Genomic DNA, 397,158 nt, shown 5'->3' with positions numbered 1-397,158 from the left:
GTCCGGCTTCCCCTTTGTGTGCGGCTGCGCCATTGAGACAGAATTCTCTGGGTCCACCTTCGATGGCGTAAGTGGTGAGCCTTTCACCATTATCTACGTTTAAAACGTCAACCCGCTCGAAGGGAAGAATCCCTGATTTCTCCAACAAATCCACATCTATAGAAATTGAACCTTCGTAATCGACATTTGCGTCGGTGATGGTTGCTCTGTGAATTTTTGACTTCAAAAGGCAACGATTGCCCATAGTATCCTCCTTCAGGAGTATTTAATTGTCCTGAACGGATAAGCGGATAACATGAGCCAAAAAGATAATCAATACAATAAATATTACCATTATTCATTAAAAAATAAGCGCACATAAAAAAAGACCGGAAATTACCGGTCTTCATTTATTCTCAATTTTAAAATATAGCTAACTGAATGCAAACTTCCGCCTTATAAACGCCACCAAAGAAAGGCCGCCGCCGAACAAAAGCACCGCAGCAGGAATTGGTGTCGGGCTGTGTGAAATCTCACCTTTCGTGAACTGCCAGCGTTTATTTATATAAAAATTTGTTCCGGTAAGTGTGTTATCATTACTTATTTCAGCCCATTCAACAGAAAAATCAAATTTCTTATTTGGCGAAGTAAACTGAAAGTCAGGATTAACCTGATTAATACCAGAAGTTTCAAGTCCAGTCATAATTACGGAGCGCTTGGTATCGTCAGCATATCGCCAAGTCCATGAAGAACTGGGATTATTCTTAATGTTTACCTTCTTAATTGAAACTTCAGGCTCAACCACCCAAATCTGCATTGTATGCACACCAGGAGCTTCATTATACCAATTTTTACCATTAATTGTCGCTGCCGCAGCTGTGGAAGCAAACATCAAAACCATCAATAAATTCAAACTTAAAATACGCAAAAGATATTTCATCCGCCCCTCCTATTTATCAATCAACCGCCACCTACAGCCGGAAACACGCCGACCCTGTCTCCATCTGAAAGAACTGAATCAAATTTTGAAGAGACCCCGTTGATGAAAACAATCTTAACTTCATCAATAGGAATCCCAACCCTATGAAGTACATCGTTTACAGTTTCCCCCTCAATCAAGGGGAAATTATCTGCATCTTCCGGGGCTTTATCCGCAAATGTTGCGTAGCACAGCAAGGTAATATTCATAAATCTCCAATAACTATCAAGACAATAACACGCAGTGCCGCAATGCTGAGAACTATCTTTTGAATTATAACCACTGAATGCTGCACCTCAAACTATCTAGACATAACCATCGTTTGCAAATTTAAATAAATATTCGATTAAAATCAACCACTGCAAGAGCAATAAAAAAAGTCCGGCAGGACTAATCCTGCCGGACACAAAGAAGCTATTTATACTTAACTTATGCAGAGAAAGCTTTCTCGAAGTTAGGTACAACCTGCTTTTTGCGGGACATTACGCCTTCAAGGTATACTTTGGTACCTTCGGGAGCAACGCCGAATGCTTTTTCAACAACGGAAGGATCGTCGGAAACGATGAGCATTTCGGAACCTTCTTTCATGATGTCGGTCAGAAGCAGGAAGCAGCTGTGACGGCCATCAGCTTTAACTTTTTCAAGTTCAGCGTAGAGGTCATCTTTGATTTCGTCGAAAACGGTCAGGTCAACAACTTCGAGCTGGCCAATACCAACTTTGTTGCCGGACATATCGAAATCTTTGTAGTCACGGAAGATGAGTTCGTTCATGGAAGCGCCAGCTACTGCGGACTTAACGTTGAACATTTCCATTCCGAGAGCCATAACATCTTCAACACCAGCGATCTTAGACAGTTCTGCAACAGCTTCTTTATCAGCTTCGGTGCAGGTTACGGACTTGAACATAACGGTGTCAGACAGGATTGCACAGAGAAGTACACCAGCAATGTTTTTGGGGATTTCTACATTGTAGAACTTGTACATTGCATTGATAACGGTACCGGTGCAACCAACAGGCCATACCCACATTTCGAGGGGGTTGGGAGTAGTAACATCACCGAGTTTGTGGTGGTCAACTACTGCAACTACTTCACCTTTATCAAGGTTGTCCATGGACTGAGCGAGGTCAGAGTGGTCAACGAGGATAACTTTCTGATCAGTAGCGTCGGTCATGATTTCGGGAGCAGCGCAACCGAATTTTTCGAGAACAAAAGCGGTCTCAGGAGCGAGTTCGCCCTGTGCAACAGCTTTGGTTTCTTCTTTTGCTTTAGACCACAGGTCTGCAATTGCGATTGCGGATGCAATGGTATCGGTATCGGGATTCTTGTGTCCTACTGCGATAATAGCCATAATAATTTCCTCCTAAGAAATATGGTAGCTTAATAGAGCTTGTGTCTTCTATCACAATCTTTTTTCTCTGCCAAGGGCTACATGATCCCGGCAAGGATAATAAAGCCGAATAAGACCACTCCGAAGACAAAAGTGGCGTAAGCTTTGCGCAGCCTCAGTGCTAAAAGACCTCCAAGACTAGCGGCTATCCATAAAAAAGACCATTTCATATCCACTCCGGCGACCAGAGGTCCCCATTTGTGAAAAAATATACAAAGGATATAATGAAGGATTATGGTACTTGTCCAGAAAAAAAGCCAAGAAGTGACAAAAGTTCTTAAAATAGATTGAAAAACAAGCTTTTGCGGGAGCTGATTACCTGCTTTTCCCTTGCGTGCCCAGCCGATTAGCTTGTTGTGTCCACGATTATGCCATTGCCTTAACGAATAATCCAGCCAAGAACCGAACCGGGCCAGCGGCAGACAGGCCAATAAAACGACCATGACTTGCCGTGGATCAGTAAAGGCAAAGGAAGTAGTTAATGCCAGGGCGGCAAATGTTGGAGCAAGAATATGTGGGGGAATGTAGGTTCCTGCCGGGATATTATCCAGCCAGAACAACTCAAAGAATACCGCAATTTTTAAACTTGTGGCAACATCACCCGTGACAGCACCCCAGAGAGCACCTACGACAAGAGGACGCTCAAGAAGGCCGGGATTTATCGTGAAGCGGAAAAGCGAAAAAATCGCAAAAAAAAACCAATCACCGCCACCCATACTGGAAACGACAGAGCTAATCCTTGGAACAGACTCATGAGAACCTCACCTGAACAGGATCATTGGGGACACAGCGAAAATCAAGTTCTATGCCCTGCCCTTTAAAATAATGAAGACAGGACTCATCATCCGAGCTAAGAGCCACACTGGGGGAAATTTGCTTCTTACCGGGACCGTAATGAATATTACCGATATTCACGGAATTAAACCTGAACCCGGAATCAAGTGCCCGACGAACATCGGCGCATGATGAAAAAAGAATGATCGTGCTGCCGTTTCCATTAGCAAGTGCAATAATCTTATCGTTCAATTCTTCGACAAGACAGAAAGCACAGCTAACCGACTGCGGAATAGCCAACGACATAATCTGCTGTTGCAAATCATCCCCGGCTACAGCATCGTTAGCCACGATGATATTCTTTGCGTGGGTGTACGGTAGCCAAGTTTCAATGATCTGCCCATGAACAAGACGGTTATCAATTCTCACCCACATCATGGCTACCCTTTCGTAGTTCGTTTTCGCAGCATTTCACCTGCAATTACAATCCCTTTAGCCGCAGCCTTGCTGACTTCCCCAGCCATTTTCTGCAAGGATTCATTGCGCATCTGAAATGCCTTGAGAAGCATGGGCAGGCTCACTCCGGTGACAACCTCAATATCATCTCCCTGAAGAAGGGAAAGACTAAGATTGGTAGGTGTTCCGCCGAACATGTCGGTAAGAATCAGGACTCCGTTTCCATTCTTAACTTCGGAGATATGACCTTTAAGCGATTCCACAGCGGCATCAATGCCCTGCGAAACATCCACGCTTAAGGAGAGAACTCCCTCCTGCGGACCAACAATTAATTCACCCGCTTCAATCAGCGCCTGCCCGAAGTTACCATGGGTAACGAGAACTATACCGTTTTTACTTGATTCTATGCCCATCAATCTTCCTAATAAATTCAAATATATTAACTATTTCAAATGAATATGTTTATGTTCAAGAGAAACAGAATAACCATTATCCTTAAGAGTTGCAAATACCCTTTCAGCGGTGGCAACGGAACGGTGTCTTCCACCGGTACATCCAACAGCAATAGTCAGCCTGTATCTTCCTTCCGCTTCGTAAAGCGGAAGCACATATTGAAGGAAATCGAGATATTTCTCAATAAAAATTGAACCCGGTTCCGTACCGAGAACATAATCTGAAATAGCTTTATCCTGACCAGAGAGAGGACGAAGTTCCTCTTCAAAGTACGGGTTAGGCAGGAAGCGGAGATCCATAACCATGTCCGCAGCAGTAGGAACATCGTGCTTAAAGCCAAAAGACATCACATGGACTCGGAGACCTCTCGTCTTTTCACTTAACTCAGCCCACTTTTCCTGAATCCTGCGGCGAAGATCATGAATAGAATAGGTGGTGGTATCAATAACGAGATCAGCCTGCTGCCGGACTTCACCGAGAATCTCCTTTTCCCGTTCCAAAGCCTGTTCCAATCCAATATCTCTGGACTCAAGAGGATGCAGACGTCGGGTGGTTGCATAGCGGCGCACCAGCTCTGGAAGACGCGCTTCAAGGAAAAGAATGCTGGGCGTGTAGCCTTTGCGGGTCAATTCTTCACGAGTGCTTTCCCAGTCGGAGCTGAACTCCAGCTGTCGCAGGTCCATCCCCAGCACCAGCCCACGGTATGCATTGTCTCGGGTGTTGAACAAATCTACCAGACGGGAAAGCATCCCTGCAGGCAGACCGTCGACGCAGAAAAAGCGTAGATCCTCAAACACCTTTAGCACTGTGGATTTCCCGGCGCCGGAAAGACCGGTAACAACAATCACAGGAAAAGAGTCATCCGTAACCACCTTGAAGCCCTCCTTTAACTCTAGCCCACAAATAAAATTAGCAATGACCTAGGTTCATTGCTAATCTAATTATTTATATCTTTTAAACAACTTTAATCTTATGCGATACCGAGAAGGCGAAGTAATTCATCCTTGTCCGCAGTATCGATAAAAGCCTGCCGGAACGGCTCATCCTTGAGTTGCCGCGAAATCTGGGCCAGCACCTTCAAATGAGCACCGGCCCCCTGCTCGGGGGCCAGTACCATAAAGAATATTTTACAGGGCTGCATATCCAAAGATTCAAAGTCTACGCCCTCACTGGAGCGACCAACGACAACAACTATATCTTCAAGACATTCCAGTTTTCCATGGGGGATGGCAATGCCATCCCCTATTCCTGTTGTTCCAAGTTTCTCACGATCATTAAGGACCTTCAGGGCATTTTCCACGTCTACATCAAGACCTGCGTCTTTCAGGGTGGAAACCATTTCTTTCAGAACTTCGCCCTTATCAGAGGCGTTCAGTTCATATATAACAAGATCCTTCGCCAGATTGTCAGTTATGTTCATTAGTTAGTATCCCGGGTCAATTAAACCGAAATCGCCATTGTTGCGGCGGTATATTACATTTATGGCTTCGTTGTCCGCGTTGCGGAATACGAGGAATTCATGGTCAAGGGTCTGCAACTGCTCTGCTGCTTCATCAATACTCATGGGCTTGGGAACGAAGGAGTCAGACTCCACAATCACTGGTTCCCGGTACTCTTCCTCACCGTAACTGAGAATATCCATTCGCGCAGGAGCAGACTCCTTACGCCTGTGGCTTCTCATCTTTTCATTTGCGCGACGAAGCTGGGCTTCAAGCTTATCCAGAACCATATCCACGGTAGAATACATGTCCTCGGACACTTCGTAAGCTGAGACATGCAGATGGTCGGAAGTAAAAACAACTTCCGCAACGTGTCTGAACTTATCAACTGACAAATTCACCTGCATATCAGTATTGTCAGGATTGCTGACGTACTTTGCCAACTTGGAGAAACGGCTGTTTGCATATTCCTTAAGATGTTCGGATGCGTCGAAGTTCTTAAAAGTAAATGCTACGTTCATAAAGAGCCTCCTTAGTAAGGGGTGAATATGCGTTGATTTCTCCGAACTACATTAGAAGACCTTTTTCCTTTTCGAGGAGGAGAGTATCCCCATTGCAGTTCTATACTTGGCTACGGTCCTTCTGGCGATATTGACTTCCAGCTTCTCTTTGAGAATCTCAGCGATCTTCTCGTCACTGAGGGGCTTCTTTCCGTCTTCTTCACCGATCAATTTCTTGATCGTCGCCTTGACGGATTCGGAACCGACCTGAGATCCGTCGTCCAGACCGAGAGCACTATTAAAAAAGAACTTTAGCTCATAGATTCCATGCGGAGTCGATACATACTTATTCGTTGTAATTCGGCTCACAGTGGATTCATGCATTTCGATGTCTTCCGCCACCTCCTTAAGAATAAGCGGCTTAAGCTTGGTGACACCTTCGGCGAAAAAATCGCGCTGGAATCTCACTATGGATTCAAGAACTTTATATAAGGTACGCTGCCGCTGATACAGGCTCTTCATCAGCCATTGAGCGGAGCGCATCTTGTCTTGAAAGTATTCTTTGTCATCCCCTTTTGTGGATGCCAATGTCTCCACATAAAATGCATTCATCTGCAGTTTGGGAAGACCGTCTTCGTTTAGAACTATGACAAAATCTCCGTCATATTCATAAACATAAGCATCCGGGCTGACATAGAAAGAGTCTCCACCTGAAAAACTTGCTCCCGGAAGAGGATCAAGTGTCTGCATCAAGTCCAGATAACTCTTCAAATCCTCCATGCTAAGCTTGAATTTCCTTGCAAGCGGTTTGTAACGCTTTTTTTCAAGGTCATCCAAATGATCACGTACCAACGAGACCAGAATCGGATCATCGTCGAGCTTTAAAGCCTCAAGCTGAATCAGTAGACATTCCTGCGGCGTTCTTGCTCCTACCCCTACAGGGTCGAACCGCTGGATGCGGTAGAGCACACTTTCTACATCTTCGATTTCAGCATAGCACGTTTCACAAACTTCTTCCAAGTCAATCCGTAAAAAACCTCCGGAACTTAAATTACCGATAAGACACTCACCTATGGTGATTTCTGCCTCAGTAAAATCGGAAAGACTCATCTGCCAATGCAAATGCCCTTCGAGCGAGGTTGTCTTGGTCAAACGGGCTTCAAACGAAGTACCCTCTTCATAAGACTCGGATTCACGGGAAGCGGACTGCTTTGACGTACTGGAAAATTCACCGAGATAATTTTCCCACTCCGCTTCCTTGGAAATTTGTGCTTCCTCTGCAGTAGCGGTACCTGCATCAGCATCAGCAGCATCAGTCCTTTCCTGCGCTTCAGCTTCTTCAAGGATAGGATTTTCCATCAGCTCCTGATGAACGGAATCCACCAGTTCCAAGCGGGAAAGCTGCAACAACTTGATAGCCTGCTGCAACTGAGGAGTCATCACCAGCTGCTGAGTAAGCTTTAATTGTTGTCTAAGTTCCAACCCCATATTATCAGGCCACCTTCTATTTATATCTAATTCAATTTATTTCAATCAGTTATCAGCCGAGAACAGAAAAAACACTTTCTAGGTTCCCTCAACCTTGATTCAACTATGCCACATCCATTTTCAAGATGCAACAAAGACCTCTGAATCATCTGAAATTTATGGATTTTTTATATACAGAAAATGTATATGAAAAAAGTGTACCAATGTTCTGGCAGACTGTAAATCAACAATGACAAATTTAATTAAACTTTACACAATAAAGGCCGGGATTACTGAATAAATCCCGGCCTGAATATTTAATGCTTAATGCACAGACTGCTAAAGACTAAAACTGTCCCCCAAATAAAGCCTGCGCGCCTTGGTATTTTTAACAATACTTTCCGGTGAACCATTAAGTATTACCCGGCCTTCGTACACAAGATATGCCCTGTCGCAGATGGAAAGGGTCTCGCGCACATTGTGGTCGGAAATAAGAATACCCAGCCCCATATCCTTCAACGAAGAAATAATGTCCTGAATATCAATAACCGCAATGGGGTCAATCCCTGCAAACGGCTCATCAAGCAAAATGAACTTGGGATTGTTAATCATGGCACGGGCAATTTCCAAACGGCGTCGTTCACCACCTGAAAGGTACATAGCCTTCTGGTCGGCAAGACGCAGGATGCCCAGTTGGTCCAGAAGTTCATCCGCTCTCTTGGGAATATCCTTACCGGAAAGACCGGTATGCTCAATGATGATTTCAAGATTTTTACGTACAGACAACTTTTTGAAAATGGAGCTTTCCTGCGGCAGATAGCTGAGCCCCATACGAGCCCGCTCATGCAGAGGCAGACGGGTTATCTGTTTCTTATTGAAATAGACATCCCCGGAAGTAGGCTTAACCACTCCCACCAGCATATAAAAAGTGGTTGTTTTACCGGCTCCGTTCGGACCCAGCAACCCTACAACCTCTCCCTCGCGCACAGTAAGCCCGATTCCGCGGACAACCTCTTTAGGTCCGTAGTTCTTGACCAATTTCTTGGCGATAATCGAAGACATAATTTTTCCTACTGCGACACATTTTTCGGGGTATAGAAAATAGCCTCGATAGGCTTCTTGCCGCCGACAACCTCAGCACGGTTATCTTTAATGTAAAATTTGATTTCATCGCCCTGAATATTGTTGGGGCCATCCAGCAATTCAGCATTACCTTTCATGTATATGATGGAATCACCAACCACATAAGTCAGCTTATCGCACTGACCTTTGCGCTTTTTCATCACCACCTTAACATTACCGCCGGCAACGATTTTCTTAATCTTGTCCTGAGTATCGGAAAGAGAATCGCCGTCTGGGCGTAAATAGGCAGTCAGGGTGTCAGAAGTGAGAGTTACATCCAGACGTATAACCTTTACATTACCTGAAAAAGTAATCTGGTTGCGGTTTTCGCTGAATGTCATTTTGGTAGAAGTAATCTTAATGGGAACTTCATCCGGGCCGCCGGGGACACGCTTCTTGCGCGGTTTCTCTTTCTCAACGACCGGGGCATCAGCTGAAAGATAAGTGCCATACACATAACCGATGAGCTTGGCTTCTTTATTCTGATCAGCCTTGAAAACAGGATACCACTTTCCTTCGAGTTGACCAACGACGACCGGCTGTCCTTTTTCCAGCTTATTTACAATAAGGGCTTTAACATCAGGCTCGGAACGGACATTCAGAACTGCTGTCGCATAGAGAGTTTTAGTCTCGACCGGAGCGATCAGCATTTCATCCATTGCCTTTTCCATGGCGGCAAGTTCATTGCCACGCTTCAGCTCTTCCTTAATCTTTTCATTCTTTTCAGCCTTGATCTCTGCTTTACGGGCATCAATTCCAGCCATCTGAGTCTTTTCAAGATTTGCAGGATAAGGAGCAAGGAAAGGCCCCCAAGCATAACCCCAGACCGGAGTATCATTTTTAACAATGGTATCAATACGGTAAAGGGCATACATTCCACCCTTCACTTTATTAACCTGAGCACGATGTCCGGGGCTAAGCACACCCACGGCTCTGGAAGTAGCCACAGGCTTTTCAATTACATTGATCCGACGCACCGCATACCGAATACGTGCATCGTCATTGACCATATCAACTTCAGATTGCTTGACATAGCCAAGAGCATCAGCCTCGGAAACGACCTTTGCATCCGGCTTGAAAAAGGCATACCAGCCATTCCTGAGGAAACCTACTTTGATCTTGTCTCCGGACTTGAGCATTCCACCTGTAGAAGACTTTACAGTGCGTTCCAGATGGTATTTCATGTCCTTTCCAACATAGCGGATATCCCCCCAATCCGCGAGCGGGCTATCCGCAGCAGCGGGGATGACCACTTTACGGGAAACATATCCGACCGGCTTAACATCCTTTTCATCGGAAGCCGGATAGATATGGAGCCAGCCATCTTTCTCCGGGCCGACAAGAAAGCTTTCCGCCGGGGAAAGAATCCAGACAACATTCGCCTTGAGAGAAGGCTCTGAACGGACGTTGGCGATAGTCCTTGCAATCTTCAGTTGAGATTTATCATAAGCATGTACGCTGGAGCTGGCCGTAAGAAAGGCCAGAACAAACAACACAATAAAAACAGCAGAAGAAAAAAATACTGGTACAGACCTGCCGCGCAAAAATGAACTATTTCCAAATATATTTATCAAATGAATGCTCGCTTCTATTGAGGCATTACCACCATGTCCGGTGAAATTAGGGCTTCCATTCCATCTTCAATCATTATTTCACGGGTTACAAGGTCGACCTTGACCCGGTTGGAAGTAATATAAACTGCCGGACTCTGAACTTTCACATTCCCTTCAAGGAAAAGTAAGTTCTCCTTGGGTTTAAAATCGAGACGATCAGCAATAAGCCCCATATCGCCATAATTACCTTTTACATTGTCCCAGAGCTTTAATCCCTTGCCCTTCTGGCTGACTTCGCCATGTAAGGCGCTAACAAAAACTTCTTTACGATCCCGGCCAAGGTAATATGTGACCCGGGGTTTGTCGGCCTTTACCAGACCTTCTTCCTGATCGTAATCAGCGCTTCCTGCCCGCAAAATCCATTCAATGTCACCACCAGTCCCCTGAATCAGTTCAATTTCCTCAGCAGAAATATCAGACTGGTTCTCATCGGCCACCAGCGGACTTCTTACAACGCCACGGGCCATGTGCGGAAAAACTCCGTACTTTTTACTAAGCAGAGTTCCGGAAGCAAGCCCCAGAAACAAGGCAAGAATCAAAGATAAAACCAAGCCGATACGGCCCATCTAACCTGCCCACTCTTTCCAGATTGCGTCCAACTTGCCCTGCGCATCAAGAATAAATGAAATTGCTTCACGCACAGCACCTCTCCCGCCCTTACGGCTGGAGATCCATTTTGAAATGCCGAAGATTTCAGGCTGGGCATTTCTTACGGCCATGGGCAACCCCACGCGCAGCATAACAGGGACATCAATCCAGTCATCACCCATGTAAGCGACTTCTTCGTCTTTAAGACCCTTATCTTTGAGCAGCTTCTCATAAAAAGGAAGCTTTTCACGCTGTCCGGGATAATAATCCGTAATTCCCAGTTCAGTCACCCTTTTTTCAACGGCACCATGATTCAATCCGGTAATTACCGCCAGATCAATCCCTGCCTGTTGGGCAAACTTGATGCCGAGACCGTCCTGTACGTTAAAACGCTTAGTTACGTTACCTTCATGATCATAATAAAGACCGCCGTCAGTGAGAACACCGTCAACGTCAAGAATAAGCAGCTTAATTTTTTCAGCGCGCTGTTTAGCAGACATAATTCACACTCCAGGCGGCAAGAAGGTCTCTGATCAGGTCTTCAGCACGATCCAAAGGCCAGCTGTTAGGGCCGTCACAAAGCGCGCAGTCCGGGTCAGGGTGGGTTTCCATAAAAACACCGGACGCACCAGCAGCCACAGCAGCACGGGAAAGGACAGGGACAAACTCACGCTGTCCACCGGATTTACCATCAAGACCACCGGGAAGCTGTACTGAATGGGTAGCATCAAAAACTACCGGACACCCCAACTCTTTCATAATTGCCATGGAACGCATGTCCACAACCAGATTGTTGTAGCCGAAGGAAGCACCGCGCTCGGTGAGCCAGATACGGTCGTTGCCGGCTTCACGCAATTTGCCCACTACATGGCGCATATCATGGGGGGCAAGAAACTGCCCTTTTTTAACATTCACAACCCGACCGGTATTTGCGGCAGCAACCAGAAGATCTGTCTGGCGGCAGAGAAATGCGGGAATCTGGATCACATCAGCCACTTCACCAACAGGAGCAGCCTGATCCGGGGTATGAATATCGGTAACAACAGGCAGTCCGGTTTCGTCCTTAACCCGCTGTAACCATTTAAGCCCTTCCTCCATGCCCGGCCCTCTGAAAGAAGTAACAGAGGTCCGATTAGCCTTGTCGAAAGAGCTTTTGAAAATTACCGTCACATCAAGACGGGATGCGATGTCCGCCAGAACTTCTGCAGCACGCAGGGCAACATCTATGGTTTCCAGTGCACAAGGCCCCGCCAGAATGAACGGTCCCTGCTTACTTTTTTGATATAATTCATCGGGGGTCAAAAGAAACTGCCCTCCAATTATAAGACTGCCCGGAAACACTGCATACAGTGCTCCCGGGCAATCGATAGTTAATTTTACTTATTGTCGCGGGCAGCCTTGATAAAATCCCTGAACAGCGGGTGAGCATGCATGGGATTGGACTTAAATTCCGGGTGGAACTGGCAACCCAGGAACCAGGGATGATCGGCAACTTCAACGATCTCAACCAGAGATTCATCCGGGGAAAGACCGCTGAGCACCAGCCCAGCTTCAACGAGCTGATCTGCGAATTTTTCTTTGTTGAACTCGTAACGGTGGCGGTGGCGTTCCTGAATTTCAGTCTGGCCGTACGCTGCCATGGCGTTGGTTCCCTCAACAATCTTACAGGGGTAAGCGCCAAGACGCATGGTTCCGCCCTTATCGCTTTCTTCGCAACGGCTTTCAGTTTTCTCTGTGCGGTAATCGAACCACTCTTTCATCAGGTAGATGACGTTGTCAGTACCTGTAGGATTAAATTCTTCAGAGTTAGCACCGGTGAGGCCCATTACGTTACGTGCGTATTCAATAACTGCGCACTGCATACCGAGACAGATACCAAAGAAAGGTACTTTGTTTTCACGGGCATACTGGATAGCCGCGATCTTACCTTCAACACCACGATGACCGAAACCGCCGGGAACCAGCACGCCATCAATTCCGGCCAACTTTTCCTTAACGTTTTCGGGAGTAATCTCTTCCGAGTTCACATAACGCAAATTAACTTTGACTTCATTTGCGACACCGCCGTGGATAAGGGCTTCATGCAGGGATTTGTATGCTTCCTTGAGATCCACATATTTACCGACAATGCCGATAGTGGTTTCACCCTTGGGGTTCTCAAGAATATAGTTAAGCCTTTTCCAAGGCTCAAGATTACAATTCTTAGCCGGAAGCTTAAGGAGTATAGCAATCTTCTGGTCCAGTCCTTCATTATAAAAACTGAGCGGAAGCTGGTAAATAGATTTTACATCAACAGCGGTAAAAACAGCATCACGATCAACGTCACAGAAAAGAGCAATCTTGCGCTTGATATCTTCATCAAGATCAACTTCACTGCGGCAGAGGATGATATCCGGATGAATACCGATGCTGCGGAGTTCCTTGACGGAGTGCTGGGTAGGCTTGGTCTTAACTTCGCCTGCAGCTGCAAGGTAGGGAACAAGGGTCAGGTGAATATAAAGCACATTCTCGCTGCCCAGCTCGGAGCGAAGCTGGCGAATAGCTTCCAAAAAGGGAAGACCTTCGATATCACCGACAGTACCGCCGATCTCGATGAGGGCCACGTCCTCACCATTGGGAACATTTTTCACCGCATTTTTAATCTCGTCGGTAATGTGCGGGATAACCTGCACTGTACCGCCGAGGTAGTCGCCGCGACGTTCTTTAGTGATTACGTTGTGATAAACACGGCCGGAAGTCATGTTGTTTTTCTGGCTGAGCGGAACATCAAGGTAACGCTCGTAGTGACCGAGGTCGAGGTCAGTTTCGGCGCCGTCATCAGTTACGTAAACTTCCCCGTGCTGAAAGGGGTTCATGGTTCCGGGGTCAACATTGATATAAGGATCAAGCTTCTGAATAGTTGCGGTCATCCCTCTTGCTTTAAGAAGTGCGCCGATGGATGCTGCGGCCAGCCCTTTACCAAGTGAGGACAACACGCCCCCGGTGATGAATATAAATTTGGTTTTCATAACGCTCCCGTCCCGTGGCGGACAATTTATTTTAAAATATCGCTGTTACATAAAACAAAATTGACAGCGAATAAAGTCGATACTCATGAAAAAAACACAAAAAGGTCCCAACCCGTAAACAATCCTATATTCAGGCGTATCCCACTTTAAAAAAATGTGTTAGCGGTACGTCCTGAGGAATATAGACTGTTGACGGGAGGCTGACCCGCAATTATGTTCCTCTCTTCAAAACAGGCATTAAATAGTCTTGGAATATTTCTATTGTCAACATCTGGAGGACAAAAATATATGGCCCGCGTTAAAGTTTTGGTCATCACCGGTTACGGAACCAACTGTGAACACGAGTCTGCTCATGCCGCTAAAAAAGCGGGCGCAGACGAAGTAGACATCACTTATTTTTCCGATCTTGCTGCAGGAAAAAAAACTCTTGAAGGTTACAACTACCTGATTTTTCCCGGCGGCTTTCTTGACGGCGATGACCTCGGAGCGGCACAGGCTGCTGCACTCCGCTGGAAACACGCTCACACCACAGACGGGACACCGCTTGTGGACCAGATCAAAAAATTCTTTGAAGACGGCGGCGTAATCTTAGGAATCTGCAACGGATTCCAGCTGCTGGTTAAACTTGGCCTGCTGCCCGCAGTAGGTGGAGAATACTTCACCCGTCAGGTCTCGCTCAGCTACAACGATTCCGCTAAATACGAAGACCGTTGGGTTCACCTCAAGGCTAACCCCGACTCTCCCTGCGTATTTACCAAGGGAATCGAAACCCTGAACGTCCCTGTCCGTCACGGCGAAGGTAAAATTATCCCCGCTGACGACGCAATGCTCGAGAAAATTGTGGAGAATAATCTCCACGCAGTACAGTACATCGATCCCGAATCCGGCGATGTAACCATGGACTACCCTGCCAACCCCAACGGCTCCCCGCTTGGCATAGCAGGACTGACTGATCCTTCCGGCAGAATCCTCGGACTCATGCCGCATCCCGAAGCATTCAACCACCCCACCAACCATCCCAAGTGGACCCGTGGCGATATTCCGACTCTCGGTCTGGCGCTCCTCGAAGGTGGCGTGAATTATATTAAATCGCTTTAAGATTGCCTCCGGCGGCCCTTTGAGGACCAGAGAAACTTTTGCATAAGTTTCTTCTGAACTCTTCAAAACCTTTCATTAAGGCTTCGCCGTCTTGTGCTGCAAATCAGTATTGAAATTAAAAGGGGAGAGTTGTTTATCACTCTCCCCTTTTCTAATTCATACTGCTGAGAACTAAATCAACCCAAATACGCCAGCGCATCAGATTCAAATGCCGAAAATCACCCTCAGAGGAACACCTCCCGCAAACCCACCGCAAGGCCAGACATGGCGCTCCATGATGGACGTTGCCATTCGCGAAGCTTTCAAAGCCCGCAAACACGGTGAAGTTCCCATCGGCGCAGCTCTTTTCACTGCGGAAGGCGAACTGCTGTCCACCGGAAATAACACCCCACTCACCAAAAACGATCCCACCGGACACGCAGAAATCAACTGCCTACGCCATGCCTGCGAAGCAATCGGAAACTACCGCCTCCCGCGCGGCTCAATTCTGGTGGTAACACTCGAACCCTGCATCATGTGCCTCGGCGCAATTATCCACGCAAGGGTCGGCGGAGTTATCTTCGGAGCACCAGACCCCAAAGCCGGGGCCGTAATCTCCAATCTGGAAGGGACAGAACTCCCCTTCGCCAATCACAAATTCTGGACCATAGGTGGGGTTTGTGAAGATGAATGCAAAAACATCCTGCAAAGTTTCTTTCTGCACAAAAGAAAAAACTAAAGGCCGGAAATATAATCCCCGGCCTTTGAATCTGTCAGTATAAATTTCTACTTATTCGAGCTGGTATCAAAAATCCCAATCTGGTTACCCAGACGGACTTTGATGGCCCCGGATTTATATTTACCCGGCTCAAAAACCAGAATCACCAACGAACCACCGTAAAGAAAATGCCCCAACTCATCACCACGCCTGATAGCGACCGGACCGCTCGCCTTGGTGAACTTGTCCTCAAAAACCACTGATCCCACGGTGCTCAAGCCGACCGGAACAACTCCGACCAGCCCATATTTCCCGGTATCTATAACAAAATAGCCACGCTGGTAGCTCTCGAATGCACCAAAACTGGACCCGAAGTAGCCAACGTTTCCAGTGGTCGGTACAAATTTCGGAAAATCATCCATACCAAGCAAAGCTCCATCAATGAGCTTAGTCTCAATGACCTTACCACCCACAGGGGCATGGTAGTGATGGTAGGTATTGGGCATCAAAACACACGACATGGCGGTTCCGCCCACAAAACGTTTCCAATGCTTTGACCCGGCCAATAACTGCCGAATATTAAGCTTCTGCATCCCCTTGGTAGGAATTGTCGCTGTTTCAGCAACAAGTTTCGCTGGAATGGTATTTACAATAGCATCGGTAGGTGCGGAGATGACGTAATCTCGCTCCGGCATGGTTTGAGGCCGAACTTTCGATATATCCTTGAATTTTCGTGAAAAGAACTGGTTGTAGGACTTAAATCCACCGTCAGCGGCCTTGGGGTTAGGCAGGACATACTCTTCTTTTTCAATACGCGGGTCAGACAACCACTGGGCAACACGTGCAGTAGAAGCTTTGCTGTTCAGAAAATCGCCCCGCTCTTTAGCAAACTGATCAAAAATCATGATTCCCGGATGCGTCTGAAAAGCAGCCCTTCCAAATGGATTCCGGTAGGCGAAAAGGTCCATCTGCTCAATGTAAAGAAGTCCATTATCAGAGCTACCCTTCGCTTCAGGCAGAAAGGAACACCAGTCAACAAAAAAAGGAACCAGATCAGCAAAAAATTTACCTTGCCAGGGATTACCGCCTTTGCGATAGCCCTCTGGGAGAGGTTGCATATTCTTGAAGGCTTCATCAATAAGCATCCTGAAAACCTGATCCCCTTCATAGGATTCAACCAATTCGGAAATTGATTCCTTGCACGGACAATCATCCGGGATCGCATATTTGGTGCCAAAACCTGCACTCGGAAAACAGAGAAGAATCAGACAGCTTAAAATCAACCATTTCCTAGCTTTGCCCATTGAGGCCTCCTTATGGTGAAATTTCGTTTCAGAACTCAAGATGAAATACAGAATCCAAGCATACTATAAATACACGCCAGCTGAAATCACAAAACAGCCCCACTGACAGCCCACGCATCTATCCGGCATTAAATGTCTATTTTCAAAATCTCGTCACAATACCCATCATTTCCCCTTGCCAATCAGCGCAAAAACAAATATAAATCGTGCCTTCCAAGACCGGACAGCCGGAATCGGTCTTGCGCATAAAATGCGGAAAGGTAGCGAAGTCCGGCCGTAACGCGCTCGACTCGAAATCGAGTTATGGGAAACCATACGTGGGTTCGAATCCCACCCTTTCCGCCACTATAAAAACAAGGACTTAGAAGATATCTTCTAAGTCCTTTTCTTTTTTCCAAATTAAACAGCTAAGATTATTACGATCCGATTCTCCGCCGCACACCAATCAAGCCGGCCAACCCAGCTCCCAGAATCCAAATTGCACCGGGAATGGGGGTCGGGCTGACAGATACGGCGTTGATATCAAAGCCGTCACCGCTGGAGCCGCCCGCTACACTTCCGGTGGTATCGGTGACCTTCAGGTAACTGTAAATGCCATTGGCAAATACAGTCTGCCCACCGAATGAATCGCCGTCCTGATTGTAAATGGACGGACTGAGCAGAACCCAAGCATCGCTTCCCAGATTAACCCCGGAACTTGTCAGGACATCATCAGTTGCAGCCCAGACCTGCGCATATTCATTGTAATTATTGGGCCTATTCCAAGTAGTCTCATAAATGGTAACCGGGCCGGTGAAAGAGCGTCCGAAAGAGAACACCGCACTCCCGCCCATACCTAAACTCAAGAAGTTATAATCCCCCCCTACTGCGACATTCTGGCTGTCCACAGCAGGAGCATCATAACTACCCAACGAATTCAACGGATTAGCACGGACAGAGGTGGCCGAAAGACCACTTCCCATGAAATAGTCGACGCTGTTCGCAAAAGTGGCCGCCTGCGCCGAAATTCCAAATAAAAGCATGCTTAGGCATGCCATCAATATTACATACTTTCTCATTTGATTCCCTCCTTTAGACCCATTCCTTACATTAATTTACATTATATCAATATTAAAATCGACTACTTTCGTGTGAAATATATTTCATAGAATCAGTCGTTTGGTATGAAATCAAAAAAAGATACCAATTCCCTTGTTGATGCCGGCATTACGGATTGAGATCAGCACACTTCCTCCAACCTGCCATTTGTATTCCAGCCTAATATTCGTGGTCGACTTGTTACCCGGCATAAGATAAACCCTGCTGCAACAGGAGTAGCAATGCTGATCGAAATTTCAAATGACCTGACGCTGACCGACACACCCGAAGATCTGGTGGAAGAGATTAAAGAAGCCCTTACCTTAACCAACCCAGATTACATTAACGCCATTAAGTACCGGGGCCGGGTAGGCAAAAAGATTCCCAAATATATCAAGATGTGGTCCGGTGACCGCAAAAAAAGACTGCATTGTCCACGCGGATTCGGCATTGAACTGCACCAGATCGCGAAAGCAGCAGGTATCGAGCCGGAATACAAAGACAAACGGCGAGAACTTGATCCAGTGGATTTTTCTTTCAAGGGAGAATTACGCCCTTACCAACAGGCCGCTTTGGATTCATTTTCCAACCAGACCCAGGGATTGCTTGAAGCCGGAACCGGGGCGGGCAAAACAGTCATGGCGCTGGCCCTGATCGCCAGCCGTAAACAGCCATGCCTGATCATTGTGCACACCAAAGAACTGCTCCTGCAGTGGATTGACCGCATCAAACAGTTTCTTGGAGAGGAAGCTGGACAGGTCGGTGGCGGCAAGTTCAAACTTAAGCCCCTGACCGTGGCGACAATCCAAACAGCCCGTAACCGCCTTGATGAGCTGCAAAAAGAATTCGGACACATTGTCGTGGATGAGTGCCACCGCACCCCGGCCAGCACCTTTCAGAAGGTAGTTAAAAATTTCGACGCCAAATACCTGACCGGACTTTCCGCCACCCCTTACCGTGCGGACGGACTGGACCGCATGATCAGCATGACTCTCGGTCCGGTTGTACACCGAGTGAATCCCGATCTGCTGCGTGATACCGGGGCCATTCTCAAACCGGAAATCTTCACTGTGGAAACCGCCTTCAGATTTGCAGGCAACCCTTCCGAAGAATATCCGCTCATGATGACCGCCATTGCTGAGGACTACCCGCGCAACAAGATCATTGCCGACTGCGTTAAAAACGAGTTCACCCGGAACTCCGGCACATTGCTCATGGTCGCCGACCGCACCGCCCATCTGGATGCCCTTTCAGATCTGCTTTTTGATCAGGGAGTTGAAGTAGCCGTACTGACCGGAAAAACTCCTACAGCTGAACGTGAAACTATCATCGAAGACTTGAATAACGGCAAGATTAAAGTGCTGGCCAGCACCGCATCACTGATCGGCGAAGGATTCGACTGTCCGGGACTTTCCACACTCTTTCTGTGCTCACCCATCAAATCAAAAGGCAGGCTGGTCCAGATCATCGGCAGAATACTGCGCCCCGCAGACGGCAAACGTCCGCGCCTCTACGACTTTGTAGACATTGAAGTCGGAGTACTGAAACACAGTGCAGGATTACGGCAAAAAATATACGCTGAGATTGCTTAATCAACTAGCGGGGAAGCCTGACCACAAACTCGGTCCACTCGCCGGGCTGGGAAAAAACTTCAAGGCTTCCTCCATGATTCTCGGTAACGATAAAATACGACACCGAAAGCCCCAATCCGATTCCATATCCCGGAGCCTTGGTGGAGAAAAACGGATCAAAAATATGTTTGCGGTAACTGAGATCAATGCCCGGACCGTTATCCCGTACCCTGATAATTGTATCCTTCTCCGTTACTTCTGTAATCAGCTGTAACTCGGGAACACTTCCATCTGCATACTCTTTATCACTCATGGCTTGCGCCGCGTTCTTAAACAGATTCAAGAAAACCTGCTCCAATTCACTAGGTATACATTTTTCACTATTAGCCTGCGAATCATAGTCACGAAAAATTTTGATCTTTTTAAAATCGTATTTCTTTTCCATATCGAAGTCGTTAGAAACAATTTCAATGGTCTGGTCCAACAATCCGTTAATATCGCAATAAACCTGCACAGCTGAACTGCCCCGGCTGAAATTAAGCATATTCTGGACAATTCTGGCTGCACGTTCGCCTGATTGTTGCACCCCATTCAGCATGGTAAAGACTTTGCGTTTTTCCATGTATTCAACCATCGCCGGAAAACTTACACCAGCCAGTTCCGCAGCCTCTACATTGGCAGGATATTTATCAGAAAAACGCCGCCTTATATTTTGAACACCCTGCAAAATCCCAGCTAAAGGGTTATTAATTTCATGCGCCATACCTGCTGCCAGACCACCTATGGAGATCATCTTTTCAGCCTGAATAATTGTCTCTTCAAGCCTCTTCTTCTCTGTAATATCCACCAGGGTAATCAGAACCCTCGCCAGACTATGCTCATAGCCATCGACCACATCAATATAAATCAATGTGTCCAGATTGCGACCTTTCAGATTCTCCCAGTGGATTTCATCATGAAAGTATGTCCTGCCGGAAGCCAATTCGGAAATCACGCGATCCAAAAAAGATAATGACTCTAACGATAAATAATTAGAAACTTGGCCGATTAACTGAGATTTGTCATCTGCCCCATGCAGGACAACAGAAGCTTCATTCAGAGTCACAACATTAATATTATCCATACATTTCTTTAGTTCTTCAGGATTCTCTCGCAGATACTCTTCAACATCCGTATTCCCTGCCTTAGTCCATTGTTCAAAAATGGGAATGAGTCCGCTCATTTCCACCTCTTGCATGGGCAACGGGGAAGACTCAAAGATGCGTCTGAAAATACGTTCACTTCTGGCTCTGCTCTCTTCTGCTTCTCTGCGAAGAGTGATATCCCGAAGAGCGGTAATTCGAATTTTTTTACCACCGTGGCTGCTCATGCGGGCCTGCACTTCGCACGGGAAAGAAGTCCCGTCCCGGCGCAAGGCCGTAGTCATATATGGGATTGTATCTTCGCTGAGAATGAGTTTTTCGGCTACAAAATCACGTGAATCCTGATGGAAAAATTGCAACAGATGCACCCCTTCAATACCTTGCGCCACATAACCGAACATTTTTTCCGCAGTTTTATTCATATTGATGAGGATACCGTTCTCGGAAAGAAAAATAGCTTCAAATGAGGCCATAGAAAGTTGCTTATAACGTTCTTCACTTTCCAGAAGCATAGACTCTGCTCTTTCCCTCTCAGATATTTCCTTATGCAATCTCCGGTTCCAATAAAGCACTCCGCAAAAGACAAGCAAAAACACTCCCGAAACTTTCAAGGCCATACTCCAAACCTTTGAAGAATCAAGAACGGAATCAATTTTCAACCTGATCCAACGTTCGGATATTGCATTCTTTTCAGATACTGAGATTGATTCCAGCACCTTATTCAAGATGCCCTGCATGATTTGCCAGTCATCACGGACCGCCATGGCAAGGTTGTTATTGGCCCACGGAGTTGGCGAGGCTACACGAAGATTATACAGGCCGCGTTTGTTGATTTCATAACTGGAGACTGCGAGGTTGGCTATACAGGCATCGGCCTCTCCGAGTGAAACGGCCTCCAATACCTCGGCAATATTGTTACGGAAAAGATAATCAAAATTCAAATCAGGATAGTCATTGGTAAGCTTGCTGTAAGTTGCCAAAAACTTAACTACGGCGATCTTTCTGCCTTCCAAATCATTTATCCGGGACACAAGGGGGGCATCTTCACGGGTAATAATAACCAACGGATAACTAAGGTATGTCTCGGTATAAACCAGATACTTCTGTCTTTCCGGTGTTTGTGAAATACATGGGAACAGGTCAATTTCCTTGTTGCGGCCCATCTCGAGAGCTTCTTTGAAAGAAATCCCATATACCGGTTTCAGCTTAATGCCCAATCTTCCCTCAATCAAATCCAGATAAGAGGACACCATACCTTTAAAAACCGGAATACCGGATTCATATTCAACATATTGAAAAGGCGGAAACTTAACTCCCACCCCCAACCGAAGAACCGGATGTTGCAGCAGAAAAGCCTGTTCCTCTTCAGTCAGATTCTTTTCCGCCCACAGGCCACGGGAATTCTTTGCACCTTCCGCAACAGGAACAGCCCAATCCAATACATAAAAAGAGAATATAAACAGCACAGTAAGTATAGTTGTCTTATAGATACTCGTTGAATTCATTCTTATTCTGCTTTCTGTTAACGGTTATGTTATTGTGAACAATAGCAGACAAATAAAGGAATAAACAAGAAATTTAACACAACTTCAAGTTATAGTGACACACTTTAATACTATACTGTCATTTAGCGGCTGTTACGCACCGCCTCCCTAGGTGTAAAACCAAAATGGCGTTTGAATTCACGACTGAATTGAGACGTACTCTCATAGCCGACGAGATGTGCAGCTGAACTGACTTGTTCTCCCTCTACGGCCATGAACTGACGGGCTTTTTCCAACCTGATCCTTTTCAGGTACTGCACTGGGGTCAATGCGGTTACTGCCTTAAAATGATTGTAGAATGAGCGTACAGACATATTGGCTCCTTCAGCCAACTTATCAATATCGATTCCGCTGCTGTAATTGTCATGAATAAAACGCAGGGATTTGGCGATCAGGGCGTAATCCGATTCACCGAAAGCAGCTGAAGCAAGCAGATGCCCATGTTTACCCATCAGAATATGGTAGTATATTTCACGGATGATCTGATATCCAAAAATATTAGCTTCCTTGCGTGATTTAAGAGCCTTAAGAAGACGGATAGCAGGATCAATCACATTATCTGCAAGCGGCTCGAAATATATCCCCGGAGAACTGGGAACCTTTCCCAGAGTATGCTTGTCATAGCTGTTGATTGATTCCACAAGATCTTGAATTACCTTGAAATCAAGGGGAACTGTAATACTTAACAGAGGCCTGTCCCCGGCAGGCACAACTTCGATATCCAACGGCACAATGGCGGGAACAACCAGAAACTCATCTTCGCCGTAAGTGTATGTGACATCACTCAAATGGCATTTTTTGTGTCCGTCTACTGCTATGCAGAAACACTGCTCATAAATCAGCGGAACTTTAGGTTTGTGCTCGGCAACCCGGAAGAGGGTAACTTCTTCCAAAAAAGTTTCATTCAACCCTTCACGCACCGCCCCATCATCAAGAGCTTCTTTTAATTCATTCAGCAAATTTCTATTTTGACTCATTTTATTCTCCTTCAATAGCAGCATCCTGTGTTACCCTGCTATCCATTGTTCAAAAATGATTCTACTAAAATGTTCTGATCTTGCAAAATAAGGCAAACTGTTTGCAAAAATAGGTATTCATAAAACGACTCCCTCAGGGCATAAACTAATTCAAACATAATCAAAAACAGGAGTTAACATGCTTAATTTTTCCTTTTACAATCCGACCAATATTGTTTTCGGCGACGGACAGCTTCAGGAACTGGATAATCTTGTTCCTAAAAATGCAAAAGTACTAATCACCTATGGCGGCGGCAGTGCCAAGAAGACCGGCCTGCTCGACCGGGTAAATTCTGAACTTGCCAAAAGTGAACGTACTGTCATCGAATTCGGAGGAATCCCGGCCAACCCGAGATTTGACGTACTTATGGAAGCGGTAAAAATCGTCCGCGATGAAAACATCGACTTCATACTCGCTGTCGGCGGCGGTTCCGTTATTGACGGAACCAAATTCATATCCCTGTCTGCTCCGGCAAAAGAATACGAAGGACGTGAACGGGAACTCATGAGATTCGGATTTACCCCTGTCCCAGTTGATTTCGCTATTCCCTTCGGAACCGTTCTGACCCTTCCGGCCACAGGCTCCGAGATGAACAACGGAGCAGTAATCAGTGACGATGAAGACAAACTCCCGGTTTTCTCCACCCACACTTTTCCGAAATTCTCTATCCTCGATCCTAAAATAACCTTCACCCTGCCCAAGACACAGGTTGCAAACGGCGTGGTAGACACCTTCATCCACACCATTGAACAATACCTGACCTATCCTGCGGAAGGACGTTTTCAGGACCGCACCGCAGAAGGTATTCTACAGACCCTGATTGAAATAGGTGAAACCACCGTTAACGAACCTGAAAATTACGATGCACGCGCCAACCTCGTATGGTGCTCTACCATGGCTCTGAACGGTCTCATCGGTGCAGGCGTGCCGCAGGACTGGACCACTCACATGATCGGGCACGAACTGACCGCCCTGACCGGTCTGGACCACGGCAAAACCCTGGCTGTGATGCAGCTTGCCAACTGGAAAGTCCGCCGCGCTGAAAAGCGTGAAAAACTCATCCAGTACGCTGAACGGGTCTGGGATATCCGCGAAGGCGACGATGACGCACGCATTGATCAGGCCATCGCCAAAACCGAAGAATTCTTCAACAGCATCGGTATGCATACCCGCCTCTCCGCTTACGATATCAAAGAAGATATTATAGACCGTGTGGTTGCAGGACTTGAAAAGCATGGCATGACCCAGCTTTCCGAGCGTGGCGATGTTACGCTTGAGGTTTCACGCAAGATGCTGGAAACAGCTCTGTAATCGGCTCAGATATTCTATCTATAAACACAAAAGGCATCCCGCTTAAAAAGCGGGATGCCTTTTCAATTTTCACATAATCATCCAGCAAAAACTATATCTCGACCTTGAACGGCCAGCCCATTATGCCGCCTTCCATGACTTTGACATTGGTCCAGCCGTTTGCTTCAAGTACCCGCTGAGCTTCATATCCGCGCATGGATATTTTACAGAAAGTAATAATTTCAACACTCTTATCCTGCGGAAGTTCTTCCAGCGAATTTCTTAATTTTCCTAATGGAATGAGCTTTTCCCCGACATTGAGGCGCATTTCATCAAATTCATCCGGCGCACGGACATCAAGAACAAATGGCTGCTCCCCGGCATCCAGTTTTTCCTTAACCAGCGCATTACTGATCCCGGTCATCTGCCCGGAGATTTTATTATCAAGGATGTGCGCCGTGGTGATGAAATGATCAATAGCCAGCGAGAACGGGGGCGCATACGGCAGATCGGCCATGCCTACCTCATAGATGGTATTGCCGTTCATGACGGCCATGGCGGCCTCAGCCAACTGACGATTCACTTCACCGGGCCCCACACACTGGAAACCGAGAATCCGTCCGGTGTTTGCATCCGCAACCATCTTGGAAACCAGCAGTTTAGACCTCATGAATCCCGGTTTATCAGGGCTGGCGTTGGTCGCAGTGACGACCTCGTAACCTTCGTCCCTGGCACGCTGTTCGGAAAGTCCGGTCGCTCCGGCACTGAGATCAAACACCTTGCAGATACCGCTGTTCACTGTGCCGGGAAACTTACATTTATTTCCACGAGCAATATTATCAGCAACCACGCGCGCCTCAAGGTTGGCAAGGTCGCCGTAAGGAGCAAAAGTCTTTTTACCTGTAATGCGGTGGTTGATCTCAACACAATCCCCGGCTGCATAAATATCAGGATCGGAAGTGCGCATAAATTCATCAACCGCAATGCCGCCGAAACCACCGAGCTTAATCCCCGCATCAGCAGCCAATTTAGCATTAGGGACAACTCCGATAGCAACAACAGCCAGTTCGCAGGGAATCACGGAACCGTCGTTGAGCTTGACCCCGGTCAGCCTGCCATTCTCACCGAGGAATTCAGCCACCCCGTTATCCGTATGGACAGTGACTCCTTTGGAGGCAACATGCTTTTCCACCAGCTTGGCAATTTCCCAATCAAGGAACATGAGCAGCTGCGAGAGCATCTCAACCACATTGACGTTCATGCCGGATTCGGAAAGAGCCTCGCATACTTCGATTCCAATCAGCCCGCCACCGACGATGACTGCATTCTTAACTTTACCGGAATCAACCAGTTCGCGCAGCTTGTCCGCATCACGCATTTCAGAAAGAGAACGCACTCCTTCAAGCTCAATTCCCGGAATGGGAGGACGGCGCGGAGTGGCCCCGGTGCAAAGCACCAGCTTATCGTATTCAATGTTTGATGATTCCCCGGTAGCTATATTGGTGCAGACCACAGTCTTATTCCGACGGTCAATAGAGGTTACTTCAGTATTGACTCTGGCTTTCACACCCTTGGCAGCAGCAAAAAAAGATTCATCCCGTACAACGCCGGTGGGTGTTGCAAGAAGAGCGTTACGCTCGTCAAAATTACCGCCGATGTAATACGGATAACCGCAGGACGCCATGGAAAGCTCCGGGGCTTTCTGAAGCAGAGTAACTTCCGCCCCGGCATCAAGCCGTTTGGAACGGGCGGCGGCTTTTGGTCCTGCTGCGGAACCACCGATGACAACAATTTTTCTGGCACTCATATGTTTCTCCTTTCGCTTTCAGTTTGTTCAATCAAATTTGAGGACTGGATTGTCAGGTCTTTTTAAAAGCACCTTATACGGCTACAGTCGCTGCGCATTGATCGAGATCAATGAAAGCTGTTTTTTACAAGAAACACACATAATTAATAGGATAATCAAAATATCCACACCGGGTCCGGCTATACATCCTCCGCCTTCCCTGATTTCCGTAAATGCAGAAGGATAACTGCAAATGGCATTTCTAATAGACGAAAAGCTTCTACTCACGTATCTTTTAAATAAAAATAAAACATTCTCAAAAGGTGCACAGTGGATTCAAAAAAGCCAACATACGAAGAGCTTGAAAAACAAAGCTTAGCTGCTAAATGCAATGATTCCGTGCATTCAATTTTGGATACAACTGACGATACCACCTACATTCAACAGCTGTCGGACAATAAAGACTACTTGGATGCCCTCTTCAATTCCACACTCAGTGGCGTCATAGTGGTCGACGCTGACTCCCGTAAAATTGTAGATATCAACGAGACAGCCCTTGAAATGCTCGGACGCAGCAAAAACAAGGTTGTTGGAAAAGAATGCCACAACTTTGTATGTCCGGCAGAAAGAGGAAAATGCCCTATTGCTGATCTCGGCCATACAGTAGACAGATCTGAAAGGATTCTACTTACGGTTAATGGCGGAAGCCGGAAAATCCTAAAAACAGTTAAAACCTTAGCTGTCGCTGAAAAAAATCTTTATATTGAGAGCTTTATCGACATTACTGACCTGAAAGAAGCAGAACAAGCCCGCGAGAAGCTCATAGGAGAACTGTCTGAAGCGCTGGAAAAAGTAACAGTTCTCAGCGGATTGATGCCGATTTGCGCCAAGTGCAAAAAAATACGTGACGATAAAGGTTACTGGAATAACCTCGAGTCATATATCGAAAAATACTCTGAAGCATCCTTCAGTCATGGAATATGCCCGGAATGCTCCGACAAGATGTACGGGGACCAAGACTGGTATATCAAAGGCAAAAAAAAGCGAAAAAATGATAAAGAATAAAATTAAAAGGTGCGTAAAACAATTTACGCACCTTTTTTTTGGATTCTGATTTATTCAAAAGTTGGCATTTTTCAACCGACCACAGACTCCCTTCCATAGTGCCGACCGGAGACCACCATGCTTCGGGAAAAATATCATTTTCTGGACTAAACCCCGTATAACTTCTGATTTATTAAATCCTATCAAAAAGCATCAATTTAAAAGCATCTCACCTAAACGTTTTAATTAACACAAAAACTATATCGATATCGGTCAAAGCAAAAGAAAAACTCATACTTATAATTGATTTTTATCATATCCATATCATTATTTCAGCCATTCAAGACTTACTTACTGATTATTTTTGAGATATAGTATTCTTAAAACAGGGAAAGCTATGAAGCGTATAATTTACACAGTCTTAATTCTGATACTGAGCACATATCAAACCGCTCTATGCGATGAGGACACAATTGTGTGGTATCATGCGGACTATCCTCCCGGCTCTATCTGCAAAGGACCGCTAAAAGGGAAAGGCTACCATGATCAATTCATGAAAAGCCTTAGGGACAAACTACCGGAATATACTCACACTTATCGAGTCGCGAACTATAGTCGAATAGCAAAACAGCTCAGCATTTCAAACGGTTGCTGCATAACCATATACAAAACTAAAGAACGCTTAAAATACATTGAGTATACCCAACCGACAATACTTGGACTGACAAATGGTGTGCACATTCTTACAAAAAATTTATACAAGTTTAAACCATTCATCAATCCAGCTGGACAGATCTCAATAATTGACCTTCTGGAAAACACAAACCTGCGCATGGGTATTTCAAAAGGCAGACGCTATACGGGAGTCCTTGATGACTGGATAGAAAAAAATGCAGGTTCAAACAATCTATACACCTATTATAAAAAGGACATCTTTGAAGGGCTTATCAAGCTGCTTGAAGCTGAACGCAACGTTGACTTTGTGATAGGGCATCCACAAGAAATTTCATGGCTTTTAAAGCAAGGTATTGTCGAAGACAAATTCCTGTTCATCCCCATCAAAGAACTGAATCCCTACAGTATTGCGTACATAGGTTGCACAAAAAATAAATGGGGGAAAAAGGTGGTTTCAAAGATCAATAAATTATTAAACCACACATACGACCCTGACTACATACAAGCACACCAGTCATACCTGCCCCCGGAAGGGATAAAACTGCATAATGCATATCTGAAAAAGGTCTTTCCAGCGAACTGCGGCCCTGCTGAAAAATAAAAAAACGGACACAAGCACAAAGCCTGTGTCCGTTTTTCACAATCAAATTTGAATCTGCTTAATTAGGCAGCTTGCGATGCATTTTTTCCGGTGCAGGATCAGCGATATCGCCATAGGTCTGGCGACCTTCATGATCTTCAGGAAGATGCTCTGTCACAGGCATGCCTTCTTCGTTAACAAACAGCATGCAATGACAGTACTTATATGTCTTCATATCTGAACAGGGACAAAGCCATTCGCGCTCCGCAACAGCCTGCTGCTTATCAGGATAAAAACGGCAGGGACAAAGGGGTCGCTTCAAGTCATCCAGATGCATCGCCAGTCCGGTTGTAACCGCATCAGAAACATCCTTCATGGGATGAAGGTTCAGCCCAGTGCGTTCACAATACTTTTCCACATAAGTGGCGACCAGTTTTTCATTTTTTTCTGTAGGCTTAGACAAATCTTTCACCATAGAGATTGATAGTTTTTTAAAAAATAGCACAAAACCGCATATAAACATTTTCGTGCTCAAGCAGCGGTTTATTAGCATTCATTGCAACAGAAAGAAAGGAGAAGTTATCTGCAAAAATTTTATAGAATCCCACAGAATCAAAGACGTGTCAAAAGAGGAAGCAATTCCATAATATTACTGAGTTCAATATAATCCCGTCCGCAAAGATCCTCCTTGCAGACGACCTCATGCACCCATGTAGTATGAAAAGGAATATGTGCTGCACTCGCACCGATACAGACAACAGGCAGGACATCAGACTTAACGGAATTACCTACCATCAGGAATTCATTACAACTAATATTATGCTCGCTGAGAATACGCCTGTAAGCGGCTTCATCTTTCTCTGGAAGAATTTCAATCTGCTCAAAATACGATGACATACCGGAAAGATCTATTTTCCGCTGCTGTTCGGCAAAATCACCTTTGGTTATCATAAACAAGCGGTAGTCCGGCTCCAAAGCGCTTAAAACGTCTTTAACGCCTGCTATTGGCTCCACAGGTTTAACAAGCATATCCCGCCCTATCTCAATGAGATAATCCAACTCAGAGCTTTTAATTATGCCCGGAACAACTATATTAGCCGCCTCAATCATTGAAATGACAAAACTCTTCACCCCGTAACCGAACACAGGAACATTAAGGGACTGGGTCCGCTCCAAAACATTCAGAAACTCTTCTTCCGGAACGTAAACAGACAAAAGCCGCGCAGCAGCAGCTTTAGCCTGATCAAAAAAAGTCTCATTGACCCACAAAGTATCATCAGCATCAAAGGCCACAGCTTTGATAGTTCCATAAAACATTCAAATTCTCCTTGCGCAGAAATTAAGCACTGACGGCAGCAAGTCAAATTAACCACGAAGAAGGCACGGCCCTTTTCGAACCGTGCCTGATAAAATCCTACAATCCCGCAATTAGATGGTCAGCGAAAAATCGATAGCTTCAGCAGGACAGACCTGTATGCAACTGCCGCACTCATCGCAGCGAGAACCGTTCACCCTGTACCCGTCTTCACTCTCAATTGCTTTGAAAGTACACGCCGCCATACATTCGCCGCAGCGGACACATTTATCAGGATCTATTCTAACGCCTGCATCATTAAACTCTCCGCCTCCAAATGCGAAGCGGGTCCGCAAAAGTTTATGGTCACGGTGTTCCATTTCAAAATCAAAATCAAAAATCTCGCCCTTTCCTTTATATATACAGAACAGACGGATAGATGGATAACGAGCATGATCCTCACGCACATATTCATGGATAGGGCTCCCTGCCGCTGCCTTTTCACGCAACTCATCCATAGGAACCTCGCGGGCTTCCCCGGTTATCCGCAGAGTATATCCCGGGGGGAAATAGGGCTGTCCATCTTTATTTTTGCCTTCTTTACGGCTGGTAGGATAAATCCCGCATATGGAAATCTGCGGATTTGCTTTCAGCTGCCGGAAAAATGGTTTCACATCCATAGTAAGGAAATATAGTCCTTCATCATCACCGCCGCAAAGACTTACTATGCGGCTATGCATAGTTTCACCCTCAAGTGTGGTCATGCTCAGGCAACCGATCTTCTCAGCTGCTTCGGTTATCTCTTTCAAAGTCATCAGCTTTCTCCTTGTCTGGGAATTAAACTGTGTACTTTCTATTAACCGGGACCAGCGAAGAGAAGGCGATATTATGCTAATTGCTGGTACTTTCCTCTCATGTGTTCACGAAAGACGGATGGACTGAAACCTGTTTCGCGCTTAAAAAATTTTCCAAAATATGAAGGATCTTCAAACTTCAATTCATAACATATTTCTGAGATATTGAGATCGGAATTGGCAAGCATACGTTTAGCAGAGGTTACCAGCTCATTTCGCACTATCTGCCCCGGAGTCAGACAGGTGGCTTCTTTAATCACCGCACTAAGTCTGCTGACACTGATATTCATGAGCTCTGCATAATCCTGCACTCGTAACTGCTGACTATGATCAGCAGCGACCAGCTTTTTGAATTCTCGGACAATACGGTTCTCAGCCCGAGCACCCGGCCCACTCAAACGGTCAGCAAACATTCGCTGCAATCCGATCATGAAAATATGAAAGTATGACCGAAGAACGGTTTCAAATCCGGTCTTACGCTCACTGAATTCCCGGCAAAGGCTGAATAGAACCCCGGACAACTCAGCCTTCTGTCCCGACGAAAGCATAAACATGGGGGAATTGACCACGCTGTTGAAAAATTCCAACTCAAAGGCATTATGAACCGGGGCTTCCGGTGACTTCAGGAATTCATCGGTAAAAACCATAACAAAGCCATCAACACTGCCATCCGGATTCCACAAATGAAGCTGCCCCGGAGAGACAAAATAGAGAGAGCCTGGAATAATATCATATGTCTCAAAATCAATAACACAGCTTCCGGAGCCGGAAGACACATAATGCACTACATAAAAATCATGCATATGAGGCTCTTGGACATCACTGATCGGGCATCCGGTACCGTCGGTAAAGGGATAAATCTTAAAACTGGTATCTATACCAATCAATTCGTCTGCTTTGTGTAATGTTTGGGTCTCTTTCATACGGTTGCCATTATCATTTGCTCTGAACAAGCATCAAGAACAAAAAACATACTTTTTAACCGAATTCACATAGATATCCGCAATACGTTTATCATTGAGATGTTTCAGTTGAAAAATGAAGATTAATATCCAACTATATGATAAAGTTGAAACATCACTCGTAAAACAAATTAAATATGGAGTAATTATGGGAATTCTTGACGGCTTGATGGGCAACGCATCTGAAATAAGCGTTGAAGATGTACAGGAAGAGCTCTCCCCTATTCTTGCAGACAGTGAAAAGGTTGAGCGGGCTTTCAAAGTTATCCGCGACATGTACGTTTTCACTACAGGACGTTTAATCCTCATCGACAAACAAGGGCTAACAGGTAAAAAGGTCGAATATATGTCCATACCGTACAAATCCATCTCGACCTTTTCTGTAGAAACTGCCGGACATTTCGATATGGATTCCGAACTTAAGATGTGGGTATCAGGACGCCGGGACCCGATTCTCAAAGAGTTGAAAAAAGGCAGTGACGTTGTGGGCATCCAGAAACTGCTGGCAAATAAACTCCTGAAATAGCATCTGCCAGCACAGTTGATTGCCGCAGACTCATATTAGCTGGGACATACGCATTTTGTTATTAGGAAGAATATTTCCGATCATGTAACAATATACAAAGCCTGCCGTAGCCGGCAGGCTTTTTTAACTGATAAAACTTGATTACCGCCAGTTGAATCCCTACACTCTCCGCACGCAAATAATTCCAGCAAAGGATAAGAATATAATGGGATACAAAAACACAAAAGAATGCCTTGATGCTCTTGAAGCCAAGGGAGACCTGTTAAGAATAGATCAGGAAATCGACCCGAATATTGAAGCAGGAGTCATCCAGCGGCGCGTATTTGAGGCCAAAGGACCTGCCCTGCTTTTTACTAATGTAAAGGGTTGCAAATTTCCCATGGCCGGAAACATTTTCGGTACCAAGGAAAGATTGAACTTCATCTTCCGTGATACAATTGAAACCGTGGAACGATTGATGAAGCTGAAAATGTATCCCATGGAAGCTATCAAACGGCCCTGGAAATACCTCGGCGCGCCTCGCACGGCCTATCACACCATGCCGCGTAAACTTTCTGAAGGGCCGGTCACCGCCAATGAAACAACTATTTCGGAACTACCACAGCTGAAATCATGGCCTATGGACGGCGGAGCTTTTGTCACCCTGCCGCAGGTATATTCCGAGAGCCCGGAAAATCCCGGTTTCGCGGGATCAAACATAGGTATGTACCGGGTGCAGCTTTCCGGCAACGAATACACCAACACCGAAGTCGGGCTGCACTACCAGATTCACCGCGGCATCGGGCATCACCATGCACAGGCCTTGAAAAAAGGAGAGCAGCTCAAAGTTAATATAGTTGTCGGCGGTGCTCCGTCCATGACCATTGCCGCTGTAATGCCCTTACCCGAAGGATTAGCTGAAATTTTCTTTGCCGGATCACTGGGCGGCCACCGCATCCCTATGGTGGTGCGTCCAAATGGGCTGCCAGTACCTGCCGAGGCTGATTTCTGCATCTGCGGAACCATCAGCAATGAGCAAAAACCGGAAGGACCATTCGGAGACCATATCGGCTACTACAGCCTGACTCACGACTTCCCGGTCCTCAAGGTTAATAAAGTCTACCACCGCAGCGATGCAATCTGGCCTTTCACTACAGTTGGACGCCCTCCGCAGGAAGATACCATGTTCGGTGATTTCATCCATGAACTTACCTCAGAACTGGTTCCCTCAGTCTTTACCGGAGTTCATGAAGTCCACGCCGTAGACGTGGCCGGGGTTCATCCATTGCTATTGGCCGTAGGCAGCGAACGCTATGTACCCTATGCTGAAGAACGCCAGCCGCAGGAGCTGCTGACCAACGGCATGGCTCTTTTGGGGAACACCCAGACGGCACTGGCAAAATACCTCTTCATCGGCGCAAAAGAAGACATGGAGCATGGCGAGAACTGCCACAATATTCCTGTCTTCTTCAAACACATGCTTGAACGGGTCAACCTCAAACGAGACCTGCATTTCATTACCCGCACCACCATCGATACCCTCGATTATTCCGGCATGGGCTTTAACGAAGGCTCCAAGCTGATCTTTGCAGCTGCCGGTTCAAAAAAACGTGAGCTGAGCAACGAAGTTCCTGAGTTGCCCACTCTGCCCGAAGGATTTAGTGCGGCTAAGGTTTTCAGCCCCGGCATCTTATTACTCAAAGGAAGAAAAAGCGAAAAAGCACGCGGTGAGCAGGACCCGCAAATGGAAAGACTGGGAGAAGCTCTGTGTCACTCCAAAGGAATCGAAGGATTTCCTATGGTTGTTGTGGTTGATGATCCTGACTTCTGTGCAAAGAACTGGGAAAACTTCCTCTGGGTCACCTTCACCCGCTCTGATCCGGCAGCCGATATATATGGAGCAGGATCCTTCACCAAAGCCAAACATTGGGGTACTGAAAAGTCTTTCATAATTGATGCCCGCATGAAAAGTTATCAGGCTCCGCCGCTCGACCCGGCCCCGGAAGTCGAAAAAAAGGTTGATGAATTGGCTGCTCCCGGCGGACCTCTTTATGGTATAATATAACGACCTAAGTTTCGAACCAAACACCTGAGAAGATCTGTCCTGTCGTGGGGCTGATCTTTGGGTGTTGCCAACATTAATAAAGTTACACCCTTAAAAACAGCTCATTATCCTTGGAATAATTTATGCATATATCTAGTTGAAACATAATTATGTCAAAATTTTGCCTCACAGGAGGCCGGATATGGTTAAACAACATCGAAACAACCTTTTCAATGACTGTGAATTAAGCGTCATACTGGAAAATATATACAGCAGCATTCTGACACAGGTTGAAAATGTTCCTGCGCAATATTTTATCACTGCTTCAGACGATAAAATTTTGAATAAAATAGTTAAACAGAACACCATCAACCAGATAGTGCTGCATGAAGAAAGAATCCACATATGCAGGCCGGCTTTGTGCCGAATAACCGCCTCCGGGAGACTATATCTTGGGAAGAATAAGGATGATCTTAGAGACTCGAAAGATGCGATGCTTATTCGGGTGGAAATACCCTACTCCGGTGACACGAGACTGCTGCTCAGCAGGCCCAGCATGCACTATGCCCACGGTGGACCAAGCTTTACCATCAAAGATGACCGCATAATCAAACATTATATCAGGCCGCTATATTCAGACCCGACCGCCTTCAAAAAAAATTTCCTGCGTAACTTTGAAAAGATACAGGAATACCTCAAATGGCAAGCGGAAGACATAACTCTTTTTGAGAAGAAGCTTAAAAGACTGGTCCGTGAAACCATTTTGCGCAGACGTAGACGAGAAGGTATAACGCCCCTGCGTCTCGACCCCAGACCCGGAACAACAATATTTAATCCTGTACATACCAAAAAGAAACTTACTCTTCCTCAGGCACTTCCGGACAACGAAAAGCCCCCCATCATCTCAGACATAGACTTCATCAACGCAATCCGCGTCTTGCGTCACACAGGTAATAGCTTTGAACGCACCCCTGCAATCTATGGCATCCATAATGATCAGGATCTACGCAATATACTTGTTTCAAATCTCAACACCCACTTCGCAGACAACAACAATCAGGACCTATTCAGCTCAAAAGGTAAAATCAACTTCAACATAAACATTGATGACAGATCTGCATTATGCGGAAAATGCTTCAGCTGGCACTGCACAGAAGGATTGGTATATAATATCAACCAACTACTGAACAAATCCCTGTGGCCATCATGCAAAATTGTGCTCGTCTTATTTAATAGATCTGAATCTGACTTTTCAAAGCTGACAAACAAGGTTCATTCTATATTCACCACTCATCAGTGTTATATAGAAAAAGATGAGCAGTTCTCTGAAACAGAATGGAAGACCACCATGCATGCACACGGAAATACAGAACAGAAACACTGGGTACACTTTATGCTTTTCAACCTATTCGTCCGAAAAGATGGCCACATAATGTTTCTGAATCAAGCAGAACGAGATTTCTTTACAAAGCTATACTCTGATATTTCTTAATCCGGAATAAACATCAACTAGACTCTACCCGGCGAAATCACCATCTCAATATATAAGTTCTTCAGTAACCGGGACATCAATATAAGCAAGGATCTTCGAGTAAACACAAAGATCCTTGTTTTTTAATTCAGAAAGGGACTAGTTGGTCTTACGTTCCCGGTCATAATCAGTAAGATAGTCAGGCAACTTATACAGCCAACTGAAAAATTCACTGAGAGGATTGGCAAAGGCTCTTCGTTTTACGCTTGTTTGGTCAGACAACAGAACTGAAAACAAACGGACAACCTCAGCATGACTCTCGATTCCAACCTTCCCACCATCAACATCAGCAATCAAGCGGTTTAGGCAGCTCAAAAGCTTTAGTCCTATTTTATCGTCAGGAGAAAGCCTGACCGCAAGTACAGTATGAAGTTGCCGAAGCTTTGCAACAGCCATATGCGCTGACGCACTCTTCGCACACCCCCCGAACTGCCTTGGGGTATAATTGGTAATCATCAAAGCCATCTTGCGCATATCTTTGCGCCAAAGCAAAAATTCTTTATTCGCTCCCCTACCCTGCTCCCGCGCCTGCAACAGGGCATAAGCCAGACCAAATCCCCCAATACCAGCCAGAAGAACAGCCCAAGCATCACTCATAATCTCCCCCACACCAGCTTATGATTATTGATTAATTTAATCAGACTATTTCATGTGCTGTCATTTTTTTCAATCGTAAAACGCAGTTGGCATTAAAAGGAATCCAATATCAAATTAAGTAATTATACGACTCAAAAAAGTAACAATTAACCCCAATCACCAACCCAAAAAATATCAAAAACCGTCTCAACAACCATAAGAATTGGGAGCAATAACCATACTAAAAACTACTAAAAGAAAGAAGGCACGAACCGAAATCCGTGCCTTTAAACTCAACATAATGTAAACTATTTATCTTTCTTCCATTCTTCCCATTCTTTTTTGCTCAACTTACCGTCCTTGTTCAAGTCTGCTTCACGCATAATCCGCTCAGCATTCAAAGGATAAACCTTCACGATTTCAGAACGGATGATAGTCTTGTTACCATCTTTATCAATATCAACGAAGGCGCGAGCAAAACGAACTCTTTCCATGGAGTATTGTATCACCTTGGCTTTACGCCCACTTTCAAGATAGTAAAGGGACATTCTCTCTTTACCCACCATCTTACCGAAAGTGTACCCATCGTCATGCTCAGCAAAATAAAGACCACCATCTTCGTCTACGACACCGCTGAATCCTTCAGTAATCAGATTTTCTTTATTTTCGGCAAACCATGCTTTATTGCCAGTGAACAGCTTGCCTTCCTGCTTTTTGATGACGAATACAGCCTTACTTTCTTTAAGTGTTCCGTCTTTAGCGATCATCTTCACAAGACCAACCCATGTTCCACGCAACTCAGGGCAACTGCCGGCGACAGCAAAAGAACTCATCAAAACCAAAGCAAGAACGACCACACTGCTACTAAGAAACTTCCTCATGTAATCTGCCTCCCGAATTTCAAATTTAAAGATACTATTGTTATTTAGCAAAGAACAGAAGACGTCAACCCATAGGAGCAAACAAACACACAACAAAAAAGGCAGCCCGAAGGACTGCCTGTTAATAAAAAACTATATATATTGAGGCTATATATGAGAAAAAACCTTTCCGAGAAAGTCTTTTAGCCTCGGATTCTTAGGGTTGGCGAAAACTTCAGTAGGATCACCTTCTTCCTGAATGACGCCTTCATCAATGAAAATAACACGGTCAGCAACTTCCTTAGCAAATCCCATCTCATGGGTAACCACGATCATGGTCATGCCTTCTTTGGCCAGCTTCTGCATTACCTCAAGCACCTCCCCAACCAGTTCAGGGTCAAGCGCGGAAGTAGGTTCATCAAAAAGGATAACCTTGGGCTGAAGAGCCAGAGAACGGGCAATAGCTACACGTTGTTTCTGACCGCCGGAAAGCTGTTCCGGATAGTTACGGGCTTTATCTTTCAGACCAACTTTATCAAGCAGCTTAAGGCCAAGTTCATCAGCATCACTCTTGGATATCTTACGAACCTTAGTAGGACCGAGAGTTACGTTCTCAAGAATGGTCATGTGCGGGAAAAGATTGAACTGCTGGAAAACCATGCCAGCTTCGGTGCGCACTTCGTTGATGTTGGTAGCCGGAGCCATGATGTCATGACCGTCTACGATAATAGTACCGGAAGTCGGTTCCTCAAGTTTATTGATGCAGCGCAAAACGGTAGATTTACCGGACCCGGAAGGCCCGATGATACAGACAACTTCACCGGATTCAACTTTAAGGTCAATACCCTTGATAACTTCAAAATTGCCGAAACTTTTATGAAGGTTCTTAATCTCAATCATCTCATTACCTCCGGGAAGTATTCAGCTTTTTTTCAATACGACGCATCACGTACGCGATTGAAAGGGTCATAACAAGGTAAACACAGGCAACGGCAAGGTATACCTCAAAAGCGCGGAAGTTCACGGATGTGATTTCCTGCCCTGTTCTCATAAGCTCACCGACACCAATAACCATAAGCAGGGAAGTGTCTTTAAGGCTGATGATAAACTGGTTGCCAAGGGGCGGAATCATACGTTTGAGAGCCTGCGGCCAGATAATAAAACGCATGGTCTGCGCATTGGTCAGACCGATGGAACGACCGGCCTCAAATTGCCCCTTATGAATTGACTGAACTGCACCACGCACGATTTCGGCAATATAAGCACCTGAGTTAACTGCAATGATGACAATACCGGCGGTCATGGGTGGAATACGCATTCCAACAGCCATGGGAACACCGTAATACAGGAACATAGCCTGTACGAGCATTGGTGTCCCCCTGATGGCTTCAACGTAAATTCCGGCAATTTTTCTGGTGAAAAAGTTGCGGGAAAGTTTCATCAAACCCGCTGCACTTCCAAGCAGGAAGCCAAAGAAAAGACCGCCGATTGTGATCTCAATTGTAAGTTTAAGACCACGCACAAGCATGGGAAATGTGTCCCAGAAAACTGTAGTGTCAAATGCAAATGCCATTACGACCCCTGTTTAAAAAATAATGAAGGGCGGCAACAAGGCCGCCCTATTGAACATCTGATAATAGCTGATCAGTCTATTTAGGCTCAGTACCGAACCACTTTACGTACAGTTCGCGGTAGGTACCGTCTTTGCGCAGCTCTTTGAGAGCAGCATTAACTTTGGCAACAAGTGCGCTTCCTTTGGGGAAAGCAATACCGTACTGCTGACCGTTGTAAAGAGGGCCAACAACCTTAACCTGACCTTTACCAGCCTTGCGCATGAAGTCAGCGATGACGGGAGAGTCAAAAATAACTGCGTCAGCACCGCCAGTCATGAGTTCCATGAACATAGCGTCGTTATTAGGGTAAAGTTTAACTTCTTTAGCGTTTGCAGACTTTGCGAAGTCTGCGGAAGAGGTGCTCAGCTTGGTGGAAATGTTTTTGCCTTTGAGGTCTTCAATACCATTGATGCTGTTGTCGTCCTTTTTAACGAGGATGAGCAGACCGGAGTTATAGTAACCATCGGAGAAATCAACTACTTTAGCACGTTCGGGCTTGATGGTGATACCGGCGATACCTACGTCCAGCTGGTTGGACTGCAGACCGGGGATAATGCCGTTGAAATCCATGGGCTGAAGGTCATAATCAGCACCGATCTTGTTGGCAATGGCTTCCCAAAGCTCAACATCGAAACCGGTATGCTTTCCGGTAGCAGGATCTTTAAATTCGAAAGGAGGGAAGCTGGTGTCACAAGCAACAGTAAGTTTACCCGCGAAAGCAGTTCCGACCATGGTTGCGGTAATCATAGCAGCAACGATGAGTGTAAGCAGTTTTTTCATGAATCCTCCGAGAATGAAACATCATTTCTAAAAAATACCTTCATTAAAATAATGAAGATAGACCGATCAACAGGAAAAGAACCAATCGATTATTTGTCGAAGGTGAGAAAATTAGCACTTTCTGCGACTAAACTCAAGAAGTTAACCCAATAACGCTTCATTAGAAAATTAATCAAATCTTAAAATATAGCTAACAAATCAAAAATACACGCATTTTATGCCAACATTATTTCTTGATCAACTAATCAACCAACAACAAGGTAAATTAATAATAACTACAGTTACACGCGTTCATTATTTAAAATATACCAACGCGCTTCGCGGCCAAAAACTCGAAAAAACCGAAACAGTTTTTTGGTCATATTCACCCCAAAAAACAAAAAATGACCCTATGCTGAGTCTAAACCAAATAATTTATAATTTGGGGCTGACAACCCATATATATTAATGTAGCTTCACCCCGTACAAAGACGGGCATCCATTCTAGAGCCAATCATGACGAATAACTGCTAATTTTAAGCATCTCACCACTATATGTAGTACTTTTTATACAATATTGTAATATACTCACCTCAAAACAAGATACTTTCGAGAAATGCTTACAATTTTGTAACACACTTTTCGATTCACCATGAACAATTCTACATTTTTGTAATTTCTGACTAGCGAATCAACCAACCAAACCACACAAGACACCGAAATATAATACTTTTATATAATTGGCACATCAAATGCTTCATTCTGTGCAGATTTGATGAAAGCCCAAAATTCTTCGCCTACGAAGATCACCAATAAAAATATTCAAGGAGTTTTTTCAAATGAGTTCAAACACCTCCCGCCAGGGTGCGATCACTGCAGTGACCAACTACTCTACCCCTGAAGCATCCTTCAGCTTTGCCGAATCCAAACCCACCGAACTCTTCGGCTGCAATGTCTTCAACGACAGCGTAATGAAGGATAGACTTCCTAAGAAAGTCTACAAATCCTTGAAAAATACCATTGAAGAAGGTGCTGCCATTGATCCTTCCATCGCCGACACCGTTGCAAACGCAATGAAAGAATGGGCAATGGAAAAAGGTGCAACCCATTACACTCACGTTTTTTACCCCCTGACCGGACTGACCGCAGAAAAGCACGACAGCTTCATCTCCCCCGACGGCAACGGCAATTGCATTGCCGAATTCGAAGGAAAACTGCTCATTCAGGGTGAACCTGATGCTTCCAGCTTCCCCAACGGCGGCCTGCGAGCCACTTTTGAAGCTCGTGGTTACACTGCATGGGACGTAACCAGCCCCGCCTACATCCTTGAGAACCCCAACGGAACTTTCCTGTGCATTCCCACCGCATTCATTTCCTGGAAAGGTGAAGCACTGGACAAAAAGACACCTCTTCTCAAAGCTACTCAGGTAGTCAACACCTCCGCACAGCGCATCCTGAAAATTTTCGGTGACGACTCAGGCAACCGCGTTGTATCCAATGCAGGCCCCGAGCAGGAATACTTCCTCATTGACCGCAACTTCTACTTCGCGCGTCCTGACCTCATGATGTCCGGCAGAACCCTTTTCGGCGCCAAGCCCGCTAAAGGACAGGAACTTGACGACCACTACTTCGGCGCAATTCCCCGCCGCGTTCTTTCTTTTATGATGGACGTAGAGCACGAACTCTACAAGCTGGGCGTTCCAGTTAAAACCCGTCATAACGAGGTAGCTCCCGGACAGTTTGAAATCGCTCCTGTCTTTGAACAGTCCAACATTGCTACCGACCACAACCAGATGATCATGACCACCCTGAAAAGCGTGGCTAAAAAACACGGCATGGTCTGCCTGCTCCACGAGAAACCTTTTGCAGGAATCAACGGTTCCGGCAAACACGTGAACTACTCCCTGAGCTGCAACGGCCACGGATCTCTTTTCGATCCGGGTGAGAACCCCACCGAGAACGCACAGTTCCTTATTTTCTGTGCCGCTGTAATCCGCGCTGTACACATGCACAGCAAACTCCTGCGCGCAGTGGTTGCCAGCGCTTCCAACGACCACCGTCTCGGTGCAAACGAAGCTCCCCCGGCAATCATGTCCATCTTCCTTGGCGAACAGCTCTCCGAAATCTTTAACAAGATTCAGGAAGGCAATTCCCCGACCCCTACTTCCACAGGCTTCCTCAAAGCAGGCGTAGACACCCTGCCTCCGCTGCCCAGAGATGCCGGAGACCGCAACAGAACCAGCCCGTTCGCATTCACCGGTAACCGTTTTGAATTCCGTGCAGTAGGCTCCAACCTCTCCATCGCCGGTCCTCAGGTTGCATTGAACAGCATGATGGCTGAATCCCTCGATTTCATCGCTGACGAAATTGAAGCATTCATGGGCGGCGACAAGTCCAAACTGAATGACGCTGTAAACAAAGTCATAAAAGATATCATGGACGCCCACGGACAGGTTGTCTTTAACGGCGACGGTTACTCTGAAGAATGGCACAAAGAAGCAGTAGAAGAACGCGGCCTGCCCAACCTGCGCACCTCCGCAGACGCAATCCCCGAGATTGCATCTCCTTCATCAGTAGAAATGTTCACCAAATACGGTGTATTCACTGAAGAAGAGCTGGAAAGCCGCAAAGAAATCTACCTTGAGCAGTACAATCAGGCTATCGTCACCGAAGCTGCACTGGTAACTAAACTCGCAAAGACCCACATTCTTCCCGGTGCAGTTCGCTACCAGAAAGAACTGGCGGAAACCTGCGCTGCAATGAAAGAAATCGGTGTAGAATTCACTACCGGAACCCTCGAAGACCTTACCGCCAAGTTGCGTGGCATGCAGACAGCCAACATCGAACTTGAAAAAATTATGAGTGCTAAACCTGAAGGTGATATTGAAGAAGAAGCAAAATATCTCTGCTGCACCGCACTCCCCGCAATGCTTGAAGTACGTAAATACGCTGACCAGCTTGAAGAAGTAGTCGCAGACGACCTTTGGTGCCTGCCCAGCTACTCCGAAATGCTCTTTATCAAATAAAATATCAATTACTGCCATATCCTTAAACTTAGAAAGGCCCCTGTTTCAAACGAAACAGGGGCCTTTCTTTATATATTCTTTACAAATGCATGATTTTGTATATATCCAAAACAATTATAAAGACATTTTACCCAACGGAGGAACAAATGGTCAAAAAAGTACTGATATTGCTCATAGCGAGCCTAATGCTGGCCTTCACTGTAAATGCTGCTTCTCCGCTGACCGGAGATCAGGTCGAAAGAGTTATTAAAACACTGGAACAACTCGACCCTTTAATGGAGCAGATGGAAGAAGAACTTGAAGAATCCGGAGAAAGTGACGCCGACCCTCTCGACCCGCAGATGCTGCACAAAGAATTTGCCATGCTGTACGGCTACTCCCCACAGGCCAAACGAATTATTGAAGCCAATGGCTTTTCCTACAAAACCTGGCCCGATACGGCTGGTCGTGTAGTTAAAGCTTTTGCTTCGATCGCTATGGAAGAAGATACCGATGTGGGTATGGAAGAACTGGAAACTGCCATCGCTCAGATGGAAGCCGACCCGAATCTTACCCCGGAACAAAAGAAAATGATGAAAGAACATATGCTTTCATCCATCAAAACCGCAAAAGCTATGATGAAAGCTCCGGAAGAAGATGTGAAGGTTGTGCGGCCCTATTTTGAAAAACTGGCCAATACCATGGAATAGTAACAATTTGCCCAAAAGAAGAGGCCGTTAGGCCTCTTCTTTTTAATTAATGAATTTCTGACACACTTAAAATACTGAAAAAACGTACCTTTGAACCTACACACCACTTTCAGTAATAGAATTGAGACATTCTGACCCACATTTCACTCCCAAAAGCACTCCTTTCTTCACTTGCCACTTATAAATCCTTTGATAGCAAAGACATGGCACTGAATATGCTTCCTATAACCAGGTCCTAAATTTGTTTACAGGGAGGTTATATGACCAAACGTTTGTATACCAGTATTGCAATTATCGCCCTTTTACTGAGCACTGTTATCTATCTTACGCCAGACCAGACATCCAAGATTATAATTCTATTAGCAACTCTAGGTTTACTGGCTCTCGGCTTGGTTGTACAACGCCATATAATCAAACCAATTAAAGTTCTCACTAATGAAGTTAATAGAATTGCTGAAGGGGATTATACTCCCATACCGCACCACAACTATATGGTCGAACTAGGAACCCTGGCTGGAAAAATCGAGATTCTCAACAACATACTCAATGAAAAAGTAGGCATGAGCGAATCCATGCTGAAAAACATCATGACTCCCATGGTCGTAGTGGGAGTGGATGGAAATATACGCTGGATGAATGAAAGCATTATCAATCTGATTGAAGAAGATGGTAAAGTGGATGATTTCATTGGTAGCGATTTTTCAACATTTTTTTATGGAACAAAACAGGAAACCGTTTCGGAAAAATGCCTGCAGGAGCAAAAAAAACAATTTGTTAAAGGACAAGTTGATGGGCGTAAAGGAACTACTAAATATATCTCAGTAGCCTCTTCTCCTATTTTTGATTCAAGGGCCAACCTGCTCGGTGGATTCACCACAATAATGGACTTTACCAATATCAAATTAAAAGAAGACTTTATTACTGCACAAAATGAGAAAATCGCCCGTGGAGTTGCGGACGCAAGCAAAATTTCTGAACAGTTGGCCGGAACATCCGATGAGATCAGCTCTGAGACACAGAATTCGAGTCGAGGCATTCAGGATCAACAGGTAAGAACCGAAGAAGTCGCGACTTCTATGGAGCAGATGAATTCATCGATCCTTGAAGTCTCAAGAAATTCGAGTGATGCAGCGCATATGGCCCGCCAGACTCAAGAAACAGCCGATAACGGTTCAGAAATTGTTGAAAACGTCATCGGAGTGATGAATGAGGTTAACCAGAAAGCCGGGAACCTCAAGCAGGAAATGGGCGCACTGGACACACACAGCAAAGGTATCACAACAATTATGCAGGTAATTTCGGACATCGCTGACCAAACCAACCTGCTGGCCCTGAACGCAGCCATTGAAGCCGCCCGAGCCGGAGAAGCCGGTCGCGGATTTTCCGTTGTAGCCGATGAAATTCGCAAACTTGCCGAAAACACCATGCAGGCCACCAAAGAAGTCGGTAATTCCATCCAGGCCATTCAGAACAGTTCCCGCAAGAGCACTACCGCAACGGAAGACACACTGATCAGCATCCAGCAGGCTACAGAACTTTGCAGTGAAGCAGAAGAAGCTCTGAAACACATACTTAAAATGTCAAAAGAGACAGCCGGACAAGTCGAGGGCATTGCAACCGCAGCTGAGCAGCAATCAGCAGCGAGTGAAGAAGTAACCAAAGCCATTGATGCCGTGAACAATATTGCGGCGCAGACATCAGACTCTATGAGCATGGTGGCTGGATCAGTAGCTGAGCTGGCCTCTTTGGCCACCAATCTTGATGATTTCATGAACAAAATGAGGACCCAAGACGCATAATCAAAAAGCCGGAATCTCAAAACATAAGATTCCGGCTTCTTACTGCAAAAATAAATCTTATTTCATATTTTCCTCAATCTTCTGCACATCTTCGCGCTTAATTGTAGTCGCCTGCCCATCAACATTCTCATATGTATAAGTATTGGATTCTTTGTCATATTTAGGAGCACCGATACTTACAGAAGTCGAACCGTCTGTCATGGTGATTGTATGGTGCTTGGAACCACAACCGGCAAAAACCAACAAACCACCGCACAAAATAACTGCAATAAAAATATTTTTCATTTCCCACTCCTTATGTTGTTTTGCAAATCATATCAAAAGATCGGCTCTACAACAATCCGCTAAACGCATTAGAAGACTGAAAATCAGCCAAATGTCTGGCGCATTTTTTCGAACAGCAATGAAAGCCTGTGTTCATAGGTGTGTTCAGCGAGTATTCTTCGACGCGCAGCAGCAACAATTTCAGCTCGCCCGGCATCATCAGACAGCCATTTGTCCAACAAAGGCCGGATCTCGGAAATATCCGAATATGATACAATCTCACGGCCCGGCTCGAATAGCGCTTCCATCTGCTCCCGGTAATCGGTCAACACAAACCCTCCGCTTGCAGGAACATCAAACACCCGTTGATTAACTGCCCCTTTCATCTGCCTGCTGGTACAGTTAAACCCAATTTTGGACATGGGATAAAATGCCGGAAGATCATTATAATAATCCAGCGAAGACAAATACCGCCAGCCTTGACCGGGCAATAGCTTATGCCAGCCTTCATCGCCGACAATAAGCGGATTGAAAGGTAGTAACTCCTGCACACAGGATAGACGGTAACGACGCGTAGCCTCCCATGTAATCAGAGCTTCGAAGGAAAGTTTTTGTTCATCGGTGCTGAAATTCTCCATCTGAAGCAGAATTTCTGGGTGTCTATTTCGCAAAAATTCCTCAACGGAAAGCTCAGCCCGTTCACCAAACTCAGCCGCAAGTACTGGAAAATCGTGGAGCAGATCACCGCTGATACCGCTTGAGAGCGTGTATTCTTCAACCGCGTTAACCATGGAATTCCCAAGGAAAGACACATCCGCCCGCCATTCATCACGCCCAGCAAAGCCCGGCTTAAACCGCTCAACGTCTGTTGCCAGCGGCAAGTAGAAGACATTCTCAAAGCCCTTCTCACGCATGATGTCCAGATTCCCGGCATCATAAGTAAAAATAGCGGTAAAATCGGGTAGAACATCCGCGTACCGGTAGAGAATAAGATGAGGATTATCCACAAACCATGAAGCCAGCGGAAGCTTCATTTTCAGCAGCAGGTCGGTAAGCCTGCCCTCACGGTCTACCCCAAAATGGTTCACGGTCAGCACCAAATCGGGCTTGAACTCCACCACTGCGCGCAAAAGATCTTCAACAAATCCATCTCGCACAGTATCCCCGGAGCCGATATCAACACTGCGGAACTCAATCCCCAGCCTTTTCAACGCGGAAGTAATCTCACCCATCAAGAAATACGGGCGATTGAAAAAGAGTACCCGGGGTTTACTACTCCTGAATTTAGGATAATCAGCTTCAGCCCAAAAATCCGGCAGAGCAGATTCCTGTTCATTCTCAAGAGTATTGCCGATTGCAATGTACCATTTCGGGTCCAGCCGTTGGTACAATGGAATCTTCAAGATATGTAGAGCACCGCCTCCGTTATTTGCACGCCACTCACGAACCTGATCCAGAACCTGTGCGGGATCACCACTAAGCCAGAGAACTTGAGGATGATCACGCAACTTATCCGCACCGGAAACTTCACCAATAAGCGGATCATTATCCAGCACCGCCACAGGACCGGATTTCAGAAGATCCCCGATGCAAACGCCAAGCCCGGCACCGAGAACAACAGGTAGCTTTCCTGAACCTACTGTTTGAGCAAGTGACAGCTCTCGCTCCGCCCCTTTGCGGCCCCAAAGATGCCATACTTTACCATCCACATGGATACGGATATCCGCAACCTGTTCCTTATCCAACACTGGTTCGACTGTATAAGCTCGTTTCGACATATAAATTATGTATGTCATTACAGCCCACTGCACAATGGTTAAGCTGAATTTTCAATGACGTTCAGATATTTGCGGACTTGAGGTTCATTGGTTATAGCTGGCCCATAAGTTAATTTACACACAACCAAATATGGACAGACATAAATATGAGCACCGACGCACTAAAAACCGAAAGCAAAATGGAATTTCTGGACCTCGCAACATGGGAGCGGTACGAGCACTTCAACTTTTTCCAATCCCTGTGCACCAGCCGCTACGGATTCACCGTGCAGCAGGACGTGAGTGAACTTTTCAATTACCGCAAAGAGCAGCAGGCAAACGGTTCCAAGCTACGCTTTTCCGACATGCTCTACTATCTGGCGACCCGCGCAGCCAATGATGTCCCAGAATTCAGAACCCGCATAGTTGACGGCAAACCTGCCATCTTCGATGTCATCCATCCGGCCTTCACCTACATCCCGAAAGGACGTAACCTGCACGCAAACTGCCTATGCCGCTTTGGACAAGACTTCACCGAGACCGCTGGCAACATCGAAATTGCCCGACAGACCGCAGACGAAAACCCCACCCTCACTCCCTCTGGTGGCGAAAAGCCCAACCTTTTCTATTTCAGCATTGTAAACGGGGTGGCCTTCACATCTGCAAGCAACCCTTGGGGAGATTGTACTGTGGATTCTGTTCCCCGTATCCTGTTCGGACATATTACTGAAAATGATTCAGGCAGAAAGACCATGCCCGTAGCTGTTGAAGCCCTGCATGGACTTATGGACGGCAAACATTTCGGAGACTTTTTCCAACGGTTCGATGATATGTGCAAAGAGCCAGAAAAATATTTATAAAATTTTACAAGAAATAAAAAAACTCCAGCCTGAGCTGGAGTTTTTTTATTTATGATATGTCTGATTGCTTAAATTGAATCATAATCAAACTCTTCGTCTGAAACAATCACCGAATTTGCTTTCCAGAGTTCTTCGGGATCTCCGAAGTTCTTTTTAGCTTCACGGTATCCCATATTGAAAGCCTTTACGTTAATATCCTTGATTTTCGCAGGAAGCACATCTTCAAGATTCTTGCGCATGGTCCGCTGCTGGGCAAAAGGCAGCAAATAAGTTGCTGCACCAAGTACAATGGTGTTCATGGCCTGAATCAAACCGAGCTTGTCTTTGGCGAGCTTGGTAAACGGCAGACCAATAAACTGGTTTACCGGAGGCTGCTTGACCAGATCGGTTTCAATCATGAGCAAACCACCGGGCTTCAGGTTGCGGTAGTACATATTACACGCTTCCTGACTTAGCGCGATGAGCAAATCCACGGATTCAGCCTTGGGGTAGCTGATCACTTCAGAACTGACAACAAGATCGGATCGGCTTGCGCCGCCACGAGCTTCCGGGCCATAACTCTGAGTCTGGGTAACAAAATAGCCATGACCCAATGCAAGACCGGAACCCATCACCTTACCCAGCGTCAGGATACCCTGACCGCCGAGACCGGAAAGACGGATTTCAAATCTGTCCAGAGGTTGATTTTTCATTATACACCTCCCTGACAATTCGCGGCCATTTCATAGAATTTTTCTTCCAGCCCTGGCTCTTCCTTCTGTACGAATACACCGGAAGGAACCTTCTTGGCCTTCTCCGCTTCGCTGAGCTTGTTGTAACGGTCAATATCGATGACATCTTTCTTGAGCATCTTGTACATATCCACCGGGGTTCTGTACTTATTCTTGCGACCATACTGAGTATGACAAGGAGTCATAATCTCTACGACACCGAAACCGGGATTGCTGATACCGTCCATGATCATCTTATCCAGCTTTTTAACATGGAAGACTGTACCACGAGCGACATAGTTAGCTTTGGCAGCAGAACAGAGTTCCACACAGTCAAAACTCTGTTCCATCTGGCCCATAGGTGTGGTCATGGAGAAAGAACCGGACGGCGTTGTGGGTGAACACTGACCGCCGGTCATGCCATAGATATTGTTATTCAAAATCAGCGCAGTAACACCGATATTTCTACGTGCAGCATGGATCAGGTGGTTGCCACCGATAGCCATGGAATCACCGTCACCCATGACGACGATAACATGCATATTCGGCTTTGCCATCTTGATACCGGTAGCGAAGGTCAGCGCACGACCATGCGTGGTGTGCACGGTATTGAAATCAACATATGCTGCCAGCCTTCCGGAACAACCGATTCCGGCGACCACGCAGACCTCGTCCTTTGAAAGACCGAGACCATGAATGGAGCGGATCAATGACCCAAGAACAATACCATGCCCGCAACCAGCACAGAAAACATGCGGAAACTTCTTATTATGCCTTAAGTACTCATGAATGAGTTGTGTACCTTTCATATCAGCCATGACTACACCCGTGTTAAGACTTTGAGGATTTCAGCCGGGGTAATGATCTGTCCGTCCACCTTATTGATGGTCCGTACACTTACCTGACCGTTATTGACCCTTTTCACTTCTCTGGACATCTGCCCCATATTCATTTCCGGCACAACCAGAGTGTGCGCTTTGGTCATAATCTTTTCAGTTGCCTTGCGCGGATATGGGAACAGAGTTGAAAGCTTCAGCAATCCGGCTTTAACACCGAGATCACGAGCCTGTTTTACAGCCAGTTCAGCAGAACGGGCCACTGTGCCGTAAGCAATGACGACAACTTCAGCATCTTCGGTATCCACTTCATCTACCAGTTGCACATCATGCAGGAACTGATCAATCTTACGGAAAAGCCGCTCATTAAGATCACGGACTTCATCAGGACGCGAAGTCGGGAAACCGTTAGTGTCATGGGTCAACCCTGTCACATGGAACCGGTAACCGGAACCGATGGACGGCATGGGCGGAACGCCGCGCACAGTCTCCTCATACGGCTTATACCATTCAGGAGGCATTGTCGGAACAATGCGGTTAAAGACTTCAAACTCATCCGGGTTGGGGATGATAATCTTCTCACGGGTATGAGCGGTAATCTCATCAATAAGAAGGATTACCGGCGTGCGGTATTTCTCCGCAAGGTTAAAGGCCTCAATGGTATTATCAAGACATTCTTGAACATTAGAGGCGGAAAGAACTATGATTGAGTGGTCACCGTGGGTTCCCCAACGGGCCTGCTGCACATCTCCCTGAGCAGGGGATGTGGGAAGACCGGTACTTGGACCACCGCGCATGACATTAACAATTACCAGCGGTGTTTCAGTGATACATCCGTATCCCAGATGCTCCTGCATGAGCGAAAAACCGGGTCCGGAGGTAGCGGTCATGGCTTTCCTGCCTGCCAGTGACGCGCCGATGACTGAGCCGAGTCCAGCGATTTCGTCTTCCATCTGGATGAAAGAACCGTTGGGAATCAGCGGCAATCTCTGAGCCATGATTTCCATAATCTCCGATGAAGGAGTAATGGGATAACCACCGTAAAAGGTACAGCCTGCCAGCAAAGCACCTTCTACAACAGCTTCATTGCCCAGAGCGAAAATCTCTTTATTTCTTTTTTTTCTAGGTCTGGCCATGGAAGTTCACCTTATCCCTTTTGCTTACCGGAAGCGCTTTTGTCAGCAGCTCCGACGGACGCAGCAGACTTCTCGTTTTTCCGAGCGGACTTTTCGAGAACAGCCCTGCATACCGCAGGAATATCATCATCAACCTTGGGACGAACCATAATTGCGAAATCCGGACAGTGCAGCTCACAGAATCCGCAATTAATACATTCTTCTTCCCTGATGACGACCGCTTTTCCCTGATCGTTCAATTCCATGACTTTTGCCGGACAGAAGGCTGCGCAGATGCCGCATCCCTTACACCAGTCCGGGAAAATCGTAACCGTGCTATTTCCCTTACGTTTGACACTCATAACCTGATCCAGGTTGAGGGTGACTATAAAATCCGCTCCACAACTCCCCTTGAAACGGATCAACCTTGCCAATTGCCCTGTTAAACTTTCATTTTAACAAGCCCTTAATTCGGCCCTAGCATGGTAATACCGCACATGCAACAGGAATCGGAACTTTTATGACAATATTATAAAATAAGCACTACTTAATTGACATGAATATGCTTTACACATATTCTTTGAGATAATAGAGAACTGCACCATCAAGATATTTGATTGATTGTACAATCACACCGTACAAACAAAAAAAAGAGCCAACACACAGCCGACCCTTATTTCTATCTATCAAAATACAGAACATTACCCACTCACACATGAACACTGCATGAGAAGATAGACATTTTGCATTATATGTATTTTTTTTGCACAAAAATTCGTTATGAACTTAATTCAATATCTTCCTTAAAAAAAGACTCTACTGTCATGCGGCTGATCGGCCGAGAGAACAGATATCCCTGTCCAAATTCACAACCGAGTCCGCGCAGTACATCCTGCTGTTCAATCTCTTCAACACCTTCTGCTACCACATTCAACCCGAGGTTATGAGCAAGGTTTATAATCGCCTTGACGATTTCAAGGTTCTCGGAAGATTCATTCATTTTACGTACAAAACTTAAATCAATCTTGAGCTGATCAAGTGGGAATTCCTGAAGGTTACTCATGGAGGAATACCCAGTACCGAAATCATCAATGGAAACCAGCACACCAGCTGACTTAAGCCTATTTAGCATATCAACAGACTGCTTGGCCCGTTCCATAATCGCGGTCTCAGTAATTTCAACCTTGAGGTTTGATGCCGGAAGATCAAATTCACTCAACTTGGAAAGGATATTATCGACAAGCGCAGGCTGTGAAAACTGGCGCGGTGAAATATTGATCGACATGAGCATGTCAGATGCCTTGTCATAAGATGTCTGCCAACTCTTCATCTGGCGGCAGGCTTCAGTAATAACCCAGCTGCCCAGCTCGAAAATAAGTCCTGACTCTTCTGCCATGGGAATAAATTCACCAGGCATAACCAAGCCACGGTTAGGGTGCTTCCAACGGATCAAAGCCTCAAACCCGACAACACTCTGGTCTAGCAAAGAATAAATCGGCTGGTAATCGAGATACAATTCATCCCCGGCAAGCATGGCTGCACGCAGGTCGCTCTCAAGCTGCATGGCCTGAACAGCCTCTTCCAGCATCCTCTTATTAAATACTTTAATCCTGTCACGCCCGGATTCCTTTGCCTGATGCATAGCAACGTTGGCGTTCTGGATAATCTCTTCAGGTTTATCGTATTCAGTAGGACTGAGGAGAACTCCATAACTGGCTGCAATGTTGACCTTATGCCCTTCAATGATTGCAGGCCCGTTTAAGCAATCCCTGATACGACGAACAATTCGGATACCTTCACGCGGAGAAGCCAGTTCCTCAAGAACCACAATGAACTCATCTCCACCAAAGCGGGAAACCGTATCCAATTCACGAATTGTTTGCAGCAGCCGTTTGGAAACTTCCACCAGAAGTTTGTCACCTATATTGTGTCCAAGACTATCGTTAATAATTTTGAAACGATCCAGATCCATAAAGATGACAGCAAAATAATAATTATCCCGGCGACGAGAGCGTTCCACAGCCTGAAGAATTCTATCACAGCATAACGTCCTGTTTGCCAATCCGGTCAATGGATCATGCAAGGCTTCATACTGTAACTGTTTTTCCATGAATTTACGCTTTGTAATATCCCGCAACGAGATCCTCAACCCGAGAGATGTACCATCGTCAGCAAAAACCTGATGCCCGGTCAGGGAGACCCAGCGCAACAGACCGTCACGGCGGAAAAGACGCATGTCTGTTCCATCCGGAGAAGGAAAACTTCCCCGCAAAGCCTGCAACCAGAACTCACGATCGTTCTTGTGAAGAATATGCTCCACACGGACAGGTCCTTCCATAAAATAGGCTTTTGGGTAACCGGATATTCGCTCGCACGACGGACTTACGTATTTTACGGCTCCCGTAGGACCAATCCACATTTCCCAGTCAAAAGTATATTCCGCGATGGTGCGGTATTCCTCTTCGGAAGCACGAAGAGCCTTTTCCATCATCTTGAAACTGGAAACGTCAGTCACGAATGCGAAAGTAAGCTTAACATTCTCAATTTCAAACAGATTGGTAGCATTGATGAAAATATCCACTTCACGGCCATTGCTGTTCGCAAAGCTGATTTCAAAACGATGCCCGATACTCCCGTCAGCACGAAATCTATCAGCCGCAAGCTCCCCAAGAACGGCACCGATATCAACCCCGAGCATATCTTCCCGGCTGAGGCCGATCATGGTGCAGAAAGCAGGGTTAACATCAAGCAGAATCAACGACTCATCAATCATGAAGAAGCCTTCTGAAGTTGTTTCCACCAATGCTCGATACCGTTTTTCACTTTTCACAAGCGACTGAGCGGCCTTTTCGCGCATATGAATTTCACCCTGCAGAAGTTTATTGATCTCCTCCAGTCTACTCTCACGACTGGCAATCTCTTCGGTCATGCGGTTAAAGCGGGACCCTATTTCGAGCAGCTCGATATATTGAAATTCATCAAATCGATCGGAAAAGTCACCCATGGCAACTTTGTCCATCCCCTTCCGCAGACGGGCTATGGGATTACGGATAAAGTAATCTATTAAAAATCCTGTAATTATGTAGATGACCGCAACAGAAGTAAGGAAGGTAAGGCTGGAGACAAACAGAATCCAATCAAGATTGCGCCGGTAAATTCTGCTGGTCAGTTCCATACGGATGGAGCCGATCTTTTCTTTTGAAATATAGAGATCACGCTCGCGGACGATGGGATTATCATCAGCTTCGCCCGGCCGCACAAAATTAAACAGCACTTCGCCGTTCATATCGACAATCTTCAGCTTGGAAAACTGCTCATTCTGGGTATACGCGCTACAGACATGCTTAAGCGATCCCATATCGAAGTTCCAGATAGGAAAAGTAACAGACTTGGCAAGCTGTTCGATATAGTTATCGGCTTTATCTTCAAACTCCTGACGCAGCATTTTAGAACGTCCAAAATACTCATAAGCCGTAACCAGTGCAATAATAACAGCCAAAGCAAAGACAAGACAGGCGGAAAGATCACGGGAAATGGACCTCTCACCTTTTTTGAATTTTAAAAAAGATCTTTTGGGAACAGTCTTATTTTCAGACATACTTTATCGCACCGGGAAATTCATTATCACTCGAACAACAAAAGGATTACCTTTGAACAGTGTTTTCACAATTAGCTTTTAAAGTCTATAATTAATAATTTATTACAACAAAAAATCATAAGAATATCCCGAAAAAACTATATATCTCCGGACAATTCCCGCTCATCAAGAACAACTTCGGCTAATGCATTTATGACACATGCAGCCAATGCAGAACCGCCCTTACGGCCCTCAATACTGATATATGGTATCGAAGCAGAACTCATGAGCATAGCCTTTGATTCAGCAGCATTAACAAACCCCACAGGCATCCCTACAACCAAAGCGGGCGGGATCATCCGGCCCTCCTCCACAAGCTGCACAAGCCGGATCAATGCAGTCGGAGCATTCCCGATCACATGGATTTCAGGCTGAATGGTATCAGCAGCAAGTTCCATGGCTGCATGAGCCCGCGTAGTAGAATTACGTTTGGCAGCAGCAATTACGTCAGCATCATTCATCAGACAACGAACATTGCAACTCAAGGGAGTCATCCGGCGTAATGGAATGCCGCAACGGGCCATTTCAGTATCGGTGGCAATGGTGCACCCTAAACGAAGTGAATCAAGACCTGATTCAACAGCACTTGAATGAAAACGCACCAGATCAATAAGCTCAAAATCAGCGGTAGTATGAACCATACGCCGTGTGATCTGCCACTTAATGCCGGAAAACCTGCGTGGCTCAGGGACTTCGGAATCAATAATTTCAAAAGACTTTTTTTCGATATCACCGGGCTTAGCCACGGCCATAAGTTCTACTTTCCCAGACAAAAACTATCTCCTCATTATTGCAAGAGACGACGATGTGCCGATCCTACTTGCACCAGCTTCTATGAGCTCTACAGCCTGTTCATAGGTTTTGATGCCCCCGCTGGCCTTAACGCCTGCGCTATCACCGACGACAGCACGCATAAGTTTAATATCTTCCGAACAGGCACAACCGGGAGCAAATCCGGTGCAGGTCTTAACAAAAGAAGCCCCAGCTGTCACCGCCAGATCGCAGGCGAGTTTCTTCTGGTCATCATCAAGCAAACCGGTTTCGATTATTGCTTTCACCGGAACACCATCGGCCCCTTCAACGGTCATCAAAATATCATGCATAAAAGCTTTACGGTCCCCTGCCTTCAATGCACCTATGTTGACCACCATATCTAATTCCTGAGCACCCTTTCCTACTGCGCGCATGGCTTCAAGCATCTTAACTTCCGGCAAAGTCGAGCCGGAGGGAAAACCGACCACGGAACAGACGATGGGGTTTTCACCTGACAACATTTCCGCCGCAAGGGCTATGTAGGAAGGATGGACGCAAACAGACGCAAAATCAAATTCGATTGCCTCTTTGCAAAGCAGTTCAATGTCAGCTGGGACCGCCGATACGTTTAACAAAGTGTGGTCAATATACGAAGCAAGTTTATCGATTTTGTCCATGTCCGCCTCCCGGCTGAAATTAAATAATGTCCCCCTGCATCAGCTACAGTTTCCAAAACTGTTTTGAAACAAGAGCATACTTCCCATTAGAACGACACTAAGCGATTATGAAATTCCGGTCAAAATAAAGTTACATTTAAAACATCAAAATCGCATTTTCCATCTCAGTACGCTCCACCCATAAAAAAAGACTCCTGCTTCAGATGAAGCAGGAGCCTTGATCAAGCAAATTTATTTACTGCTAGCGGTCTCTAGCCTGATATTTAGCCATATGTGCTTCCATACGACGGCTGGACCAAGTGAGTACGTAACAGACAATGAAGTACAGGAGCGCAATAGCGATGAAGATCTCAGTAGGCGCGGACAGGGTTCTGTTGTTAACCTGGGTCGCGGTCCTGGTCAGTTCATTAACGCCAATAATGTAAGCCAGCGAGGTATCTTTCGTCAGGGATACGAACTGGTTCACGAAGGACGGAATCATATTTCGCAATGCCTGCGGAAGAATAACATAACGCATGGCCTGGACATGAGACAGGCCGGTTCCCCTTGCAGCTTCCATCTGTCCTCTGGGTAGTGCCTGAACACCGGCTTTAACGATTTCACCGATGTATGCGCCGGTAAAAACAATAAACGCAATCAAGGCACAGTGGAATTCCGGCAGGGATCTACCAAGTACGACCGGAGCCAGAAAATAAAACCAGAAAATAAGCATCAAGAGCGGAACACCGCGTATGACCTCAATATATATAACAGATATAGACTTAATGGCTCTGTTGCGGGAAAGACGCATCAAACCAGCTGCAAGACCGATCCAGAAAGCACCGAAAATACCAAGCATAGCCAGAATAATACTGGCAGCCAGACCGCCGATGGGTCCATCAGGAAAGGCGCCCCAGAGAAAATAATCAAAGTTGTTCCAAACTACATCCCATTGCACGAGACGCCACTCCTAGTATTTAATTTGCAGCAGGAAATGCTTATTATACATGTTGATCATAAGTGACACGATCAAAGAGATACACAGATAGATAACGGTCGCCACGGTAAAGGCCTCGAATCCATGGAAAGTGTAGGACTCAATCTGGCGGGCCATGTAAGTGAGATCCATAACCCCGATTGTCATGACCAGTGACGAGTTTTTAATAAGGTTCAGCGACTGTGAAATAAGAGGGGGTACAATAATCCTGAAAGCCTGCGGCAGAATTACATAGCGGTAGGCCTGCAGAAAAGAAAGCCCGGTCGCACGGGACGCTTCCAGCTGATTCTTGGGAATGGAGTTAATTCCGGCCCTGATTTCCTCAGCCACAAAAGCGGCGGTATACACAGTCAGGGATATAACCCCTGCTGCAAATTCGAAATCATGATCATAAAGCCATTCATTCACAGCATCAGGCAGTATGGAATATGAACCGAAATACCAGAAAAATATCTGGATCAGCAATGGTGTATTACGGAAAAATTCTACAAACGCAAAGCTGAACCATTCTAGGGGCTTGACCTTTGACATGCGCATAACTGCGACAATAGTACCAAGTAGCATCGTAAATACGATGGATACTGCAGAAATCTGTAAGGTAACCTTAACCCCGTCGATAATCCACTGCCCGTACTGTCCGCTAAGAACCAGATTCCAATCAAACTGATAATTCAAAACATCTATCCGTTGTTTTCGGGAAGACCGTGCGTACACGGCCTTCCCGTTATCTTACAGAACTAAAACCTCAAGCTGTCGGCTTAGGGCCAAACTTCCATGTTCCAGGTCAGAGGCAGGTAGTACTTGGTATCAGGACCGAACCATTTGTTGTAGGTCTTTTTGTATTCGCCGGACTTCCACATTTTGATCAGAGCAACGTTAACTGCATCACGGAAGTTGGACTCGTTTTCAGGCAGACCGAGACCGTAAGGTTCGGGAGAAATGTAGTCACCTACGATTTCCCACTTTTCAGGGTTGGGATCAGAGTTTTTGAGACCGAGAAGGATGGTAGAGTCGGTGGTAACCGCTTTAACTTTACCCTGCTTGAGTGCGAGCATTGCCTGAGGGTAACCTTCGAAGGACAGAACCTTACAATCGGGCTGTGCAGCCAGGATATTCTGCTCGGAGGTGGAACCTTTTGCAGTACCGACTTTTTTGCCTTTCAGGTCAGCAACGGTATTGATGCCGGAACCTTTTTTAACGAGCAGCTTCTGACCATCCATAAAGTAGGTGATGGAAAAGTCGATGGTGTCGTCACGAGCGATTTTGTGGGTCATGGTAGCAGCTGCGAGGTCGATGGAACCCTGAACAACCATGGGGATACGGGTGGCGGAAGTTACGGGCTTGAATTCAGCCTTCACACCCAGTTCTTTAGCGATAAATTTGCAGATGTCGATATCCAGACCGACGAGCTTCTTGGTGTCTTCATCGATGTAACCGAAAGGTACAACCGCATCTTTAACACCGCACATCAGCACGCCGCGTGCTTTAACTTCCTGCAGTTTGTCGGCCATTGCGACAGATGCGCAAAGTGCCATCGCCAAAACCATAGCTACAATAATAGAGAGTCTTCTCATCAGGTTCCTCCTGAAAAATTTAAGGTTACCTACCAAAATCGCCGGCAAGTGCGACAATTACAATATCTCCTTCAAGAACATCTTGGCTCTTTCGTGTTTGGGATTACTGAAAAACTCCTCTGGAGGAGCCTGTTCAATAACTTCACCGCCATCCATGAAGATTACGCGGTCTGCAACTTCACGTGCAAAACCCATTTCGTGGGTCACGCAAAGCATGGTCATGCCCTCGCGGGCAAGGTCTTTCATTACATTGAGAACTTCGTTGATCATTTCCGGGTCGAGTGCGGATGTGGGTTCGTCAAAAAGCATTGCTTTAGGCTTCATTGCCAAAGCCCTTGCAATCGCAACACGCTGCTGCTGACCGCCGGAGAGTTCTGCGGGATACTTATGAGCCTGATCGTGAATACCAACCCTATCAAGAAGGTAAAGGGCAGTCTCTTCTGCTTCCGCCTTGGGAACATTGCGCACTTTCAAAGGGGCGAGGGTTACGTTATCCAGAACGGTCAGGTGGGGGTAAAGGTTGAACTGCTGAAAAACAATGCCGATTTCAGCACGCAGCTCATTGATATTTACACTCTTGTCAAGAATGTCCTTATCGTCAAAAGTAATAGTCCCTTTCTGGTAATCTTCAAGCCTGTTGATACAGCGAATGAAGGTACTCTTACCGGAGCCGCTCGGCCCACAGATAACAAGTACCTCACCTTTATCTACATGGTCATTGATACCTTTTAAAACATGAAAATCCCCGTACCACTTGTGGAGATTCTTAATTTCAATCATCGCCATAATGCTTAACTCCAAACACCTGTACCGTTTATAAGTTCAGAACCGGTCGCAACAGTAAAAAAACGCGTAAATTCGTGATTACGACCGCCATTCTTTAAGCTCGCGTTAAAATCGCCCGGAATTCAGGAATGAAAGACTTTTATAGCCTAAAACGAAGAAAAGTCAAGGAATTAACCCTGTTTTTCCATTTATGTACAATTGAGAAACAGATTTACCGACGATGCAAAATAGTCCGATTTCAGCCACAAAATACTACAGCTCACAAATTTAAAAATTTGCGCAACCACGGGCTTTCTCAGTCTTAGGCAACCTATAACACTTTTAATTGAGCATGTGAAATAAATATACAAAAAAGACAAATATTTTTCCGTTAAAAATAAAATTAAATATCTTTTTTCGAGTTTTTGAGATTTTCAACGAATTTTAAACGCATAAAACCACGAGGGCTCCAAACTTTAAGCTGCCCCACAATGACCACAGCCCTTTATTTGCAAGGCTGCTTCCACCAACAGCATATGACATGCAGAAAAAACAGCTTTGCCATTGTTGTAAATTTATTGATTGATCAAACAATCTACACCCGGAGGCCATGCCTCTATCATCATAAATGATAGCCTCCTCCAAACTTTTGACAAAAAAAAAGGAGCAGGTCGAAACCTGCTCCCATCTACAAATCTATTACCAGATCAGGGCTATTCGTCAGTGAGAAAAGCCACCGCACATGCCCCCGGCCCACTGTGAATTCCCAATACGGGAGAAGCTTCAACAATGAACTCCGGCTCGGCACCAAACTGATCTTTAAGAACCTTCCTGAACCTTTCAGCTGTTTCAGGAGTATCAGCATGAGAAATAGCATATCTGAAATTGCCACGACCGTACGCATTATCATTAACCAGTTTAATCAAGGCATCTTCCTGACGCTTAATGCCGAAAGACTTGGCAACAACCTTAGGCTGCCCCTCCCCTGCAAACTGCAGGATGGGCTTGATGTTCAGAGCCTTTGCGATCATTCCCTGTCCCTTGCTCAGGCGCCCTCCACGGACAGCGTAATCAAGACAGTCGATGGTAACAAATATCTTAACGTTCTCCACGGCCCGGTCGGCAACCCTGCGGACTTCAGCAGCAGTCGCACCATTCTTGGCAGCACGGGCAGCTTCAAGAACAGGCAGACCAAGCGCAATGGAAAGCTTCTTACTGTCGATTGCAGAAACATTATCAAAAGGATTGCTCACAGTAAGAGCATTCTGGAATGTCCCGCTGAGAACTTTACCGACATGAAGAGAAACAACATCTTCATAATCAGAAGCAACCTTGGCGTAAGCACGTTTCATATCACCGGGAGACGGCTGAGAAGAGAGCGCACGCTTGGTGTCGGGGAGCATTTTGTAAAATTCACTTGAACTCAGGGTTACCCGGTCAATGAACTCCTGTTCATCCAGAGTAAGACGCATGGGAACAACGCGGATGTCGAACTCTTCCAGAATCTCATCTGGGAGATCGCACGTGCTGTCAGTAAGGATACCGACCCGGCGGCCATCAGCCAGCAGACGCTTATGCTGAACCAGCATGTCGTCCACCTTACGCTTAGCTACTTCGCCGTAACCTTTAATAACAGCTTCCACAGCGTCGGGTTCATTGGTGTGAATGTGAATCTTAACCGATCCGGGAGTTCCGGCAACGATCAGACTGTCACCCATTTCAAAGATGGAATCACGAATGGCCTTACGGTCAATGTTCTCACCTTTAATAAGGAACTCTGTACAGAAACGGAAATCAAGGGCCTCAACCGCAACCTTACCCTGCACATTTGTAAAGGATTTTGAGTTACGGGAATCAGGCAGAAAACTTCTTTCGATTTTTCCATTCTCAAGCAGATCTACAATGCCTTCCAGTAGGTAAACAAAACCCTGTGCGCCAGCATCAACAACACCGGCTGCTTTGAGCACAGCCATCTTTTCTGTGGTGCATTTGGCTGAATTACGAGCATATTCAAGCGAATCTGAAAGCAGGTGATGAAAATCACGATAGTTGTCGCTGTTGGCGTGCAAGTGTGCAGCCCAATCGCGGATAACGCTGAGAATAGTTCCGTCCTTAGGATCGGAAATCGCTTCGCAGGAACGCTTGGCTGCCATGGAAGCAGCCTGAGCAAAATCAGCCGGCGAAAGCTTGGGCATATCTTTAACACCCTCGGCAAAACCGCACAGGAACTGGGCCAGAATGGCACCGGAGTTACCTTTGGCGCCGTCCAATGCTGATTCCGCGATGAGTGCGGTCATTTTTTCGATGGAACGTTCCACGGATTTACCAGTAGAACTGACAATGCTGCGCATAGTCCCGGCCATATTGGCCCCGGTATCACCATCGGGAACCGGAAAGACATTGATAGCATCAAGATGTGGGGAATTGGCTATAAGTTTGCTAGCAGCGGCCACAACTCCCCTTCTGAAGCGGACACCGTCAACATAGTCAATTTTTACAGTATTTGCTGTAGTCATATATAAAAAGAGCTAAATATTATTTTCTAAATGACAAATTAAACATTGTAACATTCGTCACAAAAATCATTTTCTACTTGCATGCTATGTAATTAAAAATCAAGTTATTATGTAAATAAATTCATATATGTTTTTTTGAAATCTGCAATTTTCAAGTGTCCACAGCTTTAAAATAAAAAAAATTTAAGCTACATTATAAACATATTATCAGTAGTAAGGAGATTTCATAGATGTCCCGCATTCACAATTCATCGTTACAGCTTTTACCAACCACCCTGACCCGTATTCTTATTATCCTATTTGCATGCACACTGCTAAGCGCATGTAAGGACGATAAAAAAACAGCCGGCGGATATCCGCCTGCTCCGGTCACCACTGCCAAGACTAAATTAAAGAATACTCCGTATTATCTCACTGCAATAGGTACGGTTAAAGCCGTAGACACTATCACAGTCCGTTCAAGAGTCACCGGATACTTAAGTAAAATATTCATTAAAAATGGACAAAGTGTAACCGCAGGACAACAGCTATTTACAATGGACCCATCTCCTTACGAAGCATCCATCGGACAGCTCAAAGCCGAACTCGCCTCCGACATAACCAAATATGAGCAGGCCAAAAAAGATTACAACCGCTACCGCGACCTGGTTCGCCGTAAAGTTGTCAGTGAAGAAGACTTTGAAGAAAAACGTCTGGATATGAAAACCGCAAGTGATGCAATTGCGGTAACTCAGGCCAAACTCAACGATGCTAAGAACGACCTCAATTATTGCTTTATCCGCTCACCCATTGACGGTCTTGCCGGTTACGTAAATCCCACCGAAGGTAATCTTATTGAAGAGAACAAAGATGAACTCGTGGTCATCAACAAGATTTCTCCCATTGCTGTGAACTTCTACCTCCCCCAAAAATATCTTGCTGAGGTTCAAAAGTACTCTGCAAACAGCACCCTTCAAGTTCTTGCCATCTCCGAAGGTCGCGATGAGCCTGAAGTCGGCGAGCTGACCTTCATTGATAATAATGTAGACACAAAGACCGGGACAATCTGGATGCAGGGCAGTTTTGAAAATACAAACCGAACCTTGTGGCCCGGTAATTATGTGGATATTCGCTTAAAACTTTTCGACGAAGACGTAATACGGATTCCGATGGAAGCCACCTGCACCGGACCTGAAGGTAAATTTGTATGGATTGCAAACAGCAACAACACCGTGGATATGCGGCCCATCACCGTTGACCGCAGATCAGGAAAACTGGATATTATCAGCAGCGGGCTGAAAGACGATGAAACCGTCATTGCTGACGGCCAACTCAGATTATACCCCGGAGCGGCCATTAAAATAAAAAACAGTGGAAATGCTACAACAAACAGCCAATCCACAAACGGTGAATAGTTATGAATATTACTGAACTATTCATCAAACGCCCTGTCATGACCTCGCTGGTTGTGATTGGTATGGTATTCTTCGGGATCGTCGGTTACCTGCGCCTTCCGGTCAGCTACCTTCCGGCAGTTGAATTTCCGACTTTGCAGGTAACTGCAACACTGCCCGGGGCAAGCCCCTCAACCATGGCTTCTTCCGTGGCTACGCCCCTGGAAAAAGAATTTACCTCCACCCCCGGCTTGCGTTCCATGAGTTCCGTAAACTCACAGGGACAAACTCTAATTACACTACAATTTGACCTCGACCGTGACATAGACGGTGCTGCTTCTGATACTCAGGCAGCCATATCCCGAGCCAGCGGAGATCTTCCGACAGATTTGCCGCAGCAGCCTTACTACGAAAAGGTAAACCCGGCTGACGATCCGGTGCTTTATATGGCAATCTGGTCCGACTCCCTACCTCTTTATAAAGTTAACCAGTATACCACGACATTTCTTACCGACTCTATTTCCATGGTCAATGGTGTCTCAAAAGTACAGGTTTACGGTGAATCCAAGCTTGCGGTGCGTGTAAGGGTGAATCCCGAAAAACTTGCTGCACGCGGAATGAATATTGATGACATCAGGCAGGCTATCTCATCCCAGAACGTCAAAGAACCTGTAGGAACGCTTAATAATAAAAAGCAGACAGTGACTCTCGAAGCCACCGGACAACTGGAGAGTGCAGAAGAATTCATGCCCATGATCTTCGAATCCGACGACGGCAGGACAGTCCGTCTTTCGGAGATAGGCGAAGTTGTCAACTCCGTTCAGTCGGACAAATCAGGATCATGGATTGACGGCAAACGCGGTATAGTTATCGCTATCCAGAAACAGCCCGGTTCCAACACCATCGAAGTCTGCAAGACAATTCAGGAAATGCTGCCCACCATCCGGGACCAGATTCCCGCGGGTATTCAAATGAAAGTCCTATACGACCGTTCCATCCCCATTGAGGAAGCGGTCAATGACGTTCAGGAAACCCTGATTCTAGCCATCATTTTTGTTATCTGCGTTATTTTCTTCTTCCTGAAGAACTTCTCGGCAACAATCATTGCCTCGGTGGCGGTTCCGGTATCCATCATTTTTACCTTCGCTATCATGTATGTGCTGGACTATTCTCTGGATACCCTTTCACTACTGGCGCTGACCCTCTCGGTCGGATTCGTTGTCGATGATGCGGTAGTCATGATTGAGAATATCGTCCGCCATCTGGAAATGGGTAAGAAACCATATCAGGCAGCACTGGACGGCGCAAAGCAGATCACTTTCACTATCATCTCGATGACCCTTTCTCTGGCGGTTGTATTTATACCGCTGATGTATATGTCCGGGATCATCGGTCGAATCCTGCATGAATTCGCCATGACAATTACCGTGGCTATCCTTGCCTCGGGTGTAGTTTCACTAACCATGACCCCCATGCTGGCCAGCCGCATCCTTAAACCGGGAAGTAAACTTTCGGAATCCGATCCGATCTTTGATTTCCTGCTGCGCATGTATGACCGCTCCCTGCATTTCGTCATGCGTCACCGGGCGTGGACTATGGCTGCTGCCGGGCTTATCCTGCTGGCGACAATTCACTTTTTCATGGTTATCCCAAAAGGCTTCCTGCCCACGGATGACATGAGCTATTGTCAGGGATTTGCGCAGGCAAAGCAGGGCATCTCTTATAATGACATGAAAGATCATGTAAAAAAGCTTGAACCGTTGCTCATGGAAGATCCCAACATCCGCAGCGTAATCACTGTTGCAGGCGCACCGATCCAGAACCAGGGTTATGTTTTCCCCATGCTGGTTCCGCCGGGCGAACGTGAGCTGACAGCGGATGAAGTGGCCCGCAACCTCATGTACAAACTCAACAATGAACCGGGAATCATGGTCTGGATTCAGAACCCGCCAATGATCAGACTCTCTGCCAAGTCCACCAAGAACCTCTACCAATACACGGTACAGGCCCCGGATCAGCAGGAGCTGTTCTCACTTGCGCCCAAGTTTGAAATGCAGATGCGCCAGATTCCTTTCCTGACAGGCCTGACATCCGACCTTCTGGACCAGAACCCGGAGATGTGGGTAAAGATAGACCGCGACAAAGCATCCTACTATGGAGTAAGCGCACATGATATTGAAAACACTCTCAACTCTGCATACTCGGAACGTAAAGTCTCGACCATCTACGGTGACACGGACCAGTACTGGGTAATCCTGCAGGTCCTGCCATACAACCAGCGGGACCCGCGCGATCTAATGAAACTGCACGTTGCCAACAAAAACGGCGATCTGATCAGGATGGATTCCATCGCCAGTTTTGAGGAACGCCCCGGCCCCATGCAGGTTAACCATACCGGTATGCTGCCCTCCGTAACCTACTCATTCAACATAGCCCCCGGTTATTCGCTTAGTGATGCAACAGCAGCAATCAACGAACTGGCCTTGAACACCCTGCCGGACACCGTTGTCTCCAACTTCGAAGGTACGGCTGACGAATTCCAGAAATCCATGTCCAGCGTATACTTCCTGCTGGCCATCGCGGTCTTCGTCATTTTCATGATTCTGGGAATTCTCTATGAAAGCTACATCCACCCCATAACCATTATCTCCGGTCTGCCATCCGCTGCAATCGGAGGTCTGCTTACCTTGACCCTGTTCGGCAAGGACCTCGACCTCTTCGGTATCGTAGGGGTCATTATGCTCATCGGTATCGTCAAGAAGAACGCCATCATGGTCGTTGACTTCGCACTTGAGGCAGAAGAGAAGGAGAACCTCTCCCCTGCTGAAGCGGCAATGAAAGGATCGCTGGAAAGATTCCGTCCGATCATGATGACCACTATCGCGGCTATTGCCGGGGCAATGCCTATTGCTCTGGGACTCGGTGCCGGTGCACAAGCCCGCCAGCCTATGGGGCTGGCAATTGTGGGCGGCTTGATCCTCTCACAGGTGGTTACACTTTACTTGACCCCTGTATTCTACACCTACATGGATTCCTACCAGAAATGGATCTATGAACGCGGCAGGGCCAAACGCGAACTGCTCGGAATCCCGCATAAGCACGACTAAAAAAATCATACCAAACACAAAAGCCCGGCACTGAATATCAGTACCGGGCTTTTTGATTATAATAGACTGGAATTACCAGTTCATCATCTTCGCGGCGGTCTTCATATCCGGGGCGAAATGAAGATAACGATCCATGTAAAGCATTTGAAGATTTTTCATGATTCTTTCAGGTACACTGGTAAAAACAACCATACCGCCACTACGATCTGCCTTCTTGTGAGTATTAATAAGTACTCCAAGGCCGACGCTGTCAATCAAAGATGATTCTCCAAGGTTTACAATTATCTTGCAACCGTCTTCCCCGGCTGCACTGTAAATCTTATCTTTAAAAAACTTGGCAGTAACACTGCTGACACGTCCCTTAATTGCAAAAATATTGTACTCGCCCTTCTGCCGTTCGATAAAATCAAACTTTGCGTCAAAAGCCTGATTAACAACGGCATCAAGGCTGCGCGAAGCGTCAGAATTTTGTCCCTCAAACTTTTCCTTTAACTTCAACGCATTGGCCCCTAGTCCAATACGATCAATCTTATCCTTTATGTTAGTCATGCGTCGAATATTGCATTATGAATGCCAATAATTGCGCAAACTAATTATAAATTTTCTGAAAATGGAATCAGGATAAAAAACAGAGGTAGAAAGAATCGAGAAAAGACTGTTAGCCAAACATTTCTAAAGCAGATTGAAAATCAGGGCAAAAATTAAGATATTTATCCATACTCAGCATCCGCATATTCTTATCAATATTTTCGCTGAAATCACTAAAAACAATCATTCCGCCATATTTATCACAGTATTTATGGGCATGTACCATGACTCCCAAACCGGAGCTGTCAATCAAATCAACATCCTTCATGCACATGACAATCCTGCAACCATCTTCGCAACAATGCTCGTAGAGCCGTTTCCGGATAAGCGGCATTGTCGAATGGTTGAAATGCCCTTTGGGACACAGAAACAGACAGTCTTCCCGCTCCTCTTCGATGAAATCGAAAACAGGAGCAGAAGATTTAAATTGACTCATCAAAGCTCTCCAAATCGATATAAAATAGGAATTCTTTTCCTGATCAGGAAATTTAATCCGCAACACATTCACGCAGCAGGCAATAATCATCACTACCCTTAGCCGGCAGTATAACCCCCTGCGAACTCTTACCGTCCACCTTCAGTATCACAGGAGCCGGCAAGCGCAAATGGCTTATATAGACACCTTTCTCAATGATATGCTGGTTGGCAAACCAATCCCAATCAATACGGTTTCCCGGTTTATCCAAAACCATCAGGTAGTTAATGCCCAGCGTGGTTATATTATGAAAAAAATGCGATCCTTGGGAAGGCTCAACCTTGAGCGATTCACTTGATGTTTCAATAATCGCGGACACATTCGAAATATCGGGCCATTCAACCGGGATACCCAGCCAATGGTCGGCAGATCCCCAACGTCCCGGCCCAGCCAGAAGGTATTTGCGGTTCTGCTTGACCAGTTGTCCGTTGATGCGTGAAATCTCGAGCGCAATCTGGCGTGTTTTGGAAACATCAAAGCATTCCGGCCTAACGAACAGGATATCCACGATATCATCTTTCTCGGCATTGCCTAGAGCATGGCTGGAGACGCAGACTGCATCCTTCAGCTCCTGCTCAGAGATTTCAATACGGTTCAGGTCTGCCCGTGCACTCATAGGACGCAGCTGCAACAAATTGAATTCCGGCTTGCGGCCGTCTTCATAGAGATTAACACAAAATTCCATTTCCACCGGACCGCCCATACCTTTCTCGGCCAATTTAAGTACATCAGTCAAAATCCCCGGAAGGGGTATGAGCTTATGCTTAAGAACCGGAGCAAACAATACGACCTTGGGACCGGGGACAGCCGCCGTGTCCCTGATTCTACCCTCTTCCGCCAGATAGGTGGAAGCCAGCCTGCGCACCGGAACGGTTTCCTCGAAATCTGCGATATCCAGCTTTTCAAGGTTGGCGTCACCGTGGATGTCATAAAGTTCCCCATTCCCCATGCGCAACGCATAGAAAGAAGTCTGGGCGTTCTTAAGTGAATCATGCAAAGTCGGGCATTGAGGCAGAATCTTGGGGTAGCGGGGCGAAAAACGGATGCACTGTTCACCGTCGACAACGGATTTACCGATACCCAATGCAATTGTCGCCACACCGTGTTCCGGCTTCATCTTTCCGAACGGGTAGTAGTTGTAGGACTGCCCTACCCCGGCCATAGCCGGAAAATAGTACTCTCCATACTGCTGCCCGGCCACTTCCTGAATAATGACCGCCATTTTTTCTTCATCCGTGCGCTGATTAACACGCTGCGAAAAAGATTTCGGTGCCTTGTAATAAGTAGAAGCCCAAACAAGCTTGACGGCGGTAACGAGTTGCTTCAGCCGTTGTTCAATGTCCGGATGGTCATTGGGAATCATATAAGTCTGATACAATCCGGCATAAGCCTGATACTGCGCATCCTCCAGCAAACTTGAAGAGCGAATGGAGAGCGGATACTTTACTTCCTGCAGATAAGCCCAAAGTTGCGCTTCAATCCAGCCGGGGAAAAAAGCCTCGCTGAAGATTTCAGTAACCTTTTCATCGTCAAGGTCGGTTGTCGCAAGATAAGAAAGATCATTCATCTCCATGAAATCATCAAAACCGGAAGTACCGATGGTCAGGGTACGCGGTGCAGTGATAATCATATCGCTGTACTTTTCATGAAGCCATGAATTGCGGGCCAGCATGGAACAAATGAAAGCCATGCCGCGTGCCTTGCCGCCCAAAGAGCCGGCCCCGATCTTCAGAAAATCGGTATCCGGATCAAAATCCTTGGGATTGAAGGAGACAATAACACCCTGCTGACGCTGCATGCGCCGCTCGCGGATCAAGTCCAGCAGATGAGTACGGTGGGATTCCACATCCGGAAAATCCTTCATACGCAAGGGACGGATTTCATTGGCTAGTGTAATTTCTGTCCGGGCATAAAACCATCGTGAGATATCATTAAGCTTGCAATGCTGCATGAAAATATCCTGCGGAATCTTGCGCAGGATTTTCTCCAAAGAATAAAGACTGGTGGCCCGGGCAACCTCATTTCCCTCAAGATCACGAAAAAGAAAATCCCCGAACCCCAGATGTTCCATGACGAACTTACGGATTTCCGACATTAACTCCGGCGAATTTTTATCCACAAAACAGGCCGGAATAGCTTCGGCCCGCTCTTTATTTTCCGGTTCATTGCTGGTCAGCAGCAGCGGGATATCATCACGGGAAGCCTTGATGCTTTTGAGTAATTCAATACCGGAGTTACCATCCAGAAGACCCATTCGTGGAAACCGCACATCCGATATCACACCGAGAATATAAGGTTCGTATTTCTCAAAAAGAACCATAGCCTCTTCATAAGTACGGGCCACAAGAATCTTGGGCCGCGCGCGCATGGTCAACAGCCTGTGTTCGGAGTTCAGACCTTCTTCAAGCACGGCCTGTGTCTGGCGAACCAGCTCTTTGTACAAAATCGGAAGAAACGAAGCCAGATAACGGGGAGAATCCTCCACAACAATAATAACCCTGATTCCGACCTCTGAAGTATCGTGCTCCACATTAAGCAGGTCTTCTAGGTTCTTGACCATCGCCACCAGCAGCTCAGCATCACCGGACCACACAAATTGACGGTCCGTGCCGTCGCAAAAGACTTCCTCAGTCACTGCCAGCTGTTTATGGGCCAGCATTGCTACCGGAATCCCCGGAATCTTATCTTTGATACGCCGCCCCATGTCGCAGCAATTCATATTGGTCAGGTGGGGCATCAGAATTACAAGATCAAAAAAACGCACATCCAAAAGCTCGAGAGCTTCATCAATGTTTGAAACCCATGTCAGGCGCGGCGGACGGCTAAGGTTAAGGCCGCGGTATTCACTGACAATACGCTCGGATATACGGCTGTCCTCTTCCATAACCCAAGCATCATAAGGACTGGAAATAAGCAGAATATCCCGGACCTTAACCTGCATAAGGTCATGGTAGAGGCTGAATTGACGGCTCTGCCCACCCATAAATCTCATTTTGTCTTGCATCTGGCATCCCGCTTAAAAAAAGATGGACAGCGACTATATCGCTGTCCATCCTCTATAATATTTTAAACTATACCTTGATCAAGCATGGCCTGCGCTACTTTTACGAAACCTGCGATGTTTGCACCGTTCACGTAATTGAACGGAGTTCCATATTGTTCTGCAGTATCCATGCATGACTTATGGATATTATGCATGATATGCTTGAGGCGTTTATCCACTTCTTCACGGGGCCAATTGAGACGCATGCTGTTCTGGCTCATTTCCAGACCGGAAACAGATACGCCTCCTGCGTTGGCAGCCTTACCGGGTCCATAAAGCAGTCCGGCATCAAGGATAATGTCAACGCCGTCAGGCATGGTCGGCATATTCGCACCTTCTGAAACAACCTTTACGCCGTTGGCGACAAGATTGGAGGCATCCCTGCCATTGATTTCGTTCTGGGTTGCGGAAGGAAATGCGCAGTCTGCCTTGTGGTTCCAGAGCGGATTGTGATCCTGATCTGGATCGACTGGGATGTAAACCGCTTCGGAGTACTTCTCGGCGTATTCCTTGACCCTGCCGCGACGTACATTCTTGAGCTGCATGATATATTCAAGCTTCTCACGGTCAACGCCCTTTTCATCATAAATATAACCCGACGAATCGGAGAAAGTCACCGGAGTGCAACCAAGCTCAAGCAGCTTTTCCATGGTGAACTGGGCCACGTTACCGGAACCGGAAACAAGAGCGGTCTGACCTTCGAGAGTCTGACCTTTGGCATTAAGCATTTCAGCCGCAAAGTATACCGAACCATAGCCGGTTGCTTCCGGCCTGATCAGGCTTCCGCCCCAGTTGAGGCCTTTACCTGTCAGTACTCCGGTAAATTCATTGCGGATCTTTTTATACATGCCGAAAAGGTAGCCGATCTCACGCGCACCAACGCCGATATCACCGGCCGGAATGTCGGTGTCAGGGCCGATATGCCTTGAAAGCTCAAGCATAAAGCTCTGACAGAAACGCATGACTTCCATGTCCGACTTGCCTTTGGGGTCGAAGTCTGAACCGCCCTTACCACCGCCCATAGGCAGGGAGGTAAGCGCGTTCTTGAAGACCTGTTCAAAGGCCAGAAATTTAAGGATGCCGAGGTTTACCGAAGGGTGAAAGCGCAAACCGCCTTTATACGGTCCGATTGCACTGTTCATTTCCACACGGAATCCACGGTTAACATGAACATCACCATCATCATCAGCCCAGGGGACCCGGAACATGATGACCCGCTCCGGCTCAACAATTCTCTCCATGATCCCGGCACTACGGTATTCGGGATTGCGGTCAAGAACAGGCTTGATAGATTCTACAACCTCACTCACAGCCTGATGGAATTCACGTTCATTGGGGTCCCTGTTTTTGACCAGTTCCAAAATTTCCATGCACAGCCTCCTGATCGGCCTTAAGCAGTTGATATAAAATTAACATCCAAATAAATTTTCAACTCCTTTATTCCACCACTAACCAACTAAGTCCATACATCTTTTTAAAAAACAGCAAAAAAAATCAATCGTAATTTTGCTAAAAATGTATTTTTTGATTATTAGATCAAACAAATTAAAACCGTTTTGTAACACAAACAGGTTGACAGTAAGTAAATACTTACTGTAAATATTTTTGCATGAACACCAACAAAGCACTATTTTTCTTTTTTAACTTTTTTAGCTTTACCAGCCCTGTGGTCTGGAGGTGTTCACTCGCGTAAGCGATAGTTGAAAGAGTTTTCTCCCAGGCCGCAGGCAACCAGCCCGCGGCCTTTTTTATTTTCTGCCCCGGGTTTGCCCCACACTGTCTGCCGCCTCGCAAAAACTCTCTCAGTTCTACTGAACAAAGCTATTTTACAATTTTAATCAATTTAGACATCTGGAGGCACCAATGATGTTAGGTCTCGGTTCCGTCGAAATTGCAGCAGTGTTCTGGCTCTGCCTGCTCTCTTCGTTCGGCTGTGTGGTTTATGGCGTTTTGAACTGGAACAACAAAGGTAAACCCGACGCGACTGCGCTGAATGTGGAAGTAAAAAGCAAGGGTGAGAAATAATGGTTACCAAAATCGTCATTACCTGCATTTATCTCGCGGTAATCTTCTATCTCGGCTTCAAGGGCTGGCAATCCACCAAGAAGTCCACTGACTACATGCTCGCCGGACGCCAGATGAACCCGTTCATCATGGCCATGTCTTACGGCGCAACGTTTGTTTCCACCTCTGCTATCATCGGCTTCGGCGGTGCTGCCGGGTTATTCGGCTTCCCCCTTCTCTGGCTGACCCTCGCCACTATCGTCGTCGGAGTGCTCATCGCCATGGTCTTTTTCGGCAAACGGACCAGACGCATGGGACTTGCCCTTGAAAGTCATACCTTCCCGGAATTGTTGGGCCGCCGATATGACTCCAAGTTCATTCAGGGCTTTGCAGGCGGAATCATCTTCCTCTTTATCCCCGTTTATGCTGCTGCGGTACTGATCGGTATTTCACGCATGATGGAAATATCTTTCGGCCTTCCTTACGACACTGCTCTGTTGGTGATCAGCTTCATTCTGGCGGGATACGTCATCACCGGTGGCATGAAAGCGGTCATGTACACTGATGCTTTTCAGGGGCTGATCATGGCAGTTATGATGATCATCCTTATTATCTCCACCTATGCCATGCTCGGCGGTGTGACTGAAGCGCATCAGGCCCTGACCGACATGGTCAACCTCATGCCTGCCAAACTTCAGAAAGGGGGCATGATCGGCTGGACACAGGGAGCAAAATTCGGAACCCCGCTCTGGCTGGTAATCTATACCACCATTGTTTACGGGGTAGGAATCGGAGTTCTGGCTCAGCCGCAGCTGGCAGTGCGTTTCATGACTGTTCCTTCCGACCGGGAGCTTAACCGTGCGGTTCTTTACGGTGGACTTTTCATCCCGCTCATGACCGGGGTAGCCTTCCTGACCGGAGCACTCTCAAACGCAGTTTTTTACAAAGAAATCGGTAAAATATCCATAGCTGTTGCGGGTGGCAACATGGACAAAATCATTCCCATGTACATTGAACAGATGATGCCCTCATGGTTCTCCGCCCTCTTCATGCTGGCAATGCTCGCAGCGGGTATGTCCACGCTCTCCTCCCAGTATCACGTTGGCGGAACAGCTCTAGGCCGTGACTTTTTCGAAAGGTTCATCAACGTGCCTGCAGAGAAGTCCGTTAAGATCACTAGAATCGGTGTCGGCGTCACCCTTCTTGCCGCAATCCTCTGGGCATGGGTTCTGCCTCCGTCCATTATCGCACGAGCAACCGCATTCTTCTTCGGTCTTTGTGCAGCCTCCTTCCTGCCCATCTATCTGCTGGGTCTGTACTGGAAAGGCATGACCAAAAAGGCCGCAAAAGTCTCAATGGTCGGCGGCTTCAGTGCCTCCATGTTCTGGCTGCTTTTCGTACACGTTAAGGAAGCAAAAGCAATCGGCCTCTGTAAAGCCCTGACCGGAATGGATACCCTCGTATCATCCGCTGCCAAGGGGTCATGGGTCTGGCTACTGCAGTGGGTTGATCCCAACGTAGTCGCCCTGCCCGTATCCATGGCACTGGCTATCGGAGTGGCGATGGTTACTCCCAAGATGGCTGAGAAGCATGTGGAGAAGTGCTGGGTTAATATCTAACCATCTGCAGACCATCTGAACATAAAAATCCCTGCCGCGCTTAATCGCAGCAGGGATTTTCTTTATGCCATACCATTTCATCCGCTGATCCAACTCAAATTTCCGGAAAACAATACTGCATATCAATAGACACCGGCCCTCACCTTAATATTCATTACTTTATTATATATATCTAAACATTTATTGACTGCATGTTTATTTAAAGTATAATTTTGACAATTACTAAAAGAGTTAAACGCAAAAAACAGGAGGTTAGAATGTCCTTGCGCCCCTTCATGCCTACGAATGCATTAAGAATTATGCTGCTTGCAGCACTGGCGATGCTCCTTGCCGGATGTCCTAAACCTGTGACGGAAATCAATGCGTTTGCAAAGGCTTCTGAGTCGGTACTTGATACCACATGCAAAGCCCTGCAATCCTATGAAGAACTCTCCGTATCGTACAGTCTCTTCAGAATTGCTAAATCTAAAGATCAAATTAATTCGGACATGTTCAAGCAGTCTGACAAACTGATCAGACCCGACACCAGCAAGAACAAGCAACTCGCTAATGATATTGCCATTCGTCTCAAAGCCCTTGCTGCAATGAAAAAGTACGCCGCAGCACTCGATAGTCTGGCAAAAGCCGACAAAACCAGTGATTTCAAGAAATCGGCAGAAAGTATCAAGAGTTCCGTCAACAACCTTCAAGTACAGGCTTTCGGGAAAAGCGACCCTTCATTCTCTGCGGCTTTGGGTTCCCTCGCATATGGGGTAGGAAAAGTCGTGTCAGAAAAAATTAGATTTGAAGGCCTCAAAATATCCGTAAGTGCTGCTGATTGGCCGATACAGGTGTTGAGTAAGCAAATGCAGAAAGACAGTAAAGAATTTGCTGGAGCCGCAAAAATCAGACTCGACGCTATGTGCACTTCAAACATATCAGAATACAACGATATTCGGGAAACAAATATCAGCCTTGAGCAAAAGATCAAAACACTCACAGAAGCAAAGGTCAGCTGCCAGACTGTAGACAAAGTAGAAACTTTTGCTGCGAACGTGAACAAGGCAGCAGAACTTTTCGCATCCGCACATGAGAAAATCAAAACAGACCTGAATGCCGGAATCACTGATTTCAGCAACGCAAAAAAGACTGTTGATGAATTGATCGCTACGGGACAAGAAGTGAAGGAAGTATACGACGATTTAATAAAAGCTAAAAAATAGCAGGAGAAAGATTAAATGTCCGGATCATCAGATACCCAACAAATTTTGGACGATGCAATCAACGCAGCTGCCAACACTACTCCCGAAGAAGCTCTACGTCGTTTGAAAGAGGCAATCGAAAATGTAGATCTTGTATTTCAGTGCAGTGCCCCCTCCGAGGAACGCGATGAGCTTGAATCAAAACTGCTTGATGCGCGAGACATCATTATAGAAATCCACGAAGACAAAATCCATGCCGGGACTGAAGTGTACAAAATGTGCATCGTAAAGCTTGAAGAAGCAGCCCAGCAGGCCGAGACCGCCAAGCAGGACATTGACGATGTTGCCAAGAAAACAGAAGCTGTGGCAACAGCCCTTAAGGCAATCGGCAAAGTCCTTGATGTCCTAGCCAAAATAGTCCTTTAAACCAAAAACGCCCCAGCCAAATCCAATTGGCCGGGGAGTTCGCAGTTGCGGATTGCAGCTTGTTCCCTCTACTTCTTAGGCGGCAAAGAACAGGATTCGCTACAGCAGGTTCCCTGCAGGAATCCGGTATAGGTATAAAAAATCCTTTCAATTTTTGTCCGCCTTTCAGCCGGGAGCGGCTCACGCTTGTAGTCAGCGGTCATGTTGAGCAGCTCTTCATAGCTGGGGACGGACCTCATTCCTTGGGCAAGAGTCTTGCCGGAAATGGCATCCAGCAGGAAAGCATCCATAGAATCGGAAATAACCACGTAAGGAACCGGGCCGCCCTGAAAGAGCTTGCCCGCACAGACAGCCTCACGCTCATAGCTGCCCACATCCCCGGCGCAGAACATTACCAGCAAAAGGGGCTGTTGGTCTTTATCATAAACAACCAGATCCATAGTGCGGCACATTTCCTCTCCGTCAATCTCAAAACACAGGTCGATCTTCGCTTTCAGCGAATCTTTGGGATAACCGAGTTCTTCCACCAGCAACTTTGCCAGTGCCTGACGGAATTCTTCGTAAGTGGTTTCTTCGATCTCTTCGCCACTCAGATAATCACGCAATGTTCCACCCATACTTACTTCATGCATATTGCCTCCGACGGCCCTGCGGGGCTTATTTTGATGCGCTTCGCGCTTTTGATTAAATTGATTTTCGCCTCCGGCGGCTTAACCCCTTTTTCAAAAGGATTTGTTCCACTGTCGCCATCCTTAAGACTCGCGGAAAGACCGCTCGCCTAACGGCTGGTGCAAGAATCCCAAAACGCTTTAATAGGGATGCCGACAAGACTTAATTAATGTATTTGTTAATTATATAAGCATGCCGCACTGTTGTGCAAGAGGATAAAAAAGAAAAAGCCCTGCCCTTTAATTAAAAAGGGCAGGGCTTTAATGGAAGGAGGTAGGGTAAATTTACATTTCTTCCAGATTAACCCCGCTGGTTTCAATGCGGAACAGCCATGTTACAATGGCTCCGAGGAGGGAGCAGCCAACCAGAAAAATCAGGATCGGTCCTGTCCCGAAATCCTTGAGCAGTACCGGAAAAAAGAACGCAGTAACCACCGCGCCGATCTTGGCGAATGAGGCTGCGAACCCAGCACCCTTACCCCTGATTTTAGTCGGGAAGACCTCCCCAGCCAGAAGGTACGTGATGGCATTCGGTCCCATGTTAGTCATGAAGCTGAAAAGCATAAATCCGCTAAAAAGCAGAGTCATGGACATGGATGAATCTGGATCAACGGTCATAGACATGGAGGCAAGGAAAAGGCCGATCGCACAGCCGATAAAACCCGCAATTTGCAGCTTAATGCGTCCGACCTTATCAGCCATAAACACTGCAGCTATAATTCCGACCAGCAACAACACGTCAATGAAGGCCGCTCCCTTGGCAGCTAACATGTCATTCTGAATCAGATCAGCCACGTTACGGGCATGCACGGCCTTGGCCCCGATGACAGAACCGAGGATGGTCGGGGTAAAAATACCGATTCCATATGTTCCGAGATCCTGCAAAAACCAGGGAACTGAAGCCAAAATTGTAGCCCGGAGAGTTTTGCCTTTAAATAAATCCAGATATGAACTTTTGCAGATCTCCTCTTCAACACCACCGACATTATCAACCGGAGGAGCGATTTTGATTACCTTGGGATAATGAGGTTCCCGGTGCAGCAATCTACGCAGCGCGGCTTCGGCTTCTGCAATACGCCCTTTAGAGACAAGCCAATGGCAGCTGTCCGGGATATAAAACCTGCCTACGACAACAAGAATTGCCGGGATGATTGCTGCGCCGTACATATAACGCCACGCGGAAATCTCCGGCGCTTTGTACAATATGAGGTAGCCGATGGCTGTCCCCACAAGAGCACCTATGGCCTGAAACGCAAAAGCGCTCAGCACTAACCGGCCCCGGTCATTACTGGGAATGGATTCGGAAATGACCATGTGTGCTGTGGGATAATCACAACCAAGCGCGAGCCCCATGCCGAAAAGAAAAGTTACCAGAAAAATATAGTTTGGGCTAAATACAAGAGCGACCAGACAGGCGACAAAAAGCACCATCTCCCAAATGAACATCTTCTTGCGCCCGTAGTGATCGGCAAGCCCGCCAAGAGCAGTAGCCCCTATGAGAATACCGAACAGGGTTGCGGCACTTACTGTACCCTTTTCCATAGCACCAAGCTTGAACTCACTCACGATAAGCGGCAGGGCCACACCGGTCATAAACACGACCATGCCTTCAAAAAACTTACCCGCAGAGGCCAAAAACCAGATCCGCCACTGCATGGCTGTCATAGGTGAAGACGGTGCGACTGTACCGTCTGCCCAATAAGGCGTTTCATCAATATAATCCTGTACGGATCTGGCTGCTACTTCGCCGGACTCATCAACCACTGCCATACGGCGATCTCCCCGATAAAAATTCATATCTTCTCCTTCCAATATCAGATGAAGCCATCTTTGTCCTTAGCAGGGAGAATTACAGAATGAATTAGGCGGGTACATGGCAGAAAAGTGACGAATGGGGTGTAAAAAAAAGAAGGGAGGGCGACCTGCCGATCAGGTCGTCCACCCTTCTTTATCCTTGAAGCACAACTCCCAGTGAGTCATGCAATCAAGTTCAAGATAAAATCTTTATTGGACTTTAGCAAGCTTAGTTGCATCAGCAGACATCCGACTTACCTTCAAAACGGACCCATGAGACATTTGCGTGACCATTAATAATTTCCACATATTTTCAACCAGATGCATCAATAATTGTATTTTATTTACTCTTGTCATCCGCAAAACTACAATCTAATTGAAAATTATTTTCATTTTCTTCTTGACGCCTATTTCATACTTGGTTAGTCAGAAATTCAGTTGACATTGATTTTCAACCTCTAATTCACACGACTTAACCACAACAGTCATCAGAACGGAGACAAAATGACTAAAAATATAAATCTTTCAAAAATACTCGAAGGCCGGAACTACTCTGTGCTCGGCTTTGAAAGCGAAACTTCCGACTACGCCATCAAACTACGCAAGATGGGCTTCATTGAAGGAACCCCGATCAGCCTCGCTCCCATCAAAATTTCCGACCCCATGATTTTTGAGATCCGTGGCAGTCGTGTGGCCCTGCGTAAAGATGAAGCCGACCAGATCAAGGTGGAGGAAATCTAGCCATGCACAAAATAGAAAGAATCGCTATTGCCGGTGTACCAAACTGCGGCAAGACAACACTTTTCAACGCTCTTACCGGGGCGCGTCAGAAAGTAGGAAACTGGCCCGGAGTTACAGTCGAAAAGATCGAAGGAACATTTTCTCTTTCCAATACCAAAGTCGAACTTGTCGACCTTCCCGGCACATACAACCTCAGCCCCGATACTGAAGACCAGAAAGTAGCCGAGCGAGTTATCCGCAGCGGCGAATACGACATGATAGTCAACGTGGTTGATGCCACCAACCTTTCCCGTAACCTGTTCCTGACCATGGACCTTCTTGAGCGGACAGACCAGATTGTTATCCTGCTGAATATGCTGGATGTTGCCAAAAACGAAGGGATTGATGTTGATGTAGACAAGCTCAGCAAAGAGCTGGGCGTCCCGGTAATTCCGGTTGTTGCGGTAGACAAAAAATCTGTAACCAACGCCGTTAAAGCACTGGCCAGGGAATCGCAAAATCTTCCTGAACACGATTCCCACCCCACCCGTCAGGAAGTGATGGATACCGTTGAAAAATACAACTACATCGACTCTATCTACGGCAAAGTTCTCAAAGAAAAAAAAGACCGCAGCCAAAACTTTACCAACAGGGTCGACAACATCGTGATGAATAAGTTCGCGGCGATTCCCGTGTTTCTCGTCTCCATGTTCCTGACCTTCTGGTTTGCCATCGGCCTCGGCTCTGTTTTCATCGACTTTTTCGACATCATTGCCGGACTCATTTTCATCGACATTCCCGCTGACCTGCTTGCTAAAGCCGGTGCGCCCGAATGGATAAACGTAACCCTCGGCGGAATCGGGGCCGGAATCCAGACCGTTGCGACCTTCATTCCGGTCGTATTCTTCATGTTTCTCGCGCTGGCGATACTCGAAGACTTCGGTTACATGGCCCGCGTGGCAGTAGTCGCCGACCGCTTCATGCGCAAGATCGGCCTGCCCGGTTCCGCATTTATCCCCATGGTTGTCGGCTTCGGCTGCACGGTCCCCGCTGTCATGGCCGCAAGAACCCTGACCTCCAAGCGCGACCGCTTCATGACCATCTTTATGGCCCCGTTCATGTCCTGCGGCGCACGTCTGCCTGTTTACGCCCTGTTCTGCGTGGCTCTGTTCGGTTCCTATTCCGGCGTTGCAGTATTCCTCATCTACCTTTCCGGTCTGGCAATGGCGATCTTCACCGGATTCCTGCTTAAGAACACACTTTTCAAAGGTTCACCTTCCCACTTTGTTATGGACCTGCCCCTCTACCACATCCCCAGAGCAAGCGCGGTCTTCAAAAGTGCATGGTTACGTATGAAAGGTTTCGTTAAGCGCGCTGGTGTAATCGTTGTGACTGCTGTCTTCGTACTCTCAATGCTCAACTCCGTGGGTATTAATAACGGTCAGTTGACCTTCGGCAACGAAGATTCCCAGAATTCAGTGCTCTCCATCGCTGGCAAGTCTATTTCTCCGGTATTCAAACCTATGGGAATTAAGGAAGAAAACTGGCCTGCATCCGTAGCACTGTTCACCGGACTGTTCGCCAAAGAAGCCATCGTGGGAACTGTAAACTCCCTCTACGCCTCAATGGATGAAACTGCGGCTGCACCTGCAACTGACGAAGAAGCAGAAGGCGGCCTTGACATCAGCGGAACCGTAAATGAAGCCATCGGAACTGTAATCGACGGTCTCGCCGGAGTTGTGACTTCAGTTGACCTGCTCGGAATCGGACTGATCAGCGAAGACAGCGAGACTGTCTCCGAAGAGATCGGCGCAGACGCGTCTGTGTACCAGCACCTTGCCGCCAACTTCACTGTCTACTCAGCATTCGCCTACCTGCTCTTCGTACTCATGTACTTCCCCTGCCTTGCGGTAATCGGCGCAACCCGTCAGGAAATGGGCGGTTTCTATTCAGCAGTGATGGCAACATACTGCACCGCTTTAGGCTGGTCTGTCGCGACCCTCTTCTACCAGATTGCTGAAGGCAAAAATGTCATCTACATGGGCATTGCCGTTGCGATACTAGCTGCAATCTACGCAAGCCTTAAATATCTGGGCAACAAGGAAGTTGAAAACGAACCACAGTTGCGCCCCCTGAACTTGTAATCCACCAAAAAAATCCACAACTCTAAGCAGAGTCCTCGAATGGGGCTCTGCTTTTTTGTTTTCAATCAACCGCTGTTTCTTTCACATGGACGGCAACTTTTTTTCCTGAACTTCAACAATCAAGTGTTCATTAACAAAGACCTTCAGGCAGACTCTCTTTAACTGTCCAGTTGACTGATTCATAAAAAAAGCTCCCCGCCCGAAGGCTGAGGGAGCTTTCTAAAAACCGATTATGATAGTCTCTAAGGAACTATACTGCCCACTTTCAAAGCGAAATCAAACACTCCGGCAGGCATCATCCCCAGACCTAGAACCAGCAGGGACAGCAAAGCAGCCCCGGCAAAACTGAATGCGGATGTGTCCGGTAAAGGCAGTCCCTCTGCCGCGTCCTTTGTATAGGCATGGCGAACCATTCCCAGATAGTAGTAGATGGAAATGGCGGTATTGATCCCGGCAATGATGATCAGCCAGTTGTAACCGTGGTTCCATCCGGATGAGAACAGGAACAGCTTACCCATAAACCCGGCCATAGGCGGTAATCCGACCAGGGCGAAAGAGCCTACAGCCAAAGCAAAAGCAAGGGCCGGGGCACGTTTGTGCAGGCCGTTCAAATCATCGAGTTGCAGGTTACGTCCATCCACTGAAACGCGGCTGACTACCCAGAAGCAGGTCAGGTTCATGGCAACATACGCCAGCGCATAAAATGATGCGGCAGCAAGTCCTTCAGCGGTCCCGGAAACCAGCCCGATCATGATGTAACCGGCATGGGCCACTGATGAATATCCGAGTATACGTTTCACATCTTTCTGGACCAGTGCAGCAAGGTTACCGAAGGTCATGGACAATGCACCCAGTACTGCAATCACCGTGGTGATGTCATAGCCGGGCTTAAACATGGCAGCGAGGCGGATTAGGATAACCACTGCTCCAAGCTTGGGCAGGGTCGCCACAAATGCGGCAGTCTCGTTGCTCGCTCCTTCATAGACATCCGGGCACCAGAAGTGGAACGGAAACAGGGCCAGCTTGTAGAACATGCCCAGCAGGAACAAGGCCATACCGGTAACAGCCATTGGCGCAGCTTCAAAGGACCAGGTTTTCTGGACCAGTTCCGCAAGGTAGGTGGTATGCATCCCGGCGAGGATGTAGGAAAAACCGTACAGAGCCAGAGCCGTGGAAACCGCACCGAACATGATGTATTTGATTGCCGCTTCCGCCGCGCCTTTATCCTTGGCCCGCAGTGCGATAATGGCATAGAGCGCGTAGGACGAAAGCTCCAGCGCAAGGTACATGGTGATCAACTCCACCGAGGATGCGAGCATCATCAAGCCCCATGCACTGATGGCGAGGAAAAGGAAATAATCAGACCTTTTCTCGTTCAGCAAAGTCGGCTGGCGGGTGGCATTAAACACCGTCACACTGAAACCTATGGCAATAGCCACTTTAAAAAACTGCGAAAGCGGATCAACCTGATAGGCCCCGTGAAAGAACAGCCCTTCCTGTCCCAGTGAAAGCAGTGAGACAGCAATAGGCAAAAGGGATGCGATAGGCAGCCAGACTCCAACCTTATGGCGCATGCGCTCGCTGCCCACAGCCTGCACGAACAACAGGGCAATAATCAGGAACATGGAAAGTTCCGGCATGAAAGGATATGGATTCACATTCATTTCAATATCTCCTGTTGCTTACTTTATGATTCCCATAAGGGAATTAAAGGCCACTTCCGCAGGCCGTTCCTTGTCAATTGCAACAACCCTCGCACCTTCCTTCACGTCCTTCTCCAGCTTAAGCAGCGAAGCGTCCATGACCTTGAAACAGAGTCCCGGTGCAAGTCCGATGTAAAGGACAAAAACCGCCGGGACGACCAGATAAGTCCATTCACGCAAATTAAGATCCGGCCATTCCTTCCACGATGTAGGACGGCCCCAAGCCAGCTTAAGGGAGATACGCAGCATGTAGGCAGCCGCGACCATTGCTCCGGGAACCATGAGTGCACCGATCCAGGGATTCTGCTCGAAAGCTCCGACGAAGACGAGAATCTCACCCACAAAGCTGTTCGTGCCGGGGAAGCCGAAGGATGAAAGCGCGAACAGTCCCCAGAAGAACATGTAGGCCGGCATATATTTGCCAAGACCAAGGTTATCCGTGAGTTCGCGGCTGTGGCTGCGCTCATAGACTGCACCGATCATCATAAACAGCCCGCCGGTGGTGATGCCGTGGTTCAGCATCTGGAACAACGCCCCTTCCAGCCCGCGCTGGTTGAAAAGGAAGATGCCAAGGGTCACAAAACCCATATGGCCTACAGAGGAGTAGGCTATAACTTTTTTAATATCGTTCTGCCCCAGGGCCACAATGCCGCCGTACAAAATTCCGGCGATTGATATGGCGATCATGAACGGGGCAAAGTATTCACTGGCTGCCGGAGTCAGCGGCAGGTTGAAACGCAGAAAACCGTAGGTTCCCATTTTAAGGAGTACGGAAGCCAGAATAACTGATCCGGCAGTGGGAGCCTGCACGTGTGCGGCAGGCAGCCATGTGTGGAACGGAAACATGGGAACCTTGATGGCGAAGGCCAGCGCAAGGGCCAGAAATGCCCAGAACTGGAAACTGAACGCAAAGTTCTGCTCCATGAGTTCGGGTATGGCAAAAGTACCGCCCGCAATCCTGAAAGCAACAATGGCAACCAGCAGCAATGCCGATCCGGCCAAAGTGTAAAGAAAGAACTTGAGCGATGCATAACGCTTCTCAGGTCCACCCCAAACCGCGATGAGCAGGTACATGGGAACCAGCATGGCCTCCCAGAACACATAGAAAAGAACCAGATCGAGAGCGGTAAATACTCCCACACAGGCTGCGGTCATAAACAGCAGACAGAAGTGGAATTCCTTGACCCGTGTCTGGATATAAGTCCACGAGCAGAGCACGCAAAGCGGCAGTACGGCGATGGTCAGCACGACCATAAGAAAACTGATGCCGTCTATGCCGAGGTAATACTCCACACCCCACTGCCTGACCCAATCCATGCGCTCAACTAACTGGAAAGCGGCGGACTCAAGTTTGAATCCGGTAAACAGCGGAAACGAGAGCGCAAGCTCTATAAGCGAGACCGCCAGTGTATAAATCCTGATGTTGTTATCTCCGCGCAGGAAGAATAGACCGACAGCAGCCAGCAGCGGGAAGAACACCAGAACAGTCAGAACAGGATAAGCGAATTCTTGCATTGTATTCTCTCCCCTTTACCCGAAGTACCAGACCAAGCCGTAGACGCAGAGTGCGATAAACACCGCCAGTCCAAGGTAGTCCTGCAAACGTCCGGTCTGTATTTTAGCCCCGGTCCGCCCGATATTACGCACGGTGTAGGCTGTACCGTCCACAACCGTATCAATGCCTTTGCGGTCAAACCATGATGACCCGGCAGCGGAATCCATCAGCCACTTCAGACCGATCACCCGGTACACAGTCGTCCAGACTGAATCCACGTAGGCAATTGGACGGCAGACAAGCAGCAGCCCCATGTTACCGATCAAGCGGTAAAGCTTGTCGAAATCAAGGTTGCGTCCATGGTGCGGCACGATGACCTTGCGCATGATCCAGAACCCGGCTCCGGTGAAGGCCAGCAGCATGGAAGCCTGCAACAGATGCCACGGAGTGTAGGGATGGTATTCCACCGGGAACGGCAGCAGCTTGTAGAGCATCTGCGGATAAACGCCCTGCGCGAAGCAGAGGAAAGCCGCGATGCCCATAGCCACATACATATTCTTGGGAATCGGCTTGAGCTTGATATCCGTTCGTGCGGGCTTGTTCCAGAATGCGAAGTACGGAAGTTTGATACCCACCGATAGAAATGTACCGACTGCGGCAATCTCAAGACCGACAGCCAGCAGGGTATGATGCGATTCCGCAGCTCCGGTAATGGTCATGGTCTTGGAGATGAATCCGTTGAAGAACGGCATCCCGGAAATGGAAACCGCCCCGACCATGTACAGCAGCATGACCACAGGCATTTTCCCGACCAGCCCGCCAAGGCGGTCAAGATCAGCTGTGCCCACGGCATAAAGCACGGTTCCGACGCTCATGAAGAGCAGACCTTTATAAAGAATATGTGCGTAAGCATGGGCCACAGCACCATTGATGCACATGGCAGTACCGATACCGATACCCGCGACCATGTACCCGACCTGCGAAACAATGTGGTAGGAAAGAATCCTGCGCGCATTGTTTTCCATGGACGCGTAAAGCACTCCGTAGACAGCCATGAATGTTCCGGCTACGGCCAGGGCATAAACCCCGGAGAACCCGCGGGCCAGCACATAAACAGCTGTTTTGGTAGTGAAGGCGCACATGAATACAGCACCGGGGATGGTTGCTTCAGGATAAGCGTCCGGCAGCCATGCATGCAGCGGGACAACTGCGGCGTTAACACAAAATCCGATCAGGATCAGCCAGTCGTAATATTCCATTCCCTGCGGGTCCACGGGAAGGAAAGCGAAAGTGCCGATCTCCGAATAACGAAGCAGCAGACCGCCAAGCAGGAACAGCCCGCCGAGCATATGGAACAGAAAGTATCTGAAACCTGCCGCGCTGGAAGTCTTTGTGCGATGCAGCCAGACCAGAAAGGTGGAGGCCACAGCCATGAGTTCCCAGAAGATGAACAGGGTCAGGTAGTCACCGGCAAAAACACAACCGAATGATCCGGCAACATAAAGGGCCGCCGAGGCATGGTGCGCTTTATCATCCATGTGCAGGGCATAGATCATGCCGATCAAAGACTGGATGGCAAATACGTTGGCGAAGACCAGCGCAAGTTTATCAACCCTGCCGAACACCAGAACATTTCCCAGATAAGGAATAACCCCGAAGTTGCCGAGGGTCGCAGTAAAGACCACGGCGATGGCGATCACGGGCGGAATGAGCAGGAAGTATTTCCATTGTTTGCCCCGGAAAAACGGCAGAGCCATTGCAAGGGCGATGAAAGCCAATGCCGGGTGGAGGAAACCGTTAATTGTCATTGTCATCTCCTCCTGTAGCATCGCCTTTTTCCTCAGGTCCGATGAGGAAGGGCTGGATCAGCACCTTCATCACAAAGACCATGCCTACGGACACAATCAGCGCGAACAGCTCCCAGAAGCCGGGATAGATATCATAATGATATTCGGCATGGTGCGGGTGAATAAAGAAATTCAAGCCCACAAGCACCGCGAGGAAGGCCGCGAACAGAGTCTTCCATAACTTCATTTTCTGCGTGCGCTGGGTTTCGAACCAGTTTCCAAGTTTTTCAATCATGGCGGCTCTCCTTAGAATTTACCGAACACGTTAATGAAGTTCAGGAAAGTCTGGGGATAAAGTCCCAGCCAGACCGAAATCAAAGCCGTGGTGAACAGCGGGATAACCATGCACAGCGGAGCCTCTTTGTATTGTTCGATATTGGCTCCGGCTGCCGGGGCTTTAAAAAACGCCCGGTAAACGATGGGGCCGAAATATCCGGCATTCAACAGCGTACTTGCCAGCAAAGCCACTAAAAGACCCCATTGACCGATGGATACCGCACCTTTGACCAGATACCACTTGGTTGCGAATCCACAGACCGGAGGTACACCAATCATGGAAAGCGAAGCGATGGCAAAGGCCCCGAAAGTCCAAGGCATTCGCCGCCCAAGTCCATCCATGAGACTGATTTTTTTAAGATGTGTTGCCACATAAATCGCCCCGGCCCCGAAGAACAGGGTGATCTTGGAGAATGCGTGGTGGGCGATATGCATCAGGCCGCCCTGCACCGCATCCGGAGTCAGCATGGCTACACCGATAATGATATAGGAAAGCTGGCTGACTGTGGAATATGCCAGCCGGGCTTTGATATCATCCTTGGTCAGGGCGATAAGCGAGGCAGTCACAATAGTGAATGCGGCAAGATAAGCAGTCGGCAATCCCAGCCCCAGCTTATCCATGAGATCCACGCCGAAGCCGGAGAGGATCACCCGGGAAACCGAGAACACCCCGGCCTTAACAACTGCCACCGCATGCAGCAGCGCGGAAACCGGAGTCGGCGCTACCATCGCGGAAGGAAGCCAGTTATGGAAAGGCATCAGTGCGGCCTTTGCCAGACCTGCGATGTAGAGCACGTAGGTGACTGTGACCAGTGTGGGGTCGGCATCTGCCGGAAAAATACCCTGCGCCACATCGCCGAGATGGAAATCAAGAGTTCCGCAGAGCACATAGGTCATGACCATGGCCGGAAGCAGGAACAGCTTGGAAGTACCCATCAGGTAAACCATATATTTACGCGCTCCGTTGAAGCCCTCATCATCTTGATGGTGGGCGACCAGCGGATAGGTAAACACTGAAATTATTTCATAGAAAAGATAGAGGGTGAATATGTTTGCCGAGAAAGCCACGCCCACTGCGCCGAAAATGGCTACCGCAAAACAGAAGTAATATCTGGTTTGGGCATGCTCGTTCAGGCTGCGCATGTAACCGATGTTGTAGCTGGTTGCGAAAACCCAGAGGAGAGACGCGATCAGGGCGAAGACGAAAGCAAGCCCGTCCGCAGCAAATGAAACCTTTACTCCTGGAAACAGGGTGAACAACGTGTATTCAACTATTTTACCTTCCAGCACATCGGGAACCATGGAAGCTACCGAAAGAAAAGTCAGGATACCTGCCCAGATCGAAACGGCTTCACGGCGGTTGATATTCTCCCGGAAAAACCAGATGAAAAACGGAGCCACAAAGGTGATGCCTAGCGGGATGAGGACTCGCGCACTGGTGATGAATTCTGTGCTAACTGTCATACGGTTACCCTTTCAGCTTTGTTATTGCGTCGGTTTCAACGGACTTGAACCGTTTCGCCACCACAATGATTATTGCCAGCACAAGGGTCGCTTCAGCAGCGGCCAGTCCCATGACAAAAAGTGCGGCGATCTGCCCCACTGCACTCCCAGCCTCGGTGAGCTGGGAAGCGGAAACAATGGACAGCCCTGCGCCGTTCAGCATCAGCTCTACGGAAATAAGCATGCCCACCAGCGATTTACGCCAGACAATGCCGTACAGCCCGATAGCCAGCAACAGAAGTGCCACCAATTGATACATTAAAAGAGGACTCATTGTGCTTTCCTCCCTTTCTTTTCAAAAGCCAGCAGCACCGCCCCGGCCATAGCAGCCAGCAGAACCACTGAAATAAGCTCAAATGCAACGGGGTAGTCATCAAGCAATCCTTTACCTATCTCGACCAACGGGACTTCAACCGGGATATCAATTGATAAAGGCTGAAATTTGACCAGAATGAATCCGATCAAAAACACCGGGGTGATAAAAGTAAGAGCGGCCAGTGCGGACTTTCCCGGGCTGCGGCTGCCGGATTCAACACCGTGGTCATCAGCCTGTGTAAGCATGATGGCGAAGAAAATGAGCACACAGACCGCACCCACATAAATGAGTATCTGCATGAAGGCCATGAATGGTGCTGCCATGAGCATATACATTCCGGCCACGCCAAGCAGCGAAGCAATCAGCCCCACCATAGCCCGGACCAGACTGTGCGAGCCCACAGCTATACACCCGCCGCCGAGGATCAGCAGCGTGTAGACAGCAAAAGCGATTTTAGCGAGCGTTTCCATCATAACTTAAGTCCTTGCCTCTTTTTCAGCTGTTTCAGCTTCAGTACCCTTAGGAGACTCTGCCGTTTTTTCCGCAGCAACTTTGGCCTGTGCGACAAGTCTTGCCAGCAGATCCATTTTAAGTTCCTTGCGGTTGGTCACGGTCAGGTAGACATTAGATGAATACCTGAGTGATTTTGCCGGACAGTTTTCAACGCATGATCCGCAAAGCGAACAAAGCGAGAAGTCGTACAAAAACTTTGCAGGCTCTTTAGGCGCCTTGGGCTTTACAACCTTTTCGCCACGCTCCTCCGCTTCCTTCATAGCCTGAAGCTCTGCTTCGGTTGGCTTGGGAGCCTTGGATTTAACCACAGTGATACATTTACTGGGGCAGGCGGTAACGCACATCATGCACGAAATACACTTCGGCTTGGCCGGATCTTTAGGTTTCCCTATCAGCTCCAGAGGCCCGCGGAATCCTTCAAGCTGCCCGGAAGTTACGGTTTCGCGCGGGTAATGGAGTGTCACGTTCTTATCGACAAAGTTTTTGCCCGTGACTCTAAGGCCCACTATCAGCGACCAGAGCGAGGCCACATCGTCCCATATTTTTTTGATTACGCTCATTCTAATGCCCTCCTACAACTTCATCACAAAAGCAGTAATAAACAGATTCAACAGGGCTAAAGGCATTAACCATTTCCAGTTGATATTCAGAAGTTGGTCAAACCGAACGCGAGGATAGGTCCAACGCAGCCAGATCATGACCAGCAGCAGAGTGTAAACCTTGGCTAAAAACCACCATGAACCGTCAAAAAACGGCCCACGCCAGCCGCCGAGAAACAGGGCCGCAGCCACAGAGCAGACAACAATCATATTGGCGTACTCCGCGAGAAAGAACAGCCCGAAGCCCATGCCTGAATATTCAGTATGAAATCCTGCGGTAAGCTCACTTTCCGCTTCCGGCAGGTCAAAGGGAGCTCGGTTGGTTTCGCCCAGCGCGCTGACAAAATAGATTATGAAAGCAAGCGGCTGCAAAAACACGTTCCACTGCCACGGCCAGCCGCCCTGCCCTTCCACAATGGTGGTCAGGTTCAGGCTTCCGGTCATGAAAGAGATTGCAAGCACTGAAAGCAGCAGTGGGATTTCATAGGCCACAGACTGGGCCACCGCCCTTGCCGCGCCGAGGATGCCCCATTTATTATTTGAACCCCAGCCTGCAAGACAGAGGGCGAGGACATTCAGGCCGGCAAAAGCCAGAATGAGCAGCAGGCCGAGGTCCATTTCCATTCCGGTTGCAATGGGTCCGAAAGGAATAGGTAGGAAAAGTAAAAGCACCGGCAAAAAAGACAGAACCGGGGCCATCCAAAAAAGCAGCTTATCCGCACCGTGGGGGGTAAAGAGCTGCTTTCCGATCAGCTTCACCGCATCGGCCAGTGGCTGTAACAGTCCCTGCGGCCCCACTTCATAAGGTCCGGGTCTACGCTGAACAAACCCGGCCACCTTACGCTCAAGGTAAACGAGCACCAGCCCATTTAATCCCACAAAGGCGGCAATTGCCACCAAAGCGATGATTAATTTTATCAACTCAACAGGTATTTGAGACATAAAAAGCTCCTGATTACCTATCAATTTCCGGGATTACCATGTCCAGACTGCCTAAAATGGCAACCGCATCAGCCAGCATTGTTCCTTGCGCACATTCTGCGAACAACGAGAGGTTGGAAAATCCCGGTGCACGCAACTTGATCCGGTAGGGAATCTTACCGCCGTCACTTACGATATGGATTCCTACCTTTCCGCGTGCTCCTTCAGTACAGAAATACGCTTCCCCTGCCGGAGCCTTCCATGTGGGCTTGGGAGCCTTCTTAATAATATGCTCACCCTCCGGAAGCTGCTCAAGGGCCTGCTCTACAATATTCAGGCTCTGCTCAATCTCTTCCATGCGCACCATGTAACGGGCCATTGCGTCAGCTTCCGTATAAACCGGAACCTTCCAATCGAAACGGTCATAAACGGAATAAGGTTCCGCCCGACGGGTATCATGCTCAACACCCGCACCACGGATAAGCGGTCCGGTGGCCCCATAACGGTTGCACATATCCACATCCATGTAACCAACATCTTCAATACGCTTGCGCAGGATGATGTTGTCTGTGACCAGGTCCTTATACATGGGAAGCCGATCACGCAGACGTTTGATGAAAGCAGTACAATTCTCCGTGAAGCCGACATCAAGATCATGAACCACGCCGCCGAAACGGAAGTTGCTGTAAGTCAGCCTTGCTCCGGTCGCCTTCTGCATCATGTCCATCATGATTTCACGGTCATCAAATGCGTACATGATCGGCGTAAACGCTCCGAGGTCCAGCAAATAAGCTCCCCACCAGAGCAGATGCGAAGAGATGCGATTCAACTCAGTGAGAATAACGCGGATATATTCGGCCCGTTCAGGCACTTCGATCCCGGCCAGCTTTTCAACAGCACCAACGTATGCATGGTTCCACGCCAGAGGATGCAGATAGTCCACACGTCCCATGTTGGGAATAAACTGGACCCAGCTTTTAACCTCGGCCATTTTCTCATGCATGCGGTGGAGATACCCCAGCACAGGCTCGGCCCGGACAATATATTCTCCGTCCAACTCGAGGATAACGCGCAGAACACCGTGGGTGGACGGGTGCTGCGGACCCATGTTCAAAATCATGGTATGGTCGTCCGCACCCTTCTCAAAATGATTGGTGTAGAAATCACCTTCAGGAAATGTGTTCATATGGATTCCTCCGGTGCATCTTCATCAAAAAGCGTGAAGCCTTCCCCTTTAAAAACAATCTCTCCGGGATTAAGGATTTCGCGTAACGGCTTGCGGGCCTTATCTTCTTTGAGGAGCACTCCTGCCGGAATTTCCGGATCAAGCAACAACGGAAGCAGGTTGGGATGCCCCGAAAACTTAACTCCGTGGAAGTCATGACACTCACGTTCATGCCAATCCGCACCCTGATAAATTGATGAGATGGAAGGCACTTCCGGTTCATCCCGGCAAACCAGCACTCTATGCGCTATGCGGCCGGGCTTGGTGAAATGAGCGTAGTGGTAGGTAACGAGAAAGCCTTCAGCAACATCAAGCACATCAATATTTTCAATATGGTATGCCTGCTTGAGCATAGCTTCCGCAGCTTGAAGGATATCATCGGCCATAAGGAAGACATTCATGGTTATCCCTGATGTCTGAACACTTCCCCTGCCAATCATAAGCGGGGTCACTGGAAGGCTTAACTTGCCATCCATATTCTGGGCATCCATCATAAGGAACGCTCCTTCTCTAAATCTTCAGGCACAGGCCACCAGCGTTTTCCGGTTACCTTTTCCTGAATCTGAAAAAGTCCTTCGAGCAGAGCTTCGGGACGCGGAGGACAGCCCGGGACGTAAACATCAACCGGAATGAGATTATCGACTCCCTCTACTATTCCATACTGCCCCTTGAACTTGAAGGGACCACCGGAGATCGCACAGTTACCAAGAGCCAAAACCCATTTAGGTGCAGGCATCTGCTCATAGAGCCGCACAACAGCCGGAGCCATTTTCTTGGTCACTGTCCCGGCAACGATCATCAGGTCAGCCTGCCGGGCCGAAGGACGGAAAACCTCGGCCCCGAAACGGGCCATATCATACCGGGCCATGCCCACCGCCATCATTTCAATGGCGCAACAGGCCAACCCGAAAGTCATAGGCCAGAGCGACATGGAACGGCAGATGTTCATGGCGTCTTCGGCAAGTTCGAGGCGCACAATCCCGTCCTCGACAAAATGCCCGCCCTGGGTCAGGAGATCTTTCTCGGCCATGTGAAAACTCCTTTTTTCCAAAAATAGATAATTGCAATCGCGAGAACAGACAGGAATCCGGCAACCTCAATAAAATAAAACATTCCCTCAGTATGAGGATACCAGACTGAAACCGGGAAAAGATAGAGGACGTCCACATCAAAAGCCAGAAACAGCAATGCATAAACGTAATAGCTGATGCCGAACTGATTCCACGCCCTGCCATGAGGTTTCATACCGCATTCATAAGGCATCCCCATATCCCCGCCTTTTGCACGGGGATGAACGAGGGCGGACAGTATGAGCGGTCCTCCGGCAAAGAGCAGACCACCGATCAAAAACATGAAGATGGCGAACTGAAGCCAAGAAAAAACCATCCCTTCACCTCTCTTACGTTTTAATAATTAGTAACACGAAAAGAACACTAATTATTATTTTTTAGAATTGCAAACAATACGAAATAAAAAGTCTAAACAAATCTTAGAATAGTTTATAAAAAATATTGCACTGCCCCTTTCCCGTGTCAAGGACGTCTCACGAATTTACAGGTAACAAACTCTATTGAACGACTGATAGTTCGATAAATCACAAAAACATCAAATATAAATTCAGAGACTTAAAACTCAATATTTCAAGTAAAATTAATTTTCAGCCTAGTAATAGCACATTTCTTAATGCTTTCAAGAGTGATTCAGCTAAACATTCCGACACACAAGCATTTTTCAACGCTTAAAGCATAAGATAAAAGGGATGTTTAAAAAGAATATATTTCACAAAGCGTTTGATTTCTCCTAACTAGTATCAAATTGACACAAAAAAAAAGCCATACCGGATCATAGGCTAATCATTTGATAAAAAAAGGTGTTTTTACCTAACACAGGTAAAAACACCTTCACTGCAAACTCCTGGTCCGCATAAAAAGATACACTGAATAAAGACTAAAACTGCCCGATATAAAAACAATATTTGCGGTCGGGTTCTTCCTTGACCTGATACATTGCCTTATCTGCATTTTTAACCAACTCCTCAGCCGTAACACCATTCTCGGGGTAAACGCTGATACCGATAGAAGCACCCACAGAACAACTGATATCATCAATCTGAAAAGGATCGGCCAGACAATTGATGAAATCTTCCGCAACCCGGGCAATGCTATTTTTATCTGATGGACGCTCCAGCAGGACACAAAACTCGTCACCGCCAAGCCGGGCAAATGTATCTGAAGAACGCAAGCGTGATTTCAAACGTTTAGCAACCATGGAAAGCAACATATCTCCAGCGTGATGTCCGAACTGGTCATTGACTTGCTTAAAGTCATTAAGGTCAATGAAAAGCAGAGCAAGGGATTCATCATACCGTCCCGCATTGGCAATGGATTTATCAAGTCGGTCAAAAAACAGATAGCGATTCGGTATTCCGGTAAGGGCATCAAGGGTAGCCCTTTCCTGCAAATCAAGTTCACTGATTTTGCGATGGGTGATATCTTCCACCACTCCCTCAATATAGAACTCTCCACCTTCTTCAAATAAACGGCAGCTTTCTGAAACCCAAATCAAAGAGCCGTCCTTGCGCCTGAAGCGCAACTCATAATCGTTAAGTGATTTTTCCTGCATCAATTTTTTAATGAATGCTACGCGATCGCCGGGATGCTTATAGATATTGTCCGTATGCATGTTCGCAAGGGCTTCTTCTGAATTTTCATACCCCAAAAGACGCGCAAGTGCAGGGTTTACTTCTTCAAATTTACCATCAATTGTGGACCTAAAAATCCCCTCAACTGCACGTTCAAAGATATTGCGGTATTTTTCTTCCGCAGTCCTTAACGCCAGCTCTGTTTTGATACGCTGGGCAATCTCGTGTTCGAGTTGGTCCTTCTGTCGCTTCAATTCCAAAAATACGCTCACCTTGCCCTTCAATGCGGCAGGATCAATAGGCTGGGTAAGAAAATCAACAGCCCCGGCCTCATAAGCCATACGCGCGTAGGCCGGATCTTTATAGATAGCGGTTAGGAAAATGATTGGAACAAGACGGCATGCATCTATGCCTTTGATTAATTTTGCTGTTTCGTAGCCGTCGAGACCCGGCATCTGCACATCCAAAAGGATCACAGCAAAATCATTTTCCAAACATAGATTTATAGCTTCCTCACCGCCAGTAGCTTTGAATAACTCTGCCCCTTCACCTTTAAGCCATCTTTCAAGAAGAGTCAGGTTCACGGCATTATCATCGACAAGCAATATTTTAAGGCTGTTAGTCATGGCTATCAGATAATATAAAATTTAATTTTAAAAAACCCATAAAACAAACCAAAGTAGATAAACAAGCAAAAGAATTATAAATCCGAAACACAATACTAAATCAAACATTATTCGAATATCTACCAAAAGACAGAACTTTCCGCACAACTCCCCAGCCACAAACACTTCAAGACTTTGAAAGTATCAAACTAGCACAAATTATATATTAGACATATGAAAGTCGTTTCCATATAAACGGATCAACGAGGCACGAAACGGCCTCCTTTAACAAAAAAATTTCATTTCACTCTTTGTTCATCACTGAACAGACACCCTTTCTTCCAGACGGCACAAGGGAGGTTTGGCGCAACCTGACCCGAACGCCGCAAGCCCCGCTGACGAGGATTTCACCCCCTCATTCAGCGGGGTCTTTCTTTTGTGTGAACGCGAGATTACAAATTAGCAACCTTTTCCAGCCAGACTTGACTTTTTTCACACTACAAGGCTTTCTGCTCAAAACACAAACCGCAGACTTCCCTTCCAGCAACTGCAAAAGGCAAATATATGGAAAAGAGCCTTCAGGTACTGTTCAAAGCAATTGCCGACTCCTACTCCACCAGAAGACGCCCCGCTTGGGATGCCAGAGGAATATCACGTTTTCTACGCTACACCTGTGTAGGCGGTGGAACTTTTCTCTTTGACCTCGGCGTGCTCTATCTCTTCACTGACGGATTCGGCTGGTCCCCTGTTTTCGCAGCAGGGCTGGCTTTCTTCATTGCGGTCTCAATAAACTATTATATTAGCAGGCATCTGGTTTTCAAAGGAACTACCCGTGAATTCAAACAGGGCTACCTCGGCTTTCTGCTTATCGCCGGCACAGGGTTGGTCATTGTAACCGGGGGAATGTACATCATGGTCGACATTTTAAAATGGCAGTACATGATCTCCCGCATTCTTGTTTCCCTTGCCACCGGCATGTGGAACTATCTGCTGAATTTGTATGTAAATTTCAAAGTTGCCGGGAAACCGCTTCTATAGCAGCTGCTTGCATTCCTCGCCTTCAAGGACTATTTTCCATCAATGAACTTTTTTGAATACCTGCGTTTCAACTACCGCAAATGGCGGCTCAAAAGAAAAAGGAAGGCCGTTGTTATCCGCGGCTCCTGTAATTTGTGCGGTAGCTGCTGCCAGTCCATATGTCTGCAGGTCGAAGGTAAATGGATAAAAAAACTAAAACATTTCCGGAAAGCCGCCTGTGAAGATGAATCGCTTACCCGTTTCGAAATCTGCGGAAAGACTGAAGAAGGCTATCTGAAATTCGCCTGCACCTGTCTCAACCAAAACGGAACCTGCAACGATTACGAAAACAGACCTCAACTATGCCGTAATTTTCCGTCTCCATCTATCTTCCTTCAATTGGGAGAACTTCCCGAAGGATGTGGATTTCGCATGTCCACTGAAGTAGATTTTGAGCAAGTTCTACATGACGCCATGGGAAATAATGACGGGATTAATTCCGGTCACATCCCAAAATGATCCAAAACAACAGATTGCAGCATATTTTAGCTCATTTTATCAGTCCAAACCATTGATTTTTCCTGCATTTAAGCGCATCTTGAAGTAACTACCAGTTAGGTAGGCTTTTATTAACATTTTTCAGTTGATCGGAGCCATTATGACTAATGAGATCAAGATAGAATTCGGTGAAGGACAAAAGCTTTCAGCCATCACTGATGATTACTGTATAGACGTCGACATGCCCACCAGTGAAGGCGGCCAAGGTTCCGCTCCGGAACCCACCCACCTTTTTCTGGCCTCTCTGGCAACATGCGCCGCACACTACGCCCGCAAGTTCTGTGAATCAAAATCACTTCCCATGGAAGGCCTTGGCTTGAAAGTAAGATACAGATACAACCAGCAGGGAAACCAGATCAACCATTTCACATACGAGTTGACCATCCCGGAAGGCTTTCCTGAAAAATACAAAGCCGCCCTGCTCCGCGCTCTGGATCTTTGCCCTATCAAAAAGCTGCTTTTAAGCCCTCCTGCTTTCCAAATGGAAATAGTTTAAATCTCATTGCATTAGTTTAAAAGGCGGATAAGGTTTCAACCTTATCCGCCTTTTTATATGCTCAACATTCCCAAGATCATACAATACTGTTCCCTCCAGCCGGTTTATCACTCCACTAATGAGATAATTTCAAACTTAAAGGAGTAATAAATGACAACTACTGAATTTTCGGCACTTGCAGTTAACGGCACAATTGAAACTATTGAAGGCCCCATAAATTCTGCCGACCAGCCATGGAACCCGCACCCTGCTTTTGAAGGTGTGCAACTCAAACATATCGTCACCGGCAAAAACACCGACGGTCAATTGAGCTGCCACATTGTACGCATTGATCCGGGCTGCACCCTGAAAAGCCATGTACATGAAAATCAATGGGAACTGCATGAAATAATTGAAGGTAGCGGAGAAGCCACATTGGACAGCATAACCACGCCTTATCACCCGGGAAAATCGGCAATAATCCCCAAGGGAGAACAGCACAGTGTGCATGCAGGGGAAGAAGGCTTAACGCTTCTTGCCAAGTTCTTCCCTGCATTGCTATAAACCGGGACATATGAATCCGATTAAACAAAAACTGATCTTCCATGAACCGGAAGGCTTAACCGAGATAACTTTTGTAGAAGCCTCGGGCATTGGCAACCAATTCCCAAGACATGTACATTCAAGTTACATCTTTACCTTGATAGATTGCGGAACACGCAAACTCAGCGTCAACTCCGATACCGTCATCATCAAAGCCGGGGAGCTGTGCATACTGCCCCCCGGCATACCTCATAAATGCGAACCCATCTCGACTCAGGAATCCGAGCCACACTCTTACCGCGCGCTATGTGTTACCAGCCAATACATGTTGAAGCTCGCCGCTGAGATATGCGGTCGCTATTGCCGGGAACCGTATTTTGACCCAACAGTTGCGTATACGAATTATGACCGATCCTCTTTTGAGGAATTATTTAAGCTGATAAATATTCCCGGAACGGATCTCGAAAAACATGCTGCACTCAATTCATTCCTGTATCAAGTCATAGAAAAACACAGCCGGGGCGAAATAGTTCCGCGCAAGGTGGGAGCGCAACAGGATGCGCTGCAACGGGTAAAATCATTCATTGATCAAAATTTTCAACAAAAGCTCACACTACCGGAACTGGCAGAAATAGCATGCTTAAGCCCGTTTCATCTGCAAAAAATATTTGTAGGCCAGTATGGCCGTTCACCGCAGGAATACATTATTTATCGGCGGGTTCAGGAGGCGCAAAGGCTTATCGAAAACAACACCCCGCTGATTGAGGCGGCACTTAAATCCGGATTTTCTGACCAAAGTCATTTTTCCCGCCACTTCAAAAAGGTAATAGGTATTTCACCGGGACAATTCGTCAAGGAGAACAGTTAACTTTTCCGGACCGAATTGATAGCTTTGGCCTATCCGAAAATAGCACAATGCAAAACCCAATAAATAGTAAACATTTTTTCCGCAAAGTGTGTTGACTTACATTGCATGAGAGCTATTCTTTAAGAAACACAACCTCAAAAGGAGCAATTTGATGCTTAAGATAACAGAAAAAGCTAAAGAAGTTCTTGATGAACATTTCTCAGGAAAAGATAAAGAACCTATACGTATATACATCGCATCTGCATGCAGCGGAACCAAACTTGCCCTTGGTATCGACTCCGCAAAAGAAGGCGATGAAACCATCACTCTTGAAGGCTACGACTTCGTTGTAGACCAAGAGCTTCTTGATCAGGCCAAGCCGATGCAGATCGACCTGACACCCTTGGGAATCGAAATTTCTTCTTCCCTCGTATTCGAAGAAGCTCAGGGCGGTTGCGGCAGCTGCTGCGGCGGTTGTGGCTGATAACCGGACCTGCTGATCAATAATGTTGAAATTGAAAACCCCGTCTTTTTTAAGACGGGGTTTTCTTTTTAAATTCAATCACCTTACTAATGGACTCAACTTAGTAATCACAAAGCTCAAAAATACTGTCATCAGCATCAGGAGAGTCCCGTAGGCCATGGCAAGACCGATGTCATATTCAAAAATCGCATTGACCATGGCGATAGAAACCGGTTTATTGGATGCCGTATAAAGGAACGCCGAAATCGTATATTCCCCGATGCTACGCACGAATACATATAAAAAACCTGCCAGCAGCCCCGGATAAATGATGGGCAGCGCAACCTTACGGAACGTCATGAATCCGGTAGCCCCAAGACTTCGCGATGCTTCAAGCAATGTAGAATTCAAGCCCTGAAAAGAAATGTGGGTAACTCTGACCACAATCGGCAATGACTTGATGAAATATCCCAAGGGTAACAACACATAGGCCCCCACCAGTACGGTATTGAAAGAGAATATTGTTGGAGTGCTGTTGGCTATGATCAGGTTTATGGCTATCGCGCTTGCCGGCATAGCCCAAGGCAGGACGACCAGAAATTCAACCAGCCCCTTAAACTTCAGATTTGTTTTTTCTATTATCCACGATGCCGGAACAGCAACCAGCAGACAAACAAAGGCAGCAAGCACAGACATCTCAACACTGTTCATGAACGGCCTGAACTTCCGGGCTTTCATAAAGACTGCCTCGAAATTACCCAGAGAAAATTCCTGCGGGTAGATACTGACCATCCATGAACTGGATTCGACGAACGACAGAACAATAATAGTAATGAACGGAAGCAGAATCAGGAGGATCAGCACGAATTTGATACCTGAAGCAAGATTACGGAGCAACACGCTATTAATCCTTACAGGCTGAAATGGAACTCCCTTAACAGATCCGACAAAAAGCCTGCGTTTCTCATACCAGCGCAGCAAGGCAAAAAAAGCCATGGAAATTACGGTCAGCACGACGACCTGCACCGCTGCGGTTTCCATAAAATTATTTGCCTTTGAAAGCAGTATCTGGGTAGTCAGAACCTTATATCCCCCGCCGATGATACTCGGGGCGGAAAAAGAGCCGACGCCGGTCATGAATGTAACAGCGGCAGAGGTGATAATCGCCGGAGCGACACAAGGCAGAATTACGGAAGCAAAGACCTTAAAGCGCGACGCTCCAAGAATTCTGGCACTTTCAATCACAGAAAAATCTATCTGCTTGATAGCCAGAGAAACAGTGAGGTAAAAATAGACATACTGCGTGTAAATATGGACAAACAGAATCCCGTACAGACCTGTAAAGTTGTATGGAATTTCATCAAGCCCCAGTAAAAGCTGGAGAGTCTTGGTCACCAGCCCGCTTTCCCCATAAAGCTGCACAAAAGCGAAAACAATAATGATCCCCGGCATCATAACCGGAAGCAGCAAAAGCTTATCCAACAGATTTCGGTGTGGGCATTCAAAATAATGAACCAGAAAAGCCAACCCGGTTCCCACTATACCGCAAAACAGCACAGTGAGTCCTCCCAAAACAAGTGTGTTCTGCAAGACAAGCAGGCTACTAGCGGAAACAAAAAATTCGGAATAATTTCCCAAGCCTAAGCCATCGCCCACAGCAAGGCTTTTCTGCAATGTAGTCAAAGCCGGATACAGAATATATCCCAGCAGCACAAAAAGGAGTACCCCGAGTCCTGCGCCGGGAACAATGCGGCTTTTCAATTTATTCATATCCATGATCATAAACTCAACTGGAGACTAGCCTTCAAGAAGCCTGAATCCGTTTTCCGGAAAAGTAATCCAGACAGTATCACCCGGCTCAAGAAGTGTCTGCGAATCGACAGAATTAAGCTCGGCAACCTGCAAACTATTTTCATCCACCTGCACCACTGAATCTATCCAGACACCATTCAACTGCCGTTCGATCAACATTCCCTCAAAAGTATTCGGCTCATGAACCACAGACTTTGAAAGCTTTATATTTTGCGGGCGAACGGAAAGTATATTCCCGGAACCAGCGGATGCAGGCAGTTTGAATTTCGTGCCGTCCTCAAGACAGGCGACTCCTGTGCAAACCGCTACTTCAAATAAATTGGTGTCGCCCACAAAGGAGGCCACGAAAACATTTTCGGGATCATTGTAAATCTCCTGCGGCGTTCCCACCTGCACAACGCTCCCTTCATTGAACACCGCAATGCGGTCGGAAAGGGTCAGGGCTTCGGTCTGATCATGAGTCACAAAGATGGTGGTGATGCCCAACCGCTTCTGCAAGGATTTAATCTCGGAACGCATTTTATCGCGCAACCGGGCATCGAGATTAGAAAGAGGCTCATCCAGAAGCAGCACTTCCGGCTCAACCGCAAGCGAGCGCGCCAAAGCCACACGTTGCTGCTCTCCACCGGAGAGCTCGGCAACGCTCCGCCCTCCAAACCCGGACAGGCCGACCATCTCCATGTAGTGGTCGGTAATCTGCTGCTTTTCAGAAGCTGACTTCTTCAAAATATTCAGGCCGTACTCGATATTCTGCCTAACGGTCAGGTATGGAAAAAGGCTGTAGTTCTGAAAGACCATCCCAACCTTGCGTTTTTCCGGCGGCAGATGGGTAACGTCATTCCCGCCAATAAAAACCGCGCCTGATTGCGGGGTGATAAGTCCCGCAATCAGGCGCAGCAATGTTGTTTTTCCGCACCCCGAAGGGCCTAGAAAGGTGAAGAACTCACCTTTGCGTATGGAAAGGTCAATCTGAGAACAGGCCTTAACGGAGTCAAAAGTTTTTTCCACTCCCTCAAGGACAACATATCCCATTTGATTCTCCTATTTCTTATCCTTGCCGGAATCCTTGATTTCAGAATCCCATTTCTGCATCCATGCGGACTGCTTGGCAGCAAGAGAACCCCAATCAACATCCATAACCTTGAATTTGATCTCGCTCATCCACTTCGGTGCTTTTGCGATAGCATCAGGATGGGTGGGCATGCGGTTGAACTTGTTGGCAAGCATGGCCTGCGCTTCGGCACCGCCTGCAAACTCAACAAATGCCAGGGCAGCGTTGGGATGCTTCGCTCCCTTGATAACAGCGATACCGTCGGTAATTACCGGGGAACCGCTTTCCGCATCAATAATTTCAAGAGGCATCTTGTTCTTGATTTTGTTATCAATCACCGAGTTAAGCACAGCAAAACTGAGCGGTGCTTCTTCACGGCCGACAGCCTGAAACTGCAATGATCCGCTACCGTAATAACGTTTTACGTTACCATCCATGGCTTTCAAAAATTTCCAGCCTTCTGCCATCTCACCTTTCTTATCAAACTGCTCAAGCAGAGCGGAGTAAGTAGCACGGGCGGAAGAAGAAAGAGCGTTACGGGATACAATCTTATTGCCGTATTTTTTGTCAGCCAGATCCCACCAGTCTTTGGGAGCTTCAGCCTTGCTCATCATTTTGCTGTTGTAGAACATCAGCACGGGAGTCTGGATTGTACCGAACCAGTAGCCTTCCTTATCTTTGAAAAGGGGATTGATCTTGGCAGCCCAGACGGGAGTGGAAGGAGCGAAAAGATCTTCTTTTTTCAGCTCCTGATAAACAGAAGAAGGTCCGCCGTACATAACATCTGACTGCGGATTCGCTTTTTCAGCACGCACCCTGTCTGCCAGCTCACCTTTCAGGTTGATAAACTCTACAGCTACCCCGGTTTTATCTTCAAAGGCATCAGCGACAAGCTCAAGCATGGATTCACCGTGGGTGGAATAAACAACCACTTTTTCTTCAAGCTTTGCGTCAGAAGCAATGGCCGCTGCCGGAATAATAACAAGTGCAAGCAGAGCCAGCACGGCCCATTTAATACGGTTGCCGATCTTCATTTCATGCCTCCCTAAGGCGTATAATTTGGAAAATTTTCAATGCAGTTTGGCGGCCCTTAGCACATATTAATGGCGACGGCTGCGATATCATCATGAGTTTTAAAACGCGGGTAGAGACGGCAACCAAGGTCGGTGGCCTCAATGCTGCGGATGTGATCCCGAAGACCTTTGAGGCCGGACTCCCGGAAAAGGTCAACCTGTTCACCGAAATCCCGTTCTTCCCAAGGATTCTCGTTGGGCAGCAGCAGACCGTCGGTAAACAACAGGACATTTCGAACCCCACTCAAGTCAAGCTTTCCCGACTGAAGGAAATCTATAGCTTCAGGCTCTCCATTGAACACACCGTAATCCAGATTCATACGGCAGCGCACTTTGGCTATCTGTTCATGCAGGGCCACACCGATGGGTTCATCTGTCGACGGGCCGACATCTTTCCATATGCTCAATGTTTCAAAATCCTGATCCGGACACTGGCATACAAAATCAAATTCACCGTTCTCATAGACGCAGACGATTCTGCAATCACCAATCTGCGCCCACTCCATCATATCCCCGTGAATTCGTACCACAGCGGCACTGGTACTCCACAGATCCTGTTTATTGTCCAAGTCCACATTACGCTGGGCCATCTCCTCGCGGATAACCATGTTGGCCCGCCTTGCAAGCTCTTCCATAGTCCCGTGATTTTTCCTGAATTCTTCGCCAGCAATGCTCGAAGCCAGAAAACCGCCGGTCTGCCCGTTTTCGTATGTTTGCGGAGACAAACTTGTGGCCCCGTCAAAAACACCAAACATATTACCTTCCATCAAAAGATAATCTTCGTTCAGGACCCCTGTGCCGTGCTCTATGAGAGATTCAACCTGCATGCTTTCTACCTTTGTTTATTGTCACATAACAGGAATTCAAAAATGATATCAAATAGCTATTAACAATCAGCGAAGAGCATAAGCATAGACAAATTCAATACATGACATATTTTCACAGCCGGCAGAAACGCTGTTGACCGCCCTTTGAAACCTGCCTATGTCTTGGCTATGAAAATCCTCCATCTTTTGAGTCAGATACCCGATGCTACCGGGAGCGGAAAATACGTACAGGAAATGATCCTCCAAAGCAGAGTATCCGGACATGAACCTTTCCTGATCGCTGGTGTGCCCAAAGGATTTTCGCTCGATGAAACCACTTTATGCGGTGGAATCGCACCGGAACATTGCATGTTTGTTCACTTTGAACACGAAGACCTGAATTTCAAAGTGGTCGGCATGAGCGATGTCATGCCCTACCCAAGCACTGTGTGCGCACATCTGAACCCCGGAGAAATCAACGCCTACCTCAGCAAATTCGAGCATGTCATCACGCAGGCAGTAGCTAAATTTTCCCCGGACCTGATTCATTCCAATCATTTATGGATGGCTACAGCAGCAGCCAGAAGGGTTGCCCCTGAAATTCCACTGGTCACAACATGCCACGGCACGTGTCTGCGGCAGCACATCCTTTGCCCGGAGCTTAGCCGTTCGCTGGTAGAGGATCTTTCAAAAATAGATCGGATCATTGCTTTGTTCGGTCAGCAAAAGCAGGAAATAATGCAACTGCTGGATATCCCGGCTGAACAGGTAGCAACCGTCAGCGGCGGATTCAACCAGAAATGCTTTTTCACTGCTCCCCAGAAATTAGCGCGGGATAAGATTGAAATTCTGTACGCAGGAAAATTGAACAGATCCAAAGGAGTTCCATGGCTGCTCCGCTGCCTGAAGAATATTACGGACCAGCCTTTCCATTTAAATCTGGTGGGGAGCGGAAGCGGGCCGGAAAAGCAGCAATGCCTTGATCTCGCTGCGGAACACGGAGACCGGGTAACTGTGCACGGTGTGCTTTCGCATAAAGAACTTGGCGAATTGATGCGCCGCTCACATATCTTTGTCCTGCCGTCATTTTTTGAGGGTCTGCCACTCGTTTTACTGGAAGCACTGGCTTGCGGATGCCGGGTAGTGACCACGGATTTACCGGGAGCAAAAGAACTGTTCCCCGAGCCGAACAAGTCTATAGTACGCATGGTTAAACTTCCCAAGCTGCAAACAATCGATACTGCGTACCCCGAGGATGAACATTTGCTGGAGCAACGGTTAACAGAAGCTCTTGCAGAAAGCATCAATGACGCCCAAACCGGACCGCAACCCGACCCCATACAGATTGAAGAATTCATAGCTCCCTATACATGGAGTAATATTTTCAAAAGAATAACGGGTGTGTATGAACAGGCTTTGAGGAAGGCAGAATAAATTTCAAGAGTTGAAAATGGAACAACAAACAAGAGCTGACTATATTTTTAAATATAATCTTTGTATTTCATGTCCCGTTCCAGAATATGTTTAACAACCCAATTAAATACAAATTTATCAACACTATCAAAATTCAAAGGAATTCCGTTGTAGAGCTTAAAAACAATTTTCTCTACAGCAGCAAGAATCTTACTGTGCTCTAAAGCATGGGCTTCTAAATCCGGATATCCTTTTTCGGCCAGCAACTTTTCTTCCGTTAAAAAATGTTCCTGACAATAACCTAGCAAATCTCTAACCAATATTAGATATTTAACTTCTGTCTTATCGCCAGGCTCAACACAATTTGATAGAATTTCAAATAAAAATTTATGCTGCTCATCTATAACATCATTTCCTACTGAATGTTTTAATTCCCAAACAATATTATCTACCAGCACCCGTTACTCCTTGGTTTTATCTTTTACTTCAGCATAATAACCAATTTTTGTTTTTGGGGATAGATATTTTACTTGATCACTAGTCAAATCGGTCGGAGCCAACACCTTTTCCACTTTTGAATCAATGTCGGTACCAAGTTTAATGATCATCGCTTCATTTTTGGGAACATTTAAATCACATAAAACAACTTCGGGCAGCAAAGGATTTTCGCCAATGCTGACAACCATAGCAATTTCACCGGAATCAAGCTCGCAAATTGACCCAGGCGGGTAGACTCCAAGCATTCTTATGAAATGACCAAGCACATTACTGTCTAACTTTTCACTATAGACCTTATACATGTAAGCAAGTGCTTTATGCGGAGTCAAACTCTTATCTACAGACCTGTCATTGATCAAATTATCATATACATTAACAACAGTAACAACCTTAGCAATTAGCGACTTGGTTTCATAATCCACACTTGTAGGATAACTGCCCTTACCATTAACCACATGATGGTGATAAACTGCCTTCATAACATCACGATGAACATCTTTTACAGCTGACAAGATTTCCACACCGTAAAAAGTATGCATTTTTATCATCTCTAATTCAGGCTTAGTCATTGCATTGGATTTATACAGTATTTTTTTAGGAATCTTTGACTTACCTATATCATGCATCAATGCACCAAGAGACAGATTTCGCATATCTGCTGCATTAACTCCAAGCTCACTACCCAACATGCAAGCCAAGATGGCAACATTTAGCGAGTGGTAATACAAAGCAGCCTCATCGCTGGAAGATAAATTGATCAAATTTAATGTTGTTTCAGCATCACTAAGAAAGAAATCAGCAAACTCATTAGCCATCTGCTCAGCTTCATCGCAAAAAGAAACCTGCCCTTTTAGAATCCCCTGCATAATCTGATCAGCTTTTTCAGCCGACGCAATAAATTTTTTCTCCGTTTTTATAAATGCTTCTTTTCTTTTGCGTAATGCAACTGAACGTTCTTTTTTAATCTCTGTACTTTTCACAGATGAATTGCTTGGTGCTTTCGCAGGACTATCTTGCCTCAGCGGTTCGACAGAACTCTTTGTAGCATCGTAATAAACATATTCACAGCCTATGCCCTGAATATCATATATTTCATTGTTACTTTTAATTTTAAAGTTCGACCTAAAGAAAGGATGTTTAAACCATGGAATATCTTTAAGATAAATATGAAGACCTACTTTGAGCCTTTTTACGGATATTTTCTTAAGCATTTTCTACTTCCCCAAAGGAAAGACTCTCTTTGATAAGCACAGGTTCAGTAATGTCTAATATATCTTTCGCATGTCTATGGATATAATCAATATTGCTGTCACTTAATGTCTGACCCTTTTTAACAACCAATAGTTTCTTACCATTCATATTACCAAACAAATCCTGAGCCATCACCATCCCTTTTTGCAGGCCAAGAGGATATATCTCCCGTTCAAAAACAGCAGCTTCCCCCAAAGACTGAATAAATATTTCCAAGAGACTTTCATCATACCATCCGGTTCTCCTTTTCATTATGAAGAGACATTCACCCGTACTTTTGCCCTTTTCTGTCAGGCAATAGTAATCAAACAAAATCCGGAGTAACCTTGATGCGTAAGGAATTAAATCACCGGCCAGATCATCTTTAGGATAACCTTTGCCGTTATATCGCTTATTTATATAGAGAATATCCTTAAAACACTGTGAATCTATGCTGGACAGAGGAATATTATTATTACTTATAATCTTTTCAATTTGAGAAATTAATGTGTTTACTGTTTTCTTTTGACTATGCTCACCTGACATTAAATCTGAAATTAAATCATCTTCTAAAGTTGTTACTGTAATCATATACAACGCAAACAAATCATACATATAGTCGCTATCATACTCTAAAAAAGGTTTTACTCCCAACAAACACTCACCTACTTTAGTGTAGCATCTATAAAGAATTATATTTTTTAATGAATATGCTTCTAGAACGGCATGCAAAACTCTAAAATTTACTTTATTTTCTACTTTTTGTGTACTTATTCCTTCTAAAACAGAGTCAACAGCGGTCCAGATATCTTTCTTACTGCATGGCTTAGTTAAAATAGACTTCACGCACTTATAGCTGTGGCAGTCTTTTAATGTTTGATCATCAAACTTCGCAAGTAATAATAAAACAGATTTGCTGGTAATACCGATGGATTCCAGCTCTTGTAGTAAAGACTTAATTTCATTAAATCCAGCGCCTTCTATAATCACTACAGAATACGGACGCTCTCGCAGATGTGACTCAATCTCATCCACGTCAGCATTGCTCAAAGTCACCGTAAACTTGCTTTTCAATAAGTCTGACAAGGCCTTGGCAACGTTACGGTTATTTGAAATTACTAACAAACCACCCTCCCGTGATTACAGAACTAATATGGTATCCTTTAATATCATACCGCCAAGGACATTTTATTTGCAATGCTTATTTAAAATTCTAATTGCTCCTGAACCGCCAAAAGACAAAAGGGGCAACTCAAATGATGAGTTACCCCTTTTGTCTGCCGAGTACGGAAACATCCATATGTCGAGCATGCGCCCAAAAATCAATAATTATAAATATTAAAAAACATCAAACCTCGTTTTTGACATCATGATGAAAAACCAGTTCAACCGCCTGCCCCATCAGGTACGCACATTCTGCTATGATTCTGAAAGATGCTTTATCCTTGGCCAGTGTAGGTTCTACTCCACTCTGCACACGAATGAACAAGTCCTCGACCGGAGCTTCCTGCTTAGACCAGAACCCGGCAGGAGTCTGAACTGTGCTGTGCGCAAAGTGTCCGAAGAAAATATCATCATCCACAATAAGCACCGGAAGGTTGGGCCGTGCCCGCAATTCATAAGCTTCGACCCGTCCGGGAAAACGTTTCGCGAGATCACTGATAAACTCTCGGGAATCTTTCAGCTCGCCCTCGAGTTCTTCAAACCCCATCCCCGGTCGCAAAAGCTCCATCAGCTCCCGCGACCATGCGAACTCATCCAGCCTTGGCAGGCAGAAGACCTTCAATGACGGCCCATGAGGAACGGCAAGAGCTGCTTCAAGTGCGGAAGATATCAGTTCAGACTTTCGAAAATTGCCATAGGGCGGCGCAAAAAAAAGAATCTCACGGCGCGCGGCCTGCAACGCAAGATCCAGATTCAAATCTTTTAACCCTGCTGAAATCATAATCCCCCCGAACCAAGCCTGATTCACAATCAATCAAAGATACAAATCACGTTCACCGTTTTCCATACGCTCCAGCCTTTCAGCCACACCGGCACGCCGTTTCCCGGCAAAGCTATCAAGCTCCGTTTTGATAAGTGCATTGCCCTTGGACTGAGTACCGCTGTGCGCATAATCAAGCAGGTATTCCTTGAAAGTCAACAACGCATTTGGATGGCAGAACTTCTGGATGAAGCCCTTTTTCGCAAGTTCCATGAAGTGCTCCCCGGTCCTGCCTGCACGATAGCAGGCTGTGCACCAGGAGGGAACGTAACCGTGCGCCACTATCTCAGAGATGACTTCTTCCAGACTGCGGTTATCGCCAATGCAGAACTGCTGCACGTCAGGACGGTCATAATCCGGATCGCTGTATGCCCCCGGATAAGTTCGTGATCCGGCACTAAGCTGAGAGACACCGAGATCAAGCAGCTCACGGCGCATTCTTTTACTCTCACGCGTGCTGAGGATCAATCCGGTATAAGGAACTGAAAGCCGAAGGACTGCAACCAGTCTTTTAAACTCTTCATCCGGGATCGGGTAAGGAGGATTGAAAGCGATCTCGGCATTCAGGGCAGGTTCAAGACGCGGAAATGACAAGGTGTGCGGACCGACTCCGAATCTGTCTTCAAGCTCGGCAGCATGGGAAAGCAGGGCGATGGTATCAAAGCGGTAATCATAAAGTCCAAGCAGGGTCCCCATACCCACGTCATCAATACCCGCTTCCATTGCCCGGTGCATGGCATGCAACCGCCAGAGATAATCCTTCTTATGGCCGCCGGGATGAAGCTCAGCGTAAGTTTTGCGGTGGTAGGTTTCCTGAAAGCACTGGTAGGTTCCGATGCCGACCTCATGCAACTTGCGGAAGCCTTCAGTATCAAGCGGAGCACAATTGATATTCACCCGCCTGATCTCGCCGCTTTTTTCGGAAACAGTATCATAAACAGTACGCACAGTATCGGCGATCCAGTCAGCACCGAACTTCGGATGCTCGCCATACACAAGCAGCAACCGTTTGTGACCCTGATTCTCAAGGACCGACACTTCCTGCCTGATCTCATCAGCAGTAAGCGTACGGCGTAGCAGTTCCTTGTTTGTGGCCTTGAATCCGCAATACGCACAGCGGTTTCCGCACTCATTTGTAATATACAAAGGCGCAAACAGGACCATGCGATTTCCATAAATACCCTGCTTGACCTTGCGTGCTGTCTCGAAAATTGCTTCGTTTAATTCAGGGTCTTCAACCTGTAAAAGCATGGCTGTTTCCTCAAGGGACAGCCCTTTCAATTCTAAAGCCTTATCCAGTATTTCCAAAATCCGGGAACTTTCAGCACCTGCGGCAGAATGCACAATCTCCCAGACTTTTTGCTCATCAATAAAATTCACTAATCCATTACTGTCCGGCTTCATCTCATCACCATATCCAATCTAAACATGATCTTATTCGCTCTCTTTTTGCGCTCTTGAGGCCAAACGGTAGTAAAGCATGCGTATGGATATCCCCAATTGAGCGGCGGCCTTGGTCTTATTGCCGCCCGTTGCTGCCAATGCAGCGTCTATGTCTTCTTCAGTAGGTCTTGAATTTTTTACAGCAGACGCCTTTGAGGCCGAAGAACCTCTTTCATGCGTGGGAAGACTTTTCTGCATGCCACCGAAGAAACCGGAAATGTGTTCAGGAAGCAGCAGCTTTGCATCATGCATTACTGAAATCCATTCCATGGCGTTCTTTAATTCCCGTACATTTCCTGCCCACGGATTATTGAGCAGGACGGCGGCGGCTTCAGGGCTGATACCGGAAAATGACTTTCCACGCTTTTCCGCAAAACCTTTCAGAAACAAAAGAGCCAGAGGCACAATGTCATCACTTCGTTCACGAAGCGGGGGAACAACTATGCTGCCGACCCGCAAGCGGTAGTAGAGATCACTGCGGAAAAGCCCTTTTTCAATTCGTTCCGTGAGATCAAGGTTGGTCGCGGCGATGATCCGAATATCCGTTTCAATCTTGTTCAACCCACCGACACGGTAAAAACTTTTATTTTCAATCACCCGCAGCAGCTTGGCTTGCAGCTCAACCGGGATTTCACCTATTTCATCCAGAAAAAGAGTCCCGCCCTTAGCAAGATCTATCTTACCGCGTGCGCCACGGGTGGCACTTCCGGTGAACGCCCCGGCCTCATAACCGAACAGTTCACTTTCAAATAGATTTGCCGGAAGGGCTGCGCAGTTGATATCCACAAACGGTCTGCGGGAGCGGGAATTGTCCTCGCCATAGTGAATAAGCTTGGCAACAATATCCTTGCCGACCCCGGTTTCACCCTGAATGAGCACGGGAAGATCACGGTCATCGTGATACAACCGGGCCTGACTGACTACTTCCCACATGGTTTCAGAAAAAACACCTACGTTATCCAGCCCGGCCTGTTGGGAGAGCAGTTCTCGCAGCTGCTCAAGCTCAGCCCGGACTTCACTTGTCGCTTTGGCCACAACTTCATCAAAATGCTCAGTCAGCTTCTCATTCTCACGCAGCAGAACCTGATGTTCGGCAACCCGCTCCAGAACCGCACCAAGCTCTTCAAGGTTAATCGGCTTGGTCAGGTAATCATACGCCCCGGCCCGTAAAGCACCGATAGCAAGTTCAAGATCGGCATGCCCGGTATAAAGAACCACGTCAGGAGCAATGGAAAAGTCCGCCCCCTTAATATCGCGGACCAGCTCAATTCCGGTTCTGCCCGGCATTTGAATGTCTGAAAAGACCATTTCAAAATCATGATTGCGGCAGATATTGAGTGCAGAAACAGCCTCTGCACACGGTGTAACCGCATGCCCCAGCAAGGTCAGATACTCAGCGAGGGAATCACGTGTCGGCGCGTCATCATCAACAAGTAAAATACGCATATTCTTTAGACTCCCCCAGCTTCAACTGCCGGAAATACGGCCCGCAACAAGGCCCCGCCTTCAGGACGGTTCTCTGCTGCCACAAAGCCTCCAGCAGATTGAACAATGGTGCGTACAATGGACAGCCCAAGCCCCATGGAACTGCCCGGTGACTTGGTGGAAAAAAACGGCTCAAACAATTCGTCAGTCAATTTAGGATCAAATCCCGGACCGTTATCAGCAACAGTAAGTTCCACTGAATCCTCTCCCTGCGGAACTACCCGGATTGAAATCTTTTTCTGCGGTTCATCATGGTTTTCCAGAGCCTGCATGGCATTGGCGACCAGATTCATGACCAGCTCTTCAAACCGGATACAGGTTCCGGCAACAGTCTTGATTTCAGGGGAAACGAAAACTTCCAGAGCAATCCCGCGCGCAATCATCTGCGCATTCAGTAGAGATAAGGCCGACTGCACAGCATCGCCGAGATTGCAAAGCTCTCCGGAAACACTCTGATTGCTGCGCAGGTGTTCACGTAAATGGTTGACAATGGAATCAATGCGATCAACCTGCTCCGATACTTTCTTCAGCATGCGCACGACCCCTTTGTTCGGAGTCTCTGAACGGTCCTCCAGCAACAAAGCCGATGCGGAAAGCAACCGGATGGCATTCAACGGCTGGTTTATCTCATGAGCAATCCCGCCCCCGATCACAGCAAAAGTCGTTACCCTGCTGGCCCGCTCCATAGCCGAACGCGCTTCGGCAAGGGTCGCTTCCGCTTTACGCTGTTCGGTAACGTCGCGCCCTACGGACTGATACTCAACAACCTTGCCTTCGCTGTCGAAGATAGCACGGGTAACGTACTGCACATGGTGGACTCCCCCAGTTTCATCAGTGTAACTGGGTTCGGTTTTGACTTCCGGGTTGGCAGGTGTCAGCGAATAAAGTTGCCGTACAATTCCCTCCCGCTCATCAGGAGCAAGGAGTTCCTGAAAATGGGAAGCAAGCAGTTCCTCTTCACTCATACCGTAAAAACGGCAGAAGGCCCGGTTCACAAAGGTCAGCCTTCCATCGGGACGAAAACGGCGGATAAGCTCAGTCTGATCCTCGACCACTGACCGGTATATGGAGTCCTTTTCAATCATCTGATCACAACACACTTAATTACCGTCAAAAGCCATGAGTCGCGCAGTTTCCCGCCGCTTTGACGAAGACAACCTCTGCAAAGCCTCATTTGAAAAAACACTCAATGCCCCCGCCGGACAAACACTGACACATGCAGGATCAGCCCGATGCCCGGAACACAAATCACACTTGTAGGCCACCGGAGTTTCTTTTTCCAGATTAACCAGTCCGACCTGCATGGCCCCGAACGGACATGCTGCCAGACATGCCTTGCACCCGAAGCAGAGTTCCGCGTCAATGGCTACAGACCTGCCGTCGCAACGGATAGCACCCGCCGGACATGCTTTGACACAAGGCGCGTCTTCGCACTGGCGGCATTGGATCGGAGCGGTAACACCGGACTCACGAATTACCGAGAGGCGTGGACTGAACGGCTGTCCCTGTTCCATAGCCTGTGCCATGTCAGAGCTCATATGGGCATCCACACAGGCAATCTCGCAGGCCCGGCAACCTATGCACCGGGAAGGAACAGCCAAGACAAAAGTATTCATCCCTAATCTCCCCCGCCGTCGATACAGTAATGGGTATGCAGCAGTTCATGCGAGCGATGCCCCAAGGGAGCACCCAGAAACTTTTCATAAAGTGCGGCGACAGACTCATTTTTATGTGAAGCACGCACAGGAAGCTCCCTGTCATGACGGTGCAGCCCGCCACGGCGTTTAGCTATGACCTCGGCAAGATCAATTCCGGGCAGCAGTTTCGGCTGTCCGCCCCCGGCAACACAGCCACCGGGGCAACACATGACTTCCATGAAATCGAAATCCGCTTTTCCGGCCCGCACATCGTCGAGAAGCACCGCTGCATTAGCCAGACCGGAAACGATCACCGCCCGAATCTTCGTGCCCGCAACTTCAACTGTTGCCCTGCGAATCCCCTCCCCGGCAGGAATAAACTCTACCCCGCTCTCGCTGACTTCCTTTCCGGTAGTGACAGCAATTGCGGTTCGCAACGCAGCCTCCATAACCCCGCCAGTAGCACCGAAAATAACCCCGGCCCCGGAATAAAGGCCCATAGGCACATCAAATTCCTCTTCGGGCATATCGGCGAGTTTGATTCCCTTAGCCTTAAGCATTGCCGCAAGTTCGGTCACGGTAAGCACAGCATCAACATCCTGCTCTCCGCTGGAATTCATTTCAGGACGGGCCGCTTCATGTTTCTTTGCAGTACAAGGCATTACCGCGACACTGGCGATGGATTCCGCACCGATTCCGGCAATCTCGGCTCCATATGTTTTGAACAATGCGCCTGCCATCTGCTGCGGGGATTTGCAGCTCGAAAGGTGATCGGTCAGATCAGGCCATGCGGTTTCCATGTAGCGCACCCAGCCGGGGCAACAGGAGGTGAACATCGGCAGGGGGCCGGCTGACTCAATACGCTCCAGCAACTCGGAAGACTCTTCCATAATGGTAACGTCCGCTGCGAAAATAGTATCGTAAACAGCATCGAAGCCAAGGCGGCGCAGGGAAGCAGCAAGCTGTCCGGGAGTCAGGGTTCCCGGCGCAAGACCGTATTCCTCGGCAATTGAGGTTCGCACCGCCGGAGCACACTGGACCATGGTATTCTTGGATGGGTCGCTCAAAAAATCTGCTACACGCCCGGTGTCGTTACGAAAATGGGCGGCAAAAAGCGGTGCGGGATCATTTTTATCCAACCCGCGCTGAACACGCATGGTCGGGAGATTCTCAGCTGCATCGTCAAAGGGAGAGACAAAAGCCGAACAAACCAGAACGCACTGCCCACAGATAACACATTTGGAGGTATCAATTTTCTGGGGTTCGCCTTCAGCACCTCTGATTGCATCAACGGGACAGACCTCGGAACAGCGGCGGCAGCCCGTACAAACAGCGGGATCAATAGATACTACTTGGGATAAATTTGTCATTACAGTTCCTCACCCGCTCTTACTCCAACCCCGGCAAGGGCCAGTGCCGCTTCGATGTTACGGCGTTTTTTCAATTTCATGGGGTCCACCAGAGCCAAAGCATCCTGCGGACAGGCCTGCACACAGGCCGGTCCCTGTTCCCGTTCATAGCAGAGGTCACATTTGCTGGCTAAAAGAGCCGGCTCGACGATGTATTGATCAGGCTGTTGCGGATCAACCACCCGGCGCAAAGCAGGACGGCCATTCTTCCAGATCTGGGCCATTTCCATCGCCCCCACAGGACAGGCCGCGAGGCAGGTCTTGCACCCGACGCAATGCTCTTCGTCCACCAGAACACCGGAATCAGTGCGCTGGATTGCGCCGTTGGGACAGACTGCGGCGCAGGGAGCATCTTCACAATGCCTGCAACCAACGGGAACACAGATTTCTTCTGCGCGGGTCAGATACAAACGCGGTGAGAGCACGCCCTGAAGACTTCCCACAGAAACGCCGCCCTGAACATGGGCAGCAGCACAAGCAAGTTCACAGGCCCGGCAACCGATACATTTGGCCGCACTGGCGAGGATGAAAGGAGTTAAACGCGATGACATGGGCTTTGTTCCTTTATTGATGTTGAAACCTGAGCAGCGGCAGACGCTCCCGGTTCCATAAATTTACGAATTGAAACGGCACAAACTTTCAACTGCGGGGTTCCGGTTACAGGATCGCCCTCGGCAATAGTCAAAAGATTCGCCGGACTCTCTGAAAAATGGAAAGTCATAAAGACCAGACCGCGGCGCACTCTTTCAGTCAGCCAAGCGCGGGCTTTGACTGTTCCCCTGCGGGAGCTGATTTCCACCAGTTCGCCGTCAGAAATTCCGTACTTAACGGCATCTGCGGGGTGAATCTCCGCCAACTCTTCCGGCCATGTCCCGGCTAAACCGAAACAACGCCGGGTCATTGTACCTGTATGGTAATGGGCAACCACCCTTCCGGTGGTCAGAGTCAACGGATACTCGGCATCCGGCAGTTCGGCAGGCTCACGGTGTTCAAGGGGCATGAATTTTCCGGGTCCGCGCACACACTGCCCGACATGCAGGATCGGGGTTCCCGGATGGCTCTCATCAAAGCAGGGCCATTGAACTCCCCCCTCTTCCAGCCGTTCGTAAGTGATTCCCGCATGACTTGGAGTAACTGCCCGCATTTCGTCAAAGACATCTACGACACTTTCATAACGCTCAGGACGTCCCTGCCTAGCCAGCAAGTCAGCCAGAATTTCCCAATCCGGGCGGCTCTCCCCAACGGGATCTACTGCCTTACGGATACGTTGAACCCGCCTTTCAGTGCTGGTAAAAGTTCCGTCCTTTTCCGCGAAGCTGGCTCCGGGCAGGACAACATCAGCAAGTGCTGCGGTCTCAGTGAGGAACAAATCCTGAACAACTAGAAAATCCACATGCTTTAAACAATGCTCCACATGGTTGATGTCCGGGTCACTGCGCATTGGGTTCTCCCCAAAAACGAAAAGCCCTTTGAACCTGTCTTCCTCAATTGCATGCAACATTTTCGGAATAGTCATTCCCGGCTCGGAAGGCAGTTCAACGCCCCATGCTGCTTCAAAAGATGCCCTTACAGCATCATCAGTCACCGGACGATACCCGGTCAGCACATTGGGCAAGGCTCCCATGTCGCAGGAACCCTGAACATTGTTCTGCCCGCGCAATGGATTAACCCCGGTTTTCGCTCGCCCGATATTCCCGGTAAGCAAAGCAAGGTTGGACACGGAAAGCACATTATTAGTCCCGGTGGTATGCTGGGTTACGCCCATTGTGTAATAAAAGGCGGCATTGGGGGAACTTCCGATCAGTCGCGCGGCCTTGCGGATGTCATCTGCCGGAACTTCTGCTATGGCAGCTACGCTTTCAGGATCGAAAGCATGCAGACTTTCCCTGAAGGCAGTGAAATTTTCAGTAGCAGCGGCAACGGCATCAAGATCCGCAAGACCTTCATCCAAAATTACCCGTGCGATAGAGGACAAGAGCGGTGTATCAGTTCCCGGACGCAGCCTGAGCCAGACATCCGCCTGACGCGCCAGATCAATCTCACGCGGATCAATGACGACCAACCCGGCCCCGTTCCTTTTCGCTTCCATCATGCCAATACCGATAAGCGGGTGGCATTCTGTTGTGTTGGAGCCGATCACGCAAACACAGTCTTCATATCCCATATCCCACAACTCACGTATTGAGTTGGTCATGGAACCGCTTCCAAGTGATGTAGCCAGCCCGGCTACAGTTGGAGCGTGTCAGAGACGTGCGCAATGGTCGACATTGTTAGTGCCTAGCCCTGCGCGGATATATTTCTGGAAAAGGTAATTCTCTTCATTGGAACAGCGGGCACTGCTAAATCCGCCCACAGCATCAGGGCCGAATTCAGACACAATAGAACCCAAGCGGTCTGAGACAAGCTGAAGGGCCTCATCCCATGAAGCCGGGACAAGCTGCCCGTCCCTGCGCACAAGCGGAGTGGTGAGACGGTCTTTGTGGTGGACGAAATCGAACCCGTACCGCCCCTTGGAGCAGAGGACGCCCTGATTTACAGAGGGCTCAGGACCGGGAGAAACACTGACGATACGGCCATCCTCGACTTCCAAAGAAAGTGAGCAGCCGGCACCGCAATAAGGGCATGTAGTTGTTGTACGTTGCATGCGGCTCAATTAGCATATGCTATGCCATAAACCAACAGCATTGCCTAAAACCAGCAACACACTGAAAACAATGAAAATAAACCCAACAACTCAGCACCAAACCTGAATTCAAGCCTGATATCTAAAACAAAATTGCATGCAATAAACCTGCAATTGCATGCAATAAAATCGGAATCTTCCAATTAACCTGATTTCATTTTGCACAACTACCGCGTGCGGATCATGGCAGACAAAACAAACTATGGATCAGGCTACTTTTTTACCCAATCAACAGGCCCATCAAAATCACCGTAACGAGTGTCAATCAATTGCGAAACAGCATATTCAGCTACCTCCGAACAATTAACAAGCCATTGCTTAACCGCTTCTATTTGCACTTCAGAAGCCGACTCCCGCGATTTAAAAGCAACGACAGCCCAACCGAACTCATGCCCCTTCCCTCCCCCTAAAATCCCTAAACCATTCTCCTCAATTGCCTCTTCTATAAAAGAATCCATAAAATTATCGACAGCATCAGTATCCAACTGCTTTGCTAATCTTACGCCAACCCAAAAACCGTATTCTCTAAATTCACCGACTCTTTTTTTCTTTCTTAATCTTTTTTTCATTTCAAATACCTTTATTTGAATCAGATGGTCCAACCACGTCAATACTTATAATTATAGATCATAACACATTAAAAACACCTCTTCCACAAGAAATATCTACCTTTAAACAAGACTAAGCTACTCCATCAAAGCATCACGCTCTTCCTGCAGGTCGGCATACTTGATCGCAATCTGCCGGAAATCTTCGTTAAGCTCCATGAAAACCTCCACCAGTTCCGGGTCGAAATGTGTTCCGCTATCCTTCTGGATTATCGATACCGCTTTGCTGTGCGTGAAGGGCGGCTTATAGACCCGCTTGCTGATCAGGGCATCATAGACATCTGCAATGGCCATAAGCCTGCCGGATAAGGGAATTTCCTCACCTTTCAATCCTTGGGGATAACCTGACCCATCCCATTTTTCATGGTGGGTGTAAGCTATTTCCATGGCGAACTGCAGAAACGAAGTACTGCCAAGATTTTTGCTTGCCTTAAGCATGGTATCCCGGCCGTAAATAGGATGCCGTTTCATCGCTGTGAATTCTTCATCCGTAAGCTTCCCCGGCTTGAGCAGGATATGGTCAGGAACACCGACCTTACCGATATCATGCAGCGGCGCAGACTGATAAAGCAGGGTAACACATCGCTCATCCAGCTCTTCCTGATATCTGGGCATCTGTACCAGACGCTCGGCCATCAAGCGGACGTAGTTCATGGTTCTTCTGATATGCCCCCCGGTTTCGGGATCGCGATACTCGGCGAGGGTTGCGAGGCTTTCAATGGTGACAGCCTGAGTCAACTCAATTTCCTCGGTCCGGGCACGCAGACTCTCGATCATGCGGTTGGTATACGTGGCCATCTCTCCGAATTCACCAGAAGTACTCACCGGCACGAAAACATCAAGGCGCCCGCTGGCAACCTGCCGCAGAACCTTATTCTCATTGCCCAGCAGGATCTTGAAATTGTGGGAATACGACATAATCAAGTTGATCATATGAGCCAGATAAACCGACATCACATAGCCAAGGTCCTTGAGGATTGAAAGCGCCCCGCCATCGTCAACATCACCATTGCGGCTTAACCAGTTAAGGTCATGAATCATAACCAAAAACAATACTCCGGTAATGGAAACGCTCAGGGCAATGGCTCCCAGAGCCATCTTGCGGGTCAAGGGAAAGTAATTTTCATCGACAGTGATTTCTTCCATTGTCCGGCGAAAGTGTGCATCAATGCTGCGCTCCCGCTCCAAGGCTAAATCCGCAGCAGCAAACAATCCGAGCGTGAAAGTCCCCAACACAACCTTTGCACCGCTCACAGCCGGAAAATCAAAGAAAATCAGATTGTAGATAAGCACGCCGAAGCCCAGCATGATGAAGACCGAAAACTCGGTAATGAATTGGAGCCGGGGCTGCCTGATGTAATCAGCTTTCAATACAATTTGCTTCAGCAGAAACACTCTGAGCCCGTATCCGACAGCAAAAAAAGTCCCCAACTCCACGAACCAGCTCAGAAGATCAATTGAAGCCAGATAAGGACAGACTCTCCCGCCATAGATCGTCAAGACTATCACCGTAGTGACATAATGAAGGATGCCGCGCATTATAACCCCTGAATATATTTAATATAGTATTTGACAGCTAATACTAGCATCCCATCCACAACCACAGAATTATAGATTTTTACGATACAAATTCAAAAGTTATCATAAAGAAATACAGGCTACAACAGAACCTGCAACTACGGTGGCACCATGTTAATTTTCACTCAACATAATCACATTTGTGCTGCACAGCAGGACTGCCACAAACGAAAAAAGGGTTAACTCAAAAAAGAGTTAACCCTTTAATTCTCAGTAAAAATTGAACAACTCAGCCTATCGCTCCCTGAAAGACTGCTGCAACGACAGATAAATAGGCTTCATGAAATAACCGATCAAAGTTTTCTCACCTGTCCTGATATCAGCCATTACGGTCATACCCGGAAGGATTTGCAGCTTCTGCGTTCCTTTCGCGATATAGCTCTGATCCATAACAACAATGCCTTCGTAGTAGACACTGCCGTCCTCGTTGATCACTGTAGTCGGTGAAATATCCACAAGCTTCGCTTTCATGCCGCCATAGCGGGCATAGTCATAAGCTGTGAACTTTACAGTCACAGGCTGACCGACTTGAATATGCCCGACATCCCGGGATGAAATACGGACCTCGGCGATCAGTTCCTTGCCTGCGGGGACCAGCTCCAGCAAGGTTTCACCCGGTTTAACGATTTCACCCGGTGAATTGATCTGCAAATTATGGATCACCCCGTCCTCTGGCGATTTTACGGAAAGCTGAAATACATCCATTTTAAACCTTTTGATAATCTCATGGATTTCAGATGCCTCTGCTTCTACCACGGCAAGTTCAGACATCCAGCTTTCCAAAGCCTCTTCTTTAAGCTTCACAAGCCTGTTCTTGCTTTCGGTCAACTTTTCACCGACCTGAATGCGGCGCACAGGTATCTGATGCAGATTTTCCTGAATCTGTAAAAAGTGCCTTTTTACGCTGAAATATTCACTCTTGCCGACCAGCTGTTTCTTAAAAAGATCTTCATATGATTCATATTCTTCCTTCAACAATGCATGCTGCTGACGAAGGGTATTCTCCCTATTTGAAAGCTCTTTAAGCTCGGCTTCGTATTGCTTTATCTGGTTGTTGAGGATAGCCCGCGAAGCATTTAACGATTCGATTTTCTGGGAATGGAGCCGTCGTTGCTGGTCCGCAAGCTCCTTGTAACGAGAGTCCACCTGTGCGTAATCAGGTTTTCTGCCATCTATGAGTGCTGCAAGCCGCTCTTTGCGCAAATCAAGCGATGCCTGCCGGACCAGATGCTGATCCAGATTTGATACGGAAACCGTCGGGTCCATTGTAATAAGATCCTGACCTTTCTTTACCGCCTGTCCATCACGCACAAGAATCGCTGAAACAATTCCGCCATCCTCGCTCTGTACCCGTTTTATGTGCCCGGAAGGAATGATCTTGCCCGAACAGACTGCAACTTCGTCAATCTTAGTCACAGCGGCCCATGAAACAAATCCGGCGATAACCAATGTCAGGGTGATAATCACATATCTTACAAGTTGCGGAACACCGGTTTCCTCCAACAGCAATGCCTGCGACAAATGCAGGGAGTCTTTCCTGCTTATACGAACTTTATTATTTTTTGAACTCATGGCTGTTTCCTTTACGTGAAGTTGGATCAGAACAAGCAGGATTTGTATTCTTCAGGAAGGTTGGACATAATTTCTTCAGTAGGACCGAATAGTTTTACCCTGCCCTTTTCCATCCAGAGAACCTTGTCTGCTGCCTGCAAGTATTCGCATTGGTTGGTCACCACGATTACAGTGCTCTTTTTCCGTTTGGACTTTAACAGATTCAGGAAAGTCTCCCTTTCCCGGGCCGTGGGCCGTTCCTGAACTTCATCCAGAAGCAGCAAGGGCGCAGACTTGAGCAAGGCACGGCTTAAATTAAGCTTGCGTAAAAATTTGCTCGACAGCTGCTTCATATTGTAATCCCCAATCCTCGTTTCAAAACCAGATGGCAGGTCCTCAACCTCTTCAAGAATCCCCGCTTCCATACAGGCTGTTCGGAGCTGGGAATCAGTAGCAACCGGGTTGGCCAGCCTCAGGTTCTGGGCAATTGTTCCGTAAAAGAACTGGGGTTCCTGCGGACAGTATCCCACTGTCCGGCGAAGCTGAAGCGGGTCCATCTGCCGGAGACTGGTATTGTTGAGTGCGATGCGCCCTGCCTGCGGACGGTAAAGCCCCATTAAAAGTTTAAGGATAGTGGATTTACCTGCACCGTCATGGCCTGTAACAGCCAAGGATTCACCATGCTTTATTTCGAAACTGACACCGAGCAAAGCCGGATGTGCATCGCTTGAATACCTGATCGAAACCTGCGAAAATTTTACATCGCCCCTGATTTTACGGTTGAAGGTGAGCAAAGATTCACTATGCTGCTCAATATCCAAGTCCATGAGCCTGTCGACCTGCTTCACACTCTTATTAATCCGCTCCACCTGTAACATTACCACAAAAGCGGAACGCAGGGGGGCGAGTATCCGCCAGACCAGAATCATGGATGCCACCAATCCCCCCATGGTCATATTGCCGGCAAGCACTCCGTTCACAGACACAGCCATCGTCATGACCCCGGCGGCCATAATCAGGGTATTGGTAAAAACATTAATCTGCGAGGCCAGCTGTGATGCACCGTATGTCTCAGCTGCACACTCTGCCGAAAGCTGGCGGTATCGCTTTTCCCAGACTCCGGCAGTACTGGTCAGCTTGATGGCTCTTATTTTGGTCAGGATTTCCATGACCAACTCCTGCCGCGCAGCTCCGCTCTTAGCCACCCGGGCATTAGCCCTTTTAACCAGCGGCATGTAAACAGCAGCTAAAACAGCAAATCCGGCAATCGCGACCAGCGGGACAAAAACTACATTTCCCCCAAGCACCCACATCGCCAGCAGAAGCAGCAAAATGAACGGCATTTCAAGCAAGGAAGTAAAAGCCTGACCGGAAAAGAAATCCCTTACAGAATCAAAATCCTTTATGCGAGCAGCCTGTGAACCGATTGAGGCTGATTCAGTATATGCGGGCGGCAGATATAAAATCCTTCTGAAAACTTCATTACCGACAATATTCCCAAGTCTGGCCCCGATAAAACTCATCATGCCTGAACGGATAATTCTTAGCCCGAAATCACTGAGGATAAAAACCATGACCCCGATAACAATGTAAGCCAGATTTTTATTGTTATCGAAAAAGGGCATCTGGTCATAAATGGTCATGATGAAAAGAGGCATGATCAGAGTCAGGACGCTTAAAAGGAATGAAATCAACAAACCATGCTGCATCGTTCTCCGGAAACGGTCCATTACTTTGCCGAACCATCTGTCCTGCTTCCGGTGTAACGAATGCCCCCTTTCGTCCACCTGATCGAAGAAAAATGCTGCTCCGATACGGGAATCAGGCTCCAGTTCCTGATATTTTGCTGCCGCACCGTCAAAAACTAATAAATTTTTCCCGTCACCTTTAATCAGCACCATGCCCTGACCATTATTGTCGATAAAAAGACAAGGCATGGTTCTTTGATCAATACTGGAAAGTTTTACGGAAATAGACCTGCTGGCGAATTTCAGGTTGGCCATTACATTGAGCAGGTCGGAAAGGTCTATATTGTCATAAAAATGCGGCATGGCTTCATATAAATGAACATCACTTCCACGCCAGCCCAAGGCATCAAGGAGAGCGGGAATACATGCGGCAAGCCCACTGGAATTACCTAACGAAGATGACCACGGATTATCCATCTTCACCCCCATTACCGTTGCCATTCCTGAGAACAAAGGTTTGATAGTCAATTCCGTTGATATGGTTTACCCACCAATCAAGGATAGACAGCTTCAAACCGCTGACGATATGCACCCTCCCCCGCTTGAATTCATCATAATAACCGGTGATCATTTTCATGAAAATATCGTGCTGAGCCAGATGGGCTTCCATGAGCGGGCTTTCTATTTCTTTCATTATTTCAAGCTCATGAAAGAAATGCATTTCTGCATAATTCAATAAGGTTTGAAAAATTTCATCCCCTTTATCCAAATCCTTGAAAGAAGCATCACGGTCGTTAAGTGCACGGATAAGCAGATTGATATCAAGGACATACTTGGTGAAAAGCATGTGTTCTTCATCAATAATATTGATACCGATGAGCCCTATTATCCCGGAAACATCTTCCCATGAGCGGGCCGACTGGAGCACCCAGCGTTTCCAGGCCATTTCCCACTGAGCAGGAGTTTCAACAGCTGCAACCATTATGATTTCTCCTGTCTGAGCTTACCGTCTACAATGGAATGAACAGAATCCGCCATCGCATGCATTGCCGGACTGGAAGTAGCCATTACGATAGTGCAATTACCTTTAAGTTTGCCCATCAGCCAGAAAAAGAGCTTTTCGCTATCCTGATCCATGGATTCATTAACCCTATCCAGGAGCAGGATACGGGGACGGACCGTCAAAGCCCTTGCTAGACAGATCCTTTGGATCACACCTGTAGGCAGGAATTCATAGAGCCTGTTTCCGACTTTGGTTTCATAACCGAGAGGAAGCTCTGAAAGAACTGAATCCAGCTGCAACAGCGAAGCGGCATCGAGGGCTACCTGCCTGTTGGCCGGATTAAAAAGAGTCAGGTTTTCGTAAATGGTCCCGTTGAACAAAGTCCCCTGCTGCGGAATGAATTCCATCCTGCCCTGATAATCAGAATGGCAAAACTCACTCAAATCATTACCGTCAATAAAAACCTGCCCGTTGTCCGGCTGATTCAGCCCGTAAATAAGATTTAGCAACAAAGTCGGCAGTCTTTCGCTATCGGTATTTATGCAGACCATCTTCCCATCTTCGACCAGCAGATTCAGCCCTTCAAAAACTTTTTCATCGCTTCCGTCAGGCGTATAGGAAATATTATTCAAAACGATACGCCCTTGTATTTCTTCAGGCAGACAAGGTGCATCCCGATTTGATTCCTCGCGTAAATTAACAATATCTGAAATCTGCCCCTTAGCTATTTCAATGTCTGCATGGCGAACCCAGAATGACGCCAAAGACCGGAAAGGCTGGAAAAAACGCCCGCTGAGAAGGGTGCATCCGGCAAGGCTACCAAGGGTTATCTGCCCGGAAATAGCCAGCGTTCCCCCGATGAACAGAACTCCAAATAAATTCAGCTGTGAAAAAAAGTTACCGATACTGACCGGAAGATTGCCTATAAAAATGACATCATAATCATGCTGAGCCGCTTCCGATTCAAGCCGTTCATGCCGCCGGAGCATGGACTCTTCCAAGGTCAAAGATTTAACTGCGTGAATTCCGCTAAGGACTTCCACTAAAAAGTTGTATCGCCGGTCAGCCTGATTCCTCTGCTTCTGTCTGTTCCGGCTATAGCTGCTGCGGATGAAAGCGGTAATACAAAGAAAAACCAAGGCAACACCACCAAGAAAAGCCGCCACCTGCCAGCCGCCGAGAAACCCGGCAACAGCAAGAAACAAAAAGGCGAACGGCAGATCCAGCATGAGCTGAAAAGCCTGTCCTGCGTAAAAAGACCTTAGGGTATTAACTGCGCGCAAGCGGTCAAGATGGACACCGGCTCCATCCTTTTCAAAATCTTCAAGAACACAATTCACCCACCGCCCAACACAGGAATCACCGATGTCATGCTCAAAACGGGCCGACATCCAATTAGTGATTGTCGTGCGGCACAAACGCAAAGCGGTTTCCATCAACAGAGCAACCATAAAACCGGCAACCAGCCAGATAAGCGTGGAGGTTGCCCTGGTAGGGACAATACGGTCATAGACCTGCATCAACACCACCGGCAATGCCAAACCCAAAACATTGATACCGATAGAGGCCAGCAGGAGATCAAACGAGCTGCGCATGAAAACAGGCAGGGCTATCAGGTCACTGAAAAATCCCCGATGTTTTTTGAAGTATGATATATCCATAATGTATCCCAGTTTCGCTTAGAACCTTTCAGCTACAGCATCCAACTCTACCAATCTGACTGATCAGAGAAATCCTCCGCCTCATTTTCAAAAGCATCCAGATTATCTGACCCCTCAAAGGAATCATCGTCGTCATTTCCCTTGTTGCCACGTCCCTTACCTTGACCTTTGTCAGCATCAGATTCTACTTCATCGGTCCAACCATTACCAAAATCGTCGCCGCCTGTCCCGCTGTCGGATTCATTTTCTTCTGTTATTTCAGTCCAACTGGTGCTGGAATTGCTATCATCGCTATCCATTATGAAGAAATCCATTTCCAGAGCATCATCTTCCCCTTCCCCGGCTCCTTCGACGCGCTCATCATAATGCGGCTGGTCTTCAGTTACACCCGGAGGCGCATCATCAAGGCCGTTGCCAAGACCCATGTTGCCCTTGGGGCCGCCCTTATCTGAGCCATCCTCTGAAGAGTCTTCTGCGTCAGCTGCGACTTCTGATTCCTGATCACCAGCCTTACCTTGATCTGGGCCACCATCAACTCGACCCCACTGATTACCCTGACCGCCAGAGCCCTTGCCAGATGCATCCGAATCATCTGGAACAACTTCCTCTGCTTCTTCGGCTACGTCAGCTGCAACATCAGACTCTTGGTCCCCGGCTCCTTCGACGCGCTCATCATAATGCGGCTGGTCTTCAGTTACACCCGGAGGCGCATCATCAAGGCCGTTGCCAAGACCCATGTTACCCTTGGGGCCACCCTTATCTGAGCCATCCGCTGAAGAGTCTTCTGCGTCAGCTGCGATCTCTGATTCCTGATCCCCGGCCTTACCTTGATCTGGGCCACCATCAACTCGACCCCACTGATTACCCTGACCGCCAGAGCCCTTGCCAGATGCATCCGAATCATCTGGAACAACTTCCTCTTCTTCCTCAACTGCTGGAGATTCGTCTGCTTCTTCAGCTGCGGGAGGTTGTTCTGCTACTGGCTCGTCAGCTGCTTCTGAATCTTCAGGCTCAGCAGGAGCTTCCGGCTCAACGGGGATTTCGTCTGCTTCCTCGGCTACGGGAGGTTGTTCAGCAACGGGCTCGGCAGATGCTTCTGAATCTTCAAGTTCAGCAGGAGCTTCCGGCTCAACGGGGGTTTCCCCTGCTTCTTCAACGACTGAAGCTTTGTCTGCTCCTTCGACTACGGGAGGTTGTTCAGCTACGGGTTCGTCAGATGCTTCTGAATCTTCAGGTTCGGCAGGAGCTTCCGGCTCAACGGGGGTTTCCCCTGCTTCCTCAACTGCGGGAGCTTCTTCAGCAACAGGCTCTTCCGGTGCTTCTGATTCTTCAGGCTCAGCGGGAGATTCTACAGCTTCCGCAGCCGCGGGAGTCTCGGCTGCTTCTTCTGTTGCGGGAGGTTGTTCAGCAACAGGCTCTTCCGGTGCTTCTGATTCTTCAGGTTCAGCGGGAGATTCCGGCTCAACAGGGGGTTCGTCTGCTTCCTCGACTACGGGAGGTTGTTCAGCAACGGGCTCTTCCGGTGCTTCTGCTTCTTCAGGCTCGGCAGGTGATTCGACTGCCTCTTCAACGACTGGAGATTCGGCAACTTCTTCAGCTGCGGGAGGTTGTTCAGCAACTGGCTCGGCAGATGCTTCTGAATCTTCAGGCTCAGCAGGAGCTTCCGGCTCAACAGGAGATTCGACTGCTTCTTCAACGACTGGAGATTCGGCAACTTCTTCAGCTGCGGGAGGTTGTTCAGCTACTGGCTCGTCAGATGCTTCTGAATCTTCAGGTTCGGCAGGAGCTTCCGGCTCAACGGGGGTTTCCCCTGCTTCCTCAACTGCGGGAGCTTCTTCAGCAACAGGCTCTTCCGGTGCTTCTGATTCTTCAGGCTCAGCGGGAGATTCTACAGCTTCCGCAGCCGCGGGAGTCTCGGCTGCTTCTTCTGTTGCGGGAGGTTGTTCAGCAACAGGCTCTTCCGGTGCTTCTGATTCTTCAGGTTCAGCGGGAGATTCCGGCTCAACAGGGGGTTCGTCTGCTTCCTCGACTACGGGAGGTTGTTCAGCAACGGGCTCTTCCGGTGCTTCTGCTTCTTCAGGCTCGGCAGGTGATTCGACTGCCTCTTCAACGACTGGAGATTCGGCAACTTCTTCAGCTGCGGGAGGTTGTTCTGCTACTGGCTCGTCAGCTGCTTCTGAATCTTCAGGTTCAGCAGGAGCTTCCGGCTCAACGGGAGTTTCGTCTGCTTCCTCGGCTACGGGAGGTTGTTCAGCAACGGACTCTTCCGGTGCTTCTGCTTCTTCAGGCTCGGCAGGTGATTCGACTGCTTCTTCAACGACTGGAGATTCGGCAACTTCTTCAGCTGCGGGAGGTTGTTCAACTACTGGCTCGTCAGATGCTTCTGAATCGTCCGGCTCAGCAGGAGCTTCCGGCTCAACAGGAGATTCGGCTGCTTCTTCAACGACTGGAGATTCGGCAACTTCTTCAGTTGCGGGAGGTTGTTCAGCTACTGGCTCGTCAGATACTTCCGATTCTTCAGGCTCAGCGGGAGATTCTACTGCCTCCTCAGCCGCGGGAGTCTCGGCTGCTTCTGGTTCTTCAGGCTCGGCGGGAGCTTCAGGCTCAACAGGAGATTCGGCAACTTCTTCAGCTGCGGGAGGTTGTTCAGCAACGGGTTCGTCAGATGCTTCTGAATCTTCAGGCTCAGCAGGAGCTTCAGGTTCATCAGAAGAATCAACAAGACTATCTACTGCCTGATGCTCAGAAGAACCATCATCTACTGTAGACGAATCACCATCAACAAGTTCCTCTACAAAGGCTGGTCCAGTTACAGATTCTGTAACATCTCCTGCTACAGAAGTTTCTGAAACGCCCTCTGCAACAGGAAGCTCTTCTTCGGGCAGAACTTCCGACGCAAAACCATCAGTAGAAGATTCAGCGGACCTATCTGTTGCCGAAGAATCAGTCTCATTGAACTCTGCGGCCTCGGCATCCCCTTCCAGAGAACTACCATGAATTATTGTGCCTGCGAGATCAGACTGTTCCGGTGTTACATTATCAACACTTTGAACCTTGGCATACTCCTCAGCTGAAAGCTCCGCATTATCTGCTTCCTGCAAAACAGTGAGTTCATCAAGATCTTGCTGCTCTTGTTCTGTCTTCCTATTTTCTGCCATGATGCTCCCCCGAAATAAAAAATTCAGCCCTTACTGATAATATATATCTAAATCACCAAAAGTCCCAATATTTAATCCATATTATTCTCTACCGCTCCATTATCGAACAAATAAACACAAGCATTGTCTATATAATTTGAAGGAATTCAAGTCTTGTTAGAGATATAGAACAGGCAACACAACAGAGAGAGTAATCCACATGATGACAACCAGCGGAGTCCCTACTTTTAGAAAATCCGAGAATGAATACTCACCGGCGTTCATGACCAATAAGTTGGTTTTATATGCCATTGGAGTCGCAAAACTCATGTTGGCCCCGAACAGAACCGCCAGCACAAAAGGTTCAGGATCAAGATTCAATTGCCGAGCAATGGAAAAAGCAATGGGTGTTCCGATTACGGCTGTCGCATTATTGGAAATGATGTTGGTGAAGATAGCCATTAGCAACATGAGCCCACTGATAATTACGGCAGCAGGAGCATCACCGCTCAAGGCTACAAACAATTTACCCAGAAAATCAGCTCCCCCGGTAATCAACATGGCCTTACCCAGAGCCAGACTTGTCACCACTATTAAAACAACCTGCGCGTTCAAGGCCCGCGTAGCATCCCGCCATGTGATACATCCGGTCAGGATCATCAGCAGTGCTCCGCACGGTGCGCTGATAGCAATCGGCAATATGCCGAAAGCAGCAGTCAGGATTATACCGAGCATGATACCCATGGCCTGACGGACCTTTTGAGAATAAGGAAGATCCATTGTTGAATCGAGAACCAGCACCTTGGTATTCTTCTTAAGTTCCGTAATTTTTTCTCTCGGTCCCTGAACAAGAAGAATATCTCCTTGCTGCAATTTTATGTCGCTTATCTTATCCAGATAGCGTTTAAGTTTTTTACCGGAACGGTGAATTGCAAGCGTTGTCATACCGGTGCGTTCTGCAAAATGGTACTTTTTCAAAGTCGTACCTTTAAGCGGTGAACCTTGGTAAATTACAATCTCTGCGATTTGTTGGTCAGACGCTTCAAGTCCTTCCTCAGAATCAATAGGAACAGTTGATCCCACAGGGAAAAGAGTTCCCTGCAAGACCTTTTCAAATTCTTTAAGCTGGTCCGGGGTATCGTTTATCACAAGATGATCACCTGTTTGCAGAATAACTCCCGGATGCAGATAAATAGGCTTCCCTTCGCCACGTTCAATGGAAGAAACGGTCATGGCATTATCGGTCAACTCAAGAGCCATTGAAAGAGGGTTGCCAACCAAAGGGCTATCCTCGGTAATTTCCAGATGGGCGGTGAAAATTCGAGGGGACCTGTCCGCCAGAGTAATTTCAATTTTCGGGATTAAGCGCGGGGCTATCTGCCAAAGATATAAAATACTGATGCTGCCGACTATTGCTGCCGGCAAAACGAAATCGAACATTTCCAAACGCTTGAAACCCATATCTGATGCAACCGTGACAACCAGCAGGTTTGTTGATGTCCCGATGGTTGTAGCAGTCCCCCCGACCAACGTGGAAAAACCCATTGGCATCAGAACCGATGAAGCAGGAGAACCGGTTCGTAATGATACACTGATGAGTACAGGCAGCAGCAGCACCACAACGGGAACATTATTTATGAAGGCACTGATAAATGCCCCCAGCAACAAGGTCAGCAAAAATGATAGAGAAGGGCTTTTCTTCCATAAACGTGCCAGAAGACGTCCCATCGGGTCCAGCGATCCAGTTCGAAGGACACCCTGCCCGGCAATCATCAGCGCGCAAACGGCTATCAAGGCTTCGTTACCGAAGCCGTAAAAAAATTCTACGGAATGAAATGTTTCCCCGCCTGATTGATATGGGAAAAGTTCAAATCCAACCGCCAGAGTCAAAAGAACAAGCAGGCTGGAAGTCTCAAGCGGAATCTTTTTCTGACTGAACAATATCAACGCAACAGCCGTCAGAATAAGTACTGCAAGAGCATGAAGATTCGGAATCGGGGGTATCATATTATTCTCCAATAACATTATAAGCATTTGGGATTTAATTTATATTACTGCAAAACAAGTTCCGTGAACAGAGACTTATGACCTTATGCACCGGAAAAGAAACAACGCCTTACCTCAGAATCAATCATAATAATTTCCAAATTAATTGACGCAAACTATCACACTTCATATAGTCTAAAATAGGAAACTATGTATTTAAGGAGAATCAAATGACAAAAAAAATTTCACGACGCCAACTGCTTAAAGGTTTAACAATGTGCTCTATCGCATTGGGTTGCCCTTTAATTGGATTTGCTGCTCATGCAAAGAATGATAAAAGCGAAAAAGAAATACTAAAAAAGAACAATGAAGAGGAACGCGAACGAAGGAAAGAGGAAGGAGAGCGCGAAAGGGAAATAGCCAAGGACGAACGTGAACGTAAAAAGGATCAAGGGGAAGAGGAACGTGAACGGGATCGTCAGGAACGGGAAATAAACAAGAAGCAGGCCGCAGAAGAGCGCAAACGCAAAAAAGAAGAACGTAAAAGCACCAAAAAAGATCGCAAAAAACAAAAAGAGATAGACCGTGAGCGCAAAAAAAATGAACGCGATAAAGAAAAAGAGGCCCGCAAAAAGAACAAAGGAAAGAAAAAATAGCCCATCCCGTCCAAGACTGTTTAACAAAAGTTTGTATCTCTCCTAATAATCAAACTAAAGCCTGACAGAGTATCATGCATTCAAATAACCAAACCGGAGGAAGCATGTACAGATTGATTAGCAGAATATTATTGATCACTATTTTGGCTATTATGACTGCCGGTTGCGGAACCATATACAAAGCTGCCATGGACGAAAGAAGCCTGAGTCAGCAAACAGCAGACGCCTCGATCTCCGCAGCAATAATGAGTGCTTATCTTGACGATGACGATGTCTCGGTTCTGGGCATTGAGCCGTATACTTTCGCAGGAGATGTTTACCTTGTCGGCGAGTATGAGAACACAAAACAGAAAAACAAGGCAGTTTCCATCGCTAGAAACACTGATGGCGTAAAGAATGTAACCACCTACTTTCTACCCAAAAAGGTGGACCCAGCCTGCGAGACCTCCGACAATCTGGGTATTCTTGCCAGCGTAAAGAAAAAATTGATCAGCGACGGAGACATCTGGTCAACCAATGTTGAAGTTAAGGTTGTGCAATGCAAGGTAGTTTTGCTTGGTCTGGTCGGCTCTCAGGAACAGATCAAAAAATCCATTGCCCACACCAAGGCTGTTGAAGGAGTCCGTTCCGTTAAGTCATACCTGCGAGTCTCGCGGGAGCCTTAAAAAATAATCTAAATTCTCAATTAGCTAAGCTATAGCAAAGTTTAGCAACCACTCTTGCAGATCTTTAATGCCAAGGGAAAACCACCATGCAAAAAAAGGAGAAATGAATATGTGGAAAAAACTGATTCTTGTAGCAGGACTTCTCGCAATGCTGATCCCTGCTTATGGGTGCAGCCAGGAAGGCGAAATGGAAAAGGCAGGTAAAAAAATGGATAAAGCAGCCGAAGACGTTTCGGACGCAGCCAGCGAAGCAGCAGAAAAAGCAAAAAAAATCTTCGACTAATCATTTAATTTAATAATAAATCCCCTGCAAAGCTAACTTTGCAGGGGATTTATTATTTTAACGTCAAAACCAATTCCCCTAACCGTATAAAAACAAATTAAAGCCACATCGTAAGAATCATCAATTCAAGTGGGTTAGGCTAGTTATATTGAAAGTGGTATTATGGCTTGATAGTATCATTGGATTTGTTTTTTATTTGTATTTCAGATACTGCGCTATTTTGGTCGATATTGCAGTCTATATCATACTGATAAAGGATAAATTTTCATGATATATTATCTGGGAATGTTAGGAATTATTGCATTTTCCGTAACTGGGGTGATTGCAGCAGGCAAACGGAATATGGATATTTTCAGCATCATATTACTTGGGGTTGTGACCGCGCTTGGCGGGGGGACATTACGAGACATGATTCTCGACGCCCGCCCGGTCTTTTGGATAAACGACCTGACCTATCTATGGGTAGCCGTAATCGCTGCGGCTCTCACATTTTTTAGTGTCCGTCTTGTTTCCCGAATCCTCAAATTGTTTATCTACATCGATACCTTCGGCATGGCTCTTTTTACTATACTGGCTATGGAGAAAGCCCTTAGCCTCGGTAACAATTACACGGTTTCAGTACTGATGGGACTCATAACCGGCATTTCCGGAGGTATGCTGCGGGACATCCTGACAGGCAGAATGCCTTTACTGCTCGGCAGAGAATTTTACGCAACCCCCGCCCTGCTTGGTGCAAGCTTATATGCACTGCTCGACAGCTTTTTCCCGGCATTAAGCAATGCATGGCTCTACGGATTAGCGGCGATAATAACACTCCGTCTTCTCGCAATTCACTACGGTTTATATTATCCGCGTTGGTTGACATATAATTGTGATGATCAGCCATAACACCAAAAAAAAAGGGTTAACCTGAAAACAAGGTTAACCCTCTAAATTTATCATCTATTGCATGTAAAAATTGGCCGGGAGACCTATAATACTTCCTACCGCTTTTGATTCTCATCCATATCTATGTAGAGATAGCGTTTAATCTTTTTGGTAGGCGTTTTTTCAAACGGTTCGACCTGTTCGATCACCTTGGCAAGCCTCGAAAAGCTGGAAACCTTGCCGTTAACGGTTTTCTTGATGGAATCGAGATGATTCTGCACTGCTTCGCGGGCTTTAGATTCAATCATTTTGCCTGTGCCGAGTTTTTCATCGAGGGTGTCATTGTCAAGATGGACACGGGCAACCAGCTTGCCGTCAGCACGGTAAACAAGTGATTCCAACACGAAATCGCATTCGCCGATAATGGATTCGACTTCTTCAGGATAAATATTTTCGCCACTGGGACCGATAATCACGTTTTTCAGACGACCGCGCAGAAAGATATAGCCGTCTTCATCAATGTAACCGAGGTCTCCGGTACGCAGAAAGCCGTCTTCCATAAGCACTTCTTCCGTGACCTTAGGAGCCTTGTAGTACCCCTGCATGACGTTGGGTCCCTTGACCAGAATCTCGCCTTCGCCAGTCTGTGGATCGGGCTTATCAATCTTGATTTCCATGCCCTTGAGAATGCGTCCAGCAGAACGGAAACGGGTTGAGCTGGCGGGGTCTCCGGAACAGAGAGGACTGGTCTCGGTCATGCCGTAGCCCACGGAATAAGGCAGGCCGGCATGAACCAGAAAGTCCTCCACTTCGGGAGCCAGAAACGCGCCGCCGATGGGCATGCAGCGAAGCTGTCCTCCAAAGGCTTCCATGAGTTTTTTACCGGCAACCGCATAAAGCTTTTTACGGGCCGCGCCCAGCTTCATCACATTACGCATGATGCCGGACCCCTTGAGCTTGGGTTGGACGCGGTTCTTGAAAATTTTCTCAATAATCAACGGCACGATTAGCAACAGGGTCGGTTTAACCTTTGCCATTGCCGGAAGCAGGGTTTTGGGCGTGGGCGGTTTGGGAAGATAATGAATTGACGCACCGTGGATAAGCGGCAGGACCATGCCCAGCGTACATTCAAAAGTATGGGCCAGAGGCAGGACCGAAACAAGACGGTCCTCGGTGTTCACGTCAATGATATTGGCACTTGCCATTGCGTTGAACACAATGTTGCGGTGCGTGAGAATGACACCTTTAGAACTTCCCGTAGTGCCGGATGTGTATAGGATAGCAGCAACATCATCAACATCGATTTCCGTTGACGGACGCACATATTCCTTGCCCTTATCCGTATATTTTTCAAGCTCCTTGCTGATTCGTTCCTTGACCTGTTCTTTGACCTGCTCATATGATTTGCGAGCTTGGACCATGCCTTCCTTGAAAGTTTGGCGCAACCCGTCTTCTGTAGAAAGCGAAAAATCATTGATGGTGATAGTGGTGTGGAGATTATCGGATTCGTATTCATCCACTTTGTGCCTCAAACGCTCGGAAACGAAGATGGCCTTGGATTCAGAGTGACGCAGAATATGATGCACAGCACCTTCGTGAAATTCCGTAAGAATCGGAATGGCAACAGCACCCATACAGGTGATGGCAAGATAGGCAGCCCCCCAGTTGGGCATGTTCTCGCTCAGGATGGCAACTTTGTCGCCCTTGGTAATACTGCGGCTGTGAAGCAACAGAGAAATGTCGTCCACCAGTTTTTTGAATTCACGGTAGGTCATGGGCTCTTCACCCACAAAACATACAGCAGGTCGATCAGCATATTTCTCGGCACTCAATGCCAGCGCATTCTTCAGGGTCGGGGTATCTTGCAGGCTCACGGTCCAGTCTCCTTATGTGTAAATTGACTCGCCATTTTGACCGCTAAATGAGGTTGGGTCAAGAGGAACACACCGTAACCACCTGTAAGGAATGTGTTAAGCAAACTCAAATGTAACAAATAAGTAACGCAACCCAATTGCTTTACAATTTAATCCCAGATAAAAAAAACCATGCAGAAAAAAGCAGCACACAAAATTCCATTCGTACTATTACTCATATTTACTACCATAGGACTATTGCAAACATATCTTACAGGAAACTATTTTTACATTACCAACTTTGGATATATTGGAATTACTATCTTCATTTCTACATATCTGCATAACAGACTTAGAAAAGATAAAAAACAGATCGGCCGATATCTTTCTTTAATATTGGTAGGTTCATATATGTTGATTTACCTGGGATTCATCAAACACGAAAACATGCAGCTGGAAGGATTTTTCGGCTACATGTTTTCAGGGATACTTGCAGGCGCCACGCTACACTACATTGTAGCAAAAATAGTCATGCCCTTCTTTTTCGGCAGGGCATGGTGCGGCTGGGCATGCTGGACTGCAGCAGTTCTGGATCTGTTGCCGTGGAAAAAATCACCGGGAAGAATTTCTAAAACAGGCAATATTCGATATATAATTTTCACATGCACATTTATAGCTGTTGCATGGGGCCACTATTTAAATGGCACTCCCATAACAACGTACGATTCATTCATCTGGCTGGCAGTAAGCTCAATAGCATACTACCTCACTGCAATCATCATTGCTATTTTAACCAAGGATAACAGGGCATTCTGTAAATACATATGTCCTGTAACACCTCTTTTAAAACTATCAGCATTTTCCATGTCAAAATTCAAAGTAGACATGAAATCGTGCATAAAATGCAACCAATGTGTAAATGCCTGCCCTATGGACATAGAGATAACCAGATATGCCAAAGAGAACAAAAGGGTATTATCTTCTGAGTGCATCTATTGCTATTCATGCAAAAATGTCTGCCCTACAGATTCAATTAAGACAACATGGGAATTAGACTGTAGTACTAAGCAATACCTACGAACAAAACAATAACCACTCCCACTCTGCCCTTCGCCTTCAAGCCCTCATTGAGGGTTATCCTGATTGGTATGATTTGGTCAGGAGGGGGGTGTTTTTGGGGTAATTCTGGGGATCAGATGGCGGATATGCTTGTGGTGGAATTGAGCTGGATTGGTTAGAGTCTTTCGATTTCTTCGGTTGACCGAAAATGACTGTGACGTGTTCGATCAACTCATTTGTTAGGCAACTTTGGGATGATCAGACTCTCCATGGCTCGCCCCACACCACCGTTATGATTACAAATATAGCTATCTCAAATTTATAAAAAGAATTAAGAGAACATTGACTCTGTAGAACAATCGTTATTAGGTAAAGATATAAAGAAAACAATTGTCAGGGTTACGCATATAAAAATTCGCAAAGAAATGAAAAACAAGAACGCGGTGATCGCATGAGATAGTGGGAACAATGAGAATGACTCGTTACTCTTTTTTATCAAAGGAACACATATCTGTGATCGGCATGCAATGGAAACGGTTTCAAGCACGCCTCCCAGTGGATCGTGACACTGTCCGCCCCATGATCATGGATTCCTGGGAACGGTGTTACAGTCGTAACCTTCCGAGCAGCTCTCTTGCCCTATGCCCTATTGATGCCCCCGCTCTGGAGAAGGCAATTGCCTTAAATCAGAATCTGGTGGAATGTTCGAAGTTGGTTATGGATAAACTTGCGCATTCTATCCACCTGTCAAAAAGCGTAGTCACTCTGATAGACACGACAGGATTGGTTCTGTATGCCTCCGCAACAAGTCAGGATCTCAAAAAAGTTCCATATGGGATACCGGGCCGCCGCTGTGACGAGGTCACTATCGGAACCAACGGAATGGGTCTTTGTATAATAGAAAAGAAAGCAGTTCATGTTATCGCTTCCGAACATTATAATTCCTCACTGCATTACCTGAGCTGTTCAGCCGCCCCCATTCATGACCCAGACGGTCAGCTCGTAGGAGCCATCAACCTGGCAATTAACACTAACAATTTTCATCAACACACTCTGGGGCTTGTGGAAGCTGCCGCCAACTCAATTGAAGAACATCTGCGACTCCGCAGCCTTGTACGCAACCAGAAAGTCATTTTGGAGCAGCTGGACGAAGGCGTTATAGTTCTTGGTTGTGACGAAATAATCACCAGCATCAACCCTAAGGCATGCAGCATGCTCGGCCTGAATTCACAACCTGTAGGAGAAAAAATCGGAACTTATATAAAGCACGACAAATTGATGCAGTCCATACTAAGTGACCGGATTTCATTTCAGGATCGAGAGGTCTCATTTAACATCCATAACGGCAGACTCAGCTGCCTGCTGTCCTGTGCTGCATTCGGGGAATCCGGCATTATTCTTACTCTGCGGGAAGTAAAACGCATGCGTAATTACGCATCAAGAGTTGCCGGAGCCAAAGCTGTATATTCTTTTAAAAATATTGCAGGGAACTCCAATGCACTGCAGGAAACTTTGCGCCTCACGCGGGTGGCCTCCAAAAGCGAAGCCACCACGTTGCTAGTAGGAGAATCCGGGACAGGCAAGGAACTTTTTGCTCAAGCTATACATAATGCTGGCAGTCGGCGTGACGGCCCCTTTGTCGTAGTCAATTGCGGCGCCCTGCCTCGCAATCTGGTTCAGAGTGAACTGTTCGGGTACGAAGCCGGAGCATTCTCAGGAGCACTCAAAGAAGGATGTCCGGGTAAATTTGAACTTGCCGGAGGGGGAACGCTTTTCCTCGATGAAATTGGCGAGATGCCCCTTGAAGCTCAGGTGAGCCTGTTGAGGCTGCTTCAGGAAAGTGAAGTTACCCGTCTCGGAGGCAAAAAGCCCAAACGAATAAATGTACGCATCATAGCTGCTACAAACAAAGATCTGCCCGGAGCTGTGCGTAACAAGAGCTTCAGAGAAGATCTGTATTACCGCCTGAACGTATTAACCATAAACATTCCTCCATTACGACAGCGCAATGGCGACGTTGAATTACTAACCCGCCTGTTTCTGGACAAATTTACAGCAACTCTGAACAAACCTCCCCTGTGGTTGTCCAGAGAAGCCATGACTGCTCTTAACGACTATCATTGGCCGGGCAACATCCGTGAACTGGAAAACTGCATCGAAAGACTTGTAAACGTGGCGCAGAAAAACTGCGTTGAGGTCGATGACTTGCCGCGTGATATAATTGCAGGAACAAAACCGAAAACACTTACGGATAGTCATGGCGAAAAGAGATCTTTGAAGAGCGTTCAAAAAGAACTCATTTTAAAAACTCTACATGACACACATGGCAATCTGAGACAGGCATCCTCTCTTCTCAACATATCCCGCACTACCTTATACGCCAAGCTTAAAAAATACTGCATCGAGATAGATACGTTCCGTAGCCTCTGATTTGTTGAACCGCTTCTGAATCATACGGTAATCCCCCCGAAAATTAATTGTTCTGAAAAGTAGAATTTTCTCGTAAAGAAGACCGAGGAGATTCAGATGAAAAAGTCACGCTACAGCGACAGTCAAATTTTGAGTATTTTGAAGCAGGCCGAGAATGGAGTTCCCGTTGCCGAGCTTTGCCGTGAACACGGAATGAGCAGTGCCACGTTTTACAAATGGCGTTCCAAATACGGCGGCATGGATGCATCCTTGATGGCTCGAATGAAAGAGTTGGAACGTGAGAACCGCCAGCTTAAGAAAATGTATGCCGAAGAGCGATTGAAAGCGGAAATCGTCAAGGAAGCTCTCGAAAAAAAGTGGTAAAGCCGTCTTGTCGGCGCAAGATGGCAAAGGCAGCCGTGAAGGAAGAAAAGGTCAATATCCGTCAGGCGTGCGAGGCTTTCAGCATCAGCCAAACTTGCTACAGGTACGAACCGAAGCTCTCCGCTGAAAATGAACTTGTTACCGACTGGCTAGTCCGGTTAACGCACAACCAACGCAACTGGGGTTTTGGATTGTGCTTCCTGTATCTGCGCAACGTGCAAGGCTTTTCTTGGAATCATAAGCGCGTTTACCGGATTTACCGAGAACTTGAGCTGAACATGCGCATTAAGCCTAAGAAACGGCTTGTGCGTGAAAAACCGGAACCTTTATCCCAGCCCGAATCTGCCAATCAAGTTTGGTCCATGGATTTTATGCATGACCAACTTGAAGATGGGCGCAGTTTTCGTTTGTTGAACGTAATCGACGACTTTAATCGTGAAGGATTGAGCATCGAAGTAGATCTGTCATTGCCTGCGGATCGTGTTGTTCGAACACTGAACCAGATTATCGAGTGGCGTGGCAAACCCGAAGCAATAAGATGCGACAACGGCCCTGAATACATAAGCAACAGGCTACTGCTATGGGCAGAAAAAGAAAAGATACGGCTGGAATATATCCAGCCAGGAAATCCGCAACAAAACGCTTACGTTGAACGCTTCAATCGGACCGTGCGGTACGACTGGTTGAGCCATTACATGTTTGAAAGCATCCAAGAGGTGCAGGATTACGCTACCAAATGGCTCTGGACATATAACAATGAACGCCCCAATATGGGCATTGGCGGCATCACTCCGATGCAGAAACTGAGAATGGCTGCATAGCCTCTACTTTTCAGGCCCCCTAAGAATGGGGGGATTACCATACGATTTAAGGCTCTTCCTCTACTTGCTGGTCATGTTCAACAACTGAACATGCTTACACGACATGTCCAGACATTGGACACAATGAACTAAATACTCTTCTTTTTCTATTTTACCGTACCCACTTGAAATACAATGCAAAAATCAAGACACCAACAATTAAACACTATTGGCCTGTTCTTTGCTTTATACGAAAAACAGCAAGTTAAACGCAGTAACAGCATAACTCAATTTTACCCTTTCATATTTGTAATGCTACTATGCAGGCTTGAGTTATGTCTCCGCATATATAAGCGGACACTTGTCATTATAAAGCACAATTTCTTCATGCTTTAACTGACTGTGTAGTTCTGCTTTTAAGAAAGACCATTTAACTTATGGAGGTCGTTATGGCAGTTCAGGAACAGGTGTATGGTTTTTTCATTCCAAGCATGACATTGATCGGGATTGGTGCATCCAAACATATCCCCGAAAAGATCAAAGAGCTTGGCGGCAGCAAACCCCTGCTTGTCACAGACAAAGGCGTTGTGGCTGCCGGAATCTGCAAACAGGTTACGGACTTACTCGACGCAGAATCCATGCCTTATGTAATTTATGATGAGACCGTTCCGAACCCTACGGACAAAAACATTGAAGACGGTATCAAGCTTTACAAGGACAACAATTGTGACAGCCTTATCACTCTCGGAGGCGGATCTTCCCATGACTGCGGCAAGGGAATCGGGCTAATTGTCTCCAATGGAGGAAAAATCCATGATTACGAAGGAGTAGACAAAGCCACAAAACCCTTGATGCCATACCTTGCTGTCAACACAACTGCCGGAACGGCCTCTGAAATGACTCGTTTTGCAGTAATCACCGACACTTCCCGACATGTTAAAATGGCGATCGCAGACTGGCGCATCACTCCGGGGATCGCGATAGATGATCCGGTACTCATGGCAGGTATGCCCCCGGCATTGACCGCCGCAACCGGTATGGATGCTTTGACCCATGCCGTTGAAGCTTTCGTCTCCACTATCGCCAATCCAATGACCGACGCCTGTGCCAAGGAAGCCATTCAACTTGTATCCAAACATTTGCGCAAGGCCGTTGCAAACGGACAGGATCTTGAGGCTCGGGAGGGAATGTGTTTTGCTCAGTATCTGGCTGGCATGGCGTTCAACAATGCCAGCCTCGGCTACGTACACGCTATGGCTCATCAGTTGGGCGGTTTTTACAATCTGCCGCATGGTGAATGCAATGCGTTACTGTTGCCTTATGTCGAAGAGTTCAACCTGGTAGCAAATATTGACAAGTTTGTTGAAATGGCTGAACTTATGGGTGAAAACACAGAAGGAATAGCAGCTCGCGATGCAGCAGAGCTTGCACTTGAGGCCATCCGCAAGCTCTCCGCTGACGTCGGCATTCCGGCTACCCTGATGGAACTGGGTAAACGTTACGGCAAAGAAGTAAAAGCTGCTGATATCCCGACTATGACTGAAAATGCCCAGAAGGATATCTGCAAATTCACAAACCCGCGTTTAGCCACTGACGAGAATATCGCCGAAATCTACACCAAGGCACTGTAGCAAAACACCTTCCTTATGGATTCCGGGAGTACTCCCTCCCGGAATTCATATCTTAAACAGCCACCAAAAACTGGCCAGCGATGCCATACGGCTTGAGATCAGAAGAATAAAATAGTGATAGGAGCAGAACTCACCAACTAAAATATAATTTTTTCAGGAGGACGGCGTTCCGGGACGGCCTGTTTTTCGATCTTGCCTTCATTGTATTCTTTACTGACGTAAAAGTTGCAGTAACAGGCTCCGTATTCATTAACATCTTCCTCTCGATAGGCGCAGGGGCAGATGATGTCCTTGTCGTTTTTTTGTTCACCGTTTGCAAGGCGGCAAGGGCATGCCATATAACCGTAACGCTCCTTATTGGTAAGGAGCGACTCCAGAATCGGCATAGTAACGTCCATGTCGGAATTTAAAAAGTAACCCTTAGGCTCTTGAGTTTTCGTCAAAAATTCATGCAGTTTTTTAGTATCCATTATTCTTTCCATTCCTTTTCAAGGACTTCGGCGAGTTTTTTCTTATTATAACCAACAAGAACAATCCCTTTCACCATGATAACTGGAAACGACAGGGAAGGATTGTGCTCCTTGATTTCCTGCACAATTGTCTTACGATCATCACCAGTAAGCTCATCTACATAAACACAATTGTATTTCACGCCACACTCATCAAGGAATCTCTTAGCATCCCTACAGTGAATGCAGGTTGAAAGAGCATAGACTCTAATATCTTCCAAATCAAAAGACTCTTTATCGAATACAGCTTTCTCTTCCTGTGCAGTCTCTTTTGCTGCCGAAACAGAGGTCTGTCCCGAGTTCTCTTCATCAAAGAAGGACTGAAAAAAATCCTTGATATATTTGTACACGTACCAGCTCCTTTATAGTTTGATATCCAACATTCTGACTAATTGGTTTTAGCAAAAAATAATCGTGAAGTCTTCCAGTAACGCTCTGCCCTTCGCCTTCAAGTCCTTTCGGTGGAGTTATGTACCGTTCATACAAGTTCAGTGAAACAGCCACTGGAACCTTGAATCCGGTCTCCTTGGCCTGTTCGGTCACATCAATTAGAGTTCCGTCTGCGATTGCCTGCTTTCTGGTATAGGAAAAGATTACGTTGAACAGTGAATCGTCAAGTCCATGCATCAGTAAATCTCCTTCAATTTCATATTGTTAAATAATCATGAAAATTGAAGGTTATCCTGATTGGTTTGATTTGGTCACTGGGGTGGGTTGATTATCTTTTGATTTTTTGGGTGATTCTGGGGATCAGGTGGTGGTGTATTCTGGATCTGAGGATTCTTCGGTTGACCAAATAAAAAGAGCCGGAAAATCCGGCTCCTAAGTCAATCTCGAATACGATATAAAACAAGCTAAAGTTTACATTTTGAAAAATCCAACGTGGGATGATTTCTATCGTAATATGGCCCAACACAATAATCTGAGCCGTCCAACTCTTCTGCGATCATCGATGTAGTCATTATCAGCTGCATATCCTCATCAATATCTGCACACTCTTTCACAATCAAACGCTGAAAGTTGGCACTTCGCTCTTCTCTCATTCCTTTATCCTCAATATTATCAAAAAGCATAAACCTAGGAATTCGAATTTGTTGATCAGAAATTGACTCAAGAAAAAGAGCAAGCCCGAACGAGTTTTTCAAAATAACCATAGAACTATCTGATATTTTGGGTTTATCATCAAGCATAAAGCTATCAGCTCTAAAATCAAACGTAAAAGTTTGAGGATTATCGAAACTCTTTTCATCTCCACTATCTTGTTTCACAAGATCTATAACTTTTGACTCAAGCATCCTTCGAACGGAAATGTCCCTTTCCCTGTTTGAAGCGTCAAGTTCATCTAAACGTTCATTTAAAGACTCAATTTCTTCATTTATACCCTTCTTGCTTTCATACAGTCCTTCAAGTTTAGCTGCATGCACAAGATTCTTTTCTTCTTTTTCAATTATAGCCTCGATATAGCCAATTTGTTTTGATATTGTCTCAACAGCTGCTTGAGCAGGAGACACAGAACTGACTTGCTCATGCAATTGTTTTTGAGCAGTATAAAACTTACTCTTCAAATGTGGAATTTCAGCATTATGCCTTTCAAGCTCTTCCTTTTGCAACTCAATAACAGACCGAGTCTCTTTAATTTGAAATTTCAACTCAGTACTAAATTGCACGTATGAATTGTCCTGCGAGTCGGAGTGGGAACGCTTACACAGAGGACAACAATCCCCATTGCCATCATCAGCTTTAATTTCAGACAAACACAATGGACAAAATTTGAACGAGACACCATCTAAAATAGTATTTGTTCTTTCAGAATGGTTTAAATCATTCAGTCGCTCTTTCAAAGTATACAAAAAAATCTCATTGTCAGTAATTTCTGAATTTAACCATTGACTGCGCCCTTCCTTCTCATTGAGGAGATTATCCAACTCAGCTATTTGTCTTTTTAAATTTTTAATAAGCTGTTTTTGGACTTCATCAACATCCTCATAGGTCTCATCTTCAATCGCCTTTAGAGTATTTGTTTTAATCGCAATCTCAGCCCTGTGAGCTTCGATGTTAGCATTAATTACATCTTGTTTAATGTCCTGCACCTCTTTGCCAAAAAAACGATGAATAGCTTTAACTTGACCATTCAATGAGCCTAATCGTTTACTAAGATCGATTAGTTGCTGACGAATTTGCCTTCCTTCCAAATTATCAAGCCCCAGCAAATAGTCACCAATAGATCTCCTCATTTCACGAGAATCGAATGAAGATTCCTCTCTTAGAATCCTACCAGCAGCTGTCGATTGGTCAAAAAACATCAACCTCAGTATCTGATGCATAGTCAAATTAGCTGCAGAATCTGTCTTATGCTGCGGCAACTGTAATGCATTAAAAAACCACTCAGAAAAACTTTCTCTTTCGGCACTTCTTGTTCGAGAAAACCTATACCAATTCTCGGATTTATACGCCTCATCATAAAAATCATCACAGACATATACATCAGCAGTTGCGCTTTCAGTTATTTCTCTGGAAAGACAAAATTCATTACCATTTACGATAACATCTAAGAAAATTTTGTCGCACATCAATTGTTCTGATGTCCACTTGATGCTCTCGCCACCAAGTCCATAAAAGATAAAAGACATTACAGTAGATTTTCCCGGAGAATTATGACCACGGATAATATTTATACCTCGATGAAATTCTTCATCATAGACTTTGCACCCGCCTCTCATAACAATTAAGCGCTTAAGAAGAAGTATTGAGTTAACGTGGATCATATCTATACTCCATATATCCTGTCCGTTTTTTAATACCGGTATCTCCGCCGAATACTGATTTTGGAAGATCGACAACTAAACTCATCACCCAATCCGCCTTTAAAGATTCATCATGCTCAAATGTAACGACTAAATCTGTAGGAATTGGAAAATCAGTTCTAGTAACCGATCCATTTTCAAACCTATCTTTTACTAAAAAGCCCTTTGCTATAAGCCAGTTAGCAACAAGATTATGAATTGGCTGCAATTGAAAAAGAGTCTTACGAGGAGTCTGAGGAATTGTATAATGATCTGGCAGTTTACTGACTTTCTTTTTGAGACTGTTAAGCTCTCTAGGAAAAGGTTTCATTCCCAACAGCAACTTAGGGTAAAGTCGATATAAATCTATCAACTTAAACAAATCCCAAGCAAATGATTCATCGTTTGACAAATATAAAGTAGACAAAAAACGATAAGCACAATGTTTTGCGTCAAATGTAGGATTATAAATAAGCATTAAAACGCCCACTTAATATGGCATTTACCTGTAAGATAATACAGCATACCTCGAACATGTTCAGCTGTAATACCAATATCTGCATGAATAACTTCTCGATAAATAGGATCAACAATCTCTTCCATTACTGCGTCATCAATTAAATATCTATCATGGCCAGCTATAATTCTAGGCTTTATCTTCAATGAAAAAACGGTATTGATATAAGCAAGAATATGCGCATATATTTCTTGAACACTCTCAGACAACTCGTCTTCGACTAATTTTTTAGAAAATTTGAGTTTAAAATACTCCGCGTCATCAATTTCATCCTCCCGCCCTCCATCGATTAACTTTTGTTCTAGTCCTATAATCTGACGTCTTTCTCTTGGTTTAATGAAATCAGAAAGATCTTCAATAAACTTCCCTGCGGCAGGTTCATTAGCTATTCTATCTTGATATTTTCGTATTAGCTCTAATAATCCAGACTTGGAATCACCAGTAAATGTACAGTCCTGATAGATGTTACCTTTTGCCTGAATAATATGTGAACCAATAGCTGTCTGCTTACCGCCATTAGTCATTGTTTGATCTCTCTATCTTGATGTCTCTGTTAGCTTGATAAATATTTTTGCCAATAGCTGTCTGCTTATTTGATTCTTTTTTGCGATAAAAAGAGCGTACAGTATAAAATACCCCTACCGTAGCAATAAAACCAAAAATTATGGCCAAGACTTCAGATAGTTCCAATTCCATTAATGCCTCCCCAAAAGACTAAAAATAGATAACCATTTAAAAAAAATAGACTTTGACAGCTAAAATCAAACTTTAATCATGCAGATAACAGAAAGATTAACATTTAACAAATATTCTTTAGGCTTCAGCGCAAACGATAAATGACACCACTTGCACATGGTCGTATCAGATTTTTAGATATTGCTGACTAAATGTGTTTATGCGAGGGTTTTCTTTACCTCTTTCACCCTACGCATCCACTTTTTCAGTCAACCGAATTACCAGCTATGATAGATATTAATTATACCAACAATCACAACATCACTCACCCTCTCCGGTTGACATCAAAGGTTGGCAGCACACCAAAAAAACCGCAAATAAACGCAGAAAAGGGTTAACTCTGAAAACGAGTTAACCCTTTAATATTGTACCACTTTTGTACTAGATGGTGACCCCGGCAGGAATCGAACCTGCGGCACCAGGATTAGGAAATCTAGAGCACCATTTTCACAACTCCTCACAGAAGTACACTAAACACCTTTTATTCATTGACTTTATTCATCTTAGCACTCATCATTAGCTAACACAAGATCACAGGTTTTCACTGATAATCATCACAAAAGTGGTGGGAAAGTGGTGGTTTTGGATTCTGAAGGGGGCACCAATGGCTAGACCAAAACTAGAAACTTCGACCAAGTTTAAAGGGGTCCGCTGGTACAAGCACGACACCCGCAAACATGGTATTAAATATGACCGCTGCTTCTCTGTCAGGTACGCTCATGGCGGAAAGCGATACGAAAGCGTGCTGGGCTGGGAGACAGAAGGATGGTCAGAAGAGACAGCTTACTTAAAAAGAGCTGAGTACCTTCACAACCTCAAAACCGGTGAAGGCCCATACTCCAGAAAAGATGAACTCGCTGCTGAAAAGGAAACCAATGAGGCAACCCAAAAGGCCGATCAGGAAAAAGCAGCTCAGGAGCGTCTTGAAGCTATAACCTTCGGTACGGTCTTCGATGCATACATGGAGTGGGCAAAGACCAACAAAAAGCACTGGGGGAACGACGAATACCGTTACCGTGTCCACCTTGAAAAGCATCTCCACGACAAACGTTTCAAGGACATATCCACTTTCCAACTTGAAGAGATCAAAGCGAAGCTGCTTAAGAAGCTCGCCCCTGCTACAGTGAAGCACTGCATTGTCGTTATCAGACAGGTCTATAACCGTGCTCAGGAAGGAAGTCTGGGTATCGATGGTAAACCATTTGAATGGGAAGGGCTGAATCCGGTCTCCGGGGTAAAACTTAAAAACCTGGGTACACATAACGAAAAGATCCGCACCATCGACACACTTGATTCCAAAGAAGGCAAGCCTGGACGCGATGAGAAGTTACTCATGGATATGCTCAAGGAGAAATCTTTCATTACTTATGGCCTAGCTATGACCAGCCTCTACGCCGGGTTAAGGTTCGCTGAGGCTGCAAACCTGAGGTGGATGCACATAGACCTCATCAGCGGCCATATCAACTGCCTTGAAGGTAAAGGCGGCTTAGATCGTAAGATTTTGATTCCTATCCACCCAAAGCTCAAAGTAGAACTCGAAGAACAAAAGAAACGTCTGGGTTCCCCTACTCCTGATGCGCTCGTCTGGCCCAATAGGAACGACAGCACGGTCAACAAGATAAGTGCGACCTTCCCACGCGCAGTAAAAGAGCTGGGCTTCAACAAAGGGATCGATGATAGACGCATGAAGCTGGACTTCCACAGTCTGCGCCACAGCTTCGCTACCAGACTGGCCGATGCCGGCACTCCCCTAACCGTACTCCGAGACCTGCTGGGCCATCGAGACCTGACCATGGTCTCCAGATACGCTAAGTCCAGCCAAAGCATCGCCGACGAAGCCATTGCCCGTATCGGCGTCACCGACACCTAAAAACAAAATGCCGCATTGTCCGAAGACAGTGCGGCATCTGAAATATCAAGCAAAGCTAAAACTAACGACTGCGTCCTTCCTCATCCAAGCCCAGTGCGAACCAGTACGGCTTGAAGCTGTCCAGAACGAGCCTTTCGGTCATATCCAAGAACGGGCTGTAGTCGAGCTTCACGCAGGCAGTTTCTAAAGCTTCATAATAGGACAGCCGCTCAGAATTCTGAAATACAACCGGCGGGAATCCACCTTTCATGAGCTCAAGGTTCATCAGCAACCGGGAAGTTCGGCCATTACCATCAGCAAAGGGATGGATCTTCACAAAATCCACATGGACACGGGCAGCACGCTCAACAACGTGCAGTTCAGCTCCGTCACCGTTGTACCAAGCCATGAACCGGTCTATCTCATCCTGCAAATTCAGAAAATCCGGCGGCACATGCTCAGCACCGGAAATGGTAACGTTCACAGTACGGAACACCCCGGCGTTCCGGTCATCAATACCCTTCAGAATCAGGCTATGAATCTCTTTAATAGTGCGCACATCCAAAGGCCCACCCTGCTCCACCAAAGCGTAGACAAGGTTGATAGCGTGAGCATGGTTGGTCGCCTCAAGGTGCTCAGCAATGGACTTGCCGCCAACGGTCACGCCTTCAAGCACGACCTTGGTTTCCTGCAGAGTAAGCGTATTCCCTTCAATGGCATTGGAGTTGTAGGTCCAGCGCAGGGCGAGGTCTTCGCGCAGGTTCTTGACCACTTCGGGCGGAAGCGGCCTGTGTGCGTCTAGGCGGGATTTGAGGGTGTCGAGGTTTTGTGTATTCATAATTTTCCAAATTTAAGCTTCATCCGTCCTGAGCAGCCTGAATAACAAAAGACAACTTATCCCATTGTTTTTCAGATATAAACCCAAAGAAAACGGACTCAAACATTCATTGCGTCTAATATTAAGTTAAGCTTACACCGTCCTAACAAATTTCAACAATCTTTGCAGTTAATTGCAAAAAGACTTCTCACCACATCTCAACTACCAAGATTCAGCCTCAACGACAACAAACGTCATCAAAGACTCTTTGATGACATTTTTTGCTAAAAATGATACTTATTTGATACTCTCAAAATACATTCTGATATTAAAATTTAAATTTAGACACTACATATAGACTAATTTAATAAAAAAATAACCAATGATAACAAGTAGATAAGAGCAACATGTTAAATAAAGCACTCATAATACCATTTCATACAAAGCCATGGACAAGAGACACAGAAAACGAAAATAAAATTACCCTTGAAGCATTTTTGAACCTAAAAATACTCGCCTCACTTGAGAACGAAACAGCAAACGTACTCTTCCCAGGAAGCTTCACTGATGGCGACTATTTTTATTTTAGAGAGTACTCAGTCTTTTTAAATCCACACAAAGACGTCCGTTCTAGCAATACTAAATATTATAAAAAAGCAAGCATATACAAAAACAAACAACAGATAGACAAAGATTTTATAGATATCATAGCTGAGGAGAACCAAGAGAGCAGAAACACAACAACAAAAAAGCTCAATGAATACTTTAAGTATCACAATTTAAATTCATTTGAAGAAAATAAAGAGATTCTAACTCAACAAAAATTTCTATTCGCTCCCAAAATAGACAATGACGAAATATTATCAATTCCATTTTATAAAAACAAAAAGTTCTTTGGATATGCTCAAGCATTTAAATCAAAAACAAATAAATTCTGTCTATTACCAATAACTTTTTGGAAAACAGGGAAAATTCCGACTATACACATGGCACATATCCATTTCCCATCTCCTGCGCCATTATTCAGACAAGATCAAATTGATTCTACCAAAGTAAAAGAGATCATACTAAATCCCAATCTTCTTCAAGCAAATGACATGCATTCAGATACAGCAAAAGACAAACAGACTAAATCTAAAACAATAGGATATATACAAGAAGACATATTTAACCATAACAACAACTTTAACTCGATAAAAGCCTACACGTCGTTCACTTTTGACAACTTCCTAGATGCGCCAACAGCGTCTTTAAACGATTTTCCGCCTATATATACACCGCCATTTAAGCCCCAAAGAACACTTTTAAAAAACACATCACAAAACCATTCTCGCAAACATATTCGAGATACGCATGAAGTAACATATTTTGAAGACAGCTACAGTGGCTATATATGGAGCTCATGGTATGGGGACGAAAAGAGGATCAACACTATTGATTTTTCAGCTTTAAATAAACGAGATGTCTCTTTTTGGGCTGAATGGAAAACATTTGATGAGGCTCAGCCTCAAATCAACATGGTCTACTATATTTCCCAACAAATCCATGATTTAAAAGTAATCATTTGCCACAACTACGCACACTTATTCGACTTACCCCAGCTAGAAAGAAATTTTAAATACAAAATACACTTTAAATCCTTCATCCGGTTAGCTTCTTTAAAACTCCTAATTTCCCCATCAGATAAAATAAAAGAATGCGTCTCTCTTCACACTAAAAAAATGAAAATTAAAAATTTAACTCAACTAAATAAAACAGAATACACATCACCCATTATCCACCCCTCAATTTTTCCTGGCAATTTATGCATTTTATACGCTGATTCTGGAATAGGAAAAACTTGGGTTGCGATGAGCATCGCAATAGCAACTTCCTTTGGAGTTAAGGCTTTTCACACCTGGAGAGCGAGCAAACCACACAAAGTGCTATACATCGACAGCGAGCTAGGATCGACAAATTTTAATGATCGCATGGCAAAACTAATCTCATGTTACCCAATTGATCTAAATAACGACATAAATAAAAAGATGCTGAACTGGGAACACGTTGCAGGACTTGATATATCGCAAGATTCCGACCAAAAAGAAATTGAAGAACTCATTGACGACGCAAATTCAGCAGAGCAAAGCAAAGCAAAAGTTAGCCTACTAATTCTAGACAACTTATCAACACTCACCAACTTTACAGACTCGAATAAATCTTGGAACGAAATACACAAGTGGCTTAAAAAACTAGCCAAAAGATCGATCGCTGTTCTTATTGTCCATCACACAGGTAAAGATGGTTCCCAAAGAGGAGGATCCGGTAAAACAGTTACTGCTGATTCAGTAATCAGACTAAACAAAGCACGTGAACATCCAACCAAAATATCACTTGAAGTGACTATCGAGAAGGGCAGAAACATATATGGAAAAGAAGCCAAGCCATTTAAAATTGAACTTGAGCCAAACAAAAAGAATAGTCGCTGGCAGGTTTTGCGTGCTCAAAAAAACAAAGATGAACAGAACAAAGTAATAATAGAGCTATCGGGTAAGGGATGGAAGGAAGCAGATATCGCAACAGAGCTTCAACTTTCACTAGCAACAGTTAAAAGAAGAAGGAAAGCATTGGGGCTAACTAAAACTAGAAAGTAAACCGATGAGCAGCTCATCTACTTCAAGATAAAAGCATCAGATCAAGTCGAAACTCTATATATAAAATGTAAGAGTTCCGACTTGATCTGACAACTCCTCCAAGGCCTTAGCCTTCAACCACCTCAAATACAGGACGCAAAGCCCTCCCCGCCTCATTGACAAAGCTTATCCTTGTCAAAACTTCTGGAGCCCTACATCTGGCTTTTCTCAACTGATCTAAATAAATCATAAATGCCTTGATCGTAGTCCGATGATGGATGGTCATCGAATAAGTCCGATTTTTATATTTAAACTCGACATCGTATCCATAAGACCAACCAAAGGGAATTGCGGCCATGTTGGGACAATCCTTTTTTTCAGGATGCCTACCCGGCCCATTCCATTTGATAGAGATTGGGGTAGCCGACTCTATATACCCTTCAATTACACTCCCTATATTTTTCCTACCCACAAAGAATTTTCCGTGTTTCATGGCAATATACATACGCCCTCCTAGTTTATTTGACAAAAAAAAGCCTCGTATGGACATGTCCCATACGAGGAAAACCTGCGAAAATATTTTTGACCGAACCTATGTAAATACGGTCCTCGGCACTTAAATAAAAATCAACATTCAGCTACATCTGCTGAGATCATATTAGCAAACCACCATTCGAAGAAAATATCTCTTACGATCAGAACCTTACGCTTCCCTGAAAACAAAAAACACTCAGGCGGAATTGCCAACTTCTTTTTACATCGCATATTCTGAACTGTCCTCCACCTAATTGCATTGCCAGTTAGCTTGTCGACTTCAGTCGCCGCAAACATAGCGGGAATCTCCTTTTTCAGCTGTTCAAGTAATTCATCCATGACGAATCCTCCAGGGTCAGATGTTATTTCTCATAACATTGGGGAGGCATATATTTTTTTACACGCACTACGATACAAGCAGCACATGGAACTAGTAAAAAATTACTTTCGGAAATTTAATCCATGGTAAGATCAGAATTATCGCATTAAAAAAGACAGGCAAAACAATGAAATGCAAATCAGGTATCGGTAATATCTTTCATAATGTTATATAATAAATTAGCACAATTAACAAAATACAATTTAATAAAAACCTACCCCTTAAGACCTAACACTTGAATACATAATACCAATAAAAATTATTCAATATATTTCTAAACTTGTCATTAATCCTATAATGAAAAACTAAAAAGGAGAAAATGACAATGTCATACAAGAAAACAAACAATAATAAATTTAAAGAATTACAAATCAACAACGGAAATTTTGGAGAATACTCTTGTTATGAAATTATCCTAGAAAGACTAAATAATATGCTTAACTACTCTATTAGTAGATACAGTAAAGTAATATTTATCAGATTCGATTTAAGATTCCCTGAAGGATATAGAACTAATGGAAGAAACTATGAAGTAAGCAACCTGACCAAAAGACTAAAAGAGCAAAGCAACTACAAAAATTATGGTTTACAGCTCACTTGGGTAAGAGAGCAATCCACCACAAAACATCAGCACTATCACTGCATTGCGCTAGTAGATGGGAATAAAGTTCGTAATGCCAAATCTTTTTTGGATAAAATATCAATAACTTGGAACAAAGTCTTGAAAATCCCTGGCGCACGAGGACTGGTTCACTATTGTATCAACGACATCTCTGGTCAGCCCGGAACCTTGATAAGACGCCCTTCCCCCAAAGCGGATCATCAAACACGAATTGAACAGGAAAAAACATTTCAGAGCACCTTTAACCAATGCTTTAGATGGGCCAGCTATCTCGCAAAAGAGAACCAAAAAGACAATACTCCATTCGGACTGAGAAGATTCGGAGGCACTCAGTTTAAGTGAGCACCAAGACCGCGAACTTCCAGAAGATCGCCAATAAAAAAATATTCCGGAAGGTTAACTTATAGGCAAAAGTCAAAATGTTTAACCATTACCCAAAAGGAATTAATGATGAAAAATCAAAATGTTGTAATTTATTCTGATGGAGCATGTCCGGGCAATCAAAAAAGCAATCCTCAAGGTGGATACGGAGCAATTGTCATGCATGAAGGCTCTACCCTCGAACTAGCTCAGGGGTATAGGCAAACTTCAAATAACCGTATGGAATTACGTGCAGTAATTGCTGCTTTCAAAACAATTCAATGCCCTAGCATGGTTACCGTATATTCCGACTCAAAATATGTGACCGATGCATTCAATCAACAATGGATAGAGAATTGGTTATGGAATGGCTGGAGAAACAGCAAAGGAAAACCAGTATTGAATCAAGATCTCTGGAAAGAACTCCTTGAGGAAACCATTTCCCATAAGGTTACGTGGAAATGGGTCAAAGGGCACTCCACTGACACGCTTAACAATAGGGCCGACCAGCTTGCCGTCTTAGCAGCTAATTCAAAGTCAAAACTAGGTGACATAGGCCCAACAACGGTCACCATCGTTAACAAATACTAATGCAAATGCCCCGCCTCTAGACATTGCAGGCGGGGCATCTTGAACAACACTATAAACCACATACTATAAGAATAAAATCTATCGTGCTGAGACCCGATCCGGAAGAAACAGGTAGATCATCAACAACCCAACAGGGCCGCCAACAGTTGTCAGCAAGAAGAAAAGTAAAACCAGAAACGGATTTGCTCCTCTACGCTTGGCAATTCTTATGCCCTGCCAGATACATAAAATCCAAATAATCGCGCCCAAAATGTAAAACATATTCATATCTCCTTTAATTTTAACCAGTTACTTTACGAACACGAACTGTAAGTAATGTTTTGATGTCATTCTTAGCACTGATCTGTATCATAAGTCCATAAAAATACCGCTGATCGCAGGTTTAAAATCATTTTGCTCTCCTCCACACTGCGCGTAACGAGGAGTGTTATCATGTCAAATTGTCAGGAAAAAATTGGCGGCAAAATAAAGAAATACAGATCCGTAAGCGGACTGAGTCAGCAGACATTGGCTGAACGTGCCGGTATCAGCTACAAGTATCTCGGTGAAATAGAACGGGGTCAGGTCAATTTGTCAGTTGAAATTCTATCTAAGATTTCCAAAGCATTAAATATTTCTTCAGCAGAGCTCATGGATGACCCGGAGCAGGAATCTGAAAAACTTGCAAAAATCAAATTCCTTCTTTCTGAATTGTCCGTCGAGGACCTCGACATTGCTGTAGATATGCTGGAAGTTCTACACAAACACTCTCGAAACTGACGCTCAAAATATTTGAGCTATATATTATTCCTGTAGAATAACGGAATTTTTACCTTAACCCTTCGTGCTATCGCGAAGGGTTTCGTTTTTGCAGGAGGAATTATGGAAATGAATTTATGTTCTCCGGAGATTACCGAACTTGCCGGGGCAATGCTCAAGGTTCAGCAGGCTTTAAAACCAGCAACCAAGGACGGACAAAACAATTTCACCAACAGCAGATATGCCAGCCTCCAGTCTGTCATGAGTACTTGCCGGGAGGCTTTACTCGCCAATGGCATATGGCTGACCCAACTGCCGGTGCAGGTTGAGAGTGGAAATCTTGGTCTGATCAGTAAAATCGTTCATGCTGAATCCGGTCAATGGCAATCCTCTTTGCTGGTCATGCCTCTGCCAAAATCAGATCCGCAGGGCTACGGTTCTGCCATAACTTATGCCCGTCGCTACGGACTTGCTGCTCTGGTTGGAATTGTCACTGAGCAGGATGATGACGGCGAAGGAAGTATGCCTGCACGAAAAACAGGCAGGACCGCAGCAAACAAGGAACAACAATTACCCCAGCTAGACGGAGTCCAATATCATTACGTGAAGGCTCAGGATGGGCGTAATTGCGTCAAAGCAGTGGGTTCAACACGCTTACACAAGGACACCCTGAAAAAAGCCGGTTTTAGATGGGATGGGAAAAAGAAAATCTGGTGGAAGTACTCTGATCTTGCAGCGTAGTTCCCACCGGAGACTATATAAATGAAGGGCCTCGGCATTATGCCGGGGCCTTTCTCATTTTGAGGTGAAACATGCAGAATTTGACTTCACTGGAAAAAATCAAAACTGAAGAATTAGATGCTGGAACCGTATTCAGCGGAACACCGTCTGGTAAAAAAATCCTCGGCTTTACTGCTCCATGCATACATACACCGGCAATTAATCCGGACTACATTTATCATGAGGCCATGCGTGAAATCATTGTCTGGCTCATGAATCCTTCCGACCCTCTCTATATCTTCGGGCCATGCGGAAGCGGTAAAACGTCTCTCATCAAACAGCTTTCAGCAAAACTCAACTATCCCGTCTTCGAGGTGACCGGTCACAGCCGATTGGAATTCACCGATATGGCAGGTCACCTCAGCCTAGATCAAGGCAGCATGACATTTCAGTACGGCCCACTGGCACTTGCCATGAAATACGGTGGAATGTTTCTACTGAATGAACTTGATCTGCTTGATCCTTCAACGGCTGCGGGCCTCAACAGCATTCTTGACGGATCACCGCTTTGCATTCCCGAGAATGGCGGTGAAATTATTCAACCGCACCCCATGTTCAGATTCGCGGCTACAGCCAATACCAATGGTGGCTTTGATGAGCCCGGACTTTATCAGGGTACTCTCAAGCAGAACATCGCATTCATGGACCGATTCTGGCTCTGCGAAATCAGTTACCCTGAAACAAAAGCTGAAGCGGCACTGCTAGCTAAGATCACCCCGACTCTGCCAGAGAAGCTGCGGACCACCATGGTTGATTACGTCAATGAGGTACGGAAATTGTTTGTGGGAGAAGCAGATACTGGAGATCAGAATTCTATCGAAATTACATTTTCAACTCGAACTCTGATTCGCTGGGCAGACCTGACATTAAGGTTTCAACCTCTCAGCCAGCAGGGAATAAAACCGATTACCCATGCTTTGGACCGCGCTATAGGGTTCAGGGCCACACCAGAAACAAGAGCTATGCTTCATGAGCTAGCCCAAAGAATGTTTACACTTTCGGAAGAACAACCGGAATAAATCACACCAAGGGAAGGAGTCGCAAACGGCTCCTTTTCTTTTTCATAGGAGAAAACCATGTCTATGCATACTGAAATTACGGTTTTGAAACACATCATGGCTGTCAGACTTGATGTAAATATCTGGTCAGCACGCAAGAAGCTTGTTCACTCCGACCTTGGTGAAGCAGAACTACCTCCTGAGAATCTTGCCTCACTGGGAAATAAGAAAATATGTGACCCCAAAGAACTGAGTATCTTCAACGCACTCAAAGGACGTGCAACATCTTTGTTAGACAAACATGGCATCCGCTTTCTAGGCGGATGGGCCCTCCCCGAACAGAAAATCCAAGAAGTACAGGACGGCTTGCTGGAAATTGCCAGAAACTTCAATGAAGCAAAGGAAATATTCCTCAATCGTTACGATACCCTCGTTCAGGAGTGGATTAACAGTAATCCCGGCTGGGAATCATTGATTGCGACCTCTGCAGTCAGTGCGAAGTATGTACGATCCCGTCTAGGTTTCAGCTGGCAGGTCTATAAAATCACCCCACCCACCCAAAAGAACGAACAGGTCAGTTCCGGATTGCAGGATGCAGTTAAAGACCTTGGCTGTACACTTTTTGGTGAAGTAGCAAAAACAGCATCAGAAAGCTGGAAAAAAAGTTTTGCAGGAAAAACAGATGTTACCCGCAAAGCCCTTTCCCCGCTTAAGGCTCTCCATGGCAAGTTATCCGGCTTAAGTTTTGTTGAACCGAGAGTCGTGCCAGTCATCAATCTGCTCGAATCTGCTTTTGCCATGATTCCTGCCAGAGGACGCATTCGAGGTTCTGAGCTGATCATGCTGCAAGGACTCATCTGTCTATTGCGGGATCCCACAGCTTTGATTGAGCATGCACAGAAGATCCTCGAGGGCAATACCCCCGACGACATTCTTCAAGGACTACTCAGCAATCATGAACCTCTTTCACTGAAAGATACACAGGCAGTCGAGGACCATCCCAAACCGTCCCAAACCTCGGTCCAGAATGTCCCAGTAGACAGTCTGGGATTATGGTAGGAGTCTAATATGATTGAGAATCATTACATTCTGAGTTCGTTACCCTTGCTTGCGTCAGTTCTGGGGCGAAAATACGGAGTACAGGTTCGGATGGGAGGAAATGAGGCATTCACAAATGGGCAAATTATCACCCTACCCAGTCTGCCTTCCAGTGGAGATGACGCACTGCTCGGACTGGTCAGGGGATTTATTGATCATGAATCAGCACATATCCGCTACACGGACTTTTCTGTGCTGAAAGGAGAAATAACTCCTCTTGAGAAGCATATCTGGAACAGCCTTGAAGATTGGCGTGTTGAAAACAAACTAGCTGAAATATTCCCTGGCTGCAGACAAAACTTTATCTGGCTGATCAAACATCTCTTTCTAACTAAAAAGGATAAGATTCCCACACATTCCGCTCATCAGGTCCTGAATTGGATTTTACTCCAAGTTCGTTGTTGGGATGTCCCAAAGCTTTCAGCCCCCCTCCAGAAGTATACACTATTAATTGAAACAGAGTTTGCAGGACTGACTTTCAGAATTGGACAAGTACTGAAGAAAGCTCACAACAAGTGTCCTGATTCAAGAGCTTGTATGGTCTATGCTAAACAAATTGTTTCCATCCTCAAGGGAATGACCTGCGACATTCCAAATGGCAGCAGCTATGATGAAAGCGATCCTACGGAAAAAGAGTTGAATTGCTCAGAATCTCAAAAGGAGCAACTGCGCAAACTTTTGAATATTCCCAACCATGAACTTCCTGCAGACATGAGGCAGTCATTAAAAAGATCGCTGGAAATGGAAAGCCACAAAACCGAAGAAGGGCTCAGTGTCGCTACTGTCGCAAAACGTAAGCATTCAAAACTGAACCACGAAGAAATAGTTGAGATCCGTGCAACGACGAACCTTCTACGAACTCGGCTATACTCGCTTTTGCAAGCTACCGTCCTTAGTAGAAGACATCCTGCACGCCATGGACGATTAGATCACAAAAACCTGAATAGAGCTTTTACAGGAAACCCAAAATTATTCCTGAAAAATGCTCCCAGCCCCAAAATGAGTACAGCTGTCCATATCTTAATTGATTGCTCTGGCTCCATGCGCCGCAGAATAACAATCGCGAGTCAAAGTTGCTATGCTCTCGCGTCTGCGTTGAAAGTTGCCGGCATCAATGTTGCCGTAACTGCTTTTCCTGCAGTTTATCGTGATGGTCAGCCCTACCAAACAGTGACCCCGGTAATTAAACATGGCGAAGGTATTCATAACCGCTTCAAACTGTCAGCATCAGGCCAAACTCCATTGGGGGAAGCCCTGTGGTGGGCCATGCAACAAATGGTTCCACTAAGAGAAACTAGAAGACTAATCCTTACCATAACCGATGGTGTCCCAGATTCCATCCCCACAGCTAAACAAGCTTTTGAAACCGGCAGAAATGCCGGTTTCGAATTTTATGGCCTCGGAATCATGTCTCCGGCCATCGATTCTATGCCCTTTGATCACTGCAAAAATATCAATCACGTAAACGAGCTTGCGCTGTCCATGTTTGAAATGCTGCAGCAGGCTCTAATAAAATAGGAGAAACTTATGTCAGAAAAACCTTCATGCCCTTCATGTAACTCAACCATGCACGTTGTGCAGATCAGCACATTCAAAAAAGCAGGAACTGTCATCGGCGGCACAGGCGGAGCCATCACTGGCTACGCTGCAGCAGAAAGCGGCGCAAAAATCGGTGCTGAAGTTGGAGCCAGCATCCCTTTTGTAGATGACGAAATCGGTGCCGCTGCAGGAGGAATCATCGGGGCACTGGCAGGTCTTATGACCGGAGCGGCAGCAGGAAGTGCTGTAGGTGAAATGATCGATACTCAGGTTATCGGGAAGTTCCGTTGTAATCGTTGTGGGAAGGTATTTGAAGGATAACTCAACAACAAATTCTAATTGGGCAGGCAGGCTTTTCAGCCTGCCTATTTTTTTTGCAAACACCGACACTATACCTCAATTATTGAATATATACCAATTGTGTACCCTTTGTTTTTGTCGCATTAATTCCAAAATTTCAAAGGAGATACTATATATGAAACTCAATCTCGCTATTAAATCATTCCTACAATACTGTTCATTAGAAAGGACACTATCATCATTGACTTTAAACGCAGAAATTAACTTTTCATAATATTTGGGTGTATTTATATCGCATTTCACCGTTTTTTTATAAAATATCAGACTTCTTCATTTAGAACTTGGCAATAATGAACAAAAATGACTGGACTTGTTCCGCCAAAGGTGGCCTGACAGTAAATCATGGATCCGCATATTTTTTTACACACACTCTTTTAAGACACTGTATTTAAATATTTTTTCATTATAGTTAATTTATTTAGACCAGAGGATTTACTAATCCAGCCACGATTGTTATCCCAACTCATATAAACACCTTGAAATGAATTTAATATAATGCAAATACTACCAACACACTAGAAAGGACAGTACGTGTCTAAATATAATGGTGAAATAGTAGCAGGCTCACTTTTGGTAAAAGAAAGTCGAGTCATTGCTGACCTACTCCTGAGAAGACTTGAAGAGAAGAAATTCTATCAGGAAGTATTGGTCTCGAATGTCCTTCAGAAACGAAGCCCAGCAAGTGCCAAGCGACAAGCCAAGCTCATACGGAACAGGCTGCTGCCCCTTCATAAAGATTTTTGGATAATGATTCGTGATGGATCTTATGAACAGTCAGGGCAGACTCTGTTTGCGGCATCAATTGCGCATAGCCATTTACTGGGAGATTTCATCATGCAAACCGTGCAGTTGAGCATAAAGACATTTCAGAAACAAATCTCTTACAGGGATTGGGATAGTTTCTTTGAAGAATGCAAACATCGAGATCCTGTCACCTCAAAATGGGCGGAATCTACGACAAAAAAGATTCGCCAGGTCATTTTTAGAATTCTTGCTGAATCCCAAGTTATCGACTCAACCAGAAGCATGAATCTGATACCGTTCTCCCTGCTCCCGGAAGTAAAAGAGTTGCTTATCCGCCATGAAGAAAATTACGCTTTAAAATGCCTGGAGGCCATTCAATGAGTGCTTCTTTCGAAGAACGACTAAATAAGGTCATAGACAGACTGCTATCCAAGGAGCTTTTAGCCAATGAGGGCCTCGGTAACGAAATAGGCTTCTATATTTTCGACTATCCTCCAGAGAAAGAACTTCAAGTCAGGGAATTCATGGGGACTGTTCAGGATCAGATACATAAAAGAATGCCAAGTATCAGCCTGAATCATATAAACTTATTTGAGCTTCTTATTGAATACCTGAAAGACCGCAAATTGCTGGACCGAGCTTTCAAGCTCCAAAAAGACAAAGGCAGCGAAGAGCTGGTTAAAGCACTCAAGGGGCCTTTGCATGAACAAAAAATAGCTCAATATTTCGTTGAAAAAGCCAAGCCAGAGGAGCATGATTTGATCCTTATGTCGGGCATTGGCAACTCTTGGCCTATCCTGCGAAGCCACACGCTTCTCAATAGCCTGCATTCGCTCATAAAAGACACTCCGCTGGTAATTTTTTATCCCGGACAATTTGATGGGCAGGGCTTAAGGCTTTTTGAAAGGTTAAAAGAAAGCAATTACTATCGCGCATTTCAACTGGTTCCATAGTCACGTTGAGTCGAGGAGATTATAGATGCTTATTCATACTCTTTTTTCAAAAGATTTATTTCGCCCCATCAACGGGGTTATCAAGGCAGACCAGCAGGATGAGGACAGCGTATGGCAGGAGCTGGATGAATACGTTGTAACCAGAGAGCTTGATCAGCATTTCCGTGGGTTCTTTGAAACCTATCTTCATGCCATAATGAACGGACAAGACCCTAATGTCGCAAGCCGTATAGGGGTTTGGGTTTCCGGTTTTTTCGGTTCCGGTAAATCGCACTTCATAAAAATCCTTTCATACCTGCTGAACAACAGGGAAGCCATTGATCCTGAATCAAAAGAGGCTCGGAAGTCTGTTTCATTCTTCAACTCCAAGATTAAAGATCCCATGCTGCTGGCTGATATCAAAAAATGTACGACCAGCGACACAGATGTAATACTTTTCAATATTGACAGCCGTGCTGACTCTCGCGAAGGCCGGGGAACTCTTCTCTCCGTTTTTTGGCGAGTATTCAACGAGATGCAGGGCTTCTCCGGTGATGATCCGCATATTGCCGAGATGGAACGATATCTCACTGAAAAAGGTAAATACGAAGAGTTCTGCGCCCACTACAACAAACTGACTGGCGACAACTGGATTGATGAGCGGGACGCTTATCACTTTCGCCGGGATGAGGTGGTTGAATCGCTTTCCGAAACACTGGGCCAGAGCAAGGAATCCGCTGAGGCTTGGTTTGAAAAAGCTGAAGGGACTTTGAACCTGACCATCGAGAACTTCGCTAAGCGAGTGAAGGAATACCTTCAGCGCAAAGGTCCTGATCACAGGGTAATTTTCCTTGTTGATGAAGTTGGCCAGTTCATCGGTAATGATGGACACCTGATGCTCAACCTGCAAACCATTACCGAAGATCTCGGACGTGTTTGTCAGGGCAAAGCTTGGGTGGTTGTAACTTCTCAGGAAGACATTGATGCTGTCCTTGGAGATCTGAAATCAACCAAGGCCAATGACTTTTCCAAAATTCAAGGCCGCTTTGATACTCGCTTGTCCCTATCCAGCTCTAACACTGATGAAGTTATTCAGGCTCGTTTGCTGGCTAAAAAGCCGGAAGTTACCACCGAGCTTTCCAGCCTCTTTGATAGTAAAGGAGACATCCTGAAAAGCCAGTTGAGCTTCACCCATGACAGTGCTTCCCTCAAGACTTTCAGCAGCAATAAGGACTTTGTCGACAACTATCCTTTTGCTCCATATCACTTTCAGCTTGTGCAGAAAATCTTTGAATCTATCAGGAAGGCCGGAGCCACAGGTTTACATCTGAGCCGCGGTGAACGGTCCATGCTTGATGCCTTTCAATCGGCAGCAAAGAACATCTCCAAGAAGGAAATCGGAGCACTGGTTCCGCTATATGAATTCTATCCAGCCATTGAGAGTTTTCTTGATACTGCCGTGAAGCGTACCATTGAGCAGGCCAACGATAACGCAGGACTGGAAAAACCTTTCGATGTCCATTTGCTTCAGACTCTTTTTCTGATTCGCTATGTGGATATAATCAAATCCAATGTCGATAACCTGGTGACTCTGTTCATCGATACAGTTGATGCCGACCGGTTGGCTTTGAAAAGAAAAATTGAAGAGAGCCTCCAGCGACTGGAAAAAGAAACCCTTATCAGCCGCAACGGGGATCTCTACTTCTTCCTGACCAACGAAGAGCGAGACGTAAGCCGAGAAATCAAGAATCTCGAAATTACCGGCAGCGAAGAAGTAAAGCTGCTTGGCGAAATCGTATACGCTGAAGTCCTTAAGGATCAAAGCAAACACCGCTACAAGCCTTACAAGCGGGATTATGCTTTTAACCGCATTCTGGATGGTCATCCATACGGAGCGAAGATTGATCACGAGATAGGCGTTGAAGTGCTTACCGCTCTTTCTGATGAGTACAGTTCTTTTAACGCCATGAGTTCTGTCGCCTATTCTCAGGAGCACAAAGGACGTGTGCTTGTCCGGCTTGAAGATAACAAGCTGCTTGGCAGGGAAGTCCGTGAATACATTCAGACTGACAAGTACATAAAGCTCAAGCACGACGGCTCAAATACGACTAATTTCAAAAATATCCTGCGTGACCGGCAGGAAGAAAACCGGGAACGCCGCGCGAGAATCGTAACCCTTCTGGAGCAGCAGATTCTGGATGCTGAATTTTACGCTATGGGCCAGACTCTGAGCATTAGCGCAACTTCTCCACGGGTCGCTATCAGTGAGTGCATGGATTACATTGTCCAGAATCTTTACAATAAGTTCGGCTACATAAAAACCCTGCATGACGAACCTCAAAAAGAGATCCGTGCAACCCTTCTTTCCAACGATGTCAGTCAGGTTGAATTGGAGAAAGGACTTACCGACATTAACACCGATGCTGTCAGGGAAATCCGGGAATACATTGATCTTCAGGTAGCGCGGAACCATCCTGTACTGCTTAACGAACTTGTGGAGCATTTTGCACGCAAGCCATACGGCTGGCCTGAATTTGAAATAGTATTGCTTGTTGCCCGGTTATTCATGTCCGGCGAAAGCAATCTTTTCTATGAAGGATCAAACCTGACACCGAAAGATGCTGTTGAGCCCATGCTCAAAACCGGTAGATGGAAAGCCATCAAGGTAATCAAACGCAAGATTCCTTCCAAGGACCAGATCGAAAAGGCCCGTAAGCTCTGTCAGGAGTTGTTTGGAAAAATCGGCCCTGAATCCCCGGACGAGTTGGAAAAGACTATCCGCAAGGATCTTGGAGACTGGGAAGAAGAGCTTTCAGAATACTGGCAATTATCGCAGACCGGGAAATATCCCGGCGGCAGGACAATCAAAGAGTGTTTGGATGTAATCAGCAAGGTAACGAGTATTCGGGACAGCTTTGAATTTACCAGCAGTTTCAATGAGCACCGAAACGACTTGCTTGATACCTGCGAAGATTTCCATGAGCAGCATGACTTCTTTAAAAACCAGCGTCCGACATGGGAAAAACTCATTGAAGGACTGGATACCTTCAAGAGCAACCAGGAAGCCCTGTACACAGATGCTGAAGCCGAACCGGCCTTGAAAAAGATGCGCCAAATTGCCGAGGCCCCGGCTCCGTATGGAATGCTCAAGGATGTTGACTCGCTCATTTCCAAAATTGGCACAGTGAACGATGAGCTAATTGCCGAACGACGCAAGAAAGCCTTGCTGCATTTGGAGTCGGAAATAGGCATCATCAACAAGGAACTGGACTCTGCCGGAGTCGATACGGACTTCCGCAACACGGTCCTGCATCCCTTGCAGCAAATACGCATAAAAATCGAAAATGAAGTGAGCATTCCCAATATTTCTTATCAACTGGAAAGATTTGGAGATGCCATTCAGGACGGTCTGGATAAGATCGAACGCAAGAAACAGCCGGTTGATCCCAAGGAACCCGAAAAGCCGCTCAAGAAGATCAAGACCGTAAAAGCGACCTCGGTTGCCTCCAAGGCTTATCTGGAATCCGCTGAAGACGTCAGCAATTACGTTGATGCCCTTAAGCAGACTCTGCTTGATGAACTTGAAGAGAACGTTCGCATCAGAATTCAGTAGTTAACACCAGCGAAAAGAGAATACACCGTGCCCATTAATAAAAGTATCTTAAAATCCTACGCTCCGCAGGCTCGCAAAGATTTCATTCAGGCTGTCACCGACAAGGCCAGCCTTTTAGGTCTTTCTGAAGACAGCATTGAACCGATGGAAATCAAGGGTGAACTTGCTATCATCGCAGGACGTCCTTTCCCGAAGTCCATTGCGGAGCAGCGCAAAAAGCTGGAAGCCAGAATCAAGCAGAAAGGGTTCGGCCAAGTAATGGATGAAATAGCCTATACTTGGTTCAACCGCTTCACTGCCCTGCGCTACATGGAGCTGCACGATTACCTTGGGCATGGATATCGTGTGCTGAGTAACCCCAGCGGTTCGGATATTCCTGAAATTCTGGAGAAGGCTACCAGCGTGGATCTGCCGGGGCTGGACATGTCTGAAGTAGCCGAATTGCGTCTTGCCGGTGACAAGGATGCAGAGCTTTATCGCTTGCTGCTGATCAAGCAGTGCAATGCCCTGCATAAAGTAATGCCAATGATGTTTGAGTCCGTTAACGGAGCTTCCGAGCTGCTATTGCCTGAGAACATTCTTCAGTCCGACTCGCCCATCCGTAAGATGGTTAACGAGATTCCAGAAGAAAACTGGGATGAGATTGAAGTCGTTGGTTGGCTGTATCAGTTCTATATCATCGAAAGAAGAAAAGAAGTTTTTGGAACCGTGGTTGCTAGTAAAGATATCCCAGCGGCAACGCAGCTCTTCACTCCCAACTGGATTGTAAAATACATGGTCCAGAACACCTTGGGCAACAAGTGGCTCATGACCTATCCTGAGTCCAGCCTTAAAGACAAAATGGAATTTTACATAGCCCCAGCAAAACAAGAGCCGGAAGTCCAAGAACAACTCGACTCTATAACTGCTGCTGAAATTAATCCCGAAGAATTGACCTTCATGGACCCCGCCTGCGGTTCCGGGCACATTCTTGCCGAAGCCTACGACCTGTTCAAAGAAATTTATCTGGAACGCGGTTATCGCACCCGTGAAATACCCCGCTTAATCCTTGAAAAGAACCTGCACGGCTTAGATATTGATGATCGCGCAGCCCAGCTTGCAAGATTCACTGTGCTCATGAAAGCACGGGGAGACAACCGCCGTATTCTTGATCCTGAAAATCCTGTGCAGCTGAACATCATGTCCATTCAGGAAAGCAAGGATCTGGATGTGGATGAGATTGCAAACGTGCTGCTTCGTGAACGGGTCAAAGAAACCGGGGAAAAAGGCCAGCAACAGATGTCTCTGCTTCAGACCAAGCCGGAACAGGCAAGTTTGCATGAAGTTGAAAAGTCGGATGTAAGCAAAGAAGAACTTTATTCGCTAATTCATTTATTTGAAGAAAGTAAGACCTTCGGTTCTCTGTTGACTGTTCACGACAAGCTGAAAGAATCTCTGCCTAAGCTGGAAAAACTGATTCAGGGTGGCTTGGAAGGTTTGGACATGGACACCCGTAGATTGGCAGAAGCTTTGCTGCCTTTGGTAAAGCAAGTAGGGTTACTGGGAAGATTGTATGATTTTGTTGTAGCTAATCCGCCGTATATGGGAAATCGGGGTATCAATCCTAAGCTGAAAAAATTTGCTAAATCTGAATATCCCAAAAGTAAGACAGATCTTTTCGCTATGTTTATGGAGCGTTGTTTAGAAATGGTGAAAGAAGGTTCTTCTTCAGCGTTAATAACAATGCAAAGCTGGATGTTTTTATCTTCTTATGAAGATTTACGCATGGAAATATTAAACAATACTCCTCTGCATTCCATGCTTCATCTCGGCCCAGGTATGTTTGATCATTTTGAGAAGAAGATATCACAACACACCTGTTTTGTACTGTTAAAGATTGGAATAAACAAATACAAGGGGCCATTCTTTGATTTAACTGATGGGAGAGATGAAAAAACCAAAAAAGATTTATTTATTGAAAGGATAAATAAGGCATATTTTGCATCTTCTTCAAACTTCAAGAAGATTCCGGGACGTCCTATTGTTTATTGGGTGAGCGAGCCTCATTTAAATGCATTTTCAACAGCTCAAAAAATTTCTGAATCAGCACAGCCAGTAGTGGGCTTGCAAACTGGAGATAATGATAAATTCATCAGGTTTTGGTTTGAAGTTACTTTTAAAAAAGTTGGGTTTGGGCACAATACTTCTATAGACGCCCTTCTCTCACGCAAAAAATGGTTCCCCTATACAAAAGGCGGTAATTTCCGCAAATGGTATGGAAACAATTATTGGGTAGTGAACTGGGAAAATGATGGACAAGAAATAAAAGGTTTAGATGGATCATACCCACGCAATATGAAACATTATTTTCAAGAGGGCCTTTCGTATACTAATATTAGTAATGGAAAATTTTCTTCACGGTTCACTCCCACCGGGTTTATTTTTGACCAAAAGGGGTCCATGTTTTTTTCTAAAGAAAGAGATGAAATAAAAAAAGTTGCCATTTTTTTACATAGTAAATGTGGAGAAAGTTTCCTAAAGGCAATGTGCCCAACCTTAGATTTCAACCCCGGAACACTATCAAACTTACCTTTATTATCATCAGTCAAAGAATATGTAGAGCCTCATTTTACTAATGCCGTTTCTATAACAAAAAAGGATTGGGATTTATATGAATACTCTTGGGATTTTCAAAGGTCTCCACTACTAACCGAAAAACGTAATTCCTTGATATTTAATAGCTATAAACAGCTATCTATAGATGCAAAAAACATTAGCCAAGAACTTTGCAACATAGAAAAAGAAATAAATATTAGTCTTATTAAGATTTATAATCTTCAAGAACAACTCACACCTGAAGTCTCAATTTATGAAACAACACTAAATGCTAATCCATACCATCGATATGGCCCAAACAAAACAGAAGAAGAATACGAAACCCTACAACGCACCGACACCATAAAGGAACTAATCTCCTACGCCATAGGCTGCATGATGGGCCGCTACTCCCTAGACGAAGAAGGACTAATCTACGCCCACAGCAACAATGAAGGCTTCGATCCTTCTCGCTACACAACCTTCCCTGCAGATGAAGACGGCATAGTACCGGTAATGGATGAAGGATATTTTGCGGATGACGCAACTAACCGCTTTAAGGAATTCCTCAAGGTAGCGTGGTCCCCTGAAACACTGGACGAAAACCTGAAATTCGTGGCCGATAGTCTGGAACCCAAGAAAGGCGAAGAACCTATAGACACGATACGCCGCTTCATCAGCCAGAAATTCTTCAAGACCCAGCACCTGAAGGTCTACAAAAAACGCCCCATCTACTGGCTCTTCTCCAGCGGCAAACAAAAGGCTTTCGAATGCCTCGTGTACCTGCACAGGTACAACGAGAACACCCTCTCCCGTATGCGGGCCATGTATGTTACTCCTTTGCAGGGCAAGTACAATGCTCGCATTGAATACCTTGATAAAGAGAAGGACAACGCCAGCTCCACCAGCGCGGCCAAGAAGATTCAGAAAGAGCTGGATAAGATGCGCAAAAAACAGCAGGAACTGCGCGAATATGACGAGCTGCTACGCCACTACGCGGACCAGAAAATCACCCTAGACCTTGATGATGGGGTGAAGGTCAACTACGGGAAGTTTGGGAAGCTGCTGGCTGAGGTTAAGGCTGTTACTGGGAAGAATCCGGAGTAAGGGGAGACGTGTTATGACAAATGAAAAAGAAATCACATACGGTGTCCGATTTTCAGAACCTGCGTTGATCAATCTTATCCTAAATTCTTTGGAAGCATATAGCGTAGTCCACAAGAATAAGCCTAAAGGGAAAAAGATACGTACTCGCTTGGAAACTTTTGGACACCTATTTGGACATATTGTTGAAGTAGATGAAGATCATAAGATATTTCACGTTGATTTCGTAAACACTGATACATCTTCAAAACAAGATACTGATAGTGTTTCATATAACGAAAAATCAGCCATACTTAAACGTGACGCAATCCGTTCATTCTGGCCTAGTTACCAATACCTTGGAGATTATCATACCCATCCATATGAGCATTTTACAGAGGTCGAAGAAATCAAAGGTTTTCATTTATCTCCAAGAGATAGAAAAGAATTTTCCAGCAACAACTCTTTCTGGAAAAATGTAGGACATAGACTGAGCCTCCTAGTATCAATAGGATACATGGATAGAGCAGGAACAAAGGACCCTCAATTCATTGGTAAAGGGCATAACTGCATTGAATTTACTCTTGGAAACTATCGTTTATGGCTATCAGCATACTACTCATATTTAAAGAAAGGCAAACTCGTCTACTCAGAAGACGAGAGTGAACAGATCTATATTGATTGCCCAAGTCTAGTCGGTTTCTTTTGGGACCATGCGCCGTTTGGTAGAGTCCGGGTTACACAAAGAAAAACTGAATACAACGGCAAAGATTAAGCCTTCAGGAGATCGTAACAATGGGACTTTACAACGAGCTGCATAGAGATTTCGCACTGAGGACCCGAGCCAATCTAGAACATATTGATGCTGCATGGGCTGCCCAAGAAGAAGCAGGAGAAGATCGAACAGTCTTCAACGTGACCCAGCTTATCAACTCTTGCCTTGGTATGGTTGTATTCATCAAGGAAGGCAGATATTTGCCAGCTGGATCTATCCAAGATCTAAGCGATGGGATTAACATTGAGACTTTTCAAGACGATGAAAATTCAAACCGAACTTTACGGCAATTCATTCGCAGATTCCGCAATGCTATTTCTCACTGTAATATTGAAGCATACGGAACAGGCGATGACATTGAGGGTTTTGAACTTTGGGATCAACCGTATCGTGAACCAATAAATTGGCGAATTCGCATGGGAACAGAAAGCATTCGCGCTCTGGCTGAAGCCCTCGTCAATCACGTTCTTGAAAATGCACCACAAGGTTAAACGAATAGATGGACACTCAAAAAATAACCGAATCCCTTAGCAAAATATTCCACACTGAAGGCCACCGCATAGTCTTCTGGTATGATCAGGATCAGGAATTCCTTGATACTTTTCAAAGCTTGGATCTCGACGACATCAAGCTGGTTAATCTCAGCGAAGAAAGCCTGCTGGAAATTAAGGTACGTCTGGAACTCGAAGATCTGGACAGCAAATATTTACTTTATTCGCCCACACAGGAACCAGAACCGGAAAAAGACTGGCTCTTGGACATCAAGCTCTATAGCCGCCCCTTTCATGCTGACAAAGCTTCAATCCTGCTGAATGAACTGAAGCTGCAAAAGCAATCCATGCGGGCGCACCTGAATAAACGCAAAAAATTCTTCAACAGCCGGGACAGAGTAAATAGACTCAAAAAGCTTGTTTCCACTGACGATATGGAACGGGATATTGACCTTAAAATACTTACCGTTCTTACCAGCTCGGAACAGGCCGAGATATTTCACATCCTCATGAAGCTGTTCGGGGAAATGTGCGTTGATCGCGATTGCGATTTCAAATCCCCAACCAAGTCATGGACCGAGATTGAAAAGTTCGGCATGGCTCCCTTTTTCTGGGAACAGATGACCAAGGCTTTTGGCTACAATGTCGAGTCACCAAGCCTGTCGGATCTGCTGATCAGGTTGCTGGTAAATGACTTTGACAAAAATTTCAGGGGAGATATTCCCGGCTCCCTCTCTCATTTCTTGCTCAATGATAAAATACTGGCAACAAATGCGTCTGTGTTTGTCTCTCAATGGCGAAGCAACCTTATTCACTTCCGACAATACGGCATCATCTCCAGTGAAATCGCCAAAGAGCTCAGGCTGGATGAGCACCTGATTAACTGCACTGAGGAATGCCTGTTGGATGTCATGACCTTTGAGGTGGTTGAACGGCAGGTAATCCGATCCCTGCGCACGAAAATCACCCAAGGGGATCTGCAAAAGCCTGCAAATCTCAAGACTGCTATCCTGCGCCGAAAAGATGGACACTGGACTACCATCCAGCTAGATGAATACGGCAACAACGGCAATATTTATGCGACCACTTACAATGCGCTGGAATCCACTCTGGATCTGCTGACAATACGCCAGAAATACGATGCAGGATTCAGCTTTGCCAGCGCGAAAGATATGTATCAGGCATACACAACCGAGCTGTTCAAATTCGATCAGCTTTACCGCCTTTTCCACGAAGATGCCGACAAGGTAGAGCTGGCGGGATTCGATATCATCAAGGATGTCCAAAAGGTTGTGGAATCCTGCTACAGCGGTTGGTATCTGGATCAAATTTCAATAAACTGGGGCAGCTTCCTTGAAGGCGAAAATGGCCTGCTTGAACACTGGGCTATCCCGGATATTAATAAGCAGCAGGATTTTTTTGTTCACAATGTGAAGCCCGTCCTGAAATCCCGCCCGAACAGTAGAGCTTTTGTCATCATCAGCGATGCCTTTCGTTATGAAGTAGCTGAAGAACTTACCAGGGAAGTAAATTCTAAATTCCGCTTCAAGGCTATGCTGTCCTCTCAACTAGGAGTTCTGCCCAGTTACACCGCTCTGGGTATGGCCTCACTGCTTCCGCATAGGGAATACGGGTACAAAGAAGGTTCGGATCAAGTCCTCGTGGACGGTCTTCCATGCTCTTCTCTGGATCAACGAGGAGCGATACTTTCTAAACATGACGGAATTGCCATTAAGGCAACAGATTTGCTGGCAATGAGCAAAAACGAAGGGCGCGAGCTGATCAGGGACTGGCGTGTAATATATATTTACCATGACCAGATCGATTCTACCGGCGACACTGCTTCAAGCGAGGGGCAAGCTTTCTCCGCTGCCCGTAAAGCAATTGATGAAATTTCATCTTTAATAAAAATCGTTGTGAACAACCTGAATGGCTCCAATGTATTCGTCACTGCCGATCACGGTTTCCTGTATCAGGACACTGCACCGTCCCCTCTTGAAAAGAGTGCATTAACCTATAAGCCTGATGGCGTGGCCAAGGCCAAAAAACGCTATATACTGGGCCGCGAACTCGGCGAATCGGAAAAGGCGTGGCATAGTTCCACCAATAAAACAGCCGGGACCAGTGACAACATGGAATTCTGGATTCCCAAAGGAATCAACAGATTTCATTTTGCAGGCGGGGCACGATTCATCCATGGCGGAGCCTTGCCTCAGGAAATAGTTGTGCCTGTCATCCACGTTAGAGAGCTTGAAGGGAAAACCGCCCAAAAAGAAGCTGTGAAACAGGTCGGAGTGTCTCTGCTCGGTTCCAACCGCAAGATTGTAAATTACATTCAAAAGTTTGAATTCATCCAGACTGAGAAAATTTCAGAAAAAATGGAAGCGAGAACGCTGGTAGTTTCCCTGCGCGATGGCGAGCAGCTTATCAGTAATGAAGAAACACTGACTTTTGACAGTTCTTCCGATTCCATGGAAGATCGAAAACGGGTTGTGAAGCTCATGCTTCAGAAAGGCAGCTACGATAATAAAAAAGAGTATTCACTGACTCTCCGAGATCCAAAAACTCAAATTGAATATGAACGCATCCCGATGACAATTGATCTTGCGTTCATTAATGATTTCTAAGGAATAAGATATGACCGACGAAGCCGTAAGCTTAGACAATCTGCTGAATCAGCACTTTCATGGAAAAGTAGTCCGTAAAGACCTGACCAAGCTCCTCAAGGAAGGAGCCAACGTCCCGGTCTATGTGCTGGAATATCTGCTGGGTATATACTGTGCTTCAGACGACGATGACGTCATTCAGGATGGCATCAAAAGCGTAAAGGATATTCTCTCACAAAACTACGTGCGCCCCGATGAAGCAGAAAAGGTAAAATCCATTATCCGTGAGCGCGGCAGTTTCAAGGTCATCGACAAAGTAACTGTTAAGCTCAATGAGAAGCGCGATTGCTACGAAGCCTTTCTTTCCAACTTGGGAACCAAGGGAGTTGAAATTTCCAGCAATACCGTCAAGGACTTTGAGAAACTCCTTGTTGGTGGGATATGGAGTATTATTTCTATTAATTATTTCTACGAGGAGGGCCAGAAAGGCTCTCCTTTCTCCATTTCCGAGCTGAAACCTATCCAGATGCCGAATATGGATATGGAAACGCTCTATGAAGGCCGCAGACAGCTTACAGAATCCCAATGGTTGGATGTTCTCATGCGCTCTACTGGAATTGAGCCGACAGCCATTGATGAACGAGTAAAATGGCATCTGCTCTCCCGCTTAATTCCACTGGTTGAGAACAACTACAACATCTGTGAGCTTGGCCCCCGTGGAACCGGTAAAAGCCATGTGTACAAGGAACTCAGTCCGAACAGTATTCTTGTTTCCGGCGGGCAGACCACCGTAGCAAACCTGTTTTACAATATGAGCAGCCACAAGGTCGGGCTAGTTGGCGTCTGGGACGTAGTTGCATTCGACGAAGTGGCGGGAATCACTTTCAAAGACAAAGATGGAGTCCAGATCATGAAGGATTACATGGCATCCGGTTCTTTCTCCAGAGGAAGAGACTCCATAAGCGCAAATGCCTCCATGGTCTTCGTGGGTAATATTAACCAGAGTGTTGATACTCTGGTCAAAACCAGCCACTTATTCGCCCCGTTCCCGGAAACAATGATTGATACAGCTTTCTTTGACCGGATGCACTGCTATACACCGGGTTGGGAGATCCCCAAGATGCGCCCTGAATTCTTCACGAATCAATACGGACTGATTGTTGATTACATGGCAGAGTATTTCCGTGAAATGCGCAAAACAACCTTTGCAGACGCCATCGATAAATATTTCAAATTAGGAAACAACCTGAACCAGCGAGATACCATCGCCGTTCGTAAATCAGTATCTGGTCTGCTCAAGCTTCTTTACCCTCATGGGGAACACGACAAGGCCGCTGTCGAAAAATGCCTTAAATACGCATTGGAGTGCCGTCGTAGGGTCAAGGAACAACTTAAGAAACTGGGCGGTATGGAATTTTATGATGTACACTTCAGCTACATCGACAATGAAACCATGGAAGAATTCTTCGTCGGCCTGCCTGAACAGGGCGGAGCATCGCTAATCCCAGAAGGACCATTAAACCCAGGAACTCTGCATACAATCGGTTCTGGAACAGCTGGACATCTGGGTTTATATCGCCTTGAACTCCAGGTGACAGCAGGAAACGGCAAATTCTCAATCTCAGGTGTTGGTTCAGGAAACCATGCCAAAGAACCGATCAAAATTGCATTCGACTACTTCAAAGCGAATGCCAGCCGAGTTAGTGCAGCATCGAAGCCAGGAGACAAGGATTACCATCTCCATATTGTAGAATTGCACAACACCGGCCCGAATAGCACCATGACGCTCTCAAGTTTCATTTCGCTCTGTTCAGGGCTCTTGGGTAAACCAATTCAAGGCAGCCTCGCCGTACTTGGTGATATGAGCCTTGGAGGAAGCATTATTCCAGCAGAAGATCTAGCTGCAAGTCTTCAGGTTGCATTTGATGCCGGAGCCAAAAAAATATTGATCCCTATGAGTAGTGTCGGAGACATTCCATCCATTCCGGGAGAACTGTTCGCTAAATTCCAAACCAGTTTTTATTCAGATCCGGTGGATGCCGTTTATAAGGCTTTGGGTGTAGAATGATGCAATATTCAAACGATATTCCTCACCCTCACTAACAATCATTGAAAAAATGCTGAAATTTTGCAGAAAGGCCTCACATTATTCCCCACACTTCCTTGTTTTGCAAAACCGTATCCGAAACCATAAGCTTATATTCAGTGTAAGGATTCAGGCTTGCCTGTAATGTCTCAATTAAACGACTATAACATACCTTCAGGAAAAGACTCGCAAACCATACATAAAGAACGCGGAACATGGGAAGCTACGCCTCAGCCAATTTAGCAAGCCTTTCCAGATCAGCCAAAACCTAAAAAACCTGATCTAAATTTGCAGCCCCTTCGATCCTACTTCGCGAAGTATAACGCAGGTTCTGGGGAGCTTTTACACGCCCTTTACTGACTAATTTTATTGGAGGGGCTATCTTCTTCGCTTCTTCAGACAAAATAACTGCATACTTTCCAGAGTCTTTCCATGGTTCAATCCGCTCAACAGGAGCAATATGGGTAATCGCTGAGATCGGGGCAACCTGATACGTTGCTATATACTTAATCTGCGAAATCATGCTGGAATGAATCCGGATTGCATACCACATATTCTCACCAAGGAAGGTTTCTTTAAAACCGTCTTCCCTAGCTGGCACAACCACAGTATCAATCTCTGAAGGATCAAGCTTCCCCTGCCCGGCGTCTACTGTATCTGCCGAAACATCTGCCAGAAAAGGATCAAACCGATAAGCCGCCTCACTTCCATGCACGTAACGCTGCAAAGTGAGGATTTCGACCGGAAACTTAAACCGACTGACGAGCACCGTTTCAAGCTCTTCAACACATTCATCAATGATGACAAGAGCGCGAAATTTATCTTTTCCAAAAATCATGGATTCCAGCAAATAATCGACATTTTCAAAACCATTCTGGCTAGCAAAAGATTCACATCTATCCCACTTGGAAATATCTTTAGAAAGAGCCTCCTTAATTATGGACTTAACCTTATGTGGTGAAGATTCAAAAGAAAGTGAAAATTGTAAAATTTGAACAGCTATATGTTTCAGATAATCATGACTGGCAAGTTCATTTTCGACCACATAAAGAACCGGCTCTTTGGCACTGGAAAGATCAATTAAGTAGCCATCAGGGATATTATTGGTCTTACCGGCAGCCCCTATTTTCTTCTTCACATCCAGATAAATGCGGTCTGCCCCGAAGAGGTCGTCCTCAACCATCAAAATTGCTTTTTCAAAATCCTTCTCCTTGGAAAAGGCAGATGGCATATATTTTTTATCAGAAGTCCAAAGCATATATTCTCCATAAGACTAAGGGCGACTCAAAGATAACATCTCAATTCAATTAACTAAAACACAACCATAAAATGAATCTTTATCAGTTGACTTAAGGATTAACTTAACGCAATAAGAAAGGCAATATTATCCATCCATTAATACGAAACAGCTTTAAATATTGGAATATTTCCAGACATAAATTATTAAACTTATTTAAATCAGACATGACTGAAATAGCAGCAAAATATACAAAATATTACCAAACTACACTTGAAGACGAACTCATCACAGCCAGTGCTGTAAATGGTGACTTCAACTTTGAAATATCCTCAGACGAATTACGACAAGGAAAATTAACAGCCCCGAATACAGAAAAGCTGTTTCGCAGCAAAAAGGGAGACTCATCTACAGTTGGTCTCACTATAGCCCCTGTCCATCTAAACAGGTTGGTTAATAGGGCCGGTAATTACTCTAATTCACCGGCTACAATAATTCCTATGCTCGTCCCCTGCACATTAACAAAAGAAGGTGCCCTGCTCCCTTCCAACTTCAGAATGCCTTGGATCGTTCGAGACTATTTGGACCCTGTTGTGTCTTACCATCAACACACACTGGCCCATACGGATGATGTCGAAGAATACTTCGCTCAAAACCGTCAGGATTTTAAATCATTACCATGGAGTGAGCTTTATAAGTTCTTCATGAGAGCTCTCGACGAACTTGCAGGTATATCTCCTGACCAGAAAATTGAAATCTCAGGTACGACTTATACCGTCGTATCTACTCCACGCATCAACAGAAAAGAAGCCCAAGGAGGAGCAGCGTCTAATATCAAACGTCTTTACGATAACATCGTAAAAGAAGATAAATACCCTACTCTATACGCTTCATTATTTAAATCACGAGAGTCAAACCGCTCATTACTTACTCTCAAAGAAGAATCGCTTATTGCTGAAAAATATCACCTTGGGCAGATGAGTAATAGCTTCGGGTTAGGTCCCAGCCAGCGTCAAACAATTCATCATTTCTTTGCAACTCAGCAGAACGAAACACTGGCTGTTAATGGCCCTCCCGGCACAGGAAAAACCACTCTTCTACAAAGCGCAATTGCATCGTTATGGATAAAAAACATACTCGACAGCCGCGATGGCAATACATTCCCCCCTGTTATTGTAGCCACATCATCTAACAATCAGGCCGTTACAAACGTAATTCGTGATTTTGGAACAGTTTTAAGCAAAGATTCAGAAAATATATTAGAACGTAGATGGCTTCCTGACGAAGTAAAAAGCCTTGGTTCTTATGCACTATCAGAAGGCAATCAAAAGAAACTTGGACATGGCAGCAACAACCCGTACCTTTCCATGACTATGGAGTGGACAGGTAACTGCACGGAACTGAGGGGATATTTTACAGAATTTGATAATCCTGAATTCATAAAGAACAGCTTCCAGAAATTTGTCACAGAATATGCTCAATTTAGTAAAACCGCGCAGAAGCAAACGTCTCCAGAAAAGACTTTAAAACAAATACAACAAGACTTGCGCAACCGAATTGAGAATATTTCCAGTGAAATTTCAACATTCATTAAGCTCTGGCGCAAATGCTCAAACAGCACACAGTCCATCGAACAGACTAAGGCTAAACTTGCAAATATTTCCGCCCAAACTCCGACCTCCGAACAGTATTTATCTGACAAGGCAAAAGATCTTCAAGCCGCTAGCACCCAAATTAGCTTGATAAAAGATCAGGTGCAAAAAGCAGCTCAAGAATTGGAATCAGAACCATTTTGGCATGGCCTTTTGGGATTCCTTTCCTTTGTTAAAAACAAAAAGAAGACTAAGGCGACCTCATTCATGCTCCAGAATGAAATATCCCTAAGTAGTCAGCCGCAAAATCTGCAGGATGTTTGTGATGCATTAAACGGCAAGCTAAAAAAAGCACAGCAAGTTCAATCATCTACAAAACAGCAACTCAGCATAGCTGAACAAGCAGTTATGGATTTATACCATCAGAGGGACGATCTACAGAGACAGTTAAATCAAATCAATTCAGACATTGACTCACTCAATTCTTTATTCCCTAACGGCAAATCCTTAGCTTTTGACAGGAACGGCCTCTACGCTCTTTTAGAACAACTGGACAAGACTCACCGGTATGAAATGTTTCTACTCGCCGTACACTACTATGAAGCAAGGTGGCTGGAAGAAAGCATCAAGAGCTTAGAAAAGAACAGCAAACTAAGCACAGAAGAACGCTTCAAACGTATTTCAATGCTGACCCCATGCATTGTATCTACGTTATTTATGACCCCAAAATTTTTCAGTTCATATGGAAAACCACTATATGAATTTATTGACCTACTCATTTTGGACGAGGCAGGACAGGCAAGTCCTGACAAGGCGGCAGCGGTATTTGCCCTCGCCCAAAAAGCCCTTGTTGTCGGCGACATTTACCAAATTGAACCTGTATATGGAATTACTGAAGCTATTGATAGAGGCAACCTGATGTCCAATCAGTTGCTCACTGATAAAAATGAAGAGATACCAAATCATTTAGCGGCATCATGCGGTAATGCCATGCTAATGGCTCAACATTCAACTCCCTTTCAGTACATCATTGATGGTAATCCAGTAAAAGAACGTGGCATGCATCTGCTTGAACACCGCAGATGCCATAAAACAATCATCAGTTACTGCAAAGAACTCGCATACCCACACATGGAAATGCTTACTAAACATGAGCCAGATAACTTTTATATATTCCCACAACTTGGATATGCTCATATCCCCTCAACTGGACAAAAACGTAATGGTAGCTGGCACAATCCATATGAAGCACAAAACATAGCTCAATGGATAGCCGATAATCGCAACAAGATACTGGACCACTATCAAGTCGATTCTATTGCTGATGTTATTGCGATAGTCACGCCATTTACAATGCAAGCCAAAACTTTAAGAGCTAGTATTCAAAATCTTTTATCTTATGAAGAAGTGCAAAAACTAACAATTGGAACGGTCCATAAACTTCAAGGTGCAGAAAAACCGATTGTTTTATTTTCTTCTGTGTACGGTCCAGACAACGTCTCCACACCTTTTTTTGATAGAAGCATAAATATGCTTAATGTTGCGGTATCACGCGCAAAACACTCATTTCTTGTTTTCGGAAATATGAGCATGTTTCGCCCTGGAGACAACAAACCATCCCAAATCCTTGGTAAGCACTTAAATTTTACTGACGGCTTAAGCGAACTACCTGGATTCAGACTGACTGAACGCAAAACTAATGCTCCTGTACAACACATTACGGACCTAGATCACCACCAAGAAGTGCTTTCATCGAGTTTTGCTACAGCACAAAATGAATTACTGATAGTCTCACCATTCCTTAGCATGCAAGCCATAAAAGCAGATAATATCACAGATCAAATTAAGGAAGCTACACAACGAGGTGTTGCTGTAAATATCTATACAGACAAAATACTCGCTCTGGCAGGAGCACAACACCAACCTGAACGACTTGAAAGAGTAACTGAAGTACTAACAGAAGCCGGAGCTAGACTTCACTTTGCAACAGGCTTGCACAGTAAAACACTCATTGTCGATAACCATACATTGATTGAAGGATCTTTTAACTGGCTTTCTGCCCGTAGAGACAAACTAGCCAGACTCGAACACTCAATCCTGTATCGAGACAGCAGCGTTGCCGCAATAAAGAACAACACCATGAAGAGCTTAAACGCGATTATGACCTAACGACTTTTATATTTCTCTGATGCAGTCACCAGTTTCATAAGACCGCAAACAGAAGACTAAGGCTAAACCATGCAAGACATCTTCGACATCACAGAAAAAGAAATCCAAGAATTATCCGATTCAGACCTTCGCACTCTCATTGGCCTTCTATGCGAGGCTGAGCTTGAGCGTAACAACCTCCCAGTAACCGCTGCTAAGTGGGGTGGAAACCAACGTGCCGCAGACGGAGGTCTTGATGTCTATGTCGATCTGGAAAATCAAACGGAAGAAATAGGAGAAATCCCACGCTGGAAGACGGGCATTCAGGTCAAACAAGAAAGCATGCCCAAAAGCAAAATCAAAAAGGAAATGAGTCAGGACGGTATCCCCAAACCTATCCTTACAGAGCTAGCCCGCGACAAAGGAGCTTACCTGATTGCCTGTGGCCGGGATACGAATTCTCACAAGATGTTGAAGAGCAGACTCGATGCCATGGCGGAATCATGCAAAGCAATTCCTGAAGTGGCTGACCTTCACTTAGATTTTTTCGACAGCAACCGTATTGCAACTTGGACCCGCAAACATCCCAGCCTAGTTTTATGGGTCAAGGCAAAACTCGGATCAAATTCCAGTGGATGGCAACCGCATGATAACTGGTCTGAATGCCCTGATGGAGTAGATGGAGAATTCATCTTAGATAATTCATCCAAGATCTACGATGACCGCAGCAAAAACACAGACGGATTATCGGCAAAGGACGGGCTAAATAGTATCAGAACGCTTCTGCATCAAGAACGGAGCTGTATACGACTCGCAGGACTATCAGGTGTTGGTAAAACCAGATTTGCTCAAGCTCTTTATGACGAACGCATTGGACAAAATCACCTTCCCAAATCAATCGCCTGTTATACAGACATTGCGCATAGCCCATCCCCCACTCCGCGAGACATGGCTTTACAGTTAATAGCCCTGAACAAAAGAGCCATCCTAATAGTGGATAACTGCCCGCCGGATTTGCACGACGAACTCAGCAAAGTCTGCATCCGTGCTGATAGCAAAATAAGCCTGCTAACCATTGAATACGATATCCGTGATGACAAACCGGAACGAACAGATGTGTTTCGTATGGAACCGTCTTCCAACGATCTCATTGAAAAACTTATTTCAAGCAGATTCAAAGACATCAATAATCTTGAAGCCAGACGAATAGCAGAATTTTCTGAAGGCAACGCACGTATAGCGATAGCTCTCGCTGAGACATTCGAAAAGGGCGATGCAATCCTTACTCTTGAAAACAACGAACTTTTCAAACGTCTTTTTCATCAACGCAATGCTGAAGATGATAGTTTGATGCGTGCAGCTGAAGTCCTCTCGCTTGTCTACTCATTCGATGGTGAAACACTTGACTCTCCAGAAGGCGAACTTGATAGACTGGCTGAACTGGCTGGCATGCCCGCTATGGATTTGTATCGCCACGTTAACACTCTACTCAAAAGAGGGCTGGCTCAAAAACGCTCAAAGTGGCGTGCGGTACTTCCGCATGCAATAGCCAACAGACTTGCTAAACAAGCACTTGAGAATATTCCTGCACAATTGATTAAAAATGCTTTCGACAAAGATGGATCAGGCAGATTGCTTAAGTCATACACTAGGCGGCTGGGTTATCTTCATGATTCTGAGGCTGCTCAGGAGATAGTTAAGGGGTGGCTGCAGCCGGATGGTTGGCTTGGAGATGTTTCCAAATTGAATAAACTTGGAGTTACCCTGCTCACAAATATAGCTCCTGTCGCTCAGGAAGAGACACTTGAAGCAATTGAACGTGCATCAAACGGACCGGATGGAAAGACTTTCACTTCAAGAGATAGTGCGTACCATGATGACATTCCAAAATTATTGCACAAACTTGCCTACGCCCCCAATCTTTTTGAAAGATGTTGCCGAATTCTCTTGAAGTTTGCCATTAAAGACACGCCTTATGCATACGATTCATCAGTAAACTTAACCTCTTCCCTTTTTCAGCTTCGCCTTTCAGGCACAGAAGCAACCATTGAGCAACGACTAGGTGTTTTATCTGACTGCGTCACTGCAAGCCCTTCATATGTAAAAATGAGTATTCGAATATTTGAACGACTTCTTGAAGCAGAACACTTCAGTTTACAACACCCCGTTAACTTTGGTGCTCTCCCTCGAAGATACGGATACACTCCTAATGGCTATAGTGATGTTCTCAACTGGTATGTAAAAATTATGGATTTTGTACAAAAGATTGCCTTGAATAGGCCATTACTAAAAAATGAGTATTTAGAAATAATTGCAGATAAATTTCCAGGAATCTGGCTAAAAACCCCAGCTCAAAATTTACTCTATAACTTTGCTGACAAAATTAGACAAAAGCAACTCTGGCCAGATGGATGGATCGCTGTACGGAAAACACTAGCCAACCCCTCATGTGATAATGAAAACACCTCCAGACTTTTAGAACTTGAAAAAAGACTAGCTCCCAAAGGCCTATATGAAAAAGCAATTGTTTGCTTATTTAATAAAAATTGGAAATTGCAACATTTAGCCGAAGCCAAAGCGGGAGTTACCCTTGGGTGGAACTGTGCAGATAGCTATATATTTGAGCTTGGAAAAAAAATATCTCAAGACAAAGAGATCCTTCAACGATTAGGCCCCGAACTTGTATCCAATAAGGCTGAAATATCTAGTTTCGGCAATGGCCTAGTCGCTGGATGCAAAAATCCAACACAAATTTGGAATGAGCTTAAGTCATATTTTGAACTCGTAGAAAAAGAAAAGCGCAACATATCAATTTTACTTGGATTCCTTAATGGTACGCAAAAAAGAGACTTTAATTTATACAATAAAATTTTAGACGAAACTATATATGATAAAATTCTTGGAGAATATTTTCTAGAGATTCAATGTCAAAATACGATCGACACAGCAGCAGCAAAACGCATTTTGCAAGCTCTTCCAAATTATAAAGCGAAAAATAAATATGAAAGCCATCCATGCATACACATCAAACCATGTGCTAAAATCGATCCCAAATTGCTGAATGACATTCTTTCTACGCTATGTGAGACCCAGCAAGGTAGAAAGGCAGCCCTGCGTATTATTTCTATGAAAATCAGCAAAGACAAGGAAGACAGCAAACTTACCTTACTCGCTCAGGACCTTTGTTTCAACCTGCTCACTGACCGATTATCACAAGATGAGCTTTTATCTTTTCGAAATATTATTGCATGCTGTTTTGGAGCAGATAAATATGCAGAAAAGGCTCATGATTTTTGCCAACTTGGACTAAAATCATACACAACAAATAACGTTAATATCATCAAGAACCTAACGCCCACAATTAACTCATTGATTGAGGTACACCCACAAGTTGTACTGAACACTTTTTTACTCAACACTGATGGCAGACCACTTAGTAGGGCAAAGGCACTCCATAACTACGACATAGCCTTTTTAGTCGCGCCGCATGCAATCAAATGGTGTGAAGAAGACCCGAAAATCCGTTTCCCCAAACTTTCAACCGTTACGCCTTTGTTTTTTACAGACATTAGTGGAAGAGCGATAAGCCTGAACCCAGTAGCCGAACAACTACTTGAACATGCTCACAAGCACCCAAAAATATTGAAAGAACTAACCCCATTACACTACCCAGAAGAAATGGAGTATTACCCATACTCATATGTTTTGAGCTCATACGCTACTTTCTTCATAAGCTACCTCAATTACAAAGCCCCATGCGTACAGGAATGGGCAAGCGAACAACTAACAGAATTAAGAAAACGCATTGCACGTCAAAAAATTGCTGAAGAGAACGAAGCTAAGGCGAGGCACGAATCCTTCGAATAATCTCCGGGAAACTAAGATAGAGACGGACGCCAGCCTCATACAGCTACCAGATACGAGTATCAACCATCGCAACAAGAGCCTTTAATTTTTCATCACCGCATGAAAATCTATTACAATCGAAGACATAGTAAAGCCCTCCGCTGTTCGGGACATCCTCATGACTAAGGTGAGGAGCTACATCTTCATACGGTTTCAGTCTAGCAATTATAGCACGGCCATGTCTCTCAGCTATTGTCGTGGTTCCTGCTAAAACAGCTACCCCGTGCTCAACGACAGAATCAACAGCATCATAAATATTATCACTCTCTCTAAAAATTTTCATAGCCAAATTTAACTCCATCAAAGTCAGAACTTATCTCAAATATCTCGGTGGAACCGAGAGTTCGAACATATGGGCATATAGATCAACATTATTCTTTAGACGTTCCCAAAATAATTTTCTCCAAATAATACATCAATCGATATCTAAACTTTCTCTTAAGGCCATGAGTACCATAAAGACAACAACTTGGGTCTCTCCGCTCAAAAAGAACAGGCATTGGATTATATTGTTTCACAATAGCCTCAGGATCTGAGACATCAATATCAGAAATATTATTCCATTCGTCAGAAGTAATTTTTATACTTGAAGTCGGAATACTTGCTATTCCGTCAAAGCTTCTATTTAGAATAACCCATTCTCCAGTTTCCATAGGTTGTTTCTCTCCAGTACAATCACCAACAAGATTACTACAATAAAAAACTTCCTCGATAGGAATAGTAAGCTCAAGTGAAATTCCTTTGTACTGCTTATAAGCTCCTTCTTCGCCGAATGAATTTAAAACATCCATATGAACATTAATTTTCTTTTGAGATTTTGCCTCTGCATTTTTCTTTAATTTGATCCAAGACTCCAAGTACCCAGACTTATCCCTTTTAATCTCTCTTCTTAGTCGTACTTCTTTTAACCCTGCATTCTTCAAATTACGTTGAACATGACTATACAATTCTCTAATTTCTGCACAGATATCATTTATACGATCGCTTGATAACTCTTTTAGTAGCTTTAAATTTCTAGCATTAAAAATATCCATTCTATGTTCACTATGCATACAATCAAAAAAGACTCTATCCTGGTACCTAGGGAAAATATTTAAATCTAACGCAATCGTAGTAAAATATACAAGCAATGCATATCCGAAGCCTTTATAGCGGCTAAAACCATCAAAACGATCTCCACCAAATCCCCCCCACTTCCTATACAATTTAATAGAAGTTCATCCCTAATTTTATATGGAGTTACTTGAGAATCACCAAATCTAGGAAAATAGTCACACTGTCTAGTCACTTCAAACACACTCATACATAACACCCCTTAACTGCACTCACCATCATCATAAGAACTAGCCCAACCCAACATACCACACTCCCCACTCACATATCCTCACCCACAATCATCGAAAAAGTGGTGGGAAAGTGGTGGGATTTTGCAGAAAAAGAAAAAGCCTCACAAAGAAAAATCTTCGTAAGGCTTTGATTTCTATGGTGACCCCGGCGTGATTCGAACACGCGGCACCAGGATTAGGAATCCTGTGCTCTATCCTACTGAGCTACGGGGCCACTTTATCTGAAAACGGATGAAGAACTTTAGCGCATTTCTCCGTCCGAGGCGAGAATTAATATCCAAAGCACCTGCCTATTGCAAGTAATTTTTGAACTTTTTTACTCATTTTCCCGGAACATCCAACCTTCCGGGGACATCAACTCACCTGACACATCCATATATTATAGGATAGCCTTCTACCCGACTTCTAAAAAATCATAAGCATAGTCGCATTTGGTTGACAGGCGCATACATTCATGACAGAACGCTTTTCAGCTTAACACCGTTAAGCTGAGGAGAATCAACGATGAACGCTAATTCAAAAACCATAGATACGCCGCAGCAACCACTACGAATGCTGATACTGGATGCCGCCCGAAAACTTTTTGCCGAACATGGCTACGCTCAAGTTTCCATGCGCAAGCTGGCGACCACTATTGGCTATTCGCCAACTACTATCTATCATCATTTTAAAGATAAAAAGGAACTATTCCTCTGCCTCACAGAGGAAACATACCGGGACTTCCTGCAACGTATCAACGGCATAATCGCCACGACTCCTCCTCCGCGTGAAGCTTTGAAGAACATTCTCTACACTCTCGTGGACATGGGCCTCGAAAACCCCAGCGCGTACCGCGTCGGCTTCATGATGGAAAGCGACCTCTGGAAAAACCACGATTCGCACTTTCAGGACAACCCTCTCGGGAAAACCATGTACAACCGCATCAATGAATGTGTAAAAGACTGTCTGCCTAAAAACTGCACAGAGGAAGACATTCTGGTTACCGCGAACTCTGTTGTCGCTGCAACACACGGTCTGACCTCACTTTTGATCACCTACCCAACATTTGAATGGGGTCCGCTGGACAGGCTGAAAGCGCAGGTTATCGACTCCGCCGTTGACGCCATCGCCTGATTACTATAATCGAACAAATCTTTTTCGCACGGGTCGGATTTAAAATCCGTTTTATATAAGGAAATTCACCATGAACAAGAAAACCGCCATGAAAATGAACAAGAAGGCCAAAAATCACGTTGTCTCCCTGCTCCAGCCCAAAGATGCCCTGAACCGGGTAATGAAACGGTTCCGCTCACTGCAATCCCCTGACGGTTACTGGGTTTTCGCGCTTGAAGCAGATGTAACCATTCCTTCAGAATACATCATGTTTAACAGATTTCTGGGCCGCAAGATGGACAAAGGCCTTGCCGAAAGGCTGGGCAACTACATCCGCGCCAAGCAGATGCCCGATGGCGGCTGGCCCCTGCATGATAACGACGGCCCTGTAAACATCAGTGCTTCCGTTAAAGCCTACATGGCCCTCAAAATACTCGGCGACGACAAAGACGCTGAACACATGGTCCGCGCGCGTCAGATTATCCTCGCCAAGGGCGGCGCAGAGACTTCCAACGTCTTCACCCGCATCTGCCTTGCTACATTCGGCCAAATTCCGTGGCACTGCCCCCCGGCTATGCCTATTGAGATCGTGTTGCTGCCCAAATGGTTTTTCTTCCATCTGGATAAGGTTTCCTACTGGTCCCGCTCAGTTATCTACCCGCTGCTGATCATCTACGCCAAGCAACCGGTATGCCGCCTGCGCCCGGAAGAAGCTGTGCCGGAACTTTTCTGCAAACCTGCGGAAGAACACATTCATATAGATAAGTACCGCGACAAAGGCTGGCGTAAAAATCTTTTCATCCTGCTGGACCGTGTCCTGAAACGGACCATGCATATGGTTCCCAGATCCATCAACAAGAAGGCCCTGAGCTTTGCTGAAGATTGGACCCGTGAACACATGGCCGGACGTGGCGGTATCGGTGCTATCTTCCCGGCAATGGCAAATGCTGTCACTGCGCTGCACCTGCTCGGCTATGATGAATCCGACCCGGATTTCAAGCGCGGCATGCAGGCTGTTGATGATCTCATGGTCGACAAATTCCACGTGCCGGAAAAATCACCTTGGGAACATACAGTAATTACTGGCGGAGCTGAGCTTTCTGCTGCACCGGAGCTGGATATTTCCCCCAATCACGGAACCGCGGAGAACCTCGAGCAGGCTATGTGCCAGCCCTGCAACTCCCCGATATGGGACACCTGCCTGGCCCTTTCCGCAATGATGGAAGCGGGCGAAGATCAGGATAGCAAATGCACACAGCAATCCCTGAAATGGCTCTGGGATCAGCAGATTTTCTTCCGTGGCGACTGGATTTCCAAAGCACCGAAGCTTGAAGGTGGAGGCTGGGCATTCCAGTTTGAAAACACATTCTACCCCGACCTTGATGACACCGCCATGGTGCTTATGGCCATGTGCCGTGCCGGGGTTCTGGATCAGCCTGAACACCATGAGAATTTCATCAAGGGTGTAAACTGGCTCATCGGCATGCAGTCCTCCAACGGCGGCTGGGCAGCATTTGATATCGACAACTGCGCCGAGTACCTGAACGATATCCCCTTTGCCGACCACGGAGCACTGCTCGACCCGCCCACTTCCGACCTGACTGCCCGTGTCATCGAGCTGCTGGGCGTTATCGGATACGACAAGAGTTTCCGGCCCATCAAAGAGGGTATCGACTTCCTCAAAAAAGAACAGGAAGACGACGGTTCTTGGTTCGGTCGCTGGGGCGTCAACTATATTTATGGTACATGGTCCGTGCTTTGCGGACTGCGTCAGGCCGGCGAGGACATGAATTCCTCTTACGTCTGCAAGGCAGTAGAATGGTTTGAGAACCATCAGAACAAAGATGGCGGCTGGGGCGAATCCTGCCTGAGTTACAACGACAAAAACTACGCCGGACTCGGAGATTCCACAGCATCCCAGACATCATGGGCACTGCTGGGACTCATGGCTGCCGGACGGGTCCACTCCAAGGCCGTCAGCCGGGGCATCCGCTACTTGCTGGATACCCAGAAAGAAGACGGAAGCTGGGATGAAACCCTGTTCACCGGAACCGGATTCCCCCGCGTATTCTACCTGCGTTACCACGGCTACTCCCAGTACTTCCCCATGTGGGCACTGGGCGTTTACCAGCGGTTCTCCGCAGAGGAAGACACCAAACAGATCATGATGCGCCTCAAATCTCCTCTCGATCTCGGCAGGAAATGGTAGGATGACTAAAAACTCAGCACAAATAAACAAGGTCGTCCCGGCTTACGAAACAGGCCCGGACGACCGCATGCACTGCCACTGGCTCATGAACCACCTTCAGGAAGCCGCGACCGTGCATGCTGATACGCTCGGCATAGGTGTTAACGACCTTGCCGAATCCGGCCAGATGTGGGTGCTGACCTCCATGCGCATCGAAATTGACGAACTGCCCCGGCGCGAAGAAGAGTTTGAACTGACTACATGGTCCCGGGGGGTGAAAAGGCTGCGCGCTTTTCGCGATTTTTCCGGCTGCAACGCCGAAGGACGCGAAATCATCCGCGCTTCATCCGAATGGATGGTGCTTGATGAGGCCACCCGCAAGCCGATCACTATCAACCCGGACTTCAATTTTCATGCGCAGGACAAATGCGTTTTCCCTGACGCAATGAAACGGCTGCGCCCCGGAATGCCCACACAGGAAATCCGGGCTTTCAACGTAGGCTACAGCTCCCTTGACGCCAACGGACACGTCAACAACGCCGAGTACCTACGCTGGTCTTTCGACGGATTGCGTCCTCTTGGATTGAATCAGAACGAAATCAAATCCATACGCATTGCTTTTCTATCTGAAGTCTTCGAAGGGAACTCCATTAAATTGATGAATTGCGAAACTGACGGTGAAGGACTTGAATTGATTGGGATAAATGAAACTGAAGGGAAACCATCCTTTGCTTTGCAAGTAAAATAAACAATTCCCAACCAATAAAATATTGAGGTCAGGATGCTTTATCAGCACCCTGACCTTTTTTAATGCAGACACAGCTATACATGGATGATATGGGAAAGTATGCGTAAACCATTGCAAACTATCCTTATCAAGCCGACAGGGCCAGACTGTAACATGGCCTGCAGCTACTGTTTCTATCTGGATAAAAGTTCATTATTCAAAGAAACACCAACATACCGCATGTCCGGTGAGTTGCTCGAAGAATTGATCCGGCAGGCAATGAATCAATCCGGGGAGCAGGTCAGCTTTATCTGGCAGGGTGGCGAGCCAACGCTGATGGGACTGGATTTCTACCGCAGGTGTATTGAACTGCAACAGAAATACGGGCAGAGACAGACTGTGGGAAATGGGCTGCAAACCAACGGACTGCTCATCAACGAAGATTGGATCAGCTTCCTTAAAAAATATCCATGGCTGGTCGGCTTATCGCTGGATGGTCCCGAACATGTGCATGACCATTACCGCCGCAGCCGCAAAGGAAAAGGCACTTGGGGAAAAGTCTCCGCCAACGCCAAAGAAATGCTCTCTGCCGGGCTGGCAGTCAACGCGCTGATTGTCGTAAATGACCACTCGGTCCGCTTTGCGGACGAAATATACGAATATCACAAGAATCTGGGTTTAACCCATATGCAGTTCATCCCCTGCGTGGAAACAGACAGGAATGATCCCAGCCGCCTATTGCCTTTCTCGGTTCCTGCCGAGAAGTACGGGCATTTTCTATGCCGCATTTTCGACAACTGGATGGATGATTTTTATGGACGAACGCCCACCACATCCGTGCGTATGTTCGAGTCCTTGTTTCATTTATATATCGGCTATCCTGCCCCGGAATGCACCCTGCTCAAAGAATGCGGGTGCTACATCACTGTTGAACATAACGGAGATGTCTTTTGCTGCGATTTTTATGTTCAGCCTGAATGGCATCTCGGCAATATCCGACAGACTTCCCTCACTGAAATGCTCAATTCCAAGCGGCAATCCACCTTCGGATACAGAAAGGCCTGCCTGCCCAAAGAATGTACAAAATGCAGGTGGTTGCCCCTGTGCCGGGCAGGATGTCCCAAAGACCGTCTAGGAAACACAAAAGGAAAGCCCTCAAATTACCTCTGCCCGGCATATAAAATATTCTTCGAACATGCAGACCAAAGACTTCGCCGTCTGGCACAAGTTTGGAAAAAACAATATTCCGCCTCGCAGGTTGAAAACCGAAGGGCTGACATGACATATGATGCTAAAACAGGCAGAAACCAACCCTGCCCTTGTGGTAGCGGCAAAAAATACAAACGGTGTTGCGGTTCATAGCTAAAAACTTGTACCTGCCTGCTGTTTTCACGTATAGTTGTTCCAATTATCTGAATCGCCGCATGCCTGTTCCCTGTCACAGGGTCAGCCAGGCTGTCGATCCGAAGACAATGGTCCGTGGACACTTCCAATACAGGAGGCAGGACAATGAAGGAGAAAACCAGACGTGAATTCCTTAAGCAAGGACTGGCATTAACTGCTGGAGCTGTGGCTTCCGGCGTACTTGGCGAACAGGTGGCAAAGGCCGGGACTGCAAGCAAAAGCCCAACCCCACCCCGGTTAAACAAACACGGCAAACGGCCCAACATACTGCTGATCATCACCGACCAGCAGCGGCAGGCTCAACACTGGCCTGAGGGCTGGATTGAAAAACACATGCCCTCCATGGCCCGTCTACAGAATAGCGGAGTAACCTTCAGCAATAATTTTATCGCCGCTTCAGCCTGCTCACCCAGCCGGGCAAGTTTTCTGACCGGAGTTTACCCCAGTGTCCACGGCGTAACACAGGTTCCGCCCAACCCTCCCATGCGGACCGACATCACCAACATATTCAAACTGGCTGAAAAGGTTGGATACGACATTGCCTACAAAGGGAAAATGCACCTCTTTACTCCGCAGAGCAATCCGTCCATGGACAGCTTTGCCAGCTACGACATCAAATGGGCCTCGGAAAACTATAGTGCCCACCGCTGGAATCCGCCGGACTGTGCCGTTGATATCGGAGGAAATCCGTGGATAGGCAGCGGTTTTCCCGGTAACGACCAACGCTTTGTGGACGGTGTGCCGGACACCTACAACAGCATGACACCCGCCATAACCAAAGGCGAAACTATTTTCGAATATCTGGACAATCATGACCCGGAAAACGGCCCCCCTTTCCTTATGGTCGCATCATTCGGCAATCCGCACGACATCAGCGCATGGCCTGATCAGGATAAATGGGGCTACAACAAGGCTGATTATGTGGATCTCACTGAAATAGAACTCCCGCCGAACTACAATGACAATCTGGATGAAAAGCCTTCGGCCCAGAAAGAATACCAGAAACTGTGCGACAAAGTCTCCAGCTGCCCCACTGAAAAGGACCGCACGGAATTCTGCCGTTTCTACGCCCACCTGCACAAAGTTGTGGACAATCAGATTACAGCGGTACTGGACAAGCTCGAGGAAAAGGGCCTCACTGAGGATACGATCATCTTCCGTTTTGCTGATCATGGGGAACAAAGCTGGGCCCACCAGTTAATCCAGAAAGGAGTCAACAGCTATGAGGAAACCATCAATGTACCCCTGATCATATCCAACCCAAAGCTGTTTCCCAAAGGGACAAAAACCGAATCCTTCTCCAGCCTGATTGATCTGGTCCCCACTGTGGCACAATTAACCGGGATGGCAACCCCCAAAGAACTGAAGGAGATGGGCATCCACGGAAAATCACTTGTGCCGGTCATGGACGACCCGAAAGTCAGCGTGCGGGACAGGGCCATGTTCTTCACCGAAGATTGCGAATCACTCTTTAAAGGACTTCTGGGCATAGAAAACGTCTACAACACTATTGCCGGTAAAATCCGCAGCATCCGCTACAAAGAATGGCTGTATGCCGTCTACTTCACCAGCAAAGGGACCAAGCTGGAGTACGAACTATACAACATGGCTGATGATCCGGGCCAGATGGTCAATCTGGCTTGGGGAACGCGTAGAAAAACAAACCTCCCCCGGATGCAGAAGCTGCATGACATGCTCACCGCCGAGCTTGAAACTTACAACGCATTTCCAAAGGGATTCAAATGGCCGAAAAAGGCCGGTGTCGAGTCAGCATAGTGTGTACAATCCCCTGCTCCGGCGGGGGATTTTTGCTTTGCTGAACAAGATCACGAATTGCGGGCACAATACTAAATCCGCACAAACCGATGAAATGGATAAAATTTTCCAAAGAAAATGCTAAAGCACAATCTAATACTTAAATAGAGCTTTTCTAAAATCGAAATATATTTCTTTATTTAAAATATTGCTTTTAATCACAAGAATTGACCAACTAACCCCTTACATCCCTTGACTTCCCGTCATTTAACAGCTAAATATACCGCCTTTCGTGCAGTAAGAATGCTGCGCGATCATTATGATGTTCTAAGTCTTCAAGCCTTACGAATCAGGGATAACGGATAGTTGCAAGGGCAACTTTTTCGCATAAAAGAAGACATTTTAAGATTGTCCGAAGTTGTCGGACATTGAAACATTTTTTCCGCAAAGAGAGAGTGGATATGCAAGTTGCAGGTAAAGAACTTGAGGTTCAGCAGGGTGCGCTTTGCGGCGAGGTTCTCAAAGAGGCCTTGTCCAAGAAGCAGTTCAAGAACGTTGTAGTTGCCAAATGCGGCGACACGCTTCTTGATCTCACCACCACCGTGCCTGCCGACTGTACCGACCTTGAGCCGGTAATGGCTGATTCCGAAGAAGGTCTGGAGGTAATCCGCCACTCCACAGCACACCTCATGGCTGAAGCAGTAAAAAAACTCTACCCTACAGCCAAGGTGACCATCGGCCCCTCCATTGCCAGCGGCTTCTACTACGACTTCGACTACGAACGCCCCTTTACTCCTGAAGATCTGGAGGCCATCGAAGCCGAAATGCTGCGCCGCGTTGGTGCCAACGAAGAATTTACCCGCGAAGTGCTTTCCAGCGCGGACGCACTCAAAAAATTCGAAGAAATGGGCGAGTCCTACAAAATCGAATTGATCAACGACCTGGGAGCAGACACCGTTTCCGTATACACCAACGGTGAATTTGCTGACCTTTGCCGTGGCCCCCACGTGGCGCGTACCGGCATGCTCAAGGCTTTTAAACTGCTTTCCGTTGCAGGTGCTTATTGGCGCGGAGATGAAAAACGTGAACAGCTTCAGCGTATCTACGGTACTGCTTTTCCTGACCCTAAAGCCCTAAAAAAGCACCTCGCACAGATTGAGGAAGCTAAAAAACGCGACCACCGTAAACTCGGCACACAGCTGGATCTCTTCTCCGTCAACCCTGATGTTGGCGCTGGTATGACCATCTGGCATCCCAAGGGAGCGCTGGTTCGCGCAATCATTGAAGATTTTGAGCGCAAAGAGCACCTCAAACGCGGCTATCAGTTCGTACAGGGTCCGCTGATCCTCAAGCGAGAGCTTTGGGAAAAGTCAGGTCACTACGACAACTACCGCGAGAATATGTATTTTACTGAGATTGATGAGCAGTCCTACGGTATCAAGCCTATGAACTGCCTTTCTCATATGCTGGTATTCAAATCCAGACTTCGCAGTTACCGCGACCTGCCCCAGCGCTACTTTGAGTTGGGTGTGGTTCATCGCCACGAAAAGTCCGGCGTACTGCATGGCCTGTTGCGTGTTCGTACTTTTACTCAGGACGATGCGCACCTCATCTGCCGCCCCGACCAGCTCCGCGAAGAAATCATCGGAGTTGCAAAGTTCGTTGGCGATGTAATGGGCCTGTTTGGATTTGAATACGAAGCAGAAGTCAGCACCAAGCCCGAAAAGGCTATCGGTTCAGACGAAGACTGGGATAGAGCAACTGAAGCTCTCGAAGGCGCACTCAAAGAAATGGGTATGGACTACTCAATCAATGAAGGCGACGGAGCGTTCTACGGTCCTAAAATCGACATCATTATTAAAGATGCACTTGAACGTCGCTGGCAATGTGCTACAATCCAGTGTGATTTTACCTTGCCAGAAAGGTTCGACTTAAGCTATGTGGGCGAAGATGGTGAGCGTCACAGACCTGTAATGCTCCACCGGGTTATCCTCGGTTCCATCGAACGCTTCATCGGTGTACTGATTGAACACACCGGTGGCGCTCTGCCTGCCTGGCTGTCCCCTGTTCAGGCAAAAATTCTCACAGTCACCGACTCTCAGAACGAATTTGCACAAAAAGTCTTGCAGTTTCTGCAAGAAAAGGGCATTCGTGCCGAGGTTGATGATCGCAATGAGAAACTGGGTTACAAAGTTCGGGAAGCCCAGCTTGAAAAAATCCCGTTCATGTTAATAGTTGGCGACAAAGAAGTCGCTGCGGAATCGGTCAATGTAAGGGCCCGCGACGGGGAAGACCCCGGACTCAAGTCTATTGAAGAAGCGGCAGAGCTTATTTCGACCGCCATTAGTGAACCATTCAAACGCGGAGGCATGAGCTATAGCTTTTCATAGAGACAGGCGTCCCTATCGCAGGGATGACGGTGCCCGCCGAAACGAGCGCATTAGAGTTCCCAAGGTCATGGTTATTGATGATGAGGGTGAACAGTTGGGAGTACTTCCCACACGAGAAGCCCTTGAAATTGCACAGGACCGGGGTCTTGATCTGGTTGAAGTTGCAGAAAAGGCTGATCCGCCTGTTTGCAAGATTATGGACTATGGTAAGTTCAAATATCAGCAGCAGAAGCGTAAGCAGGAAGCCAAAAAGAAACAGACTGTAATCCAGATCAAGGAAGTCAAATTTCGCCCCAAGACAGACGAGCACGACTACCAGACAAAGCTCAAGCACATCCGTCGGTTTCTCGAAGGCGGCGACAGGTGCAAAGTCACTATATTTTTCCGGGGCCGTGAAATCGTCCATAAGGACAGAGGTTTGTCTGTTCTGGAGCGTGTCAAAGAGGAAACTCAGGACATTTCCAAAATGGAACAGGCCCCAAGGTCTGAAGGCCGCACCATGAATATGATGCTGGCCCCCATTAAAAAATAAGGTTTTTTCCGGCTTACGTGTCGGTATTCCCAAGGAGGAAAAAAAATGCCTAAAATGAAAACCAGAAGAGGCGCAGCAAAGCGTTTTGCTAAAACCGGCAGCGGCAAATTCAAGCGTCGCAAGCAGGGTCTGCGCCACATCCTGACCAAGAAGACTGCGAAGCGTAAGAGCAGACTCGGCAAGAGCACTACTGTTGACAGTGCGAACATCGGTCAGGTCAAGCGCATGCTTCCCTACGCATAATTGCTTCATAAGAATAGCTTACTTGAGTAATTAGCACTTTATTTGAACACTCCTGTCCGCGGAACTACGTTCGCGGCTGGTTTTAGAGAAAATTCCCTAGGAGGAATAAATGAGAGTAAAACGTGGTGTCGCCGCTAAGAGGCGTCATAAAAAATATTTGAAAATGGCCAAGGGTTTCCGTGGTTCTGGATCAACCCTTTACCGCACCGCCAGAGAGCGTGTTGAACGTTCACTCTGCATGGCTTACGTTGGTCGTAAGCTTCGCAAACGTGATATGCGTAAACTCTGGATTCAGCGTATCAACGCTGCTGCACGCCTGAACGGTATGTCCTACAGCCGCCTCATTCACGGCCTGTCTACCGCTGGCGTTGTCCTGAACCGTAAAGTTCTCGCCGATCTGGCTGTAAACGATGCTCCTGCATTCGCCAAAGTGGTTGAGATAGCAAAAGCTCAGGTAAGCTAAATGTCGGACGTAAAGTCCCTGTTACAGGAACTTGAAGGCCTGGTCCCGGAGTGCTCTGCACGCCTGGATCAGGCTTCTTTGTCTGAACTGGAAGATATCAAGATCGACCTTCTCGGCCGCAAGGGCCGCGTAGCCAAAATCATGTCTGGTCTGCCCTCACTTCCTAACGAAGACAAGCCTATAGCAGGTAAAAAAGCCAATGAAGTAAAGGCCGCTCTCACCGAACTTATCGAGGGAAAACAGAGCGAGCTTGAAAAAGCCGCCACCGCTGAGAGCCTGTCCCGTTTCGACCCCACCATGCCCGGTCGCAAGCCTGCTGAAGGTTCGCTCCACCCGGTCACCCTTGTCATGGACGAGATCTGTGACGTATTCATCGGGTTGGGTTTTGAAGTCGTTACCGGACCCGAAGTTGAAAACGACTGGTACAACTTCGAAGCACTGAACATTCCGCCGGAACACCCCGCGCGCGACATGCAGGATACCCTGTACATTTCAGATTCCATCCTGCTGCGTACACACACTTCCCCGCTGCAGATCCGCACCATGAAGGACAGAACTCCTCCGCTGGCAGCCATCGCACCCGGTAAAGTTTACCGCAGGGATTCCGACCTGACCCACACCCCTATGTTCCACCAGATCGAAGGCTTTCTCGTCGATCAGAACGTGAGCATGGCGGACCTTCGCGGAACACTGACAGCATTCGTCCACCAGCTTTTCGGACCCAAGACTGAAGTACGTTTCCGCCCCAGCTTCTTCCCCTTTACCGAGCCCAGCGCAGAAGTGGATATCTCCTGCGTAATGTGCGGCGGCAAAGGCACCATCGACGGTAAGCCCTGCCGTGTGTGCAAGCAGACCGGTTGGGTGGAAATCCTCGGCTGCGGCATGATGGATCCCAACGTAATGAAAGCAGTTGATTACGACACCGAAAAGTACTCCGGTTTCGCATTCGGACTCGGCATTGAACGCGTAGCCATGCTCAAATACGGCATCGGCGATCTGCGCATGTTCTTTGAAAACGACATCCGATTCCTCGAACAGTTTTCCTAATATATACGCAGTAAATACTGCTGGAGGCTCAAATGCTTTTAAGCATGCAATGGCTGCGGGATTTCGTTCCATATGAGGGCGAAATTCAGGAGCTTGGCGACAGGCTGACCATGCTCGGCCTTGAGCTTGAAGAAATTTTCAATCCTTTTGAAGCGATCAAAGACATCGTTGTCGGTCACGTTGTGGAGTGCGGCAAGCACCCCGAAGCCGATAAGCTGTCTGTTTGTAAAGTAGACGTCGGTGACGGCGAGCTTCTTGATATCGTTTGCGGTGCACCCAACGTGACCCAGGGCATTAATGTGCCTGTGGCCAAAGTCGGCGTGACCATGCCCGGCGATTTCAAGATCAAGAAAGCCAAACTGCGCGGCGTTAAGTCCCATGGCATGATCTGCTCTGAGCGCGAACTGGAACTCTCCGATGAGCACGACGGCATCATGATCCTGCCTGAAGAGCTTAAACCCGGTGTCAAATTCACTGAAGCAATGAACATGGAAGACACCGTCATGGATCTGGGCATCACTCCCAACCGTGCCGACTGCCTTTCCATGCTCGGCATCGCCCGTGAAGCAGCACTGGCATTTGATCTGCCTATCATCATGCCTAAACTCAACCTCGTTGAGGCAGGCGGCAATGCAGCAGACATGCTCAAAATCGAGATCGACGATCCCGAATACTGCCCGCTCTATCAGGCAAGAATCCTGCAGGGTGCGAAAATCGCTCCTTCTCCGGACTGGATGCGCTACCGTCTGCTTTCTGTAGGAGTTCGTCCCATCAGCAACATTGTTGACGTGACCAACTACATCCTTTTCGAACTTGGCCAGCCCCTGCACTCCTTTGATGCTGATCTGCTCAAAGGCGACAAAATCAGGGTCGGTCTTGCTCCTGAAGGCACTAAATTCACCACCCTTGATGAACAGGAACGTAAGCTTATCGATTCCGACCTGCTCATCTGGGACGCAGAGCGGCCGGTTGCTCTGGCCGGTGTTATGGGCGGCATGAACTCTGAAATTCACAACGGCTCCACCAATGTAGTCCTCGAATCCGCAGTATTCCGCCCAGGCACTATCCGCAAAACCGCTCGCCGACTGGCTCTGCCCTCCGAAGCTTCATACCGTTTCGAGCGTGGCGTGGACCAGCAGATGAACACCTTTGCCATGGATCGTGCAGCTCAGCTTATGAGCGAACTTTCCGGCGCAAAAGTTGTTTCCGGCGTGGCCAAGAACGAACCCAAGCCCTGGCAGGACCGTACCCACGATTACCGCCACAAGCGCTGCAACAGCTGGCTTGGTCTGGACCTTGAGCCTGAATTCAGCAAAAAAGCTTTCTCCCTTATGGGACTGGAAGTTAATGATAGCGATGCAGATTGCTGGAAAGTATCCACTCCTTCTTACAGACTCGACCTCGAGCGTGAAGCCGATCTGTACGAAGAAGTAGCCCGTTACTTCGGCATGGATAAGATTCCTTCTGTCCTGCCCCGCATCTCCAAGACCTTTGACGCTTCCGTTATTGCGGAAACCCCTTACGGCTTCTACCGCCGCATTAAAAACTGGGGTCGCGGCGTAGGTCTGCACGAAGCTATCAACTACAGCTTCGTAGGTGATGATGATCTCGACCTGCTTGGTCTGCCCAAGGAAGGACGCGTAAACATCGCCAACCCCCTGAGCGAAGATCAGAACGTAATGCGTACTGAGCTGGCTCCCGGCCTGCTCAACACCGTGCGTCACAACCTCGCACAGGGCAACACCCATATCCGGGTATTTGAAATCGCCAAAAAATTCATCAAGGACGCTGAGTCCGACACCGAAACCCGCGAGCAGTCCCGTCTGGGTATCATGCTCAACGGCCCCCGTTCCAACGCCGAATGGCCCAACGAACAGGGCGATGCCGACTACCTTGATATTAAAGGTCTCGTAGAGCACCTGCTGGCTGACCTCAAGCTGGGCGAAGCAACCTTCACCCTAGCGGAAGATCACAGCTACCTTGAACCTTGTGTGAACATCACCCTCGGTGATCAGGAAATCGGTTTCATGGGGATGGTCAAGGCTGATATCTCCGATAAGTACCACGCCAAGAAAGAGGTCTGGATGGCAGACCTGAATGCCGATCTGCTGCGTGACATAGTTATGGAACACGAGATCAAGTTTAAGACCCTTCCAGTATTCCCGCCGTCAAGACGTGACGTGACTGCAATCGGTCCCGTTTCCCTGCACGCGGAAACCATCAAAGAAGCGATCCGCGGCCTTAAGCTGCCCCTGATCGAATCTGTGGAACTGGTCAACGTCTTCGTCCCCGAAGGACAGGAAGATGAACGTAACCTTTCCTTCCGCATTACCTACCGCCACGGACAGAAAACTCTGACCGATAAAGCCGTAGACAAAGAACACAAGAAAGTACTCGCAGGACTTGAAAAATCCCTGCCTGTACGCTTCTAAGTCTTATTTGACTTAACCAAAGCCCGGCTGAAAATCTTCAGCCGGGCTTTTTTAATCAAAGCATATATTTCTAATAAAGCCTATTCTGTTTTCAAAGCGAGAGCGTTTACATGCACAGCTGGACTTTTCCGGTCTCAAACTGTATTTAAAATACATTAACCGAATGTGCTAAATATAAACAAAAACAGGAACTCACATGGCCAGAAAGACCAAAGAAGAGGCTGAAAAAACACGCCAAGCACTACTTGCCTCGGCCTTTAAAGTATTCAGCGAAAAAGGATACGCCAAGACCACCCTGCAAGACATTGCCGAAGACTCAGGGGTTACCCGTGGAGCCGTGTATTGGCATTTTAAGAATAAAACGGATCTATTCGAAAAACTTTTCGACTATGCTTTCATGCCTGTTCGTGACCTGCTCTTCAGCAAATTTGAAGAAGACCTGTCACCTAAAGAAATGATAGGCGGCTTGATGAGAGTATGGATAGAGCACGCCGGACGTAATGAAGACTTCCGCGCAGCCTTTGGAATTATGTTCAATAAAACCGAGTGGTCAGAAGAACTGATGCCCTTCAAATTAAAATTCCGGGAATATGAATACAAATTCATTAAACGAACGGAAAAAATTATTTCAGAAGGGCAACAGGATGGCACTTTCCGTGAAGATATCAAGCCTGCTGTTGCAGCGGCACAATACTTTTCAATACTCCTTGGGCTTGCCCAATACTCCCAGTTTTTCCCGGATGAGGTTGATATTCATAGTGAAGCAGAATCTTTAATCCAAATGTTCATGTACTCATGCTTAAAAACAAATTAATATTTCTCATTGTCGGCCTGTTGCTTATTTCCAGTTCTGCATTTGCTGCAGAAAAGGAACTCTTCCCTACCAGTGAATTCAAGCTGGGCTATGAGGGGATGTATATGTATTACGATGAACCCGATGTAATGCATGAAAAGGGCTTCCTTAATGGCGGCTTTGCTGCTTGGACTGGATATTTTACCGAATACAACGTCATGCTTAATGCCGAATTTGAAGGTCTCGCCGGGGGACTGCGCTATAACGGTAAGAGATCCGACGGCACCTCGCTTGAGTGCGACACTGATGATTACTTTATCAGCGGACGTGCGACTGTCGGTATGGGATTTGATTTCGAAGAAACCGGAGTTACTCCCTACATCGGTATTGCTGCCCGCTACTGGAATGACGACATTAAAACCACCGGTGGCTATGAACGTCAGATTAAACAGGTCTACCTGCCGGTAGGTGTTAATCTGGTAACCCGCTTAAACGACGGCTGGTCCATCGGCGGAACTTTGGAAGGCGATCTCCTGCTTGGCGGCGAAGTCAAAAGCATGCTTACTGATGTCGGCCCCACTTACGATGATGTCAACAACACACAGGAATTTGCATCCGGTGCTGGTGGACGCATTTCTGCCTTTCTTGAACACGACTTTGATAGCTACTCCTTGGGTATGGAGCCATACTTCCGTTACTGGCATATCGAAGATTCTGAAAAAGATACAATTAGCGCCGGCACGTTTAAAGAACCTAAAAACAAATTCTACATGTCCGGTGTACGTTTATATGTGAAGTTTTAATTTCACAGCTCCCGACTACCTGAAATCCCCTGCTGAGCAATCAGCAGGGGATTTTTTTTGGCCCTAACAAAATTAACTAGTCCAACAAGATAGCTCCAACTCGGTTTTACACCCCCACTGCAACCATCATCAAGCATATTTTTACATTTAATTTTAATATTGACATATGCTTTTTAAATACGTAGCACGAAGCAACAATCAATCTACACTTTATAGTTGGAGTTTATCATGAAATGTCTCAAACGAATCTCACTAGTTCTCTCCTTTCTACTCGTGGCGATGTGCTGCTCAACTGCATTTGCCCACGAATTCATCATTAAACCTGTACAGTTGACTGTTGCGAAAGATCACGTAGTACCTTTCAGCATTGTATCAGCACATGTGTTTATGATCAGTGAAGAAATGGAACCTATCGATCAAGTTGAAACCAAGCTGTTCTTGGATGGCAAAACCACTCAGCTGAACCTTGCAGAAAATAAAATGCTGATGACCCTGGACGGTCAGATTAAACCTGAAGCAGAAGGTACTGCGATTATTGCCGGACACCGCAAAGGCATGATCTGGACTCAGACAACCAAGGGCTGGAAGCAGCAGTCGAAAAAAGGACTCAAAGGTGTCATCCGTAGCGGCAAATATGAAAAATTCTGTAAAACTCTCGTTAATGTTGGAAGGGCTGACGGTAGTTATAACAAGGTACTCGGTCAGCGTCTTGAAATCATCCCAATGAGTGACCCCACCAAAGCTGAGGTCGGTCAGGAGATCGAGTTCCAGACCTTACTGGACGGTAAGCCCGTTTCCGTAGAAAGCATGGCTGCGACATACGATGGGTTCTCACAGACCCCGAATACCTTTGCTTACTTCACAGAGCCTTACGGCAACGGTATTACCAAACTTAAGATCACCGCGCCCGGCACATGGATGGTTCGAGTTCAACATGTAGATAAAACTTCAAACCCGGACTACGACAGCCACGTAATGCGCTCCGTGCTGGTCTTCGAAGTTAAATAAATGTTGTATAAAAAAATAATCCCGGCCGTGATCATTTTCACGGCCGGGATCATCTATTCCGGCAATATTGCATGGGCACATGGAGTTTCTTATGATATGTTGGAAACTTCACCGACAGTGACATTCAAATCACATTTTTCCACCGGCGACCCTATCGCTTACGGAGAAGTTCTGGTCTATGCCCCAAAAAATGACGAAATTGAATTTCAAAACGGACGCACCGATCAAAACGGTGTTTTTTCATTTCTCCCGGACAGTGCAGGAATATGGAAAGTAGAAGTCGACGGGGGCCTCGGGCATAAGCTTTTTTTTAATGTGGATGTTGCTGAATCTGACGACAACACTCTGGCTGGCAAAACAGGAGAAAATTATTTGCAGGCCGGCAATACAATCAAGGCCCTTTTGGGAATCAGTCTGATTTTCAACTTATGTCTTGCGGCATTCTGCCTAAGAAAATCAAAAAAAAACGAGTCTAAAACCGAGAACTAGTCGGGCGAATAACCCGGAAAAATGTAAACACCATTAGCCTGCATCCAAAACCCCTGCCTACCACTTTTACTCTCATAAAGCCTGCTCAGTCCGGCGCGGATATAGACTTCATCCCCTCCGGCGAGCAGAGCTTCAAGCTCATCAAGGCGGTCCTGTGTTACATATTCCATAGCCATACGGTGGAAATAAAGATCTGCAATGGGAGTGAGACGGAATTTCTCCCCGCCCTTATCTTTAAAACCAAGCCTCAATTTAATATCATCCCCGGCATCAATCACTGAAACGCTGACGGACTTAGCATCAACGCGGATAGTTCTAATTGAGCAGGCACATGGCGAATCTGCAGGTACACATCTATTTTTCGAAGTCACAATTCCATCAAAGGCCTCATTTATGGAATCTACCGCACTTCTTTCGAGTAAATTCCGGAATGTCTGTTCATCAACACAATCCAGCCAGACATCATTTTCAAAACTGCAGTCCTCAACATGAGGGCAATTTATTTCGTCCTGCTTAACAACATCGGCAGAAACAATCATTCCGGGCCGTATATTACGGAACTCTACAAAAGCCATGTCTTCATAAGGCAGCGGACGGTAACAGGTACAATCGTCCTCATCCAGTAAGGCCATGCAAACATTGTCGCTATCATTAAATCTAGTTAAGTCGGTCAGAACCAGCATTCATAAATCCTTTCAATGAATATAATTTCTCAGATAACCCCTATCCATAGAAAGCACAAATAATCTAAAAAAGTCAAGTACATCAACACTTGAGACCGCCACATACGATAATTAAATAATTCTCGTCTTAAAAATTATTCCTTATAAAATCAACAGGATTGATCCAGCATTCTCCCCAGCCAAATTAACCAACTATTTTAAAGCAAAATTTTAATTTAACACTCATATAAAAAAAGCGGAGCCATTACGACCCCGCTTTTAAATTATGTTTGCATCATGACCCCGGCCTGATCGACCACACCCTGCATCTGTTCCAGGCTCAGTCCAGAATTAGCTAAATCCTTGACTATCCCCGACCCCAAGGAAGCCGCTTGCAGATTCTGTTGCAATTGCTTTTGTTTAAGCTCTGCCTGCCTGCGCATATTTCTGAATTTTTCCACCTCATCGCCGGAGCGAACTATGCCGTTAGGGACACCTATCAATTCGGCAAAATCATCTACAGCACGGTCCATATCCACTTTGTCCAGCACTTCGGGATTAGCCTGTGCCAGATTACCAACAAACTGAGCCAGAGACTGGATAGACTGGGTTCCAACCATTTTCTGGGCCTGCGCCAGCACTGAAATATAATCAATTTTGATATCCGCACCTTCAAGGATTGAAGGAGCTTCCGGCAACTGGCCTGAACGGTTCAAGATACCGAAAATCCGGTCAATAAGCGGATCAAGCAACTCCGTATGCTGACGCTCAATAACTGGGCCAAGCTGGATCAATTTTTCTTCATGACGCTCTGCAACCTCGGCTGCAGTAATATTCCTGCGGTTGGACCCTGCCATCATCATGAAAATGTCATTATAAAACCCTTCGCGAATGGCTGTGCGCACATCCTGAATTTTAGTGCTGACTCCGGCCAGATCTGGGCGAACCTGATATAGCGGGGAAACCGAATCCTGCTGATTCTGCTCCACCGGGTTCTGTCCACCAGGCAACAGGTTCAGCCGCCTTGAATACATGGAAGGAACCTTCATAGGCGGGCGCAGAGTCAGATGAACGGCCTGAATCTGGCTCTTGCTCATCTCCATGAGCATCTTCACGTCGGCCAGCACATCCATTGCCGGAGAACGTCCATAAACATCCATCGCCGCAGTATCCCAGCGCGGAGCCATATACGGATTCTCCGCAAAACCACTTTCGGATAGCACATGCCCACCGCGCCCATTGAGCAGAAATACCGACTCAAACGGCATATTCAGCGCATCCATGCGCTCAACATCAAACTCGTCACGCGGCTGAACCACATGCAAGACGTCAAACCAGTGATCACGGTTCGCCCCCAGACTGGTGTGCACCGATGCAGGCAGATTATCCTTACCGAAACGCTTTTCCAACTGACGGGCAGTCATCTTGAATTCACGGTAAACCGAGTCCACCCTGCCCTGCGCGTCCGTGGTGAGGCAATATTCCCCTGCGGTCAATGTCCTGAACCGTATCCCACTGTCATCGTCCGGTTCACAATAAAGAATCCCGGTCCCGAATCCAGCCAGCTCTGTGTAAAGAGAATGGATGCAGGAATAAAAATTACTGCGAGCCAAGGCACGATACATGGCACTCTCAACCTTGGAAATCCATTCCCGCACAGACTTATGCCGTGCGAGATCTCGGTCAGCAATACCTAGCCTGAACCACGGTCTGGCCGGGGAGGTCAATCCGCCCTGCAAGCCCGCCGCAAGAATGCGTAAGGCCCTTGTTGCGGTCGAATCAATAATCTTGCCGGACCTGACACCGCCGTCATTCGGGCGGTGTCCGGCATAAACCCCTTTACGTGGCAGAATGTAATCGCTGATTTCCTGCCAATGCGATTCCCAGCTGCTGCGCTCCTGCCGCAAACTTTGCAGCCGCTGCAAATATTGACTACTTTCTACATGTTTCATGTTCTATCTTCCTCAACAATCCGCACCATCTTCTTACACTTTGGGCACTTCACCTGCACTTCAATTACTTTGCCCTTCAGCAGCAGTCTGCGGCAAACCGGACAACGATGTTCGGTCATTTCATTACTCCTTCGTAACGGTCTAAAACTTCCTTGCCGACCTCGGCCTTTGCCACCACTCCGTCCGGTCCGGTCAGGATGGTTGCTTTGCGGCCAAGAGCATGCACCTTGCGCATACGGGATTGGCTTTTCTTACGCGCTGCGAGACTGGCATCGAACTCTGCATTCTGACGTTCAACTTCGCGCTGGCGGATATCATTAGGATGCAGCCAGTCCCCGTTAATTCGGTTAAATCCGGCATCCTTCATTTCTGTAGGCGTATACCAGTGCCCTGTTCCAGACGAAAAAGTCCAATCTTCGGGAACCCGCCAATCAGCCGGGGCATTCAGCCCTCTGTTGTTTGATGAAGGATTGGTCCCGTAGGTATAACGGTGCCATTTGTAATAGCCGTTAAACCCGGGAGAACCGTTATCAAACCAGACCTGCGGTTGGCCTTCCTCAGCTTTAGGCAGGTCCGGCCTGTAATAGTTAGGCATGCACTCCCCCTACTGACCTAGCTTGGTCTTTTGGGCCTGCAGATTCTGGGTTGCCGTTGCCAGCTGCCCGGTATCGCCCTGTCCTCCGGTGAGAACTGTGGCACTGCGGCCTTTTTTCATGCGCTCCATTTCGCGCATCTTCCTGGCCCGAAGCTCCTGCTCGCTTTTGCCGATGTCTTCCATCTTCGGTGCTTCCGGGGGTGGGGCCACCGGGGGTGCCGGTGGCGGTGAAACTGGTGCTGAAGGTGCTTTTCCTCCTCCGCCTCCCATAATCATTCTCCTTGTTTAGAAATTTCTGTTGCGGACTCTTGGTCCTCTTTATTCCTGACCGCAAAAAAAATTGCAGCATCCACACTTTTATCTGCTGCCGCATTGTATGCGGCCTGCGGGAGAACTCCCGCCTTAATGAACCCGGACCTTTCGGCCATGCGACAGGCCAATGGGTTAACCGTCGGTATCAAACCCTTTATACAGTCGAATATATATTCACCCGACACGTCAGAAGCTGACAATAAATGACGCAATACCCCGCGCCCCATCTGCAAAGTACCCCTGCCGTGAAATTCAGGCATGATTGCCAGATGCACAAAGCAGGACTTGGGGCTGAATCCGTTCAGCCAGAAAAGTCCGGCCGGTTTTTGATCTTTAAAACCGAAAAAGAAATGCTGGTCTTCGCGAGATACCAACCCCTGAAATTCACGGAAAGTTTCTACTGAGCCATCATAAAAGATCACTGGAATCTGCCCTGCTCCACACATGATTTCCCAGAACCAGCGCAAATGTCCGTCGCTAAGCGACTCGGTTCCATCAAAGTCATTGAATTTGTAGAAGATAAAACCTCCATCAACTTCAAAACCGTACATCAGCCCGCTCCTGTGAAAATGTCGTAATCCATCAAGCCCTGCATATCTTCCTGCTGTTCCAGCACATGCTGCTCCTTGGGGAAAACAGCACCCAATGCGGGATCTAAAATACGGGCCATGCAATCAAGCATGTCATCATGCGCAGCCACAGGGAACGCCAGATATTCATCATCAATAAACTCGCGCACAAGGTCGCGCTCCCGGCCCTGATGATCCATGAACCGCGCCTGCCACGGCAGGTAGAACCGCGATTGCTCAAAGAGAGGAACCAGCTTGCGGATACGGTCTACTTTGGGCACATTCCCGCCCAGTGGATCAATGGCAAAACGGTAATTCTGCTCATTCATCACGTAGCGCATGTGCTCCACATCAGCCTGCTGGCCGTATTTTTCATACCCCACTGCCAGCGGAGAATAAGCCCGGTGCAGCCGGAACAAGGCCCGCGCCCGCTCGGTAAGGTTCAAACGGTCCCGGATGCCGTCTATAAGGTAATAATTCCGGTCCGGACCCAGCCCGACAACCAGCATAACCGTATAATCGCTACCGGCTTTTTTCTCGCTTGCCGGGTCCACCAGCAGATAGCGGTTGAACTGCTGCCACCGAGATCTGCCCCTGCTGTCACGGGGGTCCCAACGGCTGATCCACTCTTCACGAAACCCCTGCACATCGTCCGCGCGCGGGTCCTGCATCATCTGGCAACCGAAAACATACGGTCCCATTTCACGCCGCTTGGTCTGTAATTGTTCTTTGTTGAGCAGTACAGGTTCCCCTTCCATGGTCCCGTCCGATGTTGCGGGATAAATGCGGGGAATTGCCGCTTCACGCTTCATCATTTCGCGGTAGGTATCGTTAAAATGATAACGGGTTCCGATGTACCGCTTAATGCCTTCACGGGTTCCGAGGTTTATGGACAAGGCCCATGCCTCGGTGGTCTTGAAAATCATATCCGGCGAGGAAACTGATTCTCGGGTCACGACATCATCATAAATAAGCCGTGAAAAATGTTTGCCCGTTGGCTGTCCGTCCACCAGTCCCCAGGCTTCCACTGTCGCTTCTTTGGGATTGGATCTGCGTTTGACGGTAATCCCGTCTTCCTCGGACCATTTGGGCGAGTCCTTCTTGGGATTTTCCCAAAGCACATCCGGGTAGCACTGCTTGAGTAGTTCGTTCCGCTCGAACTCCTGCTTGATCTGACGCAGGAAACCTTTTGCGACAGGACGGGTGTGGCTGAAAATTCCAACTGTGACTTCCGGGTTGCGCAAAATGTCCTGCACGGTCAGTGCGAAAGTGATGATGGTTGATTTGTAATGCTCACGGGACCAGAGATCGAGGTGTCCGTCAGGTTTGGCCTGTACTTCACGGCAGCGTGCGAGAACCCATTCATTATTCGCGTCCGCACGGCCCAGCAATCTGGTCAGCAAAAAGAAAAGATCATTGCGGCCCAGCTCAGCCATTACTTGCAGCGGCTGCTTGCATTCCTCGGCTTCACGCAGGATGTCGGCGTACCATTTATTTGCGCTGGCCAGATCCGTAAACTTCATCAAGTTTCTCCCTTAGTTCCGGGCTGATAGCGCGGCTTGTCTTCCTGCCTTTGGCTGTCCCCTCCTTTTTAGTTTCACCGATGCCCCATGCCTTGCGTTCCATGTCATGACGTTTGTGCATGATGTCCAGCTTGGCTTTCAGGTCCTTAACCATGTCAGAATCATCGCCTTCCACTGCCAGTGCGAATACTTCCCGGAACCGGTCCAGCTCCTCTTTCTGTTTTTTAATGACTTCATTTTTGGTCACTGCTTTCTCCTAAACACATTCGTTGATGCGCTGCGCGCGAAAAATCCACCTATCCATACCAGAAGGTCAGACGGTATTGCTGCCCCGGTCATTTGAAAGCTTCGTAGGCCACACGCCCGGCCACCCCGGCCACAACCGCCGCAGTTCCCCAGACAGCCCGCTCAAGATTGCGGAACTTCTCAGCATGGGTATGGCAACGCCTTGCCCCGTTAATCTCGGCAATATCCTCTTGAATAGATTTAACCCGCTCGTCTATGCGGATGAGCAGATCCTGTAATTCACTCCTTTCCTCAACCATTTTTGTCCCTCCATGTTTTTGCAACCTTCTCGGCACTGCGCCCGACTACATACCCGCCAAGACCAAGCTCCATGAGCGACCACAACTGCGTGGGCAGCTCAAGATGCGGAGCCTTCTGCCAGAACAGTGCAAGGTATGGATAGAGAAGGTAGTTGTTAGCCACGATAGCAATGATGGTCAGCATCAGGACCGGACGCCATGAACGTTGCAGCCAGTTGCCGGACATCTCCGCCAGCATGATCTGAACCCGTGCTTCAAGGTCGGCAAGCTCACCCCGGTTCTGCAATTCCATGAGCCGGAGCTTGGCCTTTTCCCGCTCCCCTGCATCAGGCCAGATTTTGTCGATAATGGTCGACCCGAGATCGAAAATTGAACCGATCATTCAGCTTCACCGCAATTTTTTGTGCAGGCTTTAACCGACTCGATGTAAATCGGACTCACTTTCCGTCTCTTGTAATCAAGAAGTGAATTCCCTGTTTCCAACCAGTCTGGATGCTCCTGAATGAAGGCCGCATAGTTTCTAATTGTTCGCCGCGTCTCCAGCGGATAAAGCGCGGCGAGTGTTTCTGCCTTGATTTCTTTCATTTTTCGTCCTCCTTTAGCTATAAGGTAATTGTGAGGGCGGACCTGAATCAGAGGAATCAGGTCCGCCCTTTGGACTTTTTGAAAAATAGGCAAAAAAAAATCCTCCCCGTTTTACCGAGGAGGAAGTTCACAAATCCTATGGAATTAATGTTTAGATTATTAATTCAAAACAACAGACCATAGCAGTTTTAAACCCAGCAGAATGATAATCCCGCCGAGAAATTTTTTAACAGTTGTAGGCTTCATCTTCGCATGCATGACCTTTGTTCCCAGATAACCACCTGCCCAAGCGGCAAGTCCGGCAAAAACAAGCAGCCTGATGGAAACCGACCCCATCATGGCATAAGCCGCAAACGCAGTTATAGATGAAAACGGCACAGCAAAAGCGGTAACGGTTGCTACTTTCTTGGGATTAAATCCCTGCATAATCATCAGCGGAGAAATAACTCCCCCACCACCGACACCAAGCAGACCGGAGATAAGCCCGGCCAAAATCCCGACCAGAAAGGGACCGCTGAATGGTCGATCTTCACGAAACTGATCCTTATACTTGGAAGCCTTGAAAAACAGCATCATCGACCCTGAAAAACACAGGAAGCAGATGAAGATAACCATCAAAGCTTTCAACGGCAGATAATGACCGATCCATGCGCCAACTGGGGCCATGACAACCGAGGCAACCACAATAGGAATCCCCAGCCTGAAATCAAGACGCTTTTCCCTGATGTTCGAATAAGTCGCCCCGAGCATGCTGACGGCATTCACAAAAAGACCGGTGGGACGGGCCAGATTGAACGGCACTCCCATCCATGTCAGCGTGGGAATAAGCACCAAAGCCGACCCCACCCCGCCGAGCGCGAAAATGAAACTCAGCACAAATGAAGCAACAGTGATGCCCAGAGTCAACATGTCCATGACTACATTTTACCCAGAGGACCGGGCTTGAAAGCACCGATGATATCTTCGATGGTAGCAGCCATACCCTTGACCTGCTCAAAGCCGTGCGCACGCAGCAGAGTATAGGCCACTGCAGAACGAAAAATTGTGGAGCAATAGGCTACGATCAACTTATCCTTCGGCAGTTCATCAAGTCGCGCAGGCAATTCACAGAGCGGGATATGCTTGGCGAACGGGAGCACTACATACTCCAGTTCCTTATCGGAGCGAACATCAAGAAAAACCACTTCGCTATTTTCATTTCCCAGCACCTTACGCATGCCTTCAACGCTCATGGTATGTTCGCCGGAACTCAAAAAATCGAAATCCATTTCCGCAACAGCTTCATTAAGAGCTTTCATTTTCAGACCTCAACCGTATGAATATGGTTATTTGGCAAAATCGCCAAGCTCGAACAACGACTTGGTAATATTGCCAAACAACCAACAAGTCAAGCATTCAACTGATTTCTAAATCAAATAACGGAACGACGCTAAACCAAACAGTTAATGATTAATCAAAGACGTCATTAATATTGGAAAAATTAACAAGAACTACCCTTTTGAATCCCCGCACATCCGAACTAAAACCTTCTTCGCCCCCTTACGCATGGCCTGCTCGAATGCCTGCTTGAAATCAGAGAACTCATATTCAGCATCAATCAAACCGCTGACATCAACCATGTCCTGCTCCAGCACATTCAAGGCCAGCCCGATGTCTCCACAGCGGGAACCGACTATAGAAATCTCATCCACCACCAGCTTGGCAAGATTGATAGAACTTGGCAGGTGCGAAGTTGTCTTGGCGACTACGGTTCCTTCCGGACGCACAAAATCAAGCGCGTAATTAATGCCCTGCTCGCTTCCGGTAGCCTCAACAACCAAGTCAAATTTATCCCATTGCGCAGCCAGATCACCCAGCTCGACAGGATCACTTATGCAATGGGTCACCACTCCCTGTTTCCCGGCAATGGCAAGCTTATCCTCATGCTTACCGACCAGCAGCACATGCGGATTGTAAATTTTGAGGGCCAATGCAGTCAGAATACCCAGCTTACCATCACCAAGGACCATAACCTTCATATCCCCGGTCACATGAATCTGCTGGCTCACTTCCAGACCGGCCGCCAAAGGTTCGGCAAAAACCGCATCCCGGTCCGCAACATTATCAGCTACCAAAAAAAGATTTTCAGCCGGAACTTTGAGGTACTCCGCAAAGCAGCCATCATGATTCACAATTCCAACCACAGTTCGCTCCGCAACATGCCTGCGGTCACCTGCATACGGCCCAACCGGACAATTTATATCCGCCACCACGCGCTTGCCGACCAGCTCCTTCCTATCAGAGCATTCCTCGACCACTGCCACAAATTCATGCCCCGGAATCCCGGAAAATCCGTAATAGCCCTTATGCAACTCAATATCGGTATTGCAGATTCCAGCCACTAGAACTTTCAACAAAGCCTCTCCCGGCCCAAGCTGTGGCTTTTCCCGCTCAATGAAATCAATTTTCCCATCTTTAAAATATATAGCGCGCATATTTTCTCCTTTGGATTTAGTGACTTCTGCTTTTTAGCAATTAGTTCCGGCAACGCCAAGAAAAGAATCCCGGACAGCTACAAACACAAAAGCCCCCGGCAACCACATAGTTACCGGGGGCTTTCCCATGAAATATTAATTCAGCATCCGCCGTTCCTTAAACCAACTTACGGCGTCCTGCACAGCCTCAACCGCCGGACGGTGGGTATAGCCCAATTCCTTTTCAGCCCGGTCGGAACTGTAATACATTTTCTTTGATGCCATCCGCACACTGTCCATGGTCACTACAGGATTCTTGATCAGACCCAGCTTTGCCAACAGCTCCCCGATAAATCCGGCGGAATACATAATTGCCTGCGGGACTTTAAACTTCGGCCCGGGTTTATGGGTAATACGTGCGGTCATGGCGAACAGATCCTTGAGACTGATATTATCTCCGCCGAGGATGTACCGACGCCCGACCTTTCCATGCTTAAGTGCCAGCAGATGCCCAAGGGCAATGTCGTCCACATGGGCCACATTCAACCCGGTATCGGCATAAAAGAGCCCCCCGTCGCGGGCGGCATTAAGAACCATGGTCCCGGTAGGAGTCGGGCGCGAATCCCCCGGACCGACCGGAGTAGACGGATTCACGATTACAGCGGGCAATCCCTCATCACGGACCATCTCCATAACCACTTTTTCTGCAAGAAATTTGGATCTTTTGTAAGGGCTGATCATGTCCGCAACAGTTGAGGAAACTTCTTCATCAACCGAACTGCCGTCAGTATTGCAACCGAGCACACAAACACTGGAGGTATAGACTATGCGCTCTACCCCGGCTTCAAGAGCCTTGCGCATCAGCAGCCTTGTACCCTCAACATTGGTACGGGTCATGACTTCCGGGTCCGGGACCCAAAGACGGTAATCAGCAGCAAGATGAAAAAGACATTCGCAGCCGCTCAATGCTTTTTCAATAGCGGCTTCGTCGTTAAGGTCTCCGCGAACAAATTCAACAGGCCCATCAATCAGATCCCGCGCCCTGCTCTCATCGCGTACTAGTGCTTTAATGCGGAATCCCTGCCCGGCAAGAATTTTAACAAGCCGTGAACCAATCAATCCGGTTGCCCCGGTGATCATTACATTCATGATATGTGTGGTTGTTTGCTGGTAATGTATTGATATGAAATAATTTACTGGACCTATTCGGCTTTTATGGAGAAGAGTCTGATACGAGCAGGATAAACAAAGAAAAAGCCGTGCCTGCGTTTGCAGGAATGAAGCAATGAGCGAGTTGTGTCAAGTTTGGAATTGTAAATAAATGTTATCCAATTGAATTAAAGGTACAATATTCATTGTTTGCCTCCTTCAGTCCGCGCCGGACCTTTTTCGCAATCTCATCGTATAACTGCGGCGGGCAATTCATATAAAACGGCTTGCTATACCACTTCCCCTTGAATTTAATAACGTAATCCTCTGGGTAGCATTTCACCTTCTTCATATCAGCAAAGCTTATCTCAACATACTGGTCTGCCTTGGCCAGCATACCCGCTCCCATAGCCCCGGGACTTTCTATCAGAGCTGCCAGAACCGTCATAAACTCTGCGGTATTTTCAAGCTTTCCGATGAACATCCTTGAATAGACAGATTTATCCGAAATACCGAACTGATAGCTGAATACATGTCCCACCAGCATAAGAGTGACCAGAAATAAAAGCCCCAGTCCACCGACCCCCAGCACAGAAATATAAAACATCATCGGTATCTCATCAAAATTACCTTCAAACAAGGGAAGGGAAATCAAAAAAAGAGCAAATGGAACCCAGACATAGGCCAGCAGTTTCACGAACTCAAACGCCCTGAACTTATCCAGCAACACATGCCTGGCATTCCAGTTCCAGATAATTCCAGCCTTACCCTTAGTTATGTTAGTAGCTCTTTCTTCCAGTTTCATGACACCCTCCACAGGATGTGAATTGCTATGATTCCGGCATTTCCAGTGTACACTAAAAATCCCCCGGCAACTACTGCTGCCGGGGGATGACTTTAAACATTTAGCTATGGTGAAACGCTAGGCGTTTTCCGTCGCCCCTTGGGCTCCTTCTTCGCCTCCGTATACCTTCTTCATGATCAGGTAGGTTTCAGCGATCATCCAGATCTCAAGCACGAAGACAATCAGACCGACTACGAAAAGCAGCCACTTGCCACCGGCGTAGAATTTCTGAAGGTTGAAAACCATTGCCCAACCGGTCATGGCAATCATAAAAACCATGGGGATACCGGTATAGATGGCTTTCACCTTCTTGCGGGCAAGATAAACAGTGATAATCAACAATGCCAATGCGGCAAGAAGCTGGTTTACAGTACCGAACAACGGCCAGAGAGCCAGTGCGCCCTTCTTGAGAGCATCGATGGAGAAACCGCCGTTAAAGCAGAGTACAGCAGCAGTACCTACAGCGATGAGTGTTGCGGGAACACTACCGGAAAGAGCAGGCATCTTGTAGGCCTGTGCAAGCTCACCGACTACGTAACGTTGAATACGGGTAGCACTGTCAAGAGTAGTTGCTGCGAAGCTGACCAGAAACACGCCCATAATCGCGAGGGCAATATTACCGGGAATGCCGTAACTGGCCATGAGGTTAGCGGAACCTTCAACGAATGCGCCAAGCTTCGCGCCAAGGCCAGCTGCGGAAGCCCATGATGCATAGTGGGTGGTAAACGCCGCTGTTCCGGTCAGAAACTGACCGTCAGCAGTGTGTTTACCAAGGCCGAGGCCTGCACCGACAGCAACGATAACCAGAATAGACAGGGCCGCTTCCATGAGCATTGAACCGTAACCGATCATGCGGGAGTCGCGCTCGGTCTCGCACTGTTTAGCGGAAGTACCGGAGCTGACCAGAGAATGGAAGCCGGAAATCGCCCCGCAAGCGATGATAACAAAGAGGAAAGGCAGCATTGGGGGCGCACCCTGCGGATCAAGGTCGATAGCCGGGGCAACGAAAACAGGATGTGCAACAACAGCACCGATAACCAACAGAATCAGAGCTACGAAAAGCTGGTGTCCATTGATGTAGTCACGTGGCTGCAACAGAGTGGTAACCGGGAGGATGGATGCAATGAACGCATAAACCAGCATTACCAGAGTCCAGACAACGATGGGGTTCATGCCGGCAATGGCGGGCATTTTGAAGGGCAGGTAAACACCGACCACAACAAATGCATACATCGCCACCAAAGCAAGGATAGACCATAAGGTATGGTTAGCACCCTTTTTGTACATGAGCCAACCCAAACCGATTGCGATAGGAACTTCACTCCAGACCGGAATAACAGCAGCGGGATACATGTTAAACAGAATAGCGATAATCAACGCGAACACGGCAATAACGATCAGCAGTTCAAAGAAAATGATGATCAGAAATAATGAACGAACGCGGTGGTTGAGCAGTCCGGCTGCAAGGTCACCGACGGAACGGCCCTGATTACGCAGGCTGACTACGAGTGAACCGAAGTCATGCACAGCACCCATGAAAATTGCACCAAAGAAAACCCAGAGTACTGCGGGAACCCAACCCCAGATAATGGCAATCGCAGGACCTACGATAGGACCAAGTCCGGCGATAGAAGTAAAATGGTGCCCGAAAAGCACTTCCTTTTTAGTAGGAACAAAGTCTTTGCCGTCTTCAAGCTCGCAACTGGGACAAATCTTGTTCTCATCAACCTGAAAAATTTTCTTTGCCAGAAATTTGCCATAAGTATGGTACGCAATAATGTACCCCACAAAACAAAATCCGGCTACAACGAGAGAATTCACCTCAACACCTCCAGAAAATAAGGACCATAACAAACAGGAAAGTAGCAACCTTCCCCGTAACCTCACACTGATTACAAGCAGTTGCAGCTAGACCCATTTCCATGTTCAGCGCGCCCACCATGCGATTTCAAACCACTCTGGTGTGAATTTTCGTTCACTGAATCGGAATCCCCTGGAGCAAAGCCACTGCTTATAATTCCTTTTTTAGTAAGCAATTACTAAATTATTTCAGGACAAATTACCAGCGCACCTTTAAATAAAGCGAAACAACAACCGTTTGCAATTTCGCTATCCAAAGTAACAACACACTAGATAAGCGATTCACCTGCAACAAAGTTATCGAAAATATTTTTTACGCAAATTATACGCTTACAATTTAATTGCAGTATTATTTAAGCCTTGTCCCATCTTGCCCTACAAAAATAACACTAAAGCAGCCTTCTTTTTGATTTACGCAATTGCTAATCAAAAAGAAGGCTGCTTCATGGGCGATCTCAAATTCTGAGATTTATAGTGAAAGCCTATTCGGTAAATATCAAGTTCCCTCCACCACATCCACCTTTGCAAAAGCCGGTTCGTGCAAAGGAATCAGGATATCAGCCATTTCTTTAACCTTAAGCATAATATTGTAAGCCTCATATGTATTTACCGAAGTCCCCGGAGGAATTACTTCCATCTCCATACCGCGCACTTCCGGCGGAGGATTGAAATTCTCCATGATCACACAGAACCCGGTAATTGCCGCAAGCCCGCCTTCGGTGTCTATCAGGACAGTCATACCGCCGGGAGTATGGGCCGGGGTGTGCATCATACGGATACCGGGCAGTACTTCATAATCTCCATCCAATACAACCACCTGCCCCGCTTCTTCCACATCTTCCACATAATCCTCCAGATAACGGAAATCCAGGGGATGCGGGTCATGCACATGCTCAAGTTCGGCCTTATGTACATAGAACTTGGCATTTGTGCATTTGTAATCATTCTCGCAATGGTCATTGTGCAGATGGGTATGGATAACGATATCAATGTCATCAGGCTTCAAACCGTACTTTTTCAGCCCTTCTTCAAATGTATATATCTTTCCGCCGAGATCCGCCTCGCGGTCTTCAGAAATAATCGGCTGCATTTCTCCGGTATCCACCAAAATCTTTTTATCCCCGCCTTCAATATACCAGCAATAAATGGGAATAATATACGGCTGACCGTAATCATGCTGATAAGTCATCATTCCTTTGTCAAATCTCTTTGTTCCCATTACAATGGGATGAATTTTATACTTGGCCATATTTCCTCCCGGGGTTCAGCTGCCGCGTATTTTTTATACTATTGATCTGCCCGGAGTTTAGGGCATATCAGCGACAAATGTAAAACCCCGCAACCCTATGCGCCGATGAATACTAGTGAAATTTTAGACAACACGACGCTAGACTTTAATAATGGAAACTAAAAGCAACTTATGGAGATTTATGGGCAAAAGACTATACAACATTTAAAGCTTTGAAAAAATTGAATATAATAAAACAATTGTGAAATAAATAACAATATTAAACCCTGAAAACTCATTTATTGAGCCCTCATCATGTGAAAAAAAGTTATTTTTTTCTTTATATCAAAATTGATTGTTTCTTTTTTCACAGAGCCATAAATAAGAGGACAGTTAAAAAATTGCCGACGAGCGTGGTCGGTGTTCATCAATTATAAATCAGTACAATTAGGAGGAACTATGACTTACAAAGAGATTCAAGAACTGCTGATGAAGGAAATGAGGCTTTATCATTATCCTGTAGCCGTGAAATATTTCTTCGACCAGGCTGAGGTTGATGAATTCAAAGAGAAAGCAGAATTCCATGTACCTCTCAAGCCCATGACCTTCTGTCAGTGGGAAATCGCAGCCCGTATGAAAGGTCAGACCGTTTACTCCGATGTTGCCGGTCTCGGTTGCGGTAACGCAAAGTACGCTTTTGCCTGGAAAGAGCTGGATGAAGGCGAAATCAAAGGCCACTCCAAGTATGTAGTAGACATGGAACAGGCTGAAAAATTCGTACTCAGCAAGCCCCGCATCAAAGAAGACCTGATCGGTATCGCCGTTGCCCCCCTCGGTTCCATTGATGGAATTTTCGAGCCTGACGTTGTTCATTTCTACTGTGACAACATGCAGGCTTATCACTTTGCAGTTGATTACGCAGCAGCAACCGACACCCATCCCCTGCGCCCGAACATCACCATGAACTCCTCCGCCTGTGCGGGTTGCGTGTTCACCTACAACGAGCAGGAATTCAATATGGTTCCGGCATGTTCCGGCAGCTACAACGCCGGTAAAACCGAACGCGGCGAAATCAACGTCATGATCCCCGGCACCAAATTCAAGAAAATGATTCAGAGACTCATGGACCGCATGGAGCTCGCCAGCTCCGCCATCACCAAGCCCGGTGACGGCTTCCCCGGTCAGGACGTCTGCAAGAACTGCCCGCTGATTATCTTCAAAAAAGAAAACTAAAAAAGCAAGTCTGCTCCCGGTACAGCAATACCGGGAGCAGACATAAATAGGAATGAAGGTGCTGTTCCTGTTCAATCTGAATCTGAATGGGTCTACGGCTGAAGCAACAGCCGTTGAGGAAGCAGAAGACAGACACAGCAAAACCAACTTTCGCTCAAGGAGATACACTATGTTTAAATCACGCAAAAGCCTTTTGATCCTGGCTATCGCGGCATTGGCTGTAGTTGCATACATCCAGCCCGCTTTCGCCGACCGTCTGGCAGATGCCATCAACGCAACACCCAAAGGTGCTGAAGCCGGTCAAATCAACACAGAACTGGCTCCCGGATTCCTCGGAATTCCCGGCGGCCCCAGCGTCAACCTCGTAATCGGCTTCGTATGGGCGATCTGGGTTGGTTGGATTTTCTCTACTGTCGGTGCATTCGGCGGCATCATGGCCGGTGTTGGACACATCACCATTTACGGTTTCGGTAACTATGCTTCCACCTTCAAGAAGACCTCTCCGGTCATGAACAAGCTGGTAACCGACTCCATCCGCGTATCCAACCAGTGGCTGGTTGGTACTTCTGCGGCAATGTCCTCCTTCAACTACTACAAAATGGGCCGTCTGGTTCTGCCACTGGGACTTTCCCTTGCAGCAGGTTCCATCGCCGGTTCCTACCTCGTACCCTGGCTTACCGCCGGTAAGATTTCCCTGAAATCCTACATCGGATTCTTCGGTCTCTTTGTTCTCGCTCTCGGCTGTTACCTGTTCTACGAAACCACTCCCAAAGGACAGGCCGGCAAAAAGCAGGCTAAAGAAGCAGCAAAGGCTTTCGAAGCTTCCATTAAGGAAGAAAAAGAAGGTGGAAAAGTTGATACCGCCGCCATGGGCGTTAAAGTTGTCAGCTTCTCCATGACCAAGTGCATATTCACCTTCTACGGTGTTGAGTTCTCCTTCAACCCCCTCATCCCCGTTGTCGGTGGTTTCATCATCGCAGCACTCGCTTCCTTCCTCGGCGTAGGCGGCGGATTCCTGCTCGTACCTTTCCTGACCAGTGTTGCAGGTCTGCCCATGTATCTGGTTGCAGGTACTTCCGCACTGGCCGTACTCGTCGGTATGACCACCTCCGTCTTCACCTACATGGTTGTCAAAGATACCCCTGTGTTCTGGCCCCTCATCGGAGTTGAACTCCTCGGTATCCTCGTAGGTTCCTTCATCGGCCCCCGTACTTCCAAGTACATCCCGGATGTATGGCTCAAGCGCCTCTTCGTTGTACTGGCACTGTACGTAGGTATCCGCTACTCCTCCAAAGGATTCCTCGGCTACAGCCTGCTGCCCCCGTTCTAAGAATTGTCCCGATTTACAGATGGGGAAACTTATGGAAAGTTTCCCCATCTGTACTCTACTTTCAAACTACTTTTTTAAATGGGGTTAAAACATGATAGAGTCATTATATCCGATTATAGACAGCATTCTGATCGCACCCTACCGCATCGGCCTTCCTGCCCTTGCGGCATTCTGGTTCGGTACTGCGGTCATGTCCTTGTGGTGTACACTTGGCGGGGAAATCTCTATGGCCCTGATTTATGTCTGGAACAGGGAATACTACACCGACTTGAACCGCAAAATGACCCGCATGCACAATATTTCCGTGGAAGCCGTCCGTCATAAGGAAAAAGCCACATTCAAATCCGCCAATAAATGGGCAAATGAATACTTCGGCAAGGTTTTCTTTTCCCACGCCGCTCTTTTTGCTGTTTCGCTCTGGCCTGTACCGTTTGCCATGGGCTGGATGCAGTCACGTTTTACAGGTATTGACATTCACACAGTACCCTTTACAAAATTTTCACTGGGCTATTCATTTGTTTTTATTTTGTCATATATTATTGTACGCTACAGTTTTTCTAAGATAAGATCTTACATACCGGTATTAAAAAAGATCGATGAGATGAAAGCGGAAGACGCTGAAAAAGCCGGAGAGATGACCTCGTGGAGTGAGCTGGCACAGGACTCTGAAACCAAAGAGGACACTGTTGTCGGGACAGGCCTTGAAAACAAGGCTTAGGCGAGGAAAGAATTCTCCCGCAGACACGCCGCCGCAAAGTGGAGAATTCATGTTCAAGTTAAGATACACCCTTCCGGCTATCCTGCTTTTGGCCGGGGCCGCCATATATTTCTTCGGATCACAGCCGGAAGAAAAAATTGTACGTGTGGACATGTCCATCCGTGAAGAAATACGCGTTCCTGAACCAAGGCAGGCCATCACTTATGCTTACCTGCCCCAGTATTCGCACAAAGTGTCTTACCTCAGACACAGCAAACTCATAGATTACCTTTCCCGCGAATCCGGTTTCACCATCCGCCAGGTGTTCCCGGACACCTTCGAGGAACACCGCCGTATGGTCGAGAACGGCGAAATTGATATATCCTTCTCCAACCCCATGACCTATGTAGAAATTGCCCGCAGCGGGGCACGTGCCTTTGCGCGAATCATCGAACCTTCCGGCAGCCCGACTTTCCGGGGCCAGATTATCACCCGCAAAGACAACCGGGCCATCACCCGTCTTGAAGACTGCATCGGTAAAACATGGATCGCAGTAGACCCGCTCTCCGCCGGGGGGTATCTTTTCCCGCTGGGCCTGTTTCTCAAACACGGAATCAAACAATCTGATTTCAAGGAAATTTCCTTTGCTCCCGGACCGGGCGGCAAACAGGAAAAAGCTGTGTTAGCCGTTTATGCCGGGAAATATGATTTCGCATCCATTCGCGAGGGAACCCTTAACGTTGTCCGCGACAAAATAAATATTGAAAAAATCAAGATCGTTGCAGAAACTGAGACCTTCCCCGGCTGGGTATACGCTGCGCGCAGAGGGCTTTCCCCCAAGATAATTGATAAAATCAAGTACTGCATGTTCGGCATGTCCATGGACACCCCCGAAGAGGCCTCAATACTATATCAAGCCGGCATGCGAGGTATAATTCCTGCCGAAGACAGCGACTATAATCCGGTTAGAGAACTGACCGAAATATTGGGACTTCATCACGTCAATCAAACGGGAGGGCAATAATGACTGGTTTATTCTCCCGCTTAAGATTCCGCACCAAAATAAATCTCGGCATTACGATGATTGTTGCTTTTACTTCTCTGCTGATCGCAATTTTCGTCATTCGCATGTCTGCGGATGCATTGATTGAACAATCCCGTAAACGGGGAGAAGTTCTGGCAGGCAATCTAGCTCTCCGGGCTGAAAACCCAATGCTTTCAGTTGACCTGCTTAATCTGGGTTCTATGGTCAACGAATTGAAAAAAGCTGATAATGAAATCGAATATGCTTTCATCATGGACGACCAGAACCGTGTTTTGGCCAACACTTTCAGCGACGGCTTTCCGGTTGATTTAAAAGATGCCAACGGAAGCACTGACAATATAATAAGCATCGTCACCGTCGACACAGGTAAAAACCGTATTTTTGACTTTGCTGCACCGATATTTCTAGGAGATAAAAAACTGGGCATGGTCCGCATCGGTCTGTCACGGGGAGGAATTCATGCCGTAGTCCAGAACCTGATCTTTGCCATCATGGCTTTGACGGGAGCAGTTCTTCTACTGTCAGTGCTTATCTCCACCCAGTTCGCCCGGGAATTAACGCTAAGGCTTGGTTTGCTTCAAAGACATGCTGAAGACATTGTCACTACCCATCTCGGACCAAGCCTGTGCAAAAAAGAAGATAAGAACAAAGGTCTTGGTGCAAAATTAAAACGCGCAATCAGCAATCCCCTTAAAGGGGATGAAATTCAAGAACTCACCGAGACATTCGATGCCATGGGCATGAGTCTTGCCTGCCACATTGAAGATTTGCAAATCACGGAAGCCGACCTGACGAGACAGAAAGAACTTCTCAAGACTATCATCAATGTTTCACCGGACTTCGTCTCCCTGCTCGGTCCCCAGTTGACTTACCTTGCAGTCAATAAATCCTATGCCGAACATCTAGGACGGGATGAAGAAGAAATAATTGGACTGACGGATGAAGACTTATATCCGGCGGATATTGCTGCTTCACGCATAGCAGAATCGAAAATGGTCTTAACTACTGGCCGCCCTGTAAACAAGGAAATCCGTGAACCTGAAACAGAAGATAAATCGGCACGCTGGTTTCACATTATCCGTGTTCCCGTATTCGGACAGCACAACAACATCATCGGCGTATTGTCCACTTCGCGTGAAACAACTGAATTGAAAAGCTATCAGGCTCAGCTGATACAATCCCAGAAAATGGAATCCATCGGTAAACTGGCCGGGGGCGTGGCCCATGAAATCAACACCCCACTGGGGATCATCCTCGGCTATGCCCAGCTGCTTCAGGAGGACCTCAACCCGGAAGAGCAGATAGCCAAAGACGTCGCCATCATTGAAAAGCAGGCCCGCGTCTGCCGAAAAATCGTAGCCGACCTGCTTGGTTTTTCACGCCAGAACCAGAGCGAAAAAATAACCATGTGCTTCAACAACTCCATCCTTGAAGTGGTTCAACTGGTCAGCCACACCTTCAAGTTGGAACAGGTCCAGATTTCAACTGAACTGGATGATCGCTTCCCCATAATACACGGCGATCCGGAAAAACTGAAACAGGTCTGGCTGAACCTCCTTTCCAATGCACTGGAAGCAATAGGAGACAAAGGGAATATCCATATCGCGACGAAATTGGACACATCATCCATGACCATCACCGCCATCTTTGCGGATACCGGACACGGCGTTGAGCCCAAAAATATAAATGCGATTTTCGATCCTTTCTACTCGACCAAACCGGTAGGAAAAGGGACCGGACTGGGCCTTTCCGTTTCCTTCGGAATCATCAACGATCACGACGGAACCATTGAAGCAATAAGCCCCCTGCCCAGAAAATTGCGTCGCAAACTCAACCTGCCGGCAAACTCAGGCCCCGGCACACTCTTCAAGGTCACACTGCCTTTGGATGAACTTACGGATGAGGCACAGGCTTAGGCTTTCATTATGCTCCCCTCTTTGATACAATAAATTATTATGAGATTTCGACATGTTTTCAGCCACTGGACGTACGAGACTTTCCCTCCGGGACGTTTGCTAAGACGCCGCTACAACTCATTCAAAAAACTCATGGAACTTGAGGAGTTATGCCTTAAGTCCATTTCGCATATTGAGGACATCGGCTTCGGGCTTACCGTCACTGACTGGGCTTATGTTGAAAAACAGGCCGCCGACCTCGGTATCAACATCCGGACCATGCTTGAACACCTTCAAGACATGAACCCGGTGCGGTTCATGGATATCATGGACTACTACAATAAAATAAATTTTTACGTACGCATGGCAGTCACTGTACCGGACCCCGAAATATCCAAACCTTTCACTTTCACCATTGATGACGCCATCGACTATGAATTCAAGGCAGGAGCCTGCGCCGCAGATCTGGCAAGACTAAAGAAATCCGGCGTTCCGGTTCTGGATGGTATGGTTATCGGCTCCGATGTTTATAATTACTTCATAGAAGCAAACAACCTGCGTATTGCCATAGACGAAATTCTCGAAACAGCGATAACAACCAATATCTCCGACCTGAATCAGATATCACGCACTATCACCGACCGCTTTATGCAAGGCAAAATGCCTGATGCAATTGCCAATGAAATTGAAATTGCCGCCCTTGAAACCTCACGCGGCAGCGGTAGTCTGACCCTGACGGCATCATCCACCCCTGAAGGAAGCCTTTACGCCCTCCCTGAAAGCTGGTGTACAATCTCGCCTGTTCCTGTTCAGGATACTGTCGAAGCATGGAAAAAAGCAGTCACTTGCAAATTTTCTGCGGAATCCATCAAAGCACGTATCGAATCCGGCTACGCAGACCGTGAAAGCCCGGCCTCGGTGATTATCCAGCCCATGAAAGATATCCATGATTCCGGTGTACTTGAAACTTTACATGAGTTTTCCGACCTTCCGCCTAAGGACAGGGATCATGGCTGTTCTGCAATTTTCAGCAATAACTCAACAACCCCTTACCTGATATCAAGGCGTGAGCAGCAGCGGATTCTTGCTAAGCCGGAGAAATCCTTCCTTTCCACCCACTCGGCAAAATCAATTGCCGCCATGGGCAGAAAGGCTGAAGAACTTTTCAAAACAACGCAAAAATGCCAATGGGTCACTGACCGGCGTAACCGGGTCATGATTACATCGGTGCGCTCTTATCCTTTCAAAGGCGAAAAAGAGACTGTGCGTATCAAGCAGGCTCTTTCATATATTGCCAGCCTGAACATTTCTCCGCGTAATACGGAAATGTTTCTACCTGAAAAAAGCCGCTCCATGTACGATCTGGTCCGCTTTGCCAACGAAAAGGGAATCGAGGAAATGTTTTCGCTGGTCAGCAAAAAGGGTTTGGGTATCGACGGAGCAAAACATCTCAAAGCCCGCCAACCCATTGACATAACCCTGCTCAACCTTGCGGATGGTTTGTTCAGCACCGCAGCAGGTAAAATGGATATTTCTCCAGACGACATCAAATCGGCTCCCATGTGGGCTCTTTGGTTCGGACTTGGCGCAGAACGCCCCGGCTGGGAAGGCGAAAACAGCATTGACGGCTACGCCATCCTTTCGCGAACCTACATGAATATCACTTTGAAATCGGAAAAAGACCTGACTGAAGTGGATGCGGTCTGCGATCCTGATGCACAGGCGAACCATATCCATTTCCGCTTCAAGGGCGGTCACGGAACGGCAGAACAACGCATAGCCAGAATTAAATTCATCAAGAAGACTCTTGAAACTCAAGGATTCAAAACCACCCATCAGGGCGATATGATTGAGGGTATTCTTAAGGAAGGAAGGGAACCGGAAATTCAGAAACTGCTGGCGACCACAGGTCATCTGATTGCCCACATCGCCATCCACCATCCGGTTGTGGCCGAGAATGAAGATGCGGATCAGGCCGCTCTGCGTTTTATTTCAGGTCTGGGATAAAAGTCAGGACTGAACCTGTGATTTCTTATGGATCTGGACCAGAAAATGGACCAGTTTATCTTCGATTTCACGATCATCAACATATTCGATGATCATTTCTTTGGCTTCTTCAAGGTCATAGGCTTCCAGAAGCTCGCGCAAGCGCATGCGCAACTGGGCTTTTTCACGCTTTATCTGCAGATCTTCCAGAATATCAGTGACGTAATCAAAGTCTTTCTTGGCAAGCGCTTTCCTAAAATTTGTGCGCACGAAATGGGAATAGAAGCGGCCTGAAATCCCGGACAGCAAAGTACCCAGCCAGACGCCTATAACCAGAGTGACCAGATCGGCCGCTCTCTCTTTGGCAATATTTATCCATTCGGTGATGTCCCGGTCCTTGAGCAGATCCTGTGTCTTGCGCATTTCAAGAACCATACGTTTTGCAGCCGGGTTGTTCTTGTTGATGTCCAAAGCCATCCGGAACTGGGCCTCGGCCTGCTCCAGATCACCCATTTTAAAGTAGGCCCGCCCGAGCAGGCTGTAAAGCCAGTCCGAGCGGGGGTGTTGTTTCAGGCTTTGTTCGAGGCTTGAAACCGCGAGTTCATAATCCCCGCGGTCAATCAACTCCTGCCCCATCCTTCCGCAGGCAACCTCCGATTCAAGAACAGTAGCATCCGCCCGGCATTCAATAATGCTGAACATCACAGTCAGGGTCAGAACCACACAAACCAGCCAGATAATCCTTTCAGTTCTATTCATTAAGGACCTTTACTTTCCTACCAGAGCCGCTTGATGCTGCTGCCCGGATAGTAGAATTTCAAAATGTGATCATACTTCTTGGACTTGCCAAGCTCCGCAGCTCCCCATTGCGAATAGCCGACACCATGACCCCATCCACGGCCTTTAAATGTATAATAATCTCCCTTCTTGTCAATTCGTAAAAGGATATCAGGCAATTTCAAAACGCGTGAACTGCCCAGCGTCGTCCTCGTACGCAAATCACGAGAACCGGACTTATACTTTATGCGTACCTTAACAATCCTGCCAGAAGGACCCTTTTCAAGAGCGGTTATAGATCTGATTCCGGGCACGGAAATACCGACTTTCTTCAACTTAGTCTCAATCTCAGACTTGCTGTACTTCTTAGTCCAGGATGCCATCTTACCTTTAAGGCTGGCCGGGTCCTTGTGGGCAATCAGGTAAGCCTTACCAGCGCCAAAAATAGCCTTGGCATCTGCAGTAAAGCCGCCGCTGTTGGCAGTATATTGTGAAAGTATGGGTTTATCTTTGTAGAGCAGCACATGTCCTCTAGTCTGTTTAACAGCCTTATCAGTGCGTTTATCTTCCCGATCAACACCAGCATACATCTGGTCATAAGTATCAGCATAAACATCATAAAAAAGATGGGTACGATGCAGTTTCTGGTAGTAGGCATAGGTCCGCGCCGCCACTGCCTGAGCCTTCAACGTCTCAGCAGGCCATGAAGCATAGGACTCGGCAGGAACTACCGAACGCAGGTAATCTTCAATCTCCACAAGATTGAGGATCAACAGCTTTCCTTTGCGGATACTGACATCAATTGTGCCGCGCACCTTTTTGCTCTCAGAGCCGTAGCTGACTTTTAGCGCGCCCTTGGACTTAAACTTAATCCGGGTCGCAGAAACAACCTTGCCGTCAAGAGTCAATTTATTACCGGACATACCTACTTTATACTTACGTCCGCAGCCCAGTTCATCGGTGCATATTTTATCCTTTCCCGACCCGCTGATAACGGTCATGCTCTTAACTTTACGACTCAGACAAACCCTAAGAGCCGGTTCCTTGCCTATCTTTTCAGGAATCTTCTGATCCGGCTTTTCATCAGGTTTAACTTCCGGCTTCTGCTCCTCCTTGGCCTTCATGGATGAGATTACCGCCTCAGCCTGAAATTTAAATTTGCCCTTCGGGAAATAGCGTAAATACTGCCTAAAAACAGCGTTGGCCCGATCATAGCGGTTCATCTGGTAATACAGGAATCCCAAACGGTATAGGGCCGTGTCCGCATAATCCGGGTAATTCCGGCCTACCATGCGATAGAGGTCTGCGGCCTTCTCCGGTGCATCCAGAAAAGTGGATAGAACCATGGCCTTTCCGAACATGGCATGCACTCGGGTCTTAGCAACCGGGGAATAATCAATGGCCGTGTCGTATTGTTCAAGTGCTTCAAAATATTTACCTATATCAATCAGATAGCTGGCGTAATTTATATGCCACTGCGCCTGTGCCTGATCCTCCAATTCAATCGGAGAATACTTCCGGGCATGAGCCGCTACCGGGATAAGCAGCGCAACGATCAAAGCCGTTAGAAAAAATCTATGTATCATTCCTGATTTATTGTTCATCTTTCTGCTCCTCAGGCTTATCTTCTTTCACTTGCTGTTCGTCAGAACCAACTTCAACCTGCTCCGAATCAGCCTCAACAGAATCTGCCGGGACTGCAAGATGATCAAGATAATCTTTCATATACAGTAAATTGCTGTCAGCAGGACTAAGCAACAAAGCTTTATCCAATACCATTCTGGCCTGCTTTAAATCGCCTTTATTCAACAGATAGCGAACGTAGAGCTGATGCAACCGCACATCATATGGAAACTTTGAAACCCCTTCATCCAGAATTTCAGCAAGAGCAATATCGTCATTAAGTGCAAGCAAGGTGTAAGCCAGATAGAGGTAGACATCACGGTCATCCTTCATCTGAACCGCCTTATTCAGGGCCTGATAAGCATCACCATAATGCTGGCCATGAAAAGCGTTCACACCTTTTCCTTTTAGTTCAGTAAATTTCTTCTCCAGCTCTTCCGGGGTTATGTCCTTGTCATCAACCAGAATAATCCTGCGCCCATGAGGATAGGGTGCATCAAGGATCGATTTGACTAGAATATCACCCTCCAGATTCAAATTATCGCTGGAAGATGAACCAAAATAGTTATCGCTGACAACCAGCTTTTCAAAGGCCAACAGGTTGACCTTGTTATCAAAAATATTATTGTCCCTTATTCCGGCACTGCCGCCCTCAAAAACAATACCCTGCGTGCAATTAGTTACGCTGGACCGCAGCACAGTACCGTTCCCGGCGCTGAGCAGCAAACCCTGCCGGGCATTCTTGACCCGCAATCCCTTGAAAGCAAAATTACCGTCCGCAATCACTGCAGCAGCGTAATCGCCCCCATTGAATGAAGAGGAACGCAGCTCCAGATAGCCGCCCGCAGCAGTCACCGCCCTGCTGAATCCACCGAATTCACATTGAGAAAGAACGGCCTTACCACCAGGTAGAACTTTGATACCCTCGGTGGAATTTGACTGAAGACGGACCGGGGCACTTATTTCGCCGATCGCTTTCAATTCACCGGAAACATCAACTCGGCCTTGGTTCGCAAAGCGGATTTTCGTACCCGACGGAACTATAAACTCAGCACCTTCAGGGACGCTGACCGGAAATGAGATTCGATAATTACCTTTAACAAGAGAACCTGAGAGCTGTCCGAAAAGCTCGCGCTCATCAAACTGCGGCATTATCACTTTGATCACACCATTCATGGGCGAGAAATTATCGGCCTTGTCTTTGATACGCACCCGGTAAAACACAGTGCTGCCCTGTATCACATCCGGGTCCATAAACTCAGGATTCCTTGTCCGTGAAATAATCTCAAAATCACCAACCGGATCATTCCCTTTCTCGATAACAAATTCATCAAGATCAGTGCCCACAGGAACTTCCCAGAGGAGCTGAACTCCATCCCGCCCGGTTTGGAATTTCACAGTCTCAAGCACCGGAGGCAGTTCACCGTCAATGGTAACCATAGACCCTGACTCGGGCCAAAGTCGATCAACCCCGTTAGCCTTACGCATTCTGACCATCAAGGTATCATTGACCGATTTATCGCCCTCGCGAACTACGTAGAACCCCTCATAAACGCCCTGTGCGGTCTGCGGCAGGGGAATATTTTTCTTGAATTCACCAATGTCGAAAGAGCACTTCAATCCCGGTTCGGCATCCACCCGCACCGCAATTTTCTGCCCCACACCGAACAGCCTGTTATCCACATTGGTGTCCACAGCTATAACTTCCGGCAACTTTGTCCCCTTGGGACAATCAGGCAAGACCTGCGCCATGTTCCATGCCCAGTCGTAAACGACCATACGCATCTGCCGCCTTATCGGGTCGGCAAAGACCTCTTCCACAATGGTCCCGGCAAGCCCGATTATACCCGTGGGTACGGAAATCCTGCGCTTGGATGCGCTATCACGCCACTTACCGACCAGAGTCCCGGAGGAATTATACATCATGACTTCAGCATCCAGCTGAAACAAATCAAAAGCTAATGCCTTGATCATATCCGCGCTGTAAATATCGGTCTTTACAACGCCGTCAGCACCGAGCATTTCACACAATTCAGCATCACTCTTTGAACGCCAGCTATCGTCCCGGCCCAATTCAGCAAGGGTGTTATCCACCACATCCTTCTGCAACGGCATGAACCCTTTACCGGCCAGTTGGTTGGTGATAGCCGCACGTGAAATATCAGCCACAAACAACCTGTCATCATCAAGAACCAGCACCGATCTGTGCTCCGTGGAATTTTCAGCATGTTTGACATATTCAGCAGGCAGGACCGCAATTTTATAAGGGATGGCTTCTTCCTCAGTATACTGCACGGCCTGGGTTGTTCGCTTGCCTAGACAGCCCCCCAGAAACAGGGAGATCAGCAACAAAAATATTATGGGACTATGCTTGTTAATCATGGCTAAGACTTCAACTTCCTGTCGATGTTAAATGAATTGACCGTACCGAGCACAGAACGGACCTCGCCTTGCAGCTGGAGATGTTTGTCTGCAAGTGAATATTTCCCCCCGCCCCAGGCCTGTATTTGCCGTCCGCTGAGGTTGAATGAATTGATGAGCAGTTCCTTCCCGCTCAGTGCCGCCCGCAGCCTCGCCGTGCTGAAGTTAAGCCCCTGCCCGCCTTGCGGGTTGAAGGAAACAGCATCGAGCAAATCAATGAAAAAACCCAAACGGGGATCAAGGTTCGCAAGGTTGAAAACATGCAGCTCGTCAATTTTAGCCGAAGCTTCACCACGCACAGATTTAACGAGCGTTTCACTATTGCCGCCCTGCATAAACATATTGGCATTAAGATAGATTTTGCCGCGCAAGGACACGGACAGGTCCTTCGCAAAACAGGCGATCAGGCTGGGCAGGCTGGTTCCCCTCCCCTTCACATTGCACTGCACAGCCAGCTGGTCACGGGCCAACACAACATCTGCGTTAAGATTGAGGTAGAAAAGTTTGCCGCTGGCTTTGATCAGCCCGCGTTCTTTCCCGGAATGGACGAAGACCACAACATCGCTGAAAGGCCAGTCGTTGTAGTAAAACTTACGAATTGAAGCTTTGCCGCTAATGTCGCGACCGAGCAGGCTCTCGAAGTTGAAATTCTCAGGTGCGGCAGCAACTTTTGAGACGGCCCCGTCGTCTTTTGTTTCAGGAATACGAATACTCAATGATTTCAACTGAGCTTCATAACCGGAGACACTATTACGCGGGCTATTGAAATAGCCGGATGCTGAAATGCGGGATTCCTTGTGCTTCAGCTGGGTATCAAACACAGTCCGCAAAGGATTTTTTTTTTCAGCCTCACAAGTAATATTGTAATCGAAAAGGGAGAAATCAATGGCCTCGGCCTTAAAACGCGCCTCTTTCAAATCAAAAGGAAAAACCAGAAATGCCTGAGCCTTAAGGATGCCTCCTGTTGCCGAAGCAACATTAAAACTGCGCACGGAAACCACGGGTTTACCGTCCTTCAACTCTACATCAGCATCAATATCTGAAATACTAAGCTCCTGCTTGCGCCCATCCAGAGATTCCAGCACCAGCTTAAGGTCCTTGGCACTGACCGTCATCCTTCCGGACAGTCCTTTATTCGCCACTGAACCGGGAGGAGTGGACAGAGAAACAGATTTGAAAACCAGAGTACCCTGCGGCACAATCGATTTCAGCTTGGCGGATTCACAAAGTGATTGAGTTGCATTACGGCCCCGTTCGCTCTTCTGGGCCATGGCATACAATTCACCGGCATCGACCTGCGCTTCTTCAAGGGAAACCTTAAAAGTACCGCCCTGCCCCATCTGCAAGACCAGCCCTTTACCGCTGGTGGAATCAAGAAGTACACCCCCGGCCTCGACATTCATAGTGCCAGCCGCACTGTCTACGCTGAAATTAAGGTCAGTGGTCTCAAACTTTCCGGCCTCGGCCAGTTCAGGGATGGTGGAATTGGAAAGATATCCGAACCCGGTCAGGAAACCGAGAAATGAAGACGGATCAATTGAGCACTGGCTGGCCTGAAGATTCAGCTTAAGCGGCGAAGTGGACAGCATTTCCAGCCGTCCTGAAAACTTGAATCCCAGTTCGGAAATAGATGCACTGCGGACATTGAACGCAAAACCGCTGCTCCCTTTTTCAACGCTGGCGGAAACAGTCAGCGGTTCGGCATGGTAGGAATTTGTAAGCTGCACCCTGCCGGACACAACATCAATTTTATCGGGAAAAATAGCCGGAAGTTCCAGCCCGGTAGGAGTTCCGCCCCCGCCTTCGCGATGGGCAAGAGCTTTAACATCGGCATCCTGCAGGATCACGTGGCGGAGTTTGATCTCCCCGGTAAGCAGACTGGCTATATCCGGGTAGATCTCCAGCTGCGGAATGCGGACAGTATCCATGCCGCTTTGCACACGAAGATTTTTGACTCGCAGGAAAGGAAGGGGGGAATAATGGAGTTCGATGTCCTCCATCACCACCCCCATGTTGGTCATATCGGAAAGCAATGTCTGCGCAGCGTCCACAAAATGAACCCTGACCAACACCATGGAACCGACCATAAGTAAGGCCGCAATAATTCCACCAATGAGGATTCCCTTTTTATGCAACACGCGACACCGCCTTTTTATTTACTTAAGTACGAACACGACCCTTGCCTGAGCCAACAGGTTATACTTCTGGTCATACGCGAATACGGTAGACGCGTCTTCAACACTGACCACCGCGTCTGTCACGTTCTGCACAGTCTTACCCTTCAAAACCATGGGAGACTTGCTGCCCCATGATTCCAGAAGCGCACGGGCCTTTTGCAGATCCGTAGTGTAGCCGCCGCAGCCCCTTTCGATCAGAACCTGGTTGAGGACCTTGGACGGATCGAAAAGAACTTCATTCTTTTCGGTCAGGATGCGGTTAACCAACGCGGGCTTGAAATCGAAATCACGGACATCAACAATTATGCCGTCAACCGGGGTTGCCACGGCTGCCTGAATCTTTTCGGATGCAGGCTCGGTAGTCTGGACCGGAGGTTCAACCTTTTCGGTTTCTGCCGGGACCTCAGTTTTTTCAACCTTGGCGACCATTTCATCCTTTTTCTGTTCTACCGCCGGAGCAACAATCTCCGGCAGCGTTTCAGGCTTGAAAGCCGGAATATCACGAACCTTCAGTGCTTCAGGCTCTTTAAGGATAATTTCATCAAAAGCGCTGTATACAGAGTCGCGACCATGCAGGTTCAGCCTCAGGCAGACGCGGGCGTAGCCTTCAGTTCGGTCGAAGGATTCACCGCACGGCACAGCACCGCGCAGAGTTCCCTGAACAGTGGTCCGAACCCGCTCGCTGGTAAGCATTCCATCACGAACAGTGGTTTTCCCGCTCAAGCGCAACCCCTGAAAGATCTCAAGCATCCTTCTCTGGGCGACTACTTCAGCTGCGCGTTTAGCCCGGTAGCGGCTCTGTCCGGCTTCGGATTCACCTATGACCTGAATGTATCCCTTCTGGAACACATCATCCGCATTTACAACCTCAACAATTTTTTCATCGGCAACAGCGGAGCCTGCAAAAAGCACTACCGCAGTCAGGGCGAGTAATAATTTTTTCACGTTATCCTCCACTCTTAATAGATATTCATAATATTACGTAACCGCATCAGGGATAGAATAAGGTCCGCACCGTCCATATTGGAATCAGGGCGGAAAGCACCGGACAGGTCGGTTTCCATCAAATTGCGGTTAACTACGGTAACAATGGCGTTGTACCATGCATCAGTGGCTTCCACATCAGGATAGAGAGACTTCTTCTGGCCCATATGCTGGGTAGACATGGCTTCATCACCGGTAAGCTTAATGAGTACATCCTCCAGCACGAAAGCGAGTTCCTTGCGGGTCATAGGCTTTGCGGGATGGAAAAGGTATGCACGGGTCTGCTCATCATAAGTCGGCTCAAGGCCGCGAACATGCCACTTAAGAACAGTCATGATTTCAGGCTCGAACATGTGCCCCACTACATCCGCAGGGGTAAACTCAGCCTTCATATCATTTCCGGGAACGGGAATACGGCCTGCGAACAGCCTGTCCAGATGCAACTCATCAACCAGCAGTGCCGCAACATCGGCGCGGTCAACTTCTTCCTTGACCGCGATCTTCTTGGCGACATCAGTCAGGGTATAGTTGCTCATGGCCCGCAGGATTTTCTGAGCACGATTATAGAGCGCATTGGCCTTGTCGTGCCACTTACCCGGAGAGGCAGAAAGCACCACGCCAAGCACGTCTTCGGCTTTACGGAATTCTCCGCCCTTGAAGTAAGCCTTACCCATGAAATAATGTACGGCTTCGGTCTGGCGGTAGTATGGAAGGTCTTCTTCCTTAACATACTTGATCATCAGTTTGGCATCTGCGTAGAGATCTTCCGCCCTTTGCAGCCAGCCGCGAGTAGCGATATGGGTATAAACCCGGATACCGGTCACAAAAACGCTGAATTTCTGGGAACGGTCCCTTCTGGCCTCGGAAACAGCCTTATCGAACTGGTCAATAGCCCTTTCAGCATCAACGGCGCTGTATTCAGCATCACTCTCACTCTCTGCACGCATGGCATAGACAAGAGCCTTGCCTGCAATGGCTGGTGCGAATTCATCGTCAAGGGCCACTGCCCGTTCAAAACGGACAAAAGCCTTATCAGGCATGCCCTGATCTATCAGCTCCATTCCCATCAGGTAATGATGGGCAGGATTATCTTCAATAGACATGGGTTTTACTTTTTTTCCGCATCCCGCAAGGGAGAGAATCAAAAGCAGGCCCGTTAAAAATACTAAAGATTTTTTCATCCGGTTATCCTCCTTGCAGCGGATGCGTTCCGCCGGCAATCATGATTTACCTGCATGATACATCAACAATTTATACAAGCGAGGGTAAAAACCGGCTAGTTCATCCCCCGCTGCTTAATTGCCGGCTAAAACCCCTCGGGGTTCTGCCAGCGAAACTTCATGCTCCTACCTTCCATCCTGCTCTGAAACTTTTCCACACCATCATCTTTAAGAGCGGTGGAGATACGCTTAAAAAGATTTTCAGCACGCAGTGTCGACCAATAAGTAACTTCCATATTCATACCTTTCTGGCGCTTGATTTCCTTGCGCACAAAACCGGGAATATCCTCAAGGACTGAACATACGGAAGGTAGCTCCGGAAATCCGAGGAAGGTCAACGAGTAACGGAAGCCCTTGCCGCGATCCAGTTCGGATTCCATATTATCAAGCAATTCACGCGCAATACGAACAGATGCCCAGTAAGTCTCCGGTTTGGCTGCTTCAACAGCACGACGGTAAACTTCAGCAGGCTTGCCGGAAAGGCTCACATACTGTTCTACCGGACGACGCACCTCGCCGATCTTGAGACCGTCTGATATCCGCACACAAGTCATATGCATCACCGGATTGGCGTCACGCGGCAGTTCAAGCTCCACGGTAACCACATAGTCAGCCTTGAGCAGCCTGTTGAACTTGGCTGCCTTTTTCAAGCTCATGGAACCTTCGATTTCACTGTATTTAGCGCGGGTCATGGGCCAGTCGAGCACTTCAAACTGGAACTTTTCGCTGAAAGTCCGCGAAACAGCATGCACAAGTTCTTTCATTGATTCCTGAGGAACGGAATCAAATCCGGCCCCGGAACCGAAAATGAGCAGTCTGGGCAGACCTGACATCTTTTGCAGGATCGCAAGAGTGGTATAATCGGAATACAACAGCTCACTGTCGACTACGGCATCAATGGTAATGGCGTAACCGTCAGCAGTGGCCCCTTCTCCCAATACCTTATAAGAAGTGACATACCCTTTGGAATGACTTGCTATTTCGTCCCGGACCAGCACCCCGGACTCCACGATTGAATCCGATGCCACTGCTGTTCCGATCTGCATTTCAACTGCAGTACGCAAAGCGGAATTGAGCGCCTGCTGGCGGTCAATTCCCTCGCCGGTGGCCTCCACGGCAAATGCCGTGGAGGCTGCCAGCAATATTGCCAGCGAAATCGCAACCACATGAGAGTAACATTTTACTAAGGACATACAGACCTCATATTTTTACGGCAAGCTAACCTACCATTCACTGTTGCTCTGCTTCCTGCGCTGCTTTACACGATGCTGCTTGACGATCTTCACTTCGTTACCGGAAATGTAGACACGGCCCTTCATATTCAGCTTTTTGAGCATGCGAACCATGTTACGCTTCAGGTGCGCGGAATCGATGGAAGACTTGTACCAGAACTCGTGGTGGGAAGAAGTATTCAGAGCATTGCTCTTAGGTCTGTGACTGTCATAACCGGTAAAAATGGTGATGTAATCTTCAACGTCGAGCATATCGTTGTCACTGAACCCGTCAAAGACAAGAGTCCATTCAAGCAGACGCCCGCTGGAACCGACACCGGAACCGCCGCCCGAACCGGAGCCGCCGCCATCAGAGTAACTTCCGCCTTCCGGATGATACTGACCGAGACGGTCCGCGAGCACAGCACCAACATCGGCACCGATAATTTTGGAGAGCTTACCCACCGCTTCAAGAACATCATTGCGGCTGTAGGGACTGGGAACAAGCTGATACTGCTGCGGTTCGGATTCAAAATTACCGAGTCTGGAACCGTCCCATACTGAAAGCAGACGGCCTTCGATACGTGCTGTAACCCTTACGCTGTTCTGGTTGGTCTTGGCATTGGGGTAAATACTGAAAATACAGAGCACATCAATACCGGCATCCTTGGCGATCTGGATCAGTTCAGCATCATTGCGTCTGGCACGTCCCTGAACATGGGTCATGTGGGTCAATGCGGTTTCGTCTTTTACATCAAAGCCGAGGTTAACCATTTCATTGGAAATTGCATTAAGCACACGTTTAAAAACACGGGAGTTACGGGGGACGGTATCAGGGTCAACATCTTCCCCGACAATCATAACTCTCGGCAGGTCAGTTGCAAGCGCCATTGACGGTGCTACAAAAAAGCAGACTATGGCGATGAGAAGCAGTATTGTTTTCCTCATGTCACTCTCCTTAAAAAATAAGTGGTTACATTATTTTTGCCCGACTCCCGAAGCCGGGACGATTTCTAGAAACGCAAACCTTTGAATCCAAAAGCATAACCAACTGAAATTACGATGCATACCCTCCAAACCTATCTATCTTATATTACTAAGCTTATGCAAGACTATTTGATTTCCATGATAGTTTCTACCTGCCTGCCGCCGGCACACCGTAGACTTAAAATATCATTATAGTGACTAACTACAGTCAAACCAGTTTTAAAAAATAAAAACATTCCTGTATGTTATACTTATCTCGCTTCATATCCCCCCTCCAGCGAACAGTTTGGCTTGCATGTGTCCATATTGAAAAAAGGCATGTTTTATGTATAACACATACAAGTGATATTTATCCACGTTTTTTATATTGAAACTATTAGAAGTGAAAAGCGAGGGTAAAAATAGCCACATAAAACCTACGCATGCTCAAATTTTATGCACTATCGCAAACAACCCCATAACAACTTAATAAACAAAGGTCTTTTCATATGAAATCGCGGAAAACAAATAATGCCACCAAAACATGGGAAATGATGCAGTGCTCCCGTGATGCTCTTGGTGCCACCTGTTTGCAAAAAATATTTTCACGGGGCCAGACCCAGATTAACCGCTATTGCTCCTCTCCTCTAAACGAAGACCACCAACGCAACCCGCTGGACAGGCTGCATCTTCTCTTCAGCGAACTGGACAAAGAAGGTGAACGGGAATTGGTAATCGCCGCCTTGAACCATTTATGCAATTCAATCGGTTTCCGTATTCAGGAAACAGTTGATGTAAAACCGGACAAAATGACCGTTGAAGAGGAATGCCTGGATGACTACCCGGAGAAAGTGGAGCTGGACAGGCTTATAGCCTGCAATGCTGACCCGGAACTGGTTCGCAGGCAAGGAGAGCATACCTGCCGGGAAATAATGGAGACCGTGACCAGCTACGAGGAACACTGTAAAAATACAAAATAAAAAACCGCCATGAGCAATCTCATGGCGGTTCTATTTTCAGCTAGATAAAGCTAAATCTATTTTTTCATATTAACGAACTGGAAAGGCATGTCGAAATCGGAATCCCTTACAAGAGAAATGGCAGACTGCAGATCATCCAGTTTTTTACCGGTAACGCGAACCTGATCGTCCTGAATAGCTGCCTGTACCTTCATTTTAGCACCCTTGATCAGCTTAACAATTTTCTTGGCAGTATCTTTATCGATACCTTCTTTAAGCTTTACTTCCTGCTTGAGCTGGCCGTTAGAGGTAGGCTCAAACTTTCCAAAATCGAGGGATCTGGGATCAACTTTACGTCTGGTAAAATGAGTAATCATCATGTCCTTGACGGCTTTGATCTTCATCTCATCCCCGGTCACAAGGCTGATTGTGTTGGTCTTCTTGTTCAGGGTAATTTCAGTGTTAACTCCGCGAAAATCATAGCGGGTATCAACTTCCTTCAGCACGTTGTTAACAGCGTTGTCGACTTCCTGTGCGTCGATCTGGCTGACGATATCAAAAGACGGCATGGTATATCCTCCATAAAAAATTACTTGCGGTCTGGATTCGCCTGTAATCTAACAATCCAAAAGACATAGTCAAGCCCCAACTTACCTGCTTTCAGGATAGGAGTGCCTCATCGACAGAAGGATAGATATCAAAAATGGTGTCGAGCTTGGTAAGCCTGAATATCTCTTTAACCCTTGGATGCAGCCCGGCCAGTAACAAACACCCTTCATCGGGCAGTTCATGAATAGCGGGAAGAAGACCCGCAAGAGCACTGGAATCCATAAAATCAACCAAAGAAAGATCCAGTACAAATTTCCGGTCACCGGCGCCCACAAGGTTGGAAACCTGCTCATGTAAAGTCATTGAATTAACGCCATCAACCCTGTGTTCATCAACTCGCAGAACGACGAAGTCCCCGACCCTTTCCTGAGCCAAAACCATATTTCGCTCCCGCACAGCTAAATTTTACCCCGCCCCTATAAAAAACGTCGAAAACACGCTGCTTCCGAAACATTCGCATTGGTATTTTTAGCACCCATCGCCACACAGAGCAATCTATTATTATTTCGAGATTAAAAGCAGTTATATTTCTGCAGCGCCCAAAGCACAAAAGATCGATTTATCCCGAACACTGTCACTTGTGGATCATACCCAGAGCAACTCTCTAGCTTCGAAAGAGTCGTCCTTCTCAAGCTCCAGCCTCTTCCACTTTTCTATGAAGAATATACAATCTTCGCCGGAAACAGGACGGCTGAAATAGTAACCCTGAAAAAACCTTCCCCCCATCTGCCGCAACCGGGCGAGCTGGGAGTCATCCTCCACGCCTTCAACGACGACCTTCATATTAATATTTCTGCATAGGCTCAAAATACTGGTGACAATGTGCCTGTTAACATCATTGAGCGATCCAAAGGTCAGGGACCGGTCAATTTTAACTTTATCGATAGGTAATTCCCGCAGATAGCGAAGAGACGTGTGCCCCATACCGAAATCATCAATTGAAATCCGTATCCCCCGCCTGCGCAGATTATGCAAAGTGGCAAGGACCCGGTCGCTGGACGTCATAGCAACTGATTCAGTTATTTCAATTTCAAGACAGCGGGCCGGGACAGAAGCTTCGCGTATAATCGAAGCTACCTTTTCTTCAAGATTTTCATCAGCAAATAGCGAAGGCGTAAAATTAACGGAAACGAAAAAATCATCACCACATCTATGATGCCATACACCTAGCTGCGCACAGGATTCCTTTAGAACGAAATAAGTAAGCTGATTAACGCAATCCATGTCCTCAGCCAGAGCAACAACAACTTCGGGGGAAATATTCCCATATGAGGGATGTTCCCAGCGCAAGAGAGCTTCAGCACCTACAATATCCCCTGCATCGATATCCACCTGCGGCTGGTAAACCATATAGAGCTGTTCTTCATTGCGAATAGCATTACGCAAATCATAAGCCAGCGAACGTGCGATAAAACCCTCAAATCCGGAAAGACCGATACATTTATATCCGGAAAATTCCGAACCGGAACGGGCAGCAGCAAGCACCTCGTCCATCCCCTGCTCATATTGCTTACGGACCACCATATCGAAAACGACCACGAACGGCGTGTAAATGGCTACACCAAGCATAATCACAAATGCCTGCATCAGAACACCGCTCCAGGCCCCGGTGGCAAGATAGGCATTTAATAAAGGAGGAGTCGTCCAGTGCACCGCATTGGTTATCACCGGCACGAACCCGATAAGTGTCGCAAGATATGCAAGACAGTAAGTCAGAGCCGGAACGAAAATAAAAGGGATGGCGTAAACAGGATTCAGAATCAGTGGAATACCGAAAAGCAGAGGCTCGTTGACATTAAAGATGCAGACCAGCAATGCCAGAAATGAAATTTTCCTGATCCCGGAATCTCGTCCTTTCAGAAAAATTGCTATCAGCAGACTCAAGGTAAGACCGGACCCGCCGACCATGGTGAAACAATCGAGAAACCCCTTGGTCAGAATATGAGGGGAAGCTCCACCAAGCTGCATCGCCGCCAAATTGGCGTCCATATTGGAAGCCAAAAGTGTACTGTCGAAAAATGACAGGGTGTTGGGGCCGTGAACCCCGAAAAACCAGAGTAACTGTGAGCCAAGAGTGTAAAATAAACCATTTAGAAATTCAGAATCCGTAACACCGACTACGACGAAAACAATGTACTCCTTAAGCTCATACAGATTGCTGAACCCGAAGAGCATAAACATCTTCTTAAGCAGAGCAAAAAACATAATCACTGCAACACATGCAGGAATTAGAGACAGAATTTCGCGTGAATAAAGATCATATCCGGCACCGGAAACAGGAATGCGCAGCCCCAAACATATAAATTTATGTAACAAAAAACTCGCGACAGAAGAGACAAAGAAAGCCTGCGCAATACCCTTACCCAGCGAAGCTATTTCACTAAAAGTAAGAAAATCAACCTCACCATGCAAAATAAAAAAACAAGACAATGAAATTACAACAAAAAGATTTGGACTTATGTATTCAGCAGACCCCTTTTTATTATGCATAACGCCGAAATTATAACTCATGCTGCATAACATAACTAATGCAGCAACTCCATAAGTACCATTGACAACATCGGTCAACAATTCCCTGTAGTACTCAGGAATTTCACCGATAATATTCTGAAAAGGAAAATTTAAAATGCAGAGAAGAACAGCTCCGACAACAATCAAAGGAAACACCTGCAACTGACTTCTTTTCAGAACTCTGAAAAAAGTCATAGAGGCGACCTTATCCATAATCACATTCAAATAGGCAAAATATCCAAATACAGCCGACTTCCCATCAACTGTCTCCAACCCTGAATTGCGCATACCATCCCGTTGGTTCTACATTTCTCAAAATTTACACAACAATTATGAAATAAGAGACACAACTCAGAATAAAAATCAACTCTTTCAAAAAAACAATAACACTTTGGCACTGATATTTATAAATCAAATCAATAACCCATCAATCCATCAAAAAAACCACACTCAAAATAACCATATCTTTATCGATAATTGTATTTTTAATCCTGAGAATTCAGACGATTGGTAAGTTTTATAAACTCATTCTTCATCTCCGAATTCTGAAAGACCATCAAATCAGGCGTCTGCAATTCCGAAATCCGGTCCAGCATGGCATTGGCATTGCGCATAAGTACAATGAGACTGTGCGCTCCCTGCACGGTTTCATACGTATTGAACGCCACATCGTATTCATGGGTGATACCTTCGCGTGCGCCTGCTATGCGTTCACGGTTCTTAGCCAGATATTGCCCGTACATTTTAGCTGTACGCACGGTAAGCCCCTGAGCAGCAAGATTTGTTTTGTAAATTCCCCTATACTTGGGCGGTTCACTGTTGATCTTCTCTAAAGTCCGTTGGATCAGTTCTTCCTGTTTACGTATAATCTCCGCAATCTTGATCTGATACACATCATCAATTTTGCGTTCATAATTCTCATAGAGATTGAGCAGAATGCGTAACAGGAGCGTGTGCATGCCATAATACCGCTTAGCCATTTCAATATTTTCATTGGCCTCAGCTGTCAGTCGCTGCAACTCAGCCGTAATTAATTTTACATTATTGAAGACAGACACGAGCCGCACATCGTCATCTCCTGTCACGCTGTAGACAAGCGTTTCCACCTGCTCCCGGTCAACCTTCATGCCAATCTTGCGCATTTCCTCCAACAGAACATCAATCATGTTGTCCACCCGCTTTCCGTTCTCCTCTTCGCGGATGGTCAGCTCTTTAATTTTATCATCGATAGCAGCTACGTCCTTTTTCCATATTTCCCATTTCTTGACCTCCTTTGGTGCCGCTAAACGCTCAGTTTTCAATTCCGCGATCTTTTCACGGCAATAGCGAGAATCATTCTGCAAATCCCGAATGGCATCCTTAGTCTCAGACATGCCGGAGATACCGAGTATTTCGATACATTCATCCAGAAGATCATTTATTTTATTATCAACACTACCCTTATCCGCTTTCAATGGATTCCATGATGAATCCGGCACACTGCCACGCAAATCCAGCTCTGAAACAGCTTCAGACAATAAGGGATGAACCTCGCTCCATACATCTTCCAAAGAAGAAGCGTGGGCCGAGGAAACAAATACTATAATGCTCATCAATAGACCGATAAAAAATCTCACCAGAAGCCACCTTCATTCAAAGTAATAATCAATCGTCACTACCGGAATCGTCACTACCGGAATCACTACTGCCGGAGCTATCATTCCTGTCATCATTGTCATAGTACTCATCGTGGTCAGACTTATTACGCTGATTACCACCATGATGATTTTTTTTCTTGAATTTGAGTACAACCAGAATTACTGCCGCAACCGCGACCAATGTTAAAATATTTTCAAAATCCATGGGGCCCCCATTTTTCCAACAATTGCTTACTTCAGGATACCATTATATAAAAACCAGTGTCACCTACTAAATGGAAAAGAGTCTCTCTTTAAGGCCAATAGTGTTCAATAAATCGAAACTTATCAGCATTTTGTGAAATAATTCCCAGTTATAAACAAAAAATAACATAATACTATAATTTAACACTTCACAACTGGACATCCGTTCAACTCAGGAATATAAACCCCTCCGAAGGATAGGGGAATCCTCACCCCCCTTACTTACTGATATCAGTGCAGCCGCTCCGGTTGTACGCCAGCAATGTCATGAATGCGGCATGACCAGCAGCCCGACTTCAGCTTTATGCATTTCCCGCGACCCAAGCCAAGAACACATCACATATCGGGATATGTCGGACGCGAATCTTAAGTATTCTTTTGTTTTACAGATCTAAGCGAATGGAGAGAAACTATGACACAACCAATGTCTAAGACCTTTGTTAATACCTTTCTGGGCCATGCCCCGATGTGGTATAAACTGTGTATCATTGCCTTTTTGGTCATCAACCCCATACTCATGGTCACTGCGGGACCTTTTGTTACAGGCTGGGTTCTGATTGCTGAATTCATCTTCACCCTGACCATGGCCCTGAAATGCTATCCCCTGCCCGCAGGTGGTTTACTTGCAATGGAAGCCGTAATTATCGGTCTCACAACTCCAGAAACCATTTATAATGAAGCACACCATAACTTTGAAGTTATTCTGCTGCTGATCTTCATGGTAGCGGGTATCCACTTTATGAAGGACTTCCTGCAGTTCACTTTCACCCGCATTCTGGTAAACGTCCGCTCCAAAAAGCTGATATCCCTGCTCTTTTGCTTTGCCGGAGCTTTCCTTTCCGCATTTCTTGATGCCCTGACCGTAACCGCTGTTATCATGGCAGTCGCCTACGGATTCTACAGCGTATACCACAAATACGTCTCAAGCGGAGCCGACAAAGGCTCTCACTCCCTTGATTCCGAGCTGCATCTCAAAGAGAAAAACCGCGAAGAGCTTAAAGAATTCCGCGGCTTTTTGCGCAACCTGATGATGCACGGCGCAGTAGGTACCGCTCTCGGCGGTGTATGCACCCTCGTCGGCGAACCCCAGAACCTGCTCATCGGCCACGAAATGGGCTGGCACTTCATTCCCTTTGCTGTGAATGTAGCTCCCGTTACCCTGCCTGTATTCTTTGTAGGTCTGGTCACCTGCCTGCTCACAGAACAGTTCAAAATCTGCGGCTACGGATTCACCCTGCCCGGCAACATCCGCTCCTTCCTTTTCGAAGAAGCCATGCGTCAAGAAGAAAAACAGGGACAGGCCGGTAAAGTTAAACTTATCATTCAGGCCGCAATCGGTGTCTGGTTGATTATTGCACTGGCTCTCCACCTTGCTGCTGTAGGTATTGTCGGTCTTTCCGTCATCGTCCTGCTGACTGCTTTCACCGGTGTTATCGAAGAAGGCCGTATCGGCCCCGCATTTGAAGAAGCACTGCCCTTCACCGCACTGCTGGTTGTTTTCTTCGCCGTTGTTGCCGTTATTCACTCTCAGGAGCTCTTCAAGCCCATTATCGAATACGTACTAAGCATGCAGGGCCAAACCCAGCTTATGGCTTACTACATCGCCAACGGTATTCTTTCCGCCATTTCCGATAACGTATTCGTTGCAACTGTATACATATCCGAAACCAAGCTGCACTTCGTACACGTGCTTGATGCTATCCCCGGTATCGGTATGAGCGGTCAGGAACTGATGGCCAAACTCACCGATCCCCACGCAGTACGCGCAGATGTAATCGCCACCCTGCCCCAGGCTGCAGGTGCGCAGGTTGCTTCTGCAATGCAGCAGCTTGATAAACTCGCTGTCGCCATCAACACCGGAACCAACATCCCTTCCGTTGCTACTCCTAACGGACAGGCCGCGTTCCTCTTCCTACTGACCAGTGCTCTGGCTCCGGTTATCAGACTGTCCTACGGTAGAATGGTCATGCTGGCACTGCCCTACACTATCACCATGTCCATCGCAGGTCTGCTTGCCGTTGACTGGTTTCTTTAGAAGAATGCCTCCGGCGGCCCTTCGGGGAGTCTACCGACGGTCCCTTCGGGGACCAAAGAACTTTTTTGGAAAAAGGTTCTCTGGACTCTCCCAAAACTTTTGCTAGGCTTCGCCGAGATATAAACTCAAAAGCGGGTAACCTGATCATCAGGTTACCCGCTTTTTTATGTCCCAGCCTAGACATGAATAAGTAAAAGCTTTATTTCATTGAAAACAAATATCATTTTCTAAAACGAACCAGGCTAATACCAATAAAAGGTTTTGGGATTCTTAAACCCTTTTGACACAAATTCGCAGGAAAGCGGATTTGCCCGGTGCCTAAAGGCACCGCCCCGAAGGGGTAAGCCCCAGGAAGGGGCGCAATAAAAAGGGTTTGAGACTCCCGGCAGGGTTCCCCGAAAGGGCCGCCGGAGGCACAATGAACACTACACTTAAAATTATAGGCTACTTGCGCTCAGACATCAAAACACGTGAAGAAGCTCCTAAGCAGGGCAACGAGGGCGGCATAGAGGCTATCGTGGAGATTCAGGAAGAGTATGAAGATGCAATGGACGGCATGTCCGTTGGGAGTGAAGTTGTTTTACTTAGCTGGCTGCATGCTGCTGACCGTGAATGCCAACGCGTACATCCACGCGGAGACGAAACTCGCCCCAAGCGCGGAGTTTTTACCACCCGTTCACCGGACAGACCCAATCCGATTGGACTCCATCCGGTTACGATCACAGAAATTGACGGCTTCAAAATAAAAGTCCGTCCTATGGAAGCCATAGACGGAACACCGCTGATCGACATAAAAAATGTCCAGCGTCACAAATAGAATCCCCCCATCCCACGGGGTCGGTTACAGAAGGACCGACCCCGCATGGGGTATTCCATCGATACAGGTATCGTGAAATCTCGGGTAGTTACTACCGGGGACGGTAAGTAATTCTGCCGCGAGTAAGATCGTAAGGGGAAAGCTCAACGGTAACTTTATCGCCGGGCATAACTCTGATGCGGAATTTACGCATCTTACCGGAGATATGAGCCAGAACCTCGTGACCATTCTCAAGCTCTACGCGAAACATTGCGTTAGGGAGAGCTTCTTCCACAGTACCATTAACTGAAATGCCTTCTTCTTTAGCCAAAACTATTCCTCTTATTATTTAATTCGTTACATAAAAAAAGCCCGCTTACGCATCAGCGACAGCGGGCTTAATTTTAGATTTTCCCGGATTCGGGAACATCAAGACTGTCTTTAGGTACAAAATGGTTCAAGCGAGAATTACATGTTCTCACCAGCCCAAAGGGGCTTTATACCAATTCGCAACAAATTACCAGCGTCTGGGACGTGGTTCACGGGGACGGGCTTCGTTTACTTTCAGATTACGGCCGCCAAAGTCTGTACCATCGAGGCTCTCGATAGCCTGAATAGCGCCTTCGTCTTCCATTTCAACAAAACCGAATCCACGGGGGCGGCCGGTTTCACGGTCATTGATGAGTTTAACAGAAATAACTTCACCAAATTCTTCAAAAGCTGCCCTCACATCTTCCTCGGAAGAGTTCCAGGGAAGATTGCCCACGTAAATGTTCTTCGACATCTCAAAAAACTCCATAAATCGTTAGAACTTAAAACAAAACCAGACCGCCGTTCATGAACTAATAAATTCTTTTACGACATGCGCTGCTCTCAGAAACCCGCTGAGATAACCAGCCATCAACAAAATACCTATAAAGACAATCTATGATATTCGGCTGAAATCCGGTAGCCTATGTAGCCCCATACCCCACTAAGGATAAAAGAGCAATAGACCCGCGCAAAAAAGGTTATTTAAATATAACTTTTTCTACGCGGGCCATAATATCTATTGAGAGCGGGCAGTTACTTCTTGAGCCAGCTCATCATTTTGCGAAGTTCACCACCGACCTGCTCGATCTGGTGTTCTTTACCGATGCGACGCATTGCGCTGAAGTGAGCCTTACCGGTCATGTTTTCATTGATGAATTCTTTTGCGAACTCACCCTGCTGGATTTCCTTGAGGATCTTTTTCATTTCCTTGCGGCTTTCTTCGTTGATAACGCGAGGACCGCGGGTCAGATCACCGTACTCAGCGGTATCGGAGATGGAATCACGCATTTTGGCGAGACCACCTTCGTAAATGAGGTCGATGATCAGTTTGCATTCGTGGAGACACTCGAAGTAAGCGATTTCAGGCTTGTAACCAGCTTCTACGAGAGTTTCGAAACCTGCTTTGATCAGCTCGGAAAGACCGCCGCAAAGAACAGCCTGCTCACCGAAGAGGTCAGTTTCAGTTTCTTCACGGAAAGTTGTCTGCAGAACGCCGGAACGGGTAGCACCGATACCTTTTGCGTAAGCAAGAGCGATATCGAAAGCTTTACCGGAAGCATCCTGATCTACAGCGATGATAGCGGGAACTGCGCCACCTTCAGTGTAGGTACGACGTACGAGATGGCCGGGACCTTTAGGCGCAGCCATGATAACGTCAACGTCCGCAGGAGGAGCGATCTGCTCGAAATGAATGTTGAAACCGTGACCGAAAGCAAGAACGTCGCCGGACTTCAGGTTGGGTGCGATGTCATTTTTGTAGACTTCAGCCTGTACCTGGTCGGGCAGAAGGATCATGATAAGATCTGCCTGTGCAGCTGCTTCAGCAGCGCTTACGGGTTCGAAACCGTGTTCTTTAGCGAGGTCGTAGTTTGCACCACCGGGACGCTGGCCAACTACAACTTTAACACCGGAATCACGAAGGTTCTGTGCGTGGGCGTGGCCCTGGCTACCGTAACCGATAATTGCAACTGTCTTATCTTTGAGCAGATTAAGATCAGCGTCATTTTCATAATAAACTTTCATTGCTTTCTCCTAGATGTTGTTCTCTTTAATTCGGACACGAAACTTGTGAATAGTTTCCCGGCGGCTCGCCTTGATATAAAAGCCAGCCGGAGGGCACTCCTGTGCCGAAATGTTTGTGAAATTTTTGACCTAAACTTGCAGGGCACGCTTCATGGCGACGGTGCCTGTGCGGGCAATTTCCTTAATACCAAACCTGCTGAGCATGTTGATCAGGGCTTGTATTTTCTCATGGTCGCCGGTGACTTCGATAGATAACTCATCGACACTCACATCAACGACCTTACAGCGAAAAATATCTACAATACGTAGAATTTCAGCCCGTTTTGCATCCTCGGCGTTAACCTTGATGAGGACCATTTCACGTTCAACAGCCTTGTGTTCCAGCATATCAACAACCTTGATGACTGTTACCAGCTTGCGGAGCTGTTTAACAATCTGCTCAACGATGTGCTCATCGCCGATGGTTGTGATAGTCATGTGGGAAACCCCTTCCTCAAGGGTGGGGGCTACGTTGAGAGATTCGATGTTGAATCCTCGCCCGCTGAACAGTCCTGCAACTCTGGAAAGAACCCCGGGCTCGTTTTCAACTGTCACGGATAAAGTATGTCTCATTACTTCCTCCTAAACGAGCAGCATGTCGGTTAATGAAGCGCCGGCAGGGACCATGGGATACACGTTCTCTTCCGGATCTACACGGACATCGATGATGGTCGGCTTTCCATTGGAGAAAGCTTCTTTAAGCACCGGTTCGAGGTCTTTTTCTTCAGTAACCCTGTACCCGACAGCTCCGTATGCTTCGGCAAGTTTAACGAAGTCCGGCTGGGCATCCATGCAGGTTTCACAGTAGTTGCGATCGTAAAAAAGCTCCTGCCACTGGCGGACCATTCCGAGATAGCCGTTATTCAAAATAACAATTTTTACGGGAAGGTTGTTGCAGACAGCAGTCATCATTTCCTGAATATTCATCTGAATAGAACCGTCACCGGCGATATTCACAACAAGTTTGTCGGGGAAGGCCATCTGTGCACCGATAGCTGCGGGAAAACCGAAGCCCATGGTGCCGAGACCACCTGATGAAAGAAATGATTTGGAGCGTTTAAACTTGTAGAACTGGGCGGCCCACATCTGGTTCTGGCCCACTTCGGTGGCGACAATTGCTTCCCCGTTGCTGATCTCGTAGACTTTTTCCACGACTCGCTGGGGCTTGATATATTCGTTGTCGCTCTTTTTATAGCGTAAAGGATGAGTTTCCGACCATTCCTGAACCTGCCTGACCCATACGGCGTGGGCAACTTCCCAGTCCACGGAATCAAGATTCGGTTCCATTTCACTCTTTAATGCAGACAATGCGCTCTTGCAGTCAGCTACAAGCGGCACGTGTACGGCTACGTTCTTCTGAATTGAGGTGGGGTCAATATCGATGTGAACAAGAGTGGCTTTGGGGGCGAATGTGCTGACCTTACCGGTCACACGGTCATCGAACCTCGCCCCGATTGCCAGGACGAGGTCCGCATTATTTATTGCCATGTTTGCGGCATAGGTGCCGTGCATTCCCAACATCCCCAACCAGAGGGGATCTTCTCCGGGAAAGGCGCCCAGCCCCATAAGGGTAGCGGTCACCGGAATGTTCAGGCTCTTGGCGAGCCATGTCAATTCATCCTCAGCTCCAGAGCTGATAACCCCTCCGCCTGCATAAATCAAGGGCCTTTCTGCACCTTCGATCAATTTTGCGACTTTTTTAATCTGCCGCGCATGCGGTTTCAGATTCGGGCTATAGCTTCTAAGCGACACATCTTCAGGCCATTCGAACTCGAATTTCTGCTGCATAATGTCCTTGGGCAGGTCAACAAGAACCGGGCCGGGACGTCCGGTGCGGGCCAGATAAAAGGCCTGACGGACAGTATAGGCAAGGTCTTTGATATCCTTAACCAGATAATTATGCTTCGTACAGGGCCGGGTGATTCCAACGATATCCACTTCCTGGAACGCGTCGTTCCCGATCAGCGGCGTGGGAACCTGTCCGGTGAAAATAACCACCGGGATCGAATCCATGTACGCCGTTGCTATGCCGGTAACAGTGTTGGTTGCTCCGGGACCGGATGTCACGAGGCAGACCCCTACATCGCCGGTGGCGCGTGCATAGCCGTCCGCGGCATGGATTGCACCCTGTTCGTGCCTAACAAGTATGTGCTTGAACGGATAATTGGGCAATTCGTCGTATATATCAATTACGGCTCCTCCAGGGAATCCGAATACGACGTCCACACCCTCCTTTTTCAGACATTCAAGAAATATCTGAGCTCCGGTGAGCTCCATGGCTACCCTCCCTTATTTGTGCTTGTCGAGCAAAGCCTGCAGCTTTGTCTTTCCAGCAAGTTTTTTCTTCTTTAATTCTTTGACCTCCTGAGTTTCAGTTTCACTCAGGTAGGACTTGGCTTCCATTTTATCAATGAGTTTCTTGAATTCGTTGTGCTGGTCCCATAGGGCGTTAATTTCACTGTCCTGGCCCACTAGCTGCTCGATCAGTTCAATCTCTCTCTGTTCCATTTGAAACTCCTTTTTGCAATTGGTTTGCAACTCAGGCGCTGGCAGGGATTATCCCTTCCCAACGCGGTTCAACATCGGACTCCACCAGTAAAACCTTTTTACGGTTGGAATGTCCTGATGCAATGGAAATATTGCGTTTTTTAAGACCCAGACGGGTCGCGACAAAAGAGGCAAGAGCCTTATTGGCCTTGTTATCCACAGCAGGCGCGTTTATGCGCACGCGCACGCTGTCCTGATACTCCCCGGTAACGCCCTCATTCCTAGCGCCGGGCTGCACCCAAACAGAGACCCTCCACGAACCTTGTCCGCAGGGTCTGATGTAAGCTGGGAGTTCAGTTATAACTTCGGTCACTTGGCCTTCTTGAAGAATTTAAGTTTGGATTCGATGGCTTCAACCTTCTCAACTTCGGGATCACCGATCTCCAAAGTTTTAAGATGGGATTCTAACAGAGCTTTCAGCTCGACTTCAAACCGGGTTCTCTGCCGCTTCAGTTCATTAATGTCTTCATGAATCTGAGCCAGCCTGTTGTGGGCCTGCTGCAGGATCACCTCGGCTCTGGAATGAGCTTCATTGATGATAACTTCGGCTTCCTTTCTGGCGGTGGCCTTTAGGTCGTCCACCATGCGCTGGGTAGTCATCAGGGTATCGCGCAGTGTTTCTTCACGCTGACGAAATTCCGCGATAGTACTTTCCCGGCGGGAAACTCTTTTCTGAAGCTGCTTCTTTTCATCGGCAGAAGCACCCAAAACATCAGCAAGCTCGACCATAAGCTGGTCCACTTCACTTTTGGAATACCCAAATAGGGATTTTGAGAACTTCTTATTAAGCAAGTCTATTTTTGAAAGACTCATACCCACCTCCGGCACTTACATACCATAAGCAAGTCTGGTGAGGTTGCCCACCAGAGCAATGTCGATCATCTGGATAGCCAGAAGAACAACAATGGGGGAAAGATCAAATCCACCGATATTCACAAATGGGAGAAACTGACGCACTTTGGCGAAAACAGGCTCTGTCACGGTGCGCAGAAATCTGACAATGGGATTGTAGGGATCAGGATTGACCCAAGTAATCAGGGCGGAAATGATAACCACCCACATATAAAGATTAAGTACGAGCGAAAGGACCTTCGCCACGGCAAGAATCACGTAATCCATTTAACATACTCCTAACGGGCTGAATCAGAAGCAGCCGCTTCCGATCTTGACTATAAATTGGCACAGCAGGATTCAAGAATCAACTGTTTTTCCAAATTAAAATTAATTCTATTGAATATAAGTACACAGGTCACTAAAAGAGTGCTAAAAATCAACACCTAAAGCACCCTAACAACCTTTAACACTGAATTAAATAAACTTTTGCTGACCGCAACCACAACTGGACCAAACGTTATTTCGAGCCTTTTCCAGCAGATTGCAGAGAGTCCAGTAGCTGTCCACATGCAAACGGGCATTAAGAATCGGACTGCGGTAGGCCCAAAACTCAACCCCTGCCCTTTCGGCGCAACTCTCGTCCACCCAGGTATCACCAATGTAGACGACGTCCTCGGGCTTCATGCCCCACTTCTGCAAAATGTAGTGCACGCCTTCCGGGTGCGGCTTACTATTCGGCAGAGTCTGGGAGGTGACCATGGGTGAGAAAAAACCCTCAATATCAAACATCTGCAGAACAGTTGGCAGGGTATCAGTACGGTTGGTGTTGATTCCCATGCGGATATTGTTGGTTCGCAACCATTCCAGCAGACGGGAAAGACCTTCCTCAACCTCAATATATTTAATGCCTTCCTTGTGGGAATGGTCCTTACTGTAAACGAAGGCTTCTTCGTGGAACTCTTCAGGAAGGATGTGCTTCAGGGCTTCGACATGAGTAAGCGCGTGCACCTGCTTTTCTTCCTCGGCATCCATAGGGTTGAGGCCAAATTTTTCTTTAAACCTGTTGTAATACCACTTATTGGCTTCAAACGAGTTAATCAACACCCCGTCACAATCAAAAATTACGCCTTTAATCTCTTTAACGACCTCTGGCGGGGTTACAGGGCTGACATGTATGGATTCCATATTCATTCGCTCCTTAAGCGTCTTCTGTTACATTAAGAACTACGGTAAATTCCCGCTCAAGCCATTGCTTGTCCTCTGGAACAGAAGAAAGCCCCAGCAATTTCCACGCTTTCTCACGCAGAACCAGTGCCTTATTCGCCAGCAGTCCTTCCTTTTCATAAAATTCAAAATCCCGGTCACGCCAAAAAGAAACCGCTTCAACATCGGAAGTCACCAGCACGGAATTTTCCGGCAGCAACAATGCAAAGCCTTCCAGCACTTTTTGCCAAGGCAGCAGGATATCGCCACCGCCCATACCGGGCAGATTAGCCATCAATCCACCAAGAGCCATGGCCTTGCGATCATCTTCATCATCGACATCAAGACCGAGGCTTTCGCCAAACCCGGCCCATTTATCAGTCAAGTTCTGCTCAAGAGAATCAAGTTCCAGATGCTTTTCTTCGTAAGCATAACAGAGAGCCAACACGACCTGATTCTGGATGCGTGCTTCTTCTTCACTCTTATCTTCAACACTAGGAGAAATACGCGCAGCAAGTTCATTGTGGATTGCGGAAGTTCTTTCACCGAACTGGTCCCGGTCATAAGGCTGAGGGTTGGCGATGAATTTGAACATCTCGCCAAGACTCTCACCATAGCTGACGAAATCGTCAACCATGCGACGGCAGGTCTGCGGCTCAACAGGCAGTTCTTCCGGGCGGTAAACAAGGACATCACCAGTCGCTTCCCGGTCGATACCCGGATCAAAAAGCGATGCACCCTCAACTTTTTCCCCGATCAACTCTTCATGCATTTGCGGAAAATATATCAACATGGTCCGACTCCTTTTGATGTATTAGATAATGCGCTTCGCACTATAAATGATAATATCTCGCCTCCGGCGCCCAAAAGCCCATAACCCTTAGACGAGAAGCTTTGCTTCAAATTTTAGGGATATAGAAAGCAGAGCAGCTAAGCCCCTTTAGAGTCCCTATCTGTTAAGCAGGGAGCTTCCAACACCGGCAGCATTTTGCATATTTCTAGTAAAGTTTATTCCTTGCGCGGCTTGAAGAGACTACACACGCCTTCGCATTTAACCTGCTCAAAAAGACATATCTCCTCGTGCAATGCTCCGCAAAAAGGAAAACCTTCCTCTTCTCGCGGAACCATCTTGCGACACACCACGGTCGATTTCAAGTGTTCTTCTATCCTTCGCTCCCAGAGATCACGAAAAGCCTGTTCATCCAAATGGAAATTATCGGCCTGCAACAGAAGCTTATCATACTCTCCTTCCAGTTCCTTAAGGACCCGGCAGCGCCACTCCCGATTGTATCCGGGATTAAGCATCTCTTCATAGAGACACCTTCCATTTTTATAGAACCGGCACATGCGCCCCGGTAATTTAGTAACTTTTGCCAAAATAATCCTCCGGGAGACACCCGGTCTGCATTCTGAAAACGTTAAACATTCAAAGCTTGAAGTATGTATCGATCGCTTTTTTGTAAAGGTCAAAAATATAAATTTTCCGTGTCGTTCCGAGATAAGAAGACATTCTTGACCAAAGAGCGAGGCCCGTGTAAAAGTTCCTTACCGTCTAGCATTGGAGGATTAAAATGTTCGGTTTAGGAATCACAGAAATTCTTTTAATTTTAGGTATTATCATCCTGATTTTCGGAGCTAAAAAGCTTCCCGAAGTGGGTAGCGGACTGGGCCGTGCAATTCAGAATTTTAAAAAGGCAAGCAGTGAGTCTGAAGAAATTGACGTAACTCCGTCAAAAGACAAGAACAAAGAGGCATAAGCTTCTACTGTTAGCTCGATTTTTTTTGCAGCTACTGGCTGCAGAACCCCGGTTTGCCCTGCGAGCCGGGGTTTTATTATACCTTATTCCCCACTTCTTCATCGAACATAGCCATCCCCCGGCGAAGATAGATTGCACCTGAAATAAAAGTAAAGATTGCAGTCACAATTTCCAGCTGTGGATGCACAAAACTTACATCCAGCTCAAAAGCCAGTCCGGTCAGGACCACAAAGACAACCAGAAGTTGCAAGGCAGTGGTTATCTTGCTGGACCAAAGCGGGACAATCTTTTTCTCCACTTCCACTCCATAGAATTTCAGCAAAGACAACCCGCCCACAATTATCAGATCACGGGAAACAGCCAGTACGGTCAGCCAGACCGGAATAAAATCTTGTGCGGAAAGACAGATAAATGAAGTAACAAGCAATATTTTGTCAGCAAGAGGGTCAATCATGGCCCCGAATTCAGTACGCTGCTTCATTACGCGGGCCAGAAAACCATCCAGCCCGTCGGAGACTCCGGCAACCATAAACAACAACCAAGCCGTCAGAAAATTACCGTCAAGGTATGCAATCACAAAACCCGGCGTCAGCAATATCCTGAAGATCGTAATCAGGTTGGGTATGGTCCAGATTCTACCGTCCGTCACTATCCGTCCCTATTCTTTTGCCTCCCCGAGTCCCTCCAGACTGAAAGTCAGCCCGCGGGGAGGAAGGTAATCATTAAGATATCCACGGAGCACCCACTGGTCCGAAATTTCAAGCGACCAGCTGGCGGATACTGCCGTAGGCTGCATTTCAACATCGAGAAGTTTCACTTCCTGCACAGCGGAATCCCATGCTTTCAGCTTGCGCCCGAACTCACGGACACCTTCGGGATTGAACCAGCCGCTGACGACCAGTACAGCTTTAGGGTTGGTGAAAGCCTCAATATTCTCAGAACCGAAATATTTGCCCCAGAGTTCGCGCCAGACACTTTCCATGCTGGCACCGGAGCCAAACCATTTACCGCGGACAGATTGCAATTCACCGGACCAGCGTTTGTTGGAAGCATGACGAACGGAGAACATAGCCACGTTCTGAGTGACAGCGTCAGTAGCGTTGCTCAAACCATACAAAGTAATCAGACTGTCAATTTCAGCATTCTGCTCCAGCTGGCGAGTCTCATTCAGAGCATACTTGCCATTATCGACACTGACACGGGTCAAAACTTCTCCACTGGAGAACAAGCCCATTTCCTTCAGTGCGACACGCAGGGTCTTACGGTTCACGTTGACGTCAACGGCAACAGAAATGCCGTCTTCAGCCATCTGGACATTCATATCCTTATAACCGGCGATATACTCTTCATAGTGCCTGCCGAAGGAATCCTTCACAGCCTCGGTCCTTGCAGCGGAAAGAGTACCGGGAATCATGCGAGAGGCCTCGGAAAAAAGAGCCTGCGCAAAAGCTTCTTTCACTGCCTTCTCACGCAGAACACGTTGCGGAACTTCTTTTTTAGGATCAACAGACTTAAAGATCTGAACCTTCACCGCATGAGCGGGGAGTGCAGCGCCAAGCAGAACAGCAACACAGGCCGCAACAACAAAATATTTTATCTGACATGAAAATTTCAATTTATAGCTCCGGTCTCTAAATTAACGCTGCTGATTATCAACTTTGGGTGTTTCATCAAGAGAGTCTTCCTGTATCCCGCTTTCACTTTCAACGGCTGTCTCCGGCTGCTGCTCAGGTGTTAAGGATTCTATGTCCCCTTCTGCTTCAGTTTTCGCCAAAGGACCATCAACCAGAACCACTACCGCACAATTCTCAATCACAGTCCTGCGCTTCAGCACGGCCCTGACTTTTACAGCATCATCAATGGAAAGAATAAAATTGCTTCGTGACGGACCTTGGCTATTCACAGCCTTGACTGTCAAAGGGAAGTTACCGACCCGCGCACGCAGATTCTCTGATTTAGAGTCGACCATGTAGGCCACAAGACCGCGCTTTACCACCGACTCTCTGCTGACCGCGAAAGTACCGTAAACCCCTACACCTTTACCGTCATAAATAAGCGGAAGCAAAACAGGCGTAAAGGGCAGCCCTCTCCCATCAATAACTATACCGCTGTACGCGGTGCTGTCTGCAAATCCGTTTTCACCGCTTTCCAGGGCCTGCAATTCAACCCCGGCTTCACCACGCTCACCGGAAATGGTCGGCGGGATACCGGTCTGAAAAGAAATAGTCGGTGGAATAATTATCGAGGAAAGCCCGTTGCGCAGATTCAGGGAAGAAGTCACGCTCACGGTCCCGTTAGTCATAGCGGTACTGAACAGAGAGTTCTGCACATAGCCGCGCAGCAGGTTCAAAGACTTGAGGTCATCCTTCAACAAAGCGGAAACTTTGCTCTTACCATCAACGGACAGACCGAGTACGACGTCAAGCAGAGCCTTACGGGATTCAACTCCTCCCTGACGCACTGCAAGAGCCTTGCTGCGAACCGGGTCAATGCTGTCCGGCAACAGCTTTATTTCAGATGAAGCCGAAATAAAACCGTCAGCCCAGTTGACCATGGAGCCATTAGACTTTTCAATCAGACCGCCGAAGCCGTTCCCGTTCGCAACAGCCTGTTCCTGTGCATGCGCTAAAGAAGCCGCCAGCATGATAAGCAGAGTGAAAATTATATTTTTTTTCATAGGTATTCCATATTAACTTTTATCTGTTCTGGAACTTCTTACCTTTACCCGTCCCTATCTGCAAGCCACTGCTCTACAAATTTCACCGCCTTGTCATGTTCACCCGGCGTAAACCAGTGAATATCATGCTCGCGCTTGAACCATGTCAGCTGCCGTTTTGCATAAGCCCTGGTATTCTTGGCCCAGAGCCGGACAGTTTCTTCCATATCGACTTCGCCTTGAATAAAATGCATCAGCTCGATACAGCCGATTCCGGTCCAGCCGGGAGCGTTTTCATCCGGGCAGATTTCCCACGCCCTGCGTGCTTCATCAATGGCCCCGGACTCAAGCATCTTTTCGATACGCAGCTTGAGCAGCGGGGTCAACTCATCAAGATCAACCTTGATACCGAGTTTAAGAAAATCATATGGGGACGGCGGTACTTCACGGTTATGCCACCAAGTAAACGGCTTCCCGGTTGCTTCGTATACTTCAAGAGCCCGTGCGTTACGCTGGCGGTTGTTGGGATGGGTACGTTTGCAGTACTCCGGGTCAACTCTCTCCAGTTCGGCATATAGAGCCGGACCGCCCTCTTCTTCAGCACGTTTGCGGATACGTTCGCGGATGTCATCCGGGATATCGGGAATGGGCGCAAGCCCGGATGTCAGGCTTTGCAGATACATGCCCGTTCCACCCACCAGAACCGGGATTTCTTTATCATCCGCTGCATCAATGCGTTCTTTGGCCAGATCAACAAATCCGGCGGCATTAATGGTCTCGGTGGTTGGCAGAAATCCGTACAATTCATGAGGACATACGGACCGTTCCTCCGGACTTGGCTGAGCAGTAATAACCGGAAAATCAGCGTAGACCTGCCGCGAATCAAAATTAATTACCCGTACCGGAAACTTCCGGGCCATGCCTAGTGCGGTAGCGGTTTTACCGGCCCCGGTAGGACCGAGGATGCATACAACTGGTCTACGCTTTTCCATTATCTCTTTTCCGCAGGAACGAGCCGTTCGATGACTTCATCATAAATCTGGCGCGGCACAAGACCTTTGATATCCCCGCCATTCACAGCAACATCTTTGATAATAGAAGAACTGAGATACATCCATTTGTAGTCAGTCATCAGAAAGACTGTCTGAATATCGTTATCAAGACGGCGGTTCATGAGTGCCATCTGGAATTCATACTCAAAATCGGAAACCGCGCGCAGACCACGCATAATAACGTTGGCCGGACTTTTTTCCACATAATGCACCAGCAGACCGTCAAAAGAATCCACTTCCACCTGCGGATGATGTTCGAAAATCCGCTCAGCCATATCCACCCTCTCTTCGAGGGAGAACTTACAGTTCTTGGAAGTACTACCGGCCACGGCTACAATAACTTTATTAAATGTCTTGATCCCACGCATGACCAAAGAAAAATGGCCACGGGTGAAGGGATCAAAAGTTCCGGGAAAGACTGCTGTAACGGGCTTTACTTCTGCCATAATAATATCCTTGTCTGACCATATAGTTTGTTTACCAGCAGGTCGAGGCTGTCCACCTGTTCCGATTCTGGAGGCTCAACCTTGTCCTCAACTTCCGCCAGCACAAACCCGTCCTCGGAAAGCCAGCCGTTTTCAAGAGCTGCATCAAGGGCCTTGGGCAACAGGTCATAACCGTAAGGAGGGTCGATGAAAATAAGGTCGTAAGGTTTGTCCGGGCTTTTCCCGAGTACTTTAAACAGGTCGGTTTTAAAGACCTTATACTCTTTAGAAGATGCACCCAGATCCTTGAGATTAGTATTAATCAAATTCGCGGCGCGCCCATTTTTTTCCACGAAGAGAGCAAATTCCGCCCCCCGGCTCAAAGCCTCAATGGCTAGGCTGCCGCTACCGGCAAACATATCCGCCACCCTTAGGCCGTCCCAGTCCACTCCCCTTGATTCGAGCATGGAAAAAATCGCCTGCCGGACCTTGGATGTTGCCGGACGATACCCGGGACCGCTGGCGGTTTTAATCACCCGGCCCCCGTATTTACCGCTGATAAGTCTCATATTTTATAATTCCGAAATAAGTTCCACAACCTGACGGTTGATTTCAAGCAACCTGTCCCTTAACTCTGTCTGGCTGAGGAAAGGCTGTGCCTTGACTTTATCCAGTCTGCTTCTGAATTCGGTGTAAAGATTTTCAGAATCCTGAAGCAGAAAATCCCAATCGATTTCCGGCGTAGCAGGCTTGGATTTAACAACGGGCTGGATTTCTCCGCCGGGAACCAGCATCAGCTCTTCCCGGTAATCGGCAATGTGAACCTTGTAGCCGAGCTGCTGTTTAATGAGTCCGGCCAACACTTTTTGCCCTTTAGGTTCGCCGTGGGTCAATATGACTTTCATGGCCGGACTGTCAAAGTGTTTCAGCCAGTCAAGCATCTCAGCCTGCCCTGCATGGCCTGAAAATCCGTTAATTGTGAAGATTTTCGCCTCTACATTCAATTTTTCGCCGAAAATTGTAATATTGTCCGTGCCGTTGACCAGTCTACGGCCCGGAGTACCCACGCCCTGATAACCCACAAAAACCACGCTGGAATCCTTGCGCCAGATGTTATGACGCAGATGGTGTTTGATGCGACCTGCGTTTGCCATGCCGCTTGCGGAAATAACAATCGCCGGACCTTCTGTATTATTGATGGCCTGAGATTCTTCGGTAGTCAGGGTAAACTTCAGGTTGGGCAGGGACAGCGGATCATCCCCGTTATACATAAGTTCCTTGGTATCAAGATCGAAAAATTCCGGATGGTTCCTGAAAATTTCAGTAGCCTTGATAGCAAGCGGGCTATCCAGATAAACAGGCATGTCTTCCGGGAGCTTACCGTCCTTATAAAGTAAGTGTAGAGTATAAATCAGCTGCTGAGAACGCTCCACGGCAAAAGCCGGGATAACCACCTTGCCGCCACGCTCATAACTCCAAGAAATCGCATCGGCAAGTTCATCAAGACTGTTGGAGGAATCTTTGTGGTTGCGGTCACCGTAGGTGGATTCCATGAGCAGATAATCTGCCTTCTCGATAATGCTTGGGTTGCGGACGATAAGCTGGTCTTTGTGTCCGAGGTCCCCTGAAAAAACAATCTTAGTGGTTTCTCCCCCTTCTTTGACCCACAGCTCAATAAATGCGGAACCAAGAATATGTCCGGCATCCTTAAAGTTTACTGTAACCCCTTCCACAGGCTCAAAGCTGGCCCCGTACTGAACGGTCCGCATGAGAGGAACTGTTTTCAGAGCATCTTCCTGCTCATAAATCGGCTTGATGGGGGGCATGCCTTTACGCAATCTTTTACGGTTGCTCCATTCGGCTTCCATTTCCTGAATGTAGGCACTGTCCAGAAGCATGATATCAAGTAGATCACGGGTGGGAGTGGTCATGTAGATAGGCCCGTTGAATCCGGCCCGTACTGCAGCTGGCAGCAGTCCGGTATGATCGATATGGGCATGGGTGATTAGAATAAAGTCCAGCTTTTTTGGATAGTAATCCATGATACCGCGGTTACGTTTCTCAATCTCAGCGTTACCCTGATGCAGCCCGCAATCAACGGCAAAACGGGCATTATCAGTCTCAATTATGTAGCAGGAACCTGTAACAGTTTTCGCGGCCCCCATGAAAGTAATCTTCATTAATCCTCCCGTATCTTAACCAGAAATCTTTTCAGACTATGCTAGTGATGCTTTTTTTGATAATTCGAATGCATAGTTACATGCACCAATATCGGAATTCAAGCAACAGCGGAGCGGTTAGAAATTGCAACAGCATAATCAGAAAAAAGCATATGTCTACGGCCTTTCCGCCGTACTAATCTGGTCCACAGTGGCTTCGGCATTCAAAATTGCTCTCGGCTACATGGACCCCCTGCAGCTACTTTTCTATGCCGTCATTTTCTCCGGTTTAGCACTCTTCACCATTTTAAAGATACAAAATAAAACCGGACAGATAAAGCAAATGAGTAAAAAAGATCTGCTCAAATGCGGACTGCCCGGCCTACTTAATCCCTTTCTATATTATATTGTGCTTTTCAAAGCCTACGACCTGCTCCCGGCACAGGAGGCACAGCCCTTGAACTACACCTGGGCCATAACATTATCCCTGCTTTCCATCCCCCTGCTGGGTCAAAAAATGACCAAACGGGAACTACTGGCAATCCTGACCAGCTACATGGGCGTGGTGGTCATTTCCACCCACGGCGATCTGCTCAACATCAAATTCAGCAATGGTTACGGAGTATTTCTGGCCCTGTTCAGCACTATACTCTGGTCTCTGTACTGGATCATCAATGCAAAAAGTAAAACCGATCCGCTGGTGGGCCTGTTCCTGAATTTCTGCTTCGGACTGCCTTTTGTTACAATTGCGATGCTGATCTTTTCCGGTCCTCCGCCGATTGCAATTCCGGCTATCCTTTCCGCCGCATATGTCGGACTTTTTGAAATGGGTATTACCTTCGCCCTCTGGCTGAATGCCCTGAAACTGACAGAAAAGGCTTCCAGGGTCAGCAATCTGATATTCCTGTCCCCTTTCCTCTCGCTGATCCTGATTCATTTCATCCTCGGAGAAGAGATCCTGCCCTCCACATTGGTAGGGCTGCTCTTCATCGTCGGGGGGAATGTCATCCAGCAGTTGGGCAAAAAAAATTAAAAAACTCCCAAAATACAAAAGGACCGGGCTGGAGGTGTCCCGGTCCTTTTTGTACTTAAAGGAGTGATGATGAGGAATGAAGACTATATATGTATTCGGGTCTTGTTGAAGATTTTGCAGGGGAACAATTTCTTCGCCCGTCTTGCTTTTCTACTTAGCATCTAGCGTGCCAAAATTTTTTATTCTTTTATTTTAGCAACTTATATTTTTTAATACTTTTCACAGCATAAAGTGCACATGTGTTTGCACATTATTTTTGCACATATGTGCAATGCACAAGTTCACAAACTGCACATCCGTTCAGTCTATATCCAAATCTAAAGTTTAAGAATTAACGACAGAACGGTTAAAAACGTGCAACCTACTATACATAACTGCTTTTCCGTATTATGTTTTAAATAGAGGTAGCCAAAGAAACATTGAATTGAAACTCAATACAAACATCAAACAATTAAAATATCACAAGGAGGAAATTATGCATACACGACTTTCCGATGTGTACCTTAATCATGAAATTAATGAAAAGATTGAAGAAGCCTGCACCAATCTGGGGATCAGCAAAAGCATGTTCCTGAATGTTCTGCTGCAGGAACTCTTCAGCAAGGCCGGACCGGAAGACCTGTTCTATAACCGTGTCAAACTCTGCAATGACGATAAACTCACATCCGCGAATAAAACTGAACAGATCCCCCAATAAAAAAAACGTAAAAAGCCAAAGCCGTTACCCACAAACTCGTATCTTTAAACGGCATTAGAGACAAAGGACGGCGCAAAAATTCAGGTCATGCAATGAAGACAAACCTGCATTTTTGCGCCCGTGTTTCTACATGCGGACAAAAATAGTCCATACCACGCAGCATCTATATGCTGCTTTTTTTATGTCTGACCTTCGTCTTTCCCCCCGCGCAATTCGTCCTATTTAATTATGCACGCAAAGACATATGTCAGGTTTGACAATAATTCCCCTACAAAATATACGGTTATTTAAATTTCCTTTATCTTAATTATTCAAACCTGGAGAAAGAAGAATGCGTTCAATATCATTAGGAGTGATGCTCGTTATGCTTTCACTTGTTTCCGCAGTTCCGGCAATTGCAGCTGATAAACTCAGCGGCGATGTGCTCATGTTCCATGCAGGCAGCCTTTCCGTTCCTCTTGCTCAGATGGAAAAAGAATTCGAAGCCATGCATCCCGGAGTGGATATCAAGCGTGAAGCCGGAGGCTCCACCAAAATGGCCCGCATGATTTCCGAAGTGGGTAAGCCCGCTGACATCATGGCTTCCGCTGACTACGTTGTTATTGATAAGAACCTGATTCCTAAATTCGCGGACTTCAACATCCGTTTCGCTTCCAACCAGCTGGTGCTCTGCTACACCGACAAATCCAAGTTCGCTTCCGAAGTGAACGCTGACAACTGGTACGAAATTCTTTTGAAACCCGGTGTGGTATGGGGACATTCCGATCCCAACCTTGATCCCTGCGGTTACCGCAGCGTCATGGTCCTGCAACTTGCAGAAAAATTCTACGGCCAGAAAGGTCTCTACGACAAACTGATCTCCCAGCGTAAAAAAGAATGGGTCCGCCCCAAATCTGTGGAGCTGATCTCCCTGCTCAAGACCGGAAACATGGACTACGCCTGGGAATATCTCTCCGTAGCAGTACAGCACGGTCTGAAATACGTAACCCTCGATAAACACATCAACCTTTCCGACTACAAATACAACAACTTCTACAAGCAGGCGAAAGTGACCGTAAGCGGCAAAAAGCCCGGTTCAACTATCGAACGCGTCGGTAAATCAATCACCTACGGTATCACCCAGTTGAAAGATGCACCCAACAAGGCTGCTGCAACCGCATTCATGGCTTACATGCTCTCCCCCGAGGGCGGCCTGAAAATCCTGAAAGAAATGGGACAGCCTCCCTTTGTTCCCGCTATCATCCCCGATGAAGCTATGCTCAAAGAAATGCCAGCCGAACTCCAGAAGCTCGTTAAAGTAAAAAAATAATCCGACCTCAATACAAGGGAAGCCCGGTATTTGCCCGGGCTTCCCAGCTTTCCATCCCATGAGAAAATTCCACAAAACATCCGTAAGCGGCATAGTTTCCACTATTCTGGTACTTGGCTTCATTCTGGTTCCCTTAAGCCAGCTGATTCTCGGTTCCAGTTATGACGAACTGCTCCAGACCATAATGGACCCGGACGTGCGTGCGGCCATCACCCGTAGTATGCTTTGCTCCGGTCTGGCAGCTTTCATATCTTTCGCAATCGGCACTCCCTTCGCTTTCCTGCTGGCCCGCAAGGACTTCAAAGGCAAGGGACTGATCGAATCCATCATCGACATGCCGATCATGATCCCGCACCCGGTTATCGGTATCGCCCTGCTTTCCATAGCCGGACGCAACCACTGGATCGGGCAGATGCTTCTGGATGCCGGAATCCGCATCATGGGGACAAATACAGGCATTGTGGCTGTTCTGGTCTTTGTGGGATTACCCTTTTATCTCAATGCGGCCCGCGACGGCTTTGAGAACGTCCCGGAACGGCTGGAAAAAGCAGCCCGAACTCTGGGAGCTTCCCCGGCACAAACATTTTACCGGGTAACCCTGCCCCTTGCATGGCGTTCCCTGCTGACTGGAATGATCATGTGCATGGCCCGCGCGCTCAGTGAATTCGGCGCGGTTGTTATTGTGGCCTACCATCCGATGATCGCTCCGGTACTCATGTATGAACGGTTCACCGCTTACGGACTTTCCTATTCCCGTCCGGTGGCTATCTGGCTTATTTTCCTTTCATTGGTGCTCTTTGCGGCACTGCGAATTCTATCACGCGGACTGGGGAGCAGGGAATCATGATTAAAATTGAAAAGCTGAATGTAGAACTCCCTAAATTCTCCCTGCAGGATATAAATCTGCACATCCCGGAAGGCGACTTCTTCACCCTGCTAGGCCCCACCGGGTCAGGAAAATCCGTTCTGCTGGAAACAATAGCCGGATTGGTCCCGGTTGCCTCCGGTTCCATAAAAATTTCAGGCAAAGAGATTGTGCATCTGCCCCCCGAACAAAGGGGATTGTCCATCGTCTATCAGGATTACGCACTCTTCCCGCATTTGAGCGTGCTTGAAAACATCACCTTCGGCGCAAAATATCAGGGCATCAGCGAAGGCAATGCAGCCCGCAAAGCCAAAGAGCTTGCCGAAAAACTGAATATTTCACATCTGCTGACCCGCACCCCCCGCCACCTTTCCGGCGGAGAAAGGCAGCGGGCGGCTATTGCCCGCGCCCTGCTGGTTAATCCGGCAGTGCTGCTGCTCGATGAACCTCTTTCCGCGCTGGACCCTTCATTCAGGCAGGAAGTACAGGACCTGCTCAAAGACCTGCACCATGAAACCGGGATCACCTTTGTGATGGTCACCCACGACTTTGATGAAGCACTCTATCTCTCCAATAACGGGGCCATCATCAGGAACGGCAAGCTGGTCCGCAATGGTAAAATACGGGATATCTTCAATTCCCCCGGTTCTGAATTTGTTGCCGGATTCGTAGGCATGACCAATATCCACAGCTGCACTCCCGTTGACAACAAGGTCAAACTCGGCTGTCTGGAACTGGAATGCTGCGCAGAAAGAAGCGGATCAGAAACACGGCTGGCTTTCAGACCGGAAGAAGTACTGCTGGGCAGCGAGATCAACGGCAGCAACGGCTTAAACAGCTTCCGGTCCACCATCAAAGGAATTACAGCGGGGGGCTTTCATGCCCGTGTAACCCTCGATTTGGATGGAATGGAAATCTACGCCCTTGTGCCGCGCAAAATGATAGGATCAGGGGAGCTTGAACCGGGCAGGCAAATCATGACAGCAATCCCGTCAAAAAGCCTGCATCTGTTCTAATTTCTGGAACGCAGGCTTTCGAATAATGATTTAATACTGCTAAAGCTGAAAAGCATATAGGCAAAGAGCAATCCGGCTACCAGCAGTTCCCTATTCACATTCTTGAAGCTGAAGAAAATGTAGCTGCATATCAAAACGGCTTGCAGGAGAACGAAAGTCAACTGTCTGCGATCGAGCCAGATGATATGGAAGAACCTGCGGCACTGGAAGTAACGCAGCATATTCACCAGCACGTTTGAGAGGCAGAAAGCCAACCCGGCCCCGCTCACTCCAAGGCTGTGGTAAAGCAACAGGCAAAGCCCGGCATTCAGGATCAGGCCCGCCACGGTATTGAACACTTCCAGCTTTGATTTACCGGAAAGAATCAGCAGATAACCCACCGGCCCCGTGTAACAATTGCAAATCTGCCCGGCAAGCATCCAGAGCAGACACTGTGTTCCCGCGCTGTAATCAGCACCGAAAAGACTCATGATCAGGTCCGCGTAGACCGCCACCCCGGCCAGCAGTATAAATGAAAAAAAGGTCAACGCATGGGTGGCATCGCGGTAAAGTGTGCGGATAGACTCATGATCATCACGGGCATAAGCGGCGGAAATCTGCGGAGCATAAACGCTATTAAATGTGTAAAGCAGAATCGAGATAGACACCGCGACCTTCATGGCGGCTACAAAAAGCGCGGCATCGACAACGGAACCGACAGCTCCAAGAATAAGTGTGTTTATCCAGATCAGCGAAGTCTGTGAAAAAGCGATGGTCAGCAGCGGGATGGAATAAATAAGAATATCCCGAAATTCCAGAGAACTGCGCAACTGCAAAGAAAAACGTAACCCGTAATCGTTGCGCGTGCTCCAAAAAGAATACAAAAACGCCCCCATATAAAGCGCGGACACTGTACCAAGAAAAAACAAAACGCTGAAATCAACAGCAAAAGCAAAACCGCCGAGTATCAGCATCCCAAGAGGAAGCAGCAGGTTCTCCACCAGAGTAATCCCGGACATATCGCCAAGGCTCTGACGGACCATGATATTGATTCTGGTCAGGCTCCAGAAAAAAATTATGGGTGAAGCACAAAAAATATACGCCCACTTTGACACATCTTTGAAGACCAATCCGGCCACAGGTTCGGCAAAAAACATAAAAACAGCAGAAAGCAGCAGTCCAAAGCCACCGACAATCAACTGCGCAAGAGTCCACATGGCCGAGAGGTTGGATTCATGCTCTTCCCGAACCTTTGGAATGAAGCGTAGACAGCCGTTGCCGATACCCAGCTGGGCGAAATTTGCTACAAGAAAAGCAAAGGTATAGCCGATAAAAAAAAGCCCGGAACCATAAGCCCCGTACTTCTTGGCCAGCAACCATGCCAGCAGCAAACCGCCGACCCCTTTTACTCCCTTGGCAGTAAAAACAAGAACCAGCTTTTTCAAATTTGAATGATCACTGCTCAAACCGTTTTTCCCTCAACTTGCGAAAAATACTTCTGTCAATAAAGGTATAATAAAAGATGTTGCGCAGCTTCAGCCAGACCCAGTGCAGCCCCTGTCCCAAAATCATTTTCGCGCTTTCCTTAAAAGGCAGATCGCGCGGAGCACAGAGCTGGTAGCCGTTATCCAGAAGCTCGCGGGCGCAGATCAACTCATAAAGCTGAATCTGGGCAGGGCTCAAGCGGTCCTTCCATTTTACTGCGATTTTACGGTCCGGCTTCTTACCAACGTTCTTATGCAGGTGCTTCTGCTTTTTGCCGATGAGCTGATAATAATCCTGCTGCGTCGAGGTCATCTCACGCCCTGCGGAACTCACACCAAGCACGTCAAGCAGGTGGTTAACCTCAAATTCGGGATTCTTCAGCAGGTCTTCAAAACGCAACCTGATCAGGGGTTGATCATCCAGCCTGCGCAGCATTTTCTTCCAATCAAAAGCTGCCTGAAAAACATTATTGGACATCTTCATCCCGCTGAGGGAAACCATATCCAGCTTGGAATTGAAGACCGCACGCCCATCACGCAGCAGTGATATGAATTTCACATCCGGCAGGATTTCACGTAATTTGGACAGATGGGCATCATGACGCGCGCCTTTGATGAGCAACACTTCCGGATCGGCCTCACCGCGCACAGCAAAATATTCCGCAAAGACGGCATCAATTACCAACCGGTAAGTCAACCGATCCAACCCGGTAAATCTGCCGCGCAACTTCTCGCGCTCCAAATTCCATTCACAAAAACGGGGTTCCGAATAGATCAGGTCCATCAAACCGTCGACAGTCATGGCCTGCTCGTCGCGGTAATTTTCCAGCATAAGGGAAATGAAATGACTTTCCTGCGTGACCACGACTCCGGCATAGCAGTTCAAAAGTGATGAAAGCAAAGTAGAGCCGGACCTGCTGTCATATAGCAAAAAGGCGTGGATCATAATTTTACAACCTCAAGCTTCGAAAAATTAATTCTGAATTTACCGCTACGACAATCTACATCGAGATTTTCCCCGGCAGCAGAATCAAATAGCACGGGGTCTGCGCACCCATATTCAGTACGGCCCACTGCGGTAAACATGACCAAAGGTGACGAGGTCTTACGCTCTACCTTATAAAGCATCCCGACGCGGGGAATTTTCTTCCCCATAAACTGCAGCAATCCCGCATAACGCTTAAGAGATGTATTGAAACCCTGTCCTTGAAAATTCAGAGCATAACCGCTCTCGCGCTCAATACAGACTTTTCCTGCACCGGCATCATGCACCAACCGACCTTTGCGGTAAATATGAATAGGATAAAGAACTTCGGTCATACCGGATGGAACAATGCGGTCACGCACAAAAATATCTTCACCGTTAATGACCACAACCGCCCTCTTCCATGATTTCGGACGAACCGAACGCGGGTAGTATCCTGCCAACTCAACCTCCACACCCTGATAACCGTCACCGCTCACGAAACGAGGCTTCGGGGTCGCCCCTTTACCTTTTTTATAGTCGTAGAGGTTAAAGACGGCTGTTCCTTCACCCAACTGCCCGATCTTATTGAAGACGGGCACATTGTGGTTGATGGAAAATTTCTTAAGCAGGAATCCGTCATCATTGACCAGAGAACGCTTCCCAAGCCACACCCCAAAATGTCCGGCATCGGGATCAATGTGCGACCCGGTGTATATCCCCTTGGACTGGGCATGAAATCCCTGCGGAGGACCGCATTTGAAAAAGACCAGTGACGCATCGTCCGCCCATGACGAACGGGTCAGCAGAATTCCGAGATTGCCAAACCATGCATGCAACGGCAGGTCCTGCGGTTCCTGAGGTTCAAGATCAGGATCGTACCAGACATAATCCTGCCAGAGGACGGTGTTCATGCGCCTTTTTTGCTCAATTTTAGTAGCCAGCCACTGGGCATGACCATCCTTGAAAATTCGGGCCAGACCGCGCAAAATCGCCCCCGGACCATAGAAATCGACCTTCGGTGAATCCGCAAAGTCAACATTGTATTGAAAACCCGGCAGCGAAGAATAAAGCCTGAACTTAGCCGTGTTGCGCAAAAAACCGCTCTCCCGCACAACATCAAAACCCTGTGCCGGAGCCATAGCCATATAATAATTGAGCAGCCAGAGAGTTCCGTAACTCCAATAACCGATCCCCTCATGGGAAGCACCGTCAGGGGAAAGCAGCGGCAAAACCTTCGTAAAATTTGCTTGAGCGGTATTAAGCCACTTGGAGGCCCGTCGGTCTTCCCCGTAAAGGGCAATCCCGGCCACAGCCAGAGCACCGGAGTTCACATAATTATGGTTCTGGAGATAACCGCGCTCCTGCGCCCACCAAAGACGTTTAGTACGGATAATTTCATCCAGAATTTCCGCATGCTCAATAATCGCATCCTTGACCATCAGCCGCAGGGCCGAAGACAAATCATCATAAAACCAGTCATATGAAAGGGATAAAGCAAAAAGGGAATGGGCCGCGCCTATGTCTTCATTGCTGGCCCAGCGGGGAGAGGCACTAAAAGTCCGCAATAAATCCTGTACAACAACCCATGAGGAATTATCCCCTGTGATCAGATGATAGAAAGCATGATCGACCAATCCGTCCGCCGGACGGCGTAAAGCTTCATCATTAAGCCGCATGAGACTGGTCAGCGCCCTGTTGCCGACGAGGCCACGGGCACGTTTTCGAATGATACGCAGAAGATCGGAATAAGGCTGTTTATCTTTAAGAGCGCGCAATTCATTGAGCCGGGCCTCATTAAAATAAAGCCGGGGACGTTCCCTGAAAACAGAATAGTCGGCAGCCAGCACGGAACATGGAACCAACATAACCGACAATAAAACCAGTGCAGCCAGAACCGGTTTAATCCGCATCGCGCCCCCTGTCGTTATTTATCGTTGAAACCCTTAAGCTTCTGTATGATCTTGACCAAGGTACGCTTCACAATACCCATAGAGGACTCAAGGCTGGCAACCCGTTTTTCCAGTTCTTCCACATACCGGCCAACCTCATCTTCATCGTAAAGACGGGAAGATTCAGGAACGGTAAGCAGACCGTCACTAATGCGTTCCTCAGCAAAAGTCTCCACCACCTCGGCGGTGACAGGCTTGATATCATCCGCAAAACCGTAAATAAGCGATCCCTCACAAAGAACATTGATATTGCGAGGAATGCCGTGGGAATATTCTATTATTTTATCCACTGCAGCATCTAAAAAAATGCAAGACGGATCTTCTGCTCCACCCTGACGCAAACGGTAATAAATATATTCTTTGACTTCCTGTTTTCGCAGACGGGAAAGATGGGCACTGACCACAATCCGCTGTACGATCTGACTGTACCGGGCCTTGCGCAGACGGCTTCGGAATCCTGATTGACCGACCATAAGTATGGAAATGAGATTATCCTTTCCGGCCTGCAGATTGGAGATCATGCGCACTTGCTCAAGTGCTTCATCACTCAGGTTCTGGGCTTCATCCAGAATCAGCAGAACTTTTTTTTCACCCTTTGTGTAAATATTCAGCAGATGCTGCTGTAGAGCATCAAGGCAGGATGCAGGAGTAGGGTTCTCAGGCATTTCTGCTTCGAGTTCGGTAAGGATCATTTCAACGATATGATCGCCTCCCACAGCACTGTTGAAGATTACCCCGACAATTGTATCATCAAGGTGATCAACAACCATCCTGTAAATAATGGATGTCTTGCCTGTACCGGCATCACCGGTAAGCAGAATAAGGCTGTCTCCATTCATCATCCCGTATTCAATGTGAGTTATGGCCTGCTGATGCCATTGGCTCAGATAAAAATAATCCGGGTCGGGAAGAATATTGAAAGGCTTTTCGTTCAAGCCGTAAAATTCACGATACATTTAAACCACCGCCTCAGCTGACAACATTCAGACTTTCCTTTTCAGTCTTATTAAGCACTATCCCCACAATATTGCGCCCTTCAAGAAGATTTAACGCCTTCTGCACATACTCGCGTGAGGTCTTACCAGCTTCCACAACAAATATAATGCCGTCCACATAACTGGAAAAAACCAGCGCATCAGGAGCATGCAATAAATCGGGGCAATCGAAGACCACATATCGGTCAGGATAACGTTCCTTCATTTCAGTAATCAATTCCTGCAGTTTGGGAGACCCGAGAATCTCGGTTGACCCTTTGATGGGTTCTCCTGCCGGAAGAAAAGAAAGCTTATTAATGCCCGGCTTGATCAAAAGATCCGGTACAGGAATATCATGCAGAAGATGGTCGGTCAGCCCCTTCTCCACATCAATACCAAGATACTTGTGAATGCTGGGATTACGCATATCGGTATCCACCAGCAGGGCAAACTGGTCTACTTCCCGGGCAATGCTTATGGCAAGGTTGATTGAGGTAATCGTCTTGCCCTCACCCGGCATGGCACTGGTGACCATCAATACATTGTGATTATCCCTTTTTGTCCGATGAAAAATCTGTGTTCGCAACAGGTTGTATATATCAGTAAATGATGCACTGCTGTGCTTGGTCAGAATCCTGCTATTCGCCAGCCCCATCTCATCAAGCACAATGTCATCGCTGTAAAATTTTTTGGGTAAGCTTACAGCCTTCCCTTCCGCAACAGCAGTATCAACGATTGGATCACTGAACTGTTCAGGGGCCGGAGACGGCATTTTGGCTCCGGCCTGATCGGCCGGTGCTTCGGAATGCACCTCGCCTGCCTGCTCATCACGCTGCATACGATTTTGTCTGGCCTTTTCAACGGCCTTGAGCAGTTTACTCATAACGACTCCCTGTTCACTAAAAATTCAACACAATTTTACGGACCACTTTAACAGCAATAATATCAAGCGGCATATAGAAGAAATGAACTGCGGCCACACCTATGATCATGAAAGAAAAGACACCAAGCACCATAACCCACTTCCTTCGCACCTGTGACCGGGCTTCCTGTTCAGTTTCCCAGTAAGGAACAATCGCAAGTACCGGATACTTAACGAGAGACGACAATTCTTCAGCCCTGCGGATTGAACGGTCCATGAATTCCAGCACTGTACCGGTCCCGGCCCCGACACCAAGAGCCAGCACGAAACCAACAAGGATCAAAGCCAGCCGGTTCGGGCGAATCGGTTTTTCCGGGACAATCGGGGGGTCAATCAGGGTAAAGCGTTCCGCCAGCTGACTCTGCTCCAGTCCCTTTGCTTCACGGGCAGAAAGCAACCTGTTGTTGATGTCCTGATATTTGAGCTGTGCGTTTTCATAATCACGCAGCAGGATTTTATATTCCTGCTCCACTTGCGGGGTATTCACAACCCTGCGCTGGTAGCCACTATACTTATTTATCAATTCAGCATAATTGCGCTCGGCTTCAGCAATTTCAAGCTCAGTGGAAGCAATCTGGGTTTCGATCTGAATATAGCCCGGGTTATCCGGAAGATCGGACGCAGAATCAAACATGCCGGCCTGCAATGCAGCCTCTTCAAGCCTCTCGTGAAGCGCGTCAATCTGTTTGCGCAGCAGGAGAACTTCGGGGTGTTTCTCGGAGTAACGCTTCAAGAGAACACCCAATTCCTGTTCCTTGTTTTTGATTTCCCGGTTCAGGAAATCAATATTGTCAGCAGCATCAACATCCTTTTCAAGGGACTCAATCTGCTTTTTCATGGCCTGCACGTCAGGATGCCGGGAGGAATACTTGGACTGCAGGGTCATATATTCACGGCGCAGCTTTTCCAGATCTTCCCTTGCTGTGGGAAAGCGGGTTCCGTCATTGGCGACAATGCGCAAACGGGGATCAATACTGGCCCTCTGCCCTTCAAGATACACTTTACGGTTCTTGAGCGAGACAATCTGCTCTTGAACCTGATCCAATTCCCGCTGCAACCTTTCCATGGAGTTCATATTATGAACCAGCAACTCGGGAAGCTCATTCACATGCCCTTCCTTAAAAATAGCAATATTGGACTCAAGCTCTAAAATCTCAGAACGCAACTCAGCAAGCTGCAACTCAAGAAATTCAAAAGTAGATTTAGCTTTTTCCTCCCTCTCCTTAAGATTTTCCTTAAGGTACAGGGAAGTCAGAACGTTTGCCACCTGTGCAACCTTCTGCGGTCGGCGGCCTTCGTATGAAAGAGTAAACGCAACAGTTGCTGTACCCGGCCGGCCGGAATACTGGTTGGTTACATCTGCGGTAATTGGCTCCAGCTGGATATCCTCACGCATTTTTGTGATAATTTCCTCAGTGGTATATTTACCAACAAGGTCTGGATAAAGTTCAAATTCCTTGATGATATTCAAAAGGTTACCATGACTGAGTACAACCTGGGAAATGGACTGCAATCTTTCTTCGACAAATCCCGTAACCGTAGTCTGAACCAGATCCTGCGGAATATCCTGATCTTCAATAAGGATTGTTGCAGTTGATTTGTAGACCGGGGCCAACACAAAGGCCAAAATGACAATAAACGCGAAAACAACCCCTGCCGGAAGTATAAACTGATATTTCCTGCGTTTAAGTACATCAATATAATATGCAATATCCGAGCTTTCCTGCATTAGCCAGCTCCCTTAATTTATCTCAGTCGGAAATGCGTACGTAAATCCGACCCAAGTCTTGAACCTTTCACTATTGGTTCCACTGATTTCATTGAGCGACATATTGACGCTAAAGCCAAAAGTCGCGACCCAGTCTTCCTCAAAAACCCAGTTGAATATTGACTGGGAAAACACCCCTTTTGCCTCGTGTTTGCGGCCGCCGCTCTGACCGTCAGATTCATTCATCCAATAGGTGTTAATATTGTCGAGAGTAAAATTCTTGGTAAATTCATATCTGAAATATAATTCAGCCTGATCAAAAACCTCGTTTTCACCATATCTACCGGGGCGTACAACCCTCTCAAGGGCGGGAACCACGCTGAATTCGAGTTCACGATAGCCCAATTCCGCACGAAACTGGTAGAGATAATCCACACTATCCCCAGTAACAGTGTCACTTGAATAATTCGAAAAAGTCAATCCGGGCCCACCCTTCACGGATAGTTTCAAAGCTTCTGTAAACTGATGGTCAAGACCCACGACTCCCTGAAATGAAAGCTGGTCACTCTTGAAACCATCAACTTCACGGCTGAAGTGGGTGAAAGTATTCATTTCACCGAAATACAACGTCGTCCGCTCATTATCCAAAGCATGGCCCCAGACCAGACTCAAAACATTGGTCACGTAATCGGAATCCAACTTACGTTCATAATCTGTCTTGTCGATATAGTTTGAAATGACAAGATTATCCTTTTCGCCCATTGCCCATGTGACTGACGGAGTAGCTGTCGTCTTTAAAATTACAGTCGGATCAAGGTCTACACCGCCCGCTTCAAAAGTATTCTGATCAAGGTTGTGAAAACGCTTGTGACTCAGATCAATACTTCCTTTTAATGCGGGGTCGAACTGATAGCTTCCTGAAAAATTCACATCATAGTCATAACGATCCAATTCATTGTGACTCATGTAATCCCTGTAAATAAAATCGCCCCTAAAATTAATCTTCAAATCTTCATCAAAAATATCAATTTTCAATGCAGGGGTAATCTCAGTGACGAAATCTTCAAAATTCTTGTAATCGACATTGCTGTCATACATTCCACGCATTCTGAGGATAGGCTTTACTTTAACCACCTTGCCGGAAAGCCCGACCGCCCTCTTGGGGGTTGTGAAAAAACTACTGTCACCGTTTGCAATTGCTTCTTTTACACGGGCACTCTCTGACGGCACTACGGAAACAGAAGGAGCTTTTACCTTCATTTCAGGGTCTTCGACTTCATGTCTGGAGCTAACGCCTGCAGAAACGTCGGTGTCATTGGCGGCTATAGTGATGTTAGGATCGGAGGATTCCATTTTGGATGCAGTAGAACTGTCCGCAACCTGAATGGAAGCAGCAACACGTTTGCGTACAACTTCATCAGGGACAACGGCCCTGACCACAGCACTCTGCTCGCCGACGGGTTCAAAAGGCTCAGCCGTAAGGGTGACTCTTGTGACAGGAACTTTAAGGTCGGGCACGAATGCAGCAGTTCCGGACTCGGCTCTTTCAGACCAATTGGATAAAGGTTGAATCACAGGAAACCTTACCCGCCAGGAAACACCGCTGTCTCCTGCGAAAACAACACAAACCGGTATCAGTACAAGACTGAATACAGCTGCGCGTAAGATTCTGCGAACAGCCCCAGACATCCGACTCCCCCATCCAAATGAAACCAAACAGAAATACCCTACGGAACGACTATGGTATCACCCGGTTGCAAAAGGATATTTTGCTTTAAATTTTCGCCGTCAGCCAATTCGTCATAGTCAAAAGGAAAAACCTTCTGCGACCCATCCTTGTTTCTGCGGATGATAATGATGCTGCCGCTCTCTGCAAAAGGACTCAATCCACCGGATATTGCCAGAGCCTGAACAACTGTCATATTCTGGCCCATGACGTGCACCTTGGGATTGTTAACCTTTCCCATGACATAAACTTTAGGGTGCTCAACAGTACGCAGGATGACCGTTACCGGTGCATCAGGGATGAACTCCGCTATGCGTTTCTTGAGTTCTTCACGGAGCTCATTAACAGTAAGCCCTCCTGCCTTCATATCTCCTGCAAGAGGAAAAGAAACCCCGCCGTCAGGCCTGACTACAACCTCTCTAGCCAGCTCCTTATCGCCCCAGACCGATATTTCGACAACATCTTCAGGTCCAAGCCTGTATTCATTGTTCACGGTCAATTGGGCAAAAGCACCCTGCGAACTAAATGCAAATAAGATGACAACAAAACAAAAAGATAATGATTTTAAGCCATTCATACAGCCTCCCGAAACTACACAAAGTTCTTATGTAATGAATTTAAGCTCTTAAGCCATTTTTTAGACATGGTTAATTACTGACGCCATGCAAACTTGTAAACTGTTTTCACAATGATCTTCAAATCCATGAGCGCAGACCAATTTTGCAGATACTCAATGTCAAAGGAAATTCGTTTCTGCATATCCTCGTCACTGCGAATCTCACCTTTGTAACCGTTCAACTGAGCCAATCCGGTAATCCCTGGTTTCGAAATATGTCTGAGCATGTATCCATGGATATGCTTGCGGTAATCCTCGTTCATCTTCACTGCATGCGGACGCGGCCCGACAATGGACATGGAACCATCCAAAACGTTAAAAAACTGGGGCAGCTCATCAAGACTGTTCTTACGCAGAAAATGACCGAATTTGGTGATGCGGGGATCTTTATCTGTGGCGGGAGTAAAATCGTATCCATCTTCCAAGACTTTCATGGTCCTAAACTTATAAATCTGAAAAGGCTCCCCCTCCAGACCGTAACGCCACTGTTTGAAAAGGATAGGCCCTTTTGATGTCAGTTTAATGCCCAAAGCAATAAATAGCATAAACGGAGAAATCATGATCAGGATAAAGGAAGCAATGACCAGATCTTCCATCCGCTTCACAAGACCATTCATGCCTTCAAAGGGAGAAGATCTGAGAACTATAGCCGTCTGCCCGGCGACATGGGCAACATCACTGCCCATAAGATGCTTAAAAATAGACATATCCGGGAAAAAGAAAATCTGAGCGGTAGTATCTTCCAAGCCCCGCATAAGGTCCTTGACAACAGATTCATCACGCATGGGCAGAGCAATAAAAACAAGATTGATATGATTCTCTTTAACGTATTCAGGCAGATCTTTTAACGATCCTGCGCAGGACAAATCACCCGCACATTCGCATTCGACAGAATCAAAGAAATCCATAATCTTTATACCGGACCACGGATTTACATCCACCCACTTCTCAAGGGAGCGAGCCAGCGAACCGCAACCGGCAACAACAGCTCTGCGAGAAACCAGATTGTCAGCAAAAATCCGGAAAACAAATTTGCGGACAACAATACGTTCCAGACAAAGCAGCATCGGCCATAAAAACATAGTCGCCAGAATAACCCTGCGCGCATAGACACTGGATACTTTAAATGTATAACCGAAAAGCAGCATGCCGCTAAAAATCAGAAAGACAGCAGCAACTATTCGGTTGCACTCCGAGACAAGATCGGACCCGACCCATTCTTTATAAACCCCGGTCAGATGAAATGAAACCACAGCCAGAGCCGCGGTAACAGAGAACAGAAGACCGATATGAGTTGATTTTGAAGACAACGACTCAGGAAAAAATATGTAATAAAGCCCGAGAAGTATAAATAAGCCAAGCCCGACATCCAGAATCCTGTGAAACGGGTTAAGCATATGTGGCGAGATGCGTATCTTACGTTCCATAATTCCCCTTAAACTAAGGCAAAAGAATCATATTATAGCTTGAGTCAATTTAACTAAGCATATTAATAGCAAAAAAAAAGGAGGAAGCATATTTCTGCATCCTCCTTTCGTATTATAACTTCCACCACCCTTATAAACGACTAAGTAAATTCTCAGCCTCTTTCCTTTCAGGAAAATCTTCCTTGGTTTTCAAAAGCTTATTAAGAATCTTTTTAGCTTCATCATTCTTGCCTTCACGCGAATAAACCATGGCCTTATGAAAAAGGGCTGCTGAAAAGTCGGGCAAAACCTGAAGCGCGGAGTTCAGCACATGCATGGCCTGCTCATATTCCCCATTAAGATAAAGTACGTATCCTAAAGTATCAAGAGCTTCCGGACTCTGGCTACTGGCGGCGACACGGGCCAGCTTCAAAGCCTCGGACATGGATTCTCCACTGTCTGAGAAACGTGTGGCCAACAGATATGCCAGATTGTTAGCCGCCAGCTGGAAACCAGGCTGCTTTTGGAGCAGCTGGGAATAAACCTCGCGGGATTTTTCGTAATCACCGGACTGTTCATACAAGAGTCCAAGTATGAACTGCGGACCGGGATTATCGGCATCTTCTTTTACCTTTTCAGTAAACTTGGCAATTCCGTCTTTCAATTTATTATCAGCAACGTACAAATCTCCAATGCGCAGATAAGGAAGCATCCATTCCGGTGCAAGATCAATCGCCCTTGAGAAATTGGTTTCTGCATCGGTAAAATTGCCTCGCGCTGAGTAAACACGACCAAGCAGTTCGTAAATCCTCGGATTATCAGGAAACTTGGTCAGTAATTTTTCACAGAACCGTGTAGCAAGAGTGTATTTCTTCTGCACGGTAAGAGTGTTCACTTTACCCTGAATGGCAGCAAGAGAGTCCGGGGCAATATCTAAAGATTTATTGTAATACTTTTCAGCCAAGGCATACTTCTTTTCACTGACAGCCAATTCAGCCATTTTCATGGTCCCAACCGGAGAATCTGGAAACTTTTGAGAAATCTCGGAATAGGTACGGTTAGCCAGAGCTCTATCACCCTTAATGGCATACACATCACCGATAGCTGCTAAAATCTGAATATCATCAGGACGTTTTTCCCTCAGCCTCTGCAATTCGAGAATGGCCTGATGCCAGTCCTTACGGTCAAGGTAGGTATTGATTAGAACTTCCCTTGCAGGTCCGTAAGCAGGATCAAGGGTAATCGCCTCTTTGAGGTTCTCAATGGCAATACTTGTTTCATCATTGATGAGATGAGCACGGGCCAGCAGAACATAGGCCGGGGCACTTTCAGGGTTATCCCTGACCACCTGTCTGAATTCAGCAACAGCCAGCTGTCCGCGTCCCTCAAACAGATAAATCTGCCCACGCAAATAATGCGCCTCGGCATCTTTGGGGTTCAATTCAATAATATTGTCGAGCTGCTCAAGTGCCCTGCGCGATTCGTTCATATCAAGAAACATTGTGGCAAGCTGCTTGCGGTACACAACGTGATCAGCACTTTCAGCACCTTCAGGGTCAAGAGCGATGCCGTCTTCCAACACTTTAACCGCTTCATCCTGTCTGCCCTGCGACATAAACAACCCGGCAAGAGCGGTCCTGATAGGCAACGAACTTTTATCCAGAGCCAGACCTTCATTAAGAATCTTTTCTGTCTCGTTAAACCTTTTCTGCGAATTCAATACGCGGGAGTAGATAACCCTGTACTCCGCGTTATCCGGGTGAGTACGAACGACTTCGCCAAGCAGTTCTGATGCCTTATTAAGATCGCCTGAGGCGGAATAAAATTCAGATGCGAAAACATCTGTACGCGGATCGCCGCCGCCTACTTCGAGGAGCTTTTCCACATACTTCTTAGCCATATCGTTTTCATTGAGGCTCCGATAAAAAGCTACAGTCTTCATAAGAAGGGAAGAGTTGTCGGGGATACGTTTGAGCCCCTCCAGCAATGCTTCCTCAGCTTTTTTCATATCATTCTGGCGGGTGTAAACGCTATTCATTGAAAGATATACATCAGGGTTGCCCGGATCTTCATTCAAAGCAACCTTAAGCATCTTCTCAGCTTCGCCGTACTTCTTGCCCTCAGCGAGAACAGAAGCCAATACAAGACGGGCCTCAATATAAGTTGCATCCTGATTAAGAGCCTTACGGGCCATATCACCTGCTTCATCATATTCGCGGGCCAGCAGGTAAAGCTTACTCAACTCAACTTTGGCTTCGACCAGCAAAGGCTCAAGATCAGAGGCATACCTGAAGTTGATAAAAGCACCCTGAAAGTTTCCTTTCTCCAAGGCGATCTTGCCCAGCAGCAAACGACAGGGAGCGCACTCCGGATCCAGGGAAAGCGCATTTTTAATCTCCAGTCCGGCCTCAGTAAACATCTGTTTATTGTAGTATTCTAGAGCCTTCTGGTAGAAGTCATCACGCCGCTTTTCACACCCGCCAAGCAGGAGGACAGCCGCAATAAGCAATCCTATTACAATAATATTCTTTCGCATTAATTTCCCCGATTTGTTTATCCGATACAAAAACACTATTCAGGAATATAAGGTTTAAGTTCAGATGAAAAGTTCTTAATAAAATTATCCAAAACCTTCTGGCCCTGCTCGACAGTCTCATCCTCTTTGAGCAGCATCTCCACCCGGACCAGCGCACCGTCTGTACGTCTGCGGGTTATGGAATCAAGAGCCAGATAGAATTTATTCATATACTCATCAGTAATAACACGGCCACGCTGTTGAAACCAGTAAAAGGCCAATAAACGTTCTCCGGGTTTATCCAGCAACAACCGGCGCACCCTGAAAGGACGTCCATCCGGCTCCGCCGAAAGATCGCGAGAGGAGGAAAGGCTCCATCCCCCACCGCCAAGCAGGCAGCTGATAGGATTGTGTGCCGCGCGCTGCGGCTCCTGATAATCATAGTAGGTAACCAGAACAAGGACATCACGCCCGGTATCATTATCCCTGAACACTCCGGCAAAATAATCATCAGAGCCGAGAGATTCAAGGATATTATCGCTGTAATATTCCCTCTTTCCTTCATAATTACCGACAGTCAGCGGAAAATTATCGAAACTGGGCCGTTCCGGAATAACGCGGCCGGAAAGGAGAAGAGTATTGGTTGCGAAATACAGTCCCAGAACCGCAGCCATGATAAAGATATGCACAACCCTGCCTGCAGGCTGACCGTAATATCCCGGACGCGATTCAGCGCGCTGCTCCTCTTTTCGTCCTCCGATAATATTCAGGAAAAGACTGCACGAGGCCAGCAATACAATCGAAAGCAGGTAAATAACTATACCGGAAGCATCATGAAAAAAGTTTTCCGCAGTTTCAACCGATACATTTCGGGCCAGATATCCCACGATTGCAATTCGAAGGGCATTGGCAAAAATTGCCGTCGGTACAGTCGCAAGAGCGATCAGTACCCGCTGCCATGTACGGGAGTTGAACCAATATCCCATCAGGATACCGAGCAGAATTGTGGGAAAAACATAACGCAGTCCGCTGCATGCATCAACGACGTGCAATTGAATAACACCAAGATCAATAACATTCCCTTCTCTGAAAACGGGAATGTCAAAGAACTGCATTATGCGGACAGATATATCCGATGAAACAAGCCTGAGCTTAAAAGTGAGGGTGCGGTTAATAAAAGGCGGCGGTGGAACTGCAAAAGCCAGCACCAGAAGCGGAAAGAAAAAAGCTTTCATGGAACGCCAGCCATAAATGAATAGCACCAGTGCGAGCACGCACAACCACATGGAAACAAAGACCACGGCATCAATTGCGGCCGCTTTACCGAGAAAATAGAACATCCCGGCCAGCAGTAAGGCTCCGTATGCCGATCGGGACGACGGAGTTATGACTTTCGGCAACAATTCGCGGCGTTGCCATGCCACATAAAGTGCGAGGGGAACAACAAGCCAACAATACGAATAATCATCCGTATTCCAACGCCTTAGAAGCGGAGAAAAGGAATCCCAGTAAAGCACAACCCAAGCCGCAATAACAGATACGAAAGATAAAATAGCTGCCACGTATATCACTCCCCGAAGCAATAACTAACGCAAGGTGCAAAAAACAATTTAATATTCAGGTAAATAACAGAAAAACTCCTGCACAGGAACATCAAACAGTTGAAATAAAAAACTTGGTAAGATGAAAAATGCGGTCAACTGAGTTTTTCCAATATAATCAAGATCAAATTTCAGATTCCTTAGCCTCTGCGGCCTGTAACCGTCTGGTCCTGTGTTCCGGCAATTCAATATAAGCCAGAATAGCATAAAACATCTGCCCCAGCCCGAAGCGGGTGACATAGCTGTTACTGACAAAGTTCATGAAATTAACTGCTAGAAACAGGGCAAGAAACACATAGCGTTGCCTGCCCTCAAGTAATCGTATCTTTCGAAACAGGCAGATCTGGAAAGCCACAAAAAGAAAGAAACCGATAATTCCTGTCTGGGTCATAACATCAAGAAAATCGTTATGACTGTTAAGCATGTCCCCCACCTGCTGCCGCTTACGTTCCGCGATATGGGAGTTGATGTTACCGACACCGACCCCGGCCAGAATACGGTCCAGAGGCTGAGACGAGAATTCCTCAACGTTATGCATCCAGATAGCAGGTCGACCGGAACCGAACCCACTCTTGTCCGGACCTTTGGCCGAATCAACCATATCAAAAAAAATAGTATACAAAAGAGCCGCAGAGAGAATCGCCACAATACCGATAACGGCAGTAAGCAGAGCTAGAACCTTTTTGTTTACCATAAACAGGTAATAATAAATGAAGAACAAAAAACCCAAGAAGCAGGTTCGCACATAACTTTTATACAGACAATAAAAACCAAACACAGATATAACACATGAGAAGATAAAAAAGAGCCTCTGCTTAAATATGGATTCAAGATCGTCACGCTCAGAGCAGATCACAGCATATACTACCAACCCCATCAGATACAACGCCATACAGTGACCAAGGTTATGAGGGTTGGTATACACGCCGCAATAGCGATAAAGATTATTCCAGTACAAGACAGTATAAAGCCCTAAACCCTGCACAATAAGAAAAGTACTGGCCAGAATAGGTACAGCGTAACCAATAAGCATGAATTTCAAAAAGCGGACGTAGCTCCTGACATCCATAATAACGTTCTTCAATACGAAGTACGTTATAAACGGAAGAACAAATTTAGCTGCATCCTTGATGTGGGAGCGGTCAATATAAAGCAGGTAAATAAATAGGACCCAGAAAACAAAAGAAAAAAGAAAGAAATCAACAGATGAAATATTTAATCTTTTGGTAATAATCGCACGCAGAATAAAGGCGACGATCAAAATTCCGGTTGCAAAAATAGCAAAAACCTCAGTCACATTAAGGCCGAGAACCAGCCACCCGATATCGATGAACATGATCGGGCGGAAAAAGAAAAACAAGAACAATAAAGCAGCCATGCAACCTACCGAATATGTTTATTTCCCCGGAACAAGCCGAGAATAAAATTCCAGAATACGTTCAGCAACCTGCCCGGAACTGAAATGCTCGGCAGCATACTCCCGCGCATTTTCTGCCACCCCAATTCTCAAATCCCGGTTCTCGATCAGAAGTCCTACCGCCTCAGCAATGGCCTCGGCACTAACTTCATTCAGCAGCACTGCTGTCCGCGCCGGCTGGACAATATCCTTGATGCCACCGGCATCGGTGACAACAGAAGCCATACCAGCCGCCATAGCTTCAAGCAGGGAAACCGGACACCCTTCCCTGCTCGTCGGCAGCAGATAAATACAATTTTCCTGCAAAACTTTGAGCTTGTCTTCACCCTGAATGTAGCCCGGAAATGAAACGTTCTTAATCTCAAGCCCGGCAGCACGCTTTTTCAAAGCATCAAGCTCAGGACCATCTCCAGCCATAACCAGCTTCAATCCTGAATATTTTGCACTCAAAAGAACAAATGCATCAAGCAACTCATAAACTCCTTTACCAACTATCATCCGGGAAAGAAACAGCAGCGATTTTCCATCCCCGCCACAGCAGGAAGAAGCAGGGATTTTCTCCATGTCCACCATAGTGCTGACCACTTCGATTTTTGACCCATCCACCCCGGACCGGATCAGTTCTTTCTTAAAATCAGCAGCAAGCACTGTTACCAGACCGGCATGATTGAGGATCATGCGCATTAGAGCAGCAGATATCCGCCCGGAAGCAAGACGCTTAAAAAAAACGTCATCCCAGCCGTGGATAAAAATGAGAACTTTTCCCGAGTAGCCGAAAAGAAAAAAAACGAAAAAGAGTGCGGCTTCCTTCAAAACAGAAACAAGATTCATGGAAGGATTCATATGGATGACATCAAAGCGTTTACTTCCCAGTAAGCGTGCGAAGCAAAACAAATCCGCCAGCGTCCTGAAGATGCGCATCATCCCTTTCTGATTGAACCGACGTCCGAAGGCGGCATGCGTAACATCAACCCTTCCTTCGAATTCCCGTATGAAAAGCTTCACTGTTTCGACCACTCCGCCCATATGGCGCAAATCCGTGGACACAAGCAATAAACGCATCCAACCTCCTGTTCTTACCCTTTTGATTACCAAGTACTTCATTTACTGTCACTACTCCAGCCAATTGTGTTCGACCAAAGCACCTGCCTCCCCTTTCAGACAAGTCACAATACACCCGAAACAATTCTTAAACACATTGTAACAACACAGTAACAACTACCTCCAGATTGGGAGTAGTTTTTTCGGCACTTAACAAAATGAAACTATGACTCGAACGTAACAAGCTGAACATAGTTTATCTGCCGGGGACATTATATCATGCTACAACTACTGAAGAAAAAAGCTACAGAACTGGCCAAGCACCAGAATGATGAATTAAACCTGTTTGAAGGACCGGGCATAGGAAGCCTCATCCAGAACGTCGGCTGTCTCAATATATTATATTTTGCAATTCAGGATTTTCCCACCCTCTCTGCCATGTATGGCCCGGAATGGGCAGAACAACTGGAAACAGAGATACGCATGGCTATAATCCTTGAAGGCCGCGAAATTCTACGACAGGAAGACTTTCATGTTTTCTCATTTAATGCCGGCGAGTTTTTCCTGCTGGACCCTAAAGAAAGCGTATGCAGCATATCTCTCGAGGAACTTGCTTATCAGCTCAAAGTCAATCTCGAAAACAGACTCAAAAGCGACCAAATCAGCCGGACCGGAAACAGCGTAACCATAAACAGCGGACACTCTTCATTTCAAACGGCACAAACAAACGACAAACTCTGGTCAAGCTTTCTTTCCGCTATTGGTGAAGCTCGTCTGGAAGCCCAGAAAAACGTCGATATTTCCAAGCTTGAACTGAGCAATGAATTCAATGAGATAATACTCGACTCAGACATCCGCTGCCATTACCAGCCCATTGTAAATTTAAATGACAAGTCTATCCACGGATGGGAAGCTCTGGCCCGCGGACCTCAGAATTCACCTTTCCGCTCACCGCTGACCCTCTTTGATATGGCTGAAAAGCTGGGCAAACTTTTTCAGCTCGAAAAGATCTGCCGCGAAGCCGCCATCAAAGCCTTTGGGGAACACAGCCCCCATCACAAACTGTTCTTGAATATTCACCCCAGAACCATTGTCGATCCCAATTTTACTTCCGGTGAGACCAAAATACTGCTTGAACGCTGGGGTTTGAAACCCGCCAATATCGTCTTTGAAATAACAGAACGTCACAGTGTAAAAGACTTCAAAACCTTCCGCAAAACCTTGGACCACTACCGGAATCAAGGCTATCTGGTGGCTATCGACGATGCAGGCACAGGCTACTCGGGCTTATCTTCCATCGCAGAAATCAAACCCGACTACATTAAACTTGATAAATCATTCGTGGACAACATCGAAACCAACCAGGTCAACCGCGCACTGATCGATACCTTTACCGACTTTGCTGAAAAAATTGGTGGAAAGCTGATCGTTGAAGGCATTGAAACTCAGGAACAGGCCCGGACCGTAACAGACATGGGCGTACATCTGGGACAGGGATATTTTTTTGCCAAGCCGCAGCAGCATAAGCCGCAGTTAACAGAACAAGCGATTAACATGCGCCGCAATACCTATGTCATAGCCGACATTGCGACCTACGGCATTCCTGTTAAAAATCTTGTAAATCAGGTAGAGGCGGTTGAATTCGACACTCCGGTTCCCATAGCGCAACAGATTTTCAAAGAAACCAATGCCCTGAACTGCATAGTTGTGGTTAAAAACAATTTTCCATGCGGTCTGGTCATGGAATACAACCTGAACAAACATCTTTCTGGAAAATACGGGGTCGCACTCTACTCCAACAAGCCGATATCATCAGTCATGGACGATGCGCCTCTTGTTGTAGACCTCGAAACCACCGTAGAAAAGGTATCCCAGCAGGCAATGGCCCGCTCCCGGAAAAGAGCCTACGATGACGTAATCGTCACATCGAAAGGCCAGCTTATGGGAACAGTCTCAGTGCAGAAATTGCTCGACACCCTAGCCCATGTTCAGGTGGAAGTTGCCAAAGGAACCAACCCGCTAAGCGGACTGCCCGGAAACCTCGATATTGAAAAAGAAATCGACCGCCGCATGAATGCTTGCGAAAAGTACAGCATCATTTACGCCGACCTTGATAATTTCAAAGTCTACAACGATACCTACGGATTCAAGAACGGTGACAAGATAATCCTTCAAATCAGTAAAATAATATCATGGGCAACAAAAAAGCATGGTTCAAGCGGAAATTTTGTCGGGCATATCGGCGGCGATGATTTCGTAATGGTCACTAATCCCGCTAACGCTGAACGCATCTGCAAATCAGTGACCCGCGTATTCAAAAGGCTGGTTAAAAACAATTACAATGACGCCGATGCCGGGAACGGCTGGATGGAAGGGAAAGGGCGCGACGGCTCTATTTCCCGGTTCCCGCTAGTGTCAGTATCCTTGGCAATCCTTGATTGCGAACCGGACCAGAATCTCATGGAAATCGGAGAACAGGCTGCGTTACTGAAAAAGTGGGCCAAGTCCATCGAAGGCAACTGCTGGGTCCGCGAAAGACGCAAGAGATAAGGTTTGCCGCCGGAGGCATCCCCTACAATAAATTCTCGTCGAAGATCTGCTTGATGCGATGCCGCAGGTTGGTGAAACGCTTGCCTGCGGTAATATTGTTCAGCCCGATGGTGAAAGCCCGTTTGCTGCCGATGAGCACAGCCAGCTTGCGGGCGCGGGTCAGTCCGGTATAGAGCAGGTTACGTTGCAAAAGCAGATAGTGCTGAGACACAATCGGCATGACCACCGCCGGATATTCACTGCCCTGCGATTTATGCACACTGACGGCATAGGCAAGGGTAAGCTCATCCAGTTCCGAAAGCTCATAATGCACGATATTGCCGTCAAATTCGGCTGTGAGTTCATTCTCCTCAGTATCGATATACATGACCCGCCCAAGGTCGCCGTTGAAAACTTCCTTTTCGTAATTATTGCGCAACTGCAGAACACGGTCTCCCACACGGTATTCTACGAAACCGCGCTTCAACCCCTTCCCGTTACCGGGATTCAGACGCTCTTGAAGCAGTGCATTGAGTTTCTGGGTCCCCACATCCCCTTTATGCATGGGAGTCAGCACCTGCACATCGGTCATAGGGTCAAGGCCATAGCGTTCAGGAATCCTCTCGCACACAGTCTGGGCGATCATTTCCTGCACCTTCAACGGTGATTCCTGATGAATCCAGAAAAAATCAGCTTCCGGTGCCTGAGCCGGATGCCCTAAAGGAAATTCCCCGTCATTGATGCGGTGGGCGTTGACGACGATATAACTTTCCTGTGCCTGACGGAAAATATGATTCAACACCGCACTGGGAACTTCACCGCTTTGCAGCAGGTCGGACAGCACATTACCCGGTCCCACAGAAGGCAGCTGGTTAACATCGCCGACAAAAATAACCCGGCAGGTCAGTGGAACCGCGCGCAGCACGGCAAGGCAAAGCTGGGCATCAAGCATAGACGCTTCGTCTACAACCAGAACGTCAGCTTTGAGCTTCTGATCTTCATTGTAATAAAACCCGCCGTCTTCAGGAGTGAACTGCAACATGCGATGGATAGTTGAAGCCTGACGCCCTGTTGCTTCGGAAAGCCTTTTTGCAGCACGTCCGGTGGGAGCGGCGAGCTTGATCTTAAGTCCCAGCTCTTTCAGGGTCATGACCACGGCGCGGGTAATGGTAGTCTTCCCTGTGCCCGGTCCCCCGGTGATAATAAAAAATTTGTTTACGCAGGCTTCGAATACCGCCTCGCGTTGCTCGTCGGAAAGCTCGAAACCAAGTTGCGCCTCAACTTCCGGCAGGGCCTTCTCGACCTTCTCCCGGCTTACCGGGGACGGGTGGCTGACCAGACCATGCAGACGCTTACAGATCTCCCGCTCGAAGCGGTAAAAATGCATCAGGAAAACTGCTTCGTCGATATCCTGTTCCGGCAGGTTTTCCACCCGGACCCGTTTGCGTTCTTCCAGTGAAAAAATTCCCTCGCTGATGAGGTCCAGATCAACACCGCCCAGCATTTTAGCGACATCTTCAATAAGCTTGGCCTTGGGCGAAAACATATGCCCTCCCCGCTCGCTTACCGAAAACAGGGAATAGACGATAGCTGCTTCGATGCGTTGCGATGAATCAGGAGCAAAGCCAAGCTTAAGTGCCATAGTGTCAGCAGTCTTGAAGCCGATACCACGGATTTCGTAAGCCAGTTCATAAGGATTTTCGCTGATCTTGTTGACCGACTGCGCGCCATAGAGATTAAAAATTTTAGCAGCATAAGTGGGCGGCACATCGTGGGTGTGCAGAAAAAGGATCAGATTCTTGATTTCGCGCTGCGAGGACCACGATTCCTTGATCGCTTCCAGCTTCTTCTTAGAAATACCTTTGATCTTGAGCAGCTTTTCCGGTTCGTCGTCCAGAATATCAAGCACGTCAACGCCGAATTCTTTTACCATATCTGTGGCAATAGATTCACCAACGCCTTTGATGGAAGAGGATTTCAAAAAACGGATCACCCCGGCCTCGGTAGCCGGACGGATTCTTTCATAATAATCGGCCTCGAATTGGCGGCCGAATTTGGGATGCTGCTTCCAGCGACCGTGCAGTTCAACGGATTCACCGGGAGTCAAAGAGCCCAGAACGCCCACTACTGTAATCTGCGAAGCCTCGTCCTTGGAGGAGACACGGGCTACGATGTAACCGTTCTCTTCATTGTGATAAACAACCGTGCGAACTTCACCTGTTAATATATCCGACATCAACTGATCCTGATAAATTGTGCCGGGCTAGGTCTTCGGTGACCCTGCGGGGCTAAAATTTGATGCGCTTCGCGCTTTTGGATTATTATGGCTCCGGCGGCCCTGCCGGGCCTTAAACCCTTTTGATTCGCCACATCCTGTGGCCACCCCTGCGGGGCGTTGCCTTGCTGACAACGTCCAAATCCGTTTTCCCAGGGATTTGTAACAAAAGAGTTTAAGAGTCCCAAAACATTTTAATAATTTTAGGCAGGAAAAAACTCGGAGGACGTGCCTTAATATTAATTACAGTTTCTGTCTGTATTCCAGAGACTGGCGGAGCGTTTCCTTGTCGGTGTACTTAACTTCCGATCCGATAGGGATACCCTGCGCGAGACGGGACAATTCCACATCCGGAAATTTAGATTCGACCATATTCTTGATGAAAGAAGCGGTGGCTTCAGCATCAACAGTTGCGCCCAGTGCAAGAATAAGTTCTTTGACTTCACCCTTGGCTAGACGCTCTTCAAGCTTCTGGAATTCAAGCTGCTGAGGAGTCACACCGTCCAACGGAGATAGCAATCCGCCCAAAACAAGATAATAGCCGCGATAAAGCCCCATTTCCTCAATAGCAAGCAGGGAATCCCATTCCGAGACAAGGCACAACTTGTCATGCTCACGCTTGGGATCGGAACAGATCTTACAGGGACAGGTATCGGTAATACTCGAGCACTGTTCACAGATGCAAAGCTTCTCACGCAGATCAATAACGCTCTGTCCGATGCCTGAGACCTTCTCTTTAGGCATTTTCAGCATAGTAAGCGCGATACGCAGCGCGGACTTGGGCCCTAATCCAGGGAGCTTGGCAAGTTCCTGCGCTACTACCCTTAAAGGCTCAGGTAAATTTTCCATAAAAAAATAATTATATAAGATACGGACGCGAAGCCCGATAAAAGTTTTGGAAAGGGGAGTCCAGTGGGGTAAACTTTTTACAAAAGTTTACCCCACTGGCCGTCGGAGACATTTTAGAACATGCCGGGGATGTTCATACCGCCGGTGATGGCAGACATTTCGGACTCCATCATGGCTTTTGCTTTTTTGTTAGCATCGTTAACAGCAGCAAGTACGAGATCCTGAATCATTTCAACATCACCGGACTCAACGATGGTGGGGTCGATTTTGATTTCAAGCACTTCGGAAGAACCGTTAACTTTAACGTTAACCATACCGCCACCTGCGGAGCTTTCAACTTCACGGGTTTTGAGTTCTTCCTGCAAAGCAGTCATTTTACGCTGCATTACCTGAGCCTGACGTACGATATCGTTCATACCTTTCATTATATTACTCCTTGAAATAATAAACTTGTTACTTACACCACAAACAACCGGACAAACTCCGGCTACTATTAAATATCTTTGCGCGGATCAATGGAAATAATACTCGCCCCAAAGGACTCCATGACCCTTTTCACATCCGGATGGGCTTCAACCTCATCGCGGATTTCCTGCCTGCTCTTACGCTTACCCTTCTTGCTGGTTTCAACTTCCAGCACAATTTCAGGACCGAAATATTCCGAAACAAGCCTCTCCAGCATCCCCCGGGTTTCACGCCCGGCAATCTGTCCCTGATGAAAAGAATTGGCACAGGTCAAAATAAGCTTGCCGTCAACCAATTCACCTTTACATTTGTTCAGACCGGAAATGGAATCGTTTCCGCTATCAACCACGTACTGTAGAAATCCCTTAAAATCCCGAGGTCCGCTGACTGAAGCCGGAAATGACGGCTTGGACGGAGCAGATTCAGGAACACGCTCAAGGACCGGAGCGGACTCCGGCGCAGGATTTTCCGATTCAGGTACGGGTGATTGAGATTCGATGCCGGGTAGAGAACCTGCCGCGTCAGGAAGGGAGGAATCATCAGCTCCCATATCATTTGCGGAACGGTTGCCAGCCGGAGCACCGGACTCGGTCCGGCCCATCGGTCGCCCGTTTGCAGGCATTCCCTGAGGAGCCATGCCCTGATTCTGAGGCGGCATCTGCTGCTGGGCAGGAGGCTGCTGCATATTCTGCTGCCCGCTACCCTGCCACGGCGGAGTCTGTCCGCCCTTTGGTTGACTGGAAGGCTGGCTGGGCGGAGGAGTCTGCGCCGGAGGCTGATTCGCAGGAGCCTGCTGCGCTGCAGGAGCTGAGGACGCAAGTGCTCCGGCCCTCTCCATAGAAATCAGGTCAGTCAGGCTGGCCATGTTCAGTAACAGCAATTCAAGAGCCATAGCCGGTTCAAGACTGGTCATAACCTTACGCTGCCCATCCACGGTCATCTGCCAGCAGGCATGAATAAAAGACCGGTCGAAAGTCTGCGCCCATTTCATGAACTCGGCGGCTTCCTCGGATGAAAGTCCAAGCAACGGAATTGCGCGCTCGCCGGACTGGTTGAGCAAAAACATATTCCGCCAGCAATTGCCCAGTTCACGGATAAAGAATCCCAGATCAAGCCCGCGTCCGAGAACCTGCTGTACTGTATCGCCAACGGCAACCAGATCACGTGCATGGATAGCCTGCATCAACGCGAAAAAGACATCGCGCCCGGCAAGTCCGAGAATGGAACGCACATCATCTTCAAACAGCTTTTCGCTTCCGAGAGCCAGTACCTGACCCAGAAGAGACATGGAATCACGCACACTACCCGCACCGCGCTTGGCTATGAGATCAATGGCACCCTGCTCGAATTCGATCTGTTCCATATTTAGAATCTTGGAAAGATGAGCTGTCAGTTCATCGTTGGTCAGCATCTTGAAAGCGTAATGCTGACAGCGGCTGATGATAGTAGCCGGAAATTTGTGGGTTTCCGTGGTCGCCATGATGAAAGTAGCATGCGGCGGCGGCTCTTCAAGGGTTTTCAGCAGGGCATTAAAGGCCTGCACGGTGAGCATATGCGCTTCATCGATGATGAAAACCTTGTAACGAAACTCGATCGGCGCGTAGCCGATATCTTCTTTGAGCCTGCGCGCGTCATCAACCTTACCATGTGACGCGGCGTCAATCTCAACCACATCAACACCGACACCTGCGGTGATCTGCCGACAGTTGTCGCATTCATTACAAGGTTCGGCTGTCGGTGCGTTCTTGCAGTTGAGCGCCTTGGCGAAAATTCTGGCAATGGTGGTCTTGCCCACGCCACGTGTACCGCTGAAAAGATACGCGGGAGCGATCTTGTCCTGTGCCGCTGCACGGGAAAGGATAGTTTTGACTGCTTCCTGTCCTGCAACTTCACCAAAAGTCTGCGGACGATACTTAGCTGTCAGATTCGATGTACTCATATAAGGATTTCGCCTCCGGCGGCTCAAACCCTTTTCCAAAAGGGTTTAAGAATCCCAAAACGTTTTATTACGCTTCGCGGCTGTTAATCAGCAAATGTGCGTAGAAAAAATAGTTTGGGAACCTGTGCTACAGGTCCCCAAACCGGGTAGATACTAAATCTCGTAGTAATCCAGCCAGCCTTTGTAGTCTTCGTTGCCGCCTTTAACAGCGTTGAAGTACTCTTTCTGGAGGATGGTACCGATGGGACCGCGCTTGCCTTCACCGATTACACGGTTATCAACTTCGCAGATGGGGGTAACTTCAGCAGCAGTACCGCAGAAGAAAGCTTCATCAGCAATGTAGAGTTCGTCACGGGTGAAAAGCTGCTCAACTACTTCGTAACCGAGATCACGGGCAACCTTCATCAGGCTAGCGCGGGTGATACCGGGCAGTACGGAAGTAAGCGGAGTAGTCTTGATGATGTTATCTCTAACAATAAAGATATTCTCACCGGTCGCTTCGGAAACAAATCCTGCAGTATCGAGCATGAGAGCTTCGTCGTAACCGTCCTGTACAGCCTCAACCTTCGCAAGGATTGAGTTGACGTAGTTACCGCAGGCTTTGGACTTGGTCATCATGACGTTCACATGATGACGGTTGAAGGAAGATGTCTTAACGCGGATACCCTTTTCAAGGGCCTCTTCACCGAGGTAAGCACCCCAGGGCCATGTTGCGATGCAGACACGGATGGGGTTTTTGCCGGGATGAACACCCATAGCGCCGTCACCGATGAATACCAGCGGGCGGATGTAGCCTTCTTTGAGGCCATTCACCTTGAGGGTTTCAAGAATCGCGTCATGAATTTCTTCAACAGTGAAAGGAATGGTCATTCCGAGAATCTTCGCGGAATCAAAAAGGCGAACCACGTGTTCACGCAGTCTGAAAACAGCGGACTTGCCGTCTACAGTAGCGTATGCGCGAATACCTTCGAATACACCGGCACCGTAATGCAGGGTATGGGTCAACACGTGTACCTGTGCGTCATCCCAATTAACCAATTCGCCGTCAAACCAGATTTTTTCTGCTTTTTGAACCATTATTTCCCCCTAATTTTCTTCTATAAATATAGTATGCAAAGACTGCATAGCAGCTCCGCTGAATTGCATCAATGAACAACAGAATTAAAGAAGCTAAAAAAAAGAGGGTCCAAGGTCAAGAAAGAAGGAGAGAATAGCTAGAATGTAGTAGCAAAAAAAGATGTAAAGCAGAACGCGGACGGGAGCATGCGTACCCCCGCCCGTATATTCAAATCATCACTGATTTTTAAATTAAACGCAGACCACGGAATTTTCACAATCGCCGTAAGGAGTCATTTCCGTGCGATCCGGTTTAGTTTCGTTAAACCAGACATTGTTTTCAGCCAGATAACGGAACTGGTAATCGCGCCCGACTTCGAGATCAACGGTCACGGTATATTTGCCGCTTTTCAGCTTTTTCATAGGGATGGAATTCTGGTCCCAATCATTAAAATCGCCGACCAAAAAGATGGACTCGCCATTTTCCACCTGACCTTTTTCAACTTCAAACTTGACCTTGCAAACGGGCTTGCTTTTGAGAAATTTCTTGGAAAGGGCCACCGAAGCCTCCTGATGGTTTTTAATATTTAATGCCAGTGATAAAATTTTTTCTGTTAATAATTAATCGTTATTTTTTTTCAATGTCAACATAACCTTAAAAAATACATGCAACCGTCACCTCCCTATTTTAATTAATTATTCTCTAAATGATGTTTTTCACCCTATTATAACATGCATAAATTTCCTAAATTTAGAATTAAATTCTGATAATACGCCTTAAACAAACTTTTTTTCTCTAAAAAGATTGTACTGCACACAAATATTAGTTTTGACAGCACTGGACACCATGGTTACATATATACCCTTCAAGTTTATATTTTATTTAGGAGTAACGACCATGGACAAGTTTCCAAGAGTTCACCGGCTGCCCCCCTACGTGTTTGCCAAGGTGAACGAACTGAAAATGCAGATGCGCCACGAAGGTGAGGATATCATCGACCTTGGCATGGGGAACCCAGACCTCCCCACCCCTCAACACATTGTAGACAAGCTGGTAGAGGCGGCGCAGAAGCCCGCCAACCATCGCTACAGCGCGTCAAGGGGAATCAAGGGCCTCCGCAGGGAGATGGCGCTTTGGTATAAGAAAAGATATGGCGTTGAACTGGATTATGATCAGGAAGTGGTCGTTACCATGGGCGCCAAAGAGGGGCTGGCGCACCTGGCGCTGGTTATGCTTTCACCCGGAGACGTAGTTTTCGCACCGGACCCGTCATATCCCATCCACCCATACGCAAGTATCATTGCCGGGGCGGATGTACGCCGCATTCCCATCGGAGCAGACAGGGATTTCTTCGAAGACCTCGAACTGGCTATGCGACAGACCTGGCCTAAGCCGAAACTGCTGATCATCAACTACCCGCACAACCCCACCGGGGTAACTGCGGAAATTCCTTTCTTTGAAAGAATTGTCGACTTTGCGAAAGAAAACGACCTGCTGGTCATTCATGACCTCGCATATGCCGACTTCACCTTTGACGGTTACGAAGCACCCAGCTTCCTGCAGGCACGTGGCGCGAAAGATGTGGGAGTCGAATTTTTCTCCCTCTCCAAGAGCTACTCCATGCCCGGTTGGCGCGTAGGGTTCTGCTGCGGTAACCGCGAAATGGTTCAGGCCCTGACCCGTATTAAAAGTTATCTGGACTACGGTCTTTTCCAACCCATTCAGATTGCAGCCTGCCACGCCCTTTCCGGCCCGCAGGAATGCGTCCGTGAAATTATGGATATCTATCAGGACCGCCGCGACGCACTTTGCGAAGGGTTGCAACGTATCGGCTGGGATGTAACTCCGCCGAAAGCCACCCAGTTTGTCTGGGCGCCGATCCCGGAACAATTCAAAGATCTCGGCTCGGTAGAATTCTCCAAGCTGCTGCTGCGGGAATGCAAAGTAGCAGTTGCGCCCGGGCTCGGTTTCGGCCATTATGGGGATGACCATGTTCGCATGGCCCTTGTTGAAAACAGGCAAAGGATCAATCAGGCCGTACGCGGCATGAAAGATCTTTTCGCAAAAGGGTAAAAGATAACTATTCAAATTTCTAACAGGCTGCGCTATAACGCAGCCTGTTAGTTTTTTTGAACCCCGTGAAATGAATTAAGAGGTTTTAATGCAGACTGTTAAGCTTGCCATCGCCGGATTCGGCACTGTCGGAACCGGACTCGCCCGGATTTTGGAAGAAAACGAAGATGTAATCCTCGCCCGATGCGGCAAAAAATTCGAGCTTACATCCGTTCTGGTCCGTGACGTGAACAAAAAAAGGGATTTCCTCCCCGGACCTGAAGTAACATTCACCGCCGATCCCGATGAATTCACATCCAACCCGGATGTGGACATCGTTGTTGAACTTATGGGCGGCACTACGGTAGCCAAGGAAATCGTCATCAAAGCTCTCGAAGCCGGCAAGCATGTAGTAACCGCCAACAAGCATCTGCTGGCCGAACACGGCATTGAGCTTTTTAAAATCGCCGCCAAGAACAAAGTCGGCCTCTACTACGAATCCAGCGTAGCCGGCGGCATTCCCATCATCCAGTCCATCAAGGAATCTCTGGCTGGAAACCGCATTAAATCCATTGTCGGTATCCTTAATGGAACCGCCAACTACATACTTTCCGAGATGTCCACCAGTAATCTCGAATTCGATACCGCACTGGCACAGGCAACCGAACTTGGTTACGCCGAAGCCGACCCGACTTTTGATATCGAAGGTATCGACGCTGCGCACAAAGTGTGTGTGCTGACCCGCATTGCCTACGGCAAGGACTACCCCCTTTCCGAGCTGCCCATCGAAGGTATCACCAAAATCGAAGGACAGGACATCCGCTTTGCCCGAGAATTCGGCTACCGCGTAAAACTTATCGGTGCTGTACGCGATGTAGGCGGCAAACTTGAAGCCGGTGTTTTCCCGGCACTGGTCAAGTACACCCTGCTGCTCGCACGCGTAGGTGGCAACTACAACGCCGTGCGCGTTGAAGGCAACGCAGTGGGTCCCGCATTTTTCCACGGACAGGGCGCAGGCTCTCTGCCCACCGGAAGCGCGGTTCTGGCAGACATAATGGCTCTTGCACAGACCGAAAACCCGGATAACACAGGGTTCTGCAACGCCCCCATCGAAAAAGCAGATATCCTCGCACCGGAACTCGCTACTTCCGAGTACTACTTCCGCTTTACCGTACAGGATAAGGCAGGTGTCATGGCTGCTCTTTCCAAATGCCTTGCAGAGCACAACATTTCCATTGCTCAGGCTGTGCAGAAAGGTAACCCCGACGACAAGGATATCCCTGTGGTCTTTACCACCCACAAAGCCAGCACCAAGGATGTGAATGCGGCAATTGCCGAGATCGACAAAATGTCCTTCATCACTAAACCGACCATGTCCATGCGTATTTTAAAAGGATAAACTGCAGCTATGAAACTTCTCTTTCTCATTGCAGACGGAATGGGCGGCTGGCCCATTGAGGAACTTGGCAACAAAACCACCCTTGGCGCAGCCAACACACCAAACATGGATATGCTGGCTGGAAAAGGTCTGATCGGAACCTGCCGTACAGTGCCCAAAGGCATGGCTCCCGGATCCGATGTCGCCAATATGTCACTGCTTGGTTTCGATCCCGCGACCTACCATACCGGACGCGGCCCCATCGAAGCGGCAGCGCAGGGTCTCCAGCTTGGACCGGACGATCTGGTCTGGCGCATGAATCTGGTCAACCTTTCCGAATTATCCGAAAGCGGAACCATGTACGACTACTCTGCCGGACATATCAGCTCTGAACAATCCGTACCGCTGGTGGAAAAGCTTCAGGCCGAACTGGGCAATGAAGAGTTCACTTTTTATCCCGGTATCCAGTACCGCCACCTGCTGGTGCAGAAAGATGGTGCCAAAAAAATGGAAGCGGAACTGAACATCCGTCCGCCTCATGACCTGACCGACAAATCCATTGATGCAGACATCCGCGAATACGCCAAAAGCCCACAATTGGATAAGCTGGTGCGTGATGCAGCAAAAGTTCTTGCAGACAGCGGAACCAAGGCTGTATCCATCTGGCCCTGGGGACAGGGTCGCCCGCTAAACCTTCCTCCTTTTGAGAAAAAGTTCGGCATGAAGGGCGCGGTAATTTCCGCAGTAGATCTGATCAAAGGTCTGGGCCATGCATCCGGTATGGAAGTGGTCGACGTGGAAGGTGCTACCGGGCTGGTGGATACCAACTACGAAGGTAAGGTCGAAGCTACGTTGAAATTTCTGGAACACGGCGACTTTGTCTACGTGCACCTTGAAGGCCCGGACGAATCCGGCCACATGGGTAGTGTAGAAGATAAAGTGAAATCTATTGAACGCTTTGATTCACGCATTGTCGCCCCCCTGCTGGAAAAATATCCGCTGGATAAAGCCAACTACGTGATCACCTGCGACCACTATACCCCCATTGAAACACGCACCCACGATGAAACCCCGGTTCCTTTCATCATGACCTCGCCGCGCCTCGTAGCTTCCGGCGAGACTTCATTCACTGAAGAGACCGCTGACCGTTCCGGCATCATCATCCCGGACGGGCACAAATTCATGCAGTGGGTTCTCAAGAAGACCAACTAATGAAAACCGAATTCCCAAGCCCTCACTCATGGCTGAAACATAGCGTTTCCTACGGTGAAACCGATGCCATGGGTGTGGTTTATTACGCAGAATACCTGCACTTTTTTGAGCGTTCCCGTTCGCTGTTTATCCGCGAACGGGGCATGAGCTATGCTGAGGTTGAAGAACGCGGAATATACCTGCCAGTACGCGAAGCCAATTGCCGCTACCGTATCCCGGCCCAGTACGACGATCTACTCAACATTCAGGTCGGCATCAGCGAATGGAAACGCGCCTCCATCAAGTTCATCTACAACATTTACAAAGATGAACAGAACTCTCTCATCGCTACCGGATTCACCGAACACGCCTGCGTCAATAAAGACGGGCGTCCTGTTCGCGTACCGGAATGGTTGCGTGAAATATTCTAGTAAACTTTAATCCCCGCTCGAGACTCTCGTCATTTTTCCTGACTTAAGATTCCCGTGAGAGGAAATAAACAGGGTGTGAATGCAAATTCACACCCTGATTCACTAATTTCAAACACGGACATACTCATGTATTACGACGTTCATACCCATGCATTTCATCCCAAGATTGCAGATAAAGTAATTAAACAACTTCACGACCACTACGGCATCACCGCAGTTGGTAACGGTCACCCGGAAGATCTGCTGAATCGTGCAACCCGCGCCGGGCTGGACCGGGTAATTATCCACACCGCCGCCACCTCACATGATCAGGTTATTCCAGCAAATAATTGGTCTATTGAACTGGCTAAATCCGACGAACGCATCGTGACCTTTGGAACCATGCACCCAGATTACGATGACCCGGAAAAAGAATTTGCGAGACTGGAACGCAACGGAATCAAAGGTTTGAAATTCCACCCTGATTTCCAAGGCTTCTTCATGGATGACCGAAAGTTTTACCGCATCATGGAGATGGCGCAGGACCGCTTTATCTGCATGTTCCACATCGGCGACAGGCTGCCGCCGGAAAAAAACCCGTCCTGCCCGCTGAAGCTAAAAAAACTGCTCCGGAACTTCCCGCGCCTGAAAGCCGTCGGCGCGCATATGGGCGGACTCTACCACTGGAAAATGGTTGCAGAAGAGCTAGCCGGGATGGATGTCTACTTTGACACATCCAGCTGCCTGCCCTTCATGGACAAGAAAGTCCTTTACGAGATCATCAACAAGCATCCCCGGGAACGCATCCTCTTCGGGAGCGACTACCCTCTTTTTGATCCGCAGGACTCAATGAAAGAGCTACAGCACGCACTCAAACTCAAAGACAGCGAACTGGAACTGCATATGAGTGCAGTAGACAACCTGCTCAACTAAAAACAAAAAAACGCACAAGGAAATCCTTGTGCGTTTTTTTATTCTGCCGCGTACTTACCCATACAATGGACAACTAAATGGCTGAACGGCCGGATCAGGTTAAAATATACAGGACCGAGCCAGTTCTTATAGCGGACAATTGTAAAGACATTGTAATGATGCTTACCGTTCTCAGCAGCCTCAGATGCAACACCGATATATGCTATAAGATGCTTATCCTCAGCCTCTCCAATCCAGAACTTATCCGCTTCAAAATCAACTGAACTGAAAAAATCAACCTGCCCACCGCGTTTGAAATCGTAATCTGAGACTTGAAGGCCGTGATTTATGAATTCATCATGTTTGAGTCCCATTATTCCGGCCAATACGCCTCTGACTTTGTACAGGAATGTCAGCCATCCCGGCTTGTAGGACATCAAACGGATCAAAAAATCATCCATATCACGACTGCTCTCAAAGCCCCTGCAATCAATAGCATCGGCATTAGCACTAAATTTATGTATTTGAGGAATATTGCTTAAAATTGCTGTTGGATCGGTCATGGGTTCATCCTCCCGGCTTCCAGCCCTTCAATGCGCAACACTTCAAATTCACGGATCATATTCATATCCTTCCAAAGGAAATCATGCCCTTTAAAAAAACGATAGACACTTACTTTACCGAGAAAATTATCTATCTCGGACCGGGTAGCCTTTCTTCTGACTCCTGTCCGGCAGAATAACCGTAAGGCCGGCTGGGATGGAAAACGCCCTTTCCATAATGACTTGATCCAGAACCCTGCTCCGGGATTGGCTGCCATCAGAGTCATGCGCGGATCACGTTCAATGTTTTCACGCATCGTTTTAGGGAATTTTTCAAAATAGTACCCCTTACCCTTACCGCTAAAAGCAACTGAGCCTATAGGTGATATACGTGGAAAACCATCCGCATCCACCGTTCCCAGAGACGCATGCTTTACCTTGGCAAACAGGTCTTCGACCTCGTTCCATGAAACATCCGACTGCATGACACCAACTCCTTTTTATTTCACAGGAATTCGATATAACTCCTGCTTCATCGTTTTAAGAATACATCTATGCTCTTCTTCCGAAATATTTGAGCCCATCATGCGAACTCCCAAAAACATGGAGTAACTGATTTTAGAAAGCAGTGCTGCACGTTCCGTATCTCCGCTTACCTCTTCAAAGATAGATCGCAAATAGTCAATTCGCATTCTGTCTACACGTTCAACATACTTCTGTGCGAAAGGATCACATAAAGCCCACGCCCTGATGCTGGTCTCAGTTCCCGAGGGCTGCTTGTGTGAACTCTCGACTACCAGATTGAAGCGTTCAGTCGCATCAGCGCCCTTGTCCGCAGCTTCTATACTGGCAAGTGTCCCTCCCTCCACCCAATGTTCGAGCATGCGTTCCAGAAAATCTGCCCGGTTCGTGAAATGGTGATAAAAAGACCCCTTGGTCACCCCAATCTTGCGGCAAAGACTATCAATAGTCAGCTGCTGCACACTCTCAGTCTCCAACAGTTTCAATGCCGCATCCAATAAATCTTCCGCTGAATGCCGCAGTTCTTTCTTCGTTTGTTTTACGCCCACTTCTCTCTCCAAATCGTCAATACCATACCGTATGGTATGTTAAAATTAGACAACAAATAACATATTGTCAAGTACACAAAAAAAGAGCCGTCTGCGGGCAACCACAGACGGCTCATACAACCTCGAAAAGTTATGAAATACTTTCTAGTTGTGTGCTTTTTCCTGCTTGGGGTGACATGCGTTGTTAGCACAAGGAGCAACGGCGAGATCAGTTACGCCTTCCTTGTTCAGCTTTACGTGGCAACCACGGCAGCTGATGTCGCTCTTAAGGGTATGGAAAGCCTTAAAGTAAGAGTGGGGAGCAGCCTTTTCTTTCAGGTTGTCGTGACAACCGGCAGCAGCACAGCTCTTGATGGGGGTTTTGCCATCCCAAGTGTGGTGACACTTACCACAGTTCACATCCTGATGGTCGAAGTGAGAAAACTTAACCGGCGTAAAACGAGTCTGGTTAAGCACTTCAGGACGTTTAAATTCGAGGTTGATGGGGAAACTTACAACCAGATCTTCGGAAACGATTTCAACTTGTTTGTCACCGGAGATGCTTGCAATCTCCTCACTAAGATTGCTGGTCGCAGTTGAATACATAATTACGAGAACGGCAAAGAGTACAGCCGCTCCAACATACAGAAAATTCGTCTTCATTCTAATCCTCCTCATGAAAGTCGTAATTACCTAATCAAATTTGGGGATTATTTCAATAAAAATACGTAGATGTATCTAGTCTGCAACGGCCTAAAACATGAGTTTTCAGGACTACACAACATACATTGAGAAAATTTTCACACAAAACCATTTAATATAAAACAATCACACACAACCACTATTTAAATGTAACAATAAAGAGCAACATGATCTTATACAACTCAATGGGCCGAAGTTATATTCAGTAAGGCAAGTTTTAGTACTTTTTACACTAAATTCTAAAGCATATTCACGCGAAAAAAGACTCTTTATTTAAAATCAGAAATTAAAAAAAACTCACATTTTTTCTATAATGACACATTTTCTTGCACAGTCCAGAATAACGGACATCTACGTACGGGAATTTATACCCCGTTTTATATCTAAAACAACAAAGAGCCCCTCTCTGCATCACAGAAAGAGGCTCTCCAAATCATACTATTTCAAAAAAAACTACAAACTACTCCCGCACACCAGCCATAAGCAGACCAATGCTATCCACCTTAGCCCTATCATTCACGGAAAATTCATCCATGATCTGACCGCAGTACATAACAGCTACACGGTCAGCCAGCTGCAGGGCTTCACCTAGGTCCCCGGTAATCAGTAGAACACCGGCCATCTCCCGGGCTTTCAGCAACCTGTTCCAGACTTCCTCGGTAGCGGAAATATCCAGCCCCTGAGTGGGCTGCTCAGCTACAATAAGATGCGGCTGGCGATACAGTTCGCGGGCCAGCACCATCTTCTGGAGGTTACCGCCGGAGAGCTGCCACGCAAGTGCGCGAATCCGTCCGGGACGGACATCATATTCCTCTACAAGTTCCTCAGCCACCCTAGCGGCTTTGTCATGCTGCAAAAGAGGTCCGGCAGAAAATCCCTGACGGGTTGTCAGAAGCAGGTTGTCCACCAGATCAAGATTACGGGCGGTGGCAAGGTCAAGACGGTCTTCCGGAATGTAGGACATGGAGTTGTTCCAAGTCATATCCGCAAAGAACTTGCGCCACGGCTTGCCCATAATAAAAATTGTATCTTTGGGAGGTTTGCGCATTCCGCAAACGCCTTCCACCAGCTCCTGTTGGCCGTTACCTGCAACACCTACGATTGCGACAATCTCACCCTTACGGACATCAAGATTAATATCACGCAAGCCGATTCCGGTCATATTCTTTACTTCCAGAACATTGTCGCCGATTTCAACCTCTTCCTTGTCCACTTCAAGAATGATTTCCTTACCGACCATGCGGCAGGCCAAATCAGCCTTGGAAGTAATCTTATCGCGAGGAACTTCGGCATCGATATTACCACGGCGCAGGATAGCCACTTCGTCCGCTATAGCCATAACCTCTTCCAGCTTATGACTGATAAAAACAACGGACTTACCCTGACGGGTCATGGCCCAAAGAGCTTCGAATAGACGGAAAGCCTCGCGTGGGGTGAGAACAGCTGTGGGTTCATCAAAAATGAGCACCCTGCTCTCGCGGTAGAGAAGCTTGAGAATTTCAACGCGCTGCTTTTCACCCATGGACAGGGTTGAGACTTTTGCGGAAGGATCAATCTCCAGCTCATAGTCCTCAGCGAGTTTGCGAACGCGATCTTCCATTTCTCTGGGATTAACGAAAAAGCCACCTTCCTGACCAAGCAGCACGTTCTGGGCAACAGTCATGGTATCAACCAGCATGAAGTGCTGGTAAACCATACCTACGCCGGCCTTGATCGCATCCTTCGAGTTGGAGAAATCAACACGCTGGCCGTCAACTTCAATATGCCCTTCGTCGGGACGAAAACGTCCGGCAAGCATGGACATGAGTGTACTTTTACCCGCTCCGTTCTCACCAAGCAGAGCCTTGATGCGTCCGGGGTAAAGGTCGAGTGAAATTTGATTGTTGGCAACAACCTTACCGAAACGCTTGGTGATGCCTTTAAGGGAAATAATCGGGTCGCAACCCTCAAATCCGGTAGCTTTCTGACATTCGGGACGGGTGAAATCCTGTTGTGAACTCATGCTGCCACCTATCCTTCAGGCTCAATGTTAATTCCCAGATGAGCGGGAGCGTTTCCGCTGCGACCACGCATTGCGGAGAAAATCAGCACCAGAATAGTCAGGGCATAGGGCAGCATCAGCAGTAATGAGGAAGGAATGTGTGTACCCACCGCCTGCAAACGCAACTGGAAAGCCATAACTCCACCGAACAGGTAAGCACCGAAAACAGCCCGGCCCGGTCTCCAGAATGCGAAAATAACCAACGCAACCGCAATCCATCCGCGTCCGCCGGAAAGACCGTTCGCCCAGAGGTGGGTGTAGGCCAGAGAAAGGTATGAACCGCCCAGACCGATCAGAAAACCACCGCCAAGCAGCGCAATCCAGCGCAGACGGATAGCTTTCAGACCTACAGCAGCAGCTGCAGCAGGCTTTTCACCTACAGCACTGATCGCCAGTCCGAGACTGGTACGGTTGATGAAGAGCATGAAGAAAACAGGAATCAGGTAGGATACATAAACAAGTGCATCCTGCTTGAAAAAAATATCCCCAACGTAAGGGATAGCGGAAAGTACCGGAAAGCTGAATTTATCAAAGCCCTCTGTAGCAGTGCCGATGTACGGTGTACCAAGGAAATTACACAGCCCGACACCAAGAATTGTCAGTGCCAGACCGGAAACAACCTGGTTTCCGAGACAACTGATACAGACAATGCCATGCAACGCAGCCATGAATGTTCCGGCTATGCCCCCGGCTATGAAGCCGAGCCAAGGGTTGCCCGTGGTCAGGGTCACGAAAAAAGCCGCAAAAGCCGCCATACTCATCATGCCCTCAACACCAAGGTTGAGCACCCCGCCCTTCTCAGTGAGAATCTCACCGAGTGTGGCGTACAGAATCGGCGTTCCGGACTGCACTGTCGCAGCCAGCAAAGGGACAATAAAACTTTCCAGCATTATAGTATCCTATAATTATCATTGCCTCCGGCGGCCCTACCGGGAGTCCCGCCGGGGGCTTAAACCCTTTTTGAAAAAAGGGTTTAAGAATCCCAAAAACTTTTAGTAAGCTTCGCGTCCACTAGCATAGGGACCGTGGAAACTTAAAAAAATATACTACACGCAAAATATCACGTGGGAAACATTCTTAAATGGAACCCCAATCTACGTCCCCAGCGGCGAAGCCCTACCAAAAAGTTTTGAAGGGATGGGGTCTGGGGAAGGGAAACTTTTCCCAAAAGTTTCCCTTCCCCAGCCGCCGGAGGCAAATTCTTTCTATTTCTTCTTCACGATCTTGTAAGTCACAAACATCTGACCGGCGAGGACGGACATAAGAATGAGTCCTTCCATGATTGATCCGAAAGATGCCGGGGTCTGTAACTCAAGCTGCATATTTTCAACACCCACGCGCAGAGCTGCAAGCAGGTACGCTGAAATGCCTATGTAAAGAGGATGTAATCTAGCCAGCCATGCTACAACAATTGCGGTGTACCCGTAGCCGACCATGATTGAGGGCTGCAACCTGTTGATGGTAGCGGAGGCTTCAATGCATCCGGCCCATCCGGCCAGTGCGCCGGAAATTGCCATAACCAGAATGGTCAGCATTCCGTAAGGCAGCCGAGAATACATGGCGATGCGCTCGCCCTCACCCGCGACTTTGATCTCAAATCCAAGACGGGTGAAGCGCATGAACGCCCACATGGCGATACCGGAACCGACACAAACAGCGAAACCCCAATGCAAACGGGTATCACCGATCTGGCCGATAATCGCACTGGGCGAAAATTCCGGAGTCACAGGGAAACCGAAACTGGCCGGGTCCTTCCATGCACCGAATACGAGGTATTCAAGCAGCAGAATGGCGATGTAGTTGAGCATCAGGGTGGAGATAATCTCATTAACCTGCAATTTAAGACGCAGGATTGCCGGTATGTAAGCCCATGCAGCACCGAAAAGTGCGGCACAGATAAACATAAGCGGCATGAGCAGAAAGCCGGGCAGTCCGGGAAAGGTAAGCGCGGCCCATGTTCCTCCGATTGCGCCAAGCGCAAACTGGCCTTCGGCCCCGATATTCCAGACCTGCATCCTGAAGGCTGTAGCAACACCCAGTGCACAGAGAAAAATGGGGATAGATTTTAAAAGGGCATCTTCCAAAGCCCATGAAGCACCAAAAGACCCCTGCCAGAGCACGAAGAGTCCTTGTACAGCAGATTTTCCCTGCAATTCAAGCAGGAGCGCGCTGATCCCAAAAGATAGAACCAGAGCGCCCACGAGAATAAACGGGGCGCCCCAGTTCCAAGGTTCATCACGCTTTTGTAAGCGATAACCCAACATAAATTATTACTTGGTGTTCCCGATTACGCCTTCAACAAACCACATCATACCGAGCATTTCAGGATCGGTCATGGATTTACCGGCAGGAACCATTTCTTTACCGTTCTGGTCTTTGAGGGGACCTACGAAGATTGCGTTATTGCCTTCAATAATTTCTTTCTTGGCAGTTGCAACAGTGTCCTTAACATTCTGGGGAACCATGGGACCGAAAGGAGCGATGTCTACGATACCCTGATCCATGCCCCACCACAGGGATTCGTTACCCTGCCATACGCCGTCACGGAGCTGCTCAACTGCGTTCTTGAAGAGAGGAGCCCAGTTCCAAACAGCTGCGGTCAGGTGAGCCTTGGGCGCCATTTTGGACATATCAGAGTTGTAAGCGATGGAGTACTTGCCGCGCTCCTGTGCTGCTTCCTGCGGTCCGGGGGAATCCTGATGCTGGGTGATAACGTCAGCTTTCATGTCCAGCAGGGAAATCGCTGCGTCTTTTTCCAGTGCGGGATCGTACCAGGTTTTGGTCCAGACAACACGAACGGTTGCTTCAGGGTTAACGGAACGCACACCAAGGGTGAAAGCGTTGATACCGCGGATAACTTCAGGAATAGGGAAAGCTGCAACGTAACCGATGATGTTGGACTTGGTCATCATACCGGCAACGATACCGGTCAGATAACGAGCCTGATACATACGGCCGAAGTAGTTGCTCATGTTAGGGGTGGTTTTAAAACCGGAGCAGTGCAGAAATGCGGTCTTGGGAAATTTTTTGGAAACTTTGACCATGGGGTCCATGTAACCGAAGCTGGTACCGATAATCATGTCGTAACCCTTACGGGCGAAGTTGAGCACAACGCGCTCGGAGTCCGGACCTTCGGCAACGGATTCTACAAAAGATGTTTCAACCCAGGGGAGGGCGTCGATAGCCTGACGGCCCTGATCCTGTGCGTAGGAGTAACCTTCGTCACCTACGGGAGAAATGTAAACAAAACCGACCTTAACTTTATCCTTCTTGGCACCGGCAAACGCAACAGAAGCCAGCATCACGGACATGGCCGCAACAATGGCCATAAGCAGTACTTTACGCATCATCCACTCCTTGAGAATTAGTTAGAAACCCTGTTGAAGCTTCGTATCAACGAATCTTCCCCTGATTGTAAAACAAAAAAACAAATACACAACCAGCCCCCGGACTCCCTGCGTCCGGCAGCTGGAAATGCAAATGTCTAGTAACCTAAAACCGTATTAAGACTAAAAGTCTTAACTATTATTTTCCTGTGAAACCTTAACAATGGGTTGTGCGAACTGAGTCGCGCTGTCCCAAGGAAAGAGAATCCAGGTATCCTGACTTACTTCAGTAATGAAGGTGTCCACGAGGGGACGCCCTTCAGGCTTGGCGTAAACAGTCGCGAAGTGAGCTTTGGGCACCATTTCGCGTACAAGTCTGGCTGTGCCTCCGGTATCCACCAGATCATCCACCAGCAACCACCCTTCGCCGTCGCCTTTGAAATCTTTAAGCACAGTGGCTTTCTTTTCCTGAACTTTCCAATCATATGTGGAAATGCACACGGTGTCGATAAGTCTTATATCCAGCTCACGGGCCAGAATCGCCGCAGGAACCAATCCACCCCGGGTAATGGCCAGAATACCTTCAAAAGGCCCTTTTTCAAGCAATCTCCAGGACAAAGCCCTGCAATCCCGGTGCAATTGTTCCCATGATATGGGGTACATTTTACTATATTTGTCAGCCTTGGACAATTTATCTTCTCCTTGATTTCCATGCATGCACGCGGTTCTCCCTAGCCCAAGGAGTGAACAAGGGCAACATAAAAATAAACGCATTTCCACATTTATGAAAAATTCAGGTAGTTTTAGTCCTCCCAAAAAGCTGCTGAATGCTATCGGTGACAGCTATCCAAGAATGCAAGATTACCTTTTAGCAGCAGACTGTGACTTCCGTCTACCCTGTCCAGACAGTGAAAAAGTCATCCCGGCCTTACATTTTATTTTTGATTTTACATAAAACTCCGGCAAGGTTATTAGAATAGCAGAACTGACTAAATTCAATTAACAAAAATCAAAGGGCTTAACATATGAGATTTCAGGATGCCGACCGCCTGCGCTATAAAATAACCCTGCCCCTTATCTTTTTGCTGGCACTGGCCGCATTATACTTATTCCATACCCTGCTAATTGAGCGTAAAAACTATACTGACACTCAGGCACTGCTGGTATCACTGCACGCAACTGCCGGTGAAATCATGACCAATCCCGACTCTATGGGAACCGATTCCGCCAGCGGATCTTTCAGCGCAATTTTGGATACTTTGCGGGAATATCCAGAGGACAACAAGTTAACCCAGCTGCTGGACAATGAAGACTCCACCCTTTTCTTTGCTGCTGATAATTTTCTTCGGGCAGTAAAAACAGGTAAACAGGAAGCAGTGAATAAAACCATGCGCAAACTGGCTTCATCCATCGGCATGGTTTCCTCTGATATAAGCAAAGCATCGAACAGACACTATGTGAATCTGGTTAAATATGAATACGTCTTCCTGTTTTTGATCTGCATTCTTGCTGTGCTTCATTATTATCTTGTGGACTCTCCCATGCGCGAAGAATTGAAGCGTTGCGCACGGGAAAAAGAAGTCAGCAAATCAACCATCAGGAAATTGGCTGAACGGGATACCCTGACCAACCTTCCGGGCAGAATGAAATTTTATGAAGAATCAGAAAAAGCCGTATCCACAGCCATAAGATACGATTCAGATCTGGCATATATTAAAATGGATATACATGGCTTTAAAAGCATCAACCAAAAGCACGGACAGAAAGCAGGAGACAAGATTCTGGCCGGATTTGCCCGGGTTGTGCGTAAAAATCTAAGACGCCCGGACAGCTTTTTCCGTGTCGGAGGGGACAAATTTATTATAATCGCCCCTCATACTTCAGTAACAAATGCAAAAAGTCTTACCGAAAAGATAAACAAGATCATCACGCAAACCAAAAGCCTTAAGGCCGTGCCTTTCATCGTCAATACCGGAATTGCCATGTGCGATCCTGATGACAACTCCGAAAGCCTGCTGAAAAAGGTGGATACAGCCCTGACCGAATCAAAAAAATACGGTCCCGGCACAGTATACACCCATCCTGAATCTGCAAAACCAACTGAGTAGACAATGAACAAATTTTCAACAATCTGCGTTGCCGTCTTTGCTGCCGCCCTTCTGGGGCTGACTGCATGTTCAAGCCACAAGACTTCTACTGCTGCCGTTTCAGCTGAGCCTGAACAGAAACTTAAGCCGGGAACCATTCCGCTTCATGATTTCTTCAAAAACCCCGAAGCCGCAGGATTCACAATCTCCCCCGACGGGAAGAAGATTGCATGGCTGGCCCCTTGGAAAGACAGGCTCAATGTCTTCGTAAAAGACCTTTCGACCAACAAAACCACAAGGGTAACCGGGGCTACCAAACGCGACATCTACGGCTACTTCTGGGTCGGCAACGACCGCATAGTGTTCGGTCAGGATTCCGGCGGCGATGAAAATGTGCATACTTTTTCCGCTGCTGTTGACGGAAGCGGGGCAACCGACCTGACTCCATTTGAAAACACCCGCACCAACCTACTGGATGATCTTGAAAATGACGCAGACCACATCCTGATCACCATGAACAGGGACGATCCCAGAGTCTTTGATGTCTTTAAATTGAATGTGACCACCGGAGAACTTGTACTTCAGGCCCGCAACCCCGGTGACATCGTAGGTTGGATGACCGACCACAACGGTCAGGTGCGCATAGCCATAGCCACCCGTAACGGCCAGAATGTCATCCTCTACCGGGCCGATGACTCCGAACCTTTCCACAAGCTGATGAGCATGGACTTCAGGACGGCTTTCATCCCCCTGCTCTTTGATTTCGAAAACAAGAAATTCTATGTCAGCACCAACATCGACCGCGACAAACAGGCAATCTACCTCTTCAACCCGGAAACAAAAGAGCTGGAGCAGCTGGTATTCGAGCATCCTGAAGTTGATGTAGAGCAACTCATGTATTCTAAAAAACGCAAAATCATCACCGGGACCGGATTCTACACCGACAAGCATCATTACGTCTTTTTTGATGACCTGCGTGAAGAAATACAGCATGACCTTGAAGCCATGCTGCCCGGTTACGACGTAGCCCTGACTTCCGTTGATGACGACGAAAGCAAATGTATTGTCCGCACCTATTCCGACCGCAGTCTTGGTGCAGGATACATTTACGACATCGCAACAAAGGAACTGAAAAAATTTGCGGACGTCAGCCCGTGGATTGATGAATCGCAAATGGTGGAAATGAAACCGGTATCTTTCACTTCCCGTGACGGTCTGACCATTCACGGCTACCTGAGTCTTCCCAAAGGCAAGGAAGCCGGAAAACTGCCCGTGCTCATCAATCCGCACGGAGGTCCCTGGGCGCGAGACTACTGGGGATTCAACCCCGAAGTACAATTCCTGACCAACCGGGGTATTGCCGTCTTGCAGGTCAACTTCCGCGGCTCCACCGGATACGGTCGCGATTTCTGGGAAAAAGGCTTCAAGCAATGGGGCCTCAACATGCAGAACGACCTGACCGATGCCGTAAACTGGCTCATTGAGCAGGGAATAGCCGATCCTGAGCGGGTCGCGATTTACGGAGCTTCATATGGTGGTTATGCAACCCTCGCCGGGTTGACCTTTACCCCCGATATCTACGCCTGCGGAATCGATTATGTCGGCCCGTCCAACCTGTTCACCCTGTTGGAGACACTTCCGCCATACTGGGAAAACGAAAAACAGGAATTCTACATCAAGGTCGGCGATCCGGTCCGCGATTACAAACTGTTGCGCAAGGTTTCCCCGGTATTTCATGTGGACAAAATCAAGGCTCCACTCTTTGTAGCACAGGGAGCAAATGACCCGCGTGTGAAAAAGGCAGAATCAGACCAGATCGTCAAAGCCTTGCGTGATCGCGGCGTGGCCGTGGAATACATGGTCAAGGATAACGAGGGGCATGGTTTCCAAAATCAGGAAAACCGCTTTGATTTTTACGAAGCCATGGAAAGGTTTCTTGATAAACATTTGTTGCAGTAACCCAACAATCATTCCTACAAAAAAACGCCGCACTCAGTTGAGCGCGGCGTTTTTGTTTTTCAGTTACCCTTGCTTTAGCGACGCAGCAAAGAAATCCCGGAAATCTTATTGAAAGTGCGCACTGCGAAAGCATCAGTCATGCCTGATACATAATCAACAATCCGCTGGGTATTTTTATAAATTCCCGCACCCTCTGTGGGTTTGTAAAGGTCGGGAAGCAGCTTGACCGACTTGCGGCTTTTGGTGCTCAGTTTTTCTTCGGTATGCAATTCGCAGACAATCTGCCCGAAGAATTCAAGGATTTTCCAAAGTACTTCATACGCAGCAGCCTCAGTGTCGATGACTTCAGTGGAGTTGTAGACTTTTTCAATTGCAACCTTTTTAAGCAGGCTGAACTCTTCGGCCTTTTCTATTTCCTCTGTCAGGCTGGATTCAAATTTGCCCTCCAGAATGGCCTCTTCGTTGTCGAGAAAGACTTCACATGAACTGGTAACAAGCGCGTTGATCGCCGTTGCCCTCAGGTACTCCACCTTTTCCTTATTCTCATCCATTCCGTTGATCCGGGCCAGCACAGCAGAATCTCCGCCCAGAATATCCATCAACATATCACGGATATTCTCAAAGGAGATCAACCCGAGACGGAAACCGTCTTCCATATCCACAACGTGGTAGCAGATGTCGTCTGCAGCCTCGACGAGGTAGGCGAACGGATGGCGCGCCCATTTATTTTCAGCAAGCTTAATTAGTCCCAGATGCTCTGCAATCTCGGAATAGGAATCAGCCTCGCTCCGGAATATGCCGAACTTCTTTTTCTTCCCGGCATAGTCCGAAGTGAAAGGATATTTGGTAAAAGAAGCCAAAGTGGCGCATGTAAGCTGCATGCCACCAGGATTTCCGGCCCGCTGCAAGGCCAGCACATTACGCAACCCCTGTGCGTTGCCTTCAAATAACCTAAAGTCCTCACGCTTTTTCTTGCCGATCCAAGTGCAGAGATTACACCCGGTTTCAGTACTTTCGAACCAGTCACGAATAGCATCCTCACCGGAATGCCCGAACGGAGGGTTGCCTATATCATGCATGAGACAGGCGGTCGCTACTACTGTTGCGGGTTCGGCAGGCATGAGGTCAAGCCCGTGCCGTTCAATCAACTTGCTGCCGACCATGTAACCGAGGGAACGGCCCACCGAGGAAGTCTCAAGGCTATGGGTCAGCCGGGTGCGCACATAATCACTGCGCGAAAGCGGAAAAACCTGCGTCTTATCCTGCAATCTCCTGAAAGCCGAAGAAAAAATTATGCGGTCAAAGTCACGCTGAAATTCACTGCGGTCGTGATCAATATAGTCTGACTTTTCTTTTCCGATTCTCTGCTTGTTTAATAACTTATTCCACTTCATTTGTTAGATGATCCTTTTGCTTGTCCCACAACTCACGATAATGATTAATAATACGATCCCACGTACCGTCTGCACGCATGGACTTGAGAGCCACGTTAAAACGGTCCCGGAGACCAGCGTGACCGAGTTCTTTGGAAAATGCCACATAAATATTATTTGAAGAAACCGGTTCTCCCAATTGGCGGATCTGGCCTGCCACTCCCAGCTTTCTTATGGCCCCGATTGTTGAAATCTTGTCTCCGACCATGACGTCAAACCGTTTCCTGATAAGCTTTGTAATATTCATTTCCGGAGACACACTCACCTCGATATGCCCAGATGAAATTTCATTTTTCACAAAGTTATCAACTTTATTGCCGTAACTGAAATTCCTGACTACCCCCAACTGGAAATCTTTCAACTCGTCCAGATCACCATTAAATACAAGCTTGGAATCCTTACGCACATACAGAGTCATCAGCTCGGTTCTGACCGGATCACTGAAAAACATTTTTTCGTTTCGTTCAGGAGTCAGCAGGATACTGAAAACCCCGTCCGCCTGACCATACATGCCCATGTATAAAGCCCGCTTCCATGGGACCAGCATAATTTTCAATTTTTCATCCATGCGCCGGAAACATTCCTGCAAAAGCTCAACATCCAGCCCTTTCACTGTACCATTGGAACAATAAGAGTAAGGCGCAAATTCCAATGATACAAAAGTATACTCTTTTGCAACCCCATGATTGGGAATAGTCAATAGTATTAAGCAGATCAATATAGATAATATTAATATTATTTTTCTGTTTTCGGGCATATTACCAATATAGCTCAAAGACATTAATCCAGCAAACAATCCTTAGTATAACCTGCCATCTACCCACGGTAAGAAAAAAGGAGCTTCAAAATATTACGCACCCGGTCTGAAAAGAGCTTCTCGCCGAGCAGCTTCCCTGCGACCTTCTTATTCATCTCAGAAAGAGTGGGATACGGATGAACAGCCCCGGCAAGGGTCGCCAGACCTACTTTACCGTTCACTGCCGCCACCCATTCGGAAAGCAGTTCACCGGCATGAACCGCAACAATCTGACAGCCTATGGGCTTTTCTTTTTTATTCAGCAGCAGTTTGATACGGCCCCGCGCTTCACCTTCTGCCAAGGCACGGTCACTAGAGGAGAATTCTTCAATCACGGTTTTGTACTCAATATCCGCTTTCTGCGCCGCTGCTTCGTTCATGCCCACACTTGCCAGTTCCGGGTCAGTATAAGTGCACCACGGCAACCATGTGTAATCCGCCTTGCGCGGCAGATGGAATACAGCATTGGAAACAACAATTCCGCCCTCGTAACCTGCGGCATGGGTAAAACGGTATTTCCCGGTCACATCCCCGGCAGCATAAATATTCGGAACCGAGGTACGCATACGTGCATCCACCTCGACAGAGCCGTTCTCAAGCTTGACACCGACCTCCTCAAGACCCAGCCCCTGAGTATTGGAAGTACGGCCCATTGCAACCAGCAAATGTCTGCCTTCGACAGTCTGCAACTTGGATTCTGATTCCAGCCGGACCCTGATCTTATCCCCGGACTCATAGACTTCATGAATCCTGGAACCGAGCACAAAACGAACTCCGTCCTCAGTCAGACCTTCCATGACATAACGGGCCATGTCTTCGTCTTCCCGGCTGAGAATCTGGCTGCTGCGCTGAATCACCGTCACTTTGGTTCCCAGCCGTTGAAATGACTGGGCCATTTCAACGGCAATGGGGCCTCCGCCGAGTACAATCAAGGACTCAGGCAGCTCCTGCAAAGAAAATATATCCACATTGGTCAGGTACGGCACATCGGCCAGTCCTTTGATAGACGGAATGGCAGGAGAAGATCCACTGGCAACAACCCATGATCCGGCTGAAATCCTGTTACCATTGAGGGAAATAGAATGATTGTCAGTGAAGCGCGGAGCACCGAATAGGACTTCAACACCAAGGGAATTAAAACGCTCCACGGAATCATGAACCTGAATCTTGTCGATCACACTTTGGATGCGGGCCGCGACTTTGGAAAAATCAACCGGCATAAGATCAGCTTCGGGCAGACCGAAATCCCCGGCCCGAGCCATTAGATGCCGAACCCGCGCACTGCGGATCAGGGTTTTGCTGGGCACGCACCCGTAATGAAGGCAGTCGCCGCCGAGTTTGTTTTCTTTATCAATCAGCAGAACCTTCACCCCAAGCTGGGCGGCCCCGGCAGCAACAGTCAACCCCGCAGCACCACCGCCAATAACGCCTAGATCATAATCATATCTGGCCATGCCTTCTCCACTTTAGATATGCAGCACACCGCGCAAGGCAGCGCCGTAAAGCCCACTTTCCTGATTATCATTCAGGAATACCGGAATCTGCTTCAGGTAATCACCCATTGAGCTGGAATCGAAAAATTCATTTAAAAAAACAGGCTGCTCAATCACGAAAGGATTCTTGGCCACAATGCCCCCGGCAATATACAGACCTCCGGTCGCGCAGACGCTGATAGCGTAGTTGCGGCAACAGCGGGCCATGAACCGGGAATACCATTCGAGAGTATCGTTCCCCTGTTTCATTTTTGCGGCAACCTCTCGCGGTTCAAGATCTTCCCCGGTCAGATACATATGCAGGATATTCAAACCGCGCCCGGTAAGCACTTCATCACCGCAGCAGTACGAAAGGTTACGCTTGTCCATGACGAACCTGCAAAAATCAAGTTCTTCCGGGGTCTGGCAGGGAAATGAAATATGTCCAGCCTCGGATGGGACAGGCACGTAACCGAGTTCAGACACAGGAACGGGAACCAGTGCACAATGTCCCAGCCCGGTTCCGGCTCCGATCACGCCTACGGTTCCGATTGGTGAAATATCGGCTTCATGGATGACTCTGCACCCTTCTACAGCCGGAGTACGGCAGGCATAAGCCTGTGCTGCAAAATCATTAATCAGCACAGCAGCATTGAAGCCGTATTTCTTATACCCGTCCCGGAAATCCACATCCCAGTCCACATTGGTGACATTGCAATAGACGCCGCCCACAACCGGACCGGCAACGGCAATAACCGTCACATCAAAATCTGAAGGAGCATATGGGAAATCACTTGCGCCGAGCATTTCCATTAGATGGTCAAAACTCTGCGCTTCCACGCTGGAAAGCCAGACCGTTTCTTTCATGACCAGATGATGGCCCGGTCCGGTCTCAAATGCGGCAAACCTGCTGTTGGTGCCCCCGATATCCACGGCAAGAACTAATCCCATTATAGCAATCCCCTGCTGAGGTAATTAAGTTTAAAATTCACACAAACCAACCTGAATTCTAATACATTAATCAAAAGAAATAAACGATCATAGTTCTACTTTTCCGGGCCATGCATTGTCAAAAAACGGACACAAGAAAACCCGGCGCGGACCGCCCTTCTCAGGACGTCGCACCGGGCCGGTTATTCAATTCTGAATTGGAGATCTGTTTTTGCGAGCCTAGGAAGCCTTAGCTTTCACTAAAGGGACTTCATGAAGGATTTTGTCCTTGGCCTTTTTCTCATCCCGGCGCATCTTGATATACTTACGGGTAATATTTCTAAGGGCTTCGGCCTTTTCTTCACGGTCATCTGCATCAATGAAAGCACCCAACTTTCTTTCGAGCTTGTAAGGATTCTGTTCATTCTTGATAGCGACAACTCCGTCAAGGATCATTTTCTGATTAATCAACTCGTTACGGGTCCGGCAACGCACGGTTTCAGCCATGGGAGCGAAAATCATGTTGCTGAAAATTACTCCATAAAGAGTCGAGATAAATGCAACCGGGATGTGCTTGAGAATCATTGCCGGATTGTCGATGCCCATAAGCAGGCCGATCAATCCGATTACTGATCCGGCAACACCGAATGCAGGAGCGAAACGGGCCATGGATTGGAAGACTCGTTCTGATTCGCCGCGGCGCATATTGAAAAATGACATTTCAGTTTTGAGGCAGTCCTTGATTTCATGCTCCTCAAAATTATCTACCAGCAGCATGAGCGCATTTCGCAGGAAGGAAATAGTGGTCTTTTCGCCTGCTTTTTCAAGGGAAAGCATACCGTCCATCTTAGAACGCACACTGAGATCAAGCAGGGTTTCCACAATTTCCTCATGAGTTGCCAGACGGGTGGAATAACTGTCCTGTACCACCCGGAAAGCTTCACGCAACAGCTCAACCGGATAGCTGAGCAGTACCGCCACAGCAAGGCCGGAAATTACGATGGCAAGAGCTGCCGCATTCCAATAAAGTGCTATCCCTCCGCTGAACCAAAAGCTTCCGGCAAATATGGAAGAGGCAACGATGACGCCGATTAAATTCTTTTTATTCATTACAGACCTCCTTACTTGGCATTGACATCAGTATTGATAACCACAATTTCGACCCTGCGGTTGTTGCCTTGAACCTCACCCATATCACCGGGTAATTCAGGTGCTGAACCGCCGCGTCCGCTTACAATTATGCGTACCGGGTCGATTGTTTTCTGATTGATAAGATATTCAGCAACCTTTGCAGCACGTGCCGCAGAAAGAGCAAAAGACGATTCCTCACCCGTTCTGGCTGCGTCGGAAGAGTCGGTATGGCCGACGATATGAATGGCATGATTGCTGGTCTTGAGGACTTCTGCGACTTCGGCAAGATATTGACGGGTCTTAGGCTCAAAAACGCTTTTGCCCGGTGCAAAGAAGGCATTGCCGCGCATCACGATTTTCAACTCACCGTCTTCTTCCTTCATGCTCACCGCACCGTCATCGCTACGGTAAAGCACATCTTCAGGACTCATGACCACGCGTGCTGAGCTGGACATGGCCTCGCGGTGGAACGAAATCATTTCAATAAGTTCATCAGCCGGGTTAACCGCGACCTGCGACTGCGCATTGCCCTCGAAAATGACTTTGATGTTTTCCTTGGATTGGCTGTAGATGAAAAGCACTACAAAAAGCACAAACATTACCATCATCAGGTCCGACCACGGAACAGCCCAGCCATTCATGCCGGAAGTATCCGTGTCTCCTGACTTAAATTCAATCAGATCGAGTTCACATTTCAAGTCGTCAAATTTCATACCTTGCTCCGTCATCGGAAAAGTTCGGGTTAAGCCCGTGGTTCTCTCTGACTTGAAAGCAAGGGTAATGCCAATGGCTGAAATAGTGTATATTACAAGGACTAAGAAAGAATTACTTTACTTAAGGAAAGGATAAAAATTGAAAAAGTCAAAAAGAGGACATAAACGGAACGTCCTAAAAAAAAGAGCGGCTTCCTTTTCGGAAACCGCTCTAAAAAAATTAAAAAGATCTCAATCACAAATCAATGCACAGCCCATCCTGAGCCATGATTATCTTCTCCGGCCTGAACTCGGCCAGCTGGGAAAACTCCTTGGTATCTTCAAGAAATTTCTGCAACTGGAAATCATCCAGCACCGGCTCCTGATGGAACAGGCAAAGGGTCTTGACTTTAGCCATACCGGAAAGCTCAACAGCGATGATGTTGTTTGAATGCCCCCAGTCTTCCTTGATGGAATTAGCCTCGGCAAATGAGTACTGGGCATCCATTATCAGGAGATCCGCATCCTTGAAAAATTCAGCAAACCCCTTATCGGTTAGTGCTGTGGCACTTTTGTGTTCGCAATCAGTGGAATAAACTGCAGATTTTCCGTCTTTTTCAAAACGGTAACCGAATGATCCCCCCGGATGATACTGGGCTTTGACCTCAATACTCACCCCGGCAATCTCAAATTTCTGTCCCGTTTTCAAACGGATGAAATCAATATCCGCAGCCAGATTATCGAAATGAACCGGAAAACAAGGCTCGCTCTGCTGGTTGCGCAAAACGGCTTCTATGTTTGGATGACCGCCGTAAAAAGTAATCTTGTTTCCGGGAATGTAAGCCGGGACGAAGAAAGGAAAACCCTGTACATGATCCCAATGCAGATGGGACATCAATATATGGAAATGGGCTCCCGGCGCACCATGCCGGTCAGCCATGACTTTGTTGCCCAAATCACGCAGCCCGGTCCCGCAGTCGCAGATGATATAATCATCCCCCTGCCCTTCCACCTGAATACATGGGGTATTGGTTCCGTAAGAACCGCGAACAGGAAACGGAAGTTCATTGTCTATAAACTCATCAAGATCGGTTGTTGAATCAATTCCTTTTTCAACAGCAATCTCAAGTGCAGCCTTAACCTTGGCTCTAGCCCTTTCGGCATTGAATGTGGCAGACAGGGACCCGCGCGCGCCCCAGATGCAAACCTTCATCTATTACTCCTGTTCTGTATTTTATGAATTATTACATCCAGAAGCAGAAAAGGGCAACAAAAGCATACAAAAAATAACAAGCCGACTGAAATCGGCATTAACATTTGACCTATCGCCGACTATCAAACAAAATCAGCAGACAATTTGTGACCGACCCGATAAAAATATTTAATTAAAAGAGTAAGCCATGAGCATATATACCACAGTGAAACCATTGATTTTGGGATCAGGTTCCCCGCGCCGCAAAGACCTGCTGCAATCTGCTGGGCTGGAATTTGAAATCAAACCCGCCACCTGTGACGAACCCGCCCCGCTTCCCAATCAGGACCCCGAAGAATACGCCACCCTGATGGCCGAACAGAAAGCGGAAAACGTAGCAGCCTCCAATCCCGGAGCCTACGTACTGGGATCGGATACCATCGTAGTCCGTGACCGCGACATCCTCGGCAAGCCTAAAGACCGTGACGAAGCCTATGAAATGGTAAAATCCCTTTGCGGCCGCAAGCATAATGTAATCAGCGGCTGTGCCCTGATCTCACCCGAAGGGGAAAAAATCAGCTATGCAATATCAACGGAAGTGGAGTTCATCGACTTCAACGAAGCCGCAGTAAAAGCCTACGCCGCCACCGGAGAACCCGACGACAAAGCCGGAGCCTACGCCATCCAAGGTCAAGGCGCGTTTCTGGTCAAGGGCATCAGCGGGTCGTATACCAACGTGGTTGGTCTGCCGCTGGCGCGTGTGATTGAAACTCTGGTTGAGTTGGGGGTTGTTGTGGCGGGGGATGGATAAAAAATAATTTCTAAGTTAAGCTATTAGAATAAAGTTTAATATAAACGGAAAAGTGAGCTATCAAATGAAACTAAAGCCATTCATAGGTTTAATGATCATTCTTTTACTTGGCTTAGCGGCAACTGTGAAAGCTCAAAAACTGACTATTTTTGTAGACAACTGGCCTCCATATAATTTCAAACAAAACGGCACAATTGTCGGTATCAGCACAGAGCTGATAGAGTCAGCACTGCAAAAGGCAAATATTCAATACAAACTTGCACTATACCCATTTAAGCGCGCATTAATCACTGTGCAGAAAATCCCAAACACTATGCTCTTTACAGTCGCGCGTATTCCGCAGCGCGAAGACAATTATTTCTGGATTGGACCCATCCACTCCAGAAAAGTATACCTCTACAAACTAAAAAATCGGACTAACATACAGATTAACAATGTTGAAGATATTAAAAAATATCATACAGGGGTTCTTTCTGGGGGGTCTGTTGAACAATTTTTCATAACCCATGGATTTCAAAATAAAGACTACTCATTAATAATCAACTCACCACAATTACTGAAAATGCTCTTTAAAAAACGAGTTGACCTTATTCCCGGAGACCCATTGGATTTGGCTTACCAAATGAAAAATTTAGGATATAAATATTCAGAATTAGAGATTGTATATCTTCTTTCTGAAGAAGGCGGGTATTACATGGTGGCAAATAAAGATACTTCAGATGAGATTATCACTAAAATTCAGAAATCCTTAGAAGAGATCATGGACACAGGGTTCAAAGACAGAGTTATAAATAAATACATTAAGTAAACTTGGTAGCGACATAGCAATGCCATCCTTCAAGAAAGGATACCACCTAACACTCCAGCACAACTCTTCTTTTTGAAAGATACATCATGGATTAAATCCAGAAATATCGCCTATCGCAGTACAATTCCTTCCCGCTGCCTTGGCTTTGTAAAGTGCTTGGTCGGCTCTTTTGTACATACTTGAAACTGAGTCTCCGGCAATAAATCCGGTTACACCTACACTGATTGTACACTGCGGTAAATTCTCGACATTCAACTCCATAATGGCATTACGCATTTTATCCGCCACAACAGCCGCCTCCTGTGCGTTTGCAGCAGGAAGCATACAGGCAAACTCTTCACCCCCTATGCGGCCGAGGGTATCATTTTTCCTGATACTTTTACAAAAAGTACCTGCAACACATTTCAAAACCTCATCTCCAACCGGATGCCCATGTGTGTCATTTATGCTTTTGAAATGATCAATATCCATAAGCAGAAGACTTATATTAAAGGATAACCGCTCAGCCTGCGCCAGATCATGCTTAAATAAGTCGAAAAACATTCTCCTACTATAAAGACCGGTCAGCTCATCTAATTCAGCCCGCTGTTTCAAATCACAAAGCAAAAATTTATTTGTAAGCTCAAATGCTACAGTCAACACACCAATATATATCGCAGTAAAGCAATATACTATGAATATATTTGTTGAGATCGGCAGTTGACCGGATTCTTGATAATAATGAAAAAAAGACAAAACCAAAGGCAAAAAATAGACTATCGTAACCGACACTCCCTTTCTTAACCCCAAAAAAAACACAAAAAACACCGGGAAAGACAGAGAAAACATCCATACTCTGATGTCATCAATGTACCACATTGAAATCATGCACCAAATAACAAAAAACGTAACAGTAAAAAAGTTCCAAATATGCGGGTATTTTGCCACATTCTCCTGCTGAACAGATAAAGGATCACGATAAACACAGCTTCACTATAAGCGATGAAGTAATTTTCTGTGTAATAAAAAGACAAGGCTTCAATAGGCAGCAAAAACAAGCAAACAATCATCAATGCCCGTAAAACTTTAATGCGGTACTTATCATGAACGGCATGATAGCTTTTTAAAAAAGTATTTTCGATAAATCGCGAAAAAAAGCTCATTGACACATCCTTAAACTTACAACAGAGGATATTTACAAGAAGTCAAAACAATAGACACTGCATACTTATGTCTAAACCAAGATTATTGACATAAAATTTCAATAAATCAAACAATTATGCGCCACTTAAATACGCTGACAATAATATCTGATGAAACGCAGCAGCCCTCTTGCCTAACCTCATTCATGCATTATTATATGCCGATTAACCAAACACAAAACCATGGAGGGGATATGGTAAGCGGCGAATTCCTGCTGACAGCTTTATTAGTAGTATTAATGCCGGGCACGGGTGTAATCTATACAGTTTCCAATGGACTGTTTCTTGGAAAAAAGGCCAGCATTGCAGCTGCTGCCGGCTGCACTGCCGGTATTATTCCCCACTTGACTGCATCCATACTCGGCCTCTCAGCCATACTCCACACTAGCGCGGTCAGCTTCCAAATAGTTAAATATGCTGGTGCAATATACCTGCTCTATCTGGCTTGGGCCACATGGCGCGACAAAAGCGGATTGAATTTCAATAAACCGGGCGAACCCAAAAACCTGCGACTGATTGCAAAACGTGGCTTTCTCATCAATATTCTCAACCCAAAACTTTCAATCTTCTTCCTTGCTTTCCTGCCCCTTTTCGTGCCGGAAAACACAACATCACCGACCCTACACCTTACAATATTGAGCCTGATATTCATGGCTATGACATTTATAGTTTTTATTCTCTATGGCCTATCTGCCAGCGGTGTGCGCCACTATGTCACCCGCTCTCCCAACTTTGTACTCTGGCTGCAACGCTCATTTGCCGCTGCATTCGCCGCCCTTGGAATCAAACTGGCGACTGCCGAACAATAAATATTCCCCCCTTAAGCGCTAAACGCACAACCATTTTAATGCCCACCATTGTAAACAAACCGTGGACGTGATAATTATGATCAGTACTAATCCAGATACCGTTGCTTGAACGAGCAGGTATTGATTCTCACCCAAACACTCATTGAGGAGATAACCATGGCAAACTGTTGTGAAATGAAACCCGGCGATGTTTTTTACTGTGAGAGTTGCGGCTTGACTTTGAAAGTCGAAAAAGAATGCACTTGTACTCCCGACACAGATGACTGCTGTACTGTTCCCCTTAGCTGCTGTGGCAAGGAAATGTCTAAGAAAGACTAACTTACGCCATATCCCGGCAACACAAAAGGTCTGCCTATCAGGCAAAATGCTTTAAAATCGGCGACTCTTAACTAATTATTGAGTCGCCTTTTTTGTCATATCTAGATCAAAACACAATTTAGCGTATTAGAATCAGCTATTACTGTATATTTTTTAAGACTATCAACCCTTACAAACATACAAAATGATCGATTATCTGGATATGCGAACAATGTTGCAGGTCGGCGCGATGGTTTGTCTGACCCTTGCATTGATTATGACATACTACTCTTTTGCCCGTAAAACATACCAAGGCTTTCAATATTGGACTTCAGGCCTGATCTGCATAGGCATTGGGGCAGCCTTGGTATCTATGCGAAATTTCACAACAGAAATCGTTTCTGTTGTGCTGGGTAATTTTCTAATAGTCATGATGCCCTTTCTGCTTACCTGCGGACTTGAATCATTTCTGAAGATAAAATGGAAACTGCGAATATTTAATATTGTAACAATCGCCTTTTTTCTAATTGTCTTCACGTGGTTAACTTATATCACACCCAGCCTGCCCGGCAGAATTATTACCGTTAGCCTCGTTATGGCATTCTTCTTTGCACAATCCCTATATATTTCAATACAACACATCCCTTCTATTCTTGGGAAGCAAGAGTGGTCATTTGTTGCTGCTTTAACTGCTTGCACGCTTTCTTCAGCACTAAGAGCTACGGTTACCATTCTAGCAATGAACGATATAAAGTTTATAAACAACACAAACGCAATGCAGTCGGCAGTTCTCTTATTGATTATCCTCAGTGTGACTTCCTGTGCCTGTTCTATTTTAATTTTAAATTCATATAGAATGGAAAACGACCTGAAAGAAGCCAATATTAAAATTAAAAACATGGCCAATATTGATGACTTATGCAAAATTTACAATAGAAGGTTCTTCAACCAAAAAATAATTCAAGAATTCAAAAGAAACCAAAGGTCAAACACACCCATATCCCTTTTGATGATAGATGTGGACTGCTTCAAACTATACAATGACAAATACGGACATCAAGCAGGAGATCAATGCCTTTCAAGAATAGCCTGCGTCTTAAAGGAATCAGTCAGAAGACCTTCCGACATCACCGCAAGATACGGTGGTGAAGAATTTGTTGTTCTCCTGCCAAACACAAGTTCGGACGGAGCGAAAACAGTTGCTGAAACTATCCAAAATGGAATGAGTAAAATAGCAATACCTCATACAGACTCAACTGTTACCAACACAGTCACTTTGAGTATAGGCATAGCAACAGTTATTCCAAACCAGTCAACTACCCCCGAGATGCTGATCAAACATGCCGACCAATCTCTTTACAAAGGCAAACAAAATGGCAAAAACCAAATTCAAATACATACATGACAGATAATAAAATACAAACTTCACATCAGGCACACTTTGATATTGACATCTTATCACAGGAACAATAAACGCAAACTTGCTTTCATAATCCAACCTCCCAATACATAAACCAACTATCATAAAAATATTATCCATACTTGCGCATTAAACACTAACCAGAGATACAAAATCTAGGTATAGTGATACAACTTCGAAAACCAAGCAGGACCTAAACCAGGCACACACAAAATTGTTATACATTTAATGTTCACAATTAAAAACACTACAATTGTAATTATTTACCTGCTTGTATCAACAACACGGAAACACGAACTATAATCTTTAGTATAATAAAAATACATTACATGGTTTAAACCTCAAAACATGCAAAAATTAACACAAACTTCATAACAAATGCTACATAAATATCGTAGAAACCAGCTTCGCAAAACACAAAACGACGAGGCAACAGTAAAGCTTTCATGGATATTTAATTTTTTGGAATTTTAAAAATGATCAGTATTAAAGAAATGCAACAACGCGTAGCAAGTGCGCCGGATCGCTCAGACATCAAAACATGTCTCCGGGAATCCAACTCTATGGCACGTGCAGGTGATGCACTTGCGAGCATCAACTATTTACTAATCAGTATTTATGGAATCCTTAAAATCAGGGACTTAACAAAACCTGAAAAAAAAGCATTTCATGCTGACATATACAAAGTACTTGGCGGGATAGATTTGATGCCCCGTGTAAAGGAAGCAACAGAAGATGAAGGATCTCTGATCAGTCTGCTTGAAAACAAAGGCATGAAAGAGTTGTTTTCCAAGCTTCAATCCACAATAAAGATCATTAAAAAGCTGGAAATCAAAGCCCTGCAGCTTAAGGCAAAAGAACAAGAAGAAAAAATAAAAACTGCATTTGCCGGAATTAGCAGGGAATTAGACAAAGGGAATGTTGCAGCAGCGAAGAGCAAAGCCGACAGGATTCTGGAAAACAACAAAAAGAAACCAGAATACCTAGACAGAATTATCGACATATTTGAAGAAAAAGAATCACTGAAAGGCTGGTGGCACTATCTGCAAAAAAGATACATTCCTCAAACATGCACACTGGATGAAGCACGATACTGCTCAATTAAAATAGCAAAAATCAGGTCCCTTGATGTCCCGGATAATGCAAGGAACTGGTATCGCAACAGCCTTGATTTCCGCCTCAAGGTTTGGGAACTGACTCTTCAAGAAGACAGCGCAGACACTGACGCAATAGTCGAAGCGTGCTACAACCTTGCCATATGTGTTTACTACATGCAGGATAGAATCCAAGGAATGGCCCCCAGAGCTTTTGGCCGTGAATTAATAGAGAAAGGACTTGAATTTGCTCCAGACTCTTCCCACCTCAAGAAAATGGGCAAAACATTCGGGGTCAGACCCTAAAAAAGTATATCCCTTCACCTAAAGAAGTCACGGGATTTCATCTAATTATGGTCAGTTAACGATACTGATCATAAATATTCTCAATTGTACCGTCTCGCAAAAACTTATCTATTGCCTTATTGAACCTGCCCACTGCATCCTTTTTGCTCGGATGAAACCGGACCATCATGTCGAAAGAATCATAAGGCTTGCTGACAGTCAGGAGGTCGCCCATATTCAATCTCTTTATCTGGTAAAGTGCAAAGTCTTTATTCATCAAGGCTTGGTCAATGCGGTCTGCCAGCAGCATCTGAATCAGCTTGTTCTCATTTTCAAGTACATGTGCACGGATTTCACCGGAGTCAAAATAGGGGGCAAAAACCGGATAAACATACCCTCGCACAACGCCAACAACCTTTCCCTTCAACTCACCTACTGAATGCAACGGCACTGCTTTTTTCTTATTAAAAAGCACAATGGATTCTGAAACAGCAAACGGCTTACTGAAAACACCTAAAACTTTGGCTCCTTTCCGCCACGCAGGGTTGGACATCGGCTCGATGTCAACCGCTCCGGTCTCGAAATTGCGAAGCGAACGATTGAACGGACAACGCACATATTTGATATTGTCACCGGTCTCTTTGGCAAAGGCATTAAAAACATCCTGCACAATCCCGGTACGGGGATCGCCCTCTGAAAAATAATACGGAGGAAACGAACCTGCATGAAGCATTACCCGCAGAGTTTCAGCTTCCCCTTTACAAACAAATGGAGGGACAGCTATAAACAACACTGCGAGGACACAGATCGGCAAAACTCTCATTTTTTGATACCTCACGATTGTTGGTCGTGCATATATAATTTATTAAACATTGTGTATATCTTAAAGTAGACTTCGAAACAAGATTTGAATACAAATTTGGACTTTTTGTGTCAAATTCGATACAAATAGTAGATCATTTTTGCGGAGAAATATGTTGTTGCAAACGATCTTCACATCTTCATCGGAACTTCACAAACTAGGTCATATCGAGCATGAAGGAGCAGTATTCGTACTGCCGTTTATTGACGCCGAACTGACCGGACGGCTAGCCGAGGTACTTGTACGCCGCGCATTGCATCCCGGACTACTTGTACTTGTCAACGACGATGAACGGCTTGGATTCATGAAAGTGGCAAACTACGTCTGCTCCCACTCCTCTTCGCGCTACTTCGGATATCTGGCTCAGGACGCCTTTCCCGGTGATGGCTGGCTGCGCTCTGCTGTCAGCACCCTGGACCAAAGCGGTGCTTCTCTGCTGCCATTCAACGATGGGCGATTTTACGGCACTCTGGCCGTATTCGGGCTGGCCCGCCGCGACTGGCTGAAATCCCTTTACCATAAGTACCTCTTCTTTCCCGGCTACCACAGCAATTTCGGAGACACTGAACTTACAGCAATCGCGATTCATCAGGACACGCTGATTTTCAACCCGTCCAGCCTTATGATCGAAGTGGATTATGAAAAGCACAAGAAAGGCAACAACGAAGATGATGCTAAGCTCTACAAGCTACGCGAATCTCAGGGATTCGGTGGAATTATAAAATAATGGCTACTCCGGTTTTCGCAACAATATTCAGAAGCGCGATCATTTGGGAGGTTCGGCTGCTGCAACAAAAGCTGGAATCCAATGGGATTAAAGCCTTTGTCGATGATGAGAATATTAACCGGGATAAACCTTACCTCGCGCACACCTATGGTGGCATCGGACTTAGAGTCTATACAGAAGATGCAAGGCGAGCTGTGGAAATAATAGAAAGTGTCCAGCCGCCAAAACACCCATCCCAATGTAAGGCTACCTGCCCTAAATGCGGCAATAAATCAGCCTATCGCCTGAAATGGCCTAAAAAAGATTTCTATACAGCCTTACTCTTTCTGGGACTACCTTTTCTATTCTCTGACCGATTAGGGTGCACAAAGTGCAACAACATCTGGTACGGATAAAATAGGAGCAACCACATGAAAACCATAGACCTCTCCCACACAATCAAAGATGGCATGCCCGTATTCCCCGGCACAGAAACACCAAGCATCGAAGATGTTTTTACCCACGAAATGCATGGCTTCTGTGAACATCGGCTGACTCTTTTCTCTCATGTAGGAACACACGTTGACGCTCCGGCCCACATGATCAAAGACGCCCCAACCCTTGATCAGATGTCTACAGACAGATTCATTGGACCGGGTATATGCATCAACTGTACTGCTAAGAATTCACAGAATCCCGCAATAACCATTGACGACCTGATCCCCTACGAATCCGAAATAAGCGAAAGCGATTTCGTCATCCTCAATTCTGGATGGTACAAAAACTGGGGCAAGAATGAATATTTCACCCACTACCCGGCCCTGACTGAGGAAGCTGCACGATGGCTGGTAGACTTCGACTTGAAAGGAGTTGGGGTCGATGTCATTTCAATCGATTCTGCGGAATTAAGTGGATACGAAGTGCATAACATCCTGCTGGAGCAAAATATTATAGCCATCGAAAACCTCAACAACCTACATCAGCTTCCCGCGGACGGGTTTATATTCTCATGCCTTCCGCTCAAATATGATCAAGCAGATGGCTCCCCTGTAAGGGCTATTGCAATATACTGACAACGACGCATGTAAATAGCGGATATATCAAAATATCCGCCAAAAGCCATATAATCAAAAACCCACCCCTGAAAACCCCACCTAAAACCAAAAACCCTACCCTCAAATACAGTCTGTATCACCCAAAATACGGTCTTTAGCCCGTTTACATAAAATCCTCCCAGCCACATAATGCAATTGAAAGGGAGAGGCTTTACCTAGCCTATATCTAAGGAGGATTATATGAACTACGAAACAATCACAAAAGTAACCCAGGATATCGTTTTAGAAGGCTCCAAACCTGCAAAGGAAGTTGCCCAGTCCATAGGAAAACCATATTCAACCCTGCTGCGTGAAATCAATCCTTTTGATAACAACGCCAAACTAGGTGCAAATACTCTGCTGGAAATTCTTAAAACGACAAATGAAACCAAGCCGCTTGAATTCATCGCTGAAAGCATCGGCTACACTCTCAAGCGCCGCTTGAATTAAATACACTGACACATTTATAAAACAAAGCTGAATTCATAATGAATTCAGCTTTGTCATTTCTGGACTTTTAATAACTTTACGCAGATACTGCCGCCATGAAAAAAGTCAGTATAAATCTCACGCATGTGGCCACCCTCGGCCCTGTCGGGCATCTACCCAAAGCACCGGGGACATGGGGATCAGCCGCAGCCCTCATTACCGCACCGTTTTTATTTCTGCCCTTTCAGCTTCCGGTCAGAATCCTGATTCTGGGGCTTATTTTTTATTTCGGGGCAAAAGCCTGCACTGCCGCAGAAAAAGATCTGGGAGAGAAAGACCCCGGAAGTGTCGTAATTGATGAGCTTCTGGGTCAGTGGCTGGTTTTCCTACCTTTCCCTGCAGTTGTGGACTGGCACTTGATTGTGGGCTTCGTTCTATTCAGGATTTTTGACATCACTAAACCCTTCCCCATCAAACAGTCCGAAAAATGGATGAAAGACGGATGGGGCGTAATGATTGACGATGCTTTCGCCGGGCTCTACGCCATGCTCGCTCTCGGATTGATTCGTTATCTGACCTAATCAGCAAAAGTTATCGACGCAAAAAAAGAATCCCCGCCTTCATAAAAAAGCGGGGATTTTTTTGAACTTGAATAAAAAAACTAGTAGGTCAGCCGAAACTGCGCCCTTCTGTTCTTCGCCCAGGCGGTTTCATTATGTGCCGGATCGAGAGGCTCCTCTTCACCGAAGCTCACAATGCTCAGCCTTTCAGGGGCTACCCCCAGCAGAATGAGGAACTCATAAGCTGCACGGGCGCGGCGTTCGCCGAGAGCGAGGTTATATTCTTCAGTACCACGCTCATCGCAGTAACCTTCGATGACCATAGTAACGTTATCGAACTTTTTAAGAATCTCCGCTTTCTGTTGCAGCATGGGTCTGTATTCCTGCTTAATTTCAAAAGAGTCGAAATCAAAATGAACCATATTGCCAAGCTCAACAACAGCTTCGGTAAATTCTTTCTTGGCAGCAGCTGCCTTGCGGTCATCTTCAAGCGCCTGCTCCTGAAGGGCTCTTTCCCTTTCCAGACGGGCCTGTTCTTCTTTAGCAAGCTGTTCCTTGTTCTGCTGCTCAACCATCCTTTCCTCAACAGCAGGGCTGGCGGGGGAAGATTCGATTTGCTTCTTGGAACATCCGGTACCAAGACCGGCAATCATCATGAATACTACACACAAAACTATCGCTCTAGCTCTCATTTGCCCTCCTGAATAAGGAACTTTTAAGGACAGGAGTTTGTCCACGCTAAGATGATCCTACGTTATTAGCCTCTCAATAGACCAACCCTAAAGTGTTTTGTAAAAAAATCAAGTCATGGCTGCAACAAAACGGTTAAACCATTCCCCTTCTTACGACTTATGGGCTTTACCCCATGCAGGGGCCTTTGCAACACCATTCCCTGTAGGCACAAGCATTGCCGGATCGCCATGACGTGTGGTCAGGTAAATTTTATACTTACCGCTTCTGCTGGAAGAGAAAGCAAGAAAGTATCCGTCCGGTCCAAAAGCAGGCTCTTCATCATTACCGGGACCGAAAGTAAGCTGTCTTTCACTTCCGTTCTTCAAGTCATGCACAAAAATGCGATGTCCTAAAGGGGTCTGGCGGGAAAAAGCAACGAAACGGCCATCCGGGCTGATAGTCGGATTGGTGTTATATTTGCCTTTGGTAGTTACACGGGTAACCACCCCGCTGTTCATATCCAACATAAAGATATGCGGATTACCGAACCGGGCCGAGGTGAAAACCATCTTCTGACCGGTGCGGTCAAAATCTGGTGAAACTTCGATGGCCCAGCTTTTGGCGAGAGCCTTCTTGGGTTTGTAGTTTCCGTTAATAAGAAAGATATCGGAATTGCCATTCATGGTCAGAGTGGCTGCCATATTGCCATCAGGCAGGAAATCGGGACCGATAACAGTATTTCCGGGAAAACTTTTCTGGTCGATTTTTCCGGTAGCCCGGTCCCAGACACAAAGCAGGTGCTGTCGCGATCCCAGACGGGTAAAAACCAGTCTGTTGCCATCCGGTGACCAATTCGGGCTGAGATTAATCCCGCCAAGGGAACTGATCTGCCTAAGATTACGGCCCTGCGGACTTACTGTGTATATCTCTTTATTCTTACCGTCCTTACGCACAAAAGCGATTGAGGATTCAAAGAAGCCATCCCTGCCGGTGAGAATTCGCATCAGGTGAGAAGAGAAACGGTCGGCAATACGCGGAAGCATCTCCTCGGTAACCATGGAGTACTTTTTACCGAGTATGGTCCTGCCGTTAAAAGTTCCGATACATCGCAGCAGCAGGTTCTTATCTCCATTAGGCCGGATTTCCCAACCGGTGGTCAAAGCAAGATCAACCTTGGAAAGACGAAGCGGCTTGATATCAATATCACCGGGGCGCACACCTCGGGAAGGATCACCACCCAAAATATCAGTGATGGGCACAATATTCAGAAAAGGCAGGAAGGCAAGATCCTTAGAAAGATCATCACTAAAAGTCCCTGCCTCTGCGGGCAAAGGCAGATCCTTGTCCTTTGAATTTTTATATTTTCCTTCGGGAACAGTCTTCGGCGGCAGCAGGATAATATTCACTTTTCGCTGGCCGGGACCGTAGATATCAACAGTCAGGGTATCCGCAGCAAAAAGGTTGCCTGCAGCAAACAGCATCAGCATAAATACTGCCAACAACCCAGATACGGACTTTTTTATTCTCAACTTATTATTTTTCATAATTTAGAACCTGCCCTACTGATCAAGATCATGCAGGTTGAAGTTTACAATGAGGGTTCTGATGGAATTGCCCGGAGGTTCGGGTAACACCTCGGTATCGCGTAGCGCAGTCATTACCGAGTCGTCAAAATCAACATTACCCGATGAATCGAGCAGTTTGATATCGCTGATTTCACCGTTGGATCTCAACTGGATCTGTACCCGGGCCATCAGGTTCTGTTTCTGCCCGAAGACCGGATAACGCCAGTTTTTACGAACCGCTTCCTTAACAATGGAAGCATAAACCTGAACCAGCCCGGATGCCCCGGCAGAACCATCTGCAGAGCCGGTAACAGCTGTAGCCTTCGCACCCTTGGTAAGCGAAGCAAGATCGCTGGCAACGGCTCGACGTTCAGCATCTTCCTGCTTCTCCACCAGCTTGGTAAGGGAAGCAAGATCGGCGGCGAGGGCATCTTCCGCCGAGACTTCAGGTTTCTTTTCTACTTTTTTGGGTGGTGTCTTCTTAGCCACCTGTTTCTCAGTTTTCTTTGCCGGAGCCTTTTTCTCAACGGGCTTATCTACCTTTTTAGCCGGCTTCTTCTTGGTCGTAGTATTTACCTTTTTCGATGAAATATTTTTAGTCTCCGGCTTGGGCTTCGGTTTGGCTTTGGGCTTGGGTGCAGGTTTGGGAGCCGGAACTTTTGATGCTTCAGGTTTAGCTTTAGGTACAACTTTAGGCTTGGACTCAGGAATAGCAACAGCCCCCGGCTTTGAAAGCTTCGGGGCCGTTTTAGGAACGGGAGATTTTTTTACAGCAGGCGCAGCGGGCAACGGAGCAAGACTGACCAGATCAACCTTATAGACAGGCATATCCAGGGATATCTTAACCGGAGGTGAAATTGACCACGTCAAAGCCAAAATTATCAGACCGGCATGGAGCAGTAAAGATATGAAAAGGCCGATGATTTTCATCAATAAATTCGCCTGTAATATTCCTGAACTATTTCTTTTTCTTTTCCACGGGTTCAGCAACCACGCCCAGCCTGTCGATTCCTGCAGCCTTGATTTCGCCCATGACTTTTACAACTTCACCATAAGCGACATTCTTATCTGCTCGCAAAAAAAGCATCTTGTTCTGCTTTTTAACCAGCTTCTCAAGATGACCCTGCAATTCGTCAAAACCGACCTTGTATTCATCAAGATAAATCTCACCCTTATCGTTTATGGAAAGCACGAGATGTTCGTTATCCTGAGGCAATGAACGCACTGTACGGGTCTGCGGCAGATCAACCTCTACCCCTTGGGTCATCAGCGGAGCGGTGACCATAAAAATGATCAGCAGCACCAGCATGACATCTACGAACGGGGTTACGTTAATTTCTGCCAGCATGCCCCGGTTATTGGTGGATATCCCCATAACCTACTCCTCTGTTGAGCTTTTGCCGGTAGGCTCAACCCATGAAACCTCGCGCTCAACACGGTTGAGGAAAGTACCCGCAAAGTTGACCAGTTCAGTCTCAATGCCGTTCAATACACCGAGGAAAAAGTTGTAAAAAATTGTTGCCGGGATAGCTACACCAAGGCCGATTGCGGTAGCGACCAGTGCTTCGGAAATACCGGGTGCAACAGCTGCCAGAGCGGCAGACTTAGCAGAACCGATAGCATGGAAGGAATTCATGATCCCCCAGACAGTACCGAAAAGACCGATGAACGGAGCACCGTTCGCACAGGTTGCCAGAAAGGAAAGAGAGGTAGTCAGTTTCTTCAGCTCTGAGCTGACCTGACGGCGCAGGATGCGGCGCAGTGTATCCTTGATCAACCTCCGCTTATGGCTGGCGCTTACTGCGGACTTTTCCAGTACACGATACTCTTTCACCGCTGCGGTTCCAATGCGGTTAAGGGGTGAAGATTCAGTCTTGCTGATCTCTGTAAGACCGGAAGAAAGGGAATCCGCCTCTTCCATGATCTTGTTGCCCTTAAGGATCAGGGTCCGTGCTCTTCCAAGAGAGATCAATTTCCAAAAAATGATTGTCCAGCTCCAAAGGGACATGCCTGCCAGCAGACCAAGCACACACTTTACCACAATTGTGGCCTGACTGAGCATAGCAAAGATTCCGCCCTGAGGTAAAAAATCCATAATGCACCGCACCTTTGTTTTGCCGTCGGCCCGCTAAAGCCCGGCATTTAGAAAATTTATTTCAGCTTAAGCTCTGCACAATGGCAGGCAGAACCTTTTCCACCCCGCCCTGAATAAACACATCGCTAAATGCTGTATAAGCGGACGGAGCCTTGTTAATCTCAACAATCAGGCCTCCGGCTTCCTGAATCCTCGACGGAATCAGGCTTGCGGGAACAACTCCCCCGGAGGTTCCGGCAACAATGACCAGGTCGGATTGATCAGCCAGCGCGAATGCCTCCTTGTAAGCCTCGGATGGAATCTGCTCCCCAAAGAAAACCAGATCCGGCCTGATCACCCCGGAACATTGCGGACAACGAACCGGAAGCTCGCTGTCCGCAGATATCCCATCTGCGGGAAAAGGCGAAAAGCATTCCATGCAGTAGAATTCACTGCAGTTACCATGAAATTCAATAACATTCATCGAACCGGCCCGCTGGTGCAGCCCATCGATATTCTGAGTGATTACACCATGCAGATACCCGTCTTTTTCAAGCCGGGCCAGACCTGCATGACCTGCATTCGGTTCAGCACTTTTGAGCATAGAATCCGCTTCCAGCAAAAATTTCCAAACCAGTTCAGGATCAGATTTCAAGGCCCGTATGGAAGCAACCTTGTCCGGGTCATGCCTAGACCACATGCCCCCCGGACTGCGAAAATCAGGGATACCACTGGCAACAGACATACCCGCTCCGGTCAAAGCAATGGCGCAACGCGCTTTCTTTATCAGCTGCGCTGCCTGCTCTATGACGGATCCAAGCTTGTCCATTGCACACCTATGAGCGTTTCATGATTTCCTGAACCAGTGCGCGGGAATTCTGCTCGGCCTGCGCGTACTCTTCAATGGTCAGTCCGGCACCGAGTGCTATCTTACGGCGCATTTCCAAACCGACCAGATCGCCGGGTGCATGGGCATCGTTGTTGATGACCAGCTTGGCTCCGTGTTTGCGGGCCAGTGCGGCAACATGACCGTTGGTCAGGCTGTGCCCCTTACGGGTGGTGATCTCAAGACAGACCCCGTACTCAGCAGCCAGCTTGACTTCCACATCGGTAATCAGACCGGGATGGGCCAACACATCAACCTTAGCCTCAATTGCGGCGAGGTTTGTACCCTCGGCGACAGGTTCCACAATTGTTTCACCGTGAACCACAACAATCTGAGCACCGGATTTACGGGCATGGTCAGCCATTTCCCCGATCAGTCCCGGAGGAACGTGAGTAAGCTCTACTCCGGCGAACACGTCAATATCAAAGAAATGTCCGTGGTTCTTTGCAAATCTGCGAATATTTTCAAGAATTATATCAATATTGCTGGAATCGGCATGGTCGGTCATAGCCAGCGCGCGGTATCCGGCAACTTTAGCCCGCCTTGCCAGTTCCGCCGGGATAAGCTCCCCGTCACTGAAAACAGTATGAGTGTGGAAATCTATCATCGTTTAATCCTACATCTTATATTTAAAGTCTTCGGGAGAAAGTCCTTCCAGTTCATCTTCCCAGCCGGACTTCTCTTCAACTTTTTCTGCAATATCTTTGGTGCCGGCCACATCAAGTACTTTTTGGGCCACACGCACCGGACAGTCCGCCCGCACCGCCAAAGCGACAGCGTCTGAGGGACGGGAATCTATAGCAACCAGCTCACCGTCTTTGCGTACCATGATCTCAGCATAGAAAGTGCCCTGTTCAATATCCACGATATCAACAGAGACAACTTCACCGCCGAAGGTGGCAACAGTAGACAAAAGCAGATCATGGGTCATGGGCCGGGGAAACGAAACTTCATTCAGTACCATTGAAATAGCCATGGCCTCCATGGCCCCAATCCAAATGGGCAGGACCAAACCCTGTTCCTCACTTTTTAAGACCAGAACCGGAGTTTCAGTATCATTTTCCACCGCCAGACCGTAAACCTGCATTTCTACCATGGTTCTCCCACCTTTGCCCCCACAAGGGAATGGTTCTTGGCCTCGGTGATTCTCACCTTGACCAGTTTGCCTCCGAGCTTCTGCTCTTCATCATAACCTGCAAAGTGAACGTTTACCACCCGTCCGCCGGGATCTTTACCCCGCCAAGACATTCCTCCGGCTTCCTGACGTTTGCTGGGCCGTTCCAGCAGGACCACGGTATCCAGACCAGTTAAAGCTTCTAGACTTTCTCTAGTAATACGGTTTTGCCTTTCCTGCAAGCGGGCAAGCCGGGCCTGCGCGACATCTTCAGGAACTTTCGGCTTCATCTTAACTGCCGCAACTCCCGGACGGTCTGAATATTTAAAGGAGAAGCTGCTTTCGTAGCGCACTTTTTCCAACATATCCATAGTCTGTTCAAAATCTTCATCTGTCTCGCCGGGGAAGCCCACAATCAAGTCAGTAGTCAGGGAAATCTGAGGACAGGCTTCTTTAAGCCCTTCCACAATACCCAGATAGCGGTCGCGGTCATATTTGCGACCCATCTTTTTCAGGATACGGTCCGAACCGGACTGCACGGGAAGGTGCAGGCTGGGACAAAGATTAGGAAGTTCGCCGAAAGCCTTGATCACTTCAGGTGCAATGTCCTTGGGGTGGGAGGTAGTGAAGCGGATACGCTCCAGCCCTTCGATTTCTGAAATTTTATAGAGCAACTGGGCAAAAGAGATATCATCGCCCTTCTTGTCCATACCAAAACTGTTTACGTTCTGGCCCAGCAGAGTAATTTCGCGGATACCGGATTTCACCAAATGACGGCATTCTTTTATCACAGCTTCAGAGCTGCGGGATTTCTGCCTGCCGCGTGTGTACGGTACGATGCAATAGGCGCAAAAATTATCGCAACCCTGCATGATATTCACAAATGCCTGACCGGGAATAGTTCCCACGCCCGGAGGAATAAGGTCCAGATTGGGCTGCATTTCACCGCCCTCACGTTCCGGATAGTCGGTCAGGAAATCATTGAGCACCAGCCGCTTTTCATGATTAGCGGCCAGATCTTCCAGCGCGTCGGGAGCCTGAGCGATTCCGTCGCTGCCGAACACAAGGCGCACGTGCGGGAACTTTTCAAGGAACCCGTCACCGATCTGCTGCGCCACACAGCCGCCGACAGCCGCGAAGCTGCCCGGTTTTTTGCACAGCGGGGCCAGTCTGCCCAGTACGCTGTAAACTTTCTGTTCCGGCTTTTCACGCACGGAACAGGTGTTAATGATAAATATATCTGCTTCAGATTCCTCGACAGCTGTCCAGCCACGACTCTCCATGGCCCGGATCAGCCAGTCTGAATCGTGAACGTTCATCTGACATCCGAATGTTAGTACTGTAAATTTCATACCCGGCTCATACGCTATATATATATGATGGTAAAGGTTAGATACAGGCCTCCGGCGGCCTCGCGGGGCGCCCTGCCGGGGGCCTTAAACCCTTTTGGGAAAAGGGTTTAAGAATCCCAAAACTTTTTAAATTTGGCTTCGCCGCTTGGTATTAAAAACCTGCCGACAAAACAAAGAAAGGGGAAAACTTTCCGCCTGCGCAGAAAGCTCTCCCCTGAATATCTGTAATTTCAAAAACCGATTTAGAAAAAATCAGGATCAACAGCGGCCTTGCCGTTATCTAGCATGGTCTTGTAAAATCTGATTATCTTCTCATCCACCGGAACTATGGGAAAGTTGCGGCGGCAAGCATCGCAGGTAGCCATTGCAGGCTGTGTCGGTGCGATGTAAGGCACTTCCCGGCCGCAGAACGGGCAGGGAAACATGAAAATTATCTCCATCCCGCTGGGCTTGACCGGAGATAAAGGTTTATGGCTAGACATTCATTATCCTTTCAAAAGGTCCTTTCCGGTCATTTCTTCGGGAACGGAAATACCCATGTGATTCAAAATTGTGGGTGCTATGTCGCAAAGTGCGCCCTCTACAGGAGCCTTGCCTTCAAATACATCGCCGATGAAAACCAGCGGCACATTGTTCAGGCTGTGGGCTGTCTGAGGTCCACCCTGTGCGTCAATCATTTCCTCAGCATTACCGTGGTCTGCGGTGAGGAAAATAGCCCCGCCCTGTGCTTTAACTGCTTCTACGATCCTGCCGACGCATGCGTCTACAGTCTCGCAAGCCTTGATGGCAGCAGGGATAATGCCCGAATGACCGACCATGTCAAGGTTGGCAAGGTTACAGATGCACAGCGGATAATTCGGCAATGCACCTATCAGCTTCTCGGTCACTTCTTCTGCGCTCATCTGCGGCTTAAGGTCGTAAGTAGCAACCTCACGCGGAGAAGGAACCAGAATACGGTCTTCACCTTCGAAAGGCTCCTCGCGACCACCGTTCATGAAATAAGTCACGTGAGCGTACTTCTCAGTCTCGGCGATACGCAGCTGCTTCAGCCCCTTATCCGCTACAACTTCCCCGATGGGGTTGCTGATATTCAGCGGAGGAAAAGCGTTTGGAAAAGTAAAATCAGACTCATACTGAGTCATAGTTACGAAACCACTCAACGCAGGAGTCTTCGGACGATCAAATTCATTAAAATCTTTCACTGCAAGCACCCGGCAGAGCTGGCGGGCGCGGTCAGCACGGAAATTGAAAAAGAACACACCATCGCCGTCTTTCAAAGTGCCATCAACACCGGAGACAAGACGCGGTTTGATGAATTCGTCAGTCTCTCCAGCTGCGTAAGCTTCTTCCACACCCTTTACCGGGTCGGAAACTTCCTGCCCTTCTCCGAGCACCAAAGCTTTATATGAAAGCTCGTTACGCTCGTAGTGCTTATCTCGGTCCATGGAGTAATAACGCCCGGAAATGGAAGCCACCTTACCGGCTCCGATCTCAGCCATCTTGTCCACCAGATGCTGCATGTAACCTTTACCGCTGGTGGGAGAAGTATCACGGCCATCCATGAAGGCATGTACAAAAATCTCCTTGATTCCGGCATCCTTGGCTACTTCAATCAAAGCATAAAGATGGTTGATATGGGAGTGTACTCCGCCGTCGGAAAGAAGGCCCATATAGTGCAGACAACCGTCCGCCGCTTTGACATCATCCATCAACTTGCAGATCACTTTGTTGGAAGCGAGCTCATGCTTTTCAATGGAGATATCAATGCGGGTCATGTCCTGATAAACAACACGTCCGGCACCGATGTTGGTGTGACCGACCTCGGAGTTACCCATGAAGCCATCAGGAAGGCCCACCGCACGACCGGAGCATTTAAGCTGGGTCTGCGGACAGCTTTCGAGAAGTCCGTCCAGAACGGGAGTGTTGGCAAGTTTAACTGCATTGCCTTTACCTTCAGGAGCAATCCCCCAGCCATCCAGAATAAGCAGAAGGGAAGGAGCACCGGTTTGCTGAGACATGATTAAATTTCCTTGCGCAGAATTAATCCTGCGGCTTAAGTTTTAAATCTATTCTGGTGCCTTCAGACCAGAGACCTTCCACGTTATAAAATCCGCGGTTATCTTCCTGAAAGATATGAACAATTATGTCGTTCAGATCGAGGAGAATCCAGTCTCCGGTTTTGTAGCCTTCCATACCGAGATATTCGATATTATCATTGGAAAGCTGCTCCAGAACGAAATCGGCCAGAGCCTGTGCATGACGCACACCCTTTGCCCCGGCAACCATAACAACTTCAGCGATGGGGCAGATTCCCTGCACATCTACAGCGGAAACATCACTGGCCTGTTTTTCGTCCAACCATTCAGCAACAAGCTGAACTTTATCCTGAGTATCGATCTGTTTGAATTTTTTTTCTTTAGTTTTCATTCTTTTGGTTTAATTAACCGGCGTTTCCACCTTTTTGAAAAACGCGCTTGAAACCGGACCGAAATCAGGGAATTGAGGGCTTAAAGCCCCTGCGTGCCGGAGGTCCATTACTCCCGGCATGACGCAGTTCTCCACATTTCGTCCAAAGTACAATATGATTATATAGAGAATTTACGCCCGCTACGCAATCACTACTATATACACTTTTTTAAAAGTTTTCAATTGTGAAAAATATTTTCGATTCCGAATAAATATCCAGTACAAAACTGAACGTTACCGACCACAATTTTAAAGAAACCAATAATTACACCCGGCCATAAACTCTATAGATATCATATTTATAAACTATCCGGGTTGACGGCGGGCAAACACTTATGCATTATGAGTCCTATGCATAACCGCGTCTTTTTTTCCTTTTTCTTTTTTTTCTTTTTTAGGACTGAAATATAGTCAACCCGTGGTTATGGGCAAAAACACTGATTGAGAGTTTACCGGGCCACGGGCGAAACCCCGTGGCTTTTTTATTTTCGATAACTAAAAACCCTGTACCGGGATCAGCCATATCAGGAGGCAAGCGATGATCTTCGATGTAGACAAGGAAACAATGCCGAGGGAAGAGCTGGAACAATTACAGCTCAGACGTTTAAAGCAGCTTTGCGAGCGTGTGTATGCTAACGTCCCCTTCTACACCAACAAATTTAAGGAAATGGGAATTGAACCGAAAGACATCAACTCCCTTTCCGACCTTACCAGACTGCCTTTCACCGAAAAGCAGGACCTGCGTAACCACTACCCCTTCGGCCTGTTCGCCGTTTCCCGTGAGAACATCGTCCGCATCCATTCCTCTTCCGGTACAACCGGCAAGGCAACAGTTGTCGGCTACACCAAGCGCGACATCAAGAACTGGGCAGACATGATGGCCCGTTCCTTCGCCATTGCCGGAGCAACTTCCGAAGACAGCATCCATAACGCATACGGCTACGGTCTTTTCACCGGGGGCCTCGGTGCACACTACGGCGCGGAAGCACTGGGCGCGACCATCATTCCCGTATCCGGTGGCGGAACCCGCCGTCAGATAATGCTGCTGAAAGATTTCGGCGCGGACGTAATCTGCTGTACTCCTTCCTACGCCCTGTTCCTGCATGAAACAGGTAAGGAAATGGGCATTGACTTCGAGAAACTGCCCCTCAGAATCGGTATCTTCGGTGCAGAACCCTGGACCGAATCCATGCGCCGCGACATCGAAAATAAGCTCAAAATCAAAGCCCTCGACATCTACGGCCTCTCAGAAATCATGGGACCGGGCGTTGCAATGGAATGTGCTGAAGAACAGAACGGCCTGCACATCATGGAAGACCACTTCCTGCCTGAAATCATCAATCCTGAAACAGGCGAACATGTCGAGCCGGGTGAAGCCGGAGAGCTGGTCATCACCACCCTGACCAAAGAAGGCATCCCGCTCATCCGCTACCGCACCCGTGACCTGACCCGCCTGAACTACACTGCCTGCCGCTGCGGCCGCACTTTCGCCCGCATGCAGCGCATCATGGGACGCAGTGACGATATGCTCATCATCCGCGGCGTGAACGTGTTCCCGTCCCAGATCGAGTCCATCCTCATCGAAACCGAAGGTATTTCACCGCACTACCAGCTGGTAGTTGAGCGTGACGGCAACCTCGATATCCTGACTGTTAAAGTCGAGATTTCCGGTGCTTCCTTCTCTGATGAAATTAAAAATTTACAGCGTCTCGAAAGAAAGATACAAAAAACTATTAAAGAATTCCTCGGCGTAACCGCACGGGTCAAACTTGTGGAACCGAAATCCATTGAACGTTCCGTCGGTAAAGCCCAGAGAATTCTCGACCTGCGTAATCAGGACCAGCAATAGAACCTATTCAAATGCGAGGAAACACCATGAAATGTGACCAGCTATCCATATTCTTAGAGAACCGCGCCGGAAGACTCGCCGAAGTAACCCGTCTGCTTACTGAAAACAAAGTAAACATCCGTGCACTTTCCCTGGCCGACACTTCCGATTTCGGTATCCTGAGACTCATCGTATCCGACTTTGAGACTGCACAGAGAGTACTCAAAGACGCAGGCTTCACCGTGGGCAAAACATCCGTTGTAGCTGTCGTTGTCGACGACCAGCCCGGCGGACTGCACAACCTGCTCGAAATGCTGCGCGGTTCCGGTATCAACGTGGAATACATGTACGCTTTCGTACACCAGTCCGGTTCCAACGCTGTAATCATCTTCCGCTTTGACCGCACTGATCAGGCAATTGAACTGCTCAACGAAAAGCAGATCAAGATGATTCCCAGCGAAGAACTCTGCCAGCTGTAATTAATCAAATTACACAAAATTCAAGGGAGATTTTAACTTGCATTAGTTAAAATCTCCCTTTTCATTTATGATTGAAAAAATGAACATCAAACTGCTCAAACAAGAATCACCCTGCATATGGCGCATGGAGAAATACGGTCCCATGCTGGTGGACGCTCTTTTCTTCGGCAACAAGGACATCATCCTCGGCCTTGATGAAACCACAGCGTCACAGGTTCGCGATGTGGCATCCCTGCCGGGGGTGGTCGGGCCTGTTTGTGTTATGCCTGACGCCCATTCGGGATACGGCTTCCCCATTGGCGGGGTCGGCGCGTTTGATGAAAAACGCGGGGTAATCTCTGCGGGCGGCGTTGGTTTTGATATTTCATGCGGCGTGCGCAGCCTGACTACCGGGCTGAAAAAACAGGACCTGATTTCCTGCGACGGCAGACTCGCAGAGCAACTTTTCAAACGCATCCCTTCCGGTGCGGGTAAAGGCGGCGGGATAATCCTTGAAAATGATCTTATGGACGAAATGCTGCTCGGCGGAGCCTCATGGGCGGTTGGTCAGGGATACGGAAAACCCGGGGACCTCGGCAGGATTGAGGGAAACGGCCGAAACAGCTTTGCCGATCCGGGCAAAGTGCCGCTGAAAGCCAAACAACGCATGCGCGACCAGGTGGGATCGCTCGGTTCCGGGAACCACTATCTGGAAGTACAATATGTGGAAGATATTTACGACAAGGCCAAAGCTGCGGCTTTCGGGCTGAAAAATGATGATGTGCTGGTCAGCATCCATTGCGGTTCACGCGGTCTGGGACACCAGATTGCCAAGGACTACCTGCCCATGATGGCAGAATCCGCTCCGGGATTCGGGATCAAGCTGCCCCACAGGGATATTGCCTGCGCACCGATAAATTCGGAACTGGGCCGAAACTACCTCGGGGCAATGGGGGCGGGCATCAACTGCGCCCTAGCCAACCGTCAGGTCATTACCCATCTTGTGCGAGAATGTTTTGCTGAGCTTCTGCCGCAGGCGGACCTGAATCTGCTCTACGATGTGAGCCACAACACCTGCCAGCGTGAAGAATTCAAAATCAACGGAAAAAATAAAAATCTCTGGGTTCACCGAAAAGGCGCAACCCGCGCACTTGGTCCGGGACACCCGGAACTTCCGCCTGAATTCAAAAAGAGCGGTCAGCCCGTAATCATCGGCGGCAGCATGGGCACAGCCTCCTACATTCTGGCCGGAACAGCCAAAGGGGCGCAAATATCCTTTTCATCCTGCTGTCACGGAGCCGGGAGACTCATGAGCCGGGCCAAGGCACGCAAATCTTTCAAAGGTAATAAAATTCAAAAGGAATTGGACAGGCAGGGAATCATCATTCGCAGCGGTTCAATCAAAAGCATCGCCGAAGAAGCCCCGCACGCATACAAAGATGTCGATGTAATCATAGAATCAACGCAGACTGCCGGAATAGCAGATAAGGTTGCCCGTCTGCGCCCGATTCTGTGCGTTAAGGGATAATCGACAATTGAACAGAAGAATTTACGCTGAACCCAGCCAGCTCTGGACAAGCCGGATTTGTGAAGGCTGCAGACTGGAAATCAGCCGAGACGACTGTAATTTATCCGCGCTGCATAATCCCAATTTCAAAGCATGCTTGTAGACAGGGATCAAGCGTTGCGCCAGTTCAAAATCAAAACTGCCGGAGGCAACACGACGGGAGTTGTTATTTGCCTTTTGCAAACGCAACAGCCAGTCCTCGACTCTTTGCAGCACTATTTCCAAACCCTGATCAGGAAAAGCATTGATGGAAATAGCATCATGCAATTCCATCTCTTCCGCAGAAAAATCCACCCCAAGATACTGCAACAATTCGCGCCTTAGAATTGAACACGAGCGCAGCTGATCCTCAAAGTACATGTGCGAAATATTTTCGCCCCTATTCTCAAATTTATAGACCAGAGCTTCAGGGATATTAGCAAAAGAAATGTCCTCATCCATGGACAGCTCAACCCACAATGCATAGTCCTCGCAATGCTTGTATTCTGTATTATATTTATACTTTTCAAGCACCGATCTCTTGAAAATCATAGAGGGATGCACAAACGGGTTGTTGAAATAAAGTCTGGCTTTTAAATCATCGTTTCCGGTCGGAACTTTTTGCAGCAATTTATCCTGATTGCGGTCAATCAGGTGACACCATGTTCCCGAAAGGCTCAGCCCCGGGTTCTCTTCCATAAACCTAACCTGCCTGCCAACCCTCTCTTCATGGCAGACATCATCAGCATCCAGACGCAAGATATATTTCGCATCTATTTTCGCTACCCCGGCATTCAAGGCCCCGACCAACCCTAGATTCTCAGGCAAGTCATAAATTTTTATTCTTGGATCGGAAAAACGAGAAAGAACCTCAAGGGTGGCGTCTGTTGAGCCATCGTTAATAATACAGATTTCAAAATCACTATAATCCTGACGCAGCAAAGACTTCAAAGACCGCAAGACAGTCTTCTGGGCATTATACACGGGCATTAAGATGGAAGCTTTAGGCATATCTAAATTCAGACATAATTCTTTAACCAAGTCAAGTTACTGTAATATCGAAAATATTGTCCTAGTTAACTAAATTTTATACTTCGAAGGCAAAAACTGTAGAAATAGATTTTAATTTGGATTACGTTCATCGGATGGAAAATATCGAAGTAATGAACAAAGATTGGCTGGCTTCCATGGCCTCCACCAAAAAGGAATTCCTCACAAAATTATTCGGAGTCTTCCTGCGCGACGAACCTGCACGGGTCATCAAAATACGGGAAGCATTCGAATCAGGAAAAATGGACGAGCTTAAATATCTTGCCCATTCCCTTAAAGGTGCAGCCGCAACCATGGGAGCTGACAGAGTCCGAGAAGCCTGTTTAAGGTTGGAATACAGCGCCCGTGACGGAGACAGAGAATTGTCAGAAAAGAACCTGCATGTTCTGGAAGACGAAATGAAACTTGTTTACGACTTCATGAGTGATTTTATCCAGTAACAAGGCTATTTACAAACATATCAAACAAAAAAACGGGGCAAGTTCCCCGTTTTTTTTATATCTTCACAGCAGTGCCGATACTAATAACTTTCTCCGCCGGGATACGTAGATAATCAAGCGGGTCTTCAGATATGGAACTGAGCAGAACAAACAACCTACGCTTCAGGATAGTCTTTTTATCTTCTCTATTGAACCGGAGCATCATTCGCCCGATATAAAAATAACTGTCTGTACTACTGATTCCAAGCTGATTCCATGCCTGAACAAAAGCGAGCGAAAGATTGGGCTTTTCCATAAACCCATAACTCACAGTCATCCAAGAGATATTTTTATCAATATTTTTCAAAGAGATGCGTTTGTGCACATCAAGAAATGGCTCGCTGGAGGTGTTCACCCGCAGAAAAACAAGTTTTTCATGCACCACACGATTGGTGCGCAGGTGCTGCAAAAAAGCATGGGGAATAAATTCGGACGCAGAAAGAAAAACCGCTTCTCCAGGGACCTTGGCCAGCATATATTTTTCAATTTCCGGCTCCAGATTGGAAACCTCAAGCCCCCTCTTCTGCAGATTTTCGCGCAGCCTGGAACGTCCCCAGATCCAGACAAACATCGCATAGGCAACAAGCCCGGCCAGCAGAAGTGGAAACCACCCGCCCCCGGCGATCTTGGTAAAGTTGACGATAAAAAAACCCAGATCAAAGACCGCAAAAAATCCTGTCAGCAACGCAGTAATTATAAACGGGCAATTGCGCACCTTGCGCAGGTAGAACCAAAACAAATAAGTCGTAATGACCATGGTCCCGGTAATAGCAATGCCGTAAGCCCCAGCCAGATGCTCCGAGCCTTTGAAGACTATGACCAGCAGAATGCATAGCCCAGCCATCAGCCAGTTAACCGAGCGCACGAAAACCTGCCCCGGATTATCTTCAGAAGTCTGCAAAATGCGGATACGCGGAATAAAACCAAGATGAACAGCCTGTGCAGTCAGCGAAAAGACCCCTGAGATAATCGCCTGTGAAGCGATGATCGCCGCAAGGGTAGCCAGAGCAACCATAGGCAGGGTTAACATTTTAGGAAAGAGGCTGAAAAAAGGATTGAGGATGGCTTCAGGGTCACGGATCAGCATGGCCCCCTGCCCCAGATAATTCAGCAGCAGGCAGGGTAAGGCGATCAAATACCAGGCCAGCGTAATGGGCCTGCGCCCGAAATGGCCCATATCAGCAAAAAGAGCCTCGCCCCCGGTGACGCAAAGCACAACCGCCCCCAGAACCATACACCCGCCCAGCCCGTTGTCAGCAAAAAATTTTAAGGCGTAATAGGGCTTGAAGGCTTGCAGTACTTCAGGATTACCGACGGCGGAGATCAACCCGAATATACCGATTACCAGAAACCAGACCAGCATGACCGGACCGAAGAGGCGTCCGATTTTATCGGTGCCGCTGCTCTGGAAAGCAAACAGGCCCAGCAGGATTATGCAGGCAATGTAGGTCGTATATCCGCGGGCGGCAGAGGTTGCTACATCCAAACCCTCAATAGCCGAGAGCACGGAAATGGCAGGTGTTATGACTCCATCCCCGTAGAGCAATGCACCGCCGAGCATGGTCGCAATGAGCATAAAAGTTGTTTTGCGCCTGCTCCCCTTTTCGCTGACCAGTTCATAGAGGGCAAAAATACCGCCTTCGCCTTCGTTATCTGCCGCCATAACAAAAGTTACGTACTTCAGGCAGATAACCAGCAGCAAAGACCAGATGATCAATGAGAGTACTCCCAGCACATTGGCCGGGTTGAGGGCAATGGCATGATGACCGCTGAAACAGGCTTTCAGGGCATAAAGCGGACTGGTCCCTATGTCGCCGAAAACGACACCCAACGCCCCAAGAACCAGAAGCGTTTGCCGGCTTTTATTACTCGGCTTTGCGACCATAAGTTTCCTTTTCGATCAGCCACTTGCCGTCTTTGCGCAGGAATTCGAAAGTAGGGGTGAACTTGCCGCGTCCGTCATTGCTGCGATAATCCCACTTCAACCTTGCAGTGCACTTGTTGCCATCCACCTTGAAGTCGGTAATCTTGAACAAGCGGAGTTTAAAAGAACTTTCCAGCCAGTATGAAGAACAACGGGGAAGACTTTCACTGAAATTGGAAAACGCACTCTCGACTTTGGAATTGCAAGGAAAAGACTGAATCATCGCATCCTTTGCATATAGTGCCCTTACAGCATCAAAATCACGCAGATTATAAGCATCCTTGTAATCAAAAAGAACGTCTTTGATCTGCTCCCGGACCTCCTCCTTGTCTGAAGCAGAAACAGAAACAGCAGCGGAAATGACCATCAACAACATCAACAGAGAAAGCAAAATTTTCTTCACAGCGTACACCTTTTGGTATTTTTGATTTCGACTTAGCAACCTGTAAAACAATTTGAAATAAAAATCAGCAAATCCCGTTCATTCTACGCCACTTTTGCAGACAATTTATAACACCTTCAAAAACTTCGTCGGGAGTCTTGCCGGCAGTATCCACGATGCACTCCGCATTGTGGTCTTCTTCAAACTTAACATCCACCCCGATAACCTCACCCAGATTTTCATACTGCTTCCCGGTGCGCTGCCGCTCAAGGGCCTTTTCATAGAGTCCGGCCATGACCAATCCCTGCTGCCGTCCGGCTTCACGTTTCATGGCCATGTCCACCGGGCAACGTAAATAAATCTCGGCAAAGTAACCTATCTTTTCTCGGGCATCATTACGCCAGCACCTTTCATTGGCCACTCCGTCCATGATAACACATCGCCCGGATTCCATTATAGAAATGGCATCCTCAACAAAAAGATTGTAGGCCCGCTGACGCTCGTCGCAGGTATATTCCGGGTTGGGTGTATAAAGCTTACGCCGCTCATCCATGCTGAGCAAAAACACTTTCACTTTTTCGGAACGAAGGTATTCATAAAGCTTAGCGGCAATGGTACTTTTGCCGCAACCGGGCAGGCCGGTAACCCAGACCGCCCAGTTTCTGTTAACGCATATACCGTTCGAATTGGACATAATCGAAGACCTCATCTTCAAGGACATTTTCAATAAAACGCAGCAAGGCTTCACGCACCTGCTGCGGATGATTCGGATACCAGACCGGGGAGGCAATTACCAGACCACGAAAAACAAAAAATGGAGCCATGACCTGCAAAACCTCTTCATCCCCGGTTTCTTCAAGGTACTTTTCCATATATGTCATGTACATTCTACGGAATTTGCTGGAAAAGCTACAATCATCATAAAGACCGAAAAGAATATAATTAGTCGCCATGCAGCAAAGGTCCCCTGCGGGTTCACCCCACTCCCCCCGGCTGCGGTCAAGCACGCTGAATTCCCCCGGACCGTTAATTAGCACATTCCACGGATGAAAATCTCCATGCACAGCGCATAGACGGTGGGTGTAATGGAAGAGTTTCCAGCGCCATTCGATGAGTTTTTTTTCCAGCTTGACAAACCGGTTCAATGAAAAGAAATCGCATGGATGCTCATAGGCCTCGTCAACCAAGCCCATGATGCATTCGCTGGAGCCGATCAATTCACGGATGCGGCGCTTGTACAAGTGAGGGTCATTTTTTTTCTCGGAGTGGATTTCGGCCAGCCATCCGGCAAGCCCTGCAGCATTCTTCCCATCCTGCCCCTGAAAACCGCCCTGCCTGATACGATCCAGATCATTGAAATAATCATATCCCTGCAATTTCTCATTGAGAATGAAAAATTCCTTCGGCTTCTGCAGAGGAAGCATCGCCCCGTCTGTGCCGATATAACCGATACCCATTGGTTTTACATGGCGCGGAAGCCGGGCTGAAGTTTCGTATTGGAACATAAGCACCGCTGCCCGGTCCCAATAAAACTGATGCCCATAGTTATCCCCTTTCATGACTGAGATCACGGTTTCCCTTTCTTCGCTATCCACTTTAAACTGAACAAGCAAAGGCTTCCCGTAACCAAACTTCTTCATGCCCTGCTTATCCAGAGAACCGATATCACCATAATCAACGAGTGTACTGTTAGGCCCGAAAGCTTCCTTAAGGTAGTTTTCAAGCATATCGGCGGTGATTTCAATCATGATCCGTCCTCCGGGTTTTAGACAAGGATACAGGAACAGAGGAATCACTTACAAACCTTTTTTGACAAAAAATAACGCCGAACAACTAAAAATGAAAAAGCCGAAATCCCAACAAAAGGATTCCGGCTTAATTACCTATTTATACTGAATCGACTACAGTTTGCCGAAGTTCTGCTCGTAACGCGCCCAGAACTCTTCCTCTGTATAAGAATGTTCCTGTGTTCCGAGTTTCTCAACACAGTAAACGGCACTGACTGCGCCGACATGCGCGGATTCAACAAGGTTTTTACCCATAGCAAGTCCCTTGATCAATCCGGCACGGAAAGCATCACCCGCTCCGGTGGGATCTTCAACAACTTCAGCCTTGGCAGAGGGAACTTTTGTTTCCCCGTCTTTTTCAACAACAAGGCAGCCCTGCTCACCGAGAGTAACAATGATGGAATCACAGATCTCCATAAGTTCGTCACGGGTTTTACCTGTGGACTTCATGATCATTTCCAGCTCGTAGTCGTTGGAAACGAGAATCTTGCAACCGCCGATCATTTCCAGCAGCTGCTCACCGCTGAATGCGGGAATGTTCTGGCCCGGATCATAAATATAAGAAATCCCCTTTTCGCGGTAGAACTTGGGGAAATTCTGCATATCATCAAGGTTACCGGGAGAAACAATCGCCAGAGCTTCAGCAGGATCGACAGCGGAGAAATCGTAACCGCAGCCGTACTTCATTGCACCGGGGTTGAAACCGGTAATCTGGTTATCGGACTTGTCGGTGGTGATGTAAGCACCTGCAGTGAATTCATCATCAACTCGCTTGATACCTTTCCGGGTGATTTTGTTATCATCCAGCCATTTTTCGTAGCCGTCAAAATCCTTACCCGCAGTTGCGAGAATCTCAGGTTTTTCATCAAGCATGGAAAGGGCGTAGGCTATGTTTCCGGCAGTACCCCCGAAACGCTCATCAAGGCCGTCAACCAAAAAGCATACGTTAAGCATGTGAATTTTGTCGGGCAGGATATGATCGGCAAAGCTACCGGGAAAACTCATAATTCTGTCATAGGCCAAAGAACCGGAAACCAATATCTGCATGTGTTGAACTCCTGAATTTTTAATCAGACAAAAAACTGCCCGCATAATTATAGCGGGCAGAGAGTACGCAAGAACAGTATCCTAAGTCAATAAGGTCTATATTGGATTCCTTGATCCCATACCTATTATTTTTGCCTCCGGAAACTACTTAGTATGACTTTTCACCCATTCAAAGAATTCATCATTTCCCTGCTTGGCTTCAAGAACCATAATGGCGGGACAATCGTAACTGTGAATATTTTTCACTGTCCCGACCAATGTCTCAACCAATTCCGGAGTGGTTTTGGCGATGAGCACAGCTTCGTCAGAACGCTCCAGCTTACCTTGCCACCAATATATGGATTCCATCTTCTCTATGATATTTACGCAAGCGGCAAGATGACGCATGAGCAGCTCGCCGCCAATATCACGCGCTTCTTCAGCATCACCGGTTGTTATATAAACCAACATTACGGACATAAAGCCCCCTACTTGCAGACAGGACTGGAACCGGGTTTGGCGTTGGCGAGATAATTACTGATCCCATCCAGCTCATCAGCTGTAACGGTCATGCCCATTTCGGCCATACGCTGGTTGGTTTTTTCCCAGGCAGCAAGATCTTTTTTACCCAGACCGCGGCAGACTCTTTTCAAGCTGTGACAGCTTGAGCATTTAGCCAAAACAAGGCTGGAACCGTCTTCAGCACCGGAAACAGAAAGGCCGAAGCCGGAGATACTAATAAGGGCCGCAACAACTAAGCTTAATGCTAATTTCATTTACAGTTCCTCCAATTTTCTATTTGGATTAAATGATACATGATTTGACATGAACGGCAACATTTATAACCATCATGGCAGCAGATTAGATTATTGTAAGTTATAAAAAGAAATGATAGCCCACACCATACATTATGAAAATGAAAACCCCTGATAAAAAGATTCTGGAACGGGCAACGATCATATATGACCGCCTGATTAAACGTTATCCTGACCCGGAACCGGAACTGGACTGGAACAATGCATGGGAACTCATGGTTGCCACTGCGCTGGCAGCCCAGTGCACCGACGTGCGGGTCAACAAGATTACCCCGGAGCTCTTCAGACGCTGGCCCGGACCGGCGGAAATGAACGAGGCTGATCTGGCTGAAGTGGAGAATGTCATCCGTTCCACCGGCCTTTTCCGCAACAAGGCCAAGAATCTTAAAGGCGCGGCGTCAGTGGTCATGAACGAATTCGGCGGTGAAATGCCCCGGACCATGAAAGACATGATCAAGCTGCCCGGAGTGGCCCGCAAAACAGCCAACATCGTGCTCTCCAACGCCATGAACGTACATGAAGGGGTAGCCGTGGACACCCATGTGAAACGGCTTTCATTCAGGATGGGCTTGACCGAAAGCACCAACCCCAATGTTATTGAAAAAGACCTGATGCCGCTTTTCAAGCCTGAAAACTGGGGCGATGCCAACCACGTGCTCGTGCTTTACGGACGTGAGATATGCTCGGCGCGCAGCCCCAAATGCGACATCTGTGAATTAAACGATATCTGTCCGCAAAACGGAATTGAGAAAAAATAATGAGCGAAGAAAAAAAGAAACCCGGAACTTTTACCGTTCACGCCACCGACGGGCACGCCCGCCGAGGAACCCTTGTCACCGCCCACGGTGAAATCCAGACCCCTGTCTACATGCCTGTAGGTACACAGGGTGCGGTTAAAGCTGTGTCCCCGCGAGACCTTAAGGAAATCGGCTCCCAGATCATCCTCGGCAACACATACCATCTCTATCTGCGTCCCGGTGATGACCTCATTGCCCGCCGTGGAGGACTGCACAAATTTTCCAATTGGGATAAACCCATCCTGACCGACAGCGGCGGATTTCAGGTTTTCAGCCTTGAATCAATCCGCAAGATCACTGAGCAGGGAGTTGAATTCCGCTCCTACCTCGATGGATCAAAACATTTCTTTTCCCCGGAAAAAGTCATTTCCATCCAGAACAACATTGGCTCCGATATCATGATGGTGCTAGATGAATGTGTGGGTTATGGACATGACCGGGATTACACCGCCCGTTCCCTTGAAATGACAACCCGCTGGGCAAAACGCTGCCGTGATGCCTACCCGGTAGGTTCAGGCGACCAGCTCATGTTCGGTATCGTACAGGGCGGATTCCACAAGGACCTGCGTGAAGTTTCCCTTGAGCAGCTTACCGAAATTCCATTTGAAGGATACGCCATCGGCGGCCTTAGTGTCGGGGAGCCTATCCCGGACATGTACGACATCCTGCAGCACATCGGACCCAAGCTGCCTGAAAACAAGCCCCGTTACCTCATGGGTGTTGGCACTCCGCTGGATATCCTCGAAGGCATCGCAAACGGCGTGGATATGTTCGACTGCGTACTGCCCACCCGAAATGCCCGTAACGGAACCCTGTACACCAGCCTCGGCAAGGTCAACATAAAACGCGCCCAGTACCGCGAAGACGACTCTCCGCTGGACCCCAACTGCGACTGCTACACCTGCCGTACATTCAGCAAAGCGTACCTGCGCCACTTGTACGCAGCCAAGGAACTACTTTCCTATCAGCTGAACTCAATCCATAACCTGCGTTTCTTCCTCAAGCTCACCGAGGAAGCCCGAGATGCCATTGAGAAAGGCACTTTTGACGACCTCAGAAAAAAATACGAAGCAGTCTACGAGCCTGTTGTTCGCTAAACTAAACCGGCAAACATACTATTAATAAAAAAGCACTGACCATTGCCCCAATCAGGCAACGGTCAGTGCTTTTTTCGGTCTTGCAAACAGGGAATCAGATATCCTGCCCTTCCTTATTATTCGAAGGCGGCGGAGGTAATCTCTTTAAAAATTTGTCCATATTTTCACCGCACTCAGTGAGCGAAGCATCACATCCGCTCTCACGCAGAACCTGCTTGATGTCATCCATCATTTTGGAGACAAAGAGCATCCCCGGATTTTCCACCACTTCGCTAGCACCCTTGCCCGTTCCGGAAAGAATCCCCATAACCTGCATCATGGTCACATTACTTGGTGAAATGGCAAAAGAATACACATCGCTATCGTCCTCTGCACTTTTTACCAGAATACTACCCTCGACGAACTTATCCAGCAATGGAGAAATAAATCGCACCGGAACTCCTACCTCAGCTGCAAGATCTTCAACATCATACGGGGATTCTGAACGGTCAAAGCGCAGAGACATCAAGCTCAAAGCCAGCAATGAAAATTTCTGCATGTCCTCAACACCCGCATCGGGCATGAATCTCTGCTGACGATAGAGCATAACATTCTGCACGGCGTAACTAATTTCGGAACCGAGCAGAACAATCACCCAGCTGGCATAAAGCCAGACCAGGAAAAGCGGCAACTGCGCAAAGCTGCCGTAAATGGCATTATACTTGGAAACCCCAATCTGCCAATTGATATAGGCCCACTGCGCCAGCTGCCAGACAGTCCCTGCAACCACGCCCCCGGCAAGCGCGCTGCTAAGCCTTACCCTTGTGTTGGGCATGAAGGCATAAATAAAAGTAAAAGCAATCCAGATCAGCACCAAAGGAGCCAGATTGATCAAAGTGGACTCCAACACAGTAACTCCATAAATATTTTCGAGCTGGTGAAGCGCGGCCTGCTTTTTAATAGTCACGCTGACACTGGTAGCAACGATCACCGCTACCGGACAGATGAAAATAACCGAGAAGAAATCTGTGAACTTGCGCCAGAAAGTACGGCCTTTGCGAACTTTCCAGATAATATTGAATGCCTTTTCCACCGTACCGACCGTGGAAAGAACGGTTAAAAGCAGTGTTGCTACCCCGATCCAGCCGAGGGTCTGGACATTGGTATTGTCAACGTATTCCAAAATCTTGGTAACCACCTCTTCCCTTCCGGCGGAAACCTTGAGCAGCATGTCGTGAATGAAGTTGGAATCCTGAAACCCCATTCCTTTCATCAAGGAAAAAGCCACCGCCAAAAACGGTACAATGGAAAGCATGGTGGTAAATGTAAGTGCTGAAGCACGGATAATGCACTGATCTTTTAGAAAACCAACAGTAACCAGATAAGCGATGCGGGCCAAAGTACGCAAGAACTTCAAAGGTCCGTTGTGATGAGAAGAACCCCAATCCCAGATATCGTTCAAAAAGAAGTCCGAAATCCGCTGTCCAACCTTTCCCCCGGTCATCGCGTCCCCCTACATGCTTATTTAGAATAGCAGCTACCAGCAGCTTAAAATGCAAATTTAGTGAACCATATCAGAATATAAGCTTCCTGAAAAACATAAAAGATTGCTCCGGCAGGCCGAGAACATCATTCAAGACATCACTCCAGCGTTCCAAACCCTTCACTTCAACCTTCGGGTTGCTCAATTTTCCGGTCACAGTCACATTGACCCCGGTCAAAGCATCGAGGAGGGCATTAACCAGTTTAAGATAAAGGTTTGGCAGCTTTATGATATCTGCATTTACCCGCAGGTCGATGGAATCATCGGGAAAACTGAATCCGCCTGTGGCTGTAGCAGTAAGGTAATCGGTTTTAAGCAGATAATTACCGACATTAAATTTACCCTCCTTACCGTTTATTGTTCCGGCCATAATGGAAAAATCAGTAGTGCCGGGAGCTTTTTTATCTTTGGCGTCTTTATCTGCGGCAGCTTCAAATAAATAGGAGCCCTCCAGAATCCTGAAAGCCAGCCCCCCGGTCAAGGTATCCACAAAATCAATGTTGGCTGTAGAGCGTCCATTAATTTTTAATGAGGCATCGGTCTTGCCTGTCACATAATCACGACCCACGTAATCCACGAAAAACAAACCGGACTGAAATCCCTGAACGTCAATATCCGTAACCAGAGAGACTGTGCCGTTTTTAAGGCCTAGATCAAGCTTACCAGTCAGATCGCCCTCATGAAAATCAGCTTTCATGTTGTGGATATCGAAGACAGCATTCTGCATATCAACATCAGCACTGACCCTGTTCGCTCCGAAATCAAATATACGAAAGTAGTTACACTCAACCCTTCCGGTAGCATTTATAGCCCCGAGCAATTTATCCGGAAACTGCCATTCCGGAAGTTTAAAATTTTCGGTTTTATGAACGCCGCTCTCTTCAGAACCGGGGTGTGCGCTCTCCTCTTCCCTATCTTTACTGAGCTTCTTAATCGTAGGCGGTAAAAAACGGTCCACGTTCACACGGTCAGCATTAATGTCAAAATTAAGGGCCGGTTCCTTGAAACCGGAAACCTGAAATGTTCCCTGCGCGGAAGCATCATCAAGTCTGCACTTCTCCACCCGCAGAGTCAGATTCTCGCCGTTCAATTGAAAAGAAGTACTCAACTCGGCCGTAGTAAAAGCGTCGGGATCATTAGTCTCCGGTTTCTCCACTCCGAAGAGTTCAAAGAACTCACTGCAGCCTGTCTCAGGCAACCTCAGCACGCCTTTTGCCGATACAGTATCAGTACCCATCCTGCTGGCTTGAGCACTACCGTGCAAGTCGATACTTCCGCTTTTCACAGCAAATTCATCAAGCTTGAGGTCACCGGAAATCAAGCTTCCGCTCCCTACTATAGTTAGGGAAACATCTTTTTTGATAACCGGGACACCTTTACCACCGATGGAAAAGTCCAACCGCCCGTCCTTCACAGCAACCTTTTCAGGATTCCGGCGGTTATAGAGCACTCCACCTTTGAAACGGCCCTTGAATCCACCTTCGGGTTCAAGGAAATTACCGGAAATACCGAGATCAATGTTACGCCCGACCAAACCATCGGGACCCCCTACATTCAGCGGATCAAATTTCAAGGACAAAACAGCGTTTTTAGCATTCAACTTCTTGAGTTCAGGAGGGATGTCCTTAAAACCCAGAGAAGCCACAACCCCTTGGGCCTCAAGCTTGGAATCCAGCCTAAGGTTGCGGACCAGCTGCAGCGGAGTCCGTCCACTGGAAGACAAATCATTAAGGTTGAAAGATGCTTTCCCGGAATGGAATTTTAAACCATCCACTTCAAGCGGAATCCGGGCCAGAGAAAAAGGACTGACTGTCCCCTTGCCGCGCAGGTAGACCACACCTTTTTCACGCTTATCATCAAGCACCAGATCAGCGCTCAAAGCGAAATCTCCATCAAGATATGAGCCTTTAGCGATACTTAGATCAGCAACTTTGGGTCCCGGAGAAACTGCAATAGTGACTTTGTTAAGACTGATTCCATCATAGTCAAAACGCCCTACTTCCAACTTGCCGTTGCAGGGAATCTTATTCACCATATTGGCAATGACCATATCCCGGAAAATATGCCTTTTCGGCTGCGGCTCAACCGTGGAAAGAGTGGCATTGCCCTTTACTTTCTTCTCAAGATCCAAAAGTTTTTCATAGGGATCAAAAACAATTGAGTCGGCCCGCACATCAAATTCAACCCAGGGATTACTATAATCCTTAACCGAAAAATCCCCTTTCACCACCGTCTTATCCACAGCCAGAACAATATTTGACAGTTCCGTTTTTTCCAGCGTTGAGTGAAAATTCATGGCAAAGGAAGCCTTATTCAATATGTCCTTGAAATTCTTTGGAATAGAGACCGGAGTAAATCTGGAAAACACCTTTTTGGGATCAAATTTGGTGGACTTCAGCCAGCCCTTGAAATCAGGATTGTAATAAATATCAGTACAATTCGCCACACCGGACAGCCGAATACCTGCACCCTGCAACACCAGACCATTTACATCAATTTCACCATCAACAAGGTTGAAACCAAGAGAAGCGATACCCTTCACAGGCTCATTAGTTCCAAACAGTTCTTCACTCTCGACCTTCATTGCGAGCGATGTTTCTGTAAGCAAAACCTGCTTGTCTTTAAACGAGAAATCCAATAGGCCCTTGAGATTTGCCTGAGCCTTGATGTTGAACAGCTCTGCATCAAGCATTGCGCTCAAATCAAAAGCCAGAGGCGTGCCCTTACGCAACAAACCGGTACGGATATTAATCCCGGAAACCTTAAAAGAATTGCCGCTGCCCATATCACTGTAGAAACAGGTAGCATTGAAAATGCTGGCTCCGCGAACACTTAAACTGTTGAAATACCGGGTACGTTTATCCCCCTTGTCACTTTCCTCTTCAGTTTTCATCAACGGCAGGTTAAGTGAACCGTCCTTAAGCCGCGAGACATGAAACGAAGGAGAATCAACAACTATTGTATCCACCTCCAGGCTTCCGCTGAGCAAGGGTATAAACCGAACCTTGAAATCAATATCCTGCACTGTAAGCATATATGGATATTCCGATCCTTCCTGTGCAGCGACCGTAACCGGCCCCGAATCCACTCCCAGCCATGGATAAAAAATCAGTTCAAAATTTTCATGAAAGCTTACTTTACGTTCCAATTTCTCACTGAGCAATTCTTCAAGCATAAGGCGCGGTTCATCAGACTCAAGATAATATACTCCACCCGCAACCGCTGCCAATATGCAGAGATCAAAAAGGATGAATAGAATCCATAAAAGTTTTTTTACCCGCAAAATCACTTAAAGTACCTATGTTGGAAAATTCTCGGACAATCGAATAGCAATACGTCATAACGACAGAAAGTGTAAAGAAAACACGACAGGCTTGTATCTGCCAAAACGCGTGGCTACTTTTCCTGACAGAACAGGGAGGTCTTCATCGGATGCCCGGTGACATCAGCAACGACAGGGCATTTTACTTTAAAAGCATAGTAAACGTCAGGCATAACGCCCCAGAGGGATTCAAAATTTCCCTGCCCTTTACTGAGCACCACCGGAGCTTGATCAAGCCGGGAACGAAACTCGTCACTGCAACGGTTAAGCACTGTACCGGGAGTATCAACACCGGAAGTTACCACCTCGCATATATCGGTCATACCGACTACATCTGCATCTACCATTGTAGCATCATTGAGGATATTCTTGCCACGTACCGCATAGGTCACCTCAATACCTTCATCGCGCAACAATCCGGTTAAAACAGTGTCCAGTCCGATCTCCCCGGCATTATCACCGAGGATAAGTAAAGATTTATGACTGCAGACATTATCAATAAATTCCGCAAAAACTTCCCGGTCCAGACCGTGCTCAAGATTACCAAGCTCATCTTCCCAATCATATTCGCCCATCACCGCACAATCCATATAGTTGCCGATGATCGAAACACCCATGGCCGCAAGCAGGGGATATTCACTTGACAGCACCTTAGCCTTGACCTCCGGCAACAACTCCAGCACCCGGGTATTGGCTTCTTCCTTCTGAGCTTTAAAAATATCAATGCCACCAACGTGCTCCGCTGTCTCGCGGAAAAGACGACCGGCAATAGACGGCGGCGACTCATTTAAATCCGCATCGGCAAAGCCTGCAGCCCAGTGCTTGACGACTTTTTCATGAATATCTTCCTGACCGGGGCAGGTGGCTCTGATTCCGGCAAGAGCCATTTTCAAAAAACACGGCAGACAATCCAGATGGGTTCTCATAACGATACCTTTCCCTGCTGGTGAGGCAGGGGCTTATTTTGCTTCTGTCTTACAAAAAAATGGGCGAATTTTAAGCCCTAAGCAATTTACAAAACTATCCTGCCGCAAATCAAGACATTGAATTAACTGAAATTAAAAGCGAGGCACGGCAGTTGCTAATATCAAAGTGAAGATAACTTAAACAGAGGAGCAACAATGCCATTTACCAACAGAAATAACAATAGCTCCCAAAGGGCGGGTCGAGGACTTGGTCCTTGCGGAGCCGGAATGGCCAAAGGTAGAGGCGCCGGAAACAGACAGGGCTTCGGACGCGGACAAGGCGCAGGACGTGGTCAGGGTCTGGGCCAAGATATGTACCGGGGCATGAGCCAGGGTGCAGGAATGAGGAAGCGTGACGGTTCATGCCGATTCATGGGCGTACAACAAAACTTACCGGATCAATACACCAACGATCTGGAAAAGCGTATCGCCAATCTTGAAGCCGAAAACCGCAAACTCAAGGCTGAAGCCAACAAATAATGATTGTTCCGGCACTTAGGTGCCGGAATCTTTTTTAAGGAACACGATATATGAAAATAGCAATTGCCAGCGGTAAAGGCGGAACCGGAAAAACTACCGTAGCCGTTAACTTCGCCGCCTATCTTGATTCTTTAGGCAAAAGCGTGAGCTTCACCGATTGTGACGTGGAAGAACCCAATGCGCACTTTTTCCTCAATCCTGAACTCGGCGAGGAAAAACCCGAATACCTCACCGTACCGGATATTGATGAGGATAAATGTCTCGGCGAATCCTGTAAAAAATGCATTGAACTCTGCCGATTCAAATCCTTGATCTGGATGGTTGATTCCGTGCTGTGCTTTTCCGAACTATGCCACGGCTGCGGTCTTTGCGAGCTGGCCTGCCCTGCCGATGCCATAGGTAAAGGCCAACGTGAAATCGGTACAACTTCTACCGGTAAAGCAGGCAACATTCATTTTTCAAAAGGGCTGATGCGTATCGGCGAAGCAATGGCTCCTCCGCTGATTAATGCTGTTAAAAACATTTCCCCGGAAGCGGAAATCAACATTCTCGACTGCCCTCCCGGAACCTCCTGTCCGGTAGTGGAATCAATCGACGGAACCGACTTTGTGGTTCTGGTAACTGAACCCACCCCCTTCGGCCTGCACGACCTCAACCTCGCTGTGCAGCTGATGCAGACTCTCGGAAAACCCTGCGGTGTGATCATCAACCGTGCGGGCATGGGTGATGACCGGGTAGAAAAATACCTCGTTGAAAAAAGTGTTCCCTTGCTTGGATCGCTTCCGCACAGCCGCGAAGCCGCATCCAAATATTCGGAAGGACACCTTCTCTATAAGGATATCCCCGGATTCGAGGAAGAATTTGCCAAAATATGGTCTTCAATCCAAGCACATGTGAGCGGAGCAGAATAGAATGAAACAGTTAGTAGTAATTAGCGGTAAAGGCGGAACCGGAAAGACCAGCGTGGTTTCCGGACTGGCCTCAATCGGCCCCAAGAAAGTTCTAGCGGACTGCGATGTTGATGCTGCGGACCTGCACCTGATCATGCATCCTGAAATTAAAGACAGGCACGATTTCCTCAGCGGTGAACGCCCGGAAATCAATCCGGAACTCTGCACCCAGTGCGGACTTTGTGTCGAGCACTGTAAATTTGATGCGATTTCGGATGAATTCAGAATCATGCCTGAAAAATGTGAAGGTTGCGGAGTCTGCTCGTATGTCTGCCCGGTTGAAGCTGTTTCAGTCTCGCCACGCCTTTGCGGCCAGTGGTTCCGCTCCGAAACCCGTTTCGGCCAGATGATTCATGCCGAACTCGGTATCGGTGAAGAAAACTCAGGTAAGCTGGTTACAACCGTGCGCAATGCATCTGCTGAGGTTGGCGAAGAGATTGGTGCTGAACTGGTACTTGTGGACGGTTCCCCCGGGGTAGGCTGTCCGGTAATCGCCTCGCTGACCAATGCTGACCTCGCTGTTTTCGTAGCCGAACCGACAATCTCGGCTATCCACGACCTGAAGCGGGTCCACAAACTCACTGAACATTTCAGAATCCCCTCCATGACGATCATAAACAAATGCGGGATCAACGCCGAAAAGGAACAGGAAATCCGCACCTTCTGCGCTGAAAAGAATATCCTGCTCGCAGGGGAACTGCCGTACGACACCATTTTTTCAAAGGCTCAGCTCGCAGGTCAATCCGCAGTTGAATATGACCCGGATGGCATGGGGAAAAAGATAGAGGCCATCTGGACTAAAATGGAAGCAAACCTTTAATTGGAGAGAAGCATGAGTAAGGAAAAAATCGTTATCCTCGGTTGCAGCTCGGCAATGGACGACATCTGTATCGGCTGCTCCCGCTGCATGGTCGGTTTCAACCGCCGAGAAGGCGAATTCAAAGACTGTGCTGATGATGCTGAACTGACCGCAATCGTTGGTTGCGGCGGCTGCCCCGGCAGCGGCATTGTGACCAGAATGGCCCACATGAAGCTTTGGAACGCGCCTATGGACGAAGTTCCGAACAAAGTTTATGTTGCCCCCTGCATTACCATGCACTGCCCGCACAAGGACGTGCTTCTGAAAAAAATCAAAGCCAAGGCTGGATGTGAAGTCGTCGAAGGCACACACCCCTACATCCCCGAAAACATTTTTGGTTAACAGCTTTTAGATTATGCCGATTTATGAATATAAATGCCGCGAATGCGGAAACGTGTACGAAGAGATTACCAGCGTAAACACCCAGACAACCGAGTGCCCCAGCTGCGGCAAACCCGCCGGGGAAAAACTCATGTCCTCCACTTCATCGCTGACCGGAAAAGAAACACCCAACGTCCCTGATGCCGCAGGAACCGGATGCTGCGGTGGCAACCCATCATCCAAAGGATGCGTACCCGGCTCCTGCTGCGGCAAGGCTTAAGAATCCCAAAACTTTTTATCGAGGCTTCGCCGCTTTGTTTTGATAGTTTTGCAAAAATAAAGTCGCAATATCTTATGAGATATTGCGACTTTATTTTTAATTGTCTTCTAAAAATCTACCTGCGGAGCTTATTAAAGATCGTCAATCAACTCCTGAGTCAGCCCGACAATTGTGATGCCGTGCTTTTCGGCAAATTTGATAGACTCGTCGAGATCGAAAAAGAGGCTCTTACCGGCTTCGACGCCGAGACAGGTCGCACCCAAATCTTTCATACCCTGTACGGTTTTAAGGCCGATAGAAGGCATATCCACGCGCTTTTCCTGACCGGGCTTGAAAACTTTCACAATGCAACAGCCCTTTCCGCCAAGCTCACAACCGCGCTTGATGGCTGCGTCGGTACCTTCAATGGCTTCGACAGCAGCAACGACCCCTTCACGAACAACAACGCATTGGCCGATATCCATGCGACCAAGATCGCGAGCGATCTTCCAACCAAAAGAGAGATCTGACCGCTCAACTTCGTTCGGCTTGCGCTTGGTCAAAAAACCGGAGGGAGTGAGCAGCTCAGGGGCATATTCATGCGGCCCGACCACCTGCATACCTTCAGACTCAAATTCATTAGCAATAGTCCGCAACAAGACATCATCGCCTTTGGTCGCAAGCTTGAAAAGCAGTTTTGCAGCGCGGAAATCAGGACGAATATCAAACGCCTTGGGCTTGTTGATGGTTCCGGCCATGACCACTTTGTTGACTCCATTTTTGTTAAAAAATGAAATCAGCTTGTTGAGCTGGCCGAGCTTAAGCTCCACAGACTCTTCAACGTATTCGTCCACTTCGAAATTTGAATGGCCTTTAAAAAAAACAGCCACAACACGATTACCCTGTGCTGCGGCTCCTTTTGCAACCAGGAGGGGAAATTGTCCCCCCCCGGCTATAAGACCTATTGTGTCTTTTTTGCTCATAAATTCTTTTCAGGTGTCCGGTCAGCAGGGCAGATACCCCTTTCGCTGGTCTTGATGAACTCTATGAGGCGCGCCACTTCAGGAGTGTCGGGGAACTCATTCTCAGCCATTTCAAGAGACTCTTCGCGAGTAAGACCTGAACGGAAAATAATGCGGTAAGCCTTTTTAATATCGAGACAGGTTTTGGATTTGAAACCGTGTCTTCTAAGACCTACGGAGTTAGGTCCATGCAGCACGCCGCGGACTCCGGTTGCCAGCATGTACGGGGGAATATCCTGACCAAAGCCGGACATTGCACCGAGAAATGCGTACTCACCGATTCTTACGAACTGGTGGATACCGGACAGACCGCTGATGGTTACAAAATCACCAACTTCGACATGACCGGCAAGACTTGTTGCGTTAGCCATGATGACATTATTACCGACAATGCAGTCATGGGCGATATGAACGTAAGCCATGATCATGCAGTTGCTGCCAACCACGGTTTTTTCACAACCCTGTACAGTACCACGATGGATGGTCATGTATTCGCGGAAAATGTTGTTATCGCCGATTTCAACGGTAGTAGGCTCACCTTTGAAACCGAGATGCTGCGGATCACCACCAAGCACAGCTCCGGTATGGACAACATTGCCCTTACCCATGCTGGTGTATTTCTTGATCTGGGCATGAGCATCGATAGTACAATCGTCACCGATGACAACATTGCTCTCAATTACACAGAAAGGACCGATCTTAACGTTCTCGCCAATCTGCGCACCCGGGTCAACTATAGCACTGGGATGGATTTCAGTAGCCACTATACGGACTCCTTGTCGACAATCGCTGCGGAAACTTCACCCTGAACGGCAATTTCTCCGTCAACAGTTGCGACACACTTCATTTTCCAGATATTCATTTTACGCCTAACGTCGTTGACTTCAAGAACAAGCTTATCACCGGGGACAACAGGTCTCCGGAATTTGAGCTTGTTAATTCCGGTAAAGAGGAAAACCTTATCTTCGGTTTCAACATCATCAGTGCTGAGCACAATAATGCCTCCAGCCTGAGCAAGGGCTTCCACGATCAGAACGCCGGGCATGACCGGAAGACCCGGGAAATGCCCCTGGAAAAAAGGCTCATTCATGGTGACATTCTTGTACGCCCTGATGGACTCACCGGGCTTGACCTCTTCTACACGGTCAACGAGAAGAAAAGGATAGCGATGGGGAAGCATCCCCATAATCCCTTTAATATCGATAATATCGGGAGTTGAATTACTCACTTTAATCTTCCTTGCTTAATTCTGCTTCGAGTGCCTTGATACGCTTTTCAAGCTTAGACATCTTCTTGGCCATATCAGGTAATTTTCTATGATAAATGGAGGATCTTAAAAAATTCCCCTTCTCTTGGATCGGGGAACCGGCACCCATGAATCCGGCAGGGATATCATTTGTTACCCCGGCCTGCGCGCCGATCAGTGCTCCATCGCCAATCTTGATATTGTCCACAAGTCCGGCCTGAGCGGCGAGAATTACGGAATTACCAAGCTTGGTGCTGCCAGCAACCCCGGACTGGGAAATAATGAGACAATCCTCGCCAGTAGTTACGTTATGGGCAATCTGGACAAGGTTATCAATCTTAGTTCCCGAACCGATTCTGGTAACATCAAGAGCAGCGCGGTCAATACAGGTGTTTGCTCCGACTTCGACCTGATCCTGCAGCTCGACAGTACCGATCTGGGGGATCTTCATATGTTTGCCGGAAACCTGAGCATATCCGAAACCGTCACCGCCGATTACAGATCCGGGCTGAACGATAACACTGGCTCCGAGCACAGTTCCGGCCATGAGGGAACAATTCGGGTAAATAATGCAGCCCGGTCCGAGCACAACATCTTCACCGATATAAGTACCGGCAAAAATTTTGCAGTTCGGACCGATTTTTGAATCCTTGCCAATAAAGGCAAAAGGATAAACTGTAGCGCTCTCATCAACTTGCGCATCAGGATGAATGAAGGCCAACTCATGAATTCCTTCCACACAGCCCTGCGGGCGGGAAAAAACATGCATGGCTTTAGCCAGATCCATGTAGGGGTTCTCACTGATTAAAGCGGACTCCACCTGATCTGCATATTTCTCTTCCAGTACGACAGCTGCGGCTTTAGTAGTCTTCAGCGCAGCTTCGTACTTGGCATTTGCCAGAAAGGACAATTCGGAAGGACCTGCAAGTTCAAGTGTGTTAAGACCTGAAATTTCCTTGTCCTTACCTGCCATCTTCAGACCGATAAGACCGGCTAGTTCTGAAAGAAGCATAAGCCCTACTTCTTGCCTGCTCTAAATGCGCGGTTCATTTCCAGCAGCAGCTGGTTGGTGATATCGATGCTGCCATCAACATACAGAAAACCGGATGTCTTCTTGTCGTAAATAGCAGTGTAGCCGTTTTTCTTACCATAATCGGTAACAACTTTTTTAAGCAGCTCAATAACAGGTGTTGCGACCTTTTTCTCTTCGATCTGCATTTTGCGCTGAGTAGCCTGAGCAAGATCCTGATAATCTCTTACCTTGCGCTTGAACTCAAGTTCTTTGTCCTGCTTAGCTTCGAGGGAAAGAACAAGAGCCTGCTTCTGCAGTGCCTGCTTAAGACTTTCAAGTTCTTTCTGTTTGCTTTCAAGCTGTTTTTTTGCAGTCTCGAATCTTTTTTCCATTTTCTTCTGGGCGTCCTGACCAACTTCAGAGTCTTTGATCAGTTTAGCCATGGATGCTACCGCGATTTTCTGGGGTGCGGCGAAGGCAGAACTCTGAAAAGCAAAAACCAGAACCAGTACTGCAAAAAGAATTTTACGCATTTTAAAAATACTCCTTATAATTCCTGTCTAATATTCAGCCGAAAAGGCATGCCGAAAATCAGCATGCCCTTCGTTTACATCAATTCATAAAACTCTGCTAGAAGAACTGCCCCATGGAGAACTCAATCTTATGTCTGGAGCTGTCTTTAAGCTTATCAAGTCCGTAACCGTATTCGATTCTGATCGGACCCATCGGCGAGAACCAGCGCAGCCCTGCACCGATACTCTTGTACATACCAAGGAACAGCTCTTTGCCATCTTCCTGTTTGGTATCGTAGAAGAAGTCCTGACCATCATCCCAAGAGTTACCGATATCGAAGAAACCGAGACCGACAAGGCCAAGCTCTTCATTAATAGGGAACAAAAGCTCGAAGTTCATGTAGAGCATTTTGTTACCACCGATACGGTCACCGGAGGAACTGTCACGGGGAGAAATCTCACGACTGTCATAACCACGGACGTTATTGATACCACCTAGGTAAAATCTTTCGAATACAGGGATATCGCCGTCACCGAAGTTATCATGAATAAATCCGAGACTACCCTTCCAGTGGAAGATAAGATCCCAGAAAACCGGTGTGAAGTAGTTAGAGTCATAAGTGTACTTTACAAAGGAGTCATCCCCCATGAGGATACCTCCACCCATTTCAACAACCAGGTTATTCAAAGTACCAGAGGACGGGTTGAAAGCCTTGTTGGTTGTATCGCGCTTCAAACCGGCGGTAACAACACTGGACCAGTTGAAGCCTTCAATATCTTTGATATCCTGCGCTGCATTATCAGACACTTCGGAGATTTCATAGTTATCCAAACGATAGTTGGTATAGAAAGAAGTGTATTCACCAAGGGGATAACCTGCGGAAATAACACCCCCGATAGTCTGTTTATCGTAATCGGTAAAATCATCATCACGCCAGTAGGTCCTGAATCCTCCTCCCCAGCGGGTATCATTGATGCGGGGGTTGTAGAAGTTCAGCCCGTAGCTGATGGTCTTGGAGCTCCAGCCACCGTTCAGTCCGAATTCCCAGCCGCGACCGAAAAGGTTACGTTCAGTGATCTTCGCAGAAACAAAGACACTGTCAGATGTGGAGTAACCGATACCACCACTGATCATACCGGTGTTTTTATCCTTGATCTTGACCTTGAGGTCCATTTCTCCGGGGTCTCCGGTAGGAACTGGCTCAATGTCGACTTCGCTGAAGTAATCAAGCTTGTTCAGACGGACAATGGAGCGTTTCAATTTGGAACCGCTGAACTGATCACCGTCAGCCAGACGCATTTCACGTAGAATAACGTTGTTTCTTGTCTTGGCGTTACCTTCGATGATTACACGGCGGATATGAACTTTCTGACGTTTTGAGATGATGAAAGTGATATCAACAGTTTTATCATCCCTGTGCTGGTCAAATTTAATATTTGCTTCAGCGTAGGCATATCCATAGTTGGAATAAAAATCGGAAAGGGATTTCATATCTTCCCGCAGCAAGGAGCGGTCAAGATACTCGCCGCCTTCAGACATATCGTCAGCAGTTATAAGCTCACGCAATCTGGATTTTTTAACAATCAAATCACCCTGAAAGGCGACTTTACCAACTTTGTAACGATCCCCCTCAGCGACTTTAAATGTGACGTAGATACCGTCTTCTTTAATATCAACTTCGGGCTGACCGACTTTAGCATCAATGAAACCTCGGTTCCCGTAATAAGCATGGATAGCCGCAGCATCTCTCTCAAGCAACTCTTCTTTGAGAATACCGGTCTTGGTAAACCATGAGAGCCACCCTCTTTCAGTGAGTGCTAATTCACCTTTGATGTCATCAGGATCAAGGTGCTTGGCTCCTTCGATGATAATGCCTTCAATGTAGAGCTTGTTGCCTTCATCAATATTAAGGTTCAAGCGAGCCTGCGCCCCTTCTCCGTCAATACTGTAATCGATCTTGGCGTTGTAATACCCTTCTTTGCGGTACATTTCGCGCAGGGTATTCAAGTCGTCTGAAAGAACTTTAGGGTTCAGAACCGCGCCTTTCTTGGTATTCAGTGCTGCAAGAATATCATCCGCATCAATTGCGTCTTCGCCCTTAACCGAAATAGCCTGAATGCGAGGTCTTTCCTTAACATCAAATATAATTTTCTTTCCGCCGGGAACATCGGTAACTTTGACCTTTACATCATCAAAGTACCCGAGCGCATAAATATTCTTGAGGTCAGCGTTGATCTTGGAGGGAGTATAAATATCTCCGGTCTTGATATTGGTACGCATCAGGATGACGTCTTTATCAAGCACCCGGCAGCCCCGGACTTCAATATCGGCAATTTTATCCTGACTAAGCAACTCCAGCTTCACTTTGGAGACAAGCTCGTCTACTGCCGGCAGCAGGTTGATCAAACCTTTCTTAGATACAAAAAGCGGAACAGCCGGTTTCATACCGAAAGCTTCCACAAGACGGACGTCCAAGCTGAGGTCTTCACCAATCTGGCTGAAACTACCATATATGGAATATCCAGCTCCTGAAAGCAAAGCCATATCTTTCGCAGCCTGAATATTTAAAAATTCAAACCCCTGCTCATCCACGATCTGCATAACTTTCTGCTGGTTAACCACGCGAAACCCGGCTTCGCGCAATCTGTCGGAAAGAAGAGTGGGTAAACTGTCTTTAAGGTATTGGGTATCAGCATCAGCATTAACTTCAAAGGGAAGTACGGCGAGAATCACACTGGAGGCTTCATCAGCCTGTGCTTTGCCGGCCCCGAAATGAATCAGGAAAGCAAAAGTCGCCGCAATCAGTAAAAGCAGAATTCTAGTTCTGGGCATACAGTTCTCCGGAACGCAACTCTAGCCGACGGTTCATAACACCGGCCAGTTCCATGTTGTGGGTCACAACCACGAGCGTCATTCCTAGCTCTTCATTAAGGGAAGCCAGCATCTCTCCAACCATCTTCCCTGTCTTCTCATCCAAGTTGCCGGTAGGTTCATCTGCAAGCAAAACTCTCGGTTTCAGAAGAACAGCGCGCGCAATTGCGGCTCTCTGCCTTTCCCCGCCGGACAGGGTCGTCACCCTGTGGTCGAGTCTGTTTTGCAACCCTACCAGCCCAAGGGCTTCACGGGCCATGTCAGAAGCTTCCCTCTGACTTATGCCTGCCATCATGGCAGGAAGAGCGACATTTTCCAGAGCGCTAAACTCCGGAAGAAGGTGATGAAACTGAAAAACAAAACCAATTCCCCTGTTTCTCACTTCGGCCCGTTTTTCAGGTGTCATATCATTAATATTCATTCCCGCAAATTGGATATTTCCACTTGAAGCAGTATCCAAGGTACCGAGAATGTGAAGCAGTGTAGTCTTACCAGATCCGGACGCCCCGAGAATGGCAAGGGACTCTCCGGCTTCAACCTTCAGGTTAACGTTATCCAGAATCCGCACAGTCTCAGTCGGTCCTTCGTATTCTTTTACGACATCTGTAAGTTCGTAAAGCAAATTACTCATACCTTAAAGCCTGTGCCGGTTCGAGGGCAGCTGCCTGTCTGGCGGGATACAAAGTCGCCAAAAAACAGAGCGTGAAAGCTGCTACACCAATTACTGTAAGATCCACCCAATCCATTCTGATAGGCAGATAATCCACCGGGTAAACATTGCTCGGCAACTTGATGAACTGATACTTTTTAAGCAACAGTGCCACGGGAACCCCGATGAGGTATCCGGTGCCGGTTCCAATCAAGCCGATTAATGTACCCTGCAGCATAAAAATTCTTCTGATACTTCCCGATGTTGCGCCCATGGACATCAACACAGCAATATCTTTGGTCTTCTGCATTACCAGCATAACCAAAGTAGTGATGATGCTGAATGAACCGACCATGACGATCATTGCCAGAATGATGAACATAGCGGTCTTTTCGAGCTTGAGGGCAGCGAACAGGTTAGCATTCATTTCCTGCCAGTTCCTGATCTGCACCGGATATCCAGCGAGTTCTTTATCAAGAAGATCGCCTATCTTATCAACTGCATATACGTCAGCCAGACGAATTTCAAGGCCGGAAACAAAATCACGCTTAAATCCCAGCAATTTCTGGGCAGCGACATTACTGATGTATGCCAGCGAGGAATCGTATTCATACATCCCGGTCCTGAAGATTCCGCCAACCTTGAAAACCCTGACTTTCGGGGTAAAACCGGCCGCAGTGCGCGTTCCGGAAGGCGAAAGCAGGTTAACGGTCTCGCCAATGACAAGTCCCAGTCGTTTAGCCAGCTGATTTCCGATAACTATTTCAGGGATTTTACCTTCTTTTCCAAGACAGTCAACACTACCTGAGAGCATATCCCCGGGCAGGCTGAGCACACCTTTGGCGGTATCGGAATCAACGCCGCGCAGAACAACTCCCTTAACGCCACCACCGCTGGAAAGCATGACTTCAGAATAGATAAAGGGCGTTACACCTGTAACGCCCGAAATCTTTTCAATTCGATCTGTCATGTGATGATAATTTTCAAGCGTGCCGTCATATGCGGTCACGATGACATGGGCATTCACTCCGAGAATTTTATCGCGGAGGTCGGTTGAAAAACCGTTCATAACCCCTATCACCACAATCAGGGCTGCTACACCCAGAGCAACGCCGCACACGGCAAAGAGAGAAATCACCGAGATGAAAGAGTTTTTCCTCAGGGTAAAGAGATACCTCAGTGCGACGAAGAGTTCAAACCTCATGAGCCACCATTATTAGAAGCACCCTCATGCCTGAGAAGCGGGAACAGGATGACTTCCCTGATGTTTGCACTGTCAGTAAGCAGCATAACCAGACGGTCAATACCGATACCCTGCCCGGCAGCCGGAGGCATACCGTATTCAAGGGCACGGACATAATCTTCGTCCATGTTGTGGGCTTCATCATCACCAGCATCTTTTTCAGCAACCTGTTCCATGAACCTGCAACGCTGGTCCACAGGGTCATTCAGTTCGGAAAAGGCGTTAGCCAGTTCGCGACCATAAATGAACAACTCAAAACGGTCTGTAATATCGGGGTTCTCTTCGTTCCTTCTGGAAAGAGGAGAAATATCAGTGGGGTAATGATAGATGAAGTGCGGCTGGATCAGCTTGGGCTCAACCAGTGCGTCGAAAAGCTTGGCCTGAAGCTTGCCGAGTTTTTCACCCTCAACAGCTTTCTCACCGAGCTTCTTAACAAGCTCCTTACACTTATCGTAATCATTATAGACCTCAGGAGAAACACCACCGATAGTCTCAAGGGATTCGTGGAAGGCTACGCGATGCCACGCTCCGGGGGTCAAATCGATCTTCTCTTCCTGATAATCAATAACAGTAGTTCCGTTAACTTCCTGACATACGGAGGAGATCATCTCTTCGGTTAGATCCATAAGATCTTCGAAGTCAGCGTAAGCCCAGTAGAATTCAAGCATGGTGAATTCAGGGTTATGCCGAACGGAAATACCTTCGTTACGGAAGTTACGGTTGATTTCGTAGACTCTTTCGAATCCGCCAACCAACAGGCGCTTGAGGTAAAGCTCCGGCGCGATGCGCATATAGAGCTGCATATCAAGGGCATTGTGATGGGTGGTGAACGGACGTGCTGCCGCCCCGCCTGCGATGGGATGCATCATGGGAGTTTCCACTTCCATAAAGCCCTTGGAATCCAGATAGTTACGAATACACCTTACTATAAGGGTTCGCTTCTGAAAAATCTCACGTGCGCGGGGTGTAACAATCAGGTCCACGTAACGCTGCCGATACCTGGTCTCCACATCCTTGAGCCCGTGGTACTTCTCGGGAAGCGGACGCATGGATTTGGTAATCAGGTCAACCTGTTCAGCCTTGACGGTCAGTTCGTCAGTCTTGGTCCTGAAAAGAGTACCTTCAACCCCGACGATATCGCCGATGTCGAATTTTTTGAAAATTTTGTAGAGGTCTGCGCCGAGATCATCCCTCGCCACATAGACCTGAATCCTGCCGGTAGGATCCTGAAGATGAAAGAATGCGACCTTACCAAAGGAACGGTGGGTGATAACTCTTCCGGCAAGTTTGAATTTCTTGCCCAGAGATTCCAGCTCTTCGCCTCCGATATTGTCATAATTGTCCCAGATATCTGAGACGTCTGTATCTTTACTGAAGTCATTGGGATAAAGCGGTATGCCTTCGTCGAGAAGACCACAGGCTTTTTCCACGCGATTCTTCAGAACCTGATTGAGTTCGTTCTGAGCTTGCAGAGCCTCAAGCATGGGCATAAATGATTGCACATGCTCTGATTTGGTTGCCAGCTTGATTTGCTTTTTCTTCTTGCCGCTCAAGTTATTAATTCTCCGTAACCGAATAAAGTCTAGATAAATACAAGATCCGTTGATTGCCTAAGCTAATTACCCTTTGTCGTCAAGAAAGTACATCTTTTATAGTTCACTTTCACACACAAATATTTTTTGAAAAAAATGTTTGACAAGTGCGCTACAAATCCGTAAAAACCATCTTCGTTGCAGCGGGAAACCGCACAACACGAAATATTCCTCGGTGGCTCAATCGGCAGAGCGGGTGACTGTTAATCACTAGGTTGGGGGTTCAAGTCCCTCCCGGGGAGCCAGATAGCTCAAAGGCTGCTTTCATTTGAAAGCAGCCTTTTTTTATTTCAATAAGCCAACCTACTCACGACAACAAAAGATCTTATCCAATTGCCCTACATTAAATATATATACCCTGAAAATTCCTACTTCGGAAAAAGCCTCGCCTTCTCACAAAAGAGCTGCTGAGAATGCCGAGAACAAGCAGATTCGACCATCCAAAGGGACTATTCAATAAAGTCTAAAGTTTTTTTAAATTAAATTAAAGATAATGTTTGACATGAGCACGGCAAATCCGTAGAACCGTCTTCGTTGCAGCGGGAAACCGCACAACACAAAATATTCCTCGGTGGCTCAATCGGCAGAGCGGGTGACTGTTAATCACTAGGTTGGGGGTTCAAGTCCCTCCCGGGGAGCCAGATAGCTCAAAGGCTGCTTTCATATGAAAGCAGCCTTTTTTTATTTCAGTGTTTTGCAATCCCCCGCAGAGTGTCAGGTATAATTTCATCCGGGACATATCCGCCCACATGATATCTCTTTAAAATTGAATAATATGTTCCGTCGCGTGCGATTTTCTCCAGCCCCTTTGTAAACTTCTCCCTCATCCCCCTCTGTCGCTTTTGAAAAATAACCGAAAGCGTCATCTCCTGAATAGGCTTGCCCAAATAACTGAACTCTGCCTCTTTATCAGGAAACAAGTCCCAAATCAGATACTCGCCCGTGACATGAAAACTGATAGCGAAATCGAATCGACCAACTTCCAGCTTCATAAAATTAAGACGTATGTTTCTAACGAGATCCGTTTCCAATCCAGCCGCATCCAATGTTCGCTGACTACTGCTCCCTCGAACATTACCAAAGGAGTAGCCCTGCAACTCCTCCAAACGTTCAAAATCAATCCCGTCTGGAAAATTCTTAACCTTATAAAAAGCAACAAATTTAAGCTTGATAATATCTACCGGCTCCACTTCATCGGCCAGCCCGCTTCTCTCGAACCACTCCATAGCCCCTAAACAGCAATCACCAACTTTCGAAGCAATTGACCAAACATTTCTAGACATAGGCAGAAGAGAATATTCGACATCGGCACCCTCAACTCGAAATGCCTCAGTCACAATATCCCTAAGCATACCTTCGCCAAAACCGGGGGTTTCCTTTTCAAACACTAACGGCGGATATATAACCGACGACACAATAATAGGCTCCGCCACCCATGCAGTTGACGCAAACATAAAAAGAGCTGCCCACCCTATTGATATAATGAAAAAATATTTTAAAACTTTCATATAAGACCTTCCTCATTTTAGGGCTATAAAACCTAGGCTCCACAAATAACATATCAAAAACATTCAAATTATACACCTCTACGGAACTAAAACATAAAAATTTAATTAAATTTCATATAATGTTTGACAACTTCAAAACAAGTCCGTAGAACCAATCTTCGTTGCAGCGGGGAACCGCACAACACGAAATATTCCTCGGTGGCTCAATCGGCAGAGCGGGTGACTGTTAATCACTAGGTTGGGGGTTCAAGTCCCTCCCGGGGAGCCAGATAGCTCAAAGGCTGCTTTCATTTGAAAGCAGCCTTTTTTATGACCTATCCCTCTGACTTAAGCACATCGACACGGTAAACTTATTCTTTTCTTTGCACTCCTGCTCTTCGCGGGGTATATTTAGTCATGCAGACAACTTACCCCCATCTCCCCATCTCGCTTCTTAAAAGCCCCCCTCCCGGCTCAGATTCCGACCTTGAAGTAAAAGACAAGACATCTTTGGCTGCTCCAGAGAAAAAGAAAGTGCTCTGCCGTAGCTGCGGTGCTGAAATTACAGACAATTCATTTGCCACCAATGTGAATGACAGCCACGAGCACTCCTTTTTCAACCCACATGGATATGTATTTCAGATCAGGTGCTATTCTGCCGCCACAGGATGTATTTCAGCCGGAAAACCATCCAATGAGTTTACATGGTTTTCCGGGTATACATGGCAGCTTGCTGTCTGCAACAAATGCTCAGCCCATCTAGGCTGGAGGTTCCAGTCTGACTCCGTATCTTTCTATGGACTGATCAGAGACAAAATTTCTGAATAAAAAAATCCCGCCTCCATTGGAAGCGGGATTCTTAATGTCATATGAGTTTCTTATACTATTTGTAGTAGAGCTTTACTTCGTTGGTCTTGGGCATAGTCTGTCCCGGAGTGGGCTGACCGGAAACAAGCACAAAACCTTCGCCCTTTTCAAACTTATCTTCCGCTTCAAGAAATTCCACAAGGCGATCTCTGTGGTTAGTGAGCTTGGACTCAGTAACAACCGGAGTGATACCCCAGAAAAAGTTCAGATAAGCGGGAACACTTTTATCCGGAGTCAGGCAGTAAACAGGCTGTGCAGGTCTACGGCTGCAAACCAGTCTTGCGGAAGACCCACTGGAGGAGTGGCAGATGATAGCAGGACTGTCGATATCCTTTGCGAGCAGGCATGCAGAGTAGCTCAGATACTTAACCGGGTTGGGCACGAGCTCGTCAGCAGGCTTGAAGGGCCCTTTGGCGCGCTCCAGATAGTAAGGCTCGGTTCCTTCTGCGATTTCTTTAATATATCCAACGGCTTCAGCAGGATAAGCACCGATTGCAGTCTCTTCGGAAAGCATGCAGCAATCCGCACCATCCATGATAGCGTTAGCAACGTCGTTTGCTTCCGCACGGGTGGGGATGGGGTTTTTAACCATGGAGAGCATCATCTGGGTAGCAACGATAACCGGCTTCTGAGCATGGCGTGCTGCGCGGATGAGTTTCTTCTGGATAACCGGAACAATGGAAAGTTTGCACTCAAGGCCGAGGTCTCCGCGAGCAACCATGATGCCGCTGGCAACTTCCAGAATGGACTCAATATTTTCAACAGCGTTCTGACGTTCAATTTTAGCAATGATAGGCAGGACAACACCATGCTTGTTCATTGCATCCAGAACATCCTGAACATCCTGTGCGGTCTGCACAAAAGACATTGCAATCGCATCAACGCCGATCTCGATACATCCGGCCAGATCAACTTTGTCCTTCTCGGTAAATGCGGGCAGCGCGATATGCTTGCCGGGAAAAGTGATACCTTTTTTGGAAGCAAGAAGACCTGCGTTCTGAGCCTGAAGCTTGTAGAGTTTATCTGTCTCTAAGGTTTCGGTTACGAAAAACTGAAGCATTCCGTCACTGAGAGAAACTTCCATGCCGTCTTCCAGACCCTGCAGCAATTCGGGCTGATCCAGAGGAATAAACGGAAGATCTTTGGCCTTGTCAGCAACCTCAGGAAGCCCCAGATAAACATAAGCACGGGAATCGATATCGTGGGGAGCATCCTCAATTACACCGACTCTGATCTTGGGACCACAGAGGTCACCCATGACGGTCAAAGGAACGGAGAGATCCTTCTCAACCTGTCTGATCATTGCGATCACGGGCTTAAAACTTTCTGCGTCAGAGTGAGAAAAATTCAAGCGGAGGATTCTAACTCCGTTTTGGACCATCTTGGTAATGGTCTCAACATTACTTGACCCCGGGCCGAGGGTGGCAACAACTTTGGTTCTCATGATCTTGTCCTCAATATTTTATTTGGGAAATTTTTACACCATCCCCAATTGATTGGAAAAATGCGGATCCACCTCTTTACGATGTTCACTTTCGAAAATATTTCTAACATAATTTTCGGAAATGTACAAAAAATTAATTTCAATGAAGTATAATTTCAAATTATGTTTTTTTTATTTTACATGGCACCTTTCCGAGTTTATACCGATTAACTCTAAATGAAAATAATTTTAACTCCCGGAGTATTTAATGCTTAAAAACATTTTGAAACTCGTACTGATCATCTCCATGGCAGCCGTTGTAGCAGGATGCCAGCAACAATCCAACAACGCTAAAATCGGATTCGTAGACACTAACAAAGTTTTCAAAGAATGTAAGGCTGGAGCCGAAGGCATGGATTACCTTAAAAAGTCCAGCGAAGAATTTCAGGCCAAATTCGCCGAAATGCAGAAGCAGATGGGCGGCAACCAGACTGAAGAAAACACCCGTAAGTTTCAGGAAGCACTTGGCGAATACCAGAACAAAATGGGTGCAGAGCAGAACCGCATCGTAGAAGCACTCCAGAACGGTTTCACCAAGGCTGTTGATGATTACCGCAAGGCTAACGGCTACTCCGCTATCCTCGGCATAGATTCTGCCATTAGTTACGATAAATCCGCTGACATCAGTGACAAAATCATCGAATCAATGGACAAAATGGAAATAAAAATCAAGCCCGAATAATTTCTGCTGATTTTCAGTTACAACCGAACGCCCTCCACTGCCCCGGCAATGGAGGGCGTTTTTGTTACAAAATGACTTTTTCGCGCAACTCACACCTTTCTCTTGATTTTTCCCCGCGCACAGGGAATTATAAAATTATATTTTCTCTCTTAATTTCAACAATCTAGTGAACATAATTATATGAATTTAGAATTACTCGGCAATCTTTTCGGCGGACTTGGACTTTTCTTAATCGGCATGCGCCTGATGACCACAGGCTTAAAACAGGCAGCCGGACGATCATTAAAAAAAATCCTCGGGGAATGGACCAAAAGTCCGGGACGCGGTCTCTTTTCCGGCTTCATGATCACTGCACTGGTACAATCGTCCAGTGCGGTAACTGTTGCTGTAATCGGCTTTGTTAACGCCGGGCTGATCACCCTTTCCCAGTCCATAGGAGTAATCTACGGCAGCAATATCGGAACCACGGTTACCGGCTGGATTGTCGCTGCTGTCGGCTTCAGCGTCAACCTGAAAGCTTTTGCCCTGCCTGTAATCGCACTGGGATCAATCATGCGTTTAACCGGACCGACCACCCGCCGCGCTTTTTTCGGGGATGCATTATCCGGATTCGGCCTTTTTCTGATGGGTATCTCAACATTGCAGATGGCCTTCAAGGGCATAGAATCATCCATTGACCTCTCTACATTTGCGACTATGGGCGCACTCTCCATACCTATCTTCATAGGTATTGGCCTGATGCTTACCCTGCTTATGCAGAGTTCCAGTGCAGCTATGGCGCTTGTGCTTACAGCTACTGTCAGCGGACTACTGGATCTCAATCAGGGCGCAGCTGCGGTTATCGGCACAAACATCGGTACAACTTCCACTGCTGCCCTCTCGGTTATCGGAGCCACTGTCAACGCCAAAAAAGTAGCTACCGGACACATCATATTTAATATTATCACCGCTCTTGTAGCTTTGATTCTGCTTCCGGTGCTGATTAAATTTATCCTATTCAGTATGGATATGCTTGGATTGAACAACGAGCCGGCTGTTATTCTGGCCCTGTTTCATACCGCATTCAATTTTCTCGGCGTGCTGGTGCTTTGGCCGTTTACTGATAAACTGGTTTCATTCATTGAAAAACGTTTCTCTTCATTTGAAGATGAACGCGGACGCCCCAAGTATCTGGACAACAACGTTATCGCCACCCCCACTTTGGCGCTGGATGCCCTTTCTCTGGAGATGGAGCGTATCGGCACACTGACCAGAACAATTGTGCGTAAAGGTTTGAACTCGAACTTCAGCTACGGTGCTCTGCCCACGGATAAAGAAGCACAGGACAGACTTATTGAAGCTGCACGCTCATTCTGCGCAAGACTGCAAACCCGTCCCCTAACCGAACAGCAAGGACAGCAGGTAGCTACTGCCCTGCGCGTTCTGCAATATTTTCGAACGGCCGGAGCGCTCAGTGCATCCATTGAAAAGAAAAGGCTCAAGCCAGCCATTGAGTTGCTTGGTGCGGATGCGGATATGATTACCGTCTTCAAAAACTCCTGTATAGGCGTGCTCAATGTTGCAGAAAATCCATGTTCTAACGAATTCTGCCAAATCGACAACATGATACATGACATGTTATCAGCGTATCAGGACTTGAAAGCAAAATTACTTGAGGCGGGCGGAAACGGACAAATTCCGGTCCCGGAAATGGTCGATCAGCTTGAACTTTTCTCAAAGATACGACGCATTATCCGCCAATCAGCCAAAGGGGCTATTTACCGCGCTGCGATGAGGCCGGAGTCCGGGGTCTGCTGCCCGACCAACACAGTCAAGTTCGCTTGGAACCGCCACTGGTAACCTACTTGGAGCGAAAATGAATAAATTCAAAATTCCCGCACTCATTTTTACCGCTGTTTTCATTATTTCTGCGGCAGCCCTGTTTTTCTATGTAAAGAAGGATCTAAGCGAAAAGACCGGGGTTGAAGTGGATGCCCCGGCATGGGTTAATGAAAACGGATCCAGTGTAAAAATGCCCGTTTCCGGGAAAGTGGCTAAGTCCGGCAATGAGATCAAAACCACACCGGGGGAAAATATAACAGCTGAAGTAAAGCCTGAAAAAAAAGCAGAAGAACAAAAACCTACCGAGAAACCTGCTTTCAAAGCTGATAACAACACAGCTTCAAGTCCGGTTGAAAAAGCAGTTGAGGCAATCAAGGAAACCATCATCACAGAAGTTTTCCTCGACAACCTTGCCCAGTACGTTGCTGACAACTATTACCCGGCAGGTACACTGCCATACAAATCCAAATCAGGGTTCAGTACAGCTTCTTTCAAATCAATCAACATGCACTTCGGGCTGAACCTGCGCGGCCTGATGCCCGAAGCACAAAACCTTGTCACCGCGCGCAAGGATATCTGGTCATATCTGCTGACACCGAACAGACTGGCAGAACTTTCCAAATCCCGGACCGCCCAGTTTCTAGACCTTGTGGAAGAAAAAGGGATTATGGCCGAGCGCAGATTTATTGAGGGAGACTCGTTCTCCATGCGTGAACTAAGCCGCGCCCAACGCGCTGAGATGTTCCGGGTCAGTGCCCAGTCCGTTCGCCATGTTGCAGCAGTTCTCAAAGCTGTTGCAGATAACCCGGACCTGATTCAGGCAATGGACAGCTACATCATGGCTTCGAAAAAAGTTGATTCCGCCAACGGGATCTTTCAGCTGAACCTTGACCAGTCCCGCAATACACAAACAGAATCTGCACGCAAAAAAGCCAGTCACTCCGGAAAATTACTGAAAGAGTATATCACCATCCGAGAAAAGATTAAGTCCGGTATCGTCGAAAAAATTAAAGCATACTGCGCCGGACAATGCGACAAGCCCGACGATTCTTTTTACATAGCCCAGTGGTTTTTCCGCAGGGTGAAGGATGACGAAAAGAAAATTAAATCAATTGGGTCCGGAAGCAAAATATTATCCGGTGTCGCTACGCAGATGGAAAACAGAGCTGATGCAATTGAGCGTTCTATGTAGATAGAGCCATTAACATCCTGATTGGAATCAGCACCCGGACGGAAGCTTGATGACTACTTTCATCCCCTTGCCAGGGCTGGTTTCGATCTCAAATATTCCATCATGCTTCTGGGTAACGATAAAATAAGAAACAAAAAGTCCAAGCCCTGTCCCTTCTCCGGCGGGCTTGGTAGTGAAAAATGGTTCCAATGCCATTTTACGTGTTTCGGCATCCATCCCCGGGCCGTTATCCTCAATCTCCAAACAAATAACATCCGCTTCTGATTTCAACCGGACAATGATCCGGGAAACGTTTTCCTCTTTCCAGCCCGGAGTGGATAGAATAGCCTGCACCGAATTCTTAAGTAAATTGATCAGCACCTGTTCGATCTCTGAAGCAGAACACAGGAGATGTGGAACGGAATCATCCAGATCCTTGATTATCTCTAAGCCTCCGCCACCTGATTTGCTGTAAAAATCATAACTGCTGAATGAAAGTTCTATGGCTGTTTCGACAATTTCCTTAATATCATTACAGCCCCTTTCCCCACCTGACTGGCGGCTGAACTGGAGCATGTTGGAAACGATACGTGCTGAACGCTCACCAAGATTCCTGACTGAATCCAGCTTGGAAATAATCCCCCGCTTTTCGCAATATTCATGAATGGCTTCAAACGGAATATCCAGTTCCTCTGCAGCGGAACGGTTTTTAGGCAGTGGATTTGAAATCCTGCGCTGAATATTCTGGATTCCCTGCAGAATACCACCAAGCGGATTATTAATCTCATGAGCCATGCCGGCAGCAAGTCCGCCCACGGTCATCATTTTCTCAGTCTGCACCATCACTTCTTCCATACGTGTGCGGGCGGTGATGTCATCAACACGAATTACAGCACCGTCTTCATCTCCTTTGAACGGAAACACTACTATTTCAAAAAAAACAGTCTCGCCGCCGCGATCAAGATGAAAAATTTTTGTACCGCCTTCTGTATCACCATTAATCGTCGAAGAAATAAGAGGCTCAAACCGACGCAATTCCGGCATCACATCATATATAAAACGTCCTTGAGCTTTGTCAGACGGGATACCTGTTTCCTTGTGGGCATGATCATTCCAGAGAACCACATTGGCAACTTCATCAACCCCGACAAGGACAGACTGCATGGAATCAATAACGTTTCCGAGATAATTGCGGGCACGGCGCAGTTCCCGCTGATCATTAAGTCGGCGGGTCACGTCGCGGGCTACCATGACAATATACAACCTTCCGCCAACGTAATGCACCCGGAGAGTCATTTCCACCGGAGTCTTCAGGTTATCCTTGCCCAGCAACTCTGTCATGGAGACATCTTCTTTATCCCATGATGTATACATGTCATCATCGATCAACACTTCATGCAGCATGAAACATGTTTCCTCCGGGAAAACCAGTTCCGGGGGGCTGTCCAGCATCTCTTCGCGGGTATAATTAGTTTTTTGAAGTGCGGTCTTGTTGATGTCGGCAAATGTCCATGAAAATGCATCGAGAACAAAAAGCGCGTCGTTGGCATTTTCAACCAAAGCCCGGAAGCGTTCCAGCTCATTAATCCTTTCACGAAGTTCAGGATAATAACTTTTGCGCATAGAATTTTCGCCAAGCCCGATAAGCTTGTTGCGAACATCGTCGTTAGGTTTTGGTTTATAACGCCGCTTCATAAATTTTCTCAACGTCTTCCTGACTAAGTTCAACGGGGTTGGTGACCATGCAGGCATCCTGCAAAGCAAGTTCGGCAAGCTGGGGGATATCCTCACGGCTCAAACCCAGATCACCAAGGGATTTATTCATCCCTGCGGATTTACGTAAGGCGATAACAGCCTCAACCAATTCATCACAAATCTGGTCATTACTTTTGTCGGTGACATCAACCCCCATTCTCTGGGCGACATTAACGTACCGCTCTACCGCATAGGAATAATTAGTTTTAATTACATAAGGCAAAAGAATGGCATTACATTCGCCGTGCGGGAGATCAAGTAAGCCGCCCAGACTGTGGGCCATAGCATGCACAGCACCGAGAATAGCGTTGGAAAAAGCAAGTCCAGCTTCCATGGACCCAAGCATAACCCGGCCACGCAATTCAATATTTCGCGGGTCATTTATGGCCCCGGCGAGATTCTTGGAAACAAGCTCAATGGCATCAAGTGCAAATAAATCAGTCAGGGCTGAATTAGCATTTGAAACATAAGCTTCTATGGCATGGGTCAACGCATCCAGCCCGGTAGCTGCAGTGAGCTGGGCATCCATGGTAACCGTCAATTCAGGATCAATCAAAGCGGCATCAGGAACCATAGCTTTACTGACAATACTGACTTTTACATCACGCACCGTATCAGTGATGATAGCAAACTGGGAAACATCGGCAGAACTGCCTGCTGTAGAGGGAATACAAATGAGAGGAGGACCGGGAACCTCAACCATATCCACGCCCTCAAAATTCAAAATATGGGAATTGTTGGTGGTTACAATGCCAATCCCTTTGGCGCAGTCCATGGGGCTTCCACCACCGACAGCAATGATACAATCACATCGGTTCTCAAGATAAAATTCAGCTCCCTGCATAACTTCCACATCGCGGGGATTTTCGGAAACATTGCTGAAAATAAAGGTTTCAATTCCTGCATCTTCCAGACTTTCCTGCACACCTTTCACCCAGCTGCATCCGACAATCCCAGGATCGGTAACAATCAACGCCCTGCTGACCCCAAAATTTTCCGCATACTGCCCTGCAAGCTTTGAAGAACCGACCCCGAAAACAAGTTCAGGAGCGACAAATTTCCTCATCGCCAAGACTTCTTTCACACTTTCCTCCACAGTTTGAGGACAAATCAGCACCTATAAAAATGCATCAACATCTTTTTATCAACCATATAAAAAACTAGCATAAAACGTCACCAAGGTGCAACAGCAGAAAGTGAAACCTAAAAAACTTACCCTAAGTCTGCTGCAATGTAGCAGGCTTAAAGCATATATATATCAAAAGCCGCCCCTATACCATATATATAGAGGCGGCTATCAATCTTTTTTACTTTATTCCTACTTGCGGTGTTCATCCTTCAGCAGATCATTAACAGTCTTGACCGGAGCAAAGGTACTAAGCGGAACTTCAACGAACACGGTAATCCAATCTGCCATGGAACCATTCCACAGGCCGGGAAGTTCCATTGCCTTCAATTCACGACCATTGCGGGACTTCACGGAAATAAAACCGGTTTCAGGATCAGTAAAATTCTTCAGGGCATACCATTCACCACGGGGACTGCGCATACCGCAGACAAGATCAACAGGGTTGAAATGGGTAGCGGTCTTAACAATGGAAGCCTGATCAGCATCATCCATATTCACCTGACTCTTTTCCACAATTTGAGGAGAAATAAAGCCGTCAGGACCATTTACCCAGAAAGGTCCCCCCCCAGGTTCGCCTTCGTTCTTAACCATACCACAGACACGCACTGGTCTGGAAAGGCGGACACGAAGCAAGCTGATCTTATCTTCAAGGCTCATCTGGTTAAAGTTCTCCGGCAATTGCATCGAAAGGTGTGAAACAGCGAAGATGGAAACTGCTGCCACTTCGAATTCACTGCAATTATGGTTTTCAAGCATGTTAAGGCATTCAAAAATATGATCCTGGAGCCTGACCAGCAAACCGCCGAGAAGCTTCTTGTATTCAAGGGTATCGCCCTTGGCACTGTCGGGAACAACGTTATCTATATTTTTCAGGAAAACAATGTCACCGCGCATTTTGTGCAGATTATCCAGCAGTGCGCCGTGTCCTGCGGGACGAAACAGAATCTTCCCTTCACCGGTACGGAAAACTTCGTTTTCCATATCAACAGCAACAGTGTCACTCTTTCTGTCCTGACGCGTAAATTCAATATCAAAACGATAATCGGGATACTTCGCTATAACTTCCTCAACATGCTCCCTGATCCGCTCTTCATGGGCAGGAGACACGGTAAAGTGTAGCTTAGCCCGGCCTCGGCGATCCTTGATATGAGCCACAGCTTCAGCAATATGCTCTTCAAACGGAGTACGGTAACCGTCCTCGTAGCTGTGAAATGGAATCAGGCCCTTAGGCAATGAGCGATAGTCCAATCCTTTTTCCGTAAGAAGATATTCTAAAATCAGGTTATAATCCTGCGCGGCGTATGCTTCTTCCAGATCCAGTCCATGGCCTTTCATGGATTCCAGAAGATCGCCGTAGAAAGGAAATACCGGGAGCAGGTCCATAAATGTCTGAACCATATCCGCATCCTTCTCGGAAAGGTCTTCACTATTCAGCTTTGCCAGCAGATGTTTGAACATGCGCGTGGCAGCCCCGGATGCCGGAACGAACTTGCTGAAACGCCCTTCGGCTGCTGCTCCTTCAAAACAACCCAACAATTCGTCCTTTTCATCAGACTGAATGCGATAGATCCCGTCATTCAAGGTACAGGCCCGCTCCAGCTTTGTTGCCGGAAACCCTGTTTTGAATCTTTCTATCTGTCCTGCGAGCGCGGATGCGGAAATTCCTTCATCAATAATATCAATTAAACCATTCTCAATTTCGCGAAGTTCATTTTCAGTAACCATAAAGTACCTTCCCATGCTTAAAATTGAAAAACAGCGTAAATTCGTATATTTAACCGACCTATCGAGCCAATCCAATGCACTGTTTGGCACAGCTGGATACCTACCCCTTAACACAAATTTTTGAATGTGTTTAGTGTCAAAATAAATATATTTGAAACTTTTTTGATTTTTCCAATCAACTCACAATCTTAACATAACATACTGTTTTTAAAGATCTTTAAAAAAAGACAAATAAAAACAGCAATAAAATTAGTGAACGGCGGGTGTCAGGATTGAAACAAAAATACTCAGGCAGGTGACGCACAGTTTTCCTACAAAACAATGGAGTGCAAAAGAAAGGCCATACATACAAGGCTCAACAACATTGAACTTGTCGCTGCAAGCAGGGAAAATTATGTTTATGCCCCCACAGAATAGTTCTAACCAATATATCCAGAACAAAAGTCCCAATCTTAACAATTGAATATTGCGACCGAAGCATGTTAATCAGTTCCAAAACAACCTAGGCTAAATTTAAATAAATATGTTTCATTGGTTCCTAGCAATTTTTCAACAACTCAATCTACAAGGCCAAAACATGACATTAAAGAAACTCCTTTTTTATTCGATAACCATAGCTGCAACAACACTAATCCTTAACGCCGCCGCATTTGCTAAACCCATTGTTTTTGTGAGTATCGTGCCCCAGAAATATTTTGTGGAACAGATAGCAGGAGAGCTACTGGATGTGCAGGTACTGGTCTCCCCCGGTGCAAATCCACATATGTACGAACCCAGTCCGGCACAAATGGCCTCACTGAGCAAGGCAAAAGCCTACTTCGCTATCGGCATCAACCTTGAAAACACATGGTTGCCCAGAATCAACGGAACCCTTCCTTCATTGCGCATGGTATATACTCAACGCGGAGTGAAAAAAATCCCCATAATCGATCACGGAGATCATGGAGATGGGCACGAAGGACATGACCACGGCACACTCGACCCGCATATCTGGCTTGATCCGGTCAGAGTAAAAACCATTGCCCGCAACACCTGCAACGGACTGATCAAGGCAGACCCTGCAAACCGCGCCTCCTACGAAACCAACCTAGTCAAGTTTCTGAAAGAACTCGACAAACTAAATAATGACATCACCGCAATCATGGCCGAAGTGCCTTCTACACAACGTGCTTTTCTGGTTTTCCATCCCTCATGGGGCTATTTCGCAGAGCGTTATGACCTGCACCAGATGCCTATTGAAAGCGAAGGGCGGGAACCCAGCCCCAAAGAGCTTGCCGGTATCATCAAAGAAGCCAGGACAAAAGATATCAAAGTTATCTTTGTGCAGCCGCAGATTTCCCAAAGGACAGCCAAATCCATTGCAAGCCAGATCGATGGTCGTGTTGAGCAGCTTGATCCCCTTTCTTTTAACTGGCGAGAAAACCTCATGAATGCAGCCAAAGCCTTCAAACAAAACCTGCATTAAAACCCAATTCAGCCTATAAAAATGCGCCCGCTGAATTCATGAACATGAATTCAGCGAGCGCAATCAATTTTACGTCTTGAAAATTAATCCCTATCCGGGAGTTACACTAGTAGGAGAACGGGGCCTGTTCCATAATATCGAAAATGAACGGCACGCCTTCCACCGGGACTTCTTCAACCTCCACTGCCCGCATGGTGTAGAGATCACTCCTGACCGAAGTCAGTGCTCCCGGCAATGTAAATGATTTAGAGGGTAAAAGATTTTTTTCCTCTATTGTTCCTACTGCCCTGACCCAAAGCCCGGACCTGTAACGCTCAGGATCATCGACCTTGACCGTGGTCAACACGGCGGTGGAATCCGCAAAACAACAGGTTATGAGTAACCGCCCCACACAAATATACCCTTCCCGGTCCAGTTCCGGTGCACGGACAACACTCCCTTGAATGGCAAAATCCTGCCCCGGTTTCACGAATCCCTGCGACTCACCGAGCAATAATTCCGCGACATTAATTTTTACATATTCGCGGCCTCCGATTTCAACGGTGAGAGATACTGCTTCATCAGGATATTCCATGGTAAATCCACCGCCTATAGAAGGCGGATCTTCGGGCATTACCATAGATTCGAAAGTCGTGACGGCTGTTCCGGACAGTACCAGAAACGACAGTATACCGAGAAGTTCACTTACCTTCCGTTTACGCTGCGTATGGCAAAAACAGACGAATCCAACGAGAATCAGGATCACACCACTGACAAAAGTAAGCCAAGAATATTTGGGATTCATAAACTGCCAGTAGATGGAAGACCGGGCCAGCATCGCCATGAAGCTGCCCATTAATATCAATAGGAAGGATTCAATAAATCGCATCAGCACAACCATGTTACCAGCCCCCCGATGCGAGCAGCACGCCCGTTATGTAGACTGACACAGTCGGAACCACCACAAGGGCGATTGCCACACGTCTATTGAATACCGCAAAGAACATGGGAATAAGCTTCAAATCAACCATAGGCCCGATGGCCATGAAGGCGACCTTGGCAGAGGTCGGAAACAACCCGAAAGATGCGGCCACAAACGCATCAGCTTCAGAACAGACGGACAAAAGCACAGCCAGAAGCATTAAGCCGCTAACTGCCAGCCAACCATTTCCGGCGAAAGCATTCAGGATTTCAGGAGGCAGAAAAGTCTTGAATCCGGCAGCAACAACAGCACCGAAAACAAGAAAACGACTCATGGAATAAAACTCGGCTCCGGTGTGGAACAGGACCGCCTTAAATTTGTTTTCCTCATCCACGCCGCACCCGCAGACGCAACCGTGGTCATGATTGTGGCTATGCATCTCCTCAATATCCCCTAACCGCTTCAGGTCAATGGGCCGGGGTTTGAGTACGAGATTCGGGGTGGCGTTTCCAAGTACCGCCCCCAGAATCATAGCCGGGATTAAGACCATAGCCACACGCAAGGCAACCACGCTCCAATCACCCTGAAATGCAAATAAGGTCGAGCCGATAACCACCGGGTTAACCACCGGGGCAGCCATCATATAAGGTATGGCAGTTCTGGGCGGAACATTTTTGAGCAACAACCGTTTAGCCACCGGAACAATGCCGCACTCGCAGGTAGGCAACAGCATTCCGGCAAAAAGACCGACTGCAATCTGCCCCACGGAATTACGCGGAACAAGTCGCAGCAATGTTTCCTCGGAAACAAGGACTTCAATCACGGCTCCTATCAACGAACCCAACAAAAGAAATGGAGCCGCCTCCATGACAATGGAAGTCGCAGCCATGGCAAAAATGGATATGTCCTGCATCCGAACCTTCTTCTGGAATCTAGTGTCCGCGCCCGGAAAAGGCGGGGTTTTCATACAACAAAAACAGAATCAGATATGATCATCAATCGGCGTCAATTTCAAATAAATAAATTTTGAAAACTATCGACTGCGTGTACGGGTTTTGTGCGGGTAGTCGAGATTAGAATCAACGGTTGGAAATTTGGTCAATCGGGCTTGCGCCCCTTTCTTCGGTGTAGACCCAGTATGGGGGAGAATGGCAGGATGATAACAGGCAAAAAAAAAGACCCAATCTTATCGATTGAGTCTTTCCTATGAGGCATGATGGTTGCGGGGGCAGGATTTGAACCTACGACCTTCGGGTTATGAGCCCGACGAGCTACCAAGCTGCTCCACCCCGCGTCACTGTGAGAACATGTCTACATGCTCCGTAACCTGCTGTCAACTAAAATACTGACTTTATGCAGATTTTTTAATCCTGCCGAAAGAACACTTACTTTCGGCACTCAGTCAGGAGCTTTGAGCTTCCCGCCACCGTAATCTCCGTCATAACCGGAAATCAGGTGGTTGCGGGGGCAGGATTTGAACCTACGACCTTCGGGTTATGAGCCCGACGAGCTACCAAGCTGCTCCACCCCGCGTCACTGAGAAGAGTAGGTCTACAGACACCACCCAAGTATGTCAACTTAAAATTTGAAATTAATTCAAATTAACAAACATATTCAATTAATAACCCTCATTTGCTGCTTATTTACGGAAATAGTTGATTAATTCACTGCGCAGACTTTCGAGCAATTCTGTTTCCACATTCCAAGAATGCCAATAAAGCGGGACCGGAACCCGGCCCTGCGGCATGACTTCAACCAGCCTGCCGGATTCGAGTTCCGGCTGGGCCTGAAATTCCGGGACCATGCCATAAGCCAATCCCCGGCAGACGACTTCCACGAAGGATTCCGACGACGGAACATAAAAAATAGGATGCGTGACCGGCTGACCGGGGAAAACCTTCTCCAGCATCTGGGATTGTGTTTCGTCCTTCCTGTTAAAGACAGCAGCGGGAGCTTTTGCAACTGTCTCCTTGTTGAATCCGTTACTGAACCATTTTTCATGAAACTCAGGGGAGCTGAGACATATGTAATCGAAGGAAACCAGAAAATCGCTACGGCAGCCTTTTACTGGTTTTGCCCCGGTTCCGATACAGCCGACGACCTCGCCACGGCGCAGCATCTCATGGGTGCGGTTCTCATCATCCACATAAAGATCGAGCAGAACACTGTGCTCTTTCAAAAAACCGTCCAGCGCATCCAGAAACCATGAAGCAAGGCTGTCCGCATTCACGCCCACAGGCAGGGTCACGAATTCACCACTGGGATTAAGACCCATTGAGTCGCTCAGTTCATGTTCCATTAACCGGATACTGCGCAGATGTTTAATCAGTTTGCGGCCATCCTCGGTCGGCTCAGGGGGCGAGGAACGCACAACCAGCACCCTGCCAAGCTGTTCCTCAAAATTTCGGATACGCTGCGATACCGCCGACTGGGAAATATTAAGCTTCAAGGCTGCCTTATCAAAGCCCCCTTCCTCGACCACCGCTGCCAGAGCTTCAAGAAAAATATTATCAAGCATGGACTCATCATAAGTTATACTTATGGAAAATGAAAATGTTTAATTTTACTAATTATGATCGCCACTCTATATTCCTGAAAAAAAACAAGGGAGCTATTAATGTCTTCAATTATACCATATATGCAGGGATTCGGAACCGGGGCCGGGCTGATTATTGCCATCGGCGCGCAGAATGCTTTTGTACTTACCCAGAGCATCAGGAAAAATCATCATCTGACCATTTGTCTGGTCTGCGCAATTTGCGATGCTGTTTTGATCAGTCTCGGTGTGCTGGGAACCGGGGAATTGATTGCGTCCAACCCCATGCTGCTCAAGCCTGCCGCGTGGGGCGGTGCGGCTTTCCTCACTTGGTACGGATTCGGATCTTTTCGCTCTGCGTTGAAGGGGGGACAGCTTGAAGCGCAGGAAGCCGTAACAACAAGCTTGAAGTCGGTCATATTACTAACCCTGACCATCACCCTGCTCAATCCGCATGTATATCTCGACACCGTTGTAATGCTAGGTTCCATCAGCGGACAGTACGAAGGAATGGAGCGGTATATTTTCGGGTTCGGAGCCATGTCCGCATCTTTTGTATGGTTCTACACACTCGGCTTCGGTGGACGGGCCCTCGCCCCGCTGTTCAAGAAGCCAGTGACTTGGCGGGTCTTCGACAGTGCGGTCTGCCTGACCATGTGGGTTATCGCATGGCATCTGGCTGAAAAAGCCATGAGTGTTTAATGGAGCCTTTTGGTATTGGAAATGCCTTCGGCGACCCTGCCGGGGGCTTTAAACCCTTTGAAAAGGGTTTAAAAATCCCAAACTTTTTTAATAACGCTTCGCCGGATTAAATGGCAAAAATGGTTTTAAGCAATTTAAATGTTTAAACGTGGTTAAACTTCAGCATTTGAGAATACAGAGATTTTGAAAAAAGGGTTCTCTGGACTCTCCTAAAACTTTTATTAAGCTTCGCTGATTTTAATTTACGATTGGTTTTAGCGCGGGGAATTGCATTCCGTTTAACCAGCCCTAAATAAACTGCCGCCCCAGTGCCACCACCAGCATTCCGGCCAGCATGGCCAGAAATACGTTTTTGGTTTTAAAGGTGATGGCAACGGTTACCAGACCGCCTGCGAATCCGATTAAGCCTTCGTTAAAGAAGCCGGGAGCGGCGAGGGAAATCAAAATGGTTCCGGGCAAAGCTTTCATGGCCCTGCCGAAACGGCCCCCGGTAGGCAGGTATCCCGCCAGCAGCAGACCGCCCACGCGCATGGAATAGGTTGCCAATGCCGCAAGGGCAATAACCAGAATTGCGTTTTCAGGACTGTAAATATCCATTATGAATCCTCCCCTTCTTCAACAGCAGGCATGAATGCCGCACAGCATGCACCGGAAATTCCACCAACAAGGATGTACCACTTGCCGGGAATGAAGTGCTCGGTCAGCACCGATGTGCTGATGGCGACCAGCCACGGCAAAGCATCCTGCTTACCCTGCCAAAGGGAAACCGCCAGCGCGGTGAAGACTGCGGTAAAAGCGAAATCAAGAGCCAACAATTTGGGATCAGGAATCATACCGCCAAAATACATCCCGCCCATGGTTCCCGCGCTCCAAAAAAGCACCAGAATCAAACCACCGCCAAGAAGATGAAAAACATCACCCTCCCCTTTGCGGGCCGCGACCATAGTCATGGCCCAGTTCTCGTCGGCCACAAAATGCATCAGCGACAGACGGCGCAGAATCCCCTGCCCTGCAAATAAATCCTTCAGCGATGCCCCGATCAAGACGTAGCGCAGGTTGACGATAATCACCGCGAGGACCATCTCCAGCACCGGAAGCGGCGCATTCCACATATCGACCAGCACAAACTGCGCAGACCCCGCAAACATAAATACATTCAGAGCCATCATATCCGCACAGCTGATGGACTTCTGTGCTGCCAAGACCCCCAGCACCCCGGCGTAAGCAACCACACTGGGCAATAAGGGCACATTGGCTTTAACGCCACGCATGAAACCGCTCATTATAAAGACCTCCAGATTGAGGAAGACTAGTTGATTAGTAAAATCCGGAATAGGAAAGAATTGCTGTTTAACTGAAAGCGAAAGAACTTAAAAGATACAGTTGGAATAAAAACGACCCAAACAAAAAGCCCGCTCTCAAATAAAAGAGCGGGCTTCAAATCTCAGAACTAACTTAAAAACTAAAACGGAGAAGCCCAATAAAAATTTTTGGGATTCTTAAACCCTTTTTACAAAAAGGGTTTAAGCCCCCGGAGGGCCCGCCGGGAGGCTCGCCGAAGGCTACAACAACTCCCTGACTTCATCGCCGGACTTTGCGGCCAGTGCTTTCTCAGCCAAGGCGCGGCAATCATCCATGGAAACTGCGCGAATGGCTTCCTTCACTTCGGGAATAGACGGCCCGCTCATGCTCAGCTCATCAAGCCCGAGTCCGAGCAGCAGCGCGGATGCCTTGGCATTCCCGGCCAGCTCACCGCACATGCCGACTTCAATCCTGTTCGCGGCAGCAGCGTCACAGGTCATTTTAACCATACGCAGCACTGCGGGATTGAGGCTGTCGCAGATTTTGGCTACCGACTTATTGCCACGGTCCGCAGCCATCACATACTGAGTCAGGTCATTGGTGCCGATGCTGAAAAAATCGCAGATCGCGCCGAGCTTTTCAGCTTCGGCAACAGCGGAAGGCACTTCGATCATGATTCCGGTCTTGATATTCTCGGCAATGTTCATGCCTTCGGCAATCAATGCCTCGCGAACACTATCCTGAAAATCAAGCACATTCTGAAGCTCTTCCACCCCGGAAATCATGGGGAACATGATCCAGATATTTTCCTCGCTAGCCGCCCGCAGCAGAGCGCGCAGCTGGGTGCGGAAAAGCTCAGGCCGGGCCATGCAGAAACGGATCCCGCGTTCACCGAGGAACGGGTTCTCTTCTACAGGGGTATCGAGATATTTAACCGGCTTATCACCGCCGATGTCGAGAGTGCGAATGATAACCGGATTACCGTTCATGGCCCTGGCAGCTTCAACATACGCTTCAAACTGCTCCTGCTCATCCGGTTCCTGATCGCGATCCTGAAAAAGGAACTCGGTACGGAAAAGACCTACGCCTTCTGCGCCGTATTCAAGCACTCGGGAAGCATCTGCCGGAACACCGATATTGCCCATGACCATGATTTCGGTTCCGTCCAAGGTTTTAGCCGGAGCGGCTCCCTTGGCCTTGGCTTCTTCGCGTTCGGCTAGCCATTTTTCACGCCTGGCGGAAATATCATCAAGCTTCGCCTGATCCGGTTCGGTCCAGACAGTACCTTCAAAGCCGTCCAACGCAATCATCTTACCGTCGGAAACCTGCCCGAAGCACTCCCCGGTTCCGATAACTGCGGGAATGCCCATGGAACGGGAAAGGATAGCGGCGTGCGAAGTAGCACCGCCGATCTCTGTAACAATACCTAACACTTTCTCCGGGTCCATCCCGGCTACATCGGAAGGAGTCAGGTCGTGGGCGACAATGATGGACTCACGGTCAAGGATGATTCCCTGCTCTTCTTCACCGGTCAGCACACGAAGCACGCGTCCGCCGCAATCCATGACGTCTGCGGCACGGGCCTGCATATAGCTGTCTTCGAGTTCGCGGTAATCAGCGGCCATTTTATCCATAACCTGAAACCACGCAAACTCGGCATTGACCTTTTCACCGGAAATTACGGAAACGGCTTTGTCACGCATGTCCTTGTCACCGAGGATCAGCCCGTGAACTTCAAAAATCGCAGCGTTGGCCTTGCCTGCGGTCTTTTCTGTCTCACGCTGCAAAGCCTGAATATCTGCCAGCGCGTTGGTAACAGCCTGATCGAGCCGCGCAACTTCAGCATCCACGTCGGAAATAACGACGCGCTCAACTTCCGGAAGTTTCGCCAAATGGGCGTAAACGGGACCGACCGCGTAACCGGCGGAGGCAGGTGCGCCGTGCACAAATCCTTCACCGCCGACCTTGCAGGCCTCCACTTCCATCACCGCTTCGGTGACATCTTCATCCCGCTCACCGAAATTGTCGGCATGCAAAGCCTTGATGCCTTCAATGGCCTGCTCTGCGTCAGGTCCGGTAGCTGTAACTGTGATGGTTTCGCCATTTTTGACCGCCAGCAGGGCAACCTGATTGATGCTCTTGCCGGACGCGCTTTTGTCATCCTTGGTGATCTGAATGGCTGATTGAAATTTTCCGGCCACGGCAACAAGATTTGCCGCCGGGCGTGCATGGAGGCCCATTTTATTAAGCACCAGCAGATCAATGCTCAGCTCTTCGCCTTCCTGAGCTGCAACTGCTGTTTCTGCCTGTGCAGCAACAGGCTGAACAGTCTCCCCGGTAATAGGGGCCAGCTGTTCGATCTTAACATTCAAAGCTGCTCCTGCTTCGGCACTTACCTCTTTGAGCGAAGCACCGACGGATGCCTGTACGGCAGCAGCCATGGTTCCTTCCACGATGGGCGCGGAACAAAGCAGAACCTTTTCCTTGACCTCGTCGGGCAGGAAATCGAGCGCGGTTTCAGCACTCATGAGCGCGCTGCCGAGATCCATGATAACCAGAACGCCGTCTTCGGACTGGGCCGCAACGGACTCAATAGCCATCATGACCTTCATAGGATCTGTGCCAATGGGATTGTCCGGGTCGTCAATGCCTCCGGCAGCTTCCATGACCACGGAACCGCGAGTCATCTGCTCCGCAAGTTCCAAAACACCCTGAGCCAAAGTCTGGCTGTGGGAAACAATTACTAATCCTACCATATAAAACTCCTTGCCTCCGGCGGCCCTACCGGGAGTCCCTCCGGGGGCTTAACCCCTTTTGCAAAAGGGTTTAAGAATCCCAAAACCTTTTAATAATTTATTGTGTAAATACGCACAAAAATAATGCTGCAAGAAATAACTTAAACCCCCGACGCGAAGCATACTAAAAAGTTTTGAGGGGATGGGGTCTGGGGAAGGGGAACTTTTTCCAAAAGTTCCCCTTCCCCAGCCGCCGGAGGCAATAAATATTTAAGACAAAACTTCTTTCAGGGTTTCCAGCATGTAGAAAGAGGAAGTTGCGCCGGGATCCTGATGCCCGATGGATCTTTCACCGAGATAACTGGCGCGGCCTTTGCGAGCCTGCAGGGGAATGGTGTCGGCAAGAGCCTTTTCACCTACGGGCAGGGCCGCTTCCACGATAGCGAGAACATCGTCACCGTTACCTGCTTTTTCCTTGATCACTTCAAGCACGGGAGCCCAAAGATCGTACATGGTCTTGTCGCCGAGATCGGGACGACCGCGCTGGAGAATGCCTTCAACACCTGCTTCGATAACTTTTGCGAAATCTTCGGAGTTGAGCTCTTCCTTACCGCCCATGATCATGCCGCCCTTCATCCAGAAAGTTCCGTAAAGGGGACCGCTGGCACCGCCGACGCTGGACATGAGGGTCATACCCACGGTCTTGAGGATAGTTCCGATATCTTTGTCTTCAACGGTGGGCAGCTTCTCGGCAACTTTGCCGAATCCACGGTTCATGTTGATTCCGTGGTCGGCATCACCGATAGCGGCATCGAGTTCAGTGAGATATTCTTTTTTGTCGGCGTAAACTTCGTTGAGTTTGCCGAGCCATGCAATGAGTTGTGCCTTGTTCATGGACATTTCATATCCTCCAAAAGGTGACGCCATCTAAAACTGGGTCGGGTTAATAAATTATAGTGGGCATATACGTGCAACAGCGTCAGCCCTGAGGTTTTCTTAAAAAAACGGGAACGCAGGCGTGAAAGACAACTCCCACGCCTGCGCATTTTAAACTAATTATTATGGCAAGTTAAACTTACCAATTCAGACCGGGAGTCTTTGCCGGAGCATCCCAGAACTTGAGCATTTCATCATCAACCTTAAGCAGGGTGATGGAAAAGCCCTGCATTTCCAGAGAAGTGATGTAGGGTCCGATCAGGTTGCGGACAATGTTGATGCCCTTGGCTTTGCAGACTTCATCAAGCTTTCTGTACACAGCGTAAAGTTCGGAAACCGGGGTTCCGCCCATGCTGTTAACGAATGCGATAACGTTGTCGCCCTTGGCAAAAGGCTCGTCGATAAGTTCTTTGTCTTCCCACTCGGAACCGTTCCATTCACGAACGATACGGGAGTATGCGGGATCGTCAATGATCTGCTCGGCAGCGTACTGGGTCATTTCATCAACGGATTTGAGCGGGGTGCGCTCGATACCGGGTTCACCGTGGATACCGATACCCATTTCAACTTCGTCTTCACCGAGATCAAAAGTGGGCTTGCCTGCTGCGGGAACGGTGCAGGAGGTCAGCGCAACACCGAAGGAGCGGCCGTACTGGTTAACCTTGCGGCAAAGATCAGAGCATTTTTCAAGGTCGTAGCCTGCTTCAGCTGCAGCACCGACAATCTTTTCAGCAAGAACGGTGGTTCCAACGCCGCGACGTCCGGCAGTGTAAAGGCTGTCTTTAACTGCAACGTCATCATCAATCAAAATATTCTGGACCTTGACGCCTTCAGCTGCAACGAGTTCGGCAGCGGCTTCAAAGTTCATTACGTCACCAGTGTAGTTCTTTACCATAAAAAGAACGCCTTCACCGCTGTCTACGGCTTTGGCGCATTCGTACATCTGGTCAGGTGTGGGAGAAGTGAAAACTTCACCGGGGCAGGCGCCGTCGAGCATACCTTTGCCGACAAAACCGCCGTGCATGGGTTCGTGGCCGGAACCGCCGCCGGAAACAATTGCGACTTTTCCTTTAACTGGAGCTTCAGAACGGACTACGTAGTAGGGATCGTAGTTCACTTTCAGCTCAGGGTGAGCGAGAGCCATGCCCTCAAGCTGTTCCTTAACCACATTTTCCACATCATTAATCAATTTTTTCATAGTAAAAATCACCTCTGGTTCTAGGTTCCTTACGTGCGAAAAACATTAAATCAATTGCTAAATGTTGTCGACAAATGAACGCAATTTTTTTCGCTTCTATTAAAATTATTTTTAATGGGCACGCTCAATTTTCATTTACGAACACAATTTTCTCAATATTTTCCGCGAGAAATAGATTTTAATATATTTTCATTACTGAGACATTTCTATTAAGAAAATGATCTACACCCTATAATTGCACACTTTCCTAACATAAAAGTAAGCACTTAACATCACCCTTTCATGGTCATCTTTAATTATTTCAGATTCGAAACTGCGACTTGATATTGATAACGATTTCTTTTATCATTTAGTATGGTCAAACTCCAATCAATGATTAACATATATATTATGAACAAAATAATAAATCTTATTTGCCATATATCCAGGAGACACTGGAACTGTCCGGTAGGAGGGGAACAAAATGAGAAACATAATTTTTATATCTTTACTGGCTATATTCTGGGTAACCTCAACCGCACAAGCTGCAACCATAACGGGGTGGGCACATACGGACAACATAAGTGCCGAGATTTCCACTACGTACAACGCTAACGACTCCAGCCTCCTTCTCACTGTAGTCAACACTTCCCCCGCCAATTCAGCATACCTCACCGGGCTTATCTTCTCCTCTTCTGACGCATCTCTCAATCTGAAGGACGTAAATTATTATTCCGGTTCCGTATCAACCTCCCCTATGAACGTAACAAACGACTGGTCCCTGGGAACTCCTGACAGTTCTCTGCTAAATGCAGAGCCCATGAAGTATCTTGAAGGGTTAAATACTGCTCTCTACACTGGAAATGATTTTTTAGGAGGGAACCCGCAACTTGGCCTGCAGATAGGTAGCACCGCGACCTTCCTGTTTGAAGTTGATGGATCTTATCAAGAATCAGCAAATGATTTCATCGCCCGTTTCCAAAGCATCAACTTTCCGGGCCTGACCGGATCTGATAGCGACTTCGCTTCCTCGGTCCCGACTCCCATTCCGGGGGCTGTATGGCTGCTCGGAGCAGGATTGGCAGGGATAGCAGCCCTGAGGAGCAGGTTAAGTTCATAACCACAAACCAAGCCTCCAGCCGATTTGTTCGGCTGGAGGCTTTATAACGCTTAAATACACCTGCAATCACAACTTACCGACGCACTTTGAATAGTCCCCCTCGATTCTGAAGAATAATATCTTTTTAAGCCTAAAGATCTTCCTTCCAGATGGATTGATGAATATATTTAGAGTAGAGTAAAATGACATTTTATTTTTTTGGAAGGTAGAGACAAATGTATCCGGGGAGGGCAAATGAATAAATCCATCATTATTTCACTTCTGGCATTACTGGTAACGGTATCTGCTGCTAACGCAGCGACAGTTTCAGGCTGGAGCCACTCCGACTACGTCAGTGCTGTCATAAATCAATCATATTCCTCCACCGACTCCAGACTTGTGCTCACAGTAAAGAACACTTCCCCTGCTGATTCCGCCACCCTGCGCGGGCTGATCTTTTCGGCTCCGGGTGCAACCCTGAACCTGCGCGAAGCCTCCTACTACTCGCAGTCGGTTTCGAATCCCGTACAAATGACCGAGAACTGGTCAGTGGGAACCACTAAAGGCGCAAGCCTCAATGCTGAACCGCTCAAATATTACTCTGGGCTGGATACAACCCTTTTCACCGGTAAAAAATTCCAGGGAGGAAATCCGCAAAACGGCCTTGAAGCAGGCTGGACGGCAACATTTGTCTTTGACGTTGAAGGGGAACTGCAAGCTCCTGCCAGCCAGTTCATCGCACGCTTTCAGAGCATCAACTATCAAGGTATGACCGGTTCAGACAGTGACTTTGCCGCACCGATGGCAACGCCCCTCCCGTCAGCTCTGTGGCTGATCACCTCTGGTCTGGCTGTACTTGCCGTATGGAAGAAAAAAATGAGTTCATAAACATCATTCCTTAAAAATAAAAACCTCCAGCTTAAAATTAAGCTGGAGGTTTTTTGCTTGTCTTTTATCAAACAGAATTTAAACGTGGTTGGCGCACAAAAAAAGGCTCAACCTAAAGGTTGAGCCTTTTGATGAAGCATGGTGGTTGCGGGGGCAGGATTTGAACCTACGACCTTCGGGTTATGAGCCCGACGAGCTACCAAGCTGCTCCACCCCGCGTCACTGTGAAAGAGGTTCTACAGACGGGGCCCCTTTGTGTCAACAGCTATTTACAAATTATTTAAATTTTCTTATCTCAACTCTCGATATGACAAACCAATACGAACTTTCCCTCGTGATCCCTGTGTACAATGAACAGGATAATTTGCGAAAACTGATGCAGGAAATTGATTCGGCTCTCGAACCTATCAATGTTCCATACGAAGTTATATTTGTCGACGACGGCAGCAAAGATAACAGCCTTGCCGTTCTCAAAGATATTTCATCCACTTACCCCAAAGCCCGTTATATTTCATTTGCGGAAAACCGGGGCCAGTCCGCTGCTTTCTGTGCCGGATTCGATGAAGCCCGCGCACCGCGTGTTGCTACCATGGATGCCGACCTGCAGAACGATCCTGCCGACCTTCCGGCCATGCTCAATCTTTATAATGAAGGGCATGAGATGACCATCGGCTGGCGTCAGAAACGTAAAGATGTCTGGATCAAACGCATCGCTTCCAAAGTCGCCAACGCCATCCGAAACAGGCTGACCAATGAAACAGTACAGGATACCGGGTGTTCTTTGAAAATAATGAACACCGCTATGGTCCGGGCCATTCCCAGATTCAACGGCATGCACCGCTTTCTGCCTACGCTCATGAAAATGCAGGGTGCTTCTGTTGCTGAAATGAAGGTCAACCACCGTCCGCGCTACGAAGGTGAGTCCAAGTACGGAACCCTAGACCGGGCCATCGCCGGGGGATACGACCTGCTCGGCGTACGCTGGCTGCTTGGCCGTCATTTTTCCTATTCCGTAAAAGAACGCAGCGGCGACGAATAAATGAGTTCCATTAGCAGCGAATCAAAACTCAGCATGAAAGCCCTGATCAAGGGACTTGCTATGCTCGCGGTCATGGGCTTCTCGGTATACCTCATCCGCTATGCCGGACTGGCTGACGCCCTTGATACCCACTGGATGGATGAACACGTCCGATCACGCGGACTGGCCGGAGTTCTGACCTATGTCGGGCTGGCAGCATTTTTTTCAGCAGTGGGTTTTCCACGGCAGGTTATCTGTTTCATGGGTGGATATGCCTACGGGTTTGCGCTGGGAACCCTGCTCGGAACCATCGGGACAGGACTTGGCTGCGCCGGGGCTTTTGTCTATTCCCGGCTGGTAGGACGCTCTTTCATTAAAAGAAAATTCGGCGCTCGCATCCAGAAAGTAGATGATTTTCTGAGCCGAAGTCCGTTCAACATGGCCCTGACCATCCGCTTTTTCCCGCTGGGCAGCAACGTCGTCACCAACGTGCTGGCAGGCGTGACCAGTATCCCGGCCATGCCCTTCATACTCGGCTCGACCATCGGCTACCTGCCCCAGAATATGGTTTTCGCCCTTTTCGGAAGCGGCGTGGAAGTTTCGTCCTCCCTGCGCATGTTTATGGCCGTAATTCTGTTCGCAATCTCCTCTTTTCTGGGATTTCGAATCTACCGCAAATACCGCAATCAAGCCGAAGCGGTTGTAGAGTAATCAACTCCGGGACATGAGAAAAGATAAGCCCGGCACTGATTTTTCAGTGCCGGGCTTTTTTATATTTCTTGATTGACATCGAAAATCGTTTTCAATATCAATTGAATCACCCAAGCCAAACAAAACAAACCAACAGAGACAATAATGAACCCAAAATTAATAGCCGACTCACTGCATACACTCATCAAATCCCAACAACCCACCTTCCTCTGGGGCCCTCCCGGAGTAGGTAAAAGTCAGGTCGTGGCTCAAGTTGCGCAAAAACATAGCCTTGAGCTGACCGACCTGCGTGCCGTGCTTCTCGATCCTGTCGACCTGCGAGGGCTACCACGAATTTCCGACGATGGTGAGGCAAGCTGGTGCGCACCCTCCTTCCTGCCAAAAAAAGGAGAAGGTATCCTCTTTCTGGATGAACTTAACGCCGCCCCACCGCTGGTACAGGCTGCCTGCTATCAGCTGGTTCTTGACCGTAAGCTTGGCGAATATCAATTGCCGCAGGGCTGGACAGTCATAGCTGCCGGGAACCGGGAATCCGACAAGGCCGTAACCCATCGCATGCCCTCAGCCCTTGCCAACCGCTTCGTACACCTTGATTTCGAGGTGAATGTTGAAAACTGGCTGAACTGGGCCTCAAATAACAACATCGTGGACGAATTGCAGGCTTTCATAAAATTCAGGCCCGGTCTGCTGCATGATTTTGATCCGTCTCGCAGCGAAAAAGCATTTCCATCTCCCCGTTCATGGGAATTCGTTTCAGGAATCATCAAGTCCGGCCCTTCACCTGAAGTTGAATTTGAGCTTTTCAAAGGAACTGTAGGCGAAGGTGCAGCAGCAGAGTTCGCCGGATTCTGCAAGATCTACCGCAAACTGCCTGACCCGGAATTCGTGCTCAAATCACCAGATAAAGTGGCTATTCCTGAAGATCCGGCCACAATTTACGCACTTTGCGAATCCATAGGCGCAAAAGCTTCTGCAGAAACAGCGGAATCTGTAATGATTTTTGCTTCAAGGCTGCCTGCGGAATTCGCAGTGCTACTGATACGTAATGCTGTTAAACGGGACCGTTCAATTGTGGAAGCCGAAGGGTTCAACCGCTGGGCCACTGCTAATTCGGATATTCTTTTCTAGGAATTGACAATGAACGCTGACCGCAAACTACTAAAAGCACGGACAGAACTG

General features: G+C 47.1%; 364 protein-coding genes and 8 tRNA genes (2 of these 372 cut by a window edge). 132 read left to right on the top strand and 240 right to left on the bottom strand.

Translation table 11 applies throughout. The features are described 5' to 3' along the window. The 17 genes from panD to pyrG all read right to left on the bottom strand — a co-directional run. Nucleotides 1-244 carry the 5' portion of an aspartate 1-decarboxylase gene (gene panD, locus ACNI29_RS16215; protein WP_419779416.1) on the bottom strand. Its footprint begins 110 nt before the window's first position, so the window shows 244 of its 354 coding nt (coding positions 1-244); the start codon lies at nt 242-244; its stop codon lies beyond the left edge, outside the window. Between the two features lie 168 nt (nt 245-412). Further along, nucleotides 413-919: a hypothetical protein gene (locus ACNI29_RS16210; protein WP_419779415.1), complete on the bottom strand. Its 507-nt coding sequence runs from the start codon at nt 917-919 to the stop codon at nt 413-415. 20 nt (nt 920-939) lie between these two features. Then, nucleotides 940-1,167 (bottom strand): MoaD/ThiS family protein, encoded by a 228-nt coding sequence (locus tag ACNI29_RS16205; RefSeq protein WP_419779414.1) that lies wholly within the window; start codon nt 1,165-1,167, stop codon nt 940-942. 220 nt (nt 1,168-1,387) lie between these two features. Then, nucleotides 1,388-2,308 carry a manganese-dependent inorganic pyrophosphatase gene (locus ACNI29_RS16200; RefSeq protein WP_419779413.1) on the bottom strand — a complete coding sequence of 307 codons (921 nt, stop codon included), beginning with the start codon at nt 2,306-2,308 and terminating at the stop codon, nt 1,388-1,390. A 77-nt stretch (nt 2,309-2,385) separates the two neighbouring features. Continuing rightward, nucleotides 2,386-3,063, bottom strand: coding sequence for a PTS sugar transporter subunit IIC (locus ACNI29_RS16195; protein ID WP_419779412.1), 678 nt, complete (start codon nt 3,061-3,063; stop codon nt 2,386-2,388). Between the two features lie 34 nt (nt 3,064-3,097). Continuing rightward, a complete protein-coding gene (locus ACNI29_RS16190) occupies nt 3,098-3,559 on the bottom strand; it encodes a PTS sugar transporter subunit IIB (protein WP_419779411.1) in 462 nt (153 codons plus the stop codon). A 2-nt stretch (nt 3,560-3,561) separates the two neighbouring features. Beyond that, nucleotides 3,562-3,990 (bottom strand): PTS sugar transporter subunit IIA, encoded by a 429-nt coding sequence (locus ACNI29_RS16185; protein ID WP_419779410.1) that lies wholly within the window; start codon nt 3,988-3,990, stop codon nt 3,562-3,564. 30 nt (nt 3,991-4,020) lie between these two features. After that, the gene (gene rapZ / locus ACNI29_RS16180) at nt 4,021-4,902 is read right to left on the bottom strand and encodes an RNase adapter RapZ (protein WP_419779409.1); all 882 of its coding nucleotides are present in this window, start codon (nt 4,900-4,902) and stop codon (nt 4,021-4,023) included. 98 nt (nt 4,903-5,000) lie between these two features. Beyond that, nucleotides 5,001-5,450, bottom strand: coding sequence for a PTS sugar transporter subunit IIA (locus ACNI29_RS16175; RefSeq protein WP_419779408.1), 450 nt, complete (start codon nt 5,448-5,450; stop codon nt 5,001-5,003). A gap of 3 nt (nt 5,451-5,453) precedes the next feature. After that, a complete protein-coding gene (gene hpf / locus ACNI29_RS16170) occupies nt 5,454-5,990 on the bottom strand; it encodes a ribosome hibernation-promoting factor, HPF/YfiA family (RefSeq protein WP_419779407.1) in 537 nt (178 codons plus the stop codon). Nucleotides 5,991-6,041: 51 nt separating this feature from the next. Then, a complete protein-coding gene (gene rpoN / locus ACNI29_RS16165; RefSeq protein ID WP_419779406.1) occupies nt 6,042-7,457 on the bottom strand; it encodes an RNA polymerase factor sigma-54 in 1,416 nt (471 codons plus the stop codon). A 318-nt stretch (nt 7,458-7,775) separates the two neighbouring features. Beyond that, nucleotides 7,776-8,498 (bottom strand): LPS export ABC transporter ATP-binding protein, encoded by a 723-nt coding sequence (gene lptB / locus ACNI29_RS16160; RefSeq protein WP_419779405.1) that lies wholly within the window; start codon nt 8,496-8,498, stop codon nt 7,776-7,778. 8 nt (nt 8,499-8,506) lie between these two features. Next, a complete protein-coding gene (locus tag ACNI29_RS16155) occupies nt 8,507-10,132 on the bottom strand; it encodes an LptA/OstA family protein (RefSeq protein WP_419779404.1) in 1,626 nt (541 codons plus the stop codon). Between the two features lie 14 nt (nt 10,133-10,146). Beyond that, nucleotides 10,147-10,737, bottom strand: a complete 591-nt coding sequence (lptC, locus tag ACNI29_RS16150; RefSeq protein ID WP_419779403.1) for an LPS export ABC transporter periplasmic protein LptC — start codon at nt 10,735-10,737, stop codon at nt 10,147-10,149. After that, nucleotides 10,738-11,259, bottom strand: a complete 522-nt coding sequence (locus tag ACNI29_RS16145; RefSeq protein WP_419779402.1) for a KdsC family phosphatase — start codon at nt 11,257-11,259, stop codon at nt 10,738-10,740. It abuts the gene before it with no gap. Continuing rightward, nucleotides 11,249-12,061, bottom strand: coding sequence for a 3-deoxy-8-phosphooctulonate synthase (gene kdsA, locus ACNI29_RS16140; RefSeq protein WP_419779401.1), 813 nt, complete (start codon nt 12,059-12,061; stop codon nt 11,249-11,251). The genes ACNI29_RS16145 and kdsA overlap by 11 nt, the downstream gene beginning before the upstream one ends. 74 nt (nt 12,062-12,135) lie before the next feature. Further along, a complete protein-coding gene (gene pyrG, locus ACNI29_RS16135; protein ID WP_419779400.1) occupies nt 12,136-13,767 on the bottom strand; it encodes a CTP synthase in 1,632 nt (543 codons plus the stop codon). Nucleotides 13,768-14,055: 288 nt separating this feature from the next. On the opposite strand from pyrG, the gene ACNI29_RS16130 reads away from it, so the two are divergent. Continuing rightward, nucleotides 14,056-14,865 (top strand): phosphoribosylformylglycinamidine synthase subunit PurQ, encoded by an 810-nt coding sequence (locus tag ACNI29_RS16130; protein WP_419779399.1) that lies wholly within the window; start codon nt 14,056-14,058, stop codon nt 14,863-14,865. A gap of 208 nt (nt 14,866-15,073) precedes the next feature. Then, nucleotides 15,074-15,583 (top strand): nucleoside deaminase, encoded by a 510-nt coding sequence (locus tag ACNI29_RS16125; RefSeq protein WP_419779398.1) that lies wholly within the window; start codon nt 15,074-15,076, stop codon nt 15,581-15,583. Between the two features lie 47 nt (nt 15,584-15,630). Here ACNI29_RS16125 and ACNI29_RS16120 read toward each other — a convergent pair whose 3' ends face one another. Next, nucleotides 15,631-16,866: a phosphatidylserine decarboxylase gene (locus ACNI29_RS16120; RefSeq protein WP_419779397.1), complete on the bottom strand. Its 1,236-nt coding sequence runs from the start codon at nt 16,864-16,866 to the stop codon at nt 15,631-15,633. A 254-nt stretch (nt 16,867-17,120) separates the two neighbouring features. On the opposite strand from ACNI29_RS16120, the gene ACNI29_RS16115 reads away from it, so the two are divergent. Then, nucleotides 17,121-17,211: transfer RNA gene (locus tag ACNI29_RS16115), tRNA-Ser, on the top strand. Between the two features lie 71 nt (nt 17,212-17,282). Here the strand turns inward: ACNI29_RS16115 and ACNI29_RS16110 are convergent. After that, nucleotides 17,283-17,924 carry a VPLPA-CTERM sorting domain-containing protein gene (locus ACNI29_RS16110; protein WP_419779396.1) on the bottom strand — a complete coding sequence of 214 codons (642 nt, stop codon included), beginning with the start codon at nt 17,922-17,924 and terminating at the stop codon, nt 17,283-17,285. Between the two features lie 261 nt (nt 17,925-18,185). Here ACNI29_RS16110 and ACNI29_RS16105 point away from each other — a divergent pair, with 261 nt between their 5' ends. Further along, nucleotides 18,186-19,535: a DEAD/DEAH box helicase gene (locus ACNI29_RS16105; protein ID WP_419779395.1), complete on the top strand. Its 1,350-nt coding sequence runs from the start codon at nt 18,186-18,188 to the stop codon at nt 19,533-19,535. 4 nt (nt 19,536-19,539) lie between these two features. Here the strand turns inward: ACNI29_RS16105 and ACNI29_RS16100 are convergent, their stop codons facing one another. Together ACNI29_RS16100 and ACNI29_RS16095 are read right to left on the bottom strand one after the other, a co-directional pair. After that, nucleotides 19,540-22,161, bottom strand: a complete 2,622-nt coding sequence (locus ACNI29_RS16100; protein WP_419779394.1) for a PAS domain S-box protein — start codon at nt 22,159-22,161, stop codon at nt 19,540-19,542. 122 nt (nt 22,162-22,283) lie between these two features. Further along, nucleotides 22,284-23,177, bottom strand: a complete 894-nt coding sequence (locus tag ACNI29_RS16095) for an AraC family transcriptional regulator (RefSeq protein ID WP_419779393.1) — start codon at nt 23,175-23,177, stop codon at nt 22,284-22,286. Nucleotides 23,178-23,355: 178 nt separating this feature from the next. Here ACNI29_RS16095 and ACNI29_RS16090 point away from each other — a divergent pair, with 178 nt between their 5' ends. Beyond that, the gene (locus ACNI29_RS16090; RefSeq protein ID WP_419779392.1) at nt 23,356-24,528 is read left to right on the top strand and encodes an iron-containing alcohol dehydrogenase; all 1,173 of its coding nucleotides are present in this window, start codon (nt 23,356-23,358) and stop codon (nt 24,526-24,528) included. A 91-nt stretch (nt 24,529-24,619) separates the two neighbouring features. On the opposite strand, the gene ACNI29_RS16085 is transcribed toward ACNI29_RS16090, so the two are convergent. Next, a complete protein-coding gene (locus ACNI29_RS16085) occupies nt 24,620-26,314 on the bottom strand; it encodes an FAD-dependent oxidoreductase (RefSeq protein WP_419779391.1) in 1,695 nt (564 codons plus the stop codon). A gap of 309 nt (nt 26,315-26,623) precedes the next feature. On the opposite strand from ACNI29_RS16085, the gene ACNI29_RS16080 reads away from it, so the two are divergent. Further along, entirely contained in the window at nt 26,624-27,358 is a 735-nt protein-coding gene (locus ACNI29_RS16080; RefSeq protein WP_419779390.1) for a PAS domain-containing protein, read from the top strand. 376 nt (nt 27,359-27,734) lie between these two features. Continuing rightward, nucleotides 27,735-28,613, top strand: a complete 879-nt coding sequence (locus ACNI29_RS16075) for a TIGR02285 family protein (protein ID WP_419779389.1) — start codon at nt 27,735-27,737, stop codon at nt 28,611-28,613. A gap of 58 nt (nt 28,614-28,671) precedes the next feature. Here ACNI29_RS16075 and ACNI29_RS16070 read toward each other — a convergent pair whose 3' ends face one another. The 4 genes from ACNI29_RS16070 to ACNI29_RS16055 form a co-directional block, all read right to left on the bottom strand. After that, nucleotides 28,672-29,064 carry a ferredoxin-thioredoxin reductase catalytic domain-containing protein gene (locus ACNI29_RS16070; protein WP_419782116.1) on the bottom strand — a complete coding sequence of 131 codons (393 nt, stop codon included), beginning with the start codon at nt 29,062-29,064 and terminating at the stop codon, nt 28,672-28,674. A 140-nt stretch (nt 29,065-29,204) separates the two neighbouring features. Beyond that, nucleotides 29,205-29,909, bottom strand: a complete 705-nt coding sequence (locus tag ACNI29_RS16065) for an HAD family hydrolase (RefSeq protein ID WP_419779388.1) — start codon at nt 29,907-29,909, stop codon at nt 29,205-29,207. Nucleotides 29,910-30,020: 111 nt separating this feature from the next. After that, nucleotides 30,021-30,701 (bottom strand): 4Fe-4S binding protein, encoded by a 681-nt coding sequence (locus ACNI29_RS16060; RefSeq protein WP_419779387.1) that lies wholly within the window; start codon nt 30,699-30,701, stop codon nt 30,021-30,023. A 71-nt stretch (nt 30,702-30,772) separates the two neighbouring features. Continuing rightward, nucleotides 30,773-31,627 carry an AraC family transcriptional regulator gene (locus ACNI29_RS16055; protein ID WP_419779386.1) on the bottom strand — a complete coding sequence of 285 codons (855 nt, stop codon included), beginning with the start codon at nt 31,625-31,627 and terminating at the stop codon, nt 30,773-30,775. 223 nt (nt 31,628-31,850) lie between these two features. Here ACNI29_RS16055 and ACNI29_RS16050 point away from each other — a divergent pair, with 223 nt between their 5' ends. The 3 genes from ACNI29_RS16050 to ACNI29_RS16040 all read left to right on the top strand — a co-directional run bounded on the left by ACNI29_RS16050 (nt 31,851) and on the right by ACNI29_RS16040 (nt 35,743). Beyond that, nucleotides 31,851-32,228, top strand: a complete 378-nt coding sequence (locus tag ACNI29_RS16050; protein ID WP_419779385.1) for a PH domain-containing protein — start codon at nt 31,851-31,853, stop codon at nt 32,226-32,228. Between the two features lie 205 nt (nt 32,229-32,433). Beyond that, nucleotides 32,434-34,272, top strand: coding sequence for a UbiD family decarboxylase (locus tag ACNI29_RS16045; protein ID WP_419779384.1), 1,839 nt, complete (start codon nt 32,434-32,436; stop codon nt 34,270-34,272). A 181-nt stretch (nt 34,273-34,453) separates the two neighbouring features. Continuing rightward, entirely contained in the window at nt 34,454-35,743 is a 1,290-nt protein-coding gene (locus ACNI29_RS16040; protein ID WP_419779383.1) for a hypothetical protein, read from the top strand. A 138-nt stretch (nt 35,744-35,881) separates the two neighbouring features. Here ACNI29_RS16040 and ACNI29_RS16035 read toward each other — a convergent pair whose 3' ends face one another. The 5 genes from ACNI29_RS16035 to glnH form a co-directional block, all read right to left on the bottom strand. Then, entirely contained in the window at nt 35,882-36,379 is a 498-nt protein-coding gene (locus ACNI29_RS16035; RefSeq protein WP_419779382.1) for a hypothetical protein, read from the bottom strand. Between the two features lie 287 nt (nt 36,380-36,666). After that, on the bottom strand, nt 36,667-37,239 hold the full coding sequence (locus ACNI29_RS16030; RefSeq protein ID WP_419779381.1) for an EF-hand domain-containing protein: 573 nt from the start codon (nt 37,237-37,239) through the stop codon (nt 36,667-36,669). 147 nt (nt 37,240-37,386) lie between these two features. Next, on the bottom strand, nt 37,387-38,118 hold the full coding sequence (locus tag ACNI29_RS16025; protein ID WP_419779380.1) for an amino acid ABC transporter ATP-binding protein: 732 nt from the start codon (nt 38,116-38,118) through the stop codon (nt 37,387-37,389). Between the two features lie 4 nt (nt 38,119-38,122). Continuing rightward, the gene (locus ACNI29_RS16020) at nt 38,123-38,791 is read right to left on the bottom strand and encodes an amino acid ABC transporter permease (RefSeq protein WP_419779379.1); all 669 of its coding nucleotides are present in this window, start codon (nt 38,789-38,791) and stop codon (nt 38,123-38,125) included. A gap of 76 nt (nt 38,792-38,867) precedes the next feature. After that, the gene (gene glnH / locus ACNI29_RS16015; RefSeq protein ID WP_419779378.1) at nt 38,868-39,611 is read right to left on the bottom strand and encodes a glutamine ABC transporter substrate-binding protein GlnH; all 744 of its coding nucleotides are present in this window, start codon (nt 39,609-39,611) and stop codon (nt 38,868-38,870) included. Nucleotides 39,612-40,429: 818 nt separating this feature from the next. Here glnH and ACNI29_RS16010 point away from each other — a divergent pair. From ACNI29_RS16010 to ACNI29_RS16000, 3 genes are all read left to right on the top strand, one after another. Next, on the top strand, nt 40,430-42,616 hold the full coding sequence (locus tag ACNI29_RS16010; RefSeq protein ID WP_419779377.1) for a glutamine synthetase III family protein: 2,187 nt from the start codon (nt 40,430-40,432) through the stop codon (nt 42,614-42,616). 146 nt (nt 42,617-42,762) lie between these two features. Then, nucleotides 42,763-43,305, top strand: coding sequence for a hypothetical protein (locus ACNI29_RS16005; RefSeq protein WP_419779376.1), 543 nt, complete (start codon nt 42,763-42,765; stop codon nt 43,303-43,305). Between the two features lie 260 nt (nt 43,306-43,565). Next, the gene (locus ACNI29_RS16000) at nt 43,566-45,104 is read left to right on the top strand and encodes a methyl-accepting chemotaxis protein (RefSeq protein ID WP_419779375.1); all 1,539 of its coding nucleotides are present in this window, start codon (nt 43,566-43,568) and stop codon (nt 45,102-45,104) included. A 57-nt stretch (nt 45,105-45,161) separates the two neighbouring features. Here ACNI29_RS16000 and ACNI29_RS15995 read toward each other — a convergent pair whose 3' ends face one another. Together ACNI29_RS15995 and ACNI29_RS15990 are read right to left on the bottom strand one after the other, a co-directional pair. Beyond that, nucleotides 45,162-45,389 carry a YgdI/YgdR family lipoprotein gene (locus ACNI29_RS15995; protein ID WP_419779374.1) on the bottom strand — a complete coding sequence of 76 codons (228 nt, stop codon included), beginning with the start codon at nt 45,387-45,389 and terminating at the stop codon, nt 45,162-45,164. Between the two features lie 83 nt (nt 45,390-45,472). Next, nucleotides 45,473-47,146, bottom strand: a complete 1,674-nt coding sequence (locus tag ACNI29_RS15990; RefSeq protein WP_419779373.1) for a CgeB family protein — start codon at nt 47,144-47,146, stop codon at nt 45,473-45,475. A 146-nt stretch (nt 47,147-47,292) separates the two neighbouring features. On the opposite strand from ACNI29_RS15990, the gene ACNI29_RS15985 reads away from it, so the two are divergent. Further along, nucleotides 47,293-47,985, top strand: coding sequence for a CatA-like O-acetyltransferase (locus ACNI29_RS15985; RefSeq protein ID WP_419779372.1), 693 nt, complete (start codon nt 47,293-47,295; stop codon nt 47,983-47,985). Between the two features lie 68 nt (nt 47,986-48,053). On the opposite strand, the gene ACNI29_RS15980 is transcribed toward ACNI29_RS15985, so the two are convergent. The 12 genes from ACNI29_RS15980 to ACNI29_RS15925 form a co-directional block, all read right to left on the bottom strand. After that, nucleotides 48,054-48,677: a 2-oxoacid:acceptor oxidoreductase family protein gene (locus ACNI29_RS15980; protein ID WP_419779371.1), complete on the bottom strand. Its 624-nt coding sequence runs from the start codon at nt 48,675-48,677 to the stop codon at nt 48,054-48,056. Next, nucleotides 48,677-49,513 (bottom strand): 2-oxoacid:ferredoxin oxidoreductase subunit beta, encoded by an 837-nt coding sequence (locus ACNI29_RS15975; protein WP_419779370.1) that lies wholly within the window; start codon nt 49,511-49,513, stop codon nt 48,677-48,679. Before ACNI29_RS15975 ends, ACNI29_RS15980 begins: the two co-directional genes overlap by 1 nt. A 2-nt stretch (nt 49,514-49,515) precedes the next feature. Further along, nucleotides 49,516-50,667: a 2-oxoacid:acceptor oxidoreductase subunit alpha gene (locus ACNI29_RS15970; RefSeq protein WP_419779369.1), complete on the bottom strand. Its 1,152-nt coding sequence runs from the start codon at nt 50,665-50,667 to the stop codon at nt 49,516-49,518. An 11-nt stretch (nt 50,668-50,678) separates the two neighbouring features. Next, nucleotides 50,679-51,008 (bottom strand): 4Fe-4S dicluster domain-containing protein, encoded by a 330-nt coding sequence (locus tag ACNI29_RS15965; protein WP_419779368.1) that lies wholly within the window; start codon nt 51,006-51,008, stop codon nt 50,679-50,681. A gap of 416 nt (nt 51,009-51,424) precedes the next feature. Beyond that, a complete protein-coding gene (locus ACNI29_RS15960) occupies nt 51,425-54,244 on the bottom strand; it encodes an EAL domain-containing protein (protein WP_419779367.1) in 2,820 nt (939 codons plus the stop codon). A gap of 137 nt (nt 54,245-54,381) precedes the next feature. Continuing rightward, complete coding sequence (locus ACNI29_RS15955) at nt 54,382-55,056, bottom strand: precorrin-8X methylmutase (protein WP_419779366.1); 675 nt, start codon at nt 55,054-55,056, stop codon at nt 54,382-54,384. Nucleotides 55,057-55,059: 3 nt separating this feature from the next. Further along, nucleotides 55,060-55,713, bottom strand: a complete 654-nt coding sequence (gene deoC / locus ACNI29_RS15950; protein WP_419779365.1) for a deoxyribose-phosphate aldolase — start codon at nt 55,711-55,713, stop codon at nt 55,060-55,062. 241 nt (nt 55,714-55,954) lie between these two features. Next, nucleotides 55,955-56,650, bottom strand: a complete 696-nt coding sequence (locus tag ACNI29_RS15945) for an amino acid ABC transporter permease (RefSeq protein ID WP_419779364.1) — start codon at nt 56,648-56,650, stop codon at nt 55,955-55,957. Nucleotides 56,651-56,662: 12 nt separating this feature from the next. Further along, nucleotides 56,663-57,364, bottom strand: a complete 702-nt coding sequence (locus ACNI29_RS15940) for an amino acid ABC transporter permease (protein WP_419779363.1) — start codon at nt 57,362-57,364, stop codon at nt 56,663-56,665. An 83-nt stretch (nt 57,365-57,447) separates the two neighbouring features. Next, nucleotides 57,448-58,263 (bottom strand): ABC transporter substrate-binding protein, encoded by an 816-nt coding sequence (locus ACNI29_RS15935; RefSeq protein WP_419779362.1) that lies wholly within the window; start codon nt 58,261-58,263, stop codon nt 57,448-57,450. Between the two features lie 57 nt (nt 58,264-58,320). Next, nucleotides 58,321-59,049 (bottom strand): amino acid ABC transporter ATP-binding protein, encoded by a 729-nt coding sequence (locus tag ACNI29_RS15930; RefSeq protein WP_419779361.1) that lies wholly within the window; start codon nt 59,047-59,049, stop codon nt 58,321-58,323. A 692-nt stretch (nt 59,050-59,741) separates the two neighbouring features. After that, nucleotides 59,742-61,544: a DAK2 domain-containing protein gene (locus ACNI29_RS15925; RefSeq protein ID WP_419779360.1), complete on the bottom strand. Its 1,803-nt coding sequence runs from the start codon at nt 61,542-61,544 to the stop codon at nt 59,742-59,744. Nucleotides 61,545-61,774: 230 nt separating this feature from the next. Here ACNI29_RS15925 and ACNI29_RS15920 point away from each other — a divergent pair, with 230 nt between their 5' ends. Both ACNI29_RS15920 and ACNI29_RS15915 read left to right on the top strand, forming a co-directional pair. Beyond that, nucleotides 61,775-62,938 (top strand): efflux RND transporter periplasmic adaptor subunit, encoded by a 1,164-nt coding sequence (locus ACNI29_RS15920; RefSeq protein ID WP_419779359.1) that lies wholly within the window; start codon nt 61,775-61,777, stop codon nt 62,936-62,938. Nucleotides 62,939-62,940: 2 nt separating this feature from the next. Continuing rightward, entirely contained in the window at nt 62,941-66,024 is a 3,084-nt protein-coding gene (locus ACNI29_RS15915) for an efflux RND transporter permease subunit (protein WP_419779358.1), read from the top strand. Nucleotides 66,025-66,096: 72 nt separating this feature from the next. Here the strand turns inward: ACNI29_RS15915 and ACNI29_RS15910 are convergent, their stop codons facing one another. The 4 genes from ACNI29_RS15910 to gdhA all read right to left on the bottom strand — a co-directional run bounded on the left by ACNI29_RS15910 (nt 66,097) and on the right by gdhA (nt 71,500). Beyond that, nucleotides 66,097-66,573: an STAS domain-containing protein gene (locus ACNI29_RS15910; protein WP_419779357.1), complete on the bottom strand. Its 477-nt coding sequence runs from the start codon at nt 66,571-66,573 to the stop codon at nt 66,097-66,099. Nucleotides 66,574-66,682: 109 nt separating this feature from the next. After that, nucleotides 66,683-67,048, bottom strand: coding sequence for an STAS domain-containing protein (locus ACNI29_RS15905; RefSeq protein WP_419779356.1), 366 nt, complete (start codon nt 67,046-67,048; stop codon nt 66,683-66,685). 52 nt (nt 67,049-67,100) lie between these two features. Further along, complete coding sequence (locus ACNI29_RS15900; protein WP_419779355.1) at nt 67,101-70,091, bottom strand: PEP/pyruvate-binding domain-containing protein; 2,991 nt, start codon at nt 70,089-70,091, stop codon at nt 67,101-67,103. Nucleotides 70,092-70,153: 62 nt separating this feature from the next. Continuing rightward, a complete protein-coding gene (gene gdhA / locus ACNI29_RS15895; RefSeq protein WP_419779354.1) occupies nt 70,154-71,500 on the bottom strand; it encodes an NADP-specific glutamate dehydrogenase in 1,347 nt (448 codons plus the stop codon). A gap of 493 nt (nt 71,501-71,993) precedes the next feature. Between gdhA and ACNI29_RS15890 the strand changes: the two genes are divergently transcribed. From ACNI29_RS15890 to ACNI29_RS15875, 4 genes are all read left to right on the top strand, one after another. Then, the gene (locus tag ACNI29_RS15890; RefSeq protein ID WP_419779353.1) at nt 71,994-72,155 is read left to right on the top strand and encodes a symporter small accessory protein; all 162 of its coding nucleotides are present in this window, start codon (nt 71,994-71,996) and stop codon (nt 72,153-72,155) included. After that, entirely contained in the window at nt 72,155-73,753 is a 1,599-nt protein-coding gene (locus ACNI29_RS15885) for a sodium:solute symporter family protein (protein ID WP_419779352.1), read from the top strand. The genes ACNI29_RS15890 and ACNI29_RS15885 overlap by 1 nt, the downstream gene beginning before the upstream one ends. A 257-nt stretch (nt 73,754-74,010) precedes the next feature. After that, nucleotides 74,011-74,955, top strand: coding sequence for a hypothetical protein (locus ACNI29_RS15880; RefSeq protein ID WP_419779351.1), 945 nt, complete (start codon nt 74,011-74,013; stop codon nt 74,953-74,955). 15 nt (nt 74,956-74,970) lie between these two features. Beyond that, complete coding sequence (locus ACNI29_RS15875) at nt 74,971-75,360, top strand: hypothetical protein (RefSeq protein WP_419779350.1); 390 nt, start codon at nt 74,971-74,973, stop codon at nt 75,358-75,360. Nucleotides 75,361-75,428: 68 nt separating this feature from the next. On the opposite strand, the gene ACNI29_RS15870 is transcribed toward ACNI29_RS15875, so the two are convergent. After that, nucleotides 75,429-75,992, bottom strand: coding sequence for a type I restriction enzyme HsdR N-terminal domain-containing protein (locus ACNI29_RS15870; protein ID WP_419779349.1), 564 nt, complete (start codon nt 75,990-75,992; stop codon nt 75,429-75,431). 321 nt (nt 75,993-76,313) lie between these two features. Continuing rightward, a complete protein-coding gene (locus ACNI29_RS15865; RefSeq protein ID WP_419779348.1) occupies nt 76,314-77,825 on the bottom strand; it encodes an MFS transporter in 1,512 nt (503 codons plus the stop codon). 501 nt (nt 77,826-78,326) lie between these two features. On the opposite strand from ACNI29_RS15865, the gene ACNI29_RS15860 reads away from it, so the two are divergent. Both ACNI29_RS15860 and feoB read left to right on the top strand, forming a co-directional pair. Beyond that, the gene (locus tag ACNI29_RS15860; RefSeq protein WP_419779347.1) at nt 78,327-78,563 is read left to right on the top strand and encodes a FeoA family protein; all 237 of its coding nucleotides are present in this window, start codon (nt 78,327-78,329) and stop codon (nt 78,561-78,563) included. A gap of 2 nt (nt 78,564-78,565) precedes the next feature. After that, nucleotides 78,566-80,686, top strand: a complete 2,121-nt coding sequence (gene feoB, locus ACNI29_RS15855; protein WP_419779346.1) for a ferrous iron transport protein B — start codon at nt 78,566-78,568, stop codon at nt 80,684-80,686. Nucleotides 80,687-80,928: 242 nt separating this feature from the next. On the opposite strand, the gene ACNI29_RS15850 is transcribed toward feoB, so the two are convergent. The 14 genes from ACNI29_RS15850 to ACNI29_RS15785 form a co-directional block, all read right to left on the bottom strand. Beyond that, complete coding sequence (locus ACNI29_RS15850; protein ID WP_419779345.1) at nt 80,929-82,350, bottom strand: NADH-quinone oxidoreductase subunit N; 1,422 nt, start codon at nt 82,348-82,350, stop codon at nt 80,929-80,931. 18 nt (nt 82,351-82,368) lie between these two features. Then, nucleotides 82,369-83,904 (bottom strand): complex I subunit 4 family protein, encoded by a 1,536-nt coding sequence (locus tag ACNI29_RS15845; RefSeq protein WP_419779344.1) that lies wholly within the window; start codon nt 83,902-83,904, stop codon nt 82,369-82,371. A gap of 15 nt (nt 83,905-83,919) precedes the next feature. Next, a complete protein-coding gene (locus tag ACNI29_RS15840; protein WP_419779343.1) occupies nt 83,920-85,692 on the bottom strand; it encodes a Na(+)/H(+) antiporter subunit D in 1,773 nt (590 codons plus the stop codon). Further along, nucleotides 85,682-85,966, bottom strand: coding sequence for a PIN domain-containing protein (locus ACNI29_RS15835; RefSeq protein ID WP_419779342.1), 285 nt, complete (start codon nt 85,964-85,966; stop codon nt 85,682-85,684). The genes ACNI29_RS15840 and ACNI29_RS15835 overlap by 11 nt, the downstream gene beginning before the upstream one ends. An 11-nt stretch (nt 85,967-85,977) precedes the next feature. Continuing rightward, nucleotides 85,978-87,471, bottom strand: a complete 1,494-nt coding sequence (locus tag ACNI29_RS15830; protein WP_419779341.1) for a monovalent cation/H+ antiporter subunit D family protein — start codon at nt 87,469-87,471, stop codon at nt 85,978-85,980. A 4-nt stretch (nt 87,472-87,475) separates the two neighbouring features. Continuing rightward, nucleotides 87,476-87,784 carry an NADH-quinone oxidoreductase subunit NuoK gene (gene nuoK / locus ACNI29_RS15825; protein WP_419779340.1) on the bottom strand — a complete coding sequence of 103 codons (309 nt, stop codon included), beginning with the start codon at nt 87,782-87,784 and terminating at the stop codon, nt 87,476-87,478. Further along, a complete protein-coding gene (locus tag ACNI29_RS15820; RefSeq protein ID WP_419779339.1) occupies nt 87,781-88,299 on the bottom strand; it encodes an NADH-quinone oxidoreductase subunit J family protein in 519 nt (172 codons plus the stop codon). Before ACNI29_RS15820 ends, nuoK begins: the two co-directional genes overlap by 4 nt. 3 nt (nt 88,300-88,302) lie before the next feature. Next, on the bottom strand, nt 88,303-88,899 hold the full coding sequence (locus ACNI29_RS15815; RefSeq protein ID WP_419779338.1) for a 4Fe-4S binding protein: 597 nt from the start codon (nt 88,897-88,899) through the stop codon (nt 88,303-88,305). A gap of 12 nt (nt 88,900-88,911) precedes the next feature. Next, nucleotides 88,912-89,880 carry an NADH-quinone oxidoreductase subunit NuoH gene (gene nuoH, locus ACNI29_RS15810; protein WP_419779337.1) on the bottom strand — a complete coding sequence of 323 codons (969 nt, stop codon included), beginning with the start codon at nt 89,878-89,880 and terminating at the stop codon, nt 88,912-88,914. 13 nt (nt 89,881-89,893) lie between these two features. Then, nucleotides 89,894-91,045 carry an NADH-quinone oxidoreductase subunit D gene (locus ACNI29_RS15805; protein ID WP_419779336.1) on the bottom strand — a complete coding sequence of 384 codons (1,152 nt, stop codon included), beginning with the start codon at nt 91,043-91,045 and terminating at the stop codon, nt 89,894-89,896. After that, complete coding sequence (locus ACNI29_RS15800; RefSeq protein WP_419779335.1) at nt 91,042-91,578, bottom strand: NADH-quinone oxidoreductase subunit C; 537 nt, start codon at nt 91,576-91,578, stop codon at nt 91,042-91,044. The genes ACNI29_RS15805 and ACNI29_RS15800 overlap by 4 nt, the downstream gene beginning before the upstream one ends. Continuing rightward, entirely contained in the window at nt 91,575-92,114 is a 540-nt protein-coding gene (locus ACNI29_RS15795) for an NADH-quinone oxidoreductase subunit B (RefSeq protein ID WP_419779334.1), read from the bottom strand. Before ACNI29_RS15795 ends, ACNI29_RS15800 begins: the two co-directional genes overlap by 4 nt. Then, a complete protein-coding gene (locus ACNI29_RS15790; RefSeq protein WP_419779333.1) occupies nt 92,093-92,470 on the bottom strand; it encodes an NADH-quinone oxidoreductase subunit A in 378 nt (125 codons plus the stop codon). The genes ACNI29_RS15795 and ACNI29_RS15790 overlap by 22 nt, the downstream gene beginning before the upstream one ends. Nucleotides 92,471-93,031: 561 nt before the next feature. Continuing rightward, entirely contained in the window at nt 93,032-94,351 is a 1,320-nt protein-coding gene (locus ACNI29_RS15785) for a two-component system response regulator (protein WP_419779332.1), read from the bottom strand. A 543-nt stretch (nt 94,352-94,894) separates the two neighbouring features. On the opposite strand from ACNI29_RS15785, the gene ACNI29_RS15780 reads away from it, so the two are divergent. The 6 genes from ACNI29_RS15780 (at nt 94,895) to ACNI29_RS15755 (ending at nt 98,254) form a co-directional block, all read left to right on the top strand. After that, on the top strand, nt 94,895-95,368 hold the full coding sequence (locus tag ACNI29_RS15780; RefSeq protein WP_419779331.1) for a GtrA family protein: 474 nt from the start codon (nt 94,895-94,897) through the stop codon (nt 95,366-95,368). 42 nt (nt 95,369-95,410) lie between these two features. Beyond that, nucleotides 95,411-95,866, top strand: coding sequence for a YkgJ family cysteine cluster protein (locus ACNI29_RS15775; protein WP_419779330.1), 456 nt, complete (start codon nt 95,411-95,413; stop codon nt 95,864-95,866). Nucleotides 95,867-96,005: 139 nt separating this feature from the next. Next, nucleotides 96,006-96,401, top strand: a complete 396-nt coding sequence (locus ACNI29_RS15770) for an OsmC family protein (protein ID WP_419779329.1) — start codon at nt 96,006-96,008, stop codon at nt 96,399-96,401. A 150-nt stretch (nt 96,402-96,551) separates the two neighbouring features. After that, nucleotides 96,552-96,944, top strand: a complete 393-nt coding sequence (locus tag ACNI29_RS15765) for a cupin domain-containing protein (RefSeq protein WP_419779328.1) — start codon at nt 96,552-96,554, stop codon at nt 96,942-96,944. A gap of 10 nt (nt 96,945-96,954) precedes the next feature. Next, nucleotides 96,955-97,791, top strand: a complete 837-nt coding sequence (locus ACNI29_RS15760; RefSeq protein WP_419779327.1) for an AraC family transcriptional regulator — start codon at nt 96,955-96,957, stop codon at nt 97,789-97,791. A gap of 151 nt (nt 97,792-97,942) precedes the next feature. Continuing rightward, nucleotides 97,943-98,254, top strand: coding sequence for an iron-sulfur cluster biosynthesis family protein (locus ACNI29_RS15755; RefSeq protein ID WP_419779326.1), 312 nt, complete (start codon nt 97,943-97,945; stop codon nt 98,252-98,254). Between the two features lie 78 nt (nt 98,255-98,332). Here the strand turns inward: ACNI29_RS15755 and ACNI29_RS15750 are convergent, their stop codons facing one another. Genes ACNI29_RS15750 through ACNI29_RS15735 form a run of 4 tightly spaced genes read right to left on the bottom strand, consistent with a single transcriptional unit; the run spans nt 98,333 to nt 102,996 of the window. After that, nucleotides 98,333-100,003: an ABC transporter permease gene (locus ACNI29_RS15750; protein ID WP_419779325.1), complete on the bottom strand. Its 1,671-nt coding sequence runs from the start codon at nt 100,001-100,003 to the stop codon at nt 98,333-98,335. Nucleotides 100,004-100,030: 27 nt separating this feature from the next. Beyond that, a complete protein-coding gene (locus ACNI29_RS15745) occupies nt 100,031-101,077 on the bottom strand; it encodes an ABC transporter ATP-binding protein (RefSeq protein ID WP_419779324.1) in 1,047 nt (348 codons plus the stop codon). Nucleotides 101,078-101,086: 9 nt separating this feature from the next. Beyond that, nucleotides 101,087-102,130: an extracellular solute-binding protein gene (locus ACNI29_RS15740; protein ID WP_419779323.1), complete on the bottom strand. Its 1,044-nt coding sequence runs from the start codon at nt 102,128-102,130 to the stop codon at nt 101,087-101,089. 56 nt (nt 102,131-102,186) lie between these two features. Next, the gene (locus ACNI29_RS15735) at nt 102,187-102,996 is read right to left on the bottom strand and encodes a protein phosphatase 2C domain-containing protein (protein WP_419779322.1); all 810 of its coding nucleotides are present in this window, start codon (nt 102,994-102,996) and stop codon (nt 102,187-102,189) included. Between the two features lie 168 nt (nt 102,997-103,164). On the opposite strand from ACNI29_RS15735, the gene ACNI29_RS15730 reads away from it, so the two are divergent. Beyond that, nucleotides 103,165-104,409: a glycosyltransferase family 4 protein gene (locus tag ACNI29_RS15730; RefSeq protein WP_419782115.1), complete on the top strand. Its 1,245-nt coding sequence runs from the start codon at nt 103,165-103,167 to the stop codon at nt 104,407-104,409. A 47-nt stretch (nt 104,410-104,456) separates the two neighbouring features. Here ACNI29_RS15730 and ACNI29_RS15725 read toward each other — a convergent pair whose 3' ends face one another. The 19 genes from ACNI29_RS15725 to ACNI29_RS15635 form a co-directional block, all read right to left on the bottom strand. Then, a complete protein-coding gene (locus ACNI29_RS15725; RefSeq protein ID WP_419779321.1) occupies nt 104,457-104,846 on the bottom strand; it encodes a bacteriohemerythrin in 390 nt (129 codons plus the stop codon). 3 nt (nt 104,847-104,849) lie between these two features. Continuing rightward, the gene (locus tag ACNI29_RS15720) at nt 104,850-106,097 is read right to left on the bottom strand and encodes a cyclic di-GMP phosphodiesterase (protein WP_419779320.1); all 1,248 of its coding nucleotides are present in this window, start codon (nt 106,095-106,097) and stop codon (nt 104,850-104,852) included. After that, nucleotides 106,090-107,241 carry an HD domain-containing phosphohydrolase gene (locus tag ACNI29_RS15715; protein WP_419779319.1) on the bottom strand — a complete coding sequence of 384 codons (1,152 nt, stop codon included), beginning with the start codon at nt 107,239-107,241 and terminating at the stop codon, nt 106,090-106,092. Before ACNI29_RS15715 ends, ACNI29_RS15720 begins: the two co-directional genes overlap by 8 nt. A gap of 223 nt (nt 107,242-107,464) precedes the next feature. Continuing rightward, nucleotides 107,465-108,061, bottom strand: a complete 597-nt coding sequence (locus ACNI29_RS15710) for a hypothetical protein (RefSeq protein WP_419779318.1) — start codon at nt 108,059-108,061, stop codon at nt 107,465-107,467. Nucleotides 108,062-108,094: 33 nt separating this feature from the next. After that, a complete protein-coding gene (gene hydG, locus ACNI29_RS15705; RefSeq protein WP_419779317.1) occupies nt 108,095-109,504 on the bottom strand; it encodes a [FeFe] hydrogenase H-cluster radical SAM maturase HydG in 1,410 nt (469 codons plus the stop codon). A gap of 30 nt (nt 109,505-109,534) precedes the next feature. Then, entirely contained in the window at nt 109,535-110,989 is a 1,455-nt protein-coding gene (locus ACNI29_RS15700; RefSeq protein ID WP_419779316.1) for a sigma-54-dependent transcriptional regulator, read from the bottom strand. 5 nt (nt 110,990-110,994) lie between these two features. Next, nucleotides 110,995-112,113: a PAS domain-containing sensor histidine kinase gene (locus tag ACNI29_RS15695; RefSeq protein ID WP_419779315.1), complete on the bottom strand. Its 1,119-nt coding sequence runs from the start codon at nt 112,111-112,113 to the stop codon at nt 110,995-110,997. 15 nt (nt 112,114-112,128) lie between these two features. Continuing rightward, the gene (locus tag ACNI29_RS15690) at nt 112,129-112,644 is read right to left on the bottom strand and encodes a 4Fe-4S dicluster domain-containing protein (protein ID WP_419779314.1); all 516 of its coding nucleotides are present in this window, start codon (nt 112,642-112,644) and stop codon (nt 112,129-112,131) included. 2 nt (nt 112,645-112,646) lie between these two features. Next, nucleotides 112,647-114,035 carry a [Fe-Fe] hydrogenase large subunit C-terminal domain-containing protein gene (locus ACNI29_RS15685; RefSeq protein WP_419779313.1) on the bottom strand — a complete coding sequence of 463 codons (1,389 nt, stop codon included), beginning with the start codon at nt 114,033-114,035 and terminating at the stop codon, nt 112,647-112,649. Continuing rightward, on the bottom strand, nt 114,035-114,625 hold the full coding sequence (locus ACNI29_RS15680) for a 4Fe-4S dicluster domain-containing protein (RefSeq protein ID WP_419779312.1): 591 nt from the start codon (nt 114,623-114,625) through the stop codon (nt 114,035-114,037). The genes ACNI29_RS15685 and ACNI29_RS15680 overlap by 1 nt, the downstream gene beginning before the upstream one ends. Continuing rightward, a complete protein-coding gene (gene fdhF, locus ACNI29_RS15675; RefSeq protein ID WP_490722739.1) occupies nt 114,610-116,727 on the bottom strand; it encodes a formate dehydrogenase subunit alpha in 2,118 nt (705 codons plus the stop codon). The genes ACNI29_RS15680 and fdhF overlap by 16 nt, the downstream gene beginning before the upstream one ends. Before the next feature lie 242 nt (nt 116,728-116,969). After that, complete coding sequence (locus ACNI29_RS15670) at nt 116,970-117,326, bottom strand: 50S ribosome-binding protein YggL (RefSeq protein WP_419779310.1); 357 nt, start codon at nt 117,324-117,326, stop codon at nt 116,970-116,972. A gap of 117 nt (nt 117,327-117,443) precedes the next feature. Continuing rightward, nucleotides 117,444-118,904, bottom strand: coding sequence for an HD-GYP domain-containing protein (locus ACNI29_RS15665; protein ID WP_419779309.1), 1,461 nt, complete (start codon nt 118,902-118,904; stop codon nt 117,444-117,446). 273 nt (nt 118,905-119,177) lie between these two features. Then, on the bottom strand, nt 119,178-120,515 hold the full coding sequence (locus ACNI29_RS15660) for an HlyD family type I secretion periplasmic adaptor subunit (RefSeq protein WP_419779308.1): 1,338 nt from the start codon (nt 120,513-120,515) through the stop codon (nt 119,178-119,180). 26 nt (nt 120,516-120,541) lie between these two features. Beyond that, a complete protein-coding gene (locus ACNI29_RS15655; RefSeq protein ID WP_419779307.1) occupies nt 120,542-122,659 on the bottom strand; it encodes a peptidase domain-containing ABC transporter in 2,118 nt (705 codons plus the stop codon). Next, on the bottom strand, nt 122,652-123,164 hold the full coding sequence (locus ACNI29_RS15650) for a bacteriohemerythrin (RefSeq protein WP_419779306.1): 513 nt from the start codon (nt 123,162-123,164) through the stop codon (nt 122,652-122,654). The genes ACNI29_RS15655 and ACNI29_RS15650 overlap by 8 nt, the downstream gene beginning before the upstream one ends. Next, entirely contained in the window at nt 123,164-124,846 is a 1,683-nt protein-coding gene (locus tag ACNI29_RS15645; RefSeq protein WP_419779305.1) for a peptidase domain-containing ABC transporter, read from the bottom strand. The genes ACNI29_RS15650 and ACNI29_RS15645 overlap by 1 nt, the downstream gene beginning before the upstream one ends. A gap of 47 nt (nt 124,847-124,893) precedes the next feature. Next, nucleotides 124,894-128,004 (bottom strand): hypothetical protein, encoded by a 3,111-nt coding sequence (locus tag ACNI29_RS15640; protein WP_419779304.1) that lies wholly within the window; start codon nt 128,002-128,004, stop codon nt 124,894-124,896. A gap of 156 nt (nt 128,005-128,160) precedes the next feature. Then, nucleotides 128,161-129,990 (bottom strand): SLC13 family permease, encoded by a 1,830-nt coding sequence (locus tag ACNI29_RS15635; protein ID WP_419779303.1) that lies wholly within the window; start codon nt 129,988-129,990, stop codon nt 128,161-128,163. A 209-nt stretch (nt 129,991-130,199) separates the two neighbouring features. Here ACNI29_RS15635 and ACNI29_RS15630 point away from each other — a divergent pair, with 209 nt between their 5' ends. From ACNI29_RS15630 to ACNI29_RS15615, 4 genes are all read left to right on the top strand, one after another. Then, a complete protein-coding gene (locus ACNI29_RS15630) occupies nt 130,200-130,625 on the top strand; it encodes a hypothetical protein (protein ID WP_419779302.1) in 426 nt (141 codons plus the stop codon). Between the two features lie 104 nt (nt 130,626-130,729). Beyond that, complete coding sequence (locus ACNI29_RS15625; protein ID WP_419779301.1) at nt 130,730-131,290, top strand: BON domain-containing protein; 561 nt, start codon at nt 130,730-130,732, stop codon at nt 131,288-131,290. A gap of 109 nt (nt 131,291-131,399) precedes the next feature. Beyond that, nucleotides 131,400-131,573, top strand: coding sequence for a hypothetical protein (locus ACNI29_RS15620; protein ID WP_419779300.1), 174 nt, complete (start codon nt 131,400-131,402; stop codon nt 131,571-131,573). 267 nt (nt 131,574-131,840) lie between these two features. Then, entirely contained in the window at nt 131,841-132,461 is a 621-nt protein-coding gene (locus ACNI29_RS15615; protein ID WP_419779299.1) for a trimeric intracellular cation channel family protein, read from the top strand. Between the two features lie 95 nt (nt 132,462-132,556). Here ACNI29_RS15615 and ACNI29_RS15610 read toward each other — a convergent pair whose 3' ends face one another. Further along, on the bottom strand, nt 132,557-134,314 hold the full coding sequence (locus tag ACNI29_RS15610) for an AMP-binding protein (protein ID WP_419779298.1): 1,758 nt from the start codon (nt 134,312-134,314) through the stop codon (nt 132,557-132,559). Between the two features lie 171 nt (nt 134,315-134,485). Between ACNI29_RS15610 and ACNI29_RS15605 the strand changes: the two genes are divergently transcribed. The 4 genes from ACNI29_RS15605 (at nt 134,486) to ACNI29_RS15590 (ending at nt 140,576) form a co-directional block, all read left to right on the top strand. Then, nucleotides 134,486-135,385 (top strand): 4Fe-4S binding protein, encoded by a 900-nt coding sequence (locus tag ACNI29_RS15605; RefSeq protein ID WP_419779297.1) that lies wholly within the window; start codon nt 134,486-134,488, stop codon nt 135,383-135,385. A gap of 522 nt (nt 135,386-135,907) precedes the next feature. Beyond that, nucleotides 135,908-137,782, top strand: coding sequence for a sigma-54-dependent Fis family transcriptional regulator (locus ACNI29_RS15600; RefSeq protein ID WP_419779296.1), 1,875 nt, complete (start codon nt 135,908-135,910; stop codon nt 137,780-137,782). A 96-nt stretch (nt 137,783-137,878) separates the two neighbouring features. Then, nucleotides 137,879-138,966, top strand: a protein-coding gene (locus ACNI29_RS15595) for an IS3 family transposase (protein ID WP_419779002.1) whose coding sequence is annotated in 2 segments (ribosomal slippage) — nt 137,879-138,131 and nt 138,131-138,966 — 1,089 coding nt in all. Because the reading frame shifts where the segments join, the coding sequence is not laid out codon by codon here. A 428-nt stretch (nt 138,967-139,394) separates the two neighbouring features. Next, entirely contained in the window at nt 139,395-140,576 is a 1,182-nt protein-coding gene (locus tag ACNI29_RS15590; protein ID WP_419779295.1) for an iron-containing alcohol dehydrogenase, read from the top strand. A gap of 137 nt (nt 140,577-140,713) precedes the next feature. On the opposite strand, the gene ACNI29_RS15585 is transcribed toward ACNI29_RS15590, so the two are convergent. The 7 genes from ACNI29_RS15585 to ACNI29_RS15555 form a co-directional block, all read right to left on the bottom strand. After that, a complete protein-coding gene (locus tag ACNI29_RS15585) occupies nt 140,714-141,046 on the bottom strand; it encodes a ferredoxin-thioredoxin reductase catalytic domain-containing protein (protein ID WP_419779294.1) in 333 nt (110 codons plus the stop codon). Further along, on the bottom strand, nt 141,046-141,435 hold the full coding sequence (locus ACNI29_RS15580) for a glutaredoxin family protein (protein ID WP_419779293.1): 390 nt from the start codon (nt 141,433-141,435) through the stop codon (nt 141,046-141,048). Before ACNI29_RS15580 ends, ACNI29_RS15585 begins: the two co-directional genes overlap by 1 nt. Next, nucleotides 141,395-141,712, bottom strand: a complete 318-nt coding sequence (locus ACNI29_RS15575; protein ID WP_419779292.1) for a DUF6573 family protein — start codon at nt 141,710-141,712, stop codon at nt 141,395-141,397. The genes ACNI29_RS15580 and ACNI29_RS15575 overlap by 41 nt, the downstream gene beginning before the upstream one ends. Nucleotides 141,713-141,939: 227 nt before the next feature. Further along, nucleotides 141,940-143,850 carry a hypothetical protein gene (locus ACNI29_RS15570; protein ID WP_419779291.1) on the bottom strand — a complete coding sequence of 637 codons (1,911 nt, stop codon included), beginning with the start codon at nt 143,848-143,850 and terminating at the stop codon, nt 141,940-141,942. Beyond that, entirely contained in the window at nt 143,837-144,346 is a 510-nt protein-coding gene (locus ACNI29_RS15565; RefSeq protein WP_419779290.1) for an ABC-three component system middle component 5, read from the bottom strand. The genes ACNI29_RS15570 and ACNI29_RS15565 overlap by 14 nt, the downstream gene beginning before the upstream one ends. Then, nucleotides 144,346-144,909: an ABC-three component system protein gene (locus ACNI29_RS15560; protein WP_419779289.1), complete on the bottom strand. Its 564-nt coding sequence runs from the start codon at nt 144,907-144,909 to the stop codon at nt 144,346-144,348. Before ACNI29_RS15560 ends, ACNI29_RS15565 begins: the two co-directional genes overlap by 1 nt. After that, nucleotides 144,902-145,081, bottom strand: a complete 180-nt coding sequence (locus tag ACNI29_RS15555) for a hypothetical protein (RefSeq protein ID WP_419779288.1) — start codon at nt 145,079-145,081, stop codon at nt 144,902-144,904. The genes ACNI29_RS15560 and ACNI29_RS15555 overlap by 8 nt, the downstream gene beginning before the upstream one ends. Before the next feature lie 643 nt (nt 145,082-145,724). On the opposite strand from ACNI29_RS15555, the gene ACNI29_RS15550 reads away from it, so the two are divergent. Beyond that, on the top strand, nt 145,725-146,990 hold the full coding sequence (locus ACNI29_RS15550) for a tyrosine-type recombinase/integrase (protein ID WP_419779287.1): 1,266 nt from the start codon (nt 145,725-145,727) through the stop codon (nt 146,988-146,990). A 61-nt stretch (nt 146,991-147,051) separates the two neighbouring features. On the opposite strand, the gene ACNI29_RS15545 is transcribed toward ACNI29_RS15550, so the two are convergent. Next, a complete protein-coding gene (locus ACNI29_RS15545) occupies nt 147,052-147,807 on the bottom strand; it encodes a Fic family protein (protein WP_419779286.1) in 756 nt (251 codons plus the stop codon). Nucleotides 147,808-148,193: 386 nt separating this feature from the next. Here ACNI29_RS15545 and ACNI29_RS15540 point away from each other — a divergent pair, with 386 nt between their 5' ends. Then, nucleotides 148,194-150,419 carry an AAA family ATPase gene (locus ACNI29_RS15540; protein ID WP_419779285.1) on the top strand — a complete coding sequence of 742 codons (2,226 nt, stop codon included), beginning with the start codon at nt 148,194-148,196 and terminating at the stop codon, nt 150,417-150,419. Between the two features lie 106 nt (nt 150,420-150,525). Here ACNI29_RS15540 and ACNI29_RS15535 read toward each other — a convergent pair whose 3' ends face one another. Together ACNI29_RS15535 and ACNI29_RS15530 are read right to left on the bottom strand one after the other, a co-directional pair. Then, a complete protein-coding gene (locus ACNI29_RS15535; protein WP_419779284.1) occupies nt 150,526-150,903 on the bottom strand; it encodes a hypothetical protein in 378 nt (125 codons plus the stop codon). A 122-nt stretch (nt 150,904-151,025) separates the two neighbouring features. After that, on the bottom strand, nt 151,026-151,271 hold the full coding sequence (locus ACNI29_RS15530) for a hypothetical protein (protein ID WP_419779283.1): 246 nt from the start codon (nt 151,269-151,271) through the stop codon (nt 151,026-151,028). 365 nt (nt 151,272-151,636) lie between these two features. Here ACNI29_RS15530 and ACNI29_RS15525 point away from each other — a divergent pair, with 365 nt between their 5' ends. Further along, a complete protein-coding gene (locus ACNI29_RS15525) occupies nt 151,637-152,275 on the top strand; it encodes a YagK/YfjJ domain-containing protein (protein WP_419779282.1) in 639 nt (212 codons plus the stop codon). A 108-nt stretch (nt 152,276-152,383) separates the two neighbouring features. Further along, nucleotides 152,384-152,884: a ribonuclease HI gene (rnhA, locus tag ACNI29_RS15520; protein ID WP_419779281.1), complete on the top strand. Its 501-nt coding sequence runs from the start codon at nt 152,384-152,386 to the stop codon at nt 152,882-152,884. 78 nt (nt 152,885-152,962) lie between these two features. Here the strand turns inward: rnhA and ACNI29_RS15515 are convergent, their stop codons facing one another. Further along, nucleotides 152,963-153,145 carry a hypothetical protein gene (locus ACNI29_RS15515; RefSeq protein WP_419779280.1) on the bottom strand — a complete coding sequence of 61 codons (183 nt, stop codon included), beginning with the start codon at nt 153,143-153,145 and terminating at the stop codon, nt 152,963-152,965. 171 nt (nt 153,146-153,316) lie between these two features. On the opposite strand from ACNI29_RS15515, the gene ACNI29_RS15510 reads away from it, so the two are divergent. The 14 genes from ACNI29_RS15510 to brxL all read left to right on the top strand — a co-directional run bounded on the left by ACNI29_RS15510 (nt 153,317) and on the right by brxL (nt 173,283). Beyond that, entirely contained in the window at nt 153,317-153,643 is a 327-nt protein-coding gene (locus ACNI29_RS15510) for a helix-turn-helix domain-containing protein (protein WP_419779279.1), read from the top strand. Between the two features lie 102 nt (nt 153,644-153,745). Continuing rightward, a complete protein-coding gene (locus ACNI29_RS15505; RefSeq protein WP_419779278.1) occupies nt 153,746-154,363 on the top strand; it encodes an ERF family protein in 618 nt (205 codons plus the stop codon). 71 nt (nt 154,364-154,434) lie between these two features. Further along, nucleotides 154,435-155,421, top strand: a complete 987-nt coding sequence (locus ACNI29_RS15500) for an AAA family ATPase (protein WP_419779277.1) — start codon at nt 154,435-154,437, stop codon at nt 155,419-155,421. Nucleotides 155,422-155,478: 57 nt separating this feature from the next. Further along, nucleotides 155,479-156,459, top strand: a complete 981-nt coding sequence (locus ACNI29_RS15495; RefSeq protein WP_419779276.1) for a DUF3150 domain-containing protein — start codon at nt 155,479-155,481, stop codon at nt 156,457-156,459. 9 nt (nt 156,460-156,468) lie between these two features. Further along, nucleotides 156,469-158,016, top strand: a complete 1,548-nt coding sequence (locus ACNI29_RS15490; protein ID WP_419779275.1) for a cobaltochelatase CobT-related protein — start codon at nt 156,469-156,471, stop codon at nt 158,014-158,016. A gap of 9 nt (nt 158,017-158,025) precedes the next feature. After that, on the top strand, nt 158,026-158,358 hold the full coding sequence (locus tag ACNI29_RS15485; protein WP_419779274.1) for a hypothetical protein: 333 nt from the start codon (nt 158,026-158,028) through the stop codon (nt 158,356-158,358). Nucleotides 158,359-158,928: 570 nt separating this feature from the next. Beyond that, nucleotides 158,929-159,522 carry a DUF1819 family protein gene (locus ACNI29_RS15480; RefSeq protein ID WP_419779273.1) on the top strand — a complete coding sequence of 198 codons (594 nt, stop codon included), beginning with the start codon at nt 158,929-158,931 and terminating at the stop codon, nt 159,520-159,522. Further along, a complete protein-coding gene (locus ACNI29_RS15475) occupies nt 159,519-160,094 on the top strand; it encodes a DUF1788 domain-containing protein (protein WP_419779272.1) in 576 nt (191 codons plus the stop codon). Before ACNI29_RS15480 ends, ACNI29_RS15475 begins: the two co-directional genes overlap by 4 nt. A gap of 25 nt (nt 160,095-160,119) precedes the next feature. Then, a complete protein-coding gene (brxC, locus tag ACNI29_RS15470) occupies nt 160,120-163,686 on the top strand; it encodes a BREX system P-loop protein BrxC (RefSeq protein WP_419779271.1) in 3,567 nt (1,188 codons plus the stop codon). A 27-nt stretch (nt 163,687-163,713) separates the two neighbouring features. Next, nucleotides 163,714-167,367 carry a BREX-1 system adenine-specific DNA-methyltransferase PglX gene (gene pglX / locus ACNI29_RS15465; protein WP_419779270.1) on the top strand — a complete coding sequence of 1,218 codons (3,654 nt, stop codon included), beginning with the start codon at nt 163,714-163,716 and terminating at the stop codon, nt 167,365-167,367. Nucleotides 167,368-167,380: 13 nt separating this feature from the next. Continuing rightward, nucleotides 167,381-168,118, top strand: a complete 738-nt coding sequence (locus ACNI29_RS15460) for a hypothetical protein (RefSeq protein WP_419779269.1) — start codon at nt 167,381-167,383, stop codon at nt 168,116-168,118. Between the two features lie 20 nt (nt 168,119-168,138). Continuing rightward, complete coding sequence (locus ACNI29_RS15455; protein ID WP_419779268.1) at nt 168,139-168,609, top strand: HEPN family nuclease; 471 nt, start codon at nt 168,139-168,141, stop codon at nt 168,607-168,609. Nucleotides 168,610-168,617: 8 nt separating this feature from the next. Continuing rightward, nucleotides 168,618-171,236 (top strand): BREX-1 system phosphatase PglZ type A, encoded by a 2,619-nt coding sequence (gene pglZ / locus ACNI29_RS15450; protein WP_419779267.1) that lies wholly within the window; start codon nt 168,618-168,620, stop codon nt 171,234-171,236. A gap of 10 nt (nt 171,237-171,246) precedes the next feature. After that, entirely contained in the window at nt 171,247-173,283 is a 2,037-nt protein-coding gene (gene brxL / locus ACNI29_RS15445; protein WP_419779266.1) for a protease Lon-related BREX system protein BrxL, read from the top strand. Nucleotides 173,284-173,569: 286 nt separating this feature from the next. Here brxL and ACNI29_RS15440 read toward each other — a convergent pair whose 3' ends face one another. Next, nucleotides 173,570-174,559, bottom strand: a complete 990-nt coding sequence (locus ACNI29_RS15440; protein ID WP_419779265.1) for a DUF8743 domain-containing protein — start codon at nt 174,557-174,559, stop codon at nt 173,570-173,572. Between the two features lie 206 nt (nt 174,560-174,765). Between ACNI29_RS15440 and ACNI29_RS15435 the strand changes: the two genes are divergently transcribed. Then, on the top strand, nt 174,766-178,299 hold the full coding sequence (locus tag ACNI29_RS15435; protein ID WP_419779264.1) for an AAA domain-containing protein: 3,534 nt from the start codon (nt 174,766-174,768) through the stop codon (nt 178,297-178,299). A gap of 69 nt (nt 178,300-178,368) precedes the next feature. Beyond that, nucleotides 178,369-182,145 carry a hypothetical protein gene (locus tag ACNI29_RS15430; protein WP_419779263.1) on the top strand — a complete coding sequence of 1,259 codons (3,777 nt, stop codon included), beginning with the start codon at nt 178,369-178,371 and terminating at the stop codon, nt 182,143-182,145. Nucleotides 182,146-182,188: 43 nt separating this feature from the next. On the opposite strand, the gene ACNI29_RS15425 is transcribed toward ACNI29_RS15430, so the two are convergent. The 3 genes from ACNI29_RS15425 to ACNI29_RS15415 form a co-directional block, all read right to left on the bottom strand. Next, nucleotides 182,189-182,473 carry a hypothetical protein gene (locus ACNI29_RS15425; protein ID WP_419779262.1) on the bottom strand — a complete coding sequence of 95 codons (285 nt, stop codon included), beginning with the start codon at nt 182,471-182,473 and terminating at the stop codon, nt 182,189-182,191. An 82-nt stretch (nt 182,474-182,555) separates the two neighbouring features. Further along, the gene (locus tag ACNI29_RS15420) at nt 182,556-183,218 is read right to left on the bottom strand and encodes a hypothetical protein (protein WP_419779261.1); all 663 of its coding nucleotides are present in this window, start codon (nt 183,216-183,218) and stop codon (nt 182,556-182,558) included. Nucleotides 183,219-183,667: 449 nt separating this feature from the next. Next, nucleotides 183,668-183,744, bottom strand: a tRNA-Arg gene (locus ACNI29_RS15415). Nucleotides 183,745-184,034: 290 nt separating this feature from the next. Here ACNI29_RS15415 and ACNI29_RS15410 point away from each other — a divergent pair. The 15 genes from ACNI29_RS15410 to ACNI29_RS15340 all read left to right on the top strand — a co-directional run bounded on the left by ACNI29_RS15410 (nt 184,035) and on the right by ACNI29_RS15340 (nt 200,896). Beyond that, nucleotides 184,035-184,643, top strand: coding sequence for a TetR/AcrR family transcriptional regulator (locus ACNI29_RS15410; RefSeq protein ID WP_419779260.1), 609 nt, complete (start codon nt 184,035-184,037; stop codon nt 184,641-184,643). 70 nt (nt 184,644-184,713) lie between these two features. Then, on the top strand, nt 184,714-186,831 hold the full coding sequence (gene shc / locus ACNI29_RS15405) for a squalene--hopene cyclase (protein WP_419779259.1): 2,118 nt from the start codon (nt 184,714-184,716) through the stop codon (nt 186,829-186,831). Between the two features lies 1 nt (nt 186,832). Continuing rightward, the gene (locus ACNI29_RS15400) at nt 186,833-187,558 is read left to right on the top strand and encodes an acyl-[acyl-carrier-protein] thioesterase (protein ID WP_419779258.1); all 726 of its coding nucleotides are present in this window, start codon (nt 186,833-186,835) and stop codon (nt 187,556-187,558) included. 84 nt (nt 187,559-187,642) lie between these two features. Beyond that, nucleotides 187,643-188,899 carry an anaerobic sulfatase maturase gene (locus ACNI29_RS15395; protein WP_419779257.1) on the top strand — a complete coding sequence of 419 codons (1,257 nt, stop codon included), beginning with the start codon at nt 187,643-187,645 and terminating at the stop codon, nt 188,897-188,899. Nucleotides 188,900-189,046: 147 nt separating this feature from the next. Then, nucleotides 189,047-190,717 carry a sulfatase-like hydrolase/transferase gene (locus ACNI29_RS15390; protein WP_419779256.1) on the top strand — a complete coding sequence of 557 codons (1,671 nt, stop codon included), beginning with the start codon at nt 189,047-189,049 and terminating at the stop codon, nt 190,715-190,717. Between the two features lie 434 nt (nt 190,718-191,151). Further along, nucleotides 191,152-193,086, top strand: a complete 1,935-nt coding sequence (gene thrS, locus ACNI29_RS15385; protein WP_419779255.1) for a threonine--tRNA ligase — start codon at nt 191,152-191,154, stop codon at nt 193,084-193,086. Further along, nucleotides 193,073-193,618, top strand: coding sequence for a translation initiation factor IF-3 (infC, locus tag ACNI29_RS15380; RefSeq protein ID WP_419782114.1), 546 nt, complete (start codon nt 193,073-193,075; stop codon nt 193,616-193,618). Before thrS ends, infC begins: the two co-directional genes overlap by 14 nt. Nucleotides 193,619-193,663: 45 nt before the next feature. After that, nucleotides 193,664-193,861 (top strand): 50S ribosomal protein L35, encoded by a 198-nt coding sequence (gene rpmI / locus ACNI29_RS15375; RefSeq protein WP_419779254.1) that lies wholly within the window; start codon nt 193,664-193,666, stop codon nt 193,859-193,861. A gap of 109 nt (nt 193,862-193,970) precedes the next feature. Then, nucleotides 193,971-194,324: a 50S ribosomal protein L20 gene (rplT, locus tag ACNI29_RS15370; protein ID WP_419779253.1), complete on the top strand. Its 354-nt coding sequence runs from the start codon at nt 193,971-193,973 to the stop codon at nt 194,322-194,324. After that, the gene (gene pheS / locus ACNI29_RS15365; protein WP_419779252.1) at nt 194,325-195,371 is read left to right on the top strand and encodes a phenylalanine--tRNA ligase subunit alpha; all 1,047 of its coding nucleotides are present in this window, start codon (nt 194,325-194,327) and stop codon (nt 195,369-195,371) included. 32 nt (nt 195,372-195,403) lie between these two features. Next, nucleotides 195,404-197,803, top strand: coding sequence for a phenylalanine--tRNA ligase subunit beta (pheT, locus tag ACNI29_RS15360; RefSeq protein WP_419779251.1), 2,400 nt, complete (start codon nt 195,404-195,406; stop codon nt 197,801-197,803). Between the two features lie 196 nt (nt 197,804-197,999). Beyond that, nucleotides 198,000-198,617 (top strand): TetR family transcriptional regulator, encoded by a 618-nt coding sequence (locus ACNI29_RS15355; protein ID WP_419779250.1) that lies wholly within the window; start codon nt 198,000-198,002, stop codon nt 198,615-198,617. Further along, nucleotides 198,599-199,399, top strand: coding sequence for a hypothetical protein (locus ACNI29_RS15350; RefSeq protein WP_419779249.1), 801 nt, complete (start codon nt 198,599-198,601; stop codon nt 199,397-199,399). Before ACNI29_RS15355 ends, ACNI29_RS15350 begins: the two co-directional genes overlap by 19 nt. Nucleotides 199,400-199,627: 228 nt before the next feature. Then, nucleotides 199,628-200,407: a DUF4198 domain-containing protein gene (locus ACNI29_RS15345; protein WP_419779248.1), complete on the top strand. Its 780-nt coding sequence runs from the start codon at nt 199,628-199,630 to the stop codon at nt 200,405-200,407. Nucleotides 200,408-200,503: 96 nt separating this feature from the next. Continuing rightward, nucleotides 200,504-200,896 carry a hypothetical protein gene (locus ACNI29_RS15340; protein ID WP_419779247.1) on the top strand — a complete coding sequence of 131 codons (393 nt, stop codon included), beginning with the start codon at nt 200,504-200,506 and terminating at the stop codon, nt 200,894-200,896. Here the strand turns inward: ACNI29_RS15340 and ACNI29_RS15335 are convergent. The 18 genes from ACNI29_RS15335 to ACNI29_RS15250 all read right to left on the bottom strand — a co-directional run bounded on the left by ACNI29_RS15335 (nt 200,893) and on the right by ACNI29_RS15250 (nt 215,194). Further along, nucleotides 200,893-201,579 (bottom strand): hypothetical protein, encoded by a 687-nt coding sequence (locus ACNI29_RS15335; RefSeq protein ID WP_419779246.1) that lies wholly within the window; start codon nt 201,577-201,579, stop codon nt 200,893-200,895. The genes ACNI29_RS15340 and ACNI29_RS15335 overlap by 4 nt on opposite strands. Nucleotides 201,580-201,842: 263 nt before the next feature. Further along, the gene (locus tag ACNI29_RS15330) at nt 201,843-203,510 is read right to left on the bottom strand and encodes a portal protein (protein WP_419779245.1); all 1,668 of its coding nucleotides are present in this window, start codon (nt 203,508-203,510) and stop codon (nt 201,843-201,845) included. Then, entirely contained in the window at nt 203,507-203,629 is a 123-nt protein-coding gene (locus ACNI29_RS15325) for a Com family DNA-binding transcriptional regulator (protein WP_419779244.1), read from the bottom strand. The genes ACNI29_RS15330 and ACNI29_RS15325 overlap by 4 nt, the downstream gene beginning before the upstream one ends. Continuing rightward, nucleotides 203,626-204,105 (bottom strand): aminobutyrate aminotransferase, encoded by a 480-nt coding sequence (locus ACNI29_RS15320; RefSeq protein ID WP_419779243.1) that lies wholly within the window; start codon nt 204,103-204,105, stop codon nt 203,626-203,628. Before ACNI29_RS15320 ends, ACNI29_RS15325 begins: the two co-directional genes overlap by 4 nt. 9 nt (nt 204,106-204,114) lie before the next feature. Then, nucleotides 204,115-204,315 (bottom strand): hypothetical protein, encoded by a 201-nt coding sequence (locus ACNI29_RS15315; protein ID WP_419779242.1) that lies wholly within the window; start codon nt 204,313-204,315, stop codon nt 204,115-204,117. 62 nt (nt 204,316-204,377) lie between these two features. Next, entirely contained in the window at nt 204,378-204,968 is a 591-nt protein-coding gene (locus ACNI29_RS15310; protein WP_419779241.1) for a GNAT family N-acetyltransferase, read from the bottom strand. Then, complete coding sequence (locus ACNI29_RS15305) at nt 204,968-206,509, bottom strand: hypothetical protein (protein ID WP_419779240.1); 1,542 nt, start codon at nt 206,507-206,509, stop codon at nt 204,968-204,970. The genes ACNI29_RS15310 and ACNI29_RS15305 overlap by 1 nt, the downstream gene beginning before the upstream one ends. Beyond that, entirely contained in the window at nt 206,478-206,756 is a 279-nt protein-coding gene (locus ACNI29_RS15300; protein ID WP_419779239.1) for a hypothetical protein, read from the bottom strand. Before ACNI29_RS15300 ends, ACNI29_RS15305 begins: the two co-directional genes overlap by 32 nt. Nucleotides 206,757-206,844: 88 nt before the next feature. Then, the gene (locus ACNI29_RS15295; protein ID WP_320175227.1) at nt 206,845-207,054 is read right to left on the bottom strand and encodes a hypothetical protein; all 210 of its coding nucleotides are present in this window, start codon (nt 207,052-207,054) and stop codon (nt 206,845-206,847) included. Continuing rightward, the gene (locus tag ACNI29_RS15290) at nt 207,047-207,436 is read right to left on the bottom strand and encodes a holin family protein (RefSeq protein WP_419779238.1); all 390 of its coding nucleotides are present in this window, start codon (nt 207,434-207,436) and stop codon (nt 207,047-207,049) included. Before ACNI29_RS15290 ends, ACNI29_RS15295 begins: the two co-directional genes overlap by 8 nt. After that, nucleotides 207,433-207,639 carry a hypothetical protein gene (locus ACNI29_RS15285; RefSeq protein ID WP_419779237.1) on the bottom strand — a complete coding sequence of 69 codons (207 nt, stop codon included), beginning with the start codon at nt 207,637-207,639 and terminating at the stop codon, nt 207,433-207,435. Before ACNI29_RS15285 ends, ACNI29_RS15290 begins: the two co-directional genes overlap by 4 nt. Nucleotides 207,640-207,798: 159 nt before the next feature. Continuing rightward, a complete protein-coding gene (locus tag ACNI29_RS15280) occupies nt 207,799-208,554 on the bottom strand; it encodes a sulfite exporter TauE/SafE family protein (protein WP_419779236.1) in 756 nt (251 codons plus the stop codon). 2 nt (nt 208,555-208,556) lie between these two features. Further along, nucleotides 208,557-208,937, bottom strand: coding sequence for a rhodanese-like domain-containing protein (locus tag ACNI29_RS15275; RefSeq protein WP_419779235.1), 381 nt, complete (start codon nt 208,935-208,937; stop codon nt 208,557-208,559). A gap of 192 nt (nt 208,938-209,129) precedes the next feature. Beyond that, nucleotides 209,130-210,113, bottom strand: coding sequence for an MDR/zinc-dependent alcohol dehydrogenase-like family protein (locus ACNI29_RS15270; RefSeq protein WP_419779234.1), 984 nt, complete (start codon nt 210,111-210,113; stop codon nt 209,130-209,132). 135 nt (nt 210,114-210,248) lie between these two features. After that, complete coding sequence (hpnA, locus tag ACNI29_RS15265; RefSeq protein ID WP_419779233.1) at nt 210,249-211,241, bottom strand: hopanoid-associated sugar epimerase; 993 nt, start codon at nt 211,239-211,241, stop codon at nt 210,249-210,251. Between the two features lie 175 nt (nt 211,242-211,416). Then, a complete protein-coding gene (locus ACNI29_RS15260) occupies nt 211,417-212,046 on the bottom strand; it encodes a hypothetical protein (protein ID WP_419779232.1) in 630 nt (209 codons plus the stop codon). A gap of 117 nt (nt 212,047-212,163) precedes the next feature. Then, nucleotides 212,164-213,906: a carbon starvation CstA family protein gene (locus ACNI29_RS15255; RefSeq protein WP_419779231.1), complete on the bottom strand. Its 1,743-nt coding sequence runs from the start codon at nt 213,904-213,906 to the stop codon at nt 212,164-212,166. A gap of 535 nt (nt 213,907-214,441) precedes the next feature. Continuing rightward, entirely contained in the window at nt 214,442-215,194 is a 753-nt protein-coding gene (locus ACNI29_RS15250) for an N-acyl homoserine lactonase family protein (RefSeq protein ID WP_419779230.1), read from the bottom strand. Between the two features lie 438 nt (nt 215,195-215,632). Here ACNI29_RS15250 and ACNI29_RS15245 point away from each other — a divergent pair, with 438 nt between their 5' ends. The 6 genes from ACNI29_RS15245 (at nt 215,633) to ACNI29_RS15220 (ending at nt 223,380) form a co-directional block, all read left to right on the top strand. Beyond that, nucleotides 215,633-216,406 (top strand): DUF169 domain-containing protein, encoded by a 774-nt coding sequence (locus ACNI29_RS15245; protein ID WP_419779229.1) that lies wholly within the window; start codon nt 215,633-215,635, stop codon nt 216,404-216,406. Nucleotides 216,407-216,575: 169 nt separating this feature from the next. Further along, nucleotides 216,576-217,736, top strand: coding sequence for a sulfite exporter TauE/SafE family protein (locus ACNI29_RS15240; RefSeq protein ID WP_419779228.1), 1,161 nt, complete (start codon nt 216,576-216,578; stop codon nt 217,734-217,736). Between the two features lie 91 nt (nt 217,737-217,827). Further along, a complete protein-coding gene (locus tag ACNI29_RS15235; protein ID WP_419779227.1) occupies nt 217,828-218,454 on the top strand; it encodes a hypothetical protein in 627 nt (208 codons plus the stop codon). 49 nt (nt 218,455-218,503) lie between these two features. Further along, on the top strand, nt 218,504-219,457 hold the full coding sequence (locus tag ACNI29_RS15230) for a phosphate/phosphite/phosphonate ABC transporter substrate-binding protein (RefSeq protein ID WP_419779226.1): 954 nt from the start codon (nt 218,504-218,506) through the stop codon (nt 219,455-219,457). Continuing rightward, nucleotides 219,457-221,394: an ATP-binding protein gene (locus tag ACNI29_RS15225; RefSeq protein ID WP_419779225.1), complete on the top strand. Its 1,938-nt coding sequence runs from the start codon at nt 219,457-219,459 to the stop codon at nt 221,392-221,394. The genes ACNI29_RS15230 and ACNI29_RS15225 overlap by 1 nt, the downstream gene beginning before the upstream one ends. A 39-nt stretch (nt 221,395-221,433) precedes the next feature. Beyond that, nucleotides 221,434-223,380, top strand: a complete 1,947-nt coding sequence (locus tag ACNI29_RS15220) for a PEP/pyruvate-binding domain-containing protein (protein ID WP_419779224.1) — start codon at nt 221,434-221,436, stop codon at nt 223,378-223,380. Between the two features lie 3 nt (nt 223,381-223,383). Here ACNI29_RS15220 and ACNI29_RS15215 read toward each other — a convergent pair whose 3' ends face one another. From ACNI29_RS15215 to ACNI29_RS15180, 8 genes are all read right to left on the bottom strand, one after another. Then, complete coding sequence (locus ACNI29_RS15215; protein WP_419779223.1) at nt 223,384-224,118, bottom strand: tetratricopeptide repeat protein; 735 nt, start codon at nt 224,116-224,118, stop codon at nt 223,384-223,386. A gap of 17 nt (nt 224,119-224,135) precedes the next feature. Continuing rightward, nucleotides 224,136-225,740 carry a SpoIID/LytB domain-containing protein gene (locus tag ACNI29_RS15210; RefSeq protein WP_419779222.1) on the bottom strand — a complete coding sequence of 535 codons (1,605 nt, stop codon included), beginning with the start codon at nt 225,738-225,740 and terminating at the stop codon, nt 224,136-224,138. Next, a complete protein-coding gene (locus ACNI29_RS15205) occupies nt 225,730-228,141 on the bottom strand; it encodes a right-handed parallel beta-helix repeat-containing protein (protein ID WP_419779221.1) in 2,412 nt (803 codons plus the stop codon). Before ACNI29_RS15205 ends, ACNI29_RS15210 begins: the two co-directional genes overlap by 11 nt. A gap of 2 nt (nt 228,142-228,143) precedes the next feature. Beyond that, the gene (locus ACNI29_RS15200) at nt 228,144-230,318 is read right to left on the bottom strand and encodes an AsmA family protein (RefSeq protein WP_419779220.1); all 2,175 of its coding nucleotides are present in this window, start codon (nt 230,316-230,318) and stop codon (nt 228,144-228,146) included. 18 nt (nt 230,319-230,336) lie between these two features. Then, nucleotides 230,337-231,302 carry a TP0624 family protein gene (locus ACNI29_RS15195; RefSeq protein WP_419779219.1) on the bottom strand — a complete coding sequence of 322 codons (966 nt, stop codon included), beginning with the start codon at nt 231,300-231,302 and terminating at the stop codon, nt 230,337-230,339. 14 nt (nt 231,303-231,316) lie between these two features. Continuing rightward, nucleotides 231,317-232,522, bottom strand: coding sequence for an S-layer homology domain-containing protein (locus ACNI29_RS15190; RefSeq protein WP_419779218.1), 1,206 nt, complete (start codon nt 232,520-232,522; stop codon nt 231,317-231,319). A 125-nt stretch (nt 232,523-232,647) separates the two neighbouring features. Then, nucleotides 232,648-233,754 carry a hypothetical protein gene (locus ACNI29_RS15185; RefSeq protein WP_419779217.1) on the bottom strand — a complete coding sequence of 369 codons (1,107 nt, stop codon included), beginning with the start codon at nt 233,752-233,754 and terminating at the stop codon, nt 232,648-232,650. Between the two features lie 30 nt (nt 233,755-233,784). Continuing rightward, nucleotides 233,785-234,720, bottom strand: coding sequence for a hypothetical protein (locus tag ACNI29_RS15180; RefSeq protein ID WP_419779216.1), 936 nt, complete (start codon nt 234,718-234,720; stop codon nt 233,785-233,787). A 527-nt stretch (nt 234,721-235,247) separates the two neighbouring features. On the opposite strand from ACNI29_RS15180, the gene ACNI29_RS15175 reads away from it, so the two are divergent. Continuing rightward, nucleotides 235,248-235,718: a hypothetical protein gene (locus tag ACNI29_RS15175; protein ID WP_419779215.1), complete on the top strand. Its 471-nt coding sequence runs from the start codon at nt 235,248-235,250 to the stop codon at nt 235,716-235,718. A gap of 56 nt (nt 235,719-235,774) precedes the next feature. Here ACNI29_RS15175 and ACNI29_RS15170 read toward each other — a convergent pair whose 3' ends face one another. The 5 genes from ACNI29_RS15170 to ACNI29_RS15150 all read right to left on the bottom strand — a co-directional run bounded on the left by ACNI29_RS15170 (nt 235,775) and on the right by ACNI29_RS15150 (nt 240,659). Continuing rightward, entirely contained in the window at nt 235,775-236,266 is a 492-nt protein-coding gene (locus ACNI29_RS15170; protein WP_419779214.1) for a YajQ family cyclic di-GMP-binding protein, read from the bottom strand. A 91-nt stretch (nt 236,267-236,357) separates the two neighbouring features. After that, a complete protein-coding gene (locus ACNI29_RS15165; RefSeq protein WP_419779213.1) occupies nt 236,358-236,687 on the bottom strand; it encodes an STAS domain-containing protein in 330 nt (109 codons plus the stop codon). Nucleotides 236,688-236,891: 204 nt separating this feature from the next. Beyond that, the gene (locus ACNI29_RS15160; RefSeq protein ID WP_419779212.1) at nt 236,892-239,012 is read right to left on the bottom strand and encodes an EAL domain-containing protein; all 2,121 of its coding nucleotides are present in this window, start codon (nt 239,010-239,012) and stop codon (nt 236,892-236,894) included. 290 nt (nt 239,013-239,302) lie between these two features. Further along, nucleotides 239,303-240,409 carry a hypothetical protein gene (locus ACNI29_RS15155; protein ID WP_419779211.1) on the bottom strand — a complete coding sequence of 369 codons (1,107 nt, stop codon included), beginning with the start codon at nt 240,407-240,409 and terminating at the stop codon, nt 239,303-239,305. A 52-nt stretch (nt 240,410-240,461) separates the two neighbouring features. Next, a complete protein-coding gene (locus ACNI29_RS15150) occupies nt 240,462-240,659 on the bottom strand; it encodes a hypothetical protein (RefSeq protein WP_419779210.1) in 198 nt (65 codons plus the stop codon). A gap of 450 nt (nt 240,660-241,109) precedes the next feature. On the opposite strand from ACNI29_RS15150, the gene nhaB reads away from it, so the two are divergent. After that, entirely contained in the window at nt 241,110-242,732 is a 1,623-nt protein-coding gene (gene nhaB / locus ACNI29_RS15145) for a sodium/proton antiporter NhaB (protein WP_419779209.1), read from the top strand. A gap of 418 nt (nt 242,733-243,150) precedes the next feature. Further along, a complete protein-coding gene (tsaA, locus tag ACNI29_RS15140; protein WP_419779208.1) occupies nt 243,151-243,549 on the top strand; it encodes a tRNA (N6-threonylcarbamoyladenosine(37)-N6)-methyltransferase TrmO in 399 nt (132 codons plus the stop codon). 91 nt (nt 243,550-243,640) lie between these two features. Here the strand turns inward: tsaA and infA are convergent, their stop codons facing one another. From infA to ACNI29_RS15080, 12 genes are all read right to left on the bottom strand, one after another. After that, nucleotides 243,641-243,859: a translation initiation factor IF-1 gene (infA, locus tag ACNI29_RS15135; RefSeq protein WP_320008717.1), complete on the bottom strand. Its 219-nt coding sequence runs from the start codon at nt 243,857-243,859 to the stop codon at nt 243,641-243,643. A gap of 186 nt (nt 243,860-244,045) precedes the next feature. Continuing rightward, a complete protein-coding gene (rbp, locus tag ACNI29_RS15130) occupies nt 244,046-244,312 on the bottom strand; it encodes an RNA-binding regulator (protein WP_419779207.1) in 267 nt (88 codons plus the stop codon). A gap of 281 nt (nt 244,313-244,593) precedes the next feature. Next, complete coding sequence (ilvC, locus tag ACNI29_RS15125) at nt 244,594-245,583, bottom strand: ketol-acid reductoisomerase (protein ID WP_419779206.1); 990 nt, start codon at nt 245,581-245,583, stop codon at nt 244,594-244,596. 129 nt (nt 245,584-245,712) lie between these two features. Continuing rightward, complete coding sequence (ilvN, locus tag ACNI29_RS15120) at nt 245,713-246,195, bottom strand: acetolactate synthase small subunit (RefSeq protein WP_419779205.1); 483 nt, start codon at nt 246,193-246,195, stop codon at nt 245,713-245,715. Nucleotides 246,196-246,204: 9 nt separating this feature from the next. Next, entirely contained in the window at nt 246,205-247,899 is a 1,695-nt protein-coding gene (ilvB, locus tag ACNI29_RS15115; protein WP_419779204.1) for a biosynthetic-type acetolactate synthase large subunit, read from the bottom strand. Between the two features lie 12 nt (nt 247,900-247,911). After that, nucleotides 247,912-248,130 carry a DUF465 domain-containing protein gene (locus ACNI29_RS15110; RefSeq protein ID WP_419779203.1) on the bottom strand — a complete coding sequence of 73 codons (219 nt, stop codon included), beginning with the start codon at nt 248,128-248,130 and terminating at the stop codon, nt 247,912-247,914. Nucleotides 248,131-248,161: 31 nt separating this feature from the next. Beyond that, a complete protein-coding gene (locus ACNI29_RS15105) occupies nt 248,162-248,482 on the bottom strand; it encodes a DUF167 domain-containing protein (protein WP_419779202.1) in 321 nt (106 codons plus the stop codon). Beyond that, complete coding sequence (locus ACNI29_RS15100) at nt 248,479-248,982, bottom strand: DivIVA domain-containing protein (RefSeq protein ID WP_419779201.1); 504 nt, start codon at nt 248,980-248,982, stop codon at nt 248,479-248,481. Before ACNI29_RS15100 ends, ACNI29_RS15105 begins: the two co-directional genes overlap by 4 nt. 15 nt (nt 248,983-248,997) lie before the next feature. Next, a complete protein-coding gene (locus ACNI29_RS15095) occupies nt 248,998-249,288 on the bottom strand; it encodes a YggT family protein (protein ID WP_419779200.1) in 291 nt (96 codons plus the stop codon). A 189-nt stretch (nt 249,289-249,477) separates the two neighbouring features. Beyond that, a complete protein-coding gene (locus ACNI29_RS15090) occupies nt 249,478-250,188 on the bottom strand; it encodes an HAD family hydrolase (protein ID WP_419779199.1) in 711 nt (236 codons plus the stop codon). A 13-nt stretch (nt 250,189-250,201) separates the two neighbouring features. Continuing rightward, nucleotides 250,202-250,999: a hypothetical protein gene (locus ACNI29_RS15085; RefSeq protein WP_419779198.1), complete on the bottom strand. Its 798-nt coding sequence runs from the start codon at nt 250,997-250,999 to the stop codon at nt 250,202-250,204. Nucleotides 251,000-251,214: 215 nt separating this feature from the next. After that, a complete protein-coding gene (locus ACNI29_RS15080; RefSeq protein ID WP_419779197.1) occupies nt 251,215-251,583 on the bottom strand; it encodes a hypothetical protein in 369 nt (122 codons plus the stop codon). A gap of 194 nt (nt 251,584-251,777) precedes the next feature. Between ACNI29_RS15080 and ACNI29_RS15075 the strand changes: the two genes are divergently transcribed. Continuing rightward, a complete protein-coding gene (locus ACNI29_RS15075) occupies nt 251,778-251,963 on the top strand; it encodes a twin-arginine translocase TatA/TatE family subunit (protein WP_419779196.1) in 186 nt (61 codons plus the stop codon). Nucleotides 251,964-252,039: 76 nt separating this feature from the next. On the opposite strand, the gene ACNI29_RS15070 is transcribed toward ACNI29_RS15075, so the two are convergent. From ACNI29_RS15070 to ACNI29_RS15040, 7 genes are read right to left on the bottom strand one after another with little or no spacing between them, the layout of a single operon-like run. Then, complete coding sequence (locus ACNI29_RS15070) at nt 252,040-252,612, bottom strand: CDP-alcohol phosphatidyltransferase family protein (RefSeq protein ID WP_419779195.1); 573 nt, start codon at nt 252,610-252,612, stop codon at nt 252,040-252,042. A gap of 9 nt (nt 252,613-252,621) precedes the next feature. Next, nucleotides 252,622-253,578, bottom strand: coding sequence for a hypothetical protein (locus ACNI29_RS15065; RefSeq protein ID WP_419779194.1), 957 nt, complete (start codon nt 253,576-253,578; stop codon nt 252,622-252,624). A gap of 21 nt (nt 253,579-253,599) precedes the next feature. Then, a complete protein-coding gene (locus ACNI29_RS15060) occupies nt 253,600-254,640 on the bottom strand; it encodes a TP0624 family protein (RefSeq protein ID WP_419779193.1) in 1,041 nt (346 codons plus the stop codon). 44 nt (nt 254,641-254,684) lie between these two features. Next, nucleotides 254,685-255,611 carry a tRNA (adenosine(37)-N6)-dimethylallyltransferase MiaA gene (miaA, locus tag ACNI29_RS15055; protein ID WP_419779192.1) on the bottom strand — a complete coding sequence of 309 codons (927 nt, stop codon included), beginning with the start codon at nt 255,609-255,611 and terminating at the stop codon, nt 254,685-254,687. Then, nucleotides 255,611-256,117: a pantetheine-phosphate adenylyltransferase gene (coaD, locus tag ACNI29_RS15050; protein ID WP_419779191.1), complete on the bottom strand. Its 507-nt coding sequence runs from the start codon at nt 256,115-256,117 to the stop codon at nt 255,611-255,613. Before coaD ends, miaA begins: the two co-directional genes overlap by 1 nt. Beyond that, complete coding sequence (rsmD, locus tag ACNI29_RS15045) at nt 256,105-256,665, bottom strand: 16S rRNA (guanine(966)-N(2))-methyltransferase RsmD (protein WP_419779190.1); 561 nt, start codon at nt 256,663-256,665, stop codon at nt 256,105-256,107. Before rsmD ends, coaD begins: the two co-directional genes overlap by 13 nt. Nucleotides 256,666-256,668: 3 nt before the next feature. Further along, complete coding sequence (locus tag ACNI29_RS15040; RefSeq protein WP_419779189.1) at nt 256,669-258,276, bottom strand: MBL fold metallo-hydrolase RNA specificity domain-containing protein; 1,608 nt, start codon at nt 258,274-258,276, stop codon at nt 256,669-256,671. Between the two features lie 124 nt (nt 258,277-258,400). Between ACNI29_RS15040 and ACNI29_RS15035 the strand changes: the two genes are divergently transcribed. The 5 genes from ACNI29_RS15035 (at nt 258,401) to ACNI29_RS15015 (ending at nt 263,175) form a co-directional block, all read left to right on the top strand. Beyond that, nucleotides 258,401-259,288: a DMT family transporter gene (locus tag ACNI29_RS15035; protein ID WP_419779188.1), complete on the top strand. Its 888-nt coding sequence runs from the start codon at nt 258,401-258,403 to the stop codon at nt 259,286-259,288. Between the two features lie 475 nt (nt 259,289-259,763). Next, nucleotides 259,764-259,985, top strand: coding sequence for a hypothetical protein (locus tag ACNI29_RS15030; RefSeq protein WP_419779187.1), 222 nt, complete (start codon nt 259,764-259,766; stop codon nt 259,983-259,985). Between the two features lie 331 nt (nt 259,986-260,316). Then, complete coding sequence (wtpA, locus tag ACNI29_RS15025; RefSeq protein WP_419779186.1) at nt 260,317-261,294, top strand: tungstate ABC transporter substrate-binding protein WtpA; 978 nt, start codon at nt 260,317-260,319, stop codon at nt 261,292-261,294. Nucleotides 261,295-261,352: 58 nt separating this feature from the next. Then, nucleotides 261,353-262,141, top strand: a complete 789-nt coding sequence (locus ACNI29_RS15020) for an ABC transporter permease (protein ID WP_419779185.1) — start codon at nt 261,353-261,355, stop codon at nt 262,139-262,141. Beyond that, nucleotides 262,138-263,175, top strand: coding sequence for an ABC transporter ATP-binding protein (locus ACNI29_RS15015; RefSeq protein WP_419779184.1), 1,038 nt, complete (start codon nt 262,138-262,140; stop codon nt 263,173-263,175). Before ACNI29_RS15020 ends, ACNI29_RS15015 begins: the two co-directional genes overlap by 4 nt. Here the strand turns inward: ACNI29_RS15015 and ACNI29_RS15010 are convergent. The 13 genes from ACNI29_RS15010 to ACNI29_RS14950 form a co-directional block, all read right to left on the bottom strand. Beyond that, entirely contained in the window at nt 263,172-264,620 is a 1,449-nt protein-coding gene (locus ACNI29_RS15010) for a lipopolysaccharide biosynthesis protein (RefSeq protein WP_419779183.1), read from the bottom strand. The genes ACNI29_RS15015 and ACNI29_RS15010 overlap by 4 nt on opposite strands. Beyond that, nucleotides 264,610-265,584 (bottom strand): sulfotransferase, encoded by a 975-nt coding sequence (locus ACNI29_RS15005; protein WP_419779182.1) that lies wholly within the window; start codon nt 265,582-265,584, stop codon nt 264,610-264,612. Before ACNI29_RS15005 ends, ACNI29_RS15010 begins: the two co-directional genes overlap by 11 nt. After that, nucleotides 265,581-267,515, bottom strand: a complete 1,935-nt coding sequence (locus tag ACNI29_RS15000) for a DUF4962 domain-containing protein (protein ID WP_419779181.1) — start codon at nt 267,513-267,515, stop codon at nt 265,581-265,583. Before ACNI29_RS15000 ends, ACNI29_RS15005 begins: the two co-directional genes overlap by 4 nt. Before the next feature lie 14 nt (nt 267,516-267,529). Next, complete coding sequence (locus ACNI29_RS14995) at nt 267,530-268,510, bottom strand: ExeA family protein (protein WP_419779180.1); 981 nt, start codon at nt 268,508-268,510, stop codon at nt 267,530-267,532. A gap of 13 nt (nt 268,511-268,523) precedes the next feature. Then, nucleotides 268,524-269,411, bottom strand: coding sequence for a polysaccharide biosynthesis tyrosine autokinase (locus ACNI29_RS14990; RefSeq protein ID WP_419779179.1), 888 nt, complete (start codon nt 269,409-269,411; stop codon nt 268,524-268,526). A gap of 16 nt (nt 269,412-269,427) precedes the next feature. Then, a complete protein-coding gene (locus tag ACNI29_RS14985; protein ID WP_419779178.1) occupies nt 269,428-271,179 on the bottom strand; it encodes a GumC family protein in 1,752 nt (583 codons plus the stop codon). Nucleotides 271,180-271,191: 12 nt separating this feature from the next. Beyond that, nucleotides 271,192-272,847 carry a hypothetical protein gene (locus ACNI29_RS14980; RefSeq protein WP_419779177.1) on the bottom strand — a complete coding sequence of 552 codons (1,656 nt, stop codon included), beginning with the start codon at nt 272,845-272,847 and terminating at the stop codon, nt 271,192-271,194. Nucleotides 272,848-272,885: 38 nt separating this feature from the next. Continuing rightward, nucleotides 272,886-273,461, bottom strand: coding sequence for a polysaccharide biosynthesis/export family protein (locus ACNI29_RS14975; protein WP_419779176.1), 576 nt, complete (start codon nt 273,459-273,461; stop codon nt 272,886-272,888). A 74-nt stretch (nt 273,462-273,535) separates the two neighbouring features. After that, nucleotides 273,536-274,927 (bottom strand): undecaprenyl-phosphate glucose phosphotransferase, encoded by a 1,392-nt coding sequence (locus ACNI29_RS14970; protein WP_419779175.1) that lies wholly within the window; start codon nt 274,925-274,927, stop codon nt 273,536-273,538. A 130-nt stretch (nt 274,928-275,057) separates the two neighbouring features. Further along, nucleotides 275,058-277,442: a tetratricopeptide repeat protein gene (locus ACNI29_RS14965; RefSeq protein WP_419779174.1), complete on the bottom strand. Its 2,385-nt coding sequence runs from the start codon at nt 277,440-277,442 to the stop codon at nt 275,058-275,060. A gap of 35 nt (nt 277,443-277,477) precedes the next feature. Further along, nucleotides 277,478-278,983, bottom strand: a complete 1,506-nt coding sequence (gene xrtD / locus ACNI29_RS14960) for a VPLPA-CTERM-specific exosortase XrtD (RefSeq protein ID WP_419779173.1) — start codon at nt 278,981-278,983, stop codon at nt 277,478-277,480. A 163-nt stretch (nt 278,984-279,146) separates the two neighbouring features. Further along, complete coding sequence (locus ACNI29_RS14955; RefSeq protein WP_419779172.1) at nt 279,147-280,400, bottom strand: O-antigen ligase family protein; 1,254 nt, start codon at nt 280,398-280,400, stop codon at nt 279,147-279,149. An 18-nt stretch (nt 280,401-280,418) separates the two neighbouring features. Continuing rightward, nucleotides 280,419-281,501 carry a glycosyltransferase family 4 protein gene (locus ACNI29_RS14950; protein ID WP_419779171.1) on the bottom strand — a complete coding sequence of 361 codons (1,083 nt, stop codon included), beginning with the start codon at nt 281,499-281,501 and terminating at the stop codon, nt 280,419-280,421. Between the two features lie 258 nt (nt 281,502-281,759). Between ACNI29_RS14950 and ACNI29_RS14945 the strand changes: the two genes are divergently transcribed. Beyond that, nucleotides 281,760-284,030 carry a GGDEF domain-containing protein gene (locus ACNI29_RS14945; RefSeq protein ID WP_419779170.1) on the top strand — a complete coding sequence of 757 codons (2,271 nt, stop codon included), beginning with the start codon at nt 281,760-281,762 and terminating at the stop codon, nt 284,028-284,030. Nucleotides 284,031-284,052: 22 nt separating this feature from the next. On the opposite strand, the gene recD2 is transcribed toward ACNI29_RS14945, so the two are convergent. The 6 genes from recD2 to ACNI29_RS14915 form a co-directional block, all read right to left on the bottom strand. After that, complete coding sequence (gene recD2 / locus ACNI29_RS14940; RefSeq protein WP_419779169.1) at nt 284,053-286,245, bottom strand: SF1B family DNA helicase RecD2; 2,193 nt, start codon at nt 286,243-286,245, stop codon at nt 284,053-284,055. Between the two features lie 282 nt (nt 286,246-286,527). After that, nucleotides 286,528-287,133 (bottom strand): recombination mediator RecR, encoded by a 606-nt coding sequence (gene recR / locus ACNI29_RS14935; protein ID WP_419779168.1) that lies wholly within the window; start codon nt 287,131-287,133, stop codon nt 286,528-286,530. 113 nt (nt 287,134-287,246) lie between these two features. Beyond that, a complete protein-coding gene (locus tag ACNI29_RS14930) occupies nt 287,247-287,558 on the bottom strand; it encodes a YbaB/EbfC family nucleoid-associated protein (RefSeq protein ID WP_419779167.1) in 312 nt (103 codons plus the stop codon). 68 nt (nt 287,559-287,626) lie between these two features. Beyond that, nucleotides 287,627-289,537 carry a DNA polymerase III subunit gamma/tau gene (gene dnaX, locus ACNI29_RS14925; RefSeq protein ID WP_419779166.1) on the bottom strand — a complete coding sequence of 637 codons (1,911 nt, stop codon included), beginning with the start codon at nt 289,535-289,537 and terminating at the stop codon, nt 287,627-287,629. A gap of 153 nt (nt 289,538-289,690) precedes the next feature. Further along, nucleotides 289,691-290,614: a branched-chain amino acid transaminase gene (locus tag ACNI29_RS14920; RefSeq protein ID WP_419779165.1), complete on the bottom strand. Its 924-nt coding sequence runs from the start codon at nt 290,612-290,614 to the stop codon at nt 289,691-289,693. Nucleotides 290,615-290,845: 231 nt separating this feature from the next. After that, a complete protein-coding gene (locus ACNI29_RS14915; protein ID WP_419779164.1) occupies nt 290,846-291,154 on the bottom strand; it encodes an isoamylase early set domain-containing protein in 309 nt (102 codons plus the stop codon). 337 nt (nt 291,155-291,491) lie between these two features. Here ACNI29_RS14915 and ACNI29_RS14910 point away from each other — a divergent pair, with 337 nt between their 5' ends. From ACNI29_RS14910 to ACNI29_RS14890, 5 genes are all read left to right on the top strand, one after another. Further along, on the top strand, nt 291,492-292,667 hold the full coding sequence (locus ACNI29_RS14910) for an aminotransferase class I/II-fold pyridoxal phosphate-dependent enzyme (RefSeq protein ID WP_419779163.1): 1,176 nt from the start codon (nt 291,492-291,494) through the stop codon (nt 292,665-292,667). 88 nt (nt 292,668-292,755) lie between these two features. Continuing rightward, nucleotides 292,756-294,045, top strand: coding sequence for a homoserine dehydrogenase (locus ACNI29_RS14905; RefSeq protein ID WP_419779162.1), 1,290 nt, complete (start codon nt 292,756-292,758; stop codon nt 294,043-294,045). Between the two features lie 9 nt (nt 294,046-294,054). After that, on the top strand, nt 294,055-295,236 hold the full coding sequence (locus ACNI29_RS14900) for a cofactor-independent phosphoglycerate mutase (protein WP_419779161.1): 1,182 nt from the start codon (nt 294,055-294,057) through the stop codon (nt 295,234-295,236). Then, a complete protein-coding gene (locus tag ACNI29_RS14895) occupies nt 295,236-295,646 on the top strand; it encodes an acyl-CoA thioesterase (RefSeq protein WP_419779160.1) in 411 nt (136 codons plus the stop codon). Before ACNI29_RS14900 ends, ACNI29_RS14895 begins: the two co-directional genes overlap by 1 nt. Before the next feature lie 126 nt (nt 295,647-295,772). Beyond that, nucleotides 295,773-296,558: an amidohydrolase family protein gene (locus ACNI29_RS14890; RefSeq protein WP_419779159.1), complete on the top strand. Its 786-nt coding sequence runs from the start codon at nt 295,773-295,775 to the stop codon at nt 296,556-296,558. Nucleotides 296,559-296,596: 38 nt separating this feature from the next. On the opposite strand, the gene ACNI29_RS14885 is transcribed toward ACNI29_RS14890, so the two are convergent. The 9 genes from ACNI29_RS14885 to gpt all read right to left on the bottom strand — a co-directional run bounded on the left by ACNI29_RS14885 (nt 296,597) and on the right by gpt (nt 304,914). Further along, the gene (locus ACNI29_RS14885; RefSeq protein WP_419779158.1) at nt 296,597-297,100 is read right to left on the bottom strand and encodes a DUF2867 domain-containing protein; all 504 of its coding nucleotides are present in this window, start codon (nt 297,098-297,100) and stop codon (nt 296,597-296,599) included. Continuing rightward, the gene (locus ACNI29_RS14880; RefSeq protein WP_419779157.1) at nt 297,097-297,564 is read right to left on the bottom strand and encodes a pyridoxamine 5'-phosphate oxidase family protein; all 468 of its coding nucleotides are present in this window, start codon (nt 297,562-297,564) and stop codon (nt 297,097-297,099) included. The genes ACNI29_RS14885 and ACNI29_RS14880 overlap by 4 nt, the downstream gene beginning before the upstream one ends. 15 nt (nt 297,565-297,579) lie before the next feature. Further along, on the bottom strand, nt 297,580-298,149 hold the full coding sequence (locus tag ACNI29_RS14875) for a TetR/AcrR family transcriptional regulator (RefSeq protein WP_419779156.1): 570 nt from the start codon (nt 298,147-298,149) through the stop codon (nt 297,580-297,582). A 144-nt stretch (nt 298,150-298,293) separates the two neighbouring features. Then, nucleotides 298,294-298,791 (bottom strand): cytochrome c3 family protein, encoded by a 498-nt coding sequence (locus tag ACNI29_RS14870; protein WP_419779155.1) that lies wholly within the window; start codon nt 298,789-298,791, stop codon nt 298,294-298,296. 499 nt (nt 298,792-299,290) lie between these two features. Next, on the bottom strand, nt 299,291-300,832 hold the full coding sequence (locus ACNI29_RS14865; RefSeq protein WP_419779154.1) for an ABC transporter ATP-binding protein: 1,542 nt from the start codon (nt 300,830-300,832) through the stop codon (nt 299,291-299,293). A gap of 8 nt (nt 300,833-300,840) precedes the next feature. Further along, entirely contained in the window at nt 300,841-301,761 is a 921-nt protein-coding gene (locus ACNI29_RS14860; protein WP_419779153.1) for an ABC transporter permease, read from the bottom strand. 315 nt (nt 301,762-302,076) lie between these two features. Next, entirely contained in the window at nt 302,077-303,135 is a 1,059-nt protein-coding gene (locus ACNI29_RS14855) for an ABC transporter permease (protein ID WP_419779152.1), read from the bottom strand. Between the two features lie 6 nt (nt 303,136-303,141). Beyond that, on the bottom strand, nt 303,142-304,218 hold the full coding sequence (locus ACNI29_RS14850) for a BMP family ABC transporter substrate-binding protein (protein ID WP_419779151.1): 1,077 nt from the start codon (nt 304,216-304,218) through the stop codon (nt 303,142-303,144). 171 nt (nt 304,219-304,389) lie between these two features. After that, entirely contained in the window at nt 304,390-304,914 is a 525-nt protein-coding gene (gpt, locus tag ACNI29_RS14845; RefSeq protein WP_419779150.1) for a xanthine phosphoribosyltransferase, read from the bottom strand. A gap of 67 nt (nt 304,915-304,981) precedes the next feature. Between gpt and ACNI29_RS14840 the strand changes: the two genes are divergently transcribed. The 3 genes from ACNI29_RS14840 to ACNI29_RS14830 all read left to right on the top strand — a co-directional run bounded on the left by ACNI29_RS14840 (nt 304,982) and on the right by ACNI29_RS14830 (nt 308,243). Continuing rightward, nucleotides 304,982-305,152 carry a hypothetical protein gene (locus tag ACNI29_RS14840; protein ID WP_419779149.1) on the top strand — a complete coding sequence of 57 codons (171 nt, stop codon included), beginning with the start codon at nt 304,982-304,984 and terminating at the stop codon, nt 305,150-305,152. A gap of 70 nt (nt 305,153-305,222) precedes the next feature. Then, complete coding sequence (locus tag ACNI29_RS14835; protein WP_419779148.1) at nt 305,223-306,305, top strand: diguanylate cyclase domain-containing protein; 1,083 nt, start codon at nt 305,223-305,225, stop codon at nt 306,303-306,305. Nucleotides 306,306-306,308: 3 nt separating this feature from the next. After that, nucleotides 306,309-308,243 carry a S9 family peptidase gene (locus tag ACNI29_RS14830; RefSeq protein ID WP_419779147.1) on the top strand — a complete coding sequence of 645 codons (1,935 nt, stop codon included), beginning with the start codon at nt 306,309-306,311 and terminating at the stop codon, nt 308,241-308,243. A gap of 74 nt (nt 308,244-308,317) precedes the next feature. Here ACNI29_RS14830 and ACNI29_RS14825 read toward each other — a convergent pair whose 3' ends face one another. The 7 genes from ACNI29_RS14825 to ACNI29_RS14795 form a co-directional block, all read right to left on the bottom strand. After that, nucleotides 308,318-309,637, bottom strand: coding sequence for a deoxyguanosinetriphosphate triphosphohydrolase (locus ACNI29_RS14825; RefSeq protein WP_419779146.1), 1,320 nt, complete (start codon nt 309,635-309,637; stop codon nt 308,318-308,320). Next, nucleotides 309,624-310,376 carry a substrate-binding periplasmic protein gene (locus ACNI29_RS14820; RefSeq protein ID WP_419779145.1) on the bottom strand — a complete coding sequence of 251 codons (753 nt, stop codon included), beginning with the start codon at nt 310,374-310,376 and terminating at the stop codon, nt 309,624-309,626. The genes ACNI29_RS14825 and ACNI29_RS14820 overlap by 14 nt, the downstream gene beginning before the upstream one ends. Before the next feature lie 116 nt (nt 310,377-310,492). Beyond that, nucleotides 310,493-311,926: a dihydrolipoyl dehydrogenase family protein gene (locus tag ACNI29_RS14815; RefSeq protein WP_419779144.1), complete on the bottom strand. Its 1,434-nt coding sequence runs from the start codon at nt 311,924-311,926 to the stop codon at nt 310,493-310,495. Nucleotides 311,927-311,938: 12 nt separating this feature from the next. Continuing rightward, on the bottom strand, nt 311,939-312,895 hold the full coding sequence (locus ACNI29_RS14810; protein ID WP_419779143.1) for a glucokinase: 957 nt from the start codon (nt 312,893-312,895) through the stop codon (nt 311,939-311,941). 219 nt (nt 312,896-313,114) lie between these two features. Continuing rightward, a complete protein-coding gene (locus ACNI29_RS14805; RefSeq protein WP_419779142.1) occupies nt 313,115-313,984 on the bottom strand; it encodes a motility protein A in 870 nt (289 codons plus the stop codon). An 11-nt stretch (nt 313,985-313,995) separates the two neighbouring features. Next, on the bottom strand, nt 313,996-314,718 hold the full coding sequence (locus ACNI29_RS14800; protein ID WP_419779141.1) for an OmpA/MotB family protein: 723 nt from the start codon (nt 314,716-314,718) through the stop codon (nt 313,996-313,998). Between the two features lie 235 nt (nt 314,719-314,953). Beyond that, nucleotides 314,954-315,910: an MBL fold metallo-hydrolase gene (locus tag ACNI29_RS14795; RefSeq protein ID WP_419779140.1), complete on the bottom strand. Its 957-nt coding sequence runs from the start codon at nt 315,908-315,910 to the stop codon at nt 314,954-314,956. Nucleotides 315,911-316,097: 187 nt separating this feature from the next. Here ACNI29_RS14795 and ACNI29_RS14790 point away from each other — a divergent pair, with 187 nt between their 5' ends. Together ACNI29_RS14790 and ACNI29_RS14785 are read left to right on the top strand one after the other, a co-directional pair. Continuing rightward, nucleotides 316,098-316,700, top strand: a complete 603-nt coding sequence (locus tag ACNI29_RS14790; protein WP_419779139.1) for a Maf family protein — start codon at nt 316,098-316,100, stop codon at nt 316,698-316,700. 64 nt (nt 316,701-316,764) lie between these two features. Next, the gene (locus tag ACNI29_RS14785; RefSeq protein ID WP_419779138.1) at nt 316,765-317,508 is read left to right on the top strand and encodes a substrate-binding periplasmic protein; all 744 of its coding nucleotides are present in this window, start codon (nt 316,765-316,767) and stop codon (nt 317,506-317,508) included. Between the two features lie 84 nt (nt 317,509-317,592). Here ACNI29_RS14785 and ACNI29_RS14780 read toward each other — a convergent pair whose 3' ends face one another. Together ACNI29_RS14780 and ACNI29_RS14775 are read right to left on the bottom strand one after the other, a co-directional pair. After that, the gene (locus ACNI29_RS14780; RefSeq protein WP_419779137.1) at nt 317,593-318,366 is read right to left on the bottom strand and encodes a GGDEF domain-containing protein; all 774 of its coding nucleotides are present in this window, start codon (nt 318,364-318,366) and stop codon (nt 317,593-317,595) included. Nucleotides 318,367-318,371: 5 nt separating this feature from the next. Beyond that, complete coding sequence (locus ACNI29_RS14775) at nt 318,372-318,650, bottom strand: hypothetical protein (RefSeq protein WP_419779136.1); 279 nt, start codon at nt 318,648-318,650, stop codon at nt 318,372-318,374. Nucleotides 318,651-318,835: 185 nt separating this feature from the next. Here ACNI29_RS14775 and ACNI29_RS14770 point away from each other — a divergent pair, with 185 nt between their 5' ends. From ACNI29_RS14770 to ACNI29_RS14760, 3 genes are all read left to right on the top strand, one after another. Next, nucleotides 318,836-319,498, top strand: a complete 663-nt coding sequence (locus ACNI29_RS14770) for a LysE family translocator (protein ID WP_419779135.1) — start codon at nt 318,836-318,838, stop codon at nt 319,496-319,498. 502 nt (nt 319,499-320,000) lie between these two features. Then, nucleotides 320,001-321,200, top strand: coding sequence for a GGDEF domain-containing protein (locus ACNI29_RS14765; protein WP_419779134.1), 1,200 nt, complete (start codon nt 320,001-320,003; stop codon nt 321,198-321,200). 491 nt (nt 321,201-321,691) lie between these two features. Next, the gene (locus ACNI29_RS14760; protein WP_419779133.1) at nt 321,692-322,615 is read left to right on the top strand and encodes a hypothetical protein; all 924 of its coding nucleotides are present in this window, start codon (nt 321,692-321,694) and stop codon (nt 322,613-322,615) included. 55 nt (nt 322,616-322,670) lie between these two features. Here the strand turns inward: ACNI29_RS14760 and ACNI29_RS14755 are convergent, their stop codons facing one another. Continuing rightward, nucleotides 322,671-323,417, bottom strand: a complete 747-nt coding sequence (locus tag ACNI29_RS14755) for a substrate-binding periplasmic protein (protein WP_419779132.1) — start codon at nt 323,415-323,417, stop codon at nt 322,671-322,673. Nucleotides 323,418-323,568: 151 nt separating this feature from the next. Here ACNI29_RS14755 and ACNI29_RS14750 point away from each other — a divergent pair, with 151 nt between their 5' ends. From ACNI29_RS14750 to ACNI29_RS14730, 5 genes are all read left to right on the top strand, one after another. Beyond that, on the top strand, nt 323,569-324,183 hold the full coding sequence (locus tag ACNI29_RS14750; RefSeq protein ID WP_419779131.1) for a hypothetical protein: 615 nt from the start codon (nt 323,569-323,571) through the stop codon (nt 324,181-324,183). Continuing rightward, on the top strand, nt 324,183-324,578 hold the full coding sequence (locus tag ACNI29_RS14745) for a putative signal transducing protein (RefSeq protein WP_419779130.1): 396 nt from the start codon (nt 324,183-324,185) through the stop codon (nt 324,576-324,578). The genes ACNI29_RS14750 and ACNI29_RS14745 overlap by 1 nt, the downstream gene beginning before the upstream one ends. 15 nt (nt 324,579-324,593) lie before the next feature. Next, a complete protein-coding gene (locus ACNI29_RS14740) occupies nt 324,594-325,235 on the top strand; it encodes a cyclase family protein (RefSeq protein WP_419779129.1) in 642 nt (213 codons plus the stop codon). Nucleotides 325,236-325,457: 222 nt separating this feature from the next. Next, the gene (locus tag ACNI29_RS14735; protein ID WP_419779128.1) at nt 325,458-325,706 is read left to right on the top strand and encodes a phage regulatory CII family protein; all 249 of its coding nucleotides are present in this window, start codon (nt 325,458-325,460) and stop codon (nt 325,704-325,706) included. Nucleotides 325,707-325,801: 95 nt separating this feature from the next. Then, complete coding sequence (locus ACNI29_RS14730; RefSeq protein ID WP_419779127.1) at nt 325,802-326,266, top strand: phosphatidylglycerophosphatase A family protein; 465 nt, start codon at nt 325,802-325,804, stop codon at nt 326,264-326,266. Between the two features lie 80 nt (nt 326,267-326,346). On the opposite strand, the gene pal is transcribed toward ACNI29_RS14730, so the two are convergent. The 12 genes from pal to rsfS form a co-directional block, all read right to left on the bottom strand. Continuing rightward, on the bottom strand, nt 326,347-326,937 hold the full coding sequence (gene pal, locus ACNI29_RS14725) for a peptidoglycan-associated lipoprotein Pal (protein ID WP_419779126.1): 591 nt from the start codon (nt 326,935-326,937) through the stop codon (nt 326,347-326,349). Nucleotides 326,938-327,087: 150 nt separating this feature from the next. Beyond that, entirely contained in the window at nt 327,088-328,461 is a 1,374-nt protein-coding gene (locus ACNI29_RS14720) for a protein tolB (protein ID WP_419779125.1), read from the bottom strand. 15 nt (nt 328,462-328,476) lie between these two features. Beyond that, on the bottom strand, nt 328,477-329,412 hold the full coding sequence (gene tolA / locus ACNI29_RS14715) for a cell envelope integrity protein TolA (protein ID WP_419779124.1): 936 nt from the start codon (nt 329,410-329,412) through the stop codon (nt 328,477-328,479). Between the two features lie 28 nt (nt 329,413-329,440). After that, nucleotides 329,441-329,857 carry a protein TolR gene (gene tolR / locus ACNI29_RS14710; protein ID WP_419779123.1) on the bottom strand — a complete coding sequence of 139 codons (417 nt, stop codon included), beginning with the start codon at nt 329,855-329,857 and terminating at the stop codon, nt 329,441-329,443. A gap of 3 nt (nt 329,858-329,860) precedes the next feature. Next, entirely contained in the window at nt 329,861-330,577 is a 717-nt protein-coding gene (locus ACNI29_RS14705; RefSeq protein WP_419779122.1) for a MotA/TolQ/ExbB proton channel family protein, read from the bottom strand. Nucleotides 330,578-330,638: 61 nt separating this feature from the next. Then, nucleotides 330,639-331,385 (bottom strand): SIR2 family NAD-dependent protein deacylase, encoded by a 747-nt coding sequence (locus ACNI29_RS14700; RefSeq protein WP_419779121.1) that lies wholly within the window; start codon nt 331,383-331,385, stop codon nt 330,639-330,641. A gap of 7 nt (nt 331,386-331,392) precedes the next feature. After that, complete coding sequence (locus tag ACNI29_RS14695; RefSeq protein WP_419779120.1) at nt 331,393-332,049, bottom strand: histidinol phosphate phosphatase domain-containing protein; 657 nt, start codon at nt 332,047-332,049, stop codon at nt 331,393-331,395. Between the two features lie 9 nt (nt 332,050-332,058). Beyond that, complete coding sequence (locus ACNI29_RS14690) at nt 332,059-332,538, bottom strand: bifunctional nuclease family protein (RefSeq protein ID WP_419779119.1); 480 nt, start codon at nt 332,536-332,538, stop codon at nt 332,059-332,061. Continuing rightward, nucleotides 332,532-333,908, bottom strand: a complete 1,377-nt coding sequence (gene miaB / locus ACNI29_RS14685; RefSeq protein ID WP_419779118.1) for a tRNA (N6-isopentenyl adenosine(37)-C2)-methylthiotransferase MiaB — start codon at nt 333,906-333,908, stop codon at nt 332,532-332,534. The genes ACNI29_RS14690 and miaB overlap by 7 nt, the downstream gene beginning before the upstream one ends. 242 nt (nt 333,909-334,150) lie before the next feature. Beyond that, the gene (locus ACNI29_RS14680; protein ID WP_419779117.1) at nt 334,151-334,390 is read right to left on the bottom strand and encodes a hypothetical protein; all 240 of its coding nucleotides are present in this window, start codon (nt 334,388-334,390) and stop codon (nt 334,151-334,153) included. 3 nt (nt 334,391-334,393) lie between these two features. Beyond that, entirely contained in the window at nt 334,394-335,926 is a 1,533-nt protein-coding gene (gene gpmI, locus ACNI29_RS14675; RefSeq protein WP_419779116.1) for a 2,3-bisphosphoglycerate-independent phosphoglycerate mutase, read from the bottom strand. A 22-nt stretch (nt 335,927-335,948) separates the two neighbouring features. Beyond that, entirely contained in the window at nt 335,949-336,335 is a 387-nt protein-coding gene (rsfS, locus tag ACNI29_RS14670; protein ID WP_419779114.1) for a ribosome silencing factor, read from the bottom strand. 577 nt (nt 336,336-336,912) lie between these two features. Here rsfS and ACNI29_RS14665 point away from each other — a divergent pair. The 3 genes from ACNI29_RS14665 (at nt 336,913) to ACNI29_RS14655 (ending at nt 340,188) form a co-directional block, all read left to right on the top strand. Continuing rightward, a complete protein-coding gene (locus ACNI29_RS14665; protein ID WP_419779113.1) occupies nt 336,913-338,223 on the top strand; it encodes a phenylacetate--CoA ligase family protein in 1,311 nt (436 codons plus the stop codon). Between the two features lie 26 nt (nt 338,224-338,249). Further along, the gene (locus ACNI29_RS14660) at nt 338,250-338,681 is read left to right on the top strand and encodes an ACT domain-containing protein (RefSeq protein WP_419779112.1); all 432 of its coding nucleotides are present in this window, start codon (nt 338,250-338,252) and stop codon (nt 338,679-338,681) included. 79 nt (nt 338,682-338,760) lie between these two features. After that, nucleotides 338,761-340,188 carry an RtcB family protein gene (locus ACNI29_RS14655; protein ID WP_419782113.1) on the top strand — a complete coding sequence of 476 codons (1,428 nt, stop codon included), beginning with the start codon at nt 338,761-338,763 and terminating at the stop codon, nt 340,186-340,188. A gap of 21 nt (nt 340,189-340,209) precedes the next feature. Here the strand turns inward: ACNI29_RS14655 and ACNI29_RS14650 are convergent, their stop codons facing one another. Beyond that, the gene (locus ACNI29_RS14650; protein ID WP_419779111.1) at nt 340,210-341,217 is read right to left on the bottom strand and encodes a glycosyltransferase family 2 protein; all 1,008 of its coding nucleotides are present in this window, start codon (nt 341,215-341,217) and stop codon (nt 340,210-340,212) included. Nucleotides 341,218-341,351: 134 nt separating this feature from the next. Between ACNI29_RS14650 and ACNI29_RS14645 the strand changes: the two genes are divergently transcribed. Beyond that, nucleotides 341,352-341,696 (top strand): Hpt domain-containing protein, encoded by a 345-nt coding sequence (locus tag ACNI29_RS14645; RefSeq protein ID WP_419779110.1) that lies wholly within the window; start codon nt 341,352-341,354, stop codon nt 341,694-341,696. A 55-nt stretch (nt 341,697-341,751) separates the two neighbouring features. On the opposite strand, the gene ACNI29_RS14640 is transcribed toward ACNI29_RS14645, so the two are convergent. The 7 genes from ACNI29_RS14640 to ACNI29_RS14610 form a co-directional block, all read right to left on the bottom strand. Then, nucleotides 341,752-343,620 carry a potassium transporter Kup gene (locus ACNI29_RS14640; protein WP_419783383.1) on the bottom strand — a complete coding sequence of 623 codons (1,869 nt, stop codon included), beginning with the start codon at nt 343,618-343,620 and terminating at the stop codon, nt 341,752-341,754. Continuing rightward, on the bottom strand, nt 343,601-344,062 hold the full coding sequence (locus tag ACNI29_RS14635) for a YybH family protein (RefSeq protein ID WP_419779107.1): 462 nt from the start codon (nt 344,060-344,062) through the stop codon (nt 343,601-343,603). The genes ACNI29_RS14640 and ACNI29_RS14635 overlap by 20 nt, the downstream gene beginning before the upstream one ends. 64 nt (nt 344,063-344,126) lie before the next feature. After that, nucleotides 344,127-344,735 (bottom strand): adenylyl-sulfate kinase, encoded by a 609-nt coding sequence (locus tag ACNI29_RS14630; RefSeq protein WP_419779105.1) that lies wholly within the window; start codon nt 344,733-344,735, stop codon nt 344,127-344,129. After that, on the bottom strand, nt 344,707-345,789 hold the full coding sequence (locus ACNI29_RS14625; protein WP_419779104.1) for a phosphotransferase: 1,083 nt from the start codon (nt 345,787-345,789) through the stop codon (nt 344,707-344,709). The genes ACNI29_RS14630 and ACNI29_RS14625 overlap by 29 nt, the downstream gene beginning before the upstream one ends. Before the next feature lie 153 nt (nt 345,790-345,942). Next, nucleotides 345,943-346,875, bottom strand: a complete 933-nt coding sequence (locus tag ACNI29_RS14620) for a carbohydrate kinase family protein (protein ID WP_419779102.1) — start codon at nt 346,873-346,875, stop codon at nt 345,943-345,945. A 144-nt stretch (nt 346,876-347,019) separates the two neighbouring features. Beyond that, complete coding sequence (gene cutA, locus ACNI29_RS14615) at nt 347,020-347,334, bottom strand: divalent-cation tolerance protein CutA (protein ID WP_419779101.1); 315 nt, start codon at nt 347,332-347,334, stop codon at nt 347,020-347,022. 8 nt (nt 347,335-347,342) lie between these two features. Beyond that, on the bottom strand, nt 347,343-347,630 hold the full coding sequence (locus ACNI29_RS14610) for a hypothetical protein (RefSeq protein ID WP_419779100.1): 288 nt from the start codon (nt 347,628-347,630) through the stop codon (nt 347,343-347,345). Nucleotides 347,631-347,764: 134 nt separating this feature from the next. Between ACNI29_RS14610 and nth the strand changes: the two genes are divergently transcribed. Both nth and tgt read left to right on the top strand, forming a co-directional pair. After that, nucleotides 347,765-348,427, top strand: a complete 663-nt coding sequence (gene nth / locus ACNI29_RS14605) for an endonuclease III (protein ID WP_419779099.1) — start codon at nt 347,765-347,767, stop codon at nt 348,425-348,427. Beyond that, nucleotides 348,427-349,563 (top strand): tRNA guanosine(34) transglycosylase Tgt, encoded by a 1,137-nt coding sequence (gene tgt / locus ACNI29_RS14600; RefSeq protein WP_419779098.1) that lies wholly within the window; start codon nt 348,427-348,429, stop codon nt 349,561-349,563. Before nth ends, tgt begins: the two co-directional genes overlap by 1 nt. A gap of 94 nt (nt 349,564-349,657) precedes the next feature. Here tgt and ACNI29_RS14595 read toward each other — a convergent pair whose 3' ends face one another. The 3 genes from ACNI29_RS14595 to ACNI29_RS14585 all read right to left on the bottom strand — a co-directional run bounded on the left by ACNI29_RS14595 (nt 349,658) and on the right by ACNI29_RS14585 (nt 355,333). After that, nucleotides 349,658-351,046: a YihY/virulence factor BrkB family protein gene (locus ACNI29_RS14595; RefSeq protein WP_419779097.1), complete on the bottom strand. Its 1,389-nt coding sequence runs from the start codon at nt 351,044-351,046 to the stop codon at nt 349,658-349,660. 70 nt (nt 351,047-351,116) lie between these two features. Continuing rightward, the gene (locus ACNI29_RS14590; RefSeq protein WP_419779096.1) at nt 351,117-354,374 is read right to left on the bottom strand and encodes an AsmA family protein; all 3,258 of its coding nucleotides are present in this window, start codon (nt 354,372-354,374) and stop codon (nt 351,117-351,119) included. A gap of 107 nt (nt 354,375-354,481) precedes the next feature. Beyond that, nucleotides 354,482-355,333, bottom strand: a complete 852-nt coding sequence (locus tag ACNI29_RS14585; RefSeq protein WP_419779095.1) for a damage-control phosphatase ARMT1 family protein — start codon at nt 355,331-355,333, stop codon at nt 354,482-354,484. Between the two features lie 267 nt (nt 355,334-355,600). Here ACNI29_RS14585 and ACNI29_RS14580 point away from each other — a divergent pair, with 267 nt between their 5' ends. From ACNI29_RS14580 to ACNI29_RS14560, 5 genes are read left to right on the top strand one after another with little or no spacing between them, the layout of a single operon-like run. Beyond that, nucleotides 355,601-355,852, top strand: coding sequence for a hypothetical protein (locus ACNI29_RS14580; protein ID WP_419779094.1), 252 nt, complete (start codon nt 355,601-355,603; stop codon nt 355,850-355,852). A 50-nt stretch (nt 355,853-355,902) separates the two neighbouring features. Beyond that, on the top strand, nt 355,903-356,763 hold the full coding sequence (locus ACNI29_RS14575; RefSeq protein WP_419779093.1) for a nucleotide-binding protein: 861 nt from the start codon (nt 355,903-355,905) through the stop codon (nt 356,761-356,763). 1 nt (nt 356,764) lies between these two features. Next, nucleotides 356,765-357,622 carry an ATP-binding protein gene (locus ACNI29_RS14570; protein WP_419779091.1) on the top strand — a complete coding sequence of 286 codons (858 nt, stop codon included), beginning with the start codon at nt 356,765-356,767 and terminating at the stop codon, nt 357,620-357,622. 12 nt (nt 357,623-357,634) lie between these two features. Further along, on the top strand, nt 357,635-358,003 hold the full coding sequence (locus tag ACNI29_RS14565; protein ID WP_419779090.1) for a CGGC domain-containing protein: 369 nt from the start codon (nt 357,635-357,637) through the stop codon (nt 358,001-358,003). 13 nt (nt 358,004-358,016) lie between these two features. Then, a complete protein-coding gene (locus ACNI29_RS14560; protein WP_419779088.1) occupies nt 358,017-358,262 on the top strand; it encodes an FmdB family zinc ribbon protein in 246 nt (81 codons plus the stop codon). 131 nt (nt 358,263-358,393) lie between these two features. Here the strand turns inward: ACNI29_RS14560 and ACNI29_RS14555 are convergent, their stop codons facing one another. From ACNI29_RS14555 to lysS, 9 genes are all read right to left on the bottom strand, one after another. Next, complete coding sequence (locus tag ACNI29_RS14555) at nt 358,394-359,224, bottom strand: LpxI family protein (RefSeq protein WP_419779087.1); 831 nt, start codon at nt 359,222-359,224, stop codon at nt 358,394-358,396. Next, nucleotides 359,221-360,027, bottom strand: a complete 807-nt coding sequence (gene lpxA / locus ACNI29_RS14550) for an acyl-ACP--UDP-N-acetylglucosamine O-acyltransferase (protein ID WP_419779085.1) — start codon at nt 360,025-360,027, stop codon at nt 359,221-359,223. Before lpxA ends, ACNI29_RS14555 begins: the two co-directional genes overlap by 4 nt. After that, a complete protein-coding gene (fabZ, locus tag ACNI29_RS14545) occupies nt 360,027-360,491 on the bottom strand; it encodes a 3-hydroxyacyl-ACP dehydratase FabZ (protein ID WP_419779083.1) in 465 nt (154 codons plus the stop codon). The genes lpxA and fabZ overlap by 1 nt, the downstream gene beginning before the upstream one ends. A gap of 1 nt (nt 360,492) precedes the next feature. Further along, entirely contained in the window at nt 360,493-361,521 is a 1,029-nt protein-coding gene (lpxD, locus tag ACNI29_RS14540) for a UDP-3-O-(3-hydroxymyristoyl)glucosamine N-acyltransferase (RefSeq protein WP_419779082.1), read from the bottom strand. A gap of 5 nt (nt 361,522-361,526) precedes the next feature. Beyond that, nucleotides 361,527-362,054 (bottom strand): OmpH/Skp family outer membrane protein, encoded by a 528-nt coding sequence (locus tag ACNI29_RS14535; RefSeq protein WP_419779080.1) that lies wholly within the window; start codon nt 362,052-362,054, stop codon nt 361,527-361,529. A 97-nt stretch (nt 362,055-362,151) separates the two neighbouring features. Beyond that, the gene (gene bamA, locus ACNI29_RS14530) at nt 362,152-364,866 is read right to left on the bottom strand and encodes an outer membrane protein assembly factor BamA (RefSeq protein ID WP_419779079.1); all 2,715 of its coding nucleotides are present in this window, start codon (nt 364,864-364,866) and stop codon (nt 362,152-362,154) included. Beyond that, entirely contained in the window at nt 364,853-365,536 is a 684-nt protein-coding gene (locus ACNI29_RS14525; protein ID WP_419779078.1) for an ABC transporter ATP-binding protein, read from the bottom strand. Before ACNI29_RS14525 ends, bamA begins: the two co-directional genes overlap by 14 nt. Next, nucleotides 365,529-366,758 carry a lipoprotein-releasing ABC transporter permease subunit gene (locus ACNI29_RS14520; protein ID WP_419779076.1) on the bottom strand — a complete coding sequence of 410 codons (1,230 nt, stop codon included), beginning with the start codon at nt 366,756-366,758 and terminating at the stop codon, nt 365,529-365,531. Before ACNI29_RS14520 ends, ACNI29_RS14525 begins: the two co-directional genes overlap by 8 nt. Continuing rightward, nucleotides 366,755-368,281: a lysine--tRNA ligase gene (gene lysS / locus ACNI29_RS14515; RefSeq protein WP_419782112.1), complete on the bottom strand. Its 1,527-nt coding sequence runs from the start codon at nt 368,279-368,281 to the stop codon at nt 366,755-366,757. The genes ACNI29_RS14520 and lysS overlap by 4 nt, the downstream gene beginning before the upstream one ends. Nucleotides 368,282-368,558: 277 nt before the next feature. Between lysS and ACNI29_RS14510 the strand changes: the two genes are divergently transcribed. Then, a tRNA-Asn gene (locus tag ACNI29_RS14510) sits at nt 368,559-368,634 on the top strand. Nucleotides 368,635-368,954: 320 nt separating this feature from the next. Further along, nucleotides 368,955-369,030, top strand: a tRNA-Asn gene (locus tag ACNI29_RS14505). Between the two features lie 45 nt (nt 369,031-369,075). On the opposite strand, the gene ACNI29_RS14500 is transcribed toward ACNI29_RS14505, so the two are convergent. Next, a complete protein-coding gene (locus tag ACNI29_RS14500) occupies nt 369,076-369,897 on the bottom strand; it encodes a substrate-binding periplasmic protein (protein WP_419779075.1) in 822 nt (273 codons plus the stop codon). A 192-nt stretch (nt 369,898-370,089) separates the two neighbouring features. On the opposite strand from ACNI29_RS14500, the gene ACNI29_RS14495 reads away from it, so the two are divergent. Both ACNI29_RS14495 and ACNI29_RS14490 read left to right on the top strand, forming a co-directional pair. Continuing rightward, nucleotides 370,090-370,165, top strand: a tRNA-Asn gene (locus ACNI29_RS14495). A gap of 128 nt (nt 370,166-370,293) precedes the next feature. Continuing rightward, nucleotides 370,294-370,704: a cereblon family protein gene (locus ACNI29_RS14490; RefSeq protein ID WP_419779074.1), complete on the top strand. Its 411-nt coding sequence runs from the start codon at nt 370,294-370,296 to the stop codon at nt 370,702-370,704. Nucleotides 370,705-370,759: 55 nt separating this feature from the next. On the opposite strand, the gene pyk is transcribed toward ACNI29_RS14490, so the two are convergent. Continuing rightward, on the bottom strand, nt 370,760-372,187 hold the full coding sequence (gene pyk, locus ACNI29_RS14485) for a pyruvate kinase (protein ID WP_419779073.1): 1,428 nt from the start codon (nt 372,185-372,187) through the stop codon (nt 370,760-370,762). A gap of 247 nt (nt 372,188-372,434) precedes the next feature. On the opposite strand from pyk, the gene ACNI29_RS14480 reads away from it, so the two are divergent. The 3 genes from ACNI29_RS14480 (at nt 372,435) to ACNI29_RS14470 (ending at nt 375,921) form a co-directional block, all read left to right on the top strand. Further along, nucleotides 372,435-372,908, top strand: coding sequence for an OmpH/Skp family outer membrane protein (locus ACNI29_RS14480; RefSeq protein WP_419779072.1), 474 nt, complete (start codon nt 372,435-372,437; stop codon nt 372,906-372,908). Between the two features lie 180 nt (nt 372,909-373,088). Continuing rightward, entirely contained in the window at nt 373,089-374,747 is a 1,659-nt protein-coding gene (locus tag ACNI29_RS14475) for a Na/Pi cotransporter family protein (RefSeq protein ID WP_419779071.1), read from the top strand. A 16-nt stretch (nt 374,748-374,763) separates the two neighbouring features. Then, nucleotides 374,764-375,921: a hypothetical protein gene (locus ACNI29_RS14470; protein WP_419779070.1), complete on the top strand. Its 1,158-nt coding sequence runs from the start codon at nt 374,764-374,766 to the stop codon at nt 375,919-375,921. Between the two features lie 27 nt (nt 375,922-375,948). Here the strand turns inward: ACNI29_RS14470 and ACNI29_RS14465 are convergent, their stop codons facing one another. The 3 genes from ACNI29_RS14465 to ACNI29_RS14455 form a co-directional block, all read right to left on the bottom strand. After that, nucleotides 375,949-377,595, bottom strand: coding sequence for a PAS domain-containing sensor histidine kinase (locus ACNI29_RS14465; protein ID WP_419779069.1), 1,647 nt, complete (start codon nt 377,593-377,595; stop codon nt 375,949-375,951). After that, on the bottom strand, nt 377,579-378,739 hold the full coding sequence (gene ercA / locus ACNI29_RS14460) for an alcohol dehydrogenase-like regulatory protein ErcA (protein WP_419779068.1): 1,161 nt from the start codon (nt 378,737-378,739) through the stop codon (nt 377,579-377,581). Before ercA ends, ACNI29_RS14465 begins: the two co-directional genes overlap by 17 nt. 234 nt (nt 378,740-378,973) lie before the next feature. Next, on the bottom strand, nt 378,974-380,509 hold the full coding sequence (locus ACNI29_RS14455) for a DUF4301 family protein (RefSeq protein ID WP_419779067.1): 1,536 nt from the start codon (nt 380,507-380,509) through the stop codon (nt 378,974-378,976). 577 nt (nt 380,510-381,086) lie between these two features. Between ACNI29_RS14455 and ACNI29_RS14450 the strand changes: the two genes are divergently transcribed. Then, a complete protein-coding gene (locus ACNI29_RS14450) occupies nt 381,087-381,974 on the top strand; it encodes a metal ABC transporter solute-binding protein, Zn/Mn family (RefSeq protein WP_419779066.1) in 888 nt (295 codons plus the stop codon). 106 nt (nt 381,975-382,080) lie between these two features. Here the strand turns inward: ACNI29_RS14450 and ACNI29_RS14445 are convergent, their stop codons facing one another. The 5 genes from ACNI29_RS14445 to ACNI29_RS14425 all read right to left on the bottom strand — a co-directional run bounded on the left by ACNI29_RS14445 (nt 382,081) and on the right by ACNI29_RS14425 (nt 385,393). Further along, a complete protein-coding gene (locus tag ACNI29_RS14445) occupies nt 382,081-382,842 on the bottom strand; it encodes a TIGR03943 family putative permease subunit (RefSeq protein ID WP_419779065.1) in 762 nt (253 codons plus the stop codon). A gap of 13 nt (nt 382,843-382,855) precedes the next feature. Continuing rightward, nucleotides 382,856-383,842, bottom strand: coding sequence for a permease (locus ACNI29_RS14440; protein WP_419779064.1), 987 nt, complete (start codon nt 383,840-383,842; stop codon nt 382,856-382,858). A 250-nt stretch (nt 383,843-384,092) separates the two neighbouring features. After that, nucleotides 384,093-384,169, bottom strand: a tRNA-Met gene (locus ACNI29_RS14435). Nucleotides 384,170-384,331: 162 nt separating this feature from the next. Then, a tRNA-Met gene (locus ACNI29_RS14430) sits at nt 384,332-384,408 on the bottom strand. Nucleotides 384,409-384,514: 106 nt separating this feature from the next. Continuing rightward, a complete protein-coding gene (locus ACNI29_RS14425; RefSeq protein WP_419779063.1) occupies nt 384,515-385,393 on the bottom strand; it encodes a LysR family transcriptional regulator ArgP in 879 nt (292 codons plus the stop codon). A 99-nt stretch (nt 385,394-385,492) separates the two neighbouring features. Between ACNI29_RS14425 and ACNI29_RS14420 the strand changes: the two genes are divergently transcribed. After that, nucleotides 385,493-386,113 carry a LysE/ArgO family amino acid transporter gene (locus ACNI29_RS14420; RefSeq protein WP_419779062.1) on the top strand — a complete coding sequence of 207 codons (621 nt, stop codon included), beginning with the start codon at nt 385,493-385,495 and terminating at the stop codon, nt 386,111-386,113. A 288-nt stretch (nt 386,114-386,401) separates the two neighbouring features. Here the strand turns inward: ACNI29_RS14420 and ACNI29_RS14415 are convergent, their stop codons facing one another. From ACNI29_RS14415 to dhaK, 5 genes are all read right to left on the bottom strand, one after another. After that, nucleotides 386,402-386,710 (bottom strand): AzlD family protein, encoded by a 309-nt coding sequence (locus ACNI29_RS14415; protein ID WP_419779061.1) that lies wholly within the window; start codon nt 386,708-386,710, stop codon nt 386,402-386,404. Further along, nucleotides 386,710-387,396, bottom strand: coding sequence for an AzlC family ABC transporter permease (locus ACNI29_RS14410; protein ID WP_419779060.1), 687 nt, complete (start codon nt 387,394-387,396; stop codon nt 386,710-386,712). The genes ACNI29_RS14415 and ACNI29_RS14410 overlap by 1 nt, the downstream gene beginning before the upstream one ends. Nucleotides 387,397-387,675: 279 nt before the next feature. Further along, nucleotides 387,676-390,171 (bottom strand): phosphoenolpyruvate--protein phosphotransferase, encoded by a 2,496-nt coding sequence (ptsP, locus tag ACNI29_RS14405; protein WP_419779059.1) that lies wholly within the window; start codon nt 390,169-390,171, stop codon nt 387,676-387,678. Between the two features lie 249 nt (nt 390,172-390,420). Beyond that, nucleotides 390,421-391,050, bottom strand: a complete 630-nt coding sequence (dhaL, locus tag ACNI29_RS14400) for a dihydroxyacetone kinase subunit DhaL (RefSeq protein WP_419779058.1) — start codon at nt 391,048-391,050, stop codon at nt 390,421-390,423. A 175-nt stretch (nt 391,051-391,225) separates the two neighbouring features. After that, nucleotides 391,226-392,284, bottom strand: a complete 1,059-nt coding sequence (dhaK, locus tag ACNI29_RS14395; RefSeq protein ID WP_419779057.1) for a dihydroxyacetone kinase subunit DhaK — start codon at nt 392,282-392,284, stop codon at nt 391,226-391,228. Nucleotides 392,285-392,747: 463 nt separating this feature from the next. Between dhaK and ACNI29_RS14390 the strand changes: the two genes are divergently transcribed. Together ACNI29_RS14390 and ACNI29_RS14385 are read left to right on the top strand one after the other, a co-directional pair. After that, on the top strand, nt 392,748-393,383 hold the full coding sequence (locus ACNI29_RS14390) for a hypothetical protein (protein ID WP_419779056.1): 636 nt from the start codon (nt 392,748-392,750) through the stop codon (nt 393,381-393,383). A 234-nt stretch (nt 393,384-393,617) separates the two neighbouring features. Continuing rightward, nucleotides 393,618-394,250, top strand: a complete 633-nt coding sequence (locus ACNI29_RS14385) for a hypothetical protein (RefSeq protein ID WP_419782128.1) — start codon at nt 393,618-393,620, stop codon at nt 394,248-394,250. A gap of 142 nt (nt 394,251-394,392) precedes the next feature. Here ACNI29_RS14385 and ACNI29_RS14380 read toward each other — a convergent pair. Continuing rightward, nucleotides 394,393-394,469, bottom strand: a tRNA-Met gene (locus tag ACNI29_RS14380). Nucleotides 394,470-394,557: 88 nt separating this feature from the next. Here ACNI29_RS14380 and ACNI29_RS14375 point away from each other — a divergent pair. The 4 genes from ACNI29_RS14375 to ACNI29_RS14360 form a co-directional block, all read left to right on the top strand. Further along, complete coding sequence (locus ACNI29_RS14375; RefSeq protein ID WP_419779055.1) at nt 394,558-395,289, top strand: glycosyltransferase family 2 protein; 732 nt, start codon at nt 394,558-394,560, stop codon at nt 395,287-395,289. After that, complete coding sequence (locus tag ACNI29_RS14370; protein ID WP_419779054.1) at nt 395,290-395,979, top strand: TVP38/TMEM64 family protein; 690 nt, start codon at nt 395,290-395,292, stop codon at nt 395,977-395,979. It abuts the gene before it with no gap. Nucleotides 395,980-396,123: 144 nt separating this feature from the next. Then, nucleotides 396,124-397,107 (top strand): AAA family ATPase, encoded by a 984-nt coding sequence (locus ACNI29_RS14365; RefSeq protein WP_419779053.1) that lies wholly within the window; start codon nt 396,124-396,126, stop codon nt 397,105-397,107. A 9-nt stretch (nt 397,108-397,116) separates the two neighbouring features. Next, on the top strand, nt 397,117-397,158 hold the 5' portion of the coding sequence (locus tag ACNI29_RS14360) for a vWA domain-containing protein (RefSeq protein ID WP_419779052.1). Its footprint extends 1,272 nt past the window's final position; only the first 42 of its 1,314 coding nucleotides appear in the window; the start codon lies at nt 397,117-397,119; the stop codon falls past the right edge of the window.

The organism is Maridesulfovibrio spiralis (SeqCode), assembly GCF_048571135.1.
Lineage (GTDB): Bacteria > Desulfobacterota > Desulfovibrionia > Desulfovibrionales > Desulfovibrionaceae > Maridesulfovibrio > Maridesulfovibrio spiralis.
This window is presented reverse-complemented; position numbering and strand designations above follow the sequence as displayed.

Bases quoted from the DNA above. Each gene is read 5' to 3' on its own strand.
- ACNI29_RS16210 (WP_419779415.1), bottom strand. From the start codon at position 919: ATGAAATATCTTTTGCGTATTTTAAGTTTGAATTTATTGATGGTTTTG.
- ACNI29_RS16205 (WP_419779414.1), bottom strand. From the start codon at position 1,167: ATGAATATTACCTTGCTGTGCTACGCAACATTTGCGGATAAAGCCCCG.
- ACNI29_RS16200 (WP_419779413.1), bottom strand. From the start codon at position 2,308: ATGGCTATTATCGCAGTAGGACACAAGAATCCCGATACCGATACCATT.
- ACNI29_RS16195 (WP_419779412.1), bottom strand. From the start codon at position 3,063: ATGGGTGGCGGTGATTGGTTTTTTTTTGCGATTTTTTCGCTTTTCCGC.
- ACNI29_RS16190 (WP_419779411.1), bottom strand. From the start codon at position 3,559: ATGATGTGGGTGAGAATTGATAACCGTCTTGTTCATGGGCAGATCATT.
- ACNI29_RS16185 (WP_419779410.1), bottom strand. From the start codon at position 3,990: ATGGGCATAGAATCAAGTAAAAACGGTATAGTTCTCGTTACCCATGGT.
- ACNI29_RS16175 (WP_419779408.1), bottom strand. From the start codon at position 5,450: ATGAACATAACTGACAATCTGGCGAAGGATCTTGTTATATATGAACTG.
- hpf (WP_419779407.1), bottom strand. From the start codon at position 5,990: ATGAACGTAGCATTTACTTTTAAGAACTTCGACGCATCCGAACATCTT.
- rpoN (WP_419779406.1), bottom strand. From the start codon at position 7,457: ATGGGGTTGGAACTTAGACAACAATTAAAGCTTACTCAGCAGCTGGTG.
- lptB (WP_419779405.1), bottom strand. From the start codon at position 8,498: ATGTCTTCGATTATCGCCAAGAAATTGGTCAAGAACTACGGACCTAAA.
- lptC (WP_419779403.1), bottom strand. From the start codon at position 10,737: ATGGGCCGTATCGGCTTGGTTTTATCTTTGATTCTTGCCTTGTTTCTG.
- ACNI29_RS16145 (WP_419779402.1), bottom strand. From the start codon at position 11,259: ATGTCTGCTAAACAGCGCGCTGAAAAAATTAAGCTGCTTATTCTTGAC.
- pyrG (WP_419779400.1), bottom strand. From the start codon at position 13,767: ATGAAAACCAAATTTATATTCATCACCGGGGGCGTGTTGTCCTCACTT.
- ACNI29_RS16130 (WP_419779399.1), top strand. From the start codon at position 14,056: ATGGCCCGCGTTAAAGTTTTGGTCATCACCGGTTACGGAACCAACTGT.
- ACNI29_RS16125 (WP_419779398.1), top strand. From the start codon at position 15,074: ATGCCGAAAATCACCCTCAGAGGAACACCTCCCGCAAACCCACCGCAA.
- ACNI29_RS16120 (WP_419779397.1), bottom strand. From the start codon at position 16,866: ATGGGCAAAGCTAGGAAATGGTTGATTTTAAGCTGTCTGATTCTTCTC.
- ACNI29_RS16110 (WP_419779396.1), bottom strand. From the start codon at position 17,924: ATGAGAAAGTATGTAATATTGATGGCATGCCTAAGCATGCTTTTATTT.
- ACNI29_RS16105 (WP_419779395.1), top strand. From the start codon at position 18,186: ATGCTGATCGAAATTTCAAATGACCTGACGCTGACCGACACACCCGAA.
- ACNI29_RS16100 (WP_419779394.1), bottom strand. From the start codon at position 22,161: ATGAATTCAACGAGTATCTATAAGACAACTATACTTACTGTGCTGTTT.
- ACNI29_RS16095 (WP_419779393.1), bottom strand. From the start codon at position 23,177: ATGAGTCAAAATAGAAATTTGCTGAATGAATTAAAAGAAGCTCTTGAT.
- ACNI29_RS16090 (WP_419779392.1), top strand. From the start codon at position 23,356: ATGCTTAATTTTTCCTTTTACAATCCGACCAATATTGTTTTCGGCGAC.
- ACNI29_RS16085 (WP_419779391.1), bottom strand. From the start codon at position 26,314: ATGAGTGCCAGAAAAATTGTTGTCATCGGTGGTTCCGCAGCAGGACCA.
- ACNI29_RS16075 (WP_419779389.1), top strand. From the start codon at position 27,735: ATGAAGCGTATAATTTACACAGTCTTAATTCTGATACTGAGCACATAT.
- ACNI29_RS16065 (WP_419779388.1), bottom strand. From the start codon at position 29,909: ATGTTTTATGGAACTATCAAAGCTGTGGCCTTTGATGCTGATGATACT.
- ACNI29_RS16060 (WP_419779387.1), bottom strand. From the start codon at position 30,701: ATGACTTTGAAAGAGATAACCGAAGCAGCTGAGAAGATCGGTTGCCTG.
- ACNI29_RS16050 (WP_419779385.1), top strand. From the start codon at position 31,851: ATGGGAATTCTTGACGGCTTGATGGGCAACGCATCTGAAATAAGCGTT.
- ACNI29_RS16045 (WP_419779384.1), top strand. From the start codon at position 32,434: ATGGGATACAAAAACACAAAAGAATGCCTTGATGCTCTTGAAGCCAAG.
- ACNI29_RS16040 (WP_419779383.1), top strand. From the start codon at position 34,454: ATGGTTAAACAACATCGAAACAACCTTTTCAATGACTGTGAATTAAGC.
- ACNI29_RS16035 (WP_419779382.1), bottom strand. From the start codon at position 36,379: ATGAGTGATGCTTGGGCTGTTCTTCTGGCTGGTATTGGGGGATTTGGT.
- ACNI29_RS16030 (WP_419779381.1), bottom strand. From the start codon at position 37,239: ATGAGGAAGTTTCTTAGTAGCAGTGTGGTCGTTCTTGCTTTGGTTTTG.
- ACNI29_RS16025 (WP_419779380.1), bottom strand. From the start codon at position 38,118: ATGATTGAGATTAAGAACCTTCATAAAAGTTTCGGCAATTTTGAAGTT.
- ACNI29_RS16020 (WP_419779379.1), bottom strand. From the start codon at position 38,791: ATGGCATTTGCATTTGACACTACAGTTTTCTGGGACACATTTCCCATG.
- glnH (WP_419779378.1), bottom strand. From the start codon at position 39,611: ATGAAAAAACTGCTTACACTCATCGTTGCTGCTATGATTACCGCAACC.
- ACNI29_RS16010 (WP_419779377.1), top strand. From the start codon at position 40,430: ATGAGTTCAAACACCTCCCGCCAGGGTGCGATCACTGCAGTGACCAAC.
- ACNI29_RS16005 (WP_419779376.1), top strand. From the start codon at position 42,763: ATGGTCAAAAAAGTACTGATATTGCTCATAGCGAGCCTAATGCTGGCC.
- ACNI29_RS16000 (WP_419779375.1), top strand. From the start codon at position 43,566: ATGACCAAACGTTTGTATACCAGTATTGCAATTATCGCCCTTTTACTG.
- ACNI29_RS15995 (WP_419779374.1), bottom strand. From the start codon at position 45,389: ATGAAAAATATTTTTATTGCAGTTATTTTGTGCGGTGGTTTGTTGGTT.
- ACNI29_RS15990 (WP_419779373.1), bottom strand. From the start codon at position 47,146: ATGTCGAAACGAGCTTATACAGTCGAACCAGTGTTGGATAAGGAACAG.
- ACNI29_RS15985 (WP_419779372.1), top strand. From the start codon at position 47,293: ATGAGCACCGACGCACTAAAAACCGAAAGCAAAATGGAATTTCTGGAC.
- ACNI29_RS15980 (WP_419779371.1), bottom strand. From the start codon at position 48,677: ATGAAAAATCAACCTCTGGACAGATTTGAAATCCGTCTTTCCGGTCTC.
- ACNI29_RS15975 (WP_419779370.1), bottom strand. From the start codon at position 49,513: ATGGCTGATATGAAAGGTACACAACTCATTCATGAGTACTTAAGGCAT.
- ACNI29_RS15970 (WP_419779369.1), bottom strand. From the start codon at position 50,667: ATGGCCAGACCTAGAAAAAAAAGAAATAAAGAGATTTTCGCTCTGGGC.
- ACNI29_RS15965 (WP_419779368.1), bottom strand. From the start codon at position 51,008: ATGAGTGTCAAACGTAAGGGAAATAGCACGGTTACGATTTTCCCGGAC.
- ACNI29_RS15960 (WP_419779367.1), bottom strand. From the start codon at position 54,244: ATGTCTGAAAATAAGACTGTTCCCAAAAGATCTTTTTTAAAATTCAAA.
- deoC (WP_419779365.1), bottom strand. From the start codon at position 55,713: ATGGACAAAATCGATAAACTTGCTTCGTATATTGACCACACTTTGTTA.
- ACNI29_RS15935 (WP_419779362.1), bottom strand. From the start codon at position 58,263: ATGAGAAGACTCTCTATTATTGTAGCTATGGTTTTGGCGATGGCACTT.
- ACNI29_RS15930 (WP_419779361.1), bottom strand. From the start codon at position 59,049: ATGGCGATGATTGAAATTAAGAATCTCCACAAGTGGTACGGGGATTTT.
- ACNI29_RS15925 (WP_419779360.1), bottom strand. From the start codon at position 61,544: ATGACTACAGCAAATACTGTAAAAATTGACTATGTTGACGGTGTCCGC.
- ACNI29_RS15920 (WP_419779359.1), top strand. From the start codon at position 61,775: ATGTCCCGCATTCACAATTCATCGTTACAGCTTTTACCAACCACCCTG.
- ACNI29_RS15915 (WP_419779358.1), top strand. From the start codon at position 62,941: ATGAATATTACTGAACTATTCATCAAACGCCCTGTCATGACCTCGCTG.
- ACNI29_RS15910 (WP_419779357.1), bottom strand. From the start codon at position 66,573: ATGACTAACATAAAGGATAAGATTGATCGTATTGGACTAGGGGCCAAT.
- ACNI29_RS15905 (WP_419779356.1), bottom strand. From the start codon at position 67,048: ATGAGTCAATTTAAATCTTCTGCTCCTGTTTTCGATTTCATCGAAGAG.
- ACNI29_RS15900 (WP_419779355.1), bottom strand. From the start codon at position 70,091: ATGCAAGACAAAATGAGATTTATGGGTGGGCAGAGCCGTCAATTCAGC.
- gdhA (WP_419779354.1), bottom strand. From the start codon at position 71,500: ATGGAAATTTTGGAACTGGTCAAAAACAGGGACCCCAATGAACGTGAA.
- ACNI29_RS15890 (WP_419779353.1), top strand. From the start codon at position 71,994: ATGATGTTAGGTCTCGGTTCCGTCGAAATTGCAGCAGTGTTCTGGCTC.
- ACNI29_RS15885 (WP_419779352.1), top strand. From the start codon at position 72,155: ATGGTTACCAAAATCGTCATTACCTGCATTTATCTCGCGGTAATCTTC.
- ACNI29_RS15880 (WP_419779351.1), top strand. From the start codon at position 74,011: ATGTCCTTGCGCCCCTTCATGCCTACGAATGCATTAAGAATTATGCTG.
- ACNI29_RS15875 (WP_419779350.1), top strand. From the start codon at position 74,971: ATGTCCGGATCATCAGATACCCAACAAATTTTGGACGATGCAATCAAC.
- ACNI29_RS15870 (WP_419779349.1), bottom strand. From the start codon at position 75,992: ATGCATGAAGTAAGTATGGGTGGAACATTGCGTGATTATCTGAGTGGC.
- ACNI29_RS15865 (WP_419779348.1), bottom strand. From the start codon at position 77,825: ATGAATTTTTATCGGGGAGATCGCCGTATGGCAGTGGTTGATGAGTCC.
- ACNI29_RS15860 (WP_419779347.1), top strand. From the start codon at position 78,327: ATGACTAAAAATATAAATCTTTCAAAAATACTCGAAGGCCGGAACTAC.
- feoB (WP_419779346.1), top strand. From the start codon at position 78,566: ATGCACAAAATAGAAAGAATCGCTATTGCCGGTGTACCAAACTGCGGC.
- ACNI29_RS15850 (WP_419779345.1), bottom strand. From the start codon at position 82,350: ATGAATGTGAATCCATATCCTTTCATGCCGGAACTTTCCATGTTCCTG.
- ACNI29_RS15845 (WP_419779344.1), bottom strand. From the start codon at position 83,904: ATGCAAGAATTCGCTTATCCTGTTCTGACTGTTCTGGTGTTCTTCCCG.
- ACNI29_RS15840 (WP_419779343.1), bottom strand. From the start codon at position 85,692: ATGACAATTAACGGTTTCCTCCACCCGGCATTGGCTTTCATCGCCCTT.
- ACNI29_RS15835 (WP_419779342.1), bottom strand. From the start codon at position 85,966: ATGATTGAAAAACTTGGAAACTGGTTCGAAACCCAGCGCACGCAGAAA.
- ACNI29_RS15830 (WP_419779341.1), bottom strand. From the start codon at position 87,471: ATGACAGTTAGCACAGAATTCATCACCAGTGCGCGAGTCCTCATCCCG.
- nuoK (WP_419779340.1), bottom strand. From the start codon at position 87,784: ATGAGTCCTCTTTTAATGTATCAATTGGTGGCACTTCTGTTGCTGGCT.
- ACNI29_RS15820 (WP_419779339.1), bottom strand. From the start codon at position 88,299: ATGATGGAAACGCTCGCTAAAATCGCTTTTGCTGTCTACACGCTGCTG.
- ACNI29_RS15815 (WP_419779338.1), bottom strand. From the start codon at position 88,899: ATGAGCGTAATCAAAAAAATATGGGACGATGTGGCCTCGCTCTGGTCG.
- nuoH (WP_419779337.1), bottom strand. From the start codon at position 89,880: ATGTCTCAAATACCTGTTGAGTTGATAAAATTAATCATCGCTTTGGTG.
- ACNI29_RS15805 (WP_419779336.1), bottom strand. From the start codon at position 91,045: ATGAACACATTTCCTGAAGGTGATTTCTACACCAATCATTTTGAGAAG.
- ACNI29_RS15800 (WP_419779335.1), bottom strand. From the start codon at position 91,578: ATGATGGATGCCCAGAATATGGATGGCAAGTTAAGCCTTCCAGTGACC.
- ACNI29_RS15795 (WP_419779334.1), bottom strand. From the start codon at position 92,114: ATGGCCGAGAAAGATCTCCTGACCCAGGGCGGGCATTTTGTCGAGGAC.
- ACNI29_RS15790 (WP_419779333.1), bottom strand. From the start codon at position 92,470: ATGGTTTTTTCTTGGCTTCAGTTCGCCATCTTCATGTTTTTGATCGGT.
- ACNI29_RS15785 (WP_419779332.1), bottom strand. From the start codon at position 94,351: ATGACTAACAGCCTTAAAATATTGCTTGTCGATGATAATGCCGTGAAC.
- ACNI29_RS15780 (WP_419779331.1), top strand. From the start codon at position 94,895: ATGGAAAAGAGCCTTCAGGTACTGTTCAAAGCAATTGCCGACTCCTAC.
- ACNI29_RS15775 (WP_419779330.1), top strand. From the start codon at position 95,411: ATGAACTTTTTTGAATACCTGCGTTTCAACTACCGCAAATGGCGGCTC.
- ACNI29_RS15770 (WP_419779329.1), top strand. From the start codon at position 96,006: ATGACTAATGAGATCAAGATAGAATTCGGTGAAGGACAAAAGCTTTCA.
- ACNI29_RS15765 (WP_419779328.1), top strand. From the start codon at position 96,552: ATGACAACTACTGAATTTTCGGCACTTGCAGTTAACGGCACAATTGAA.
- ACNI29_RS15760 (WP_419779327.1), top strand. From the start codon at position 96,955: ATGAATCCGATTAAACAAAAACTGATCTTCCATGAACCGGAAGGCTTA.
- ACNI29_RS15755 (WP_419779326.1), top strand. From the start codon at position 97,943: ATGCTTAAGATAACAGAAAAAGCTAAAGAAGTTCTTGATGAACATTTC.
- ACNI29_RS15750 (WP_419779325.1), bottom strand. From the start codon at position 100,003: ATGAATAAATTGAAAAGCCGCATTGTTCCCGGCGCAGGACTCGGGGTA.
- ACNI29_RS15745 (WP_419779324.1), bottom strand. From the start codon at position 101,077: ATGGGATATGTTGTCCTTGAGGGAGTGGAAAAAACTTTTGACTCCGTT.
- ACNI29_RS15740 (WP_419779323.1), bottom strand. From the start codon at position 102,130: ATGAAGATCGGCAACCGTATTAAATGGGCCGTGCTGGCTCTGCTTGCA.
- ACNI29_RS15735 (WP_419779322.1), bottom strand. From the start codon at position 102,996: ATGCAGGTTGAATCTCTCATAGAGCACGGCACAGGGGTCCTGAACGAA.
- ACNI29_RS15730 (WP_419782115.1), top strand. From the start codon at position 103,165: ATGAAAATCCTCCATCTTTTGAGTCAGATACCCGATGCTACCGGGAGC.
- ACNI29_RS15720 (WP_419779320.1), bottom strand. From the start codon at position 106,097: ATGCTTAAGAAAATATCCGTAAAAAGGCTCAAAGTAGGTCTTCATATT.
- ACNI29_RS15710 (WP_419779318.1), bottom strand. From the start codon at position 108,061: ATGATTTCAGCAGGGTTAAAAGATTTGAATCTGGATCTTGCGTTGCAG.
- hydG (WP_419779317.1), bottom strand. From the start codon at position 109,504: ATGAAGCCGGACAGTAATGGATTAGTGAATTTTATTGATGAGCAAAAA.
- ACNI29_RS15700 (WP_419779316.1), bottom strand. From the start codon at position 110,989: ATGCGTATTTTACTTGTTGATGATGACGCGCCGACACGTGATTCCCTC.
- ACNI29_RS15695 (WP_419779315.1), bottom strand. From the start codon at position 112,113: ATGATTGAAAAGGACTCCATATACCGGTCAGTGGTCGAGGATCAGACT.
- ACNI29_RS15690 (WP_419779314.1), bottom strand. From the start codon at position 112,644: ATGAATACTTTTGTCTTGGCTGTTCCTTCCCGGTGCATAGGTTGCCGG.
- ACNI29_RS15685 (WP_419779313.1), bottom strand. From the start codon at position 114,035: ATGACAAATTTATCCCAAGTAGTATCTATTGATCCCGCTGTTTGTACG.
- ACNI29_RS15680 (WP_419779312.1), bottom strand. From the start codon at position 114,625: ATGTCATCGCGTTTAACTCCTTTCATCCTCGCCAGTGCGGCCAAATGT.
- ACNI29_RS15670 (WP_419779310.1), bottom strand. From the start codon at position 117,326: ATGAAAAAAAGATTAAGAAAGAAAAAAAGAGTCGGTGAATTTAGAGAA.
- ACNI29_RS15665 (WP_419779309.1), bottom strand. From the start codon at position 118,904: ATGCGCGGCATCCTTCATTATGTCACTACGGTGATAGTCTTGACGATC.
- ACNI29_RS15660 (WP_419779308.1), bottom strand. From the start codon at position 120,515: ATGAGTTCAAAAAATAATAAAGTTCGTATAAGCAGGAAAGACTCCCTG.
- ACNI29_RS15655 (WP_419779307.1), bottom strand. From the start codon at position 122,659: ATGGATAATCCGTGGTCATCTTCGTTAGGTAATTCCAGTGGGCTTGCC.
- ACNI29_RS15650 (WP_419779306.1), bottom strand. From the start codon at position 123,164: ATGGTTGCAGCTGTTGAAACTCCTGCTCAGTGGGAAATGGCCTGGAAA.
- ACNI29_RS15645 (WP_419779305.1), bottom strand. From the start codon at position 124,846: ATGGATATATCATACTTCAAAAAACATCGGGGATTTTTCAGTGACCTG.
- ACNI29_RS15640 (WP_419779304.1), bottom strand. From the start codon at position 128,004: ATGGCAGAAAATAGGAAGACAGAACAAGAGCAGCAAGATCTTGATGAA.
- ACNI29_RS15635 (WP_419779303.1), bottom strand. From the start codon at position 129,990: ATGATACCCCCGATTCCGAATCTTCATGCTCTTGCAGTACTTATTCTG.
- ACNI29_RS15630 (WP_419779302.1), top strand. From the start codon at position 130,200: ATGACAAAAAAAATTTCACGACGCCAACTGCTTAAAGGTTTAACAATG.
- ACNI29_RS15625 (WP_419779301.1), top strand. From the start codon at position 130,730: ATGTACAGATTGATTAGCAGAATATTATTGATCACTATTTTGGCTATT.
- ACNI29_RS15620 (WP_419779300.1), top strand. From the start codon at position 131,400: ATGTGGAAAAAACTGATTCTTGTAGCAGGACTTCTCGCAATGCTGATC.
- ACNI29_RS15615 (WP_419779299.1), top strand. From the start codon at position 131,841: ATGATATATTATCTGGGAATGTTAGGAATTATTGCATTTTCCGTAACT.
- ACNI29_RS15605 (WP_419779297.1), top strand. From the start codon at position 134,486: ATGCAGAAAAAAGCAGCACACAAAATTCCATTCGTACTATTACTCATA.
- ACNI29_RS15590 (WP_419779295.1), top strand. From the start codon at position 139,395: ATGGCAGTTCAGGAACAGGTGTATGGTTTTTTCATTCCAAGCATGACA.
- ACNI29_RS15585 (WP_419779294.1), bottom strand. From the start codon at position 141,046: ATGGATACTAAAAAACTGCATGAATTTTTGACGAAAACTCAAGAGCCT.
- ACNI29_RS15575 (WP_419779292.1), bottom strand. From the start codon at position 141,712: ATGCATGGACTTGACGATTCACTGTTCAACGTAATCTTTTCCTATACC.
- ACNI29_RS15570 (WP_419779291.1), bottom strand. From the start codon at position 143,850: ATGATCCACGTTAACTCAATACTTCTTCTTAAGCGCTTAATTGTTATG.
- ACNI29_RS15565 (WP_419779290.1), bottom strand. From the start codon at position 144,346: ATGCTTATTTATAATCCTACATTTGACGCAAAACATTGTGCTTATCGT.
- ACNI29_RS15560 (WP_419779289.1), bottom strand. From the start codon at position 144,909: ATGACTAATGGCGGTAAGCAGACAGCTATTGGTTCACATATTATTCAG.
- ACNI29_RS15555 (WP_419779288.1), bottom strand. From the start codon at position 145,081: ATGGAATTGGAACTATCTGAAGTCTTGGCCATAATTTTTGGTTTTATT.
- ACNI29_RS15550 (WP_419779287.1), top strand. From the start codon at position 145,725: ATGGCTAGACCAAAACTAGAAACTTCGACCAAGTTTAAAGGGGTCCGC.
- ACNI29_RS15545 (WP_419779286.1), bottom strand. From the start codon at position 147,807: ATGAATACACAAAACCTCGACACCCTCAAATCCCGCCTAGACGCACAC.
- ACNI29_RS15540 (WP_419779285.1), top strand. From the start codon at position 148,194: ATGTTAAATAAAGCACTCATAATACCATTTCATACAAAGCCATGGACA.
- ACNI29_RS15535 (WP_419779284.1), bottom strand. From the start codon at position 150,903: ATGTATATTGCCATGAAACACGGAAAATTCTTTGTGGGTAGGAAAAAT.
- ACNI29_RS15530 (WP_419779283.1), bottom strand. From the start codon at position 151,271: ATGGATGAATTACTTGAACAGCTGAAAAAGGAGATTCCCGCTATGTTT.
- ACNI29_RS15525 (WP_419779282.1), top strand. From the start codon at position 151,637: ATGTCATACAAGAAAACAAACAATAATAAATTTAAAGAATTACAAATC.
- rnhA (WP_419779281.1), top strand. From the start codon at position 152,384: ATGAAAAATCAAAATGTTGTAATTTATTCTGATGGAGCATGTCCGGGC.
- ACNI29_RS15515 (WP_419779280.1), bottom strand. From the start codon at position 153,145: ATGTTTTACATTTTGGGCGCGATTATTTGGATTTTATGTATCTGGCAG.
- ACNI29_RS15510 (WP_419779279.1), top strand. From the start codon at position 153,317: ATGTCAAATTGTCAGGAAAAAATTGGCGGCAAAATAAAGAAATACAGA.
- ACNI29_RS15505 (WP_419779278.1), top strand. From the start codon at position 153,746: ATGGAAATGAATTTATGTTCTCCGGAGATTACCGAACTTGCCGGGGCA.
- ACNI29_RS15500 (WP_419779277.1), top strand. From the start codon at position 154,435: ATGCAGAATTTGACTTCACTGGAAAAAATCAAAACTGAAGAATTAGAT.
- ACNI29_RS15495 (WP_419779276.1), top strand. From the start codon at position 155,479: ATGTCTATGCATACTGAAATTACGGTTTTGAAACACATCATGGCTGTC.
- ACNI29_RS15490 (WP_419779275.1), top strand. From the start codon at position 156,469: ATGATTGAGAATCATTACATTCTGAGTTCGTTACCCTTGCTTGCGTCA.
- ACNI29_RS15485 (WP_419779274.1), top strand. From the start codon at position 158,026: ATGTCAGAAAAACCTTCATGCCCTTCATGTAACTCAACCATGCACGTT.
- ACNI29_RS15475 (WP_419779272.1), top strand. From the start codon at position 159,519: ATGAGTGCTTCTTTCGAAGAACGACTAAATAAGGTCATAGACAGACTG.
- brxC (WP_419779271.1), top strand. From the start codon at position 160,120: ATGCTTATTCATACTCTTTTTTCAAAAGATTTATTTCGCCCCATCAAC.
- ACNI29_RS15460 (WP_419779269.1), top strand. From the start codon at position 167,381: ATGACAAATGAAAAAGAAATCACATACGGTGTCCGATTTTCAGAACCT.
- ACNI29_RS15455 (WP_419779268.1), top strand. From the start codon at position 168,139: ATGGGACTTTACAACGAGCTGCATAGAGATTTCGCACTGAGGACCCGA.
- pglZ (WP_419779267.1), top strand. From the start codon at position 168,618: ATGGACACTCAAAAAATAACCGAATCCCTTAGCAAAATATTCCACACT.
- brxL (WP_419779266.1), top strand. From the start codon at position 171,247: ATGACCGACGAAGCCGTAAGCTTAGACAATCTGCTGAATCAGCACTTT.
- ACNI29_RS15440 (WP_419779265.1), bottom strand. From the start codon at position 174,559: ATGCTTTGGACTTCTGATAAAAAATATATGCCATCTGCCTTTTCCAAG.
- ACNI29_RS15435 (WP_419779264.1), top strand. From the start codon at position 174,766: ATGACTGAAATAGCAGCAAAATATACAAAATATTACCAAACTACACTT.
- ACNI29_RS15430 (WP_419779263.1), top strand. From the start codon at position 178,369: ATGCAAGACATCTTCGACATCACAGAAAAAGAAATCCAAGAATTATCC.
- ACNI29_RS15420 (WP_419779261.1), bottom strand. From the start codon at position 183,218: ATGGATATTTTTAATGCTAGAAATTTAAAGCTACTAAAAGAGTTATCA.
- ACNI29_RS15410 (WP_419779260.1), top strand. From the start codon at position 184,035: ATGAACGCTAATTCAAAAACCATAGATACGCCGCAGCAACCACTACGA.
- shc (WP_419779259.1), top strand. From the start codon at position 184,714: ATGAACAAGAAAACCGCCATGAAAATGAACAAGAAGGCCAAAAATCAC.
- ACNI29_RS15400 (WP_419779258.1), top strand. From the start codon at position 186,833: ATGACTAAAAACTCAGCACAAATAAACAAGGTCGTCCCGGCTTACGAA.
- ACNI29_RS15395 (WP_419779257.1), top strand. From the start codon at position 187,643: ATGATATGGGAAAGTATGCGTAAACCATTGCAAACTATCCTTATCAAG.
- ACNI29_RS15390 (WP_419779256.1), top strand. From the start codon at position 189,047: ATGAAGGAGAAAACCAGACGTGAATTCCTTAAGCAAGGACTGGCATTA.
- rpmI (WP_419779254.1), top strand. From the start codon at position 193,664: ATGCCTAAAATGAAAACCAGAAGAGGCGCAGCAAAGCGTTTTGCTAAA.
- rplT (WP_419779253.1), top strand. From the start codon at position 193,971: ATGAGAGTAAAACGTGGTGTCGCCGCTAAGAGGCGTCATAAAAAATAT.
- pheS (WP_419779252.1), top strand. From the start codon at position 194,325: ATGTCGGACGTAAAGTCCCTGTTACAGGAACTTGAAGGCCTGGTCCCG.
- pheT (WP_419779251.1), top strand. From the start codon at position 195,404: ATGCTTTTAAGCATGCAATGGCTGCGGGATTTCGTTCCATATGAGGGC.
- ACNI29_RS15355 (WP_419779250.1), top strand. From the start codon at position 198,000: ATGGCCAGAAAGACCAAAGAAGAGGCTGAAAAAACACGCCAAGCACTA.
- ACNI29_RS15350 (WP_419779249.1), top strand. From the start codon at position 198,599: ATGCTTAAAAACAAATTAATATTTCTCATTGTCGGCCTGTTGCTTATT.
- ACNI29_RS15345 (WP_419779248.1), top strand. From the start codon at position 199,628: ATGAAATGTCTCAAACGAATCTCACTAGTTCTCTCCTTTCTACTCGTG.
- ACNI29_RS15340 (WP_419779247.1), top strand. From the start codon at position 200,504: ATGTTGGAAACTTCACCGACAGTGACATTCAAATCACATTTTTCCACC.
- ACNI29_RS15335 (WP_419779246.1), bottom strand. From the start codon at position 201,579: ATGCTGGTTCTGACCGACTTAACTAGATTTAATGATAGCGACAATGTT.
- ACNI29_RS15330 (WP_419779245.1), bottom strand. From the start codon at position 203,510: ATGAAACATGTAGAAAGTAGTCAATATTTGCAGCGGCTGCAAAGTTTG.
- ACNI29_RS15325 (WP_419779244.1), bottom strand. From the start codon at position 203,629: ATGACCGAACATCGTTGTCCGGTTTGCCGCAGACTGCTGCTGAAGGGC.
- ACNI29_RS15320 (WP_419779243.1), bottom strand. From the start codon at position 204,105: ATGCCTAACTATTACAGGCCGGACCTGCCTAAAGCTGAGGAAGGCCAA.
- ACNI29_RS15310 (WP_419779241.1), bottom strand. From the start codon at position 204,968: ATGTACGGTTTTGAAGTTGATGGAGGTTTTATCTTCTACAAATTCAAT.
- ACNI29_RS15305 (WP_419779240.1), bottom strand. From the start codon at position 206,509: ATGAAGTTTACGGATCTGGCCAGCGCAAATAAATGGTACGCCGACATC.
- ACNI29_RS15295 (WP_320175227.1), bottom strand. From the start codon at position 207,054: ATGGTTGAGGAAAGGAGTGAATTACAGGATCTGCTCATCCGCATAGAC.
- ACNI29_RS15290 (WP_419779238.1), bottom strand. From the start codon at position 207,436: ATGATCGGTTCAATTTTCGATCTCGGGTCGACCATTATCGACAAAATC.
- ACNI29_RS15285 (WP_419779237.1), bottom strand. From the start codon at position 207,639: ATGAAAGAAATCAAGGCAGAAACACTCGCCGCGCTTTATCCGCTGGAG.
- ACNI29_RS15280 (WP_419779236.1), bottom strand. From the start codon at position 208,554: ATGGACATGTTGACTCTGGGCATCACTGTTGCTTCATTTGTGCTGAGT.
- ACNI29_RS15275 (WP_419779235.1), bottom strand. From the start codon at position 208,937: ATGAAAGCTCTTAATGAAGCTGTTGCGGAAATGGATTTCGATTTTTTG.
- ACNI29_RS15270 (WP_419779234.1), bottom strand. From the start codon at position 210,113: ATGCGCGCTATATATTTTAAAGATGGGAAAATTGATTTCATTGAGCGG.
- hpnA (WP_419779233.1), bottom strand. From the start codon at position 211,241: ATGAATGTAATGATCACCGGGGCAACCGGATTGATTGGTTCACGGCTT.
- ACNI29_RS15260 (WP_419779232.1), bottom strand. From the start codon at position 212,046: ATGAAACTGGAAGAAAGAGCTACTAACATAACTAAGGGTAAGGCTGGA.
- ACNI29_RS15250 (WP_419779230.1), bottom strand. From the start codon at position 215,194: ATGGCCAAGTATAAAATTCATCCCATTGTAATGGGAACAAAGAGATTT.
- ACNI29_RS15245 (WP_419779229.1), top strand. From the start codon at position 215,633: ATGACTTACAAAGAGATTCAAGAACTGCTGATGAAGGAAATGAGGCTT.
- ACNI29_RS15240 (WP_419779228.1), top strand. From the start codon at position 216,576: ATGTTTAAATCACGCAAAAGCCTTTTGATCCTGGCTATCGCGGCATTG.
- ACNI29_RS15235 (WP_419779227.1), top strand. From the start codon at position 217,828: ATGATAGAGTCATTATATCCGATTATAGACAGCATTCTGATCGCACCC.
- ACNI29_RS15230 (WP_419779226.1), top strand. From the start codon at position 218,504: ATGTTCAAGTTAAGATACACCCTTCCGGCTATCCTGCTTTTGGCCGGG.
- ACNI29_RS15225 (WP_419779225.1), top strand. From the start codon at position 219,457: ATGACTGGTTTATTCTCCCGCTTAAGATTCCGCACCAAAATAAATCTC.
- ACNI29_RS15220 (WP_419779224.1), top strand. From the start codon at position 221,434: ATGAGATTTCGACATGTTTTCAGCCACTGGACGTACGAGACTTTCCCT.
- ACNI29_RS15215 (WP_419779223.1), bottom strand. From the start codon at position 224,118: ATGAATAGAACTGAAAGGATTATCTGGCTGGTTTGTGTGGTTCTGACC.
- ACNI29_RS15210 (WP_419779222.1), bottom strand. From the start codon at position 225,740: ATGAACAATAAATCAGGAATGATACATAGATTTTTTCTAACGGCTTTG.
- ACNI29_RS15205 (WP_419779221.1), bottom strand. From the start codon at position 228,141: ATGATTAACAAGCATAGTCCCATAATATTTTTGTTGCTGATCTCCCTG.
- ACNI29_RS15190 (WP_419779218.1), bottom strand. From the start codon at position 232,522: ATGAAAAAATCTTTAGTATTTTTAACGGGCCTGCTTTTGATTCTCTCC.
- ACNI29_RS15185 (WP_419779217.1), bottom strand. From the start codon at position 233,754: ATGTCCTTAGTAAAATGTTACTCTCATGTGGTTGCGATTTCGCTGGCA.
- ACNI29_RS15180 (WP_419779216.1), bottom strand. From the start codon at position 234,720: ATGAGGAAAACAATACTGCTTCTCATCGCCATAGTCTGCTTTTTTGTA.
- ACNI29_RS15175 (WP_419779215.1), top strand. From the start codon at position 235,248: ATGAAATCGCGGAAAACAAATAATGCCACCAAAACATGGGAAATGATG.
- ACNI29_RS15170 (WP_419779214.1), bottom strand. From the start codon at position 236,266: ATGCCGTCTTTTGATATCGTCAGCCAGATCGACGCACAGGAAGTCGAC.
- ACNI29_RS15165 (WP_419779213.1), bottom strand. From the start codon at position 236,687: ATGGTTTTGGCTCAGGAAAGGGTCGGGGACTTCGTCGTTCTGCGAGTT.
- ACNI29_RS15160 (WP_419779212.1), bottom strand. From the start codon at position 239,012: ATGACTTTTTTCAGAGTTCTGAAAAGAAGTCAGTTGCAGGTGTTTCCT.
- ACNI29_RS15155 (WP_419779211.1), bottom strand. From the start codon at position 240,409: ATGAGCATTATAGTATTTGTTTCCTCGGCCCACGCTTCTTCTTTGGAA.
- ACNI29_RS15150 (WP_419779210.1), bottom strand. From the start codon at position 240,659: ATGGATTTTGAAAATATTTTAACATTGGTCGCGGTTGCGGCAGTAATT.
- nhaB (WP_419779209.1), top strand. From the start codon at position 241,110: ATGACACAACCAATGTCTAAGACCTTTGTTAATACCTTTCTGGGCCAT.
- tsaA (WP_419779208.1), top strand. From the start codon at position 243,151: ATGAACACTACACTTAAAATTATAGGCTACTTGCGCTCAGACATCAAA.
- rbp (WP_419779207.1), bottom strand. From the start codon at position 244,312: ATGTCGAAGAACATTTACGTGGGCAATCTTCCCTGGAACTCTTCCGAG.
- ilvC (WP_419779206.1), bottom strand. From the start codon at position 245,583: ATGAAAGTTTATTATGAAAATGACGCTGATCTTAATCTGCTCAAAGAT.
- ilvN (WP_419779205.1), bottom strand. From the start codon at position 246,195: ATGAGACATACTTTATCCGTGACAGTTGAAAACGAGCCCGGGGTTCTT.
- ilvB (WP_419779204.1), bottom strand. From the start codon at position 247,899: ATGGAGCTCACCGGAGCTCAGATATTTCTTGAATGTCTGAAAAAGGAG.
- ACNI29_RS15110 (WP_419779203.1), bottom strand. From the start codon at position 248,130: ATGGAACAGAGAGAGATTGAACTGATCGAGCAGCTAGTGGGCCAGGAC.
- ACNI29_RS15100 (WP_419779201.1), bottom strand. From the start codon at position 248,982: ATGAGTCTTTCAAAAATAGACTTGCTTAATAAGAAGTTCTCAAAATCC.
- ACNI29_RS15095 (WP_419779200.1), bottom strand. From the start codon at position 249,288: ATGGATTACGTGATTCTTGCCGTGGCGAAGGTCCTTTCGCTCGTACTT.
- ACNI29_RS15090 (WP_419779199.1), bottom strand. From the start codon at position 250,188: ATGGAATCCATACATGTCAGCCCTGTAACCCCGCCAGAGGTCGTTAAA.
- ACNI29_RS15085 (WP_419779198.1), bottom strand. From the start codon at position 250,999: ATGTTGATATATTTTCCGCAAATGCATGAAGAGTTGATCGGGGAAAAA.
- ACNI29_RS15075 (WP_419779196.1), top strand. From the start codon at position 251,778: ATGTTCGGTTTAGGAATCACAGAAATTCTTTTAATTTTAGGTATTATC.
- ACNI29_RS15060 (WP_419779193.1), bottom strand. From the start codon at position 254,640: ATGAAAAAAAATATAATTTTCACTCTGCTTATCATGCTGGCGGCTTCT.
- miaA (WP_419779192.1), bottom strand. From the start codon at position 255,611: ATGGAAAAGCGTAGACCAGTTGTATGCATCCTCGGTCCTACCGGGGCC.
- coaD (WP_419779191.1), bottom strand. From the start codon at position 256,117: ATGGCAGAAGTAAAGCCCGTTACAGCAGTCTTTCCCGGAACTTTTGAT.
- rsmD (WP_419779190.1), bottom strand. From the start codon at position 256,665: ATGAGACTTATCAGCGGTAAATACGGGGGCCGGGTGATTAAAACCGCC.
- ACNI29_RS15040 (WP_419779189.1), bottom strand. From the start codon at position 258,276: ATGAAGATTACTTTCATGGGGGCCGCGAAAACTGTTACAGGTTCCTGC.
- ACNI29_RS15030 (WP_419779187.1), top strand. From the start codon at position 259,764: ATGCATACACGACTTTCCGATGTGTACCTTAATCATGAAATTAATGAA.
- wtpA (WP_419779186.1), top strand. From the start codon at position 260,317: ATGCGTTCAATATCATTAGGAGTGATGCTCGTTATGCTTTCACTTGTT.
- ACNI29_RS15020 (WP_419779185.1), top strand. From the start codon at position 261,353: ATGAGAAAATTCCACAAAACATCCGTAAGCGGCATAGTTTCCACTATT.
- ACNI29_RS15015 (WP_419779184.1), top strand. From the start codon at position 262,138: ATGATTAAAATTGAAAAGCTGAATGTAGAACTCCCTAAATTCTCCCTG.
- ACNI29_RS15005 (WP_419779182.1), bottom strand. From the start codon at position 265,584: ATGATCCACGCCTTTTTGCTATATGACAGCAGGTCCGGCTCTACTTTG.
- ACNI29_RS15000 (WP_419779181.1), bottom strand. From the start codon at position 267,515: ATGCGGATTAAACCGGTTCTGGCTGCACTGGTTTTATTGTCGGTTATG.
- ACNI29_RS14995 (WP_419779180.1), bottom strand. From the start codon at position 268,510: ATGTATCGTGAATTTTACGGCTTGAACGAAAAGCCTTTCAATATTCTT.
- ACNI29_RS14990 (WP_419779179.1), bottom strand. From the start codon at position 269,411: ATGAGTAAACTGCTCAAGGCCGTTGAAAAGGCCAGACAAAATCGTATG.
- ACNI29_RS14985 (WP_419779178.1), bottom strand. From the start codon at position 271,179: ATGCAGGAAAGCTCGGATATTGCATATTATATTGATGTACTTAAACGC.
- ACNI29_RS14980 (WP_419779177.1), bottom strand. From the start codon at position 272,847: ATGTCTGGGGCTGTTCGCAGAATCTTACGCGCAGCTGTATTCAGTCTT.
- ACNI29_RS14975 (WP_419779176.1), bottom strand. From the start codon at position 273,461: ATGAATGGCTTAAAATCATTATCTTTTTGTTTTGTTGTCATCTTATTT.
- ACNI29_RS14970 (WP_419779175.1), bottom strand. From the start codon at position 274,927: ATGGAACGTAAGATACGCATCTCGCCACATATGCTTAACCCGTTTCAC.
- ACNI29_RS14965 (WP_419779174.1), bottom strand. From the start codon at position 277,442: ATGCGAAAGAATATTATTGTAATAGGATTGCTTATTGCGGCTGTCCTC.
- ACNI29_RS14955 (WP_419779172.1), bottom strand. From the start codon at position 280,400: ATGGCTGCTTTATTGTTCTTGTTTTTCTTTTTCCGCCCGATCATGTTC.
- ACNI29_RS14950 (WP_419779171.1), bottom strand. From the start codon at position 281,501: ATGCGTTTATTGCTTGTGTCCACGGATTTGCGCCATATGGGCGGAGTG.
- ACNI29_RS14945 (WP_419779170.1), top strand. From the start codon at position 281,760: ATGCTACAACTACTGAAGAAAAAAGCTACAGAACTGGCCAAGCACCAG.
- recD2 (WP_419779169.1), bottom strand. From the start codon at position 286,245: ATGTCGGATATATTAACAGGTGAAGTTCGCACGGTTGTTTATCACAAT.
- recR (WP_419779168.1), bottom strand. From the start codon at position 287,133: ATGGAAAATTTACCTGAGCCTTTAAGGGTAGTAGCGCAGGAACTTGCC.
- ACNI29_RS14930 (WP_419779167.1), bottom strand. From the start codon at position 287,558: ATGAAAGGTATGAACGATATCGTACGTCAGGCTCAGGTAATGCAGCGT.
- dnaX (WP_419779166.1), bottom strand. From the start codon at position 289,537: ATGAGTACATCGAATCTGACAGCTAAGTATCGTCCGCAGACTTTTGGT.
- ACNI29_RS14920 (WP_419779165.1), bottom strand. From the start codon at position 290,614: ATGGTTCAAAAAGCAGAAAAAATCTGGTTTGACGGCGAATTGGTTAAT.
- ACNI29_RS14910 (WP_419779163.1), top strand. From the start codon at position 291,492: ATGGACAAGTTTCCAAGAGTTCACCGGCTGCCCCCCTACGTGTTTGCC.
- ACNI29_RS14905 (WP_419779162.1), top strand. From the start codon at position 292,756: ATGCAGACTGTTAAGCTTGCCATCGCCGGATTCGGCACTGTCGGAACC.
- ACNI29_RS14900 (WP_419779161.1), top strand. From the start codon at position 294,055: ATGAAACTTCTCTTTCTCATTGCAGACGGAATGGGCGGCTGGCCCATT.
- ACNI29_RS14895 (WP_419779160.1), top strand. From the start codon at position 295,236: ATGAAAACCGAATTCCCAAGCCCTCACTCATGGCTGAAACATAGCGTT.
- ACNI29_RS14890 (WP_419779159.1), top strand. From the start codon at position 295,773: ATGTATTACGACGTTCATACCCATGCATTTCATCCCAAGATTGCAGAT.
- ACNI29_RS14885 (WP_419779158.1), bottom strand. From the start codon at position 297,100: ATGACCGATCCAACAGCAATTTTAAGCAATATTCCTCAAATACATAAA.
- ACNI29_RS14880 (WP_419779157.1), bottom strand. From the start codon at position 297,564: ATGCAGTCGGATGTTTCATGGAACGAGGTCGAAGACCTGTTTGCCAAG.
- ACNI29_RS14870 (WP_419779155.1), bottom strand. From the start codon at position 298,791: ATGAAGACGAATTTTCTGTATGTTGGAGCGGCTGTACTCTTTGCCGTT.
- ACNI29_RS14865 (WP_419779154.1), bottom strand. From the start codon at position 300,832: ATGAGTTCACAACAGGATTTCACCCGTCCCGAATGTCAGAAAGCTACC.
- ACNI29_RS14860 (WP_419779153.1), bottom strand. From the start codon at position 301,761: ATGCTGGAAAGTTTTATTGTCCCTTTGCTGGCTGCGACAGTGCAGTCC.
- ACNI29_RS14855 (WP_419779152.1), bottom strand. From the start codon at position 303,135: ATGTTGGGTTATCGCTTACAAAAGCGTGATGAACCTTGGAACTGGGGC.
- ACNI29_RS14850 (WP_419779151.1), bottom strand. From the start codon at position 304,218: ATGCGTAAAGTACTGCTTATGGCCATTGTTGCGGCCATGTCCGTGATG.
- gpt (WP_419779150.1), bottom strand. From the start codon at position 304,914: ATGCATGGAAATCAAGGAGAAGATAAATTGTCCAAGGCTGACAAATAT.
- ACNI29_RS14840 (WP_419779149.1), top strand. From the start codon at position 304,982: ATGAAAAATTCAGGTAGTTTTAGTCCTCCCAAAAAGCTGCTGAATGCT.
- ACNI29_RS14835 (WP_419779148.1), top strand. From the start codon at position 305,223: ATGAGATTTCAGGATGCCGACCGCCTGCGCTATAAAATAACCCTGCCC.
- ACNI29_RS14830 (WP_419779147.1), top strand. From the start codon at position 306,309: ATGAACAAATTTTCAACAATCTGCGTTGCCGTCTTTGCTGCCGCCCTT.
- ACNI29_RS14825 (WP_419779146.1), bottom strand. From the start codon at position 309,637: ATGAAGTGGAATAAGTTATTAAACAAGCAGAGAATCGGAAAAGAAAAG.
- ACNI29_RS14815 (WP_419779144.1), bottom strand. From the start codon at position 311,926: ATGGCCAGATATGATTATGATCTAGGCGTTATTGGCGGTGGTGCTGCG.
- ACNI29_RS14810 (WP_419779143.1), bottom strand. From the start codon at position 312,895: ATGGGATTAGTTCTTGCCGTGGATATCGGGGGCACCAACAGCAGGTTT.
- ACNI29_RS14805 (WP_419779142.1), bottom strand. From the start codon at position 313,984: ATGAATAAAAAGAATTTAATCGGCGTCATCGTTGCCTCTTCCATATTT.
- ACNI29_RS14800 (WP_419779141.1), bottom strand. From the start codon at position 314,718: ATGAAATTTGACGACTTGAAATGTGAACTCGATCTGATTGAATTTAAG.
- ACNI29_RS14795 (WP_419779140.1), bottom strand. From the start codon at position 315,910: ATGAAGGTTTGCATCTGGGGCGCGCGCGGGTCCCTGTCTGCCACATTC.
- ACNI29_RS14790 (WP_419779139.1), top strand. From the start codon at position 316,098: ATGAGCATATATACCACAGTGAAACCATTGATTTTGGGATCAGGTTCC.
- ACNI29_RS14785 (WP_419779138.1), top strand. From the start codon at position 316,765: ATGAAACTAAAGCCATTCATAGGTTTAATGATCATTCTTTTACTTGGC.
- ACNI29_RS14780 (WP_419779137.1), bottom strand. From the start codon at position 318,366: ATGTGGTACATTGATGACATCAGAGTATGGATGTTTTCTCTGTCTTTC.
- ACNI29_RS14775 (WP_419779136.1), bottom strand. From the start codon at position 318,650: ATGAGCTTTTTTTCGCGATTTATCGAAAATACTTTTTTAAAAAGCTAT.
- ACNI29_RS14770 (WP_419779135.1), top strand. From the start codon at position 318,836: ATGCATTATTATATGCCGATTAACCAAACACAAAACCATGGAGGGGAT.
- ACNI29_RS14765 (WP_419779134.1), top strand. From the start codon at position 320,001: ATGATCGATTATCTGGATATGCGAACAATGTTGCAGGTCGGCGCGATG.
- ACNI29_RS14760 (WP_419779133.1), top strand. From the start codon at position 321,692: ATGATCAGTATTAAAGAAATGCAACAACGCGTAGCAAGTGCGCCGGAT.
- ACNI29_RS14755 (WP_419779132.1), bottom strand. From the start codon at position 323,417: ATGAGAGTTTTGCCGATCTGTGTCCTCGCAGTGTTGTTTATAGCTGTC.
- ACNI29_RS14750 (WP_419779131.1), top strand. From the start codon at position 323,569: ATGTTGTTGCAAACGATCTTCACATCTTCATCGGAACTTCACAAACTA.
- ACNI29_RS14745 (WP_419779130.1), top strand. From the start codon at position 324,183: ATGGCTACTCCGGTTTTCGCAACAATATTCAGAAGCGCGATCATTTGG.
- ACNI29_RS14740 (WP_419779129.1), top strand. From the start codon at position 324,594: ATGAAAACCATAGACCTCTCCCACACAATCAAAGATGGCATGCCCGTA.
- ACNI29_RS14735 (WP_419779128.1), top strand. From the start codon at position 325,458: ATGAACTACGAAACAATCACAAAAGTAACCCAGGATATCGTTTTAGAA.
- ACNI29_RS14730 (WP_419779127.1), top strand. From the start codon at position 325,802: ATGAAAAAAGTCAGTATAAATCTCACGCATGTGGCCACCCTCGGCCCT.
- pal (WP_419779126.1), bottom strand. From the start codon at position 326,937: ATGAGAGCTAGAGCGATAGTTTTGTGTGTAGTATTCATGATGATTGCC.
- ACNI29_RS14720 (WP_419779125.1), bottom strand. From the start codon at position 328,461: ATGAAAAATAATAAGTTGAGAATAAAAAAGTCCGTATCTGGGTTGTTG.
- tolA (WP_419779124.1), bottom strand. From the start codon at position 329,412: ATGAAAATCATCGGCCTTTTCATATCTTTACTGCTCCATGCCGGTCTG.
- tolR (WP_419779123.1), bottom strand. From the start codon at position 329,857: ATGGGGATATCCACCAATAACCGGGGCATGCTGGCAGAAATTAACGTA.
- ACNI29_RS14705 (WP_419779122.1), bottom strand. From the start codon at position 330,577: ATGGATTTTTTACCTCAGGGCGGAATCTTTGCTATGCTCAGTCAGGCC.
- ACNI29_RS14700 (WP_419779121.1), bottom strand. From the start codon at position 331,385: ATGGACAAGCTTGGATCCGTCATAGAGCAGGCAGCGCAGCTGATAAAG.
- ACNI29_RS14695 (WP_419779120.1), bottom strand. From the start codon at position 332,049: ATGATAGATTTCCACACTCATACTGTTTTCAGTGACGGGGAGCTTATC.
- ACNI29_RS14690 (WP_419779119.1), bottom strand. From the start codon at position 332,538: ATGGTAGAAATGCAGGTTTACGGTCTGGCGGTGGAAAATGATACTGAA.
- miaB (WP_419779118.1), bottom strand. From the start codon at position 333,908: ATGAAATTTACAGTACTAACATTCGGATGTCAGATGAACGTTCACGAT.
- ACNI29_RS14680 (WP_419779117.1), bottom strand. From the start codon at position 334,390: ATGTCTAGCCATAAACCTTTATCTCCGGTCAAGCCCAGCGGGATGGAG.
- gpmI (WP_419779116.1), bottom strand. From the start codon at position 335,926: ATGTCTCAGCAAACCGGTGCTCCTTCCCTTCTGCTTATTCTGGATGGC.
- rsfS (WP_419779114.1), bottom strand. From the start codon at position 336,335: ATGAAAACTAAAGAAAAAAAATTCAAACAGATCGATACTCAGGATAAA.
- ACNI29_RS14665 (WP_419779113.1), top strand. From the start codon at position 336,913: ATGATCTTCGATGTAGACAAGGAAACAATGCCGAGGGAAGAGCTGGAA.
- ACNI29_RS14660 (WP_419779112.1), top strand. From the start codon at position 338,250: ATGAAATGTGACCAGCTATCCATATTCTTAGAGAACCGCGCCGGAAGA.
- ACNI29_RS14655 (WP_419782113.1), top strand. From the start codon at position 338,761: ATGAACATCAAACTGCTCAAACAAGAATCACCCTGCATATGGCGCATG.
- ACNI29_RS14650 (WP_419779111.1), bottom strand. From the start codon at position 341,217: ATGCCTAAAGCTTCCATCTTAATGCCCGTGTATAATGCCCAGAAGACT.
- ACNI29_RS14645 (WP_419779110.1), top strand. From the start codon at position 341,352: ATGGAAAATATCGAAGTAATGAACAAAGATTGGCTGGCTTCCATGGCC.
- ACNI29_RS14640 (WP_419783383.1), bottom strand. From the start codon at position 343,620: ATGGTCGCAAAGCCGAGTAATAAAAGCCGGCAAACGCTTCTGGTTCTT.
- ACNI29_RS14630 (WP_419779105.1), bottom strand. From the start codon at position 344,735: ATGTCCAATTCGAACGGTATATGCGTTAACAGAAACTGGGCGGTCTGG.
- ACNI29_RS14625 (WP_419779104.1), bottom strand. From the start codon at position 345,789: ATGATTGAAATCACCGCCGATATGCTTGAAAACTACCTTAAGGAAGCT.
- ACNI29_RS14620 (WP_419779102.1), bottom strand. From the start codon at position 346,875: ATGCAGATATTGGTTTCCGGTTCTTTGGCCTATGACAGAATTATGAGT.
- cutA (WP_419779101.1), bottom strand. From the start codon at position 347,334: ATGTCCGTAATGTTGGTTTATATAACAACCGGTGATGCTGAAGAAGCG.
- ACNI29_RS14610 (WP_419779100.1), bottom strand. From the start codon at position 347,630: ATGAAATTAGCATTAAGCTTAGTTGTTGCGGCCCTTATTAGTATCTCC.
- nth (WP_419779099.1), top strand. From the start codon at position 347,765: ATGAAAATGAAAACCCCTGATAAAAAGATTCTGGAACGGGCAACGATC.
- tgt (WP_419779098.1), top strand. From the start codon at position 348,427: ATGAGCGAAGAAAAAAAGAAACCCGGAACTTTTACCGTTCACGCCACC.
- ACNI29_RS14595 (WP_419779097.1), bottom strand. From the start codon at position 351,046: ATGACCGGGGGAAAGGTTGGACAGCGGATTTCGGACTTCTTTTTGAAC.
- ACNI29_RS14585 (WP_419779095.1), bottom strand. From the start codon at position 355,333: ATGAGAACCCATCTGGATTGTCTGCCGTGTTTTTTGAAAATGGCTCTT.
- ACNI29_RS14580 (WP_419779094.1), top strand. From the start codon at position 355,601: ATGGCCAAAGGTAGAGGCGCCGGAAACAGACAGGGCTTCGGACGCGGA.
- ACNI29_RS14575 (WP_419779093.1), top strand. From the start codon at position 355,903: ATGAAAATAGCAATTGCCAGCGGTAAAGGCGGAACCGGAAAAACTACC.
- ACNI29_RS14570 (WP_419779091.1), top strand. From the start codon at position 356,765: ATGAAACAGTTAGTAGTAATTAGCGGTAAAGGCGGAACCGGAAAGACC.
- ACNI29_RS14565 (WP_419779090.1), top strand. From the start codon at position 357,635: ATGAGTAAGGAAAAAATCGTTATCCTCGGTTGCAGCTCGGCAATGGAC.
- ACNI29_RS14560 (WP_419779088.1), top strand. From the start codon at position 358,017: ATGCCGATTTATGAATATAAATGCCGCGAATGCGGAAACGTGTACGAA.
- ACNI29_RS14555 (WP_419779087.1), bottom strand. From the start codon at position 359,224: ATGAGCAAAAAAGACACAATAGGTCTTATAGCCGGGGGGGGACAATTT.
- lpxD (WP_419779082.1), bottom strand. From the start codon at position 361,521: ATGCTTCTTTCAGAACTAGCCGGTCTTATCGGTCTGAAGATGGCAGGT.
- ACNI29_RS14535 (WP_419779080.1), bottom strand. From the start codon at position 362,054: ATGCGTAAAATTCTTTTTGCAGTACTGGTTCTGGTTTTTGCTTTTCAG.
- bamA (WP_419779079.1), bottom strand. From the start codon at position 364,866: ATGCCCAGAACTAGAATTCTGCTTTTACTGATTGCGGCGACTTTTGCT.
- ACNI29_RS14525 (WP_419779078.1), bottom strand. From the start codon at position 365,536: ATGAGTAATTTGCTTTACGAACTTACAGATGTCGTAAAAGAATACGAA.
- ACNI29_RS14520 (WP_419779076.1), bottom strand. From the start codon at position 366,758: ATGAGGTTTGAACTCTTCGTCGCACTGAGGTATCTCTTTACCCTGAGG.
- lysS (WP_419782112.1), bottom strand. From the start codon at position 368,281: ATGCTTGAGGCTCTGCAAGCTCAGAACGAACTCAATCAGGTTCTGAAG.
- ACNI29_RS14500 (WP_419779075.1), bottom strand. From the start codon at position 369,897: ATGAAAGTTTTAAAATATTTTTTCATTATATCAATAGGGTGGGCAGCT.
- ACNI29_RS14490 (WP_419779074.1), top strand. From the start codon at position 370,294: ATGCAGACAACTTACCCCCATCTCCCCATCTCGCTTCTTAAAAGCCCC.
- pyk (WP_419779073.1), bottom strand. From the start codon at position 372,187: ATGAGAACCAAAGTTGTTGCCACCCTCGGCCCGGGGTCAAGTAATGTT.
- ACNI29_RS14480 (WP_419779072.1), top strand. From the start codon at position 372,435: ATGCTTAAAAACATTTTGAAACTCGTACTGATCATCTCCATGGCAGCC.
- ACNI29_RS14475 (WP_419779071.1), top strand. From the start codon at position 373,089: ATGAATTTAGAATTACTCGGCAATCTTTTCGGCGGACTTGGACTTTTC.
- ACNI29_RS14470 (WP_419779070.1), top strand. From the start codon at position 374,764: ATGAATAAATTCAAAATTCCCGCACTCATTTTTACCGCTGTTTTCATT.
- ACNI29_RS14465 (WP_419779069.1), bottom strand. From the start codon at position 377,595: ATGAAGCGGCGTTATAAACCAAAACCTAACGACGATGTTCGCAACAAG.
- ACNI29_RS14455 (WP_419779067.1), bottom strand. From the start codon at position 380,509: ATGGTTACTGAAAATGAACTTCGCGAAATTGAGAATGGTTTAATTGAT.
- ACNI29_RS14450 (WP_419779066.1), top strand. From the start codon at position 381,087: ATGACATTAAAGAAACTCCTTTTTTATTCGATAACCATAGCTGCAACA.
- ACNI29_RS14445 (WP_419779065.1), bottom strand. From the start codon at position 382,842: ATGCGATTTATTGAATCCTTCCTATTGATATTAATGGGCAGCTTCATG.
- ACNI29_RS14440 (WP_419779064.1), bottom strand. From the start codon at position 383,842: ATGAAAACCCCGCCTTTTCCGGGCGCGGACACTAGATTCCAGAAGAAG.
- ACNI29_RS14425 (WP_419779063.1), bottom strand. From the start codon at position 385,393: ATGCTTGATAATATTTTTCTTGAAGCTCTGGCAGCGGTGGTCGAGGAA.
- ACNI29_RS14420 (WP_419779062.1), top strand. From the start codon at position 385,493: ATGTCTTCAATTATACCATATATGCAGGGATTCGGAACCGGGGCCGGG.
- ACNI29_RS14415 (WP_419779061.1), bottom strand. From the start codon at position 386,710: ATGGATATTTACAGTCCTGAAAACGCAATTCTGGTTATTGCCCTTGCG.
- ACNI29_RS14410 (WP_419779060.1), bottom strand. From the start codon at position 387,396: ATGAGCGGTTTCATGCGTGGCGTTAAAGCCAATGTGCCCTTATTGCCC.
- ptsP (WP_419779059.1), bottom strand. From the start codon at position 390,171: ATGGTAGGATTAGTAATTGTTTCCCACAGCCAGACTTTGGCTCAGGGT.
- dhaL (WP_419779058.1), bottom strand. From the start codon at position 391,050: ATGTCCATGAACAAGGCACAACTCATTGCATGGCTCGGCAAACTCAAC.
- dhaK (WP_419779057.1), bottom strand. From the start codon at position 392,284: ATGAAAAAATTGATTAATGATGTGGAAAATGTGGTTAAGGAACAGCTT.
- ACNI29_RS14390 (WP_419779056.1), top strand. From the start codon at position 392,748: ATGAGAAACATAATTTTTATATCTTTACTGGCTATATTCTGGGTAACC.
- ACNI29_RS14385 (WP_419782128.1), top strand. From the start codon at position 393,618: ATGAATAAATCCATCATTATTTCACTTCTGGCATTACTGGTAACGGTA.
- ACNI29_RS14375 (WP_419779055.1), top strand. From the start codon at position 394,558: ATGACAAACCAATACGAACTTTCCCTCGTGATCCCTGTGTACAATGAA.
- ACNI29_RS14370 (WP_419779054.1), top strand. From the start codon at position 395,290: ATGAGTTCCATTAGCAGCGAATCAAAACTCAGCATGAAAGCCCTGATC.
- ACNI29_RS14365 (WP_419779053.1), top strand. From the start codon at position 396,124: ATGAACCCAAAATTAATAGCCGACTCACTGCATACACTCATCAAATCC.